Source organism: Acinetobacter sp. Tol 5, assembly GCF_019702905.1.
GTDB lineage: Bacteria > Pseudomonadota > Gammaproteobacteria > Pseudomonadales > Moraxellaceae > Acinetobacter > Acinetobacter bereziniae.
On record NZ_AP024708.1, the window covers coordinates 2,018,310 to 2,479,682 of the forward strand.

The following is a 461,373-nucleotide window of genomic DNA, read 5'->3' on the forward strand; positions in this document are numbered from 1 at the left end:
AAGTCCGTAAAGTACCTGTCGCAATTACAGCCTCTACAGGAATTGCGGCGACGCATATGAATGGAATGACCATTCATACATGGGCTGGTATCGGCATTAAAGATACGCTTTCAGACGATGATTTGAAGCGGATGAAAGAGCGTAAATATCTCAAAGAGCATCTGGAAAATGCTCAAGTATTGATTATTGATGAAATTTCAATGTTACATGCCAAACAGTTAAATTTGGTCAATCAAGTTTTGAAATATTTTAAAGAATCTGATGATGCTTTTGGTGGAATTCAAGTGATTGCTGCCGGCGACTTCTTTCAGCTTCCGCCTGTAGGAAAAAATAATGAGCTGAATCGTGATAAATTTTGTTTTATGTCTAATGCATGGGTTGAGGCAAAATTTCGGGTTTGTTATTTGACTGAACAGCATCGTCAAGATGATTCTGCACTCAATGATATTCTCAATGCAATTCGTGCACAGAATATTCAGCCACAACATATTCAAGCCTTACAAAATACGCGTCATCAAGATATAGGTGAAACGTTCACCCGTTTATATACGCACAACATGGATGTGGATAGCATCAATTTTCAGCATTTAAATGCAATTGAGGGTGATGATCATCAATTTGTTGCAGTGACAGATGGGAATGAAAAGCTGATAGAAACATTAAAATCTTCAGTTCGTGCGCCTGAAGAACTGACATTAAAAAAACATGCCAAAGTGATGTTTGTTAAAAATAATTTTGACATGGGATATATCAACGGCAGTTTAGGTGAAGTGATTGGTTTTGAAGAAGATGATGAAATGGGGATGTTGCCCAAGGTGAAAATGACCGATGGAACAACTTTATTGGTCGCTCCTGAAACTTGGTCAGTGGACAATGAAGGCGGTAAAACCATTGCCAGTTTACAACAAGTTCCATTGCGTTTGGCGTGGGCAATTACTATTCATAAATCACAAGGCATGACCTTAGAAGCTGCTGAAATTAATTTGAGTCATACTTTTGAAAAAGGGCAAGGTTATGTTGCTTTGTCACGGTTAAAATCAATTGAGGGGCTTAGATTGCTTGGCTTCAACGATCAAGCATTAGAACTTGATAGTTTGGCAATCAAAGCAGATCGTCGTTTTCAAGAGCTTTCCAGTGAAGCTGAACAGCACTATGCGGAGGTTGACTTAACACCCCAACATAATGCTTTTATTCGCCATTGTGGTGGGACATTGAATGCCACTGAAATAGAACGCAATGAAAAAAAATTGGCGCGTAATAACGGTAAAGCCAACTATGCTTCAGCCACATTGGACGAAACGCGTGAGTTGTTTGAAAGTGGCTACGAAATTCAAGATATTGCCATTGAGCGAGGTTTAACCCCAGCAACAATCATCAATCATTTGGCGAGACTGCATAAGGAACAAGGGCTTGATATTTCTGTTGCTAATCCGGGTGAAGAGGTGGTCGAGAAAATACGGACCATTTATAAAAAATTAATGAAACGGCAAGATCCAAGTCATTTTAATGATGATGGTGCGATAAAATTACGCCCAATCGTAGAGTTGACCAGCCCTAAAATGGGATATGACCAAGTGCGTTTAGCTCTACTGTTTGTCGAATAAAAATCCTTCTAATGATGGAAGTATGAATAAGGTTGAGAAAAATTACTCTATTCGTATATTGTAATATTCCCAGAATATAAGCATATGAAGGACTATAATCTCAGCTTTCAGTTGTGCTCATTTTATCATGCACGAACATGAATAGATTGAAGTGTTTCTTTTGAACAATTTGATGATTATGAAAATTTAGAATTGATCATCAACTCTAGCGTTTCATCTTAGATGCTATAAGTTGTACAGATCGAGTAAAAACGTACTATTGCAGGCTCGCAATGCTAGATTAAATATGAAACTTTGATATCGCAAAATTATGTTTGAAAATTGCTCAAGTATTCTTTATGATAACTCAACTTCATTGGGGAGTAGCCGCTTTTTACCTCGGGTAAAAAGGTGATGGTCAACATAATTGCTCAAATGGGCATGGTCATCATAGCAAAGAACCAAAAGATCTTTTTGATCATAATTTCTTTTTGTTGGCAAGACCTTTGATTTGTTACTCTGCTTTGGCTAGCTAGAGTTATAAATCATTGGGAATTATTGCTAGCCAGAGAAAAGTATTATGATGTCTGCTTTCCTTATCTCTCTTGCTGTTGTTGCCTTATCTGAAATGGGTGACAAAACTCAACTTTTAGCTCTGCTTCTGTCTGCACGATTTCGAAAACCCATTCCCATTCTATTGGCGATTTTTTTAGCCACACTTGTCAATCATGGTGTTTCAGCCATATTGGGTCAGTGGATCACCACGGTATTGAGTCCAGCTGTACTGCTATGGATTGTTTCATTAGGATTTATTGGGATGGCGATATGGATGCTTGTTCCTGATGAGTTGGGGGATGAATCCGAAAGTATCAATAAATGGCAAAAATATGGTGTATTTGGTGCAACATTTGTGTTGTTCTTTTTGGCAGAAATTGGGGATAAAACCCAAATTGCAACAGTTGCTTTAGCTGCTCGTTTTGACAGTATCGGCTGGGTGACAGTAGGGACTACTTTGGGAATTATGTTGGTGAATGCTCCAGCAGTATTTATTGGCAACAAACTTGCAGAAAAACTTCCAATTTCATTGATTCATAAAATTGGTGCACTGGTATTCTTAACGATTGGTGTTGCTGCTCTCGTTCAACATTACTTTTTCAAAGTTTGAAGCGTTTAAGTGCAATGCGCCGATTTAATCAACTGCCGATAGATATACAACGATGGTTTTTTGCATTTTATTTGCTTTTGCCTGTCTTGATTGTCTTTTTCACATTGGGCTTTGCTGGAAGCTGGGCGGATAGTTTACGTTTAGCATTTTTAGCAATGCCAGGTGTTTGGTTATGCTTCCAAGCGAGTAGCAAGTCAAAACTGGTCTGGAAAATATCCGCGATACTTTGGTGGTTTATTTTTTTCTTGCATACAACCTTACTTTCACTGAGCTGGTGGTTATTTAACAGTGATGCAGAAGGCTATTTAATAGTTGAGTCGATTGCAAATACCACATTCAATGAAAGTTTAGAGTTCATGCAACAACATGCAGGACTGTTTGGGCTTTTGCTGTTGTGTTTTTTAACCACATTGGGATTGTATCTTTTAGTCTTATTTAAATATTTTGATCAGCCACATTACCATATTTATCCAATGCGTGTAGTAGTGCGCTCAATCCTCGGTTTTTTGATATTACTGTGTGTGGTCAGTTATGTGCTAAAACCTTCTTTTGCTTTACATCCGCTACCTTATTGGCATGGATATTATGGCAAAATTAAAGATTTTCAGTCACGTGTTTCACAACACCATCATATACATCAAACTTGGACGTTCAATGCAAAAAAAAGATTGGATAGACGTAAACCGTTTGCTGAACAGCAAACCCATACAGTGGTTTTAACAGACAGTATTACCAGTTTTAATTTTGGCTTATGTGGTTATCCTCGAAATACAACACCTGAGTTAAGCAAACGTAGTGGGCAGTTCAAAGTATTTTGTCGAGGTTATTCGCCTGCATCTTCTACCATTCAATCGCTACGTTATTTATTTAATGATGGCACACGCAATGCGATGGATGACCAAGCACCAGAAAATATTATGGGCTATGCAAAAGCTGCAGGATTCAAGGTGTATTGGATCAGTAATCAAGATGATGTTTATATCTCATCATTATTTGCAAACTATGCCGACGAAGTGGTTTTTATCAATAAACAGTCCGGTCGGAGCAGTCGTTCATTGGATGAAAATATTCTTCCAGCTTATAAAGCTGCGTTAGATGATCCAACGCCTCGTAAGCTCATTATTCTACATCTGATTGGTTCACACCCAAATTATAAGTTACGTTATCCTGAACAGTTTTCTAAATTTAATGATGCGACAAATGATGAAGTTGAAAGGACGCTAGAGCAAAATAAAATCAATCATTTTATTCAGTTAAAACGTAATGAATACGATAATAGTATCCTTTATCAAGATTGGATTGTTTCTAAACTGTTTGATTTGCTTTTGTCCAAAAGGGCTGATTTTAGATCTTTTACTTTTTTATCTGATCATGGAAATCAAGTGGGTCATGAGCTCAATTATGCAGGTCATAGTTCGGATACAGAAGCAGGTTATCGTGTACCAATCCTGATTTGGTATGATCAAATGCCGAAAAAGGGAATAAGTAGCCAAAGACCTGTCGATGCCAGTGATTTAGACCGTTATGTTTTACATTTAATGGGACTTCATGATCGATTGGAAACTCAAGAAAAACTATGTTGGTTAGATGAGAAATGTCATTTTATTCCGAAGTTATTATGGCGCTAAATTTATTTTTTCGTTCAGTATACCTGCCTTGGTTATGAGGTCGTGTATACGTCGTGGTAGTGATATAAAAATTAATGAATATGATGCAACGATCAGAAAGTTACATTCAACAAGATTTTGGGAGTGGAGAATTCTAAGCAAAAATTTGATAACCAATGCTTTGATAATAGTACTATATCTAAATTTTTGCTTATTTTTTAATGAAGTATATACAACTAAAGTTATAAATTTGCGTTAATTTTACAGTTTCTAGAGTAGGGATGTTATACTGAATACTAATCTATAATATTTTCATATGGTTAACACGATGCCACAAATGTTTATTGATTATTCAGACAATATTCAGAATTTAGATCAAAAGAAATTGATGTTGGGTTTAAATCATGCTTTGTTTGATACGGGCTTAGTCAGCGATGCACATGATATTAAGTCGCGTATTCAATCAGTTTCAGATTATCTGATCGGTTTTGGAGACAATCAACAAGCATTCATCTTTGTTCGTTTACAAGGTTTAAGCGGACGCAGTGAAGAACAAAAAAATTTAATGACGGAAAATCTGTCACAATTTTTACAGTCGTTTCAAGACTATTCAGCTCAAGGTCTGGAAATTCAGCTCTGTGTGGAATTTGCTGAAATGCCGAGAGAAATTTATAAGAAAGTATTTGTAAAAAAATGATCAATCATGGGGCTTAACGATAAGCCCCATTTTTTATTCACGCTTTAATTGAGCAATTTATTCAAACAGTACAACTGACGAAGTTTTCAATCTCATGCAATGTGCCCTCAAAAAATTCTTTTCCTGTAAGAATTAACCAGCACCTAAAATAAAGAAAACGATCATCTGATAAATAGCCATTGAAATGATATAGTCCATGCTCTTTGGTAAAGTCTGCTTGCAAAATTGTGGCAAGTTCTGCAATTTCAGTAGGATAAAGTCATGAAAGTTTTAAGTTGCAGTTTTTTCCAAATAAAATCAATGGTTGCTGATCAAACCTAGACAAATATGCAATTAAATCTTCTAAATGCTGTTCAGTATTATCCTCTAATCAATTTCAGATTAATTTAGAGACCTAATACTTGAATATCACTGTATTCCCAAATTTTATTGGCACTCATTTGGTAAATTTCATCGAGGAACGCCACATTAAAACTTCCCACAGCCGAGGCTTTTTCAAAAGCCAATTTTCCAGCAATGGCAAAGTGAATATGTGCAGAAATAGTGGCAATTGCTGGAGTGGTCACAGCGCTATATGCCGCAATTAAAGCACCTAAAGCACAACCTGTCGCCGTAACTTTAGGCTGTAAAAAACTTCCCCCATTAATTTGAATCACATGATGCAGTTCTTTTGAAAGGACGAAATCGGATTCACCAGAAATTGCAACACATTCACAATGATTTAACAGCGCTTGAGCTTGTAAATAAACCTCATTACTTGACACTGCACTATCAACACCCTTGGATTCAACTTGGTTGCCTGCGAGCGCACTGATCTCAGATGCATTGCCACGAATAATAGTCGGATGAAGTAAAACCAATTGATCGACCATTTCACTACGCCATTTTAGAAATGGACCATAACCCACAGGATCAAGTACCCAAGGCGTATTTTTATTTGCAACAGTCTGTGCTGAAATTTGCATGGCTTGCATTTGTTCAGATGTTGGTGTTCCAAGATTAATACTCAATGCCGCTGCAATAGAGGCAAAACTTTCTGCTTCAAAGGGATTATCAATCATTGCAGGTGATGCACCAGCAGCCAATAAAATATTGGCTGCGTAATTCGCTGCAACGCTGTTGGTAATGCAGTGTACCAACGGTTGTTGGGTTTGTAATTCTGTCCAAGCATCCACAACTTTCTGTAAGATAACATCAGTCTGGATATGAAGTTGATCCGTTTGAGAATGGGTAATATTTTCAGGATGATTCATATAAAGTCCTTACTGAGTAAAGTAGTGATCTTGATGTTTGCAGTTTCGACAGAGCAGTGTCACGTAATTTTGTGCATCATATTCAACAGTGAGTTCATTTGAACCACAGTACATACAGCGTTTTTGTGAATAAAAGTTTAAGCGCGGTTCAATCTTTTTCCAAGACTTCCAGACTGGTTGGAAGAAAATTCCTTCATCGTAGCCTAAAAAATGATAAAATAGAATTTCACTCATACGACTTAAAGGGATGTTGGGTGGGCGAGGTAGCGTCGATGTTTCCCATTTTTCTGCGACAGCACGTTCACGATATTGCTGAACGGTTTTTTTTAAAATATTGGTGTTAATAAAATTTTCATTTCGGATTTGCAAGGCTTTTTTCTGATATAAATATTCCAAAGCGGTCTGAATCAAATAGAAAATTTGCCCTACAGCCAAAACATCAAGTAGTCGATAACAAAATGTTTGGAAGTTCTTATTGCCCGAAATTTGAATTCCCCAAGTACGACAATAATGTTGAGTAAATTGTACGATTTCTTGATATAACAACACGTAGAGAGTGTTCTTGACTTCTTCTGAATGTCTGAATGGTATTCCTTGACTTAAATTTTCATAAAACCAATGGCGAAGCTGTGTGGTAATGCTAAAGAGGCTGGGTTCGGAATAACCATCTAAACGGACATTGATATAGTATTGATGTGCATCATCACTAAAATCTTTTGGCACAAGAACGTTTTCTTTAATCAACTGATTGAGAAGTTGACTTTGAAAATAATAGTTGGGTGTAATTGAATGATATTTAATGATTTCCCAATCAATAAACTCTTGATGTTGGCTATTTTCATGTACTTGATTGTCTAAAATACTCAATAAAAATAACTTATGTAAAAAGCTGAGTTGATCTAAGCCCAATTCAAAATCATCTTTTCTTTTGAGTTTTCTTGTTTCTTGCAGGCGCGTTTCTTTAATCAATTTACGTCGTTTATTTTGACACGTTTCACAATGACAGTTGCCTTGATTATTGGGGAACACTTGATGATGACAATGACTGCACTGATGGAACTGAACGTCTTTTTCAAACTCCTCAGCCTCGACATAATACATACTTGCCTGACACAGTGGGCAAAATGTACTTTCATCAAGCTGTTTCTGTAGAATTTGAAGCATATAGGGCTAAATACAAAATTATTGAGGATTTTTCATTATACACATCTATATTGAGGAAAGCTGATTGCTTAAAATGAATGTTTTATAAAATATTCATATCTGATGATGATTGATGCAATCGTATTACTTTTCAATGAGATTGAAAGATTAAATCTTAATTATCGCATTCAACTGATTGATACATTAGAAGTATCAGTATGGGATCATTTTTTAATTTTTCCAACACCAAATTACATTGAATGTCGTTATGGTATTTTTCCACTGAGGACAGTTCGACAGATTCAAATTAATTCAATCGAAAATCGTTATATTGGTCAACGAGTCGCTTTGAAATGTATTGACCATTCTGAATTATTAGAAGAAAAAATGCAGCAATCAGGGTTGCATTATCATATTGAAAACCAAATATTCATCATCACTTTGCAAAAATAACAGTATTGAGGTTGTCAGTATTAAACGGTTTTTTATGAAAGTGGCAAATACAAGCTGAATTCTATTTGCCACTAAAAGTTGGGTTAAAGTGCGACGCTCATACTGATATAAACTAATAAGCAGCAGGGCAAGGTAATTTTGAGTCCTCAAAATGCTCCATTTTAGCCTGCAACAAAGCTTTCGCCTTTTGAGCTGAAACTTTGTGCTGTCCTAGGCAATCATACTGTCTTAAAATACAGCTGACGTCTTCTGTGGATAAAGGAATACCTTCACAGGTCATAAACAATGCAATCACTTGATGATCTATTTTTGCATCATTTAGCATTTGCATCGTCTTGATATTTTCAACACGGACAATATGGTCTTTAAAAATCATGTTGCACCTCTTTTCTGTTGAGTATTTTTTATTGTGCGATATACGCCCATTTAAACAAGCAAGAATTGTGCTCAAAATGTACTCGCTTTGAAAAAAATGTAATGTTATGCACAGTGAGCTAATTGTTATCTCGCGCCTATTGGCTGGTACAATCCTTCACCTCGACCAATCTGTGCTTGATAAATCGGAATCCACGGTGCAAAAAAGATATTTTGTTTCCATTCGTTTAAGACATTGAAGCCATTACGAGCAATAGCGATTCGATGCTGTAAATTGGCGAGATTTGTGGCTGTAAAGGGTGCGCGAATAATGAGATAAGGTGTAAAAATCAGTTTAAATTTATTTACCCCAACAAAAATATCCCCCCTTAAGCCCAAATTCTCTAGGCTTAATGACAGCATAAAATTGTTGATGTTGGCAAAGTCTCGCATCAAAGGCTTGTCCCACATCGGTTGTAAAATTTTTTCCTGTTCATGTATACCAAAACTGATAGCAGCATTGGTTGCGAGCTTTTTAAACTGTGATGAGTAAATTCCAGATCGCAATGCTTCCTCATCTGCAAGTTTCTGTAATTTAAATGCTTGAGACAGGTTTGCACCGTAGCCACTGAGCTGTTGTGCCAAAATTGTTGAATCATAGTGCTGATGCATGACACTTAGCCCACCGATATCTGCCATCACATTGGCTTGTCCTTGAATTAACTCATTATTGGCTTTGGCGATGGTCGATTGCAATGTTGGGATCGGCATTCCAGCAATGACAACATTTTGTCCGTTTTTGACATTTAAAGGATCTAAGGCATTGGATAAAGAATAGCTCAATGCATATGTAGAACGTACATCATTAGCGACGAAAACACCTAGATTTGGCCAATAGAATTTTGGGTTATTCCGACTGAGTGCATCGTAATACATCAAGATAAATGCATTGGTTGCCAGTAAAACTTTCTGTTGAGCACGGGTGCCGTAGGTATTCACAGCCAACTGTTGTACGACTGCAAATTGTTGACGGATTTTGCTGCGAACATTTTCGTACTGCTGAACGATTGAAAAAATAGATGGGTCGTACAATGAGTTTTGACTGTTGGCGATGTTGTACAATTGCTGATACAGATTTCTTTCGGATGTTGTCAAATTACGCTGTGCCATATTGGCATTCATGCTATAGGCAACACTTGAAAGCTGTGCTGGTGTGATCGAAGTTACATTACTGTTTGCTGCCACCACTTGAGTTGTAATTGATAATGCTGAAATTGAAGCTATGCCGATGATACAAGCCGTTAATATCGCTTTATATCGAGGAGTAGGTTTCTGTTCCATAGTGAATATATCCCTGTTGTTTTTGTTAGAATGATGAACTTCTTTGTTCGAATATTTGTACACGAAGCTCCTGCTTACTTATAGTAAAGTCAGTATAGATTTGATATGTGTTTTTAGGACAAAGGGATGAGCGGTATTATTTCAGATGAATACAAGATCAGATATATGCTGTAGATGCCAAAAATCAATTGTTATGTCGCATACACGATAGAGCTGTTGTATTTTTACGATAAATTGTTCTGATTTTTAAATCAATGTAATGAAAACTGTCACTTTGAAAAATATGGTCGGTATGATCATTTAAAGTGTTGCGATAAATTGCATAAGGATAAAATTACCATTTTACAAGTCAAATAAAGATTCAATATTTTAAGCAAGAATCGATTTTATATTGACATATGCTTGGGATAAATCTCTGTCAAATCAGATGCTTTTGATCAATATGGTGACCAAAAAATGAATCCTATAAATAAAAATAAAAAACCAATCATTTAAGCTTCATGATAAAACGCCAGTTGTTGTCATAAAACTGTCATCACCACATTGCATAGTGCAATAAATTTTACATATTTTTGACATAAGAGTAGAGCAACATGGCATTTAAATACGGAATTGCTGCATTGGGTTTAATGTTGAGTGGGTCAGTTTTTGCAGCAGTTACGCTATCTGCGCCAGAAGAAATTGTTGTATTGGCTGTGAATGATCAAGAAGTCAATTCAGGTTTGATTCGTAAAAAGAACGAGTATCAAGTTGATCCCGGTCAGACTGCTGTAAGTGTGCGTTATCAGCAATATTTTGAGCATTTAAATGGTGAACACGATATTTTAAAATCAGGTGTGGTCACCATTACAGCACCTGATTTAAAAGATGGGCAAAATTACAAGTTGGCTCTGGTGGGTGCTCCAAATAACTTTGATGATGCAAAAAAATATGCAGAACAGCCAACGATTGCAATTTTAGACAATAATAATCGACTCGTGGTTCAACAAACAGGTGCCAATACTGAAGCAAAACCTTGGTTTGGTTCTGGCGTATTTGGGCGTGTGATTGATTTAACCTCAAGTAATAAAGCGCCTGTGAATCAACCTGCGCCAGTATATACCGCGCCATCTCACGCAGTTGTTTCAAATGCTTTGCCAAAAAGTGTACCAGCTGTAACCAATAGCAATGCTGCTGATCAACAATTGATTCAAATTTGGCAAAAAGCAAGCAAAGCAGAACGTCAAAAGTTTATGACTTGGTTGGCTGATCAATAGCGTCAATTGACACTTCGCAGACGCTTATGACAGCAGAAATTTTTTAGATAATATCAAAGACCATCTCGATGGTCTTTTTTTAAGAGTTGATTGATTAAAGGAATCATTTTCTTGTTTAAAGAAGATATCCGATCTTAATATTTCTATTCAAATCTACGATTGAAGATTACTCTTCAAAACCGCTTTCCAAAATAGTCATTAGGTTTTATAAAGTCATTTGCTCACAATAAAATGATAGACCTAAAATTCAATGAAACACTCACTTAAATTTAGAACTGCACAAATTTTAGATATTCAGAAATTGATTAATTTGATCAATTCAGCCTATCGGCAACAACAGGAAAATAGTTGGACCAGTGAAATAGAAATAGTCACTGGCGCTCGAATTAATGCCGAACAATTGGCACAAATGTTGGCAGATGATCATTTCAAATTATTTGTTGTTGAGTACGCTGAAGAGATCGTGGGCTGTATAGGTTTAACATTTAATCCAATCCAAGTCGAAATTGGCACATTTTGTATAGCACCGAAAATGCAAAATCATGGGGTTGGTAAGAAGGTACTTGATTTTGCAGAACATTATGTGCGTGATCAGATGCTGCCTATTCATCCTAATTTAACGCATTTTGTAATGTGGGTGCTCAGTGTTCGTCATGAGCTGATTGCATATTATGAGCGCCGTGGTTATCAATCAACAGGGCACATTGATGATTATCCTTTAAGTGCAAATGTAGGTATCCCCATTGTGGGTTTACACTTGGTTGAAATGAAAAAGAGCATAGCGGATAGGATTTGAGTTGATATGAAACAATAAAACCCTGAATAAATCAGGGTTTTATTGTTTTTTAGATTAGGTCAAGAACCAAGTGTAATAGCCCCATAACATAAGTGGCCATGCCACATAAGGGCTAAACAACCATTTCCATAACCAAAACTGTGGCAGAAATCCTACACCATGTATAAACCCACCTGAAATGCCAATCATGACCATCATTAGGGCACTATGGTTGTAGTGTCCATTGGCATCAAGCATTGCACCAGGGTGGATGAGTAATACTGCTGCAAGTGGCAATGCCATCAAAAACGAAATGGCCATTGCAAACTTGTTCGGCTTCCTTTCTTTTGTTGTCATTGCGATCTCTGCCATGGTTTATTCCTCATCCAAATCTTGATGATGTTCGATATAAAGGGCACTCAAGACACCTGCAAAGCATGCCATCAAGATCCCTAAAATCCAAGCGAAATACCACATAATATTCTCCTATTTGCTTAGACACAGCCTTAGTACAGGCTGTGTGAGTTCTCTTGAACATGTTTGTTGGTAATGACGCCCCACATTTTGTAATAGCACCATGTGGTATAGGCTAAAATCACTGGAACAAAAATTGAAGCTACAACGGTCATTACTGTTAGGGTATTTTTACTGGATACAGCATCCCACATGGTTAAGCTTACAGTAGGATTGATACTGGATGGCATTAAGAATGGGAACAGTGCAAAACCAGCAGTTAAGATCGAACCTGTTACAGCCAGAGTCGAACCAGTAAAGCTTATACCTGCTTTATTTTTTCCTGCACCGAAGATGATCAGGATGCCTCCCAAGATTGCTGAAACTGGGGCAAGTATTGTGATCGGGTAAGTTGAATAGTTATTCATCCAACCATGGTTGCCTGTAGTCAAAACTTCTTTTGCCAATGGGTTTGCAACAGCATTGGTATCAAATGGTTTGACTAAGGTATAACCCTCGATTCCACCAAAGTAGAGCCAAGCACCAACAGCTAAGAAACAGACCAAAAAGATTGTACCCATGAGTTGAGTTGCTTTTGCAGAGCGTTGACGTAATACGCCATCTGTACGAAGCATTAACCAAGCGCCACCATGTGCACAAAGCATCGATAAACTGACAATACCGCAAACTAAAGCAAATGGATTGAGTAGCGCAAAGAAACTACCTGTATAGGTTGATCGTACAGTTTCATCTAAGGTAAATGGTACACCCAAGAACATATTACCAAAGGCAACACCGAACACCAGTGCAGGTACAGCACCCCCTATGCATAAACCCCAATCCCATGAATTACGCCATTTGGTATTTTCAAGTTTAGAACGGTAGTCGAAACCAACGGGTCTGAGGAATAGTGCAAATAAGACCAGTAATAGTGCCCAATACATACCAGAAAATGCTGTAGCATAAACCATTGGCCAAGCTGCAAAGAGAGCACCACCGGCAGTGACAAACCAAACTTGGTTGCCTTCCCAGTGCGGAGCAATCGTGTTAATTGCTGCACGACGCTCGTCATCTGTTTTACCTACAAATGGCATCAATGCCATTGAGCCCATATCGAAACCATCAGTGAGGGCAAAGCCGATCAGTAAGACACCAACCAAAACCCACCAGATAATTTTGAGAAGTTCATATTCGATCATGATTGAGCCTCCCCAGCTTGAGCTTGTTGAGCTTCAAGTTTTTCAAAGTGATATTTACCTGTATGTAAAGAACTTGGTCCTAAACGTGAGAACTTGATCATTAGATACATTTCAATAATCAACAGCACAGTATAGAACGCAGCTAATGCAATGATTGAACCCCATACATCACCAGTGCTTAAACTTGATGCTGATAGGTGTGTAGGTAGTACTTCACCAATGGTCCAAGGTTGACGACCACCTTCAGCGACATACCAGCCAGTTTGTGCTGCAATCCAAGGAAGCGGTAAAGCAAATAGTGCAAATTTAAGTAACCATGGTTTATTTTCAGCATTGCGTTTTGCTACTGCAAAAGTTGCAAGGATAAATAGAAGTAGCATTAAGAAACCTGAAGCAACCATTGCACGGAAAGAAAAGAACAATGCTGTTACGTTAGGAATCGTATCTTTCGTTGCTGCCTGAATATGTGCTTCAGATGCATCAGTTACATTTTCAGTGTATTTTTTAAGAAGTAAGCCATAACCTAAATCTTTTTGATTTTCTTTGAAAGAAGCCATAAGTTCTGGCGAACGGTCACCAGCACGAAGTTTTTCAAGTTCACTATAAGCCACCATACCGTTACGGATACGTGCTTCATGTTGAACCATCAAGTCTTTAAGACCCGTTACTTCTTTATCCAATGAGCGTGTTGCGATAATACCCATTGCGTATGGAATTTTTATCGCATAGTCAGTGCGTTGCTCTTCTTGGTTTGGAATACCAAACAAAGTAAACGGTGCAGGAGCTGGGTGAGTTTCCCATTCAGACTCAATTGCCGCCAGTTTAGTTTTTTGAACATCACCCAGTTCATAACCTGATTCGTCACCCAGTAAAATTACAGAAAGTGTTGATGCTAAACCAAAAATTGCAGCGATGGCGAAAGAGCGACGCGCAAAAGGTAAATCACGTTTTTTCAATAAGTAATAGCTCGAAATGGCTAAAACAAAGATTGCCCCAGTGACATAACCTGCTGAAACAGTATGAACAAATTTTACTTGAGCAACAGGGTTAAAAATCAAAGCGCCAAAATCTACAAGTTCCATACGCATGGTTTCAAAATTAAATTCTGAACCGACAGGATTTTGCATCCAACCATTGGCAACTAAAATCCACAGTGCAGATAAATTCGAACCGAGTGCAACTAGCCATGTCACACTTAAATGTTGAACTTTTGAAAGGCGATCCCAGCCAAAGAAGAATAAACCAATAAAAGTTGATTCTAAAAAGAATGCCATCAATCCTTCAATGGCAAGTGGCGCACCAAAAATATCACCAACATAGTGAGAGTAGTACGCCCAGTTTGTACCGAACTGGAATTCCATAGTCAGACCAGTGGTTACACCTAGAGCAAAGTTAATACCGAAAAGTTTGCCCCAGAATTTGGTCATGTCTTTGTAAATTTCTTTACCAGAAATCACATAAGTGGTTTCCATGATGGCAAGAATAAAAGCCAGACCGAGAGTAAGAGGTACAAATATAAAGTGATACATCGCGGTCATTGCAAATTGGAACCGCGAAAGATCGACCACGCTTTCAGAAATCATCAACGTGTCTCCTTGATTTGGGAAGGACTGCCAGCAATACGCTCAGCAACTTGGTTATCAAAATCTTTAGGAATAGTCGGTGCATCAAACCAGATATGTTTGATCGTCATTAAAAGTGCAATCTTAATTATTAATATGATTGCAATTTCTCTGACTAACCGACGGTTTAAATCATTAGGTTTTAAGCTCATGCGTTAAGCCTATTATTTAAATATGCTTATATTATTAAACAAAACGCAACAAGAAATAAATAGATAAAACACTTAAAATAAAAATATATTATTAAAATTAATTAAAACAAATACTTAATATTTTAATGTGTTAAAAAATATACTAAGAAATAATGATTTTAAAGTTGATCAAAATGCTTAGAATTAATAAAAATAAAACCAACCAAAATGGTATTGTTTAGATTTTATTAAACCAACCAAAATGGTTTGAATTATTCTTGATTAAAAATAATTCTGATCGAAATGGTTGGTTTAATTCCGATGTTTTATTTTTATTAAAATAGAGTTTAGAGAATCAGAAAAATAATTGTTGATTGTTATAAGGCTTTATTAGCACTGATTAAAAAATTTAAAACTGATGATTTAAATGTGAGGTCGCATTTATTTGATTATGAAATATAAGCTCTGCTTTTTGTTTTTGATGTATGTTAGGTTGGTTAAATTTTGTTCATCTTAACTAATTAATCATTATTTATGGGATAAAAGAGGGGATTTTATGAAATGCTTAGTTGTCATTGCGCATCCAATCAATGATAGTTTATGCCATCGCATGGCAAAGACAGCAATTGCTAGCTTAATTGACAATGGTCATGAAGTAGTGGTTGAAGATCTATATGCAGCAGATTTTGCTCCTGCATTGACCTATGAAGAACGTTTGAGTTATTACGGTCCTGCATTTGATCAAACAGCGGTTAAACAAAAGATAGATGATTTACTTTCTGTAGAAGCTTTAATACTGGTCTTTCCAACATGGTGGTTTGGTTTTCCTGCAATACTTAAAGGTTGGTTTGATCGAGTTTGGGCACCAGGTATTGCTTATAATCATTCATCTGATTTGGGTGCGATTCAGCCTAAATTGAATCATTTAAGATATACACTGGCGATAACTTCACTGGGGTCTCCATGGTGGGTTGACCGTCTGATTATGTGGCAGCCAGTAAAACGGATATTGAAAATTGCATTATTGGGTACCTGTGCACCAAACTCACAGTTGTACATGTTATCTATCTACAAAGCTGAAAAGTTAAGCCAAGCTCAAGTCAATTCATATCTTAAGCGTATTCAAAGCAAAATTTCAAAATGGGCAAAATGATAGGCTTTTTACGCATACAAGGTGCGAATGATCAATCAACAGACCCTAATCACAAAAATAGATGCTGAACTAATATTGATCTGAACTAAATAGCTGATTCGATGTTGAAATTTTTTTGGCTATATAATGTGATTTTCTGAAACGTATTAAGATGATTTGTGATTGAAACTCTAATTCCCCAAACTCAGGTTCGACTTGGACATAGTGGAGTTGACCATTTTCATCACGGACACGCGCTTGTGCGGAAAATCCAGGTCGTGCATTGCCACTTGATACTGTTGCAAGGCGTCCGAGTAAGTCCACTTGATTCGTGGTGATTTTGGGTTTAATCACTTGATCAAGACAGTGGATCATAAATACAGTAAAAAAAATTGCGATGACCAAAGCAGGTAAAATTACATAATACCAAGCAGCAAATTCTTGTTTGCTGGCAAATATTGATAATTGTAAAAAATAGCCTGCAAAACTAAAGTTAAGCAATAAAAAAACGAAGATAAGAACTTTTGAAAATTTTACTTGTAAAAGAGGGGATTCAATCAACCAATCAGGAGACACTTTTTTAAGAAATGTACTAGGTCGGATACCAAGATAATATCCAAAAGTTTCTGCCATGCTAAGTAAAATTAACGCCAAAACACTCAAATGAAAGGGCATTAATTCATGTTCAAATAAGAATTCCAGCATGGCAGTTGTCCTTGGTTATTAATCTACAATGTAGATTCCACCATCTGAATGAACTGAAATATTCACTTTTTCCAATTTATCACCAAGGCATGGTCCAGAAATACATTCACCTGTTTCGACTTCAAACAAAGCGCCATGTGTTGAACACTGGATATATTCGCCATCTTGATCTAAAAATTGATTTTCAAGAAACTCAAGTTCAGTTTGAAGATGTGGACACACATTTTGATAGGCATAAAAAGCCCCATCCCGTTGAGTGATAAAAATTGTATCACCTGTCATTGTGTCGAAGGCACGTGCTTTGCGCTCTTCAATTTCATCGGTCATTGCAATTTTTTCAGCCATTTATGCACATTCCTTTTTGAATGTTTCGAGCAGAGTCGCATATTCTGCAATTTCTAAACGAGGTCCAAATTTAGCCACTACCTCACTAGAAACAAGAATAGCAAGTTGCGCTGCTGTTTGTAAATTTTCACCACAATTTAACGCATATAGGAATGCGCCTGAAAAGGCATCGCCAGCACCATTCGCATCAACAGCATTGACTTTACGACCAGGGACATAAAAATGTTGATCTTGATTGGAGACTAAAGCGCCTTTTGCACTTAACGTAATCACGACGTCTCGGCTCAAGGTTTTTAACTTTGCCAGAGCAGCTTCGACAGTATCCGTTTCTGTATACAGCATCGCTTCTTGTTCATTACAGAAAATCAGATCTACGCCATCGTCGAGTAATTCGTTTAAACCTTGACGAGCATATTGCACCATTGCTGGGTCGGAAAGGGTAAGGGCGATTTTAACATTGTGTTCGCGTGCAATTTGACGTGCTTGTTTGACCGCTAAGCGAGCAGTATCACTGGTGGATAAATAACCTTCAATATAGAGCCATTGTGCTGTTTTTAAAGGTTCAAAATCCATTTGTTGTGCTGAAAGTTCTGCAGTGATGCCTAAATAGGTCTGCATGGTGCGTTCTGAATCATCACTGACAAGTACCATACATGTTCCCGTCACACCTTCGCTGATCGATTTTTGTGAAGTTATGATTCCAGCATCATTCAAGCCGTCAAGATAAATACGACCTAATTCATCATTGCCTACACGGCAAGCATAAAATGCAGAAGAACCCAGCGCACTAAATGCAACTGTGGTATTGGCAGCAGAACCGCCTGAAGCTTGTCCTTTATAAACTTGGCTGGCATTTAAATTGTTGTAGAGTTGGGCTTGAGTGTAACCATCAGCCAATTGCATGGTACCTTTTTGCAAATTTTGTTCAGTCAAAAACTGATCTGAAACTCTAAATTCTTGGTCAATTAATGCATTACCAATTGCAAAAAGATCAACTGTTGCCATGTTCTTCATCACATCAATGTTAAAAAACTAAAGTTTACACCAATGCTCAACTTTACAGTAGATTGTTGAAAAAAATTCATTTATGACTCAAGTAGTACATTCATGAATTTTTATAAGTTCTGCTATTGCACAGTAGTTGAATAGTTCCTAAGATTCAAACACAAGCTCTATCTTGAGTTCGCTATATCATCAGGTTATATATCGAGAATAGATACAAGTTGAGTCAATGGTCTATCGTTTTAAAACACATTGGAGATTGAGTGAATATTTTAATTCAACAGGTTGATCAATTGCCTGCACAAATTCAAGATTTAGCCGCGGTTGCTGAAAAAGAAGGTTTTCAATTTATTCAACGGTTGATTGATGAGTATCAACAAGGAAAAAATAAATTTAATCGTCAAGGTGAATTTTTACTGGTTGCATTTAATGGCGATAAACTGATTGCTTGTGGCGGTCTCAATATTCAAATGAGCGAAGATAGTGAGACCAATCAAAAGCCTGAAACACAGCATAAAATCGGTCGTGTACGTCGTTTCTATGTGTTACCTGAATATCGTAAAAGCGGTATAGGTAAGCGTTTATTGCAAGACCTCGAAAAAAAAGCAAAATCTCATTTTTCTGCACTGTGCTTAAATAGCGAAAAAGATGCAGCTCCATTTTATCAAAAGCAAAATTATGTATTTGTTGAAAATCATCCCAATTATAACTATTTCAAATACTTGATATAGTGAATTGAAAATCTTTGCCCAATAATGAGCCTTTAATTAAAGATTAGAAGAATCAATAAGTAGACATGCGCATCATCTGAACTCATGTAGGGGCTTTATGCTTTTGGGGATTGATCTAAATTAATCTCCAAAACTTAAATATTGATTTTTATAATTTTATTTTTCAATAAGCTATAGTCAATCTGTTGAAAAATCCATATAGTAAATATAATTTCTAGATCAATAAAATCATTGCGATAAAGATATTGTTTGATGATATAAAGCTTGCAATACAAAGCTTTATATCTAAAGTTTAAATTGGTTTGTGTAGGCGATGCTTCGCTTTTCATAACCACTTTTTTGTTGAACAACATTCTTGCACTGCAAACAAAGCAGTGCGTTGTTTTTGCTCACATATCTACGCTCAACATGGCGACATCCATGTCGCCTCACGATAGAAAGACCATCGATGATTCAAAATGCAAAAATTAAACTAATCACCAAAAGTTTCTGACGCTTATATAAAAAATCAGATTCAAGTCATTATCAATAAAAAAATTAAGTTTTACAGTGATGATCGAATCTTTTGATCATCACTTTTTTTATTTAACTCATTGCTCATTCTTGATATTTCAACGACGAGTCCTGATTAATCCTGATTGATTTACTAAGAATTAGTGTTAGGAATGAATCGCATTTATTTAAGTTTCAGTTATACTTAAACGTATAGATAAACATTTAATATTGGAGATCGCATGACTGTAGATGTCACTGAAACCTTATCTCAAACTGTTCATCCTGCGTTTCAGCTGGTACGTCAACACCATGTAGAAGCTTTAGACATTTTAGTGTCTGAATATAAACATAAAGTGACTGGTGCAATGCACTACCATTTGGCAACCGATCACGACGAAAATGTGTTTCTGGTTGCTTTCCGTACTCAACCGATGGATTCAAAGGGTGAGGCACATATCTTAGAGCATACTGCGTTATGTGGTTCAGAGAAATTCCCTGTACGTGATCCATTTTTTCTGATGATTCGACGTTCTTTAAATACATTTATGAATGCATTTACTGCGGCGGATTGGACAGCGTATCCATTTGCGACACAAAACAAAAAAGACTTCCAAAACCTGTTGGAAGTTTATATGGATGCTGCTTTTGCTGCTAATTTAAATCCTTTGGATTTTGCACAAGAAGGCATTCGTATTGAGCTGGAAGATGGTCAGCCAGTTTATAAGGGTGTGGTATTTAATGAGATGAAAGGTGCAATGAGTTCACCTTCTGATCAACTTTATCACCAGTTGGCACATCATTTATTCCCGAAAACCACTTACCATTATAATTCTGGTGGTGATCCTAAGGATATTCCAGACTTGAGTTATGATGAGTTGGTGACTTTCTATAAATCACATTATCACCCAAGCAATGCAATCTTCATGACTTTTGGTGATCAATCTGCCTATCATTTACAAGAGCAGTTTGAAAAGTTAGCACTTTCTAAGTTTACAAAAGGCGAAACGATCTATTCAAAAGAAGAGCAACGTTTAACGGCACCAATTGAAGTACAAGAAACGTATGCGGTTGATGCAGAAGATTTAAAAGATAAGACATACCATATTTTGTCGTGGTTATTGCCAAAAACCAGTGATGTTAAATTACGTTTAGGTATGCGTTTGGTTGAAGGGATTTTATTAGAAAACTCTGCTTCACCACTACGTCATTATCTTGAGACTTGTGGTTATGCGCAGTCTACCGGTCCAATCATGGGTGTAGATGATTCAAACTATGAGATGACTTTTTATTGTGGTGTACAAGGCTCCAATCCTGAACATGCCGAAGCATTTAGACAAGGTGTGTTGAACATTCTACAAGACGTTGCTTCAAAACCAATTGACAAAGATATGGTTGATGCGATTTTACATCAAATTGAATTGCATCAACGTGAAATCAGTGGTGATGGTACTCCATATGGTTTAACACTGATTTTGAATGGTCTAGGTAGCGCAATTCATCACAATGACCCAATTCATGCATGGGACGTAGATACCGTTATTGCTGAAGTCAAAGAAGAGCTCAAAGATCCAATGTGGTTATCGAACTTAATTCAAGTTCATTTATTGGATAATCCACATCGTGTACAAATGACCCTTGTACCAGATGCAAATAAATCTGCACTGGAAGCACAAGAAGAGAAAGCACGTTTGGCAAAAATTGGTGCTGCTTTAACGGATGCTGATAAAGCTGAAATTATTGCACAAACAGAAGCTTTAAAAGTTCGTCAAGAGACTCCCGATGATTTAGATCTATTGCCTAAAGTGGGTTTGGAAGATATTCCAGCTGAGTTGCCAATTGTACAAGGTCAATTGCGTGAGATTATCTGTAATGGTATTGATACGCCATTGAATTTGTATCATGCAGGCACTAATGGTATTTACTATCAACAAGTGCTGATTCAAATTCCTGATCAAATTGTAAAATCACCTTATTTCAACTTATTGTCCGTTTTAATGGGGGAAGTTGGTGCTGGTGAATATGATTATTTGCAACTTCAACAACTTCAAACTGCGGTGAGTGGCGGTTTAGGCATGGGCGCATCATTGCGTTCTAAAACCGATGATAAAGGTCAAATTAGTGCTTGGTTAACCCTGACCACTAAATCATTGACAGATAGATTTGATGCCATTGGTTTACTCAAGCTTGCTTTTGAGCAATTACGTTTTGATGAGAAAGATCGCATTATCGAACTGTTACAACAACGTAAGACACGTTGGGCTTCACGTTTGTCTGGCTCTGGTCATAGTTATGCAATGCAAATTGCATCGCGTCAGATGAGTGCTCTGGCAAAACGTGATTATGATAATACAGGCTTGGGTGCTTTAAATTGGTTGGGTGATCTGGTTGCTAAAATTGAAAATGATGAAGTGGCTTATGATGAATTCATTGAAGAACTAAAATCAATTCATCGTGGTTTAATGCTTGCACCAAAACAGTTCTTATTGGTGTGTGAAGAACATCATTCAGAACGTCTGGTTGAAGAAGTCCAAATCGTTTGGGATAAATTGAGTGTAGATCAAGCACCAGTATATTTGTCTAAGGTTGAGCAAGATGACAGTCATGCTGATCAAGCTTGGTTGATTCAAGCCAATGTCCAGTTCTGTGCCTCTGCGTATCAAGCGGTGGAAGTTTCACATCCAGATGCTGCACCTTTGATGGTTCTGGCTGGTTATTTACGTAATGGCTTCTTACACAGTGCAATCCGTGAAAAAGGCGGTGCATATGGGGGGGGAGCGAGTTATGATGGCAATGCATGTTCTTTCCGCTTTTATAGTTATCGCGACCCTCGTCTTGCAGAAACATTCCAAGACTTTGAAGCAAGTTTGGATTGGTTGTTGAACAAGGAGCAGCATGCTTATCAACTTGAAGAAGCAATTCTGGGGTTGGTTTCAAGTATGGATAAACCTGGTTCTCCAGCAGGTGAAGCAATCACGGCATGTTATGCCTTGCTTCATGGACGCACTCCTGCGTTTAGAAAGCAATTACGTGAACGATTATTAAACGTTACTATTGACGATCTTAAGCGTGTAACACAAACTTATTTGGTTGAGCAAAAGCCTGTAAAAGCAGTCGTAGCACCAGTTGCCAAAAAAGAATTGTTAGAACAATTAGGTTTTGAAATTAAAAAAGTAAATTAACTCAAAATAAATTCTTTCTGGAGAAATCTATGTCGTTCAAAAGTTTTGAACGTACACCAGTGAATCTGAGCATCTTAATGATGCTCAGTTTTGGTTTGGTGACCACTGTTTATGCAGACGATGCGGCTCAAGTGAATCCTGCAAGCACTCAAGCTTGTGTGGCACTAGAATCAAATGCTGATCGTTTAGCCTGTTACGATAAGATATTTAAAACGCCTGCAGTTCCTGCGCAAGTACTGGTTTCAGAACAACGGGCAGCGATGGACATCGAGAAAGCAAAGCCAGAGCCAGTAACGCTTAAAGAAAAAATTGGGCAAACTGCTGAAAATTTATTTGCCATTCATGGTGATAAGATTGACCCAAACACATCGTTATTGGATCGCCGTTGGGAGTTGTCTCAAGACAGTAAGTTGGGCACATGGAATATTCGTGCACATCAACCTGTTTATTTGCTTCCTGCTTTCTGGACCAGCAAGAAAAATGAATTCCCACATAGTCCAAATCCACAGAATACTGTAGATGAAGATCAAAATTTAAAATCAATGGAAGCTAAATTCCAAATTTCCTTAAAAACTAAGGCGGTGGAAAATCTGTTTGGAAATAATGGTGATCTTTGGCTGGGCTATACACAATCTTCGCGTTGGCAGGTTTATAACAGTGAAGAGTCTCGTCCATTTCGTGAAACAAACTATGAGCCTGAAGCAAGCTTGATGTTTAGAACCAATTATAATTTATTGGGTTTAAATGGTCGTTTGCTTGGATTAACCTTAAATCACCAATCCAATGGTCGTTCCGATCCGCTTTCACGTAGTTGGAACCGTGTGATTTTAAATCTTGGTTTTGAAAAAGATAATTTTGCCTTAATGGTTCGTCCATGGTATCGCATCGAGGAAGATTTCAAAGACGATAATAATCCAGATATTAAGAACTATATCGGGCGTGGCGATTTAACTGCATTCTACCGTTGGAATGATAATGACTTTTCACTGATGCTGCGCCACTCTTTAAAAGGTGGTGATGATTCACATGGTGCGATGCAATTTGATTGGGCGTTTCCAATCAAAGGTAAACTTCGTGGGCATTTTCAATTGTTTGATGGTTATGGTGAGAGTTTGATTGATTATAATCATCGTGCAACTTATGTCGGCTTAGGTGTTTCTTTGATGAATTGGTACTAGTGATGATTGATGTTTAAATTATCTCTTTGTGTGAAAGAAACGGCGCTAGATTTTAATATTTAAGTCATTTGAGCGGTATTTTTCATCGTACAAATATGATAGAAATGAAAACTTACTTAGCTGTATTAGAGAGGTAATTTATATGGATATCTATCTCTAATGACTAAAAATGATAAAGCAAGTTTGGATCAAGTCTAATGTCAAATGAACAGATTAGCGCACATGATGCTAATTTATATGCCATCAATAACCGTTTAACCTTTAGACTCTTTCAACTCGGCAATACGCTTGATCGGATGAGTAGTAAAGAACTTGGTGTTTCTCCAGTGCATTGGGCTGTACTTGGGGCATTGTCAAGAGAGCAGGTAAGAGAAGGAATGTCTTTTTCTGATTTGACAGAATATCTTGGAGTAAGCCGACAAAATTTAGATGGTGTTCTTAAGCGTTTAGAGCGTGACCAACATGTCATTCGTTTTGCGGATCAAATTGATCGCCGTGCTAAGAAAGTGATGTTAACAGAACAGGGGCACGTATTCTGGAATCAGTTGCAACTGAAAGTATATGAATTTTATCGTCAAGCGATGGATGGTTTTTTATTTGATGATAAAGTCACTTTTGTGCATTTCTTGAATAAATTAAATAAAGGGATGCAGAGTGTAGAGCTTAAAGATCAAGAATAAAGCTGTGAAGTTTAAAAGAGTTTAAACGCTTTCTTCAAAAGAAAAGCCACGTCTACAAGATGACGTGGCTTTTCTTTTTATTAGCATTTCATTAATTGTACTAGCTCAGGCTTGCTTGTTTCTCTTCATCTTCCTGTTTGATTTTTTGCTCAGGTTCAACTAAAAAGCCACCAGTCTGTCTTTGCCACAAGTGAGCATAAATCCCATTTTGAGCAATCAACTCTTCATGTGTGCCTTGTTCTGCAATATGACCTTGATCTAAGACAATTAAGCGATCCATCTGTGCAATAGTTGAAAGGCGATGAGCAATTGCAATGACTGTTTTATTTTCCATCAACTCATCAAGGCTGGATTGAATCGCAGCTTCCACCTCAGAGTCCAAGGCGCTGGTAGCTTCATCTAAAATTAAAATCGGTGCATCTTTTAAAAATACACGTGCAATTGCAATACGTTGACGCTGACCACCAGAAAGCTTTACACCACGCTCACCAACATAGGCATCGTAACCTGTACGTCCTCTTAAATCGGAAAGTTGAGGAATAAACTCATCAGCTTTTGCTTTACGTACTGCTTCATACATTTCTTCATCAGTCGCATCTGGGCGACCATATTTAATATTTTCGGCAACTGTACGATGTAATAATGAAGTGTCTTGTGTCACAAGTGCGATATTTTTTCTCAAGCTGTCTTGAGTAACATCTTCAATATTTTGACCATCAATGCTGATTTTGCCATTATTGATGGTGTAGAAATGTAGCAATAACTGAATCAGTGTTGATTTACCTGCCCCAGAGCGACCCACAATACCAATCTTTTCACCTGGTTGAATATTCAAATTAAATTGATCAATCACATTTTTACTGTTGTAGGCAAAAGTGACATCATCAAATCGGATATTGCCTTGGCTTACCACAAGCGGTTTTGCATCCTCTTTATCTTGAATGTTAATCGGGCGACCAAGCGTTTGCATACCATCTTGAATTGTCCCTACATTTTCGAACAGGGCAGAAGTTTGCCACATCATAAACTCAGCCATGCTGTTTAATTTAAGAATCATAGCAGTGGTTGCGGCAATCACACCGATGGCAGCTTGACCCTGTAGCCATAACCAAACTGCGGTCCCCAAAACCCCAAAAAATAAAACCGCAGTCAGTAAATTAATGCAAATTTCATATGAAGTACCTAAACGCATTTGTTTAAAGACAGTGCGCATAAATTCTTTCATTGATTCTTTTGCATATTGGCTTTCACGCCCTGCATGTGCAAATAATTTTACAGTTTGGATGTTGGTATAGGCATCGGTCACTCGACCTGTCATCACTGCGCGAGCATCTGCTTGTTCTTTGGAAATACGTCCTAATCTTGGAATAAAATATTTTGCTGCACTGATAAATAGTGCTAACCAAACCAGAAGTGGAATCAGTAAAATTGGAGAAATTGAGCCTAATACAATACTGATGGTAATAAAGTAAATCACGACATAAGTGACCATATCACCCAAGATTACCCAGAACTCACGCACAGCAAGCGCAGTTTGCATGACTTTGGCTGACAAACGCCCTGCAAAATCATTGTGGAAAAAGTCCAAACCGTGACGAAGCAATAGATTATGGAATCTCCAACGTAAACGCATCGGAAAACTGCTGTACAAAATTTGATGTCTGACAATGGATTGCATATTGGCGAAAAAAATATTCGCTAATAAGATAAGTGAGAGTACAACCAAATTTTGCTGGTGATTGGTCAAAAACGCTTCAGGTTTTGATTGTGTCAACCAATCAACGAGATGACCAATTTGTGAAAAAAATAGTGCTTCAAAGCTGGCTGTTGCAGCAGTGAAGAGTATTAAGATTAATAAATAGCGTTTAACACCAGTGGCAGCCTGCCAAACAAAAGCAAAGAATGTCGTAGGTAATGGTTCGTTTAAACCTTTCGATGGATATGGATCTACTAACTTTTCAAACCATTGCAGCAACATAAAATCCTCATGGAAATTTTATAGATTGATTAAATTATAGCGGTGAAGTGATGTCATTGACTGAAATGCTGGAATCAGTTTAAGCAAAATTCAGCAATATTGGGAGAGTAAAAAAGTGAAATTGATTGTATCGTTTTAGTGGGGATTACACCAGTTTTTTATATCGAAAAAAAGCGATTTGATTTATTGATCATGTCAATTATATCTTTGATGGATCTGTTTGAATCACTGGAATGGATATTCAATCGTTGAATATCCAATTTGACGTGAGTCGGCGAGGCTTATCTTAAAATGCTTTTATCAATGTCCTGAATATTCACTTTCCCACAGAATGCCATACTTAAATCCAGTTCTTTTTGAATGATTTCCAAGACGCGATATACACCTTGTTCTCCATAAGCACCTAAACCATAAATAAATGCTCGACCAATTAAACAGCCTTTAGCACCTAAAGCGATGGCTTTTAAAACATCTTGTCCACTACGGATTCCACTATCAATATAGACTTCTGTTTTGTCTCCGACAGCGAGTACAATTTCCTCAAGAACTGAAATGCTTGATGGAGCACTATCCAGTTGTCGACCACCATGATTGGAAACAACAATTGCATCTGCTCCAGCATTTACAGCAGCGATCGCATCGTCCACTTCCATAATGCCTTTGATAATCAGTTTACCGCCCCATTGTTGTTTGACCCATTCGACATCTCTCCAGCTTAACTTCATGTCAAATTGCTCAGTTGTCCATGCAGCTAGAGAACCCGTATTACTGATCCCATCGACATGTCCGACGATGTTACCAAAGCTTCTTCTTGGTGTCTTAAGCATAGCTAAGCACCAAACGGGTTTGGTGCACATATTGATAAGATTGCCCAAGGTTAATTTTGGAGGTGCTGATAAGCCATTTTTAATGTCTTTATGACGTTGTCCCATGATTTGTAAATCAGCCGTTAACACCAATGCAGAACATTTAGCATTTTTTGCACGTTGAATAAGCTGTTGCATAAAATGTCGATCTTTCATCATGTACAGCTGAAACCAAAAAGGTTGTGTAGTTGCGGCAGCGACATCTTCAATCGAACAAATACTCATGGTCGACATAATATAAGGAATACCAAATTTTTCAGCAGCTTTGGCAGCAAGAATTTCGCCATCGGCATGTTGCATGCCAATTAAACCAGTAGGCGCCAATGCCACCGGCATGGAAACAGATTGTCCTAACATTTCGGTTTTCACGGAACGATTGTTCATGTCCACCAAAACCTTTTGTCGGAACAAGTATTTTTTAAAATCCTCACTATTTTGCTGCCATGTCTGTTCAGTCCATGAACCTGAATCACAATAATCAACAAACATTTTAGGAACACGTCGATGATAAATTTCACGCATATCTGCAACGCAGGTGATTTTTTGTAATGTGGTCATGATGATTCCTTGTTAATTGTGCAATTGCAATTCAAATTGTTATTAGGGATGAGTGATAAGGATTATTCTAAGACGATTATTTTAACAATAAGTAAAAAAATAGATGAAAAGTAAACTAAATGGTTGAATTTTATTCACTGGTTTTGACTCAGTCATGTTTCATATAAACCCTGTATTGTTGCTTATTCATACAGTGTTTTATTTGTTAATGTAAAAATGTAGTTCAGTTTTTGTTGTATATCTTGTCATATATTTTTAAAGATAAAGACTCAAGAACTTCTTGGAGGAAAGGGTACTGCTATTTTTTGGTTTTAGGTTTTAAATCATTTATCGACAGAATTAATCCAAACAGTAGCGGTGTGCTGAGCACACATAAAGCAACAAATGAAATGCTATCGCCATACTCTAGGTTATAGAGCAACAAGGCAATGACAATGCAAATGAATGCAGTGAGTTTTACAGATTTAACATGTTTGCTAAGCACAGAAAATCGACTCTTCTGTGTTTTATTAATCTGTTTAGAACTGACAAGGTAAAGTCCATAACTTGCTATTAAAATCAATAATGATGCAAGAGCAAATATCATGAGCTTATTTCCTGAATTTGTTTATGGGCTAATTTTTTCTGAATTTTTGCCACAGCTTTATTTTGAATTGGTGTAATTTTTTGATGTAAAAATATACCTAAGAACGCAATCATCCAAATCATGACATCTACACGCAGGAATAACCAATAATCATAGATTGAATGAATATAATGGTTTGAAATAAGATAATAGAGATTGAAAATTGGCAATGCTAATGTCATTACAATAATTAGTTTAAGCTGTGTTTTCCACAAATATTGCTGTTTAGAAACTAGAGCAATAATCAAGCTGAATAGCCATAAATAGAAAAAAGTATAGATTTCATAATTAGGACCATCTGCTTTTATACTGACAATTCGGTTGGCATATAAGTAACCTAACATGGCAATCGGTAAGCCAAGAATCAGTGCTGTGTTTAATCGATTGACCAAGTAGTGTCCAAAGTGAAATTGGTCATTTTTCTTTTGAAGTTGGCGTTTTAGGCTCCATAATAATAAACCAGAGGCAATCATTGCACAGCCCAGCAAGCCAGAAAAGAACAAAGCTAATCGCAAAAGTGGTTGAGCAAAATTTGCCATATGCAAACCATACATGCTCGCATTTAATGTTGCGATGGCACTGTTATTACGCGTGTTGCCTAAGATTGTGCCTGTAGCGCCATTAAAACTCATTTGTGCTTGATTTCGAGTGATGGAATGGTCTTCCAAAGCTGTGACTGTTACTTTGGCTAATTGTGTGTTCGGTTGGTCCACAGCGATATGATCAAAACTGGTTTTTCCCCATTGTTGTTGCGCTTGTTGGAGAAAGTACTGAATTGGTTTCATCTTTTCAGGTATTACAGTTTGGTCTTTCGCTGTTGTTGAAATATTGCGAATCTCATCGAAATATTGAAATGGATTTTCTGGATAAGATTTTTTCATACCCGCAGGAAAGAGTAAGTAGAAAAAGATAGCTAGCCCTGTAAAGGTAATGGTTAAGAAAAAAGGCAATGCAATGACAGAGCTCATATTGTGGAAATCCAAATACGAGCGTTGACCTTTAAAGGCTCTTAAAGTAAAGAATTCAGTGAATATTTTTTTATGCGTAATGATGCCCGAAATTAAGGTAATAAACATAATCAGTGCAGCAAAGGTAACAATTAAACGTCCAATTGCATAGGGAATGCCATATAACTGATAATGGAAACTATAAAAAAAATCGCCGCCTTGTGTTGCAGAAAGACTGAGTTCTTGACCAGTATTGGCATCTAAAGTTTTACTTTCGTATCCACCATCTGCTTTTTGCCAATAAATCTTATTGACTGGGCTATTCGGATTGGCGATACCGATATACCAACTTTTAGCATTGGGTGCATTTTTCTGTAGATAATCATAAGCAGATTGCACAGCCGTTTGTTGATTGACTTGCATACTGGCAAATTGTGGTTGCATCCACATATTCACTTCATGCCGATAGTAAGTCACAGTGCCGGTTAAAAAAATTGCAAACAGTAACCAACCAAAACTCAGACCAATCCAAGAGTGTAACCATGCCATAGATTGACGAACAGATTTATGCATGAGCTAACCTATGAATTTTGAAAAGAGAAAGAGGGCAATCATGAGTATGAAGCTGATTATCGACAACTTTTTTAGAGAATGTACACAAAAACTGATAATCACAAAAACAATGTAAAAAAACAGTGCGATAAATGCGGCCAAATAAATAGACTCGGCTTTTGCCAAGTAAGGATAAAATACATCAATCAATGCGACTGATAATAAATAGCTACCTGCATAGCCAATACCAAATGCCAGTATAAAGCGGTATAACACTGATAAGGGGTAAAGAACAGTTTGCATAAAGGGCACTTTTTTACAATTAAAAACGCCTTAATCACTTAGGACTAAGGCGAGTTCCGATTAATATTTAAATTTTACAGCAACACTATAGTTGGCTGGTGCACCATAAAATGCCTGACCATCTGGAAAACTGTATAAATATTTTTTGTCTGTTACATTGTTTGCATTAGCCTGTAGCGATATATGATTGTTTAAATCATAACTGGTCATCAGATTCACTAACGCATATGCATCTTGGGTAATTGTACTATTGATTGAGGAATCATACAGCTTGGTGGCTTCTTGCCATTGCAATGATGCACCCACTTTAAGTTTTGGTAACGCAGGTACAGTATAGGTGGTCAAAAGATTAATGGTCTGATTCGGATTATAGGTCCGTGCATCACCACCATTTTTTAAATCTTTTAAGCTAAATTGGCTATAACCAAATGCGATATTTAAGTGATCAGTTAGTTGCCCAGCCAAACCAACTTCAACACCTTGAGAGCGTAAGTCGCTGGTTTCCACCTTACGATTGAGTGGGTTTCCATCAGAATTGCGTAGAGGATAATTCGTTTGTTCTGTACGGAACACAGCCAAGGTTCCAGTAAGTTTGTCATCTAGCCATGAACTCTTAATACCCGCCTCATAACTTTCACCCTCAACAGGCTTGAGTGCTTTATTATCCGTTCCTAATCCAGATTGTGGACGGAAAATAGAGGTATAGCTTAAATAACCAGTATATTCTGGAGTGAAGTTATAGGTAATTCCAGCATAGGGTGATACTTTGTTTTCATCATAAGTGGCTGGCTTGTTGTAATTATAACCCTCACTTTTCGCTTGAACATAATTTAAACCAAGTAATAGTTTTAAATCATCATTTAAGTGCAGGCGTGTCGCTGCATATACTGAATTGAGCTTTTGCGTATAATTTGAGGCATCACTAAAAGCTGACCAAGTGATTGATTGAGGTGTCCAACTTGCCCAATTGGTAGTTAGTTGACGTGCATACCCAAGAGAATCGTCATTTTTAATATTACTATCGTTGATAAAACCATTAGATTCTTGGTCATGCTGTTTACTTTGCAGGTAACTATAACCTAGAGTTGCTTCATGCTCACGACCAAATAGTGAATATGAGCCTTGTACATTCAAATCAGCAAAATGACTTTTTAGACTTTCTTTGCCACCCCAAGCAGTAAGAGCGACATCTCCACCATTTTGATCAGGATAACCATAATAATAGAGTAAGTTACTGTTATGATCGGTTTGGGTATAATTATAGCTAAGCTTGGCTGTCCATTTTTCATTAATCTTTTGCTTTAACTCTGCAAAAGCATTTTGTGTTTTGTTGTCCCAATATGCCCAATCTGGATTGGGGTTATAATCACGGTTATAAGAAAGTTGCTTTCCATCTGCACCTAGAAGTGGCAAAGCACCCCAGTTATTTGCATTTGGTTTATTTTGTTGTTGACTATAACCTACGGTAAGTAGGGTGGAATCTGTCAGGTCTGCATCAATGATGCCTGAAAAGCCATTCTTCTCTGATGAATAACGATCGAGATAAGAATCCCCAGTTTGCTCGTAGCCCATCAAGCGACCACGAATGCTACCATCTTTATTCAACGCACCAGAAACATCTGCCTCATAACGTTGAGTATTCCAAGAACCATAACTGATACCCGCATTGGCTTGAAACTCTTGTGTTGGTCGTTTACGAATATAATCGATGGTTGCACTTGGATCACCAAAGGCATTGGTCAGTGCATCTGCACCTTTAATCACATCGATTCGATCATAAAAATAAGTGTCCGGATTGGTGTTGTTATAATTATAACTGCTTGAAGGGAATCCAACCCCATCCGTTAATAGATTTGAGATTTCAAAACCACGAGCAGTATAGGTTGAGCGCTCAGTTTCTTGATTGCTGACAGTGATTCCAGGCGTATTACTCAAGGCATCTCTGGTGCTATTCATTGCAAAATCATTCATTTGCTGCCGTGTAACGACATTGACTGTTTGCGGAGTTTCTTTAACAGGGATATTCAGCTTGGCAGCGCTGGTTGATTTTTTAACAATATACGATTTGCTTTGCTCGGAGCTTAATTCCGTTTGTTCAGCTGTCGCTTGAACGGAAATCGTAGGTAAGTTTTGTAAATCTTCGGCAAAACTTTGTTGTACAGTGAATACGGCTAAACTCATGAGCGAGAGTTTAAAGCGGGTTGGGAGAGAGTTGATCATTGTGGTCTTAAATGATAATAATTATCGCTTAGTTTATTGTTTGTCTATCTGTGAGACAATAGTCGGCTAATTGAAAATATAAATAGAAAATAGATTAATGATAGAAAACTGAGTGAATTGTCATCCAACATCATAGTTATAAGCCGTTCCAATCCGTATCAGGCTTTATCCTGATTGTATAAAGGCATTGCGGTGAAACTAATTTGACTATGCTATGATGCATGTATACTGCAAAATGGGAAGAATATCTTGCAAAATCGGAAGCTTAAAATTGGAATTGTGGTCGGTGAAGTGTCAGGAGATACTTTAGGGGCTAAACTTATTCGTAGTTTTCGTGAACAGGGTATAGATGCTGAGTTTGAGGGGATTGGTGGACCTCAAATGATCGCGGAAGGATTCAACAGTTTTTATCCAATGGATATTTTATCTGTAATGGGGATTGTGGAAGTCCTTAAAGATTTAAAAAAGCTGTTTGCGGTACGTGATGGTTTGGTTGAAAAATGGTCTGTCAATCCAGTCGATATTTTTATTGGTATTGATGCTCCAGATTTTAATCTACGTTTGTCGAAGAGTTTAAAACAAAAAAATCTGCCAATTAAAACGGTTCAATATGTCAGCCCATCCGTTTGGGCGTGGCGACAAGGACGTGTGCATGGGATTAAAGCTTGCATCGATCTCGTGCTTTGTTTATTTCCTTTTGAAAAAAGCTTCTATCAAAAATTTGCAATTCCTGCTGCATTTGTGGGACATCCGCTTGCCAGTCAGCTGCCTTTACAAAATCCAATCTTGGATGCCAAACAAGAGCTGGGTTTAGATCTCAGTCAAAAGCACATTGCGTTATTGCCCGGAAGTCGCCGTGGTGAAATTGAACGACTTGGACCTTTGGTTTTAGATGCTGCAAATATTATTCATCATAAATATCCTGAGTATCAGTTTGTTATCCCTGCAATTAATGATCAGCGCAAACAACAAATTGAAGCATTATTAAAGCATTATCCAAGTGATTTGATCGCAAAAATTCACTTGTTGGAAAATACCGATAAAGAGTCAAAAATTGGTCGTCAGGTTATGAATGCTGCAAATATTGTCGCCTTGGCTTCAGGTACAGCAACTTTGGAAGCTTTATTGTTGCATCGACCAATGGTCACTTTTTATAAACTCAATTGGCTGACTTATGTGATTGCCAAATTACTGGTCAAAATTCCTTATTATTCTTTACCGAATATTATTGCGGGAAAGAAAGCAATTCAAGAATTGATTCAAAAAGATGCTACGCCTGAAAAATTAGCACATGAGATAGAAAAGTTGATGGATATTGAAACTGCTCAAATTCAGGTGATGCAGTTGATTACAATGCATAAGCAGCTTTTGGCAGGAAATAGTGAAGATCCAGTACAAGCAATTTTAGCACTGTTAAAATCATGACTATAAAGTTAATCGTTTGATTAACTGATTGAATTAATTTATTTAATTCTAGCAATATTGAGTCATAGACTTTTGATATTGGTTGTTTTCAAGTTTTCAGGAAGCCTATTGGTTTGGCAAGAAATTTAATAAAAAACTCCTCCTAGATTTAAATCAGAGAGGAGTTTTATAAATATTAAATTCGACGCAAAACGGATGATTACTCTGCCCGAACTTTAAGTTCATAACCTGTATATTTACGGATATTAATCACACCCGTATCCATAATTAAATATTGACCTTTAATCCCTTGTAATTTGCCACGAATAATTGGTGTTTTATCTAGATTGTGAGATTTAATCTTTTCAGGATAAATATCAACAGGGTAGACAAATTCACGCGGTAATTCTTCTTCAAGCAATTCAACTGTCTCGTTAAACTCAAGGTGTTGTGCAAATTCATCTCGAATGGTTTGAATTTTAGGTGCAAATTCTTGTACCAACTCATTACGTATTTCAATCAGATTAATCGGTTCAGCTTCGCCTTTTAACAACTTGCGCCAATCTGTTTTATCAGCAACCTGTGAACCAAACATCACTTCAAGTTGTCCAGATAAACGGCGTGAACCCACTTTCATAATTGGTAAAGCTTGAGTTGCGCCTTGATCTAACCAACGTGTAGGCATTTGACCTAAGCGGGTAATTCCTACTTTTAATGCACTTGAATTCGCTAGATATACAATATGCGGTTGGAAGCACACTTCATGCGCAAAATCATCTTCTCGACAGGTGCCTAAATGATAATGGCAAGTTTCAGGCTTCATAATGCACATATCGCAAGATGCTTTGGTTTTCATACATTTAAAGCAGTGACCTTGTGAATAAGACTTAGGTGTTTTCGCACCACAAGAAACACAGTATATATTTCCAGTTGCTTCAATCTCAATTTCTTGTCCCAAACTAAATGGAAGCTCGATTTCTGAGCGATCTAATATAAATTTATATTCAACATTTGCCTTATGTGTTTGCTGATCAGTTAAACTAAGGTCTTTAAGACCTGCATGCATTTTATGACAAATGCCTTGTAGTTCCATGTTTAATTACTCGCTTCAAAAAAGGTGCAGTTATGGCTGAGCAAAATGTCATTACTTCAATGCTAGACGATTTATCGCAAGAACAGCCAATTCAAACTGCATTGTGTATTGGGCAAAATTTGGCGCAATACTCTACAAATTATTCAATTCAGTGGTCCTATTTTAACGTATCTGAGTTTTTAAATCTGCCTTTTACCCAGCGATATGATTTAGGATTTGTTGTTTTAGATACTGAAGAGATGCTGGGTGTTTCAGATTTGCATAAATCGCAACTGTTGGTGAGGTTGCGTGATCTTTTAGCAAGACGAATCGTGGTGGCTTGCAGGCTCAATGATGAGCATTTGCTTCGATCACTGGGCTTTACTCAATTGATTGACAAGACCTCACATGAAAATGATTTTGCACTATGGCAATTTAATATTTTAACCTACAAACATGTACCAGACTGGTTTAATTCTAAGTTTTGGGCAAACCCTGAAAATTGGAATAAGTTTCGTTGGTAATGTCTGTGTGTGGGTGCTAAAAATTACATTAAGACATTGCAAAAATTAACAATTCCAATTTTGGTGAATATATTAAAGCCAAGTATGCTGTAGTCGTGTCATAAAACTTAAAAAAGGAAAACTTCATGACAGATTTAACAAATATTGTTGAAATTTTAGCAAAACAAGCACTTGGCGGACAACAACAATCACAAGGCGGGCTTGGTGGCGGATTAGGCGGTGTATTGGGTTCAGTGCTTGGTGGTTTGGGGGGTCAACAACAATCACAAGGCAGTGGACTGGGTGGGGTATTGGGTTCAGTCCTCGGAGGCTTAACAGGTGGTCAACAACAACAAGCACCTCAGGCAAGTGGTTTTAATGCTTCTTCTTTATTGATTGCAGTGGTTCCGCTAATTTTAGGGTGGATTCAGCAAAATGGTGGGTTGCAAGGGGCTTTGGCTAAACTGCAAGGTGCAGGTTTGGGCGGACAAGTTCAAAGTTGGGTTGATCCATCACAAGGCAATAGTAGAATAAATGTAGATCAAATTCAAAGTTTGTTTGGTGGTCAACAAGTTGAACAAGTTGCTCAACAGGCTAATGTTCCGACCAATGAAGTATATGGTGCAATTTCAACAGTGCTACCGCAAATCATTGATTCACTTACACCACAAGGTGATGCTACGGATCATAATGAAGCCAATGGCGATATTCAGAATGTATTGAACCTAGTCTCAGGTTTTATCAAATAAGCTGTATTTTTACCGAAAAAAGCCAGTTAAAGCATTTTTAACTGGCTTTTTGTTTATTTGGATTCAGGTTCTGGATCGTCACCAATAGCTTCACTGCTTTTCACTTCACCATTGGCTTTTCTTTTAATATATTTAATTTGCCCATAACCTTCAGCATACCATTCATCTAGCGTGCTATCGCCAATTTGCGAGACAAAATGACATGCATTATTGAATTTTAAAGTATTGTTGTCATTGTCAATTAAGCTGAGATTTTCAAAACCAACAAATTCAATATCAACAGTTTTATTATTTTCAGACTTGTCTGTATTGTCTAGTTGAGATTCAATAACAGCATTATAAGTCATCTGAAATTTTTGATGAGGCTTAAGGTTAGATGGAAAGGTTGGAAGAGGAGCTTGATAGGTGGTTTTGACCAATACGTCATTGGGATTTGAACCCAGTGCGGCAATACCATAATCTAAATTCGCCAACATGGTACGACCCGTGAGATCGTAGATATAATCTGTACGAACACCAGCACCTTGTCTCACAATTGCAATTGCATTCTGATCGTTAAACATCGTTGGAATAATTTGAATCTCAGTTTCATCACTGTTGTTTAAAGTGAACTGTTTATTGGCTTCTAGCTTAAAACAATCATCTGAATTGGCAGCTTTCAGCGGTTTTTCTTCTGCTACTTTTTCTGCCTGATGCTCTACATTATCATGCGGTTTGTTTTTAGAGCACGCAACAGTCAAGATTGAAAGTAAGCCGATAACAATAACAGTTTTGTTCATTTTTATCCTAGCGATAAAGTTTAATTTCACGTGGCTATTCTTAACGATAGGCACATAAAAAACAACCATATTCTTAGCAAATATGGTTGGAGTAAACTTTATATTTATGAGTGATTTATTATTCACTGATGTTACGCACTTGATTTAAATTAAGTAGGTAAAAAAGAAAAAGCTAAATTTACACGACGGAGTCTTACATCCAAAGTTTAAATTTATGGAATAGCCTTCGGCTCAAGGTACTTTTGTTTTGTCAAAAGTACCCAAAACCATTGTCATCCGCAGAACTCGTTCACTATCGTCACAATATTCAAAGTTTCGCAGAAACTTTACTTATTAGAAGGAGTCCTGCCTCAAGCAATTGCGGATGACGTTTCCGCGTATCCACATTCTTCTAGCTCCAAAATTTAATTTTAGAGTTACTGTGTAACATCAGTTATTCAGCTAATACAGTTTTATCTTCCTCTTCATCATCTTCAGTGGAGTCCATGCCTAATTCTTTGAGTTTGCGGGTTAAAGTATTACGTCCCCAACCCAATAACTCAGCAGCATGGCGTTTGCGTCCACGTGTTTGTTGTAGTGCCGCATTAATCAAGGTCCGTTCGAACATTGGCGTGGCAATGTCTAAGATTTTCATCTCGCCATTTTTGAGTTTTTGAATCGCCCATTGACCTAAAAGTTCATCCCAATGGTGTAGTGCAATACGATCAACGCCTGCTTGGATTTGTCCTTGATCGTCGGTTTTGCTGATTGGAATCTGTTTTAGTTCAGAAGGTAAATCTTCTGGGTAAACTTCACGACCCGTGATCATTACAGTCAGCCATCGGCAGGTGTTTTCCAATTGGCGCACGTTACCTGGCCAAGGAAGTTTCTGGATGTATTCTTGTGTTTCTGGGCGTAAAATTTTAGGACTTACGCCAAGTTCTTTACCAGCACGTGCCAAGAAGTGCTGAGCCAACATTGGAATATCTTCAGAACGATGTGCCAGTTTAGGAATATGAATGCGAATCACATTTAAACGATGGTATAAGTCTTCGCGGAAACGACCATCATGTACAAGTTTTTCTAAGTCTTGGTGTGTGGCAGCAACAATACGTACATCTACACGTACAGGAATATGTCCTCCAACACGATAGAATTCACCATCAGCTAAAACACGTAGCAAACGGGTTTGTGTTTCAAAAGGCATATCGCCAATTTCATCTAAAAAGAGCGTACCGCCATTGGCTTGCTCGAAGCGTCCTTGACGCTGGGTGTTGGCACCTGTAAATGCACCTTTCTCATGTCCAAATAATTCAGTTTCAATCAAATCTTTTGGAATGGCAGCCATGTTTAAAGCAATAAAAGGTTTGCTGCTTCTTGGTGAATGGCGATGTAAAGCATGAGCAACTAATTCTTTCCCTGTTCCAGACTCACCATTGATTAATACGGTGATATGAGATTGAGAGAGTCGTCCAATTGCACGGAAAACCTCTTGCATGGCAGGAGACTCACCAATGATTTCAGTAGACTGAATCGGGGTTGCTTTTGCTGATTCTTGTTGTTGTAATTTATTGATGTGTAGGATGGCACGATTGACCAGTGCAAGCGCTTCATCAATATCAAAAGGTTTTGGTAGATACTCAAAAGCACCTGTTTGATAGCTCGATACTGCAGATTCTAAGTCTGAGTGGGCTGTCATGATAATCACAGGAAGATCTGGATAACTTCCTTTGACTTTACCTAAGAAGGTGAGACCATCAATACCTGGCATTCGAATATCTGTCAGAATGACATCTGGCGCATCGGTTGGCAGTTGATCTAAAGCAGATTGTGCTTCTTCAAAACTGGTCACATCAAAACCTTCTTCTTTGAATGTTTTTTCCAAGACCCAACGCATAGCTCGGTCGTCATCGATCACCCAAATTTTATTATGCGACATGGTTAGACTCCCAAGGTAAATATAGGCTAAATACTGTTTTTCCCGGAACAGATTGGCATTCAATCATTCCGTTATGTTGATGCATGATGTTTTGTGCAATGCTTAAACCGAGTCCAGTCCCTTTGGCTCGACCGGTCACAAGTGGATAAAAGACGGATTCTAAAATTTCCTCAGGTACACCAGGACCGTTATCTTCGATATCAATACGAATAGCTGATTTATTTAATACGCCATTAATGGTGACAAGGCGTTGGATGCGTGTACGCAATATTAATTCGGGTTGATGATCAATGAAGAATTCTCGATTTTCTGTCATCGCTTGAACTGCATTGACACTAATATTCAACATGACTTGAATCAATTGATCTCGATCTGCTTTTACATCAGGTAAAGAAAGATCGTAGTCACGCGTAATTTTAATTTTTTTCTTGGTTTGATTCACGATCAGTGAACGAACGCGTTCCAATGGTTCGTGAACATTGACCGCTTCATAACTTGGAAGTTGGCGTGAGCCGAGCATGGTGTCTGCTAAGTTTCTTAAGCGGTCAACTTCACTGATAATAATATCTGTGAATTCTGCATATTGAGGATCGTTTAAACTTCGTGCTAAAAGCTGAGTTGCACCCCGAATACCGCCCAATGGATTTTTAATCTCATGTGCAACGCCACGTATGAGTTGTCGTGCGACTTGGTGTTGCTGAATAAGATTCTCTTCTTTTGAAATTTTCAACATCCGATCAATTGGATTCAATTCTATTAACAATAATGGGTGATAGGGTTTGCCAGTATTCAGTTGAGATACCGAGTAATCAACATGCATGTCTTTAAAATTGACATTGATAATCGCTTCACGGCGTGTATAGGCTTGACCTGTTTTAATGGTGTTGTTGAGTGCATCCAAAGTATTAAAGCTATCGTTTGGTGCATGCAAGATATTGATTACAGGCTGACCAGCGGCGCGAAACAAACTAATATCAAACAGGGCTTCGCAAGATGAATTGAGATAAAAAATATTTAGATTACAATCGACCAAAAGGATTGCTGTGGTTAAATTATCCACAAGCAGTCGATAGTCAATGGTTGGGTATTGATCCATTAGCAGAGCTTTCCTGTCTTAAAATAGCGCAATGGCATCTGCACCTCTATTCTATTTATCCCAATCAAGGGTATTGAATTGATATAAATCGTGCTCATATAAAGCAAGATGCGCGCCAACTTTTATTTGTTGCGCAGTTTTCTTACATGAATAATAAAAATTGCGCATTTAACGACCTTTATTCTCTGTACATCAGTCATCATGATATTAAGCTATCATGATAGTGTTCCAAAATGGTGCAATGTTGGAATTTTATTATTTGATTGGATGTATTTTGGTGCATTATACAAAGAGTCGTGTTTCCACCTGTTTTTATCTCTGGAAAAGTCATACAATACGCGGATTATAGTGGAGCGCAGATTCATGAAGTCCCCCAAAGTCGGTTTTGTATCTTTAGGTTGTCCTAAGGCATTGGTAGATTCTGAACGAATTTTAACTCAGTTGAAAACTGAAGGTTATGATGTTGCATCAGATTATGATGGTGCTGATTTAGTTGTTGTGAATACCTGTGGTTTTATTGAATCTGCAGTACAAGAGTCTTTAGACGCTATTGGCGAAGCCATGAGCGCAAATGGTCGTGTAATTGTTACTGGCTGTTTAGGTAAAGACGAAGACAAGATTCGCCAAATGCACCCTAATGTACTCAAAGTTACAGGTGCAGCTGCATATCAGGAAGTGATGGAAGCTGTACATCAGTATGTTCCAGAGCCACCTAAGCACAATCCTTTTATTGACCTTGTCCCAGAGCAAGGAATTCGTTTGACCCCAAAACATTATGCCTACTTAAAAATATCAGAAGGATGTAACCATCGTTGCACGTTCTGTATTATTCCAAGTATGCGTGGTGACCTTGTATCACGTCCTGTGGGCTCAGTGTTGAGTGAAGCACAAGCATTGAAAAAAGCAGGGGTAAAAGAAGTCTTGGTGATTTCACAGGATACTTCTGCTTATGGTGTTGATACTAAATATAAGCTTGATTTTTGGAATGGTCAGCCTGTTAAAACCAAGTTCTATGACATGTGCGAAGCATTAGGTCAGTTAGGAATTTGGGTGCGTTTACATTATGTCTATCCATATCCGCATGTTGATGCGGTGATTGACTTGATGGCGCAAGGCAAAATCCTGCCATATCTAGATATTCCTTTTCAACATGCCAGTCCGCGCATCTTAAAATTGATGAAGCGACCAGCCCATAGTGAAAATACATTAGAGCGTCTAAAATTATGGCGTAAAAAATGTCCTGAACTGGTGATTCGCTCTACATTTGTAGTCGGTTTCCCAGGTGAAACTGAAGAAGATTTCCAAATTTTACTGGATTGGTTGCAAGAAGCTCAGCTTGATCGTGTCGGTTGCTTTACTTACTCGCCTGTAGAGGGTGCGACTGCCAACGATTTGCCAGATCACGTTCCAGAAGAAATTAAGCAAGAGCGCTATGAGCGCTTTATGGAAGTTCAGCAAGCGATTTCTGCTGCCAAATTACAAAAACGTATTGGTCAAACCATTACAGTTTTAGTGGATGATCTTGAAGAAGAGTTCCCTGTGGCTGTTGCACGTTCTTATGCGGATGCACCTGAAATTGATGGTAACGTATTTGTTGAAGATATTGATAAATCATTGATTAAAGCAGGTGACTTACTTGAAGTCGAAATCACAGATGCAGATGAATACGATTTATTTGCAAAGTTGATTAAAATTAAATCGGCATAAAAGTAATTGATTTCAAATTGATTGAATACGAATAAAATTGTAGATATAAGTATTGGAGTTTTGTGATGTTAGATTCTAAAAAGCCGCGCTATGAGCGAATTTTGCTCAAACTTTCGGGTGAGGCGCTTGCAGGTAATAAAGACATGGGGATTGATGCCCCTGTGTTGGATCAAATGTCTTTATCTATTGCTCACTTGGTCGGTTTAGGTGTGCAAGTCGGTATTGTTGTTGGTGGTGGTAATTTATATCGCGGCAGTCAACTGCAAAAAGATGGGCTTGTTGGTCGTGTAACAGGCGATCAAATGGGTATGCTTGCGACTGTCATGAATGGTCTGGCATTACGTGATGCTTTGGTACGCCGTAACATTAAAACACGTTTAATGTCTGCGCTTCCAATTGGTGCAGTAGTTGAGTCTTATTCAAGCCGTGATGCAATTCGTCATCTTACTCAAGGTGAAGTTTGTGTATTTGTTGCAGGTACGGGTAACCCATTCTTTACTACTGATACAGCAGCGTGCTTACGTGGTATTGAGATTGAAGCTGATCTTATTTTAAAAGCAACAAAAGTAGATGGTGTCTATAACAAAGACCCAAGTAAATATGACGATGCAATTAAATATGATCATTTAAGCTTTGACCAAGTATTGGATGAGAAACTTGGTGTGATGGATTTAACGGCAATTTGTTTGTGTCGTGACCATAATGTACCACTTCAAGTGTTTGATATGAACAAATCAGGTGCATTACTTTCTGTAGTAATGGGTGAAAAAGAAGGGACACACGTTACAAACTAATGTACGTGTGGGATAAAGCTCTTTATACTACTGCAATTTTACGTTATACACATTTATAAGTAAGGAAGATCATATGATTAACGATCTTAAAAAAGACGCTGAAGACCGTATGAATAAATCATTGGAGTCTTTGGAACATGGTTTTGCAAAGGTTCGTACAGGTCGTGCGCATCCATCAATCCTCAATGGTGTTATGGTTCCTTACTATGGTTCTGATGTGCCATTAAACCAAGTTGCAAACGTTGGTGTTGAAGATTCACGTACTTTGTTGGTACAACCATTTGAGCGTTCAATGGTATCTGCAATTGATAAAGCGATTCGTGAATCAGACTTGGGTTTAAACCCAGTAACTGCTGATGCAATTCGTGTACCGATGGCTGCATTGACTGAAGAAACACGTAAAGACATGCAAAAAGTTGCACGTAATGAAGCTGAAAATGCCAAAGTTGCGATTCGTAACATTCGTCGTGATGTTTTGGGTGATATTAAGGCATTATTGAAAGATAAAGAAATTTCTGAAGATGATGAGCGCCGTGCAGGTGATGATATCCAAAAAATTACAGACAAGTTTGTTGCTGAAGTAGATAAACGTCTTGCTGCTAAAGAAGCTGAATTGATGAAGGTCTAAGATTTATAATGACCGCATCTGAAGACAACCATCTTCCAAAACATGTTGCCATCATTATGGATGGCAACAATCGTTTTGCTAAAAAGAAACAACTACAAAAAGGTGATGGGCACCGTGAAGGTAAAAATGTCCTTGACCCAATTGTAGAGCATTGCCGTAAAGTGGGTGTTCAAGCCCTGACTGTATTTGCGTTTTCAAGTGAAAATTGGAATAGACCACAGTATGAGGTTGATTTGTTAATGAAATTGTTGGAGGAAACAATTCATGAGCAAATTCCCCGTATGGAAAAATTCGAAATCGCGTTGAGATTTATTGGTGATCGTAGTCGGCTTTCTCCAGAGCTACGTGAATTAATGTTGCATGCTGAACAAAGGACTGCTAAGTTCAGTAACATGACTTTAACAATTGCTGTGAGTTATGGTGGTATGTGGGATATTACGGATACTGCACGTAAGCTTGCGCAACAAGTCAAAGATCGAAAAATTGATGTGAATCAAATCAATACTGAATTATTTGCACAACAAATAAGTTTGGGCGATTTGCCACCTGTAGATTTGTTGATTCGTACTGGCGGTGATTACCGCTTATCTAACTTTTTATTGTGGCAAGCTGCCTATGCTGAGTTGTATTTCACTCATACTTTGTGGCCTGAGTTTACGGTACAAGAGTTGGATCATGCGTTTAATATTTTTTCAGGGCGAGAAAGACGTTTCGGAAAAACATCTGAACAAATTCAACAAGAACATATAGAGAACTGATAATGTTAGAGCGGATTATAACCGCATTGGTATTGGTTGCAGTCGTGCTGAGTTGCATGTTTGCAACAAAATCACAATATCCGATGTTAGTGTTAATGATTATCGCAGCTGGGGCGGCAGGTTATGAGTGGTTTAAACTCATGCCACATGAATCTGACTCTGTAAACAAGTTAAAAGCTGCTGGATTTGGTTTACTCACCGCTATTTTTTCTGGTTTAGCATTATATTTTAATGATTTGGCACTTATCCTTTGGAGTGCATCTATCCTCACTTGGTTGTGTAGCCTGTATTGGGTTAAAAATTATCCTGAATATGATGGTTGGTACAATGTTACTTTAAATATCGTTGGATTGGTGCTGATCAGTGCTGCTGTTACTGCTATTTTTGAAGTGTGGAAGAGTTCACCGTGGTGGCTGATGTACCTGTTTTTACTGGTTTGGGGTGCAGACAGTGGTGCATATTTCGTTGGACGTAAATTTGGTAAACGTAAATTGGCACCAGATGTGAGTCCGAATAAATCTATTGAAGGTTTAATTGGCGGGATTGTCACAGTTGCTATCGTTATTGTCATTGTTCAATCGATTTACCTACATTTAACGCTTTCACAACATATTCTTTTCCTTGTTCTGTCTATTGTGACGGTATTTAGTTCAGTGTTAGGCGATTTGTTTGAATCTATGATTAAACGTCGTGCTGGAATTAAAGATTCAGGTCGTATCCTTCCAGGGCATGGTGGGGTACTTGACCGTATTGATTCATTGCTTGCTGCAGCTCCTATTTTTGCAGCAGGAATGTATGTTTTAAAACTTATTGGTGTAGATTTATAGATGTCACAATCTGTTTGTATATTAGGTGTTACAGGTTCTATTGGGCGCAGTACTTTAAAAATTTTAGAACAGCATCCAGATCAGTATTCGGTTTTTGCTGTGACTGGATATAGTCGAATAGAAGAACTGAGTGAAATATGCAAACAGTATCGCCCGAAGTATGTGGTTGTACCTTCCAGTAAAGTTGATGAATTAAAACAACGCTTAAATACATACAAGATTACAGATATTGAAATCTTGAGTGATGAAGCAGGTTTGATTGAAGTTTCACAACATCCTGATGTGGATGTGGTAATGGCTGCAATCGTTGGGGCTGCAGGATTACTTCCAACATTGGCTGCAGTAAAAGCAGGTAAGCGTGTATTGCTTGCAAATAAAGAGGCCTTGGTGATGTCGGGGGATCTGATGTTGCAAGCAGCTCAAGAACATGGTGCTTTATTGTTGCCTGTAGATTCTGAGCATAATGCGATCTTTCAGTGCCTTCCACAAAATTATTTGCAGATTGAGCGCCAAGGCGAACCGTTGTTAGGGGTAAAGCAAATCTTATTGACCGCTTCAGGCGGTCCTTTTTTGAATCATACGCTTGAACAACTCCAAACCGTAACACCAGCACAAGCTTGTAAGCACCCAAATTGGTCAATGGGGCAAAAAATCTCTGTTGATTCTGCGACATTGATGAATAAAGGCTTGGAATTAATCGAAGCGTGTCATTTATTTTCAATTAAAGAACAATTTGTTACAGTTGTTGTTCATCCACAAAGTATCATTCATTCAATGGTTCAGTATGTGGATGGTTCGACTTTGGCTCAAATGGGTAATCCAGATATGTGTACCCCGATTGCACATGCACTAGCATGGCCTGAGCGGATTGAAACACATGTCCCACCTTTAGATCTATTCATCCATTCGCAACTTGATTTTCAAGCACCAGATATTGTTCGTTTTCCAGCACTTAAGTTGGCTCGTCAAGCCATGCAGTCTGGAGGGCTTGCACCATCAATTCTGAATGCAGCCAATGAAATCGCTGTTGCAGCTTTTTTACAGGAAAAGATTGCTTTCTTGGAAATTTCACAAGTGGTTGAACATACTTTAAATCACGTTCAAAATGGTTCAGCAGATTCGATTGAAACGATTTTGCAGACAGATCAACTTGCCCGCCAAGTTGCTTCACAACGCATTATACAATTGGGACGCTGATCATGAGTGTACTATTTATCATTGTCGCTGCGATATTGCTATTGGGTCCATTGATTGCAATCCATGAATTTGGACATTATTGGGTAGCACGAAAGCTTGGTGTAAAAGTCCTTGTTTATTCAATTGGATTTGGTCCAACTTTATTAAAATGGACCTCTAAAAAATCAGGTATTCAATATCAACTGTCAGCTTTGCCGCTCGGTGGTTATGTCAAAATGCTGGATGAGCGTGAGGGCAATGTGAGTGCAGAAGATCTGCCTTTTGCATTTAATCGTCAATCTCCGTGGAAGCGCATCGCCATTGTTGCAGCAGGACCATTTATTAACCTGATTTTTGCAATTTTTTTATTTTGGATTTTATTTTTACCAGCACAGGAACAACTGAATACACGTGTCGGTGCTGTTTTACCGAATACGCCTGCAGCGACTGCTCAGATGCAAGTGGGTGATAAAATTGTTGCGATTGATGGTACACAAGCAAGTACCTGGGAAAAGTTGAATTACGCAATTGTTGATCGTGTTGGCGAAACGGGTCATATTGATGTACAAGTGGAGCGTAATGGGCAAGCGCAAAGTTTTGCTTTACCCATTAAAGATTTCTTAAAAGATCAAAGTCAGTCACCATTTGATGTGCTTGGCTTTACTCCTTATCGACCGCATATTCCTGCCACTGTCTATAAGTTAAGTTCAGATGGTGCTGCAATTCGCCAAGGGATGAAAGAGGGTGATCAAATCATTTCGATCAATCAAGTGAAAATGAAAGATTGGTTTGATGTGGTAGATGTGGTACAAAAATCACCTGAAAAGTTACTCAATGTGGATGTGTTACGCCAAGGGCAAATTGTACATTTACAAGTGATGCCTCAAGGTAAACGTGACAACATGGGGAATGTGACAGGTATGTTGGGTGTGCAAGCACAGACCGATAAATTGTCTATTCCTGCTGAATATAAGCAAACCATTCAATACAATCCTGCTGAAGCATTTGTTGTTGCTGTTGAAAAAACAGGGCAACTTTCAGCAATGATTTTGAATTCTATGGTCAAAATGGTACGTGGCTTAATTGGATTAGATAATTTATCTGGCCCAATTACCATTGCTAAAGTCGCTGGTCAAAGTGCTGAAATGGGGTGGCAAACCTTTATTTCCTTTATGGCTTTGATGAGTGTAAGTTTGGGGATTTTAAATTTATTACCTATTCCAATGTTAGATGGCGGACATTTGGTTTACTACATTATTGAAGCAATTCGTGGTAAGCCTGTTTCTGAACAAATACAATTGGTTGGGCTAAAAATTGGTATGGTACTGCTCGGTAGCATGATGCTTCTTGCAATATTTAATGATTTTATGCGTTTATAACGCGATACTGGATTAACTTACTGGAAAATAATAGGCATGCAGCACTCACATTTATTTATGCCATTGGCACTCGTTAGTGCAATGGCAGCTGTACAGCAAGTACACGCGGCAGATGAGTTCATTGCACGTGATATTCGTGTGGATGGATTGGTTCGTTTAACGCAACAAAATGTTCTTGCACTTTTACCAATAAATAGTGGTGACCGTGTTAGTGATCCAGTTATCGCAGAGTCTATTCGTGCTTTGTATGCATCAAATCTTTTTGATGATATTCAAGCTTCAAATCAAGATAATGTATTGGTTTTCAAAGTTGTTGAACGTCCTGTTATTTCAAAGATTAACTTTAAAGGCAACAAACTCATTCCGAAAGAAGCTTTAACAGACGGCTTAAAGAAAATGGGGCTGGCTGAAGGCGAAGTGTTGAAAAAATCAGCATTACAAACTTTGGAAACTGAATTAGAGCAACAATATGCTCAGCAAGGTCGTTATGATGCTGACATTAAAGTTGAACAAGTTGCACGTCCAAACAACCGTGTTGAACTGAATATCAATTTTAATGAAGGAAAAGCTGCTAAAGTTTTTGATATCAATATTATTGGTAATACTGTCGTTAGTGATGATGATATCAAGCAAGCATTTGCTGTAAAAGAAAGTGGTTGGCTTTCTGTGATCTCTCGTAATGACCGCTATGCTCGTGAAAAGATGTCTGCGAGTTTAGAGTCGCTACGTGCATTGTATTTGAATAGAGGTTATATCAACTTCGATATTAACAGTTCAAACCTCAATTTGAGCGAAGACAAAAAACATATCTTTATTGAAGTTTCGGTCAATGAGGGTGAGCAATTTAAATTTGGTGAGTCTAAATTCTTGGGTGATGCGTTATATAAACCTGATGAACTCAAAGCATTGCAAATTTATAAAGATGGCACAACCTATTCACAAGAAAAAGTGAATGCGGTGAAACAACTCTTACTTCGTAAATATGGTAATGCGGGTTATTACTACGCGGAAGTGAACGTTGTCCCTGAAATCAATAATGAAACCCATGTGGTGGATTTAAACTACTATATTAATCCAGGTCAACAAGTCACAGTTCGACGCATCAATTTTACAGGGAATACCAAAACTGCTGATGAAGTGTTACGTCGTGAAATGCGTCAAATGGAAGGTGCTTTAGCAAGTAATGAAAAAATTGACTTGTCTAAGGTGCGTTTAGAGCGTACAGGTTTCTTTAGTAAAGTTGATATTAAACCTGTGCGTGTACCGAATACACCAGATCAAATGGACTTGAATATTGATGTTGAAGAGCAACATTCAGGGACCAGTACATTGGCTGTGGGGTATTCTCAAAACGGTGGTATCACATTCCAAGCAGGGTTAAGCCAAACCAACTTTATGGGTACAGGTAACCGTGTTGCAATTGATTTATCTCGTTCAGAAACTCAAGATTATTATAATCTAAGTGTTACAGATCCATACTTTACCATTGATGGGGTAAGCCGTGGCTATAACATGTATTATCGTAAAACCAAACTGAATGACAACTATAACGTCAACAACTATGTCACTGACAGTATTGGTGGTGGACTCACCTTTGGTTATCCAATTGATGAAAATCAAAACATCAGTGCAGGTTTAAATATTGATCAAACCAAGGTAACGACTGGTGCTTATGTTTCGACCTATGTTCGTGATTATTTAAAGGCGAATGGTGGAAAAACAATTGGTACGAGTACATATTGTGACGGTGACTGGAAAGCATTGGATCCTGCAAAACCTGATGATCTTTCATGTGTAGATTCGAATAATAATGTAAAAGACTTAACAACTTTTGAATCTGAATTTGAAGGTAAGTTTTTAACTTATAACTTAAATTTAGGTTGGTCATACAACACCTTAAACCGCCCAATTTTCCCAACCAGTGGTATGGCACATCGTGTAAATGCTGAAATAGCATTACCTGGTAGTGATGTTGAGTATCAAAAGATCACTTATGATACTCAGGCATATTTCCCATTAGGACGAGATTTTGTTTTACGTGGTTATGGTAAGTTAGGTTATGGTAATGATTTACCATTCTACAAAAACTTCTATGCGGGTGGTTTTGGCTCGGTACGTGGTTATGACAACAGTACTTTGGGACCTACTTACCCAGGTGTGACGTATAACGAAAGAAAAACCAAAGATTATGATCCTGAAGAAGTCGGTGGTAATGCTTTAGTGCAGTTCGGTACTGAGTTGGCTTTACCTGTACCATTCAAAGGAGACTGGGCACGCCAGATTCGTCCAGTGGTTTTTGTAGAAGGTGCACAAGTATTTGATACCAACTGTAGTACAGCAACGGGTGACTTGTATTTAAATGGCTCAAAAGATCCGATCTCTGCAAAACAATATTGTAAAGACAACTATGACTTTGATTTAAGTAACATGCGTTATAGTGCTGGCGTAGGCTTTACATGGATCACCATGATTGGACCACTTTCATTGAGTTATGCATACCCATTGAATGATAAACCAGGCGATCAAACTAAAAATATCCAATTTGAGATTGGTCGTACTTTCTAAGTACGATCTTTCTTTAATATTTAAAGACGATAAGGAATACATATGAAAACAATGAAAATGATGGTGATGGGCTTAGGCTTAGGGTTTGCTGGACTGGTTCAAGCAGCGGGCTTTGGTGTGGTTGACTTGGAAAAAGTTGTAGAGAGTAGTACCTTCTTAAAACAGCAAAATGCAAGTTTAGAGCAATCTGTTAAACCGCAAACCACTAAATTAGAACAAATCACTAAAGATATTGAAGCGTTGAAGCAAAAAGCTCAAGCTCAAGGTGCAAATGTTCAGCAAATCAATGCGCAATACCAAGCTAAAGTAAATGAATTCCAAACGATTCAGCAAGGTGTTCAGGCAAAAGTTCAGAGCACAATTCAAAATACCAATGCGACTTTTGAAACGCGCGTAAAGCAAGCTGCTGAACAATTGCGCCAAGAAGCAGGTTTAGACTTTATTTTGAATAAAAATTCAGCACTTGCGTATGACGCAAAGAATGATTTAACTGCTAAAATGATCCAAAAGGTTAATGCAATTAAATAATCAATGCGATCAAATCAATTTCATCTCGATGAATTAGCTCAACTTGTTCAAGGTGAGCTAATTGGTCAACCAAAGTTGCTACTCAGTGGACTTGCGAGTTTAGAACAGGCTCAATCTCATCATATTGCTTTCGTCAATGGCGATAAATATTTAGCTGAAGCACAGAATTCTAAAGCTGGTGCTTTAATTGTGACAGCTGCGTTAAAAGAGCAACTTTCCAATCACCAGAATTTCATTGTGGTTGCAAATCCATATCTTGCTTTTGCAATGCTTACGCATCAATTTGAGATTAAAGTGACCAAACGTGGGATTGAAAGTACAGCTCAGATCGCTCCATCTGCGATTATTGCTGACGATGCTTATATTGGGCATTATGTGGTGATCGGTGAAGATTGTGTCATCGGTTCCAATACGATTGTTCAATCTAATACTCGAATAGATGATGGTGTTGAGATTGGTAAAGACTGCTTTGTTGATTCTCAAGTCACACTGACTGGTCAGACCAAGATTGCAGACCGTGTTCGAATTCATGCCAATACTGTGATTGGTGGCGAAGGTTTCGGATTTGCACCTTATCAAGGAAAATGGAATCGTATCGCGCAGTTGGGTTCTGTCCGTATTGGAAATGATGTGCGGATCGGTTCAAACTGCAGCGTGGATCGTGGTGCTTTGGATGATACGATTATCCATGATGGTGTGATTATTGATAATCTTGTGCAAATCGCGCATAACGTTCAGATTGGTGAGAATACGGCTATCGCTGCGAAGTGTGGTATCGCCGGCAGCACAATTATTGGCAAAAACTGTATCTTTGCTGGTGCTGTTGGGGTGGTTGGTCACATAAAAATTGCCGATAATGTGACAATTACTGGAATGTCAATGGTCACAAAAAGTATTTCTGAAGCAGGTTCTTATTCTTCAGGAACTGGGCAATTTGAAACAAATCATTGGAAAAGAACAGTTGTTCGCTTAAGACAATTAGCAGATGTGCCATTGACCAAATTGGTGAAACAAATAGATCATATGCAGGCTCAAATCGAGTCCATTGAATCAACTTTAAAGTCGCGTAAATAATTATGACTGAGTCTAAATCTCTACCTTTTACGGTTCCTGAATTACCAATGCAAACCCAAACGATTCGTGAGTATCTTCCTCACCGTTATCCGTTCTTGCTTGTAGATCGTGTAACTGAAGTTACAGAGAATGGGATTGTAGGATACAAAAACGTTTCAATTAATGAAGAATTTATGCAAGGTCATTTCCCTGGCTATCCAATTATGCCGGGTGTTCTGATCGTTGAGGCGATGGCACAGGTTTCGGGTGTGCTTGGTTTTATCATGAATAATGAAAAGCCTCGACCTGGTTCGTTGTTCTTATTCGCTGGCGCAGAAAAAATACGATTTAAAAAACAAGTCGTACCAGGTGACCAACTCGTGCTAAAATCTGAATTACTCATGCAAAAACGTGGCATTTACAAGTATTTATGTACTGCCAGTGTTGACGGCGTGGTAGCAGCGACAGCTGAAATTATCATTTCTCATCAGAAATTAGAGCAGGCATGAGCAGTAACGATTTAATACACCCAACCGCTATTATTGACGCTTCTGCAGTGATAGCACCTGATGTTCAAATTGGTCCCTATTGTATTATTGGACCTCAAGTGACCATTGGTGCTGGTACCAAACTCCATTCACATGTCGTGATTGGTGGGTTTACCCGAATTGGAAAAAACAACGAAATTTTTCAGTTTGCGAGTGTCGGTGAAGTTTGTCAGGATTTAAAATATCAAGGTGAAGAAACTTGGTTGGAAATCGGTGACAACAATAAGATTCGTGAACATTGCAGTCTACATCGTGGAACTGTACAAGATCATGGATTAACCAAAGTGGGTAGCAACAACTTACTGATGGTCAATACGCATATTGCACACGATTGCCAGATTGGAAATAACAATATTTTTGCAAATAATGTTGGTATTGCTGGTCATGTTCATATTGGTGACTTTGTTATCGTTGGTGGAAACTCGGGTATCCATCAGTTCTGTAAGATTGATTCTTACAGTATGATTGGCGGAGCATCACTCATTCTAAAAGATGTACCAGCTTATGTGATGGTTTCTGGTAATCCTGCACATGCATATGGTATGAATGTTGAAGGAATGCGTCGTAAAGGCTGGTCTAAGAACGTGATTCAAGGCTTAAGAGAGTCTTTTAAATTGATCTATAAAGAAAATTTAACGACTGAACAAGCAATTGAACGCATTCGCCAAGAGATTCTTCCTGAAGTTGAAGAAGCACAATTGCTGATAGATTCTGTATTAGAATCTAAACGTGGTATTGTGCGTTAATCATTTCATGATAAAAAGCTAAATATAAAAAATGCCTCACGATGAGGCATTTTTTATAACTAACACAATGACTTTGTTTTTAGCCCTTTTTGAAATAACCTGCTTCTTCAGACTTAGGGTAGGTGCTTAACAATTTACTTTTATAGACATTTGCTGTTTGCGTATTTTTATTGACATCTTTTGCAATACTATAAAGTTGGTATAAAGCACGTGGTGCTTTTGACGAGTTAGGGAATTTAGCAGCGACGATCTCGTAATTCTTTTTAGCTTCATTGTAGTTTGGTGGATCAATTGCCAATTGAAACTCAGCCAACCAAAAATAAGCATTTCCTGTATAAATACTGTTTGGATAATTTTTAATAAAATTTTGCATTGGCGCAATGGCTTGTTTTGCACCACCTTTCTTATAAGCATCTAAGGCAACAGTATAGGCAGCTTTTTCAAGCGCAATAGGATCACTGGTATTATTACTGTTTGTAGGTGTTGCTGAGGTTTGAGCTGTTTGTGTTGCAGGTTGCTGTTGTGTAGCTGTTTGATTCGGTGCTGCTGTCTGTGTGGTCTGTTCTGAATTTTCGACAGCAGGATTTGTCGTCGGTGCATTTTCAGCAGGTGCTTGTTGTTCTTGAGAATTATTGTCTGGCTCTAGCTTTTGGTTCAATAACTCAAGACGTTGATCGAGGTCAGTATAGCGATTGCTTAATTCTTTATTGAGCTGATCAATAGCATGATCTTGTTCTTCAATTTTGCCACGTAATTCACGAATTTGATTTTCGAGTTGCTGATTCTTTTGAATAAGATCCCAATTCATATTTCCAGTAATTGGAGCAGAAGAATTCGCTATATCATTTCCTGAGGACGCGTTGCTTAATCCACGAGACTCAATTGGAATCGCATATAAAGATGCTGAACTGAGTAAGGCAATCGAAAAGAGAGCATGCTTTTTTAGCATAATTAAAAATCCATTAAAGTCAAAATCTTCCCACGTAAGGAATAAAGTTGCTTGAAAACCAATAAATGTGATCATTAAAAACGGCTAGAAGCGGAATTGCAAGGTGCTTTTACAATGTTCAGATAATTCTAGTGGAATGTGAAGGCTTTTTGTAATAAATCCGTTGTTCATATTCACGTTTAAGTTTCTCATGCGTGCTTTCTAAAAATATATTAGATCATGAAATTATTCTTAATTGTATGTTTTTTATTGAAAAATTTAAGTGACACGATCCAATATTTTTTATTGCATAGAAAAGATTAGCGATAATTTTTAACATTTTAGGTTTTACATGTTAGCTATGAGCTAAAAATATATTGAAGTTAGATCATATCTAGTATAGCGCCTTGCCTATATGCTCATTTGACTATTATGCGAGGTTATCGGTTACTAGCATATTTTAAAGATGATATAAATTTATGTGCACTATGCACCGTTTTAAAAAAATTATTGAATTAATTTTAGTTTTATTAATATAATATAGTAAAAATCATTATATTAATAATAAAGTGTAATATGGTTATATTTTAAGTGATTTAAATATAATTAATAGGTGTATGAAAAAAAAATTGTGAATTTTTTTTATTTATGAATAAAAAAAATCTTTAATATATTTTTTTAAAATATAATTCTTATCGAGTATTATCAGTTATTGATAAATTTACTGTTTTATTTTTATTGATAATTAGTTTTAATTTTATTTTTTTAACCTTGCTAAAATATACATTTTTGTAATTATTATTTTTCCTTCCATCGGAATTTAAATGTCAAAATTGTTTTTTTGTATACATTCTTAATGTGAATTATTTAGTAAAAATTAATTTATATTTAAGGATGGGTATATGGAAAATCAGCTACGATATATAAAAATTGCACTTGGCTTGTCATACTTATTTGCTACTCATATGGCATATGCTCAAGATTTTAAAAGATTTTCCATTTCAGCGGGTTGGCTGAATGTGCGGTCAACAGGAGATGCTCAACCTTTTAGGATTAATACTTCTGTTGCTGAAAAAACAATGTCTAAAGTTGGGATGATTTCAGGGGCTGCGGTTGCTAAAAATTTAGATCAAGCTCGAATCAATCAAATGGACCCAGAATTGATCAGAACGATCAATATGCAAGACCCTGCAACCGGGAAATATCCGCTTGATTATATTTTGGAGATGATACCAAATGCGGAGAATCCTGAAGCTGCGCTTGAATATGCTACAGGTATCGCTGAAATTAATGGCTTAAGTGCATGGACGGCAAATGCAGGATTGGAAGTTAAAAACGTCAATACGGCTGGGCTAATGTTTAATTATAACATCAATGAACATGTTTCGATTCAGCTGATGGGGGGTATTCCACCTACTGTAGATTTAAAAGGAAAAGGGCAGATATATGCACCATTTTCAGCGACCTCACAACCATTCGGCGGGGATTCCGGAAATTTATACTTAAAAAATAATTTGTTAATTACAAATTTAGATCAATATAACTATGCCGCCTCAGCACGAGCTTGGACACCAGCATTACAAGCACAATATTATTTTGGGCGACCTGGTATTAATAAATTAAGACCATTTCTAGGTTTTGGCTTTATGTATGCTTATTTCAATGAGATTAAAATCAATGCTGGCGTTAAAAATGATTTAATTGCAGCGGGGCATATGATTCAAAATATTGATGATCAGAAAGCAGGTGCCGCTTTGGAAGGTAAAGCTTCAACAGGTAAAATGCGAGTTAAAGCAGATGCAAATGATGCTTTTGCTCCGATCTTTTCTGCAGGGTTTACTTATGACTTTAAAGAGAATTGGTTTGCTACGGCATCTGTATCATATGCAAAACTTGACAATACAGCCACCATTTCAGTTTTGAATGACAATACTGGAAAACAATTGATTTATGCCAAAACTAAAATTCAGATTGATCCATTGATGAGCTATTTAGGCATTGGATATCGTTTTTAAAGAGAGCAGGTGAATCCTTAAATATGAGTAAGTCATAACACGTTTTAATGATGATTAAGTTTCCCCCTCAAGCCATAAAGCCCGAGTCTAGTCCACTCAACTTTTTTTATGGCTTTTTTTTATGGTTTTTTTTTATGGTTTTTTTGCAAAAAATAACCACATTGATGACGAAATAAGCAAACGAATGAATAACTTGAGAAAATCACAATGTTTGGCTTGCAAGAAAATAAAAAATCTCTATACTCTGTTCTTGCAATGGTAGCCCTGCTGGTGGTTTCGCAATTGTACTCTGAAAACCCCGCCAGGACCGGAAGGTAGCAACGGTATCAGAACTATGATGTGCCGAAATTTTGCTAGTAGGGTTGCCACCAGATTTTCTAAATCTAATAATTATTCAAAATATAAATTTTTTGTCTATTACACAATCGCTAGGTACTTTATCTTTAACTCATTTTATATATTTATTATCCATCCTCATTTTCTTTTCTAGAAATCGCTTTCATAATCGCGTCTATTTCAAAGCCACGATATTGTAAGAAACGAATTTGTTTAGCTTTGATTTTAGGGTCTTTACTTACCTCAAAACCATATTTTTTGACTTTGAGTTGATAAGCTTGTTCATACCAATCAATTTCAGCAATATCTTCTTGTACTAAGCTTTTATCGAGATGTTTAGCACGCAAGGCCAACTTGATTCGATTAGGTCCTTTGCCTTTGCGAACTTGGCTACGAACCGTCATTTCAGCGACACGTTGATCGCTTTGATAGTTATTTTCAGATAATTCGTCCACTAATGTTAAAACTTCTTCACGGCTTTGTGCCAAAGTCATCAGTTTTTCAATAAGATCTGCTTTGGAATATTCTTTACGGGTTAAGACTGCAAAAGCATATGATCGTAAACGTGTTCCCGTTAAGCCCTGTGGTGCTGGTGTGCAATCTTGATCAGCGATAAAGGCATGCTGATTATTGACCTCATTGCTTATTGTACTAGTTGGAGGAAGAGGTGCAGTTTCATCCTCGCCAAACTGCTGCTTTAGTTTTTCGTAGTCTAGCATCTTAGGAAATTTAGCTTGGCTCATATCTTTAATAACAATAACTTTCGTTGGTATTTGTCATAGTGTAGCGCCTATTTGGGGTTTTAACAGCGCATAAGCTGTACAGATAGATGAGCTGTCATGTCAGGCATATTATTCAATTCACTAAATAGGCTTACCAATACTGTCTGATTCAATCTGATCGATGATAAAAATCGATTTTGGACGTAAATATCGTGGTGTCTTTTGACTGATCCAATCTTGTAATTGATTGATATCTAAATATTGTTTAAGGATGACTTTAACTGCTAAACATTGTCCTAGATCTACATCATCTACCGCATATGCTTGAGCATATTCTATGAGGGAGTGTTGGTATAAAATATTTTCTAAGTCAATTGGATAAATATTGATCCCCCCACAAATTAGCATATCATCACGTCGACCTTTTAAATAATAATATCCTTGCGAATCTCGGACAGCTAAATCACCACATTCAATCCATTGATTAGGGGTAATTGACCACGCACACTTACTCCATAAAGTACCAATTTGACCGTGTTCGAGAATTTCTCCTGATAGATCAGTAATTTTTAACTCTACACCTTGAATAGCTCTACCAATACTGTCCGGATGTGTTTTTAAATCTTTAGGGGTTGCGATCATATTAATCCCAGTTTCTGAACTTCCATATAGATTGAATAATTGAATGTAAGGGTAGTGTTGTTGAACTTGATGAACCAAATGAGCACTTAAAGGCGAACTTCCTGAAATGATATGCTGGACCGAGCTGAGCATTGAGCGAGATTTAATCAGTCTATGTAAGATTGTGGGTACTAAGTTTAGACAATCAATTTGGTAGTGTTTAATCCATAAACAGGCACTTTGTACATCAAAGCGATTTTGCAAGATGACGGTCTTATGAAAGCTTAAAGCCATTAAACTTGCAGTTAAACCAGCAGCATGGCAGATCGGTGTCATGACAAAAATCTGTTTAATTTTAAAGAACTTTAATTGTCTAAGCATGAGATCTAGTAAAGGCAGGCATTGCAATGGATTTGAATGTCGTGTTGCTACTTTAGGAATACCCGTAGACCCTGAGGAACAGACACTAATTTTGTTAAAAAAATAGCGTTTGATATGAAAATGTTGTGAGTCGTGTTGTGATGGAATATCTGAATAATGCTGAACTTTAATTTTTTTTAATCGCGCTAAATGCCCAATCAAATAAAATTTTTTCTGATCCAGCAGCGTTTGAAGTTTATGTTCGATTAAATTGGGGTTAATGATCACAATATCCTTGCCTAAACGACTTAAAGCAAATAAAGCAGCCAGGCTATCTAAATCTTGTTCAAGCATGAGTGCAAGTTGATTTGGAAATTGACTTTGATATTCTGGTTTTATCCATTCACAAATAAGTTGATCAGTACGATGTTTTAAATCTTGAAAACTCACCTCTACGCCATCGATAATCAATGCCGTTTTATTCTTATTAATTCGGGTTTGCGCATCTAAAATACTGTATAGATGCACACCATGTTTCATAACACTGAATAACAGACTAAGACACCATTTGATTACGAATCGCCATGACATTTTACTTTTTCCGTCCAAGAATAAAGCGATAAAAATAATAAATTGGTCTTGAGAATAGACTTGATGTAACTTGTGCCCAAATTAACCACCATGGCTGCCATTGCCGTTTATGCCCAATCAGGCTATCTAAAATTGCATTTGCTGCACTTTGTGCCTGCATTGCAGGCATGTGATCATAGTGTTTGGTTGGCAAAATCATACGTGTGCGTACCAGTGGTAAATAAATGATACTAGTATCAATTTGCTGAATAGCAAGTTCGGGTTGGATGGCAAGGATCCATTGTTGCATAGCAACTTTAGATGCTTGATAACTTGACCAAAGTGGGGGAGCGAATAGTTTGGCATTAATGGTAGAAACAACCAAAATTTGCCCACATTTCAGTTTTAAGTCTGGCAATAATAAACGAGTGAGTTGAGCAGGGTTGATGTAATTAATTGCAATACAGCGATCAATATCTTGAGGTCGATCTAAACTCTCCCAGATCGAGCGTTGAATGGATTTACCTGCATTATGAATCAGAATATCAACGTGTAAATTTTTCTCTTGCAGACTTTGAAATATATTTTCAGCTGCTTCCAGTTCATATAAATCTGCACTGACCATTTCAACATGGCAGTGACCACGTTCTAATTCATTTTTTAGCTGTAAAAGTTTATCAGTACTTCGCGCAACTAAAATCAGGGTACATTCAGTATGTGCTAAACGTTTCGCACATGCTTCACCAATTCCAAAACTGGCACCTGTAATGAGAATCGTCTTATTTTTAAAATGTTGATCTATTTTCGCTTGAGTAATTCTTGGACCTTGAAAAAATAAAAACTCAGCCAATCTTGTAATATTTGTCTGCATAAGAATAAATGTATTTGATGTTGAATATCATTTTAAATCAGTTATAACTGAAATTTATTAGAAATCACAATCAATTTCAATTCAATAATTTGTATAAAAAAGCGCCTCGAAAGGCGCTTAGGAAAAATAAAGAACTGATAGATCAGATTAAACATCTAAAAAGTCAGGTTCTTCTTCTTTCTCTTCAACAGGTGCAGCATTTGCTGTAGTTAAGAGCTTTTCACGAATCATACGATCAAGATCTTGCGCCAGTTGTGGATTTTCTTCTAAATGGCGAATGACATTGTTTTTACCTTGACCGATTTTATCGCCTTGGTAAGAATACCATGCACCTGCTTTTTGAACCAGTTCTTGAGCAACGGCAAGATCAACCAACTCACCCAAGTGATTAACACCTTTACCATACATGATTTGGAAAATCGCTTCACGGAAAGGAGGAGCCATTTTATTTTTAACAACTTTCACTTTGGTTTCAGAACCAACGATCTCATCGCCTTCTTTGACTTGACCAATGCGACGAATATCTAAACGTACTGAAGCATAGAACTTCAATGCATTACCACCCGTTGTGGTCTCAGGGCTACCAAACATAACACCAATTTTCATACGGATTTGGTTAATGAAAATTACCATACAGTTTGAACGCTTTGCATTACCAGTGATTTTACGCAATGCTTGGCTCATCAAACGTGCTTGTAAGCCCATGTGAGAGTCACCCATTTCGCCTTCAATTTCAGCTTTAGGAGTCAATGCAGCTACAGAGTCGACAACGATCAGATCAATCGCACCTGAGCGAACAAGCATATCGGCAATTTCAAGTGCCTGTTCACCATTATCTGGCTGTGAAACTAAAAGATTATCAATATCAACCCCAAGTTTACGGGCATATTGTGGATCTAAAGCGTGTTCGGCATCAATAAAGGCACAAGTTCCACCCGCTTTTTGGCATTGTGCGATTGCCTGTAAAGTCATTGTGGTTTTACCAGAAGATTCAGGACCATAAATTTCAACAATACGTCCTTTGGGTAAGCCCCCGATTCCTAGTGCAATATCAAGTGTTAAAGAGCCAGTAGAAACAGCTTCAACAGCTTGTACAGTATTATCCCCTAAACGCATGACTGTATTTTTACCAAATTGTTTTTCAATTTGGCTAAGTGCCGCGTTCAGTGCCTTGCTTTTGTTATCATCCATCTCGTAAACCTCAAACGATGTAATATCACTAATATCTTAAGTGGATGTCATTAAATTTGATCTTTCGTCCACAGGAGTAATAGTGACAGAAAATTAAAAATGGTTCTATCTTTAAAAACAGTAGTACGACATATTTTGTCGCACTTAACTTAAACGAATTCAGTCATCATCATAGGACCAAGATTGGTCAAATTGCTGATCATTTTCTTGCTTAAATTTGCTTATTTGTCGTCGATCTTTTTTACTCGGTCGATGATCAGGTCGCGCTAGATTATGCAATTTTCTTTGGGTTGAAATCAACTCTCTACGTGCCACACTGACTTCTGTTTCTTCATATAGTTGTTGTGCAATAGGCGCACCGCCACGAATTGCAGACAATGCTTTGATCACCACTGTTTTTCGATCAAATCCTTGCTGTATGGTTAATTCCATGCCCACACGAATTTCTTTAGAAACTTTGACACGCTCATTATTGTGATGAACTTTGCCGCCTTCAATTGCATCTTTGGCAATCGAGCGTGTTTTAAAGAAACGTGCAGCCCAAAGCCACTTGTCTACACGCATTGTTTCAAGTTGTTGTTTCTCAGGCTGTTTTGACATCGACATCCTTATTTTCTAAGTTTAACTTGGTGAGTAATGGTAAAAGCTCAGTTAAATGATGAATTGCAGGGTATTCCAACTCAAGGACATGACGTGCTGCACGACCACTTGATGGTTGAGTAATCGTAATCAAATGTTGTATACCAAATTTTTCAGCACCTTTGAGCACAGGAGTAGTATCATCAACCAAACAAGCATTTTGAGGATCAAAAGGATACTTCTGCTGAAGAATTTCCCAAAATTCGACAAACTCTTTGGAATATCCAATTTCTTCACTACTGATCATCACTTCAAAATAAGGGCTTAGGTCGATATTTTCAAGTTTAAGCTGTAATCCTGCGCAATCTGCATTGGTAAGTAGCCAGCAACGATAACCTTGTGCTTTTAATTGTTCCAGTAGTTCAAAGCAACCTGGTCGAGTTGCAATTTTGTCTTTATATTCATATTGTAATTTTAGAACATCTACGCCTACTTTCTCAGACCAGTATTTTGAAGAATACCAACACAGTGTGTGATTATGTTGCTGATAAAATGTATTCAGGGTGTTATGGCTCTGCTCTAAACTACATTGATGTGTTTGTGCGTGACGCTCAGGGAGTTTGGTGTTCCAGATGAGATCGTCAAAAGCCAAATCGAGGAGCGTACCGTCCATGTCAAAAAAGATGATCGGTTTTTGCATTCAAGAAACTCCTAAGATTTTTAAAGTACATCAAAGCTCATCATAATATATAAAAATACTTAATTTTTAACACTATAATTCAGGATTAAAAAAGATTTAAACATTTTCAAAAATTTTTAAAGCCGTATGCCGTATAAAGTTATGTATGCTTGAAGAAAAATTATGTACATATGTGTGCATGTATTTAAAAACAAATCTCATAACAACCAAGTATAAGAGATTTGAATTCTTAAATCATGGGATTCACTAAATATTGGTTAAAATCTAACAATGGAAAAACAGAGAATAGAGATGATAGAGATAGAATTGAAATCATCATTGTTGGTGATCGCTTATTGGTGTCTATGCATATGTCGTCAAAGAGAAAATAGCCTTTCAATATTGCTGTCTTTTTAATGGAGAAGTCTAAGGTTTGGATATTTGGACATAAGCTTCGATTAAGACTTGAATTTCAATGTAAACACAGAAATGTGTTAAAAAATGAACATTGATCGACTGTCCACTCTATTGTTTAGGGTCAATCCACACAATTTTTAAATTTCATATACTAACTTGCTTCATCACTGGATATTTTTGTCTTTGAAATTAAAATATCAGTTAAATAGTTTATTTAGATAAACTAATGTTAAATATTGATTTAAAAGAAAAAAATTGAAATAGTCATATTCTGCCAATGTGATAAAAGTATTTTGAATAGAAAATCCTTCTTAGAGACTGCGAATGTGTTTTCTATCTCCTTTACTGGAGTTTTTTGTGTGATGGTGCATGTTATTTTGTTATGTAGACCATTTTTAATTTAGACAATTTTTTAGCTAAAATGGATTAAAATGAACATCTGTATTGGTGGACCGTGGAATGGATGCAAGTTATTGGGAGATTCCCATGATAAATCTTTTAAAGTTAAAGATAATAAATTACAGAGAATAGTAAAATATAATAGAAAAATAATTCACATCAAAAAAAATGTATACATTTTTTGGATCGTAGATGAATTGAGCGAATCTGAAGCTTCTACTTTGATGAATGATTATTTGCGTGAATACTTCATTAAGGCTGAAATAGAATTAATTGGAGATGAGTAATGAGGCGCTCAAGGACCTTTCTTTCATGAATGAGGTATATAGTCACTTATTGCGGGTTAATCCAAATATAATAAAGAAAGGTTTTCCTATGTTAAATTAAATATAAAACAATATATTAGATCGATTTTATGAGTCAAAAAAATGATCATGTGGTCCGAATCATATGGGGGATTGAAAGTACCTTCTCCCTTCGGGAGAAGGTTAAGATAAAGGGGCTTTAATATTGATTTATAGTATTAAAAATGACTTATGAAAGAAGCTTATTGTGTTTTTATCAATCTCTTTTGAAAGATCATTGGTTTGGTAAGAATATAATTTTTCAATTTTTTAGAGACAGCTTAGTCTAGTCAATTGAATAAATACCTAAAAGTCTATGATGATATTCAAAAGCATATCATCTATTTAAAGTACAATTAATTGTTTAAAAGCTATTGTTTTCATGCACTCAACATAAAAAAATGATAGGCTTAAGCACAAAAATCAGACATCCTACAGGTCAGATCAATGTTTATCACTACTCAAGCACCACAAGATGACCAAATTTCAAAATTGGTTCCTGTTTTGGTCAAAGCAAGTCAAATTTTACTTGAGGAATACCAAAACTATTGTGCTGGGCGAGCATTTAATATTGATCAAAAGGATGATCAGTCTCCAGTAACCCAAGCTGATTTAAAGGTTAATGCTTATTTAATTGAACAATTGGCACAAGTTACGCCCGAAATTCCTGTGTTGTCTGAAGAAAGTGATTATTCAGAACGTCATGCTTGGGCGGTGTGTTGGATGCTAGACCCTTTAGATGGAACCAAAGAATTTATTCATGAACGTGATGAATTCACCATCAATTTAAGCCTGATTCATAATCATCAAACCATATTCTCTATTATTGCTGTACCGACTGAACAAGTTATGTATTTGGGTTATTTAACAGAACTCCCATATAAGTATTCATTTACTCAGGGGACATGGGAGCGCTATTGCAAGTTTAAAGAAGTTGAAGAAGATGCAATCCAAATTGGTTTAAGTCACAGCAGTAAGAATCCCAAATATCAGCAATATATTGATTATATCGAACAAGAGTCACCTGTCATTAAACGAGAGGCGGGCAGCGCCTATAAATTTTGTATGATGCTGGAAGGTGAAATTGATATTTATCCACGCTTCCACCCAACCTCCGAGTGGGATACGAGTGCAGGGCAAGGTTTGCTCGAAAGTATTGGTGGTGGATTGGTCAGCTTAGCGGCAGTACCCTTTACTTATAATCAACGAAATACTGTATTAAATGAAGGTTTTATTGCATTTCGGAATGAGGAAACCAAACAAATTGCCTTGGATGCACTTGGTAATGTTAGCTTTTAATATAATTTAGCTTTTTAGATAATATAGATATCTATTTTACAGATGATTTAACACTTTGTGACTTATGTTATAGTAAAGCTGTATAAAAAGAGTTTTGAGTTGATATGGCGTTAGATTTATTGCCGAAAAGCATGCTGAAAGCAATAGATTTATTGCCAGATGCGCAGACCCCTGTGACTTTATTTACGCGTCATTCAATTCGTGAAGTTGTGAATGGACAGGGATTGGCTGGCTATGATTTACAACTAACAACTCAGGGGCGTGACTTAGCGCATGCTTGGGGCTCTTATTTAATAGATCATACAGATCGTGTGATTCAGCATTGTATTTCTAGTCCAATTCAACGTTGTGTAGATACTGCTGCTTTGATGATTCAAGGGGCAGATGGTGTCTCCCCCCAACCCAATACCCATCATATTGAAATTGTCGAAAAAGGCTTATTGGTTGAGCCTGGAAGTTTCGTGCTGGATATTAAGCAAGCTGCGCCATACTTTCGCAAGCAGGGTGCGCTCGGTTTTATCAATAGCTTTGTGAATAATGCCTTACCCGGAATGAAACATCCAATTCGTGGGGTAGTTGATGTGCTTGAATTGATTTATGAAACACATCCAACAGTAAGCAATGGTATTAGTTTAGCTGTAAGCCATGATACGATTCTTGCTGCGATTATTGCTGTGATTTCGAAACGTACTCAAATTGATCAAAGTGATTGGCCTGAAATGATGGAAGGGTTGTTTGTTTGGTTTGAGGGAGAGCGCTTTGTGGATAGCCATTTAAAATGGATTTGGCGTGGCGAAAGAGGTGAATTATTGATACGTGACTTTCAACAATAATATGATAAAAAATGGTTGATTATTATTGCTTTACTTGATCGTTGATTAAGCTTGTAGTAAAGCCAATATAACGATGACTAAAATTATAAACTTAATTGTATTCTATTCAGATTAATCACTACTCTAGATGACAAACACAATCGTATTTTGCTGTTGTGATAGGTTTTTCGTCGGTTAATGATAAAAAAATGATGAAATTTAAATTGGTGTGTTATATTTAAGTTGTTGAAATTAAATAATATTTCAATTTTGTCTCAAAAAACATGGATAGAGATAAGTCGTTATAAATATTGGGGAAGATCTGTGATGCACTTAAGGTTTAAATATTTAACAATTTGTACGCTTTCAGCAATGTTGATTGCATGTGGGGGTGGAGGGGAAAGCCATTCTGTAAATGATCAGCCATCAAATCTGCCACAAAATCCAGGAGATGGTACAAATGAACTGCCTGGAGATGGTACACCAGAAATACCAGATAATGGTTCGGGCGGTTCAAATAATGGCTCTACAGAAACTCCACCAAATAGTGGTTCAGATGGCTCCAACAATGGATCTATAGAAACACCTCCAGAGAATGGTTCGGGCGGTTCGAATAATGGATCTACAGAAACTCCACCAAATAGTGGTTCGGATGGCTCTAACAATGGATCTACAGAAACACCACCAGAGAATGGTTCGGGTGGCTCCAACAATGGTTCTACAGGAACACCACCTGAGAATGGTTCGGGCGGTTCAAACAATGGCTCTGAGGGCAATACGGGTACTACACCACCTACTGTCGACAAATATCCTGAACCTGTTAAAAATAAAATCTCGAATAAGATATTGGGATTCTATGATTTTAATGGACAAGGCGAAAATCGATTACTGCGTAATGATTTAACGGGTAATTTCGCTGCAATGGTACAGTTTGTTCAAAGTCATGCGGTCAATCCTAAAAATAATGAACAGGATAAAATGCCACGTTTGACCACTGAAAAAGATGCTTTGTTATTGGTAACGCCTTTGGTTGCGATGGGGGAACTCAACCAATTACAAGCTGAAATTTATCAAGGTAATCAACTGATTCGTACAGTTAATTTAAAAGAACCATCACGCCTTGCAGCTTCAGATCAATCCAATCAGGACGATCGAGCACGTGTCATGTACTCAAAGCAAGCATGGTCACTTGCTTTGAAGTGGAATGAAGTTCGTCCAGGACTTTCTATTCGCGTCATCGATCCAGTCAATAATCGTAGTGGTACGCTTGGCGGAAGCGATATTGACTTTGCAGCGCCCGGAGAGCTTGTGGTTCAAAGTATTCGCTTAGGTTTATTGACCGATGCACCAAAATCCAATGGGCACTATATGCTTTTGGAACCAGAAAAAGCGGGTACTGATTATTTACAAACCATCCCAGCAGCAAAAATGATTGTCAGTAAATATGAGGAAATGAAGCTCAATCGTGTGATGGTTGCGAGTGGCGTGATTTATGATTCAGCGAGCGCGACCAATGGGGGCGTTTATGATGGTGACATGCGTGAGAATACTGCGAAATCTACATTTAGTGTCGGTATAAATTTAGCCAATTGGGGGGTGACCAGTTCCTCCATGCAAAGTCAGGAACAACCACAGCTGACACAAAGTGTTGTGATTCATCATGCCAGAGGTAAATATGCCAATGGTGAGTCAAATCATGGCTTGAGTGGTGGCAATGGGATTTTGACATTGATTGATTCTATAGGAAATGAATTCAGTCATGAAATTGGACATCATTATGGATTAGGACATTATCCAGGTTCTGTTGAAACCAGTGGTAGCCCAACCAATTATTTCTGGTCTGCACATCATGCGGATAGTGGCTGGGGCTATATTGCATTTCGTAATAAGATGCGCGGCAACTTAAATTGGGGCAGTACTAATTTAGGAGATGGGAGTAATGGAGTGCCTAACTTCCAAAATTTATATGCTTATGGCTGGGATGCAATGAGTGGTGGCGCAAGTGCCAGCTTGATTTCTAAATATACCCACTACACAGGTTATAGTACTTGGTTGAAAATTCAGCCTGCATTTGATAAGTATATTTGGGATGCAAACTCAATCACAGGTTATAAAAAGTGGAATGCAAACACACGAGAAATGGTGGATGCTCAACCCAAAACGCCAAACTCAGGCAATGTTTGGTACAACAGTGCAGATGGAAATTTCTTAAAGCCGCGTCTATTTAGTGTGCCAGTTTATACAATTTTAGGGGGATATGACCCTGTAAATCAGGTGGGTATTGTTTATCCTGCTGCGCGTGGTAACTGGGGCAATGTATTCAATTTGCCACAAGTCAATACCTCTAGCACTGCTGCAAGTTGCTGGTTGAATGTACAATATGCCAGTAAAGTTGAACATATTGCACTTGCACCACAACGGGTAAATGCTGGAAGCAATGCCAATAAGTTCCATGTCAATCTTGCACAAAGTGATGCACCTCAAAATGTGGATCTTTATTGCCAAAAAACGGGTCAACAGGCAGTTAAGCTCTCTAGCATCAGTATTCCTGTTGCAATTGAAGCTATGACGCCTTTTGTGACCATTGGTAAGGAAGCAGAATATTCTGCTTTAAGAAAAATTGAAATGCCGCAGCTTGAACAAGCTTTACTCAATAATCAAGGTAAAGCTGTGGTTAAACTTGATGCAAATTCACGTTTATTATTTGACTCTTATCGTCTATTTAAAACTGAACTTTCTCCAAATGCACAGCTTGAAATGGTACGTTACACCCAACAGCAAATAAAACTTTATCGTTTAAATCGTTGGATCAATGCTTATCGAGTTGATTTGGAAAGTGGTAATGCTAAAGCAATTGAGGCATTTAACCGATTTGTGGCTAAATTGGAATTGAATAATGATTTTAATTTAAATGAAGTTTCTAGTCTAAAAAATGGAACCAACTGTTTGAAGGTAGAAACACTGTCTGATGGCAAGCTAAATGCCTACATCAGTGGTAAGAGTGCTTGTACAGGTGATGACTCTGAACAATGGATTTATGATGCGATGGGTAAAATCCATAGTAAGAAATATATGGATCAATGTTTAGCAAGTCAGGCTGGTGTGATCAATCTTGCATCATGTAATAATGAGAGTTCAGCGCAGGCATGGATGATTAATTCTACATTACAACGCATTGAACAAGGTTCAAAATGTTTTGATTTAGAATATGGTTATTTAAATAACAATCGTGCCCGTTTGATTAGTTATAACTGCGGGACAGGTGGGAATCAAAAATGGACAAGTTTACGCTCCAATAATAGTTTGATTTTGGCTGCGACAAGTTCAGCAAACTTACCATTGATCAAACAATTATTGATTCATTAAGCAGAATCAGATTGTTTAGATCGCTATAAAATAAGCGCCTAAGGACGCTTATTTTTTATCATCCTGGATGTTTTTATATTGAAATCGATCAAAGATATTAAGGGTGTTATATTTTTAAGAAAATTGGTCTGCATGCATTAATGAGTGTTGTAAATCTTCAGTTGCTTTACGTCCTTGAAGTTGTAGACTGACTGCATGCATTAACCCTGTCCATGTCTCATTGGGTTCCCACACTTGATGCAACAACTCTTGTGCTGTTGGCATATCCATATCCATAAAATACTGACGATATAAATACATTAGGCTACTGACACGCATGTTCTTGGCACAATGTACCCACACCATTTTTTCCTGCACTAAATGTGCAATCAAATCTAGAGCAAATAAACATTGGTCATCTGCAGGTCGATCCCAATGAATGGGAATTTGGATATAGTTTAAGCCTAACTCAGCACAGATTTTATCTTCATGTTCTAAATGTACAGATGCATCTGTAAATGCCAAATTGATGATCGTATCTACGCCGTATTCTTTAATTTGCTTCAGTTGTTCAACCGTTGGTTGACCTGAAGTCAGTAAATGTTCATGGACAAACTGAAAGTTTGCGATTTGACAGAGTTCTTGTTCAAGTTCGTTCATAGCATTCTTACAGAAAAATTTTAATAACATCATAAACAAAAACGCCATCTATGTAGATGGCGTTTTTATACTAATTAACGCTTTGGTAAAATATCTTTTAAGGCTGCATCCATTTCAAGCAATGCTTTTTCTGTAGTTTCCCAGTCAATACAGCCATCAGTCACTGATTTACCATATTCCAAATCGCTTAGATTTTCTGGAATATCTTGGCGACCACCTTTGATATGACTTTCAACCATGATGCCAACAATCGATTTATTCCCATCAAGAATTTGTTCTGTGATATTTTTCAATACCAATGGTTGCAAATATGGGTCTTTATTTGAGTTTGCATGACTGGTATCAATCATAATTTTCGTACTGACTTTAGCTTTTGCTAGTGCGTTTTCTGCTTCTGCAACTGAGCCAGCATCATAGTTCGGCTTACCATTCCCGCCACGTAATACAACATGCGCATACGGGTTGCCACTGGTACGAATCACTGAAACTTGACCTTCGTTATTCAGACCTAAAAAGCTATGACCATGCTTCACGGACTGCATTGCGTTGGTTGCAACAGTTAAGCCACCATCGGTACCATTTTTAAAACCGACAGGTGATGACAAACCAGATGACATTTCACGATGGGTTTGGCTTTCTGTGGTACGTGCGCCAATGGCAGACCATGAAATTAAATCTTGATAATACTGAGGTGAGTTTGGATCCAACGCTTCAGTCGCACAAGCTAAACCTTTGTCATTTAACTCAAGCAGTAATTTACGTCCTAAACGTAAACCTTTTTCGATATTAAAAGAATCATTCATGTCAGGATCATTGATCAAACCTTTCCAACCTACAGTTGTACGAGGTTTTTCAAAATAAACACGCATGATGATGTAGAGCGTATCTTTTACTTTTTCGCTTAAAACTTTTAAACGATCTGCATAATCATGTGCTGCAACAGGGTCATGAATCGAGCAAGGACCAATCACAACAAATAGACGTTTATCTTTACCATCTAAAATATTACGGACTGTTTCCCGACCATGAAGTACAGTTTGGTAAGCATTTTCATTTAATGGGAGTTCAGCTTTAAGTTCAGCTGGAGTTACAAGCGTTTGAATGCTTTGGACATTCACGTCATCAATATCTGATTGAATAATTGGATTTGAATTTAATGTATTCATTGCCGTCACTGGGTATTAGAACATACAGAAAGTATTTTTAGTGGTCAGAATATAACATGAATTGGTTCAAGTTTTGTTATAAATAAATCATTAAAACTTCACAACCCATTCATAATGATAAGTTATCAATTACAGATTAAATTTAAACCTGCTGTTGTTGAACCGTTTGAGTAACCATGACTGCCTGTGGTTTTTCAACAGGTTTGGATTTAACTGGATTTAAGATAAAGTTAATACCTAGAGCAAATAGGGTGATTCCAAGTACTTTACGGATCATCTTTTCAGGCATTTTCGAGCTGATTAATGTGCCAACAATAATCGCAGGAATAGACCCAACCAGTAGCCATCCGAGTAATTGAAAATCTACGTTGCCTGAAGTCATGTGTGCAAAACCTGCCACAGAGGTGAGTAAAACGGCATGTACCACATCTGAACCAATGATACGAATCATCGGTAAGTTCGGAAACATCAGAATGAGTGCCATGACACCAAAAGCGCCAGCACCTACAGAGGAGAGCGTCACGAATACACCCAGTACAATGCCCATGAGCACGACGTATACACGCTTACCTTGAATGTTAAAATTATTTACCTCTTGAAAGTCGTGTTGATCTTCACGAAATTTGGCAAAAAACTTTTCAATTCTGGCACGGAACATAATGGATAGACCTGTTAGCGTCAGCATAAACCCTAAAACCATGGTTAAGATGGCTTTGTAATGGGTTGAACCGCTCAAATAGTTTTCTAAAACCCAATGGGTCACAAATGATGCTGGAACACTCCCTAAAGCGAGCCAAAGTACGATAGGCCAAACAATATTGAGTTTTTTTGCATGTACAAGTGAACCGCAGAACTTTGAAATCGCAGCATAGAGGAGGTCCGTTCCGATGGCGATGTGTGGTTCAATTCGAAATAAACTAATCAAAATAGGTGTCATCAGTGATCCACCACCGACACCGGTAATACCTACACAGAAACCGACTAAAACGCCAGCCAAAATAAACTCAACAGGACCAAACATGACTTATTTGCCAGATATCAAAAAACAGGCATATCTTATGACTTTTTTGTATAAGTGGTTGTCTTGATTGTTGATTTACTTATGCAAAAAAATGCTAAAGCCTTTATTATCAAAAACACTCAATTTTTAAAATGTTTGGCTAGGTGGTGGAGGCATTTTATAAACAATCAATTAGCCGCTTGATCATTTATTCTTTGTCGCGGCGTTTAGTTTTGATTTGGGGATTTAAAGGTTTAATTAAACTTTTATAGTTAAATACGTAAATATTCATATAAGTGATTAAAATTTATATGAATATTTACAATAAGTTAATTTATATCTTGATGGATTGATAACGTGCTGCCCAGGGTTGTGCTTGTTCTAGCTGTGCCGCCAATTGTAATAGCGTATCTTCATGCCCAAATGGAGCAATAAATTGAGAGCCTAAGGGTAAATGATCTTTGTTCCAATACAAGGGTACAGACATGGCAGGCAAGCCCGTAATATTTGCCAGTTGTGTAAAGGGTACCCACTGCAAATTATTTTTAATCAATTGTTCAACCAGTTTTCCTTTAGCCAGTAAGTGTGCTTGGTCAACTTTCAGTAACCCTTTTAAAATAGGAATTTGCCAAGCAGGTGTTTTGACTTCACCATTTTTTGGTGCAACAGATGCAGTGGAGGGGATAAGGAGTAAATCATATTGGCTAAAAAATTGATTCATTTGAGTTACATAAGTTCCCCAGTTATTCAGGTTGTTGATGTAGTCCAATGCAGATGCTTTAGCACCAAATGCAGCAATGGCTAAAGTATCTAATTCAAAATCTTGATCTTTTGCACCAAACTGCTGTTTAACTTGTTTTACAGTATAAGCACATTGGCTGAACCATGTGGTAATAAAATCTTTAGCCAAAGCCATTCCATCAATCTGCGGTGAAGCTTCTTCAACGATATGCCCTAAGGATTGCAGCAACTTTACAGTGTTTTGAATGGCATTGACGGCATCTTGTGATACTTGAGTACCAATGGGTGATGTGACTGAAAAACCAATACGTAATTTTTTTGGGACTTTTTGAATGATCTCTAAATAGTTTTCTGTTGGACGTTGAATATTAAAAAGTGCACTGTGATCTGAACCTTGTGTTGCATCCAGCATTGCTGCGCTGTCTCTCACGGATTTACACAATATATGCTGCATTGCTGCACCATGCATGGCTTCACTAATTTTAGGTCCCCAAGGCGTACGTCCTCGACTTGGCTTTAATCCAAACAACCCACAATATGATGCGGGAATACGGATTGAGCCTCCACCATCACTTGCCCCTGCAATAGGTACAATTCCAGCAGCAACACTTGAGGCTGCACCCCCTGATGAACCACCACTGTTATATTTGAGATTCCATGGGTTTTTACAGCTTCCCCATGCTTCAGGTTCAGTGATGCCTTTAATGCCAAATTCAGGAGAGTTGGTTAAACCAAAAGTTACGACACCTGATTTAATCCAGCGAGTAACGATTTCAGCGTTTTCTTTGGCAATATATTGGGCATTTTTAAAAGATTTTGAACCGAAAGAGGTTGCCACACCTGCGAACTCTTGGTGGAGATCTTTTAATAAAAAAGGAACGCCAGAAAAATGACCAGAATGGTGGTTATTGGCATTTTTCATTGCCTGTTCATACATCGGAATCACGATGGCATTGATTTTAGGATTGACCTGTTCAGCACGTTGAATGGCGATTTCAAGTAATTCATGGGCTTGTATTTGTCTGCTTTGTACCAGTTGTGCTAAACCGATGCCATCATATTGAATATATTCTGAATATTTCATTGCATTCCCTCGCAATTTAAGGTTATTGGGCAAATATTTTTTGATCTTGTTGAATATCTGTTTCTAAACAAAGTTGGTTTCTTCCTTTTTCTTTCGCCAAATACAGTGCTGCGTCTGCACGTTTGATGAGCTGTTGAAAGGGAATACAGTGGGGTAATGTTTGGTAACTCAAACCTATACTTACACTGATCTGAAGTGTACGTTGATCATCTAAATAAATAGGGGTATCGAAGGCATTGCTGTCCCACAATTTTTCACAAGAGGAAGCTCATTTGAGCTTCCTCTTGTTTTATGGGTATTTTATCGGGTGAAAATAAAGCTTTTAAAGTTCTTCTTTCAAACAAATTCACTTGAATTATTCTGAGTAAACGTTGAACTGTCCAACCTGTTTTTCCTAAATGTCGAGCGAAACTCACCAATAAATAGGCGATCATCGCAATCCAGATTTGTGTCTGAATTGCGTTCCTGCTGCGGCCTAGAAACGCTTTTAATTTGAGATTCTGCTTAATCGCCTTAAAGAACAGCTCAACTTTCCAACGATCTTTATAAATCGCCGCAATGGTGGAGGCGGCTAAATGAAAGTTATTGCTGAGAAAGCTAAAGTGCTTGCCACTTTGCTGATCTCTATATTCAATTCTTCTTAACACTGGGGCTTTTCTTTTTAGGGCATGTGCGCTATTCAGCTGAATGGTTTCATCTTTTAGAATACCTTTGGATTCAAGCACTGGATGTTGCTGGATCACCTGATACACAGATTTAGGCCTAAAACGTGTGACAAATCCAATGTTTTGAGCAGTCAGATTTGCATACCATTGGTAATCGACATAGCCTTTATCAAAAACTACAATGCTGCCAGCAGGAAACTGGAATTTGCGGCCTTGTACCATGTCATTTTCTTTGCCATTTTCAACTGCAACAAACTCAGGAATATCATTGCTGTGATTCAATCCTATACTGAGTTTCATGCTGGCTTTTGAGTCGTGAACTTTGGCCCATTCACATAAAGAAAGCGACAGGTCAATATGACTGGCATCCAAGGAATACAAGGGATTCTTAAAGCGAAATTTATGAGCTACTTTTGAGTGTTCATAGTATTTAAGCAACTTGTAAAATAGCTGTTGATACAAGGCAGCAGGCTGCTGCTCATTGATTCGTGCCAGCGTGCTTCGGGGAATAGACTTTGCTCCGAGATGACTCAGCTTTTCCTGTTGGCACTCCAAATTGGATTGAATATCTCTCAGACTTTGCCTACAAGAGAATTGAGACATCAATATGGCAATAAACTGATCCCACCGGGAAGCCGCTCTAAATTTCTGTCCAACATGGTGTACTTTAGCAAGTTGTTCAAAATCCTGTCGCACAACAGGTTTAATTAGCTCATGAAATACGGTATTCTGATGTGACAAAACCTGAATCCTGGTCGTTAAAGTGTTTGTTTGCACTCATATTTTAACTGTTAGGACTCAGGTTTTTTTATTTAAAGCAAACTATGGGACAGCAGTGGTATCGAAGGTCATATTACAGATTCTTTGAGCAATTGCGATACTTTGATCTAAGCTTAAATCTTTCAGTAAAATTGCAAATTCCTCTCCCCCTAAACGACCAAACAAGTCATGGGCACGTAGCTGTGCTTTTACTTGTTGGGAAAATGTTTGTAAAACATAATCCCCAATCAAATGTCCGTATTGATCATTAATTTTTTTAAAATGATCTAGATCCAGCAGTAATATCGTCACACTATGCGCTGTTTTTTCAGTATTTTTGGTGATTGTACGTTCACTTTCCTCATAAAAATAACGTCGATTTAACGTAGTTGTTAAACCATCATGATTGGCGAGGTATAAAATCTGATGATATAACTTTTGTCGGTTACGACTGATAATGGTTAGTGTCAACGGTCCTAATGCCAGCATAAACAAACCTATTCGAACGGAAAGCGTTGTTTCTAGATAGGCATTTGGTGATTGGGTAATATAGTATGAGGTCAATGCATTATATAAAAGCATACATACCCCACAATTGATAATTGAGACAAAGAATAGATTATAACTGAGTGCAGCCCATATCAATGCTGCAATTGGGAACATGATTGCACCCGGACCGATAAAAAAGTGGGTGAGTGTTACTGAGAAAACAACACCTAAAAAAGGTAAAATAAGTTGGGCTTGAACGGGTTGTTGCTTAAATTCATGGAAATAACTTTGTAATGTAGTGCGGTTTGGAATTGCTAAGACGATTGGTAAAAATGCTATGACATTGAGGATTTCACCAGTCCACCACATCCCAAAGTCGATCCAGATTCGTTCGATAGACATAAAGGTATTGGGCAAGTGAGGAACCGTTAAGCAAGCAACTGTAGCTGCGGCGAGACAACCACCAAATGCACTGATGCCAAAAAGATATAAAAATGTTAAACCTTTATTATATTGTTTATAGTCTAATTTAAAGAAATGAATAAGTAATAAGGTTACCAAAGCGTGCGATAGATTGGCTAAGGTTAAAAATAAGGTCACTAAAAAACTATTTCCAGTGATCAGGTCTGCAAGCATAAAACCTGAAAATGCACCTAGCCACCCACCAATATTTTTGAGCGTGGTAAATCTTAAAAAGAGTCCAAGTAAGACGGCATTTGCTGGCCAGAAAATAGCAAGAAAGGAGAGCGGTCTACCCAATATTCCAGCCAAAGCACAGGCAAATATGATCACTGCAATCAGAAAAAATGCAGAAATATTGTCCTTAAACGTTTGACTTAAATACAGTATCGCTCGTGGCAAATGACTAACCTATTTTAGAAGAATGCTTAATTCCAATTCCAAGTCACGTGGCTTTGTCTTTAAGGTAGTAATGATAATCATATCTATGTATATCGATAAATCAATAGTTTTAATCGCCTTTAATCCAGCATTTTAGAAATTTATTCTGCAGTTGAGCTTGGATAAAGATTGTTCTTATATGGTTAATTTTACATGTTTTATTATAAATGTATGATAGTTTATACAAGATAAAATTTGGCATACAAGATTGGGTATGAAAAAAACAGCACTTATAATTTCTTTACTGCTTAGCTTTTCTTCTTACACTAAAGCTGATGAGGCACCTCCACGCGCTCAAGCAACAACGACCAACAATGTAATGGCGACAAATACAACCAGCACCATTCGAATTAGTACTCGACCTGAAATTTTAGGTTTATGGGGAATGGAAATTCCTGAAAATAAAAAATGCATCGAATATTATAATTTCCGAGGTTCCAATGAAGTTGTTGTCAACAGTGCCAAAGAGTGGTCAGTAGGACTTTTTGATTATCAACCCTCGCCTGATAATACTTTAGAAAAACCTCCTGCATTGATCATGCAAATTCGCTATGAAAATAACGAAACCGATTGTTCTGGGCGTAAAGAAGACCAAACTGGGGATGTGTCGCAGTATTATGTAAAGTGGATTAATAAAAATACCATGAGTTTTTGTGCGTCAGATAAAGGGGATCAATGTTTTGCCACTTTGCGTAAAGTCTTGCCTTAGGCTTGAGATATATAATTTGAACAGTGCCATGGCTTAAAGATGTTGTGCTGATAGGTCACTGAGTTAAATGATAAATCGATTTTATTGATATTAAAAAACCTCTGATTTACAGAGGTTTTTTGTTAAGCAAAGATCTCAGTTAAGCATCATTTTCATGACCTTGAAGTTGCTTTAATAAATGTTTTTCAAGGTAATGAATATCCATCGCTTGCGAACAGAAGTTCTTATCTTCAAGAATCAAATCTTTATGTAAGGGAATATTGGTTTTAATCCCAGTTAAGATCATTTCATCTAAAGCTTGTTTCATTCGGGCAATCGCGGTATCGCGATCTTTACCATAAGAAATCAATTTTGCAATCATTGAATCATAATATGGTGGGATGCTATAACCTTGATAGATATGAGAATCTAAACGAATACCTGCACCACCTGGTGCATAGAATGATTCAATTTTACCCGGTGAAGGTAAGAAGGTGGATGGATCTTCGGCATTGATACGACATTCAATGGCATGACCTTCGATCTTAATATCTTCTTGTTGAAGATTAAGACCTAGACCAGCTGCAATACGCAATTGCTGTTCAATAATATCTACACCTGTGACTTGTTCAGTCACAGGATGCTCAACTTGAACACGTGTATTCATTTCAATGAAGAAGAATTCGCCATCTTCAAATAAGAATTCAAAGGTACCAGCACCACGGTATTGCATTAATTTACAAGCATTTACACATGCTTCTAAAATATGGGCGCGTGCTTCTTCTGGTAGACCAGGTGCAGGTGCTTCTTCAAGGACTTTTTGATGTCGACGTTGTAACGAACAATCACGGTCATATAAATGAATTGCTTGACCATTACCATCTGCCAAAACCTGAACTTCAACATGACGAGGTTTTTGTAGAAAACGTTCCATATAAACGGTATCGTCGCCAAACCACATTTCTGCATCACGCTGTGCAGCTTGAACAGATTCGAGTAGGGTGTCTACACGTTCAACAATACGCATACCACGACCACCACCACCTGAAGCAGCTTTGACGATCAATGGAAAGCCAATTTCTTTTGCTTCAGCCAAAGCATTGTTTGGCGTCACTGCATGTGCAGAACCTGGAACTGTTGGTACACCTGCTTTACGCATCGCCGTAATCGCTGAAACTTTATTGCCCATTAGGCGAATGTGTTCAGGACGTGGACCAATAAAGATAAAACCTGAACTTTCTACAATTTCAGCAAATTCAGCATTTTCAGATAAAAAACCATAACCGGGATGGATTGCATCTGCACCAGTAATTTCTGCAGCTGTAATAATGGCAGGAATATTTAAGTAACTTTCACTACTTGCACCCGGACCAATACATACGGCTTCATCACAAAAACGTAAATGCATTAAATCTTTGTCAGCATCAGAATAGATTCCGACTGTTTTAATCCCTAAAGTTTTGCAAGCGCGAGTGATGCGTAGCGCAATCTCACCTCGGTTTGCAATTAAAACTTTTTGCAACATATCAACCCCCGAGGTATTACGCGCGGTAGCGGAATAAAGGTTGACCGAACTGGATTACATCACCATTTTTTACAAGAATTTCTTCAACTACACCACTTTGAGTTGCTTCAATTGGGTTCATAATTTTCATTGCTTCGATGATACCTAAAGTCTCACCCGCAGAAACAGTTTGACCAACATTGACAAATGGAGCTTCGCCAGGACTTGGTGCAGAATAGAACACGCCGACCATAGGTGAGGTTTCTACAGCACCACGAGAGGCAGCTTTAACTACTGGTGCTTCAGCAGCTGGGAGTGCAACAGGTGCTACACCAGCAGCAACCACAGGATTACGACGAGTTAAAGCAATCGATTGATCGCCTTCTTTCACTTCAATTGCTTGAAGATCAGATTCGATCATCAAATCGATGAGCTTTTTAATTTTGCGAATATCCATGGGTTCGTATTCCTAAATTATGATTGAGTTGAAGATTGAATTTTGTCGATAGCGTAATCAAGTGCAAAAGAATAGCCTTTAGCACCAAGACCACAAATTACGCCAACGGCTTTATCTGATAAATAAGAATGATGTCTAAATGCTTCACGTGCATGAACATTAGAAAGATGTACTTCAATAAAAGGGATGGCGACACCTAAAAGGGCATCACGTACAGCAACGGAAGTATGTGTAAGTGCGGCAGGATTAATAATAATAATTTTGACGCCGTCTTGTTGTGCTTGATGAATACGATCCACCACTGCACCTTCCCAATTGCTTTGAAAAGTATCTAAAGTAATATTGGCTTGCTGAGCTTGCGTTAGGAGTTGTTGGTTAATGTCATCCAATGTGAGGTGACCATAGACCTCTGGTTCGCGCTTTCCTAGCAAGTTTAAGTTTGGTCCGTGAATGACCAAAATGGTCGAACTCATTGAGACTGCTCCAATTCAAAAGTTGCAAAAATCTTTGCAAGATGTCTGCAAAGTTTGCATATTATGGCATGTTTTTCCACAAATACTTTATATTTTCTTTGAATCGTCGCGGAAATGCTGTGCCTTGTACGGCATATATAATGTAAATTTTGTCGTTAAATGGCAATGTTAAAATATGACATTTTCATGCATTGTTTTAAAGTGATTCCATTCTAAACTGAGTGACCAAAACTATTCATTTGATTTGTGTAACAGCCATATGACTATCATCAATACATAAGATATCACTCCAGCGTGTCGTATAACTTGGAGAGCGATTTTGTTGACGCATTTTCCATGTTTCACTACTGGAATGGTAACCCACTTGAATACAATCAGGACCAAAGCGTTGCTTCATATTGGACAGCGTATCCATGAGTTGATCACGTTGCTGAATAAAGTCTACGGGATGCCATAAGTCATTGATGTGTTGGCTTTTGTGATGAAGGGCAGAAAGCATCACTGCGACTTTTACATACTTGATATTTTCTTTAAATAAAACATCTATTTGCTGCAATGCTGCCTTAGTTAAAGTCATCAAATCATCTGTTGCATATGGCAAGCCTGAAACACTGCTTTGGGCTTTTTTATAAGGTGCCTGAGGAATTTTTTCATACAAAGAGACATGCACAACTGCACAGAGTTGTTGCTGTCGAGTAAGGCGTTGATGTGCTCGATTAACATGAAAAATAATCGCCTGTTTGATGATTTCAACATTGGTTAATGCTGAAGCAAAACTTCGAGAAGAAAGAATCCGTTTAGAGGGCATTTCAGGATCGTCTAAAGCAATGCAGGATTGACCTTTTAGCTCACGAATAGTACGTGCAATGACCACTGAGAACTCTCGTGCTAGGTAGTGTTCATTGGCAAAAGTTAAGTCATAGCAATTATAAATATTATATGCTTGTAACCGTTTGCTGGTTTTACGTCCAATGCTCCACACCTCAGCTACATTGGTTTCGAGAAGCAAAGCTTCAAAGCTACATAAATCTAAGCCAGTCAAATCGCAAACATTCTCAAATCCATGCCGTTTTTTTGCAAAACTATTGGCAAGCTTGGCTTGCGTCTTACTATAACCAATGCCAATACAACACGGTAAACCTAACCATTTTTGAATAGTTTTCACCAATCTGCGGCAATATTCTTCTAAGTCAAATAAGTCTCGATAAGAGCTTAAATTAATAAAGCATTCATCTATTGAATAGGGTTCTAGATCATCCTCTTTAAAAAAGGTTTTAAGTGTTTTAAAAAAACGTTCTGAGAAATCGCCATATAAAGCATAGTTGCTTGAATAGGCGATAACACCTGCTTTTTTCGCTGCTTTTTCAACTTCATGCCAAGGAACAGCCATATCTATATTTAATGCTTTGGCTTCATTACTGCGTGAAACAACACAGCCATCATTATTACTTAATACGACGACAGGTTTATTGTTTAAGCTTGGATTGAATATCCGCTCACAACTGACATAACAATTGTTGATGTCGATTAAAGCAAAAATTTGTTCACTCATGATGATTTTGAAAAAGTTACAAATTCAAGTGAAATATTAAAAGATGTTTAAAATAAATTCAAATTTAAATTGGTGTGGATAGCTTGAATTTCACAGCATAAAAGTTTTGCTATTCAGTAGATCAAGAAAGCGCTTTGTAAGGATTGTTGTGCTTCATCGTGGTTTAAGTAATCCACGTAAAAAGCTTCAGCCTCGAAGTTATTCTTTTACAACATGAATCTCATATAGGGCGTTACGATGTCGAAAAATGAAACATCTATACGCTTGTTTCTAATGATAAGCGCGTTAAATTAACAGTTGTCGTCGATTTGTACGGCATATCCCAACATGTAAAAAGGATGGATATGAAAATGGCTAATCAACACAACCAGCAACAAAATCAGCAGAATGACCCACAACGTCAACCTAACCAATCTAATCAACAGCAAAAGCAACAAAGTCAGCAGGACCAACAGAAGCAGCAAAATCAGCAATCAAATCAACAGGCTCAACATAATCAACAAAGTCAGAATAAAGCTCAGCAAAAGTAGCATTCAGACTTAATTTACGGAATAAATAAAAGTACAGCGCCTCAATTAAGGATTGAGGCGCTGTACTTGTGTTTGGTAGTAGATGAGTAGGTTTTCTAATTCGACTTAAATACAGATTTGAGCTGATCTTTCACCTTATGAACATTGTTGTAGAGCACGATTAAAAAGCTGACTAGGGTGGTTTATTAAGTTAGGGCATTGATTAAATTGCGCAAAATTAAGTAGTTCATCATTGAGTGCATTGAGAAAGTGATCATGATCTATATGTTTATTTTTAAAGCAATGATCTTCTAAATGCAGATTCAATACTTCAAATTCCTTTTTGGTTCGATGTGCTTTACAGTCGATACGCCCCACCATTTGATCAGCATATAAAATAGGTAAACAAAAATATCCAAATTGTCGCTTAGTTGAGGTTACATAACATTCTAAACGATAATCAAAGTGGAACAGTGTATTTAGACGTTCTCGGTGTATGACAAGATTGTCAAAAGGGGACAGAATTTTAACTTTTAATTCAATCTGAGCTTTGCGTTCTAAAGCATCTGTTTTAATATAAATATTTGAACTTTCTTTATCGGTATCACCTAACTGAGATAAGCGGATGATCACGCCTGCATCCAGTTGTTCCTTGACTATTTTACGCATTGCTTCGCGAATTTGACTGCCGACTTTAAGATGCAGTAATTGTTTCCAGGTAAATATACCGTGCGCTCTCAGCGTAGTATTAAATAAATAGCGTGCATATTCTTCTAGCGTCGGCATGGTTAAGTTGAGCTGGCTAGGGAGACAACGCTCAGTCAGGTTATAGACCTTTTCCATCCCATTTCGTTCGCATATCATCAAATCGCCTTGCATAAACAATTGATCGATTGAACGACGTGCTGAACTGGAGTTCCACCATCCCCCTGAGTTTAGTCGATTGCCTTGCTCGATATGACGTAAACGAATGCTACCTTCAGCGCGAGTCTTTGCTAAAATTTCTTTCATCAAATGTTGATCACCCCGATTAAAGTAGCGATGTTCGCCATTTCGTACTGATGTCATATGAGGAAGCGCATAGCGATAATCTTGAATCGGTAAATAAGATGCTGCATGGAACCAATATTCAAAAATATGTTGTTGTTGTACCAGTTGATTTAGATGATTGGGCTGATAGTCTGGAACTCGACTCCATAAGATATGATGGTGAGCACGTTCGACGACTGAAATCGTGTCAATTTGCACATAACCTAGATGTTGAATTGTTTGAAGTGTTCCAGATAAGCCTAAACCAAATGCAGGTTGAGAAATTAAACCTTGATGCGAAAGTGCTAAACGTCTCAATAATTCAGTCATATCATTTAATTTCCATGCAAATCAATCCTAGATAAGGAAGGGGTAGCTTTAATTTAATTAGGTAGCAAAATCAATTTTGCAGTTTATTTGAGTTTTTTCAAAATACAGGTCACAACGCCCCAAATCATAATCTGCTCTTCACTATGCGGATGAATATCGGGGAAATCTGGATTTTCCGCTTTAAGCCAAATGTCATATGCGCCCGTGGATAATTTTTTATGCATAAATCGTTTAACGGTAAATTCATTATTGATTAATGCCAATACTACATCACCATGTTCAGCATCTAGACTACGATCAATCAGAATTTCATCACCAATTTCAATTCCCGCATTTTTCATCGATAAAGAATTAACTTTTAAAATAAACGTTGCAATAGGGTTATGAATCAAGTGTTCATTTAGATCAATTTTCTTTTCAGTATAGTCCTGTGCTGGAGAGGGAAAACCTGCAGCAACAGTTTCAAGCGGATAGGGGATTTCTATTTTAAGATGTGGGTGAAAAAAATATAAGTTTTGAGCGGATATTTCATCTTTGATGATCATGTCCTGTTGAGTGGTTCGAGATCTCGGATATGCTTTGAGGTCAACGAGTCCAGACTTTGTCTGTGAATATTGCTGCATTATGTTTGACCTCGAATGATCCAATTTGAATATGTTACAAAATCAAGTTTAGCAAATTATTTATTTTTTGCAATGCTGTCTATCGTTTGAACAGCATGTGAATTTAGTTGTGATTGTCAAACTGTCAGCTTACAATCTCACAAAATCAGGTTGTTTGAGAATAGATATGTTGCAAGATTTTGTAGAAGAACAAAAATTGGTCTGTGAAGAGTTTGATTCACGTTATATCAAAGTCAATGAAACAGATCTGGTTGCAATTGCCAAACACACTTTAAATAAAGAACCGATTGTGGGTTTACGTAAACAACCCGATGCTGAAAATGTTTCGTGGTTTATTTATGGGGGAGAGTTAGAAGAAGGTGAGGACTTCTTTGATGTCATTAGTGTAAAAGAATTAGAAGACGTTTTTCCAGATGCAATCCCTTATTTAGCTTTGGAGCAAGGCTTTCGTTTTATGATTGATGCAGATGATTATGAGGATGTTTGGAAAGCTGATGTCATATAAATGAAAAGGCGTGCTTATGAAGCATAAGTTTATTTTGCAGTTATTGGTGATGACGGGTATTGGATTAATGACATCAGTTTTTGCTAAAGACCAGACGCAAAAACTTACACAAGATGAATATAACCAGCGTATTCAAAATTATACTGCTCAAGTCAATGCAACCAAACAGATTCTAGATGATGAAATAATGGGAAACCAAGACCCGGATCAACAGAGAAAAGCTTTTTGTTCTCGTTTAGAAGCATATCAAGGGATTGCACAAATTTCTCAAGAAAATTTGCAATTGGATACAGCAAACATGATGTTAATGATTGCCAATGATTTCTTGGACCGACAAAAGCAGAGCATGCAAATTTCAGGAGTGGCACTGGAAAAATTTTGTTTGGTTGAAAAATAAACAAAAATATCCTTTAAATTTTATTTTGTCAGGAAATGACATTTAATTGGCTGAAAATGACAAGGAAATTTTTTAGAAATCATGAATAATAAAGGCATTAAAACATGATGATAGTTGATTTTCCCTGGTCTTTGATTCATCTTGTTTTAATCGTCAATTTCGCGATTGATGTATCCTAAACTCGCTTTATTGCGAGTTTTTTTTATGGGGAAAATAAAACTAATATTCGAAGTAAATCGATCTGATAAAGATGAAAAGTAGTTTATTGATGGCTGTAAAGTATTCAATAAAATAAAGCAATATTGTGTAATTCCGCCCATTAAAAATGCCAGACTCAAGCGATGAATGAAAAAAAGTAAACTTTATTGTTAATTAAAATTAATTTTTTATTTTATTTCACATCTGATATAAATTTAGATGTAACAAAAAGAAAGTTAACTTAAATCATTACAGTAAACCAATTTGGATCTATTGAATGAAAACTCGATTTACCTATCCATTAGCATGAGTTTCATGAAAGGATTTCTATGAAAACAATTCGATTATCACCTTCGCTAACTTTAGCACTGGTACAGGCGCGTGAAGCCACCAAAACCTATTTTCGTCCTGCTTTAAATGAGATGGGCTTAACTGAGCAACAATGGCGGGTGATTTGTACGCTCTATCAATACGATGAGCTTGAGAACAACCACTTGGCAGAATTAACCTGTATTTTAAGACCAAGTTTAACAGGCATCGTCAATCGTATGGCTGAGCAGAATTTAATTATCAAAAGTAAGGATTTACATGACCAACGAGTGAGCTTAATCAAACTTACCCAAGCAGGTCGAAATTATTTTGAAAGCCAAGCTTTAAAAATGGAAGAGTCCTATAAAAATATTAAAGAACAATATGGTGCTGAAAAGATCCAACAATTAATGGAGTTGTTGCATGATTTATCAAAAATAAAATCCAATTGAAAGCTATGAAATTATTTTAAAATCAGTTGTTTGGATTAAAGACCTTAAAGTATATTCGGTTGAAGGCATTCATTTGGATATAATATAAAAGTGTAATGTAGCATGCTATGTTGAATATATTACACAGTTTAAGTTCTTAATAAGCTTTAGATCATGCGCTGAAAATTTTAAGCAATGCCCAACAATGATATAAGCAGAACATCCATGTCATGCCAGCAAGATCAAAGTGAGTGATTGGTAAGGGGTGTCCATAACCCAGAGCAAGAATAAGGTAATGCTTTGTTTGCTGCGTAAGTTGCAGTGAAAGACTCGCGTTTTTTGCTGCTTGGTCATTTCCTTGCAAAACGGTATTTCTCATCATTTAGAATGACTAAATGTCGTACTTCGAGGCTACTATCGCCTAAAAAATATCTGGTCGCAAATATAGACAAATTGTTAACAGCCTCTATAAGGACTCATTGAATAATTTCTGAATATCTTTAGGTGCACCTTGTTGGCTCTGGATTTCACCTGAGGCATCTTTCCAAACCATTGCTGGTGTGGCATAAAAACCGTACTTATCCATCAGTTTAGTATTGGCATCCAATTTGTCAGATAGCGCTTTTGGTAGATTTTTCATTTCAACCAATTTGTTTTTACCATTACTTAGATTGTACTGTTTAAAAATTTCAGCAGGATTTGCACTATTTAAAATCGTTGCTGCTTGCCCTTTACTACTTGGGCGAATCACACCAACCATAATATGACGTAATTGTACTTTTCCAGATGCAACAAATGGACGTGCTTGTTGCCAAAAGGTATGACAGTAGGGACAGTTAGGATCATTAAACACATAGACAATTTTTTTAGCGTTTGTATCACCATCTTGAATCCAAGTAGATTTTTCTAAGCTTTTCCAAATCTCATCGAGGACTGCACCTTTAACATGCGTATTAATCGCTTGTTCAGTTAAATTTTTTCCAGATGCATCAAAAAGATCGCCCACAATATAGTGTTTTTGATCTTTGGCTATAAATAAGGTAGATGGATATTCGTCTTTATAGCCTGTCCAACCTTCCATACCTTCAGGGGCATCAATCTTTTTAACGAAGTTATAACCTTCTTTTTCAAGTTTATTTTTGAGAAAATCAGCATCTGCGGCAAAAAGTGAGCCACTTAAGACCAAACTCAACGAGTAAATACCGAGTGTTTTTAAATCTATCATTAAGAAACTCCTTATGTTGAAAACTCATCATGACAAAATCAGTGATGTTGACATCATTTAATCCGAAACTAAGTTTTGAATTTTTTGATGTAAGGCAGCATGGGTAATTTCTCCCATATGTGTATCGATTAATTTGCCTTGTGCATCGAAAAATAAAGTGCTGGGTAAACCAAACATTCCCATTTTTTGAGCAGTTGAACCATTTGTATCCAATAAAACTTCATCTAGTTGCAGTGAGTGTTGTTGCAGATAGTTTTGCACAGTTACCGTATCTTCATTTTGATTAATAAAGATTAATTTCACATTGGGATATTTTTTCTGTGCTGCACTTAATACGGGCATTTCACGTCTACATGGTGGACACCAACTTGCCCATAGATTAATCACAGTCGGTTTTCCTAAATATTTTGTGAGTTTGATAGGTTGCTGTTGTAAATTCAGTAGTTGAACGTCAGGAAATTGTTGATATTGCAGTTGTATTTGTCGATAAGTGTAATGAGCTGAAACACTCAGTAAACTAAATATTGTGAGTAGCAATAGGATAAAACTTTTTTTCAGCAAGCGATTTTTCCATATGATCCAGAGAAAAGCTGCAATAACGCCTAAATAAAGATTAAATCCTTTGTCTTGAATTTTGATGATTTCAATAGGATGATCTAAGTAAACCTCTAAATTCAATAATACAAAGCCTATACGTGCACATAACACACCAAGCCAAATCCCAGTCCAAATCGAATCTTTAAAAGTTGACCACTGTGAAGTTTCTAGCTCAAAGTAACGATAAGTCAACTTTCCTACGATGACGCTGACTAAGATGGCGACCATCAAGATCGTCAGCGTCCAAGGTAACATGAATGGACCGAGATGAATGGCTTGTAGGGTTATCATGGTCATTGTGCTTTCAAGATTTCTTGCACTTGTGCTGTTTGTTTGAGCAATTGTTGTGCTGAGAAAGTTCCAGTGAAGCGCAATTCACGAATTTCTTCAGCATGATGATTCAAGAACAACATCGTTGGTGGACCTAATATTTCGCATTGTTTTAAAATAATGTCCTGTGAGACATTATATTCGGTTAAATCTAACTGAATCAGTGTGAAATTCTTTAATGCATCCTGTACGTCGACACGTGGAAAAACCTCTTTTTCAATGGGTTGGCATGCCACACACCAATCTGCATAAACATCTATAATAATCGGTTTATTTTGCTGTTTTGCTTGAACCAAAGCACTTTCAAGTTGTTCAGCGGTAGTGACTTTCTTCCAGACCAAATGTTCGGATTGACTATGTTGAATTTGATAAGCAGTATAACCTTGTTGAATGTTCCAAAGTCCCGCAAAAAGACTCAGTACGGCAATCACTGCAAGTATGGCTTTATTGACAACTTTTTCACTATCTCGCAAGGCAATAAATAAGTAGATTGCTAGCGCGATACACAATAGAGCGAAAATTGCAGCATAAACCGTAGAAGGTAGCATTGGACGAATAAAGTACAACGCAACCATAAGCATCACAAAGCCAAAGCTGACTTTGATTCGATCCATCCATTTTCCTGGTTTTGGTAATAATTTAGAACCGAATACACTGGCAATAAATAAAGGTACGCCGATACCTAGACCTAGAATAAATAGATAGAGACCACCTAAAGCAGCATTTTGGGTTTGTGAAACAAATAATAATGCACCAGCCAGCGGAGCACTCATGCAAGGACCCACAATCAGTGCGGATAAAGCACCCATCACCACAGCACCTAAAATTGTGCCCGCTTTTTGATTGTTTTGTAAATTGCTGAGTTTATTGGTTATAAATTGCGGTAAATTGAGCTGATATAAACCAAATAAATTCAATGCCAATATGACAAATAACACAGCAAATAATGAAACAATCCAAGGGCTTTGGAACCAGCGTTGAAAACTATAACCGATCTCAGCAACTATAATTCCCATAATGGCGTAAATGACCGCCATACTCACCACAAAGGAGAGAGCAATTACTACCGCTTTGTAGCCTTTAGCCCGTTGAATAATGATGCCTGAAAGAATCGGAATGAGAGGCAGTGAGCAGGGTAAAAAAGCTAGCAAAATTCCTAGACCAAAAAACACTAATAAATTCAAAAACAATGAATCTTTTGATAAAAGTTTAAAAAATGATTGATCATCATTCCACTGTAATGACGTTGTATGGTCATTTGTTGAGGGGGTGGCATTTAGGGGTGAAGAATTGGATTTATTTGTAATGACAGCACTTGAACTCAGTACTTGGTTAGGATCTACACTAGCCTCAGTGGATTGATCTTGATTAATATTTTTTTGTACATTCGTTGTCGTTGCTATAGTTGAATTTTTTTCTGCATTATCTGCATTCGATGTTGGGATTTTTGCACGATCAGAATCATTTTTAATATTTTTATCTAGAGATGGAGCGGTTTCAGATTGGCTCAACAAGGAATTATTTGTACGGCTGCTCAGCATGTTTTTAGATGCAGTATTGTTTTGAGGCAATAAGCCATCTGCATCTGTAGCAATATTTTTTCTTTGTAGTGGATAACATAAACCATCAGCGGAGCAACCTTGGTACATTACTACATATTGAGTGTTGGGTTTAACCTGAATAGTGGTGCTTACACTCTCATAGTGAACTTCAGTTTTACCAAAGGTTGGATCATCTTTAATATGTCCTTTTGGTAAGCTAAATGGTACTGCTTTATTATTTACAGTGACCTTGAATTGATCATGATAGAGATAATAATGAGGTGCAATCGTCCAATTCAATTGGGCTTTGTTTTCTGAAAGTGATTCTGCTGAAAATTGAAAAGCTTGATCTGGAGATAAAAATTCAGGATTTGCATGGGTGAACGTGCTAAGTCCTAACCAAGTAAAACAGCACACACTGAACAATGTTCGCAACTTCATAATGACATATCTTTGTTTCGTTTAAAGCCATTATCCATAATTTCAGATTAAGAAAGCATTATTCTGCGTGTTTCTTTGTAAAAATATCGTTTAAAAGCAATCGATACCTTGTCGATTTAAGCTTTGCTGTGTATTTGGATCTAGATGATCAATTCTCTCAAATCTTGTTGGGCGACGATCATTTTTAGCGGTATAGTTGATTGTATAGAACATCGCACCTTGATAAATCACTTCATAAGTTCCTGACAATTGATTATTGATGACTTCTTTATAAAAATAATGAAATTCGCTTGGTCTGCCTGTTGCTGTATCTATTGCATCATAATGAGAAAACTTCAAATTAATCTTTTTTAAATATGGATAATATTGAATCGTTTTGATCTCAGGAAACTCCTCAGCAGAAACCAGCAAAATATTTTTCTGATGCTCTGTTTTAAAGCAAAAGTATGATGCTGTCGCTTGTGCAGATGCAGATATATTCAAGAGATATAAAGTGATCATAAATAGCCTAAGCATTTTAATATTTTTCCTATATGTTGATATTGCTTATTGTTCATTAATTTTCCAGCGATTGCTCTTGTCTAAACAGGGTTATAGCTTCTGATAACAAGTGTATATGTCCATTATCCAATTTTTATATCTACTATCGAATCGTGATTTTAACTCAAAAACTAAAAACCATGATTGGGTTCAATCGAATTCACTGTATTGGTACACCAATCGATGTGCTCAGATAAGAGACTTCTTTGCTTGGTCTAAAATAAGTATTTAGTTTTCCCCATAATAGAAATCATTTTTAAATGCACCTAGCAAACAATGCTATTCAAGAATGCTATTTTTGTATAAATAAAGGGCATCTCGTACGTTTTTTGCATTCATTTGCTTTGAAACGATTGAAATTAATTTCAACTACACCCATATATAAATGAATAAACAATACAGACAAATTGTGAAATTTGAAGCATGATCAAATTCACAACACTACGTCTAAACTCAACAATAGGATTAGGACATCATATGAATATTGCGGCAAACCCCATCGTTGAAGCAGATCAAACCATATACTTAAAAGATTATCAGAAACCATCCTATGTTGTAGATTCTATTCATCTGGATATTCAAGTTTATGATGACCATACTGATGTAAGTTCAAAATTAGTAATGAAACGCCAAGCAGTCGGCGATTTAGTCTTGCTGGGGCGTGATTTAGAATTAAAATCAATTAAAATTAATGGTAAGCCACTTACAGAAAGTGAGTATAAGTTGGATTCAGAACAGCTCGTTATCAGCAATGCGCCAGAACAGGCAATTGTTGAAACGGTTGTCATTATTCATCCTGAAACCAATACACAGCTAGAAGGACTGTATCTCGCTGGTACTGATTTATTTGTGACCCAAAATGAGCCAGAGGGATTCCGAAAAATTACCTTCTATCCAGACCGTCCAGATGTATTGTCTGTTTTTACCACACGTGTAGAGGCTGACAAAAAATATCCAGTACTTTTGGCAAATGGTAATTTGATTGAAGCAGGTGAAACTGGTGAAGATCGTCATTATACAATTTGGCAAGATCCTACTAAAAAACCCGCTTACTTATTTGCTTGTGTGATCGGTGATCTCGCAGTATTAAAAGATCGTTATACGACTTCAGAAGGTCGGGATGTTGCTTTAGAAATCTATGCAGAAGAGAAGGACATTCCAAAATGCCATATTGCAATGGAAGCACTCAAGCATTCTATGCGTTGGGATGAGGAACATTATGGGCGAGCTTATGATTTAGACAATTATATGATTGTTGCCACCAGTCAATTCAATATGGGGGCAATGGAGAATAAAGGTCTGAATATTTTCAATACTTCATGTGTGCTTGCGGATGAAGAATATACGACAGATGCAGCGATTATGCGTGTGCAATCTGTGATTGCGCATGAATATTTCCATAACTGGACAGGTAACCGTATTACTTGTCGTGATTGGTTCCAATTGTGTCTCAAAGAAGGTTTAACGGTTTTCCGTGATCAGTCTTTCTCTGAAGATCTTCAATCTGCCGCGGTACAACGAATTGATGATGTTGCTGTTTTGAAAGCGCATCAATTTCCAGAAGATGCGGGTCCATTGTCTCATCCACCACGCCCAGATCATTTTGTAGAGATCAACAATTTTTACACAGCAACAGTGTATGAGAAAGGTGCTGAAATCAATCGTATGATGTCCACTTTATTGGGTAAAGAAAAATTCCGCAAAGGTACAGATGAGTACTTTCGCCGTCATGACGGGCAAGCGGTGACAGTTGAAGATTGGGTTGCTGCATTGACAGCAGGTTCAGGGGTAGATTTATCAGCATTCCTCATTTGGTATAATCAACCAGGAACACCAAAACTTGAAGCCAAAGGTGAGTATGATGCCGTTGCTCAAACTTACCGTTTAAGTTTTAAACAAAGTTTAAAACCCCACGCTAAATATCCAAATTTAAAAGCGGTGCCTATTCCTGTTGCTTTGGCATTATTTAATGCGCAGACAGGAGCGCAATATACCCTGAAATCAGATGCTCTATTTGAAAATGATGTGAAAGATGGTGTGTATTTGTTTGATCAAGCAGAAGCGAGCATTGAGTTTACAGGAATAACTGAAAAGCCAATTGCTTCTTTGTTGCGTAATTTCTCTGCACCAGTAAATCTCGAATTTAATTATTCAGATGCAGAGCTGGCATTCTTACTGCAATACGAAACCAATGGTTTTAATCAATGGCAAGCGACACAAACTTTACTTGAACGTATTTTGCTCAATGGTCACGATGCCCAAATTTATGTAGACGCAATACAACAAACTTTGCCGAATGTAATTGAAAAAGATCCGTTATTGGCATCTCGTTTGTTTGATGTACCTACAGAAGGTTACTTAGGAAGTCGCATTGATCAAGATTATAATCCATTGATTGTCAATGAAGCGCGTGAAGCACTTTTAAATCAATTGGCGAAAGTATTGGGTCGTTTTGCCAAAGACACTTATTTGTCACTTGATCCCGATTCACAACATGAATTTTCACAAGCGATGGGTGTCCGTGCTTTGAAAAATATTATGTTGAGTTTAATGGCACGACAAGGCGATCGTGAGGTTTTTGATTTGGCTTATGCTCAATATGAAAACTCAATGAATATGTCGGAACGTTTGGGTGCATTGAAAGTTTTAGTTTGGAATGATGCTCCTCAAGCCAAAGCAGCTTTACAAGACTTTTATACACGTTTTAAAGATGAGGATTTGTCATTGGATCAATGGTTTATGATTCAAGCTGCGCATCCAAAAGCAACTGCTGAAACAATCAAATATTTAACTTCACATGTAGACTATGATTTGGGTACACCAAACCGTATACGTTCAGTGAGCGGTGGTTTAAATGCTAATCCTGTAAATACATGGAGTTTTGGTGTTCAACATTTTGTTGAATTGGCGAAATACTTAGATGAGAAAAACCCAATCGTCGGTTCTCGTTTATTACAAGTATTGACACGCTGGTATACTTTGGCTGAACCACAACGCAGTGAAGTGAAAGCATCACTAGAGGCGTTAAAATCTCAAGTGAAATCAAAAAATGTCAGTGAGACACTAAACAGTATGTTGAGTGTTTAATTTACCATTAAAAATATTGCTATCCCTTTGATCTCAGGGGGATAGCTTAGTTTAAATGAAGAACTACATTGGTCATTCATCACTAAAGACTAATGGCACTCTCATTATGAATATCTTCCAGCCAATCATTTAAGTCCAAATCATTGGTAAAACAGTGTTCTTGATCTATTTTGAATACTAAAAGCGAATCATGGATACTGATAATACTGGTTAAGTGTTGACGAATGATTGTTGCATCATAATGGGTATGTATGAGCCAAGTTGAAGGGTTAACTCGAATCGAAGCATCATAGTCACAGATCAGTTTATGAACTTCCTCAAAATGATGTTGATGAGAAGAATTCAAAATAATTAAATAATTCATATTCACAACCTCCATAAAAGAGATCAAAACAAATAACTTTTATTATGTAATGTGATAAATATCACGATTTATTCAATCTAGCACCAATCAACGAGGATGGCTGAAAAAATGTCGGACAATTTAGAGCAGTTTTATTGAAAGTTACTTTTATGTTTTAAATCTGATTAATCCTTGTCTAAATTATGTTACATAAAAACAGAATCAAAATTTTAAAATCTAGCTAAACTGAGATACACTTAACTTTAATTTATTTAAATAGTTGGCTCATCACATTATGAGCTTTTTCACCTTTTTTATGATTGTATGAAAATTTGAGGCGGTAAAATGTTGGTTAAAATAGAAGATGGTTTTTATCTAAACTCTCTACATATTATTGCAGTGCATGTTTCGAAGAATATGATTACACAAGATTTTTCGATTGATATTAAATATACACCCCATAGTCAAAAGGCGAATGGAACGTATCATAAAAAATGTCAAAGCAAAGCAGAGGCAGACTTGTTTTTGCAAAGTTTGCATCAACAAATTGCTAAAATTTAACAGTAAGTTTTGTTGATTTCGACATATATTAAAACAGCAAGAAAAGCGTTTAAATCTAGGTTATATTGCCATCAATATATTTAAACTCATCAACGCTATGGTGAGTGATCGTTTTGAGTTTAATATGCTTAGATTTAATATTCTTATCTGTGCAATATCTTTATTCACACTTTCTGCTTGTCAAAATGTACAGAAAAGTAGCAAAGTCATCGCGCGAGTATTTGATACATCAACACATTTTCAACAATTGTTGATGGATAAACATGCACCTGAACAGGTAGTTGTACATCATAATATTGCTTATCAAACAACGCCAAGATTAAATTTTGATCTCTATCAGCCTGAGAACATTAAACAGTCAACACCACGACCAACCATTGTTTGGATTCATGGTGGTGGTTGGATCTCTGGTGCTAAAGACAACGCAAGAGGTTATTTTAAATTACTCGCAGCTCAAGGCTATAATGTGGTGTCAGTAGAGTATCAGTTTGCACCTGAAGCCATTTATCCCACTCAACTCAATCAAATTAATCAAGCCTTACAATTTATTCAGCTAAATGCCAAACAATATGCAATTGATGCAAACCAATTATTTTTAGCAGGGGATTCTGCAGGTGCGAACTTAGCCAGCCATTATGCAGCCTTACTCACAAATGTTGATTATGCAAAGCAATCTTCATTTATCCCACTCATTCGACCATCCCAAGTAAAGGGTTTAATTTTGCATTGTGGAATTTATGACATGAATGCGTTTGTGGATACAGCACCAGAAGAAATTAAATTGATCGAATGGGGTGTCAATACACTTGTTGAAGCGTATACCGGAAATCAAAAAAATAATGCTGACTATTTAAAGGCATTATCACCAATTCATTATTTGACAGCCCATTATCCACCTGTTTTTATCAGTGGTGGCAATAAAGATTTCTTGACGGAAACACAGTCCATCCCATTTGTGAATGCGTTGCAAGAAAAGAAAATTCCTGTAAATGCTGTGTTTTATCCAGAATCCAAAGAATGGTTGGTGCATGAATATCAATTCTTTTTAGGAAAACAAGCCAGCCAACAGACCTTTTTAAAAACCTTAGATTTTTTGAAGAATAATACTCATTTACAGAAATGAACTTAAAAAAATTCCCTTTTTAAATGGAACTGTCATAAAACAGTGTTATAAAAAATTAAAGTGTTCGCGGGGAATTAAAGATGGAAATTAGTGTTAAGCAGATTAATAAGCGTATTGAAGAATTTCAGCAGTCTGGAAAGCAAGCGGAAACTCTAAAGATTGGATATAAAACTTATGCGAAGTTGATGAATGAAGATAAATTTGCTGATGCACTGAAAAAAGATGTCAATGATCCAATGATTCGTTACTACAAAGATATAAAAATTAAATTAGTCACTGAAAAGCATCACTTCGAAGTCAAATAAAGGGTTTTAGAGATCGATCACTCAGGGAAGAGTGTAATATTCATGAAAAAAACTCATTTATAGTTTAAAACAATAGATTTAAGCAGCAATATCTTAATTTTTATACGATTAAAATCCTTGTTGTGGTTTTATCATCACAGATCATTATGAAAAATTGCTTATCTTATTAGTCAATAAACCCCTCCAAGATATATTGTTGAAATATATAATATGATTAAGTATTTAATTTATTTAATTTTTTACCAAAGGGTAAAGTGGTTGACCTATTTGCTATTAAGTATTACTAATTAAAGTTAAAATATCTGCATAATATCCACTTTTTGTATAAAAATTTTAATCAGTATAGAATAAAATGAAAATAAGTAATGATTATTGAATAAAAACAATTATATGATGAAGTTTATCATTCGAAAAAGATGACTTAAACCTTTATTTCTCAAATAAAAATTGTGCAAGTTCACAGAAATATGAAGAAAATATGTATTTTGAGTTTTAATCATACTTAATGATCTTACAAATTGTGACAAAATATATTAGAATAACAAAGTGTTTTATTTTGTGACGAAGAAAAATGGAAATTCTTAATTTTATAAAAAGTTTCAATACCTTAAATACTTATCTAATTTTAGCGATAACGGTTTTGATCTTTATCATTTCATTTTTTTATTTTATCAATCCGATCTAAGTTGAAAAAGTAAAAAAAGAAAAGGTGGAAAAAATGGATATTCCACCTTTTTTTATAAAAAATATAATTAAACAAAGAGATAGAGAAATAGCATAGCACAAAACTTCAACATTTTTTCATGGCTTGATATTTGAACTTTTCATTAAAATTATATAGCATACCAACCATTCGGTATCTTTTTTGGTTCAAACGATGAACTCAATCCTGTTTGCTTATATTTTGTTGGCGATTGCAATTATTGCAGAAGTTACAGGTTCTACTTTTTTGGTCAAATCACAAGGTTTTACCAAACTTGCCCCAAGCTTATTGGTGGTCCTGTTTTACGTCATTTCCTTTTATTTACTTTCACAAGTGATTAAAACCATACCTTTAGGTATTGCTTATGCAATATGGGCAGGTGTTGGAATCATTCTTACCGCTTTGGTCGGTTATTTTATTTTCAAACAGAGTTTGGATATTGCTGCAATTATCGGTATTGGGTTAATTATTTCAGGTGTATTGGTGATTAACTTGTTTTCAACTTCTGCAGGGCACTAAGCGAGCAGTGGGTAGGATAGTGTGAATATTGGTAAAACTACAACAAATCCTTATCAGCGTAAAAAAGATCCTGAGCGCGTTAAAAAAAGTATTATCGAAAATGCGATGTATTTGGCGGCAGAAAGAGGTGTAAATGGGATTTCAATTCAGGCGGTTGCAACTCAGTCTGGTATTACAAAAGGTGGTGTGTTTCATCATTTTGCCAACAAACAGATCCTTATTGAAGCAATGCTTGAAGCTTTAATTCAACAACTTGACGAACGAATCAGTGTGGTGATGAAAAAGGATGCTATTCAATATGGTCGATTTACGCGTGCTTATATTGATGTCACTTTAAGTTCAGAATTTGGTGTAGATACGTTGTGGAGTGCTTTAAGCATGACAGTAATGACAGATAAATCCTTTAGCGATAAGTGGGATTGTTGGTTGGCACAAAGATTATTACAACATGCTGATACAGACCATTCAATTGAATTGAAAATCTTACGCTATGCAGCAGACGGGCTTTGGTTTATTGAAAGTTTAGTGCCAAAAAAACAAGATGATTATATGGAAGTAAAAAAAGAATTGTTAGCTAGAACTTATTTGGAAGATGAGCGGAAAGTTCATGTGAAATAAAATATTTGTAAGTTGATGAAGTTAAAATATTATTTTTTTGACCAATAAAATCAATACGATGAATTTGTTGCTGAATGGCATAAAGTATTTATTGCCACGCTTTTTATGAAATGTCGAAATAGATCTGCGTAGGTGATGCCCCGCATAACATGGTGACATTCTTGTCGGCTCACGATAAACAGACTCTCGATGATCCAAAAATGTAAAAATAAATGGATCTCTAAGCTGTTAATAATTTGTGTATAAGCATAAAGTTCATTGGCTATGAATGATTGTAATCAAATCACTTAGATGGATAATCAGGCGGTTTGCCTATAGGTGGTGCAATTTTATTTTGAAAAAAATTTACGTTTAATCGCAAGGTTTCAGCTGAAAAAACCAAGTCAAATGACTTTGACTTGGTATGGAAAATGATACAACTCATTTAAACTTACGCTTAGTTTAAGCTTGGTCTAGGGTCATCAAACTTGCATTCCCACCAGCCGCAGCAGTATTAATACTGATGGCTCGCTCAATGAGTAATGCTGCAAGTGGAATCTTATCGTTGGCATCATGATGTGTGACGCCAACAATAGCACCTTGACGTTGTGCAATTGTGGTTTGTAAGACTTTCAAATTTTGTGTAGAACCTTGATGGAGTACTGCATCAAATTCATCATTGGATAAGTCATTGATCATAAAAAATTGTTGCTGTAAGTTCTTTGGCATGGATTGAATCATTTTTAATGCTAAAGTATTTGTCGCTAAAATGCCCACTTGACTATTTAAAGTCATTACAGCATTGAATTGATTCAATAACGCATTTTCTTGTTCGGCAATTACGGCAATGCGATGGCGCGCAACAATATGATATTGATTTGATTCTCCTGTTGGTCCAGGCAGTGCGTATAAAGCCAGAGGTGAAATATATGCGTGCAGTTTAATCTGCGGATACTGTTGCTTTGCCCATAGCTGGAATTGCTGTTGCACTTCGGAAGGTGTCAAATTTAACTGCTCAGAAATATTTTTAACTGTCCCAAAGGCAACAGCAGCTAACTCTGCTTGTTGCATGAGTTTATATAAGTAAATAGGACCGCCAGCTTTAGGACCTGTACCTGAAAGTCCTTCACCACCAAACGGTTGAACCCCAACAACAGCACCCACAATGTTTCGATTGATATATAAATTACCCACTTCAGCATGTCCAATGGTGGTTTGAATCGTTTCATCAATACGGGTATGTAGACCCATGGTCAAACCATAGCCTTTGGCATTAATTTGAGCCAAAAGTTGTTTTAACTCTCCGTATTTGTAGGTAATCACATGCAATACTGGACCAAAGACTTCACGTTTTAAATCATCAAGATTTGGTAACTCAATCAAAGTCGGAACAATAAAAGTCCCTAAATTTAAGTCTGAACTTGGTGTGTCATAAGCCAATTGATGTATTTTATGACCTTTGTTACGCATCATTTCAATATGGTTGGCAATATTTTGCTGTGCTTCAAGGTCAATTACAGGTCCAATATCAGTCTTGAGTAAAATCGGTTGACCGATATTTAATTGCTGCATGGCGCCTTTCAACATTTTGATTAAAGTTGCTGCATTGTCTTCCTGTACACACAATACTCGCAGTGCCGAACAACGTTGACCCGCACTATCAAAAGCTGAGTTAACTGCATCAATCACGACTTGTTCAGTCAATGCTGACGAATCCACGATCATGGCATTTTGACCACCTGTTTCGGCAATCAGTGGAATGGGTTGACCTGTTGGACTCAAACGTTGTGCAACTGTTTTTTGCAAAATTTTAGCCACTTCGGTGGAACCCGTGAACATAATACCTTGAATACGTTCATCTTGACTGAGTTTTGCACCGACTGTTTCTCCGCGTCCAGGAAGTAGCTGCACGACAGATCGTGGAATACCTGCTTCCCAAAGGATTTGAATTGCTTGTGCTGCGATCAAAGGAGTTTGTTCTGCAGGTTTGGCAATCACCGTATTGCCTGCAACTAAGGCTGCCGAGATTTGTCCAGTAAAAATAGCAAGAGGGAAGTTCCATGGGCTGATACATAAAATTGTCCCAAGCGGCGTAAGATGTTGATCTATACTTTGCATCTGTGCGGCATAGTAACGCAGGAAATCAACAGCTTCACGTACTTCAGCAATGGCATTACTGTAGGTTTTGCCACTTTCGCGGCAGAGTAATACCATAAGCTCTTGCAGACGTGCTTCCATTAGGTCAGCCGCTTTCAGTAGTAAGTTGGCACGAAAATCCTTAGAGGTATTTTTCCATGCTTCAAATGCACGATGTGCATTGTCCAATGCTAAATCTAACTGTGCAGATTCCGCTTCAATGACATGACCGACAATATCTGTATGATCTGATGGGTTGAGAATTTTTTGTGAATTTGCTGCATCAAAATCCGATACATTAGACTGATCAATTAAACTATAACTGTTCCATTGATACTTTAAAAAATGTTGAACGGTTTGATTTAGAGCTTTTAATTGGCTGTCATCGGCAAGATCAAAACCTTGTGAGTTTTGACGAATTCCCTGATATAACTGATGCGGTAGTGGAATTGCAGGATGTTTTAAACCAATTTGATGTTCTTTTTGCGCAGTTTCAATAATTTCCTGAGCTGGATTTTCAATCAAATCTTCAATGGGAATATTTTTGTCCGCAATACGATTAACAAAAGAAGTATTGGCGCCATTTTCCAAAAGACGACGTACAAGATAAGCCAACAAGGTTTCATGATTGCCGACAGGTGCGTAAATACGGCAAGGAATACCTAATTTCTTCGCCGAAATATCTCCCACTACTTGTTCGTATAAAGGTTCACCCATGCCATGTAAGCATTGGAATTCATATTGACCCAGATAATATTTTTGTGGATCTGCCAGTTGATAAATCGTGGCAAGCGTTTGCGCATTGTGCGTGGCAAATTGAGGGTAAATTTGCTCTGGTGCTGCAAGTAATTTTTTTGCACAAGCAATATAAGATAAATCTGTATGAACTTTACGGGTAAAGACTGGATAGTCAGAAAAACCATCAATTTGTGCTTTTTTGATCTCACTGTCCCAATAAGCACCTTTAACCAAACGGATCATTAAGCGTTTATGACTACGTTGAGCGAGGTCTATTATATAATCAACCACATAGAAACAGCGTTTCTGATAGGCTTGTATTACAAAGCCGATACCTTTCCAATCAGCAAGTTGTGGCTCAAAACATAAACGTTCGAGCAATTCCAAAGAAAGTTCTAAACGATCTGCTTCTTCTGCATCAATATTTAGACCAATATCATAATTTTTTGCCAAAAGCGCTAAATTTAAAATACGTGGATAAAGTTCGTGATGAACACGTTCAGTTTGCGAACGTTGATAACGTGGATGTAGTGCAGAAAGTTTGATGGAAATACCAGGACCTGCATAGACATCCTTGCCTTCCGACGCTTTACCAATCGCATGAATTGCTTGAGTATAATCATCAAAATAGCGATCCGCGTCATGTTCAGTGAGTGCAGCTTCACCCAACATATCGTAAGAATAACGAAAACCTTTATCTTCAAGTACTTTGGCATTATCCAATGCTTCTTCAATGGTTTCTCCAGTTACAAACTGTTCACCCATCATACGCATGGCAACATCAACAGCCTTACGGATAATACCTTTACCTGTACGTGCCAGAAGAGAGGTAAGTACGCCTGAAAGGCTAGACTGTTTTGGTGTTTCCATTAATTTGCCTGTCAGCATTAATCCCCAAGCTGCGGCATTGACAAACATCAGATTACTTTGCCCTAAGTGATCTTTCCAGTTGCCTTGATTAATTTTATCGCGAATTAATAAATCTCGTGTGGCACTATCAGGAATACGCAGCAAAGCCTCAGCCAGACACATCAAGGCGATTCCTTCTTGAGACGATAAAGAAAACTCTTGAAGTAAGCCTTGTACAATACCAGCTTTACCTGATGAGCTTTTACGATCTCTTAGACTATGCGCCAAATTAAATGCGGTGTCATAGATCTTTTGACTCATTTCTTCAGACAGTTGACTGTGTTCAATTAGATTTTCAACACACTCTGGTTCAGCACGTCGCCATGCTGAATTGATTGCATCTTCAAAGTCTGTTTTTTCTTTGAATTCAGTGATGTAATCTAAACTTGGTGCGAGTTTAGGGTCTAAAATTTGGGGTGAATTCATATTCATTGTCAACGTCCTGTGACTCGCAAATATTTTTGTTGAGCTGTGTGGTTTATATAATTTATGATTGCAGAATATTTGGTGAATAACTCACTATAATTTTAAGAATATTTAGAGAATTATTCTATGGAAAGTGCATATTTAACGCTGGATCGTATAGATATTCGGATTTTAGAAATTTTGCAAAAAGATGGAAAAATTTCCAATATTAAACTCGCTGAAGAAGTTAATTTGTCTCCTACAGCAGCCTTAGCCCGTGTACAGAAACTCACAGCGGAAGGGTATATTCTTGGTTATGAGGCTAAGCTTAACCCCAAGATGCTGGGAGCAAATTTTGTGGTATTTGTTGAGATTTTATTAGACAAAACGACCCCGAATGTCTTGGATGCCTTTTCAGAGGCTGTGGTTCAATATCCTGAAATTATGGCTTGTCATATGATTAGTGGAGGCTTTGATTTTTTGGTGAAAATTCGCTGTGCCAACATGGAAGCTTTTCGGCATATTTCGGGACAAGTATTGTGGCAGTTGCCTGGTGTCAAGGAAACACGAAGCTACCCAGTCATGGAAGTAATTAAAGACAGTTCACAATTACATCTTAATTTTAAATCCAAAGTAAAAGCGAAAAAATAATAAAGGGGCATCAGCCCCTTTATCGTTTCATGATCTACGCTTATAAATTTTTCATTTCACGGTCATATATTTGTTCAGCATCATCAAAACGATCAGTGACTTCTTTTTCAGGCACTTTACCCAATAAACTTACCACAATGATACTGATCAGAGAGAAGATAAAACCAGGAATGATTTCATAAAGCCCAGTCGCGGCCATGGTGTTTTTCCAAACAATTACAGTCACAGCACCGACAATAATTCCGACCAAAGCACCATTTAAAGTCATGCGTTTCCAGAACACTGAAAGTAAAATCAATGGTCCAAATGCCGCGCCAAAACCTGCCCACGCATAAGCAACTAAACCAAGTACTTTACTTTCTGGGTTAAAGGCTAAAATAATGGCAAGCACAGAAATCGCAAGCACCATCAAACGACCGACCCAAACCAGTTCAGTTTGTGACGCTTTTTTACGAATAAAAGACTTATATAAATCTTCGGTTAATGTACTTGAACAGACCAAAAGTTGGCAGCTTAGGGTACTCATCACAGCAGCAAGAATTGCCGCCAAAACAACACCTGCAATCCACGGGTTGAATAATATTTTGGTGAGTTCCATAAATACTGTTTCAGGATTTTTTGCCACAATTGCTGCTGAAGGTATATCTGGATGTGCTTGAAAATAAGCAATACCGACATAACCTACTGCCACGGCACCAGCTAAACAAAGAATCATCCATGCCATACCGATACGGCGTGCATTTGGGATTGATTTGACTGAATCTGCAGCCATGAAGCGGACCAGAATATGCGGTTGACCAAAATAGCCTAAGCCCCAAGCCATTGATGAAATAATGGCAATAAAACTTACCCCTTGGAACATATTTGCAGCATGTGGACGAGCAGTTTCAATTAATTGCGTCACATGTTGTAAATCACCTACAGCCAAGAAAGTCATGATTGGCGCTAGCAACAATGCGAAAATCATTAGACCTGCTTGAAAAGTATCTGTCCAAGAGATAGCAAGGAATCCACCGATGCAGACATAACTGATGGTTGCAATCGCGCTGACCCAAAGTGCGGTGGTATAGTTCATTGCAAAAATACTTTCGAATAAACGTGCACCTGCGACCATGCCTGACGCGCAATAAATACCAAAGAAAATCAAAATGACTAATGCAGAAATAATGCGTAGGACTTTTTTCTTATCGCCGAAACGACTGGTGAAATAATCTGGCAATGTCAGGGCATTGTTCTGTACTTCAGTGTGAACACGTAAACGACCTGCGACCAAATACCAGTTTAACCATGCACCGATGATTAAGCCGATCGCAATCCATGACTCAGATAAACCCGTGAGATAGATTGCGCCTGGCAGCCCCATGAGCAACCAACCACTCATATCAGATGCACCTGCTGAAAGCGCGGTGACAAAACTACCTAAACTTCGACCACCCAAGATATAGTCTGAGAAATCAGTGGTCTTTCTATAGGCATATAAGCCGATACAGACCATTGCAATAATATAGAAAATAAAGGTTACAACTGTGGGGTCGATTGAGTCCATATCTAATTCATTCCTTGTGGAGCAAATCTCCAAGTTTTATTTTTTTCACATGAGTTTCACGAGCGGATTCTTTCACATAAATAAAAAATATCGCTGTAATTTTTATAAGGTGATTATGCAAGTTTTTTGTATCCAATTGTACATTTGGATACAAAAGCGAAAATCAGCATTTATAAAGCAAATTTAAATAAAATGCTGTGCATTTTCACATTGAAGAAGTATCAGTGAATGTGGTTACATAAAGTTACATGAGCAACAATACTGTATCATATCGAAAGATTGCGGATAGAAATGACATATTTTGCTAATACAAAATTTTTATAGAGAGAATATGATAGGAAATGCACGGCTATAGTGCATAAATAACGAGAATATCCCATGGAAACAGTCCAACTTGCTGCAGAAATTACAAGAATAGAAAAAGATTTATTGGGAAGCAAAGAAGTACCTATAAATAGTTACTACGGCATCCATACCGTTAGAGCTTTAGAAAATTTTAATATTTCTAAACATACTGTCGGTGAACAAAGCTTTTTTATCCGCGCATTAGCCCAAGTTAAAAAAGCTTCGGCACAAACCAACTTTCAATTTAATAAAATATCGGAAGAGATGAGTTTAGCCATTCAACAAGCTTGTGATAAGTTAATTGAAAATCCTCAAGACTGGAAAGATTCATTTCCATCGGATGTTTACCAAGGCGGTGCGGGTACATCGATCAACATGAATACCAATGAAGTGATTGCAAATATTGCTTTAGAGTCACTTGGTTATGCAAAAGGTCGATATGATATTATTCATCCCAATGATCATGTCAACAAATCACAATCCACCAACGATGTTTATCCGACAGCGTTACGTCTAGCGACATATTATTCATTCGATCTTTTATTTGAAAAAATGAACAATTTGATCAGTTCGCTCATTTTAAAAGCATCAGAATTTCAATTTGTACTGAAAATGGGGCGAACTCAATTACAAGATGCCGTGCCGATGACATTAGGTCAAGAATTTCATGCCTTTGCCACTCTATTAAAAGAAGATGTACGTTTAATTAAAAAAACACGAGAACTTTTATTGGAAATTAATTTAGGTGCGACTGCAATTGGGACAGGTGTAAATACACCGCATGGTTATGCAGCACAAGTTAATCATAATTTAACCGCTTTAACTGGTCTAAAGCTGATTGGCGCTGAAGATTATGTTGAAGCGACGAGTGATTGTGGTGTTTTTATCATTCTTTCCAGTGCATTGAAGCGTTTGGCTGTCAAACTTTCTAAAATTTGTAATGATCTACGCTTGCTGAGTTCCGGACCACGTACAGGATTATGGGAAATACGCTTACCCGAATTGCAAGCAGGTTCATCAATCATGCCTGCAAAAGTTAATCCTGTTATTCCTGAAGTGGTCAATCAAATTGCTTTTAAAGTAATTGGCAATGATCTGGCGATTACTTTTGCTGCTGAAGCAGGGCAATTACAGTTGAATGTAATGGAGCCTGTGATTGCGCTCTCGATGAATGAATCCATTGAGTTATTGATTCATGGGATTCAAACCTTGGATGAGAAATGTATTCAGGGCATTATTGCCAATGAAAAAACCTGCTATGACGCTGTAATGCGCAGTGTGGGCATCATTACTCTACTTGATCCTATTTTAGGGCATGCAAAATGTGATGAAATCGGGAAACAGTGCATAGCTGAAAATAAAACCATTCAAGAGGTTTGTATTAGAACAAGGCTTATTAACACAACAACAGTTAGATGAAATTTTCTCATTTGAAAATATGATTTCTGAAATTGCAGTACAGTCTTATGATGAAATAGGGCATACAGGTTAAACAAGCATCAAATAAATAAAATAGATCAGTTCTTAATACAGCATTTCGATGCTGTATTTTTATGCATGGTAAAAATCGGAAAATGTCTTTATAATCTCAAAAACTTAAAAATCATTAACTAAAGTCAATAATTTATGAATAATAAACATTTAATCCTCGCGCTTAGTCTTGTTCTAATTTCTGGATGTGCAAAAAAAGCAGAAGAAGCTGCTGAAAGTGCATCTGCACAAGATTCACAAGTGGTTGCGCAAGATGCTGTACAAGCCGCGGATGCTTCTGAAAAAAGTAATGAACAAGCTGCTGAAAATACTGTTGATACCACACCTGTAACTGAACAAAAGCCTGAAACCATTTTAAGCACCGATGTCAGTCAAGCAGAAAAAGCGCGTCGTATGGTGCGAGAAGCACAAGTTAATTTTACGGCTAAGGATGTGGTAAAAACTGCTTTAGAAATCGATAAGCTTACTTTTCAGGCAGGTGGTTTTATTGAGCAGAAGAATATCAGCTTTGATGTGTTAGATAAACAAACGCAAAAAATTGGTGATGGTAAAATTCGCGTTTTTGAAAAAGTTGATCCGCATGCAGAAATTATTGTACGTGTGCCTAGTGACAAAGCTGCTGTGTATGTAAATCAATTATTGCCTTTAATGTACTTTTTGAACCAGCAACAGTATTCCGCAAAACGTTTTGAGTTAAAGCTATTGGAAGAAAAAATGGCACAAACTCAGACTGTACCAAGTGATACTAAACAGTCTCAACTGAATGAAATCTCTCGTTTAACACAACTTGAAGTGCAAGACCGTGTTCGTTTCAGCACCATTAGTATCACCATTAAACAACCAGCAATGGTTCGTGAAAGTTTAGATGTCGATGTAGATGCAGTAGCACGTTTAAATGGTGATGGTTTTTGGAAACGCGCTTGGGAAGGTGTTCAGTACGGTTGGCAATTTATTTTGGACTTGTTGGTGATTTTAGTGACCATTTGGCCACTTTATTTACTGATCATGGTTGGATGTATTATTTATCGAATGACGAAGCCTTTATTGAATAAGTTATTCAATGATTCATTAGCAACTAAGCCAATTAAGGATGAGAAGAAAGAGCAGGCTCACCCAAATGATGAAAATAAATGATTCATCAAAGTGTATGATGAAGTCTTTAAAACCAGTGTAATTACACTGGTTTTTTTAATGCTTTGTGAATTTTTCAAAAAGTTGCTGCATACCATCCGTTGCGTTCATTTTTAGACATTCATATTGTACTGGTACACGCGAATGGCTGGCTTGAGGGTCAATATAATATGCTTCACAATATTGTGGAATTTCATAAATCAAACCTGCGACAGGATAAACAGCCAAGGCTGAACCAATTACAATAAAGATATCTGTATCTTGAACAGTCTGGATTGCCTGTTCATAAGCAGGCACAGCTTCACCAAACCAAACGACGTGTGGGCGGAGTGGATAGCCTTCAGGGCATTGATCTTTTTCTAAATCCAACTTCCAACCTTGAATGGGGTAAAATTCATTGCTGTATTCCGCATGTGGTTTTGAGCTTTTGGCGAGTCGAATGTTGCCATGCAGATGGATCACCTGTTGACTTCCTGCACGTTCATGAAGGTCATCTATATTTTGAGTAATGACATGTACCTCAAAGTATTGTTCAAGCTCAGCAATGATTCTGTGGGCGAGATTGGGCTTGGCTTCAAGTATGTTTTTACGACGTTCATTATAGAAACGCTGAACCAATTCAGGATTACGTTGCCACGCTTCAGGTGTGGCGACTTCTTGGATATTGTAGTTTTCCCATAATCCACCACGATCACGGAAGGTATCAATACCACTTTCCGCACTCATTCCTCCACCTGAGAAAATCACAATTTTTTTCATCATATAAGCATTTGAAAATTTTTAAAATACTAACATAAATACATTTAAATTTTAGGGAATTCTATTTCCTAAGGCGTATTTTGTTATAAACTATTCACATTAAATATTTCGATATTTGGAATATTTTTATAAAAATCAGACTGTAATGTAGTAGAAATACGTTAAATGGAATAGCATGGAAACACGAGATATTGTCAATGCACCTGAAGTTAAAAAAACAATAGTAGAACGTAGCCAACGCCGTAAAGATGACCCAGAAATTACCCAATGGTTTGAAAAAAAATTCTTTGAATATGTGATTAAACATTTTAATCCTGTCTTTCATGTCAATTCAGTTGCTGCTTGGAAAATCTGCCAGTTACCTCAGCCGATTCCTGCATGGTTTTTGAAAAAACTTGAACAACAACCAGATAGCCACATGCTGTACATTGATCCTTTGCATGAACAGATTTTGGCGCTAGAAAAACCACTATTAGAATTTTTTAATTCCAGACTCAAAACAAATCTAAAAGGCAAATTCATGAAAATGACTTATGACCAAGTGTTAGACGCTTGGCATAAAGATCATGAAGCAATGAAAAAGCGTTTGGAAAAAGGGCAATGGGACAGTTCTGAACACGCGATTAGCGAGGTTTTAGCGGTAGATACGGGACGTTTTATTGAAATCACCGCCACAGGGATGTTGCTGCGTAAAGAGATGGCTTTTGAGTCACGTTATATGCAACATTGCCTAGGGCAGTTCGCTAACCTGACTGAACTTAAAGATGGCTATGGTGAGCATTATGTGACACAGAAAGAATATGGTCTATTTCGTTATTTTAGCCTAAGAGATGCTTCTAATAAGCCACATGTCACCATTAGTTTAGAATGGGATGGTGAAGCGTGGTGCATTGAGCAAATTAAGGGGAAACAAAACCAAGTTCCAGTTAAAAAATATGTGGATGATGTTTTATTATTTTTAAATCATATTCAACCAAAAAATAATCACAATTCAGATTGTTCGAATCTTGGAATTATATATCGTCCTGAACTTTTAGACTCACAGCAAATTGATGATTCAGTTGAGCAACAGAAAAATACCTTACTGCACATTGAACAACTGCCATATTTTTACTTTTATGAATTAAGCGATCCATTGGTTGTTGAAGGAATTGTGATGCAAAATCCAGATTTAATGGATCTATGTACACAACAAAGCTCAGTTTTACAATGGATGATGTTGGCAACAAATAAAGAGGAATACATTCAAAACCCGCAAAATATTTTAATACAACAAGTCATGCAATTTAATCAAACAGATTTTGATCAAAGAAAACTAAATATTCCACTAAAATTTGAAAAGAAAAAAACACTTCCAATTATTTTACATTTGATCTTATTGCCTTTTTATCTCATTTTTTTAGTGTTAGGTATGCTCAGTCAAATTCCTTGGATTGGCTGGATATTTAAAATTTTAATGTTTGTTTTTGCAATTCCTGCAATGCCATTTTTAAAAAGTAATGCAGATCAAAGAAAAAAATGGGCTTTGGCAACAGGTGATTTGATTTATGTACGCAATAAAATTTCTTGTGATGATGTGGATACACTAATGCTTGATGATTTTAAAAATCATGAAGCAAAATTTAGAACACATTTAGATCAACTTTTGAAACTAGAACAGAATAGTCAAATTGAACGTTTGCAAAAAATTGAATTCTTTTTAAAAGAGTATTTTTATGTTGGCGACTTATATGGTTGGTATGATTTGAATCAAGAGGTTCGACCTTATTATCGTGATGTTTTGGTCTATGCCCACATCCAAAAAATTATCATGATGCGCTTATTGCATCAATTTGAATATGTCGGTGAAGATGAAGCTTGGCAATACATTTTGGCTTCGGCTCAAATTATTCAAGAGTGTTGTACAAGCTGGCAGGAAATGGGGCAATATTATGCACAAGGTCGTGAAATTGACTTGATTGTGCGCCATTCGGACTATAACAATTATGATAAATCTGCACGCCATGAAATCCAGCAATACCTTGAAAAACGTTCATGCAATTGGAAATCTTTGGACTGGAATTTAACACTTTTACCAGAACTTGCAGACTTAAAAATCCAGCCCATTATGTTTGATTCCGCTCGAACATCCCCAGATTACAGTATGAGAGCTTCATCATGATTAAAGCTGAGTATGTCCATGAAAGTTTAAGAAAAGAGGGGCAATATCCACTGGGTCTACTCGAAAATAGACAATATGAAGCCTTAGAGCAATTTTTTACCCAACTATGGAATAGCCGTACTGAGAAAAGTGCTTTTCAATGGGAAAGTGATTGGTTTGCTTACCCTTATCAAATGTTTTCTGAGATGTTTTTAAATCAAGGACCTCAGGCACTTCAGCACCTTGAAGAGTGGTCAAAAACATACCCTGAGAGCATTGCTGTCCCACAATTTTTCACAAGAGGAAGCTCATTTGAGCTTCCTCTTGTTTTATGGGTATTTTATCGGGTGAAAATAAAGCTTTTAAAGTTCTTCTTTCAAACAAATTCACTTGAATTATTCTGAGTAAACGTTGAACTGTCCAACCTGTTTTTCCTAAATGTCGAGCGAAACTCACCAATAAATAGGCGATCATCGCAATCCAGATTTGTGTCTGAATTGCGTTCCTGCTGCGGCCTAGAAACGCTTTTAATTTGAGATTCTGCTTAATCGCCTTAAAGAACAGCTCAACTTTCCAACGATCTTTATAAATCGCCGCAATGGTGGAGGCGGCTAAATGAAAGTTATTGCTGAGAAAGCTAAAGTGCTTGCCACTTTGCTGATCTCTATATTCAATTCTTCTTAACACTGGGGCTTTTCTTTTTAGGGCATGTGCGCTATTCAGCTGAATGGTTTCATCTTTTAGAATACCTTTGGATTCAAGCACTGGATGTTGCTGGATCACCTGATACACAGATTTAGGCCTAAAACGTGTGACAAATCCAATGTTTTGAGCAGTCAGATTTGCATACCATTGGTAATCGACATAGCCTTTATCAAAAACTACAATGCTGCCAGCAGGAAACTGGAATTTGCGGCCTTGTACCATGTCATTTTCTTTGCCATTTTCAACTGCAACAAACTCAGGAATATCATTGCTGTGATTCAATCCTATACTGAGTTTCATGCTGGCTTTTGAGTCGTGAACTTTGGCCCATTCACATAAAGAAAGCGACAGGTCAATATGACTGGCATCCAAGGAATACAAGGGATTCTTAAAGCGAAATTTATGAGCTACTTTTGAGTGTTCATAGTATTTAAGCAACTTGTAAAATAGCTGTTGATACAAGGCAGCAGGCTGCTGCTCATTGATTCGTGCCAGCGTGCTTCGGGGAATAGACTTTGCTCCGAGATGACTCAGCTTTTCCTGTTGGCACTCCAAATTGGATTGAATATCTCTCAGACTTTGCCTACAAGAGAATTGAGACATCAATATGGCAATAAACTGATCCCACCGGGAAGCCGCTCTAAATTTCTGTCCAACATGGTGTACTTTAGCAAGTTGTTCAAAATCCTGTCGCACAACAGGTTTAATTAGCTCATGAAATACGGTATTCTGATGTGACAAAACCTGAATCCTGGTCGTTAAAGTGTTTGTTTGCACTCATATTTTAACTGTTAGGACTCAGGTTTTTTTATTTAAAGCAAACTATGGGACAGCAGTGACCCTGAGAGTTTTTTTCCTTATGTGATCAAGGTACGTTATTGGGCATTTTGGGCTTCTGAATATCGCGGAGGAACTTGGGCAAATCAAGTTTCAGAAGATATGTGGGATTGTGCTCGTGAAGCACAAAAGCAGATTTATATAACTGCAATGCAAGCAATCGCTTTTTCTCCAAATGCTTGGACTGTTGTGATTCACTTACTCAATGCAGCAGCAAAGCTGGATGAACCAAAGTGGTTTGATAAGTGGTTATTTAAACAAAAGCAACCTCAAAATTTAAAACATGTCATTAAACCCAAATTACAGAAAATTGCCAAGTTAAGTGGATTATCAACAGATTTAGCTTTGACATTGCCTCAACAAATTCCAGACATGCTTAAACCGTATCTGGATTTAAAATCTGAATTGGATTTACCACAAAATGAAGCGGCATTTTGGTTGAAAGTTTTTCTTGATCAGTCTCAGTATGGTCTTGTTGCTGCAATTGACTATTGCTGGTATTTATTGCCACGTTGGGGCTATAACTATCAGGCAATCATTGAGTTTATACAATCTGATTGGTGTGATCATTTTACTGAAATTGAAAAAAATGAACTTCACTTTGTGATGTGGTACGACTCTGTAGAGGACAGCTATTCCGATGATCAAACGGGCGAGATTAAAAAACATATTCAAATCGCTTTAGACTTATTAAAACGTCCTTTGAGTGAAAAAAATCGCGCTAAGATTTATTTGCGTTTGGCGTATTTTTATACTTTGTTGAATGAGTCTGATGCAAAAATTCTAGATTGTTATTTGCATACGATTGGGCATGATGTATTTGATGAATATGATTTGCAACGTGCTATTTATTATTGGTTTAAATATGCAAAAGATCATGATTTTTTAGGTCATATTGCTATTTCCAATCGTAAAACCCTAGCCAGCGCAGCGGTTCTTTATGGATTACTTACTCAGCATGGTTGGTCTGGTGTAGAAAAAAATCCATTGGTGGCTCAGTCTTGGTTTGAGTTCGCTAAAAGTTTAGAAAAACCTAAAGCTTTTCCTGAAGGTGAATACTGTTGCTTCTATCGTGTTTATAAAAGTTTTGATGAACTTGAAAGCTATCCTGATGTGATTGATATGTTACACGCCGCATCAGAGCTTGGTTATGTCAACCCAAGTTTTACCAGTGGTTATATTCATTCAAGAGAAGATTCGAGTTTATATGATGTAGATATAGCTAAGAAGTATTCAAACAAAGCTGCTGAACAAGGGCATTATATTGCCATGTATAATATGGGGGTAAATTACCTTAATCGGGGTATTAAAGATGATGAAAGCAACCCATTTCCATTATTAAAACAAAGTTTGGATTATTTTGAACAAGCACGAATAGGACTTGAAAAATCACGCACAGATGGTACTTATGAGTATCAAGAACTTGAAGATGACATCATAGACCTATATGCGGATCGCTTATATCACTACAGTTATTACCCTGAGTTGGGTGATGTTATTATTCCGCAATTGGTTTCGCATGGTTGGAATCGGCATATCAAGGCAATGAGTGCATTAGCAAGGCTTTACGCAGATCAAGCCAATCGTCCGCACTACTTTGACTATACGATGGCAGTCAAATGGTGTGAGGCAGCACGTTTACAAGATCCTGAAAACGATGATGTACTTGATGCAATTGCTGTGGTTGAAACAGATTCGATGAAAAAGATTTTGAAATATCAGTTCACAGTCGACAAAATCCCCGTTGAAGATATGCCGGGTCGACAGGACGTATTGTTTTAAATGGCGTTTCATGGTCAAGGTGTTGATCAGAAATTTATATAGTCAATCTGTTGAAAAATAGACATTAAATATAATTTCTAGATCAATAAAATCAATGCGATAAATCTATTGTTTGATGATATAAAGCTCGCAATGCTGCACTTTACATCCAAAGTTTAAATTGTTTTTGTAGGCGATGCTTTACTTTGCTAAGTAAATTTTTTGTTGAATCGCATTCTTGCGCTGTAATCAAAGCAGCGCTTTGTCTTTGCTCATATACCACGGCTCAACATGGTGACATCCATATCGATACTTTGTTTTTTTAAACAAAGCTAGATTCAAGATTCGCTAGTGTTATTGCAAAGTGTAGAGGGGGATTATTTTAATAATTTAATGTGTTTGATGAAATAAAATGATTCATCCTCACTTGGACCTGCAACACGTCCTGCATTTTTCTCTAATTTGATGTCTGCTTGAACCTTTTTTTCAAAGTGTTGCTTTTTAAGTGTTTGTCCATCTATTTGGTCATCTGGATCAAACCATTTGCCACATTTCTGATCGCAGTAGGCATGAATCGTCTTATCTTGTACATTTTTCAACATTAATGAAAGGTTCATCTACACCACCACCATCCACCAAAATATAGTTTTGTGTTTTGGCATAGGCACTCAGACTAATCGCGAAAGATATAAATATAAGTGAGAGTTTTTTCATTATTTCCTCAGGATATTCTATAGTCTTATGATTTAATGCTATATTTTACATGAAAAATTTTAAGGTCTGTATAAACAGACCTTAAATCATTGCAAGAGATTAGTGATCGTGATGTAAATATTTGGGTTGTTTCGGTAGTTGCATACTACAGAATAAACAAATTATCAGCATGACAATCACATAAACGAAGAACGTGTTTTCATGTCCTAAATCTTTTAATTTAAGCGCGACAGCGGGGGCTGAACCGCCAAAAATTGCATTTCCGACGGCATAAGCAAAACCAACGCCTAATGCACGAATATGCGGTGGGAACATCTCAGCTTTTACCAGTCCACTAATGGAGGTATAAAAGCTCAGTAACATCATTAAGAACACCAACAATGCGGTCACAATAAATGCTGAACCACTAAAATATGGCATAGCGATTACCATGACTGGATAAATAAAGATTGCACAACTGATACTAAACAGCATCATGGACGATCGACGACCAATTCGGTCTGCCAGCATTCCAAACAATGGTTGAGCGCACATAAAGATAAACAATGCAATGGTCATCATATAACCCACTGTTTTATCAGCGAACCCTAAACTGGTGATATAGGTTTTTGAATATACCGTGATGATATAAAAACACAAAGAGCCTGCCGAGGTATAACCAACCACCAGTAAAAAGGTGCTCCAATTCTTGGTCAGTAACTCTTTCAGACTTCCTGAACCTTCTTTACGTCCATCATCTTCAGAAAGTGTTTCTTTCAAATGACGACGAGCAAAGAACGAAAGAATCGCAACTACACCGCCAATGATAAATGGAATACGCCATCCACCATCCATAAGCTGTTCTTTTGACATCAGTGCCAACATGATCACGCCAAGTAGACTCGCCAAGAGCTGTCCGCCAGACAGTGTTACATACTGGAATGATGAGTAAAAACCACGTTGACCTTTTAAAGCCACCTCACTCATATAAGTGGCTACTGTCCCATATTCACCACCTACTGAAAGCCCTTGCAACAGTCTGACCGCTAACAATAAAAATGGGGCAGCCATACCGACTTGTTCATAGGTTGGAAGTGCTGCAAATAAAAATGAGCTGACCGCCATTAAACTAATGGAAATGATCATCGACTTTTTACGCCCAAAAGTATCACCAATCCATCCAAATAACCAACTGCCGATTGGGCGCATAAAAAAGCTGGCAGCAAAAACACCCCACACATAAATTGCTTTAGTGGAGTCATTCATATCGGGTGCAGTTAATGCATGGGTAAAATAGGTGGCAAAAGCGGCATAAATATAAAAGTCAAACCATTCCACTAAGTTACCAGATGCAGCGCCGACAATAGCCATGACACGATTACGTTTTTCGTGAGGCGCGTAGGTATGTGTTTCAGTCATAAAACATCCTTATTTTTGTGCTGCAATAATTTATGTTTAAAAATGAGAAAATTAGACTTTTTAAATTCCAAATTCTTTTGATGATTTTAGATTTAAATCATGAATGAAAAGCGACATTGGAACAAAAAATACACAGCTTACTACATGTCAATCTATAAAATTATGCATGAATGCTATTGTTTTTATTTGCGTAATATGAGAATTTATAGATTAATAGCATGTTATAAAAATAAATATATAACACTAATAATCAGATATGTTTTGTGTACTTACAAGTTTTATAATTTTTAAATTTCCTTGGTTAAAAACATATTTAAACTGATCGAATAAAATGAGAATTTTAACGGGAATAGTGAATTGAGTTTTTATTTGTCATGTTTATATAAAAATAACTATAAATTATATAATAACTCACAGAATTGATAGGCAATCATGCAATAAATTTAATTTCATAATATGTCCTGTAATTTATAAAATACTGTGAAAATTATCAATAAATCAATTAATTAGCTTTCATGTGAAAAATATTTTGTGGTAGACAAATCATGATATTTTATTATATGGTGATGGTGAATTTAGAAAAAATACACAATAGATCATGTTTAATAATATTAATTTTGTTTTGGAAAAAATGGGACTTTCTGCTCAAAAACGGGCTTTACATATTCAATTTAGCAATCCCAATTTGGCTGCCCATGTATTCTTGCAACGTATCGATGGGATACATACCATCAATGATGGCTTGAATTTACAACTTATTTGTTTATCTACACGAAACAATATCGCCTTAAAAAGCTTTATTGGGTGTCGTGTAGCCGTTGATATGGTCAATGACCGATCTGAGTTGCATCGCATTTCAGGAATTGTGACTAAAGCTGAGCTGGGTTCCTCGGATGGTGCGTTGACAATTTATCGTCTTTCTGTAGAAGACCCAACTGCGCTTTGGAAGTATCGAAGAAACTCGCGAGTATTTATGAATATGTCTGCTTTACAGGCAGTAGAAGTCATATTTAATGAATGGCGAGAAAGATCTCCACTGTTTGCTTCAAGTTTGACTTTGGATAAAAGTGGTTTAACCAAAGACTATGATATTCGACCCTTCATTATGCAAAATAATGAACGAGATATAGATCTTATTCAAAGGCTTCTAGCATCGGAAGGCGTGACCAGTTTAATTGATGAGACACAGCTTAAAGTGTCTTATTTTAATGAACAAATCCAACCTCAAAAGCTTCGTTTAATTGATGACAATACTCAATATAAAAGTTTAGAACGTCGCATTATCCGTTTTCATCGAAGTTCGGCTGTCGAACAGCAAGACACCATCACAGCATTGACAGGTTTACGTTCACTTCAACCGACGTCTGTACATATTCAACGATGGCAAGCTGATATGTTAGATATAGAAGAAGGCGCAGGCAATGTTTTAAGTAAGTATCAGCAGAGTGAAAACTATGACAATGCCAGTTTAGGTTTAGAACAAGTATGGCAGTTTAGCCCTGCATGGACCCAAGACTTGAATGGAGAAGAAGGAGTAACGCCATCGGGTAACAATCAGGTTGAGCGCTTTAACCAAAACCTCAGCGATTACTACGCGTTACAAACTAAACAATTTATCGCTATATCGACAGTAAGAGATGCGCAGGTTGGCTATTACTTTGAGCTTAACCAACATCCAAACCTAGATCTAAAAGATGTTGCCGATCGGCAATTTCTGATTATATCCAAAACCTTTTATCACCAAAATAATTTACCGAAAGATTTGTCTCATAAATTTGAAATGTTATTGAAACAAAGCCAATGGCAACTCACCCATATCACCGCAAACAACAGCGAACAACGCCAAGCCAATCAGTTGCTGTTACAACGACGCAATATAGCCGTTGTCCCTGAATATAATCCGCTGAAACATCGACCTACTACATATCCAATGCGAGCGAGAGTAGTCGGACCGAGTGAGGAGGAAATCTATGTCAATGAACGAGGTCAGATCAAGGTAAATTTCTTGTTTACCCGTCACGAAGACCACCAACATGATGGTGGCGCAGGCGCGAACGATAATGATACTGACTCGGCTTGGGTGGATGTATTAACGCCATGGGCAGGCGAAGGCTATGGGGTACGATTCTTACCGAGGGTCGGAGAGATCGTCATGATCTCGTTCAGTGATGGTGACATTGATAGACCCTTTGTAGTGGGACGAATTCATGAAGGGTATCGCTATCCGACCAAGTTTGATGACCAAGGAAAGCTCCCTGATACTAAAAAACTTTCAGGGATCAAAACTAAGGAATATAAATCTGATGGGTTTAATCAACTGCGCTTTGACGATACTACCAACCAGATCAGTACTCAGTTACACAGCAGTCATGCGACAAGCCAACTGAATCTTGGGAATTTAAGCCATCCAAAAGAAACCGAGACCAGTGAAGGGCGCGGAGAAGGTTTTGAATTAAGAACAGACCAATGGGGTGCAGTACGTGCAGGGAAAGGCTTATTGCTGAGCACTTATACTCAAGACCAAGCCAAAGGCGATCATCTTGATGCAACGCCTGCCAAGAAACAACTTGAAGGCAGTCAAAACAAAAGTAAAGCACTCAATGATATCGCCAAGAACCAAAAGACCGATGAAATAGAATCAGTTGAGCAACTTAAAATATTTGCTCAACAGCTCCAACAAGAAATTGCCAAATTTAATCAAGCGGTGCTTTTACTCAGTTCCCAAGATGGAATTGCTTTAAGCACACCTGAAAATATCCATTTATCTGCGGATGCTCAAATCAATCAAATTGCTGGTGACAGCATTAACTTTAGTACGCAAAAGAACTGGATTGTGCATGCCAAAAATAAAATAAGTTTATTTTCAGTGATGAATGGCATCAACATTATCGCAGCACAGGGGAAATTTAATATTCATGCGCAGGCAAATGCCCTAGATATATTTGCCAAACTTGGGATCACAATATCTTCGACAGAAAACCGTGTTGAAATCAATAGCTCGAAAGAAGTTCAGATTACAGGCAAATCTTCGCGGATTACTTTGAACAGTGCTGGTATTTTATGTGAAACAGATCGAATGTTTGAGGTAAAGTCTGGGCAACAAAAGTTTGAGGGAGGGGTGCATGTACTTAGTACTAAAATAAGTTTGCCTATGCCAAAAACATTATATAGCAATAGAATTGATTATAGTTGGAATGATGATATTGGCAATAAAAAGGAAATTTTTGTTTTAGATCAAAATAAAAATTTAATAAAATTTGAAACCGATAAATTAAATGAAAAAAAAGCCATTAGTTCTTTACGTTTTTATACATTGCATGAAGCTGAATTTATTGCATTAGGTTTTGATTCTTCAAATGTTTCTTTCATGCAAAAACGTTTAGATGGAAAAAATAAAGATGAATTATTAGAAGAAGCTTTATTTGAATCTAGTGATAATGATGTCTATACTGAAGAGGATTTTTAATAATGTCTGAACTAACAACTATTGTTGCAAAATTTTTCGATAGCTCTGGAAAATATATAATAAATTTAGATGTCAAATCAAGATATTTAGGTTCATCTAAAGACAACACTAGAAAAACAGATAACAAAGGTTTTTTTGTATTTCAGGCATCCCGTAATAGAACAATTGAAATTCTTGCTAAACCACCAAATCAGCAAAGGTATATAATTTTTAAAACTATAAATTCATCCATAGAAAGCTCAGAAAACAATCCAGTTGTCGTTTTATTACCTAAGACTATTGATGATTATAAAAAAGTAAATAATTCTTTAAGTAAAGGAATAGTGAGTACTTTGTTTAAAGTAGTAGATAGTAATGGAAGAATTATGGTTAATTTTCCAATTCAATCCAGACCAAAAGGAAAAAATAACTCTCCTGACAAATATACAAATAATCAGGGTATTGTAGAAGTTTTGTCATCATCGAATAGAGATATTGAAATTTTAGTGCTTAACTCTAGAGATCAATTTGAACTTAAATTTTCTGGAAATTCTGGAAATGGAACAAAGCAACCAATACTAATTAGGCTAAACGAAAAGTATAGTAGTTTTAAAGGGACAACATTAATAAAGGTACTGGATAAATCAGGTCAACACTATGCAGTTGATGATGTAGATGTAGAGATGATTTTTGATAATAATCAAAAAAAGAATCTAAAAATTAAAAAAGGACAATTGAAATTAAGTAATTGGGTTGGTCAAAAAATTAAATTAACTATTTTTAAACCAGATGGAAATCCTTTAGATTCAGTAGATTTTATGGTTAGAAGAGTAAAAGAAGAGTTTATTGATTTACAGTTAAATGTAGATGTTCTAAATGGAAGAACTGCATTAAATGAACCAAATATTTCTAGACGTATAGAGGACAGTATTTCTGGAGAAATTATTTCATTGAGTTTTTTTAAAGAAGTATATGGAGCAAAAAAGTTATTTTGGCGTAATGAAATGAATGGCAGACCCACAAAGGACACAACACCAGAACAATTTTTACCCGTTTTAAATAAAGTATTACTAAAATATAATATGACAGAAAAGCTAATTCTTTGTCATTTTCTTGCTCAAATCTACCACGAATGTGATCACTTCAATACATTGATTGAATACGCAAGTGGAAAAGACTATGACATTTCGAATTTTCCTCAATCAGTATGCGAAGTTCAAAAAAGCCGAGCATGTAGACGCCGTAAACAAATCATATCAGAAGGAAATACGACACCAGGTGATGGACCTAAATATAAAGGTAGGGGATTAATTCAACTTACATGGAAAAGTGCTTATATTAAGTACAAAAATTATTCTGGGCTTGATGTGGTTACTAATTCAGATTTATTGTGCAATGACCTTTCTCATGCTGTAGAAAGTGCAGTATGGGCTTTTAATGAGTTTAAAAACGCAGATACTTTAGTCCGTAATGGCTATACTGATTTAGATGCTACATATACTGATTCACATCATTTAGTTGTAGTGGATAAAGTAAGTAGAAGAATTAATGGCGGTATTAATGGTCTGGCAGAAAGGAAAAAATTGTTTTTTAAAATATTAAGAGAGGTTGAGAAGAGAAATGGGTTTAAGTAAAATAATTATTTTTATAATATTTTTATCTTATTCAATGTTAGTGTCTGCTAATGATGAGTTGTTTATTGGAAATCATAAAATTTATTTTAAACATGGGGGAGAGAGTATTTTTCTATTTACAGATAATAATTATTGTTTTAATAAAGATGCTTTTTCTATTGAAAAATTAACAAATGATGATAGAAAATATTTATTTGTAAATTATACAAATGATTGTAACCCTAGTGGATTATATCAAATATTTGATATATCAAGAAATAAGGCAGAAAAATTTTATTTAAGCCCTTTAAATGACCCTATTGTAGATTATAAAAAGAAGCAAATTATAGAAAATTTTAAAGTTGGAGCTATAACATATACACGTATATATGCATTGAGAAATGGGAAATATTCTTTATTGGAAGAGTTGGAAACACTCGGCAATGGTTTGAATTTGAGTAAAATTTATGCAGATAATGTGCCTGTTTATTCTTTACAAGATGATTCAAAAAAAATAATTAAGTATGCACAGATAAATAAAAAGAAAGTCTTTTTACTTAATCAGTCTTTTATTTTAACAAAAAAATATTTAGTTGAGGGTGATAAATTTGATATTTATAATGTTGTTAAAATTAATGGGCTATATTATTTAAGTATAATTTTTAAAGGAAAGTATAAGTTAACAAAAGGTTATATTAGATTATCTGAAATTTTATAAAAATTTTTTATTCAAGAATGGTTGAATTGTTGTTTTAAAATTCGAATGCATATATTTGTTTTTAATCTAATTCCTTAAGAGTAATATGTTTTGGAGGAGAGTAATTGGTGAGATTTTTATTAACAATCATTTTTATATTTAGCGTTTGCACTGTACAGGCTAAAAATGATATTAAATATACTGGTTACGAGATTGGTAATAGGTATAAATTATTACAAAGTTTTATTGCTGATTATGAGGTTGAAAATGGAGGTCCTATATTGGATGGTAAGGTAAGTATATATAAAACTAATAATAATAAATGTATTCTTGTTTCAAAAATTGATGGTGATTCTGGAGTATATGGTACAGAAACCATCTTATATTTTTATAACTCAAAAGTTTTATATGGATACTATGTAAATTACAACTATATATTTTTAAATGGTGAGGGTTCTATTAAATTAAATAAGGTAAATTATGAAAACCCTGAAAGTGGAAACTCACTGATTGAGTTGAAAAAAGAATTTAGTAGGTACATAAGTAATATTAGTAAAAATACTTTAAGAAAGTGTTCTAATTAATTAAAATTTTTTCTGTTGACCTATTCCCATTCGGAAGATGGTAAATTGAATTTAGGTTGAAAGTCTGATGCTAAAAAATATAGAAATTTTAACTATGGTAGCTCAAATAGCATCGAATTATGATTTGTAATGGGGAGAGACATGGACAAAAAGGGCGATCCTTATTTTGAATTATATCCGAATGGTAAGGCTTGGCGTATTTTAAAGCCTCAGCTTTTGCAATTAGGGGTAAGTAATTATAAAAAAATAACTTTTTAAAAGGATGACTTTATTATGATTCTAAGAATTTGCATAGCCTTAGTGTTCTTTATAACTATAAATGTCAAGGCAAAAGAAAATTTACTTACTGGTGAAGAAATTAGTAAAAAGTATAAAGTAGTACAATCATTAAATATTCCTGAAAATTATGATAATGGTATGGTATTAACTATGTATGCACATATTTATAAAATTAATGTTACGCAATGTGTAATTGTTTCAAGGTTAGATAATGAATCTAATTTTGGAGGATATGAGAGTATAGTTTATTTTAAAAAAGGAATAATGTTGAGGAGTTCACAACAAGAATTTGCCTCTATTTTTTTAGATGATGATGCTAAAATTAAATCAGATCAAATAAAATACGGAAATTATTTAAATGGAAAAGAAGTACAAATAGGTTTAAAAGAAGATTTTATTGAATATAGAAAGAAATTTAATAAAAAGACTTTAGCAGTGTGTTAATTTTTTAATGTTAGGTTTTTTTTGAAATTTTTTAAAATATTGCGATAAAATTAAAAAAACAATGAATAACTCAATACATAGAGTCCACAACAATATTTTATTTAAAAAATAATATAAAAACCCCATTTAATCAATGAGGTTTTAGAATAATACAAATGAATTTTTACTTTATTGACTCGGTGTAGAGTCCTGAACTGGCATTGGAGTCTGAACTTTTGACTGCTTTGGGGTTAACAGTAAATGACTGATCATTCCAATACAAATACCCCAAAAAACCGAACTAAACCCTAAAAAGTGCATTCCAGAAACCGTTGCGAGAAATGTAATTAAGGCGGCATCTCGCTGAGAATCATCTTTCATAGCAACACTCATATTGGTTGCAATTGCCCCTAACAATGCCAAGCCCGCAAGTGCTGCAATCAGTTCTTTTGGTAAAATACTAAAAAGCATAACTAAGCTACCTGCAAATAAACCGCCCAGAATATAAAAAATACCATTGGCAATACCTGCAATATAACGTTTTTCTTTAAGCTCATGAGCATCTTTACCTGTACATAGTGCAGCCGTAATTGCAGCAAGTACAATGGTGATTCCACCTGTGAATGCAACTACAATCGAGGTGATGCTTGCGACAGTTAAAATAGGTTTTGCAGGAGTTTGATAACCACTCAGTTTTAAAATAGCCATACCGGGTAAAAACTGCCCAGTTAAGCTGACAATGGTGAGTGGAATCGCAAGGTTTAGTGTAGAAGACCATGTCCATTCAGGGTAAATCATATGTGGAATCGCAAGAGAAAAATCCATTGCAACAGGTTGGATTTGTCCTAGACTGAAACTCAGAACAACACCTGCAATCAGTACCCAGATAATGGCATAACGGGGAGAATACCGTTTTGCCAATAAAAAACAAATCAGCATACCAAAGACAAGATAAGGCATGTGATCCGTGGCTTTAAAAAGTCCCAGACCAAACTGAAAAAGAATGCCTGCCATCATACCGGCAGCCAGTCCTTGAGGAATCCATTTTAAAAGTTTATCAAAGGAGCCAGTGGTGCCGATTAAAAAAATAATCACTGCCGATGTGATATAAGCTGCAACGACTTCATTTAATGAAATATGCGGGAACAATGCCACAAGCAATGCTGTTCCGGGCGCAGACCATGCTGTAATAATTGGGGTTTTAAACTTAATGGATAAAATAATACCCGCAATCGCCGCGCCAATCGAACTTCCCCAAATCCATGATGCCATCATGGAAGAAGAAACGTTGGCTTGTTGGGCGGCTTGAAAAAAGATAATCATGGGTCCCGCATAAGAAATCAGTACAGCTAAGAACCCCGCGACTGTTGCGGAAATTGACCAATCTTGCTTAAGTGTTTTTAACAGGGTTGCCATTGGGCAAAGCCTCCATGCGATGAATTCAATGTTCCTGTTGCATAAAATGGGTGATCAGTTTATCCCTGATCACCACCACCGACAGGAACAATCGTACCTGTCATATATGAAGATTCATCTGATGCCAAAAATAAAATGGCATTAACCTGTTCTTGGATCGTGCCATATCGTCCCATAAACGTCCGATCTATGGTTTGCTCAACGACATCCTGCATCCATTTTTGTTCATTTTCAGTCAATGCTGCGCTATTGCGCGGTACTTTACGAGGTGGTGCTTCTGTTCCTCCAGTCGCCACAGCATTGACGCGTATTCCATCTTTAGCATGTTCAAAAGCGAGTCCAGTTGTTAAACCATTGACGCCACCTTTGGATGCAGAATAGGGTACACGATTGATACCACAAGTGGCGATCGAAGAAACATTGACAATCGTGCCATGTTGATTTTTGATCATCTCAGGTAAAACTGCACGACAACACCATAAAGTCGGAAACAATGAACGATTCACTTCTTTGATAATTTCCGCTTCAGAAAATTCCTGAAAAGGTTTCATCCAGATTGCACCACCGACATTATTGACCAAAATGTCGACTCGTCCGTAGCATGTAATCGCTTTGCTGATGACGGATTCAGCACCTGCAAAGGTTTCTAAATCTGCTAGAATCGTGACACCTTTACCCCCAAACTGTATGATTTCTGCCAGTACTTCTTCGACATAAGCCGAGCGATCTGCCATAACCACTTGCGCACCTTCGGCAGCCATTTGTAATGCTACACCACGTCCAATACCTTGAGCGGCACCGGTAACAATTACCACTTTATTTTCAAATCTTTGTCTATTTGACATTTACTCAGCTCCAAAATCAGACAAATTTAATTGGCTGAGAATTTTTCAAATAAGAAATTTTTAGGTTGAATACCTTCTTGATCTAACCATGTACGAACAGCTTCAACCATAGGTACAGGACCACAGAGATAAACGTCGACATCCCCTTGATTTAACCAGTCATTTTCAATATGACCCGTCACATAACCTTTGCGTTCATGTGTCGATTCTGGATGGGCAACGACTGTTCGAAATTCAAACCACGGCAATTTGTCTTGGAGTTCATTGAGCTTATCTAATGCCACAAGATCAAAGTCATTGGTGACACCAAAAACCAAACGTACAGGCTGAGTTGAACCTTTTTCTTCTAGTACCTGCAACATGGATATAAAAGGAGCAATCCCCGTACCGCCAGCGAGCATAAGTACAGGGCGAACAACATTGCGAAGGTAAAAACTTCCAAACGGACCTGTAAACGTCATTTTATCGCCAGCTTTGGCATTGACACTCAAAAAATCACTCATTTTTCCATTGGGAACATTACGAACCACAAAGCCTGTTAAACGCTGTCCCGGTTTAGAGCTAAAAGAGTAGGAGCGTGTTTCATTGGTTCCTGGGATGGCAACGTTCACATATTGTCCTGCAAGGAAATGAATATCAGGCTGACCTTCATCCAATTGAATATCAAATGTGATGGTTGAATCAGATAGGTTTTCTACTCGTGACAGCGTACCTTGAAAGGCATGAATTTCAGTTTTGCATACTTCAGAAGAGGCTTGAATTTGAAAAACAGCATCCGAATTGGGTCTACATTGACAAGCTAAAATATAGCCTTGCTCAGCTTCTTCTGCTGTTAACGCATCTTCAATATAGCTTTCTTCAGGCATATCAAAAGTACCTGATTCACAAAAAGCACGACAGGTTCCACAGGCGCCATCACGACAGTCTAAAGGAATATTAATTTTTTGACGGTACGCTGCATCAGATAAAGTTTCACCTTGTGCAACAGATATAAAACGAGTTACGCCATCTTCAAATTGAAGTGCAACATTGTGGTTTGACATGGCTGGTGGTCCTATAAAAATCTTTAAACATTAGATTGCTGTTAGCCCAAATATGCTTGAGCTAGAGCGAATATCAGCTTATGGTGTCAACACAATTAGAGGTGATATATATCAATCACTTGATTGATGTAGTCATTTTTCAACACCACATATTTATTTAAAATCTGGGGTTGAGGACCTGAAAAGTCGATTTCGTAGCGTGACATTCCAAAGTAGCTATAACTGGTTTTGTAGCGGAAACTTAATGTGTTCCAATTAAAACGAACCGTGACTTTAAGTCCATCAGTAGCAACCACTTCAATATTATTGATGTTGTGACTGGTACGTGTATCGGGCATTGTTGCTGAAGAACGATCGGTTTTGATACGGAAAACACGGTCTTCCAACCCTTGACGATCTGGATAGTAAATCAATGAAATTTCTGATTGCGGGTCTTCTGTGAGGCGATCATCATCATCCCAAGCAGGCATCCAAAAAGATGCAGTCGGCGCATAACATGCTAACCATTGGTCCCATTGTTCATCGTCTAAAAAGCGGGCTTCACGGTAGAGAAATTGAGCAATATTTTCTAAAGACACTTGTTCAATAGGTGCTGTTGCATTCATGCGACTTCTCCTTGCGTGTTCACTTCTTTTTGAGCAAGTTGTTTTTCTGATTGGATGGCATGTTTCATCACCTCTAACCAGTATTGATGCTGTGCAAGATATAAACCTTCGTCTTCTGTTTTAATGCCACTGAGTTTTGGTTTTAAACCGATTTCATTGGCAGCATCGTCTGGACCTTGGATCCAATGCTTTGAGCCTCGACACATATCATTCCATTCCAGTTCAATACCCGCATAACCTGCTTGGCAGGCACGGAACTCTTCGAGGTCGTCAGGAGTCGCCATACCCGATGCATTAAAGAAATCTTCATATTGGCGAATACGACGAGCGCGTGCCTCTGGCGCTTCACCTACAGGTGCAATACAGTAAATCGTGACTTCAGTTTTATTGACTGAAATCGGGCGAAGTACACGTATTTGTGATCCGAATTGATCCATAAAATAAACATTCGGGTATAGACATAAATTACGAGAGCGTTCAATCATCCATTTCGACATGGGTGCGCCAAATTTTTCAGTATATTCTTCTGCTTTCGGATAGTTCGGACGATCTTCAGGATTTGCCCATTGGGTCCATAACAGCATGTGACCATGCTCAAAACCATAAGAGCCACCGCCTTGCTTACCCCATGCACCTGCACTCATGGCACGAACATTATCATTTTCCTGTTGTTTTTCTTTTCGTTGTTGGGTGGTTGCGGCATAGTTCCAATGTACTGCAGAGACATGATAACCATCTGCACCATTTTCAGCGGTAAGTTTCCAGTTACCATCGTATGTATAAGTCGATGCGCCACGTAAGACCTCTAAACCTTGATCAGACTGATCTACAATCATGTCAATGATTTTGGTTGTTTCACCAAGGAATGAAACCAGACTAGGCACATCAGGGTTTAAACTTCCGAAAAGAAAACCTTTATAACTTTCAAAACGCGCAACTTTTTTTAGATCATGAGACCCTTCTTGGTTAAAGCAGTCTGAATAACCTGCTTCACTTGGATCTTTCACTTTGAGTAATTTACCTGAGTTATTAAATGTCCAACCGTGAAAAGGGCAAGTATAGGTCGCCTTATTGCCACGCTTATGACGGCACAACTGAGCGCCACGATGTGAACATGCATTGATCATTGCATTTAATTCACCATTGCGATTTCGTGCAATGATGATAGGTTGGCGACCAATATGGGTGGTGTAGTAATCATTATTGTTGGGGATTTGACTTTCATGTGCTAAATACACCCAATTACCTTCAAAAATATATTTCATTTCAAGATCAAATAGACTTTGATCTGTAAATACTGAGCGATGAAGTTTAAATTCACCTGTTTCAAAGTTATCAACCAAAAGCTCATCAATACGGTCAAGATGGCTGGTGTTTATCACTGGAATACGTGGCATGTTATTTCTCCGGCTTTCCAAATAAGATTACGAACCGAAATGTTGTGATTAAAAACACTCGGTTCTATACGTATGATTAAGCGCTTGCGCGTCGACGAATGACTTCAGTCGATGGGGCTTGGTCTTGGGTCTGAATCAGTTGAATATTGAATTCAATCTTTTTAAAGGCTTTGTTTAAACCATAACGGGCAATCTCTGCTTCATCGGTGATATCTATAGCAGTAGCCACCAGACCTTCACGTGTAGCAAAAGCAAAGTCATCCCAAAGGTATTGATCACCTTCAATATTGAATTGGGTGGTTAGTTTTCGATAACCTGGTGCTGAGACAAAATAATGCACATGTGATGGACGATTGCCATGACGACCCAAGTGATTTAAAAGTGCCTGAGTTGTCCCTTGAGGTGGACATCCATAACCTACAGGCATTGTCGTTTGAGCGACGTATTTGCCATTGGCATCGGTCAAAATGGTGCGACGTAAGTTAAAATCAGCTTGAGATTTGTCAAAAAAAGAATACGAACCTAAGCGATTGGCATGCCAAATTTCTACTTTAGCATTGGGAATGAGGTTGCCGTGATGATCTGTAACTGTACCTTCAATCAATAAGGTATCAATCAGATCAATTTCAGAACCATCATCCATACGGGCGAAACCGACTGATTCTGGTGCGCCAGCAACATAAAGTGGACCTTCGATGGTACGTGGTGTTCCACCTATAATGCCTGCTTTGGCATCAGCTTCATCAGCACGTAGATCTAAGAAATGCTCAAGTCCTAAACCTGCCGCCAAGAGTCCAAGTTCATTGGCTTGACCTGCATCAGTAAAATATTCCAGTCCTTTCCATAGTTCAGTCTGGGAAATATCGAGATCATCGATGGCTTGAAAAAGATCAGCGACTAAGCGAACCACAATTTGTTGAATACGAGGATTAACATTAGCTGTTGCTGTATCAATATTCATTTGTTTGACTAAGGCATCGATTTCTTTACGATTCATACTAAACTCCTTAAGTATGAGTGGTTTGGCATCGCATGCTGAATAAAATTTGCTTGCAACTTTGCTGCCCACTTTCCATGTTGTTGGCAACAAGACTTCTAGCTTAAACTGGTTTGAAAATTCATTTGGCTAACAGAATGTCATTCTTGGGTTGGCTTTGAATCACTTAAATTTTCAGTCTTGCTTTGCATCTTGCTTTTGATATACCTTAAAAGAATGAATGATCGCTGTCTAAGATCAAATTTGCATTTTTTTATATCTTAAAAGTATGGAGTTTGAGATGGAACTCAGGCATTTACGCTATTTTGTTGCTGTTGTAGAAGAACAGAGTTTTACCAAAGCGGCTGAAAAGCTTTATATTGCTCAACCCCCGTTGAGCAGACAGATTCAAAATCTTGAAAGTGAATTGGGTATCTCACTTTTTGAACGAGGAAGCCGTCCATTAAAAACCACTGAAGCGGGGCAATTTTTTTATCAACACGCCGTTAAACTTTTGTCTAATGCAGAAGAAGTCAAGTCGATGACCAAACGGATTGGTTTGATCGAAAAAACAGTCACCATGGGTTTTGTTGGCTCACTTTTGTACGGTTTGCTCCCTAAAATTGTTTATATGTTTCGACAACAGCAACCTCATTTAAAAATTGAATTGGTTGAAATGAGTACCAAAGATCAAATTCAAGCGCTAAAAGAGGGGCGTATTGATGTTGGATTTGGGCGTCTTAGGATTTCTGATCCTGCAGTTCGACGAGTTTTATTACGAGAAGAACCATTAATGTTGGCTGTTCATATTAGCCATCCTTTGGCTGATTCAAAAGGAACTTATTTTGCAGATATTGAAGATGAGAATTTATTTTTATACCCAAGCCATCCGAAACCCAACTTTTCAACACAGGTTCGTCATCTTTTCTCTGAACATGGTCTAGATCCTAAAAATCTCAAGGAGGTCCGTGAGATTCAATTGGCTTTGGGTCTAGTTGCAGCAGGAGAAGGTGTATGTGTTGTACCTGAAAGTGCAAAAACCATTCAATTGCCGAATCTAATCTATATCCCCATGTTGGACAGCTCTGCAAAAAGCCCTATCTTTATGGCGATTCGTTGTATGGATGAAAGCGAAGATATTCGATCTTTGTTTGATTGTATTTATCAAGTTTATGATTTGGAAGGGTTTCAATATGACCGTGCGAGTTTTAGCATAATGGATTAAATTAAAAATATTTAGGGGCTGTGGACATTTCATAAATGGCTTGCGTTGTAGGTTAAAATTGAGCAGGCAAGGCATGAAATGAAGAGAATAGTGAGACTATTTTTAAGTTTCATAACGCAGCCTGAGATAATTTTAGCCACAACCCTTCGGGACTAGCGTGTTTTGTGTCGCTTCGTCGTTACGAACTACTTATTTAGAATGACTAAATTTCGTTTTTCGCGCCTAGAATCGCCTAAAAAACACACCTAGTCGCAAACATAGACGAATTGTCCACAGACCCTAACCAAATCATCAGGCTTATTCGCATAATTCTCATTTGGATTGGCATTCCATCTAAAATCATCTGCTCATGCAAGCCTTCTCTCACTGGGAGAAGGGACTTTCATATTATTTTGTCTTCATTATTTTTGAATAAGGCAATCGTTATTCTAAAATATACAAATCGAGAATATTAATCGCTAAGCAATTAAAAAATGAATAATATTTTATATATTATGTGAAAAGTAACATATTGAAAATACAAAATAAGCTCTTTGCTTTGCTTAATAAATCTAAAAATAGCCATTTAAAAGTTCAAATAAAAAATAAATGAGCAAAAATATAAGGCTGAATTATTTTATTCAAGCTTTTTAATCTATTGTTTATTCAAATAAAAACATTAAACCGACTTTTTAGGTATGGATATATATGTAATCGGTTTTGGACAAAAAATAGCGCTTACGCCATTGTCTGAGAAAACTTAGATGACGTTTCTCAGCAGGAGGCTGAATATGCAATTAAATATCAATCGGATTGTCGATGACGCAAAATTTACTCCATTCCATTGGGGAGTTTTATTGTGGTGTTTATCTATCATTATTTTTGACGGTTATGATTTAGTCATTTATGGCGTAGCTTTACCATTGTTGATGCAAGAGTGGGGGCTTACCGCTGTGCAAGCCGGAATGCTTGCCAGTACAGCATTATTTGGCATGATGTTTGGTGCGATGAGTTTTGGGACTTTGTCGGATAAATTAGGTCGTAAAAAAACCATTATGATTTGTGTGGCGATTTTCAGTGGATTTACTTTTTTAGGTGCTTTTGCATCAACACCAATTGAATTTGGGATTTTACGATTCTTAGCAGGTCTTGGAATTGGTGGGGTGATGCCAAATGTGGTGGCATTGATGACTGAATATGCACCTAAACGTATTCGCAGCACATTGGTTGCAGTGATGTTTAGTGGATATGCGATTGGTGGCATGGCTTCAGCATTATTGGGAGCGTGGTTGGTGGTTGATTATGGCTGGAAAATTATGTTCTACATCGCCATCATTCCTTTTTTAGCGCTCCCTTTGATTTGGAAGTTTTTACCTGAGTCTTTGATGTATTTGACTCAACAAGAAAAAAATGACCAAGTCCGTGAGATTGTGCAAAAAATTGCCCCGCAACAAGATTTAACAGCATCCACTCAGTTTGTGCTGAATGAAGTCACTGCTGAGGATCAAGCACCATTACGTGCGCTATTTCAACAAGGACGTACTTTTAGCACCTTCATGTTTTGGATTGCATTTTTCATGTGTTTATTGATGGTTTATGCATTAGGCAGTTGGTTACCAAAGCTGATGATTCAGGCAGGTTATTCATTGGGTGCAAGTATGATTTTCTTATTTGCACTGAATATTGGCGGAATGGTCGGTGCAATTGGTGGTGGTGCATTGGCAGATAAATTTCATATTAAACCTGTATTAACCATCATGTTTGCTGTTGGTGCTATGGCACTCATTTTGCTCGGTTTTAAAAGCCCACAGGCTGTACTTTATACACTTATTGCGATAGCAGGTGCAGCAACAATCGGCTCGCAAATCTTACTTTATACCTTTGTTGCTCAATTTTATCCTGCGGCTGTTCGTTCCACAGGTATGGGATGGGCATCGGGTATTGGACGTATCGGTGCAATTGTAGGTCCAGTCCTCACTGGCGCACTGCTCACGTTTGAACTTCCTCATCAAATGAATTTTCTTGTGATTGCAATTCCAGGTGTAATTGCTGCATTTGCAATATTTTTAGTCAACTTAAAAGCTTCTGTCGAAAAAAATACAGTGCTTTCAGCAACTTCACAGCAACAAAATATTGTTGGCAATACTACAAATTAATCGATTTTTCAGCCTGAATCACGGAGATTAAGGCTGGTTCAAAATAATCAATCGTAGAGAATAGGATGCTTTCTACAATGAAAAAATTTAACTATAACGTCGTTTTAGTTTCAATCGGTTTATTTAGTCTAAATATGGCTCATGCATATTCACTTTCAGAAGTTGAACAATTAAGGAGTGAAGTCAAACAGTTGCGTGAAATGATTGAGCAGCATCAGAAACAGCAAAATCAAGCTGTTCAACTGATACAAAATCAGCCACAGGCTAATCCGATAACAGCGACAAATTCATCAACATCATCCTGGTTAATACGTTCTAAAGCAGGCGCTGAAATGAGTCTATACGGCAATGTCCGTGCAGACTTGTTATATCAGTCAGAAGGAGGAAGTGCTGAGCGGCTTTATAATCAAATCAATACCGTTCCACTGAAAGGCAATAACGAAAGCAGTGATGTACTAAAATCAACCCTAGCTGCAACGCGCATAGGCTTAGATTTTAAAACCGCAGATCAGGATGTAAATGCAAAGATAGAAGTTGATTTCTTGGGAGCAAATGATGCATTGAGGATTCGACATGCCTATTTTAATTATGGTTCATGGTTGGTTGGTCAAACTTGGTCAAATTTTGCAGTTCCAGATTATATGCCAGAAACGATTGATGCTTTGGGCTATGTTGGCGGGGCAGTGAAGCGTGATGCACAAGTCCGTTATACGCATAAATTTAATGCTGAAACACAACTTGTCAGCGCTGTGGAGGATTCAAAAGATGCACTATCCATTATGCGCTTGCCAGTATTTTCTACACGACTGAATCATAGCTTTGCAGATCGTGCGGGGACTATGAGTTTAAGGGCAATGATGAGTCAAAAGCGGACTACAACCGATGATGAATTGGCATGGGGTGTGGGTATCGGGGCAAAATATGAACTGAGTACAAAGACCACATTAAAAGCAGATTATTATCATGTAAAAGGAGACTCTAGTTTGGTGTCATGGACCAATGCTGGTTTTTCTGTGGATGCCAGCAAAAAAATCATGGCATTGAATGAATTTGACTCTATCACTCTGGGTGTGACCCAACAGTTTAATCCACAATGGCGTTCGACTTTGGGCTATGGTTATATGAAAGCAGATGAAAATCAGAAATATATTCAATATTTGAGTGATCCTACAAAAGCCAATAAGCATGTGTGGCAGGCTTGGGCAAATGTATTTTATAGCCCGAAAAAACCATTAAGCTTTGGATTGGAATATGTCTATGGTGAGCGTCAGGCTTTTGCTGCTGGTGCAAATGGACAAGATACAGGCGAAGATAATCGTTTTAATGCAGTGGCAATGTATAATTTTTAAAGCAAGATTTTAAAGGCTGAGTTTTAAAATCCTCGTTTAATTTGCTTTAAACGAGGATTTTTTATAAATATCGCTTATGCAGACTGTTTTAGAAAAGAGCGAATTTCTTGACTAAACTTGACAGGTTCAGTGATAAGAGGAGTATGTCCGGACCGTTTAAATATAATATTTTTGGCATTGATCAAACTATTGGAAACTTGCATTTGTCCTTCAGCTGGATACAGTGAAGACTTTTCACCAATAAAGAAGGTCGTAGGGCAAGCCAATTGGGCAATGGCATCACGATAATCTTCATCATGATTGAGATAATTGTCGATATACCACGTTAAATAGTCCATGCGACGGATAGGCAGTAAGTGTTTTTGGAGTTGTGGATGTTTTAAGGCTAAATTAAACATAAATGGACTTAATTTATTACTGCCTTGAATCTTAATGAAATTCAACCAAATTTGAATCAGTTCTGTTCTTGGCTCAATCGGCAATTCATCGACAAAACGATACTGAGAATACTGATGTAAAAAGTCAGAAAAATCTTTGAGTAAGCGCTTTATTTTAAAATATTTTTTGCCAAATAAACCAAATTCCCAAGTATCGTCTGTTGGAATTTTAGGGGTTTGGTCGATATGTAAATAAGCTTTTAATTTGCCAGCTAAATTCCCATACTGCATACCATGCATTGCTGTGGTTGCACCCATGGAATAACCCATGAGAATAAAATTATCTAAATTCAGTTGATCAATTAAGCTGTCAAGGTCACGCCAGTGATTTGATATTGCATCTATATCTTGTGGAATATTACACGTCTTCGAGCCACCAAAACCACGCCAGTCGGGGATATAAAATTTGTATTGTTTAATGTTGGGTAATAAAAAGGGTAACCACTGCCAGCTATGCATGCCTAAACCAGACAAAACAACTACAGGCTCGCCTTGACCAATTTCACGGACAAATAATTTCTCACCATCAGGCATTGTATAGTGTGGCATGCATATTCCTACGGATTGTCTTTATTCTCAAATGCTTTTAGTCGTGGAATCACTTCATTGAGCCAGTTGATCCAGCCAGTTTCCAAGTCTATTCCCAATTGTAAAATCATTTTATGGATATATAAAGTACGATCAAGTGTCTCTGTGTGTTCAAAATCTTTGGAAAAAATTTGAAGATAGAGTTTTAAATTTTCTTGATGCAATTTTAAATGACGTTCTAATTCAGGTAAAACAGTATTTCCACCAAATTGTGCTTCAGCACGTAAGCGCACCATAAGCTCTTCACGAAGTTGAGCAGGCTGTCCTTGCTTAACCATCCAGTCAGCCAACTCGACACGCCCAAGTTGTTCAACCTGATAGGTTTTTTTACGACCTTGATCCGCCTGATCTTCTAAAGTCGAAATCCAGCCTTTTTTTTGCATGCCGTTGAGTTCACGGTATATTTGCTGATGGGTCGCATTCCAAAAGAATCCCATGGATCGGTCAAAGCGTCGAGCCAACTCAAAACCTGTGCTTGGTTTTTCGATCAGACTGGTCAATAAAACATGGGCTAATGACATTGTGTAATATTAGGTCAATAAAATGAATATAAAGTCATTATGCAACATGTTGCATAAAAATCAAATCTCGATTATAAATACCCAAACTATGCAACTTGTTGCATTAAAAAATATTAGACTTTTTCATCAGATTGATAGCTAGCGAATGCACGCCAAGGAGTTTACATGTCTAATTATCCGCATCTACTTGCGCCTTTAGATTTAGGCTTTACCACATTAAAGAATAGAGTGTTGATGGGTTCTATGCACGTTGGACTGGAAGAAGTTCAAGGTGGATATGAGCGTATGGCTGCATTTTATGCAGAACGTGCTGCAGGTGGTGTAGGACTGATTGTTACAGGTGGTATTTCACCCAATGATCATGGTGTAACATTTTTTGGTGGTTCAAAATTAGATCATTTAGAAGAAGCAGAAAAACATAAAGTCATTACTCAAGCAGTTCATGATGCTGGAGGGAAAATTGCACTACAAATTTTACATACTGGACGTTACTCTTATCAGCCTGAAAACGTTGCACCTTCAGCGATTCAAGCCCCAATTAATCCAACCAAGCCACATGCACTAACGTCAGCAGAAGTTCATCAAACGATTGCAGACTTTGCCAATTGTGCCCGATTGTCACAAATTGCAGGCTATGACGGTGTAGAAATTATGGGATCAGAAGGTTATCTGATCAACGAGTTTATTGCTGCAAGAACCAATCACCGTGATGATGAGTGGGGTGGCAGTTATGAAAACCGTATCCGTTTTCCGATTGAAATCGTAAGAAGAACACGCCAAGAGGTAGGTGAAAACTTTATTATTATTTATCGCTTGTCTATGTTGGACTTGGTTGAAGGTGGTTCTACGCTCGAAGAAGTCATTCACTTGGCGAAAGAAATTGAAAAAGCTGGTGCAACGATTATCAATACTGGAATCGGTTGGCATGAAGCACGAATCCCGACGATTGCGACCAAAGTACCTCGTGCAGCGTTTACTTGGGTGACTAAAAAATTAAAAGGTTCTGTTAAAGTACCTTTAATCACATCGAACCGTATCAATACCCCAGAAATGGCTGAGCATGTCTTGGCTCAAGGCGATGCTGATATGATTTCTATGGCGCGTCCGATGCTTGCAGATTCTCATTTTGTGCAAAAGGCTGAACAAGGTCGTGCAGATGAAATTAATACTTGCATTGGTTGTAATCAGGCGTGCCTAGATCATATTTTCTCCATGAAAATTGCTACATGTTTAGTCAATCCACGTGCTTGCTATGAAACTGAACTGATTTTTAAGCAATCCGATGTTATTAAAAATATCGCCGTGATTGGTGCAGGACCTGCTGGTTTAAGCTTTGCAACGTATGCTGCAGATCGTGGGCATAAAGTCACCGTTTTTGAAGCATCTAATCAGATTGGTGGTCAGTTCAACATTGCCAAAACCATTCCAGGTAAAGAAGAGTTCTATGAAACCTTACGTTATTTCAAACGTAAAATTGAATTACAACCCAACATTAAACTGGTACTCAACCATACTGCGACATATGAAGAATTGAATGCTGCAAAGTTTGATGAAATTGTTGTGGCTACAGGTGTGACACCACGCCATCTAAATATTGAAGGCATTGATCATCCGAAAGTATTGTCCTATATCGAGGTTTTACGCGATCGTAAACCTGTTGGCAAAAAAGTCGCAATCATCGGCGCAGGCGGTATTGGCTTTGATACCGCTGAGTACCTTTCACATGAAGGTGAGAGTGGCAGTTTAAATCCTCAGAAATTCTATGATGAATGGGGGATTGACACATCTTATGCGCATGTGGGTGGCTTAAAGCAGCCAGAAGTTGAGCAATCGCCTCGTGAAATCTATTTACTGCAACGTAAAACCAATTCTGTGGGTGCAGGTTTAGGTAAGACAACTGGATGGATTCATCGTACAGGTCTTAAACATCGTCATGTCAATATGATCCCAGGTGCACGTTATGACAAGATTGATGATCAAGGCTTGCATATTACCGTTGGTGACAAGGTCATGATTTTAGATGTTGATCATGTGGTGATTTGTGCTGGACAAGAGCCATTTACTGCGATGTTTGATCAACTTCAAGCGGAAGGAAAATCAGTTCATTTAATTGGTGGCGCGAAGGAAGCGGGAGAATTGGATGCTAAACGTGCGATTCGTCAAGGCGCAGAATTAGCAGCAGTGATTTAATCCAATTTAAAAACTTAATCAAAATCCTCTCTTTGTTGAATTGTCTTTAAGACTTTTATTAGGGAGGATTCTATTCAGGATGAAAGAAATGAGTTTTACACAAAGCAAATCTGCAATACAAAAATGGCATCAGATGCTAGAAAACCGTGATATGAGTATTTTAAATGAACTGCTTGCGGATGATGTGGTTTTTCGCTCGCCAGTGGCTTATCACCCATATGAAGGGAAGCAAGTTGTTTTTTTTATTTTAAGCAATGTGATCCAAATTTTTGAAAATTTTACCTATCATCGAGAGTTTTATACAGACGATGAGCAGAGTGTAGTGTTAGAGTTTTCAGCCAATGTTGCTGAGAAAAAGTTAAAAGGGATTGATATGATTCGTTTTAATGAGGCTGGAAAAATTGTAGATTTTGAAGTGATGATTCGCCCGAAAAGTGGATTGGAAGCTTTGGCTGCCCAAATGGGGCAACGAATGGCTGCCTTTATACCCAAAGCATAATGGTATAAATAAATAGTGGGAGCGTTGACTCCCATATTTAAAGTATGATTATCATAAATAAAAAGTTGAGGTGGAAAATGTCTGTACTCCATAAGTTTACCGAGATTACCCAAAGTTTATTAGATCAAGTGACTGGCGCTGAATTGCCAAAGTTGTATTTTAATCAGCAAGGTGCAATGTCTGAGATCTTAGATAAACTACCTCAATTACAAGACAAATATCGTCCTACACCCTGGTTGACCAATACACACGCACACCTTTTATATTTTGATTTAATTAAAAAAAAGACAGTTAAGTTGCAATATGATCGGATTGATCAAATCACTATGCAAGATGGAGGCATTACTGCTATTGCATGGTATGGTTATGATTTACCTGAAGATACACCGACCATTGTGATCATGCATACCATTACTGGAACGCCAGAAAGTATGCGTGAGTTGGTCAAAGATTTACATGAATATACGGGTTGGCGAATTGCACTATGTTTACGCCGTGGGCATGCAGGTCTACCTATGCCTGTTCCGTTGATGTCAATTTTTGGTTCAACATCCGATCTAAAAGAGCAATTGAGCTATATACAGGATTTATTTCCACAGACTGAATTGTTTGCGGTGGGATCATCCGCAGGTACTGGATTGTTGGTCCGCTATTTGGGTGAGCAAGGTTTAGATACACCATTTAAAGCAGCATTTGCGATGTGCCCGGGCTATGATACTGAAATTGGTTTTGAAAATGTACATCCTTTTTATACCAAGGTAATGACCAAAAAATTGTTTAAAGCATTTATCACGCCTTATACACAAACGTGGACACCAGTGCATTCAGTAAAAAATGTATTGAGAACCAAAACATTACAAGAGTTTCAAACTGAATATTTTGAAATGGCTGGTTTTTCAGATTATGAAAGTTATTCAAAAGCCACTAATCCTATTTATGTTTTTGAAAATGTTAAAATTCCATTAATGATTTTGAATGCAGAAGATGACCCAGTATGCTCAATTAAAAACTTGGAACCTTATAAGGAAACCATTCAGAATATGGATAACGTGGTGGTGGTAACAACCAAAAAGGGTAGTCATTGTGGTTTTTATGAGGGCTTACATACCAGATCTTGGGCTTCACGTTTAATGGCGGACTTTCTAAAACAGTATTCAGTATAGTCAATCTGTTGAAAAAACCATACTGTAAAATATCGTTTCTCTTAATCACTAAAATGAATGCGATCAATATATTGTATGATGATCTAAAGCTTGCACTGCCACGTTTTACATCTAAAGTTTAAATTTTTTTGCGCAGGCGATGACTCACTTTTCAGAGATGAAAAGTGACAAAAATCTTTCGTTGAGCGCGGGGTAAATCCTATACCCCCGCTCAACATGGCGACATCCATGTCACCTCACGATAGCACGATCACCTATGATTCAAAAGGGCAAAATAAATGAATCATTAAAATCTTATAAAAAGAATAAATTTTATTTAATATCAGTAGTATATAAATATTACTTGTGTGAATAATTAGGCGGTTTTACTATATCTTAGTATTATATTTGTTATGAAGATTATAAGTAGCAAAAAAAACCAGTCATGAATGACTGGTTTTTTGCTTAAAAACTAGTTCTTTGTTGAAAAATAAGCTTTTAGTTTTTCAATGCAGGTGTAGCTGCAGCGATTGCAGCAGCAACTGCGTCATCTTCAGATTGAGCAGTGCCAGAGTTTGCTTTCGGAGCAGTCTGGGTCTTTGGTGCAGTTTGAGCTGTTTCAGTCTTCACTGACTCTGCTTTTGCCGGTTTAGCTTCTGTTGCAGCAGGTTTATTTTCAGCAGCCTGTGTTGTTGCAAGCGCTTCATGCGTTGGTTCACGACGAATTTCTGTTGTTGTATTCGCTGTTTCAGTACGTTCAACTTCTACATGCGCAGGAATTTCGACTTGTTGAGTATTTTGTTCAGCACTCGGTAAGCTTTCAAATTGAGCTGGTTCAGATGCCGCTGTTTGAGCAGTTTCAACTTTCTCTTGCTCAGTCTCTTTCGGCTCTTCTTTTTTTACACAAGCAGATACAAGTAGTGCTGTCGCAATTGCGCCACAAATTAAAAATTTCTTATTCATAATTACTCAAAACAAAACAGATTAGAGAGATGTTAACTAGTATAACAGCAAAATGATATTTAAAAATCACCTTATCAAGTGCTAAATTTTTATTGGAAATGCTGATAGAATAGCCAATTGTTTATTGTTCTATGAATTGATGTGAATTGACTTTGCTTTCTTGGTACAAGGTAAAGTAAAATCGCACAACATTGTAGGCCAATTTAGGCTCCATTGTACGAGAAACTTGATGACCCATTTTATATTCGTCACTGGTGGTGTTGTATCATCACTAGGTAAAGGTATTTCAGCTGCTTCAGTTGCTGCACTTTTAGAAGCCCGTGGTTTAAAAGTAACCATGGTCAAAATGGATCCATACATTAATGTCGATCCTGGGACGATGAGCCCATTCCAGCACGGTGAAGTATTTGTCACAGAAGATGGTGCTGAAACTGATTTAGATTTGGGTTATTACGAACGTTTCTTACGTCGTGCCAAAATGACCAAATTGAATAACTTTACGTCTGGTCGTGTATATCAAGATGTTTTGAATAAAGAACGTCGTGGTGATTATCTCGGTGGTACAGTCCAAGTTATTCCACATATTACGGATAATATTAAAGAGCGTGTACTTCGTGCAGGCGAAGGTTATGACGTTGCTATCGTTGAAATCGGTGGTACAGTCGGTGACATTGAATCCCTCCCATTCATGGAATCTGTACGTCAGTTGATGGTTGAGCTTGGTCATAAACGTACCATGTTAATGCATTTGACTTTATTACCTTATATCAAGTCTGCTGCTGAACTTAAAACTAAGCCAACTCAACATTCAGTGAAAGAGTTATTGTCGATTGGTATTCAGCCTGACATTTTGATTTGTCGTACTGAGCATGATGTTGATGCCGATACCACACGTAAAATTGCACTCTTTACCAACGTTGAAGCGCGTGCGGTTGTGGTCTGTAAAGATGCACGTTCGATTTATCAAATTCCACGTACATTCTACGAACAAAATGTTGATGATTTAATCTGTGAACGTTTTGGTTATATCAACTTGCCAGAAGCAGATCTTGCAGACTGGGATCACGTTGTAGAAGCTTTACTTAATCCTGAATACACCATTCGTGTTGCAATGGTCGGTAAATACGTTGAATTGCCAGATGCTTATAAATCTGTCAATGAAGCACTTTTACATGCTGGTATTCAAAATCGCGTTAAAGTTCAAATTGATTATATCAATGCAGAAGAATTGGAAAGCCAAAATCCTGCTGAAATCTTAAAAGATGTCGATGCGATCTTGGTACCTGGTGGCTTTGGTGAGCGTGGTACTGAAGGCAAAATGCAAGCTATTCAATATGCACGTGAAAACAAAGTACCATTTTTGGGTATTTGCTTGGGTATGCAATTGGCTGTGATTGAGTTTGCTCGTCATGTTGCAGGTATGCCAGAAGCAACGTCTACAGAATTTAATCGTTCAACAAAATTCCCATTGATTGGTTTAATCACTGAATGGTTAGACGAACGTGGTGAAATTCAGCATCGTAGCACTGAGTCAAATCTGGGTGGAACAATGCGTTTAGGTGCACAAACATCCGAGTTGGTTGAAGGCACTAAAACACGTGAAGTGTATGCGAAAGCAGAAATTACTGAACGCCATCGCCATCGCTATGAAATGAACGATCGTTTCATTCCTGCAATTGAACAAGCAGGTATGAAAATTTCAGGCTATTCAACTGCGCAACATCTTGTTGAAACAGTAGAAATTCCTGACCATCCTTGGTTTATTGCTGTACAATTCCATCCAGAATTTACAAGTTCACCACGTGATGGGCATCCATTATTTGCTAGTTTTATCGATGCCGCAAAAAAGCAGCACCAAAACAGTAAGTAAGTGTGTAAAACAAACTAGGAAGTTTAAATGTCACAATTAAAACCACAAGAAATTGTACGTTTAGGCGATATACAAATGGCAAATCACTTGCCATTTGTACTATTCGGCGGAATGAACGTACTTGAGTCGAAAGACTTGGCTTTTGAAATTGCAGAGACTTATGTCGATATTTGTACCCGCTTAAATATCCCTTATGTATTTAAAGCCAGTTTTGATAAAGCCAATCGCTCAAGCTTACATTCATTCCGTGGTCCAGGTTTGGAAAAGGGAATTGAATGGTTAGCCGACATTAAAAAACATTTTAATGTGCCGATTATTACAGATGTTCACGAACCTTACCAAGCTGCACCTGTCGCTGAAGTGGCAGATATCATTCAGCTTCCTGCATTTTTAAGTCGTCAGACAGATTTGGTTGAAGCAATGGCGAAAACACAAGCCATTATCAACATCAAAAAAGCACAATTCCTTTCTCCGCGTGAAATGAGCCATATTCTCAACAAGTGTTTAGAAGCTGGTAATGACAAACTCATTCTGTGCGAGCGTGGTACATCATTTGGCTACAATAACTTGGTTGTTGATATGCTTGGTTTTGATACCATGAAAGAAATGAATGTTCCTGTATTTTTTGATGTCACCCATGCCTTACAAACACCAGGCGGTCGTGCAGATTCAGCGGGTGGACGCCGTGCGCAAATCACTACATTGGCGCGAGCAGGTATGGCAACAGGTTTGGCTGGGTTGTTCTTGGAAGCACATCCAGATCCTGAAAAAGCAAAATGTGATGGACCTTGTGCATTGCGTATGTCTCAACTTGAGCCATTCTTAGCACAATTAAAAGAATTGGATACCTTAGTTAAAGGTTTCAAAAAGTTAGATACTCATTGATGCCCTTAAACAGCATCTTATTTTTAATCAACTGAGGAATTATTCATGAGCCAAATCGTTGACATTCGTGCACGTGAAATTTTGGACTCTCGTGGTAACCCAACCATCGAAGCAGACGTAATCCTAGACTCTGGCGTTGTTGGCCGTGCATGTGCACCATCTGGTGCTTCAACTGGTTCTCGTGAAGCTTTAGAACTTCGTGACGGTGACAAATCACGTTACTTAGGTAAAGGTGTTCGCACTGCAGTTCAAAACGTAAATGGTCAAATCAAAGACTTATTAAAAGGTCAAAACGTATTTGAACAAAAAGCGCTTGATGACAAAATGATTGCGCTTGATGGCACTGAAAATAAAGAAAAATTAGGTGCAAACGCAACTTTGGCTGTATCTTTGGCTGCTGCACGTGCTGCTGCAACTGAGAAAAAAACTGAGTTGTTCCAATACATCGCAGACTTACGTGGTCAAACAACTTTGACTATGCCAGTTCCAATGATGAATATTTTGAACGGTGGTGCTCATGCAGATAATACTGTTGATATCCAAGAGTTCATGATTGAGCCTGTAGGCTTCACTTCATTTGCTGAATCTTTGCGTGCTGGTGCGGAAATTTTCCATGCTTTGAAATCTGTATTGAAAAAGCAAGGTTTAAACACTGCGGTGGGTGACGAAGGTGGTTTTGCACCAAACTTACGTTCAAACGAAGAAGCGATTACAGTTATCCTTTCTGCTATTGAAACCACAGGTTATAAAGCGGGTTCTGACATCATGTTAGCGCTTGACTGTGCATCTTCTGAATTCTACAAGAATGGTCAATACATTCTTGCTGGAGAAGGCAACAAAGCATTTACAAGCAACCAGTTTGCAGACTACTTAGCTGGTCTTGTAAAACAATATCCAATTATCTCAATCGAAGATGGTTTGGATGAGTCTGATTGGGAAGGTTGGAGTTATTTGACTTCTATTCTCGGTGATAAAATCCAATTGGTTGGTGACGATTTGTTTGTAACTAATCCTAAGATTTTACAACGTGGTATTGATGAGAAAGTTGGTAACTCGATCTTAATCAAATACAACCAAATTGGTACATTGTCAGAAACTTTAGATGCGATTTATCTTGCTAAAGCAAATGGTTATAGCACAGTTATTTCACATCGTTCTGGTGAAACAGAAGATTCTACAATTGCAGACTTGGCTGTAGGTACTGCTGCTGGTCAAATCAAGACAGGTTCACTTTGCCGTTCTGACCGTGTTGCAAAATATAACCAATTACTTCGTATTGAAGAGTTGACTCATGCAGCTTATCGCGGTAAAGCTGAATTCAAAGGTCTGAATTAATCTCTTTGAAATGTTAGAAGTCTTTAAAACTACTTCAAGTAAAGTGATTGCAATACTGGCGATTTTAATCGTTGCAGTATTGCAATATCGCTTCTGGTTTGGTGAGGGAGGTCATTTTCCTCACCAAGCTTTAGTACAGCAAATTGAACAGCAAGCTGAAGTCAATGCTGATCTAAAAGAACGTAACCGTATTCTCGCTGCTGAAGTGTATGATTTGAAAAATGGTTCTGAGGCCATAGAAGAACATGCACGTTTAGATCTCGGTCTAGTGAAGCCACATGAAACATTTGTACAAATGAGTACGATTAGTACCCATTATAAGCAGATTTATACAGATCCAAATGTAGACTTAAGAACCAATGAAGACGATAACGAACCTGTACCAGACCAACCGTAAAATTTGGGCAATTGTCCCGGCTGCTGGCTCAGGTCGTCGTTTTTCAAAAACAGAACTTAAGCAATATCAAATTATTCAAAATAAAACAGTCTTAGCGCATACCATCGACCGTTTAAATGAATTGCCACTTGCGGGTTATGTACTTGCAATTGGTGAGCAAGATCATTATGCCCAGACATTGGCTCTAAAAAATAAACATTTAAGTCATTTTTGTTTAGGTGGCAATGAGCGTGTTGACTCCGTGCTAAATGCATTAAGCTATCTTGAACAATTTGCCCAACCTGATGATTTTGTCTTTGTACATGATGCTGCACGTCCATGTGTAACACGTGAGTGTCTTGTCAATCTACTTAATACAGCAATCAACTTAAATAGCAATGCGATTCTTGCAATCCCTGTGAGAGATACCTTAAAGCGTGTTGATCAGCAACATAATATTGTTAAAACAGTGAATCGTGATCAATTGTGGCAAGCACAAACGCCTCAAATTTCAACATTTTCAATTTTAAAAACAGCCATTGAAACAGCGCTTAACGATGGAGTCATGATTACAGATGAAGCGAGTGCTTTAGAACATAGTAATCACACTGTCCAAGTCGTGATGGGACGTTCAGATAATATTAAAATCACTTATCCTGACGATTTAGAGTTGGCAAAGTTAATTTTACAATCACAAATAATGCATTAAAAAACTGAGAAATTAAAAATAATTCTCAAAGGATAGATGTTCTCCTTGAATATTTATCTCTATAATTTGGCTAGATTAAGCTAGGTTTAAGATTTGCATTTATGACACCATCGCCCCAGTATAAGTTTTTACGTCAGTCCGTTCGAGATGGTTTAAGTATTAATCAGAAGATGTCGAGATGGGATAAATTGCATCTTGACCCATGGTTATTGGGCTTATTAATCATCAATGCTGTTCTTGGTTTGTTGATGGTTTATAGTGCTTCTTCGGAAGACATGACTATGGTGATTCGTCAAGCTGTCAGCTTTGGTGTGGGTTTTGTTTTATTGTTTGTCTGTGCACAGATTCCACCCAAAGTTTATCAAGCGATTAGCCCATGGTTCTATCTATTTGCCATTCTATTACTGATTTTGGTCTTACTGATTGGTGACGTACGCTTAGGTGCAAAACGTTGGTTAACCATACCCGGTATTGGCAGTATGCAACCCAGTGAGTTTATGAAGTTTGCAATGCCTTTAATGATGGCATGGTATTTTGCACGAAATCCTTTACCTCCCAAGTTTAGACATATTGTGGTGGCTTTGATGATTATGGTAGTGCCATTTGTATTGGCACTACTGCAGCCAGACTTGGCGATAGGTATTGTGATTGGTGGGGTTTTCGCCTTATTTCTCAGTGGCATGTCATGGACTTTAATTATTGGTACACTGGCTGCATTAGCAATGGCTTTTCCATTAATTTGGACATTTGTCTTGCAAGCATATCAAAAGAAACGAATTATGACTTTGTTTGATCCTGAGTCCGATGCACTGGGAGCTGGTTGGAATATTATTCAGTCTAAAATTGCAATTGGTTCGGGGGGCATGACAGGGCGAGGATTCTTGGAAGGGACACAGTCTCAATTAGGCTACTTACCAGAACACCATACCGATTTTATCATGTCGACATATGCAGAAGAATTTGGCTTTATTGGAGTATTTTTCTTATTTGCCTTGTATACCGCGATGATTTTTAGATGCATGATCATTAGCTTAAATAGCTTTCATAATTATGGACGTCTGTTGGCTGGAACAATTGGCTTATCCTTATTCTTCTATGTTTTTGTAAACTCTGGTATGGTGAGTGGAATTTTGCCTGTAACAGGCGATCCTTTACCTTTGATGAGTTATGGCGGTTCAGCCGTGATTGCTTTGTTGGCAAGTTTTGGGATTGTAATGTCCATCCATACCCATCGATAATTTTATCCTTAAGCTGATGATGACAAAGCTCGCTGAATCTTTATAGATGAAGCGAGCTTTTTTAATTTAAGCGATATGATCAGTCATAATTATTTACTTTATGGTTAGACTGGCTGAATGAATATTCATACAGATAATTCATTCTAAGTGAGTTTTTCAACAGATTAGCGCTCTATAGACTATTCAATTTAGAAGTGTATAAGAAGCATAAAGGGGTAAAATATATTCTATGATCATTATCAGTGAATATTCTTGCTTTTTGAGCTGAGCAAGACTTTTATCACAACACTGTTTGCTAAAAGCGAGACACCTTAATATGTGTTCTAAGAAAAATTTGCTATTAGAAGATATAAAACTAAATAATTCAAAAGTATAAATCATAGTGACAGTTCCATACGAAATCTGTGTTGCCAAATTATTTCTAAGTGCTACATTAAAAGAGTGGCAAAAATTCAGATTAGAATAGATAACTTTTTATTATAAGACGATAAATTCGTATAAGGTCGGTTCAGTATGCATATCATCATCATGGGCGCAGGTGTTATTGGTACAACATCGGCATATTATCTCAAACAAGCGGGTCATGAGGTCACTGTAATTGACCGTCAACCGAATGTAGCACTTGAAACAAGTTTTGCGAATGCAGGTCAAATTTCTCCAGGTTATGCCTCTCCTTGGGCTGCTCCAGGGATTCCTTTAAAAGCATTTAAATGGATGTTTCAACCTCATTCGCCGCTCGCCATTAAACTAACTGGAGATATGTATCAGTATCAGTGGATGGTACAAATGTTAGCTGAATGTAATATCAATCGCTATCAAATCAACAAAGAGCGAATGGTGAGAATTTCAGAATATAGCCGTGATTGCTTAGATGAACTGCGTGCAGAAACCCAAATTCATTTTGATGAACGTCAGCTTGGGACATTGCAACTGTTTCGTAAGCAGCAGCAATTAGATGTGGCAGGCAAAGACACGGAAGTATTAAAGCATGAAGGTGTGCCATTTGAATTATTAGATAAAGCTGGTGTGATCAAAGCAGAACCTGCATTGGCGCATGCGACTGTTGATTTTGTTGGTGGTTTGCGCTTGCCTAATGATCAAACAGGGGATTGCCAAAAATTTACCACTGAATTAGCAGAACTCGCTGCGCAGCAAGGTGTAAATTTTCTTTTTAATACAGTGATTGAAACAATTGAAAAAGATTCAGATCGAATTACAGCCATTAAACTCAAAGATGGCAGTACATTGAAAGGTGATGTCTATGTAATGGCATTGGGCAGTTATAGTCATGAGATGTTAAAACAACTTAATATTGATGCGCCCGTATATCCTTTAAAAGGTTATTCGATCACCACAAAGATTATTGATCCAGCATTATCACCAATCTCCACGATCTTAGATGAGTCTTATAAAATTGCTTTAACACGTTTTGATGACCGTATTCGAGTTGGAGGAATGGCTGAAATTAATGGTTTTGATCGCTCTTTAAAAGCAAGCCGTGAAGATACCTTGCTGATGGTACTCCAGCAATTATTTCCAAATGCCAGTGATATTACGGATGCACATTTTTGGACGGGTTTAAGACCTGCAACGCCTGATGGTACGCCGATTGTTGGTAAAACCAAGTATCAAAACCTATATACCAATACTGGACATGGCACATTGGGTTGGACCATGTCTTGCGGTTCAGCAAAACTACTCTCCGATATTATTTCAGGAACAACACCACAAATTGAATACGATGATTTGAACGTGTTTCGATATGATGCAGTAAATAATTAATTACATTTAAGAAAGAATCAATGAGCCAACATATTTTGGTGCACGAAATCACTTTCAGCAATGAGCATTTTTGGCATTGGTTTATTGCATTATTACGTGGTTTTGATGAAGAAAAAGAATTGAATTTGGATGAGGCGATTGAGGAGAAGACAGGAATAGATCTTTATAGCAAAGAGCTTGAAGCATGGTATAGGTCTTTTTTACCTGAACATACTGATCGGGAAATGCGGTATTATCATTTAGCAATTCATTCTAAACTCTACATTGATATTCAATTTACACCAGAGGAAATTCGTTATTTTCTCAATGATCTGTATATCGGCAATATTGGCGGGCATTTTGAAGCATGGTTTTTGAGTTTGAAAGAGTTTCAACGCTTACAATCGACAGATTTAGATTTCTTATTGTTGCTACCGATGCTTGCTGTTGAACAGAACCAGTTAAAGGTTGTCACAGAGCTGATTGCCAAGCGATTATCGAATATAAAATCTTTTCAAGGTTATGAAGAATATATTGCCAGCTGTATAGTGAATGGTTTGATCATTCAAAATGATTTTTATCTGGATGAGGATGTTGGAGTGTGTAATCACCAAAATCATAGTGTACGTAATTTGCAACAGCACCCTGATGATATGGAACATATCCAAAAGTTAAATGAACTGTTAAATACAATCTAAAGATTAAATTTCAGACTACAGTTGATCGACTTTACAGTCCGATAATGGGTAAAGTGGAATAAGATCAGATGTAATCACAAATTTAATCAACAAATCTAGTCAAGATTATCGAGTAGAAAATGAATGCGTTAAAAGTTTTACGTTTTGCTGTAGATGGTATAGCTGTAATCGCGAATACTCAGAATCGTCAGATTCAACATTTATTAGATAATTTTTCAGCTTATGCCTATGAGTCAGAATTTGAAAGAATAATGTATTTTTCCGCGACTGATTTATACGTAGAATTAAAACTGGATGCATCACATATACAATTGTTGGTCAATTCTTGGACAGGTGAGACTTATACACAATGCAATATGAGTGTAGAACTCAGTGAAGCATTGGTTTCTGAAAGTGGAGTCGCGTTGATTTTAACTGAGCAAGATATTGATGAAGCTATTTGGTTGGAGCACTTATACGCTGAAAATATGGCTGAACTCGATGTAGCATTGACCAAAATTGAGCAAACAGCACAATTAGAACAAAACAGTATTCAAGCTTATATTTTAAGATTCTTGACGGACGAGGATAAACAGCAATTTTTAGCAGAGTTTGGTAAAGCAGAATAATTTTTACGATTCATTACCGCAAAAGTGTATCTATTTTATTCAAAATGGCATATACATTGCTATATAAAAGGAAAGATGATTGCAGGAGAGAAGTCTCTTGTAGACTCGCCGAAGGAGCAACGACCCCGGAAACTCTCAGGCAAAAGGACTGTAATTATTGTAAAACCTCTGGAGAGAAGTCATTCTATTGAAAACAAAAAAGAAATGGCTCACCGAAGGGGAAGGTAAAACCTAAATAGTTTAGGTTTTTATCGAAGCTCTCAGGTACACATGACAGATGGGGCATACATTGACAATGTAATGAGAAGAATTACATTTCAAAGGAGTGTGTGTATGTGTCATGTGGTCATAATTGGTTCGGGTATTACAGGTGTAACCTCAGCTTACGAACTTGCTCAATTAGGTTATCAAGTAACTGTTATTGATAAACATTTATTTCCTGCTATGGAAACCTCATTTGCCAATGGTGGACAACTCTCTGCGTGTAATGCAGAAGTATGGAATCAGAAGTCTACGGTTCTCAAGGGCATTAAATGGATGGCAAAAAAAGATGCACCATTGTTGCTCAATCCTTCTTTTGACTTACATAAATATGCTTGGTTAGTAGAATTCCTCGGTAATATCAAACACTATGAAACTAATACACAAGACACGGTCAGAATGGCGCTGTTAGCACGTCAAAGATTGTTTAGCATTGCTGAACAAGAAGGGATTGATTTTGATTTAGAAAAACGTGGAATTTTGCATTTCTATCATTCTGAATATGATTATAAAGTTGCAACCAGTGTCAATGCATTGTTATGTAAAGGTGGTCTAGAGCGTCATGCCGTTACCAATGAGGAAATTAAATCCATTGAACCCAGTTTAACTGGTGAATATTACGGTGGTTTTTATTGTCCAGGTGATGCAACAGGTGATATTCATAAGTTTACGACAGGTCTCGCCAAAGCCACTGAAAAATATGGGGTAAAATATTTATTTGGTATGGAAGTCGTGAATGTTGAACACACTGCAAATGGCGTTAATATTCAATACCACCCAAGTGTTGAAAATATGGAAGGTCATTCGGTTGCTATTGAGCAATTGAGTGCTGATGCAGTTGTGATTTGTGGCGGAGTCGGCAGTTATCAACTAGCCAATCAACTTGGTGATCGTGTGAATGTTTATCCTGTAAAAGGTTATTCAATCACTGTACAGCTTAATGATGAAAAAAGTATCAATGGTGCACCTTGGGTCAGTTTGCTCGATGAAAGTGCAAAAATTGTAACGTCTCGTTTAGGTGCGAATCGCCTACGTATTGCAGGTACTGCGGAATTCAATGGTTATAACCGTGACATTCGTTCTGATCGTATTCAGCCTTTGACAGATTGGGTCAATAAAAATTTTGATATATCGACAGAGCATTGCGTGCCTTGGGCAGGGTTACGTCCAATGATGCCAAATATGATGCCTGTGGTAAAACGAGGTAAACGTGAACGTGTATTCTATAACACAGGGCATGGGCATTTGGGTTGGACATTATCTGCTGCAACTGCTGTAATGATCAGTCAAGAAGTTGCAAGCTCACATCCTTTATAAAGATAAGCCTTATAAAACTAAAGAAAGCATTGATATGCTTAATTGCAAAGAGCGGATATAAGCCACTCTTTGCAAATCTACGTGTTATATTTTAAAGACGAGTAATCACATCTTTTTGAGCTAAACGAGATTTGGGCAATTTAGCGTTGAAATCGACATCACTGCGATAACCGAGTGTCATAATGACAGAAGGAATTAAATTCTTTTCAGTTAAACCCAATTCTTCAGTTAAAATTGCTTCATCAAAACCACCAATCGGGGTAGCATCTATGCCTTCAATCCCTGCGGCTAAAAGCATTTGCCCAAGTGCAATAAAGGTTTGATTTTCAGCCCAGCGCTGAATGTCTCCTTTTTCATTTCGATAATAAGAAACATAGCCTGAACGGCTTTCTTTTTGTCCTTGCTTGGCTTTTTCATCTTTAAAGCGCCCACTAAGATCATCTTGTTGTAACAAATCTGCCAGATGCTGCTCGCTTATATCTGCTTTGGTACAAAATAAAATGGTATGCGATGAATCTAATACTTTGGGTGCGTTATAGGCATATTTGCCAACAAGGGCTTTTGCAATGAGTTGTTTAGCCTCATCATGATCTGCAATAAAGAAATGCCATGGCTGAATATTAATTGAAGAAGGTGTTAAACGTAAGATTTCAACTAAACGCTCGAATTGTTCTTGAGGAATTTTCTTTGTCGCATCATAAGCCTTGGTGGTATAACGTGTTTTTGCTACCGTCAGTAGATCCATGAAATTATCTCATATATCGTAAATTATCGATATATTCTATGCTAAAACACCTAAAAGTGAATGTTAAAATCGTAAATAAACATGAAAATCATGAGCGATTTGAAATATTTGAAAATCGAATTTAGTATATTCTTACGATGTGAATTTATAACAAATAGAATTGTCATGAATTATAAAGTTTTGTGCCATAAATATGCAAAATAGCGAAAGATAAAAAGCTTGAAATGCTCGTTTGAAATAAATATTAAATCGCTATAAAGTGATTGTATAACAAGATGATAATTAAAAGCTGAAGAGGGAAACATGACGGCATATTATATTCATTTACCGCAAGATTTTCATGATTACGAATGGGAATATGAAAAGAAAGGTTGGTTACTATTAATAATTGATATTTCAGGGAAAAGTTATTTTTTTACTTTTTATGATCCTGTTCGTCTAGGGCAAACGATTAAAGATAATTTAAGTGAATATAATTATTTTTTTGAAGAAAATTTAGTTGTGATTGACAAGGTAAATTTAAAAAATATTCAAAATTTTATCGAAAATATGATTAATACTGAAAAATAAAGTGTTTTATTGAAAAATAAGATGCAAGGTTATATAGATTTTAACGGATTCGCCATTTTATAAATTGCCATTTTCCAGTTTCATCTACCTCTAAAATCATAGCTTCTGAGGTCTTTTCACGCCAATCGCCAAGAACAATTCGAGGTTTATTCTTTACATCGTGAATAGCAGGACGATGAGTATGTCCATGAATCAAGATATCCGTATTTTCTAAAGCCTGTTCTACAGCCTTTGAATTGACATCCATAATTTCATAAGATTTATTTTGCTGAGATTCACGACTTCGTTTACGAAAACCATTGGCAAGTTTTTGTCTAAAGTTTAGTGGTGTACTTTTTAAGATTTTTAATACAAGAGGATTACGAATGACTTTCTTAAATCTTTGATAAGCAACATCATCAGTACATAAGGCATCGCCATGTTCTAAACGAAAATGTGTTTGCGCGATTGTCAGTGTGTAAATATCAGGCAGCAGTTTGCCATTGAATTGATCAAGAAATGCTTGCCCTAAAGCAAAATCACGATTGCCGACTTGAAAGTAAATTTGATTACCTGCTTGGTTAAATTGTTGTAAATGTTGAACAACTTCATCTAGCCATGGTGCAGTATAATCGTCTCCAATCCAAGCATTAAACCAGTCACCCAGAATAAATAATTGAGTATTTTGAGTTTTATATTGATCCAATAAATCAAAAAACCCTCGAACCAGTCGAGGGTGTTCTGGTGACAAATGTAAATCAGCGATAAACAGATAGGTCACTTTTTTTCCTATAAAATTATCCTACTCTGCAGCACCTTATGACAGGACAAGCTGCATTGTTGTTCTTTAATCAAAGAACAAAGCCTAGGATTTATTTATTATTCAGCAATGATTTTTGCAGATTCGATAACCACATTTTCAAGCGGAACGTCAGCGTGGTAACCACGATTGCCAGTACGAACACCTTTAATTGCTTCAACAACATCCATACCTTCAGTCACTTTACCAAATACGGCATAACCCCAACCTTGTGCAGTTTTACCTGTATGGTTAAGGAAAGAGTTATTTTTTACGTTGATAAAGAATTGTGCAGAAGCAGAGTGAGGTGCTTGTGTACGTGCCATCGCAATCGTACCTTCGTCATTGCTCAAACCGTTGTCAGCTTCATTTTCAATTGAATCACGCGTTGTTTTTTCTTTGAAGTTTTCATCCATGCCACCGCCTTGGATCATAAAACCGTCAATAACACGATGGAAGATTACGCCATCATAAAAACCATCACGAACATATTCTAAAAAGTTAGCAACAGTTTTTGGTGCTTTTTCAGAGTTAAGTTCAAGAACAATACGTCCTTTGTTGGTGTTTAATTCGACTTGAGGAAAACTCATTCTATAATCTCCTAATCATGACGAAAAATGTCATGGGTTTTTGGTTGAGAGAAGCATAAGCAAACTGTAAACTACATAGCAAGTAAAAATGTGAAATTCTTTTGTTAAAAAGGATAAAATCGCATTTTCTATATTCAATTTTAACTTTTAGAAGTGATTTATCAACTATGAAGCCAAATGATGTTGTTTCAGAACTGCCGAAAAGCCCGACAAATAATGCCAGCCCTGTCGATAATGCGCAGCAAGAACAACAACCGGGCTTAGATTTCGTGCGTCAAGTGATTACTGATGATCTATCAACAGGTCGTACACAACAAGTCGTGACTCGTTTTCCACCTGAGCCAAATGGATATTTGCATATCGGTCATGTTAAAGCGATTTGCTTGAATTTCGGTATTGCCGAAGAATATGAAGGTTTATGTAACTTACGTTTTGATGACACCAATCCTGATGCTGAAGAACAAGAATATGTCGACGGAATTGCCAACGATGTAAAATGGTTGGGCTTTGAATGGAATGGCGAACCACGTTATGCATCAAGCTATTTTGACCAATTGCATGCTTGGGCAATCCAGTTAATCAAACAAGGTGATGCTTATGTAGATTTGCAAAGCCCTGAAGAAATTAGAATTAATCGTGGTAATTTCGTAGAGCCAGGTAAAAACTCACCTTATCGTGATACTTCTGTTGAAGAGAATCTTGTTCGTTTTGAAAAAATGAATAATGGTGAATTTGCAGAAGGCGAAGCAGTATTGCGTGCCAAGATTGATATGGCATCTCCGAATGTGCATATGCGTGATCCAATTTTATATCGTGTACTTCATTCAGAACATCATCAAACAGGTGATAAATGGAAAATGTACCCAATGTATGACTATGCGCATCCATTGTCAGACGCGATAGAAGGCATTACTCATTCATTATGTACATTGGAGTTCCAAGATCATCGTCCATTCTACGATTGGATTGTTGAAAAAGTTCATTCTAAAGCTGTGCCACGTCAGTATGAGTCTAGCCGTTTAAACGTAGATTACACCATTACGTCTAAGCGCAAATTACGTAAGTTGGTTGAAGGCAATTATGTTAATGGTTGGGATGACCCACGTATGCCAACTGTTGTGGGCATGCGTCGTCGTGGATTTACTCCTGAAGGTTTACGTGATTTCTGTAAGCGTGTTGGTGTGTCTAAAACGGACGGTATTGTTGATGTGGCAATGCTGGAGTTCTGTATTCGTCAGTCGCTTGAAAATACAGCAGCGCGTGGTATGGCTGTATTAAATCCTTTGAAAGTAACATTAACCAATTTACCTGCGGATATGCAACTCAATCATGCACGCCATCCAAATGTTGATATGGGTGATCGCATTATTCCTTTAAGCACAGAAATCTATATTGATCGTAAAGATTTTGAAGAAGTGCCACCAAAAGGCTTTAAACGTTTGGTTCCAGATGGTGAGGTTCGTTTACGTCATGCCTATGTGATCAAATGTGACGAAGTGATTAAAGATGAAAATGGTGAAGTTGTTGAGCTGAAATGTTCAATTGACCCTGAAACTTTAGGTAAAAATCCAGAAGGTCGTAAAGTAAAAGGCGTTATTCATTGGGTCTCTGCAACTCAAGGGATACCTGCCGAAGTGCGTATTTATGATCGTTTATTTACAGAAGCTGCGCCTGATGCTGATGATGATTTCTTGAAGTTTTTAAATCCTGAATCTTTAAAAATCGTACAAGCAGTGGTTGAACCTGCTTTGGCTCAAGCAAAACCAGAAGATCGTTTCCAATTTGAACGAGAAGGTTATTTTGTTGCAGATCAATATGACCATGCAGCTGAAAAACCTGTGTTTAACCGTATTCTGGATTTGAAAGACAGCTTTAAGCCGGGTAAATAGCGTGAGTTGGATGCAACCACATCTTCAACTCATTGAAAAAAAATAAGTCTCGATGGAGTCTTGTTGCGTTTTCACCCAATTTAAGGATCAGCCTGCGGCTAGCCCTACTTTTCTTTCGGGATGAGGAGCGAAGCTGCGCAAGGGCAACCACCTTGCGCAGCGGTATCGCTGCTCACCGCAAAACTCGTCAACCACCAGCAACATATTTAATCAGTCACAGAAACAATACTTTATAGAAGTAGTCCTGCCTCAAACAGTTGCGGATGACTTTTCCGAGTATCATATTTCATCAAGATTTTTATATCGAACTCAGGTTAAATAATTTAATAATAGTAAGAAACCTAGCTTCGGCTAGGTTTTTTTATGTTCAATAAAATTGATTGAGCTGAGGGATATAAAAGCGATATATTAAACGTACAAATAATAATCAGGGTCAGCCAATGTCTTCTCAATTTGATGCAGTTACGGTGCGTGTTAAACCCAATATCCATTATAAAGGACGTTCGATTAGCTATGTAATTGAATGCCAAGATGGTTCAAAAAAAACATTAGGGGTGATTTTGCCCACAGACAAACCTTTAACTTTTGAAACACATGTCTGCGAAAAAATCGAAATTATTTCTGGAAAATGTTTTGTAAAAAGAGAGCAGAGTGAAGAAACTGAGGTGTATCATCCAGGTGAATTTTTTACAGTTCCTGCAAATAGCCGTTTTAGTATGCAATCTACAGAAATAGTCGATTATATTTGTCATTTGGAATAAGCCCATTCTTTGTTGCAGTATGATCAGTGAAGCTCCGTAAAGGTAATCAACTTAAATATTGACAACGCGACCGTAAATAGATCATAGCATTTCTCAAAATATGAGGCTGTGAAAATACCTAACAATAAAAATTTTCAATAATGATATTGATGAATTAAACTTATTTTTGACCTTTGGTATAAGTTAAATTTTAAATATTTAAATCAATTATTTATTAAAATTTTTAAAATAATCTTGCAGATATTCAATCAAAACTTTGACTTTGTTTGGCATGAGTTTTCGATCAGGGATTACAGCATATATCGCCGTTGGTTCAACCGTAAATTCAGGAAGAACATGGATTAATCTCTCAGTCATTAAATCATCGTGAACATGCCAAAAAGAGTGATTTGAAATGCCTAGACCTGCCAATGCGGCTTGACGCACACCTTCACCGGCGTTGGTAATAAAGTGTCCTTTGACATGAATATTTAATAATTTATCTCCTTTTAAAGGATCAATAAAGTTCCATGTATCAGTGATGCCTTTTTGATGGCGTTGAATGATACAGCGATGTCGCGCTAAATCTTCAATATGCTGAGGTGTGCCGTACTGCTCAAGGTATTCTGGAGAGGCGCAGAGTAAGCGCTGATTGATACATAACGGTTTAGCAATTAACGATGAATCTTGAAGTTTTCCAATCCGAATTGCAATATCCATTCCTTGAGCAATCAAATCTACGTTCTGATCATTAAGATCTAAGTTTATCGACAATGCTGGATGTTGCTTTAAAAATTCAGCAATCACTTTAACCAGTATTTGTACACCGAAACTCGCAGGCGCTGTGAGATTAATATTTCCAATAAGCTGTTGATCGCGATGTTTAAGATTTTCAGTCAATATCTGAAAACTTTCTAGTAGCGGTTGCCCATGTGCAATCAACGTCTTAGCTTCTTCAGTCAAACGCAATTTACGGGTAGTGCGATAAAATAGCCTAAGCGATAAGTGATGTTCTAATCGTTGAATACGCTGACTTGCCACTGAAACAGCGATATTGGCATGCTTTGCTGCTTGACTGATCGAGCCAAGTTCAGCAACACGAAGAAAGAATTGAAAATCTTCTGTATTCATTTTCCATAAAATCGAAAAAGTATTTTCTGATTATCCTGATTTTTTAAATAAATTGAAATTGATATTTTTGCAATATCGATTATTGAAACAAGGTGAATGGTCATGAAATATAATCTTCTAGGAAGTTCGGGATTAAAAGTATCCGAGCTTGGTTTTGGTGCGGGAACTTTTGGTGGAAAAGGACCTTTATTTTCTGCATGGGGACAGACCGAACAAATTGAAGCCAATCAAATGGTTGCATCTTGTATAGACGCAGGGATTAATTTTTTTGATAGCGCTGATGCCTATTCAGAAGGTGAGTCAGAGAAAATGCTAGGAATTGCATTAGCACCGTATCGACAAGATGTAATTATTTCAACCAAAGTGGGGATTCGTAAAGATCCCCAAGTGAATCAAGTCGGATTTAGCCGTGATTATTTAATACGTGCCGTTGAGCAATCACTAAAGCGTTTAAATACCGATTATATTGATGTATTACAGTTACATCAGTTTGATAGTTTCACTTGCCTAGAACAACTCATGAAAAGCTTAGATGCGTTAGTGCGAAGTGGAAAAGTACGTTATATCGGTGCTTCAAATTTTTCAGGTTGGCAATTAATGAAGGCACAATCAATTGCTGATCGTTATGGTTATGAAAAAATGGTGGCTCATCAAGTCTATTATTCGCTGATTGGGCGCGACTATGAAGGGGAGTTGATGCCTTTAAATCATGATCAGCACATTGGTGCTGTGGTTTGGAGTCCTTTAGGGTGGGGACGTTTGACAGGAAAGTTTGATCGAGAGCATCCCATCCCAACTCAAAGTCGTTTACATGCAACAGCGCAGTTTGCACCACCAGTAAATGATCAATATCTCTATGATGTTATTGATATTCTAAAAGAGTTATCGTTGAGTACAGGTTATTCAGTTGCACAAATTGCATTAAAGTGGTTGCTTACGCGCCCTACAGTTTCTACGGTATTGATTGGTGCTCGTAACCAGCAACAGCTAAAAGATAATCTCATTGCAAAAGATGTCATATTGACAGAAACACAGTTACAGCGTTTAAATCAAATCAGTGCAGTATATCCACCATATCCATATTATCCGTATTGGAATGGTCAATTCTCCGAACGCTATCAAGCTTTAGTAGAATCTTCATTTATTCAAAACTAAGCTTTTAAATTGATTAACAAAAACCTGATACTGATTCATACGCAGTTGTGTTATCAGTATTATCCTATTGATGCAATTGTTATTCCTATAAATTAAATAGAGCCATAAGAATGAATCCAACCATTGAAACACAAATGTTAATTCGTAAACCTGTAGCTGAGGTTTTTAATGCTTTTATAGACCCAGCAATAACCACTAAGTTTTGGTTTAGCAGTTCCACTGGACCACTAAAAGAAGGAAAAATTGTGCAGTGGAGTTGGGATAAATATCAAGTAAAATCGAAGGTCATGGTTTTTAATATTCTTGAAAATAAATTGATTCAAATTGCATGGGGCGAAGATCCTAAAACGTCTGTAGATTTTATTTTTGAAGCGGTCAGTGTTGAGCAAACTTATGTCACGATTCGTAATTATGATATCCCATTGCAGGGTTCTGAATTGATTAAATTTATTATCGATGCGACTGGCGGATTTACGACGGTATTGGACGGTCTAAAAGCATATTTGGAACATGGCTTGGTGCTGAATTTGGTCGAAGATAAATTTCCACCTTTTTAAAAAACGAGAACATCATATCTCATGATTTGGCACTCAGTTTTTACTCGAATTGGGTGCTATACATTGCTCATTATATAAAGGAATAAAGCCTAAAATTTTTACTTTTTGGTGTGTTGGTCTTTCATCGAAAGGTAGGTAGGAAGTTTAAGTTTTGATTGAGCCCTGAGTTTCATTTTTATATATAACACCAATGCAAAGCATGTGGTCGCCACGGTTAAAAATAATCCATTCATATAGGTCATGATTGAACTAATATAACCAATTGTGGTTAAACGATTCATCATTTTAACCACTTGTGGACTACTTTCTACCCCTGTGATTGCCCAACTACAAAGATGTTCACAATTATTGATAATTAAATGATAGCTGTTTTCATGCATACGTGAGCGCATACGACGTACGACATGACGACCTGAAAATTTGGGTTGCTCATAAAGACGCACGCGTATGGATTTACCATGCGAGAATTTTTCGAGAGAGGTCATTTCTATAGGACGCTTTTTAAAGAAATGTGCAAAACCAGAATAATGAATCACACGACCTCGTCCTGCATAAATGCCATGATGGCTATAGCCAAAATGTTTGACGATTAAATGCGCTCCAATCGGGTATTTGGTTATTTGTTTTGTCTGCATATTTCACTCAGTTCAAATAAATTGTACACATGTATTTAATTGAAAGGATAGAATGATTATAGCGATGCGTAATGAATTTAATAGCCCTTAAAGTGCTAATTAAGTAAAAAATTACATTTAAAATGCAAAATAGCATACATTATGAATTAAAAAATTGAAAAGATGATTTGGAATTAAAGTTTATGCGTTTGAGATATTGGATCTATACCTTTTTGACCAGTATAGGATTGAGTACTTTTCCATTTCAGCTACATGCTGAGACGACTTATACTAAAATCAGTAAAGATCAGAAAGTGATAGCAGATGTGGTTCGAATTGATGATCTGAGTAAGCTACAGTTATTCCTCAAAGATCCACAGGCTCGACCCTATAAGAAATTCGCTGCGTTACAAAAGAACCTGAAGCAATGTAATATCAGTTTTGCTATGAATGCAGGGATGTATCATGCCAATTTTACACCTGTTGGGCTGTATATTGAGCAAAACAAACAACAGGTTGAATTAAATCAACAAAAGAATAAATTTGGTAACTTCTTTATGCAACCCAATGGTGTGGTGGCATGGAATGATCATCGAGCTGTCATTCAAACCACAACCCAGTATCAAAAGTCTAAGTTTAAAGCACGCTTTGCGACACAATCTGGTCCGATGCTGGTCATCAATGGACAAATTAATCCAATCTTTGTAAAAGACTCTGACTCGTTGAAAATTAGGAATGGGGTTGGAATTAAAAATAATCAGCTCTATTTTGTGATTAGTCGTGGCAAAATTAATTTTTATGAGTTTGCTGATATTTTTAAAACACAGCTCAAGACTGATCAAGCTTTATATTTAGATGGAAGCATTTCAAGTGCATACATTCCACAAGCAAAAAGGAATGATCAAATATATGACTTAGGTCCTATGTTTGTTTATACAGAAGCTGAGCAGTGTCATTAATTTTGGATTAAAAAATAGCAGAAGAATATATGGATGTGGGTAAAGACACATCCATATATTGCTGTTGATTAAATTATTTAACCATCCCAAAAATTGATGATTGTGCTTTACATGCTTTGATCGCATCTTCTTTTGGCATTTTTTTGATTTCTTCTTCAAATGCCTTTTTCTGTTCTTTCAGCGAGTCTTCAGGAATACCACTTTGTTTTGCTAAATCTTCCATATGTTTCCAAGATTCTTCGCATTCCTTTGGCAAGCCACCACATGCTATTAATGGTGTAGTTAAAGCAATCATTGCTGTTAAATTTAATAATTTCATATTATTACCCTTAAATTGAAAATTGATTTTTATTCATATTGATCGTTAAAGTTTTTAGCATTTATAAATGACGATGAAATGAATTCTTTGAATAAAAAAGACTTCATTCTTCAAATATATACGCCAGAATGAAGTCTACGCTAAAAAATAAATTTATCCAAATCGTTGTTTTCAGAACCGATAGCCGATTTTTAAACCATAGCCAATGGCATTATTGTTTCGATAGTCACCTTGTTGTGCGATTTCAGAAGCACCTGGAACAGGAATATAATATGTTCCATCCTGTGCTGTTGCATCGCCAATCCATTGATATTTAACTCCACCAGCAATAAAGTAATCAGCAGTTGGATTATATTGAACACCAATCCCCAATCCCCACCCACCTTTGGTTGGATTTAATACAGAAGCAGGATTTCCTGTACCAGAGTCCCATGACACATCCGCTGAAGCTGCCCATTGTTCAGTAAACTGATGTCCCAGACCAAGTGTTAAATTGTATTGGTCTTTTTGATAATCATCGAGATTGAATCCTTCCGAATACAATCCTTGGCTCAGTTCAGCCGTTGCGAGTTCGGTTAAGGCACCGAATTGGGTAGGGCGAATTTTAAAATCTTTCCAATTTACCCAACGCGCATTTAAATACGCAATTGTGTCTTTATAAACACCAGTTTGTAAGTCAACATTGACGGATTGAGGTGTATTGATTTCAGTTGGTTGATCTCCAGTAAAAGCCAATGCTTCACCAAAAATCGTTTCTTGCGCATCAATTTTATGTTTGATTTTAGAACGGTAGGTTACTGCGGCTTTTAAGGCAATTTCGGGTATTTGAAAAGCTGCACCTGCCATCCAACCTATAGCACTGTCTTGTTTGAATTTTGCATCGTAGCCATTAAACACACTCATCGAATTGCCACGTAAAGATACTGATCCTTTTACAGTTTGATAAACGCCACCGCCATACAAATTAAAATGTGTATTCGGCTGAAAACCGAATAGCATCGTAATATTTTGTGTATCTACATCGGCAGAAGTACCTTTCATGGTAATTTCATTATCCGAGAAGGTATTATTTGTACGTAAAGGATATTCAATATCTGCACCATACGGTTGATCGTAAATCACACCAAAAGAAACTTTTGGCGCAATTTGAAGTTTCAATGCTGCATTATAGTATTGGAATGAGCGCGCCATATCGCCAGTACTTAGATCATTGCTACCTGCATTGACCAAATCTGGACGATTGCGAACTTTACCAGAAACATCTGGATCAACAGCGGAAATGCTGGCTTCAAAATAGTTTTTGTCTTCAAGAAATGCCAGTATTGATTGTCCTGATTGATCCATCGCAGCCGCCTGAGCATAAGCTGTTGAAAATAGAGTAAGTATACTGAGAAGGAGGGGCTGTGTTTTCATGCTGTTCGTTCCTTGAATTTTTTTGTTATTGCGGTCATAAAAGTCAAATAAAATAGCAACCACTAAACTATCTTAAGTAATTAGTTTCACAGGTTTTATTTAGGGGCTGTGGACATTTCATAAATGGCTTGCGTTGTGGGTTAAAATTGAGCAGGCAAGGCATGAAATGAAGAGAATAGCGAGACTATTATTAAATTTCATAACGCAGCCTGAGATAATTTTAACCACAACCCTTCGGGACTAGCGTGTTTTGTGTCGCTTCGTCGTTACGAACTACTCATTTAGAATGACTAAATTTCGTATTTCGTGCCTAGAATCGCCTAAAAAACACACCTAGTCGCAAACATAGACGAATTGTCCACAGCCCCTAAGCATTTTATAAGATAAGTGAAGCATTTTTGATCATGTGAAAAAAGGGGATGAGTGACCAAATAAAGGGGGGATTAACGGACAAAGTGAGATTGTTCTGCATCTAAGATAAACAGTTTGATGTGGCATTTTGTGCTTAATCAAAGTTTAATGCTGGCTGTGCATCTGGTTGTATTTGGTTAAAATCAACACTTAACAGATCATGAAAATACATTGGTGAAGTTTATATATCAGTATGAAATTGCTCAGATTGATAGCATATTGATTTAAAATTTATTAATATTTAGCTTGAACGATTTAAGCCTGAATAGGATTTGCACATTACTATGAATTATAAAAGATCCTCTGTCATGGAAGAAAAAATGCAGCAGAATCGTGAGATGATTTTATTGTCAGCTCGTGAACTGGTGGCACAAGGGGGATTTAAAGATGCGCAAATTCAAGCAATTGCAGATCGTGCTGGTGTTTCAAGTGGTTTAGTTTACCGCTATTTTGAAAATAAAAATCAAGTGTTGATTGAAGTTTTAAATGCCGCTATTCATATCGAAGTGAATATTCTGAATGATATTGCCCATACTGAATTAACGGCTGTTGAAAAATTGCATCGTGCAGTCACAACTTTTGTTAAACGTGCAATGAATAGCCCGCGACTGTCTTATTCTCTGTTGTTTGAACCTGTTGATCCACAATTTGAGCTTGAACGTTTCCAGAGTAAGCAGTTGATTAAAGAAAGTATTATTAAAATTTTAACTGAGGGAAGACACTCAGGTGAGTTTATTTTTGAAGATTTAAATACCACCGCATTGTGTATTGTAGGTGCAATGACATTTGTGGTGATCGAACCGCTCAGTATTGCGAAAACCAAGCGCTTTGATAAAACCTATAAAGAATATTTTGTTAAACAAATTGCTGATTTTTGTCTGCAAGCCGTTAAAGTTAAACATATGATCGTGTCAGAGTCTTAATTATTCATCTATTAATTATCAATCAGTTACTTAAAAATCAAAACTTAGAGGGGTAAATCATGGCAAAGGATTTTAATCATCCTGTGGTTGTAGAAAGTTATGATGAGCATATCCGCAAGTTGATTCCTGGTTACGAACTGATTCACTTACAAGTTCATGCTTTACTGAAAACTTATTTGCCTCAACAAGCCCATATTTTGGTGGTGGGATGTGGTACAGGTTATGAGTTGCAGTATTTGGCAGAGCAATTTCCGCAATGGAATTTTACAGCAATTGATCCTGCACCCAACATGATTGAAAAAGCTAAACAACATATTGATAATTTGGAACTATCTTCTCGAATTGAATGCATTGTTGGTGATACCTCTATATTGCACAATATCGACACAACTTTTGATGCCGCATTGGCGATTTTGGTATCACATTTTGTTCCTGTAGAAAGCAAATTAGACTTTTTTAAAGATATTTCAAATAGCCTAAGCAATACAGGCTTATGTTTAAGTGTAGAGCTCACTCAATTTGAAAATGAGCAACAGTTAGACAGTCTAAAAACTTTGACATTGGATTCAGGATTACATGAAAAGCAAGTAGAGGTTATGGCAGATCGTATCACTCAAGATTTTGCATTAATTCGTCCAGACGAGATCATTGATTTGTACAAACAGGCTGGTTTTGCTTTAGTAAAAAGTTTTGCACAAGTGCTCAATTACTATGGCTTTATTGGGTTAAAGCATTCGATAGGCAGATAAAAATTTTATCATCGAATTTTAGTGATCTTCGCTGTGTCTAATTCTAATATCTATACTGAGTATTTTATCAAAACGATTGGTTTCGATTTAATCCCAGTATAGATTTATTCAAATTTACGATGCAGTTATTTATCCTTTGAATCTTTTTCAGGCTCTTTCACCACATTGACATCATATAAATGTGCAAGGGCTGAAAGTAGGCGAATTTTAGGATCTGCGTTTGAAATGCTGATGATTTGATCTGCATCAATATCAATCAGTTTTTCAGCACTGAAATATTCCAGAATACATTCAATCTGGGTATCAACTTCAGTTTCGTCCCATTTTAAGAAAAATGCTTTATGGATCAAGGGATATTGTTCAATCACTTGTGAGCATAAGGTAGATTTTTCAATTTTAAACATTTGTTCTTCAGTCTGCTGTTTAAATACTTTTGCGATTAAAGCAGGCAGAATAAAGGTGTGTAGGATGTTATTACTAAAATATTTGAGTAAGCCGACTTGTATATCACTGACTTTTACCCAACGTTCATTGTCATGTTCAATCAACTCAACTTGTTTGAGTTTCATGGCATATTGAATGATTTCTTTGTTGGAGAGTTCAGTGATTTGCATACGATCATCATAGCGATGATGTTTCAATAAATTGCGGAATTGTTCTAAACGAACCAAAACTTCTCGTTCAGCCAAACTATGCGTTGGTGCGTTTAACAACACCAAAGAAATCAAACTGATTGGATTGATCACAACCGCTTTGTTGATATTTTCCAAAATATCGATTGCAACATCATTGACTGTGGCTTTGACACTGTCAGGAATCTCATCATGCAATCCGACATGTTGCGGTGCTTGATTCTTTTGCAAAATATCTTCAAGAAAAACAGGCTCACCTAGATTGACATGTACCACACCAAATACTTTTTCGATTTTTTGAATAGATTTTAATAAACCAAATAAAGATTCAGCTTGTTTCTTTTGACCGCCCAATTCTTTGATGTATGAACTTCCTTCAATCAGCTTTTCATAACCAAAATATGTAGGAATAAAGGCAATTGGTTTACTGTTTCCACGCAGATAACTTTGAATCGTCATTGCCAACATCCCTTTTTTAGGCGGCAATAATAATCCAGTTCGTGAGCGTCCACCTTCTATAAAGTATTCCATCGGTGTATTGCGATTTAACATACTGTAAATATATTCTTTAAAAACAGCGGTATATAACGCATTTCCATTGAAGCTACGGCGAATAAAGTACGCACCTGCGCCACGCATTAACTGTCCAACGATAGGCATATTCAGATTAATACCTGCCGCAATATGCGGAACCATCAATCCACGGTTATAAATCACATAGGACAGTAGCAAGTAGTCGATATGGCTACGATGACAAGGGGTGTAGACAATTTCATAATCTTTGGCAAGTTCGCGCACCGTATCAAAGTTATGTACTTCGATTCCATCATACAATTGCGTCCAAAGCTTGGTTAATGCAATCTCAGCAAAGCGTAAAGTTGAGTAGGAAAAATCAGAAACGATTTCATCTAAATATTTGTGTGCTAAGTTTTCGGCTTCATTGATGCTGATTTTCTTATGAATACTTTCATTTAAAATAGCTTCTTTTATGGCTTCAGTGGTCATCAATTTATTGATGACATTGCGACGATCTGAAATATCAGGACCGAGAATGGCTTCTTTATAACCATTAAATTGTTTATTCAGCTCGGTAACCACATAGTGAGCAGGTGAGAAATTCGGTGTAAGCTCGATTGCTGAATTGATCAATTGACGAAGAGAAATAGCTTGATGGAACTCGATATAATTGTCACGACCATAGAGTGTGATGTTGAGGGCTTGTTTGATACCTGTCGGTTTTGCCCAAGCATCTGCCATCAATGCCTTATACCAACTGTCTTCATTTTCAGGCGCACGTCCCCATAAAATTGTGGTCGGGATCAGCAATACATCTTGTTCTGGGTGCTTCAACAAAAATTCAACCAGACGAATGATTTTATCTGGGTAATAAGCTGAAGCATTACTTTTTGTTGGCTCTAAAGTAATAAATGAATCATCTTCTTGATAGTCAGAAGAAAGCTGAAGTGGTGCAAAAGCTGGGCTGAGTTTTCTCTTTTCAGTTTCATTATCGATCAAGACTTTATTGGATGTAGAGTCGTCTTGGATGACATAACAAATCGGAAAATGAGGTGTATTTGGATCGTTAATTGTATTTTCAAGTGTTTGTGTGTCACCTAAAACTTGTGGGCTGACAATTTTATCTAAGATTTTTTTTGTAAATTGACGGTAAAATTTTTGATAAGCACTGCTTGCCATAATCTTCTCTTCAGATGAGTTATGGCGTTATTATGCTTGAAATAATATACAAATATATACTTTGATTTGCTGACAATTCAGTCAAACACATTGCGCAAAAACTAAACTTATGATTTATATGAATAAACTATTTTATTGTTGCTATAATTAAATTCAGTTACTGAATGTCAAAGCTACATAAAAAAGCATTATGATAGATTGATATAAATTAATTTTAAATTCAAGGAAAGACCATGTCTACAGATCCAAATTTCCCAAGCACAGAAAATCTAGGTATCGCTGTATATGCCAATAATGCTGAATCGATTGGTAATACACCACTGATTCGTATTAACCGTTTGATTACGGGTGGTGCGACTGTATTAGCAAAGACAGAAAGCCGTAATCCTGCATTTTCAGTGAAAGACCGTATTGGTGCTGCACTTATTGCTGACGCAGAAGCCAAAGGGCTTTTAAAGCAAGGGATGCATATTGTTGAGCCAACCAGTGGCAATACAGGAATTGCATTGGCATTTGTAGCAGCAGCAAAAGGTTATGAAATTACTTTGACAATGCCTGCCAGTATGAGCCTTGAACGTCGTAAAGTATTAAAAGCTTTAGGTGCAAACTTAATCTTAACTGAACCAGCAAAAGGGATGAAAGGTGCGGTAGAGGAAGCTGTACGTTTAGCTACAGAGCAACCTGAAAAATATTACTTACCGCAACAATTTGAAAATCCAGCCAATCCAAAAATCCATGAGACGACAACGGGTCCAGAGATTTGGGCTGCAACAGGTGGTAAAGTTGATATTCTTGTGGCTGGTGTGGGCACTGGGGGAACAATTTCGGGGATCTCTAGTTATTTTGAAAATGTTAAAAAACAGGCGATCCATTCAGTTGCTGTCGAGCCAGCAGACTCTCCAATCATAGGTCAAACCAAGCGTGGCGAAACGTTAACACCTGGTCCACATAAGATTCAGGGGATTGGTGCAAACTTTATTCCTAAGAATTTAAACTTAGATTTGGTCGATGAAGTGATTGCGATTGAAAACCAAGTTGCTATTGATTTTGCACGCCAAAGTGCAACTCAGGAAGGTATTTTTGTGGGGATTTCAAGTGGTGCAGCATTAGCAGCAGCGGCACAATTGGCAGCTCGTCCTGAAAATGCAGGAAAAACCATTGTCGTAATATTACCAGATGCTGGTGAACGCTATTTATCTTCAGTATTGTTTGAAGATATTTCAGCGGATTAAACGCCAATAGCCAGTAACTGTATCTGATCGACAATACACTTAATGGTGAAGTCGACAAAAAACAAACCCTCTCATACATAATTCAGAGAGGGTTTTTTTGATATTTAGATAGTAAAATTGATACAAGAAATTAAAAATAAATTAAATAAATCAGAAAGATATTTAATTTTTACATAACATGGATAAAGTATTTTCACTGCTTATATTTTATGAAAAGTTTCGATCAATTTGAGTAGGTGATTTAAAAGAATAATTTCGAATAACGCCTATTATGTTAAATGGTGGAGCTAATATATTTTTCTATTTCAGCTAGAGCATTTTCTGGAGTAAGTTTAGCTGTATCTATTATTAATCTTTTATCTGTTCTCAATTGATAATCATGTATTTGAACAGACTGCCAATCTGGTAGTTTAAAATTTTCTATATCAGATGACCTTGTTTCAATACGTCTCTTATGTTCTGCCTTATCACTACAAACAACTTCAATTTCAATAATCTTAACTTTAGCTTTCTGAGCTATTTCTTTCCATTTAAGCCTACTTTCTATGACAGGATTAACGTTGTCAGCCACAACCGTATTGCCAAGTTTTAGATTAGATAATGCTATAGAAAATGAAATTTCATAACCAATAGCTCCAATTTTTTCAGAAGAGTTATTATATTGTTGAATCGCAAATTCTATTTCATCAATTCGGATATAAGTGAACCCTTTCTTTTTTATTAGAGCCTGAGATAAAGTTGTTTTTCCTGTGCCGGGTAACCCACTAAATACTACGAGCATTATGATCTCTTACAATTAGCATAAAATCTCTTATACGAAGTTAAAATGGGAGCTTTAAAGCTCCCAATTCTATTGATCATTTTAAATCAGAGTTGGATGGGCATCTAGAATGCGAATTAATGTCGCTGCTGGGCCTGTTGGATAACGTCTACCTTGTTCCCAATTCTGTAGAGTACGAGGGCTAATATGCAAGCGTGCAGCAAATTCATTTTGGCTCAAACCCGTTTTTTCACGTACGTCCTTAATATTAGGTAATACCAGTTCTGTTACACGACTTGCCTGAATCTCTTTACGCTTAATTGCACCTGCTTCTTTAATCGAAGAAACGAGGTCATCAAATAAAGTATTATCCATGAAGTTGCTCCTTCACTAATTGACGTAGAATTGCAGTTTCTTTATCCGTTAAATTGTCTTTCATAGACTTGGGATAAGCCACTAAAAAGAAAATATGGTCATCTTCTGAAACCCAATAATAGATTACACGGATACCACCACTTTTTGCTTTATTGCCTTGAGCACAACGTACTTTTCGTATTCCACCACCATTTTTTATCACATCACCTTTATCAGGCTCTACCAAAAGATCTTGCTGTAACTGGCGATATTCATCATCAGTAACAAGTTCTTTGATTTGTTTGGTAAAAATACTGGTTTCAATAAATAACATAACTTTTGTACGTCAATGGCGTATTGAAAGTATAGCAATTTGAAAATAAAAAAGCGAGGGAGTACGTTCTATACCTTCGCTCAACATGGCGACATCCATGTCGCCTCGCGATACCAAGACCATCACTGAATCAAAAAATATAAAAAATGTTTAAGCAAAATTTTTAAAAATTCATATAAAAGCATAAGCTTGATTGAAGATGAATCACTTGTATGATGCATGAAAAATTAGCCGGTTTGACCATAGCAGGTAAAATAGGCTGATGGAAAAAAGTAAAATCTATTTATATACTGATTTCTTTATAAAAGTTTTGCCTGAATAAAGTTAAGTTGAATTAATTTTAACTTTATTCTGGGGATTGAAATTAGATTTTAGTGCTAAATTTTATAACGAAGATTTTAACTGTTTTTCGTGCTGTTTCACTTGTTTGGCATATCTCTTACCTTGGCGTTTCATTTTACGATTTGATTCATAATTTGTAGGACCAACATTGTAATAACCTAATGCTTTTTTCCAACTACCTGCAGATTGGTTATATTTCGCTAAGATCATGGTTCCGCAGCGTACATTGGTATATTCATCAAATAGATCGCCCGGGCAAGCTTGTTGCCAATAACGTGGCATGACCTGAGTTAAGCCAACCGCTCCAGAGGGAGAAGTCACATAACTACGATAACTGGATTCTTGGCGAATTGTAGCTGCGATCAGTAAAGGATCAACATCATATTGATCTGCACTTTGTACAATAAAAGGTGAGACTCGATTTGCAATATCAGGAGAAACTGAATAAGCCTTTTGTATACCTGTAGAAAGTTTAGCTGCACGCTTTTGCACAGAACCACCGCCTAAAGACGAACACGCCGTAATTGCAAGTGTCAGACAAATGATAGAAATTATTTTTAATTGATACTGAAGATTCAAAACAAAACCAATACTGCTGATCTAAGATTGGTCATGATGGTAAGTGTCCAATTTATACCTGTCAATCTCACTATATCAGTAGATTTATTCACGATTTGTATCTTTAGCTTTGAACGACTTGTTATTGAGCAATTACAGCTTTGGAAATATTTTATTTAAATTAGTTTAATAAATATAGTTTTTTATTTGTGGTTGAAATTAAATAAATCCCTTCAAGTGTTTAGAAAAAATTGATAAAAATATTTCTGCTTATGGCTAAACGATATAAAATTTATCCAATAAAGACAATTAAAGATTGACAAGATGAAGACTGGGATGTGTATGAAGAGCAAAATACACAAGCTGGGATTATGATCTACAAAGGTTCGATGTATGAGCGAATTGCAACGAGTCAATATATTTTCATTTTAACTGATGGTTTAGCTGAGTTTTTAAAGAAATATGATTTGGCTAAATCAATGAAATTACTCGGATTGCTAATTAAAATAATCACTAGATTTAGATGTGAATTCGGTCTTCAAAAAAATATGAGTATACAGTATTCAATCAAAGAGATTGCGATAGGACTCAATAAAACTGAACAGGAAATTTTAACTGCTCGTTCTTATTTAAAAGAATTATTAAGTGAAAAAAAACGAGTTCCTCTTCTAAATTGGGTAAGAACGCCAAACAGGAATTAAATACACTTTCTATAAAAGAATTATGCGAAAAATTTAATTTAACTATGGGAGCGGTAATGTATCGGAGAAAACTATCGAAACGAAATGAAACATAATGAAGTATGTAGATAAAATTAAACATGGACAAAATATGATCTTTTTTGTAGAGTGTGTTTTAATTTAGAATAACTACACAATAACTCGTGTTTAATAATATTTATTTTGCTTTGGAAAAATTGGGTCTTACTGCTCAAAAGCGTGCTATCCATGTGTCTTTTTCAAATACTGATCTTCATCAACTGGTATTTTTACAACGCGTTGATGGGATACATGCCATCAATGATGGGGTGAACTTACAACTGATTTGTCTATCTACGCTGAACGATATTGCATTAAAACGCTTTATTGGCTGTCGTGTAGCCATTGATGTGGTCAATGATCGCTCCGAACTCAATCGTATTTCAGGAATTGTCACCAAAGCTGAGGTGGGTGCCTCTGATGGTGCTTTGACGATTTATCGCCTCACGGTTGAAGATCCAACCGCACTATGGAAACAGCGTAGAAACTCGCGTGTATTTATGAATATGTCTGCTTTACAGGTAGTCGAAGTTATATTTAATGAATGGCGAGACAGATCTCCACTGTTTGCTTCAAGTTTGACTTTGGATAAAAGCGGTCTAACCAAAGATTACGATATTCGACCCTTCATTATGCAGAATAATGAACGAGATATAGACCTTATTCAAAGGCTTCTAGCATCGGAAGGTGTGACCAGTTTAATTGATGAAGCACAGCTTAAAGTGTCTCATTTTAATGAACCCATCCAGCCTCAAAAGCTTAGATTAATTGATGACAATACTCAATATAAAAGTTTAGAACGACGCACGATCCGCTTTCATCGAAGTTCGGCTGTAGAGACTCGCGATTCGATTATCAATTTTACAGGACAACGTTCACTTCAACCGACGTCTGTACATATTCAACGATGGCAAGCCGATATTCTTGAAACCGAAGAAGGTGCAGGCAATGTACAAAGCAAACATCAGCACAGTGACCAGTACGATAACGCCAGTCTAGGCTTAGAACAAGTATGGCACTTTAGCCCTGCATGGACTCAAGACTTAAATGGAGAAGATGGAGTAACACCATCAGGCAACAGTCAGATCGAACGCTTTAACCAAAACCTCAGCAACTACTACGATGCCCAAGCCAAACAATTTATCGCAACTTCAACGGTACGAGATGCGCAGGTGGGTTATCACTTTGAGCTTGACCAACATCCAAGTCTAGAGCTAAAAGATGTTGCCGATCGGCAATTTCTGATCATCTCCAAAACCTTTTATCACCAAAATAATTTACCCAAAGACTTGAGCCATCAAGTCGAAGCACTCATCCGACAAAGCCAATGGCAACTCGCCCATCTTTCCATAAACAACAGCGAAGAACGCCAAGCGAATCAGTTGGTGCTACAACGACGTAATATTACGGTTGTTCCTGAGTATAATCCCTTAACCCAAAGACCCGTAGCCCATCCAATGCGAGCGAGAGTGGTTGGACCGAGTGGAGACGAAATCCATGTGGATGAATGGGGACGTATCAAGGTTCGCTTCCTGTTTACCCGCAATGAAGATCACAGCCATGATGGTGGTGCAGGTGCGAACGACAATGATACCGACTCAGCTTGGGTCGATGTACTCACGCCGTGGGCAGGCGAAGACTATGGAGCACGCTTCTTACCGCGTATTGGAGAGTTGGTCGTAGTTGACTTCTTTGCGGGGGATATTGACAGACCTTTTGTGGTGGGACGTATTCATGAAGGATACCGTTATCCAACCAAGTTTGATGACAAAGGCAAGTTGCCCGATACCAAGAAGTTGGCAGGGATTAAAAGTAAGGAATATCAGGGGAGTGGCTATAACCAACTGAGATTTGACGATACCACCAACCAGATCAGTAGTCAGTTACACAGCAGTTACGGGGCAAGCCAACTGAATCTTGGCAACCTCAGTTATCCAAAAGAAACAGAGACGAGTGAAGGGCGAGGAGAAGGCTTTGAGCTAAGAACTGATCAATGGGGCGCAATACGTGCAGGACAAGGCTTACTGCTGAGTACCCATACACAAGATGAGGCATCAGGCAATCATCTTGATGTCTCTGAAACGCAATCACAACTTGAATCGAGTCTCAACAACACAAAAGCTTTAAGTGAAGTTGCCAAACATCAACAAACTGATCCTTTAGAGGTTTTAGAAAATATCAAAGGTTTTATCGAAACTTTGACTGAACAAGATCCGAAAAAGGCAGATGCATTTAAATCCGCAGTGATGATGTTAACTTCACCGAATTCTATAGCTATGTCGACCAATAGCGACGTTCATCTTTCAGCAGATGGGCAAATCAGCCAGCAAGCAGGCGAAAGCATGAATCTCAGTACGCAGAAATCTTTGATTGCACATGCAAGTGCTAAAATCAGTCTTTTTGCGGCACAGGAAGGTGCAAGGCTATTTGCAGGAAAAGGTAAAATTGAGATTCAGGCACAAGGTGATGCAGCAGATCTGATCGCACGTAAAGGCATTCAAATTATTTCGACTGAAGACACGATTTATATCATTAGTCCAAAAGAAATTAAATTGATCAGTGATGGCACTGAATTAAAGCTCAATGGTTCGGGGGTGTTTGCAACCACAGGTGGTTTGTTTGAAGTAAAGTCTGGACAGCAGAAACTTACGTCGTCCGCTTCGATAAATCCACCTAGTATAGATTTGCCTGATTGCTCAGCAAAACAAGGACATGCCGCTCAAAATGGATCAGCAAAGGTGATCTTATGATGGCTGAGCATTACCTACAACAGACAAGCATTTTGCCTGAAAATAATTCAGTGGAAACGATTTATCAAAAAATGCAGACAGTGTTCTTTCAGCATGGTCGATTACTGGTACTGCTTGATGAGACTTTAGCACCAGATATCTTTGATGATCTAAAAAATAACTTGAGAGTAGATCAGATTATTTATATTCCGCTAGCTAAGGGGAATGGATATAAAGATACCAGTCTGTTTTTTATTGAAATATCAGATGAAAAGATATTGAAAGACATTGGATTTGAGCTGGCTGAACACTTACTCAAGCATTTTGATATTGCAAATGATCGGTACTTGGTTCACGGTTTTGGGGCTTCTCAATATGACAATGATGAATTAAATCGAAGATTTAAAAAGACATTGGTATTGCAAGATATAGAGTCCAAAATTTTATTTCGTTGGTACGACCCTCGTGTGATGATTTATTTAGATCAAATATTCAACGAATTGCAGTTAAATAGTTTATTGGCAAATTTTATCCAGTGGCATTTTATTCACCCGACGGGGTACTACCATTGGGAAAATATAGATCAGAAAAAATTACAACTTAAAGCGATCAACAAAATTAATGTGCAACAATCTCTACAACTGGATTTAATTGAAATCAGTAATACTGTTTTTAGGAAAGCACATGAATTAGAACAGATCGACAGTCATGATTTAAATCCTCAAAAGATTCTTAAAAACTTATATCAAGCTCATGAGCAATATCATATTAAAAAATATATTGATTTGCTAAGTTATGGTTTATATGCGGAGCTATTAGGGCAAGGCTTTATACAACATCCTCATGTTGTAAATGTGCTTAAACAGTATTGGAATATTGAACCTGAAAATTATAATTTTACCGAAGCGATGAATTTTATCGCTGAAGACGATTGGGCATTGATTAAAACAGAAATATTTGAATAAGGAGAATAATATGGGTGGTGATAAAGAAGCTTTCGCAAGAAAAGAAAATAAAAAAGCAGAACAACGTAGACAGCAAGAAGAGATTTTGGCTGCACCAAATGCGATTACCAAAGCAGCGAATGCTGCAATACAAGTCAATCAACAGACTTCTGATGCAAAAGGCAGTAAAGATCAATGTAATTTTTGCCGTAAATTAGGATTACAGATATTACCTTTACGTTACACCGTTACTCGAGATAAAGCACCTCAGCTTAATTCTCAGCTTGGAAAAAATGTAAAAAACGTTGCCTTGTCGTATTCACAATATACAACTGAAATGATCGATTCTGGTTATGTGTACGCCATGATCAAAAGAAAAAAAGGTTATGAATGGAGTGGCTACATCGTGACGCCAAAGGGATATTTGTCATCATTCCCATTGGACAAACCTGCACCCGTATCTGTACTTGAGTTTGCCTGTCAGGGAAATGAACATGCGGTATTTGCTTCATTTGTCACAGTTGAATATATTGCAACAAATTTGGCAGAAAAAGCGTATTTGATTTATACCCATGCGCCCATGACTGATAAAAAAAGAGAGGAATATCAAGCCAAAGCGGATGAATATGTTAGTTCAGGCAAATGGCAGTCTGTAGATGTTGCAGCATGGGCGAAAGGAACGTCTCAACAGCAACATTGTTTAAACAACACGACCTTAAAGGGTGGTATCAGCCAGCCTTTTTCATTTGGTACTGATCGTTGGAAGCAGCTCGTGAAGAAATTCACCGAAAAACCGAAAGCTTTTTCAGCTGTTGTGTTATATGACCCCGTTGGAATCACGATAAAATTAAATGAATATCGAAATGAAGCTTATGTCCCTGTAGATGACTATTTAGAAGCAAAAGATAAATATGGTGTCACTAATCAGCGTAAACTGGACTCCGTACAACGCGTGAAAAGCATAGAAGGTTCATTGCTTAAAAATAAGGAAAAAATCGTACAGCGCGAAAATGAAATTCATGAACAAACAGCACCCGCCATTGAAATAAGATATAAAAGCAATTTAAATGCGATTGAGCAACGACTTATCTATGCGAGGAAATGGAATAATACAGCAGAAATTGAGCAACTTGAACGAAGCAAAAAATTGTTGATCGAAGAACATGAACGTACCATGAAAAAACGGGCGGGTCACGGTGAAGAAGTTGGGGAAGCCAATTACCAACCTGACCGCAAAGTTCTACTCGATAATTTAAACTATAAAGAAATTGAAGCGTTTAAGCAGGAAGTAGCTCAAAAATATGACACGGCTTTAAAGGTTGCCAACCAACGTGCTCAAGAACATTTAAATTGGGTGGTTTCTGAAAGCTTATTGGATGCTTTAGATGCCTATGATCAAAAGGATTTGCAAAGTGGATGTGCATTTAAAGCACATGTAGCGACCATGCTATTTGGAATGGAAGGTGCTGAAGCAGGTGCAAGACAGTTGGATGACTGGGTTAAAAAGCCAGATTATGAGCGTAAAAATTTATTTATACGTGGTTTGTATAGTAATCAGTTAGAAGCCAAAGCCAAGCATGAAGAACTGAAAAAAGCTGCAACAGATTTGACCGCTGTGGGTATAAAAGCCATGAAAGGTACAATCGACTTTTTAAAGAAAACCGATTCTGCATGGGATGAATGGGCAAGAAATCAGGGAATCGACAAAAATAAAGGCAATATTGCATTCTCTAAAGTCGAAAAAAAGGTCATGCTGTATGTTTCTAACTTTGCCCGTGTTGTATTTCGGGCAGGTATGGGGTCAACTGCTGAAAGTCGATTTGTCGCTGCAATTTCGCAAAAACTGTTGTTTGCTCAGATGGGTGAGTTGGCAGGAAAACTAAGATTTGATCAAGTTGTACATAATATAAATCCTGAAAAACTAAACTCTGGAAATATCAAACTCAGTCCTGAACTTGGTGAAAGAGTCGGTGGTCAGCTTTCAAAAAATACAAAGGAAGCAACAATGCGTTCTTTGGATGTATTGATCGATGATGCGATGGCAAAAAAGCAACAAGTGGCATTAACTTTAGAAGAAATTGAAAAAGCGGGTAGTAAAGGTATGGTGAACCATACCAACAATTACCATCAGGTACGCGCATCAGGCATTCTTGTATTTTTAGAGGCGATTAATTTAACGCATATGCTTAGCTCTGGAAAATATAAGGATAATGTACAAGTTGCAGCTTTGGTGGCATCTGTATCCGCATTGATGGCTTTTGCTTTGGATATATTCTATGGTTTGGCAAAAGGCGTGCGTGAAGTTGCAACTCAAACTAGCTATGGTGGTGCAGGCGCAGCAGCCACACGAGGCGCAGCAAATATTCAAAGAGCGGGTATTAAATGGGCAGCAGGGAGTTTAAGTACGATTGCAGGTGGCATTACAGCATGGTTAGATTATCAAAAGGTAAAGGTATTAAGAGAAAGAGCAGATTTATCTAATACATTAATTTTATTGTATTCGAGCCGATCAGTATCTGCGGGTTTTGGTGCATTTTTTGGTATGTGCGCTGCATTAACCTATATTGGTCCTTTAATAGATTATTTAGCACATGTTGGAGGTAGCCCGACCATTCAGAGATTGGGCGCAAAAGTTTTTGGTGAAACTATGGCTAAATATAGTGTTAAAAAGCTTACTCGAGAGCTAGTCAGGAATGCTTTGCTGCGTTGGGTTGCTTGGGCAAGTGGTATAGGATTAATTTTAACTTTAGTTGAAGCCGCTTTTTTGATATACAGGGAAGCTACAAAGCTTCAACGTTGGTGCCAATATTCTACTTTTAGAGCTTTAAAAACCAATCAACTAATGTCTGAAAAGCAGGAAGATGAAGATTTTCAGATACTATTTGCACAATAGAGTAGGCATAACATGAGTTTAAAAAAAACAGATCAAGTTATTGATGAATTTTCAAAAAGGCTTTTTATCGTAGAAGGCGAAGTAACTGATCTGTTGACCAGTGAAACCATGCAGAACTTAAATATCAGTATGCAAACAGGTTCAGGTGCAATGGCCGTAGGCTCAGCACTTGTCGGACAGATCGGTACAGCTGCTTTAGCCAGTTTTGCTGCTAGTGATGAGGGTATTGAGGTGAGTGATTTTGCTGTAGAAATTACGGATCACAATAATCAAAAGCATTACTTTAAAGGATGTTTTCCTGTCGTGATATTTAAAAAAGGCGATATGGTTAAAGTCATTGCAGAACCACTTTCAGGTCAAAGTAAATATGCTTATGCAGCAGCAATTATTGATCAAAACAGCAGTTATACATGGACAAGTCAAGAGGTTGTAAAAGGGCGGTTTCGATATAGATTATTCGGAATGAAGATGGCTGGTGTGGGGGGGGCGTTTTCAATAATGTTGTTTACTTCATTTGCTTTATTTGATGGAAATATCACTTTGATTTTTTATCCTCCTATATTTATTACTTTATGTGTATGTATGTGTGTGTTTATCTTGATAGGATGGCGAGTAGGCGCAAGTTTTGATGAACAAAGTATAGAATTAGAAGCAATACTAAAAAAATTAGGATTTAATAGACCCAGCAGAATAGATTTACAAAATTTTGCATTGAGTGATTTAAGTTGGAAAAATAAAGAAAAAGATTTTATCCATGAGCGTTGGAAAGATTATACCTATCGTATCGATTTAGCCAAACAATATGATGAAGAAAAATATGGGAAAAAATGAGTTTAAAAAAAACAGATAAAATGATTGATGAATTGGCAGATAGGCTTTTTATCGTTGAAGGAGAAGTCACAGACTTATTGACCAGTGAAACTATGCAAAACTTAAATGCCAATATGCAAACGGCTACAGGTGCAATAGCAGTGGGTTCAGCCCTGGTTGGGCAAATAGGGAATGCTGCTTTAGCCAGTTTTGCTGCCAGTGATGAAGGGATAGAAGTGAGTGATTTTGCTGTAGAAATCACAGATCAAAATAATCAAAAGCATTACTTTAAAGGATGTTTCCCAGTGGTCATATTTAAAAAGGGAAATATGGTTAAAGTGATTGCTGAACGACTGTCGGGTCAAAATAAATATACTCGTGCAGTAGCTGTTATTGATCAACAAAACAATTATATACGGACAAGTCAAGAAGTCGTTAAAGGGAGATTAGGGTACAGATTTTCTACTATAAAATTATTTTTGAGTATAGGTATCATAGGTCTTTTTATATTCATACCTTTGTTAATGTTAATAGGAGATGGAATAGCTACATTAAAACATCAAGTTACTAGGCTCATTTTATTTATTTATTTAATTATTTGTTTCATTGGTGGTTGGGTTGTTGGAGGAAGTTTTGATGAACAAAGTATTGAGTTAGAGGCAATATTAAAAAAACTCGGATTTAATAAACCCAGTATGGCAAATTTAAATGATTTCTCAGTTTTCTCAATGAACATAAAGAACAAAATAAAAAGGGACGAATATCCTGATCGTTGGGAGCAATATACTTATCGTTTAGACTTAGCAAAACAATATGACGAAGAAAAATATGGGAAAAAATGAGTTTAAAAAAAACAGACAAAATCATTGATGAATTGGCAGATCGGCTTTTTATCGTTGAAGGTGAAGTCACAGACTTATTGACCAGCGAAACTATGCAAAACTTAAATGCCAATATGCAAACGACAACAGGTGCAATAGCGGTGGGTTCAGCATTAGTCGGACAAATTGGGAGTGTCGCTTTAGCCAGTTTCGCTGCCAGTGATGAAGGGATTGAAGTCAGTGATTTTGCCATCGAAGTTACTGATAAAAATGCTCAAAAACATTACTTTACGGGCTGTTTTCCTGTGGTGATGTTTAAAAAGCAAGATATGGTTAAAGTGATTGCAGAACCGCTTTCGGGTCAAAATAAATATGCTCGTGCAGCAACTATTATTGATCAAAACAGCAGTTATACATGGACTGGTCAAGAAGTGGTTAAAGGGCGGTTTCGATATAGAGTATTTGGAATGAAGATGGCGGGAGGGGCATTTTTATTTATATTAATTGTGCAATTTATAATTGATTACTTTATGTCTAATTCGATAAGTGAAATGGCGAATGCTAAATTAGGTATTCAAATAAATATTTTAGTTATAATGATTATATCACTATTTATTGGTTGGCGAGTAGGTGCTAGCTTTGATGGTCAAAGTATAGAATTAGAAGCAATATTAAAAAAATTAGGATTTAATAAACCCAGCAGAATAGATTTACAAAATTTTGCATTGAGTGATTTGAGTTGGAAAAATAAAGATAAAGATTTTATCCATGAGCGTTGGAAAGATTATACCTACCGTATTGATTTAGCCAAACAATATGATGAAGAAAAATATGGAAAAAAATGATTTTAAAAAAAACAGACCAAATCATTGATGAATTGGCAGAAAGGCTGTTTATTGTTGAGGGTGAAGTGACAGAATTATTGACCAGCGAAACCATGCAAAACTTAAATTCCAGTAAGCAAACAGCTACAGGCGCAATAGCGGTGGGTTCAGCATTAGTCGGTCAAATTGGGAGTGCTGCCTTAGCCAGTTTTGCAGCCAGTGATGAAGGTATTGAGGTTAGTGATTTTGCTTTAGAAATCACAGATAAAAATAATCAAAAGCATTATTTTAAAGGGTGTTTTCCTGAAGTTAATTTTAGAATTGGTGACAATGTTAAAGTTATGGCTGAGCCTTTTACAACAAAATATTCAATAGTAAAAGCAGTTATTGAACCAAAAAATCAATATATATGGACAAGTCAACAAATTATAAAAGGGAGAATAAGATATAGGATATTTGGGATAAAATTAATAGGTGGTGCAGGGATATTTGTCATGATGATTTTTATTTTATTTTCTCTATTTGAGGATAATGGTATATCATTTCTTTTAAGCCAACCTATACTTATCTCTTTTTTTGTTTGTTTATTTATTTGTTTATTTATTGGATGGAAAGTGGGTGCAAGCTTTGATGAACAAAGTGTTGAGTTAGAGGCAATATTAAAAAATTTGGATTTTAATAAACCAAGTATGGCAAGTTTAAATGATTTTTCAGTTTCATCAGTCAATAGAAAGAATAAAGTAAAAATGGATGAGTATCCTGATCGTTGGGAGCAATATACTTATTGTTTAGACTTAGCAAAACAATATGATGAAGAAAAATATGGGAAAAAATGAGTTTAAAAAAACAGACCGAATGATTGATGAATTGGCAGATCGACTTTTTATCGTTGAAGGTGAAATAACCGATTTGTTAACCAGTGAAACCATGCAAAACTTAAATGCCAATATGCAAACGGCTACAGGTGTAACAACTGTCGATTCTGCACTTATCAGACAGATCGGTACAGCTACATTAGTCAGTTTTGCTACGAGTGATGAATATATTGAGGATAGTGATTTTGCTTTAGAACTCACAGACAAAAATAACCAACAGTATTACTTCGTTGGGTGTTTTCCTGAAGTAATATTTAAAACAGGAGATACAGTGAAAGTTATTGCAGAAGAACTACATGGTGAGAAAAAGTATGCACGGGTTAATACAATAATAGATCATAAAAATAATTATATGTGGACAGGGCAAGAAGTAGTTAAAGGGCGACTAAGACATAGAGTTTATGGAATGAAAATACTGGGTGGAACTTATTTATTTATATTAATTGTGCAATTTATACTTAATTACTTTAACTTTCATTCAATAGGTGAAATGTTAAATGCTAAATCAGGTATTCAAATAAATATTTTAGTTGTAATGTTTATTTGCTTATTTATTGGTTGGCGTATAGGAGTTAGTTTTGATGTTCAAAGTATAGAATTAGAAGCAATATTAAAAAAATTGGATTTTAATAAACCCAGTATGGCAAGTTTAAATGATTTCTCAGTTTTTTCAGTTAATAGAAAGAATAAGATAAAAATGAATGAATATCCTGATCGTTGGGAGCAATATACTTATCGTTTAGACCTAGCAAAACAATATGATGAAGAAAAATATGGGAAAAAATGAAATTATAAAAAAGATGAAGCTAATATGATGATTAAATATATTTCTACATTCTGCCTATGCCTTTATAGTTGTGTATCTTATGCTTCTACAAGTTTGAATGTAAAACTGGAAAATACAAGCACATTGATTGTACGGAAAGATAAGAACATAAAAAAAGAAATTTAGGTGAAATTAACGGATACAAAACTAATTGTAATAATAGTTATTTAGTAGTTTGGGGAATTCCTAAGAAATTCAAAAATAGTTCCCCTCAAAATAATGAAGTTGTTTTTTATAATTTGTATAATAAAAAGCAGAAAGTTGTTAAGACAAGTGATGCTATATTCAATGTTGATTTTTATAAAACTGAAGATAAAGCAATTTTAAATTCAGCAACTACGAATACTGAAATTAATTTAAAGACGGGAGAACAAAGTGACTTCCCAGAAATAAGCCAATCCACTTTAAACCAACTAGAAGTTTGTAAAAATTTAACTCAATTTAAAAGATACAAAGAGTAGTAGTTACAGTGTCTTAGATAAAAAAGGATTTAGTCTTGAGAATTAAATTAATAGAAGTATTGACTAAAAATAACTGGAATATTGAAGAGAGACCTTACAAAGGAGATGCCAATATAACAGGTTTTGATTATTTACCTATTGAGTTACAAGAAATTCTTATGAATTATAAAACAATAAGCAATCCAAGTGATGTTGCTTGGTTTTTTACAGTTGCCGAAATTACAGGTGAAACAGAATCTGAGTTCGATTGGGAAGAACTTAGACAACAAAGCTTAGATGCAGCAATGAATGATGTAGAAATTAACAGAATTAATAATTTTTGGGATCATCATTTTTGCTTTTTGATGTCAGTTAAAAATGGTTACTCATATTTGGCAATTTGTTTAGAAGGCAAAAATAAAAATAAGGTTGTGTATGGTTATGAACCTGAATATGAAGAAGTTGATGTCATCTTTGATTCATTTGATGATTTTTCCAATACACTTATAAAATATATATCAAACCAGAGCAGATTCGGAGTTTTTGATCAAATATTTTAAATGTAATAGACCTCGGGCATTGTTTGAGATTCGAACAGGGATAGGGATGGCTTTTGATTTAGAAGCTGTCGCATCAAGCACAAATGAGCAAAAACCTACTTTCGCAAAAGACCTAATATAAAATATTTGAACTTTTACTCTTCACTTGTTACAGATTAGCCGATAATGGCAGATTAACTCCACCAATATCTTAAAATATGGAAAAAGATCGGTGCTGAGAAACAAATAGAATCAATACGATCTAGCATACCACCATGACCGTGAATCAATTGTCCCCAATCTTTAACACCACGATCACGTTTGATTGCAGACATAACCAAACCGCCAAAGAAACCAAAAATACACACCACAAGACCAATAAATGCTGCCTGTAAATAACTAAACGGAGTTAACCATGCCATAGCAACACCTAAAGCCGTGGCTAGGACGATACCACCAAGTAAACCCTCGACAGTTTTAGACGGAGATAAAACAGGGGCAACCTTGTGTTTGCCAAAAAGCTTTCCGCACACATATTGCAAAACATCTGAAGCCTGCACAACCATAATTAACCAGATTGCCAGCCAAATCGGTTCACCCTTAAAACCGTGTAATTTTAAATTGAGTAGTGCAGGAACATGAGAAATACAGAAAACACAGACCATCAAACCCCATTGAATTTTTGAACTACGTTCAAGAAAATGTTTGGTATCTTCTTGTTTTAAACTGGCAATCGGAATCAGTAAAAACACATACAATGGAATAAAAATAGAATATAAGCCATACCAGTCGATAGCGATTAAATAGTATTGATATGGAATTACAAAATAAAACGCAATCAACAGCGGAAAGTAATCACCACGCCGTGTCGGCAACAAACTGGTGAATTCACGCAATGCAAAAAGTGAAATAATGCCAAATAAGATAATAAATGCAGTTTGACCAAGCAGAATTGCTGCACCAATGACAATTAACATCACCCACCAAGCATTGATTCGTGCATTTAAATTATCAATGACTGGCGCAGGCTGGTGTCCAGCTTTTTGTTTAAGAATAAATCCGACTGAGGATGCAAAAACCAAAATACCAGCAAAAATACCAAATAAAAGATAGGTTTTATGTAGATTATCAACAATCATTGATTTTCAACCTCTTTTAATTGCAATAGTTGTTTTTGGGCATAGTCGATAAAAGTCGTTTTATCCATCTCTAAATGTTGTTCTAAAGGGCAACCAAAACATACTGTAGATAACAAAGGTAAAGGAATAAATGAACCTTTAGGCATGACACGTCTTAAGTTTGAAATCCAAACTGGAACGATTTCGATTTCTGGAAATTGCTTATGCAGGTTATAAAGACCACTTTTAAATGGCAGTAACTCAACATCATCATCTAAATTACGTGTGCCTTCAGGAAAGAAGATAATCGAGTATCCTTGTGCAAGTGCATCTTTTACAGGCTGTAATGGATCAGAACCATCCTCACGGTTACGTTGAATGGTGACCCCATTAAAAGTATCTTTAATCAAAAATTGGCGAAAACCATCTTTCAGCCAATAATCTGATGCTGCAACGGGTTTGGTCTTGCGACGCATTAATTTTGGCAGTGAAGACCACAATAAAATAAAGTCGATATGACTGTTATGATTGGCGTAGTAGATTCTTTGTTTCATTTCAGGCTGACAACCAATCCACAAACTACGTGCGCCTGTGATCAGTCGTGCGCCACGTCGGGTCAGAAATGCAATAAAACGAGCAACTGAGCTTGAAGCAAAATTTCCGCGAGGTGTCTCTAAGCTCTGCATTTTGTTGAGTGCAGGCATATTATTTTCTATTTTTTGATCTTGTTCAGGACGCTGTTCGGGTAACTGATTCATTGTTTAAGCCAATTGATATTTAATCTTTTTTGTACTGTTCATATGATATTGAAATGATGAAAACTTAAATTTCTGCTTTAAAAAAGAGCAGAATAATATTGAATTCAACAGCCCCACATGATCGATTTTAAATTAACGCTTTTGAATAAATAGTAAAAATCATTTATATCACAATATTAATTTATCATTTTTACTTTTTAAATCATAGCCTAACTTGAAGCAATTTCATTATCTTAGTCCTTCAAATACAGCGATTTTCATGGCTTTGCTTTGGTCGAAGTTAAAGAAAGAAAACCTAACTACCGTCTATATTCTGACTCAAATGCTCACTTAAATGATTCGATAAATTAAAATAATTAAAACCAGATACTGTATCAATACTAAGGCAATTTGCAGCTTGATTAAGCGAAAACAGCCAGCAAAACGCAGTGTCCAATCTCGACCGACTTTATTTTGCGGAAGAAGCTTCATTTCAAGTAAGCTTTGATCGAATTGCTGAGTAAGATGTTCAATGCTATCAGCTCTAGATTGGATCGCCAGCATTTCAATCAATTCCGCATCAAATTTGACACGGAATGAAAGGTAATGATGAACAGCCATGAGCAATAATGTAATGACAATGAATATCCAAAGCTCTATCGTTTGCCAACCTTTAAATAAAATCGCAAAAATAGATAAAGCAAAAGCAACATAGCCAGAAAGTAGCAAACCACCAGTTGCAGATAAAAGCTTGGCAACAATGAAAAATTTCATTTTCATGGCGCCAAGCCTTTTAATTTGAGTTGATAAATTTCAAGCTCTTCAATTTGTGGTGCTTTTAATACTACCCACGGACGTGCCTTGCGGATGATTTCAACGACTTCTTCAACAGTGCTGTTTTGATTTTGTTGCATTAACCAAGCACTGAGTAGTGCGCTGCTTCTTGAATATCCAAGGGCACAACAGATGAGAATGTTTTGCGATGGCGTGCCATCAATTTTCGTGAGCAAGAGATTGAATTGATTTACCGCATACTCAAGTTGATTGGCTTGCAAAGGAATCAAATCAAGACTTGGATACTGTTGATATTCAGATCCACTGTTTAAGGGTAATTCTGCAACACAGTCAAATACTGCGGTATATTTTTCGCTGTCTTTTTGAGTGGGGATACGCCCAATAAAGATTTTTCTATACTCTGAATCAATGACCAATGAATCTTCAGGATGTTTTTTAGTCCAAATTCGGCTATTGAGCCACGCAAAAATAAGGTATGGTGCAAGTAGAATCTGTGCAGCGATGGTCATCTTTCCATTGGTTTGCTTTTGGAAAAAATGAGGACGTACAAAACTATAACTATGTGCAACGATAAATAAGCTGACCGCTGGGTAGATTAGCCATAATCCCCAAGGGTTTAACTCATAGGCTAAGATCAAAAAAATTACAGCACCACACAGGTAGTAACTGCCTAGTTTTAAATGTTTTGCTGTTAACTGTTGTAAGCCATCTTTTCTAAATGGTGATTTAACGGTTATTGGGAATAACCACAAACACAAAGCACCGACTAAAATTCCTGTAGGAAGGTCAATAAAGTGATGTTGCCATGTCGTAAGGATGGACAGTCCGATCAACGCACTCCAAAAGTCCACCAAGTATTTCCATGAACCTTGTACATGTCTACGATAAAAATCCCAAAGAATCACTAAAAGAACAATATGCAAAGAAGGTGCTTGGTTAAAAGGCTTGTCAAAACCCATCAGCACATCAAACCATAGTCCAAAAAAACCATCTAAGGCAGGGCGTTCAAAACTAAATTTTAACGGGAAAAATAAAAAGCAACTGATCGAAATCACTTGTGCTAAAAACAATCTGAGCGCCTGTTGTTTCAGTTCAAATTTGTTCCAGCACAGTAACAGAGACAGACCATAAAACAGGTCAATTGACCAGTAAGGCATAATAGTCCAAGCCCAAAGTGGAATATGCTTTTCCCAGTCAAATACAATACTTGGAACATAGGCGAGTCCAGAAGCATACTGATTCGCAAAACCATAGGTCAGAAAAAAGAATGGTGCCAGGAAAACCAAGCAGAGTAAGCCCCATTTCCATGTTCCTGTTTCTTTGATGAGTGTTGGCATATAACATCCATTATTATTTTATTCGTGATGGCTGAATAAAATTAATATCCAGCCATGAATTTTAATGACAGTTTTTTATAGCTTTTGCGCCACTGAAACGGTAAATATTCCAAACTCATCAATGCACTGATCGACTTTTTTAAAGCCAGCAGCTTCAACAAGTGCATCCATTTCAGCTTGTGAACGTAAACGCATCACCCATGCATCACCTTGACGATGTGAAGTGAGCGCACGAGCAATAAACTCTTGTTGTGGGTGCCAGATTTGACCTGTGTAAATCAAGTAACCATCTTTTAGAACAGCTTTGCTTAACCCATCGAGTGACTGACGCAATAAATCATTATTACTAAATAACTCATATAAACCAGATACCACAGCGAGTGATGGTTTTGGTTTTACCGATGCCAGAGATTGAGTATCAAAAGCATCTGCTTGAACAAATTCTGCAATATCAGTTAAGCCACGTTCAGCAATCATTTTCTGTCCAGCAGCTACATTAATGTCACTATAGTCACGGAGCAGAATTGACTCAGGCTGTTTAGGTAATTGAGCAACCGCATCTAAAATATAGCGCCCATGACCTGATGCAATATCCATAATTCGAAGAGGTTTACGCTTTTTAATCAGAATATCAGCGTACTTTTGCAGTAAAGATTCGATATTTTGTTTGCGTACTCGGATACCACGCCAACCAATTGCATTGAGATATTGACGATCAATAATTTTACCAATCGGGTTGCTACTTTCGGTTTGATTACGATAAACAAAATCTAAAGTACTGCCTGAGTCATAACCCGTATCTTCACCAATTTTTAAACCTTGAGATAAATGACTACCTATTTTTAAGTTCTTTTTGGTGACTTCCCAAAATGCATTTTTGATTGATTTAGCCGGTAATGGTGAGCTGAGATCTTCTGCAATTGCGCAGCTTGGACCAATTTTATCGGCATTTAAAACATCAGGTGCCTGATAAGCAGTCGCAAAACATTGTTGAATAAAACGACGTATTTTCTCCGTTGCAATATGTCGGTCTTTTTCACCTAATGTATCGTGAAAGAAACCATCTAAAATGTGTAATTCTTTTTTCGGATGCGGAAGCTTTTGATAAAACTCACGTTGTGGTTTTTGGAAAACGACAAAATCTGAGCCTGAGCATAATACTTGTGTTGGTACAAAAATATTTTGTGAGTCAGCAACAATGCGTTTTGAGGCATCGTAAAGCCCGAGTAACATTCTTACCGAAATCGCTTTGGCAATCTTCGGGTCAGTATCGTAGCTTTGCGCTCGATCTTCATCATGAGTCAGCATTTTGGCTTTGACATAACTTTGAATAAAGAAGTTACCACGTAGCTTTGCCATGACTCTTAAACTCGGTTCAGCAAAAGGAACATAAAGCTTAATGTCAAATGCTGGCGAAGCTAAGCACAAGGCACGAATTTTAGGAGCATAGTCGTGCACCCATGTAGCTGCAAGTACCGCGCCCACACTTTGTGCAACAACTGCAATATTCTCTGGGTCAATGGCATAGTTTTGCTGAATATGCTGAACAAAGTATTGAATATCTTTAACACAAGCAGAAAAGCTTGGGGCATCTCCACGTTCGCCTGGAGAGTCACCATGACCTCGGGCATCCCATGCAAAGAAATCAAAATCTGGAAGATTAAGTTCCTCAACTAAATGTGCCATACGTCCAGAATGTTCATGACCACGATGAAATAAGATAATGGCTTTTTTTGTTTCCGATGGTGATTGTGTCGCCCAGTGTTGATAGAACAATGCTGTGCCATCGTGACTGGTGAAGGTGTGGTGACTATTGTTATACATAGCAATTTACCCTGAAAGATGAAACTATTTTATGAAGCTGTTTTTAAACTATTTTTAATTCGGTTATAGATTGTTAAAGCCAGTAACACACCCACAAGGCTGAGTATGCCATTACAGATTAAACTGAGTAGTTGTAAATTTGTATTAAACAGTGGAAAAAATACAATGACCACAGTCATTAAGCTAAACCAAAATGCACGGTCACTTTTCCCCATGGGACCATCATAACGACGTTGTTGACCGATCAGAGGTGCCATGACACCTGTATACTCACTTAAAATAGCAAGGAAAGCCACCAATAACAGTAATTTTGCATGGATAAAAGCAAAAGCAATTAGACAGACATAGAGTGCTGTATCTGCAATGACATCACTTAATTCATTGTAAAAAGCACCTAAATTGGATTGTTGATTAAATTCTCGTGCCAACATGCCATCAATTGCATTAAAAGCCATTCGAATCAGCATCCACAACGGAAACAATAACAACCACCAATTCACAGGATGATTCAAATAATATAAGTATAAAAAAATGCTTAAAGCCAATGAAATAAACATCGCAAAAAGTGTCACTTGATTGGCAGTTACACCTCGCTTAAAAAGCCATTGTACTAAGGGGCGGAGTAAGTTTTGAAAGGCTGGTTTTAATTGATAGATAGATGGCATTGTTCTATTAAAATAAAGTCTTTGTGGTAATTTTAATCAGGTTGTTCAAGATTTTACAAGCGATAATTTTAAGCGACGAATGTTGAAAACGAATTTAAAAATTTTAACAATCGTCCTATAATTTCAATATCTTTTTAATTTCCATATCTTGTTGATCATATGACACCTGCTTGTAAAGTTTTAAAATCAAATAAAATTGAATTTTCTATCCATGAGTATGAACATGATGTGAACGCCAAGAGTTTTGGCTTAGAAGCAGCGGAAAAACTAGGCTTAAACGTTGAAGAAGTGTTTAAAACACTAATGGTGACTGATGATAAAAATTATTTTGTCGCTGTTGTTCCAGTGAATCATCAACTGAATTTGAAGAAAGTGGCGAGTGCTTTTGGCTGTAAAAAATTGCATATGGCAGATCCTAAGGATGCTGAGCGGTTAACTGGCTATTTAGTTGGTGGCATTAGTCCAGTTGGTCAGAAAAAACGTTTAAAAACCGTCATAGATGCAAGTGCAGCGTCATTAGTAAAAATTTATGTCAGTGGTGGAAAACGAGGTCTGGATATTGGCGTGAAGCCACAAGATTTGGCACAGGTTTTGGGTGCAAATTTTGTAGATATTTTGGATATCTAAGCTTTCTTTAGCGAAGAATTAAAAAAATGTTATTTATGATATTTTTAATTATTTTCTGAAACCTCCTTTTTGAACAAGCAGAATAGCCTTTAGTTCAAACTTTCTTCTATCTAAAGGAAAAGCAAGTTTTTTAGGTCGATTTATATTCATCGTTAAATAGGGTCTGTGGAAAATTCGTCTATGTTTGCGACTAGGTGTGTTTTTTAGGCGATTCTAGGCGCGAAATACGAAATTTAGTCATTCTAAATGATGAGAAACACTGTTTCGCAAGGGAATGACGAAGCGACAAAAAACACACTAGTCCCCGCTACGCCTTGCGCTGCAAACAAAGCAGTGCTTTGTTCTTGCTCAGGGTTGTGGCTAAAATTATCTCAGGCTACGTTATGAAATTTAAAAATAGTCTCGCTATTCTCTTCATTTCCTTGCGGAGTATACTCCTCATGCCTGCTCAATTTTAACCTACAACGCAAGCCATTTATGAAATGTCCACAGCCCCTAGAACTAACATGAATAAATATAAAAAATTACATGATTCTTATAGCTTGATGTGCTGCTAATATTTTTTTTGATTTATGATGAATCAATGACAAATTGATAAAATTAAAGATGAATAATTTTTTACTAGAGATTATTTTTCATAAAGGAATAGATAAAGTGATCATAACCAATCATCAGATTTTTAAATTTCCTATTTTTGCTGGTCTTATTATTTTTTTAGCAATTACCAATGTTTATGCGGAAGGCAATTGTCCATCAGGATATTATCCAATCGGTGGACAAGGTGTTCAAGGTTGCGCGCCGATTCCTAACGGAGGTGGTGGAAATTATAATCAAAATCCAACATTGTATCCTATGGCTGAAAACTTATGGGGAGCGATTGCAGAAGAAAAAGGCAGAGAATTAAAGGGACGTTCAGTTGGTTTCTCAAAAAACCATACATCGAAAGATGCAGCACAAGCTGATGCATTAACAGCATGTCGGCAACATGCTGTACAGAAGTGTGAGGTATCCCATACTTATAAAAATGGTTGTGTTGCTGTGGCTGATCCAATCAATGGCGGTCAAAAATCTGAAATTAAATATAATGTTTCAGAGGATAAGGCGAAAGAAGCTGCACTAATGTTTTGTTCTTTAGCTAACCAACAATCCTGCCGTATTATTTATTCTGGATGTAGCTTGTAAATGATATCGCTAAGATTGAACAAAATGATAGATGAAGTTATAGGATTTTGTGAAATCAGGTTTTCTTTAAATTTTAATCAATCATATCTTTTTCAAAATGGTCCATATTTTTATATCATCATTTCCGTGAAAGATAGTTCAGATAATATTAATCATTAACTGTATGATTTCCAAATAAAAATACAAGGTCAATCTTATGGAAAATAAAATAACAGTTTTGGTTTTTTTTACGGTAATTTTGTCCTTACAGTCCGCTTATGCATATAACTTCATCAATCGACTCATTATGGGGAAAAATGGTATGGTCGTAGATAAAGATGAATTCTTTACTCCGAGAATTCAGCCCGAATGGATTGTACCTGTCAGCCCTCAATTTAGTCCTGAGGATGCTGAATATGTTCACCAAACAGCGAAACAAACAAATTATTTTGTGGAGCTTGAATTTTGGGTCAATGAGAAAGGTGATGTTATTGATGCTCAAATCTTGAATGCCAATCTAGCTGATTTTAAAACTGAAGAAATATTGAGTGCCGCAAAAAAAGCCAAGATGACTTATAATTTTAAACCCAATACACATTTTCCATTTCGATTCATTTCTTCTTTCTACTTTTTAAATTAATTTTTGATATTGAACAAGAAACTATACAAATAATGCAATTTAATGAAAATTTTCATGAAATCTCTCAATCCTAAATGAGAATATTATCATTTATTACAATTGAAAATTTTAAGATATTAATGATCGAAAAAAATACGATGTATGATAAAAATTCATAAAATCATCAAATTAACTATCCTAATACATGAAAAATACAAAATTGCATTCTTAAATGAGAATTATTAACATTAAGATCGATTTGTGCTGAGCATGACAGCATGATCCAAGAAAAAACATAAATTAAATTTAGAACTTTTTAGTGCAGTAAAAAGTCTTGTACAGAGGATATGGTCAGATGAAAGAGCTTGCCAGCCGATTGGCGATGCAGCACCTAATCAATGCATACTCACAAGAAACAGGCAGTGGAATTTTACTTGAAAAATATCAACAAAATTCTACTCAACTCACGTTTAGCCAAGGCTTGACGTTGTTAATAATTCCTTTGGAATCAATTCAGTCTCAATTATTTGTTCCATTGTCATATAGTAGTTTTGTTGGCAGACACAGAATTGCCAGACTTCCACAAGTTTTTACTAAAGGACAAATACAACAGTTTAGTGCAATTGCGATGGTCAGCTTGCTGTTAGAAGAGTTGGTACAAAATGCTTCACAAACACTGGATTGCGCATCACTGGTCGAAAAATGGATTCAAAGTCGTGATGCATTGCTTCAGTTTTTAACACATCGACAGCCTGATTTTGATCGTTTAATTCAGGCAAAACAGGATTTCATTCAATCAGAACAAGCATTAATTCTTGGACATAGTATGCATCCTGCGCCAAAAAGTAGGTTGGGATTTATCCATGAAGACTGGTTGAAATTTTCTCCTGAACATCAAGGTAAAACTCAGTTGTATTACTGGTTGGTTGCACCAGAATATGTCGCTGAGAGTAATGCTTCGTGTGCAGAGGATATCACTTCACAACTTAGGCAAGAGATACATTGGTATTTAAATGAAGCTGAAATCACTTTGCTAAATACCTATTCAAATTATAAGTTATTGCCTTTGCATCCTTGGCAAGCACGATATTTACAAAGTAAAGACTGGTATAAAGAATTAAAAGCTAAACATAAGTTAATCGATTTTGGCGAAAAAGCTTGGCAATTTTCAGCAACCACTTCAGTAAGAACCTTAGCAAGTTATGCTGCGCCGTGGATGGTTAAGCCTTCATTATCGGTGATGATCACCAACTCAATTCGAATTAATTTAGCCAAAGAATGTCATCGTGGTGAAATGACGCATCGTTTGTGGCATGGGCAGATGGGGCAGTCAATTGTTCAACATTGTCCTACACTCAAAGCCGTAAATGATCCCGCTTGGACTGCTTTAAAGCTAGATGGCAATATTGTCAATGAAACCATTTGTATTTTTAGAGATCAACCTTTTGATAAAAAGCAGCAGGTTACCTGTATTGCATCCTTGTGTCAGGATCATCCTGAGAAGGATTTAAATCGTTTTGATCATTTATTTGAAAACATTGCCCAAGCTGAATCACAGCACAATATTGAACAGATCGCTTTGAATTGGTTTAAGCAATTCTTGGAAATCAGTTTAGTGCCGATGATGTATCTCTATCATCGTTACGGCATGGCATTTGAATCCCATCAACAGAATGTCTTGGTTGAGTTAGAAAATGCCTATCCTAAAAATTTATGGTTGAGGGATAATCAAGGTTTTTACTATATCGAAGAATATGCAACTGAAATATTAAAAGAGTTTCCTGAACTTGATGAAAAAGCACATGCTGTTGGACCTAAATCTTTTGTAGATGAAAGATTTAGCTACTATTTCTTTGGCAATACTATTTTCGGCATTATTAATGCAATTGGCGCGACTGGCAGTATTTCAGAGCAAAGACTCATACATGTCTTGCAGGATAAGTTATCTGATTTGCTGCAACAGTATCCTCAAAGCACTTTATTACATGCTTTGTTATATCAGCCTACGTTGCCGTATAAAGGTAACTTGCTGACGCGTTTATATGAATTAGATGAGTTGATTGCACCTGTTGAACAGCAATCAGTTTATGTTCAATTGCCGAATCCTTTGTTTCTTAAACAGAAGGATGCGATCTATGCTTGATTTTATTGCAGTTGGTTTAGGTCCATTTAATTTAAGTTTAGCCAGTCTGTTACACAAAAAATCTGATTTGCAATATCTCTTTTTTGAAAAAAAGGAACAGTTTGATTGGCATGCAGGTATGCAGTTGCCGAATACCTTATTGCAAGTTCCATTTATGGCAGATTTGGTCTCTATGGTAGATCCAACCAGTCCGTTTAGTTTTCTCAATTATTTAAAAGATCAGCAAAGGTTATATAAGTTTTATTTTCTTGAGCAGCCACATATTCCGCGTAAGGAATATAACCATTATTGTCAATGGGTTGCTGATCAGCTTGAATGTATTCAGTATCTGTCTACAGTGACGGATATCATCCCGAAAAGCTATGGTTTTGAAGTGTCTGTGCACCAAGATGGTATTCAGCAACGCTACAATTGTCGAAATCTTGTATTGGGTGCTGGGAATGTTCCTTATGTACCACAATGTGTGCGTAAGTTTATGCAAGCGTATCCTGAACGTTGCAAGCATTCAGCAGACTATCTGAAACATTCAACGCAAGATTTGCAAGGCAATGTGGTGGTTTTAGGCTCGGGTCAGTCAGCAGCTGAAATCTTTTTAGATTTATTTGATCGACAGTATCAATTTGATCAAGTGTCTCAACCACAGTTTAACTTAAACTGGTTGACACGTGCCAATGGTTTTTTCCCGATGGAATATACGCCTTTAGGATTGGAACACTTTAGTCCAGATTATATTCAGCATTTTTATAAATTTGATGATTTAAGTAAGGATGTGCAGTTAGCGAAGCAAGCCTATCTTTATAAAGGTATTAGTGCTCAGACCATTCGAGAAATTTATAAAAAGTTGTACCATCGAAATATTGCCAATCAACAACTTGCGACACATTTGCATAGTCAATCGAATTTAATTGATGCTGCGCTGACAGATAAAGGGAAAATCAAACTGATTTTTCAGGATCGTGTCAGCTTAAATCAGTTCAGTATTGACAGTGATTATGTTGTCTGCGCGACAGGCTATATAAGTCCAGAGTTTGAATTTCTCAAGCATGTTAAACCATATATTCAAACCAATGCACAGGGACATTGGGATATTACAGTTGATTATCGTACTGCATATACAGGTATTGGCGAAATCTATGTACAAAATATGGAAATGCACAGTCATGGTGTAGGCACACCTGATTTGGGCTTGGGTGCATATCGTGCGGCAACGATTGCTAATCAGTTATTGGGTTATGCCTTATATGACCTACCTGAACAGTCGCAATGTTTCCAGCATTTTGATCCTTTGCAAAATCCACAAGTACAAGCGATTCAGAAAAATCCAGCAGTACAGTCATATAGACCGTCTAATGAGATTGAGCATTCGGCAAAAAATCTGAAAATGACATCAGCAACTTTGCCACAAAGTTCTCAGCATAAACAAAACCCACAAAGATATTCAAGTATTGAGAAAAGCATATGAGTTTTGCACAGTTACAAATTAATCAAAAGCAGTGGCGGAGTGCAGGACAACGCCTAATCGAAATGGCAATTGCTGAATTTTTATATGAGGAAATTATTCAGGCTGAAAACTTAGGCGGTGATTTATTTCAGTTGACGCTGGATGACCGCCGTTATCAGTTTAATGCCAAACAATATTTGTTAGGACATTGGTTGATTGAAGAAGGCTCAGTACGTGATTTGAATGCAGATTCCACCCAAGTGGCTTGGAATCTGCATCAATTTATTGCAGCATTTTCTAATCAAGCCGAAGTAAAGCCCTTTACCAAAGCTTATTTGATCAAAGAAATGAATAATACGTGGTTGGCAGAAGCGCATGTCTTTGATGAAAATCGCTTAAATAGTACAGCTGTGCTCACAGAATCACACCATAAGATTGAAGGGATGTTACGTGGACATCCATGGCTTATTATGAGCAAGGGGCGTATGGGATTTGGTTATGACGACTACCTCAGTGCTGCACCCGAAATCTCACCTAAAGTCAAATTACTCTGGCTAGCTGTACATCGTGATTTGGCTGAATTTCGTTCAACACCTGAATGGCAAGCAGGTGACCTTTATCTGCATGAATTTAATGCTGAGGAACTGAATAAATTTCGTGAAACAATGCAAAGCCATGCTTTGAATGCAGAGGATTATTATTTAATCCCTGTACATGCTTGGCAATGGCACCAATGGATTGTACCGACTTATAGCAACGAAATTGTCCATCAGCGAATTGTAGAGCTTGATATTGGTCAAGATGATTATGTACCAATGCAATCTATTCGTACATTATGCAATACATCAAACACACAACGTCATTACATTAAACTACCAGTAAGTATTTTTAATACAGCAGTTTATCGAGGATTACCATCAAAACGAAATTTAGCTGCGCCAGCTGTGACGGCTTGGCTAAAAAATTTACTCAAACAAGATGCAGATTTACAAAAATCTGGCGTGGTTTTTCTAGGTGAAGTTGCGACGCTAACCATTCAGCAGCCTTGTTATGACCAAATCGAAGGTGCGCCTTATCAATTCAAGGAGTTATTTGGCTGTTTGTGGCGTGAAAGTATCGATCCTTATGTCGCAGATCATCAGCAAGTACTCTCCCAAGCTGCGTTATTACATCGTGATATTCAAGGCAGATCTGTTCTAGACGTGCTTGTTCAAGCATCAGGTCTAACACCTTTGGCATGGTTAAAACAATTCGCAACAGTCAGTTTAAAACCCTTACTGATCTGCTTGTATAAATATGGTCTTGCATTTTCTCCACATGGTGAAAATACCATGCTAATTCACGAAAATGGTGTACCCAAAGCCATGGTACTGAAAGACTTTATTGATGATATTAATCTGGTAGATGAAGACTTCCCTGAGCTTTCAGAACTTCCAGAAGAAGGAAAAATTTTACTTCGCCATTCGGCTTTGGAGCTCAGTCACTTTATTTTTACAGGTTTATTCATGGTGCATTACCGTTATATCTGTAATGTATTTCTACAGGACTTTCCAACACATAACGAAGTAGAGTTCTGGCAAACAATTTCGGATGTGATTGCTGAATTTCATCAACAGCACCCTGAGCTTTCAGCACGTATTGAAAAATTTGCAATGTTTAGAAGCCAATATGACAAGATCTGCTTAAATCGGGTGCGTTTATTTACCACCAGTTATAACGATGAAGCTGAGCGTCCTGTTCCTGTCTTTTTAGATTTAATTGCCAATCCTGTCAGTCCAACCACATTACAACAGTGGGCAGAGCAACAATCGCAACGACAGCATTTAACACAAAAGCATTCAGCAAGTCTGTCTGTATAGCATTGAAAATGAATCTTAAATATTGAATTAATGAATTTTATCAAGGTGACATTAATGAAAACACTATCAAGCCAATTACCTGATTTTTATGAATACTATGAGAATGGTACACAATTTTATCTGCGCCAAGTGAAATATCCTGATGATATGGCACTGTTACATAAGTGGATGCATGAACCGCATGTAATTCCGCAGTGGCAATTGAATAAGTCTGAAGTCGAACTCAAAGTATATTTTGAAAAACAATTGGCTGACGACCACCATCGTTTGTTAATTGTTGGCGTAGACGGACAAGATGTGGGTTATACCGAAATATATGAAGGAAAACGTGATAGATTGGGGCTATATTATTCGGGACATGAATTAGATTTAGGTTGGCATCTACTTTTTGGTGAAAAATCAGCATTTGGTAAAGGTTATTTAAGAGCGGTCATGCGTTTATTAAGCTTTTATATTTTTGAAAATGCAGCATCTCTGAAAATCGTGGGTGAACCTGACTCTAAAGTCAAACCTTATGCAGCAGTGGTAGAAGACATGTGCTATGAAGCTCAGGGTATAATTCCAATGCCTGAAAAAGATGCCATGCTGTATTATTGTTTTAGAGAGACCTTTTATCAAAAATTTGGTGATTTTCTTACGCAGTCCCAGCAATATCTTGCGCAAAAGAAATTTCCCAACCAAACAGAGCGAGTTGAACCCTCCATATGAGTTACCAGTCTACACATATTCAAATTATGGATATGACGTTTTCAAAAGATGTATCAATTGCTGAATTTGAGCAGTGGCTCGCAGAAGTTGAAAACTTTTTGCATCATCAACAAAATTTTGCACTGGTGATGCAAAGTCTAGATGGTACGACTTTCCCAGAGGAATATCGCCAAGTTCAAGCCGCTTGGTATAAAAAAAATAAAGTCAAATTTTTTAAATATTGTGTGGGATTGGTGCGGATTGCGCTTGATGATGCAGATCAACAACGCCTGAATTCACCAGCTTTACATGTGGCTTGGCGTGTTCCTTATTACGTCACGTTGGATCGTTGTGATGCACTGCAGTGGGCGGTGCAGAGGTGGATATGCAGAACATAGATAATTCAAAAAATACATCAATGACACAGCAGATTTCAATATTAAGCTTGAGTGTTGTGATTGTTCTGTATTTAGCACATGCTTTGCCTTTGTATTTTTACAATGTGGCACTGCCTGCAATTTTAAGGCATCAAGGGGTTGATTTACGCTGGATTGGAATGTTGTCACTGTTATATATTCCATGGGCGTTTAAGTTTTTTTGGGCGCCGTTGATTGATCGAATATATGTTAAAAAATTAGGAAAACGAAAAACCTGGTTGCTGTTTACGCAAATTGCTTTGGTACTGGGCGTATTGGCACTGGCATTTACCCAGTTTTCATATGGTTTGGCTGTGTTTGTCGTGATTGGACTATGGATTTCAACATTTGCAGCAACGCAAGATATTGCCATAGACGGCTATACTGTTGAAGCTTTCTCTGAACAAGATTATCGTTTTGGCAGTATGGCGCAGAGTATTGGTGTTGCCATCGGGAGTATGATTGGTGGTGCGGCGACATTGTGGCTCTATCAATATTATGGTTGGCAAACAGCATTAACGTGTTTAGCAGTGATGACAGCTTTAACCATGCTGGCTGTGTTTCAAATCAAAGAAAAACCCAAAGAACAACATATTGCGCAAAATCCTCCAAGCCTGATTCGTGCATTTAAACGACCAGAAATTCGTTGGGCTTTATTGTTAATTGTTTGCTATCGTTTTGTCGAAGCACCTGCAATGGCAATGCTTAACCCAATGCTCATTGATCAACACTGGTCACTGTCACAGATTGGGGTATTGATGTCTGTAGTGGGTGCAGGTGTGGGGTTGTTAGCTGCGGTTTCAGCAGCACTCTTACTGAAAAAAATAAAGGCAACACAGTTGCTGGTTTGGGCGGGCTGGCTACGAACCTTAATCTACGGATTATTGGGACTTGCTATTTTGCTCGGTTGGTTAAACCAGTGGCATTTATTACTGGGAATTTTTGTCATTGCATTTTTGGCAATCCGTTATATTGCAATGACTTCGCTCTATGCATACTTCATGCAAAATAGCTCAAAAGAACAAGCAGGAACTGATTTTACAATTCTGGTGTGTTTTGAATTGTTGGTCTATTTCATTGGTGGGGCAGGCTCAGGTTTTCTGGCCAAATCATTAGGTTATGGCAATTTTTATATTGTACTGGCCGTAGCATCTGTAGTGAGTGTAATTTTATCGCATCTCATTATTTCAAAATCGCAAATAAATCCAAAGTCAAAGATTATGGAAGGATAACTCATGAGAAAAAAATCAATACATATACAACTGACCTGTTTAAGTTTAGCTGTATGTACTCAACTTTATGCGCAAGAGCCTGCGAATAATAATGACAATACCGTATCAGAAGTGAAAAGCTTGGCACCCATCGTTGTAACTGCTACACGCTCTGCAAAAAGTATTTCCGAAATCGCTGGAACAGTGTATAGCATTAATCATGCTGAAATCGAAAAGCAAGCCAATGCGGGTAAAAGTACCGCGGATATTTTAGGCTTGTTGGTACCGTCTTTAACGCCGAATACGGGTACAACATCAAACTATGGTATGACGATGCGTGGGCGTGTGGTCCAATACATGATTGATGGTGTACCTCAAACAGGTTATCGCGATGGTTCACGACAACTCAATAGCATTAGCCCATCTATGATTGAGCGAATTGAGGTGGTTTCTGGCGCAAGTAGTATTTATGGCTCTGGCGCAACAGGTGGAATCATCAATATCATCACAAAAAATGGTGGCGAAGAACCTTTAAGTTTTGAAACTAAAGTCGGTGTCACGTCTGGCAACAATTTTAAAAGTGATGCAATGGCTTATGAAGCATCACAAAGCATTTCATTCAATCAGGACGCTCTAAAAGGAACACTGGGTATTGGCTATGCTAAACGTGGTGAAATCCAAGACAGTCATGGCGATCGAGTCGGACCTGAAGTTGCGCAGACGGATCGTCAAGATACTGAAACCATCGATGTGAATGGACGTTTGACTTGGAAAATTGCCGATGGTCAAAGTCTCAGTTTTGGTGGTCAATATTACAACGATGAACAAGACAGTGATTATGGACCAGACTATGGTCCAGGACTTGCGGTCTTATTTGGCGCACAACCGAGCCAAAAAGCCGTTAAAGGATTACAGCTTGATGATCAGCCAAGAACCAAACGCTATAGTTTTAATACCCAATACCAAAATGATGACTTCTTTACGCAGATTTTAAATGCTGAAGCCTATTATCGTAATGAGCAAGCTCGTTGGTATCCAGCAGCGAATCCAATTGCTCATAATGCATTGCCAACGCCAGGTAGCACTTATTTAGTCTATCAATCTGATACAGATATTGATGTTTGGGGTGCTCGACTTGCTTTACAAAAAGATTTTAATTTACAAGGTCGTAAGTTAGGTCTGACCTATGGGGTAGATTATGAAAATGAGCAAGACCGTCAGGATATGCAACGTTATGATTTAGCCACATTTATGGGAAGTAATGGTTTAGCCTTTAAACCGCTTAAGCGCTATCAATTCGGTCCAGATGTAGAAACCAGTAAGCTCGGTTTTTTTGCGCAAAGCCAATTGGATATTACCGACCGTATTGATTTACAAGCGGGCATAAGATATGAGCGCGTTGAAAGTGATGTTGATTCGTCAACACCTTATACAGAAGCAGTCGTCGCTGATATAGTGCCAACTTATCAAGCAAAAACCTTAAATGGTGGAACGGTTAAACATGATGCAACTTTATTTAATATCGGTGCTGTCTATCATCTGACCGATGCACAACAAGTTTTTGCCAATTTCTCACAAGGTTCAAATTTACCAGACATACAACGTATGCTGCGTGATGTACCTGCAAACTTTGTAGTAAGTAGTCAAACGATTGATCCAATTAAAGTTAATAACTATGAATTGGGTTGGAGAATTCAAGGTGCCAAAGGTTTAAATGCAGGTATTACTGCATTTTATAATGATTCAGACAAAAGTCTGAAATTTGGACCACCGAATTATGCTATAGAGGTTATTGACACGGATGAACGTGTGTATGGTGCAGAAGCCAATCTCTCTTATCCAATTTCATCGAATTGGACTATCGGTGGAACAGCAGCATATACCACTGGGCAATATAAGAATACTCAAGGTAAATGGCAAGAATTGGATGCAATCCGAATCGCACCATTAAAAGGAACGGTTTATTCAGATTGGCAGTTTGATGATGGCATTGGTGTGAGAGTACAAGCCTTAGCCATAGGTGGGACAGACAAAGCGCGTCAAGATGCGATCGACAGTGGCTCAACTCGTCCACCCGCTGAGATTAAAGGATTTACAACGATGGATGTGATTACTAATGCCAAAGTTGGACCTGGGACGATTGGATTTGGTGTGTATAATGTCTGGAATACAGATTATAAATCAGTATATAGCCAAGCTGTTTCAACTGTTTATGGTGCAATCTCAAGCTTACCTGCACAAGGTCGTACCTATGGTCTAAGCTATAGCGTGAAATATTAATTAAACCTTCAGCCTCTTTTGCCAATCAATCACGTAAAAGGGGCTTTTTAATTTGATCAATATGGAAATGCGTCTCAATTGCATAATGTATTTGATTATCTGCTCACTCTGATATTTCAATAAGGTCTAAATGAATAAAAACAATACGATTTTATTAGCTGCAAGTCTAGCAAATGGAATGAGTTTTTCCATGATTTTGCCTTTGCTTGCCCCCTTGATTCGGCAGCTTAAAATGTCAGAACTTCAAGCAGGCTTATTGGTTTCTGCAAGTGCTTTGTTGATGAGTTTAACGGCAATGTGGATTTCAAAAAAAACTAAATTACAAAATCAATATTATTTACTCAGTTTAGGTTTTATTGGTATGACCATCACATGGGGACTGTTCTCAGGTGTACTCAGTTATGGATTGCATTATAGTGTACCAGCAGGGCTGTTATTTGCTTTACTGTTATTAAGTCGCAGCAGTACAGGTATTTTTATAGCAATGCCGCAGATTGCTTTACAAAGTTATGTGATGACACGCTATGAAGAAGAAAAACAACGTAGCCAAATGATGGCAAAGTTTGGTGCATTCAACAGTTTAGGATTAATTTTAGGACCATTTCTAACGACATTATTGATCGTTTATGGGATCTTAATTCCCATGTGGTTGGCTGTGGTGATTCTCGCAACCTTGAGTATATTGATCGTAAGCTTTTACCAAAAAAATAATCAAAATTCGGTCGAATTTCCAGAAAATTTGCATCAAAACCCTACAGATTTAGCCAATCAACCACTAGATATTGATGAGCAGTATCAAGCAAAGAATCAAAATAAACATACGTTAAACAAAGCTTTTATCTGGCTAATCTTAGGATTCAGTTTGTACATCGCCATTGTTACCCTGAATTTAACGGCTGGCTTTTATATCCAAGATAAATTTAAGTTCAGTATTGAACAAAGTGCATTGTATTTTTCGCAATGTTCATTAATTGTTGGTATTGCATTGGTTGCTATGCAAGTGGCAATTTCAAAATGGTTAAAATGGTCATTGCAAACCTTATTGGTGGTTGGATTATCGGCAATGCTGATAGGGTTGTTGATGTCGATATATACCGAACAGATTATCATCTTTCAGCTCGCTTATATTTTTTATGGGATCGCTGTGGCGTGTTTAATGCCTGCATTTACCACAGGTGCATCACAGTCGGTCTCTATCCATGATCAAACGAAAATAGCAGCCTTATGTACAATGGTGCAAGCGCTCAGCTTAGTGTTTGCACCTTTGTTGAGTACAGCACTGTATCAATTCAACATAATTTTTCCATATTATTTATTGATTGGTATTTTTGCTGTATTTTATGTTTATTTCATTGTTTTTAAATGGAATAGAGACAAATAATATCGATAAAGTCATATCAGTGTCATATTATTGGACTAGTTTCTTCGGCATTTAGTCCAATATGACACTTTGCTGATGAAAAATTTAAAATTTAAACATTCTTTATTTATGTGTTTAAGCTCTGGTTTATTTCTTACTGCCTGTAATGATGATACGGATAATAGGAACTCAACTGCAACGGCACCACAGACAACTACATCTTTATATTTGCAGACCAAACAACCTTATCTACCGCAACAGAAATTAAGCACTTATGAAGCTCAACCTGCTGGCTATCAGGCAGTTTTTACTGAACTTGTTGCACGACATGGCTCACGTGGTTTATCGAGTATTAAATATGATTTAGCACTTTACAACATGTGGCTAAAAGCCAAACAAGAAAATGCTTTAACGCCATTAGGCGAAAAACTTGGTGCTGATCTAGAAGCAATGATGAAAGCCAATATTCTATTGGGTTATGGTGTAGAAGGCATCCGCCAATATGGTTATGGCAATGAATCATCGATCGGGATTAAAGAACATCGTGGAATTGCAGATCGACTGTTGCAGCGTTTACCTGACTTATTTAATCAAGCCAGTCAGCAGGGCAAAACCATTCAAATCGTAAGTTCGGGCGTAGATCGCGCCGTAGACAGTGCAAAATTCTTTAGCAATGAATTGTTAAAACAGCAACCGAATTTAAAGAGTTCGATTACACCTGCGAGTTATCAAAGTTTAAACAGTGGATCTGTACCGAGTATCGCAGATGGTGGTGTAAGTCGCTTTAACTTATATTTTCACAGTTTGAATGCACAGGATGATCTTGCCAACATCAAAACGGATTTAGAAAAGCAAGTCTATGATGCAAGCCTGAAATACCAAAATTATGAAGAAAATGATTTAAGTTTAAAACAAAAGCTTAAAGAATTAAGCGCAGACAATAATGCACAAAAAATCGCAACAGCGGTGTTAACACCTATTTTTAAAGCAACTTTTATTCAAAAACTGGGGCAAGCTGGCTATACCTTTAGTAATACAGGATCGTTTACTGTCACCAGTCCTCAAGGTGAACAAATTACTGAAAAAGGCAAAGGTAAAAATACCATTACAAGTGCAGTAGATGCGGCGGCGTATTTATATGAGTTATATTCTATTACAGGGGGAATGCAAGACGAACTAGGCGCTACAGATTTTAGCAAATATATGCCAATCGATGCTGCCAAGTTTTATGCACAATATAACGATGCCAATGATTTCTATAGTAAAGGACCGAGTTTTGATGCGGGCAAAGCCATCACAACTGAAATTGCGCAGTCGCTCAAGCAAGATTTATTTAAACAAGTAGATGATGTGATCAATAAGCGTCAAAAGAATATTGCTGTACTTCGTTTTGCCCACGCTGAAATCATTATTCCTTTAGCCACCAGTTTGGAACTGAAAGGCATGATGCAATCTGTGCCTTTTTCACAGACTTTTAATTACAACAACAGCACATGGCGTGGTGAAGATATCTCCCCAATGGCTGCAAATGTGCAGTGGGATATTTATCAAAATTCACAAGGTCAAACTTTGTTGAAAATGTTGTATAACGAAAAAGAAATCAATTTTAAACAAGACTGTGATTATGCGCGTTATAAAACTAAGAGTTATTATTATGATTATTTAAAGCTTAAGCAATGCTATAATATTCAATAGTTTGCTATTTTAATGTGTGGGAGATATACGTCTCCCTTTTATTTATTTTCTATAGGTCAAGTGTGAAGTTTCATCAACATATTATTCAAGCTGCGATCTTTGACATGGATGGCACTTTACTGGATACAGAACGGCTTAGATTTAAAGCTTTACAACAATCCTCTTTAGACATTATGCAGCTTGAATTCTCACTGGATTATTTAATGCAATGCTTAGGGCTTAATGAGTCAAGCTCTGAACTTTTAGCACAGCAATTTTATGGCGCAAATATTCCTTATCAGCAGATTCGTAAACGTGCAGCTCAAATTGAATTGGCAATGATTGAGTCAAATGGCGTGCCATTAAAAGAGGGTGTACTCGAAACATTGAAGTATTTGTATTCACGTCAGATTCCCATGGCAGTCGCTACATCAAGTGCGCGGGAGATTGCGGAGAAATATCTTCAAATCGCTAATATTGAGCATTATTTTAAATTTTTAGTGTGTGGTGATGAGGTATTACAAGGAAAACCTCATCCAGAAATTTTTAAAACTGCGTGTGAAAAATTCAATTTAGCACCAAAAAACTGCTTTATGATTGAAGATTCAGAAAATGGACTTCGTTCAGCACATGATGCAAGTGGTGTAGCTATTTTGATTCGAGATATTAAAGCGCCAAATCAGTGCATGTTGGACATGGCAGATGGTTATTTTGAGTCAATGAAAGATTTTAAAAGTAAGCTTGAACAATTAAATTGAATAAAATTCTCTTTTGATTGAACAACACTCATGCAATTTAGCAATTAAATCAGTGGATTCCATGCTTTAATAGAGTCATTCAAACGAATGTGAATTTTAACATGTTTTTACATTCCCAAAGTACCACTGTAGCAACACAAGCATATGATTATCCTGAGTGGCACAAAGGGAGGGAAAACTACGCTTTATGGTACATTGAAATTAAGCATCCAGCCTTAGGCGCTTATCTAAATCAATTGAGACAAAAGTTTTCAAATTTTTTATTTCATCCCAACACACGACAATTTCATATCACGATATATATTTGTGGGTTTTTAACAGATTTATCTCCACAATTCGATGATGATTTCCAATTCAAAAAATTACAACAGCAATTGCAAGATTTAAAGAAAAGTAATGTTCAACCTTTTAAACTCAAGACGGGTAAGATAAACAGTTTTAGCAGTGCTCTTTTTGTTGATATTCATGATGATCAAAATAGCCTAAGCAAGATTAGAACTACATTGGCTAAATCAACACAAGAAATTGCTCCAACCTGTTATTACCCACATATTACCTTAGGACTTTATAAAGCAGAGTTTCCATCACAACAAATTTTAGAAGAAATTGAAATGACACAGCAACAACAGTTTGAAATAACGATAGATCAACTGCATTTTGGTTTTTATAAAGCAAACGATCTACAAGGCAAATTATTTGATTTAGAATACTATTCACTCAACTCAAATACTAAAAAAGTATCTTTGGAGCAGAATCCATGCTGCAACTAATTTTGGGGGGCGCACGTTCTGGAAAAAGTAAACTTGCAGAACAGATTGCAAAAGATTCAGATTTAAAAGTGATCTATATTGCGACTGCCCAAGCTTGGGATCAGGAAATGCTAGTACGCATAGCCCACCATCAGTCGCAACGCCCAAGTGAATGGGAATTGATTGAAGAAACACATTATCTTGCGGATATATTGGAAAAAAATGATCAAAAAGGGCATTTGATTCTAGTCGATTGTTTAACTTTGTGGATGAGTAATTTATTAATACATGATGATAAAAATCTACAGATTCAGGAATGTCAAAAACTACTGCAAATCCTGCCTAAATTAGAGTCTCAAGTGATCTTGGTGAGTAATGAAACTGGACTTGGTGTTGTTCCTATGGGAGAAATCACTCGTAAATTCGTTGATGAGTCTGGGCGCTTGCATCAGCAGTTGGGGCAAATTGCTGATAAAGTTGTATTTTGTGTTGCTGGTTTTCCAATGGTTTTAAAAAACGAAGCTCTATGATTTCTAGTGGTCGAAATCATAGATCGAATTGATATTTATATGTTTAAAAATGATTGATATGGAGAAAAACAATGAGTTGGTGGTTAGAAGCATGCAAAGTTCCAAGTGCAGAGATGAAACAACAGGCTGAAGAACGTCAATCGCAATTGACCAAGCCGACGGGTTCACTTGCTGCTCTAGAAAATGTCGCTGTGCAATTGGCAAGTCTACAAAATAATCCTAAACCACAGCTTGAACATCCTTGGATTACAATATTTGCAGGTGATCATGGGGTAATGGCAGAAAATGTGTCAGCCTATCCGCAAGCGGTAACACGACAAATGCTGCAAAATTTTGCAACTGGCGGCGCATGTATCAGTGTGATTGCCAAAGAATATGCAGCGACATTGCAAGTGATTGATTGTGGTACGGTCGGAGACGCTTACGAATATCAAGGTGTTGAACGTCACTGTATTGCACCAGGAACAGCAAACTTTGCAAAACAAGTGGCGATGACTGAAGAACAATGTGCTCAAGCTATGGATTTAGGACGTAAAAGTGTTGAAAAAGCCTTTGCCAATCATGCTTCGATTTATATTGCTGGAGAAATGGGAATAGGAAATACCTGTGCTGCTTCAGCCGTTGCAAGCTTTTTATTAAATGAACCAGCAGAGCAATTAACAGGTGTAGGTACAGGGATTCGAGAAGAGCAATTGATACATAAGAAAAATATAATTAAAAATGCTGTTGAAATGCATAAAAATTATGTTAAAAGTGATGTATTTAAGGCGCTTTGTGCAGTCGGTGGCTTAGAAATTGCAGCAATGACGGGTGCATATATTCGTTGTGCTCAAGTCGGTTTAGCTGTGATTGTGGATGGATTTATCAGTTCTGTTGCAGCTTTGGTAGCAGTTCAGTTGAATCCTGCAGTTCGTCAGTGGATGTTGTTTGGGCACCAATCTGCTGAATATGGTCACTTGCGTATATTACAAGAACTCAATGCTGATCCATTATTAAAATTGAATTTGCGTTTGGGGGAAGGAAGTGGAGCAGGAGCTTCACTAGGGGTCATTAAACTCGCATGTAGCTTACATAACAATATGGCAACATTTGCTGAAGCTGCTGTGATTGGTGAAAAAGTTTAAAATATTCAAAACAAGAGCAGATAAATGAAACTGAGGGTTGATCTATTACGTCACGGCGAAACCACGCTAAGTCATACTTTGCGCGGCTCAACTGATGACGATTTAACAGAATTGGGCTGGCAGCAAATGCACCAGAGCATATTCTTAGATCAAAACTCAGTTCAAACACAGTGGGATTATGTGTTCAGCTCTCCTTTGAAACGTTGTGTACACTTTGCTAAATCACTGTCTGAGCAAGTTCAGATTCCGTTGATGCAGGATCAACGGCTTCAAGAAATACATTTTGGGGACTGGGAGGGTATTTCTGTTCAACAGATTTATACAGATTCTCCTGAGCTTTTGGCAAATTTTTGGCAGTACCCAACTCGTTTTACCCCACCCAATGCTGAAAAATATTTAGATTTTCAATCTCGAATCAATCAGGCATTGTATTCGATTCAACAACATATGCTGGCATCAAACAGTCAAACTGCTTTAGTGGTCACACATGGCGGCGTAATTAAGTTATTAAAATGTATGGCGCTGCAACAATCCTTAGATGATATTTTAAAAATGACTGCTGATTTAGGGCAATTAAATCGCTTTATTTTAGACAGTGAAACCATGCAACTGGAACTTTTGGAGGATGGTAGATGACTCCATTTTTTATTGCATTGCAGTTTCTAACGATTGTTCCTGTTCATTTAAGAAAAATGCCTTCACCGCAGCAGAATGGCTGTTCATTATTATTTTATCCAGTGGTTGGTTTATTAATTGGCTTAGTGCTTTATGCAGTAGCCAGCCTATTGCATGTTTTACCTGTTGTTTTATTAAGCACTTTTATTCTGGTGATCTGGATTTGGTTAACAGGTGGACTTCATCTGGATGGTTTGGCAGATACTGCCGATGCATGGGTAGGTGGTTTTGGCGATAAAGAAAATACCCTTAGAATAATGAAAGACCCTGCCTGTGGACCAATCGGCGTATTAAGTCTGATCATTGTTTGTATCATTAAATGGTCTGCATTGTATGTTTTACTTCAAGAACAACTTTACACTGCTTTGGTGTTATTTCCGGTTTTTGGACGTTTAACGCCACTTTTTTTATTTCTGACCACAGAATATGTTCGTGAAAGAGGTTTAGGTTCTACCATTGCACAATACATCCCTAAAACATGGTCGATCATCATTTTTAGTATCAGTCTATTGGCTGTCGGATACTTTGTTTGGGTTGGATTAGCGACAGCAATCATTTTTATTTTAACGCTTATTTATCTCCGACATAAATTTATTCAAAGAATTGATGGCATTACAGGAGACACGATTGGTGCGAGTATAGAGATCGCTGAGACAGTCTGTTTACTCAGTTTTGTGATTTTGGGCTATTATCTGTGAGTATTTTGAGTCAAGCCTATAGTAAAAAATGATCAAGATATCTTCTGACTAAAGTGACTTAAAAGCAAAAGCTATGCCTTATATCTATACCTAAACCGCCTGATTATTCATACAAGTGATTCAATTTCAATCATTCATATCCAATAGACTTTATGCTTCTATACAAATTATTAGAAGTTTTTACAGATTTATTTATTTTTGCATTTTTAAATTATAGATGGTCTTTATATCGTAAGGCGACATGGATGTCGTTATGTTGAGTGGGGAGTAGGATATACCCACTCGCTCAACGAAAGATTTTTGTCATCTTTCATCTGAGAAAAAACAAAGCATTGCTTTGTTTGCAGCGCAAGAGTGAAGCATTACCTACGCAGATCTATTTAAACTTTTGATATAAAGCGTGGCAATAAAAGCTTTAAATCATTTAACAATACATTCATTACATTAATTTTATTGGTCAAGACAAATTCTATTTTACTGTATGAGTTTTTCAGTGGATTGATATGAAATTATATTGATTTGACATCCTATACATATGAATATATATTCATATGTATAGATAATCATATTTATGGATTTAACTGTTGCCATTGACTGGTTAGGAGATCGTATTTGTAGGCTTGAGAAAGCTATAAAAACTAATCCTTATACTGGTCATAACCATTAAATTCTTTTGTTAAAGGATTTTGAATTAAGGAGTCAAGAATGACTGATACTTATTATGATCTCGGTGATTATCACCGTAAAATTACAACAACATCATCTGATGCCCAAATATGGTTTGACCGTGGTTTACAATGGACCTATTGTTTCAACCCTGGAGAAGCTGTCAATTGTTTTAAAAAAGCTACAGAATATGATCCCGACTGCGCTATGGCATACTGGGGAATTGCATTTGCGTCAGGTCCAAATTACAACAAAGCATGGCGATTATTTGATAAAGGAGATCTTGAAATTAAGATTCCATTTATTCAAAGAGTTATGGAAAAGGCAAAAGAAAACGCTGTTAAAAATGCGACTTCTTTTGAAAAAGATCTGATTAATGCTTTAGCATCTCGATTTCCTAAAATTATGACGACTAACGAAGATGACTTTAAAAAGCTCAATCTAGCTTATGCTGAATCAATGAGACCATTTTATCAAAAATATTCGGATGATCTTGATGCTGCTGCACTATTCGCTGACTCACTAATGTGTCTTAGTCCACGTCAACTTTGGGATATAGATACTGGGGAAGCTATTGGTTCAGGTACATTGGAAGCGCGAAAAGTTCTTGAAGATGCATTATCACGCTCTGGTAGTAATCGTCACCCCGTATTAAACCACTTATATATTCACCTAATGGAAATGTCACCTTACCCAGAGGTTGCTTTGACTGCTGCTGATAATCTTCGTAGCTTATCTCCCGATGGTTCACATTTGGCGCATATGTCTACTCATATAGATAACGCTTGTGGAGATTGGCGACGAGTTGTTTACTCGAATTTAGATGCGGCTAGAGCAGATGACAAATATTTTGCGAAAGAAATGAATCCAGATGCTTGGTACGTCGCCTATAGGGCACACAATTTAATAGTTGGAGCATATGGTGCGATGATGGCAGGTAAATCTCGAGAAGCTTTAGATATGGCTCATCGCATTAACAAAATCCTCACACCTGAAGTACTTAGTATTTCTTCACCGCCTATGGCTAATTTATGTGAGAGTTATTGTACAACTTTACCCCATGTAATGATCCGTTTCGGTCTATGGGAAGAAATTTTAGAACTCGAACTTCCTGAAGATAAAGAGTTGTATAGTTCGACTGTAGCAATGATCAGTTATGCTCGTGGGATTGCGTTCTCTGCACTCAGACGGATTCCTGAAGCTGAACAAGCGCATATTGAATTCGAAGCAGCAGCAGCAGCTGTGCCTGAAGAACGATATAATTCAATTCCTGTTAAAGAAATATATGCACTTAATATTGCCACAAAAATGATTCATGGTGAGCTTGAATATCGTAAAGGAAATATTGAAAAAGCATTTATGATATTAAGAGAAGGTATTGAGTTGGAAGATGCTCTTCCATACAGTGATCCTCCTGCTTGGTTACAACCTGTACGTCATGCATATTGTGCACTTAATATGGAACAAGGCAATTATGAAGTGGCTGCTACAGAGTATCGGATCGAATTAGGCTTGGATAAAAAGTTAGGTAGGCGTCGCATCCGTCCGAATAATGTATGGAGTTTGCATGGATTATATGAATGCTTAACTAAACTAGGGAGAGATAAGGAAGCTGAAGAAATTTCCTTACAACGTGATATTGCTGTTGCTTCAGCAGATATTCCAATTGAAGCATCATGCTTTTGTCGCCTGAGTGCATTTGAAAAAGATGCTTGTTGTTCAAACTCATAACATTTTAAAAATCTTATGATGCTTGTAAAATGTTATAAGCACATCCAATTTAGTTAATATTGGCATCTATATACGTCATATTTGCCCTATTGGATATATTGGTTGTGCTTTTAATTAGCTGTCGTAATTGTATTAAAAGTCTTCACATGCCTCTTCAACAATATGTATAGCCATATCAGAAATTACATGACTCACATGAGTATCTGCTATTTGATAAATAACTTGTTTTGCCTGTCGGTTGCCCTTTACTAAACGTGCTGAACGTAAAAGTCTAAGGTTATGACTGACCAATGATTGTGAAAGATCAAGAGCTGTAGAAATCTCTCCAACAGAACTCGGTCCACGCATACAAAACAAAAGTATTTTGAGTCGGGATGCATCGCCTAATAACTTAAAAGTATCTGCAAGTTTATGAACTTCTTCTTGAGTTAATTCGATTTGATCACTTTTTAAATTCATTTCGGCTTCAATCTCAACATTCCTATCAAAAAACTTTAAATATTTTACGCTTTACTTTCCAGTAATGGCAAGGTTAATACCAAAGCTGAACGGTACCGAGATTGTTGGAGACAAACTTTATTAAGAGAGTATTATAATGACAAAATTAAAATACACCCCAAAAATCAAATAACGGGCAGTAAGCTTAGTGTCTGACTCTAAAAAAGACTATACTTCTACTTGGACTGTAATTACAGCAATTACATCTAAAATCGGTTGTACCTCTGAAACTTTGCGTGCTTGGCATAATAAATTGAAAACAAAGCGCTACAACGCGTTAATGAAACTCTTCCTAAAGCTGCTACTTTTGTTGCGCAGGAGGAGTTAGACTGCCCACACAAATAATGGTTGATTTTATTCGTGGTTATAAGGCTCAGTATTGTGTGGAGCAATTTAGCTGGATTTGGCAAGTCAGCTACGGACATTATGATATTGCAAAAGTTGTGCAGCAGTTTAAGCAAGAAGTATATTCAACAGCGCTAAATAGTATTGCGCACTTATATATTTATTTGATTTTGCAAAAGTAAATCAAAGTTGAATTCTTAAGTAAATCAAAGTTGAATTCTTATTTTTCTGTCTAACTCAAAAAGTGCGTTGTAACTTATGATCGCAATTTCAGGCAAAATATCTTTATATTGCACTGGTGTGTTTATATCGATTGTTGATTGTGCCTAAGAAATGCATTTTAGAACACAATCCATTTTGTAAGTTAAGACAGATATTTTTAATCTGTACTGGTTCAGATCTAACCCAAAATTACCACATTAAATCATCTGGAATGACGTAAGCTGCATAAGGATCTTCTTCATCTGTGACCTGTTCATTCTTTTCAGAATTATTGACAATAATAAAGCCAGTCATTTTCTCATTGATACGATCTGCTAAAGCTTTAGGTAAAATGGCATAAGCATCATGATCATGTGCAATCACTAAGCTACCTGCAACCAGAGCATTGTAGACTTGTTGATTAAGATAAATTTTCTTAATTGAACCATCAATAAACTGATAGGTAACATCACCATCTGTATCTTTGATTTTATGTTGCTTGATCATTTGGATGATTGATGCTTTCAATGCTTTTTCATCTAAAATTCTTTGTTTTTCTTGATTCAGTGCCTGGTCTTTAGAGACTTTTTCTTGTTTGTCTTGTTCAATTTTTGCTTTGAGTTCAGCCTCATTACTTTGACCAGTACGCTGTTCATGTTGTGCTTGCTTAGAAAGCTTCTTTGCTTTTTTATTATCAACTAAGCCAGCTTTGAGTAATTGCGCTTGTAATGCGTTTTTAACCATAATAATAACCAACGATTAACTGTGTTTCGAGCCATGCCGAAAATAAATAAACCAATACACTAAGCTTAATACTAAACTTAATCCAGCAGGAATAAGGAATGCATTCAATTGTAAATAAGGATGGACAATACTGGCAATGATTCCACCCAGAATAAATCCAAAAAGAATCAATAAATGCAAAGTTATGCGGCGTTTTTCAACCACAAGCCCTCTGAAAAAATAGCCTAATGCTAATCCTAAATCTGTTAATACACCTGAAAGATGCGTGGTACGAATAATTGTACCTTTGTAATGGCTCACCATGGCATTTTGTATACCCATGGCGGCACTTGCCCAAAGTAAGGCGTATTGCGGATGATAGGGAATAAATCCCCAACATAAAAAAATAAAAATACTGACTAGACTCAGCGGTATGCCATATCTGCGACCAAGTTGAAAATGACTATTACCTAAAATATAGCCACTATAGCTTGAACCCAGCACATAACTGATGATAATCAACAGCAGATAAACAACATGACTATATTGCTGATGTACCAGTGCTTGAGCAAACAAACTGGCATTACCTGTCATATGAGAGATCGATTGGTGTAGAACCGTGATTAAGCCCAATACATTAATTATGCCTGCATTGACTGCAAGCATAAAAGCACCAAGCTGAATCCAGGCTGGTAAATATTGAAGAGGCATAATTCCTTCTTTTCTTCATACTTTTGGCAAATTACCTTTTTGAGAGGTCAATTGCTGCGGTAAATATAACGTCAGTAGATGAATTTAATGCAGTTTCTGTTGAATCTTGCAATACACTGATGACCATCCCAATCGCCACCACTTGCATCGCGATTTCTGAAGGAATCCCAAACAAACCACATGCAATTGGAATCAGTAGCAAAGAACCACTGGCAACACCTGAAGCACCACATGCAGATAAAACAGATACAATACATAAGATAACCATGGTGACAATATCAACATGAATATTAAGGGTATGTACTGCTGCAAGAGAGAGTACCGTAATCGTTACTGCTGCGCCAGCCATGTTGATTGTCGCACCTAAAGGAATCGCAACGTTGGCAGTGGTATCATTTACACCCAAACGTTTCGCCAAATCAAGATTGACTGGAATATTGGCAGCAGAACTACGGGTAAAGAATGCAGTAATTCCACTTTCTCTTAAGCATTTGAGTACCAATGGGTATGGGTTTTTACGCATCACAATACCCACGATCAATGGATTGATCACTAACGCAACAAACAGCATTGTTCCCACAAGGACTGCAATCAAATGTGCATAGTTTTTTAGCGTTTCCAAACCAGCTTGTGCAAAAGTAGCGACCACTAAACCAAAAATACCGACTGGCGCAAATGAAATCACAATACGAATAATACTGTTAACTGCATCTGCTACATCTGTAATCACTTGTTTTGTGGTTTCCGAACCATGACGAAGTGCAGCACCTAGACCAACAGCCCAAGCGAGAATACCAATAAAATTGGCTTCATGTAGTGCTGTGATTGGGTTGGTAATAAAACTCAGCAGTAAATTTTTTAATACTTCAGCCACACTTCCTGGTGGTTGTAAAGCTGCTTCACTGGCATGCGTGAAAATGAGTGTACTTGGGAATAAGGTACTAATAATTATTGCGCTGATCGCAGCCAATAACATTCCGATGGCATATAAAATCAGAATAGGTCTTAAATTGCTTGCACCGCCACCCACTTTAAAATTAGCAATTGAAGCGAGAACCAATACAAATACCAGAATCGGTGCAATAGATTTTAATGCTTTAATAAAAAGCTCGCCTAAAATATTGAAATATCCGGCTGAATTTGGAAATAAATACGCAACTAAAAAACCAAGAATGATGGCAATAAGAATACGTGTAACTAAACTTAAACGTGCTAGGGCAGCAAACATATTGAACCTTTTTGCCTAAACTGGTCTAAAATCAATGAACAAGCCGGCTATTCTATACCTAAACGCGAAAACTTAAATACCACATTTTCACCATAAAAATTAAGATATTAAAAAATATATAGCTTTTTCAGCAATCATATTAAAAATTGTTGATAAATTAAATGATTTTTTATCTGAAAGTTTGAGCATCTAAGGCATGCATTGCTTGGTAATGCGTCAAATAGACTGTCCCACTCAGTTCATTGATTAAATTCGACTGTTTTAAACGATCCATAACTGGACCTTTAATCTCAGTAAAATGCATCTGAATTTTTAAATTCTTTAATTCATTATTGATTTCTTCCAGTGTTTCTAAAGCACTTGCATCAATATTGCTGATACTTGAACAATTAATCACAACATGATGCAGTTCAGGATGTTGACTGACTTCAAAAATCACAAATTCTTTTAAAGTATTAGCATTTAAAAAAGTTAAATTCTCATCTATACGGATTGAGACAATATTGGTACTGGTCAGCACTTCATGGCGGGAAATATTACGAAAGTGTTGAGTACCTTCAACTAGACCAATCACAGCGATATGTGGGCGACTGATTCGCCACAATAACAAAATAAATGTCGAAATAATGCCGATGATTAGACCTGTAGAAATGTCGATACACAACACGCCAAAAAAGGTCACCCACATTGCAAGACCATCTGCTTTTGAATAGCGCCAAGTTTCAATAAACGGCTTAAAATCGACTAACTTCCAAATTGAAACCATAATGGTTGCTGCAAGAATTGCCAGAGGCAACTCTTTAAATAATCCTGTAAGATATAAACTGACAATAACAATAAAAATAGATGATAAAACTCCAGCCATCGGTGTTTTTGCACCAGCATCTGCATTGACTACAGTACGGGATAAGCTACCCGTCACAGGAAATGCCGAGGTAACACCAGCACTAAAATTGGCAAGACCTAAGGCTATAAGCTCTTGATTGCTATTTAATTCACTACGTTGTTGAAAGGCAGTTGTCTGAGCTATGGATATAGATTCTACAAAACTGACCATTGTAATCATGGCTGCACCAGGCAGAAGCTGAATCACTAAATCCCAGTTCCAGTAAGGCATGGCAAACGGTGGAAATCCTGAAGGAATTTCACCGACAGTTTTAATTCCATATTGATCTATATGTAAAAAATGAATCAATGCAATTGAAATAAAAACCAATATAAGAGGGAGTGCCTTGATCCAAAATTGTACAGAAGTTGAAAAGGTATGGCAGATTTTTGACTTCAAAAGGTTTGGCATATAGAGCAAAAACAGTGTTGCAGCGATACCAAAAACTAAAGTTTCAATACTGGTAAATCGAAGATATTGCCAAGCACTTTGGATAAACTCAACAATATTTCCTGATTTTAGTGGAATATCCAACATAAACTTCACTTGGCTAAGTGCAATCAACACAGCAGAGGCGATAATAAAACTTTTAATTACAGGATGGCTGATTAAACGAATTAAAAAACCAAACCTAAAAATGCCAAGTAATGTCGAAAGTATGCCGACTAAAATTGCCAATAAGCATGCGGCTTGAATATAAACAGGTGATCCAACCTCATACAAAGGTTCAAGTGTTGCAAAGGTCATCATCGAAATCAGTGCAACAGGACCAATGGACAAAGTTGGGCTTCCGCCAACGATGGCGTAGATGATCATCGGTAAAATACTGGCATATAACCCCGTGACTGGAGGCAAGCCTGCAACCATTGCATATGCCATTCCTTGTGGAACTAGCATGGCAATAACGATTAAAGCGGCGAGTAAATCGGCTCGAAAATTAGGAACAGTATAGTCTTGTAACCATTGCCAAGCAGGAAGCATTTTACTAAATTGCAATCTAGGAGTAGCCATTGGATTTTTAATATCACATTTTCATATATATTATGCAGAAAAAATGCTAAGAAAAATAGCGACAATAAGTGCTTAAGAGATAAGTTTCTGTTTTTATTTTTAAAATTATAGAAAAAGTTTAAATTTTAGGACAGTAAAGGTCATACAGCATTTTTAAAACAGTGGTGAGTTTGTCATCTTTAATCGAATAATAAATCTGTTTTCCATCTCTACGTGTCGCAACCACATCACTTTTACGTAACATCATTAATTGTTGTGAGAGTGTTGGTTGATTAATTTGAGTATGTTCTTCAATTTGTGAAACATTCAACTCTTGTTGAGCCAAATGACACAAAATGAGTAAACGATCAGTATTAGCCAAAGATTTTAGGATTGTAACAACTGATGAGGCAGAGTCACGCATAACATCAATTTTAAGATCATTGGGCATAAAACGGTTCCATCATGGTTTGGCTTAGTATAACTGTGTCCAAGCATGTCGCATGGGTTCGAACATATGTTTTTTCGTGAATTTCTAAATCAATTTTATAAATATATACATGTTGATATTTATACAATATTTAGCCGCATTTTGACATGTATGAAAGATGTTGAATAAATAGACAAAAAAACGTCTTATGTTATGATAACGAAAACAACGCAAATAGACTGGGGATTTTTCCATGAGTCAATTTACAGTCATGAAAACTTCATTACGTGAAGAAGCAACTATTCCAATGCTTGCTATTGATGCATTTCATGATGCATTTAGGCAGGCAAGTTTGTCTGATGCGGGTGTCACCTATGTTAAAGATCGACAACTTGTTCAACAATTGCATGGTGAAGTCACCGTTATTCAAGATTTATCTACAGCATATATATTACCTAAATTAAAACGTAGTGTTTTAAAGCGTAAAAAGAAACAAGAGGTCTTGGCATAATTTTTACATGCGACCACCACGAATAAGAATGTTTGCTGGTCCGAATGGATCAGGTAAAAGTACCATCAAAGACTATTTAGCTCCGAATCAAATTGGAGCGTATTTAAATGCAGATGAACTGGAAAAACAGTTGCTTGCTACTCAGCAACTCTGTTTAAGTGATTACCATGCAGCTTTATCAGCTCCAGCCTTATTGACGTTTTTAAAACAAAATAAACGTAAAAGAAATGAAACATTAGTACCTCTATTATTCACTCAACCTAAAATCATACATGATCAAGTGATTGTTTTTGAATTAGATGAAATAGATTCATATCTTTGTGCGCGCATCATTGATTTTATTCGAATGGAGTTTTTAAAGCTCAAAATAAGCTTTACATTTGAAACAGTGATGTCACATGCCAGTAAAGTCGAATTCTTAGGTGAAGCAAAACGTCAAGGGTTCAAAACATATTTATATTATGTTGCGACAGTAGATCCTAAAATAAATATTGCACGGGTGAAGTATCGTGTTTATGCCGGTGGACATGATGTTCCAGAACACAAGATCTATGAACGATACTATCGCAGTTTAGATTTATTGATGCCTGCTATTGAGGTTTCTGATCGCGCATATATTTTTGATAATTCAAGTGATGGTGAAAAAGCTTCTTTTATTGCTGAAATTGAGAATGCCGAAGTATTAAAATTAAATCCAGCTGTCCATTATTTTCCCAAATGGTTTGTTGATAAAGTATTGAATGAATTTAAGGAAGAATGATTCTGTATTCAATTTTTCATTCAAAGATCTGTCAATGTATCAGCGAGTTATGAGTTGGTCTAGTCAAACTCATAGCGCTTAATTTTTAAAATTTATATTATTCATGGGTTTGCAGAAAATTTTATATCGATATACAACAATGATATTGAATAAATTAGCAAAACATATATTATAAAAACATATATTGTTTGGGTTTAAAATGATGCATGACTTTATCCTTGCTTTCATTGGTGGCACTTTACTTGGGCTGGCTGTTGTCGGCTATTTATTGGTGAATGGTCGTATTGCGGGTATTAGTGGTTTAGTTGCACAAGTATTAGACCCTAAAACCCTGTTAAAAACGCCTGCATTATGGTTTTTATTAGGTTTGTTGATTACGCCATTTTTTTATAATTCTATGGTTCATCCACAAATTGAAATGATGACTACAGATCCAATTTTATTGATCATTGCAGGTCTTTTGGTTGGATTTGGTACGCGACTGGGTTCAGGCTGTACCAGTGGACACGGTATTTGTGGGATTAGTCGCTTATCTAAACGCTCATTCGTTGCAACCTGTACTTTTATGCTGGCAGGATTCATGACTGTTTATGTGATGCGTCATGTGTTGGGAGCATGAACATGAAAAATATATTTGCTTTTGTTTTTGGTGGTTTATTTGCAATTGGTCTCATGCTTTCAGGCATGTCGAATCCTGCAAAAGTGATTGGTTTTTTAGATATATTTGGTCATTGGGACCCAAGTTTGGCTTTTGTCATGATCGGCGCGATCATGGTCGCATTTTTACCATTTCAGAAGGTGAAACGTCAGCCAGTCACTTTATTTAATGAAAAAATTGACTTACCGATCAATACGAAAATCGATACAAAGTTGATCCTCGGCGCTGTGCTTTTTGGAATAGGATGGGGAATCGCAGGTATATGTCCAGCTCCTGCATTTACTTTGATCGGCGCAGGTGTTTATCCCGCACTGTACTTTATTATCGCAATGTTGGCTGGTGTCCTTATTCACCGTAAGGTTGTAGGAGTGTAGTGGGTGATGAATCCAATTGTTCAAGATTTTTTTGATGAAAACAGCAATACGTTCAGTTATGTTGTGACTGATCCAATAAGCAAATGTTGTGCAATTATTGACAGTGTATTGGATTATGATGCAGCATCAGCGACCACCAGCACCACGCATGCAGATCAAATCATTGAATATATTCAACAACATCAACTTTGTGTTGAGTGGATTTTGGAAACACATGTACATGCTGATCATTTAACGGCTTCACAATACTTAAAGCAAAAGCTTGGTGGACGAATTGCAATGAGTGAAAAGATTGCTATCGTACAGGATACTTTTAGCCAAATTTATCATCTCGATATAAAGGCATTAAACGCTCATCAGTCATTTGATCATTTATTTAAAGATCATGAAGTTTTTAAAATAGGTCAATTAGAGGCTTATAATATTCCGACACCTGGTCATACTCCTGCATGTTTAACCTATGTGATCGGAGATGCGGCATTTGTTGGTGATACATTGTTTATGCCAGATTATGGTACTGCTCGTTGTGACTTTCCAAAAGGTAGTGCGGCACAACTTTATGATTCTGTCATGCAGATTTTTAAATTAGTTGATGATACTCGCATTTTTTTATGCCATGACTATCTTTCTGAGTCACGTACAGACTATGCTTGCCAAACGGATCTTAAAACTCAACGCCAAGAAAATATTCATATCCATAGTGGTGTCACAAAACTGGCATTTATTCATATGCGTGAACAGCGTGATGCTAGCTTATCCATGCCTAAATTGATTCTTCCTGCGATCCAAATCAATATGGATGCAGGGAAATTTCCTGAAGCTGAAAGTAACGGGGTTCGATACTTGAAGTTGCCGCTAAATTATTTTAAATAATAAAAAAGTGATTTTAAACAATAGTCAATTGTCCCAAATATTATCCGACAAACTTCAATTGATTATTGTGAATAAACATGTCAGTGTTAATCTGATGAAGATAAATTAGAAAAATAGTAGACAATAATTTAAACATAGATTTTATTGATAAATTTGTCTATAATTTTGCACTCTTTTATTATAAATGTGACTTGATTCAATTTATTTTCTGATAAATGAAAGGGTTAACATTTCTGTTAATGATTGCAAAATAAACATGTGGCTAAAATATATCATCTAGAAAAAGAGTTTATATTGAATTTGCACTGATATTATAGGATTAATCTATGGCTGGCGCACATTTACCTTATGATCGAAATATAAATCAGGTGGGTTCGTCTCGGAATTCTATAAAGCCGCAGTGTGTGCAAATTTCAAATGAAGTTAAGTTTGCCTTAGACCAAGTTCCACATTTAATTTGGATGACTAAATTTGGTGAAGGCTATTGTAATACTGCTTTAAAACAATATTTCGGAATTGATCATAATGAGATTGACGCTCATCAATGGATGGAGTTTTTACATCCAGAAGATAGAGCGCTGATGCAAAACATTTGGATGAAAGCATACAAAACAGGTCAACGTTTTGAACAAGAATGCCGTATCCGACGCCATGATGGTAAATATCAATGGTTTTTATTGAACGCACAAAGTGCGTTATATCAAAAGCAATATTTTGATTGGACAATCACATGTAGCAATATTCATGAACGCCTTTCAAAATTACAGGAAACTCAACAATTATTAAAAGCCAATACTGACATGCTCGATGCGAGTGTTGACTGTATCAAAATCATTAGCCCAGATGGTTATGTTTTACACATGAATAAATCGGGCAGTCTCGCACTACTCGGACAAGAAAAAGTCACAAGTTTTGGTATGGAATGGTTGGGATTGTTGCCCCCTGAAGTGCGTGAGCAAGGTAAAAAAGCAATCAAAGAAGCGGCTAAAGGAAAAAATGCCCGATTTGCTGGAAAGAGTATTTTAAATAATGTCACCATGTATTGGGACAATATATTGACGCCTATTGTCAATGCACAAGGGCAAACGACCAGTATTTTGTGTGTATCAAGAGATATTACGAAACAACGCATTGCTGAAGAAAAGCTACGATTAAACAGTGAATTTGATGAAATGACGAGTTTGATGAACCGTCGTGTATTCAAAAAAAGGCTAAAATCTTCGATCAGTAAAGCCCGAGATTCCCGTGGAAAAATTGGATTATTGTTACTTGACCTCGATCATTTTAAGCACATTAATGATACTTTAGGGCATTCAGCAGGGGATCATTTACTCAAAGTTTTATCGAAACGACTAGCCAATTGTCTTGATGAACATGCCTATATTGCGAGACTGGGTGGGGATGAGTTTGCTGTAGTGGTTGAAAATGTAGAAAACAATCAAAAAATTGAAACAGTCTCAAAAAAATTATTAAAACAATTAGAAGCGCCAATTACTTATACTGGTAAGTTATTAAACGGCGGTATGAGTATTGGTGGAGCAATTTACCCTGATGATGCTAAAGATGGATCGGGTCTTTTAAAATGTGCCGATACAGCATTGAATGACTTAAAAGAGCGTGGGCGTGGTGGTGTGCGTATGTTTGGGGCTGATATGTTGGAGACTGCACAACGTAAAGCTAAACAATTACATACTGCACGATACATGATACGAAGTAATCAGGTTGAGGCATTTTACCAGCCTAAAGTAAAACTTGATGATTGTTCAATTATTGGCTTTGAAGCATTATTGCGGTGGCGAGATGTAGAAGGAGAGGTCTATTCCCCCTCTACCGTAGCAGAGGCGTTTAATGATTTTGAATTGGCCACCAAAATCAGTGAAATTATGCATGATCGTATTTTTACCGATATGTCGCATTGGATGAACCTAGATTTAAAGGTTGTTCCCATTTCGATTAATGCATCGCCTGTAGAGTTTATGCGAGATAATTATGCCGAAACTTTATTAAAACGACTGACGAACTATGCAATTCCGGCACATTTGATTGAAATTGAAATAACGGAGCATGTACTTGCAGATCGTGGTTATGAATATGTGGTTCGGGCATTAAAAAAACTTAAACATGCAGGGGTTCGTATTGCTTTAGATGATTTTGGGACAGGGCATTCCTCAATGTCACATATCCGAGATTATCCAGTAGATAGCCTCAAGATCGACTATAATTTTGTCAATCGTATGCATGAGGAGGATTCAATCAAGGCGATCGTCGAAGGAATTGCCAAGCTTGGTCCAATTTTATCTTTAGATATTGTCGCTGAAGGAATTGAAACCACACAACAATTGGACAGTTTAATCGCGATAGGGTGCAAATTCGGTCAAGGTTTCTTATTTAGCCAAGCGATCAACGCAGATCAAGTACAAAAAATGTTAGGCAAACAGATTCTCGTTTCGCCAGACATATATCATTAAATGCATATTTAATTTAGTTTATTCAGCGCATTTATATAAAATCAAAATATTTTTAAAAAGAGCTTGAAAAGTCATGGCACAGCGAGTATTGTGAATTCAAGATAGATTTTTATGAACGACATAAAGATGTTAAAGCAACCTGTAATCGCTACTTCTTATTATTTTTGGCAATTCTTTAGATAGTTGCCTGAAGTCGTTCGGGCACTGAAATGGTTGCCCATCAAAGTTAATACCTGATCGGCAACCCTGATCAGGTTTTTTTATGCTTATATATTAACCTTTTAAGATAGATTGATTGAATTTAAAGTTTTGGAGAATGTCATGATGAAATTTAACGCTGTATATTTTAGCAACTTTTATTGGTTTTACTTTGGTCAAATGAACAATTTGATTGCCCATTTGAATAGATCCCATACGCTCAAATAAAAGTTAGGACTGAGTGAGAGTCCAAAGGAATACATTATGAATGCTCTAAATATCGCTTTACAACAAAATCAAACGATAGAAACTCAGTTAGCTTTGCCTTATGAGTTAAAAGAAAAATTCCCATTACAACATAAACTTGCTTTTCAAGTTGCTGAACAACGTCAAACAATTCAAAACATTCTCAATGGTTTAGATCATCGTTTACTTGTGATCACAGGTCCATGCTCAATTCATGATGAAAAATCTGCACTTGAATATGCAGATCGTTTAATTCAACTCCAAGAAAAAGTTTCAGATCATATTTTTTTAGTGATGCGTGCATATATTGAAAAGCCACGTACAACAGTGGGCTGGAAAGGTTTTTTATACGACCCAAATTTAGACGGGTCTGCCAATATGCAACTGGGTTTAGAGAAGTCACGCCAACTTTATTTACAAATTATTGAAAAAGGTTTACCGATTGCCAGCGAAATTTTAAGCCCGATGGCAACAGCTTATTTTGATGATTTGTTGGCTTGGGGTGCGATTGGTGCTCGTACCAGTGAGTCACAAATTCACCGTGAAATTTCAAGTTACATGCCTTTCAGTATCGGCTTCAAAAATGGTACAGATGGTTCGATTCAAATTGCTTTAGATGCAATCCAATCTGCAAGCCATGCTCATCAATTTCTTGCCATGAGCCAAAAAGGTACACCGTGTATTGTACATAGTCAGGGCAATCCTTTGGCGCATATCATCTTGCGTGGTTCTAACAAAGGAACCAATTATGATGCTGCATCGATTCAGCAGATTCGCCATCAACATCAAGGAAAATTGCCTGCGCTGGTGATTGACTGTAGTCATGGTAACAGCAGTAAAGATCCTTTAAAGCAACCGTTGGTTTTACAGCAAATTATTGAAGAAAGACATTTAACTCATGTTCGTGGTGTGATGTTGGAAAGTCATTTGGTTGATGGCAATCAAAAAATTTCTTGTGATATGACCTATGGTCAATCTGTTACGGATGGCTGTTTAGGTTGGAGCAAAACTGAGCAGTTGCTTTTAGATGTGGCTGAACAACTTTCTGAAAAGACTTTGGCGTGTTTGGCTTAATAAGTTGTAGAACTGTACTAATTTTCGATATGAAATTAAAAAGACCAGAATATTCTGGTCTTTTATTGCTACGGTTAAAATTTGAAAATTAAAGCCCTGCTTCATATTCAGTGTTACTGAGTAACTTTTCAACATCAGCAATATTGTCTGGTTTAATCTTATAAATCCAACCTTTGCCATATGGGTCATCATTGACAAAATCTGGATCATCTTCAAGCGCGGTATTTACTTCGACCACTTCACCTGAGACAGGAGCATGAATATCAGAAGCAGTTTTCACTGATTCAACGACACCAGCCTGAGCACCAGCAGTTACACGGCGACCTACTTCTGGAGCTTCAACATAAACAAGGTCCCCCAAAGCATCTTGAGCATGGTCTGAAATACCGGTAATCACGAGATCCCCCTCAATTTTTACCCATTCATGTGTTGCTGCATACTTCAAATCAGAAGGATGATTCATAATGACTCCATTAATCCATTTATTTTTGCCACGAGTTATACCGTTTTTTTAAACAAAACAAAAAGCAGAGATACTGATAAACTTATTCATATAAATCAATAATCAGTGTAAAGCATATTATAAGTAAGGATCTTTACGCCAACTGCTAGGGCTACGACCACTCCAGCGTTTGAATGCACGACTAAAATTTGCTACATCACTATAGCCAAGTTCATCAGCAATTTGCTCAAGGGTATAGTCGGTACGTGAAAGTAACGAGGTTGCATGACGGTAACGAACTTCGTCAACCAATGTTGAAAAAGAAGTTCCTTCAGCCGCCAATTGACGTTTTAAGGTACGATCGGACATATGTAGGCGATCTGCAACATTTTCGATACTCAGATAATGCTGTTCTGAATGAGTTAAAATATCACGCACACGCATTGCCAAACGGCGTCTTTCACCTAAAGCGGAAAGCTCTGCTTCACATTGGTTAATGGCAATTTGACTGGCAATTGGGTCGGCATTGACCATCTTTAAACCCAAATAGGCTTTGTCAAAACTGGCAATTAAGTGTGGCTGTTCGAAACGCATAGTATATTGCTTTGACAGTTTTTCAATGTATTTGTCAAAACCTTCTGGCTTTGGAAAGTCAAAATCAATATCACCATGCAGGTCATTAATTCCAGTTAATGCCTTTGCCATGGTCATGATCCCAAAAGTCAGACCCATCACAATTTCAGTACGCAAAGGTTCGATTTCAATATCACATTGCAACTGTAAAGTGGCTTTTTCACCGAATGTAGAGAAGTACAATTGCAAAAAGGGCATACGCAATTGAATAAATCGGTTTGCCAGTACCAATGCATCAGTAATGTCATTGGCAGTCATGATGGCATAGCCAATAAAGCCATGAATCGAAATTCGCATCTGTGTTCCGAGGTGAAAGCCTAATGTGCTTTCGCCTGTCAGTTTCAGCGCATGTTTAATGAGCTCATTGGCAAGTGGTGTAGGTATTCGACATTCTGGTTCTGCGAGCTGTTCACTGGTAAAGTTAAACGGTGCAAATAATGTTTCCGCACTATATCCCCAACGCGAAACGATATCTAATAATAATAGTCCATAAACACCAGGAATTCCCTGATCTTGGCGAGCTGAGACTGTTTTCATGTGCTTTCCATTGCTCTGAACATTGCTTTTACTTGTTTCATCATATTGTCATGATATGGAAAAACCCTTAAATATTGTAAGACAAATTGAGGATTAATGCGCATCAAAATTACGTTTAAATACCACGATTTTGGTGGTTGAAATAAGTAATACATCATCATTTTGGTTTTTAGCTTGTGTGATATAGGTCACAATAGCACGATCATTTTTAGTTTTAGAAGGGGTAATCGAAACAATTTCAACATCGACATGAATTCGATCGCCAACTCGTGTAGGTCTGGGCCATCGTAAGCTGGACTCTGAACCAATCAGTCCATATGCAACAGGGAAGCATTCAGTCCAGAGTCGCATGGTGACCGCCGATGTATGCCAGCCACTTGCTGCTAATCCTTTAAAAATAGGATGATCTTTGGCTTTTTCTGCATCGGTATGGAACACTTGCGGATCATACTTATGTGCAAACTCTAAAACTTCATCCAAAGTCATTTCGTATTCACGACTTTTAAAATGATCACCTACGTTTAAATCTTCCAAATACAACATTGTTTATACATTCCCTTAATTTCACAAGATACTTATAAATCATGAATTTCTAAGTATAAAAATTAAATTATCTAAACATTTTCATTGTAAATTACCGTTATGCAATTTCAATGACTGTTTTGCCAAGGATTCATTTTTTTAAGTCGCATTAAAAAATACATTTCAGTTTTTAAACGATTCTAATCTTGGCATTGTCCAATGACTTTAAAGCAATGAAAATACGACTAAAGTGAATTAAGTGCTAGGTCCAAATGTTTTAAGCATCCAAACTTCACAAGCATGACTATGACATGTGTTGCCTTTAGGCGTGGGCAAATGCTCAAAGCCTAATTTTTCATAGAGTTTTACCGCTTGCCACAGGTTTTTAGTGGTTTCTAAATAACAGGCTTGAAAACCATGATGTTGAGCAAACTCAAAACATTGTTCAAGGATCTTTTTTGCAAATCCCAGACCACGAAGTTCGGGTAAAAAATACATTTTTTGAATTTCTAAAATAGAGGAATCTCCCTGTAATGGTGAAATACCGCCACCGCCACCGCCAACGATTCGACCATTACCATCCTCAATCACCCAATATTGTGCATTGTCTTGTGCGTATACGTGATATAAATCATCCAGAATAGGGTCGGCAACAGCAAAGCCAGACTCAGGTGCAAGACCAAATTCTTTAGATACCTCCCGAATGACTTGTGCAATCGCAGCATTATCTTGTATTTGTATAGTTCGAATTTGATACATAAGAATATGAAAATAAAAAGGTAGAATTTTTATAGCAAAAATTCTACCTTTTGTGATCAGTTGATAATTTAATTGATCAAAACTATAGCAGTTGAGGTTTGATCAACCATTTGAAACTATTTCAGTTCACTGGATGATTTTCCTAATTCACGTCGGGCAATAATCAACTGTTGAATTTGTTGTGTACCTTCAAAAATGTCGAGAATTTTTGAGTCACGTGCCCATTTTTCAAGCAGTTCATCTTCGTTATAGCCCACACTTGCGGCGAGTTCTACACATTTCAATGTAATTTCATTGCCAATACGTCCAGCTTTAGCTTTGGCAATTGAGGCTTCGCGTGAGTTGGGTTTTTTATTATCCGCCATCCAAGTGGCTTTAATGGTGAGTAAACGAGCAGCTTCCCATTCCGCTTCCATTCGATAAATTTGCGCTGCTAAATTGGAGCTCTGTAAATATGGTGTGGAATAGTCAGCATCAAGTTCATCTTTAAAAATTTCCTTGATTCGCTCTAAAGATGCTTTGGCACAACCTACAGCCATTGCTGCAACCAGAGGGCGAGTATTATCAAAGGTTTCCATTACCCCTGCAAAGCCTTTTGCGACATCAATTTCAGCATTGCCTAGTAAATTTGCGGCAGGTACACGACAATCAATAAAACTGATCGCAGCTGTATCCGATGCTTTAATGCCAAGTTTATGTTCTAAACGTTCAACTTTCATGCCCGGTGTACCTTTAGGCACAACAAAAGATTTGATCGCAGCTCGACCCAATTTTTTATCTAATGTTGCCCAGACCACCACAGAATCTGCACGCTCACCTGAAGTTACAAAGATTTTCTCGCCATTGAGAATATATTCGTCACCGTCTTGTGTCGCCGTGGTACGAATAGCGGCGGAGTCAGAACCACATCCCGGTTCAGTAATCGCCATTGCTGCCCATGTACCTTTAAATCGTTCTAGTTGTTCATCATTGGCAACCGCAGCAATTGCAGAGTTTCCTAAACCTTGACGTGGCATAGACAGAAGTAAACCAGTATCGCCATAGCACATTTCGATAATGCCTAAGGCGGTTGACATATTGGTCCCATTTTTATTGCTGTTGTCATGGTCACCACGTTTGTTGATTGCAGCACCAGCATTTAAGCCATCACCACCATCGTTCATACCATCGAGTAAAGAGGCAAGCATATCCAACTCTTTTGGGTAGGCATGTTCTGCTTTATCGTATTTACGTGAAATTGGACGTAATACATTAACAGCTGTTTCATGTGCTTGGTCTAAAAGCATTTTGAATTTTTTGGGATTTTGTAAATTCATGAGTAATATCCTTTTTTATTCGTTTTAAGCATGTAAACCAGAATGTAAAACAGCTGTAGCACGCAGATCACGGTACCAACGTTCAGCAGGATGTTCTTTGGTAAAACCATGCCCACCTAAAATTTGTACGCCATCTGTGGCGATTTTCATCGACTTTTCAGCACAAAGTAAGCGTGCCAAATATGCTTCACGATGGAAAGGTTGCCCTGATTCTGCCAAACTTGCAGCGTTGAGGATCAGCATACGCATTGCATCAATTTCTATTGCCATATCGGCAATCATAAAAGCTACACTTTGACGATGTGAAATAGGTTCACCAAATGCAGTGCGTTCATTGGCATATTTGATACTGTATTCTTTGACCGCTTCACAAGTTCCTACAGCCAGCGCACACCACATTAAATTACCTAAATCTAAAAAGGCAGGGTAGTTAAAGTCCTCGTCACCCAATCGTTGTGCAGGCGTTTGATCAAACTTAAGGGTCACTGTTTCCGTCGCTTTTAGACCCATTGCCGGTGTTTTTCTCACCGTAATACTGGAGTCACGATTGACAATAAACACATCAGGTTTGCCATTAAACTCAGCACTAACCAATATTAGATCAGCCGTTTCACCAAGCAAAACCAACGTTTTTTCACCCGTTAAGCTAAACTGACCATGTTGTGATGTTGCTTTGGTTTTTAAACGCATAGGATTAAAGGCAGGGGTTGCTTCTTGTACCGCAAAAGTGGCTTGAATTTCAGTATCATTGGCAAAACTAGGTAAATAAAGCGATTGTGATTTCTCAGAACCCCATTGCGTAATTGCATTAATCACACTAAATGTTGAGAGCAATCCCGCTGCAAGAGAAAAGTCACCTTTTGCTAAGCGCTCGGCAATCAAAATATTACTGACAATATTCTTCTCAGAAGCAACTCCACCTAAGGCTTCAGGCAACGCATAGTAATTCAAACCTAAGTCGATGCTGTGCTGCCAGAGTTCTACAGGAAATTTTTCATGATGGTCGGCTTGATGCGCCAATGGATAAAGTACTTCTGCGGCAAATTGATCCATTGCATCAACAGTCATTTGCTGTTCTTCTGTCAAGCTTAGATCAAAAAGCGATTTTTGTTGGTTGGGCAGTCTTTGTTTAGACACATTTGTATCTGATTTGAAGGCTTTTTGCGTGGCACTGAGCGTTTTAAAACCTGCTTTTGATCCTTGATAAAGTGATCTTTCAATAAATTTGCGCAATTTAAATTGATCAAGTAAATCGCTGCCTGCAATTTTTGTAATTAGATTTAAGCCCAACCCCTGAGCTTTATTTACCATATTGGTCATTCCGAAATACCCTGTATTCTAGTGTTGGTATGCGATCATCCTGACATGCAAAAAAAGAAAAAACTATGTCATAGATGACAAACTGATTGACCGTAGATGAATGGTTGTTAAAGTTGATTTATCAGATTTAATATGTTGTATTTATTTAATTATTTTTAAATAAAAATACCCAACAAATGTTGGGTATTGGTAAAAGTGACATTTTTGCAAAGTCACTTTAAAGAACTTTAAGATTGACCTACAGAAACGGAGTAATCATTTTACGTACATTGGTTTTGGCTTCAATTACAGTCATAAAGGTATAGGCACCAATAAATTTACGGCTAATAAACATAAACTCTTTCGGTGGCACACTGAAATAACGTGATGCCATTGATTTGGAAGCACGCTGCATCACACGACTATGTAATTGGCTTTTTTTCCAGTCATAACGGTTATGTTGATCCATCACACCAGCAGGTAGATCTGGGTTATTTAGTGGTGTGCTGAATGCTTCTGTTGCCAATAAGAAAACTTTTGCCATATCAGGTTTAATACTGAGCGGCATTGCATCAAAAAACTCATAGCCAGACATTGCATTGACCATCGCTTCAGCATCATGGTGATAACCTGCTTTAATCAAATTACAAGCAACTTTAAGAAGTTGGTTATCAAACTGACGAATCGCGCCAAAATCTAACAAGATGATTTTATCTTTGATGTCTTCTCCATTGCCTAAACGAACCAAATAATTACCAAAGTTCGGGTCTGTCTGCATTTCACCCCATTCAAAGAGTTCACGCACTGCAATTTCGAGTGAAGCTTCACCCAAAAGATTACGTCTTTCTTGAGGTAATGACAGCATAACAGGGCTGTTAATCGGCACACCACGTTCAAATGTCATACACAACACTTGATTGGTACAATAATCATCTATAATTTGTGGAACGCCATAGCGAGGATCTTCTTTGAGTCGTTGTGCGAAACGTCGAGTTGTTGCCGCTTCGACCTCGTAATTTACTTCACGATGCATCATTTCGCGAACTTCATCAAACCATTGATCAAATTCACGTGTTTGCGGAACCATACGCGTTAACTTGAGCATATTTTTAAATAGGCTCATGTCTGAGTCGATGGCATCTGCAACGCCTGGATATTGAATTTTTAAAACCAGTTCTAAACCATCAGATTTACGCGTTGCACGGTGAACTTGGGCAAGGGAAGCTGTGCCGATGGGTTCGTGGTCGATGGTTAAATCATTCAGTTTGGAGCCTAACTGGCTGACCAATTGTTGTTTAATTGCTGGCCAAGCAAGTGCAACGGTTTGATTGTTTAATGTATTCAGTGCTTGAGTAATTTCTTCAGGTAAAAAGTGTTCGCCATAGAGTGCCATCATTTGACCAATTTTGACGATCGAGCCTTTTAACTTGCCAATTTCCTGAACCAGATAATTGGCTTGTTCTTTCATCGCTTGTTTACGTTTTTTCTCTTTTTCTTCTTCACTTGAAAAGATTGAACTCGCACTTGAAGCTGCCCAGCGTGTACCAGCCAATAAGGATGCTTTTGCAATTGATAAACGGCGATCCATTGACGAGGTTTTTAACTGTTTGAGCTTTTCGTTCTGATCTGACATGAAGATAAAATCCTTTATAAGCGATTCGAAAAGATAAATAAGAACTAAGTGTAAGGAATATTACATGGAATGGCTGTATTTAAATAGTTCAATTCGCTGAATGGGGGAATTAAATTGATTCAACAGACCATCAGCAAAATAAATGATTACATTCTGAACTGAATTTTAATCTCATTTCGTGCAGATAAAGTTTGTCTATTGACTTCAATATGTTGGCTGATCATGTCTTTGACTTGTTGATTGGTAAACCCAAGTGCATAACCTTTGACAATAATGATACTCGGCAGACTAAAGAAAAAATATTTTACATCTTCAAGTGAAGGGGTTTCATAAACACCTTTTTCACTGAGTGTTTGTTGAAAAAATTGCTTTTCAGCTTTTACAGTTGCTGTAGATTCATCATTCCACCAAGATTGCCGCATGGCCATGAGATTGTTGTGCTTGTAACTCATAAATTAACTAAATTCAGAATAAATTTGAGGGCATTTCTATATATAAAGGCGAATCCATATAATTTCAAGCGAAGCCTTACTTGCAGTCGATTGCTTAACGATTTCAATACTGAAAATCTAGACAAACATGAGGAGATTGTATTTTATTTGAAATCTTTTAAACTGCTATTTTAAGCACTTAAATTAGAATAACTTGTTTATGGGGAATTTGATGTATTTAAAATATTGGGCATTGGGATTGGTTTTGGCGTTGCCGATTCAGGCACAGGCAATGGGTTATAGTACAAATTATATAAGTTGTATGAATGCTGCTGGTACACATTCTGCAAGCCTAGCAAATTGTATGCAAAGTGAATTTAGCAAACAAGATGATCGTTTAAAATCACTTTTTAAACAGACCCTTGATCTGTATTCGGATAAAGAAAAGAAAGCGCAAAAAAAATATCAAAAACAATGGTTAAAACAACGTAGTCAACAGTGTGATAAAGCTCAAAAATCTGTTTCAGACGATTATAAAATGAAATATTACAATTGCGCCCTGAAACAAACTGTAAACCGCGCGAATAGTCTAGAAAAACTCACTTATCGCCTGTAAATTTTGACAAAGTGGATAAATAATTGGCAAGTAAATTGTAGTAAAGGATTATAAATCTGGTTGAAAACAAGGTATCATAAGGCGTTTGAAATTATGACCTTGGAGAAACCCTAAGTGGATCGACCGACTATTAGCCCTGAACATTTACAGGAAGCTGCTGAAAACCTTTCAACAATTCGTGATTTTATTCGTTTTGGGGTTACAGCTTTACGTCAATACGATGCACATTTAGGTCAAGGTACAGAAGATTATTTTGCTGAAAGCTCTGCACTGGTCTTACAAACACTATCTCTAGAGTGGAATGCTGATGCTGAAATTTTAGATTCAAAATTATTACCTAGTGAAAAAGCAGAGTTTTTGAGTTTATTAGAACGTCGTATCAATGAAAAAATTCCGACCTCTTATTTATTAAACTTGTCTTATTTCTTTGGTAAACCTTTTTATGTCGATGAACGTGTATTGATTCCACGTTCACCGATTGCTGAATTGATTGAAAATCGTTTTGCACCCTATTGTTTGGATGAAAATGGACAGCTTCTTGAAGCTAAAAATAATTTGCCAGAAAATCCAAATCCAAAAACGCCTCAACGCATTTTAGATATGTGCACAGGTTCGGGCTGTATCGCGATTGCATTGGCATATGCATTCCCAGATTCAGAGGTTGATGCCACTGATATTTCTAAAGAGGCTTTAGAAGTTGCTTCTATCAATACCGAACATCATAACAAGCAGTATCAAGTTGCATTACTTGAATCAGATTTGTTTGCAAAAATTCCTGCTGAAAATCAATATGATTTAATCGTTTCTAATCCACCGTATGTGGATGCTGAAGATATGGCTGACTTACCAGAAGAATTCCATCATGAGCCAGAATTAGCATTGGCGGCAGGTCAAGATGGTCTCGATTTAGTCCGTAAAATGCTGGCTCAAGCCGCTGACTATTTAACTGAAGATGGTTTGATTGTCATTGAGGTGGGTAATTCTGAATGGGCAATGAAACAGAATTTTAATACAATTGATTTCTATTGGTTACAGTTCCAAAAAGGTGGTTCAGGCATATTTGCGCTTACTGCTCAACAGTGTCGCAATTTCCGTGATTTATTTATTCAATCGATTCAAGCATAAGGAGTTGTAAGCATGGCAGGTAATAGTATTGGACAGCTCTTCCGTGTAACGACTTGTGGTGAATCTCATGGCGTAGGATTGATGGCAATTGTGGATGGCGTACCACCCGGATTGGAATTATCTGCCGAAGATTTACAAATTGATCTGGATCGACGTAAACCGGGGACTTCCAAGTTTTCTACACAACGTAAAGAACCAGATGAAGTAGAAATCATCTCAGGTGTTTTTGAAGGTAAAACGACAGGTACCTCGATTGGTCTATTGATTCGCAATACAGATCAAAAATCCAAAGATTATGGCAATATCGCACAAACCTTCCGCCCAGGACATGCAGATTATACCTATACCCAAAAGTATGGTTTCCGTGATTACCGAGGTGGGGGGCGCTCAAGCGCACGTGAAACAGCAATGCGTGTTGCAGCAGGTGCAATCGCTAAAAAATTCCTTGCTGAAAAGTTTGGTATTGTGATTCGTGGGCATGTGACGCAGATCGGCACTGAAAAAACAGAAACATTGGATTGGAATGAAGTACCTAATAATCCTTTCTTTTGTGGTGACATCAATGCAGTGCCTCGTTTTGAAGCCTTAGTGACTTCTTTAAGAGAACAAGGCACAAGTTGTGGGGCAAAACTTGAGATTTTGGCAGAAAAAGTGCCTGTAGGTTGGGGTGAACCTGTATTTGATCGTTTAGATGCAGATATTGCACATGCGATGATGTCAATCAATGCAGTCAAAGGCGTAGAAATTGGTGATGGTTTTGCTGTTGCAGAACAGTTTGGTCATGAAACGCGTGATGAGTTGACCACAGATGGCTTTCTTGCCAATCATGCAGGCGGCATATTGGGTGGAATTTCTTCTGGTCAGACCATTCGTGTCGCGATTGCACTCAAACCTACTGCAAGTATTACGACTCCTGGCAAAACCATTAATTTGAATCGTGAAGATACGGATGTATTAACCAAAGGTCGCCATGATCCTTGTGTGGGGGTACGTGCAACGCCTATTGCTGAAGCAATGTTGGCAATCGTGTTGATGGATCACTTTATGCGTCATCGCGCACAGAATGCGGATGTTGTTGCACCTTTTACGCCAATTGAGCCTAAATGATTTCAATATTCGGGGGTATTTTTAATTAAAAATATCCCTTATGATTTTGAAAAGTATGAGAAGTTGCATAAAAATGGTAACTTCTATACATAAAAAACCAGACTTGATGTCTGGTTTTTTTATTCAAAGCATTGAAAATTTAATTATTTTTCAACGATCTGACCTGTATAACCTTTTAAGAAAGTCAAATAAGCAGAAGACTGTTGTCCATCAGCTTTTAAAATTGAACGTTCTACATCACCTTGATTAGTAACCAGTTTAAGCGAAATTTCTTTACCGTTACGGAACGAGTTTAGGAAACTTACTGGAACATTGATTGAGTTTGAAGACACTGTACCAGCGTATTGTGTGCTATTGATGGTTGAGTATGTATAAGGTTGACCATCAACAAGGAAAACGAACTGAGTAATATCATATTTAGTTGGATTATCGATTTCTGCAGTAATCTTAAAACCATCACGGATTTCATCTTTCCAACGCATCGAAAGCTCAGGGCAAACTTCATTTGCTTCACAGATTAAAGGTCCTTTGGTCACGACTCTTTCTGGATAAGAACCAGCACAACCTGCCAAAGTTAAACATGCTAAAGAAGAAATTAAAGCAAATTGAAGTTTCATAACGCTTCCTAATAAGTTCATTCGTGTTATTGATTGTTCATAATGTATATAAAATTTACCGCTTTTTAGTAAAAAAGTGAATTAAAATATTTCAGTAAATTGTACAGCGCCTATATTTGAAGCAGTTATGTTAATCAGTTGTTAAAATATTCAAAATTTCTCTGGCAACATTGGCGGTTAATTGCTCCAAGCGGGCAACAGGCGTTGCATCGATGAAATATTGGTAACTGTATTTTCGTTGCTGATAAAGGATACTAATAAAAAATGTACCTTCCGGTTTTTCAGCCGTTGCACTACCTCCTGGTTTAAGCAAACCAGTACAACTCACCATGATATCTGCCGAAGGAAACAGTTGCTTGCCATGAACCGCCATTGCCTCAGTTACTTGAGCTGATTCAGCTGTATACTGTTCGATAAGAGAAGGAGCGATTTTCAGCACAGAAACTTTAATAGACGGATCATAGCTGACTAATCCACCTAATAAAATATCAGCACCACTATGTTTATAAATTGAAAATTGACTACACAAATAGCCAGAACTGGCACTTTCAATAAAGGCGACTTTTAAACCTTTTTGTTCGAGAAGGTTACAACACTGTACTAAAGACATTGGTTCTGAACTCTTGATGAATTATATTGTATTCAATCAGTTGAATGCAGAAATAATAGCAAAATTTATCAACCTGCTGAATAGTGTACTATTGTGAGTAAAAAACAATCAGTCTGAATGTGCCTCCGTGATTTTGAAATAACACTGTCATATTTCTTTGCGATACTGTGTTCAGAAAAAATAAAAACAAAAGATAATTACAAAATCAGTTAAAAATATAATTAGCGTAAACGTCTGTATCTACAGCCGACCCACTTTTAATCAGTGGGTTTTCCTTTTTATGCCATTTGGAGAATTACTATTCAATATTATCAAATTTTATCTTTCAAACAGCTAAAAAAGTGATATAAATAAAAATAAAGTGCATATGAAAAAGGAGTGTGAATAATGAAAACAACAGTTAAATATGTTGTCTTAAAGAGCAGAGAATATCAGCTTGGCACACCTCTATTTGAAGAAAGTATTGAAGCTGAAGGTGATTATTTTGATCAAATACCCGATGTAATTCATTATCAAAATCACGAATTCAAGGTCAAGTCAAAAGAGCTAAATCGAAAACAAATTTTTGATGATTTCGAAGAGTCGCAAACCATTTTAGTCAAAGTGATTGCAATCACATAATTTTCTATTCGTTTTAATTATTAAAGCCCACGATATCGTAGGCTTTAATATTGAACAAATTAAATTTATTGTTTAATGATTAATACTGGCAACTGAGTTTGTCCAAGTACGTCTTGAGCGAAGCTTCCCAATAAAAACTTTTGGAAGCCTTTTCGTCCATGTGATCCCATAACAATCAGATCAGTGTTCAATGACTCCGCTGTCTTAATGAAGGTTTCTGCAGACACCGAATTTCTCACCACTTGAGTTTCGATTTGTGCACCTTGTTGTTCTGCCAGCTGTCTCGCTTTGCTTAAAGCTTCCTCAGCATTTTTGATTGCTTCTTGAATATATTCTTTCAGCATATCTGGAGAATAATAGAAGTCCGCTGCTGCAAATGGATCATCTGCAACAACACTGATCGCAGTAAGTTTACTGCCAAATGCTTTGGCAATAGATGCAGCATGCTTGATTGCTGAGAAAGAAATGTCTGAACCGTCAACTGGAACAAGAATATTTTGATAAGACATAATTTCACCTTTTAATTATTGAGCTTGAAAATACTAATCTTTACTGAGTGTCGATTTAATAATCAGTACAGGCAGTGGACAAATCGATAAAACTTCTTGAGCAACGCTACCTAAAAAGAATTTTTTGAAACCTGTACGCCCGTGTGATCCCATAACAATAAGATCTACATTCAATTCATCAGCAGCGTTCAAAATACCGGTTGCTGGAGGAACTTCACGAACAACTTTGGTATCTACAGCACTCACGCCATGGTGCAGTAATGTTTCTTGAATATCTTTTAAACGTGCAAGCGCATTTTTCTCAGCTTCGAGTAAATATTGTGTCACCGCAGGCGCAACTTTATAGAAGTCGACTCCCTTAAATGGGTCAACAGCAATCACGCTGGTTACGGTAATTTTACAGTTAAAAGCAAGTGCAAGTTTCTCAGCATGTTCAACTGCAGCATAAGAAATAGGAGAGTCATCTACAGCAAGAAGGATATGTTGATAAGCCATTATAAGTGTCTCCTTTTTATCTGATTCTTGATTCATTGATAACACATTGTAGCCATTGTCGCAATTCGATAATTGCATTTAAATTTGATTAAATATCTGTTATTTCAATATTTTGTGAAATACACATATTTTTTTTATGGTTTTATTTTGTAATCTTAACTTTTCATTTCAAAATACTGGATAATTTTATAAAAAATATGAATTTCATTTTATCGTTAAAGTTTTAAATATGCTGTCATTGATCTAAACAAAACAAAAATTGGCATGATAAATGCATTAATTTAATGCAAAGCAATATGAATGAATAAATTTTTGGCATCAATTTGGAACATTTTAAATGTGATGTCTAATCAAAGTGGATGAGCATGAAAATTTATACACTACGTTTAGAAAGCATACACCCAGATAAGACAGTAGAAAGTGTAGCGCTCACTTTTGATACTCGGCAAAAGAGCCGTTTTCGTGCAACTTTGAATAATGGGCACGATATTGGTGCAGATTTACCAAGAACAGGTATTTTGCGTAGCGGCTCTTATATCGCAACTGAACAAGGAGAAGTGCTGAGAATAGATGCAAAACCTGAAAAGTTGATGCAAGTCATTGCGTCAAATAGTTTTGATTTATTAAAAGCGGCTTATCATTTAGGCAATCGCCATGTGCCTTTGATGCTGACTCCAACGGCACTTTATTTCGAACCAGATCATGTGCTTGCTGAGATGATTTTAGGGCTTGGTCTAACAGTGAATGAAGTTGAACATCCGTTTGAGCCTGAAAGTGGGGCTTATGCACAACATCAGCATGATCATCGTTTAAGCCCAATTAAGGCTTTGCATCATGTCCATCACTAATGCATCACAATTACTCAGCTTACTCACGCTGTCATCTACAGCTTTGCCTATTGGTACCTATTGCTATTCGCAAGGTGTAGAAAGTGCAATTGAGCAAGGCTTAATTCATGATGAAGTGTCAAGTATTGCTTATTTTAATGAAGTGTTAGAGATGTTGTTGGTGCGTTTTGAATTGCCGATTTTAAAACGCTTGATGCAACACTATTCGAATGATGAACAGTTTTTAGTCTGGGCGAATTTTTATCGAGCCAGCCGTGAATCCAAAGAATTGTTGGCTGAATCACAGCAATTGGCATTTTCCTTAAATGCATGGATTCGAGATGTGCTTTTGCAAAAAGTTGAAGTGAAAAAGCAATTTGGTTTTGTCCCTGTCTATGCACATTTATGTGGCAGTCTAAAACTGAATTTGCATGATGTACTGACCGCTTACACCTTCACTGTTTTAGAAAACCAAGTTCTTGCAACGGTAAAGACTGTTCCACTTGGACAAATGAGTGGACAAAGAATTTTATGGCATCTACACAGTTTAATTCCTCAAGCAATAGAACGAGCATTACAACTTGAAGATGATGAATTGAGCAGTGCTTTACCTAACTATGCGATGTTAAGTATGTCGCATGAAACGCAATATTCACGATTATTTAGATCATAGTTAAACACATACTGATTAAAGTATCTTTTTGATAACTCAGTATCATGCACAAAAAAAGGAAAAATCATGACAGAACGTAGCCCTTTGCGTGTCGGAATAGGTGGACCTGTAGGCTCGGGAAAAACAGCCTTAACTTTAAATCTCTGTTTAGCATTGCGTAACAAATACAATATGGCTGTGGTGACCAATGATATCTACACCAAAGAAGATTCCAACTTTTTAACACGTCATGAAGCTATGTCGCCTGACCGAATCGTAGGTGTTGAAACTGGGGGCTGCCCACATACTGCAATCCGTGAAGATGCTTCCATTAATCTTGCTGCAATCGATGATCTATGTGAAAAGTTTGATGGACTGGAGCTGATTATTATTGAAAGTGGTGGTGATAATTTAGCAGCTACATTTAGCCCAGAATTATCAGATTTAACCTTGTATGTAATTGATGTTGCAGGCGGTGAGAAGATTCCGCGCAAAGGCGGACCAGGAATAACCAAATCAGACTTATTGATTATTAATAAAACAGATTTAGCACCGATGGTTGGGGCAAATCTTGACGTCATGGATCAAGATGCAAAGCGTATGCGGGGTGAAAAACCATTCTTGTTTTCGAATATGAAAACGCAAGATGGTTTAAATCAAATCATTGATTTTATTGAAAAACAGGGCTTATTTAAAGCTTAATTCATAGATTAAATATTGTAAAAAGTTAATAAAAATTGAAGGAGAATTAACATGCGTTTAATTCAGAAAAGTTCGATTACACTGATCGCATATATCCCTGTTTTGGCTTTGGCTCATCCTGGGCATGATCATCACACAGGCTTTTGGGCTGGTTTTATTCACCCATTTACAGGTTTGGATCATTTGATGATGGCAATCGCTTTTGGCGTGTTGATGTGGACAGCGAACCAGCGTTGGAAATTATTTGGTTTGATTGGTCTTGCCATCGCAATGGTCGCAGGCTTTATGATTGGCAGTCAAGATCTAATTCCGTCATCAGTTGCTGAATATGGCATTATCGCTTCTTTGGTTTTATTGGCGATCGCATTGTGGACCAAATCCAATCAAGCCTTGCCTATTGTAGCTGTGTTATTGGCAAGTTTTCACGGAGTCGCACATGGCACAGAATTAGGTCAATCTGGTCATGCCAGTCTTTTAGTTTTGGGTATGGTCACAGCAATGGCACTGATTTATGCAGGTGGATTAGGCATTGGTGCATTGATTAAAAAATATGTACCTTATGGCAAGCAGATCATTGGCACATTGGCAGCATTAGTCGCTGTGATTGGATTGGCTTGATGTTCAATAAACCTTTAAAAGCCTTTGATGTATAAAATGTATAAATGGTCATGACAAATTTAATTACCCAACCATGCCATGATTCTTTGTGGTATGCCAAATTAGAATTGGGCTTTAAGGTACAGGCTGATCGAACCGTACTGAGTCATCGCAAGCATTATGGTCCTGTACGTGTTCAAAAAATGCTTTGGCCAGAAAGAACAGGAATTTGTCATGCCATTATTGTTCATCCGCCTGCGGGTATTGCAGGCGGAGATCATTTAACCTTTGATATTCATGTGGGTGCTTCCGCACATGCATTGGTCACTACGCCGGGCGCAGGAAAATGGTACCGAACCAATGCCAAACAGGCATTCCAGCATATTTTTATCCACGTAGAAAATGATGCAGTTTTTGAATGGTTGCCACAAGAAACCATGTTGTTTGATGGTGCGAATGCGCGCTCAGAAACCATTATTCAACTTGATTCACGGGCGAGTTTCATTGGTTGGGATATGTTGGTGATTGGGCGACAGGCACGTGAAGAAAAATTTCAAACAGGTGCTTATAAAAATCAATTTAAACTGAAACGCAATGAACAATTATTGGTCGCAGATACATTGCATTTTAGAGGCGATGATCGTTGGTTAAGTTCTAGTCTAGGAATGAATCATTATGCAGTGATGGGGAGTTTTTGGGCGGTAGCCCCTGAAAAGTTTCGTTCGAGTTTTTTCTTGGAGCAACATATCGACTTAATCCGAGAATTGATCATGAGAATGAATCTGCCCGTCACTTTAACCTTACTGGGTGATGTGGTCTGTGCTCGTTATCTCGGTGATGATGTTCGACATTGTCATGATGCTTTTGCTGCAATTCGTGCCAAATTAAGACGTTTTTGGTTTAATTTAGATGAAGAATTTCCAAGAATTTGGCGAACGTGAAATTATGAAAAAATCGAAATAGGGAAAAGAATTTTATGCCAGTCTATTATAATCAATAAATTGATTTAAAACGCATTGTTTTTATCAAGAATAACTGTGCCTTAAGAGAGAAATATAAATGAAAAACTTGATTCTATTGCTTAGCTTTTTACCTTTGATGGCTTATGCTGAAGTAAATAATCTAGATCTTGAAAAGATTCAAGCGAAAATACACAGTAATCCTGTTTTTAAAAACACATTAGATCAATGCCCAGCCGATCAAAAACTGAGTGATGGAATAAAAACAACAAAAACTTATTTTAAAAAACAGCAAAGTTGTCAAAATAATATTAAAAGTTGTTATGCAAAATGTTTAGATAAAGACGGCTATGCTTGTTATTTTACCGCTTTAGAGTTGCAAAGTGCGAATTACAAAATAGATGCTGAGAAATTATTTCAAAAAGGCTGTGAAGCGGGTGTACCAACTGCATGTACCAATCGTGCATCAGGAATTGAATTTTACGCACAGCAAGCACTTCCTATCCAACAAAATCAATGTATTACTAAAGCTTTCAAGCAAACCTGTGATATGAATGATCCTTGGGGGTGTACCATGTATGCATCAAAACTTATCAGCGGAATAGAACCTCAAATTGATTATCAAAAAGCGCTGAAGATATTGAATAAAAGCTGTCAACTTGCTCAAGATCATCCTGCATGTATTCAATCCATAGAATTAAAGCAATATATTCTCAATACGATGAAGAAAAAATAATTTTTTGCATGAATCTTGCTTGTAAACCATATAACTCAGTTAGGAATAAATCATGGAACTCAACCCTACAGAAAAAGACAAACTTCTGATTTTTACCGCTGGTTTAGTTGCAGAAAGACGTAAAGCCCGTGGATTAAAACTGAACTACCCAGAATCAATTGCTTTTATTTCCGCAGCATTGCTTGAAGGGGCACGTGATGGCATGACGGTCAGCGAACTGATGCACTATGGTACGACATTACTCAGTCGTGAAGACGTGATGGATGGTGTGGCAGAGATGATTGCTGAAGTACAGGTTGAGGCAACTTTTCCAGATGGTTCAAAGTTAGTCACCGTTCATCAACCGATTGAATAAAATAAAATTCTAAATTTGGGAGCAAGACGATGATACCCGGTGAAATGATCACGCCTGATAGTGATATTGAAATGAATGTTGGACGAGAAGTCTTAAAAATAAGTGTAGCAAATCTAGGCGATCGCCCGATTCAAATCGGTTCGCATTTTCATTTTTATGAAGCCAATGATGCTTTGCAATTTGATCGAGAGCGTGCCAAAGGCTTTCGTTTGAATATTGCCGCAGGCACGGCAGTACGCTTTGAACCGGGGCAAAGTCGTGATGTTGAAATCGTTGCACTTGCAGGTAAACGTGAAGTATATGGCTTTGCAGGTCGCATCATGGGCAAATTAGACCAACAGGATAATGAATAATGAAAATGTCACGTCGCGCATATGCTGAAATGTTTGGTCCTACACTAGGAGATCGTGTTCGATTAGCAGATACTGAGCTATTTATTGAAGTTGAACAGGACCTAACCACCTATGGTGAAGAGGTTAAATTTGGTGGTGGTAAAGTCATTCGTGATGGTATGGGGCAGTCACAACTGTTGGCAGATCAGGTTGCTGATACGGTGATTACCAATGCTTTGATTGTCGATTGGTGGGGAATTATCAAAGCAGATGTTGGCTTAAAAAATGGTCGAATCTGGAAGATAGGCAAAGCAGGTAATCCTGATATTCAGCCAGATATTACCATTCCACTAGGTGCGGCAACTGAAGTTATTGCAGGTGAAGGGCAAATATTAACAGCAGGGGGAATAGACACACATATCCATTGGATTTGCCCGCAGCAAGTCGAAACAGCATTGATGTCAGGAACGACTACAATGATTGGCGGTGGTACAGGTCCCGCAGCAGGAACTTCAGCCACAACTGTAACCCCAGGTCCGTGGCATATTGCGACGATGTTACAAGCGATAGATGACTTACCTATGAATATCGGTTTATTGGGCAAGGGGAATTTGAGCCAGCCTGCACCCATTGCAGAACAGATTCAAGCTGGTGTGGTTGGGCTGAAACTTCATGAAGACTGGGGTTCTACACCAGCTGCAATTGATAATTGCCTGACTGTCGCAGACGAGTATGATGTACAAGTTGCGATTCATACCGATACTTTAAATGAAGGTGGTTTTCTTGAAGAAACATTAGCCGCTTTTAAAAATCGTACAATCCACACGTATCATACAGAAGGTGCAGGTGGTGGACATGCTCCTGATATTTTAAAAGCCATTGGGCAAGCGAATGTTTTGCCATCTTCGACTAACCCAACACGACCTTATACGATCAATACCATTGATGAGCATTTAGATATGCTGATGGTCTGTCATCATTTAGATCCAGCAATTGCTGAAGATGTCGCTTTTGCAGAAAGCCGTATTCGTCGGGAAACAATTGCCGCTGAAGATATTTTGCAAGATCTCGGTGCTATTTCGATGATGTCATCGGATTCACAGGCGATGGGACGTGTGGGGGAAGTGATTTTAAGAACATGGCAAACCGCGCATAAAATGAAAGTACAACGTGGACCATTGGAGGGTGATAATCAATATCACGATAACAATCGTGTAAAGCGTTATATTGCAAAATATACCATCAACCCTGCGATTACTCATGGTTTAAGCCATGAGGTAGGTTCAGTTGAAGAAGGAAAGTTGGCAGATTTGGTGTTATGGAAACCTGCATTTTTTGGGGTCAAACCATCCATGATTATTAAAGGTGGAATGATTGCTGCTGCACCAATGGGCGATATTAATGCTTCAATTCCTACGCCACAGCCCGTTCATTATCGTCCGATGTTTGGCGCATATCCAAGAGGGGTTCATAATACCTGTATTACTTTCCTATCTCAGGTTGCGATTGATCAGGGTGTTGCAGAAAAGTTGCAACTAAAAAAGCTGATTTCGCCCTGTAAAAATACCCGAAATATCAGTAAAAATGACATGAAACATAATTGTTATTGTCCTGTCATGGATGTACACCCTGAAACTTATGAAGTTCGTGCAGACGGAGTTCATTTGACTTGTGAGCCTGCGGAAGTTTTACCGATGGCACAGCGTTATTTTCTGTTTTAATCATTATGGGTAAAAAGCTTAAAACTCCTTTTTAGTCAAAAAGGAGTTTTAAAAAAACATGACAACCAAACACCACTATATTTCAGCACAAAGCTCTGTATAGAATATTGATCAAAGCTATGTCTCATCAATTTTCAGAGTCTTCTCCATGTCTCACTTTTGGTCCAAATGGTTTCAAGTCTTATTTAACAAAGCACAGCATAAATCGAATAAAACTAAGCCCGATTACTCTAATTCAAATATCGGTATTGCTTTTGATTCTGATACCAATGTGATTGGTTTTGCCCAAGATAAAATCACTCGGATAAGTTCCAAAGGTGTTGATCTGATTTGTAGCTTTGAGGGCTTAAAGTTGAAAGCTTATGATGATGGAGTCGGTGTAATTACAATTGGTTATGGCACAACCCGCTATCCGAATGGAAAAGCTGTTCAATATGGTGATCAATGTACCATTGAACAAGCTAAAAGCTATATGCAATTTGACCTGAAACGTTTTGAACAAGCCGTGAGTCGTGCTGTACAAGTACCATTAAGTCAAAATCAGTTTGATGCACTGGTTTCATTGGCGTATAACATTGGAATCAATGCTTTTCAAAATTCGACCTTATTGAAGCGACTAAATACATTGGATTATATTGCTGCAGCTCAGCAATTCGATGTATGGATTAAAGCAGGTGGAAAAACTGTACAAGGTTTAGTCAACCGTAGAGCGGTCGAGAAAGATTTGTTTTTAAGTTAATTTTTTATTTCAAAATATAAAAAGAGAAATACAATGATTAGACTTATCAATAATATACTGCAATTTTTTGTTTTCGTTATTTTTTTGGGAATTAGTAAATGTTCATATGCAGATTTAAAATCCGAATTAAAATGGATAAGTAAGGATTTATTAATATCTTGTAAAAATGAAGTTGATTATCGACCATTAAAGCACTTAAATGATTTTATAAATGAGTCAAAAGAAACTAATATTAGTGTATTTGATCTAATGATTATATTTAATTCAGATTATTTACTTTTTATTACAGATAAAAATTGTGCTTTGGCAGCAAGTAAATTTTCAACTAATGGTATTTCAATTAAAGAAAAATATTTAAAAAATAAATATGAAACAGACAGAACGTTGGATAATGAAGTTTATATGCAAGCAGGATATGCTAATTTAATAGAGTATTCTTGGACTATGGATAATCAAAAATTACAACAAGCTCAAGAAAATTTTAATAGTTATTTAAATAGAAATATTATTTCAAAAAATGATAAAAGCCGATGTGGAAAGTTGTGTAAAGATTATGTATATCTAAAACAAGATGATGGATTCTATCTTCCTCTTCATTATGTGGGGATCTTGATGGCATATCATGACCTATTTCAACACCACTACAAAAATTTTAAAAAAACAGAGGGACAAATTACACAACTTGAAAAAATATTTGATTTAACTAATGAAAATGAAATCAAATATATAAAAAAAACAGGTTTGCATTCTTTCCCATTCGAAGTTGCAACAATTGAAAACTTTAAATTCATTTTTAAAATTGATGATCAAAACATTAAAAATTTTTTTTACGAGAAACTAGATGATTATATCAAATATCGTATAGAAAATAATCTTCTTGATGATCGAATGATAAAAAATATATCTGAGATTTTAAGCAAAGAAAGTACATACTTGTACACAAAGATTGAGTATCTAGGTACATATGAAACTAAAAGAAAAAAAGTAATAAGTTATCAATTAGGTCAACACATTTATACTTTTATAATTGCAGATAATAAGTTAAAACTAATTATGGAACCGATAAATTTTTCTAAATAAACTTCAGGTTAATCAATTTTTTAAAAGATTTTTGAAATATGGGTAGTTATATTATTGACTAAAGTTATTTTTTACAAAGTAGAGCAAAGTTTAAATGAGTATTTATTTAATTCGCCATGCGCAAAGCTTAGGAAACGTTAATGGAAGAGTAGAATTGCATGCCAGTATTCCTTTGACAGAATATGGACATCAACAGGCTCAAAATCTGGCGAATACTCTACCAAAAGCCAAGCAAATCTATATTTCACCTTTTTTGCGAACACGACTGACTGCCGAACCTGTTTTACTTCGGGATCAAATTACGCCTGAAGTTTTGAATATTCAAGAATTTTCATATTTATCAGATCGACGTTGTAGAAACACCACTTTAGAAGAACGTAAACCATGGGTAGATGACTATTGGAGTCGTGCCGATGTTAATCTAATCACAAGTGATGATGCTGAATCTTTTGCCAATTTTTATCACCGCGTGACAGATTTTATGCAACATTTAGATGCACTTAAATCGCATTACACCGATCAACATTTGCTGGTCTTTAGTCACGGTCAGTTTCTACAACTGTTAAAAATCATGATGGCACAGAAGCAAGCATTGAGCTCAACATTGATGCGTGAATTTCGCTATGATTTACTCAATAATCAATTAGGCAATGCCGAGTTTTTTATTTACAAATAAAATATGAGAAGAACATCATGAAACCGATGATGAGAAAAATAGCTTTATTGGGATTACTGGGTGGTATATCGCTATCTACATATGCAGATATTGTGACCTTAAAGGCGGATTTAACTCAACTTGCCCAACCACTGCAAACACAATGTAAGGGAATTGATTATTTGCCTCTTAAAGTGTTGGGTGAATTTTTAAAAAGTGATAACTCAGAAAAAATAGATGTTTATCAGATGGATGTTATTTTTGTTTCTGATTTTTTAGGTTATCTAGACAATAAAAATTGTGCCTTAGCTGCTTCTGACTTTACCATTGCTGGCGTTAAGATCTTGAACCAATATCGTGATTTATGGGAGAAAAACTTAGCTAAGGATAGAAAAGTGGTGAGATATGAAACTTATCTTGCCGCAGGCGAAGCAAGTTTGGTGAAATACAAATGGACGCACAATCCACAATACCTCGATGATGCCGATCATCTTTATAAGCAGTATCTTCAAACAAGTGCAATAAGCAAACAACAGAAAGCACAATGTGGAAAGAAATGTTCAGATAATTTAGTGTATTTAAATCAAAAGCAATATTTTAGATTGTCTGATTATGCTTCGATTTCATATAAATATCAGCACCTTTTCGATGAGATTTATCGGCAATATTCTGATCAGGATCCAAATTTTACAGATGCTAAAAAAAGCCTAAATGCAGTTTTTGAGCGTACAGATCAATTTGAAGTGAATACCATACAAACAACAGGATTAAAAATACTCGATAAGCATGTTGCTACATTGAATGAATTTAAAACTATTTTTAATTCAGGTGATAAAGATTTAATTGAAATTTTTACTCAGCGCTTAGATCAATATCTTCAAAATAGAATCGTGAATAAATTATTAGATCCACAAATGACTGAGAAAACTTATCAATTTTTAGTCAAAGAATTCACTGAAAATAACTCAAAAATTGTACCGAATCAATTGGCTGAAAATCAGCAGAGCAATTACAGTTTTCAAATTGGGAAACACCAATATATTTTTAGTGGAGATAAAAAGCATTTGCAGTTAAGTTCTCAACCCATGCAATAGCGCATCACGGAAATTGGCATAAAAACTGCTTATTCATTCACACTAAAAAATGATGATTGAAAAAGTTTAAGGCAGTTGCAGTGAATAAAACTTATTTACGTGGTCAAGCACTTATTGATCAAATTCAAAATGCTTCTTATTCACGGGATTTGATTGGTTATCACGGTTCAGTTCCTAAAGTGGAATGGCCCAACCAAGCTCGACTGGCAGTACAGTTTGTATTGAACTACGAAGAAGGAGCTGAAAACCATATTGAACACGGTGATATTGGTTCTGAGCAATTTTTATCCGATATTGTCGGTGTTGCAAGCTTTCCAGATAAACATATGTCTATGGATTCAATGTACGAGTATGGTTCTCGGGCAGGTTTTTGGCGCATTCATCATGAATTTCAAAAACGAAAGTTACCCATGACCATATTTGGAGTCGGGATGGCATTGGCGCGCAATCCCTATATCGTCAATGCAATTAAAAATGCTAATTATGATGTGGTTTCACATGGTCAACGATGGCTCAACTACCAAAATGTCGATATAGACACAGAACGTCAACATATGGATCAAGCGATCAGTGTGCTTGAAGCATTATTTGGACAAGCCCCAATCGGTTGGTATACAGGTCGAGATAGCCCCAACACACGGCAATTATTGGCAGAATTTCCTCAGATTAAATATGATTGTGATTACTATGGTGATGATTTGCCATTTTGGACAAATTTAACCAATGCACATGGTGAAAGCCGACCTCATTTAATTATTCCTTATACCTTAGAAAGTAATGATATGAAATTCTGTGCACCAGCAGGTTTTAATAGCGGAGAACAGTTTTATCAATATCTTAAAGATGCTTTTGATGTGCTTTATACGGAAGGTGAAACAGCGCCAAAAATGCTTTCGATTGGCATGCACTGTCGTATATTAGGGCGCCCGGGACGTTTTAAAGCACTACAACGTTTTTTGGATTATGTTCAGTCACATGACAATGTTTGGGTATGTCGGCGTGGAGATATTGCAGAACATTGGTTTAAATATCATCCAGCGCAATAAGCATCAAAGCAATGTTAAAAATGAGCAGAAAAGCTTTAAAAAAGCGCTTCAATCTTTAGTCATTTTGAATGATAGGTATAACTTGTGAATTTAAATGAATTTAATCAAATTTCAGAACAACAAGCTCAAGCAATTCTTAATCATTGTGTACAGATTCCACGTTGGACGCAAGATATTGTCTCTATGCGTCCATTTACAAGTTTAGACGACCTTTTGGGTTATGCCAAAAAACAGGCATTAACTTGGACTTGGGATGAGATTTTAACAGCGTTAAACAATCATCCTCGAATTGGTGAAAAAAAGGCTAAAGCGAATCTGACTGAACAAGAACGTGAATTTTCCAATCGTGAACAATCTGCAATAAAACAAAGCAGCGAAATAGAAGATGCTTTATTAAAAGGCAATTTGTCCTATGAAAAAAAGTTTGGATTTCTGTTTTTGATTCGTGCATTAGGTTTGGATCACACTGAAATCTTACAGGCATTGAAATATCGTTTATTGAATGATGTTGAAACAGAACAACGTATCGTGAAACAACAGTTGAGTGAAATTACAATTTTACGTTTAACGCAGGCATTGTCTGAACATTAGAATTTGAGTCATAAAGGAAATCCGATGATTAGTAGCCATATTTTAGATACACATTTGGGAAAACCTGCAACAGATGTTGTGATCAAATTATTTGATGCACAGGAGCAGTTGATTGCTGAGTCTAAAACGAACAATGACGGGCGTGTTGCAGATTTTAATTTAAGTGAGATACAAACGGGGCAATATCATTTAGTATTTTATACTGCTGATTATTTTAATCGCTTTGATTTAGATACTTTTTTTCCTAAAGTCGTGATTTACTTTTCTGTAAATGACATTAACCAGCATTATCATATTCCTTTATTAATCAGTCCTTTTGCGTACTCCACTTATCGGGGAAGCTAAAGTATAAAATACATTTTATCAAGGACTTAAAGCTCATTTATTTGAGCTTTTTTTATATATTTTTTACCAATTATAAAAATATTGGCTTTGTTTTTGCTTATCTATTGCGGTGTTTATCTTTGTTTCTTGTGGGGAATTTATAAAATGAAATTGACACAGTTTGCTGCGTTCACAACTTTGCTATGTACTGCTTTTGGCACACAAGCTGCTCCAATCTGGCAAGATTTTAGTATTACAGGGTTATACGGTAAAAACTATGAACTAATTGCTCGAGAAGATGATCAGTCTACAATTACTTTTGAGTACGCGGCAAAATTGAAATATGGTGATTTTTTTGCATTTGCTGACCGCACCAATAATGACGTTTCTGGTAATGAAACCTATTTTGAAGTTTCACCACGCTTGAGCTTAGGGGCGATTTCAGGGCGAAAGTTAGAGGCTGGTCCAATTAAAGATGTTTTGATTGCAACTACTTGGGAAGGTGGAGAAGGTTTTAATAATTACTTATATGGGATCGGTGTGGATTTGGCGATTCCATATTTTCAATATGCCCAATTAAATTTTTATAAAGCAGACAATTATAAAAATACAGATGATGACTATCAATTGACTTTCGTCTTTGGTGTGCCATTTACAGTTGCATCTGAAGATTTCTTGATCGATGGTTTTCTGGATTGGTCAACTGCTGAAGATGACCATGCCAGTGAGTTAAACTGGACCACACAATGGAAATGGAATGCGGGCAAACATATTTCACCCAATACTAAATTATATTTAGGTGTTGAATATTCGGTTTGGAATAATAAATATGGTATCTCAGGAAAAGATGAAAATAATGTCAGTGCATTGATTAAGTATCATTTTTAATGATTTAAATGCATTGAAGCCTGAGAAAAGGAATCGAGGATACTGGTCTTTATGATAATTAAATTATGGTTTTATAGCGTTTGTGTCGCATAAATCTATGTTACTTTGGCTTATTACTGAACCCAATGGTTTAGCAATAAGCCGATGATTAAAAAGTTAACACAATATTTTCTTCGAATGGAAAGATATCACAATTATGACCCTCTCCAATACGATCGACCACGACAAAATCACTCGGTGCTTCGAGCGTCAATAATGGATGATGCCAAGTTCCTTTGTGATAATTAATGGCTTGTTTTCCATTACTGATAAATGCATAAATGTGTGCTAGATCAGGCGTATTTTGGTCAAGTTGTGCTGCAACGACAATTAAAAAAGATTGACCATGCATCGGAATAAAGGCTTGTGAACCTTGAGGATGGCGTTCAAGCATTTTGATTGTACAGGGAACAGTTGTTTTTTGAATATTCCGAAAAATACTTAAACCGACTTGTCCTGTATTGGTTTGTGCTAAAGCTAAGGCATGATAACGTTCGGTTAGCGCATTATTGATCGGAAAAAAATCATTGCCTTCACAGGAAATCACGTCACCAAAAGGTGCAAAAGCATCTTTGCTGAGTGGCTGAATTTGGATATAGTTCATGAGATCAGTCAATGATTTTCCCCCATAGACGAATCCGACTGATGCCCCCATCTGGAATCATGTTGACGCGGATATGAGAAATTTTTTCATGTTTTAAAATTTCATCGATGTATAGATGGATATGATCCATTTGCATATCTTTGGGATGTAATAAATACGTCCAAAACATACTTTGTGGAATTAATTGCGGGTCTGTCGCATTTTCAATATAAGTGGCTTGAATGGAGACTTGAGCAGGGTAATTGCCTTTAAAATGTGCAGTATCGATTTCAATTTTTTCAATCAAACCATTTTTGCCGAGTGCTAAAACACACCAATCAAAGCCAGGGGTTCGACGGCGTTTTGTTTCCCAGCCATCTCCCATATTAATTCCGCGTCCTGGATTGATCAAATTACGAGGATGTCCAAAATGGGCATCACTATAAGCTATTACCCGCCCACCATTTTCCAATGCCAATAAATCTAAAGTTTGTGTTTGGTCTTGAATCTGAATACTCACTTCACCATAAACTCTAAAACGTGCAATGCCGCCATCTGGGAAAATATTTAATCGAACATGTGTAAAAATATCTTCACTTTTCACATTGAAGAGATGATGTTGGCTAGGTCCAAGTATAGAGTTGGCTAAAATGGGGTGCCACAGTGCATCATTCAGGTTCCCATTTGGTGCATAACATGCCTCTATAGCAGCCGATGCAGGGTAGTTGCCGGTAAAAAAAGTAGTATCTATGTCAAAGGCACTGATTTTACCTGCAACTCCCAATTCAATAATTGCCCAATCATAACCTGAATGACGCTTACGGCGGGTTTCCCAACCATCCATCCACTTACCGTGGTCATCAAATTTATCTTCGACAAAAATAGGCGCATCGAATTGCAACATTCGTGAAGCCTCAGCAAAAAAATCATCTGAACATTCAAGTACTTTTGCCCCAATTCGGGGATCTGCCAAATTTGTATATCGCTGTAAATGTGCAGGAAGTTCAAAATTTGGTGCAAGTAAAGTTGCCATATTTATTTACCATTCATATTACTATTCACATTAATCAAAGCGTTGTTATCAGTGACAAATATTTTATAAGCACTCATAAAAACAATATCTTATGGCACTTATCATGCACAGCCTATGCCAATTCTTCTCTGAAAATGTATGGATTTTTATATAAATGGCACGTTTTTAGCATTTTAGGCAACAGTGCGAGAAAACAATCAGAGGAGAAATAGATGGAGATTACAATTATTGGTGCAGGTATGGGAGGACTAACCGCTGGTATTGCACTAAAAAAATTCGGTCATACGGTCACCATCTACGAACAAACTGAGCAGATCAGGGCTGTAGGTGCAGCAATTTCGTTATGGTCAAATGGTGTGAAGTGCTTAAATTACTTGGGCTTAACGGAACAAATTGCCAAACTTGGTGGTCAAATGGATCATTTGGCCTATTTCGATGGTTTAACTGGCGATAAAATGACGCAATTTAGTTTATTGCCATTAATTGAAGAGGTTGGACAACGTCCGTATCCAGTCTCGCGTGCAGATTTACAAAATATGTTGATGGATGAATTTGGTCGAGACGATATTCACCTTGGAAAAAAAATGGTGGCGTTAAAACAAATCGATCAACATGTTCAGGTTACATTTGCAGATGGAACTGAAATTACTACAGCATTGGTGATTGGTGCTGATGGCACACATTCCTTGACACGCCAGTATGTTTTGGGTGAGCAGGTTGAACGACGCTATGCGGGATATGTCAACTGGAATGGTTTGGTTGAAATTTCTGATCAATTGGCACAAGCAGATCAATGGACAACATTTGTTGGTGATGGAAAACGAGTTTCGTTGATGCCGATTGCTGAAAATCGCTTTTACTTTTTCTTTGATGTTCCATTGCCTGTAGGTTTAGACAATAACAAAAGCCAATATAAAACTTTATTTAAGCAATATTTTCAGCATTGGTGTGCCCCTGTACAAAACCTAATTGAGGCAATAGATGTAGAAACCACCAATCGTGTAGAAATTCATGATATTGAACCTTTTACCCAATTTTATAAAGGGCGTGTAGTGATCATGGGCGATGCTGCACACAGTACCACTCCTGATATTGGTCAAGGAGGTTGTCAAGCCATGGAGGATGCGATCTATTTGGCAAGAGCATTGCAGATCAATACTTTAGGTTTAGAAGATGCATTAAAACGTTATCAAAATAAACGCAATGAGCGTGCCAATGAATTGGTATTGCGCGCGCGAAAACGTTGTGATGTCACGCATATGAAAGATGAGACTGTAACCAAAGAATGGTATGCAGATTTGCGTCGCGAACAAGGTCCTCATATCATGCGTGGCATTATTAATAATATTGTCGGTAATCCTTTGGATTGATATATGGTTATATCGGTTTAATTCAAAGTTGATTTGGATTAATGACATCTTAGATGTTTATCAACTTTTATTGAGTGCTGACAAGGACGTTAACTTCAATATGCGACAAGATGTGCTTCAGACTGCTGCGTATCTTATAAGAAAATGTATATCAGATTCATCCCCTACAGCGCTTATTGATAATCAATCAATTTGAGCTTAAATCGCTCTATTTGTTCAATCAAATGCTTAATCATGACTTGTGAAACACGAGAAAGCTGTCGCTTTGGTGCAACACATAAGGCTAGTGTTAGTGGGTACAAACCTTTTTCACGAATTGGTTTAAAGCAAAGTTCATCTCGTTCTAAATAAGGATAGGCATCGATATAAGAAAGTAAACCTATACCTAAATTTTTCTGAATTAATGACATTATCATTCGGATGTCATTACATTCTAACTGGTGTTGCGGTACAAGTTGATAATGTTTATACAGTGTTTGCACATAATCCTGAATGATTAATGGTGCACTTGGAATTAAATGTTGATCATTTAAGGTATCTGATAAATGGATTTTTTCAGTTTTAGTGAGTGGATGATCTTTAGGTAAAACAAACCCGATTGGAATTTCAACAAATGCTAAAACCTCAAGTTGGTGATGTCCTTTAGGATTCAACAAAATGCCAAAATCAATCTCAGCGTCCATAATCATATTTGAAACTTTTTCACTGTCTTGAATATGAAAGTTAAAATTGATCCAAGGATAGTTCTCATACATATATTGAATAGAATCGAGAACAAAACCATCACTGAGCGCAGTAATCAGCCCACAGTCAATGGTTCCGCGTGAAAGCCCTTGTATTTCATCAAAACGATTACGGGTAAGTTGGAATTCTTTCTGCCATTTGATTAAATCTGCATAGAGTAATTCTCCAGCAAGGGTGAGCTTTAAGCCATTGGGTAAGCGTTCAAATAGATCGATTCCAAATTCTTCTTCAGCTAAAGCAATTTGACGGTGTATTGCAGAAACAGAAATATACAGCTGATCCGCAGCTTTTCTTAAACTCCCTGTTTTTGCAACAGCGATAAAATAATCAGAGAATCGAGAAAAAGTCATATTTATTGGCATATAACGCTGTCCATGGTGATACGGATGACATTTTGCTCATTCTTTCAGTTAAGCAAATAACAAGGTCAGTGAAAAGCTAAGCGATTTCTATGCCAATTTTTCGTTCTAAAATAAAAATAATATTCTTTCAATGTGTTCTAATTTTTAGAATGATCGACATTAAACTTTCTAATAGACAGAATTTAACTAAATTTGTAATTTTAAAGTATGCCTTAAGCACTTAACTGAAATTCAGTACTGCATCATGGCATAGGTTAATGAAGTTAAATATAAAATTTGTGAGTTTAGTATGAACGCCATTCCAGTTCTTCAACTATTTAGCCAACCGCAATGTAGTACATTTGAACCTAAAGACTGGGAGATACTTGCTCAACACTGGTATCCAGTGGCACGTATTCAAGATGTCTCAATGCAACCTCAACAAGTGCAGTTGTTAGATGTGAAAATGGCACTCTACCAAACAGAAAGTGGTGCAATTCAATTGGTTCGAGATATTTGTCCGCACCGTGGCGTACCGTTAACCAAAGGCTGGGTAGAGGGTGAGGAGATTATTTGCCCATATCATGGCTTGCATTACAACACCAAAGGACAATGTACCAAGATTCCAGCACAGCCCGAACTCAGTAAAATTTCTGAGCGTTTTAGCCTGACAAAATTTCCTGTGGTTTTAAAGTATGGTTTGGTCTGGACCAGTTTATTTAGCCGTGATGAACAGCTAGCAAATTTTCCTGTTTTAGATACATGGGATGATCCAGAGCATCAGGCAATATTGCCTCCATTTGTTGATATTGCAGGCTCTAGTGGTCGTCAACTGGAAGGTTTTATTGATGTTGCACATTTTGCATGGGTGCATCACCAATCTTTTGCAGATGCAAATAATCCGATCGTTCCTAAATACACCACTGAACGAACATATTATGGTTTACACACTGAATATGTCAGCGGTGTGAGTAATTATCCACATGGCTTACAACATTTAGCACCAGAAGGATTTTTGTGGAAACGTATTTTTGATGTTTATCCACCATTTTCGGCGGTGTTAAAAGTTGAATTTCCACGACAAGGTGTATTAAAAATTTTAAATGCATGTTGTCCTGTTTCATCTAACAAAACCCGTTTATTTGTCCCACTCATACGTAACTTCGACACAACAGGAGATTTACAGGCGGTTTATGATTTCAACGCTCAGATTTTTGCAGAAGATCAGGACATGATCGAAAGTCAAAAACCTGAAGAACTTCCATTAGATATTTCAATGGAAGCCCACTTTGAAGCAGACCGCTCTTCTACCATGTACCGTCGGATTCTCGCTGAGTGGGGCTTAAGTAAACGCTATATTATTTAATTATTAATGTTTTGTGCTTTGCACCTTCGGGTGCTTTTTTAATGCCTTATAATCTTTTAAGTATCTTTTATAAAATCTTTCAGCTTAGGTGTCAGTTTATTAAACTTTCTTCCAATTATAGAAATAATCTTATAAACCATTTGGTTCTGCTAAATTGGTATGCATTATTAAATCAAAAAATTTAAAAATATTTTAATTAAGGACTGCGAGGAATTTATCTTTAAGTTGTTGCCAGTTGGTTGAAACCCAGCATACCAGCGAACCTGCTGTCACTAAAATCACACCATACCAAAATTCTGTAGGTAAACGGGTTTGTAAAATCGTCATGGAAATCACGGTTGAAATGACTGGACTAAAATAAGACAAGGTCACCAAAATGGTAATATTGCCTTTGATAATTCCAATATTCCATGCAGCATAACCCATTGCCATCACAAAAGACACCATCGCTAACAGCGCAAAGGTAGACAGTTCAAAATGCTGGATTACATTAAAGCTAAATTCATGTGACCATAAATATTTTGCCCATAGTACACAACTGATCGCCACAAAAAAGAATGAAATCGGATTGTGTCCATCACTGTATTTTTTGGTAATAACACAATATAACGCCCACAACGATGCACCAAGGAAAGCAAGAATATAGCTGGTTGGATTGGCTTGAATATTGGATAAAATATTTGTCCAGTTTAAAGCGCCTTGTCCAGCTTGAATCATGACAATGCCACTTAAACTAATAGCTAAACCAACCACAACAAAAATATTAAATTTGATTTCTTTAAATAGAATCAACATGGCAACCGTTAAGCCAGGCCAAAGATAATTTACTAAACTGACTTCGATCGCTTGTTGAGCCGTTTGTGCTAGAGCGATTGCATAAGAAAAACACAACTCATAAATCACAAAGAGCAAAGTTGAAAAGATTAAATATTTCTTTGAAATAAGTTTTAAATTTGGAATTTTAAAGAAGAGCAATAAAATACATGTGCTTAAGCTATACATAAGTAGTACTGCTAAATCTGCGCCCATACTAAAACTGATTTTTTTCAGTAAACCTACGATGGATGACCACTGCAAAATTGCACTGAAACCAATCAGTGTAGCGAGATTTTTTGACATAGCAAACTTCAGATTTTAGGGGCTGTTGATTTTTCATAAAAGGCTTTCGTTGTTTATTTACAACGCAAGCCACAGCGGGGAGAGTGGTATTTTTGTCACAACGTTGTTAGCTTGCTAAACAATGCACCTCAGCATATAGCATGACTAGATTCCGTATTCAGTGTGAATATCACCTAAACAACAGGCGTAGTCACAAACATAGACGATTACTCAACAGACCCTTATTGATACAGAATTTTATGAAAGGTAAAATAATGTAAGTAATTATAACTTAAACATTCGATGAAAAGGCACACTAGGTCTAGCTTTCAGATGGAAATTACAAAAAATATTTTTGGAAAAAATCACTTATTGGTTTCTTATTCAATAAAAAATTCAACTGATCTATGCAGTATTGAGCAGATAAACATTTGATGCTCACACAGGGTGATTTAGATAGATTTTCGATTAACGCCAGACAAGCATTATCAATTTAATAAAATAATTCTATAATAGCGCCCATTCTGACTAATATTCGTTGATGTTAGTTTCTTTTTAAGTCAATTTGTTGTGTGTTATTTGACTTATTTTCAATATTTAAATTTATGTGTCCGTGTTCACACATAAGATTCTTTAGGTGCCCACATGGAAATCAAGGTTAATTATCTCGATAATCTTCGACAAGAAGCGAAGTTCGATGATTTTACCGTTATTGCTGATCAGCCAATTCGCTATAAGGGTGATGGTTCTGCACCGGGTCCTTTTGATTATTTTCTGGCATCATCTGCGTTATGTGCAGCTTATTTTGTTAAAGTTTATTGTGCTGCACGAAATATCCCGACTGATAACATTCGTTTATCTCAAAACAATATCGTTGATCCAGAAAATCGTTATAAACAAATTTTTAAAATCCAAGTCGAACTTCCTGCTGATATTTCAGACAAAGATCGCCAAGGGATTTTACGTTCGATTGACCGTTGTACAGTTAAAAAAGTCATTCAAACAGGTCCTGAATTTGTCATTGAAGAAGTTGAAAGCATTGATGCTGATGCGCAAGCTTTGCTGATGCCAAACTTAGCAAAAGAAAGTTCAACTTATATTGAAGGTAAAGATTTACCTTTAGAGGAAACCATTGCCAATATGTCAGAGATTCTGGCAGGTTTGGGTATGAAAATAGAAATTTCCTCTTGGCGAAATATTGTTCCCAATGTGTGGTCATTACACATTCGAGATGCACAGTCACCTATGTGTTTTACCAATGGTAAAGGTGCAACCAAAGAAAGCGCTTTGGCATCTGCTTTGGGCGAATTTATTGAACGTTTAAACTGTAATTTCTTCTACAACGATCAGTTTTGGGGGGAAGAGATTGCCAATGCTGAGTTTGTGCATTATCCAAATGAAAAATGGTTTCAACCAGGTCCAAATGGTGAACTCCCTAAAGAAATTCTAGATGAATATACTTTAGAGATTTATAACCCAGACAATGAATTGTTGGGAACGCATCTCTATGACACCAACTCAGGCAATACAGCACGCGGGATTTGCTCGTTGCCTTTTGTACGTCAGTCTGATCAGGAAGTGGTTTATTTTCCTTCTAATTTGATTGAAAACTTATATTTAAGTAATGGTATGAGTGCTGGAAATACTTTAGCCGAAGCGCAAGTCCAATGTTTATCTGAGATTTTTGAACGTGCAGTTAAACGAGAAATTCTGGAAGGTGAAATTACTCTTCCTGATGTACCTGAAGATGTTTTAGCCAAGTATCCACGTATTGTTGAGGGTATTAAAGGTCTAGAAGAACAGGGCTTCCCAGTCTTGGTTAAAGATGCATCGTTGGGTGGTGAATTTCCAGTGATGTGTGTCACCTTAATGAATCCGCGTACAGGCGGCGTATTTGCATCGTTTGGTGCGCATCCTAAGCTTGAAGTGGCTTTGGAGCGTAGCTTGACTGAGTTATTACAAGGTCGAAGCTTTGAAGGTTTAAATGATTTACCTAAGCCGACCTTTAGTAGTAATGCCGTGACTGAACCGAATAACTTTGTTGAACATTTTATTGATTCAAGTGGTGTGGTATCTTGGCGTTTCTTTAGTGCCCAAGCTGACCATGACTTTGTCGAGTGGGATTTTAGCAGTACAGGTGAAAATGCCAATGCTGATGAAGTTGCAACCATGATGGGCATTCTTGAACAAATGGGTAAAGAAGTTTATATGGCGGTCTATGAGCATTTAGGTGCAACTGCATGCCGTATTATCGTGCCAGATTATTCTGAAATTTATTTGGTTGAAGACTTAATTTGGGACAATACCAATAAAGCCTTGTTGTTCCGTGAAGATATTTTAAATTTACATCGTTTGGATGATGAACAGCTTGAAGCTTTGGTTGAGCGTCTTGAAGAAGTTGAGGTTGATGACTATACCGATATCGTGACGTTAATTGGTATTGAATTCGATGATAATACGGTATGGGGACAACTCACTATTCTTGAGTTAAAACTGTTAATTTATCTTGCTTTACAGCAGTTTGAAGAAGCCAAAGATTTGGTGGAACAGTTCCTTCAATACAACACCAATACCGTTGAACGTGGTTTGTTCTATCAGTGTATGAATGTCATGCTCGAAGTCGAACTGGATGACGAGATGGATCTGGATGACTATGAAGCGAATTTCCGCCGTATGTTTGGTGATGAGCGTATGGATGCAGTGATTGGCTCTCTAGAGGGAAGCATTCGTTTTTATGGTTTAACAGAAACCAGCATGAAGCTAGAGGGTTTAGACCGTCATTTACGTTTGATTGACAGTTATAAAAAATTGCATAAGGCACGTGCTAAAGCGGTGGGTCTAGTAAAATAACAATGTGTTCTTGAAAAGTATGACCACCAAATAACTTTGCTGGTCATACACCGTTCAAATAAAGCTTTGTCATTTAGAAAGATTGATCAATCCATCAATAAATTCTGATATTTGTCCGCCTGTGCTCTTAAAAAATCCCAGACCAATTTAATACGGGGTTCGTGCTGTAAATCAACCAAAGTCAGCATCCAAAAGGTATGAATAAAGCGAACTTCTTCTGCTAAAACCTGTTCAAGTTCAGGTTTATTGTCCGCTAAAAATTTGGGCAAAATTGCCAATCCAGCACCAGCACTGACGGCGATCTGTTGGGCTAAAATACTACTACTTCGAAAATTAGCATTCAGTTGCAAAGGTAAACGTTCTAAACAATACAGTTCAGGGCTGTAAATTAAATCATCAATATAATTCACAAATTTATGATTTTTTAAATCTTCAAGTTTTTTAATGGGTTGGGTGCATTCTAAATAGGTTTTACTGCCATAAATTTTAAGGCAATAATCTGTTAAGCGGGTAATAATATAAGGACCAGATTTAGGACGATCAATTGAAATTACAATATCTGCTTCACGATGCGAAAGTTTAATCATCTTAGGCACAGGAATGAGATCAATAGTGAGCAGTGGATATTGTTTGGATAATTCTGCCAATAACTGAGCTAAAAAAGCAGTACCAAAGCCCTCTGGTGTGCCAATTCGCACATGTCCCTGCAAAGGTAAGTTCGGTTTTTCAATTTGCAAAAAGGCTTGTTCCATCTGTTCGACACGAGGTACAAGTGCTAAACCTTCCTGTGTAAGTTCATAGCCCGTTGCTTCTCGTCTAAATAATGGTGTACCTAAAGCAAGCTCTAAAGCCTGTATTCGTCGAGATACTGTGCTGTGTTCAACCCCAATGATCCGTGCAGTATTGGTAAGCGTTTTTGCGCGAGCCAGCACCAAAAAAAACTGTAAGTGATCCCAATCTACTTTCATTGTTCATGACGTCCTTGTGCATATTTGCACATTCATTGTGCGTTAATTTCTATTGGTCATCTATATTTTCTTTGTTAGTTTGAATTGAAACAGAGCTGATGAAAATACTGCTTTTGGCTATTTTCTAAGAAAGTAACAACAAAAAATAGTGCCTATGGAGAGGTTATGAACACGATGTCAAATATTCATTCGACGACGGCTAAATTATTAATTAATGGAAAATTTACCGAATCCAATACAACCGAATGGCAAGATATTTTAAATCCTGCAACACAGGAAGTTCTGGGTCGTGTACCTATGGCGACTTTGGATGAAGTGGATGCTGCAATTGCGGCTGCACAGGAAGCTTTTAAAACTTGGCGTTTAACACCAATCCAAGCACGCATGCGCATTATGCTCAAGTTACAGGATTTAATCCGTGACAACATGAAAGATATTGCCCATGTGTTGACTGCTGAACAAGGCAAAACTTTGGCAGACGCAGAAGGTGATATTCAACGTGGTTTAGAAGTGGTTGAACATGCTTGTTCAATTGGCACTTTACAAATGGGCGAATATATCGAAGGTGTGGCACGTGGTGTAGATACCTATACCTTGCAACAACCACTGGGCGTATGTGCAGGTATCACTCCATTCAACTTTCCTGCCATGATTCCTTTATGGATGTTTCCAATGGCAATCGTGTGCGGTAACACCTTTGTTCTTAAACCTTCTGAGCAAGATCCATTATCGACCATGATGTTGGTTGAGTTGGCTGTACAAGCAGGCGTTCCAGCAGGTGTATTGAATGTTGTTCATGGCGGTAAAGAAGTGGTTGATCGTCTATGTACACATCAAGATATTAAAGCAATTTCTTTTGTCGGTTCAACTGCTGTGGGCACACATGTCTATAACTTAGCAGGTCAACATGCTAAACGTGTACAATCTATGATGGGGGCAAAAAACCATGTTGTGGTAATGCCAGATGCCAATAAAGAACAAACCTTAAATGCCTTGGTCGGTGCTGCTTTTGGTGCTGCTGGGCAACGATGCATGGCGCTTTCTGTTGCGGTGATGGTGGGTGAAACCAAAAACTGGGTGGATGAATTAGTCGAAAAAGCCCAGACCTTAAAAGTCAATGCAGGGCATGAACCTCAAACCGATATTGGTCCTGTTATTTCTCCACGTGCCAAAGCCCGTGTTATAGATTTAATCAATAGTGGTGTTGAACAAGGCGCTCAATTATTGCTTGATGGTCGCGATGTAAAAGTGGCTGGCTATGAACATGGTAATTTTGTGGGAGCAACTATTTTCAACCAAGTCACAACCGATATGCGCATTTATACAGAAGAAATTTTTGGACCTGTGCTTGCCATTATTCATGTTGATACGCTTGAACAAGCTATGGAGTTGGTCAATGCAAATCCATTTGGAAATGGCGTAGGTTTGTTCACTCAAAGCGGTGCGATTGCTCGCACTTTCCAAAACAACATTGATATAGGACAAGTCGGCATTAATATTCCAATTCCTGTACCTGTTCCGTTCTTTAGCTTTACAGGTTCACGAGGTTCAAAACTCGGAGACTTAGGACCTTATGGCAAACAAGCCGTACAGTTCTATACGCAAACCAAAACCATCACGAGCCGTTGGTTTGAAGATACACAAGAAAAAGGTGAAGTGAATACCACCATTAGCTTGCGTTAATCGAGGAGTTCAAGGATGAATATTGCATTTATTGGTCTAGGTAATATGGGCGGTAAGATGGCTCATAATCTCCTCAAAGCTGGTTTAAAGGTACATGGCTTTGATTTGAGTGAAGTTGCCATTGCTCATTTTACTGAAGCAGGAGGCATTGCACATGCCAACCCACAAGCTGCTGCTGAACAAGCCGATGTGGTGATTACTATGCTCCCAGCCGCAAAACATGTCAAAGAGGTTTATTTGGGTGAAAATGGCGTACTTGCAGTACTCAAAAAAGGTAGTTTATGCATAGACAGCAGTACCATTGATCCACAAACAATCAAAGACATTGCAGTCGTAGGCGCAGAGCAAGGGATTCAAGTATGCGATGCACCTGTATCAGGCGGTACGATTGGTGCACAAGCAGGAACACTGACATTTATGGTCGGTACAGACTTAAATACCTTTGAACAAGTTCAATCTGTACTCAAACCAATGGGCAAAAATATCGTGCACTGTGGCGGAGTGGGTGCAGGTCAAATTGCGAAAATTTGCAATAATCTTATTTTAGGCATTTCGATGGCAGCCGTTGCTGAAGGCATGGCACTTGGCGCAAAACTCGGTATTGATCCACAAGCTTTAGCAGGGGTGATCAATAGCTCTAGTGGTCGTTGCTGGAGTTCTGAAGTCTGTAACCCTTGGCCGGGTATTTCTGCAAATGCACCTGCTGGGCGTGGTTATAGTGATGGTTTTGCCACGCAATTGATGCTGAAAGATCTTGGTCTAGCCATTGAAGCAGCAGGGCAAGTCAAACAACCTGTTCTTTTAGGCGGTTTGGTTCAGCAGTTGTATCAGCAACTGTGTATGCAAGGAAATGCCCAGCTCGATTTTTCTAGCATTATCCAACAATACTTAGCGAAAGAAGCTTAATCCAAATATCAGCCATTTCACCATCAAAGGATGGTGAAAGCTATAGATTCACTCGTGTCATGAATAACAATAAATCCAGACTGGAGTAAATAATATGTCGAATTATCATCAAGTTGCTAATTCATTTAATTTAGACGGTGCAGTAAAAGCAATGTTATCGGGTTCAGTCGAGCAACTGAACGCATGTTATGAATGCTGCGATCGACATGCAGATGCTGATAGCGAAAAAATTGCCTTATATTGGCAAGGCAAAGATGGACGCAAACAACAGTATACGTTTAGTCAACTGAAAAAGTGGTCGAGTCAGTTTGCTAACTTTTTAAAATCACAAGGTGTCCAAACAGGCGATCGTATTTCGGGTTTATTACCAAGAACACCAGAATTGCTGGTTGTGATTTTGGGGGCTTGGCGAATTGGTGCAGTTTATCAGCCACTTTTTACTGCATTTGGTCCCAAAGCCATTGAACATCGTCTTCAATTGGCAAAAAGTAAATTGGTCGTAACTGATACAGCGAATCGAAGCAAATTGGATGAAATCGCACAATGTCCACAAATAATGACGGTTGCTGATCAGCATGGTCATGGTGTTATGGATGGCGATTTAGATTTTTGGCAAAAGGTCGAACAACAGTCTGAACACTGTGATTTGGTCATGCAAAATATTCAAGCTCCATTTTTGTTGATGTTTACTTCGGGAACCACTGGACCTGCGAAACCCTTAGAAGTACCACTGAAAGCCTTAATTGCTTTCGGTAATTACATGAAAGATGCCATTGGCTTACGTGAAGAAGATAACTTTTGGAATATTGCTGACCCAGGTTGGGCATATGGTTTGTACTATGGCATTACGGGACCATTGTTGTTGGGGCATGCAACTTTATTTTATGAAGGCGGTTTTAGCATCGAAAGTTTATGTCAAATTATTGAGGATTATAAAATTACCAATTTGGCAGGCGCACCGACCGCTTATCGTATGATGATGGCTGCAGATCCTTCCCAAATGGCGCAACTGAAAGGTAAATTTCGTGTAGTCAGTAGTGCCGGTGAACCTCTAAATCCTGAAGTTTTCCGCTGGTTTAAACAGGCACTCGATGCACCTATTTTCGATCATTATGGACAAACTGAGGTTGGCATGGTGGTGTGTAACCATCATGGTTTGGAGCATGAGGTGCGTGCTGGTGCTGCTGGTTTTGCAAGTCCAGGATACCGTGTTGCTGTGCTTGATGAACAAGGCAACGAGCTTCCAGCAGATACACCTGGAATTTTAGCAGTGGATATCCAGCAATCACCGATGATGTGGTTCGGTGGCTATCAAGAAAGCCGTAAATCACCTTTTGTAAAACATTACTATTTAACCGGTGATACTGCTGAACTGCATGCAGATGGCAGCATGAGTTTTGTTGGGCGTAGTGATGATGTGATTACCACCTCAGGCTATCGAATTGGTCCTTTTGATGTAGAAAGTGCTTTGCTTGAACACGATGCGGTCATTGAAGCAGCTGTGATCGGTGTTCCTGATGTGGAAAGAACTGAAATCGTCAAAGCTTTTGTGATTTTAGCAGAGCATCAAATTGCTTCTGACAGTTTGGCAGAACAACTGGGGCAATTTGTTAAAAAGCGCTTATCGGCACATGCTTATCCAAGACAAGTGGAGTTTGTAACAGAGCTTCCAAAAACACCTAGTGGCAAAATCCAACGGTTTTTATTGCGTAATCAAGAGATTGCCAAACAACAATTAGAAAAGAATGCAGGTTAGTATAAATCCTGCATAAGCTGAGCAGGCTTTATGCAGGTGATGTAACAGATCAAGGAATGAAAAATGCAATTTACTGAAGAACAATTATTGATTCAGGATATGGCGAAAAATTTCGCTCAAGAACAAATTAAACCGCATGCAGCAGAATGGGATAAACACAGTGTATTTCCAAAAACAGCATTGTCTCAAATGGGACAATTGGGTTTTATGGGGATGTTAATTTCTGAACAATGGGGTGGTTCTGATACAGGAAATTTGGCTTATGTGCTTGCATTAGAAGAAATCGCAGCAGCAGATGGTGCAACTTCAACCATCATGAGTGTACATAATTCTGTGGGTTGTGTGCCAATCGCTAAATTTGGTACGAATGAACAAAAACAAAAATACTTAATGTCCTTAGCGCAAGGGGAAATGATTGGCGCATTTGCTTTGACTGAACCGCATACTGGGTCTGATGCCGCAGCACTGAAAACACGCGCAGTGAAAGATGGTGATGATTGGGTAATTAACGGTGCTAAACAGTTCATTACGTCTGGACATAATGCAGGTGTCATTATTGTCTTTGCAGTAACTGATCCTCAAGCAGGTAAAAAAGGGATCAGTGCCTTTATTGTACCGCGTGAAACACCCGGCTATGAAGTCATTCGTACAGAAGAAAAACTGGGTTTACATGCCTCAGATACTTGCCAAATTGCATTGACAGATGTTCGTGTACACCAAAGCTTGATGTTGGGTAAAGAGGGCGAAGGCTTAAAGATTGCCTTGTCTAATCTTGAAGGCGGACGTATTGGGATCGCAGCCCAAGCAGTAGGTTTAGCCCGTGCAGCGTTAGAAGAAGCGAGCAAGTATGCCAAAGAACGTATTACCTTTGGGAAAGCTATTTTTGAACATCAAGCGATTGCATTTCGTTTAGCCAGTATGGCGACAGAAATCGAAGCTGCACGACAGTTGGTTCACCATGCTGCACGGTTGAAAGAGGCTGGTAAACCCTGTTTGAACGAAGCATCTATGGCAAAACTGTTTTCGTCAGAAATGGCTGAACGTGTTTGTTCTTCAGCGCTACAAGTATTTGGTGGTTATGGTTATTTAAAAGACTTTCCTATTGAGCGTATTTATCGTGATGCTCGTATTTGTCAAATTTATGAAGGCACCAGTGACATCCAACGTTTAGTCATTGCACGTAGTTTATAAGTTGTACCACAAGACACTGCGTAGCTACAGATTAGGAATTGAAATATGCAATTTGAGACGATTTTATTGGAAAAGCAAAACGGCGTAGGTTTGATTACGCTTAACCGTCCCAAGGCATTAAATGCATTGAATTCTATGTTGATTGATGAATTGAATTTAGCTTTGGACGATTTAGAAAAAGATCAAAATATTGGCTGTATGGTGCTGGCTGGCTCAGAAAAAGCCTTTGCAGCAGGTGCAGATATTAAAGAAATGGCAGGATTAAACTTTCCTAATATCTATTTTGATGATTTCTTTAACCTTGCCGATCGAATTGCTCAGCGCCGTAAACCTTTAATTGCCGCAGTCAGTGGCTACGCACTAGGTGGTGGATGTGAATTGGCATTGATGTGTGATTTTATCTACTGTGCTGACAATGCCAAGTTTGGTTTACCCGAAGTAACGCTTGGGGTTATTCCCGGTATAGGCGGAACACAGCGCTTGACTTTGGCGGTAGGTAAAGCCAAAGCGATGGAAATGTGTTTGACTGCTCGACAAATGGAGGCAATTGAAGCTGAACACAGTGGTTTAGTCGCCCGTATTTTCCCTAAAGATCAACTTTTAGCTGAAACCTTACAAGCAGCTGAAAAGATCGCTGAAAAATCTTTAGTGGCGACAATGATGATCAAAGAGTCGATTAACCGTGCTTTTGAAGTAAGTTTAGCCGAAGGTTTACGTTTTGAGCGTCGTAGTTTCCATTCAATATTTGCGACTTTGGATCAAAAAGAAGGTATGCAAGCCTTTGTAGAAAAGCGCCAAGCGCAATTTAAAAATCAATAATAAAAGGATTAAATCATGGACCACGAAAATCATTTAATCATTGAACAAAAAGGTGCTCTAGGCATCATTATATTAAATCGTGTATCGAGTCTGAATGCGCTGACCTTGGATATGATCAATGGTATTCATCAGCAAATCGAAACTTGGCAAGATGATACAACTATTCAGGCGATATTGATTAAATCCAACAGTCCAAAAGCTTTTTGTGCAGGTGGTGATATTCGTTACCTCTATGATCACTTTAAAAATGGCACAGCGGGTCATAAGGGGTACTTCATTGCTGAATATGCCATGCTGAACTGTATACGTGCCTCACAAAAAACGGTTGTGGTATTACTTGATGGCTATGTTTTGGGGGGCGGTTTTGGCTTGGCTCAGGCATGCCATATTATTGTCAGCAGTGAAAAATCACGTTTTGCGATGCCCGAAACAGCAATTGGTTTCTTTCCAGATGTCGCAGCCACACATTTCTTATCACGTTTGGATGATATTGGGGTGTATCTGGCGACTACAGGTGACCAGATCACGAGTAGCGATGCCTTATATTTAGATTTGATAGATTATCATGTACCTAGTCAACAGTTTCCTAAACTAGAAGAAGCTTTAAGCCAAACAGATCATTTAAGCAAAGATCATATTGATCAGATCATTTCAAAATTTATCACTCGACCTGTAGAAAGTGAACTCAGTGGATGGGTGGACAATATTCGTAAACATTTTGGTTTTGAGAACTTAGATGAAATTGAACAAAGCCTTGCCAATGAGTCAGATCAGCAACATCAAGCATGGGCAACTCAAGTTTTAAATACTTTGCAGCAACGTTCTTTATTGGCCAAGCAGACCAGTTTAAGACTGCAATATTTAGGTCGAGGGCTTTCTTTACAGCAATGCATGCAACTTGAACGAGATTTGCAGGATATTTGGTTTGAGCATGGTGATATTTTAGAAGGCGTTCGTGCCCTAATCATCGATAAAGATAAACAACCAAAGTGGCAAAAAAGCAATCCTATTTTAGAAAAAATATTGGCTGAACTGGGTTAGCCATAAAGCACACTGATGCTAAAACAATATGTTCATTCAAATAAATGAAGGGAGAATCAGAGAAATTTTTTAAGTGAATCCAAGGATCATACAAGATATATGGAATATATCTCAATGGATGTAAAAAACGGTTAAGAAGGAATAGAGCAATGAAGGATGTACAAGGAACAAATCCGAATAATAAAAAGTCATCACACCGCTTAGCAGGTATTTCAAGTATGGTGGGGACGACCATTGAATGGTATGACTTTTTTATCTATGGTGCAGCAGCAGCACTGATTTTTAATAAGTTATTCTTTCCCAACTTAGACCCTTTGACAGGTGTTCTTGCGGCATTTGCAACCTACGCTGTTGGTTTTATTGGACGACCATTGGGTGGGATCGTATTTGGGCATTTTGGTGACAAAATTGGTCGTAAATCAATGTTGTTGGTGACCTTAATGTTAATGGGTATTCCTACCGTCATGATTGGGTTGTTACCTACATTCGAGTCGATTGGATATTGGGCAACCATTTGCTTAATTATCTTGCGCTTTATCCAAGGTATGGCAATGGGTGGAGAATGGGGCGGAGCAGTGCTGATGGCTGTCGAGCATGCACCTGAAGGTAATAAAGGTTTTTGGGGGAGCTTACCACAAGCCAGTACTGGTGGTGGTCTAATGCTGGCTTCAATTGCTTTAGGGCTAGTTTCAATGTTACCCGAAGAAGCACTATTTAGCTGGGGTTGGAGAATACCGTTTTTAGCCAGTATTGTGTTATTGGGCGTAGGTTGGTATATCCGAGTTAAAGTTCCAGAGTCTCCAGATTTCGAGCAAGTTAAACAACAGGCTGAAGAAATTAAAGTCCCTGCATTGCAAGTATTTAAAAATCATCCTAAGGAATTACTGACTATTATATTGTCACGTGCGGCTGAAAATGCGTGGTTCTATCTTGCTTCAACTTTTACCTTGGCATACACCACGACACAATTAGGTATCGTACGACAAGAAATATTATTTGCGACGATTTGTGGTGCAGGGGTAATTATGGTCATGACCCCACTGTGTGGACATTTATCAGACAAGGTCGGTCAACGGAATATGTTTAGGTTTGGTCTATGCGTCTTAGCACTGTATAGCTATCCATTCTTTGCCATGTTGAATACCAAAGATCCTGTGCTGGTGTGGACTGCGATTGTATTGGCAATTGGCGTTGTATTCCCAATTATGTATGCACCACAATCTCAGCTTTTTGCGCGTCAATTCCCTGCTGAAATTCGTTATAGTGGTATTTCGATCTCTGTACAGTTTGCGGGTGTATTAGGTGGAGGTTTAGCTCCTTTGATTGCGACAAAACTTTTAAGTATCGGTGGTGGTAGCACACATTTGGTCATCACTTATATCGTCAGTTTTGCTGTGATTGCCATCATTGCATCATCATTCTTAAAGCCTGATGTATTTCCAAACAAAGCAAAGTCTTTTGCACAAAAAGAAATTAAATCCTCATAAAATTTAAAATCCTCAGCAACATGGGCAGCTTATGCTAAATTCATGTTGCTGTTTTTTTTTACCAATAATTAAAAAATGCCCGTTATTGGTTCATCACTATGGCTTTAAACAGCACATTTTCAATTGAAAACCTCTAAATCCTGTGATTTTTTGCTATGGCATGAAACTTGCTGTACTTCACATGCACAATATTTTTATTTTTCAATGATTAAGGGGCTGTTATATGTTTAAGCACACGGTTTTGTCTTTATTTATTTTTGCCACTCTCGGTTCTTCAGTCGCTCAAGCAGATAATTTTAATGTTCTTAAACAGCTTTCCACTAAACCCGTTCAGCTTAAAGAAGGTGAATATAAAGGTAACTATTACGTTCCTTCGACCTTGAATACGATAACGTGGGGATACCTACCAAATAAAGATGCTAAACCTGTACTTTCAGTGCCATCTGGAAGTACCGTGACATTCGATACGGTTTCACATGAAGGCTTGCTTGAAGATCAAGGACGAGATGCAGAAAAATTCTTTAAGTCTAAGGGTGTTCAAGATGAATATATTTTAGATGAAGCAAAAACTATTACCAAATCGCATTTAAAGCATGATTTTCATAAAGACGGACCACACATCGTGACTGGTCCAATTGCAATTCAAGGTGCACAACCCGGCGATATTTTAAAAGTCGAAGTGATTAAAGTTGAACCTCGTGTGCCTTATGGGGTGATTTCGAATCGTCATGGCAAAGGTGCTTTGGTTGGCGAGTTTCCTAAAAAACCACAACAGGCGGATGCTTCAGCCGAACATCCTGAACGCTATGGCAATGTTTCAGTATTTACCCCCATCGAAAAAAATGCCAAAGGTGAATATGAAGGCGTATTAAAAACGGAATCAGGTAAGTCGATTCGATTCCCGTTGAGCCCGTTCATGGGCATCATGGGTGTAGCACCGAATACTTCAGAGCCCGTTCATTCAGTCCCACCTGCAATGTATGGTGGTAATATTGATATTAATGAATTAGGCGCTGGGTCTACAGCTTACTATCCTGTTCAAGTTGCAGGGGCTTTGTTTTACACAGGCGATAGTCATTTTGCACAAGGTGATGGTGAAGTCGCTTTAACTGCATTAGAGGCTTCTGCTCGTGCGACCTTAAAGTTTACTTTGTTAAAAGCGGGTAAAGATAAGATTCCGGGGCAAGAGATTGTACAACCCTTAGCAGAAAATGCTGAGTTTTGGATCACACCCGGTTTAGACCCTGACCTTGACGAAGCGATGAAAAAATCTACACGAGAAGCAATTCGTTTCTTAAATAAAGAATATGGCATTGATGAAGCAATTGCTTATGCTTACTTAAGTGCTGCAACTGATTTTGAAGTGTCTCAAGTCGTCGATAAAACCAAAGGTATTCACGCTAAAATTCGAAAAGCTGATTTTAGAGAGTTTGCTGAAGACGCAAGTAAAGCAACAACACCTTAAATTGATATAGCTATATCGTTCAAAACAGCCTGTTCGATGAATAACAGGCTGTTTGGGTTGTATAAAACATTTAAAACAAAAATATTGAGAGACTGACCTTTTGAACTTGCTTAAGTCTTGTCGTATTGGTTCAGCCTTAGTCTATAGCTCACTCAATTTTTTGATAAATTTTTCGGGCTTCTGAGGTGATTGCGGTCATATGAATTGCTCCATGAATCATTCCAGTTAACAGATGTAATTTCACATCAATACCTGCATTTTTTAATCTTTCGGCATAACGCTCAGCATCATCCCTGACTGGGTCATATTCACACGCAAAAATAGTTGCGGCAACTTATCCGTCACTAATTTTACCTTACAAAATTTAAATCAATATCTGGTATTAAAATAAATTTTTTTAAAACAAAGTTTTAGTTTGATTTTTAGAATCCATCATAATATCAGTATGAAGATGGGTTCTATAGTATTACTAGATTAGCAGTCATTTAGAGCATCATCGATGAGTACATTTTTGATTGTAATCATGTCATATCAGCTATTTATCGACATATTTTTCAATATATTTTCCAATATAATTAAGAATGATTGATTTAGGCGAAAAAATGGCAACTTAGAGAGAATTAAATTTTATTAAAAACATTAAGATGCTGTATTTAGACAGGATAAACTTAATGAATAAAAACATTGTGAAATTTATATTTCCGTTGCTCAGTATTTTTTCAGGCTTTACCTATGCGGATGAGTTCAAGCTCAAAAGTACAGACATTACGCAGGGAGAAATCATGAAAAAGAAACATGAATACCAAGGCTTTGGGTGTTCAGGTGAAAACAAATCTCCACAGCTGTCTTGGAGTGGGGCGCCTAAAGCAACCAAAGCTTATGCGATTATGGTTTATGATCCAGATGCTCCCTCAGGCAGCGGATGGTGGCATTGGCAAGCAGTCAATATACCCACCGAAGTCACTTCGATTCCATCAGGTCATGGAAAATTAGAATCTAAAGGAGTCATAAATTTAACAAATGATTTTGGACAAACTGGATTTGGCGGAGCTTGCCCACCAAAAGGTCATGGGATTCATCGTTATCAATTTACGGTCTACGCACTTTCTGAGAAGCTAGATCTACCCAAAGGTGCATCTGGTGCATTAACAGGCTACATGGTTAAAGCGCATAGTCTTGCATCAAGTACAATCGAAGCTCTTTATCAAAGATAGGGGCTATTAAATAATCTAATTTGAAAGGAGTGGAATGTAATTAAAATCATGATTACATTCCAAATATTCAATCATGAATGACCTCATTGCTATAGCTAAAACAGCGATCAATCAACAGCAATATTTACCCTTTTCAATTTATTGTTCCCATAAAGAACAAATAATTAGTAACGTACCAATTATAAAGCCATTGCTTATCTTTATTTTAAATGGTGAGAAACAATTAGGTACATCGGAATTGGTCACATGCCAATCAGGAACTTTTGTATTTTTATCGAATAGCTCACGTATAGATATGAGAAATATACCTCATCAAGAGGAATATTTTGCTGTGCTGATCGATTTTGAGCAAGAGGATTTTACTGACTTGCCAATGAACCCTCAGCCGCCTGTTGAATATCTACAGGGGGATATCAATACAATCCTTAAAACTGCACTTTTACAATATATGCAACTCGCAATAATGTCCTCAGTAGGAGTGATAAAATATAGAAAAAAAGAACTGTTGAGCATTCTTTATTATCTTGGATATCGCGATGTTTCCAATATCAATCAAACCCATCGGTTCAGTGAAAAAATACATCGCATGATTGCAAACAATCTAACTTTGGATTGGACTGCTGAGTTAATTGCAGCAGATCTTTTTATGAGTAGTTCGACCTTGAGACGTAAATTAAAAAATGAAGGTGAGAATATTCAAGATATTCGGAGTAGAACACGTTTAAGTCATGGATTACATTTGTTGCAAACGACTCAATTGAATATTGGTCACATTGCTAATCAATGTGGTTATCAATCCCAATCAAGATTTACAGAACAATTCAAAGTTTTATTTGGAATGACACCACGAGAAATTCGAAAATCCATAATGAAGTGATTACACAAACTTTTGCATCAATCAGCTTAAATAAAAAATTAGGTATATCTCGCTTTTTTTAATGACTATTCAGATCATAAATTCCTCCAGAAATTCTTTAATATTCTGCTGATTATTTAAAATCGAACATATGCTTGAAGAAGTATTATTCTTTTTAATTATTAAAATTTGAAAATTTTCTAAATCAAGCGTATATGCTTCAATTTTTTTTGAGTAAATAAAGTTTATAAAATGAATAATTGATTCATCTTTAAAAACTATAAAAAGGCAATATTTTTCAAATAATGTATCTAAAATTAAATTATCTATATAAAAGCTATGAAGATTAGTCTCATAAAATTCATTATGATCAAACTCATTACATAGCGTTATAACGCGTCCTAAACGGTGAGAGCCACCACCATTATTAGCCATAATCTTATTATGCCATTGAAATTTATAAAAATCCTGATGATTATCTGTAAAACTATCAGGTGATGGGTTTTCCTTGTCTATAATAGTTTCTGATATCTGTTCTTGATTAAATTTTAGATATTTTTCGCGTTTTTCATTTGATAAGCTTTTCTTTCCTTTAAACAATGTTGCAAGCCACCAACTAGAAATATTAGTATAATCTGAAAAAAGATCTTCATCTCGTGAGCATGATAAAGAACCGACATCTCTTAAATTAATATATTTTCTTTCAACATCTTTTTTTATAAGAAGTTTCAGATATTTTTCTAGTTCTGTTCTACTGTTTGTAAGATTGCCATCTAGAGGTCTTAATTTTACTGAATATGTATATGAATCCAATAAAACATCTAATCTTAGTAATTCTTTTGCGCTAATAAAATTTTCATTTTTAAATTTTTTTATTAAATTAAAGTAATTGTATTTGTTTAGCTCCAAATCTACTGTTTTTTTAATTTTAGACTCAATATAAAACGTTCGAATATAGTTTATCATTAATTTACTCTAAAAATATAAATTTAATTGCTGTTTAACATAAATTAAAATCAAATTAAAAACACTATATTTCTTGCGAAAGTATAAACTATTTTATAATAGACCTCTTGCGAAAGTAGGTTTTTGGGTCATTTAGCTATATACAATACCTTATATAGCCAAACCACCTGATTATTCATACAACGGATTTGGATGATTCATTTATTTTGTACTTTTGAATCATAAACAGTCTTGCTATCACGAGGCGACATGGATGTCGCCATGTTGAGCGGGGGTATTAGGATGTACCCCTCGCTCAACGGAAGATTTTTGTTACTTTTCATCTCTGAAAAGTAGAGTATCGCCTACACAAAACCATTTAAACTTTAGAGCTAAAGCGTGGCAATGCAAGCTTTATATCATCAAACAATATATTGATCGCTTTAATTTTATTGATCAAGAGAAATGATATTCTACTGTATGAATTTTTCAACAGATTGACTATATAAGAAAGATCACAACTGCTCAAATTTTGACTAACGCAAGAGCTCTAATAGTTTTATGAAATATAAAAAATAACAAAATTCGGTGGTGTTTCAAAAAGTATGCTGAAACAAAGCAGGTTGAATTTTGATAAAATAGAGAAATGCGAATAACTCTAGAAATCAAATGTCCAACCTGCCTCGGTGACAGTATAAAGAAAAATGGCATCAAAGTAGATGGGAAACAAAACTATCAGTGCAAAGACTGTAAACGTCAGTTTATTGGTGACCATGCTCTGAGCTATCTAGGATGTAATTCAGGCATTACTCGAAAAATATTACAGTTGATGGTCAGAGGTAGTGGTATACGAGATATCGCTGAAGTTGAGCGAATCAGTATCGGTAAAGTTTTACGTACTTTAACCGAATCGACCTACCAAATTCAGCCTAAACAAAGTCATTATGAGTCTCTTGAAGTTGATGAGTTTTGGACTTTTGTGGGAAATAAAAATAATAAACAATGGCTTATTTACGCCTACCATCGAGAAACAGGTGAGATTGTTGCTTATGTTTGGGGTAAAAGAGACTTAGCTACAGTTCAACGATTGAAGACAAAGCTTAAACAATTAGGTATTCACTACACCCGAATTGCAAGTGATCATTGGGACAGTTTCATAACTGCTTTTAAAAACTGCAAGCAAAGTATTGGTAAATTTTTTACTGTAGGTATTGAAGGTAATAATTGCAAAATAAGGCATCGAATTAGGCGTGGTTTTAGAAGGAGTTGTAATTTTTCAAAAAAGATTGAAAACCATTTTAAAGCTTTCGACTTAACCTTTTTTTACATCAATAATGGCTTCATTTAATGTCAGCATACTTTTTGAAACACCACCCAAAATTCAATGATATTGACTTCAAGCGTTTAGTCGCTTAGTGACATGTCCCTTATTTCTAAAATGACTTTCGTAAAAGGTCTAAAGTACTTAATAAAAAACTGCTGAAAAATAACGCAAACAGAAAGATGGCTTATCGTAATATACATAAATAAATTATGGATTTCTTGCACAATAAAAGCATGAATTATTCTTAAATATGGCATAAAAATGCTTGTTCATTGAGAAAAAATTGTGAATACTCGTGCGCTAAAATTTAGCTTGTAAAATTATCTTGGGGTTAGGCAATTACAGTGAAAAGGTATCCATTTTCTCGTTTACAAAAAGCGTTGCTGGCAGTTGGTTCATTTTCATGTTTGGCACTGAGTCCAGTACTGCTACATGCAGAAACGGAAAAAAATACACAACAGCTTAAAACCATTAAAGTCGACGTTCAAACCGAAGCAGCTTATCAACCCAAGGTCAATTTATCAGGTTTTAGTCAGTCTAATATTGCTGAAATTCCGGCTTCAATCCATACCATCACTGCTGATCGTTTAGCAGATCAGCATGCTAAAACACTTTCTGATGTGGTTAAGAATGATGCAGCTATTGGCGATGGTTATGCACCTATTGGTTATTATTCTAACTTTATGATGCGTGGTTTTGGGCTAAATCTTGGATCAAGCTATTTACTGAATGGCAACTTAGTCCGTGGCGAACAAAATATTGCACTTGAGAATAAAGCTCAAGTCGAGATTTTAAAGGGCATCAGTGCCGTTCAAAGTGGAATGTCAACACCAGGTGGTGTAATCAATTATGTCACCAAACGACCTGAAGATATTCGTTCAATGACATTAGAAACCGACCGTTATGGTGGTTTTCGCGTAGCAACGGATTTAGGTGGATTGTTTGGAGACACGCAACAGTTTGGTTATCGCATCAATCTTGCGACAGAAGATATTCATTCCTACGTTGAACATGCCGATGGTAAGCGCTTGTTTGGTTCTATGGCGCTAGATTGGGATATTTCTGAACGTTCAAAGTTAGAATTTGATCTAGAATCACAGCGACAACGTCAACGTTCAGTGGCTGGATATCAGTTACTGGATGGAACGACACTTCCCCAAAATGTGAAATGGGATCGTTTACTTGCTTATCAAAGCTGGAGTAAACCTGTAACCAACGACAGTTTAAATGCCAGTTTAAAATATTTATTTCAGTTCAATGATCACTGGAAGGCAAATTTTACAGCATCACAAAGTCGTGTGGTGATAGATGATTACGCTGCATTTCCTTGGGGATGTTATAGCAGTATTTGTCAAACGACGGGCTTAGGGAATAGCTTTGATCAAAATGGCAACTACGATATTTATGATTTTCGCAGTCCAGATGATAGCTACTTAACCAACCAATTTAAAATCGGATTGAATGGGGCATTCAGCACTGGTTTTTTGCAGCATCAGTTAAGTTTAGAATTATCTCAAACTGCTAAACGTCATACACAATATGATGCAATTAATTTACCTGTAGTTGAAGGGGCTGAGTCTACAGGAAATATAGGTGAGGACCCGCAAAGTTATATCCCTACAGACAAACATTTGGGTAAACACTATAAATCATTAGATAGTCAACAAACAGCATTGAATATCATTGATTTAATTGCTTTTAATCCAGAATGGTCAGTCTCTTTGGGTGGCAAACTGATTCATCTCAATGAGGGAGCCTACAATGTCGAGTCAAATAAGATTCGAGACACCAATTTTAATCGTTTCTTACCCCAATTTGCGCTGATGTATCAACCTTGGGAACATACCAACATTTATGCTTCTTATGCCAAAGGCTTAAGTGATGGTGGACAAGCTCCGTGGTTTGCCAACAATCCAAGTCTAACTTTAGCTCCTGTACATTCAACTCAGTATGAGTTAGGTGTTAAACAACAGTGGCAAGATTTGCTGTTTACGGCAGCAGTGTTTGATTTAAAACAGGACAATCAATATACCAATACTGAACGAGATTTTATTGCTGAAGGTCAACAGCATAACCTTGGATTAGAGTTAGGTGTGCAAGGGCGTTTAGGACAAAACCTGGATTTGGTTTCGACTTTGGCATTAACACGTTCACGCTTAAAGGACATCCAAGTTACTGAATATCAAGGGCATCAGACCCAAAATATACCATCAGTTCGTTTTGCAAACTATCTCTCTTATCAAGTGGCACAAATAGAGGGGTTACGCTTATTGGCAGGTATGCAATACAGCAGCAGTAAATATGCCAATAAAACGGGTACAGTCAAAGTGCCGAGTTATACTGTATTTAATCTAGGCACAGCTTATAATTTCAGAGCTTATGGCTATGACAATACACTTCGATTCAATATCGACAATCTGTTCAATAAACAGTATTGGAGAGATGCCGGAAATTTCTTAGGCGATGATTATTTATTTCTTGGCGCACCACGGACAGCGCAACTTGCTTGGACTGTAAGTTTCTAGTATGCCTATTTTCCTAATTTGTATTTATTTAAACTGATCATCAGATTGACATGTATCACTCAAAATGAGTGATACATGTCAGAAATGCAAAATCTCATTGCTTTACGTTAAGCGCATAAATTAAGTTATTCGGCAATTTTTCAAAATTATTAGCCTTTCATCACGATCCAATGAAGTTTATTAGAAAGTTGATTTTATTAACAATTAATAAAAAACAAAAGCAGATTTAAAAGCAGAGCATGAACTAAATATCAAAAAAATAGATAGTATAAACCAAAAAATATAAATTGGATTTATCTTAAAAAATAACCAATTATAGAATTCTAAGTAATTTAGTAAGGAATGCTAAAATGGACAAAAAAATTAGAGTTGCAGTCATTGGTGGAGGTATTGCTGGACTAGCACTCATGACCCAATTGGTTAAAAATACAAACTTAGATGTACATTTATTTGAGTCTGCTGCTGAATTTTCAGAAATTGGTGCAGGAATCTCTTTTGGTGCAAATGCGGTAAAAGCAATCCAATTGTTAGGTTTAAGCCAAGAATATCAATCTATTGCAGATCAGGTCAAAGCGCCCTATACCGATATTTGGTTCCAATGGCGGAATGGCTATACTGACGAATATCTATCAGCATCTCTTGCTCCATCTGTTGGACAGTCTTCAGTACATCGTGCAGATTTTCTTGATAGCTTAATTCCTTTAGTTCCGTTATCAAATGTACACTTCAACAAACGTGTACAAAATATTGAAGCAGATGAAGATCAAGTGACGGTGTGCTTCATTGATGGACAAGATGCAACCTTTGATTATGTAATTGGTTGTGATGGTATTCGTTCCGTTGTCCGAAATCATGTGCTGGATTCACATCAATTGCCGCGCAGTGAACCTCAATTTTCTGGAACTTGGGCATATCGGGGGATCATTAAGTATCAAGACTATAAACAAGCGATTGAAAAATTAGGGCGCGATGTGGAAATCGCAGATGTTCCGCAAATGTTTTTAGGTAAAGATAAACACATTTTGACCTTCCCAATTCGACAGGGGGAGGAAATCAATATTGTGGCATTTAAGTCAGATCGTACACAAACGGTATTGGCTGAAAATATACCTTGGACAATGGCTGCTTCAAAACAACAAATGTTGGCTGATTTTTCAGACTGGAGTGAGAGCTGTAAAGCCTTATTGGTACTGATTGACTCGCCAACAATCTGGGCTTTACATGAAATTCAGCCTTTAGAGACTTATAAAAACAGTACCAATAATGTGATTTTGATAGGTGATGCTGCGCATGCGATGTTGCCACATCAAGGTGCAGGAGCTGGGCAAGGTCTTGAAGATGCTTTAATCCTTGCAAAATTATTAGAAAACCCTGAACTAACACATGAATCCATTCAGTTTGTTTCTGAAATATATCAGCAAATACGCTTAGAACGTGCAGTCAAAGTTCAAAACACATCACGTGAATCAGGTGAAATATACGAATTGTATTCATCGAAATATTCAGATTTTGAATCTATCGGACAGCATTTAACACATCGTTTTGATTGGTTATGGCAGCATTCTCTTGAGCAAGATATTCAGCAAGCCCAAGCTGCATTGTCCAATCAATTACAACAAAGTGAAATATATAGCTAAATAAAAAAATGAAATAAAACAAAATAATGTGACCAGGGAGGTCTATTATGCAAACCATAAATGCAAATGAAGTCATTGATCATGCCAAATTGAAGGCGATTCATTGGCGTGTGATTTTACTTAGCGCACTGATCATTATTTTTGATGGCTATGATTTAGTGATTTATGGAGTGGCGCTGCCTAAACTAATGGCAGAATGGAAAATTGACAGTATCACAGCAGGATTTTTAGGAAGTGTTGCCTTATTTGGCATGATGTTTGGAGCGATTCTTTTTGGAAGTTTGAGTGATAAATTAGAGCGCTATGGCTTTAGCCGTAAAAAATTAATCATTTTATGCATCTGTTTATTCAGTGGTTTTACTTTACTTTGTGGCTATGCAAGTGATCCGCAAAGTTTTGGAATCTTTCGATTTTTGGCAGGTTTGGGCTTGGGTGGTGTGATGCCAAACATCATTGCACTCATGACCGAATATGCACCAAAAAAATTACGCTCAACTTTAGTATCGCTCATGTTTAGTGGTTATGCAGTTGGTGGAATGTGTTCAGCTTTATTGGGAATGTGGTTAGTTCCACAATTTGGCTGGAAAATTATGTTTATTCTTGGGGGGATACCGCTGTTATTGATACCTATCATTTGGCTGTTATTACCTGAGTCAATTGATTATTTGGTTCGTAGAAACAAAACTGAAAAAGCAGCAGACATTCTTAAACAAATTAATAGCAATATTAATTACACAGCTCAAACAAAAATTTGTCTCGATCAAAACAATCAATCTTCCTCTCAATCTCCAATCAAGGATTTATTTGCAGACAATAGAGCAATGATTACACTTTTATTTTGGTTAAGTGTATTTATGGCATTGGTCTTGGTCTATGCCTTAGGCAACTGGTTACCGAAATTAATGTTAGAAGCAGGCTATGATCTGTCGACCAGTTTGGTTTTTCTGCTCGCCTTGAACATCGGCGGAATGCTTGGTGCAATTTGCGGAGGCTATTTAGCGGATCGGTTCAATTTGGTCAAAGTATTATGTACGCTATTTTTAAGTGGGGCTGCTGCATTTATATTACTCAGTTTTAACTTACCAACGATTATTCTTTATTTTTGTATTGCTGTTGCTGGTGCGGCTTCCATTGGTGGGCAAATATTATTATTGGCTTATATGTCACAATTTTATTCATCAAATATCCGGGCAACGGGCTTAGGAATGGCATTGGGTGTAGGACGTTTGGGGGCAATTTTAGGACCCATCTTATGTGGTTGGTTATTAAGCTTAAATTTACCGATTCATTATAATTTCATCGCTCTATCAATCCCATGTATGATTGCTGTGCTGAGTATTTCAATGATTCATCTGCGTTTGAAAAACACAAAATTAGCGGTTAAAACAGTACAAGTCTAAAGCTAGATTGAGGAAGGCAAAACCTTCCTCATTGAATCGAGAGATTAAAATTGATTGATCTAAGTCTTATCAAAGTGTTTGTCATTATTTTTGAAACTAAAAATATCAGTCATGCGGCTGAACGACTGAATTTGAGTCAGCCTTCCGTCACCTATAATTTGAACCGTTTACGCAAATCTTTAAATGATCCACTCTTTGAGCGAGATAAATTTGGCGTAAAACCCACCAAACTTGCGCAAAGTTTATATCCCAGTTTTAGGCAGGCGATTTCTGATATTGAAATGGCAATTATCGCTTCACAACGATTTGATCCCAAAACATCCATGCGAGTCTTTCGTTTAGGATTATCAGACTTAGGAGAATTTTGCCTTTTACCATCATTGATTCAACATCTGGCACAAGAAGCACCATTTATTAAAATAGAAATTGAAGAAATTCAGTCTGATAAAGTCGAGGAATGGCTAGTTGAGGGTTTTTTAGATGCGGCTGTATTTAATAGCAGCTATACCGTCATGCCAAAAATAGAATCTCGCAACTTATTTGAAGAACGCTATATGTGCATTGCTGACAAAAACCATCCACGGATTAGGGAGCAACTGAGTTTAGAGCAGTATTTACAAGAAAAACATGCGGCTATTAAATCTTCGACAGGGCATATTGAAATTGATCAGAAGCTTAAAGAAATGGGGTTAAAAAGAAAAATTATGCTAGAACTCCCTCATTTTAGTGTATTGCAAGATGTGGTGAACAGTTCTGAATTATTGGTGACCTTGCCTTCTCGTGCTGCAAAAGTGTATGAGCGAAATAGTGATGTAAATATTTTTGAATTACCATTTTCAGTCAAACCCTTTAATGTCAGCGTAAATTGGTACAATCATCGAGATGATTTGGATGCACGAACTTGGTTTATCCAAACACTACAACAACTTTTTCAATTACTCTAAAGTATAGATCAGATGATTTACGAAATGAACAATCTTGTGATTATTGTCATCTTGATACGACCTTAAATCAACTTAAAAATACTTTAATATGAATGTTCCAGAAGGTAGTTCTGAATATACGAATATTAGATGGTGTGAAGTAATCTATTTCACAACAATGATTGTATTAGATCGGGTTAAAGTGTCTTTGGATGTCGTTAACCCAGAAAATTAGTTTGAAATTTTGGTATAGAAGTTCAGAGAACGTTGGTTGTCGTTATTGAAATAATTGAGCAAAAATTTGCACAAAAATATTTTAAATTCGCAGAAATGAGCAAATATATTCACATTTATTATTTTTCATGCTAATTTTGAGCAAATTACTGCTCATTTCTATTTATGAAGAAATTTACAATACAGGCATTATTTGATACGCACTGGTTAGATATAGCAGAACTTAAAATATTAGATCCTGAAAAGGGATCGGCGAGTCCCTGTGAACTAGAGTACCAAATTGAATACGCCATTTCATATTTAGACAAAAGGGATGAACATGTTTGTAGTTTATCGCTTCCAGTGCAACTGATTATTAAACATGAAGCCAAAACATGGTTTGGCTTTTTAGATGATATTATTCCTTCAGGTGCTGCACGACGTTATTGGATTAACTATCTCAACTTACAAAAATTCTCACATGCAGAACAAGACAGTATTTTATTAGAAAAAGGAGTGATTGCACCTGTTGGAAATTTACGAATTAAAGAATCAATTCCTCCCATAAATCCTGAGTCTACTTTACATTTACGCAAATTTAGTACGGCAGATGTTGCTGATCGTAATGCAGATTTTTTAGAGTATGCACAGCAAATGGGAGCTATCAGCGGGGGAGCAACCGGTACAGGTGGTGAAGCACCAAAACTGCTTGTGCGTTACACAGCGGATCAAAAAGTCTGGATTGATACTTATCAACAAAGCTTTGATACTCCTGATCAGCATTACTTGGTTAAATTTCCGAGAAATAATCGCAGTGAAATTGACTGTAACATTCTAAGAGCTGAATATTATTATTACCGTGAATTGAATGAACTGGGTTTTAGTACAATTGATACCGCCAATATGCGGCTTATTGAAGGTGAAAGGTATCCTTCATTGTGGTTGCCAAGATTTGATACCGAATGGTGTGATCAACGATGGCATCGATATGGACTTGAATCAGTGTATTCAATTTTAAATAAGTCAGCAGGGAGTCATCTTAATCATTTTGAAGTGATTGACAGTCTTTGTATTTTACTTAAAACCATAGATACTAAGTTTAATTCGACTCAATTTGTTTGCGAATGGCTACAACGAGATTTACTTAATATCATTTTTGGTAATTCAGATAATCATGGGCGTAATACTTCATTTTTAAAAAAGACTGGAAATGTTTTTCTTTCTCCGATTTATGATTTTGCTCCTATGAAAGCAGACCCAGAGCATGTGATTAGGTCAACAACATGGGGAAGTCCTTATGAAGAAGGTGGTGAATACCAATGGATTCAAATTTCACAGAAATTGGCGCCGTGGTGTGATCCTGATATATCTTTAGAGACGCTGAAATCATTGGCGAATAAATTGCTTGGACTCAAACAAAGATTAATAGACAAGGGCATACCCAAACAGATCATTGAAATGCCTGTACTCTCATTCGACTACATTGAAGCTAAATTAAAGCGATGGGAACTTTTATGAATATTAAAAAACAACCACAAGATCGCCAGCAAGTTCTGATTGATTTGTATACAAAGTACTTAATGAATGAAATAAGCATGGGGCAATTGTTGGCTTATCTTCGGAAAAATCTATTAAGTATGTCACAAGAACAATATGCAACACTGGTCGGTATTAGTCGACGTACACTGAGCGATATCGAGCAAGATAAAGGAAAACTTACTCAATCTGTTGTTGATAAAGTGTTTAAACCCCTTGGATTAAAAGCTGGGCTCATCCCTACGCATGAGCATATTGTTGAAAAAATTTTTAAATCATCGAATACTTGATTGTTACTCAGATGGTTAAATTTAATAATAATTACAGCTTTCAATCAGTTAATTTGGTTTCATCAATATAGATTAAAAATAAGAATTAAATAGAAAAAAAACGAACAAAATGCTGATTAAGTCATACAAAATCTCAAATTGATATAATTCTTTTAAAATTTTAATTTGATTATTTAGCTAATTTTAAATTAATATATCTAAAAAATACGATATAGAGACTCGTAGCTTAAGCGCCATCGTCTCTATAACAGATCGATCTTATAACCCAAAAGGACTCTAGACGAGATTCTTTATCAGATCGCGAAATAAGATTGAGGAAAGAACACAAATGCACAAGTTTTCAAAAATTGAGTTAGTCACACAACAGTTTACTGACACAATTGAAAATTATCTGACGTTAAAAATGAGTTGTGATGGTACTTATATACACCATACAAAAAAAGATGATGAAAATTTTAAGATTGAAGTACTAATAGATCCACCCAGCGATGTTTTAGAAGTATTTAGAAATATCGCTCATGAAATTAAAGATTATTTGGATCAAATTGATTATCAAGGAAAATTTGAATTTAAATTTATCGTTTAATGGTGATTAGTTAATGCACTCTAGAATAAACATTTGATCAAGTTGTTGTTTTTTCAGTAAAAATAAAGTGCTGTAAGTTAGCATAGTTATCAATCACATCTATATGAATGTTTCATCAGTCGATTAGTGAATTTCATTGAGTATTTTTTTGTCTAGTTTTGTTTTCCTGAACTTTTAAAAAATGATCACCCGTGTAGCATTTTATTAAATTCTTATGGGAGATAACGAATGTTAGACTATCTTAAGAGCTTTCATAACATCAATACATATTTAATTTTATCCATTATTCTATTATTTTTGGTGTTAGCTTTAGATTATTTTTAATCAGTATCTGTGGTAATTTTATATGATTAATGAAAATTCAACAAATAAAAACTCACTCAGTGTGAGTTTTTATGCAGTCTAAATCTGTGATAAATTTAGACAAATAATTGTTATTCAAGTTAATTTTTTTAAGCTTTGAAAATATGATAATGCCATTATAAAATATAAAAATTGCTTTTTTTATTTGAAATTTTACATTTATGATGAACAAACTCTTAACTACCTTAATAACATCAATAATTGCATGTTCAGTGTATAGTGCTGAAGATATCTTTAAGAAGCCTCAGTCTTATGTGTTTCTGCAAAATGAAACGCAACATGAAAATAACAATGATAACCAAGTTGATTTTTTTGAGCTTTCAAGACAGCAAGAAAAAGATCAGATCAATCAACGTGATGCAAATGTACTCCGAATAAATGAAAATCGCGCCAATACTTCAAATATGAGTCCATTTGAAAGATCTCAATATCTACTTAAAAACAATGATACTCAGGCTTTGAACGCACATACTTATGAGCAACAATTAAAATCTATTCAACAGGCAAGAAATAGGGGAGTGATTTCAGAGCAAGACTACCAACAGCAAATTTTAAAGCAAAATAATATACCTTTACAGCAAAAAGATCAGCCGCTAAAATTTTCTATTCCTTAAAATATGAAGTAAATAAACCTCTTTTCAGAGGTTTATTGGATGCTTAGACCAAAGTATTAGTTAAAAATTAAACAAAATACATTACTTTTATTACGTGAATAATTGATAAAAAATACTATGAACTTTTGTATCGGTGGACCTTGGAATGGCAGTAAGCTGCTTGGAAAAGTAAATTATAAAAAATCTTTTAAAGTGAAGAATGCTTCATCTAACTTGGTGACAACATATATAAAGAAAAAAGTGTTTGTCCAAGATCAGTCTTTTGTATTTTGGGTGGCTGATGAATTATTAGACATACAAGCAAATGAAATGATCAAATCTTATCTTTATAAAAAATGTTAGTAAAAAGAATTTCTTTTTTTGAATCATCAAGGTTGCATGGGATGTAGTCTTAGACTATGTTATGTTGATTACCTAAAAAACAACAGCATTGTGCCACAGTGTTGGATATCTTATTTAACATAAAATGAAGTTATGCGACTTCAGAATGAACTAATATTTACTATGATTGAACAAGTAAAAATTATCCTGAACAGTTATGATCTAACTAATTTTCAGGTTTCTGTAGAGGTGGTCCCACATGTTTGAACAACTAAAAGCTTATTTATAAGTGATACTCTGCTCTAGTTAAGCTACCTTATTTTGTTGTGGTAGCTGGTCATAGTAAAACTCATCTGGAGTCATTTTGTCCAGACTCGAATGAGGTCGTTTCAAATTATAAAATTCAAAATATGCGTTTAATTGCTTCTTCGCATCCAAAACATTGCTGTAGGCTTTGAGATACACCTCTTCATATTTAACGCTCCGCCATAATCGTTCAACCATCACATTATCAACCCATCGACCTTTACCATCCATGCTGATTTGGATGTCATTTGATTTCAATACATCAATAAATGCATCACTGGTAAACTGACTGCCTTGGTCTGTATTAAATATTTCAGGTCGACCATATTTTTCAATAGCTTCATTTAATGTTTCTATGCAAAATGTAACCTCCATACTAATCGATACTCTATGCGCAAGTACCTTGCGGCTATGCCAATCAATCACAGCACATAAATAAACAAAGCCTTTTGCCATAGGGATATACGTTATATCCGTAGACCACACTTGATTACTGCGCTGAATAGCCAATCCTTTGAGCAGATATGGATATTTGCGGTGAGCTTGATTAGCCTGGCTTAAATTTGGTTTGCAATATAACGCATTAATGCCCATTTTCTTCATTAAAGTACGTGTATGACGTCGTCCTATATGATGTCCTTGACGATTCAACAAATCACGCATCATACGGCTACCTGCAAAAGGGTATTGCATATGTAACTCATCCATACACCGCATCAGCTTCAGATCTGATGCACTCACAGGTTTTGGGCGATAGTAATAACAACCACGGGAGACTTTCAGCAGCTGAGCTTGCTTAGATACTGAAATCTGAAGTGAGTCATCGATTAACTTTTGTGGTTGAAGCGGCCCAGTTTCTTCAACACACCTTCTAAAAAATCAATTTCTAATGCCTGCTCACCGATTTTTGCATGTAGTTTTTTTAGATCGATGGGTGGTTCTGTTGGAGCTTTTGATTGATCGAAAGCTTGCGAGGAAGCTGAAATCAGTTGATTTTTCCAGTCGATAATTTGGTTTTGATGAACATCAAATTCAGCACTCAATTCAGCAAGTGTTTTTTCTGCTTTAATCGCAGCAAGTGCTACCTTAGCTTTAAAATCATTTGAATGATTTCTTCTTGGTCTACGTGCCATAAAATACTCCATATATTGATGTTTATAACATCATTTGGGGAGCAAAATATCACTTATAAGTGTTGTTCAAATTTCCTGATCCACCTCTCTGTTATAATTTTATTAATTCTGTCTTTTTTGTTCATTATTAAAAGTTTATATAGAAAATTATGGGCAGAATTTAAAAATAAATGCACAACATGTGTTTGAAGAGCGAAAAAAAATTAAAGCAGAGATATCAAAATATAAAACACACTTATTAAATACGTGTGAGGATGTGAATCACCGTTTTTTAAATCTAAGAGAACATTATAGTCATAGTTGGCTAAAACTTGATAGAAATTATAAAGATAAAGAGAAGTACTATTTCCATTCAACAATTTATCGTTTTCTTTGTCTTTATTTCTGGATCAAAAAAGCGCAAAAAGAAATATTTTATTTAGATACAACTATTGCTTCCAAAGAAGACTTAGAGTTCATAACTTTTTTAAAAATATTCCCAAATATAATGTGTGATTTGGACTATATTATTGGTCCCAGTGCTGATCAAAATAGTGAAGATGATCATTTTTTTAGAAATATTTTTGAATCATTTCCTGATTTTATTTTAGATAACGGTACCCCTAAATCTTTTGAAAAATATATTGAGGATCTCCCCAATCTAAAAATTAGCCTAGAAAAACTATATATTTATTTTGATGGGATAACTCCAACAGAAAATAGAGTACGTTGGGATAGAATTCATTTTTTACATTTGACAATCATTCTTTTTTTAAATAATTATGGTTACGATTTTCAAAAAACTGATCAAAAAAACCTTAAGGAAATTTTATCTGGTCCCAAAAAATCAAGTCTTTTAAATAATTATTTAAAGTATTTAAAAAAATATAACTTGTTGAAGAATAAAGAAGTAAAGCAATTAATTAATCTATCAAAAAAGCTGTAATCAAAAGAGTCCACGTTATCTAATGGTGGATTCTAGTCTTAAATTTGGGACTTAATGTGAATGCTTAAGTAATTGTTCAGCAGCTTTTGACCTTTCTCTCTTTGCTCTTTTTGGTACTGGTTTAATTGTTGGCAGTCATTTCCTTTATAATCATTATTTAAACATTTTTCATTAAGATCAGTAGGTTGCTTTGTTGTGATCTTCTCAAAATCTATTTTCTGATTAGATTGGTCAGCCATAACTGTCGTTCTTTCATTCAACAGGATGAGCAGGTCACAAATGAACAGATTAATGATGTTAAATTGCTGATTCAAAAACTAGAACAACACATCAGTTTACCATCACGTAGAAGCTATAGCTTTAACAGGTGGTCATAGCCACACAGATTTGCGTAGACTTGTCGGTACGCAAATCGAGTAGCGTTCTGATTTCTGCATAACTTATATTATGTTACTTAAAGTACACTTGACGGTGAGGTAATTTATTACCGAGCAATCCAGTGCAGCACCAACGATTGGTTGCGGTACTACAACAATATGTAGGGTGCTGTCTTGGATATCTTATTTAACATAATATACATTATGCGAAATTACATGTATTAAAGATTTGATATACATGGTTCTTATTTATTTACTAAAACGCTTTAAATGTGCTTGTTCATGAGCTTCAAATTTTTCTGGCAACACCAACTCCTTACACATCCAACAAAACTTATATTTGGACTCGATCTTCTTCATCAACTTAACAGCCGAATCTTCAGGACGATTAAGTAAAAATAAATAAATTTGATTTAATTCTTTTAATGTAAATTGCATACCACACCTAAAATTTGTTTGAACCATTGAAAATCAATACGTCGTATAACCTAACGTAAAATATGCCCCATTAAAAATGAATTTTCTCCCGGTTCATTTCAACGATATTCAACCATGCTTTGGTTGCAGGACTCATCGCTACTGTAATATTCCAAGCCATACTCAGTGTCCAATGTAATTTAGGTTCATTGAGTATGGCTGAGCAAAACTTTTGCGGATCTAACTGGTCACAGTAAATTTTAGGTAAAATTGCAATCCCCATATTGAATTCTACCATTTTGGTAATAAAGTCCCATTGACTGCTTTTACAAACAACTTTGGGTTCAAAACCTACGGAGTTCGCAGCCTGAATAATCATTTTGTTTAAAGTAAATGAATCAGCATAAAGTAAAAATTTTTCTTCTTTAAGTTCATTTAGATTCACAGTAATTTTTTGATTCCAATGTGAATTTTTCTTAGCCAAAAGACACATTGGCGAATCTATCACAGGAATTGCAGCAAAACTTGGTCTTAAATTTCCCAATAAAATGCCTACATCAATGCTTTTTGCTGCAATTGCTTCTTCAATTGCATTAGCTCCAACCTCAAGAAATTTCAGTTGAATATCTGGATAATTTTGATGAAACAAGGCAATCAATGGACTGAGTAAAACTGAACCTAATGGTGGCAAGCCTATGGTTAATTTACCTTTTTTTAAATCTTGAACCTGATCAATATTATTAAAGATCATTTTTTGTTCATTTAAAATATTTAAAGCATGTTGATAGATTAATTCTCCAATATAGGTGAGTACGACTTCCCTTTTTCTTCCAGCCTCTCCCTTTTTAAATAATGCCGTTCCAAGTTCTTCTTCTAAATGTTTGATTGATTTACTAATTGTTGGTTGAGTCATAAACAGTCGGTCAGCAGCAAGCGTAAAGCTTTCACAATGAACGATTTCCACAAAAATTTTAAGGTTTTTGATATCCATTAATTATTCCAAATACGCATAATTATGGTTTAATTATTCATAATATGCTGCAATATTTGCAACTAAAATAACACATCTCTTGAAAATATCTGCCTGTAAATGTCTACACATACTCAACACCATTCATTCTCATCAATTTACAAAGTCATCTTACAAATTGGGCTTTTAATCTTGATTTGGTGGATGGGTTCAATAATTCAAAAACAATTTAATTTGCCAATCTCTGCGGCTGTTATTGGTTTGTTTATGGTTTTATTTGGATTAATGACAGGTATATTTAAATTGAATTGGATCAAATCAGGTTCAGATTTTATATTAGGTGAATTGGTCCTATTTTTTATCCCATGTTTTATCGGTTTGATGCGATACAAAGACTTGTTTATGACTGAAGGATGGCAACTTATTGTCGTCGTTGTATTAGGCACAATTTGCGTGATGATCTTCACTGCATATAGTGTTCATCTTGGCTTTAAGTTAGAGAAAAAACTCAGTCAGCGAGCCACAGTTAAAACAACACAACTGGTTCATGGAGATAAATAATGTCCATTATTTCAATTTTTTGTGTTGTACTAACATTGGTTGCTTATATATTGGTTAAAAGGCTTTATCAAAAGTTTCCATATCTTGTTTTATCACCCGCAATTCTTGCTCCTACTGTTTTAATTGCAATTTTACTGACTACTCATATTTCTTATGATGCCTATATGCTGGATAGTCAATGGATTATCTGGATGCTTGGACCTGCAACGGTGGCTTTTGCGATTCCAATTTTTGAATATCGCCAGATTATCAAGGCACATCTCATTTCGATTTCGATGGGTGTTGTCATAGGCATGCTTGCAGGAATGATCAGTGCTTTTTATCTAGCCAAGTTATTTAACTTCGATCAAACGACCACCTATAGTTTAATGGCGCGGTCAATTTCCACACCATTTGCCATGGAACTGAGTACTCATATCGGAGGTTCAGTTGAACTGGTGATTTTATTTACCATGATCACTGGGGTTACAGGTATGCTGATTGGAGATTTGGTTTTAGGTTGCTTAAAGCTTAAATCAAGTTTCGCTCAAGGCGCTTCTTTAGGCAATGCAGCGCATGGATTTGGTGCCAGTAAAGCATATATGCGTCACAAAGATGAAGGTGTTATCGCAAGTTTAACTATGGTTTTAGCAGGTATTTTTATGGTATTGGTTGGACCTTTTATGGCTCACATCATTGTGCATTTACTTGGCTAACAGTTTAAGTGAATGTTTCTCTTTATTATAAAAGAGATTCATTCACTTTGATGCCGCTTGCAAAGTTTTAGGTAAGAATTGAATCAACAATATTCCAAACAAGGCTGACAGCCCTGCAATAATAAAAATATATGCTCCTGTTAATTGTTCCCAATAATGCCCAGCCAGAATACTTCCTGAAGCAACACCAAGTCCCCACATTGTGCTATATAAAGCTTGCCCTCTGCCTTGTTGCTGTGCAGCAAAGTTTTGTAGAATGACTCGCATTGCAATGATATGAAATAGCCCAAAGCTGAAAGCATGAAAGCTCTGCGAAATGAATTGAAGCAAGAAACTTTCGGAAAATAGACCAGCTAATATAAAACGAATACTGGTCATGACCAAACATAAAGCCACTAAACTTCGCCATGAAAAGCGACTAAGAAAAAAATTGGCGTAATTAAACATCATAATTTCAGCAATGACGCCAACAGCCCACAAAAAGCCAATTTGTGTGGTATTAAATCCAGCGAGTTTTAAGTAATTACTATAGAAGCTGTAAAATGGTGCTTGTGCAAAAAGCATAATAAATTCAATTGTAAAGAATGCGAGCACAACAGGTCTTTTAATGATCGGCAATAAAGGTTCTAGTATTTTTTGGGCACTTGGAGCAGAACTCGGTTCTTTAATTGAAAATGACCAAATAAAAGCACTAAATGCGATACATAACAGCATGATAGGTAAATATTTAACATCAATAACGTCAAGTATTGCCCCTATACTAAATACACCTACAATAAATCCAATAGACCCCCACTTTCTTATTTTCCCATATTCTGCTGTATGTTTATTTCCAAGCCAAAATAAAGTCACTCCTTCGAATTGTGCCAGAATTGCATTTTGAAAAAAGCTAAAGATCAGTATAAGCAACGCAATTGATTGCATATTATTGGGAATAATAAAAATCAGAAACCAAATTGTCGCTTCCATCCATGTTGCAATGCGGACTAGAAGCATTCGCTTCCCTGTTTTATCTGCAATAAATCCCCAGATAAAAGGCGCAAATATTCGTGTTAATATCGCAATGGAAGATAGTAAGCCTATCTCTTTATAGTTAAACCCTTGATCTTGAAGATATAAACTCCAATACGGTAAAAAAGTCCCGACGATTGAATAATACCAAAAGTAGAATCCACTCAGTCTGTATTGGATAGGAAAAGCGCGCATAAGCTTAGATTACTATGTATTTTCAATATCTTAGCATGATAAGGTTTTGGCAAATTAAGTTTATTCGATTCTTTTTGTAGATCGTTATTCTCAACCGCCGATTCTCCTAAGTCAGATGTTTAATGAACATTCTCTCACCTTTTATCACCTAGCTTAAAGTTCAATGTATGTATGAGAACATCCATAATAGAATAAAAAACTGGAAGAATAGCAAATGCCCATGCCATTGAGAATATCAGAATAAAATATGAATCAATGCGGTCATTAAAGTTTGTCTTAAAAACAAAATGACAAACAATTTTTACACCTTATTCACTTAATTTTTTTTAAATTACTATCTTGTTTAACATGAATATAAAAAGCCTTACATCATCGGAGTCATAATAAAAATGATGCGCATCGAATCAAGCCCAGAAAAAGGTAGTGTATGCCAAACGTGCTTAAGAAATTTCTTTGTACACTTTAGACGTCCTTATAAAATTGGGGAGCCTGTTGCAGCAGATTATAATGGTGAATTTGGTTTTGATTGGGTTCGTGATGAATACATATATCCATTAACAATTATCGATACTGATGAAAATAAAAAAGATACCGTAATTAAAGATTATGATAATGTTGTGCGACGTATGCTTAACCATCAATTTGATGGTGGTAGGGGCGTATTTATTAATAAAGGTCTTTATCTACCCGCTTGGCTATCCATTTTTGCAACAAACTGTCCTGGAACATTAGGCAGCGATCAAATCAATAGTCAAGGCGCCAATCTTGATTTAGAGATTCATCAAAGTCCAGATGATGATAAAAGTCCTTTAACCGATGATGGCACTATCCTAATTTTTAAATCTTCAAATCCATGTCTAAAAATTTCAACCTTTGGAAGAAATCAACAAGCTCAAATGGTTGAAGAACCACTGGCAAATTTTATCAACTCTGGTCGAATTGCAGAACAGTTAGCAACACAAAGACGTTTTTCTTATAAAAAGAAAAAAGCCATTAATATTATTTGTTCAGGAGACACATTGAGCCAAAATGAATATATTCTGGTACAAGCAAAAAAGTCTGGAAAAATACAAAATGTGGGTATGCTTTTAGTCGCTAAGAATAAAAAAGTCTATGTGATTAAATTAGTTATGGTCGATGTCAAAGTAAATGGAAAAATTTTAGAAAAGCCGAAAAATTATGAGTGGGAATTAAAAAATAGAATATTTAACCAGTGTTTAATGATCTCAGATGTGGATAGAAAAGAAGTATTTGATTTAGATCTCCTTGCTAAAAATGATTCAGAAGTTCAAGCATTTGTACAAAAATGGTGGTCAGATAAAATCAAAATTGAAGATGAAACTAAAATTGGAGATCCAAACCAGCTATACGTTCCAGTGAATGAATATCATAAAACAGATACAGCAGAGGGAGAAGTCACTTATTTAGTTGAGGATAATAGTGAGAAATTTAAAGCAGAATTATTGAAGTTATATGAGAGAAAAAACTTTAAATTATTCCCCATAGATTCATTGTATGAATCTCATAGATATGTCTTTTTTGCACCGATCGCAATGAGATATGAGCCTATTTATCAGATGGTTTATGATCCTGTTCTAAAGAAAAATGTTATGAGAATAGTTAAACTAGGATCAGTCATTGAAGGTTCTGCGAGTTTTGAGGCTGATACTCGACTTTTTAAACGAGAACCAGACTTATATCCTGTATATAAAAATAAAGATGCAGAATGGGGGAAATCTGTCGTTATATTTGCCGATGCCCCACCCTACATGGATGTGATAGCACATGAATTAAGTCATACCTTAGGCTTATTACATACATTTCACGATAATGAAATGAGATTTCATCAAGGTTTTACAGACAATGTTATGGATTATTCAAATACAGATGATAAACGTGTTTCAAGATTTAATACTTATCAAACAATTTTTAGAAAAATTCAAGCAGATCAAATTAAGAAACATCTATTCACACCTTCCAAACTATTTAAAAAATCGTCTTAATAGAGTTAAAAAATCCATTTAGTACAAACTATTGAATACTCAATAGAATTGATAAGTTTATTATTTTATGACTGGTAGTTTAGTCATTTTATTGATTATCTACCAGTATCATCCAAATGTTCAACCTTTTAAGTGAAGTTTATAAGTTCATGTGATGACATTTAAACTCGTATCTAATTGATTTAGTTATGAAGATTAAAAAATTAGCCCCCTGCTTAGCCTGTCGTTTTTTCGTTTGTTGTCGTTTTATTCGTGTATCAGTACTTTATTTTATCAATTTATTTTCTTACTCACAGCAGAAGCCCATTTTAATCATTCAATGAAAATGAAGTTTAGTTTTGTCAAAACTTCAATAGAAGTGTTAAAAATCAAAAAAATAGTCAATAAAAACAATTTACTATCAAGAATTAAATACAGCAATGTTTTTTATTTCAAGACATTACCATGTAGCAATCTTAAAGGCTTAAGTAAATGTTTAGATGGTCTTGTATTGTTTCCTTTTCATTCCAAGACTCTCTGGGATCTTTAGGCTATGGTGAATACTCAAATCACATTTCAATAGGAAAGAATCAAATGACTTCTATCAATGTTGAGAGTATTAAAAATCATGCTGATGTTATCGCTGCGTGCGGAACTAAAGTTGGTGAGGTAGATCATCTGGTAGGTACAGATCAAATTAAGCTGACCAAACATGGAGATGGACACCATCATCTGATCCCAACCTCATGGGTGGGACAAATCCAAGATCAAAAAGTTATTCTGACCAAAGACTCTCAAGAAGTAAAAGATACTTGGATAGAGGTTTAGTAAAGATAGAGGTTTAGTAAAAAATCTATACCCGTTTTATTTTAATTTAAACTGAATCTAATGATTATAGAACAGCCCTCTTTTGAGGGCTGTTCTATTGAAGAAACCAAATCATTTTTAAAACTTCTTTTCCGACAATGATTCGATATCTTTTGATTTGGAAAATATCAATTAAATCCTATTCTATTTCGATTCGCTGATTTGTCCGTCGAATAGCCTGTGTCGTGCCAATTTAAAGGTTTTTTTATTGGTCATTAAAACACCAATAAAACTCATTGCGCCGCCGACCAACATTACTACTGTTATTGGTTCATTAAGAAGTAAAAATGCCAGTAGTACTGCAAATAAAGGCACTAAATTGTTAAAAATAATTGTTCTGGATGTACCTATTTTTGCAATGCCTTGTGCATACCATACAAATGCCAACACTGTACCTAAAGCGCCTAAATAAAGGACACTCAAATAAATACTGGCATGGAACGTAAAACTTTGCCATTGTCGAAGATACGGTATAAAGCTCATAGATAAGAAAAATAGCCCCCAAAGTGTTGAATAGGTTGTAATGATCAGTGGTGATAAACCCGCAATTTTTTTACAAAGCAATGTATATGCAACCCAACTGAGTACAGCACAACTCATCATTAATTCACCCGTTCCAAAAGAAGTGTTTAACTGAGAAAAAAGATGACCTTTGGTCACAACCAGTAAAGTTCCAAAAAATGCGAGAACCACGCCAAAATAGTTAAATTTCGAGAGTTCTTCTTTAAAAAAAATTCGTGCTGCAATTATGGTCAATATCGGTGAGAGACTAACAAATAAAGCTGTTCGCCCTGCTTGCATATGTGATAACGCACCAAAGAAAAAAATATTATAGGCAAATACCCCAGTGAGTCCCATACATGCAGTAAGTAAATGCTGTTTAAAGTTTATTGTTTTAAATGACCCTTCGACTTTTATCAAAATTATCATCAGTAAAATAGAGGCAACGATAAAACGCATCAACGCTGCGATTTGGGCAGGCATTTCAAAGGCAATCACACGCCCTGCAATAAAAGTTCCACCCCATAGCATCGCTACACAGGTCAGTTTCAAATAAATTGTAAAATCCGCCCAGACGATTCTTTTTGTGTTCATGTGCAATGTTCAGTTCAAAATATGTATTTTTTAAATATTAGAACTAATAATACATCATGACATAATGAGCATTTACTCATAGCAATAAGCACAATAATTCAAAAATATTGATTTATGAAGTGCTGCGGAAATTCGAAATTTTATCTGATTATTTCTCTATAAAGGTAGAAATCAATTGATTTACTTCAGCGGGTTTTTCGGCATGCAACCAGTGACCAACCTGTTGAATGATTTCAACTTGGCTGTGGCTAAATTGTGATTCAATTGCATCAAAATGCTCTGGTTTTGAAATATAGGGAGAATTCCCACCTTTGATAAATAATGCTGGAACTGTATTTACCGACTGATTTTGCCAGTCCAAAATATAAGCATAATGGTTAAATAATGCGTGTACATTGAATAGCCACTTCCCTTTATTAAAAGATTTCAATAAAAATTGAATGACCATTTCTTCTTTTAAATATTGGCGCATAAGCTCAGTGGCTTCTTTTCGAGACTCCAATTGCGCATTTTCAACAGCAAATAAAGCTTTAAAAATTTGATCATGGTGATTTTCTTGATATGCATAAGGCGTCATATCTAGCACCACCATCTTCAACATACGATCCTGTGCAAGATCCGCCAGTTTCATTGCAATTTTACCGCCCATGGAGTGCCCAACAACAACAAAAGTTTCAATCTTGAGATGGTCCAGTGTTTCCAAAACATCAGATGCCATGAGCGTATAATTCATTTCAACAGAGTGTTCAGAATGCCCGTGGTTACGCACATCGAGTTGCAATATATTAAATTTTTCTTGAAATGCGCGTGCAATAATCCCTAAATTACTTAAACTACCAAATAAGCCATGGATCAAAACAAGTGTTTGTTGATTTTCCGATGTAGATTGGGCTTGATCGTATTGATAATTGAGTAACATTAAGAATCTTCCAAAATTAAAATTGCTTTCACGCTATGATGACAAGAAGCTAAATCTAGGACAATAGTTTTATCATTCAGGTCACAATAATGAGACTTAAAGGCAAGCCATATTTTAAAATATTTTGTGCCTAGCATTAACCACCATATATTACTTATTTTCTTCTTAGCTTCTGCTTTAATCGTAAATTCAGTCGTAAATATAGACAAATAAGACTGAACTTCATCTAAAGTTGAATAAATAATAAAAAATAAACTTCATTCTGCTGTTGAGTCGGACTTCGAATTACCTATATTATCAAACACGAATATCTTCGTTTGATTTAGGACTTGAGACCATGTTTCAACATGTAGATCCTTATGCAGGTGATCCAATTCTTTCTTTAATGGAAGCCTTTGGTAAGGATGAACGGACACATAAAGTAAATTTAAGTATTGGTCTTTATTATAATGAGGACACGATTGTTCCTCAGTTAAATGCTGTAAAAGCAGCGTTGAAGAATATTGAACCAAGCAATGATAAGGTAAAGCTTTATTTACCAATGGATGGTTCAAAGTCTTATAACGAAGCGACCCAAAAATTAGTGTTAGGCGAAAACAGTCAAGCGCGTAAAGATGGTCGTGCTGTGACTATTCAGACACTTGGCGGTTCTGGTGCGCTCAAAGTGGGGGCTGATTTTCTCAAAAAATATTTCCCTGAATCTGATGTTTGGGTCAGCCAACCGACTTGGGAAAACCATATTGCAATTTTCAATGGCGCAGGAATCAATTCGCATTTCTATCGCTACTTTGATGCTGCAAGCAATGGTGTTGATATTGAGGGCATGTTGGAAGATTTAAAACAAATTCCAGCCAAAGGTATCGTTCTACTGCATCCATGTTGCCATAACCCAACTGGAGCAGATTTAACACCTGCTGAATGGGATCGTGTTATTGAAGTCTTAAAAGCACGTGATCTAATCCCCTTCCTTGATATTGCTTATCAAGGTTTTGGGCAAGGCTTAGAAGAAGATGCTTATGCTATTCGTGCTTTAGATCAATCTGGTTTAAATTTTATTGTCAGCAATTCATTCTCTAAAATTTTCTCACTGTACGGTGAGCGTGTTGGTGGTTTGACATTCATATGTGATGATCAAGCAACAGCACAAAAAGTTTTAGGTCAGTTAAAAGCAACTGTACGTCGTATTTACTCAAGCCCACCTACAACTGGTGCGTTAGTGGTCGATAATGTATTGAACGACGCAACGCTGACTGAACAATGGCATGCAGAACTAAAAGAAATGCGTGAACGTATTATTCAAATGCGCGAACTGTTAAAAGCAAAATTATCTACTGCTCTGCCTGATCGCAACTTTGATTATCTGACTGCCCAACAAGGTATGTTTAGTTATACAGGTTTAACTGCTGAACAAGTGGATATTTTGAAAGATCAATATGCCATTTACTTGGTTCGTAGCGGTCGTATGTGCGCTGCTGGTTTAAACTTGAAAAATATTGACTATGTGGCAAGCTCTGTTGCAGAAGTCATTAAAGCAACCTCTTGATTTAATAAAGAGTGGTTTGAATCTAAAAAAATCCCTGGTTGTTAAAAGCTAGGGATTTTTTAAGTTATCCAATATCATCCATAAACATGGATTGACATCTGGTTTGAATTTTATAAAATAGATATTCTCATCTCATCTTTTAAAGAGTAACGCCAATGAAGTAAGTCATTTTCTCATCATTATTTTTAACTTTTGATGTGCAAAATAGATTTTACTCAAGGCAAAACTTATCTTTTGGTTCTGATACCACACTAACGATAAATAGAATAATCCTGTTATTTATAGCTTTATTTCATCCTATTTTGTGCATCCTCTATATGAGGGTTCTCCCATGCAACAGGCATGTATTATTTCTAATTTGAGTTTGGCATTCCCCACTCAAGATATGTTTAATCAATTGAATTTGGTGCTTTATTCAGGGCAAAGTTCAGCTTTGATTGGACGAAATGGTTTAGGTAAATCATTACTTTTTCAGATTTTGCATTTGCAACAATATTCAAATCTCGCGTATAGCGGTCAAATAACGTGGCATATCCAGCATGACTATTTAGCACAATTGCAACGCTTAGAAGCACAAACCATTGCTCAAGGATTGGAGGTTGAACACTTACATCGTGCATTTCAACGGATTGAGGAAAATACTGCCAATTTTGAAGATTATGACTTGGTTGAGAATGCTTGGGATCTGCCACAAAAATGGCAACAGATTTTACATAACGCACAGTTACCGATGGATTTAAATTATCCAATACAACAACTGAGTGAAGGACAAAAAACCAAATTAGCTTTGTGTCGTTTATTCTTAAAGCAAGATCATTATTTGCTGTTAGATGAACCGAGTAATCATTTAGATATTCAATCTAGACAATGGCTTATGGAGTCTATTTTGGCTCACCCTGCTGGTGTATGTCTGATCAGTCATGACCGTCAATTGCTTGATCAGGTTCAACATATTTATGCATTAACCGAATTGGGATTGCAGCACATCCGTGGAAATTATACAGACTACATTCTACAACATCAGCAACAGATCAATGCTTTAACTCAGTCGATTCAACAAGATAAACGTGAATTAAAACAGTTAAAGCAACAACAACATGAAAGCTTAATGAAAGCCCAAAAACGGCAACGTAAAGGAGCACAGCTAAGAGACTCAAACTCTCAAGCTAAAATTCTACTCGACTTTAAAAAGGAGCAAGCTGGACAAAGTTTTGGAAAATTACGCACGCAACAACTTCGTCAAATGGATGATTCACAACATGATTTACAAGATAAACAAAGCAAACTAGAGAAAATTAAGCCGCAAAGGTTTGAATTTCAACTGCATAGCGCGCGTCAAGGTGAAATATTGAGAATCAATGATTTAAGATTGCCCTATGCATCGACACAAAAAATCAAATTTTCATTGCGTGCTGGTGAAAAAATTCAGCTTAAAGGTGCCAACGGTATTGGAAAATCAACGTTGTTAAAAATGATTGCTCATCATCAGACTCAGGAAATCTTTTTTAATGGTGCTTGTCTATATCTGGATCAAAACTTTAGTCTGTTAAATAATGATCTCACGGTGATTGAAAATTTAGCCATGTTTAACCCTCAAATTGCTGAAGTTGAGTGGCGAAAACTTTTGGGACAATTACGTATCCGTCGCGAGAAAGCCTTGTTCAAGTTGGGGCAATTAAGTGGTGGGGAAAAGCTGAAAGTCGCATTATTAGCCATCAGTCAAGCAGCCAATGGTGTTGATTTACTTTTATTGGATGAACCTGAAAATCACTTAGACATTGAATCTAGAATGCTACTTGCACAAGCCATTGAGCAATTTAAAGGTGCCGTCATTTTAGTTTCGCATGATGCATTCTTTGTTGAAGAATGCGGAATAAATGAGGCATATCTACTTCAGTAGTACTGCATACTGCAAATGAATATTACAAAGCAACATTAAAGTGTTTATCGCTCTATAGCAGGAAATGACAAACTCTCTAGCAATGAATTGAAATGTATTCGTTTCGACTTGGTGAGAATTTGTCATCATGCCGATGTTGCACATTTATTGTTTTTGAACTGCTTCAGCGAACCCGAGAATATAACCATTTGGATCTTTTAAATAAAACTCTCGCATTCCATACCATGCTGTTTTTAATTCAGTAAGCTCAAGATTTTTGCTTTTAAGCGCTAAATAAAATGCCTCTATGCCTTCAATTTCCATATAAAATGATACTGATGCGCCTATATTCAACCCTTTGGAAAATATAACATCATTTTTAAAAGTGTCTGAACGCTGAAACATAAATTCAATTTGATCTCTTTGTACCAAAGCATAAACATAAGCTTTGTTGTCCATAAAACGAGTATCTATTCCATCTTGAGATTCTGCAACTGCCATGATTAATTTAAAACCCAAGTGATCGACATAAAAAGCCACAGTTTTTTGTATATCAGACACTTCAAAGTTTGGAGAGATTTTATGAATATTCATATTGATTGCACCTGCAAATTAAGATGATCAATTATGATTGTGATGTCACCTTAAATAATTGTATAAATCGGTCATTTTTGTTTTTACTTAATTCTTTCGGTGTAGTCCCTGTGTATTTTTTTATTTGTTTAATAAAATGTGCTTGATCATAATATTCACAATTCGGATTGAGATGATCGCTGGTTATTTTCCTATATGCTGTATGGCAGCGTACAATGTTCAAAAATTCTTTTAGCGTGATCCCAAATGTTGTCTGAAAATATCTGTTGATTTGTCGACTGCTCCAGAAAACATGGTTAGAAATTTCAGCTACAGTTTTCACTTCTTGATCATAGACCATGCGAAATAATTTCAATTTTCTATGGTCTATTTGATTTAAATCATTAAATAAGATTTCTAAATCTTTTGATATTTGAACAACAAAATGTTCAAATTCATCTGAATGATATTGATCAAGCTGCCAAAAGTTTAAAGCTAAGTTAACGGATGTGTCTAAAATCGACTTTAATTGATCTTTGAAAACATATTCGATTGCCGGGAGTTTAAATCTAACCGCAAAAATCTGAGTGTTTTTTGAAATTCTTATCTCTTTTGGTGTGGTCCATATTCCTGTAAGTTTAACAAGCGTTAATTTCCTGTGACTAAACTCAGCAATTAAGTCGAAATAACCATCAGGCAAAATAGTATGCTGGGTGTCGATTTCTTCCGTTTCATAATACCAAAAGCACTTTATAAAATTTTCTAAAAAACCTTTTGCTTCAATTTCCCGATATTTCAATTCAATACTCCGCTAAAGTTTGATAATCATAGAGAATGAACAAACTAAGTTTCACACTTCAAAGGAAAGGCGACTGTATAAATTGTGGTTTTCATTAGATCTCTTGCGTTAGTCAAAATTTGAGCAGCTGTGAGCTTTGTTATATAGTCAATCTGTTGAAAAATTCATACAGTAGAATATCATTTCTCTTGATCAATAAAATTAAAGCGATCAATATATTCTTTGATAATCTAAAGCTTGCATTGCCACGCTTTAGCTCTAAAGTTTAAATTGTTTTGCGTAGGCGATACTTTACTTTTCAGAGATGAAAAGTAACAAAAATCTTCCGTTGAGCGAGGGGTACATCCTCATACCCCCGCTCAACATGGCGACATCCATGTCGCCTCGTGATAGCAAGACTGTTTATAATTCATAAGTACAAAATAAATGAATCATCCAAATCACTTGTATGAATAATCAGGCGGTTTGACTATATAAGGTATTGCATATAGCTAAATGACCCATAAACTTACTTTCGCAAGAGGTCTATTGTTAGGTACATTGAACTAAATAGCCGCTTATTTGTGATTGATCACACCAAAATACATAACATATTCCACCACTTCCAAAATAAACTTCACCGTTTTCCATATCTGGAAGATCAGTATCAAGTTGCATCAGAAAATCCATTTTCTCATTGCACACTGGGCAAGTTAAAACTTGGGGACTTTGAATCCATGTAGGTTCACCGCCTAATCTAAACAAGTTTTCTCTACCATTTGAACTGCCCCAACTTTGATATAGCCATCTAGATGGAGTTTCTGAAAAGCAAATTTGAGTATGTTTAATCGCTAAATCAGGATAACTCTCGACAACTGTTGTATCACCAATTTTAGTCGGCTCTCCAAACTGGTCATGTTGATAGAATATTTCACTATATTCATTTAATTCTCTAATATGCATGCCGAGTTTAAGCCGTTCTAAACTTTTAATATTTAAACCTTTTGGGATCTCCTCAAATGTGATGAGATGGATAAATGGATTATGACTATCCTCATGAATCAATCCGCCAAATGCAAAGTGTTTATCGTCGGATGTCAAACGCCAAGTCGGATGTTGTTTTTTATTGATATGGATAGTACGATCATCATGAAAATAATGTTCAGGAAATTTAAAATGAAATGTTAGGTTTGGACAATAGCTTTCAATTTTTCCATGCCTAAATGTAAATCCAACAGATTCTAGATCATCAATTAAATAGTCCTCTATATCCTCTCTTGCAAAAATATTATTTTTAACTGCAAATTGATAAGCAAAATTAAGCGTGTCTAAGTTCCGTGTTTCCATCAAACACCGATAGAGTTTTTGCTGATCCAACAGTGCTGTGGAATGACTTTTTATTTTCTCAATAAAAGGTTTTATATCGTCTGCAGCTAGATTTCTCCAAGGATATTCAGCATAAAAAGCAGATTCATTCGGTTTTAACTCAAAAATGAGGTCTAAATATGGATGCAGTAATTCTGGAAACTGTAAACTGGCATATTCAATGACTGCCTCCGCATTTTCATTGTGCTGCTGTTTTAATCGATCAAGTGATGAAACGATCAATTTAGAAAAATCTGCTTTTTCAATATAACTAAGCGAATCATTAAATATTGTTGCTCCTTTCTCAAAATTTGTCATAAATAAAAGACAAAAAGTAGAAGCTGCTTGGTGATCATCAAGCAGCTCAAAAAGCCTTTCATAAAGATTTGGGGTCTTCCAACCCTGTTGTTTAAAATCATCTATTAAATTTTCAGCTTTTTCTTTCATTATTTCTGTTCATCTAAATCCAATAAAAAATTACTGCGTCATAATGGCGTCTTTTCTTTACACATTGCAAGACTTTGAGCTTCGCGTAAATATACCCAAAAAATATCACCTGAATGCTGGATAATTTGCGGATATTTGCCCAAACCACGAGGAAAAGTGATGTCTAAAATTTCGTTTGTGGCGAGTGAAAAAATCTTTTGTTTACCTTTCCATTCGTCATTTTGGAAAACAGGTGTAAGCATTAAATACTTTTGTGAACTACTCAATAAGCCATTTACACCACGCTTTTTCTGATCAATTGAATGCAGATCTCCACTATCAATCAAAGTTTCAACAACCTTTCCCATTAAGTCAGTTTTGATAAAAGCATAATAATCCATTCCCCACTTGTTTATGGATACCAATTGCCCACCCGCGCTAAATATATATAATTCATTATCTTGTAACATGACTGTATCAATTTTAGGTGGGTACTGCTTATCTTTGTGAGATGAGAATGTCTGTGCCTCTAATGTAATCCAACTCTTCCAATAAGCTTGATGATTTATAACATCTAAATCCAGTAGTGCTAAATATCTTGTATCGTGCCCCATGCCATCACTGTTAAAGCAAATGGGGAAAACAGAACAATCACTTATTGAGTTTTTCCAATACAAGTTAAATCGTTGAGGGAGCGTTTCAGTTTTGTCTATCTTAATCGGCGCGAATCTGTTTTTTTCATGTGAATATAATAACAGCTCATTTTTGTCTTTAATGATGCCGAGTTGATGATTTATACAAAACAAAACGGGTGAGTTTTCAAGTTGATAATATTTCTCACTGTAGCCTAGATCTATTGTTTTATATTTATCTTTAGACACATAGACGATTTGATATTTGTGATCTTCACTATACGACAAGAATGCAGATGTATATTCATCTATACAAATTGCAGAAAGAATAGGACCGACAAAGATATCTTTTTGAATAAGCTCTAGTTTCATAAGTTCAATTCAGTTCACTAAAATACAACTTGGATGACAACTTATATTAAATACTAAACTGCCTTACAGATGTGCATCAAGTATAGGACAATTTGAGTGTTTGATTATTTCTAAACATTTATTTTCACAATCCAGTACATACGTCATCTGATGTTATCATTTGTCCTTTTCATTGATGAGCTCAAAAGATAATTGATCAATATTTTTGTTTTTTGCATGAAACGCTGAAAGGCTGGATAAAACAATCACAGCAGTCTGATCTTTCACATTGATAACCATAGATGATGAATATCCACCTGTTCCGCCATTATGCCAAATTACATCCTTGCCATTAGGTGTTTTTAATAAGTGCCAAGCTAAACCAATTTTTAAATCTTTATTGATCTCAAAAGTCGGTGTACGTGTTAAAGCTAACGCCGTATTCTTGGCGTCAAAATGTGCACGAGCAAACTTTGCTAAATCTTCTGTGGTTGAGAGCATTCCACCTGCACCAAACAAAACGTCAAAGTCCCAATTCGGGATTATTTGACCCTCAGCATTCTGTCCTTTGACCAACTGATCAGCGAGATTATTTGAGTTTACAAATGAATTTTTCATTTGATATTGATCAAAAATTTTCTGCTGTAAAAGTGTTTGAAAACTAGCTCCTTGTGATTGTCCAAGTGTATAACCGAGTAATCCTGCACCTAAATTTGAATAAACATATTTTTTTTGTACTGTATTTTCAATTGCTAATGAATCTTGAAGATAATGTTCAATCTGACTTTTACCATAATCTTTATAAGGATTGCTTTGATTAGATAAATCTAGATTATCAGGTAAGCGTGGTAAGCCAGAAGTATGGTTGGCTAAGTCTTTAAATTTCAGTTGAATATCATTTTTAAATTTTAAAGCTGGATAAAACGAATTGATTTCATCCGTTAATTTAATTTGACCTTCATCAACCAGAGCAGCTAAAACAGTTGAGGTAAAGACTTTTGTAATTGATCCTATTTCAAATACTTTATTTTGATTTTCAATCTCTTGAAGCTTGTTATTGGTTTTAATTACACCATAATATTTGACTTTATCCTTATCAAGGATTCCAATCGAAAGCTGAGTATTATTCGGAAAATTTTGCGCATTGGTAAAGATGATGTCTGAAATCTCTTTAGGATACGTGTTCAGTGCATTAACAGTATCGCTTTTTGTCTCTTTTTGTTGTTCATTCGGTTTAAAAAGAAGTCCACTGATGTGATTCTGATGATCGAGCGAAATTTTCACAGTGAACTCCATTTTTTCAGACTTGGTTTTATAAAGTGCATAGTCACCTTGCTGCTCATTCAAAAACACTGTACTTTCAATTTTTCCTGCCTTGTTTTTTAATCCTGAAAAAAATTGTTTTGTTTTTTCAAGCGGCAGCGCTTGTTGCATTTCAGCAGAGAAATCATTAAAAATTTTCTCATACTGATCGGCATTAAAGTTGCTTATAAGCTTGTTCATGACCATTTTATAGTTTTCATTTTGTGCAAATACTGAGGTTGAAGCCATAATTAATAATAAGATTAAAATCAGTCTTTTCATAATGGGTAATAATAATTGTGAATGAGGAAAGATAATTTTTTACAGCACGGATGCAATTAAACTATAGCAAAGATAATTTTTCAATCAAGTATGATAAATGCATTTATAAAATATTTTTTATTCTATCTTAACATCTTTAATAAATAGTATTTTTATTTATATATTATTCACTTATTCTATAACATGATATTAATTTTAAATTATAGATTAAATCTATGCTATTTATTAAAGCGAGATATAAATGATGCACAATGAATAAAAATATGTTGTAGTATTTCAGACATAAAATGATAGGTATTTATCGGATATATCAGCTTTTTAATGGGAATTTCTAAACCAATCATATTTTGGCTATTTTGTTCATCATATCTAAATAACTGATTTTTGGTCATCAGTGAAATATTATTTCCATCATGTTTAGTTCTTGAATTTCATAATATTTCCATTCAGGAACAGTATCAACTATGATAAATTTTGAGAGACAATTTTAGGGTGTGTTGACAAATTCTCACTATTTTGAAATGCGCCTGTCGCATCAAGCGCTTGAACAAGTAGTCGTATGCCAGAACCTCCACTAAATATGCCAATTATTTTATTATTTTTATCGAAATTTAATGTTTTTAAGTGGGTTAGAACACCTCGATCTAACTCATTCGATGTTACAAAAATTTGAGTCTGGTGACATAGAAAAGTAATTTTTTGATTTAAATTCCAAATCGCTTGTAATAAAGTTGATCAAGTTTGGTTTGCGGTTTTAAATGAATTGTTTTAAATCCTTTTCATACAATTAAACATGAAAAAGAGAATGATCAGCTATAGATAAAATGAACCTATTGATCATTTTTCTATGAAAGAGATCTATTATTTTACACATAAATAAAGATCGAATAAATCAACATTTATTCAATCTTTACCGGAACTTAATGATTTAAAGGTATAAATTAACCACAACTTGCTTGGGTAATTTTTTTAGTCACTGGGTCAACAGTAACCGTCACGCGTTCTACACGATAATCCATTGTTACACCTTGATTTGGAGCAACTTTACGAACTATCGTGGCTTGTGTAAGTTGTTTAATTTTAGCTTCAGACATATCATTTTGACCAATCAATTGCGTCGCACGTTCAGCAATACAAGTGCTTTGCATATTTTGTGCTGATTGGTCTTGCGCAGCATTGGTTTGAATTGAAGAGCATGCAGAAATTGCTAAACTTGCAATACCCAAACCGATAATAGCAACATTTTTCATAAAGTGACCCACTCTGAATTTTTTGAATTAAAGCCATAACATAACAAAAAATGATAAGCTTAGAATATTTTTATATAAAACTCATACATTTATCATGCAAATAAAAACCAGTAATACATGATGCATTACTGGTTGTTTAAATTCTAAACCAGTATTGGGGTTTTAGAAGTTAATTACGGTGCGAATTGATTTTCCTTCATGCATTAAATCAAATGCTTCATTGATATTTTCCAAGCCCATTGTATGTGTGACAAATGGTGCAAGTTGAATATCACCTTTCATTGCATCTTCAACCATACCTGGCAATTGGCTACGCCCTTTAACGCCACCAAACGCAGTACCTTTCCATGTACGCCCAGTCACCAATTGGAAAGGACGAGTAGAAATTTCTTGACCTGCGCCCGCAACACCAATAATTACAGATTGTCCCCAACCACGATGTGCACACTCAAGTGCAGAACGCATAACATTGACATTGCCAATACATTCAAAAGAGTGGTCTACTCCCCATCCAGTCATTTCAACAATCACCTCTTGGATAGGTCTGTCATAATCTTTAGGATTAACAAAGTCTGTTGCACCAAACTCTTCAGCCAGTTTGAATTTTTCAGGGTTGGTATCCACCACGATAATACGCCCAGCTTTTGCTTGACGAGCGCCTTGAACAACAGCAAGACCAATACCACCTAAACCAAACACAGCAACGGAATCACCTGGCTGCACTTTTGCAGTGTTGTGTACTGCGCCAATGCCTGTTGTTACACCACAGCCCAATAAACAAACCTGTTCAGGATTTGCCTCTGGGTTGATTTTAGCTAAGGACACTTCTGCAACTACCGTATATTCACTGAAAGTTGAGCATCCCATATAATGATAAATCGGCTCGCCATTATATGAAAAACGTGTCGTTCCATCAGGCATCACACCTTTACCTTGAGTCGCACGAACCGATGTACATAAGTTAGTTTTACCAGATTTACAGAATAAGCATTCACCACATTCTGCAGTATATAGTGGAATCACGTGATCGCCCGGTTTTACCGAAGTCACATCTTCACCAACTTCAATCACAATCCCTGCGCCTTCATGCCCTAAAACAGCTGGAAAAATACCTTCTGGATCATCACCAGATAAAGTAAAAGCATCTGTATGACATACGCCAGTATGCGTGATTTTCACCAAGACTTCGCCTTTTTGTGGTGGAGCGACATCTATTTCCACTATTTTTAAAGGTTGCCCTGGACCAAATGCAACCGCAGCACGTGATTTCATCGCTAAATTTCCTTTTGGTTTGGTTTTTTAACAGTTGGACTACAGTAACCTTTTTTACTTTACAGATTCAACCATTAACTTGATGATATGATTTAGTAAAATCTAAATACTCATTGTAAAAATGAATAATTCAAAGACCTTCTTCGTCTTCATTATGCTGGCTTTTTCAATTACTGGATGTCATCTTCCTATGAATCAATCACAACAAGAACAACAGAGTCAGGTATATCAAGATCATTGGATCACAGAACCACAAGCAAAAAACATGCTAACGCAAGGTTTGACTGCATATCTTGCGATGAATGATGCCTTTCAAAGCATTGCTTCGCGCATACATTTAATTCGAAAAGCAAAATATACACTTGATTTACAATACTATATTTGGGCTGATGATTTTATTGGTAATCTCATGCTCCATGAATTACTCAAGGCAGCTGATCGTGGTGTAAAAGTCCGATTATTGATTGATGATCAAAATGGTACCAAAATAGATCAACAATTGAGCGCACTACTGACTCATCCCAATATCTCAATCAAACTCTACAATCCCTATAAGTTCAGACATTTCCGCGTGATGGACTATATATTTAGAGCGCAACGAATTAATCATCGTATGCACAATAAATTGATTATTGCTGATGGTGCTATTGCCGTGACTGGCGGACGAAATATCAGCAGTGAATATTTTGATGCTAGTGAATCTTTTCAATTTACAGATATGGATGTGTTGTTTTTTGGTCAATCCGTTAATCGTGCCAACGAAGTCTTTACTGAATTTTGGAATTTTGAGCTGAGCTATCCAATTGAGCAATTTATTTCAAAAGGCTCCACACAGGATTTAATTGATTTAAGAAAAAGTTTTGAAAAACTTGAACAAGCTGAGCACTCTACAGATGAAAAAGTAAATTTAGAGCAGAAAGAACTTGCCAATGAGCTGAATCAAAACAAAATCAATTGGGCTTATGCTGATTTCCTAGCAGATTCACCAAAGAAAAGCCTTGGAAAAGCACAAGGCAATGAATTGATTTCTCATCAAATTCATCAACATTTGGGTGATCCAAAACAAGAAATGGATTTGATTGCTGCATATTTTGTTCCGACGCAAAATGGAACAGATTTTATCAGTCAATTTCCAAAGCAAAATGTCAATGTCAGAATTTTAACCAATTCTTTTGTCGCAAATGATGTGGCTTTGGTGCACGCTTTTTATCAAAAATATCGTGTTGATCTATTAAAAAATGGCGCCAAACTCTATGAATTTAAACCTTATATAGAGCGGAAACGCCGTACATGGTATGAGGTGGTTACAGGCAATATTATTCCTAAAAAGGGTAAGAATAAGTCCAGTCTACATGCGAAATTTATCAATATTGACGACAAAGTCTTTATTGGTTCTTTTAACTTAGACCCTCGATCATTCAACATCAACACTGAGGTTGGTCTTGTACTCAAATCAGATCCTTTACAAGAACAAATTTCTGATTTATTAGATCGAACCTTGCTGACTGTTGCCTATGAGCTCCAATTAAATTCTCAAGGGGAACTGATTTGGCTGGACTACCAAGCCGATGGTAAAGTAATCGAACATCATGTGGACCCTGAAACGACAAGATTCCAAAGATTTATGATGTACAGTGTATCCTACCTTCCTCTTGAGTGGATGATGTAAGTTTAATGTAATGACATATTCAGTACCAATCAAGATATCTATCATCGTGGATTTTACAAATAGCATTCAAATAAACAAAGCCCTTTAATCTCTTTGACTAGTTCAATATCTGTATATCCAGCCTGTTTTATACATTGAAAATGCTCATGCTTAGACATATACAGCTCATTGTTATGCATTGCCTCATCGGCAAAAATGTGATCACAAACGAGATAAATTGCATCATGCTTTAATAGTTTTTTAATTTGTTGATGAAACTGACTTGCATATTCTTTATGGCGTAATTCATGTAAAGCTTGATGGATAATCACCGCATCGAATTTATCCAATGAATTGTTCCAATCATCTTGCTTAAAATCCTGAATCACAAATTCAGCTCTAGCTAACTCATCTGAGGATAACTTACTTTTAGAAAGCTCATGCATAGGTTCTGAAAAGTCTAAAGCGGTATAGAAAATATCTGGACACTGACTCAGCAAATGCTTTGCAAAGAAACCCGGACCTGAACCAATTTCCAGCACACAAAAGCTTGACTCATCTTGATCTTTAAATTGCTTATCTTTGTATAAGTTCTGAATAAGATTGACATAATAATCAAAAAACTCATATCGCCATGGTCGTTTCTGATTCACTTCTTCAGCCCATTGCAACGCATCTTGTGGATTTCTTAAATCAATTGGACTAGGTACATCCTGAGTATTCATTGTCCTTTTTCCTTAAAAACAATCAGCAATTGCGTGTTATTTAGGCATATTTTTAAACAATAGGGAAAATGATTCGATAAAAGTTTGTAATTGTTCTTATCTAAAAAATATTTTTGATGATTTCTAGAATATATCGTTTTACTGCAAAACTACTTTTTTGATTGCTATAAATTCAACATATTCATTACATCGTATATTGTATCAAGAATTCTCTATTGAACTGTTTTGTAGCTGTTGAATAGCCGTCTGTAAAATATCAAAAACCTTTTTATCAATACATTGTGCCACATTAAACCGCATGAATTGTTCACTTTGTTCTGCTTGGCTAAAGGAATTTCCGGGTGCCAAAATTAGACCATGCTTTAAACACAGTTTACTCAATTCGGCAGCTTGCACACCATGAGGTAAAGTACACCATAAAAAAATTCCTGCTGTTGGAATAACCCATGGTTTTATTCCCAATGCCTTTAACTTTTGAATTGTTTCATTGCTCAATTTTAGTAATTGTTTCTTTAACCAATCTAGGTGTCGAGGATAACTACTATCCATCAATGCTTGATAAATGATTTCAGCATTTAAATGGCTAGGACTGAAATTTGTCGCGATTCTTAGATCAATCAAATCATCTATAAGTTTAGGATCAGCGATGATATAACCACAACGAACGGCTGCTGAAAGTGTTTTAGTAAAACTTCCTATTTGAATGACATGCTGAAAACCTGCTAAAGATGCATAACGGGGTGCTGGAATATATTCAAAATCAGCAAAAATTTCGTCTTCAATAATCATTAAGTCTGTTTGTTCAACCAGTTTTGAAATTTGATAAACAGTTTGTAATGAAATTGTCGCACCTGTTGGGTTGTGGATTCCAGAATTTGTCAGATAAATTTTTGGTTTTAAGCTTAGCGCTTGCTCAAATTTTGCTAGATCTGGTCCATTTTCGGTAAAAGGAATTGAAATAGCTTGAAGGTGATGTGCCTTAATGAGTGCACGAAAATTAAAATAACAAGGATCATCAATTAAAATCACATCCCCTGCGACCAGTAAGTGTCGAAAAATTAGATCAATTGACTGTGTAGCTGAGTCAGTAATAAGAATTTGATTAAGTTGAAATTTTATTTGATATTGCTCTTTCTTTCGCGCAATCAGTTTTCGCAATTCAATATGACCATGGGGTGTTGCATAATCAATGAGCATTACAGCTTCTGATTTTGCAGCTGTTTTTAAAGCTTTACGTATGGTTTGCTCTGGCATCCAACTGGTTGGCAACCAGCCACATCCCGGTTTAAGCACCTCATTTTTTGCTTCAAGTGATTGCCTTGAAATCCATAGAGGGTCAATTTCACGCTGATAATGTATGTCAGTCTCAATAACAGGCATTGGCTCTGATTTACCTCGTACGTAATAACCAGAACCGACTCGTGATTCTATAACACCTTCCGCAATCAGTCTTGCATACGCTTCCACGATGGTGGAAACCGAACAGTGTAATTGTTTGGCAAGTTGCCTTACTGAAGGCAAACGGGAACCTACAATTAAACTTTTATTTGAAATTTGGTTGTTAATGAGTTGAATCGTTTGTTCTATTTTAGTTTTTTTCACAAAAATTTTCCCCTAACCCATCAACACTCAAAGCTAAATATTCCTCATTGTACTGGTTTTACTTCCATAACAGTTATTTAAAATTGTATTGGACTGTATATGTGTTTATTCAATAAATCGGCATTTAATCAGTATAAATTTATTGAGTGATTTATCATGGATAAAACAAATCTCGGTTGGATTAATGGTTTTATTGGCGTTGCAATATTTGCAGGTTCGCTACCTGCAACACGAGTCGCAGTGATGGGATTTAGCCCAGAATTTCTTACCACAGCCCGTGCAGCGATTGCAGGAATAATTGGCTTGCTCTGTCTGTTACTTTTACGTCAAACCAAACCCAATTTTGCTCAATTTAAATCTTTAATGATTGTTGCTTGCGGGGTAGTGATTGGATTTCCATTATTTACAGCACTGGCATTACAAACCGTATCTTCAGCACATGCCATCGTTTTTGTTGGATTACTCCCCCTATCGACCGCAATATTTGCAGTATTACGAGGCAATGAAAAACCTGCATTACAATTCTGGCTATTTGCGCTGTTGGGAAGTGCCATTGTGATTGGCTTTATGTTTTATGAGAATCGCAATCTAAGCTTCAGTTTAGGTGATCTATATATGCTTGCATCCATTATTGTATGTGGATTGGGCTATGCTGAAGGTGGAAAACTCTCTAGAGAACTGGGAGGATGGCAAGTCATATGCTGGGCTTTGGTGGTATCTTTACCATTAATGCTCATTGGAAGCTTTTATTATTTGCCACAAAGTTTTGAGAATATTCATTGGTCAGAAACACTTGGATTAATCTATGTTTCACTATTCAGTATGCTGATTGGCTTTATATTTTGGTACAAAGGCTTGGCACTTGGTGGAATTGCATCAGTGGGTCAGATTCAACTGGTACAACCATTTATTGGACTAATACTCTCAGCCTTTTTTGAACCGTACCGGGTTTGTCGGAGAGTTTTTTATTTAAGTTAGGCCACCTGACCTAACGGGTTAATCTTATCATAGTACATTGCTTCAAAATCAAAAGGTGATACATAACCTAGTGCACTATGTACACGCTCTTTATTGAACCAATCTACCCAATTTAGTGTCGCAAGTTGTACATCTGCTAAACCTTGCCAATCTGCTTTTAGATATTCAATCACCTCTGTTTTGTATAAGCCATTCACCGTTTCAGCCAAAGCATTATCGTATGAATCACCAGTCGTACCGACTGATGCTCGTAAATTTGCTGCTTCTAAACGATTGGTATAGCGAATGGAAAGATATTGCACACCTCTGTCGGAATGATGAATCACATTCTTTGGCATGCCTCGATCATGCAATGCTTGCTCTAATGCATCGAGCACCATATCTGTATTCATTCGTGTAGATACTTTCCATCCAACAATTGCTCGTGAGAACACATCAATAATAAATGCAGTATAAACCCAGCCTGAATTTGTTTGAATATACGTAAAGTCACTCACCCACAGTTGGTCAGGATGATCAGCAGTAAAATTACGTTTCACTAAATCATCTGCTCGTTTTTGGTCATCTCGGCTACGGGTGGTTTGTTTGTTCTTACCACGCCAAACACCTTGTATACCTAGCTTTTGCATCAATCGAGCAACTGTACAACGTGCAATAACATAACCCTCACGTTTCAATTTTTGCCAAACTTTACGTACACCATATCGACCTGAACTTTCTTTCCAAATACGTTTGATTTGCTCTGCATGATGCAAATCATGCAGAGCACGTTTCGCTCGATGTTCTGGGTTATCAACGAGATCTAAAGCCCGATAATAGGTCGAAGCTGCAATCGGTAAAATTCTACAAATCGCCTCGACTCCGTACAGCTCTTTATTATTATGGATAAAATCCACCATTATTTGTGTGGGCGGTCGAGCTCCGCCTGGGCGAAAAAAGCGGCTGCTTTGCGTAGAATCTCATTGGCGCGTTGCAGTTCTTTATTTTCGCGTTCGAGTTGTTTGATACGTTCTTGGTCTGAAAGCTGCTGTACTTTGATTGGATTCTGTTGATTCAAATACTTCTGATGCCAGGAACGTAGTGTTTCAGGAGTACAGCCAATCTTAGGTGCAATTGCTGTGATTGCAGCCCAATTCGATGGATAATCTTTTTCAGATTCAATCAATAATTGAATCGCTCTTTCTCTGATTTCAGGGGTATATTTTGGTTTTGTCATTGGGACATTCTCTCAAGAAAGTTGGTCTCCGACAAACCCGGTACGGTTCATTTTATTGGGTGAACATGTAAGCTTGGCAATGGTTTTGGTTTGTTTTGCTGTAGTATTGTGTGTAGCGATGGCAAAAAAATTCGCATAACTATTTTATTTTTTTTATCAGTGTTTAAGTCGGTTGATTTTCCTCAATCGACTTAAAGCTTATGTTTATCATGGGTAATTGATAAGCGTTTTGATCAATTCCATTTAAGAATTAGATTGTTTATAAGCCTTGCAGAATAATCCATCCTCTAAATATTGATTTTAAAATTAACTTCTCAATACTTTCTTAAAGTAAGCCTATTTCTTTAAATAAGCTTTTATATGCTTCGGCTTTTTTGTCCAACGCTAAAGGATAAGCTCTTGATGAAGACGGCATTCGGTATAAATTTAATTCTCTTTCTAAGTATCGTGCTTTTGAAGATTGTCCGATCTGAGGTTTTTCAGTTCCTTCAGGCATTGATAACATCAAAGTATCTGTTGCTTTATCGCCAGTGGTCATAATACTTTTACATTCAGGAATATCTTCCAAAAGGTGAGATAAATCTGTTGGTGTTTCAATTTGTAGGAACTTATCCGAAGCATTGCCTTTTAAACGAATAACTTGATAAGCCGTATCAAAAATTGCAATGCCTTTTTCCATTAAAAAACTGCGGATCACAGCTTCTTTAAAGTTTTTGTTGGGTAAATCTAAAAAGTGATCTTTATTCTCAAAGAAAATCAAACCAAAAATCCGCCACATATCATTTTGATAGTTCGGATAGTAAAAATCCATTTTCCAACGTTCTTTTGGCGGTGGAAAGCTACCAAGCATCAATAGCTTTGCGTTTGAAGGTAGAAAAGGTTTAAGTGGATGGGTTTCTATTGTTAATTCAGACATTTATAAATAAGAAATAATTTAAGGATTCTGCTGTGATCTTAACATTATTACTTGCTCAGCCCCTAATTATATATGTCATCACACTGCTTTAAAAACATCTCGAATTTAAACAATTCAGGATCCTGCTTACTCCCCAAAATTTGAATTTTTTTGAATCCTTCAGCCTGTTTAAAAACGCGACTTGAACCTATGTCATCGTTACAGGCACCCCATTTAAGCGTAGATTGGATTTCATCAGAGTAAAACCTAGGGATAAACTGTATTGATTCATCATCAATTTCAATATAAGTAATCAAATTTCGCCCTTCTATTCGAATCTTCTTTAATTCAACATATTTATTGATCCTATAAGGTAGACCTTGATTGGCTTGTTTTAAAAATACTTGAAGCAGATAGTCATCAAAAGCCTGATTATCTACAATTTTATAATCTTGGTTGATAATACCCGCATTTAATAATAAAGCTTCAAGAGCCTCTATTGACTCAAATTCCGTTTTTGAACCATCGGTGCCAGCATAAACATTTACACTTAACAGTAGTGCAATTAGGAGTAAAAACAATCTCATATGTATCTATCTTTGTTTAATAAAACAACTTTATCAATTGTTATACTTATCCAATAAAACCACCCGTAGGTGGTTTAAATACAAAATATACAATAAAGCTCAATAACCATTCGCTTTTAACTTAACTTTGAAAGGCTCTGATTGAGCTTCTACTGCTTCTTTTAGTTCAGGCGTAATTTCAGCCCCCATTTCTTCTAACATTAACAATGCAAATTCAGAAGCACTTTCAGCAAAATCTTGATTATTGATCAATGTCTTAGATAATTTTATATTCTTTGGGAAATCTGGAAAAAATTCATTAAAATCCTTTTTATCTTCAATCCCTAGATAAATAAATCTTCTCCAATCATTAGTTTTAAGATCACGAACAAAGATAACATCTGCTTGGGTCTGCATATTTTTTTTAAACATTTCATCTTGCGATCGAATTGGAACCACACAAACTTCCCCAACGCTAGAGATATAGTTTAACTTTGGTTTTAGCAATGAAAAATCAATATTTTTATAAGAATCATCTTTAGCTAAATCCTGTTGAATTTTTACATCTTCTCTATATTTAGCATCACTGATCCACTCACCAGATGAAAAGGTTTGTCCTTGATGATTAGGCTTTAGTTTACGATCATATTCAATCTGATCATAATAATGAATGATGTCATCAAGTGTGCCATTTTTTAAGATTTCAATTTCTTTATCACCTTGCTGCTTAAAAATTTCATAGCTTTTTTCGCATTGTAAATTTTCTGCAAAAGAAACACTTGATGCTAAAGTTGTTATAGCGATCATTAATAATTTTTTCATGAAATATCCCCCTTAATCTTTTGGGGAATACGATACGCACAATTAACACAAAAATAAACTTTTGCTTAGAAATTTCTTCACGAATGATGCTTCTGAGTGAAATTTAACCTCAAATAAATCAAATCAATTTAGCTCGTCATGTCCTCATAATATGAAACTTCCAATAATATAGTCAAAAAACTTGAATTTGTAACAAATTCAAGTTATGGTAATAAAAATCATTGCACAAATTGATAAATTATTTAATAGTTAAGTTTTTAAAGAATTGTCGAAAGACTAGTTAACTGAATATTTATCAATAATTTCTTATTCACATTAAAAATCAATCTATTATGAACAGTAAATTCGTTACCACATTATTGATGATCTTCGTTCTTTCCGCTTGTAGCAAAGAGCCTGATCAAAATATGTCTAAGCAAACAGATCGCCCTACGGTGACTGCACAATTTGAACAATCAGATGAAATGATTAGTAAATATCTTGATCAGTTGGATGATCCAAATACTACATTAGATGATAAAAAAAGAATCGTATGTGTAGATTATCCTAAGGAATACAAAACAAATTACATGCCGAGTTTACTCAAATTGAATCCAGAAAATTACACAGAAGCCAAACTGCTATCCGATTTGAACATCGCTTTGAGTTATTACAAGGAAAAAGAAAATATCGAATGCAAAAATACACCATCGTGATTTATCGTGATTGAGTTTTTTTGAAATAATTTGGTATAAAAATGTTAAATATTCAACGTTTGGAATACAAAATAGGGAGCTTTTGGCTCCCTATTCTTTAGTTCTTTTCACGATAGTATTGATGTTTCCTTTTTGAGTTATGTTTCCAGTTTTTTCCACCATAGCAAAAAGCAGGTGTATGCTCAGTGGTCCAGGAACACATTAATGCTCTACCGCGTTTTTTTCTTAGTTTAAGAAAATAAGATCTATACTCAATTTCGTGTAAGAAAAAACTACTTTTTTCTTGCTTAACGCTGTAGTGGCGATAATAAGTATCTCGGCGATGTGGATAAATTTCATCATCATAATCACCAGTTAAACCTTTTTTAACAACTTTTACATATTGTTGTTTAAGCCGTTTCAGTTTATCCATATTTCTCTCATTAGGTAGTTAAAACCTAATAGAGAGTTCTTGAGTAATAATTCATATCTTATATTCTTTTTGAATTTCAATCATTTTATCACAAGAATTTGTCAAAAATATACTGTGAAATCTCTTTTGCCCAAAGTTGATAGATGTCTTGACTTGGATGAAATCCATCACTCGCCATTTGCAAATTTAAGGCTTTAAAATGGGCTAAATCAAAATGAATTAACTGGTAATTTTTATTATTTTCAATAAATTGAGCTAATTTTTCATTCATCTTGCTTGAGTATTTTCCAAACAACCATGCTAATGGATTTGGCAAAACTGGAAATAAATTCATTGGTGGTACACCAGTGACCAAAATCAATTGTGGTTTAAATTTGGACTCAATGGTGGCATAAAACTGTTTTTGCTGTTGTATCCATTTTTTCGGGGAACGTAGTTTTGTCACATCATTGACGCCAACAGATGTAATCACAACATCAAATTGTTGGTTTGCTAACTGCTTGGTTCTCTGCAAAACTTGTAAAGTGGTATCCCCTGTTTTTGCTTCAAGTCGATAAGTCACTTCGAAATCTGTACAAACTTCCTTTAAAATTAAACCCAATAATGCTTGTTGCTGATTTTCAACACCAACACCTGCTGCGGCAGAATCGCCTAAAATCAAAATCGATAAAGCTTGACCAGTACCCAAAACGCCACTTCGCAGCCCTTGAGCTTCAGGTAATCTTGGTGTGTTTTTCTTGACTCGATAACCCTGAATAAGTAAAGCAGGCACCAGTACAAATGTTGAAAATTTCAAAAACATAACAATACCCATAAAATTCAATAGATTGAATATCCATCATCGCCAAAGGCAATTTATACTGTCCTAGTTCTTGCATAGGTTTAAAAGTAAATTAAAGTAATCCAGTTCTTATGAACACTTGTTTTCTTTTAACGATAAACTCAAAAGACCCGTTAGGGTCTTTTGAGTAATGAATGCTAATCACAGTTTAAAAGTAAAATGAATCAACCTAATTTATTCACCAATTTTAATGGCAACACTTTCATTGCAAGTCCTATTGGTAACCACGGCCATTGTGGAACATAAGCTTTAACAGGTTGTTTCTCAATCGCTTTAACCAGTAAATGTGAGCCTGTTTCAACATCAACTTCAAAAGGTAGTTTTTTTGCACCTTCGTTGATTTCAGTACGAATATAACCTGGAAAAATCGTAGAGACTTTGATTTGGGTATCAATTAATTCAGCACGAATTCCTTCTGCCAAGGCAGCCACTCCTGCTTTGCTGGCACCATAAGCGGTCAAGTGTTTAGGCATACCGCGGAGAGCACTCATTGAAGAAATCACCACCAAATGCCCGAATTTCTGTTCACGAAAAATCTCGACTGCTGCCTCACACTGTGCCAAAGCTGAAATAAAATTGGTTTCAACAGTCGCTCGGTTAATTTCAAACTTGCCATTTCCAATACGTCGACCTTCACCAACACCTGCATTGACAATGATTCGGTCTAAGCTTCCAAAGTCTTGTTTAAACTCACGAAAGACTTGGAATACCTGTTCATAATTGGTCACGTCCAAGACTTTCGTGATGACTTTGACGCCATATTTAGATTCCAATTCCTGTTTTAAACTGTCAAGTCTTTCTAAACGCCGTGCGCAGATTGCTAAATTATAGCCTTTTTGTGCAAATTCCCGTGCCATTCCTGCACCGATTCCTGAACTTGCGCCAGTAATTAAAATCGTTTTTGCCATGATAAATTCCTTGAATAATTTTTATATTTCTCAGTGTGGTCTTAAATCCATGTCAATAACTGTGGATCTTCAACCTTAATAAAATGATGTTCATTTAAACTGAGCAATTGCGGTTCATTACCCACCAAACGTAATGTCGTCAGGCTGGTATTGGCAATTGCCCAATTCAGTGCGAATGTTTTGTTTGGATTCAATTCCAAAAGTTTACCTGCAACAACTGATATTACTCCACCAGAGGTAAATACGATTGCATAACGAGGTTTGGTTTTGGCTAAATCATCACATAGATTTTGCAATGCACCTTCGACTCGATTCTTAAAATCTGGCCAGGATTCGTCATATTCATGATGATATTCACCACCCGTCCAACGATTGATTGCCCCTTCAAAAATCTTGGCTAAATAAGCACGAGGACTTTTTTCTTTAGCCACATCTTGTTTAAGCAAATGAGGTTCATTAAAACGTGGGTCATATTGAGCAAAAACCTGTTGATGATTAAACTCATTCCAATTGTGATCAGTGACAACGGCAACATCTGGAAAACTTTCAGCTAAAGCAAAATGCGCTGTTTGTTGATGCCTTTGCATGGAGCCTGCAATCACATAAGGCGCTTCTTTCAAAATTTTATCGAAATATTGACCCAATACCTTTGCCTGTAATTCACCATTTGGAGAGAGCTTATCGTAACTTTCAGCGCCAAATGATGCTTGCCCATGACGTACCAAATAGATTGTGGTCATTTCCCTAAAATTTCCTTAAACTTTTCAATGTATTTCTGAGCAACTTCATTGGCTTCAATTTTCTGCATACCAATCAACTTTAGAGCACGAATATGTAAAGCATGGATCACAATCCAAAAATCTTTAAATGCTGGATTATCCGTTTGCTTATGGTAATAACGATAGTAAATTTGCTGTGCAATGACTGCTAAACGGAAAATACCAAAGACTTCATAGAAAGCCCAATTTTCGGGTTTTAGACCTGTTTTTTCTAAATAATATTCAACCACTTCCTTTCGGCTAAACATACCTTTAAGGTGAGTGGGCTGTCTGCGAGTAGACTTAAAGATTTGATTGTCTGTATCTTCAACCCAATATGCCAATGCAGAACCTAAGTCCATAAGAGGATCGCCAATGGTAGCCATTTCCCAATCCAGTACACCAATCACCTGTGTCGGATGCTGAGGGTCAAGAATGACATTATCAAAACGCCAATCATTATGAATCACACAACTGGTCGAATCAGCAGGGATATTTTCATTTAACCACTTACGAACAAATTTAAAGCTTGGTACATTGATGGTATGTGCTTTTTCATAACGTCCATCCCACCCTTCAACCTGACGACGACAGTAACCATCACCTTTCCCCAGCTTTTCCAACTCAGTACCTTTAAAAGGAACTTGATGTAATTCAATCAACTTATCAAGAACATTGACACATAGCTCTCGAACCTGTTGTTCATTAAAATCAAGTTCAGGCGGAAGTTTGGCACGAGGAATGATTCCTTCAATGCGTTTCATCACATAGAAATCGCATCCAATTACTGATTCATCTTGGCAAAGTGCAACCATTTCAGGCAAGACTGGGTAATAAGCTGCGAGCCATTTCTGTACATGATACTCACGTGCCATATCATGTGCAGATTTCGCTTTTGTTCCTTTAGGTGGACGACGCAAAATTAAATCTGCATTGCTATATTTTAAGCGATAGGTCCAATTCGAAGCACCACCAGAATACTGCGTAACTTCTACTGGACCGATAATTTCAGAGCCATTCTCGATCAACCAATTGCCAACTGCACGAATGTCAAGTTCTTCACCTTCACGTACTTTTCCACCAACATCAATAACTGACATGCTTTTTCCCTGAATTTTTTCTGTTTTAAATCAAAAAAACTTTGAACCGTAAGCTAAGTTTGATTTTATATACTGACCGTTTTATGTATAACATCTTTAAGATAAAACAGTCAGCATTCAATCATTAAACTGTTACTTTTTCTTTGAAGCATATCCTCGTTTTTTTAATTCTAATTTTGCAATCATTCCTTTATGAACTTCATCAGGTCCATCTGCTAAACGTAAGCTTCGTGCTTGTGCAAAAAAGCCAGTTAAAGGGGTATCGCGAGAAACGCCCATTCCCCCATGAATTTGGATCGCCATGTCCACCACTTTTTCAAGGACTGAGGGAGCAACCACTTTAATTGCAGAAATTTCAGTAAGTGCTGCCATATTACCTTGAGTATCCATTTTGTAGGCTGCGTACAATGTTAATAGTCGAGCTTGATCAATCGCTACTCGCGCTTCTGCAACACGTTCTAAATTTCCACCCAGTTTCAAAATTTCTTTACCAAAAGCACTGCGGCTCATACCTCGATCAATCATCAATTCAAGGGATTTTTCTGCAGCGCCAATACAACGCATACAATGATGAATACGACCAGGACCTAAACGACCTTGTGCAATTTCGAAACCTTGTCCCGCTCCGCCAATAAAATGACTGACAGGCACACGGACATTATTGAAACTAATTTCACCGTGACCATGTGGTGCATCATAGTCACCAAATACAGGTAACATACGTTCTATCTTCACACCTTGTGTATCTACTGGGACCAGAACCATTGAGTGTTGATGATGACGGTCTTTATTTACATCAGGCGTATGCGCCATAAAGATAATAATTTTGGCATTGGGATCGCCTAAACCTGAAGACCACCATTTACGACCATTTAAGACAATTTCGTCACCATCCACCACAGCTGTTGCCTGCATATTGGTTGCATCAGAGGAAGCAACAGCAGGTTCTGTCATACAAAATACTGAACGAATTTTGCCTTCTAATAGAGGTTGAAGCCATTGTTGTTTTTGCTGCTCTGAACCATAGCGCCAAAGCACTTCCATGTTGCCACTATCTGGAGCATTACAATTAAATACTGTTGGTGCTAGTAAACTACGTCCAGACAGTTCAGCAATATGGGCATATTCCTGCACTGACAAGCCTGCCCCTAGTTCTGGATGTGGCAGAAACATGTTCCAAAGCCCTGCTTTTTTTGCTTTATTTTTAAGAACTTCTAATTGTGCTGGCCATTGCCACGTTGTCCAGTCACTGCCTTGGTTAAGGTGATGAACTTCATTCCAAAATTCTGTTTCTACAGGTTCAATTTCATTTTCAATAAACGCTTTGGTCCGTTCGACATATTCTTTTGCACGTGCTGAAAGCTCAAACATTTTTTATCTTCCTGTAAAAATCTTTTGATCAATATTTGGATAACGACCTTTACTTTACATTAGCTGAAAATTTATTATGAACCAAATGATTTAATTCAATATCAGACTATGAATATGATTCATAATAATACGCATCTAGACCTATCAATTTTCAATCATGTTGATATTAATTTATATCCCCTTTTTATCGCCATCTATGAGCAGAAAAGTATTTCTAAAGCGGCAAAAGTCTTGTTTATTACACAATCCGCTGCAAGTCATGCCTTACAAAGATTACGACAACATTTGCAAGATGATCTATTTGTACGCGTAGGCAGTAAAATGTTACCTACACCTTTTGCTGAACAGATCTATCCCACTGTGCAGAATGCATTATTTTCTTTTCAAGATATTTCTAAACAAAAACAAATATTTGATCCTAATTCAATACAAACACTGAGGGTTGCTGTACATGATGAAATTGAACCGATAATTTTCCCCCGCTTAATTCAACATTTTCAGAAATTGAACTTGAACATCCAATTTTTAAGCACGAAATTAGATCGTAAAAATGTTGTTGTAGATTTGGCTACACAGCAAGTGGATTTTGTGATTGATTTAGAACAAAACTATGGTGAAAAAATTAATTATCAAAACTTAGTTCAAGATCAGTTTGTGATGTGTAGCCAACATAAGCAAATGAATCGTAAGCTTTATTTTTCATCACCGCATATTGGAGTGTCTTCACGCCGTACAGGTGTGCTCTTGGAAGATATATATTTGAATAAAGAACAGTATAATCGACAAATTTTTTTACGCTGTCAGCATTACTCAACTGCGCTGCAAGTTTTAGCACAATATCCTGAAGCGATTTTAACAATTCCAAAACAGATTTTGTCGCATCTGAATATTGAAGATTGTATTCATGTTTTTGATATTCCAGTTGATTTACCTGTTTTAAATATGGGCATCTATTGGCATCAAGCCTTATGTGAAAATTCTAGACATACTTTTTTAAGAGATGAAATTTTTAAAATTTTTGCTTAGGCTATTTTAGTAATGAAAATTTTATATAAACATCATTAAGACTTAACTCATACCTCATTAAGTCATGATCTCGTTCATTTTAGTTATTCCATTATTTTTGGTCCTTAACATAAATTTAAAATTTAAATCATTTACGGATGTTGAGTTGTTTGCTCACATCAAAATTTATTGTTGAGAATGTGCATCTTTAATTAATTTGAATTCGCCAGATTAAAAACTAAGTATTTTTAGTCGCTTATCCAGTTTAATACGATTAATATTATATCTAAAATGCTTAGGCTATTTAGATCAACATGACTAGCATTGCTTATTTACCCTTGTTTATATTTTTGTTTTTGACTAAAATAGCGCCGAAAATTTAAACATTCTTAATAAAAACAACGTATAGGAAACTTATGAATCCTCTTGAAACTCAGACTTCAATGTCTCAACCCCACCCTGCTTCGTTTACCCCCAATAAAGATAACCCATTTTCACCTAAAGGGCGTTTTGGTCGCCTGTCTTATCTTGCTTGGTTATTTATTATCAGTATGCTCTATACATGTGTACTGTTTATTATTGCTGGTATTGCTGTTGTCGCGCTCATGCAAACAGGAAGTCAGAATCCAGCTGCTTTATTGCAATCTGGCTTAGGCTATTTTGTTATTTTCCTCGCTGTTGTTGTGGTTATTGCTTTTACCGTAGTCAATATTTGTATCGCGATCCGACGTATCCATGACTTAAATAAAAGCGGCTGGCTATGGTTGTTATTTTTAATTCCTCTTGTGAATATTTTCTTTGGTATATATGTGATGTGCGCCAAAGGTACTGAGGGCAATAATAACTATGGTCCGCAACGACAAACCGAACAAACAGAAAAGTTACTCGGTAGCTTATATGCTGTTTTCTTAGCTATTTTTATTGTGGCATATGGTTCGATTGCAGTATGGATGATTTCAATGCAAGGCAGCATGCCACAAAGCATGGATAGTATGGAAATGACTGAGCATGATACGTCTAACTTAGAACAAGAACTTGCGCAAGCAGCTCAAGAGCTCGAACAAACAAGTGATGAGATCGAACAATCAGCACATGATTCTGAACAAAGCACTGAAGCAGCAAATCAAACTGAAAATGAAGATACTCATTCCAACACACAAGAAGTCAATCAAAGATAATGCTTCCTAAGTATTTAAAAGAGGTCTAATCAAGACCTCTTTTTTATTGAGCAATCATAATCATTATTTCAATTTTTCAGATTGGTTAGGGTGTGTTGACACTTTTAGATTAAAAAATAGCGAAGTAGTAAAATTAAATCGCCAAACCCAATTCTACTATTCGCTATGCCTCGTACCATGTTAACAGATCAACACTGGCAAAAGTTGAAAGCTATTTTGCGTAATTTATCCATTCATCTCAACTCAAATTTAAGAAATTTTATTGAAGCGATTCTTTATAGGATTAGAACTGGGTGCCCTTGGCGTGATATCCCCACTTGCTTTGGACAACCCAACTCTATTTTTAAACGTTTTAATCGTTGGTCTAGCAGTGGTAAGTTACTCACTATATTTAAATTATTATCGCTGAATACAGATATGGAATGGCTGTTCATCGATGGTTCTCATATTCGCGCTCATCAACATTCAGCGGGTATCGCTGATCAGGCAATCTCTAAAAGTGCTGGAGGAAACTCCTCCAAAATACATTTAGTTGTAGATTCAAATGGGAATCCTATTGATTTCATTATTACTGATGGAACGACACATGATGTTAAGGTCGCACCTGATTTAATTTCAAAACTCAATTTAAATGAGGCAGAGATTGTATGTGCAGATAAAGGCTACGATTCAGAGCCATTAAGACAGCAGATTAGAGCAACTGGAACAAAAGCGAATATACCTAAAAAATCCAATAGCCAATCAAACAATGACCATATGGATTGGTATTTATATAAAATCAGTCACTTAGTAGAAAATATGTTTTGTAGGTTAAAGCAATTTAGAGGGATAGCCACTCGATACGACAAGTTAAAACGGAACTATGAAAGTTCTGTTGCATTAGCTTGTATATTTTTATGGCTCCCCTTGTAGGTTAAATTATGAACCCTAAATGTCAACAGACCCTAATTAAAGAAAATTTAGCTTGATTTTCACGGCGTCTTACTCAACGAAAAAATTTGTCATCTTTTATCTAAACAAAAAGAACAAAGCATTGATTGGTTTGTAGCGCATGAGTGATACATCACCTACGCAAATCTATTTAAACTTTAGATATAAAGCGTGGCAATGGAAGCTTTATATTATTCAACAATAGCTTGACCGCATAGATTTTATTGATCAAGAGAAATTATAATTTACGCTATGAGTTTTCCAACGGATTGAATATATGAAAAAGATCTATTGATTTAAATAAAAAATGAGGAATAAATTCCTCATTTTCATTTGTTCTAAAAATTAAAATTTAATATGCCCATTGAATCAACATTCTAAAAAAACCTGCAATGATGGCTAACGTTAAAAAACCACCAAGCCATAACAAAATAAACCACTGTGTTTGAGAAAGTTTCAAAATTCACGACCTCGCTACTGACAATGTATCTGGTTTCAATCAACCCAACGATCAATTTAAATCGCTGAGTTTTCTATCTTCTAAAAGGTTTATTGCATGAATCAGTGATAACCCTCATCCCCAATACGCACTTTGTCTCTAAACACCCAATATGAAAGCCCGGTATAGATCAAAATAATGGGGATTAAGATTAAAGCACCAATTAAGGCAAACAATTGACTGCTTTGTGGCGCTGCAGCATCCCAAATCGTGATAGATGGAGGAATAACATAGGGCCATAGACTGATGATAAATCCAGTATAAGCAAGGAATACCAAAGCTAAGGTATAGATAAAAGGACTGAGTTCATTATGTTGTTTACATGCACGTAAAATCAGAACAGTAAAGATCACCACCAAAATTGGTACAGGGCTGAAATACATCAATTGAGGCTGACTAAACCAACGTGCGGCAATTTCAGGATGTGCCATTGGTGTATAAATACTGACAGCGCCAAAAATGAGTAATAATGCAATCACTAACTTCGGCATGAGTTGATACATACGATGTTGCAAATCAAGCTCAGTTTTAAAAATCAACCATGCGCAACCCAAAGCAGCATACAGTACAACCACACCAAACCCAGTAAAAATCGTGAACGGCGTCAACCAATCTAATCCACCACCTGCATACATATGATTTTCAACTTTAATCCCTTGAATATAGGCACCTAAAATCATACCTTGGAAAAAACTGGCAAGAATTGAGCCACCAATGAAAGCCTTGTCCCATAAATGTTTGGTTCTATTGGCTTTGAAACGAAATTCGAAAGCCACGCCACGGAAAATTAAAGCCACCACCATCAAGATAATTGGCATATAAAGTGCGGATAATACTGTGGCATAGACCATCGGGAATGCAGCATATAAACCCGCCCCACCCAAAACCATCCATGTTTCATTACCATCCCAGACAGGGGCAACCGTATTCATCATCACATCACGTTCTTGTTGATCCTTGAAAAATGGGAACAGAATTCCGATTCCCAAATCAAAACCATCCAGAACCACATAAATAAATACACCAATGGCAATAATGACAATCCAAATCAGAGATAAATCAATCATTATTTAGGCTCCTGTTCGTTTGAATCAACACTTTCATCTACACTGGTCAGTGGTCGTTTCGATGCAAGAATCACAGCTTCTTCACTATGTGCTTGACCTTCAGGTGTTGAATAAATAAATTGCGGACCTTTATGCATCAGTTTCAACATATAGTAGATGCCAATTCCAAAAACAACACAGTAAACCACTACAAAAATAATCAGTGTTAGACCGACTTGTTCAGCAGATACAGGTGATAAAGCATCTTTCGTGCGCATCACGCCATACACAACCCACGGCTGACGACCAACTTCAGTGGTGAACCAACCTGCAAGCAAGGCAATAAAACCCGATGGTCCCATCACAAAAGCAAAACGATGTAACCATTTGTTTTCGTATAGCTTACCGCCCTTGCGTAAGAACAAAGCAAATGCTGCAAGTAAAATCATCAGCATCCCTAGCCCAACCATGATTCGGAAGCTCCAAAACACGATGGTCGAATTAGGACGATCTTCAGGTGCGAATTCTTTTAAGCCTTTGACTTCACCATCCATCGTATGGGTCATGATCAGACTACCCAAATTTGGAATACCGACTGCATATTTAGTTTCTTCAGCCTGCATATCAGGAATCCCGAATAAATATAAAGGCATACCTTCACCTTTATTGGTTTCCCAATGTCCTTCAATCGCCGCAAGTTTAGCAGGTTGATGCTTCAGGGTATTTAGACCATGGTTATCACCGATTAAAACTTGCAATGGCGCAAGGATTAAAATCATCCACATTGCCATAGAAAATGAGGTTTTGACCAAAGCATCACGGCGACCTTTGAGTAAATGCCATGCTGCGGTCGCTGCAACCAACAATGCTGAAACTAGGAATGCGGCAGCAGCCATATGTGCTAAGCGATATGGAAATGAAGGATTAAAGACAATGGCGAACCAATCTTGTGGAACGATAATGCCATTTTCAATCGTGAAACCTTGTGGCGTTTGCATCCAACTGTTTGAGGATAAAATCCAAAACATTGAAATACAGGTACCCACCGCAACCATTGCAGTTGCAAAAAAATGCGCCCGTGGACCTACACGTCCCCAACCAAACAACATGATTCCAAGAAAGCCAGCTTCAAGGAAAAATGCACTGAGTACCTCATAAGCCAATAAAGGACCTGTGACAGAACCTGCAACACGGGAAAACTCACTCCAGTTGGTTCCAAACTGATAGCTCATGACAACGCCTGATACGACGCCCATCCCAAAAGCTACAGCGAAAATTTTCACCCAAAATTTAAATAAATCTTGATATACAGGATTTTTTGTCTTGAGCCAGCGCCATTCTAAAACTGCCAAGAAACTTGCCAATCCGATTGAAATTGCAGGGAAAATAATATGAAAAGACACTGTAAAGGCAAACTGTATACGTGCCAATTCTAAAGCTGTTAATCCTAAATTCATGACATCACCTTATGCATAGATAAAGGTTGAGTATTGAATGCTTCTCGCAATATTTTTTGTTTTGCCAGATCAGCATACGCCTGAAATTTAGCCATAGTCTGTTGCTTTATGTTTTCATTCTGAACGATTAACCCTAAAAATTGCATGCAAGGGATCATTTCCTGCCATTTGAGGAAAATTGAATACATCATGGTGATTCTCTACATCATAAATTCGAAATAGCATCCGATTGTTTTACATGCTTAAAATTAAACATTTCAAAGCAATGGATGGATGAATATGTTTATGTATAGCGTATCGGTGGGGCTCGCCCTTGAGGAATAAGAAATAAACGCTGTAATTCAAAATAGACATGTTGGAAGGCTTCAACATAAGCCAATAAGCGTATTTGTATACGCACCAATATTTCTTTTACGCCAATTTCAGGTGGCATCACCAAATTACCATAGACCACGCAATACTGGCATTGATGGTTCATATCATGATGATCATGACCTGAAGATGTTGCCTGTTGTGTCTGATCTAAGTGTAAATAGTGATGAATAAAGCTAGATTCTTGCTCATGATGACTATGTGCATGTGTTGGACGTAACAAAGATTGAGTGATGTCTTCACAGACCGGAGCAATTTGATATTGTTCAGGCAAGAGCGGCTGTAAAAAAACCGCAAGCTGTAAAAATACTGTTGCAAATGCTAGCAACAAACCACTGCGTCTTAACACAATTGATTGCTCATATTGACAGAGATACGAAAAAGGAAAATGTCACTTGATGCAGTCATTCTTAATCTGTGGTCAATAATGACTGAATAAAAACCAAGCACATTACTCAACTTTTCTTATATTACTATAGTACATTTATTTTGTTATTCAAAGCTTCTTTAGCACTATTTTAGCAATACTTTGCACTTTTTTTCATTTAGATTTTCTATATAAATCATCACTCGAATAGATACATTGATTAATTTATAAACTACATAAGATAAATGATAGTCAGTCTTTCTATAAAGCGGATTTTAGCAACGGCTAAAACGACGGCGATACTCCAGTGGTGTCAATCCTGTCTTCTTTCTAAATAATCGTCTAAAGGAACTTGGATCAAGATAACCAACACTTTGCATAATCATGTCAATGGATTGTTCTGTTTCCTCTAAACGCTTTTGCGCGGCTTCAATACGAATCGCCTGAATATAACTATTCGGTGGTACACCTAAAGCTGTTTTAAAACGGCGAATCAAAGTCCTCAAAGTCACATTAAACTGCTGTGCTAAAAAAGCGATGCTGATCGGCTCTGCAAAATTAACTTCTATCCATTGTTGTATACGCTGCACCAATTCATCATGATGAAGATTAGAAATTTGTAGAATTGAATAAGACAGTTGACTACTACGACGATAATCAATCACAAAAGACTTCGCTGTTTGAATCGCAATTTCAAAACCATAAAAATGTTCAATCAAATGCAAGCCCATATCAAACCATGCCAATCCTCCACCAGCACAATAAATATGTTCAGAGCGAGTAATTAATTGCTCAGTCTTTAAATTAACATTTGGATAACGGCGATCAAATAAATCTTTAAACCCCCAATGTGTTGTAGCTAGACGTTGATCTAAAATCCCAGCCTCTGCTAAAAAGAAATTACCCGTACACATACCGACAATCATCCACTGTTGTTGGTTTGCATATCGAATAAAGTCTATTACTCCTTGCTGTTGGCTAACAATCTGTTCAATAGAAGCCCCTATCGTCGGAACAACGATGACATCCGTAGCTTGAACCGCATGAAAGGCGATGTCAGTCTGAATCTGTATACCGTTTATACATTGAATAGCATCTCCGTTTAAACTGGCAATTTGGACTTGAAAGAGTCTCTGAACATCTTGGTTCTGAATACGATTCCAACTGGCTCCAGTCATTGAAAATAAATCAACAATACAGGTCAAAGCTGAAGCCAAAGCACCATCAAACCCAACCACGGTGATTTTAATCATGACTAAAAATACTGTAAGAATAATAATGTCATTTATAGCACTGATGATGTCATTTTTGACAAGTCTTATGTTGATATTTTTTGATTAAGCTCGTTTCAAAATAAAAGTATTTAAAAAGGAATTTTTATGTCGTCATTGATTCATGCTAAAGATCTCAACTTTTTGCTCTATCAAGTTTTCGAAGCAGAACAGTTAACTGAATTAAACCGCTACAAAGAACATGATAAAACCACCTTTGACAGCATATTAAATACCGCACAAGGTATCGCAACAGACTATTTTGTCCCGCATAATGCCAAAGCCGATCAAAATGAGCCTATTTTTGATGGCGCGAATGTCAAAACAATTCCTGAAGTTAAAATTGCATGGCAACAATATGCTGCTTCAGGTTTATTGTCCGCGCAGCATGATTATGAGCATGGTGGGATGCAACTTCCCACTCTAATACATATGGCATGTCATTCATTTTTTATGTCCGCCAACCCTTCTACAGCAGCATATCCATTTCTCACTGCTGCCGCAGCAAACCTGATTCAAGCCTTTGCTGCACCTCAACACAAACAAATCTTTTTACCCGCAATGTTTGATGGTCGATTTGCTGGAACAATGGCACTCACGGAACCAAATGTCGGTTCTTCATTGGGTGATTTGACCACCAAAGCGATTCCGCAAGCAGATGGTAACTATCTGATCAAAGGTCAGAAAATGTTTATTTCTGGTGGTGATCAAGATATTACTGAAAATATTGTTCATTTGGTTTTAGCAAGAATTCAAGGTGCGCCGCAAGGCGTTAAAGGAATTTCACTGTTTATTGTGCCAAAGTTTAAAACACATTTAGATGGTTCTGTAGCAGAATCGAATGATGTCCATTTGAGTGGTTTATTACATAAAATGGGCTATAGAGGGACAACTTCGACTGTGCTTAGCTTTGGTGAAAATGATCAATGCCAAGGTTATCTTATTGGACAAGCTGGTGATGGCTTAAAATACATGTTCAAAATGATGAATGAAGCACGCGTTGGTGTAGGTCTGGGTGCAGCGATGATTGGTTATCGTGGCTATTTAGAATCTTTGAACTATGCAAAAAATCGACCTCAAGGTCGATTGGCTGAGGAAAAGGACCCATCCAGCAAACCTGTCAATATTATTGAGCATAGTGATGTAAAACGAATGTTATTGGCACAAAAATCTTATGTAGAAGGAGGATTGGCTTTATGCTTATTTGCTGCACGTTTGATTGATGAACATCAGGCAGCGGACAATACAGACAGTGCGATTCTTTTAGACTTGATTACACCAGTCGTGAAGTCATTCTCCTCCGCCTATGGTCCAAAAGCCAATGATTTAGCAATACAAGTGCTTGGCGGTGCTGGATATACAAAAGACTATCCTGTCGAGCAATGCTACCGTGATAATCGCCTCAATCCGATTCATGAAGGTACCTATGGCATTCAGTCCTTGGACTTATTGGGGCGTAAACTATGGCAACATGATCAACAAGGCTTAAAATTACTGTTGCAACGTATTCATCAAACGCTTGATGAAGTCAGTGATGATGCTACCCGCGAAATTGCTACTATATTCTGTAAGCATTTAGCCACGATTGAAAAAACCACCAATATACTCGGCGCTGCACTTAGACAAGGCAAAACCAAACAAGCCCTTGCCAACTCAGCACTCTATCTCGATATGTTTGGAAAGTTACTGGTTGCTTGGTTATGGCTTGAGATGGTCAATAAAGCAGTAAAAGCGTTTAAAGAATCAACGCATCAAGAGGATATAGATTTTTTAGCTGGAAAAATTCAAGCAGCACGTTATTTTATAATGTGGGAACTTCCTGAAATTGAACATCAAGCCAAACTTCTAATCAGCTTCGATGAGACATGTTCAATGATGCAAAATGAGTGGTTTTAAATTCAAAACAGTTCAATGAAAGCACCTTAACTGCAAAGTTAAGGTGCTTTTTTAATAGGTATTTAAGTTATTTAAACACTTTAAAACGCACAGCATCATCCATATATGTTTTTTCTGACGCATCAGCTTCAATTGAACCAAACACCAACTGCGCACGAAGTTTCCAATTTTTAGGAATATCCCATTCAGCATGAACTTGCTCATCTACAATAGGATTATAATGTTGTAAAGAAGCACCTAAGCCATCACTATTTAAAGCGGTCCATGTTGCAAACTGTGCAATCGCGGTAGAATGTTCTGCCCATACTGGAAAGTTATCGGCATAAGAAGGAAATTGCGCTTGCAAATCTTTCACGACATCTTGGTCTTCAAAGAATAATACTGTTCCAAACCCTGCAATAAAACTATCCATTTTTGCTTCGGTTTTTAATGCACTTGCTTCATCTTTAGCATAAGTTTTGAGTTGGGCTTTGACAAAATTCCAAAATTTTTCATGTTCAGCATTAAACAAAATCACCGCTCGAGAAGATTGCGAGTTAAAAGACGATGGACTTTGTTTGATTGCTTGTTGAATGAGATCAGAAAGATATTCTGGAGATTGATTGACATGACGTCCAATCGCATAAATGGTACGGCGTTTATGAATTAAATCTAAAAAAACATTCGACATGAATTAAAATCCTTGGATATATCCTCGGGAAAATCCGATAGCACTAAAAATATTGTGAAGATATTTTAAAAAATCATTAATTTCAATGAATTGATAAAATCTGAAGTATTACAACATAAATAAGTGACTTATGAATATCTGATTTCAATATAAACTTTGAATAAAAACAAATCATCAACATTAACTACTCTTCGATCACACACCAATGTTTTCTTAATGGATCCATTTGATTTTTATCAGAACAACATGTTTGCTATTTATACAATTTTTCATCTTTATTACACATAAGTATCTTATTTTTGAATAGCGTCCTTATAATCTTCTGCAATCAAAAGTTCTAAGCTTTTATACTGCTTTAAAAAATCAATGAGTTATAAATGAAAGTCTTAAATTTAATGGGTCTACTCAGTTCAATCTTTATTCTATTTTTTATTATCTATTCATTATAGCCACTTAATATAATCAGCCCCTAAAATGACACCGTTATAAGTTCAACAAGAACAGTAATGACTGCCCTTGTGAACGATGATGTACTTTCGAGATTTAATTAAAAATGTGCATTTAATACCTTTGCAGATACAGTGTTTTTCCAAAGCTCACGTAATGTCGGCAAATAAAATTTTTCACCAAGATCAACCAACTCAGCATCAATCAAGGCATGTGTTTCATGCATAAATAAATAATCTAGCTCAACCGTAGACAATTGCTGCTGTTGTTTGGCAAATTCTTTACGCTTGGCTTGTGCTTGTTTAAGCAGTTGATCAGCAAAATCCTTGGTTTTATATTGACTGATTGCCTGTAATCGTAGTTCGATCACGCCCCAACCTGTCAATAGTTTTTTAAAGGTTTCAAAGTCTTCACTGGTCGATTCCCATGTCATTTTTTCTAGATCTTCATCTTCTGGGAGTACAGGAAGTAAAATTTCCATCACACTAGGAAAAATCTTTTTGAAATTTAAAATAAATTTAACAGGATGTTCACCAGGATAATCTTTAAACTGAACATGTTTCTGGGCATCTGTTAAATAAATAGACAACATTAAAAAATCCTTAGTTAAGACACTGTTTCAAATGATTTATTCATAAAATATAAAATACAAATAAGTAAAGAACAGCAAAAAATGCAATCTCACAATTATAACAGTATATTCAATTCTAATTTAAGTATTAAAAACTCTTTTAGGCATTTTGGATGATTAAAAAACCACTGAGTATGATGATTTTTTAATCCACCCGATTGAAATTTTTTGCATGGGGTATGCTCTGACACCGCTTGGTCAATCGCTGAAAGCGCCTTTTAATGCCTTATATGATTGGACTGTAGAAAACATGGAAATGATTCGAACGTATCAGTCTGATTATGACAGTAATGATAAATCAGTCATTAAATGAGAATCACTAAATGAGAATGAACAATGTGATTAGATCTATGATGAAAAAAAAAGCTGAATTAACAAATCGAGTATTCAGTCCATTCATCATCAGTACAAATTAAACCAAGCAGTTTTTGATTTGATCGTTTTAATACATCAAACTAATGCTTAAATCATAAAATCTCATGGATGCTAAATCGCTAAATGAATCACTGCGATTAAATTATTCACATTAAATATCAGTAATTTAAAAACACTCTCTATAATTTATTGTAAATCTTTTTAAAAAATCACCATCGGCATTGTTGAGTTGATAAATAAAATTGCCACGCGTCGTTTTTTTAAAAACTTCTGACTCAAGTAAGTCATCTTTTTTACACATATTTTGCTTAATCAAACGCTGATATTTTTGATCATCAAATTTTTTTGTTAAATCCTCTGTAGACTTAATATCTTTCATATCAGATTCAATCCACAATCCATCGCTAATCAGCATAATTCGAGAAACAACAAAGTCGCGTTCTGATTGATCCGTGGCAATGTTCTTAAAATTGTGATTAATTGCTTTGACCAACATGTTGTAAACATTGAGATCAATGATATTAAATTGCTCATCTACTGCCCCACTTTGCAAAAAAGGTTGGTCTAATGGGCTTTGAGCATTTAATTCAGCACATATTGATAGGCTGAGTAAGAAAAATAAATAACGCATTGTTTGTTCTCATTATTTAAGTCGTTGTTTAAACCATTATTCTATTCATATAGAGTTCATCTATAGAATATTTATAACACATGCTAAAGAAATGATGAATCTATTTGTATCAAACCGCCATCATGAATTTTGGCTCAGTCTTAGCCCACTATTCCAACTAATTTACTGCGTTTTTTTTATTAAAGAACATCTGTATAGTATCCCTGACCATTGAAGAGAGTGGTCAACACGACAATAAAGAAAGTGGATACTGACCTGCAGGAAGCAGGTCTATTTTTTCCATTTACAAGAAAATTAACATTAATTTCATCTGAAAATTCCTTGATATTTACATAAAAATATATGATTAAGCGTGTTTTGTGTAACAATCAAAGCTCACTCCTTAAAAAGAGAATCAAAGATGGAGTCTGTTCGACTTTTATATGTTAGTAAAATTGCTAGAGTAGATTCAGGTTTAAAGCAAAATTTAATCAATATCTTAGACGAAGCAATTGATTTTAATTATCGTAATGGAGTTACTGGTGTGCTCTATTATGGACATGGATATTTCGTCCAATGTTTAGAGGGAAATAAAAACATCATTGATGATTTATTTTATAATCGAATTGTCAAAGATGAACGGCATATCAATTGTGAAATCTTATATTATGCAGAAAATCAGACATGCTTATTTTCACAATGGACGATGAAATTTTCCCCAATCAATAAAAATATTTCAGAATTTTTTATGCAGTATCATTTAGAAGCGTTCAATCCTTACTTACTCACTGACGAAACAACAGAAAAATTTATATCTATTTTGGCTTGTGAACCTGAATATCATGTCAACGAGTTTGTTGCATAAGCCTCCTTTGTAACAGAACCACCACATGATTTTTAATCATAGAGGTGGTTTTTCAGACTGAACTTAAATTGTTTTCTTTTGATCTATTCGAAGTTGCCGCTGTCTTTCCTCTTCATTAATTCGTTCAAGACGCTTTGCCCAATATTGGAAGGCATATTGATATTTGGCAAAAAAAGCAAAAAACATAAAGGTTAAAGCAGGTTTTAAAACAATTTGTTCTGCTTCACCCGTTACCCTGTCATAAATACTTTGACCTAGAGATAAAAAAGTTAGAACCATAAACATAAAAAAGCTTAATTTTAAAAAATTATCGAAACTTTTTCCTTTAAACATTTTATCAAACATAATTAAGAATACATCTCATTATCATATAAATTATAAGTATAAAATATTTAAGGACTTTTACAAGCTCTATAGATGTACGGCGTAGGATTTCTCAAAATTTTCTTTAAATTTAACTTGCTACGTAAAGTTTCATATACTTACGTGCCTCACGCTTCAACTACATTTTTTCACACAACAAATAGAATAATGCTTCATGATAAAAAATAAGCACTTAATTAATTTGAGGTTAATGAATATGTCAATCGATAACAATCATTCTCCAACTGAAGAAAGAATTGAGAAAGCACAAGAAAAGCGTCGTATTCCGAAATATATTTTATTTATAGTTGCATTATTTTTAATCGCAATTATTGTCTATATGCTCTCTACATGGCGAGGTTAAGCGGATAAGCATTGTTTTTAAATTTCTAAACGAGCAACTCAACATAGTCATACGCTATTCAACATTGATATTTATTGTATAAAAAAAGGGCTAAAAATTTTTAGCCCTTTTTTAAATTTTTCAGCTACTTAACGTTTGGATGTACCATTTTTTCAGGTTGAACCACTTCGTCAAATTGTTCTGGAGTGACAAAGCCTAGCTCTACAGCGACTTCTTTTAAGGTTTTATCTTCTTTATAAGCAGTTTTCGCTACTTTTGCTGCATTTTCATAACCTATTACAGGATTCAGTGCAGTCACCAACATCAACGAGTTATGTAAAAAATAATCAATTTTTTCACGATTTGGTTCAATGCCTACTGCACAATGCTCATCAAAACTATTACAAGCATCACCAAGCAACTGCACAGATTGAACAAGATTATATGCAATAACAGGCATATACACATTTAACTCAAAATTACCTGCCGCACCTGCAAAATTGATCGTTGTATCATTCCCCATCACTTGTGCAACCACCATCGTCATTGCTTCACACTGCGTAGGATTCACTTTGCCTGGCATGATACTTGAGCCTGGTTCATTTTCAGGAATACGCAGCTCACCTAAACCACAACGAGGACCACTCGCCAACCAGCGGATATCATTGGCAATTTTATTAAGACTCGCAGCTAAAGTTTTTAATGCGCCTGACGCGAATACAGCTGCATCACGCCCTGCAAGTGCTTCAAACTTATTAGGGTTGGTAATAAATGGAAGACCAGTTAATTTAGCTAATTCTTCAGCAGCTTTTTCGGCATAGTCAGGATGAGCATTTAAACCTGTTCCCACGGCAGTACCACCTAAAGGTAACTCATACAACCAAATCAAAGCTTGCTGTAAGCGCTTTAGTCCATGATCCAGTTGCGACACATAACCACTGAACTCCTGCCCAAGTGTCAGTGGTGTAGCATCTTGTAAGTGTGTACGACCGATTTTGACAATATCATTAAATTCTTCAGATTTACGATGTAATGTGTCACGTAAACGTTTGACTGCTGGAATGAGTAATTCATTGATTTGTAATGCAGCAGCCACGTGGATCGCTGTTGGAAATGAATCATTGGTAGATTGGGCACGATTGACATGATCGTTAGGATGAACAGGTTTTTGTGAACCTAAAGGATTACCGAGTTTTTGATTGGCAATATTGGCAATCACCTCATTACAGTTCATATTGCTTTGTGTACCAGAACCCGTTTGCCAAACCACTAAAGGAAATTGACTATCCCAATTTCCAGCAATCACTTCGTCAGCTGCTTCTACGATATATTGGGATAATTCTTGCGGAATTTGATTGAGGCTCGCATTGGTAATCGCTGCAGCTTTTTTAACAAGTCCCATTGCTTTAATCATAGGACGAGGCATATGTTCGGTGCCGATCTTAAAGTTTTCTACACTGCGTTGAGTTTGTGCTCCCCACATCGCCTCACTAGGAACTTCAACTTCACCCATTGTGTCGTGCTCAATACGTGTCTGCATTTTCAACCTCTTAATCGTCCGAATTTAATTTTCAAGTGACAGCTTATAATGTGATCATCTTTATGCAATGAATACAAGCCATTACCCCAGCGAAATCCTATGCTAAACAAATAGGCAATCAATGTAAATGATAATTATTTACAACTATGCATTTTCTACACATCAACAATTATTCAAGGTATTTTGGTAAAAACGCCATTCATCTTGAATCATTTGTTTAAGTGAGCGCTTTGCCTCCCACTTTAAAACATCTAACGCTTTATGGCTATTCGAAGCCACTTGATCAAGTTCATGTATTTGGTAAACCGCATCAATTTGATGAATTTGCTGTGCAGTTACATCCTCGATCGTATTGATTAAATCTTGAATCGAACTTACAGTCCCTGAAATATCAAAACTTTCACAGACATTGTTCTGCTCTTGTAGCCAATAGATACTGGACTGGATCGCATCACAAACATCAAGTACATGTACAAAACTACGCTCAGTGGTTTTATCTTGGGTATTGGCGTGACGGTGAACTTCAATCAAATCTCGCTGTTGTGCAGCGACCTGCAATGCTAATGGCACAATATTTTTCGGTAGTGGAGTAACAAACTCCCCCAATACACCATGTTCAAAAGCACCAACCACGTTGGATACCCTAAGCGTTGCAATTTTCCATTCCTGATCCGTTCTAAAGGTGTCCTTGATGATTTCTTCAATCATCTGTTGAGATTTAATATAAGGATTCGGATAAGAATAATTAAAAGCAATTTCTTCGTTTAAATCTAAACTCGATTGTGCATAAACCATAAGGCTAGAAAGATGAACCAGACTTCTGACCCCTGTGCGTTGCATTGCTCGCAATAAACTCATAATACAACTGACATTGTCATTATAATATTCAAGAGGTTTCAGATTAGATTCTTCAATGGATTTGAACCCTGCACAATGTACAACGGTATCTATTGAATATTGTTCAAATACTTTATTTAGTGCAGGAGTATTACGAATATCAATTTTGACAAATGGGATATACATTCCTGTAATAAATTCTAAACGCTCTAAACACTGCAGATTTGCATTGGCTAGATTATCAACAATGACGACCTCTTGCCTTTGAGCTAGCAAACTTAAAACCACATGCGAGCCTATAAAGCCTAAACCACCAGTCACTAAAATCATTGTATAGATACTCCTTTTAAAAATCAATTACTTGCATAATTTCGGTGTTTATTTGGTGCGTTCATTAATTTATCCACTAGCCAGAAAAACTAAAACCAACTTAAATATCCTTAACTTATTAACCTACATGATCATTAATTTAATCTTACCGCCTTACAAATATAGTGTGTGTTGCAGTTCAGTTATGGTTGGAAATATAAAATCCACATTTCATCCACTTTTACAAAAAATACCTTATTATTGGAAAAATAGCCCTAGACCAATACTTTTATTTTTGTAATAGTTCGCCCTTTAGGTTAAATAAAAAAACCAATAAAAACAAAATTTTATTAATTTTTAATAAGTTTAGTTAAACTTGATATCAAGTTTGACCAAAGTAATATTTTGCAAATTAAACAAATCCCCAGTGAATTCTATAGATATAAGAGATATTGTATTTATACATAGCATTCCGTTTTTCATATCGAGAATAAAAAATGTGCTCTAATTATGAATTTCCCAAACGAAGTGCCCTCACCCGACTTAATGTCGAGGTTGGTCCGTTAGATTTGGAATTAAAACCGCATGTTTACCCAGGGTATCATGCACCAATTATCATGAAAGATTTTGATTTGGATTTCGGTAAGTTTGGGCTTTTGCCCGCTTGGGCTAAAGATTTTAAATTCAGTTCTTATACTTATAATGCAAGAACTGAAACTGTAGCCGAAAAGCCAAGTTTTAGACACGCATGGAAATACAGTAAATTTTGCTTGGTACCCGTCCAAGAATTTTATGAACCTAAGTATATAGATGGCAAAGCACACTGGTACACAATAAAGCGTGAAGATAATCAGCCTTTTACAGTTGCTGCTATTTATGATGATGCTGTAATTAAAGACTCAAAAGTCAGATCGTTTTCGATGCTTACGATCAATGCAGATCATCACCCATTCATGAAGCAATTTCACGCTCCGACAGATGAGAAGCGTTCAATCATTGTCATCCCAGAAAAATATCGCAAAGACTGGCTCAATGCCGACAATGAACATGCTCACGAATATTTCTTTGAGCTTACAGATGAATATGTAACATTTTCACGTGACCATTCATCTGAATCAGTCAAACAAAATGACCTCTTCTAATTTAGTATTGATTATCCACAGCATTTAAATTTGAAATTTCATTTATTACATTTTAAAATCTTGATTATGTAACATATTCAAGTGGTGTAATTTATGAACATTAACCTATATAACAGCTTATCAAAAGCTAAGTTGTTAAAGTTAAATGAAGCAAGTCTAGCACCCTTGAAAGGTTCTAAAGTCATTGATATTAAAGAGCATTTTTTAAAATCTCAGCATATTCCTGACATATCAAAAATCTCATCATTTCAAGCAATAACTAATGCTTCAATCCCCTTAGTTTTAAACAAAATTGCTGCCGGTTTTCCCTCCCCAGCCGAAGATTATATTGATAAAACTGTCGATATGAATGATCTATTGATCTCAAACAAAGATGCAACTTTTATTGTCCAGGTTGAGTCTCTTTCAATGAAAGATGTGGGAATTGAAGTTAACGATTACTTAATTGTTGATAGAAGCATTCGCTCTCAACATTATGATGTTGTCGTTGCATTCATTGATAATGAATTTACTGTTAAAAGATTGATGATTACACAACAAATGTCACATCATGAATTGTTTGATATTTTTCAGAAGCAATATGATTTTAAAGATTTACCAGCCGTTTGGCTCAAACCTGAAAACATTGAGTATCAGCCAATACTTCCTCGATCAGAACAAGAATTGGTAATTTGGGGTGTTGTCACCAAAGTTATTAAGAACTTCAAATGAAACATGAAGAAAAGATATTTGCACTTATTGATATCAATAATTGCTATGTCTCGTGTGAACGTTTCTTTAATCCAAAGTTAAACAATGTCCCAGTCATAGTTTTATCTAATAACGATGGGTGTGCAGTTGCCCGAAGCAATGAAGCCAAGCAAATGGGAATTAAGATGGGGGTTCCTTTATTCCAGATTAAAGATGTTGTACAGAAAAATCATGTTCAAGTACTTTCGAGCAACTATGCAATATATGCGGAAATGTCACGCCGATTTCATTCGATACTTGCAAGTTATGTGGCTCCACACGAACAAGAAATTTATAGCATAGATGAATGCTTTCTAGATCTTACAAGCTTTAAACATAACTATGATCTTGTGGAGTATTGCCAGGGAATGCGCTCTCGCATTCAGGAATGGATTGGCTTACCAGTCTCAATTGGAATTGGCCGCAGTAAAACTGAGGCTAAAATCGGCAACCATATGGCTAAGAAAGGTAAACGCTTTGATGGAGTGTGTGATCTTGCAACTATGAACCCAAGGCACCGTGACTATTTTTGGTCACTGGTTGATGTGGGCGAAGTTTGGGGTGTGGGTAGAAAGCAAAATAAGAAATTAAATGATATGGGGATTAAAACTGTTTTAGATCTATCGAAAGCTAATCCGCCAGTTATGGGGAAAATGTTCACTGTCTGCATGCAAAGAACTGTACTGGAGCTTCAAGGCATCTCATGTATGCAAATTGATGATCAACCCAAGCCTAAACAACAGATTGTTGCAAGCAGATCATTTGGCGTCAAAATCACAGAGCTGCAGGACTTGAAAGAAGCAATGTCGAAATATGTTCAAGATGCCGTAGGTCGATTGAGAAAGGAAAAATTATTATGTGGTGTGATCACAGCTTTTGTTCAATCTAATCCTTTTGATGCTTCTGTGCCGTATTACAGCAAAGCTCAAACATACAAATTTTCAGAACCTACTGATTGTGTTTTAGATCTGGTTGAAGTCGCTTACTTGTTATTAGAGAAAATTTATAAGCCTGGCATCAAGTATAAGAAATGTGGTGTTTTTTATTCAGAGTTAATTCTGAAATCAAATCATATCCCCGACCTTCTTTCAGATCATCAAACTAGAATTACGAATGAAAGCTTAATGAAAGCTTATGAAGAAATACAAACAAAGTTTGGCAAAACCAAAATTTCAGTTGGTCCATGCTATTTTAAAGATAGAAAATGGTCTATGAGTCGAGATATGCTTTCAAAAAACTATTTTACAAAAAACGGATTAATTAAAGTTAAGTAGCATTAAAAAATTTATTTAAATTTATTAGCAAAAATAGCCCTTATAGGGCTATTTTTGTTCATGGTTATCGAGTTACTCTATCCCAAGCATCTTTAACCGCATGTTTTGCTTCTTCCCATTTCAAACGAGACTCTCTTTTGGTTTTTTCCCATTGAAGTTTTAAATCTGCTTCGACTTCTTCAAACTTTGTTTCATAAGGGTAATTGCTTCTAGAGATGTACCCTAATTGATATGCATCACGATAATCACGATCGTAGTCAACATCATCATATAAGTTAATAGTATCTTTGTAGTAAGGTCGAGTGTTATAGGTTTCGCGCCAATAAACGTCTTCATCTGTTGGATTTACAGCTTCAGAAATGCTTTTTCCAGCTAATCCTCCAACAACTGCGCCTACTACTCCACCGACTGCAGCACCTACTGGTCCACCAACAGCTCCAATAGCAACTCCACTAACCGCACCACCTGTTGCTCCTACACCAGTACCAACCGGGTGTGCACCTGGTTCACCAGAAATAGGATCGGCATTTAATTGCTTACGTTGCTCTTTAGTCATATTCTGAACAACTTCATTATCAATATTAGAATTTGACATATTTAATCCTCTATTTTGTTAAAGTTTTTAAATCCAACTAATCATTCAACGAAGACAATCGTAGAGTAAATATTTATTATAAATATTAATATTTGTTATATTCTTTAGATAGGTTTGTTTAAAATAATAGTTCTATTAAAAATTAAAAATTTTTAAAACCCTTATATCCATTGATTGACGACAATTATCTAAAAATTTCATAAATAATATAAAATTACAATACAACAAATTTAAACATCATTCTTCATCAATCAAACACAAATCACAATAAAACATGTACTTAAAGTGTTAATTACTAACAATTAGATATAAATTACACAAAAATTGAGTAATAATTTAATTATCATTAAAACATTTAAATTAGATCTACATCACAAATAAAGCAGAAAAATTATTTAAGAAAAAATTTTTATCGAGACCAAATTCACATTAAAAAAAATTTCAATATACAAATTCATATTAACACTTGTTTAATTCTTACAAATTAAAAAATCTTTTAATCTTACATTCTTAACCTAATACAACTTAAAACATTGAAAATAATTACATCATTAATTTTATTTGTCTCATAGACTGACATCTCAACTTAAACAATAAACAGGCAAACATTATGACTAACGTTAATGCAAATGATATTAAAGAACATGCTTCAGTGATTGCTTCATGTGGTACAGAGATCGGAAAAGTTGATCATCTTCAAGGACAAGATTCAATCAAATTGACTCGTAGTGATGATGAACATAATGAGCATCACTTAATTCCATTAAGTTGGGTAAGTGAAGTTAAAGACGGTAATGTCATTTTGAATAAAAATTCGGAAGAAGCAAGAAATGAATGGCAAACATTATAGGTTTCAACTTAGGTAATTTGCTATTTCAGAAATGCCAATCATTTTGATTGGCATTTTTTTCATCTAATTATCAGTATATTACTGATTTTCCATCAATAGGTTTTAATTGTAATTACTTTTTATGTTTTACAATCTGAGAATTTAAAGATTGACTTTAAAGATAACAATTTAGGGGTATGATCATGACTTTCGTGTTCGTATCATTCAAAGCACTCACTTCTGACAAAGGCATTATGTCCCAATTAGGATAGATGATTGTAGCAATACAATGATTAGCATATAACCCAACCATTTCGCTGCGTTTTTAATCAAATTTAAACAGGATATACTGAATTTGACCATTGGAGAGAGTGGTCAATTACAATAAAGAAATACAAGATTTGCCTGTATCCTACAGGCATTTTTTTTAATAATTTTAGTTATATACAATAGTTTAAATTACCTGTATAAAGAAATTCCTTCACTTAAGCTGAACTTCCTAATGGAATCTGTAAGATTGTTGTATGTAAGTAAATTAGTTAATCAAGATTCCAACATAAAAAATACCTTAATGAGTATTCTTAACGAGGCTATTGATTTCAATTACAAGCACGAAGTTAAAGGTGTTTTATACTATGGTCATGGATACTTTGTTCAATGTTTGGAAGGTAAAAAATCAGTTATTGATAAATTGTTTTACAATAAGATTTTAAAAGATAGTCGCCATGTAAATTGTGAGATACTTTATTATATTCAATGTGATATTAACTTTTTCAGTCAATGGAGTATGAAATTTTTACCTGTTAATAAGAAAATTACAGAATTTTTTATGACTAATCATCTAGATGAATTCAATCCATATCTTTTAACTGCTGAGACTACTGTAGATTTCGTTTCGTTATTAGCTGGCGAACCAGAAATAGATATAAATGATTATTCTGAATAAGATTTGACATATAAAGCCCTCACTTAAAGGGCTATGTTTTTTGAATATCTAACTCGGAGTATGAGTTGAGAAAAATTGATTCTGAATGAAATTAGTTTACATAGGTTATTGAATATAAAAAATTAATTTTGAATTTTTCACACTTTATTTTATCAACCAATGTTATGCTGTATCTAAGAATAATAAATTTTATCATTATCGTTGATACTTATCACTGTAAACACAAATTCTTTAAATTTTATTTTTTGATTGATTGAGACCTTTTCAAGCTCATCCCACAACTCAATGAAAAAAAACTCAGATGTTTCTGAGTAGATCCAAACCGAAAATTCATTTTTCTCCTTTGTAAAAGAATTGAAGATTATATCTTTTTTCTTAACAATTTTATGTAATTTAAATTCCGCATCCTGTAGAACTAATTGATATATATTCAAAAGATACTGCCTTATAGATTCAAAATACAATATACACATTTTAAATATTTAATACAGCTTAATTATATTAATTTATTATTAGTGATAAATTTCAATGGCTTAGAGTTTAAAATTTCAGAAATTTTTCCTTTCGCTTGTTTTGTTTTTTTAATAGTTTAAATTCCAAAACTATTACTAAGAACAAAGCCTTATTTAATTACCTAATCTTTATACCCTTCAAAGCTTTAAACTCAAAGTTTTTGTACTCATATGAACAACCCATTAAAAAAGCCTGTTACCAGACTTAATATTAGATTATTTCTTAAAGAAAATATCTATAATGACTTAAAAAAATTCATCTGAAAAGATTTAATAATCTTTAAGAAATTTTAACAATCTTAAAAATTTTACCACTTAATGTACTTTGAAAAAACATTTCAAAGCTAGGTCGTATGTCTTCACCTTCAACTGTAATATATTTTACATTAGAAAAACATTGAGTATTAGCAAAATAATTATCTACCGTTGCTTGAATGAGATATTTAATTCCAAACTGATCTTTAACACTTATATTTTGTTTATGCATAGCGATATCCTAATAAAATTATGGTAGAAATAATTGATCTGCCTAAGTATTCAAAAAATAATCGTGTTTTATTTAAACAACTCTATGATTTAATTTAAATAATTGATTTATAGATGTATAGAAGGTACGTCCATCTAAATTTAAATCAACTTCAATTCCAGAGGAAAGAAGAACTCTTTTGCCAACTTCAACCGTTTTAAAACCTTCACGTGTGCTTTGTATTTTATTTAAAGGAATTAAAGACACAAGAATTTCTGTACCATTTTTAGATTTTGCAATTAAATCATTTATTTTTAACAATTTACATCCTAAATTTAAAATTATCGACAATCTTAAAATTACTAATAATAATTTTTAAGAGAAAATAAAAAGCACTAATTAGTGCTTTTATTTAGTACTGCTTTTAACTACTTATAGAGCAACAATATTTACAGCAGTTGGGCCTTTTTGACCTTGTGCAATACTGAATTCAACAGATTGACCTTCAGATAGCGTTTTGAAACCTGAGCTAGAGATTTCACTAAAATGAGCGAAAACATCTGGACCAGATTCTGGTTGAATAAAACCGAAACCTTTAGTTTCGTTAAACCACTTAACAGTACCTTTCATGATATTTGAATTAGACATAATAAATCCTATTTATTTTAAAATTTTAGTCATTTTATTGACTATCGGTAACATCGAAATAATAAAGAATGGAGCTTAAAATCTGAAAAAAACGAAGGATTATGACTAATACTGCGGTACTTAGAGAAGATTTACCAAACATAACTTTTTCTAGTTAAGTAAATTATATATGAAAAATAACAATAATCAAGTTTTCTTTTATAATTATTTTAATTTTACTTATAGAATTGGATTGTTTTTAAACTTACACATTGAAAATTATATGTTTTTTATCCCCTAAAATCTAATATTATTTTTTAATAGGCTTGTTATAAAATAAAATTTTAGATTTAATTATTTTTACACGCAATAAAAACCTCATTAGTAAATTCTACTTTTTAATATTATTTATTTCCATCAATTATACTGTCCAATATAATTCATAATGAATTTTTTGATAATTTATTAAAAATTACCAATTGTTTTTTAATAATTAAAACATCATATGTCTTAGTAAAGCAACTTTTAAGAACTGTTTTTGAAATATGTAATCCTTAACCTTCAATTATTTTTAATGTTTTAATTAAAGAAAACCCTCACAGAGAGGGCTTTATTCTTCGCAACATTTAAAGCGCTACACTCATTTTATTTAGCTAAAGTATCAATGATCCATAGTGTGATTTCTTTGCCCTGCCCTGACTCTAGTTTTAAGAGTTTAGGGTAATGGATCATGAAGTTACTGATATAATATAATATTCTACAATACAAAAAGCTTCATCATAATTTCATCAATATATTTTCCATTATCTTTCAATGCTTTTTTTTCAATTCCATAAGTTTCAAAACCAAATTTTTTATAGAGTTGAATTGCTGGTTTGTTATTATCCGCAACAGTGAGTAAAATTTGTTCAATATGATTTTTACTATAGTCCACAATTGCAGTAAGCAGCTGACTTGCAATACCTTTTTTATGAAAATCAGGCTCAATAAAAACACTTGATAAGTATGCCTTGTGAGAAAGTTTTGAACTAATTTCTTGAGTTAATGTGGCTAAACCTATTATTTTATTTTTATGAAATACACCAAATACTGTTGAATTTGTTAAACAAGCTTCAAAAAAAATTAAAGGTTTATCCACCTCAGCTAAGTACGTGGATCCGAACATCTCTGGTGCTTTTTCTAAAGCCGATAATCTAATAGCTCTAAAGTCTTCAAGCTCATTTTTACTTAAAATTTTAACTTCAATATTTAACATGTACTTATATATTAGAAAATTAACATGCTTTAACTTTAGCATAAAATACTTATCAAAATTTTTAGAAACTATAATTAAACCTAATTCAAATTAATAACCATTTTTGAGATAACCCTCACTCAGAGGGCCACGACTCTATTAATCTTTCTGCATCAGCTGCGTGTCCATCAGTTGATAGTGCTTTAGCTTAACTTCTCCCTTTCTTTAGGAATCATAAAAACGCGGGGAGGAAATTCCTTAAAATCATGATTTTTCAACTTATCAATACAATATTCCACATAGTAGCCTAGTCTCATTAGGAAGGTTAGAATACAAGAAAGGATTAAAAATTTCCTTAGAGCCTTATAAAAGTTTGAGTGAGTTCATGTTTGATATCAATGATGATTTAAGAAAAATTGAAAATACTAATTTTTTTTCTAAAATGGGAATTAACAATATCGATGATGATAGAGTTATTTTAATAGAAAATTTAGGTAAAGCTTTTTTAAGTCATTCAGACGAGGACTTTCAGGGAAAATATAACAAACTTAGATGGTTACCATCAAGTATTTCCCAAGAAGACCCATTTTACAAAAAACAAAAGAATACCTCAGAATTATTGAACTTGAGAAAATGTATTAATAAGAAAATTTTAAATGCAACAAGAGACATGAATAAGGAGTTGTTCATAATACCTCCACATGATTTTAGTCTTGCAGCTCGTGATTCAATTTGTTTCTGTTTCAGACAGTTAATGACTGAAAGATATTTACAATTAGGTCAAAAATGGGAGTTTATTGCTGAGTTATATTATTTAGGCCATTATCCTATTGGATATATTGACAATAAAATTGTAGCTATTTAAGCCTTATTCTTTATAAATCCATCACAAAGGCAAACTTGAATAAGCATAAAAACAATGAATTATATAATTTTAGAACTTTGGCCATGTGTGGTATGAGGTTTGGCCAAAGTAATATTTTGCAAATAATGCTTTAGGCTTCATTCACTTTGGTAGAAGTTACCCCACTCAACACTGGCAACTTATACCGCGACTCGGCTGGTCTATTGGTTTTACCATACCAGCGGAATTCCTGAAAATCTGACTCATTATATAGTGCATAACAAACCATATTTGACTGATTGCCGCCAATACAAACCAGCTTACCAGTTTTGATATCTCGACCAGCAACAAAGCATACATGACCACCACCGCTACGAGTTTTAATCGCTACGCAACCATAAGCAGGTTTTAATAGTTTAGAGCCATAATTGACATAATCTAATGCACGGTACCAGTGCTTTGGATATGCAATACCTGCAGTCTTCAGACACCAAGCCACAAAAGTACCACACCAAGGTGTTTCATCTTCTTGCCACCAAGCACCAAGCGATTTTAGCCATTTTAGGATTGTTGGGTTATGAGCTGTTTTGCTTGTGTTTTCTTTTAAGCCTAAATGCTTCTTGGCTTCAATCATCCAAGCTAAATCATTTGTAGTGGATACTGCTGCCGAGATCAGTGTATTGACACCTGTTAAATTCAACTGTGGTTCATGCAACTCAGGCTGTTTTTTCAAACGTGCTAAAATCATAGCAACACCAACAAAAGCGCCGACGTATTCTTTCCAATTTTCAGGAATTGAGTTTTTAATTTCCTGAGGAATCAGATTCCAAATCATTAAAAAGTGCTCAGAGAATAAGCTTAAGGCAAAAAAAATGGCGCTTATTGCGCCTACTTGTACTGACTTGAGTTTCCAAGCCTGTTTCCAGTTATCGATTAATTTCATTTGATACTCCACGTGTTTGCTTGACGTTTTAGCCAAGACTCAATAAATGTGCTTCCTAAAATCCCTAATGCCGATGCTATTGCAATCAATGCAAGAGGATTGATGTCAGGAATCTGTAAAACAATTGCTCCCGCGATTGTTGATGTTGCACCTCCTAAAATTGTTCGACCTATCGCTAAACGCCACGTCAGTTTTTCATCAGAGACAAGCAACTTAGCAAATCCAATACACAGCCCTACTACAAGAATGAGTAGAAAATTTTTCTCATGCTCCTGCATGATTCCCCCTAATTTTTGGCAATTAAAAAGCACCCGATTGGGTGCCTTAAGCTTTTTACAAGTTTTACTTTCTAAGTTCCAGTACAGACATTCGGATCTGACTTAAAGTAAATGATGCTGAAATATTTTTCTGCAACTTACCACTTATGCCATCAGCAGCAAAACCAAACTTCAATGTATATGTTTGATCCCCAGTGACTGTCGATTCATCAATGACAGCACACATAGGTACAGTACCTGCGAATGTTATACCAAGCTGTCCATCAATACGTGCAGGCGGTGAATGGGATCGCCCCACAAGAGTTATGCCTCTGTATACTGATAAAACCATTCGAAGCCTATAACGATCTTGCTCAGACAATGTTTGGTTACCATTAAATGCACTAAATACATTCGGCTGATTTTGCGAAAAACATACTGATGCATCTACACGTACTTTCCCTCCCTGTCGATTAAGCGTAATGCTCGTTAAATCACCAATGTAAGCCTCCCATTCAGATACCTGAGTGTCGTAGTCATTACTAGTCGGCATGTATGCAGCACCAGATTTAGTAATGTTAGGACCAGTAACTCCGATCGGCACTGTAACCGCATTATCTTGAATTTTTAGCGACGTAATTGCACCGTTCTCAATATTTGCACTACCAACTTGAATCGTACCCAGATCAGCACTAATCGCACTCAAACTATCTGCATAAATCTTACTCGCAGAAATATAACCAATGTTAGCGTTATCAAGATAAAGACCGGCTGGAACCACGGTTCCATTCGGTAATGTCACCGGTCCTGCTTGGTAATTAAATGCATACTTGGCTTCATTACCTACCGATGCTGGTGCCGCAATTGCAAACTGATCAGCGCGAATAATAAATTGACTCTTTCCAGAACCCTCGTTAATCAATCCAATACCAGCAACATAACCATTCACATCTGTTTTCACAGTGTATTGAGCTTTGATACCGTTAATAGACTGCAACGATTGTTGAACTAATGCAGTGTTAGCTGTTGTGTTATCTTGCCAAGGAACAGGTGCTGCATCTCCATTATTACGCTGTACTTCACAAGCTTGCGCTCTTGACATGAACTGATACGCTTCCCAACCACATTCCTGTTGCCTAAATACCACAGCCATAGTCATTGCGTTTGAGGGAGCTTGGACATTTTGGTAAAGCCGATGCATGTCACTTAGCATCTGTGCTGTATTTCCACCAGAGCTTACAAGAATAGATTTATCAGGTTGTGCTGTATAAGAATCTGTTATATATGCACCATTCTTGTCATAGAAATATGCAAATAAGACTGTCTTACATCTATGATTCTGAACATAGCCACTAATCTGATAAAACTTACCTCCTGTGACTGGAATACTTTGATAGAGTTCTGTGTATCCAACAACACCTGTTTGATCTCCAGCTACGTGCATAGAACTATTCATACTAGGCTTATACCAAGCTTCATAATTTGGATAGTTCACATTCCCCTCTTTTACAAGGTTAATGTCATAGCCATAAATATAACTAGAGTTTTGCCAACCATTTGTATTCCCCATAGAGAAGTCAGGGTTAATAAGTAAGTTACCTGACCCAGTTGGTATACCAGCAACAGTTGTACCCACCTGTGTAATAGCCTGTGAGTTTGCTTCAACCCTTCCGTTAATTTGAGTCACTGCAGCATCCAGATTAGTGGTTGCCGTAGCTGTCGCATTCAACTTATTGTTGATTGAAAGTGGCACTAGACTCGCATCATAACCTCTAGGTTCAATGTACTCATCACCTTCCCACCTTCCTGTAGTTACAAGTTTTGGTTCTCCAGTAAACTGGTTACAAGTCAACTCATACCATGTACCACCACGCAGGAATACAAACTCTTGACTGGAGTGAGTCAATTGCCCTAAAAACATTGCTGGCGACTGATTGCTCTGTGTCCAAAGATAACTGAAATTTACGACTTGTCTTTCAATATCTTGTGCGCCCCAACCAGATGCTCTTGCTTTCCAATGTAATGAAAGTGCAAAAGTTCCACCGCCATGACTTGACCAAGGAGCAGCGAATTTTCCAAGTGGCATCTCGAATGCTAACTCCCCAATACCATTACCCATCAAAGGAATTAAGACCGGGTAATACAAGTTAGGATCAAGGCTTGAAAGGTCTAATGGGAATTTTCTCCCATTTAATGCCAATTCTGCTTTAGCCTCTACTTGTGTCAAAGCCTGCCCTTGAGAAGAAATTGTATTGCCTTGTTGATCAACAGTAGTCTTCAATGAATTAAGAGCATTGGCATCAGCCTTGCCCTCGATTGCACTTTGAAGTCCTGTAACAGCAGAAGCATTCGCTTTAATCTCATCGTCATGCCTAGTTGTAGTCGCATCCAACTTGTTTACAGCTGTTGCTGAAGCGAAATCTTGTTCAGATAAGCTCCAATCAGATGGAATGTTGCCTTTCTCTATAACAGGTCTTCGGAAGTGATATGTACCACCCATGTGACCTACTCCGAAATGGAAAGCAAACCCACCTTTAACGTATTTACGTGTATGGTAGTACCTTTGCCAAACGCCAACTTTTTGCACTTGACCTTTAGCCAATGTCAGATTCATGTACGTCATAGAATCTTTCCAATACAACTGCGGTGCGTATGGGAAACTTCCATCTTCATACATCATCTCTACAGAAAAAATACAGTCATCATCAGCATTCAACCTATTATCAACTTGGGAAGCCTGTGCCCATAAAAACCCTGTAACCCAATTATTGTTAGGTGACTGAGCTTTGATTGTAAGTACTCTCAGATCAGCACTGTATCCAGTCTCGATATTTTCTGCATGAGCGACACCACCAGACCAGAACTCAGAATCTATCAACAAGTTCTTAGCACCTACAGAAATATTATCAAGATTAGCTTTTACACTAGTAATCGCCTGACCTTGTGAAGTAATCGTATTGCCCTGTTCCTCCACAGTTGACTTCAGCGAGTTCAATGCAGAGGAATCTGCCTTGCCAGCAATCGAGTTCTCAAGAGCTGTAATCGCCTGACCTTGTGAAACAACATTGCCATCAAGAGTTGCAACTTTCGAGTCAAGCGCTGTTAATGCAGAAGCATCAGCCTTACCCTCAAGATAATTTTGCAAACCAGAAATAATACTGCTTTGAGAATTAACCTGATCACCAATAACCAATACATCATTTTTTAGATTCTGTACCACCGATGCATCAGCTTTACCTTCAATCACCGAGTCTAAAGAGATCAACTTAGAAGTGTTTGCTTCAGTCTCTGTAGCAATCGTGTTTACACGAGTTTGAACATTTGACAACGTTCCATCTATAGATGCTTTGTAGTTGTCCAATGTTTCAGTCTGTGACCTATCAGCATCTTTACTGCGTGTGACTTCCTGAGTTAAACCTTCGTTAAGCGCTTTGATCTCGTCTCTACGTTCTGCTGTTTCAGTTGCAAGCGCATTTGTTAATATCTGTGCTTGAGAATGAGCAGCCGTTGCAATTTTATTGACTTCTACAACTAGATCTCTTGCTTCAGAACCGATTTCAATACGACTGATCAAATCTTGATTTAGCTGACTATCGGTAATCTGACCATCAAGTAATTCAAGTACATCTTTGGCATCAGATGTGGTTGTACCGTTTGTCCAGTCAGACCAGTCTCCGATATTACCAATTCGATCAATCAAACGTGCTCGATAGAATTGAGTCAGATTAGGCTGTAATCCTTGGATGACTGTGGTTGTGGTTGGATATGCAAAAGAACCTAGAGTCGCAATGTTGGATGTACTATCTGGTGAGACTTGGATCTCTACATAAGCCGTATCCAAAGCATTTGCTGTATAACTCCAATCCAGTTTCATACCAAATAAAATGCCAGTCGCCTGGATAAACGCCACTTTTGGTGGTTTGCCTTGCTTCCCTGTTAATTCAGTTAAAATTGAATAGGTGGGTAAAGATGAAATATCAAAAGCACTCATCGCAATAACTCGCGCTTCATATTTACCAGCGTAGATACCGGCTATCTCTGCCGAGTTATTTCCAGTTAAAGGTAGTTTTAGCCAGGTACCATTATCTTTACGCCATTCAACTTGATACTTGGTTGCACCTTTGGCTTGTGGCCAGCTGATGACCATAGTTTCAACAGACATTCCTTGCTGAACCATTTGTTCACTGGAAATGCTGACTGATTCAACAGGATCTTGAGTTGTAGGGTTAATAATTGAAATTGGGCGATCATCTATATACGCACCATGATCAATTGCATCAAACTTAGACTCATTGTGCTGAATTGCAGTAATGGTAAATTGGTGCTGTTCATCTTGTGAGATCGAAACTACACGAAATTTCATCGTCGCTAAATCTTGCGCATCAATCACCCAAACATTTTGTGGGGCAACACTATCAAATGCTGATACAACAGTGACGATTCGACCGGCAATACTTGATACAACTCTCGCCTGTGCCTTGCCATCTTCACCATTAACAACTAGACGGTCACCAGCTCGGCATACAACATCATCACGATCTAAGGTGATTTGCTTTAAATCAGCACTGACTGATGAAATACGCCCACCATTTGCACGACCAGCCAACAACTCATCAGCAAGTTCAATCACTTTACCAGGTAATGGAATATAGCCATCCAACCTCACTTTAAAGGTGACAGTTCGAGTTTCAAGTTGTTCAGTTTTTAAAGCCCATTGACCAGTACGTTGTGCTTGACCTTCTGATGTACAGCCCCATGCCTCTAGCTCTAATAAACGAACAGTTCTCGCTTCTGCAATTGACTTTTCATCACGTACAAAAACATATTCTGTCTTATAGCGATTTTGCGGATTATCCCAAGCAACTTTAACTGCATTATGCCGATCACGAGCACGTGTACCGGTATAATTAATCCCCATAGCACCATCAATAATATTGGCGGATGTATAGGTGAACATCGTATCTTGTGGTAAATCAGCCTCACATACGATCGATGCACCATCCCAATAACTGATTGCACGAAATAAACCTGCAAGTTTGCTTAAAATATCGAAAGCAGATTCAGCACTTTGAATGTATACATTGCAAGTGAACCGTGGCTCTTGCCCACCTTTGCCATCTGGTACCAACTGATCACAATATTGAGCCAAGCGATACAATGACCATTTATCAATCATTTGCTCGGTTAAACGGTTACCCAGTGCATATCGCTTATTGGTACATAAATCATAGTAAATCCAAGCAGGATTATTGCTGTATGCACGCTTAAATAGACCATCCCATATCCCGATGTAAGTACGGCTTACAGGATCATAGTTGCTTGGTACCTTGATCTTTACACCCTTTAGATCAACAGCAATTTTGGCAATATTCGAGAATGTTTCAGCATCATATTGCACGCCAATCAAGGCAGTATTTGGGTAAGCAAGCTTAAGATCCACTACCTCAGTAATGGCTTGAATATACATCTTATCACTGACATATTCTGAGCTTGAATTTGGTGTTTTACGAGTAACGCGAATCAACCAATTATTATTGGCTTTTGGTAAGCCGATACGATGGGTACGTTCATAATTTGCTGAAGTTTTACCTGACATCTGAGTATCAAGCATTAACTCCCACGATCCGCCATCGGTTTGTACTTCAATGGTGTAATCAATCACAATACCCGAGACATCACCATTTTTAGGATCTTGTTGTTTTAAAGCACCAAATCTAACACGTACAATCACAGCATCAAGTGTAAGATTAGTCACACCTTTCACCCAAGGCGTATCACTTTTAAGTTCAACACCTACCGCAGTTTCAGATGCAATGCTTTCAAAGCCTTCCATGTAGGTTTGGTCATTGGTCCCTGATCGAAAATCAAGAGTGACATCTTGAAAGTTTCTTGCACCACTGTCGTTTTCAACGGGTGTGTCATCTAAATAGATAGACTTGTAGCCATTGGCTAAACCTTCAACTTCCCCTTCACTCATGCCATATTGTAAACGTGCATAAGTTTTAGATGCCGTTGTATCGTTAGCAACCTTAGGTTGTCTTTGGCTTTGACTACCACCTTTCGCACCTTTAACTGTTTCAAGCATACTTTTCACCACGCAATAAAAAAGCGCTTTACGCGCTTATATTCTTCTTAAAATTATTTCTTACCACCACTGCTGCCACCGCCTGTATAACCAGCATCAGCAGAACTAAAGGTATCGACTGCAAACTGACCCGCATTTACAATGAATCCACCGACTTCGCGCTGACCATACAGAATTGGAACTGGATTACCTTGTGCAATTGTGGTCACAGCTCCACCAAAGCTTTTATTAGCCCTGTTTCCGTCTTGGTTTTGATCTTGTGCATCCGCTTTAGGAGTAAGCATTTGTGCAATTCCGCCAACAACCATTCCTGCGCCTGCACCTATTAAAGCAACTCCTAAATTTGACGTTACTCCACCTGTCCAAAACCCTGCAACAATCAACACAGCACCAAGCACAAGCTGTAAAACACCACCATTACCACCAGCTCCCATAACTTTTGGCACAATCTTGATAACTTTGGCACCAGTATCAAAATCGATCTGATCTTCACTGATGTTTTCATCATCTTGAAAAATGGCAAAAGCTAAACCTTGTTCATGCGCATTCAGCATGAATTGTTCAAAGCCTGGTACTTGAACGGATAAGGCTTTGACTGCTTCACGGGTACTTTCAACAGCAAGCTTAAACTCCTTACCAAATTTCTTTCCCAATACGCCATAGAGTTTGATCGTTTTAAGCATCTTTGTGCCTCACTATTTTGACAACACGTTCTTGCCATTGTTGCCCAAAGATTTCACGCACGGACTTTCGACCATAAGGATGATGTAGGATTAATGGTCCACCAAAACATGCAGTGCTTTCTTCTGATTTGAGTTGCCATTGATCGCCCAACCAGATCACAGCATGGTTCGGGTGTTCTGTACGTCCAACATTACACACCAACATATCGCCATACTGCGGTTGACTGACTTCATAAAATCCCGCTGCATCTAGGTTTTCTAAATAAAGCGATTTATGATTTTTATCACTCCACCAATTATCCAAACGCTCAAAATCAATGAGTTTAATATTTAACTCACGACGATAAAAATCACGAACAATTGAATAGCAGTCTTGGTAGCCATGATGATAGTCACGACCAATGAGTGGTGCTTTATAACCACAGGGTTCATAGACCTGAAACTCAACTTCAGGATATGCACAAATCACCCATGGCTTTTCATGAAGTTCAATTTGCAATAAGTCTAAATCAGACGCGCGTGCTGTCGCATTTGGATGTGAGTGGACATAGGCTTGAATCTCACCTTGATCTTCGGCATTCGCCAAATCTTCATGGTGGATTTGAAATTGACCGTGTTCAGCAACATTGCGACACGCGATATAACAACCAGAAACAATCACCCCGCAAGATTCTGCGGGGAAACATTGTTTAGCATGAGATAGAATCACTGCTTTGAGTTTTTTATTTAATTTCATCTTTACACCATTGAAGATGCAGGGAATCCACCAAAATGAAGTTCATTCTCACGACAACGGCAACCTGATGTTCGATAGTTACATCGATCTAAAGCAGGATTGTCTGTCGATTCGTCTTTTTCGGTAAACATTGCTGCACCAATGTAGCCACATTCTTCACTTCGATATTCCCAGTTGCAGTAATTTGAGATTTGTCGTGTAGGAATCTTTAACCCTTCAAAATCCACTGGATTGGAAAGCTCAAAGGTTACCTGCTGAGCATTTTCAGAAGTCTTTTGTTCAATAAACCAAATCTGCTCACGTTTCTCGCTTGAGTTCGCACTGGTATTCCCAGTACTAAAGTTTTCCGCATCCAGATATTTGGCTAAAGTGGTGATGACTTTAAGCTTTGCACCGGCAAAATCTCCAAATTGTAAACAATATGCAGTGACTGCACCTTGAATACCATTAATATTGTTGGCCATACTTAAAGTAGGTGCGGAAGCCTTACCATCACTTCGCATTTCTAAACCACTGACTTGTAATGCCATGGGTTCAAATGTTTGACCATCAAAGATGATGTTACGATGCCAAACTTTTTTATCACCAGTATCAGTAACCATCGGACCATCAGAACCAATCGAGCTATAAACCTTTTCCCAATCCTGGAATGAAATATGTCCGTGGAAACGTAAAATGCCAGCACCTAAAGCGCTGGCATCTAATTCAAATAAGGTAATTAAGCCATCGACATAAAGCTTCTGAAAATCACTGTTTAACATCTTCATTCACCACAATATCGAGGTTTAAACCCTCATCATCATAAATAGCCTGGATGGATTGGATTGAAATCCCTGAACGATTCTGCATAGAAACAATATGGGGAATTAACCAACTGATAAATTGTGCTTCTTTTAATGAGATACGGCTTAAATCAGGCTCTTTATCCTTTTTTAAGCCGATTAATACATCATCTGTCGCCTTGTTATAATCAATCGATAGGTAATCTATTTTTGATCCAAATTCATAAGCAGAAGCATCAATTTTAGCCATGAGTGCTGCAGTAAAACTTGCTTCGATTCGTGTAAATTGCTTTGACATTTTTAATGTTCCTTCAAGTAAAAAGCCCCAACGAGTGGGGCATGAAGTTAAGTGGTTTTAGGGGTAAAAGACTTGGGTGAATGTGGTTGAGATAGTCCAAATCATTCCACCCACCTGACTAGGTGAATAGCTTGTATCTGTTTTAACTCTCACTTCACCATCTAAAGGAGCATTCCAGAGAAATGAATCAGAACCTTTATGTCGATCAAAAAAAGCTTTGATTTGAAGAATCTCATCTTTTGTTGATGTGCGTTTGTATGCCCACTCTCCCTTTCTATTGTTGATGCCTACTGAGATATTTTGTTCGTAGCCATCACCAAATTTCGAAGTCAAAATATTGAAGTTTTGTTTGCTTGAGTTTCCATCCAAATCACAAGGGAATGTAAATTTTTCATTGCTCATAAATCGATTCCAATAAAAAACCCACTCGATTGAGTGGGTTTTAAGTTTAATGCTTAATAAGTATCTAACTATTAATCACTTGCTGATCTTAAATTAAACCTAAAATCTGCAGTTGTTGATATACGCTGAGGCTTTCCATTGATGACCAAAGGCTTAAAACTTGTTTTTTTGAAAAACTCACTTAAAACATATTCATCTAAAGCAGGGATTCCAGTGCTTTTAGAAACTTTGACTTTGGTTAATTTGCCTTTTTCATTAGCCTCTACACTCAATGTTATAGTTCTATTACTTCCTTTTAAGTCGGTATTTTTAAAATTAAATTCTGGATACTCAGCATATTTTGGAACTCTTGATACGCTCAATTCAACTGGTTGAGTTAAGCGTACAGGAAAATTTTCGATTTTATCACTTGGATATTTTGCAAATATTTTTGCTTTTTTAAAGACCTCAATTATCTTGTTGTCTAGATCCTGAAGTCCACTGCTTTTATTAATTTCAGCAACCTTAACAAAACCATTAACATCCGTCTCAATCCTCACCACAAGATGTCTATCATAACCTTTCAACTCATCATTATTGATTCTAAATATCGGCTTTTTCACCCATTTTATAATCATATTTTCATCTACAGTTCTTGGCTCAACTTGAACTTGAGAATCTGCTCCAAAACAAAAACTGGAAACCAATAAACTGAAAATTATAAATAAGCTTTTCATGATATATCTCTTATATATTTAGTCCAAGATACTAATGTTTATCCTAAAAATAAAGCTCTTGGAATGCATATGTGATATTAAGTTAATTTTTAAATCAATAGGTTATTTCACCAAGGGTGTGCTTTCTCTTGAGCCACTTGGAGGAATTACAATTTGTACTCTCCTTTGAGAATTTCCAACAGCTTTGATCTCCCCATTAGTTAACCCATAAGTAATAATATGACTTCAAAAACTATTTCCACTACCACTCAAGATTTCAGCATTACCTTCTAGTGTTATCAAAAGCTTATTCGCATCATAAGTAATTTTTAAAGCACTACCATTTACCATTTCATTACTTTGATAGTTCATCTTGGAAAATCGAACAGGCTGACCAGATGCCACAATACTCTCAAGTTGTTTATTTTGCTTCTGTTTTATTTTGATTTTATTTCCTTCAATTTTCATTGATCCCTGTTTTGCTAAAAAGTTTCCTTTATATTCACCTTCTTTAGAATTCAAATTAACGCTTAAGAAATCACCAGAAAGCTCTAATGGTTTTGCAAAATCTGGATCTGTTTTAGCAAATGATGATAAAGGTAGAAGTAAAAAAAGTAGGAAAACAAGTTTCTTCATAATGGTGTTAATTAATAATAAGTATCATTATCAAATTGTATCATATTTTTATATAAATTTATTTTACATTCAAGGTACATGAAAAGCCTCCCTATGGAGGCTTTTCTAAAATAAGCAAATTAGGATTTCACAATTTTTAAAATTTTACCTGTATTGAAACTTTCAAAAAGCATTTCAAAATTAGGCCGGAGCATTTCACCTTCGAAAGTAATGTATTTGATTCGATCATGAGATTTGGCTTCATATACCACAATTTCATCTAAAGTTGCTTCAACTGTATAGAGCGATCCGAATTGATCCTTTACATTGAGTTCAAGTTTATTCATAAAAAATACCTTAAGAAAAATTAAAAACAGCCAAAGCTGTATAAAAATTCAATGATTATGAAATTTTGTACTGTTCATTGAATGCAAACAATATACTCTAAAAAGAACATTATTAGGAATTTTTATTAATTAACAGACCCAACTAAAAGAAATAGATTGATAATTTTTATGATATAAATGCTGCACTTTTTACCTTTTTCTTTTGAGTTTTATATGAAAAATAACCGAACAATTGATGATTCAGAATCTACTGCTTTAGGCTGGAAATTTATAGCTATAGTTGCTGTTTTAACCACAATATTTTTCACTTTTTTATATTTGGCTATGTCTAGCGAACCAGACTATATGCCTAGTCATAAACAAAAATTAGAAAATCAACAGAAGAATGTATCAGCATCACATTCAATTGAACAAACATCTTCTAAATGATTTTAAAATTTTGACGAAGTTAAACCTAAGAATTTACCAAATTATCTTCAAAAAGCCACCGAAGTGGCTTTCTCTGATCAATAACTACCAGCCTTGACGTTTTGACATCATAAAGCGTTTCTCTATCTTAGCATCCATCATCGCCTCATTTTTCTTTTGCATCTCCCTTAAAACCACATGTAATTCATTCCCATCCCATTGAGATGTTGCTTCTACAGGCTGAGAAGTTTGATTAATAATGGTGACTTTTGGTTGGGCTGATATGCTATTGCTGCGCTGAATAGATTCAAACTGCTTTCTTTCAACATCAGCATTACTCATTCGAGAAACACCAATCAAGCCACCATCTCTAAACTTTTCTGCGGATTGTTTGTTGGGCAAGGAGAACTGATACTTAGCTGCATTATACTCACTCTGAAAAGGCAGTTCACCTGTCTTATTCATGTAATTCAATGCAACTAAACCAAGCTTTGATACTGCTGCTTGGCGAATCATAAACTCACCATTGGATGCCATGATCGGAATATCATCACTTGTTCCAGTGCCTTTGCCTGTGATGTGCCCACCAGTAGCGAAACCTTGAGGTGTAATTGCTTGGATCATCGCCAAGAATGTTCCTTGATCCAAAGCAGCCTTAGCACCTGCTGCTACTTTCTGCCACACAGTACCTGGTTCTTTAGCATAAGCATCTGAAACAGAGGACCATAAATTCATGCCAGCTTGAGTGAGTGCAAATCCCTGTTGCATTGCAAACATTGTTTTGTAAGCTCCTGAGCTTTCACCCAAAATCCCCCTAAACATATTTGCAAACGAACCAGTTAATTGCTGAGCTTGGGTTAACTGCAAATTCAAGGAATCCCTTTGATACTGATTTTCGATATCAATCATTCGCTGATTATGTGCAGCCCAAATTTGCTCACGAACCTCTGCCAATTTTTCCAGATCAGCACCTGGTTCTTGCTCTTGTCTCTCAACATCAGTAATTTGTATGTCAAAAAGATTCTGTGACACATCCATTCTATTAAAACGCTCTTGACCAACTTGGTATCGTGCAGAAGAACCATCCATTTGAGAACGGACCGAATCCCATCCCATGGACGCATCCTTTAGGCGACGATTCATGTCTACTTGATTCTGTAATTCAAGCATCTGTGTTTTAAAGGCTTTTTCAACAGGGTCCTCATTACCCTGAGCAATAAGCCTTTTTTCTATGTCATATTTAGCCTTAGCTAATTGAAGCTCTGACATATAAAACGCTTTTGTTTGGAGTAATTGCTGCTTTTTCGTTAAACGAAACTGTTCAAGTTCATATTCACGCTGTTCGTCAATGGATTTAATGGATTCAGTCTTTTGCTTTTTATTGAAGTCAGCACTGGCTTCAACTCTAAGTTTTTTAACATAAGAATCATTTTTGATTTTTTCCTCACCAACCCAACGCCAACCATCAATCTCCATTGTGAATTCAAATTGTCTAAGTTGTTTTGTTTTCTCAAAGCGAGTATTTTCATCAGCAATCAGACTGTGTAAGCCATTCTTGCGTAAATCCTTTACACGCTTAATATGGTCAGCTTCGTCTTTCTCACCTAGCGAGTAATAGTTAGCTTTTAAAGTTTCGATCTCCTTTTCTGTTTTTGCTTCAGCCTTGTCTTGAGCTAAATAAGATCCATAAGTGCCAGTACTAGCCCCACCTTTCACCTTGCTTTGCATACTTGGTGATTGATGAAGAAGTTTAAGCACAACACCGTCTTCAAAAGTGATTGTGCTGTAATAGCCGCCACCTTTTGAATCATAGTCAGTCTTTACATCTTTAACCGCAACTTTAGTTGTGATTGGAGTACCTACAGGCATTGCAAAATCAATACCTTTATGGAAACTTGAGGCTCCAGCAGTCGGAGCTTTTCTTTGACCATAATCAGAAGAAACACGATAGCTTGAAAGAGATTTCCCACCAGCTTGAAGCCAAGCTATATGCTCAGGTGATACTTTCTGCCCATCACGAGAGCCACCATAGCGAACATCTAGATGTGCGCCTGTACCAATACCTGAATTACCTGATATTCCAATTAATCGCTGTTGCGTTTTGAGTTGCTTCTCAAGCTCTTTAGTACGATCTTTTTCAGATTTAGAACGTTCTTCTTCAACTTTTTTAATTTCAGTTGTGGTCAAAAGTTCTCTACCCAAAAGAGCAAGTGTGCCAAGTGGTAATTGCTTGTCTGTTCCTAATATTCCTGCCGCTTCACGCGCCTTTAAAATAATATCTGCAGATTCTTTAGAAAGACCTTGGTTGTAAAGCTTTAACCTCTCCTCATTCTGCATTGATGAAGTCAAAGAACTACTAATAAATTTCTGAATTTCAGCACTTAAATTTTTAACTTTATCTGAAGTTAGGATTGCTTCTTTTGTAATATCATTAAAGCCTTTTGCAGAGTTTGATGCTTTATTTCCTGCGAGTTCAGCATCAATTCCAAACACTTTTAAAGCTTCTTGAACCTTTTGAACTACAGGTAACTTTTCACGATAAAGGTCATTATCTTTCTGTAACTGCTTTAACTGTTCAGGCGAAATAAAATCAAGTTTATTAAGGGCTTTGATTGCATCCTCTTGGCTTAATACCCCTTGTCGAACTTTATTGGAAATCTCAACGATCTCAACATTACCTTTATAAGCATTTTGAAGATCAATTACGTGGGCATTAAAAAGACTATTTAGCTCTTTTAATTCCTTATTCTGACCCCTAAAAGCATCTTCTAAATCAGATTTAGCTCCATTTTTCTGCACACCTTGAAGTGCTAATAATTCCTCTTTGGTCTTGTTAGCAACTTCAGTTTGTTCAGCTAATTTCTTATTTGCATCATCAGTACGCTTTTGCAGATAGGTATAACCAGCAGCCAAACCCATCGCAGCTAGAGTTAAAGCTCCGATCGGTCCACCAATTGCAGTTAGGAGTTTAGAACCGAGAGCCTTACTTTTATTCAAAGCATCTTGAGCAATTGTGTATTGAGCAGTTGCGATAGTAGATTCTTTTAAAGCAACGTTATGCGCCACTTCTGCTGCTGCTAAACGTTGTGTAGCTAAAGCTTGAGCATCTTTACTTTTTGCATTCACTAAAGCCAGTTCAGCCGATCTAACCTCTTGAGCAGCTAAAACAACATTCTGTCTTGCACGAAGCGCTTCAACACCAGTTAACTCAACCGTAGCTGCTTGTTCAGCAAGCATACTGGTTTGATGTTGCACACTTGCCGCTATCGCAGTTCGAGTAGCAACGGCTTTATCCAAAAATGATTTAGTTAAATAACCAATCCCAACAACCATTGCACCATCTGCTAATGGTCCTAAGTTTTGTGATAAAAGCTGAATTGCATCCGCTAAAGTTTTCGCAGCACCTGAGCTTTGACCTGCTTCACCAACAAACTTACCTAACTCATTGTTTAAAAGAGTTATGGATTGTCCGATTGTTATGTCTGTTTTAGAAAAGAGATTATCAACTGAAGCTTTAGCCTTTGTTAATGCTTTTACTAATTCAGCAGAGGTAATAGATCCAGTTGCAGCAACTGAACGTAGTTGGCCAACAGTAATCCCCATTCCTTCAGCGATTGCTTTAGCTAAACCAGGTGTTTGCTCCATAACAGAATTAAGCTCTTCACCTCTGAGAGTTCCAGAACTTAAAGCCTGATTAAACTGTATTAAAGCTGCCTCAGATGCTTGAGCACTTGAACCAGATATAGCTACAGCTTTTGATACTGTTTCAGTCAATCTTGCTGTATCAGACATTGATAAACCATGTGCTTTGGCATTATTAGCAAAACCTTGATAAACCTGAGCTGCACTTTCCCAACTTTGGCGCGTGTTTTGAGCGATAGCAAATGTATCGTTCATAGCACGATTTAATTCAGTTTGAGAGTTGGTGACAAGTTTTAAACGGTTCTGTAGCCCCGTATAAGAATCCATTTTGTCGATAGTGCTATTGATCGTAATAAAAGCTGCCAAATGACCAGCCAATGTTTTGATCGCAACACCCGTCTTATCAACTTGTTTCTCTTGCTTCGCTAACTCCTGAGTCTGTTTTTCAACAGCCTTAGTCGTATTATTCACAGTAGTATTGAAGTTTTGAGTAATGTTGCTTGTGACTTGAATGGTTTTACCAAGCTTCGACGTTGAATCACTCGCCTTTTCACCACCAGTAAAGATTTTGACCAACTCTTTACTCAAATCTTCAGCATTCTTTTTAGCCTGCTCAGAGCTGATTTCAATTACTAAACGGCTTGTTTGTTCTGTCATTTCGCTTTCCTACGGGTGAAAAAAAGCCCGCAGGAAAGGCGGGCAAAAATTTAAATAATTTCTAGTTGATTGCTTCAATAAGCTTTGTTACAGCTAAAAGAATTTGAGGTATTGCAAACAATGCGATTACAAACAAAATCCAGTAGCAAAATGTTTTTACAGATTTATATTGCTCAATGAGTTCTAGTGCTTTCACAATCCAGTCCCCGATGTTAAAATTCATATATGTTCTAATCCTCAAGTGCGTGTTGTGGGTTGGAAATAGAAACCCCAAGAGCTGTGAACTCTCGGGGTTTTGTTTTGGACTATAGAAAACCATACGAATATAGTTCTCTCATACGTATAGCTCTATCGAAAGATCACTTCTTCTTACTCGCCTCTTCCAAAAACAGGTTGTCTAAAGCAAAGATACAATCATTAAAAATCCATCTTGGTACTGGTGATTCATACTGCTCACAGTAATCATTCACAGCCCCAAGACTTAAAGCCATAGGAATGCATTGCTCATACTGTCTAGAACGAGCAATCACGTAATAAGCTGAGAGAATTGAGTGAGCTGTGTATGAATATGCAGGCGGTAGATAGTAATCAGGCAGTGGCTGACCTAGCTTTTGATAGACTTCTCTTGCTTTTTCGATGTCCCACTTCGCTGTTTGGTACTTGTAGAGCTGGATGACTTTCCCAATGTTTCAGCCTTTTCTTCGTTGGCTTCAACTTGAATTTTTTGAGCTTCTGCAAGGATCCACACAATAAGCTCGATTGACTCATTGGTACTTGTGCAAAGAAGCTCAGCATTTTGCTTTGAATATTCAAAAATATTCCCTTCTTCATCTTCTAAGCCTTGCCAGTTCAAGACTAAATGTGAAACCGCCTTACTGAATGATTGGGCAATTTCACGAGAGCTTTCGTCTGTAATGTCTCGAACACCTTGAATCTCTTGCTCAATACGAGTGCCACGCAACTCCATGCAATGCTTGAATGATGGCTTATCTATTCCTGCAATAAGAAATTTAGCACCATCTTTGTAATCAATCAGCTTGCTTGGAATTTTGGTTTGTTCTTGTTCTTCGATTTTAATTTTCATGCTTATGGACCTGCCACGATAGGAATACGTTTAAGAGTAGGTGCAGCATCTGCCACAGTGAATGAAAATTGAGTGTTAAGAATGTCGCCCGCTCCACCACTCGGTAGAGGTGCTGAAACTAACACATTTGGAAGTGACAATGTGTATTTATTCCCGTCTTTATCTTTCAGGCTATATTCAAGACTGATCGGTTCATTCAAGAACTGTTTTTCATATAATTCAGCAGTGTTTTTAGACCATGCAACTGTGAAGTTACCGCTGCCTTTCATGATGGTTTCCAAAACTCCAGAAATATTGTTTTCATAATCCAAACACTTTTGAATCTGCATTGTATTATCAATGGTCAATTCAATCTGAGTGACGCACATCCCTGCTTTCTTTTCACCTTCAATCAAGATGTCGCCGGTTGAAAGACTTGTAAATGGAATTGCATCTCCTGCAGGTGTTACGGTACCAGTAGGTGCAACCTCATATGCAGTACGTTTCATTGCCATAATTGAGAATTTAGAAGTCACAATGCCACTATCTGGGATGCTTAAGGTCCATTGATTGATATGGCAGCCTGTGAAAACTTGAAAGTTATCGATATCAGTAAAACCGCGAATAATCGAAAGTGTTTTTCGACTAGTGCCACCAAATGTTAAGACGTTACTATTCCAAGCATTGAAGGCAACAAGCTCTAAGACACCATCTTGAATGCCATAAGCCCATTCAGATTCAATATCACCTTGTACTTCAACACCAGTCACTAAAGTACCAGCTGCAATTCGTGAATCTTTGATTGTTTGTGATTCTGTGGTTTGTGCCGATGCATCCAAACCATTGGTGGTGAATGCAAATGTATTCCAAGTTGTTGCAATTACACCGGGTGATGCTTCAAAACCAACTCGGGTTAGCTGTTTAGCTCCAGAACTCATAAAATTCTCCTTAATTTGGGCATAAAAAACCTCCTATAAGGAGGTGGATTGGAAATAGTTAATTAATTTACAGTGTAAGGCGTATGCACATTCACTTGATAAAAGTCCGGATTATTGGGTACTTCAATCACACTTGATGCTTGAAGCTCTAAACCGCCAATTCTATAAAACTGTACGTGTTCCGCTAGTTTTTCAGCAACAATAAGAGCTGAGTCTGTTCCTGTATTGCGTGGAGCGAATAACTGAATGAACAGCATTCCTGTAGTCCGTGTGCACGGCTTATCGGCTAATCCTACAATACGCTTGTCACCACCACCAAAACTTACTTGAGCCCATATTTCATTGTGTGGTGGTGTGAAGGGCTTACCGCCTTCAAGTGGTTGGTTTTGAAATTGAAAGTGTTCTTTTTTTATAGCCTTACTTGTAAAGGTTTCAATCAGTTTTCGAATCTCACGTTTCGCATCAATATCTCTCATTTATACTTACTCGCAATATATTGAAAAGCCAATGTGTAAACACCATTAGGTGCTTGCCGTGAAAAGCCACCTGCAGATTTTTTAATGTACCCTTTACCTTTTACCCAACTTCCTTTTTTAACAGGATCAGGATAACCACCGTACTCGATCACATCACCGTAAGGAGTATTATTTTGGATATATGCTTTATCACCTAATTTAAAAGAAGCAATTGTCCCAACAGCTGCTTGTACTGGATCGCCATTGCCCTGCTTGGTTGAGTAATCTTCTGTATTTATCGATACAATGTGCGAGAATCTATAAGAACCTTTATCAACTGGTGAGCGTACTGCAACATGCTGTAAAGCATCTGCAATAATGTTCTTACAATGTTGATTTGCATCTTCTTTAATTGTGTCAATAAAGTCGGTTGGCTTGATGGACCATCTGCTCATTCACTCACCTTTCTTAACTGAACTTTCCAAATACTTCCAGTCGGATCAGTACCAATATTAACAATACGAAAAATACCTTTTTCAGTTTTCCATTCGTCATCAATTTGCGGTACGGCAGTAACTTCATTTTGCAGCACAGTTGCTTTGCAGTCTTCGACTTGATAATTCTCAGGCTTAACCATGTCTTTGGCATATGAACCAAACAACACACCACGACCCGTGTAAACTACAGTTTCAGACTCAGGATAAGTTTCAGTTTGAAAATCCATTTCACCTGAATTAATAATTTTAGTGCAAGTGAATGGATACACCGCATCAGTAAGCTTTGTGTTGAATGCTTTGGCTAACTTGGATTGAACCTTGTTTTTAATCATCCCCGATATACTCCAAATGCAAAGCCTTTAGGTGTTAAATCAAGTGATGCAATATAGGCTTTAGCTACTTGCTCATGCTTAGAAATAGCCACACTACCTGCAGCAAAGGTTTCATCAACCTTAACCCCATCAGCATCAACCATTTCCCTTGTAGTTTGACGCTCTACGCCTGAGTAAATATCACCAGCTAAAATGCCCTTGATAATTTCACATGCTGCATCTTGCAATAAAGGATCAATTGGATCAGGAACAAAACCTATTTCATTCTTCATCCAAGTGTTTGCTAATTTAATGAGGCGAGCTTTATCACCAGCTGGTGCAAAATCCGCTCCTATTATTTGCTCAGCTTGTTCTTGGGTAATAAAGCTCATGGGTTATTCCTTTAGTAGCAAAGCCAGCAAATCATCTTTTTTGGCATCAGATGGGAATTCAATTCCTTTCAATTTCAGAACATCTTTTAGTTCATCCACTTTAAGTTTTGAATAATCCACTGATTGAAGTTCAGCGATACGGGCTTGCATTGCTGCGGCATCGTTTTTAAAAGCAATAAATTCACGCTGTGCGGTGGCTAATTGCTCTTTGGTATTCGTTAGATCCAGTGCAACTGCATCAAATTGCTCAGTTGGTACCAAACCGGTCAAATCAACAGGTTCACCAGGCACAAGCCCAGCCTTTAACGCTTCCAATTGCTGTTTTAGCTCATCGTTTTCAGCAACAACTTTTTCACATTCAGCTTTTGCCTCATCAACGACGGCTTGAAGCTCAGGTGTGATACCGACTTTGACATCAATAGTTAATGGCTTGGCTAGTGATAGTTCTCGAACATTTACAGGTATTTCAAGCGCTTCATAATCAGCTTTAATTTGCGGATAGTCACCATAAATCACAACTGATTCAGCATCTTTATTAGGCTTGTCATAGTAACTAGGGTTTTGAAAAGATCCTTGCTCATCAATTCCTGAGCTCTTTTTCGCATAGATTATTTTCAATTCTTTCTCCCAAAAAGAAAGAGGGCGAAATGCCCTCTTTTATGGTGTACCTGATAGATCAAGCAATGTACCTGCAGTCATCTTGTTGCTTGTTGCATGCTTCTTCCAATTTGCATCCGCACCTAATTGTGCAAGTGTTGGGTTGGCACCTTTTGAGGTATCCCAAGAGTAACCGAGCAAGTCAAGGTTGAATGCACCTTCAGCACGCATACCCATTGCTAAGTTTTCTTCATCGTTAATATCGTATGCACGGAAGCCAGGTGCTTGCGATTCAGTGACTGTCACTGCACCAGCCTGCAAACCAAAAGCATCATCATCTTCAATTAAATCTGTGACCAAAACGGGTTTGCCTAATGTTCCAGGTAAACCGCCATAAATAACAATTTCTGATTCACCGTAAATTTGATTTGTTAATGCTTCATCTACAATGTCGAAATATGTATCTGAGTTCATCACCCAAAGTGAGATACGGCCAAATTTATCACCGAACTTGCGCATGCCTTTAGTTAAAGCTTTGCGACCATCTGTAGCGATACTACCTTTAGCAATCATATCTGGATTACTGCTAATGGCTGCTTTTAATGATGCCAAGCTATATTGCAAACGACCATGTACCAATGCATCCGCTAAGTCATAGCCAATAATTTCAGCGAATTCTTCGGGAGAACGTGCACGGCGTTTAAATGCCTCTTCAGTTGAAGCGTAAGGACCGTATTTAAATGGTACTTTTACACCAACAGATTCCCCTGCACCAATTTTTTTATTAGTCACTTTAGCAGTTGAGTTCACATCACGGTGTTCAATGCTGCCACCAACACGATAGAAAGATTGTTGATTGAAATCACCTTGAATGATCTCATTTACATAGCGAATCGCCCCGTTAGATGCTTGGTTAAAGACGTTTAAATTGTCTTGGAGGCGCTCTAAATATGCTGTTTGCGCCAATTGATTATAGATAATCATGTCGCTATTTACGGTTGTAGTCATTACGACTCCTTATTTATCAAGTTTTAAATATGATTCTTGACCATGTGTATGGATGTATTCAGCTTTTGCCTTTGCATCCATTTGGCTGCGTTTTAAACCAGTATTTGCTCCACCATTGTTTTGGAAGCCTCCACCAGAACCTTGACCACCTTTTAAAATTTGGTCTTTGTATTGGTAACCACCAATCAAAGATTCCAAGGCTTCATCAAAATCAGCAACTTCACCAGGACGAGAACGTGAAAAGATTTTTTGACCATCTGCACCGTAAGCTACAACCTTGCCATCTTCGATTTTGAAATTCTTTCCGAATTGGGCTTGGATCATGTCAACAGGTACAGAAACTTTGTCGTGAATAAACTTAGAACGAGCAAAACCGCCTCCAATAAGTTCGTTATGCAATTGAGATTGATAAGAATCACGCTCTTGAACGATCGGAGCATATTTTTCTTCAACAGCTTTAATTGCTTCAGATTTGATTTTCTCGACCTCACCGGCATCCACCAGTTTTTTATCATCGAAATTTTTTAATGTATCTAAAGCCTTTTTGGCCGCCACAGGATCGTCAATACCCTCAAAAGCTTTCAAAGAGTTTTCTGCTTTTTCATAACGCTCACGATTTGTCTTTGCCTCCCCATTTAATCGCGTGATTGTCGCTACTGTTTGAGGTGCATCATGTGCGACTTCTTTACCATCATCGTGAATGTAAATCGGTAGACCGTTTTCATTCACTTCTGCATATGTTTTATTTTCAATGGTTACTGTCTTAAGTTTCATAAGTCATCCGACCCTATATCTAAATGAGCATCCGCTCGTTGCGCCTTGTTCATCCGAACGTTAGGCAATAAAAAAGCACCTCGAAAGGTGCTAAATAATTTGTATGCTTTAAGCTTTAGCTTTTAGATGTTCGCCAGAGCATGTTTGGAATGCTATAAACCACATCTTCAACCAATGATTTGCCGTATCGCGCATTACAATGGCATCAGCTCGACCATTATTAAATTTAGGTCTTAACTCATATTGCATAGCGAAAATATTGAGCTTAAGAACTTTGTGATGATCTTTTAAATTGGTTTTTTCGAATTTTTCTAAAATCTCACGCTCAAATAACCATACAGTGCGTTTTAGTCCTGTTTTCTTTGGTTCTTTTTTCACAGCCCTAGCTCCTTAAATGTGTCTTCATCCATCTTTCTAAGCTCAGCAATGGTAAAAGGCTTACCGCTGAGTGGATCAATGAATTTATCCAATGGATACTTACCTGACTTATAAAGCTCAAAGCGAGTCTTACCTAACCAATTACGCTGAAAGGTTTCATCTTGTGTGGCAAACCACTGCTTATACGTCGTATTCGCATCAACTTGACCAATACCCCAGTCTTTACCCTTTTCCTTATCAACAACATAAGGACGTACGCCATCAATATCACCATCAGCATTGCAAGCAACTTGAATGGTTCGACATCGACGATGGTAAGGTGGTCTTTCATGATTCTCATCAATCTTTTGTACACGACCATCCCGCACGGCACAGAGCTTAGAGGTACGGCTATCAAGTGTCGCTATATCCTTGGTGTATTTAGCCCCAAGATCTTTCCATGTATTTAAATAAGTTTCATTACTGATGTGCGCCCTTGCTGTGCGAACTTCTGCATCGATAGAATTACGCGTTTGTTCTAATAAGCCATCTTTATATTCAAGCTTTTTAGTGCCTTTGATCCGCTGAATAATCTGCTGATTAGATTGCCCATTAGAAACGCCATCACGAATAATGTATTCAGCTTTCTTGCGCATAGACTCAGCCACATCAGGAAAAATGAGGTCAATGAGTTGACCACCAGCAAAGGGCTGCCTACTGACTTTCTTAAGTAGCTTTTCACCATCAACCTTAGGCGTTTTCTTACTGGCCATTCGGTAGATGTAGCCAGCTTCATGAACCGCCAATGCAACTGCAGAAGCTGTAAAGACCTCGGGCAATGTCAAGGCGATCGATTGTTGCCACTCTTTAAATAGATCCTGAATCTCTTTCAGTACGGGAGTTGTATAAGCAGCTGAAGCAAGTGCCTTTAGTTCAGCATCACTTAGTTCATCGAGTAGATCGCGTAAGTTTGAGATGTACTGATTAGAGATACCATTAAAGCTTTGGATAATTTCAATGATAGCTGAACTTGATAAACGCTGTAAAAAGCTATTGTGCTTAGTCAATGCATCAATGATTGGATCATTCATCAAATTCACCTGCTTTCTCTTGATCTAGTTTCAACCGCATTTCTTCAAAAGAAAGCTCGCTAAAAGTGCCCGTTTGTTCGTACTTGTACCAAACTGACCAAGGTAGATGTTCTGAAATAGCAGCATCGTATAGACGTTTAGCACGTTCTTCACTGAATTTAGGTTTATTAAAATCCTGAGAAATTGAGTAACTCAGTTCATTAGGACCAAACTCATGACCATCCATGGCAAATTTTGCACACCAACGTAAAGCCAGAGTAAGTGCTTCACTAATATTTGAGACTGCAAGTGAAACTACCGAATGCTGAATCGAATCCTCATTGTCTGCTTGAGTCGCAGTCTTATTGGCAGATCCAACCTCAATTAAACGTGCACCAAGCTCTTTCATTGCAGTCATTTTTTCATTCATGAGCTGCTTTGCCAGATTGTTTTCTTTAGCCTGAACAATCTCAACTTTAGTTGGAAAACCAGAGCGTGCACCAATAGCTAATTTATCTTTCTTAATGATGTTGTATTGCCACTCTGTCACATCTGGTAATGACACAGTAGGCTGTCCAATAATAAAACCTGATTCTTCAACATCAGCAGAATTCCGATAATGCGCTAAGTTAAGATCAGCTAGATCCAGTAACGGTGCATTATTGATTTCGTCCGTGTTATCTACTGCTCCGCAGAAAGTAAAGGGAATATATTCCCAAGTTACACCACTGTAGTCAGTTGGTATAATCTTATCTTGTGCTACCCAGTTCTTGTCCTTATCCAAGATATAAACCTGAACAGTATAAACAAAGCCCTGTGTTGACTGTTCTAAACGCAAAACACGATACTGGTCTCGTGTTTTCTTGCTGAAACCATCAGGCTCACGCTCTGATATAAATTCACGGATTTTCACAAAGCTAAGTTTTCGCTGATTACCGACTACGATATGATCCCAATCCTCAATCACAGAAGCTTCTAAAATATGAATCATTGGATAAGCACCTTTAAGCTTATCCTCTGCTTTATTTTTACTTGCTGCTACTGTTGGGTAATCTACGTACACACCACAACGGTACTGTTTTAAGATCGATCTTAACATTCGTTGTGAACACTGGAAGATTGATCGTCCTGACCCATCAGCATTACGCTCTAAATACTCCAACTCATCAGGTCGAGTAAAATCAGGAAGTTTATTGAAAGCTGTACCGACATAACTACCCAATGTGCGACCAGTAATGCCATAAAACACGGCGCGCCCTAGATAGTCTTGATATCTTTCAGCATCACCTTTGCCGAATGTTTCAGGAACCGGTAAATAGGTTTTTCCCGCTTCCTTAATCGTTTTCTGACCTTTGCACACATCATCTACTTTCTTCCAGAGCGCGATGTTTAAGTCATAGTCTGTGTGTTTAGTTGTAATTCCAGCCATTTTCTATCGTCGTCCAAAAATAGGGAAATCCAGTCGTGTCACTGGCTTAATGATTGGGAAGCGTTTAGCCAATGGATAACCACCCGCATCGCCTACATGGTCTAATCCTGCAGTTTTATCAGGCATCCCGAACTTGTCATAAACTTGCTGTTCTAGAGTTTCAGTGAAACGAGGACATTTATTTGTATTAACTTTCAACGTACGCTCACCATCGCCATTTAGAATTAATGCATTCACTGCATTAATACGATCTTTAATCGCGGGGTTAGTTCCATCAACCTCAACCCTAAAACCCTTGTCTCGCAAAATTTGGTGATCTGATTCACTGCTATTTTTTGAAGATGTGGCTTGACCAGCTGCATCAGGAATTACTGTCATATCATGAAATGGAAAACGCTCAATGAGTAATGTTGCCATGGTTGGTGTATCTCTCACCCCAACTATTTCATCCAAGGCAAGCGGCTTACCATCACGTATGACATAAACAACTGCAGCCATTTTTAAAACGTTAAAGTCCATACCAATGATCAAATGCTCTCTAGGTTGAATCTCTTCATCTGTATGATTGAGCTTTCGATCAAAATCAGGATAAACCGCACCACTGGTCAAGTTCACAAACTGACCTTTTAGATACGCTGAGATTAATTGTGGCGGATATGATTCAAACAAAGATGAAATATAATCATCTGGTAAATTATTTTCATTAGAGGTGGATCAGGAAATTTGAACAACACTTATAAGTGATATTTTGCTCCCCAAATGATGTTATAAACATCAATATATGGAGTATTTTATGGCACGTAGACCAAGAAGAAATCATTCAAATGATTTTAAAGCTAAGGTAGCACTTGCTGCGATTAAAGCAGAAAAAACACTTGCTGAATTGAGTGCTGAATTTGATGTTCATCAAAACCAAATTATCGACTGGAAAAATCAACTGATTTCAGCTTCCTCGCAAGCTTTCGATCAATCAAAAGCTCCAACAGAACCACCCATCGATCTAAAAAAACTACATGCAAAAATCGGTGAGCAGGCATTAGAAATTGATTTTTTAGAAGGTGTGTTGAAGAAACTGGGCCGCTTCAACCACAAAAGTTAATCGATGACTCACTTCAGATTTCAGTATCTAAGCAAGCTCAGCTGCTGAAAGTCTCCCGTGGTTGTTATTACTATCGCCCAAAACCTGTGAGTGCATCAGATCTGAAGCTGATGCGGTGTATGGATGAGTTACATATGCAATACCCTTTTGCAGGTAGCCGTATGATGCGTGATTTGTTGAATCGTCAAGGACATCATATAGGACGACGTCATACACGTACTTTAATGAAGAAAATGGGCATTAATGCGTTATATTGCAAACCAAATTTAAGCCAGGCTAATCAAGCTCACCGCAAATATCCATATCTGCTCAAAGGATTGGCTATTCAGCGCAGTAATCAAGTGTGGTCTACGGATATAACGTATATCCCTATGGCAAAAGGCTTTGTTTATTTATGTGCTGTGATTGATTGGCATAGCCGCAAGGTACTTGCGCATAGAGTATCGATTAGTATGGAGGTTACATTTTGCATAGAAACATTAAATGAAGCTATTGAAAAATATGGTCGACCTGAAATATTTAATACAGACCAAGGCAGTCAGTTTACCAGTGATGCATTTATTGATGTATTGAAATCAAATGACATCCAAATCAGCATGGATGGTAAAGGTCGATGGGTTGATAATGTGATGGTTGAACGATTATGGCGGAGCGTTAAATATGAAGAGGTGTATCTCAAAGCCTACAGCAATGTTTTGGATGCGAAGAAGCAATTAAACGCATATTTTGAATTTTATAATTTGAAACGACCTCATTCGAGTCTGGACAAAATGACTCCAGATGAGTTTTACTATGACCAGCTACCACAACAAAATAAGGTAGCTTAACTAGAGCAGAGTATCACTTATAAATAAGCTTTTAGTTGTTCAAACATGTGGGACCACCTCTATTGTCATAAGTTGAAGCTTGGATCATGCCATATAGCTTTCGTTTTGCTGGCGTTGAGTTTGCCTCTTTTACGAATTGCTCATAAGTAAACTTAAAACCCTCAGGCGTGGTCGCAACATCGATACCATTCGTTAGACCAGGATGTTTCACACGCATACGCGCAATAATTTTACGCCATGCCTGTTGAGCCTTGTCCTTATTCATGACATCGAGTTCATCAATTAGAGAGTGACCAACCTTAAAACCTACGATCGTTTGCGGTTTCTCCATTGATCTGCAAATAACAGTACTGCGATACTGGCGGCCATATTAGAGATCAACCTCTTTATTCGATTCATATATCTTTGTCTTCAAGCCCCAGTCAAATGCAACTTCGTCTATGGTCGGGAAAAAAATATCTCTGATCTGCGGATATGTTGGGGCAAAATAACCTAAAGGTACCTTTGGAAATTCCCAAGACTTATCACAGAGACTTGAGCAGCCTACCCAAGTCTTGCCACTACCAAACCCTGCAACAAAGGCACGAAATTTATTCGGAAGTTGTAGAAAATTCGCCTGAGGCACATTCAGCGTTGGGTTGATATTCGGCATCTTGTTTACTCGCATCTACAACTTGAATGGTGACTTTCACTGGCGTCGGATCATCTGCACCATCTCCATCACCTGTTTTGATTCGTTCAATTTCAAGTTGCTTTAATTGAATATCTAGGAGCTGAATCTCATAACCATGCATCTCATCTTTGAATTGTTTGATCAGCTTGGTTTTTAGAATTCTATTAACCTTTGGATCGTTATATATATTCTGTAATTCCTTGAGACGTACTGCTTTATTTGCTAAAGGGATATCGAAAACATTCGTCCTAAAATCATTTCTAGTTTGATGAAATAGATCCTTTAGTTTCTTACTTAAGTTTTTACCTGTTGGCTTTGTTGGATCATATGAAGCTACCTGTTGGCGCTCTATTTCAATGTCAAAATTTTGTTTTACAGCATCAGCCACTTGTTGAGGGGTTTCAAAGCAAGCAAGAGACTGAACTATAAAGATTTTTACAGGCTCTTTAAGTGTTGCCATAAATGCCCCTTTGTAAGACTACGTAAAACAAAACTGGCAAAAAAAAGAGCCCTAAGGCTCAGTTAATTAGACATGTTCCGCAGCATTTTGTTATTTCCAAATCTGAAACAAACGGCGGGTTTTGTGCGACTGCGACCATGCGCTTAACGTCCTCACTTGCTCCCCAGCGCTTGACCACTCCTATAAATTCCTCAACGTCATGACCTGCTAAATAATGCTTAGGTAAGCCTGTATGATCGCTATAAACTATTTCGCCATCTTCATAACGTTCAACACCGATGTGATAAAGCTCATGCTCAATCAAAGCACAAAATTCACGATCGTTCGCACGTTCACAAAAGCTTGCATCGATTGTAATTAGATAAACAGGAACAAACCCAAACCAATCACGCATTTGTTGCTCTTGTCGAGCTTTACGCCAACCACCTTGGTTAAACATCACTTTTTCACATTGACCTAATACCATCCTCTTTTTAGCAACGGCGGCAGATGAAGCCCAAGCGAATGCTAAGAATGTTTCATCGTCATGAAGTAATTCAGCTATGTGGTCATGGTCGGGATTATGAAGTTCACCACCAAGGGTTAAGAAGTTTTTCACTACCCATTCTTTTAGATCCGCTGCAGGTGCCAAGCGAATCGCTTCCTCTTCCTCAGCTTGATCTATCAAGTCTGTTGGTGGAAATGGTCTGATCTGTTCCATTGAAAATATGCCTCTTCAAATTCTTAAGCCACTGACTAGACAAATTAGCTTCGACTTGTAATGGTCCATCTTCCTGAATTTTATATCTGGGTGCTGACTCTATTCTGATCACTGTGTAACCCATATCGGCAGCAACATCGTAACGCTCCATACTCCAAGCTTTATCTTTAAGCTTACCTTTGCGACCACCCGACCAAGGTCCACCAGAAATTTCAACTAAAATTCTATGTTCAATAAGATGAAAATCGAATCGCCAATGTTTAGTTGATTCAAATTGGAATAATTTTTCATACTTAATATTGAATACAATCAACGATTGCTCAAAGTCTTTAAAAGCTTCTAAGTATGCTTCTTTTGCCTTGGGTAATGGTCTTGTTCTTGGTTTTGTTTTAATTGGCTTCTTTTTTGTAAGGCTGGTGTATTGGTTAATTTCCATCAAGGAATCTCCAATAAAAAAGCCCACAAATAGAAGTGGGCTTCGTAGATCGGCATGTCGCGAACTCATGCTCAGCGTTAACTGTTTAAGTTTTAAAACTTTTGAAGGGAATGCGCTATTCCTATAACAACTTAAACACTACCGTTTCGCATACGGATTCGATCACAAGAAATATAACACTATAATATAAAATTATCTAAGAAAAATTAAACAATTTATTTAAATATTTTAAAATAATAAAAATTCAGAAATCAATACTCATTAAATCCATTTGTTGATCCTATGTTAACAAGAAAATTTTAATATTTCTTGAACAGGATTGTTTATTAACATTATTTCTTTTTAATTGTTAAATTCAGATATATCTTGTTGATATAAAGATTATTAAAGAACAATTATCTACAAACCAATCTTACAAAGACCGTAGTGTAAGCACAATTAAAGCTTAGCATGAAATCTCCACTCAATACTTTAAGAAGATTAAAATGTCATTTAAGAGTTTGTCACAAAATTCAGATCAAACAAAATCAGGTACTAAGCCTGGTGATCTCGAAAAAGACAAGGAAAATACACCTCAAGCAACACCAGGTGTAACCCCACCTAACCCCAATAAAGGACCTAATGAAATTAAAGAAGATGCTCAAAACCATCCTAAATAATGTTGTCAATTTAACAAAAGAACTTATCGAGATACGATAAGTTTTTCTTTATATAAAAATCAATATTGATTTAATTTTATAAATCAGATTATACATTGTGAATAGATTAATCTATATACCTAAAAAACTTCTGTTATAAATTCAGGATGAGCTGATTTATATATAATCAATTTTCTTTTTTCAGTTTCTAAAAATATTTTAGGTTCTTCAGACCAAGTTGATTTACCTGAGTCTAAACCTGAATGCATCAAAGCCCATTCTGATAAACACCCGTAAATAAACGTATTATCAGCAAATACCCATTTAGCCTTATCACCTTTTATGTTGGTAAAAACCTTATATGTTGGTAAAGACCCAAATACACTAATTTGTGTGTAACGGTATTTAAAGATTTCAGGCATAGAATAGATTACTTAAAAGGCAGATCAGTATAACATGTTGTGAAGCTAAACGGATTGCACAGCGTCACAAATCCAAGTTGATTCTTGAGCTAACGATTTTTCATGAGACGATCCTCAATAAATTACTTGTGCACGTCACAAGCACCTTTATAAAATCTCAGACGTAAAAAAGACGCCTAAGCGCCCTTTGTATCTTTAACTTGCTGCCTCGCAAAACCTTCTGCTGACTTCAAAGCATCCTCAAACTTTACAGTGCTGGAAAACCAAAACCTTAAATATTGATCTTCTAAAACAATGGACTGCCTAAAATAATAAGGGCTTTTGTCACTGTTTGGGTCAACTTTGAACTTATAGCCGTCATTCTCAATGATTTGCCCTTGAAGTTCACCACCGATACAAATATTCATGTGCTTTCCTGTTTATCGATGGGAGTGTAGCACTTTTGATTTGTCTAAAATGTAAAAAGCCCACCTTTCGATGAGCTTTAAAGCTAGTTAACTCTATTAGATAACAGTAATACCGCTAGCTTGTAGTCCTTTTTTCCCATTAGATACAGTAAATTGAACACGCTGACCTTCAAGAAGAACTTTAAAACCATTGCTTTGAATCTCACTGTAATGAGCAAAAACATCTTGACCATTATCTGTTGCGATAAATCCAAAACCTTTAGTTTCATTAAACCACTTAACGGTACCAGTACTAATATCTGACATATATAATTCTCAATAATTTAAATGATAGAATAATTCTTTATAAAACAAACATTTTTCATATATAAGATAAAAAGTATTCATTAAAAAAATAATCTATTACGAAGAATATACATTAACTACTGTCGAATAGCTAGGTGGTTAAAAAATCAATTTATAGAGTTGATTCAACCCTGTATAAAAAGATTTTCCATCAATGTTTAATAAGCACTCTTGTCCCGATGTTAGTTGAATTTTTTTTCCAACTTCCACAAAAGTGACACCATTCACATTATTTTGTTTACGCTTGAGAGGGATAACCTTAACTTCAATCTCTTCGCCATTGTTTGCTTTAGCAAACATCCATCCATTTAATAAATTCACAATATACTCAATCATTTGAGCTTCAGTAAAATGTGTGAAATCTAATTACGATTAACATTCAGAATTGGAATAACTTCTACTTAGAAGTAAATTCTCTAAAATTTTACATCAGCATATTTAAAAAAAATTAGTGAAGTTGACTAATTCATCAACTCATTTAAGACATTAACCATTTAATTATAAGAGTTATTTTAAAACTTCTCGCGAAGAAACAACTAGCAATATTAAATATTTTACTATCAAAATTATTAAAAAAAACCTAAAAAGCATTAAGCAATCTAGGCTATAAACACTAAAACTTTTCGTGGTAGCGGGAGCTGGATTTGAACCAACGACCTTCGGGTTATGAGCCCGACGAGCTACCAGACTGCTCCATCCCGCATCAACGAAGTGCCTTTATACGCCTTAAACCTTAGGAAAGCAAACTTTATTAAAATTATATTTATTCATAAATCGACTAATCATCACAAATCTAACTGAAGCGTGCTCACTTTCTACAATTCCAAACCAAAACAGCAAAATTTACAACTTCACGCTCATTTTCCCAATCTAATTGATTGTATTCATCTTCCAGTGGATGTGACCATGGACCAATATCGCAACTTGGAGAAGTTGCACCACATTCATGGCAGCTTGCTTGAGCACTCCATTGAGTTTGTTTTTCTCCACAAACTTCGAAATCTATAATTTTAGAATCAACAACGATTGAACTACTTCCACACCACGGACATGGATCTGCTTTTACATCTGGACGCATATTATTTGCTTGATCAGAATGCCAACGATTTTCCATGTAAGCCTCATTATTATTTATGCAAAAAAAATACCCACTTCATTCAGAGTAAAAGTGGGTATATAAAATCTTTAAACAGTGTGGATTACCATAACTTCGTCCACTATAGCAGAAATATGCCATATTCCCTGTACAGGGTCAATACCTTAAAAATTAAACCTTTAGATAATTTATGTTTTTAGTATACTTATAGACTATTACTGAAATTTTAATAAGTTGCATTCAATTGATTGTAAAAATTTTCAATTCTTATAGAGGAAAAATATAAATTATGACAGAAAATTCCAAAATTAAGACACAATGTATTGATTGTAAAAGAGAAACTAACCATCTAATCGTTGCAACAAAAATGTATCATTTTAAAGAGCATCGTTATCGTTACGGTAAAGAATATTCGATTGTTCAATGTTTAGGATGTGATCATGTTTCTTTTTTACAAATCTACCATGATTATGAAATTAGCTACCCAGTTGAAGAAATATGGACTTCTGAAGGTTATGACTATAGATATGATTACGATAAAGGTTTTACAAATTTTTATCCAGATACTAAGGATGTATTCCGTAAATTAGAAAAAATTCTTCCTGAGAAATTATTTGAGATTTATTCAGAAACTAAAAATGCATATATCCAGAATTTAGATATTTTTACAGCTATTGGGATTCGTTCAATAATCGAGTGTATTTGTAATGATAATAAAATTGAAGGAAGAAATTTAGAAAATAAAATCACCAACTTAAAAAAATTTGGCAATCTCTCAAAAGTCGATATTGAAATGCTTCATAGTCTTCGTTTTATCGGTAATGATGCAGTACATGAATTAAACAAATCAACTAAAAGTGAGCTTACAGTTGCATTTAAAATAGTAGATAATTTAATTGATAAAATTTACATAATGCCTAAAGATTTAGCAAATACAAACTTTAAAAAGTATTTAGCTGACTATGATGATTTTGAAAACTACATAAAGGAAAAATTAGAAGCACTTGATTCAAGTCAAATATATACAATTAAAGGTTTGATAGATGAAAACATTAAAATTTCAAATGATTTTTTATCAGAATATGAAAAAAAATTAAATGATAATATTAAATTAAAACATATTACATGGTTAGAAGTAGTTAATCCTTCTAAATTAGCTGATGGAGAAAATAATAAAGATCTTTTTTATAGAAAAATATAGTTTTTTAGTATTCATTAAAAGTAAATAATGGAATATTTTAATTAATTTTCCATTATTTACTTAAGTCTAAATTAATTTATCTTTTTATTATATGCATTTCCCCATCAATCACAATTTGTGAAATATTTTTCCTTATTCTTTCAATTTCGTTTTTGAAATCTTCTGCACTTGTAAGGCTTAAAAAATTTCCAGTTATCTTCTCCTTATTTTCTTGAGCTAATTTCAATTTATTATACGCTTTCTGTATTTCCTCCAACTCAGCCTTATCTTTAAAAAGCTTTTCTATTGTGCATTGGAGTTCTTGAATTTCTATCTCATTTTTCTCAATAATTTGTTTTTTACTTTCTTCTAACAATTTTTGATTTTCTACCAACTCTCTTAATGAGTTTACGAAACTTCCCATTTCATCCGCGCTACCAGAAATCCTATTAAAAATATTTAAATATTCTTTTAAATATGGATCTTTAGAAAAACTTGGATATCTAACTTTATGGTCAATTTCACTCCACCCTTCTTCAAAAATGGTCCTTGTTTGGACTTCACAACAAATTTGCTCTCCATTAATTTTAGTCGCTGGAATTATGTAGTGGATCGATCGATATCCAGAAAAATGCACTTCATTTTTACAATTTTTATTTTCTGCATACAGTAATAGATCATCTCCTTCTCTGTAATAAATAATTACCTCCTCCATTGGCTCCCATTTAGACAATATATGGTCATGTACAATCTTCCAATCACTTTTGAATAAATATATTGCTCTGACTCCAATTAAATCAGTGATAGTACTTTTATAATTATCTTTGCTAATTTCATGATATTTTGAAGATACTGATTCTTCAGACCATTTACGAATAATTTTTTCTATCAAATGACTTGTATCTTTTACTCTAGAACGAACTGAATGCACACCTGAACATCTTTGCATTTTATTAGCTATGTAACCCGCCTCATCAAGCAAATCATTTTTATGCAACTCGTAATCATTTGCTATTTCAATTAGTATTTGGACATCACGATTTAATTTTATAAATTCGCTTTCTTTAATGGACATCTCTTTTAAAAAATTCTTTTGTTCTTCATTAAATGTCATCATTAGCTCTTTTATGTTAACTTTCAAATGATTAATTAACATATTGAATATTAAGATGCAATATATTTTATATAACCATACCGACAATGCAATGCTGCTAAACCACACTTCACATCAGAACGTGCATTCATCTGACTACGCTCATCTGTTATCATCTCTGGCCAGGAACAACCATAAAAGTATCGACTAATCACTGCATCCATCCAATCATCCAATATTTCAGATTGCCCTTGCAGATCTAAAATTAAACGCTGTACAGCTCTCGCCTCGTTATCATTTATTTCACATGTTAGACGAGTCTTTCTTGGCTTTGCTTGTCCAAGATCTTCCATAAGATAACCAGTAATAATTTTTAATCTTTGTTCAGGGCTCAATTTTTTATATTTCTTCTCTTTTACAGCATTATCCATAGCTATAGCGATTGGATTTACACTTTTTCCTGTAGGTCCTGTATTGGTATATAACCAAGCACCAAATTGATATAACCAGCCTTCTAAGTCAAAACGCGACCAATCAACTGTTTGTAAAATATGTTGTGTTGCGACTGCTGTGCCCATCTTTATAAATCCCCTACCATCGTCTCTATATGTTGAACCGCTAAACCTGATTTGACTTGCTCTGTACTAAACCGTAATACCTGATATCCCATTAACACAGCAGCGTTGTACTTCTCCATATCACCGATATATCCCTTTCCTCGAGTGTGACGTCCGTTACTCCAAACACCGCCTTCAACCTCAACCAATATCTTCTTGCCTACAATGAGAAAATCTGCACGCCATTTACGTTTAGGATGAAATTTATATTCCTGTTCAAAGCAAATATTTAAAACTCGCAACTGGTTGGTCAACAATGATTCACCGATACTTTCACCACGATGAGTTTGAACTCGAGTACTGCTTTTGTGCTTTGATTTCTTCCTCGTACTCGTACCATAAAGTTTTTGATATTCAGAAATTGAGATGCTCTCCACCTAAGCCACACCTCTGCTCTTTGATTTAAATCCAACTGTCTGCAGGTGTGATTTCCAGTTTTGGAGTTCATTTGGATCTGAAAGTTTTGCAGCAATCCGGCTTGCCAGTTTTTCAAAAGATTCACCAGGCACACTGAATTGATTTATGACGTCTGGAATTTGAGCCAATTTGTTGGCAAAAACATAAATCTGCTGAGGTGATGAGAAAAATACAGAATCAGATTCACCAGTGGATTTTCCATTTTGCGCTTTGTCGTATTTGTGACGGTTTCTCAAAAGTGTGTCAGCAAAGTGGTAAATCAAAAGATCATCACAAAGATCCTTGTCGGCATTGAAAAGTTCGAAAGCTCGTTTTTCGCGTTCAAACCAACTTGCTTCAATAATCGACTTTGGCACTACCATTGGATCAGCTTGATCTAATTCCCAACGAAGTTTTTTCAAACAAAGCCAGTCTTTTTTATTTTTAGATTCTAATGGGAGATTCCTTGGGAGATTCTGTGTCCCAAAATTGGTACTGGTCTCGGTACCAAAATTGGTACTGGTTCCAGTTCCATTATTGGTACTAGTACCGTTTTTGGAACTAGTACCTAAATTGACACCTGTACCATTTTTGGTACTAGTCCCCTTTTTGGTACTGGTGTCTGAATAATCTTCACGTCCAAATACACCAATCAATTGATAAACCTTAACCCCGTTCCCTTTGATTTCACCTGTAAATTGGATCAATTTTTTGAGTTCAAGTTCATCTAAAACTTTGATAATCGTTTTGCGATTTAGCGTAGTGTCTTTCTCTAAGCGCTTTAAACTTGGGAAGCACTTATGATCATCTCCGGCTCGATCAGCAAGAGCTAAAAGCACAAGCCTTTCACTTGCACATGAGACTGTAGCTTTCCAAGCCCATACGGTCGCATCTAAGCTCATAATTCACCGACCTTTGGCTTTACATATCCACCAAATGAAATAACCTGTTCAGCTTTGATCAAACTCGTAATAACCTGGTGTGCTAACCAAATCGTAATCTTGAATCGATAAGCCATTTTTTGAGCCAATTCTTCTTTGGTTACAGCTGCATTTTCTTGGTTGTAACCACGCATTCTTAAATTGTCTTTTTTGATATCATGAATGTGATTCAACAAAAGCAACGTTGGTTCATAAAAAGATTGGATTTCTTGAGTCTGTTTATGTTCAGGTTTAGTTTGAAAATGACTATTCATGAAACCTCCGCAATCGATTGCTCAATTTCATCTAAACGGCGTTTATGAAAAAGCTCAGGCAAAGTGGCAGATCGTATCTCATTTTCTTTAGCCAATTGCCCATTTTCCAATAGATATAGATCGTTCGGTTGATAAACTTTTATAGTCTGTAAACTATTAATTTTGATGTGATTCATAAATACAACCACATCACCTTTCATGAATTTGCTTATATAATTTTCATGTGATAGATTCGATGTCATTCGATACTCCTTGAAACCATTGAGTAATTGATACCGTGTGAACTACGGGAAGCCTGACCTCGAACATCAGGCTTTTTCAATTTCAAAACCTGCCTTATATTTTTTCATTTGCTTAAGTGCCGCTTGGTCTACAGCAGTCGCCAATTCAATTAAATTCTGTGTGAGTTGGTGTATCTCTTCATATTCTTGAGGTGTTACAACACCATCTTCATAAGCGTCATAAACAACTTTGTTAGCTTTTCCTGATTTGATGTTGTGCTGCATCATTGCTTCAAAGATTGAAAGCTCATGATGTTTACTTCGATCACACTCAACAGGCAGCAATGCATAACCAAGCTCATGCGCCCAAATTTTTAATAAAGCTGGGTTTTGCGTGTAATACAGAATTGCTTCCAATTTTTTTATGCTTGGTAAGTGATTTGGCATATTGATATTTGCGTAATTGCAAACTGTGTTATGCGAATCCCCTAGTACTTGGGCAATGTCTTTAGGAGTAAAACCAGGTGTTTTACTTATCATTTGCCAAATAGCGTTTTGAGCTTCTCGGCTTAAATTAATTTCCATATGTGAATCCTTTTAATCATTCACGTTTAATTTTTAAGAACAAAAATCGATACTTTGCTCATGGTGGTTCCTAAGCGACATTTGTAGATTGTTTATGCTGATTCCATAAAGCCTCTAGATTTCTACCTAGATCATATGAAAGACGTTTTCCGCAAGCTCCTCGCTCTAAGTCACTTACATAGTTTTGCGAACAACCAATTTCAGTGGCGATCTTTGCCTGTGTTAATCCCTGGTCTTTAAGATCAGAAATCATTTTTTGCCATTGATTCATGTGAGCCTCCGATATTTTTATTAAATATATAGGTTTTCCGATATTTATACAATAGCCAAACCGATTGAAATATGTATCAGAATTCCGATAAAGCAAGTTGAGATTTATCTATGAGTACTTTGGGTGAAAATTTAAAGAAATTGCGTAAGGCAAAAAAAATGACCCAGAAGGAATTAGCGCAAAAGTCTGGAGTTAAACAATCGGTAATTTCTGAACTAGAAACTGGCACTGCTAAATCAACAGGTTCAATTCTTGAGCTAGCTAGCGCATTAGGCATTACTGCTGAAGAGCTTAAAAAAGGTGTAGTTAGTGAATTTGACAATAACGTTGTACCCATTACTTCGAGATTAATCCCTGTTTTGTCATGGGTTCAAGCTGGATCAATGACATCTATAGAGGAAATAAATCCATTAGATATTTCTGAGTGGTTACCACCTTTAAGCGCTGATGATCCTGATGGTTGTTTTTATCTAAAAGTAGTTGGTATTAGTAATTCACCCACTTACATAGAGGGTGACTGTATTTTAGTAAATCCAAAATTTCAGGTATGCGATTTGATTTCTGGAGATTTGATAGTTGTAAGAAATAACACTGATGCAACTTTTAAAAAACTTGTCATTGAGAGTGATGAGCGTAAGTATTTACAGGCTCTTAATCCAAACTTCCACCCTAATATTATTGAATTTGAAGATGGAATGGTGTTGGTAGGTTTGGTGATTGATGCATTTAGACCGCTTGGTGGTTCTCGCCCAAAACGAATGAGAAAAGTTAATTTTGTATAATTTAAAGAAAAGAGAACACTATGATCGCAACACTGAATAAATCTAAAACTGCGCTAACAATTAATCGCCAAGATTTTAAATTGGCTTTATCTAAAATTGGTGCAGGTATTGATAAACAAATCGCCTCACTAAAAAAAGCCAAGCAAAGTTATGATCCTGCTGATATTGCTCAAGAAGTGATAGATGAAGCTAATATCTTTGAAATGATTATTGAAGGGTTTAACGAAGCTGAGGAAACCAATTTAAAACTTACGGACATAACCAATATCGATGCTGCTCAAGAGTGGATAGATGAATTTTTAGAAAATTATTCAAAAGTATAAGTTCTATAAGCAAATTTCAATCTAAACAATAAAATAGGCCCATATAATGAAAGATATAATTTTTAAAAACTTTGAAGAGGCTGGACAAACTGTTTTAAAATTTTTATCTCAGAAATTTGGATTTAATTTATGGATGATCACTCGTACTGAAGGAGATAATTGGATCGTTCTTCAATGTGAAGATAAGGGCTATAATGTTATTCCTGGACAAGTTTTTTCATGGGCGGATTCATTTTGCTCCCACATGGTTTTAGGAAAAGCTCCTAAAATAGCTCCTCGTTCAGAAGAAATCCCCTTATATTTAAATGCCCCAATAGCAAAAAAAATTGATATTAAAGCGTATATAGGTCAACCCCTTATAAAAGAAGATGGAACTTTATTTGGTACTCTTTGTGCTATTGACCCCAACCCTCAATCCGAATCACTACTACAAGAAGAGGAATTAATTAATCTTTTTGGTAAAATTTTAAGCTATATTTTGCAAGTTGAATTAAGGGAAAATGAACAAAAACGTCAAAAAGAGTTTTTTGAAGCCGTAGCCTTAAGTGATTCTTTAACAGGGTTATTTAATCGCAGAGGATGGGATCAACTTCTCGCACAAGAAGAAGCCAGATGTAAAAGTTACGGTCATCCTGCTGCTATTTTTATGATTGATCTAAATAATTTAAAAATTGTAAATGATCAATTTGGACATTTAATCGGAGACGAATTAATAAAAAAGACAGCAAATCTATTAAAAATTTGCGTCCGTAATAATGATATTGTGGCTCGGATAGGTGGTGATGAATTTGGAATCCTCAGCATTGAAAATACAAAAGAGGGAGCAGAAATTTTATTTGATAGAATTCAAGAAATTTTTGCAAATGCTAATATCAGCATTGCTGTTGGCTTCGCGATTCGAAATCCTTCTTATAGTTTATTAGAAGCGGTCCAGGAAGCTGATGAAAAAATGTATGAAAATAAACGCATGATCAAAAATTAAGATTCAATCAATTTAGTAAACTTCACATCACAATTAGCGTGAGATTCCTTTTCCTTAAAAAACCTATGAAGAACCTATATTATGGAAACCGTATCATTTATATGTTTGTTAACTCTTTCTATATTTGGTTGCGATAATTCAGAACAAATATCACCTGAACGCCAACACCTTATTGAAAAATTTCAAGAAGTTGATTTAAAAATGACTATGTATCTTGCAACGCTAGCAGGTCCCTCTACCCCATTGGAAGAACGCAAAAAAGTTATTTGCGAGGATTTCCCTGTTACCTACGAACAAGAATACCTTCCTATTTATTTAAAGCTGGCTGATCCAAAAGATCTCAATACAAGTAAAGATCTTCAAAAAACAATAGATTCATATAAAGCTAGATACAATATTGATTGCTAATGCAATATTTTAAAAAAGAAACCCCTCCTGTGTGGGTTTTCTTTTACCTTAAATAAAATCCAAGACAAAGCAAAAATACACCTGGTATCATGCATAGAAGACCAACAGCTTTGGCATCATGGACACTATTTACATGCTTATGAAAATAATGTGGACCAAATACAATTCCCACAAATGATAGTAAAAAACCAAAAATTATTAAGAATGGTGACATAAGCATGATCCATATAGATTGATTTTATTGTACATCACCTCAAGAGTTGTTTGATTTCATTTACCTGTAACACCGAAATCTTATTATTACCACCAAGGTTACTGAAGGATAACCTGTAATGACTAAGTTTGACCTATCTCGCCCTGCTATATGCAGGGTTTTCTTTTGTCTATTAAAGTTTAAAAATTCTAAAAATATCGGAATAAAAATAAAAATATCGGATTGCCTATTGACTAATAATATCGGAAATGCGATATTAATTTCGTCAGCTAACAAAAAAGCACATCCGACCTCGAAATCAAATGTGCTTTTACTCATAGAGTGAGATAAGTATGAACACAAAACCAAATTCAATCAATCCCATTGTTACACATCGTACACAGTCTATGGGTTTTCTCAAAGTCGCTGCAATAAGTGGTTTAGTCACAGTTGGTGCTGTTGGTCTTACATACGACCAGAAAACTGCTGAGTACAAAGCACCTATCACTGCTCCTAATGTAACACCATCAACCTATAGCGTTAGTGCTCTAAAGCTCACTTCTGAAACTTCAGGGAAAGCGGTTATCAAACTTGATAGTTTTCTAGTTTTAGTCGGCTTTGATTTTGAATCTCATCCAGATAACTACGGCGTACCTGGTTCTGAATTTACAGCAGTAGATATTACTAATTTGGCGGTTGAACAAATTACAGATATGAACGGTAACGATTGGAATGATTTCACCGATTACAACGATCACAGAAATATCAATCAGATGATTGTTGGTTATATCGAACGTAATCGTTTAGTGGAGGCAAACTAATGACCTCTATTCCTCAAAAGAAAACTGAATTTATCAGCAATGAAAACGGCGAATTCCGCATGCGTATCTATTCATACGAATACATCCAAAAAGATGGCGAAATTTATCGAGTGAGTAAATCTGGCTATTTGTTTCTTATCGAATTTGCTGAGCACTTAGAAAAGCCTTGGATTCGCATTAGCTTTGAACGTGAACGTAAATTTCAAAAGCGTAAAGCATTGGCTATTGGACTTCAAAATTCAAATATCCCCTCTTATGAACGTCGTGCGTTTAAAAAACGTATGGGCTGGGTTGGAGCATAATCATGACAAATTCGAATAATACAAATATGGACCTTTGGAATTCTTTATGCATAACAGATCCAAAGAAAGTTAAGCCGATTACAGGTAAATCTTATAAAGGCTCATCACCTCAACCCTATTGGTTAGTTCAACGTGCTACAGAAACTTTTGGTCCTTGTGGTCAAGGTTGGGGAATTGAAATAGTTCAACAAGGTTTTCAGCAATGTAATGCCGAAACAATGATGCATTATGCGACAGTCCGTGTTTGGTATATGCAAGACGGTAAAAAGTGTTCAGTAGAACACATGGGCGGAACAATGGCCATGTATAAAACCAATGCAGGCAAAATGATATACGACGAGGATGCCCCTAAAAAATCAGTCACAGACGCAATGGTGAAAGCGCTTAGTTTTATTGGGTTTGCCGGCGATATTTTCTCAGGCGTTTGGGATGACTGGAAATATCAGGAAATGGCTGCAGCTCATTACGATGAACAAAAACAACAGCTCTCTCAACAGCAAAACCCTAGACAGGCTCAACAACCTAATCACAATCAAAACAACCAAGCTAATGGTCAGCAACAAAAACCATTGGCTCAGCGTTTTAACGATGCACTTTTAGCTATAAAAGATGCGAAGAAGCCTCAGACGTTAGACAAAGCAATTAATACATTCAAAGGTACTCAATATGAGATTGGTATTTCGAATGCCTGTCGTGCACGAGCTGATCAAATGGGATGGAATACAGCACCACCGATTAACCAAGTTCAACAACAAAATCAAATGCAGCACTGAGGAAAATAAAAAATGAATATTTTGAATGGAAATGAAGCATTTGCGGCGTTAATGGCTGGTAAAAATATTATGTGTCGTGCTGCAGGTGGGTTGATTGAATTTGATGATCTCGATCAATTTCCTGCCACAGTATTCGCAATGCCTGATTATGAGTTCTGCGTAAAGATTGATGAAATCACTATCAATGGATATACGTTTTTAAAACCATATTCTTTAGAAGAACTTTCTGAAGGGCAAGATGTGTTTTTACTTGGTAATACTGGCAGCATTGTCAAAGGACAATTTATTCCTGAATATGAAGAACTGGTATTAGCTGTAAAAAATGGTTCAGTTCAACGCAACTTTGAAAGTGCTCAAAATCAAGCGAAAGCTATGCAAAGCTTACTTGGTATAAATAATGATTTGGTCTTAAAAGTTGTAGATTTTCATGAGTTCATGAAACCTGCAGCAAAATCCAAAAAAACTACACGTAAAAAATCCAATGATCCTCAGACTGAAAATTCAACGTCTGAGGTAAATGCTCATAAAAATGATCAGGAAAACATTACTGAAACAGCGCCTAAAATACGCCCTGCTTTTACAGTAGATGAAGTTGCTGAAATTGAATCAGATCCAACTTTAATAATTGAAAAATTTGCTGCGCAGATTGCAAGCTGTACGACTACAGAAGCTGTACTTTCATTACGCCCGGTGTTTTTTGCTAACGGAAATTTACAGCGTGAGCACACTCAACATTTATGTAAATTAACTGAAGATAAGTTACTCGAGTTAGATCCTGAACAATATTCGCCAAAAGTAATCAATGCTGATCATCAAATTTATATCGATGGTATTAATGCTTGTATTTCTGAGGAAGAAATTAACACCACCCTTCATGATTTGAATGATCAGGGTTTTAGCGCAGAACAAATTTCAGAAATTACCCTTGCAAAAAATTCTAAACTTGCTGAGTTTCAAACGAATGCATTAATGAATATTGAGGAAAAACAATATAATAAATTGCTTACAGAACTTCTTGAGCGCGCAGGAAAAGCCAATTCACCTGCAGAAGCAAATGCCTTGTATAAGTATACGACGAGTTGGTCTGAAAATCAGCGTAAACCGTTGGTTTTAGCGATTCATAAAAGATTAGCTGAACTGAGCCCACCTGAAAAATCTCAATCCTCTTTGATGGTTCGTATTCAAGAAGCAAAGACATTGATTGATCTTGCAAAGCTTGAAGAGGAAATAACTCAGTGCGACCCAGCTATTCATGAACGTTTATTGAGTTATGTAAATCAGAGACGTACTGATTTAACAATGGCGACTGACACTCCTTGGGAGACAAAATAATGAATACACCATTAGATTTAAATTCTGTTTTATTTGCACAGCTTGAACGATTAAGCGCAACAGATCTCAAAGGTGAAGAGCTTCAGGCAGAACTTCAAAAGGCAGACGCTATTGAAAAAATAAGTGAACAGGTTATTAAAAATAACAACATGCGTTTAAGTGCTGCAAAATTAGTTGCTGAATACAGAGGCTTAAAAAATGCCGATTCAGTTGAAATTCCGCAAAATTTAATTGGGTGATTTATGGCAAAGGGATCAGCAATAAAATATACCCTAGAGCAATTAGATTTCATTAAATCAAACTGCTCATTGGGGCGAAAAGAATTAACGGAAATAGTAAACACCAAATTTAATGAACAATTTAGTGTTGATCAGATTAAGTCATTATGCACTCGTAATAAATGGAATACTGGTCGAACAGGTTGTTTTCAGAAAGGATCTGTTCCATGGAATACTGGCACCAAAGGGCTTACTTCAGCGAATAAGACTAGCTTCAAGAAAGGACGTCCTACATGGAATGCTAAACCTCTAGGTTATGAGCGGATATGCTCTAAAGATGGATATGTTTTAGTAAAAATAGGTGAACCAGGTAAATTTGGATTAAAGCATAGAATTGTTTGGGAAAAAGTTAATGGACCAATTCCAGAAGGACAAGTAATTGCATTTAAAAACCAGGATAAAACAGATTGTCGAATAGAGAATTTGATTCTAATGAGCAAAGCTGAAATGGTTCGGTATAGCCAAAGTTTTTACAAACTTGCAACACCTCAAAACAATGAATCTTGTTTGTTAATGGCAAAGATTAAAAATGTTAAACATCAATTATATAAAAAGGTGAATGCATGAAAGTTATTCTAAAAATTCACCCTCTAATAGGTACGACATATTTAATTTGGGATGAGCTGAATAAATGGAGGAAGATTGATGGGTGTTCTTAAATATATTATCACTGTCGAAAGCGATAGTCCTCCACAAGTAATGCTCGGTCAAAATATTGGTGGTGGAATTGTTAAAGAATTGAAGGAAGTGGAAGTTGAATTAGTTTCTGCAGCACAGCTCGCCGAAAAATATAGTCTATCCACCACGACAATTAGAGAACGTCTCTCATCAATAGATCAAGGTACACCTGGCAAGGCATTATACAACCCTCGCTTAGCCCATGATTTACTTAGCACTAAAAATAAAAAAAGAGGCAGACCGAGAGCTAATTAGCTCTCACTGTCATTAAACATCTCAACTAAATCCTGCGCATCTGGATTGTAATAAGTGTTAATTAATATCCCAATTGTCTTATGTCCCGTAATTTTTGCTAAAACCTCAACCGGTAATTTACGAACCTTAACCATCCTTGTGATGGCTTCATGTCGAGTATCATGAAAATTGATTTCAGGCAGTTTTGCTTTTTTCTTAACCCTCATCCACATTGCACAAAATATATTCTTATCAATTGGCAACAATTTGTCATTTTCTGCAGGTATCAATGAGAGCAAGCGTTTGGCTTCTTTTGAAAGTGGTACGTTACGAGACTCACCATTTTTAGTCATTGGCAAATGAATAAAACCATCACGTAAATCTGCTCTACGCATAGATAATATCTCACCCTGCCTCATTGCTGTTTCCAGAGCAAACAAAAAAGCCCACGCGACATATTGTCTAGAACTGACAGGTGTTGTTGTACCGTCCCACTGCAACACTTTTAATAGAGTTTCTTGCTGTTCTGGTGAAATTCTTTGATCCCGTGATTTTTCTTTATTTGGCATTGTTACTGAGTGCCAAACGTTAGACTCAATCAAAAACAACTCTTTCATTGCATAGGTAAACACTGCAGAATAAATTGCATGTTCATTTCTTAATGTAGCTACTTTAACTTCTTTTTTTCTATTATTGCGCCATTCTGCAATATCTGCAGGCTTAAAATCATAAATTGACTTTTCAGCCAGGTTTGGAGCGATACGGTCTAAGTTTTTTATTTTAAAGTTGATGGTACGTGCCGATCGCATATGTCGACCATGTTCTTCATAATATTTATTACATAATTGTCGAAATGGATAAGCAGGTTTTATACCTTGTTCAAGATCAGCTTTACCAGTTTTAAGTTCAAGTAGCTTAAGTGATGCCCATTGTTCACATTCTTTTGCAGTATCTCTGGTCGCTGAATATCTCTTATTATCAAAAGTTACAGTAATACGCCAACTTGATCCACGTTGTATTGGTTTTGGAAGCTTCATTCTTGGTGCAGATTTGGTGTAGATTTAGATTTATTTTAGCTATTTTATGGAAAAAAGGAAGAAAATATAGGGAATTTAGTGCAGATTAAATAAGATCTATAGTGACTTTGGAATCCGAAAAAATTAAGTAAGTGTTTGTTTATTAATATATTTTATTGATTTATTTTTTTAAAAATTGAGAATATCATAAAAATGTCACCTAAAATCATTGTATACTACCTATCATTATCAAGTTTGAATGTTGCAAACTGTCCATTCTCCAAGTGAATCGCCATCAAATGAGTACTTTATTACTAATCACTGCTGCTCCAAGTTCAATTCATGCATGGCATGCATTGGGGTTAGCTCAGGCTTTAAAAGCAAAAGATCAAGAATTTCGTGTGTTCTTCTATCAAGATGGTGTACAAGTTGCCAACAACTTGCAATGGATTCCTGATGATCAACGTAATTTATCTGTAGAGTGGCAAAAACTCGCAATTCGACTTCCTGTCTGTGTGAGTGCCGCTTTAGCGCGTGGAATAACAGATCAAGAAAATGCTAAACGCCATCAAATTCAAACACATAATCTTGCAAAAGGTTTTAATCTCGTTGGACTTGGAGAACTTGCAGATGCAGTCCAATCTACAGATCGTCTCATTCAATTCTAAGTTGATCTTCCCATTAGAGTGTTGCATTTAAAAGGTGATTTGTGTGAATACTGTACTCGTGGTTATAACCCAAGCAAACTTAACCAATCTACAAGTTTATGAAAGCTTGTCTGCCACTATGGTTTTAGCTACTTTTGGTTGTAAAGTCAAAGTGTTACTCAAGGGTGCTGGACTAAGTTTGTTAAAATCCGAACTGGCGTTTGATGGTTTAAAACAAGCATTTAAACTCGCGTCAAACATGGTGGATAGCTTTGAATTTTATGATTTAACACCAGTTTTAGTAGAGAATATGAATAAAAGCTCTGCTTTTGTTACTCAATCACAACAAGAGATTGAGTTCATCGATTTGAATAGTGAATTTATTCAATCTTTTGACCGTGTTTTATATTGGTAAGATGGGCAAGGTAGATTTAAATGTCAGATAAAACACTTTACTTAATTCAATCATGCTTTTCACATACAGATCAAGTTTTAACCCAACTGGATCAAATATACTCAGTAGATGATCATATTCTTTTAATGGGAGATGCAGTGCTATATGCATCTGATCGCCGTTTAGAAAAGAAAAAAAATCTGTATATCTTGGAAAATGATACAGAAATACTTGCCGAAAAAGTTCCTGAGCATTTTAAATTGATCAATTATGCGCAATTCGCAGAACTGATTTTAGACTTCACACGTTGTATCAGTTTAAAATAAACCGCTATTTTACCCTTTGTTATCTCCCAAGTAATTTAATTGCTTTTTCAATCGAGTTACATCATTTAGGTTGTTTTATGAGTTTAGAATTAGACCAAGACGGTCACTTAGTTGATTATACGGTTTGGAATGAACAGGTTGCTCAAGAGCTGGCACAGAGTTTAGAACTCGAGCTTACACCTTGGCATTTCGAAGTTTTATATGCAGTTCGTCAATTCTATACTCAATTTGGACACTCTCCTGCGACTCGCCCATTGATTAAATTTTTAATGAAAAGCGTAAGCCCTGAGATTGATAATGCAGTGTTGCAACAAAAATTTAATACTGGACTGGTTGCTCGACATTTGAGTCGTTTGGCAGGTATTCCTAAACCCGCAAATTGTTTATGACCTATTTATATAAATTGATTCGTTCGCATATGTATTAACGTGAACGAATCCCTGTAGATTATGGCTTAGATAAATAGATTATTTCACTCTTTTTCTAAGTAAATCCCATTGGTACTTGAAAAAATAGCTCAACGAAAAAGTGGGATTGCGTATAGCCCTTGACTTAGTCTTACCATTTTTTTCTTTCTCATCAATTTTTCTATGATCATAATCTAAAAAATTACCTGTCAAACCCGGTAAAAACTGAAAAGACTTGCCTTGGGGATTAATTTTTTGGGAGTCAAACAAATGAATCAATCCAAAACGATGTCCCAACTCATGTACAACGACTTGATTAAATATATCTTCAGGGCATTTGAATAAGGTAACACTATCCCCACCACTACCAACGCCTTCTTCTTTAAAAACATTTGTTACAAAAACATAGTTTTTAGCTGCCAAGCTTTTATCTTGGTATTTTTTATAAAATTTACTTAAATCATCTAAAAAATAGCTGGTATTATTTATATTAAGTTTATTTAAAGAAATATTTACATCAACATCATTTTTATGATACTTTCTAAAATCGAATGGTGGAGCATTTATTATTTCTACATTAATTAAGGCTTGGTTAAATGATCTATTTTGTAAAAAATCCTCATAATCATATGAACGTCTCGGTTTTTCTTCATTCGTAATCACATCTACAAAAATAACTTTTAAAGTCGGAATCACAGCATTATGGTATAGCATGAGCTGACCGACAACTTCTTTACAACCATTTTTTTCTGCATAGACTAAAATTTCCTCATGGTTTTCCAATGCACTTTTACATGAGATATTAACTGCATTTGAAACTAAATATTTCTGATCATTTTCTTGATTTGATAATTTTTTGTTATTTCCAAAAGTACTAAGAAATCGATTAATATTCATTTCTGAAGGGTCAATCACAATATTTGGGTTTGATGCTTCAAACTTAAGAATAGTTCCATTATTTTTTAACTCAAATTCTTTATTATTATCAATTGGATTTAATTCACCATCATTCTTGTCTTCAATTAGATTTAGCTCTAAATCTAGTGCTACACTATAGTTCTCACCTTGACCCGAACGATGAACATTAAGCCACTCTGTTGAATAAATCGCCAACCATGCAGGTATGTATTCTTTCCCATAAGGCAAAATTTTTGTTTTTTGTCCATGTGTATAAGTGCTTTTGAGTGTATTTATATCGCCCGTCACTAAAGCAACTTTAATCCTTTCTTCGCTAGATGTTAAGGGTTGGTAATAGGTCATTTTTTTAAAAAATTCAGGTCTGTACCAATCAAAACCATAACGACCATCAAACACTCTATCCTCCGCACGTCTAAAATGAATTGTAAATTCTTGAAGGCAGGTTTGAGTTGTTTTTCCAACTGTTGGGCTTGATCCAATTGCCATATCATCGCTCCGTATTACATATTTCTAAGTTATTGAATTTTTAAATTTAAATAATTATCATTTGCCAAACACTTATGCCTTTCTATTAAAAAAATGGTTATTGATTGTTAATGATCTCAATATGAGTTTTAGAAAAAAATTTATTGTTCAGCTTTAAACGCAAATTTTTTATTTAAGTTTGAATTATATATTTTTTAGTAACACATGGTATAAATTTCACACACTTTAACAAAAATCAATTTATTAAAATAGTAATCAAGGTTAGATGTTTTCCCAACATTCATCTTAATATCGAAACGCATGTATAAATGCCTTTATTTAAATAGCGTGTAATACAATCAAGCTTGTTCAAAGATATTCAATTTTTTGTTTCTGTTCTGAACTGTTTTTAACGTTTTGATCATTCATATTCAATTCATGCTTGATTGATACAATCAAATCATGCCTGTTTACTTTTCTCCAAATATTTAAAAAATGCAGGTGTAACTATTGGCTTTACTTGACGTGCAGTAATCGCTTGCTGACATTCGGAACAGACCAAAATCGCAGTAAATTGATGCCCACATGTTGTATGTTCAAATGCCATTGGTGCACCTAAGCCTTCATCCATCCACTTATCTGCCCATGTCACCATCGTTAATAAAATTGGATAAAGCTCTAAGCCTTTCTCAGTTAAACGATATTCAAAACGCTCTTGTCGTTCAACATATGGAACTTTGGTAAGTATGCCATGTTCAACCAAACGCTTTAAACGTTCAGCAAGCACATGTCGGGTTACACCTAAATTTGCTTGAAAATCATCAAAACGACGCATTCCCATAAATGCATTACGAAGAATAAGCATCGTCCAACGATCGCCCAAAACTGACAATGTGCGCGCAATTGAACATGGTTGATTGCCTATTTCTTCCCACTTCATACAAACGTCCAGATAAGCTATTAGCATCTAAAATTACTTTATGTATACTATGAAAGAAACCTGATAATAAAGATAGTATATTTAAAGAGAATTTTTTTCTTTGAGTTAATTTTAATGAGCAAAATTTTTATCCTCCCCCCATTACGTTATGAAGCATACAATCAATATAATTAAATGATCAATTGCCTATCGATGATGATGCAGCTCAATGATGAGTGAATAAAAACAATACATGTTATTCAATATTAAAATCGCAGGATACCTCAAAGAATTAAATGCAATAAAAGCCCAATATTGGGCTTTTATTGCATGTTTCATGTTTACTTATTGAGCAATTTGTCGATTACACCAAATTTCTTAAAAATACTGGCACGACGTTTTGGATAAATATTGGCTTTATTCAAATCACCTTTATAGTGGTCAAATACACGTTTATCCATGATCTTGAACCACCAAGCAGGGATCAAGGCTGGCAATAACATACTTGCATAACCACTTGGTAACTCAGGTGCTTCATCAAAATGACGTAATGCCTGGAATGGACGTGTAGGATAAGCATGATGATCTGAATGACGCTGCAACTGATACAGGAACAAATTCGTCACAATATTATTATTATTCCAACTGTGTTCAGGCATGGTACGTTCATATTTACCTTTTTCATCCTTTTGACGCAATAAACCATAGTGTTCGATGTAGTTAATAATCTCAAACAGACCAATACTATATGCAGATTGCGTAGCCAAGTATGGCAAAATTCCTTTACCAAATACCCCCACCATTGACGAATGGAATGCCGCAGTCATGCCCCAACCTTGCAACAACTCATTGTCTTTACACCAAAATCCAAGCCCTTTTCGTTTAAGGCGGTTGGTTTCGATTTCAATTGCGGACTTAAATGATCCAATGACTGTTCGTGGTAAAAACTCATAAAAAGTTTCACCCATTTGTGAAGATGCAGGGTCTTCTGGAGTTGCTGCACGCTTATGGTGTCCATATGGATGCTCAATCCGGAAATGATTATAGCCAGATGGAACTAATGCCAAGTGCGACAAAATATGATCTACACGATCATGCTTATGACTGAGTTCATGCGCTGTATTGATGGCGATACCATTAATCGCCCCCATCGAAATACCCAAGAGTATCTTATCAAGCAATGAAGTCTGCTTACGGCCAACCAAATAGCATGCATACACATTTGCTGCATATTGAATCGGAATAAAAGATTTAACTAATCGAGAATAATAAGGGTCTTGTTCAAGTAATTTTACATCTTCAGCAGTTGGATTGTTTTGATCTTTACCAATCAAGGAATCAATGGCTGGAATAATCACATGCAAGACAATCGGACCACCCAGTGCAAACACTTTTTTAAGTGGCTTAGGTGCAACATGATAGCCCGCTAAAATCCCTAAACCAATCACTGGCAAAGATGGACTAATCATCCAAAGGTAACGCTTCTTATCAAGTGCCAAACCTGACTTTGGTTTTATGTCCAGCAATTGCTGTTCAGTCAGTTGAACTGGTGCATTCATGGCTGTATCTTCCCTATCTTTCTACTTATCTATATATTTAAATAAAGATCACTTGAAAGACAGTTGTAAGCGTCCATAAAACCTATGAAAAAGTCTTTGGCATCTTCAACATAGAGATTGTCCTTTACGCACATGTTTTAATGACATCAAACCTTTTTATTATTTGAAAATAGGAAATTTAAACCATACTTATGGATGCTTTAAGTAAAATTTTTGATGATATTCATCTCAACCATTCAGAATATATTTATCTTCAAGCGCAAGGGGATTGGTCATTTCAAAGCCCTAAACAAGAAGCTGTTATTGCACATATTGTCTTATATGGTCACGCTTATTTAGAGTTTTCTCCATCAATGCATGTCACCTTACACACAGGTGATATGTTTTTAATTCCTGCAGGTTTAGCCCACACCGTAAAAAATCAGCCCAATACACAACTGGTCGAAAACTTAAATATTGAATCTCTGTTTGATGGACTTAGACAGGATGCCATTGAATTTGGTCAGGGAAGCTCGGAAAAAACTTTAATACTTACTGTCCGATGCCATATGAATGCCATTATGGCACGCCCATTAATTAATGCACTCCCTCCCTTTCTACACATTCAAAATGCGCTGAGTGATGAAGCACCTGAGTGGCTTAAAATTGGACTTTATTTTGTATCCGCTGAAACGCGTAGAACTGTCGCAGGCAAGAATAAGATCATGGATCATGTGGTCAGCATTTTAATGATTGAGTCTGTACGAGATTACATTGAGCAAATGCAAGATCATAATAACTGGTTGAATGCTTTGATTCATCCTGAACTATCAAATGCCTTGGCAGCCATCCATAGCCAACCCCAACATAACTGGACTGTTGAAAGTTTAGCTGAAACCTGTTGTATGTCCCGCTCAAAATTTGCCAGCCTGTTTAACCAAATTATTGGCGAGACACCATTGGCTTATTTACAACAACATCGTTTACGTCTTGCCAGTCAACTGCTTAAACAAGGTCAACTCTCTATTCAACAAATTGCCCACCAAGTGGGCTATTCTTCTGAAACCGCATTCAGTCAAGCATTCAAAAAACAATTTGAGCTTAGCCCGAGTCAATACCGCAATCAACTCTAAAACTTTACGAGACAGTTCCAGAATACATAATCCAATAAAAAAGCGCCGAAGCGCTTTTTTATTGGATATTTTCTCAATTATTTAATCTTAGCTTGAGATTTTAAATAACGAGAATAATCATCAAGCAATTGTTCCCCACGGAATTTTTGGTACATTTGAGTCAACTGTTGAACTTCAGCAGGATTCATTTGGGCAATATCTACTTTTTTCACATTGGCAACCGCTACAACAACCAATTCATCAGGTAACTTCGCAGTAGTCACAGACCACATACCTGCTTTTGGTACAGGCTGACTAAATGCAGCACGCTCAATTTCGCGTTTAAGCCCCTGTGAACGCGTAAATGTTCCTGCATGTACAAAATTAGATTGGTATTTCGCTGTCACTGCTTGTGCAGGTAACTTTTTAAAATCTTCAATCATTGCATTTAATTTTGCATGTGCTGCATCAAATGCTTTTTGTTCAATCAACTGTGCTTTTACACGCGCTGTTGCCTGAGCCAGAGGTTGAGTGCCGGCTGGGTAGTATTTACGAACTTTTATCCATACCACATCACCATTGGCAGTTTGTATATTACCTGACGCTGTTGTATTGCCGTTTTTAATATCTTCAGCAAATAATTTCGTTTTAACCGCAGGATCTGCTAAAACTGGATTGGTTGTCGCTAAATTCACATTCTTCGCTGATTGGACCTGTACTGTTTTCACTGCTTGTGCCACAACATCAAGCGAATCGCTATTCACAACCTGGTCATTTAAACTATTCACAGTATCAGAGAAGTAATTTGCAGATTTGTTTTTCAGCACTTCGGCTGTTAATTCTGCTTTTTTGCTTTCCAATGATGGAATTGTTCCAGTGGGTGTATTGACTTCAATAATATGATAGCCGAACTCTGTTTTTACTGGTTTCGCCACTTGACCATTCGCAGTTGAAGCAACAGCTTTATCAAAATCAGCACCAAACACACCTGGAGCATAGGCTGCAAGTGCACCACCTTTTGCTTTAGAATCTGGATCTTCAGAATATTGTGCAGCCGCTTGAGCAAAAGTCATACCTGCCTGAATTTTTGCATAAACCTCATTCGCCAAAGTTGCAGCTTGCTCAGGACTACGTGAATCCGTTGTAATCAGGATGTGTTTTACATCATGCTTTAAATTTTGCTTATATTTTTCTACAAATTGCGCATAGGCTTGATTTAACTCCGCATCAGACACCGCAGCATTTGGTTGAGTCAATGTCGCAGGACTAAGCACAACATAATCAACATCTACAGCCGCAACCTGTTTAAATTTATTGAGATGTTTGTTGTAATAATCCGCAATTTCTTGATTCGTCACTTTAACATTCGCTTTATAATCATCCAGCTTCACACTCGATAAAAATAATTCACGTTGTTCAGATTGAAGATTAGCAATTTGTTGAATATCAGATTTACTAATCAAAGCATTATCTGAAATCGTTGAACTCAGAATACTCAATGCAAAATCTTGACGAATATTCTGAATAAATGCCTGACTGGTTAAGCCTTGTGAACGTAAATAATTCGCATATAGATTATTCGAAAATTTACCATTTTCCTGAAAAGCAGGAATCTGTGCAATTTTCTGTTCAATTTGAGTGTCGCTTAATGTCACACCTAATTTATCTGCCTGTTGTCTTAAAAGGCTTTGACTGATCAGATAATCAAGTGCTTTATTTGCAATAAATTCTTTATTCAACAGTGACTCGTCCCCATGCACACTAGGATTTGCCAATAATTGATCCGTATAGCTTTTGGTGACCGTTTCTAACTCTTTTTTAGAAATATCTTGACCATTAACAGTTTTAGCGACATCTGCTTTTTGCCCACCACTGAAATAACCTTCAATACCGACCACGGCAAATGGCGCTAAAAATAACACAAGGAGAACTTTACCAAACCAGCCCCTTATGAGAGTGCGAAACGATTCCATGAGTATTCCAATATTATATTTCGTAAGGATTCTAACTGAAATTGTGAAATGAATGAACGAGCAATCACTGATAATTTAATTTTATTTCATAAAAAACGCGCCACGAGGGCGCGCTTTCGATAAGCTCAGATTAAGCTACTGAGTCTTTTAAGCCTTTACCAGCTTTAAAGCTAGGTACTTTGCTTGCTTTAATCTGAAGCTCTTCACCAGTTTTAGGGTTACGACCAGTACGTGCAGCGCGGTCTTTAACACTAAAAGTACCAAAGCCTACTAAAGTCACTGTGTCGCCTTTTTTAAGCGCTTCACCAATTGAAGCAATAGTCGCATCTAATGCTTTACCTGCATCAGACTTTGACAATCCCCCTTTTTCTGCAATCGCATCGATTAATTCTGATTTATTCATGAAGATTACGTCCTCTTATTTCGTTTGTTTAAGTTCCAAGGCTGTAGATCAAAGGCCATGACGACTTTATAGCAATGCTTTGGGGGGAAACGCAAGACTCCAAACACGCTTTTCTCAAAAATTACGACTAAAAATGAGTTTTTTTTTTGATTCACCCCAATTATTTCATTTTTTGAGCAACTGCTCGCGTAAGTTTTGGTTCTCTTCTACTAAGGCATCCACCTTGTGGTGTAATTGCATTATTAAGTTCTCTAGGTGCTGAAGATCCTTTGCAGTGACCAAACCAATTCGATTAAGCGAATGATTTACGCCATGATCGAGAAGCTTTTCTACCTTGTCCTTAGTTTCTGTGACAGACTCTTTAGTTTTCTCCGACACTTTGTTCACTGTTTGATCAGTAACTTCAACCGTTTTTGATTCAAGCTCTTCTCCGACTTTGACTAAAGAGTCAAATAATTTATTGCCTTCTTCTTCTGCGCGCGAAAAAGCCCCCAACCCGGCCAACCAAATTTGTTTGGTATATTTTCTAAAATCCAATGCTGATTTTTTATGATGTCTAGGTTTTGTATGTGATACATGCTGTTCATTTTGGTCTTCCTGAAGACCCAATTGTTCTTTATTGCTCTTTTTCATATCCTGCTCCATTTGCCCAAAACTCCAGCTTTTAATGACCTATATGACCAAATTATGTAGAAAATATATCTATAATATCAAATAAAACTATTGAACCTTTTGCTAAACTGTTCTACAAAAGCAAAGTAATTGTTTAATGTTAAGGAACACTTGCCAATTCAACAATGGTCATTCAATTATTTTTTTTATATGATTGTTGAAATAATGTGTTTCATATCACGGATGAAATTGTTTCAAAGTTATTTTAGAGATTGGATTCTCAATTTGTTATAGGAATGTTTTATGAATGAATCGCAACAAAAGCAAGGTCACTCTCGTTTGTTGCTAAACATTGTCATGATTATCTTGGAAACCATTTATTCTTTTGTATTAAAACATGATCGTGTTGTTCGCTTACAAGCTAAAAAATTTGTCGAACAGCAAATGACCATCAAGATAAATAGTTACATTCCTTATTTTGATTTCTATATTCAATTTACAGACCGTGGCATTTTGTTTGACTTGCAAGCGCCAGAAAAACCTGTCGATCTTTCTGTGAGTAGCACATTAATTGATTTAATTCAGATTTTTGTTTTTGCCAATCGCCGTAGTATGAAAAAAATGCGTTTGGAAGGCAGTGATATGGTGAAAGATCAATTTCGTGATCTGGTCATTCATTTAACTGCACCCAAACTCTTGTCCGATTGGAAACAGTGGTTAACTCATCCTGATGATGACAGTCAGACACGTGCATCAAAAAAACGTATTGCACCCTTACTTGAAAAAATTGATCAACAACGTTCAAAGATCAACACCCTTCAGGTAGAGGTAAAGCAATATCAAAATCGAGTTCGACGTCTGCAGCAAAATCAACAGCGTTTATATACGGCTTTAGGTGTAATAGGCTTTCTATTTGTTGCACTAATCATGTATAATTTATGGCAAATATTCATGTAAAATATTTTATTAGATTTCATTCTTATAACAATAATAATTAATTCTAACTAATTTAGTCAGAATTAATCTTAAAAATACTTGACTAATTTAGTCAGGATTCATAAAATTCATACATCTAGTCTAAAACATGTGTATCGAATCATGCGCCTAACTACTCGCGGTCGCTATGCAGTGACTGCACTACTCGACCTAGCATTGCAGCCTACTGAACAAACGATTACGCTTGCAGAAATTGCAGCCCGCCAAACGATCTCTGTCGCTTATCTTGAACAATTGTTCGCTAAATTAAAGCGTCATGGCTTAGTTTCAAGTGTTCGTGGCGCGAATGGTGGCTATCACTTAGCGCGTCATGCTGAAGAAATTACTGTCTTAGAAATTATTGAAGCTGTAAATGAAACTGTGGATGCAACTCGTTGTGATCATAAAGGCAATTGCCAAAATGGTGCGATGTGTTTAACTCACGATTTATGGCAAGAACTCTCTCTCCATATTGCCGATTATTTAGCTAAAATCACCCTTGCCGATTTAGTCGCACGCGACAATGTACAAACCGTTGCGGTTCGCCAAAATTCAGCACCACATGATTCAGCCCTTTTATCGGTTACAGGTATTTGACATGAAACGTCCGATTTATCTTGACTATGCAGCAACTACGCCTGTTGATCCTCAAGTAGCAGAACGCATGATGGAGTGTTTAACCTTTGATGGTACCTTCGGAAATGCAGCTTCTCGCTCTCATGCTTATGGATGGCAAGCTGAAGAAAAAGTTGAATATGCACGTGAACAAGTCGCAAATTTAGTTAAAGCTGATCCACGAGAAATCGTATGGACATCAGGTGCTACTGAATCTGATAACCTTGCGCTAAAAGGTATTGCTCAATTTTATGGTTCGAAAGGCAAACATATCATCACCAGTAAAATTGAACATAAAGCAATTTTAGATACCTGCCGTGAATTGGAAGAAGAAGGTTTTGAGATTACTTATCTTGAACCAGAACCTAGAACAGGTTTAATTACGCCAGAAATGGTTCAAGCTGCACTTCGTCCAGACACCATTCTTGTTTCATTAATGATGGTGAATAATGAAATCGGTACAGTAACTGATGTTGCTGCGATTGGTGAACTTACTCGCGCCAACAAAACTTACTTCCATGTAGATGCTGCGCAAGCTGCTGGTAAAGTTGAAATTGATCTTTCAACCATGAAAGTAGACTTGATGAGCTTCTCTGGTCATAAAGTTTATGGACCTAAAGGTATCGGTGCATTATTTGTACGTCGTAGCCCTCGCGTACGTCTTAAAGCACAAATTCACGGTGGTGGTCATGAACGTGGTATGCGTTCAGGCACACTTGCTACTCACCAGATTGTGGGTATGGGTGAAGCATTTGAACTTGCAGGTAAAAACTTACATGCAGAACAAGCGCGCTTACGTGTACTTCGTGACAAGCTTTGGAATGGTTTACAAGATTTAGAACAAGTGTTCTTAAATGGTCATCCTGAATATAACGTTGCAAACTACTTAAATGTAAGTTTCAACTTTGTTGAAGGCGAATCATTGATGATGGCATTGAAAGATGTTGCGGTTTCATCAGGTTCAGCATGTACATCTGCAACACTTGAACCATCTTATGTGCTTCGCGCACTTGGTCTTTCTGATGAATTAGCGCATAGCTCAATTCGTTTCAGCTTCGGTCATTATACAACTGAAGAAGACATTGACCATGTGATTAAAATTTCTAAAGCTGCTGTAGAGAAATTACGTGAACTTTCTCCGCTTTGGGATATGTACAAAGAAGGTATCGACTTAAATTCAGTTGAATGGGCTGAACACTAAGTTTCTAAAATCAAACACGGCATTTTATTGAAAATCAGTGAAATGCCACCATATTAGACTGTAGCAATACATATTATCAACGCTGACCCCGAGGTTTGGAGAAGCATCATGGCTTATAGTGAAAAAGTAATTGATCATTACGAAAACCCTCGTAATGTTGGTGTTTTGGATAAAAATGCAGAAAATGTTGGTACAGGTATGGTGGGTGCACCTGCATGTGGCGATGTGATGCGTTTACAGATCCAAGTAAATGACAATGGTGTGATCGAAGAAGCACGCTTTAAGACTTATGGTTGTGGCTCTGCAATTGCATCCAGCTCATTAGTCACCGAATGGTTAAAAGGTAAAACTTTAGACGAAGCACAAGCGATTAAAAATATTGATATCGCAACTGAACTTGCTCTTCCTCCTGTAAAAGTGCACTGTTCTGTACTTGCAGAAGATGCAATCAAAGCTGCTGTTGAAGATTACCGTAGCAAGAAAACTAAAGCTTAATATCTGTTGCTTAAGTTTTTACAGATAATTTTTTAATGGAGTTTTCATGATCAATTTAACTGAAAATGCTGCAACTCATATCAGCAATTACTTAAAGAATCGCGGTAAGGGTGAAGGTATTCGTCTTGGTGTGAAAACTTCAGGCTGTTCTGGTTTGGCATATGTACTTGAGTTTGTTGATGATATCGATGAACATGATCAAATTTTTGAACAGTTTGGTGTTAAAGTTTTTGTAGACCCTAAAAGCTTGGTGTATCTCGATGGCATGGAAATGGACTATGTAAAAAATGGTCTCAATGAAGGTTTCGAGTTCAATAACCCCAATAAAAAAGGTGAATGTGGTTGTGGTGAATCTTTCACTGTATAATCACCCTGCACTTTTTTCATGTTAAAACAGTGTCTTGCACTGTTTTAATCATATTTAATTACCCTGTTTTCTTGTAAAACATCGTGGATGAGTATCTCCCATGAGTCATTTTGAGTTGTTCGATCTCCCTGAAGCACTCGATATTGATTTAGCAACATTAAAAGCTAATTTCTTAAACTTGCAACAGCAATATCATCCTGATAAATCGGATGATAAAGACAAAGCTTTAATTAAATCGAGTGAGATTAATCAAGCGTATAAAGCCCTATCTCATGTAGATAGCCGTGCAGCATATTTACTTTCACTCAAAAAGCAAGATCATCACTTAGATCAATCCATTAATGATTTTGAATTTTTGCAGTCTGCCCTCGAAATTCGTGAACAACTCGATGAAGCAACCGATACAGAACAGTTGCATTCTCTAAAAAAAGAAGTGCAACAATGGATCGAGGGCTTAGTCCGGGAATTCAAAATTGATTTTGATGAAGAAGACTGGGCTGAAGCACGTGATACTGTACGAAAATTGCGTTTTTTCCAAAAAGTCATGAATGATATTGATAAAGCCGAAGATCAACTTCTTGATGATGAAGATTTTAGCTTAGATGATGATTTGTAACTTTTAATTTTAACTACATGTTGAACATGACTTTGTTTTTTAGCTTTTATTTTAAGGATGTAACAAATGGCACTCTTGCAAATTGCTGAACCAGGACAATCAAGTGCGCCACACGAACACCGTATTGCCATTGGAATAGACTTGGGTACAACGCATTCGTTGGTTGCTACAGTACTTTCAGGCAAAGCCAAAGTACTGAATGATGAACAAGGTCGTGTGTTACTTCCCTCTATTGTGCATTACTCTAAAAACTCAACAGAATACGGTGATGCAGCAAAACCATTCATCACAACTGATCCTAAAAATACGATCGTTTCTGTAAAACGTTTTATGGGGCGTTCAAAAGCTGATATTAAATTTCAACATCCGCATACTTTAACAGGCGCGGATAATGAAATGCCGACTTTTGAAACCACACAAGGTCGAAAAACACCTGTAGAAATCTCAGCTGAAATTTTAAAGCAATTAAAAGATCGTGCTGAAAAGAGTCTAAGTAATCCTGTAAATGGTGCTGTCATTACAGTTCCTGCATATTTCGATGAAGCTCAGCGCCAAGCAACACGTGATGCAGCAGAATTGGCGGGGCTGAATGTATTACGCTTATTAAACGAACCTACTGCGGCAGCCGTAGCCTATGGTTTAGATCAAGACACCAACCTTGCAACAGATCGTAATTACGTCATCTACGATTTAGGTGGCGGTACTTTTGACGTTTCTATCCTACGTTTCTCGCAAGGCGTTTTTGAAGTTTTAGCCACAGGCGGTCATACTGCACTCGGCGGCGATGATTTAGATCGTTTAATTGTGAAATGGGCAAAAAAACAACTTAATATTGAGACCTTGGATGATGCAGAATATGCACATTTCATAGTTTCTGCACGCAAAGCCAAAGAAGGCTTGAGTGATGCAGAATCTGTTGATATAAAAGTACTGACACACCATCTTACACTAGATCGCGCAACCTTTGAACAAATTATCCAAGTAGCACTTGATAAAACAATAAGTGTATGTAAACGCGTAATGCGCGATGCAAAGCTTACACTTGATGATATTCAAAATGTGGTACTTGTAGGTGGCTCTACTCGTTCTTATGCTGTTCAAAAAGCCGTTCGTGAAGTATTTAACCAAGAACCACTGTGTACAATTAATCCTGATGAAGTCGTTGCCATTGGAGCGTCTATCACAGCGAATCAACTGATTGGTAATTCAAAAGATGGTTCATTACTGCTCGATGTAACCCCTCTTTCACTGGGTCTTGAAACCATGGGTGGGCTGGTTGAGCGTCTAATTTCTCGCAATACGGCAATCCCTGTAGCACGCCGTCAAGAATTCACGACCTATCAAGATGGTCAAACTGCCATGTTGATTCATGTTGTTCAAGGTGAACGTGATTTGGTCGAGCACTGTCGTAGCTTAGGGCGCTTTGTATTACATGGCATTCCACCTATGACCGCTGGTCAGGCGCGTATAGAAGTGACATTCCAAGTTGATGCCGATGGTTTACTTTCTGTGTCTGCAAAAGAAACCACTTCTGGTGTTCATGCCAAGATTGACATCAAACCTTCTTACGGTCTTTCAGAAGCAGATACCGAACGCCTTTTAATTGATGGTTATAAGTTCGCTGAAGAAGACAAGCATTTACGTCACTTGAATGAAACAAAGGTTGAGGCTCGTCGTGAACTCGAGGCATTAGAACAAGCATTGAAAGTGGACAGCAAATTACTCGATCCAGAACAATTGCAAGGATTAAATCTTGCAGCCGAACATTTAAAAGTACAGCTTGAAACAGACGATATCAAATCTATCGAACATGCTGTTGAGCAATTAAAAATTCATAGTGATGCTTTTGCTGCAGAACGAATGAATCAGCATATCGATCAAGCGCTCAAAGGCACTAAACTTGATGACTGGTCAAACTCAAACTAATTTTTAAGGTAAAGACTATGCCACGTATTAAAGTACTACCTCATGCAACAATTTGTCCAAATGGTGCTGAGTTTGAAGTTGAACCAAATGCCAATCTTTGCCAAAGCTTATTAAGCAATGGTATTAAAATTGAACATGCCTGCGATATGTCTAAGGCATGTACAACATGTCATGTCATTGTACGCAAAGGTTTTGATGCACTTGAAGAAATGGATGATATTGAAGCGGATTTACTTGATCGTGCTTGGGGCTTAGAACCTGACTCACGACTTTCTTGCCAAGTTAAAATCACGGATGAAGATATGGAAGTTGAAATTCCTAAATACACCATTAACCATGCTTCTGAAAACCACTAAATAATTTTTAAAAGTGCTGAATAAAAAGCAAATAAAAACCACTCAACATGAGTGGTTTTTATTTGCTTTTACTTATTGCTCAGTCTTTAAGTGATAACAACAGACTTAAATGTTCAATGTAAAATTTTAAACCTGCCTAGCGAATTTCATCTTCAGCATTTAGTCTTGCAACACCTTGCGCATTGGTCAGTCGCTGCTGAACTTTAATACGATCGACCATTTTTTCAAGTACTTCAACCAGCTCTGGATACTCAAAGTTTTGCACTTCTTCTAAATTAAGCACCAAATGAAAACCTTTATATTCATAGTCAAACCATTGCTGATTTTCATTTTTACTGGCTGAGTATTTCTCCATGACCTGCCAAGTTCTCACTTTACCTTGAATACCTTTTAATTCAATTGGTGATTTTGGCGCACAGAGATAATCATTTTTAATCAATTTATAGGTTTCATCTGAAACAAGAATTTCATCAATATCCGCAGCGTACTGTAAACGCGCTGCCAAATTTGCATCGCGACCAACAATTGTATAAGCCATACGATGTACAGCACCGTAATTTCCAACGTGACAATAGCCTGTACTTACCCCCATACGGATATGCAATGGCGCATAGCCCATTTTCACCCAACGTTCACGTAGAAACTTCATTTGCTGTCGCATGGCAATTGCCATATCGATGCAGTTTTTAGCATCCTGTTCCACACCTTGTGAATCTGGATCACCAAAGAAAATCAGAATCGCATCGCCCATGAATTTATCAATTGTCGCACCATATTGCTTGGCAATTTCAGTCATATGACTGAGATAATCATTGAGTACAAATGCCAAATCATCAGGAATTAATGTTTCTGATAACTCAGTAAAGCCCTGAATATCTGAAAAGAAAACAGTGATCTTTTTACGTTTATATTCAATTTTCGCTTCGGTATCGCCACGCATGATCGCTTGCCAAAGCTGCAATGGAGCATAGCGACTGAGTTGATTTGACAACTCAATGTAGCGATTCATTTCATTAAAATAGGTATTTTTTTTGATTTCTACACTTTTAATACGACGATTTTGATAATAATTACCGATATTAACAAACAAAATAATTCCAATAAAAGACAGCACAGAAAGTTCAGGGCTGGTTTGTTGGAAATAATCGTAAAAGCCAAAAATGAAAATAATATTGGTATAGAAAACAATGAAAGCAATCAAGATAGCCAAAGAAGCCATCATGAAAGAAATTTTACTGTTGATGGCGGTATAGATCAGCGCAAATAAAAGTACAAAAGAAACAACTAGACTTAAATGTACTGCTGCTAATGCTGTCGAAACAACAATAACATCCACCAAAAAATAGATATTTTTACGGATTTTTGAGCCGTATGAATATTCCAGCCATCGAGAAAATTTGGGACTGGCTAAGAAAATAAAACCAATAAAAAAGGGAACATAGAACTGATAGTTAGCAACAGGAGAAGTAAAATAATAAATGATAACAAGCAGTGCAATAATCAAATATCCCATAAAGCGCTGGAATATTTCAAATTGCTTAGGCTCTTTATCTAACATACGTTCAAATGGCAAAATATTTTACCTCGAATGTCATTTTATTAAACACTTCCCTTGTGCTGTTTTAAAAACTTAGTCCATACGCCAATCAAACGGCATATCACCTTGACCACGCAATGCCAACATTAATGTCTGACGCATATGTGCCAACACTTCATTGGTATATGGAACAGCTTGTAAACCAAATACAGGCTTAGGCCAAGCTACATCATTTTGATAACGCACGACATGATGAAAATGCAATTGTGGGACCATATTACCCAATGCAGCCACATTCATCTTGTCAGCGCGGAAAACACGTGACAGTTGACTAGATAACCAGCTCGACTCACGCAAAAATTGTTCTTGATCAGCTTGACTCAATTCATATAATTCAGTGATACCAGGTACACGTGGAATAAGAATTAACCACGGAAATTGCATATCATTCATTAAACGACATGTTGAAAGCGGAAAGTCGCCTACAAAAAAAGTATCTTGAGCAAGTTGTGGATGCAAACTAAACATATCTTTATAAATGACGCAAAATTAAAAGGATGGCTAATACTAACACATCGGTTTTCGTGTGAATATTGATTATCTCGTGTTTCGGTACAAATAAACACAGTTTGCTTTGAACCTGATCACAATTACACTTTATAGAATCATTGTTTTTTTTCAAGATCATCTCTGAAAAAATTTCATGATTTTTTCTCAGTTCTGAATAAAGATTATTCATCTTCAACATATTGATAAATTAACGCTTTAATTCAGCAAGCAAGTTATTCAATAAATCTTGCACAAACTGAATGCGCTTCTCATATTCTTCCAACATCACCATCACTTTCAGACGTTGACCACCTTCCATACGGAACCAGGTCGGATGTTTTTGCATCATTTGAATGATACTGATTGCTTGCACGGGTGTATCAGGTGAAAATTCAATCACCCCACCATGTGCCCCGATATCAATTTTGGTGATTTCTAACTGCTCTGCCTTGATACGGATTTGATGCACACTAAATAACTGCTTGACGGGCTGTGGTGGCACACCGAAACGGTCTATCAGCTCCATCCGAATATTGTCTAATTTGTCGGCTGTATCTGTATTACTGATCCGTTTGTAGAACATCAGTCGTTGATGTACATCACCTAAGTATTCATCAGGTATTAATGCTGGCATGTGTAAAGTAATTTCAGAGGTGAGCGAAAGTGGTGTATCAAAATTAGGCGTTTTACCTTGTTGAATTGCTTTCGTCGCTTTGGCCAACATTTCCATGTATAAACTATAACCGATAGCATTCATTGAACCACTTTGTTGTTCACCCAGTAACTCACCAGCGCCACGTATTTCTAAATCCTCTGTCGCTAACATAAAACCAGCACCAAGATTTGATGCTCTTGAAATTGCGTCTAAACGTTTTTCTGCATCACCTTTTAGACCTTTAAGCGAAGGTACCATCAAATATGCATACGCTTGATGATGTGAGCGCCCTACACGACCACGTAGCTGATGTAATTGCGCAAGCCCTAGCTTGTCAGCACGTTCAATGATAATCGTATTGGCATTCGGGACATCAATTCCGGTTTCAATAATGGTCGAACACACCAAGACATTATATTCTTTATGATAAAACTGCTGCATGACTTGTTCTAATTCACGCTCACGCATTTGACCATGTGCAACAGCGACACGTGCCTCAGGAACCAATTGACGAATATTCTCTGCAGCACGTTCAATGGTATCTACTTCATTATGTAAGATGTAGACCTGACCGCCACGAAGCAATTCACGCAAAATTGCTTCCTTCATGGTTTCATTGGTTTGCTCATTGACAAAAGTTTTCACAGCTAAACGGCGTGCCGGTGGCGTTGCAATGATCGAAAGATCACGCATTCCCCCAAATGCCATATTCAGCGTCCGCGGAATCGGTGTAGCTGTCAATGTCAGCATATCGACATCAGCACGCATGGCTTTAATGCGCTCTTTATCTCGCACACCAAAACGATGCTCTTCATCCACAATCATCAAACCTAAGTTTTTGAATTGCACATTTTCCTGAAGAATTTTGTGGGTTCCAATGACAATATCAACTTTTCCCTCGACCAAATCCTCAATTGTTTTGACATGACTTTTACTGGTACCAAAACGTGAAAGTACTTCAACACGGATGGGCCAATCAGCAAATCGGTCTTTAAAGGATTCATAATGTTGTTGTGCCAACAATGTGGTTGGAACAAGAACCGCCACTTGTCGATTGTTCTGAACGGCAACAAAGGCTGCTCGCATCGCAACTTCTGTTTTACCAAATCCCACATCACCACAGACCAAGCGATCCATCGGTTTGGCTTGTTGCATATCATACAATGTTGCTTCAATTGCATTGGCTTGATCTAGCGTTTCTTCATAGGCAAAGCCACTGGAAAACTGCATATATGCACTTTGATCCAATTCAAAACTGATACCCGGTTTTGACTGGCGTCGCGCTTGAATATGTAATAATTCAGCAGCGACATCGTGAATTTGTTCGAGGGCTTTTCGTTTCGCTTTGTTCCATGCATCAGTTCCAAGCTTATGCAAAGGCGCTAAGTCTGGATCACCACCACTAAAACGACTAATAAGATGTAGATTTGTCACAGGCACATAAACTTTTGCATCATCTGCATAGTTGAGTTGCAAAAACTCATAATCCTGATCATCGATATTCAGTGTAACCAAACCCGCATAACGACCAACACCATGATCGATATGAACCACAGGTGCCCCAATATTCAGTTCAGTCAAACTTCGAATCAAAAACTCTTCTGAAACTTCCTGTTGACGCTTACGACGGCGCTGTACAACGCGATGTTCATAAAGCTGATTTTCAGAAATTACCGACAACTCATCACTAATCACTAGACCACGGTCTAAAGGCGCGTTAGTGATCGCAACGGAAAAATTTGATTGCTGAAAAATTTGGAAATTCTCTACAACAGGAATTTCCCCTAAACTTGCTCTTAACGCATCTTTTAAGGTTTCACGACGTCCAGCACTTTCGGCCACCAATAACACAGGATGATTGGCATCATCGACATATTGCTTGACGACCTTAAAAGGTTGCTCTTGCTTCGGATCAACAGGTAATTTTGGCGGTATTTCAACAGATAAATTAATACAGCCTGCTTTTAATTCAATCTGCTCTGTAGACGCAATAATTCTTGCAAATTGATTCAACTGTTCAAACAGCTGATTGGGTTGTATAAAAATTTCTTCAGGTGGCAGCAATGGCTGATCAATATTGTGCCGTCTATCTTCATAACGACGCATGACATCTGCCCAAAACTGAATTAAACCGTCCTCAATATACTTATCTGTAATGACAATTGCATTGCTTGGTAAGTACGATGTCAAACAACTTTGTGTCTGCATTGCAGTTTGGGTAAAAAATAATGGAAAATAAAAGTCTAATCCTGGCGATGCAATTCCCTCTAATACATCTTGATAAATTGGATTTTTCTTAGGATTTGCTGTTGGAAAGCTTTCCGCATAGCGATCTCTAAATATAGAGCGTGCTTCTTTTAAAGGAAATTCTTTTGCGGGTAATACAGTGAAATGCTCAAGTTTTGTTGTGGTTCTTTGGGTCTCAGGATCAAAAAATTTTAAACTGTCGATTTCATCATCAAACAGATCTATACGAATCGGTGCACTTTGCCCAGATGCATAGATATCCATGATGCTACCGCGTACCGCAAACTCACCGTGATCATAAACCGTATCGACCAAATGGTAACCTGCTTGAACTAGTTTTAATTTTTGTTGTTCTAAATCAAACTTCTGACCAACCTTAATATCGAAATGTTCCCCTAAAATCCATGATGTGGGTGCAACACGCTGTGCCAAAGTTGTAGCAGACACCAATAAAATACCTTTTTGGGGCATATTGGCAAGAATAGACAGCCGTTCAGACACAATATCTTGATGAGGTGATAAACGATCATATGGCAATATTTCCCAATCCGGAAAAATTGTCGGTTTAACACCATAAAATTCAAGTTCACTTTCAAGTTGTGTTAAGTGCTGATTATTACGCGCGACCAGCACAAACAGTTGCTCAGACTTCTCCGTTATTTCCTTAAAAAGTAAGGCAGCAGAAGAACCAAGCATTGTACCAATCCAGCGCTTTTCGCCTGCTTTCAATTGTTTTAAATTAAGGTCAGAGATTTCTTGTTTAAACATATTTGTATCGGGTCTAAAAGACATAAGTCATAGTTTAACATGATGACTTTGTTGAGTTCAGTGATTTTCTTTGTTCAATTTATTTGGCTGATGACTAAATACGACTAATTTCCCATCAGGATAAAACCCACGCCAACCACAAGGCAGACCGCCTGCATAATAAACCTGTAAAATCTCTTGCCAAATCGGTGGAAAATAGCCATTTGCATAACAATTAAAAATATAACCGATATCATGCATGATTAATTCGTGAGCTATTCCTATTCCATCAAATGTTGTCCACTTTTCAAGTAATCCATTCAAATTTTTTGTGAACAAATCGTAATAGTTATTTTGCTGTAATTGATAATCAATTCTTGAATTCAATTTCCAATCAAAATCTTCTGGAAACTGTGAGTCAATGACTGTTTCCCAATCTGTAAATTTCTCCCAACTATTGTCCGTTGCAAAATCCATCGCTAAGCTGATGTCTGAAGTAATAAAATAATCTTTATTCGATGTATAAGGTTGACTAAAAAAATTATCACCCTCTAGAAATTGAATAAATTCTCCAGCTAGCTCAACAACTTCAACCCAATTATTTGCAATTAACATTATCTACCTTTTCTGGTTCTTGTCATCATTAAAAAACTTTCCGCACATATTTCAAATCATTTATCTATATCTATGAATATACATTTTGCGAAAAGTTAATAATCGTCATGGAGCCTAACATTTATATAATGATTTATTTTTCTCTTTTAAATTCTTTATAGTAATCATTTAGTTTCCGAACAATTTCTTTAAACTGCTTTAGATTTTCTTCAGTATTGCCTAATCGAGCGACATAACGACCAGAGGCAATTTCTAAATCAATCTTTTCATTGATCAAGATTGCTTTATAAAACAGTGCCTGCAAATCATCAAAATTATTCAGTTTACGATTAGAAAAGTATTCAAGTCGTTCCGCCAATTCTGTATTTAAAACTATACCATCAACAACAAAACCATTTTCAGCATCAATTTGAATATGATGTTGTTGTAAAAAAGCTTGTTCCGCTGAGTTTCTATTGTTTTTAAATAAAGCTGCTATCTTCGTTAACATGTTTAAAACTCAACCCATAAACAATACAAACCAGTATCTTAACAAATTCAGCTAGAAATCGCTGTAAGAAGGACGTTTTCACGCCCTTCTTTGCTCATACCAATTAATGATTTATTCATCTCCCAAGTCATCTAAGAAATCTACGGTAGGTACAAAGAAAAGTGTTCCTGTTACAGCCGTACTAAAATCAAGCAGACGATCTAAATTTCCTTCATCATCCCCTTGAAACATATGCTCCAACATTTGTCGAGTGACGCTAAATTTTCGGGCATAACCAATAAAGAAAGTACCATATTCGTTCTTAGATGGATTGGAAAAAGGCATATTTGCACGCATGATTTTTAATTCATTGCCTTGTTCATCATGCGCCTTACTGACCACATTGTGTGCTGTTTTGGGTTTGACATCATCCCCCAACTCAACATCGTTAAACTTTTTCCGTCCAATCACTTTTTCTTGTTCTTCATCACTTAGCTCTCGCCACTTATCCATATCGTGCATATATTTTTGAATGAAGGCATAACTGCCACCTTTAAATAATGGATCTTCATTACCCACTAAAGCGTATTCTGCGGCAATTTCCGTTTCAGGATTTTCAGTACCATCCACAAAGCCAATAATCGCACGACCATCAAAATATCGAAAACCATTCACCTCATCAATCGGATAACTCACCTCTTTTAATTGCGTATTGATGATATCCGCCAGTTCAAAACATAATGCTTGGCGATTTGCACGGATATGAAAGAATAAGTCTCCATCAGTAGATACCGCAGTGTATTTAGGTCCTTGTATTTCTTTAAACGTCTCTAATTCTTGTGGCTTAGGGTGATTTGGAAATAAACAATCCCAAGCACGTGCACCAAATCCTAATACAGCACTAAATTGTTCATCAGGATAACGGTTGCTTAAACTACGTGTTAATGCAGAAAAGTTAGCTGCGAAATCAATCACCGTATCGACAACCTCAGCCCCTTGTTTTAAACCCAATACAATAAATAAAGCATTTTCTCCTGGGCGATTTATCACAGGTTGAATTCGAGTTAAAGTCATTCCAGTTCTCAAGTATATTTTATTAGTGACAATCTATCATAGACTGATTTTAAGCTTAAGTTTTATCCGTGTAATCATGATATTTTTCTATGGAATTGATGGTTTAGACAACAACAAAAAAGCATAGTTCACATATTTAAAAAACAAAAACAACTCGCTAATCACATAAGATGCTGATGAATGGTGTTTTCAATCCTTTTGCTATTGGTATGCATAAATCTTAAAACTACCGTTGTGTTCGTATTCCTGATACATCACATTCAAACTTTTCAAAATATTTCGAAATTGATCAGTCTGATCTAAAATTTTGTCAGCAATTAAATGTCCTTGATGTTCACTTAACATCGGTTTTACAATCAGATATTCAATACTGTTAAAAATAGGCATGCCTTCTTGATAAAATGGTTGCCAATCCCCAAAGTACCACGGGACTGTATTTAAGAATTGTGTTTCCGTATTTTGATCAATTGGATCTTTGAGCAGTTTCGTCATAAAAGCAGGTGGAAAATCCAAGCGATTGATGGCATCTAGAAGTCTGATCCATTTTGAATCACTCATATAGGATGCCAACTGTCGCTGCTGTACAATTTCTCGGATCTTCAAAACCTGCTTTTTATAATTAGAATCATTTTTCAATGCATCTATATGATACTGATATTCGATATAATTTTCAGGGATACCCACATTACACTCTTTACACAAAGCACCTTAAATCAGGTGCTTTAGTTATGTTAACTCGCCATATTGCTTTTGCAAATAATTCACAATTGACTCAGATTCAAACAATTTTGCGCCTGTATTTGGATCTTCCAAATAAGGTACCTGAATGTCCTGCTTAACTCTGCCCATAACAGGAACAATTTTTTCACGCTTTCCACCCTTTAGTGGTACATATTTACCTGGTTTTAAACGTAAAGCTGCTGGACCTTGGTCTTGCCAACATTCTTTTGCAACATTGTGGAATACAAATGGAATTTCCAGTTCTGTTAATACCCCCCGCACGATACGCGTGTATGGGCTTGCTTCAAAACCCCACAAGTCGAGTAATTTTTCAGGCGCAGCACGATCAATAATTTTTGGATTTACCCATACACCACGTGCGCCATTAATAACGGTTCCCACCAAAGCAACCACTGGATATTTCGGATAATGTGCGTATTTCTTTGGAGTTTTACCACTTTTACCATAATGTTTGAATAAGTAATCAATAATAGCCACTGATTCATACATGGCTGTTCCAGTATTTTCATCCACAAAATAAGGAAAACGTAACTTGCCACCATTTTCTTTGACAATCTTACGGTATTTATTTCCACCTTTAGGACATGGATAAACTTCATAGTCCAAGTTCAGCAAAGTTAGAACTTCTCGCACACGGCGGCAAAATGGAGAACCTTCAAACTCATAGAGCTTTAAGGCTTTTTGAGGTTGATTCGGAAATGCTGTTCCAGTCACTCCGCGTCCTCCAGCAGTCAGCGTTGAAGCTAATGCTTGTACAACTTTAATTTGATGATGCACCATTTTGCTACCCTCGAGCAGTCACTCTATATTTTTTATAGAGCGCCTATAAATCCAATAGTTTTTCTTTTGAAACCACAATTCCGTTGTTGTCTGCATAAACATAATCACCAGAATTAAAGCTTACACTGCCAAAATATAGTGGAAGATCAACTTCGCCTATGCCCTTACGATGACTTTTTTGCGGAATTGAAGCCAATGCATGCACCCCCAAATCAAGCTCAGCAAGGGCATCTACATCACGAACACAGCCATAAATAATGACGCCATTCCAGTGATGTTTTACCGCAGATTCAGCAATCATATCGCCCATTAATGCACAACGCATGGATGCACCGCCATCCACAACCAAGACTTTACCAGCGCCCTCTGTCGCCAATAACTCTTTTACACGAGAATTATCTTCAAAGCATTTCACTGTTACGATTTGACCGCCAAACGTTTTGCGTGCCCCATAACTTTTAAAGAACTTGCCATCTAATGAAGGGATCAGCGTTTGAATTTCTTTATCTGGATTGTCATCAAGTAAATCACAAGTTACAAAAGGTACTGTTGTCACGTTAGTTCTCCCTAATTAGGCATTTTGTATGTGTAAATTATCATAAATTTCAATTTTCTGAGTTTGCGTTTGTGCAGCCTCGACCATAGTATGAGCCACTTGCTGTGCTGTCACTGGCTTATATTTAAAAGAATTAGGTACCCAGTGTGAAAATCGTCTATAAAGCTTTTGTGACACATCCTCAAAAAATCTTTTTTCATTTCTTTCACCCAACAATAAAGATGGTCGAATAATTGAAAAGCGATATAAATCTAGTTTCTGAATATAGGTCTCAAGTTCACCCTTAACCCTGTTATAAAAAATTGGTGAACCCGCATTTGCGCCCATAGCACTGACTAAAATTAAATGTGTTTCTGTTGTTTCAAATAAATCTGCAAAGTGCGCATTAATTTCAAAATCAATATTGTAAAAAGCTTCTTTAGAGCCTGCTTTTTTGATGGTAGACCCTAAGCAACTAAAGGCATGACTATAGCCATTCACATCTTGATCATTTAATAACAGAAAATCCTCTAAGACGAATTGCTCAACTTTTTTGTATGGGTTAAATTCAGCAATTTGACGACGAACAATTACGGTAATTTTTTCACATTCTGCAAGCGAATTAAGTTGCTCAATTAAACATTGACCGACTAAACCTGTTGCTCCAATCACAATCGCATTTTTTATCGAATTAGTCATTTTTTAAACAATCTCCTAGATTTACTACTAATCTAACGTTTTATTTCAAATTTTTCTTCAACAAAAATGTTGTCAAAGCATGTCAAGACTTGACTTTGCCGACCTCTTTAATCACAATATGGCACTTGTTTACGGGCTGGTGATAATCCTCTGATGTTGGTTTTCAGATGTGATTTCAGCCCGCCCAGACCAATCTAATCAAGGAGTGCACGAGTGGCAAACTCTGCTCAAGCAAAAAAACGTGCTCGTCAAAACGTTAAAGCACGTAAACACAACGCAAGCTTGCGTTCTATGGTACGTACTTATATCAAACGCACAATCGCTGCAATCGCTACTGGTGAATATGCTGCTGCAACTGAAGCTTATAAAGCTGCGGTTCCAGTAATTGACCGTATGGCTGATAAAGGTATCATCCATAAAAACAAAGCTGCTCGTCATAAGAGCCGTTTAAATGCACAAGTTAAAGCTTTAGCTAACTAATTTATGCATGTAAAAAAAGCCCTTTACAGGGCTTTTTTTGTACCTAAAACTCAATAACTTACACAAGGTATCTACAATATTTTCGAATAAATCAAATGCACTTTATTTTTTTGAGATCATGTATTGACTATCTACTTATATAGCATTTAGGTCAATTAAATGTTCTTCAATAAATGCTTGTTGCTTTGCAGTGAACTTTGACATATTTCCTCCTGCAAAACTCAAGCCCCCACCTTATAAGCCATTTATCTAAATTAAAGCTTATTAGCTTTTCTATCTCTGAGAGCTATCACATTCTCTTTAAAAAAAGGCAATTATTATTTCTACTCACGCCTTAACATGATGTGAAATCAAAACTGTCGCTGTTGACAATATTCCTTCCTGACGCCCTGTAAAACCTAATTTTTCTGTGGTTGTTGCTTTCACACTAATTTGAGTTACTTCGACATCTAACACATCAGCGATACTTTGACGCATTTCCAAATTGTGCTTGGCTAATTTTGGACGCTCACAAGCAACCGTAATATCGGCATTATTCAACACATAGCCACGATCCAAAACCAATTGATAAACGTGTTTTAATAATTTTCGGCTATCTGCACCCTTAAATTCTGCATCCGTATCAGGAAAATGCTGCCCAATATCACCAAGTGCCAATGCGCCTAACAAGGCATCACACAATGCATGAAGTACCACATCACCGTCTGAGTGCGCTTTTAAACCGTGTGTATGGGGAATCTGGATACCAGCTAAAGTGACAAAATCACCCTCTTCAAATGCGTGTACATCCATTCCTTGCCCTATACGAATCGGTATGGTCATTTTCAACTCCCTTTATGCAGTTTTTAAGTTGTAAAAATCTTGTATTCGTACTTTCTCTTTCGCTATAGTACGTATGCAAACATTGTGAAAGTATAAGCGATCATGCTGTTGAATACAGAATTTAATCAAATTAAAACACTTTTATCTGGTCTCATTTTGAGCTGTATCAGCACGTCTGCTGTTTATGCACTCCCGATTGACTGCAAACATGAAGACTCTGCTTTATTAAAGAAACTGTGTAGTACATCCTACAAAGAACTTCGTGGTCAGCTTAATGAAAGTTACCTCACCACCTATCTGGTCACTGATGCGCCTGTACGCTTAGTCAATGATACCCATCAATTATGGCTTAACCGTTTAAGCCAATGTAAAACTTCAGATTGCCTCAAACAACAGTTTGATATTCGCCTTGAAGATTTAAACTTTTACACATCAATGAATCAAAGCCTTACACAGCACTTTATTAAATATGAACATGGAAAAATTGCAAAACAACCGATTCATTTGCAAATACACCAATTAAGTAAGGATCGCATTAAAGTTGAAGGGATTGCATACCGCAATCCCAATAATCGCAAAGAAGCTCAAACCGTTTCATTGCTGGCATATACGACCCCTGAAAAAAAGAATGAAATCTTAGACAACGAACACGACTGTAAATACACATTAAACTTCCAAAAAGCGATTTTATCTGTTTCCACACAACAAAAAGGTTGTGAACGTTTTAGTGGTATCTATCGCCTTTATGATTAGCAATTAAAACACGATCAGGAGAAAATAATGAATATAAAACTTGAGCTTGATCCAGAAAAATTAGCGATATTATCAAAATGCATACAAAGCTATGATGTGGGTTTAGACCAAGATGAATGGCCGAATAATATTCTTTCACGTTTTACCCAAGTCTATAATGATGGAACGATTACAAAACATCCAACACGTCTAAATCACATAATTGATGAGAACGAATTAGCGTTGTGCCAAAAGCTCAGTACTCAAATTGCCAAGATTATGGCAAATGTAGAAGTTGGCATGGGATCGAATTCTGGTGATTATTTTCAAGCATTTTATATCGCCTATGCAAATGGTTTAAGCAATAAGACAATTAGCGCTGAGCTCATTCAACACGCATTTGCCAATACGATTTTTCCGCTTGCAACAATTACGGTAGAACCATTCACTACGAATACAATATGGTGGAATGAAGTTGAACAAGATGGTGAAGGATCACCTGAAAGTTATTTTGAACCTTGGCAAAATATGCGAGCTTGGTTTACTCAACAACAAGATTTTATTGACTCCGCCTTTATCCGTATCGGTGATGCAACATTATTAGAGCAAATTGATGATAAAAACTATCCCAAAGGAACAGTGATTACGGGTTGTGTATTACCAAGGCTTGCCTTAGGTTTAACAGCCAATGGGAGCTTAATAGGGTTGTTTGGTTATGTTGTCCAAACTTAGTTTTTTCTAACATATTCAACCAAACTTGGGCGATATTTAACATGGATAAAAAATTTATTTCGCTACTATTACGTAATCAATTCTATCCACTTTTAAAAGCACAAGGCTTTACTAAAAAAGCTGATGTATTCTGGCAAGTGGATGGTGAAGTGATTCGAATTGTTGATATTCAGCATTTCAAAAAAAGACACTGTTTTCAAATTAATCTAGGCATACATCTTATTCCATTAGGTGAATATGTAATGGGTTGTACGGGGAGACGCTTAGAGTTTGAAAAAATGCGTGATTATGACTGCGCATGGCGTGGTTCAATTATTTCTGGTTTAGTGAATGACTATGATAATGATTGGTCATATACCCAATCAGAGCAAGATGCGATTCAAATGGTTGAATTTTTAGTTTCTGAATGGGATCGCCAAAGTCAGCTTTTTTTTGGAGAAATGGCACAATGGCCAGAAGATTTCATCAAAAAGGCAACACAGGCAATCAAAGAACCTTTACATCCAAGTGAAATGCGTACTTTATGCTATGTCTCTGCTGCTGCAGGTGATTTGGAACTGGTAAAAGATTTAGCAGAAGTTGCACTTCCCTCTGTCCCTGAGCGTGCAACATCCTTGAAAGCCCGTTTAGAAGCTTTCCTTCAAGACCCAAGTTTGGCTATTCCGCAAATCACCCAATGAATCTCTAAATTCAAACTCAGTGTTTATTCATCAAATTGAAATATTTGTTATATTTTCTAACAACTTTAAATATACGATTTAAATCATTACACTTTATTTCCCGCCCCATTTCACTTATATATAAGTATATATAAATAGTCTGATGACATATTTGTTGTAAATACCGAACACCAAATGATAGAGGATAAAAGGTGTTGCTATGGATTTGAACATGTATATCACCAATAAGTTTAAGAATTTCAATGAGTTTCTAGAAACTCATTGGCACGACTACCCCAATAAATACAAAGAGATTCAAACTTTACTTTTTTTTCAAGCTTACACCACCACCCCATTTTCTGATAAATTTGAAATCAACATTTACCAAGCTTTAAAATATCCAACACTTAGACATTATTTCCAACTAATTGAAAAATATATTAATACCCCGCCGAAACAACTTTTTCCAAGCTCATTTCATCGCCCTTATGAACACATTTTAAATGAATTAAAATACTTGAGTTTTTATCAGGATCCTTTTGAGGTTCATAAAAAATTAGAAAAAATCAGAGATACCTTCAATAAAATTTCCATTCCTGTTTTAAGCCATGACATTTATAGAGACATTTTGCAGCAACTTAGCGCGAGCTTTGAATATATTGCAGACCCCAAAGTTGCAAATGAGCTAAAAACCAAACTGATTTATCAATGGCAAGATATTCATAATTTAGAAACCGTAACGGCTTATAAATCATTAGAAAAAATTAAAAATACTTTAAAAAATTATCAACAGATTGCTCACTCTGACTTCTATTTGAATCTGATACAACTGGGTGAAAATCAAAGGGTCGAATTTAAAGAGCGCACTACAGATTTACTCACCAATCGTAAATCTGACAAATGGGTGAAAGCCTGTTTTGCCTTTATGAATACAAGAAATGGTTATGTGTTTATTGGGGTAGCTGATGATCTAAAAATCGTGGGGGTTGAACAGGAACTTGCTGAACATTTTAATGACTCACTTGATTTAATGAAAAGAAGTTTGATTGATAAACTTGCCCATGAAAGCAATAAAATCTCAAATATTTACACGACTTTGGAAGAAATACAGATTCAAGGAAAAACTATATTGGTGTTCAAATGTAATAAGTCCGATCGCCCTTTATACTATAAAGGTGAATTATTTATGCGAACCAATGGACAAACAACACGAGTCCCACCTGAACTTATCGAAAGTTTTCGTGTAGAATTTTATTGTTAGCCTCGTTACTTAAAACATTGATCGAGAAGAATTAAAATATGAATTATCCCCAGTTTAAATATCATCCCAATGCATACAAACTGAATCTGTTTGAAAAAGAAAATGGTATTTGTTCGATTTGCAATGAACAACGTGATTTAAAGTACGTATGTTCTTTCTATAGCGTAGATGAACCCGATTATATCTGTCCGTGGTGTATTGCCAATGGTGCAGCAGCACAAAAATATGATGGTGAATACAATGATTACTGTGGCATTGAAGGCGTTTCTTCAAACCCTGATGATGCATCCCCGAAAATCGATCCTGAATTTTTAAATGAAATCTGTACCCGAACACCAAGTTATCATAGTTGGCAACAAGAAGTTTGGTTGGTACACTGCAATGAGCCATGCCAGTTTATCGCTTATGCAGATAGTGAAATGCTTAAACCGATTTGGGAAGAAGTCCAAGCCGATATCGAAGAAAATGGTTATCCAGTAGAGCTTATCCAGGATCACCTCAGGATCGATGGTGATTTAACAGGTTATCTGTTTCAATGCCTTCATTGCCAACAACATCGCTTACATATCGATTGTAGTTAAAAAGAGAAATAAAACAGCATACTTGTGGCTCAATAAATAGTAATTTTATCAATCGCCTAGCGAGATAATAATTGAATCAAATGCTGTTTAATCTCTAGCCATTCTTCTTTCAAAATACTATACATCACCGTATCTCGAACAGAGCCATCTTTTCTTAGGGCATCTTGACGTAGAATACCATCCCGTTGAGCACCCAATCGTTCAATTGCTTTTTGACTCTTTACATTGCGTATATCTGTACGTAACGCAACTGAATTGGCGTGTAAAGTCTCAAAAGCATATTGAAGAAGTAAAAATTTACAACTGGTATTAATGTGGCTACGTTGAGCAGATTGGGCATACCAGGTATAACCAATCTCAACCCGACGTACATCCCAAACAAAATCTCTAAAACTGGTTGTACCGACGATACGATGTGTATGTTGATCTAAAACTACAAATGGAACACGTAAACCTTGTGACTTTTGCTCAAGCGCTTTAGCGATATAAGTCTGAATCTGCGTGTAATGTGGCACCGAAGTATATTCTAGCTGCCATAGTTTTCCATCTTTACATACCTCGATTAGCGCCTTTTCGTGCTCAACCTGCAATGGCAACAGCTGTACATGCGGTGTTTGCAAGGCTGCATAAAGCGGTGAAAAAATATCTTGATTCATAGCAGTTACACCGATGTAGAGGAAGCTCCCCTATTGTCCGCTATATTTTTGAATCTTTTATGATCAAAATATGAAGTTCTCATGACAACTTTTCAAACGAAGGCAAGAGATTATTTTTTAGACCATGATTCCACAACGCAATTCGTTAAAAATTTGAAAATTTAAAACGCTAAAGCCACAGGTTAATTTTAGAATCTAAATCGCCAACGCTAGGCAAATCACACCGAGTAAACCCAAAACTAAACCTAAAGCTGTAACAACTTTGAGTTTTTCTTTAAAAATTACCAAACCTGCCATCACCCCCATTAAGACCACCAAAATATTCATTCCAGCAAAAACAACTGCAGGAGAATCTTTGAGTAAAAGATGAGCTTTGACATACAATGCAATATTGGCAAAATTTAAAACGCCTAACACCAGTCCTGCACATAAATTTTGGATTTTCCATTGTGTCTTTTGAAGTACTAAATAGCCTATTGATAAGACAAAAGAACAGATAAACATCAGGGTGAGTGTGACTGGAAATTGAAGCCCCAAACTGGTTGTATATTTCAATAAAATATCAACTAAGGCATAGCCTCCCCATACACTGAGTAAGTACAGCATGCCCTTTTTATTAATAGATTGATTTGATGCATCCGAATGTGAAAGTACAATACATAAAACTGCAAAAATCCCTAAACCAATACCGATTATTTTTAATTGGTTGAACTGTTCTTGAAATAAAAAATATGCAGCCAAAAGTGATAAAACAACCGATAAACGCTGAGCGATTTCAGTTCTCAGTATTCCTGCACTTTGTAATGATTTAGACAAACAAAAGAAAATACTCGGTAATACAACCCCAAGCCCAACAATCAACCACCAAGGTGTATTTGAAATTGAAATATGCACCAAATCTGGCTTAAACCAAAGATAACTCAATAAACTTGCAATCGCATAATTCCAAGCAATCATCTGTAATGCATCAAAGCCTTTTTGTTTGGTAAATTTTAAAAGCATTGAGACCAACACACTACATAAAGCTGCTGAAAATATGAGTTCCATAATTGAGTTTCATCCGATCAGTTTGTTGGAGAAATTTTCGAAAAATTTATCCCAGAATAACGTTGTCTAACATTTAGCCAGCAAAAAGCCCACTACACTAGAGTGGGCTTTCTATGTTCAATCATCTTTAAAGATTATTTATAACGATCAACCATTTTTTCTAAAGAAATTGGGCGAATTTTGTCTGCATTACCCGCAGTACCAAATGCTGTGTAACGATCTACACAAATTTGTTTCATTGCTTCGACAGTTTCACCAAAGAATTTACGTGGATCAAATTCACTTGGTTTTTCAGCCATCATACGACGCATTGCACCTGTAGAAGCTAAACGTAAATCTGTATCAATATTGATTTTACGTACACCATGTTTGATGGCTTCAACCAATTGCTCAACAGGAACACCATAAGTTTCTTTGATGTCGCCGCCATATTGGTTAATCACAGCCAACCACTCTTGTGGTACAGAGCTTGAACCATGCATAACAAGGTGAGTATTTGGTAGTGCCGCATGAATTTCTTTAATACGGTCAATTGCTAAGATGTCGCCTGTAGGTGGACGTGTAAATTTGTAAGCACCATGCGAAGTACCAACAGCAATAGCTAAAGCATCAACATTAGTATCAGAGACAAATTGACGAGCTTCTTCAACAGAAGTTAGTAATTGAGAATGATCAAGAACGCCTTCAGCACCCACGCCATCTTCTTCGCCAGCCATACCTGTTTCAAGGCTACCTAAACAACCAATTTCACCTTCTACTGAAACACCACAAGCATGTGCCATTTCAACAGTACGGCGAGTTACATCGACATTATATTCATAAGAGGTTGGTGTTTTACCATCAGCACCCAATGAACCATCCATCATCACTGATGAAAAGCCTAGTTGGATTGAGCGTTGGCAAACGTCTGGGCTTGTACCATGATCTTGGTGCATCACCACTGGAATATGCGGCCACTCTTCGATCGCAGCTAGAATTAGATGACGTAAAAACGGTGCACCTGCATACTTACGCGCACCAGCAGAAGCTTGCACGATTACAGGCGAATTTGTTTCGTCAGCGGCTAACATAATTGCGCGCATTTGTTCTAAGTTGTTTACATTAAACGCTGGAACACCGTAGCTATGCTCACCGGCATGATCCAAGAGTTGGCGCAATGAAATAAGAGCCATAATATCCTCCCAAGTAATGCCCCATATTCTACATGCTGATTTATTTCAATTCAGCAACAATATTGACTATTTCATAAAAAATCCCCGCGTTTGCGAGGACTTTTAACAAATAACAACATTTAAAAAGATTATTGAGCTTTAGGCGCTTCTTCTTCTGTCGCTGGAGTTGCTGCATCAGCAGGTGCGTTGGCTTTCTCAGCAGGAACATCAGTATTTTTTTCATCCAAAACAGGTTGATCAATTGCATCAATCGCAGCTTGTTGTTCTGGAGTCGTATTTGCTGATTCAGTTGCAACAGCTTCAGAAGTAGAAGTTTGTTCCGAAGCTGGCGCTTGTTCTTTTTTAGAACATGCTGTAAGTGCCAAAGGAGCAAGAATAAGAGCGACAAGTGCAAATTTTAATTTCATCACATTTCCCAGTGTTGGTGATTGGATTTATCTTAGTTTATTGCAGTTATATTTCATTTTTATTACTTTAAAGTGAATCAACTTTATGAAAAAAGGCTGACACATGGTCAGCCCTTCATAAAAACGTCATCATTGCTTAAATATCAATTATGCACGCTCAAGCAAAACTGCAACTGCTGGAAGGGTTTTTCCTTCAACAAACTCAAGGAATGCACCACCACCTGTTGAAATATAACCAATTTTGTCAGCAACTTCATATTTATCAATTGCAGCTAAAGTATCACCACCACCTGCAATCGAGAATCCTGCCGATTCAGCAATTGCCAATGAAAGTGTCTTTGTACCTTCACCAAATTGATCAACTTCAAATACGCCAACTGGACCATTCCAAAGAATTGTTTTCGACGTCTTTAAAATCTCTGCAAACATTTGCGCTGTTTCTGGACCAACATCTAAAATCATGTCATTGTCAGCAACATCTTCAACCTTTTTAACCACTGCTTTCGCTTTTGCCAATGAACCTAAGAAGTCTGCAAAATCGATTTCTGCAGCATCCGCAACCACAACATCTGTAGGAAGTGGAACGGATACTTTAGCAGCGATTGCTTTAGCGGTATCAATTAAATCATTTTCGCATAATGACTTGCCGACATTGAAACCTGCTGCGGCTAAGAAAGTATTGGCAATCCCACCACCCACAATCAATTGATCGCAAATGTCTGAAAGTGATGTTAAAACATCAAGCTTGGTTGAAACTTTTGAACCTGCAACAATTGCAACCATTGGCTTTTCAGGTGTTTGAAGCGCACGACCTAAAGCATCTAATTCTGCTGCAAGCAATGGACCTGCTGCTGCAACTTTTGCTAAACGAGCAACACCTTCAGTTGAAGCTTCCGCACGGTGCGCAGTTCCAAATGCATCCATGACAAATACATCGCAAAGTGCCGCATATTTTGCTGCAAGATCAGCATTATTTTTCTTTTCACCGACATTGAAACGACAGTTTTCAAGTAAAACAACTTGACCAGCTGCAACTTCAACACCATCTAAATATTCTGTAAATAATTTAACTTCCTGACCCAATGCCTCTGTCAAATAAGCTGCTACAGGAGCCAATGATTGTTCTTCTTTTGGTTCACCTTCAACTGGACGACCAAGGTGAGAATAAACCATTACCGCAGCCCCTTTCTCAAGGGCTAATTTAATAGTTGGTAACGCAGCGCGTAAACGTGCATCACTGGTAATCACACCATTTTTAACAGGTACGTTTAAGTCTTCACGAATAAGTACACGCTTGCCTGTTAAATCGAGGTCAGTCATACGCTGAAAATTCATGTATAGCTCTCTTATAGATATTAAAAATCGCGTAGATTCTAAATGATTACACAAAAAAAGGTTAGATACTTTTGTAGAAAAGCTGTAGAAATGTTGAGATTTGATTATTATAGGACAAACTTTTTAATTTTATACGCTTATGTCTTTTCATCCAGATCCTAAAATCAATGGTTTAAATGTTTTAGGTGAGCCTTTAGCAAGTTGTTGCTTTTCACCCATCACTGGTTATTTTCGTAATGGTTTTTGTCATACAGCCACAACGGATTTAGGTCAACATACCGTATGTGCTGAAATGACCTCTGAATTTCTCAATTTTTCTCAAAAAGTGGGGAATGATTTAATTACACCTCTTCCTGAACACGGCTTTCCTGGACTTCAACCTGGAGATTTCTGGTGCTTATGTGTGACTCGTTGGGTTGAAGCTTACCAAAACGACATGGCGCCTCGGGTGAAACTACAAGCATGCCATCAAGCTGTTCTGGCGTATGTGCCTTTAGATCTTTTAATGGAATACGCAGTATAACTAGGCTGATAAGACGAAACATGACTCATTCTGAAATTATTTTGGCATCTTCCAGTCAAACCCGTAAAGATTTAATGAATCGTTTAGGCTTGGAGTATCGTTGTATTTCACCTGATATTGACGAGTCTCCAAAAAATGAATCTCATGCAGATGATCTGGCGAAACGCTTGGCTTTTGAAAAAGCTAGAATCATTGCAAAGGCTCATCCCAATGCAATTGTGATCGGCTCAGATCAAGTCGCATGGCGTGAAGATGCACCTCAGAATTTTATTGGAAAACCCTTAGCCATAGATAAGGCAATTCAACAACTTCAAGCAAATTCTGGTAAAAATGTCTTTTTTAGTACTGCTTTAAGTGTTCAGCACTTAGCTACAGGCTTTGAACATACTTTGGTCGAACATTATCATGTGAAATTTCGTGATTTAACGCTTGCAGAAATTGAGCGGTATATTGAAATCGACCAACCTTTAAATTGTGCTGGTAGTTTTAAATGTGAAAGTCTAGGCATCAGTTTGTTTGAACAAATGATTGGGCAAGACCAAACAACCTTGATGGGTATGCCCATGATTCAGCTATGTAGGATTTTAAGAAAGTTGGGACTAGCATTACCTTAATTAATGCTGTGATGAAATTATTACTATCTTTTGATTTAATTCAGCTTCGCTTAGGTCATTCACTTGTGTTTCATAGACTACTCAAGCTGGCAAAGACACATGCTTGCCTATGATAATGAGTTGCCGATATGCGTATAATACTGAAAACGGTTTGTGCGCTATTGCTTTTTTGGGATCAAAATAATAAGAAATCAGAACAAATCCATATCCATCAATCCAATTGAAAACTTTCTTTTAAATCGAAAGACTTTTCAAAGATATTGTAGTTTTTTTTATCATAGCTGATAACAGACTTTTTACTTTAGGAAAGTATGGATAGCTCTCATTTTATATCCATATATTTTGAATAAAATTACAAATACTTGCGCCGACTTTCATCTCATAAGACAATAGCACATTATAGATTCAAATTTGCTTAGGCTATTTTCATGTCACTTCCTTTAGATGTTCTTGGTGGAATTACTGCTGAACAATTTCTCACAGAATATTGGCAAAAAAAACCATTATTGGTCCGCAACGCACTTCCTGAAATTGCTGAGATTTTAGTACCTGATGACGTGATGGAGCTTGCACTTGATGAAAACATCACTGCACGTCTAATCAAACAAAAAGACAAAGACCCAAATCAATGGTCAGTAAAAACATCCCCTCTCATCAAAGGTGATTTTCAAAAAATGCCTAAACTTTGGACCTTATTGGTTCAAGCAGTTGATCACTACTCTTTCGACTTGGCAGAACTTTGGAAGAAATTTCCTTTTATTCCTCAATGGCGCCGTGATGACATCATGGTCTCTTACGCACCTAAAGGTGGTTCAGTCGGTCAGCATTTTGACTTTTATGATGTTTTTCTCGTACAAGGCTTTGGACATCGACGTTGGCAGTTGGGACAAATGTGTGATGCCGAGTCTGAGTTTGTCGTAGGACAACCATTAAAGTTGCTCCCCAATATAGAGATCAATTTTGATGAAGTTTTAGCACCCGGAGATTTGCTTTACGTACCTCCAGGCTTAGCACATTATGGTGTTGCAGAGGACGAATGCCTCACCTACTCTTTTGGTTTCCGTATGCCAAATATTGCCGACATGATGGATCGTGTAAGTGATAAATTTGTAGAAGACCAACGTTTACGTAATCCACTATTAGATGTGTTAAGGCATAAGTCAAATCCAATTGGGCAAGTGACTCAAGCTGAACTGGATTATTTAAAAGCAGAATTATTAGCGCAATTAAATCAATCTGATGTATTAGAAGACGCGATTATGAGTTTAATGGCTGAACCTAAATATCCAGAAAATATTCCAGATGCTGAAGCGATTGGGACGGGCGATTTGGAAGAAGTGCTTGAGCAAGGTTACTTACTCCAAATCGAACCTGCATCAAGATTGATCTATCTTGAACAAAACAATGAACTATTGTTCTGGGCTAATGGTGAATCCATCTGTATCTCTATTGAATTTGCACCATATTTAAAACAGATTGCAGATGGTCACGCTGTAGCATTAAATCCTCAATTATCTGAACAAGAAATTTTAGAAGATATTGCGGGTTTATTGAATGAATCTATCTTGATGCTTGTTCCCACTGACGAATAAAATTCGCAATCTAGCTCTAACAATGCAACGCTTAAATAAAGCCTGAAAATTCAGGCTTTATTTCTATCAATTTACTTTCAGCATAATTTTAAGAAATAATTCCCTCATGTTTGCTTAAGCTGATTTTTGAGTGAGCTTGAGAACTTAACTGATGCTTTAATGTCTCGTTTTCCTGCTTTAGGTTCTTTATTTTAAAAAACTGCAACAATAGCCCGATATAAGCAATAACAACAATCACAGAAACATAAATGGCTAAAAAACTGATACTAGGGTTTAACAATTTTGTCAGAAACTCTTCAAACATTTTCGATTCCTTTTTATTTTCGATACATTATTCGACACACAATATAGGCAAAGTACCTCAAATCTTCAAAAAAAGAAATCATTCCTGTATTAATCTAGAACCATTCTCAAGTCTAACAAATCGTTACTTGAGCTCTTTTGTAAATTTAGGCAACTTAACACCAGATAATGAAAGAGATATTCCAACATGGCAAGCCCTGCGCAAGCAATTCGACATCAACTTTTAAATACATTTTTCTCCCGTTATTCCGTTTGGTTTATTTGTATTTTTCTCTCGTTATTTTTAACTTGGATTATTTTTTTTAATGAAGGTCATTATATCTATTATTTCTTTTCAGACACCGTTCTGAATTTAGCATGGGTTGTTTTCTCGATCCTTGCTGCGATAGGTTTTGCCGACATTATTCAAACACAACATTCTATTCTAAGAAATTACCCTTTGATGGGACATTTTCGCTTTTTCTTTGAAGATATACGCCCTGAAATCCGTCAATATTTTATTGAATCTGATAATGATGCTTTACCCTTTTCACGTGCACAACGAAGTCTTGTTTATCAACGTGCCAAAAATGAAAATGCAGACAAACCATTTGGCTCAATTATTGATGTATATCAAGAAGATTATCGCTTTTTAACCCACTCTATGACGCCAAAAACTCCAGCCGACTTTAATACTTTTCGAATCAGTATTGGTAATGATCAATGTACGCAACCTTATAGCGCATCGATCATGAATATCTCTGCAATGAGCTTTGGTAGTTTAAGTGCTAACGCTATTTTAGCTTTGAATACAGGTGCGAAAAAAGGCAACTTTTATCATGATACTGGTGAAGGAAGTCTAAGCCCTTATCATCTCAAACCAGGTGGTGATATTGTTTGGGAAATTGCCAGTGGTTACTTTGGCTGCCGGACTTTAGATGGCAAATTTGATCCTGAAAAATTCAAGCAACAAGCGGCTTTACCTCAAATCAAAATGATTGAGATTAAACTGTCACAGGGTGCAAAACCTGGTCACGGTGGAATCCTGCCAAAAGATAAAATTACTAAAGAAATCGCTGAAATACGTGGTGTTTCAATGGATGTTGACTGTGTTTCACCAGCGTCGCATTCAGCATTTAGTACACCGATTGAAATGATGTACTTTATTCAGCAATTACGTGAATTATCGAATGGTAAGCCTGTCGGATTTAAACTATGTATCGGTCAGCCTTGGCAGTTTATGAGTATTGTCAAAGCAATGTTACAAACCAAAATTGTACCTGACTTTATCGTTGTGGATGGTTCAGAAGGTGGTACAGGTGCAGCTCCAATTGAGTTAATTGATCATATGGGAACACCTTTGCGTGAAGGTTTACTGTTTGTTCACAATACCCTCGTCGGCGCAGGTTTACGCTCCCAAGTTAAAATCGGAGCAAGCGGCAAGATTATCAGCGCCTTTGATATTGCAAGTACGATGGCAATGGGTGCAGATTGGGTCAATTCAGCACGAGGCTTTATGTTTGCGGTTGGCTGTATCCAAGCTCAAAGCTGCCATACCAACCAATGCCCAGTAGGTGTCGCAACACAAAATAAAGAACGCCAAAAAGCACTTGATGTTCCATCAAAAGCAGATCGTGTATTCAACTTTCAAAAAAATACCTTAAAAGCACTGGCTGAAATGATTGCTGCAGCAGGCTTACAACATCCAGCTGAAATCAAAGCACATCATCTTGCGCAACGTATTAATGACCGTGAAATCAAGAATTATGCTCAATTGCACTTTTGGATGAAAGAGGGTGAGTTATTGTGTTGTGAAGACAAAGATGAAGAAAATTTCTATTTTAGAATGTGGAATTTAGCAAGCGCTGAACGCTTTTAAACAACCAGAACTAACCATCTGATTAAGGAGATCATCATGATCTCCTTTTTTCGATGTTAAATCCTGTACGACTTGGTCGTGCAATTGCAGCTAGATGTACGGGTTTAAAATTGCCTTGCTTCAATTCTTTAAGATTTACCATTTGAAATAATTCAACGGATTGATATCCCAAATAAGCATAAATATCTTTGCTGAATGAAAATTTTAAGAAAACAGCATAACAAAATTGAAAATAATAATAGCCTGCTATACTGATAATAAATGCAACACAGGCTGCAAAAATATCAAATAAGATAAAGCTAACTAAAACAATAAAACCTAATATTAATCTTAAAGTTTCTATATATTTTTCGTGGTCACGTAGCGGGAATTTCGGTCTTTGCAGTGCCTGTAGCAACTCCTCATCTATGGTTAAATACTGATGATAATCATAAATCAACCAAGCATATTGACCTATTGAATCACCTTGTTGTGAAATGATCATCTTTACATCAGTATCTTGAACAAAGTGAAAGTCATCCAAATAGCTATAGAAATTTGTTCCTTGCAGATTAAATCTCACTTCAGTTAAAGCATCAGGATATGCAGTGGTTGATTCCCTCTTTTCTATTATATATTGATCCAATCTTTCAGAAATGGATTCCACTTTAAATTTGGCAAGTTCATGTTGAGTTAAACCAAACTGGACCAATTTTTGAGTGTACTGCGCTAATTGAGTTTTTAATTCTCTATCATTTCGACCATGCCTCAACTGATTGATTAAGCTTAAATCATACAATTGATCGAACTCATAGAAATATGAATTCGTGAGTTTTAAACTGTTTAAAGTTCTTTTACTCAAGACAGGTAGCTTTAACATATGAAACAAAGCTTCAATATTGCTGGTTTTTTGTCGATTTAATTTTAGACATTCAAAAATAAAGTAAACAAAGCAACTGATCAAAGTCAGTATTGCCAAATGCATAAACGTATCAAAATAATAAATAGTTCCATCCATAAAATATTGATAAAAAGGATAGACAACGAGAGCAAATAACAAAACGGCCATGCTAAAACTGAATGATTTACGCAAATTCAATACTGCATCAAAGTGATCAACTGATTGAATTTGATCATTCAAATAAAGTATTTGCTTGGTTTTATTGAATACCGCATATATATCCTTATCCAAAGAATTAAAAATTACCTGGACATCATCGTGTAATTCAAAAACTTGTGATTGTATTTTCGTCCCACGATATTTTCTTTTTTCAATTTTTAAGATGAATATCCCTGTTGCTGTATATTCTACAAAACTAATATTTCCACTTTCTTCAGCAAGATTATCTATATGCATCATTTCTTATAAGCTTAAATTCTATCTAAAGATATTGTTTAACCATATCTTTTTCATATTAAAAACAGCAATTGATTATAACCCGAATATTGATGGATACTGATAACAAAATAAAGTTTTAAATCATCATTTTTCTACACATTACATTTTAGTTTAAAACATCAGTACCTGGTCATTTTACATCTACCAGTAAATGCTCACCTATCACATTTCATCATCCAAACAGGAGGATAAATGGTTAAAAAATATCGATATTTTCACAGATTCCTCACTCTATAAAAAATCAGAGAAAGAACGAATTTTAAATTTAATCAGATGTTGAAAAAAGTGAACAAATAAAGTCTGTAGTTACACAACACATGAATTACTTAAAGACTACGTTTAATTGGGTGAAAATTATGCAAAATAACAAACACGTATCAAAAGAATATCAACTCATGCACTTTTTAAAATACTTATCCATCGGCATGACTCTTACAATGTCATTACATTGTTATGCTACTGTGGGAGGTGGTCAACATATTGAAGTACTCGGCTATGAAACAAAAGAACAAAAACTTTATTTACTCAGACATTTTGAAGATGAACGTGGACGCCTAGCACAATTATATTATTACCAGTTAAATAGCAAATCACCAGATCGTTTGATTGAAGTTAAATCCCTCTACGTTCATCCTAAAACTCACCAAATTGATTATGATCAAGATGGTACTCAATTTGAAAAAGACCTCGCGAAAATAAAAAAGCGATTGATACCTCTGCTCACTGGCAATGCCAATACGGCAAAAATTCAGATCATGAAAAGTCAAACACAATACGTTTCTGCTTGGCATGATCCATCAGAAAAGATTCCTCAGTATAAAACATTATATAGGGTTAGCACTGCTACGTTAAAAAGCAGCAATCAACAAGCACTACAGTATGCTAAAACAATAAAAATCACACAAAATTATGTCATACCCAATCAGAATAAGATGTTAGTTATTGTCAAATATTACGGTATTCCTGAAGAAACAGGTTATGATATTGAAGATCCTGTTTTATTATTACCTAAAAAATGATGAGGCAAAAATGTCAAAAATAATCGCATCAAGCATTTTACTGATGTTCAGTTGTGCAGCTTTCGCAAATGATTACAGCAATATTACGCTGCTAGTTCTCGGTTATGATTCAAAGACTAAACATGTATTTGTTGTTGAAAATTCAAAAAGTTATTCCGTTCCTAAAGTTTATTATTATCCCCTAAACGAGAAAAAGTATGATTTGCCAAAATATGATGAAAGATTCTCTGCAATTAAAGACCAAGCCACATTTAATCAAGCATTAGTCAAGATTCATACCCAACTTAAGCCACTTAAAGCATTAGATGTACGTGATTTTAAGCTTAATTTACTTGAACAAAATGCATCAACGTCTCAAGATTCGATACCATTGAGTAGCGTATATAGTTCAGTATTCACAGTACAGAATACCCAAAATCAAAGTAAAGCAATGAACTTAACCAGTTACAGCCCGAACATTAAACTTAAACAAGCATTTGAATTACCAAAAAATAAAGGTGCTCTGATTACTTTTGAATCTCTGAGCTTACCGTTTGATGAGGGGTATACACGTGAAGAAGCGGTCATTCTTTTCCCTAATGGTCAGCTTCCTCAATAAGTAAAGCCTCCTAGGAGGCTCTACTATAAAATAAACATATCATCATCCATCAATTTTATTTGGCGTCATTAAAACATTCTTAACATACAATAAATCAATATCCATCTTTCTTTCCTGTAAGTTGTTAAGGATTGAATCCTCATGATTACTCAAGGAATATGCTTTTAATTTTCTAAAATTCATATTTAAAACTCATTACATCTCGCCCCTAGATGAACGTTATCAAGTATAAAATTATACTAACAAAGTATCATTTACCTTTAAAAATCATGATCTAATAATTAAGTTTAAATAAAAAATAAACGTTTTATATGCTTTTTATCTGTTCTCGATCCAATGATGTAAAAACGTAATCACTTTATAAATTAAGGAAAAGTTATGAAATTTGAAATCGACAATCCTAAAAAAACTGCACTGTTGATCATAGACATGGAAAACGATTTTGTTAAACCTGATGCATCCATGTGGGTCCCAATGGCAACAGAAATTGTTCCCAATATAAAAAGTTTAGTTACCATAAGCAGAGAAAAAGGGTTAACAATAATCTATACAACTCATGTACATCAAAAAGACCGAAGCGATATGGGGCTGATGTCAGATTTTTGGTCTCCGATAGATCAACAATCAGCTTTGGTAGATGACACCGAAGGTGTTGAAATTTACCCTGATCTTGCACCGCAAAAAGATGAGCTTGTTATTAAAAAAAATCGTTACAGTGCTTTCTACAACACCGATTTAGATCAGTATCTAAAAAAATTAGGAATTGAGACGCTTATTATTACAGGAACAGTAACAAATATGTGTTATGAATCGACTGCCCGTGATGCACATTTTAGAAATTATAAAGTGATTTTTGTATCTGATGGTACAGCCACTATGGATCATCCCGATCTGGGTGCTGGAGCAATGAGTGCACAAGCGGTTCAAAAAGCGACTCTAACAAGCCTTTCACTCTGTATTGCAGAAATTGCATCAACACATGAGGTGATAAAAAGATTATCGTTTTTTCGTTGAACAATACATAGATAAAGCCTGAATTCAGGCTTTATCTATAAACATGCGAATAATTGAAAATTAGGCAGCTGAACGTTCAGCGATTGGAACAACTTTACGAAGTTCTGGTCCTGTATAATCCGCACTTGGACGAATAATACGATTGTCTGCACGTTGTTCCATGACATGTGCAGCCCAACCGGTAACACGAGACATCACAAAAATTGGAGTAAACAATTTAGTCGCAATATCCATAAAGTGATAAGCAGATGCATGGAAGAAGTCTGCATTACAGAACAATTTCTTCTCACGCCACATCACTTCTTCACAACGAACAGATACTGGATAAAGTACTGTATCACCTACATCTTTTGCTAAACGCTCAGACCAAATTTTGATAATGCCGTTACGAGGATCATTGTCTTTATAGATCGCATGACCAAAGCCCATGATTTTTTCTTTACGCTCAAGCTTGCCCAGCATTTCACGCTCAGCTTCTTCAGGAGAGGTCCAGTTTTCAATCATTTCCATAGCCGCTTCATTTGCACCACCATGCAATGGACCACGAAGTGAACCAATTGCACCTGTAATACATGAATGCATATCAGACAAGGTTGATGCACAAACACGCGCAGTGAATGTAGATGCATTAAACTCATGCTCAGCATAAAGAATTAACGAAACATTCATCACTTGTTCATGCAATTCATTCGGTTTCTCACCACGAAGTAAATGCAGGAATTGAGCGCCAATTGAATCATCATCGGTATTTTCTTCAATACGCACGCCATCATGGCTAAAACGATACCAATAACAAATGATTGCTGGCAAAGTCGCTAGAATGCGATCTGCAACATCTTGCTGTTGTTCAAATGACTTTTCTGTTTCAAGATTACCTAACATTGAAACGCCTGTACGCATCACATCCATTGGGTGTGAGTCAGCAGGAATACGTTCCAAGACTTCTTTTAACGCTTGTGGTAATTGACGCAAAGATTTTAATTTTGCCTTATATGCAGCCAATTGTTCTGCGGTCGGTAATTCACCAAAGAAAATCAGATAAGCAACTTCTTCAAATTGGCAATTTTCTGCAAGGTCTTGCACATCGTAACCACGATAGGTTAAACCTGCGCCACTTTTACCTACAGTAGAAAGTGCTGTTTTACCAGCAACTTGACCGCGCAGTCCTGCGCCTGTGAGTACTTTTCCTTCAGCCATTTTATTATTTCTCCTGCGTGAACAGCTTGTCTAGAGTATTTTCAAAAGTGTGATAATCAAGGAATTCGTAAAGCTCTTTACGTTGTTGCATGGTATCCAATACATTGACTTGAGTACCATTTTCACGAATAGATCGAAAAACTTCGAGTGCAGCTTTTTGCATTGCACGTGTTGCAGATAATGGATATAGCACCATGCTAATGCCCTGCTCACCTAACTCTTCAGTGGTGTAATACGGGGTATCACCAAATTCGGTAATATTGGCAAGTACAGGTACACCTACTGCATCACATACGGTTTTATACATAGTGATGTCCGTCATGGCTTCAGCAAATATTGCGTCAGCACCCGCTTCAACACAGGCACATGCACGGTCAATAACCGCTTGCAAGCCTTCTTTTTGTAAGGCATCTGTACGTGCCATTACGACAAAGTTTGAATCAGTTTTAGCATCGACTGCTGCTTTAATACGATCGACCATTTCTTGCTGAGAAACGATTTCTTTATTTGGACGGTGCCCGCAACGCTTTTGCGCCACTTGATCTTCGATATGAACAGCAGCAGCACCTGCACTGATCATTTGTTTTATTGTACGTGCAATATTAAAGGCACCGCCCCAACCTGTATCAATATCGACCAATAATGGTGTGTCTACACGTTCTGTAATACGGCGAACATCTTCCAATACATTGTCTAAGCTCGTCATCCCTAAATCTGGTAAACCATATGAATAATTGGCTACCCCAGCACCTGAAACATAGATTGCTTTATAACCTACTTGTTTCGCCATCATTGCGGCATAGGCATTGACTGTACCAATGATTTGTAATGGTTTTTCCACTTCTAGTGCTTGTCTAAATCTTAAGCCTGCAGACGTTTGTTGTGTCATATTCCCTTCCACAGTGGTCACTTGTTTATTGAGTTTTGAGTATAGCCATAATTTGTAAATCGCATATGACCATTTAGGTATATTACTCTAAAACTTTAGTCAAAGAAAAATGAATTTTGATTCATTTTTTCAATTTAATGCGCATTTATTAACCAACCAAGACAAATCAATACTGACAAAGAAATTTATTGACATTTTTGTTATAATAATTACAACGTACTTTTTATCCGCAATTTATGAACCAAGATTTAGCACATATTGAAGCCTCTGGATGTGATTTCCCACAAACAAAACGTGGTCATGAACGTCGTTTGGCATTATTGATTAGTGCAAATCAACTTTTTTTGGAACATGGTTATGATGCGGTGTCACTCGATGACATTGTCAATCATGCGGGTGGTTCAAAAGCGTCGATTTATAAGTATTTCGGCAATAAAGAAGGTCTATTTACCGCAATTTGCGACTATCGCCGTGATCTTTTTTTTAAAGATATCTGCCGACCGTTCAACCCATCATGTAATGATCTTCGTGCTTATCTAATTACCACCTTAATCACCTTCTATAAGCATATGATCATGCCCGATAACATTGCATTTATACGTCTGATCTTTGAACGCTCACAAAAAGATCCACAATTGGCACTCTATATTCATGAAAAGGGTCCCAAACAAGTCCAACTTTCGATTGCTAGTGCTTTAGAACGTTATGCAGAAAACCAAAAACTGGTCTGTGAAAATCCACTTTATTCAGCACAATTCTATTTTGGCATCCTTAGAAATTTAGAATGGCGAATCTTGATGGGGATTGAAATTAAAGATTCTGATCAAGAAATACTCGATTGCATCAGTTATTGCGTAGATCGCTTCCTACAAGGGCATCAAAAGGTCTAATTTTTTTGCGTTTTCATATTCATATAGTATATTAGATGATTCTCCTTTTTATTTTCATCAACCAACAATGAATTGTTGGTCAATTCGCTATTGGCTTTGACTAGACAATTATTGTGGAGTAACCATGGCTCTACGACATTTTCTTACTTTACGTGACTTATCCACTGCTGAACTGAATCGCATCATCGAACGCGCTATAGAGTTAAAGCGAAAACAGCACAATAACGAAGTATTCCAACCTTTTGTTGGAAAAGTCATGGGGATGATTTTTGAAAAGTCGAGCACCCGTACTCGTGTCTCCTTTGAAGCTGGTATGAGCCAGTTTGGTGGCAGTGCAATTTTTCTATCATCTCGTGATACACAACTTGGACGTGGTGAGCCGATTGAAGATTCAGCTCGAGTCATTTCTAGTATGCTTGATATCGTCATGATTCGTACTTTTGGTCATGATATTGTCGAACGTTTTGCTGAATATTCTTCTGTGCCCGTGATCAATGCATTGACCGATGACCATCACCCATGCCAGTTATTGGCTGATATACAGACCTTTGTTGAACATCGTGGTTCAATTGAAGGAAAGACAGTGGCTTGGATTGGGGATGGCAATAATATGTGTAACTCCTATATTGAAGCAGCACATATGTGGGGTTTTAAATTAAAAATTGCTTCGCCAAAAGGTTATGAACCAAAACCAGAATTTCTTTCTGAGTTTGCCCATTGTGTTGAACTGTTTGAATCTGCTGAAGATGCTGCTGTAAATGCAGACCTCATAGTCACCGATGTTTGGGCAAGTATGGGACAAGAGGAAGAACAAAAAATTCGTGAAAAAGCTTTCGCTGCTTATCAGGTCAATGAAAAATTGATGGATTTAGCACATCCTGATTGTTTATTTATGCATTGTCTTCCTGCACATCGTGGTGAGGAAGTTTCTGAAAATATGTTGGATCATAAAAATGCAGTGGTGTGGGATGAAGCAGAAAATCGCTTACATGCACAAAAAGCATTGGTTGAATTCTTGATCAATGAAAACTTAAAAAAAGATTAGTTTTCTAAAGTTAAGATCAAGTCATATCCATAAAATAAGCACCTCAATCGGTGCTTATTTTTTATCTATCGATGCTAATCAATAAGCTTCAAATTTTATTATTCACTAATCGCTTGAATACACCTAGAAATGCCTGATTGAAAAGAAATTAACTAGATTTTATTTTTCCAATACGATAGATGTAAATTATATGATCATAAGGATAACAACATCGCCATGAAAAAATTAATATTGTGTAGTTTGTTGGTTAGTGTCGCTTTTCCTTTAAACGCTAAGAACTTGACCATTACACTTGATCTGTATGAAAGTTACGGCACAATGAATCAAGAACAAAAAAACAACTTATTTAATCGTCCAATTGTAGGTGAAGCATTTTATCTACCTCGACATAGTATTGTGGGTGTCACTGGTAGCATAAAAAAATGTGGTTTTTTAAGCTTTCCCTGTTTTAAAAAGAAATCCAAGCAAATTCAAATTAATGCAGTCAAAAACTTAGCAACAAATACGCTGACCTTTCAGGTTCCACTTTCTACTGGTACTTTATATAAATTAGAAAGTTTTACTGTGATAATTCCATTTAAACATAATATAAGTTCATCTGATGGACTTGTTATTCGTGCAAGCGGATCTGAGCATCATCGGCTGATTCAACCTGTCTCTATAGGTAATGGCTTTGAAGGTTTAAAGGGAACGCTCCGTTTTAGTCAATCTGGATTTTCAACTCTTGATACTGTTGCAGGCGCGATAGATCCAAATCAGACGCCGCCCTACCAGTTTTTTAAAACACATCCATATTTAGGGTATTTTACCAACCAAAATATTAGAGCAATTCCAAACTATATTTCGAGTGATCTAAAATCACCTTATCCAGCGGAAATTGCAAATTTGGAAAAAATCTACTCAGCAAAGCGCTTTGATGCTCAGCTAGACGGTCATCAATTTACTGCTGTAGACATAAGTGCCAAGCAAAAAAAGGATCTCAAATGTAAAAGTACTTTTGGGGATTACAAATACACGTTATTTTTTATTGATGGACAGCTCAGCTATTACAGTACAACTCTCGCTGACATGAGGACATGTGAAACTCGCTATACCACAGCGATTTGGAATGAGCATGGTGAAGTATATGATTATCAAGTACATAAATCTTCAAGTGCCCAACCATTTCAATATGGAGGATGGCGGAATACATGCAATATAGAAAACAATTCAAATATTGGTTTTTGCAATATACAACCACCTGATCAACACGCTTTAAAGCATTTTGAAAAAGAAGCAAATCGAGTTCTGCATTTTTTCCCAACACCTTAACATAGGTGAATGATGTAAGCTTTTGATAAAAGTAAGTCACAACACTGGTACATATTGTTTGATTGAGTATAATAAATCCATATTCTTTATAAGTGTATTATTCAAATGAATTTCAAAATAATATCTTCATCAATAACAACCCTTTTACTGAGCTTATCCATCCAGAGTTATGCAACTGAATTGGATGACTATTTAATTCAAAATCAACTTATTGAACAAAATTACAAAATTAAGGATTCAAAAAATTTAGATGATGTTTTAAATGCCTTAAGTGATGAGGATTCACGTGTATTACCCGTTCAAATTGACCAAAATACTGTGATCGAAAAAATACGTTTGTATCATGATCACATTGATCTCGAAGGAATTATTACATCCGAAAATTTCAAACAATTTTCTGACAGCATGGGTAAAGAAAAAACCCAGCAATTTCTCATGCAAGGTATGCTTGAAAACTGTGGTTTAATTTTTGAAAATGAATTCCAAAGACGAAATCCCTATTATGTGAAAATGAAACTAAGTTCAGCAGAAAAAGTATATGAGCTAAAACTTAAAAATGATCAATGTCAATTTTAAAATTGACATTTCCACGCTTCAACAGTTTGATAGAACAAGATGTTGAAGCGATATCCCCAAGAACCCCTGTTTATCTATGTTTAAAAAAATAATTTACAAATATGTTAAAATTGAAATAATTTTCAATATTTTAGCTAACTGTAACAATTTTGTCATGTAGAATACTTACTATGCCCATCAAGGTCGTTAAGACAGTTTCAAATGACGCAGATCATGCCCGCTTCAAAAAATTTATCCTCAACTGAATTTCAACACAGTTCAAGTAGCTACATCAATCGTGAAATTTCATTGCTAGAATTTCATAAACGCGTATTGGCACAAGCCAAAGATAAAAATCATCCCTTACTTGAACGTTTAAATTTCTTAATTATTTTTTCACGTAATTTGGATGAATTTTTTGAAATTCGTGTAGCTGGACTCATGAAGCAAATTGACTTCAAAACCATTACTAGTGCACCTGATGGTATTCCCAATGAAGTGATCATTGAACAAATCTCAGCAAGTGCTCACCTTGCGATTCAAGAGCAATATGACACTCTAAACCACATACTGTTACCAGAACTTGAAAACTATGGCGTTAAATTCATCCAATATCACAATATCTTAGAAAAACATCTGGATTGGATTAAGCACTACTTCTTTAAACAAGTTCAGCCTGTTGTTACCCCTATCAGCTTGGATCCAGCACATCCATTTCCTCGACTGGTCAATAAAAGCTTAAATTTTATTGTCACCTTAGAAGGAAAAGACGCATTTGGTCGACAAATTGAATTGGCAATTGTTCCTGCTCCACGTTCATTACCACGTGTGGTGCGTCTACCTGATGAACTGACGGGTGGCGAAGAACACTATATTTTGTTGTCTGCAATCATCCAACAACATATCAGCGATTTATTCCCAGGAATGACTGCAACGGGCTGTTACCAATTTCGCGTGACACGAAATGCTGACTTGACACTCGCAGAAGATGTTGATGACCTCGCTGTTGCTTTAAAAGACGAGTTATCCTCACGGCGTTTTGGTCGTGCGGTTCGATTAGAAATTGCTGACAATTGTCCTCATTCAATCAATCATTATCTTTTAGAACAGTTTGATCTTGATCCACAACACCTATATCAAGTGAATGGTCCTGTTAATTTGACCCGATTAATCACCAACTTTGATATTCCTGAATTACGTTTTAAACCTTATCAAGCTGTTATTCCTAAAGCACTTCGAAATTCGAATAAAATCTTTGAAGTACTGACTAAGCAAGATGTACTTTTACACCATCCGTTTGATTCATTTAAACCCGTCATTAACTTATTGCGTGAATCAGCACAAGATCCAAACGTACTTGCCATCAAGCAAACCTTGTATCGTAGTGGACCTGATTCAGAAATTGTACAAGTGTTGGCAGAAGCTGCTCGCAATGGCAAAGAAGTTACGGCAATCATTGAATTGCGTGCACGCTTTGATGAAGAATCCAATATTACAGTGGCTAATATTTTGCAAGAAGCTGGTGCAGTTGTGGTTTATGGAATTGTTGGCTACAAAACCCACGCCAAAATGATTTTAATTGTACGGCGAGAAGCTGGAAAACTAAAACGTTATGTTCATCTTGGCACGGGAAACTATCATGCTGGAAATGCGCGTATGTACACCGATTACGGTTTACTCACGACACATGAAGAAATCTGTGAGGACGTTCATAAAATCTTCCAAGAACTAACTGGTATGGGGAAACTGTTAAAGCTGAAAAAATTATTTCATGCACCCTTCACATTACATGCACAGCTTTTACATTTGATTGAACAAGAAACAGCACATGCCAAAGCAGGTAAAAAAGCCAGAATTATCATTAAAGTAAATGCTTTAACTGAACCAAAACTCATCTCAGCATTGTATACAGCCTCTCAAGCTGGTGTAAAAATTGATTTGATCATACGTTCAATCTGCTGTTTAAGACCGCAAATACAAGGGCTTTCCGAAAATATTCGCGTGCGTTCGATTGTAGGACGCTACCTGGAACACACCCGAGTTTATTATTTCTATAACGATGGTCAGGATGAGTTGTATTGTGCCAGTGCAGACTGGATGGGCAGAAATCTGTTTTCACGTGTTGAAACCTGCTTCCCAATCGAAGATAAAAAGCTTAAAAAGCAAATCATTGACTATGGTTTACTCAGTTATCTAAAAGACAATATTCGCGCTTGGGAATTAGATGCAAATGATCAATGGCATGCAATAAACCCAAAAGCTGCAGAAGAAGTACATATTGCACAACAAGTGTTAATGCAACAACGTACACTTCCAACCACAGCTTAAATAACAATTACATCACTTAGCAAAATCATATGTATTCTCCAGCCTTTCTTTTATCTTTTAGAAGAAAGGCTATTTTGATTAACTCAGATGAAGTGCTGATCATGTACCACAAAGTGCATTCAATATTTGTGTATTTTTAACTGTGTTTAAAGACCGATTCCATCAATAATGCCCTGTTGTTTAAATGCTTGTAATTCATTATCAGTATAGAGTTGCGCTAGAATCTCTTTTGTATGCTCTCCCAAACGTGGAGGTGCATTGCGATATTGAATCGGTGTTCCTGACATTTTGATCGGTGAACCAATCATTTTAAAGTCAGTATTATCCACATGTGGAATATTGATAACCATGTTACGAGATTGGATTTGCGGCTCTTGTAAAGCATCCGCAACAGAATTAATTACACCTACAGGCACTTTGACAGCATGAATGGCATCCACCCAATGTCTAGCATCATGCGTCAAGAAATATTCAGACAAAATCGCTATTAATTCATGCCGATATTTCACCCGATCTTGATTACGAAGGTAATTTGAATTATCCAATAATTCAGGTTTACCTATCGCAATACACAAATCTTTAAATTGCTTGTCATTTCCACAGGCAATAATAAATTCTTTGTCTCGCGCTTTAAAAGTTTGATATGGCACGATATTAGGATGACTATTGCCCATCCGTTTAGGTGTACAACCTGAACTTAAATAATTCATTCCTTGATTTGCTAAACCAGCAACCTGTACATCGAGTAGTGATAAATCAATGTACTGACCTACTCCTGTTTGCTGGCGAGCAATAATCGCAGCTTGAATCGCAATGGTTGCATATAAACCCGTTTGAATATCCACAACCGCTACACCGACTTTTTGTGAACTTGCGCCCAACTCACCTTCTTGTTCTCCCGTGATACTCATCAATCCTGACATGCCTTGGATGATAAAATCATAGCCTGGCTCTTCAGCACGTGGTCCATCTTGACCAAAGCCTGTAATTGAGCAGTAAATTAGCTTTGGATTAATCTGGCTCAAGGTTGCGTAATCCAAACCATATTTTTTTAATGATCCGGCTTTAAAATTTTCGATGACCACATCCGCGGTTTGAGCAATATGTTGTACCAGTTTTTGACCTTCTACAGTTGCAATATCAATGGCAACAGAAGATTTATTACGATTTGCAGATTGGTAATAACCTGACTCCCGAGTAGTTTGACCATGTTGATTCAGCATCCAAGGTGGTCCCCACATACGGGTATCATCTCCCACTTTAGGGCGTTCGATTTTAATGACTTCTGCACCTAAGTCTGCCAACACTTGCCCACACCACGGACCTGCAAGTACTCTACTGAGATCTAAAACTCGAATTCCTTTTAATGCACTCATTTATTTTGCCTCTATTCGAGGAGTGATGAACACTCCCTCAAACTCATGATTGAATCGGACTTACAAACAATTCGTTATATTTACGATATGCCATAAGCGCTTAATATGCTTAGATCAATAACTATTGTTGTTGTGGATCATATTGACGATCTTTAATAAATAATCCAGGAAGTACGCCTGCGACAAAATATGCAGCCCCCATAACAATAAAGGCAGTCATAAAAGTCCCTCCTGAGGCTAAAAATCCGATGGTTGCTGGCGCAATTGCAGCACCAACACGTCCAATGTTATATGCACCACCAATTGCTGTACCACGAACGTCAGTCGAGAATGATTCTGCCATATAGGTTGCATTCACACCGTAAGGAATTCCATACAAGAAGCCAAACGTGACCAATAAATACAAAATGTTGTCTGGTGTATTAAAGAAAATAATGACTGGAAGGAAAATCGCACTGGCAAGCGTACCAAATACAAATACTGCTCGACGATTAAATTTATCTGCGAGATAACCTGCCAATATTTTGCCTAGAATCATCGCTGTATATGAACCTACCATATAGCTGGTTAGATTTTTAAAATTCATATGCACTTCAGTTTCAAGATAGCTTGGCATCCAGTTATTGATACCGTAATAACCGAATTGTAAAAAGAATGCCGTCGTCATCCATAGTAAAAACATTTTACGATGTTTAAAGTTGGCAAAAATCTGCTTGTAGATGCTGCCACTTTTTGGTTTTTCTCGAATTACAACTTCAGGCGTCTTTTTCGTTTGCATTTGATCAATTTTGGTCAACTGCCAAGATTTTGGTTCTGGAACAAATCGTTGTAAGAAAATATTGATAAACGCAGGAATGACCGTAATGAAAAATAATACCCGCCAACCATGTTCAGGAATAATCGCACCCGCCAAAAGTGTTGCTACAATGTATCCTACTGTTTGCCCAGTCTGTAATGTACCCAATACAGTTGTGCGATAAGTAGTAGGCACATACTCAGCCATTAAGGTATTACATGCCATATATAACGCACCGATTCCTAATGCACCAATAAAACGCAATGCCATAAATTGCTCAAAGCTTTGCGTAAAACCTAACAGACATGTTGCTACGGAAAAGAAGGTCACCGAATTTGCAATGGTGCGCACCCGACCAAACTTATCACAAGACCACCCTCCCAAGATTCCACCAATCCCCATTCCTGCTAATGATGCACTCCCTAGAGCACCCGCTTGAAAAGTAGATAATGCAAACTCACCCTTTAAACTGGTTAAACTATAGGACAACAACATAATATCTACGCCATCAACCACCATGGCAAAATATGCAAATAACAATGCCCATTTCCATGTGTTGGGTCCTATTTTTTCATAAGTCCCAATATTCGAAGGCATTGTGCCTTTTGCTGTAATTGCAACAGATTGAACCTCATTGTTCATTTTTCCTTTACCTCATTTTCCCAAATGAGTCATCGCTTATCTTTCATCTTTACTCTACTGCTTTCTTTATTATTTTTATTGAGTACCATCTAGGAGTGAAGTTAGGGTATTTAAGTAGAATAGTTAAAGATAATGAGATATTTTCACGATGAATCCTTCTATCGTTTATATGTTTACCTTATTTTTGTGAAATTTAAGGTAAAAAGCCTCAAGGGATGCTGATTCAACATCCCTGTTTTAAAACTTATAAATTAATTAGAAAAAGCAGCGATACCCGTTTGGGCGCGTCCAAGAATCAAGGCGTGGACATCATGTGTACCTTCATAGGTGTTAACCACTTCAAGATTGACCAGATGGCGAGCAACCCCAAATTCATCACTGATACCATTTCCCCCCATCATGTCTCGAGCGACACGAGCAATATCTAAGGCTTTACCGCAGTTATTACGTTTAATTAAGGAAGTTCCTTCCACCGAAGCAATTCCCTCATCTTTCATACGCCCAAAGCGCAAAGCAATTTGTAAACCTAGTGCAATTTCGGTTTGCATATCTGCCAACTTCTTTTGCACCAATTGGTTTGCTGCCAAAGGACGACCAAACTGTTTGCGATCCATTGTATATTGATGAGCAGTATGCCAACAGAACTCAGCAGCGCCCATTGCACCCCATGCTATTCCATAACGAGCGCTGTTTAAGCAAGTAAAAGGACCTCTTAAACCACGAATTTCAGGAAATGCATTTTCTTCAGGAACAAAAACATTGTCCATGACAATTTCACCAGTAATCGAGGCACGCAAACCCACCTTGCCATGAATTGCAGGTGCTGAAAGTCCTTCCCAACCTTTTTCTAAAATAAAGCCCCGAATCTCACCGACATGACCTTCCGCTGAAACTTCCTTTGCCCAAACCACAAATATATCTGCAATTGGACTATTGGTAATCCACATTTTCGCACCCGTCAGACGATAACCACCTGCAACTTTTTTTGCCCGTGTAATCATACTTCCTGGGTCAGATCCATGATCAGGTTCGGTTAAACCAAAACAGCCAATAAACTCACCTGATGCCAGTTTTGGTAAATATTTCTGCTTCTGTTGTTCTGAGCCAAATTCATTAATAGGTACCATTACCAATGAACTTTGTACACTCGCCATTGAACGATAGCCTGAATCCACACGCTCGATTTCACGTGCAATCAACCCATAACTCACATAATTAAGCCCTGCACCGCCATATTGCTCAGGAATTGTAGGTCCTAATAACCCCAATTCCCCCATTTCACGAAAAATTGAAATATCTGTCTGTTCGTGACGGAACTGTTCAAGCACTCTAGGCATCAATTTATCTTGTGAATAGGCATAGGCAGCATCACGAATCATACGTTCTTCTTCGGTGAGTTGCTGTTCTAATAAAAAGGGATCTTGCCAATTAAACTGTACACGTGGTTTTTTTGCTGAATTGACCATTTGATTCATCGCATCCTCTGCTTGATGTATTTTGTGTTCTTGTCCTTGATGTTATGTGTGAAAAATCATTCTTTCAAACGATAAATTCTCACTCAGATATTCCATTTATGCATATCTTATGTTTTTATAAATTCAGTGTCGGCTCATATTTTTTGTAGATAAAACTCAATAACTGATCATCTTGCTGTATTTTCATAGGGTTTTTAGAAATATTAAGAATTATGGAACTATTGTTGATGAATTATTTTTGCTAAAAACGACATCCGCAGATGTTCAGTGTGACTTCGAAATAAACCAAGATATTCAAGGAAAGAATATGCGTAGAATGATTCCCTCATTACAATCTTTAATTTGTTTTGAAGCAGCTGCGAAACATTTAAGTTATACTTTTGCTGCACAAGAATTGCATCTCACACAAAGTGCAATCTCTCGTCAAGTCCAGCAATTAGAAGATTTTTTGGGTCTACATTTATTCAATCGAACTCGACATGGCGTTGAACTGACCCAAGCAGGTGAACACTATTATAAAAATATAAAATCTCATTTATTGGGTATTGAACAAAGTACGCTTGATTTAATCAGTCATAAAGGTTTAGGCGGTACATTAAAGCTTGGTGTGGTTCCGACATTTGCTACACGTTGGTTGTTGCCCCGACTATATAAGTTCAATGCAGTCTATCCAGAAATCACCATTCACCTTGAAACCAGCACCAAACCCTTTTTATTCAGTGAACATATTTTTGATGCCGCCATTTATACGGGAACACCCGAACAAATCGAAAATTGGCCTGGTGCAAAAATTCATTTTTTAATGAATGAAGATGTGGTACCTGTCTGTTCAGCTGATTTAATTTTTAAGTATTTTCCCGAATTAAAAGCAACTTCAGGACATTTAAATCGTAGCTTGACTGCAGAAGAAATAGCAACTTTACCGTTACTACAACAAACCACACGCCCTTATATTTGGAAAGAATGGTTTGAAGTGAATGGCTATGAACATCCCTTTGCCTTAGAAGGACAAAGACATGAATTGTTTTCAATGCTTGCTGTAGCAGCCACGCATCATATGGGGGTAGCACTCATTCCTCAGAAACTGCTCGAAAATGAACTGCGTTCGGGTGATTTAGTGATCGCCTCTGATATTAAACTCAAAGGCTCACGTGCCTATTATTTCGTCTATGCAGAACAACAACAATCGCCACTGATTGCAAAATTTGTTGAGTGGCTGCTTGATGAAGTAGAAATCTCTCAACATACATTTATGAAATAATCAGCTCATCTGGATCTACATCAAGCATTTATAGTTTAGATTAAGCCCTAAAGCCGATATAGCGATAAATTTCTTGAGCACCGACGGCACCTAGGCTGGTTTTGAAAATGATATAATCTGCATAGGTACTTTGACTCAATTCATTGAAGATGTTAAGCCCTTGATCATCATGTTGATGAATTTCATCCACACTGCGTTGCATTGTCTGTTCAAACGCATCTGAGATATATTCAAAACCTAAATCCATCGCAATAAACAAAGTATGTTCACAAGGTTGAAGATATTGCTCTTCATTCCAATCAATAACTGGATGTCTGCAATGGGGGCATGTAACATTTTCTTGAGAATTTTCTAGAGTGATCAGTTGAAATGGCATACGCTTTAGAACAAAATAAAATTGTATTTTAAACCAGTTAGCAAAATTAAACACTGAATTTAGACGATGCTATCGCAGGTTCAAAATTGTGGGGTAAAACCTTTTATAAATACAGAAAAGATAGATAAGGATACTATGTCAACGATTGAAAAAGCGATTGCTTTAGCAGCTCGTAAACACGCAGGTCAAAAAGATAAAGGACAACAACCCTACATTTTCCATCCATTGAGATTAATGTTTAAAGTTAAAACTTCTGAACAGCAGATTGTGGCTGTATTGCATGATATTTTAGAAGACACTGATACAACTGTGGTCGATTTAATTTCCCTTGGTTTTAGTCAAGAAATTGTTGATGCCATCCTTGCCTTGACCAAAAAAGAAAATGAATCACGTATCGAAGCGGCTTATCGTGCTGTAAAAAATCCAATTGCAAGAATTGTCAAATTAGCTGATGTGGCAGACAATATGGATCTTTCTCGTATTCCGCATCCAACGACCAAAGATCTTTTAAGATTGGAAGAATATAAACAGGTTCAATTTATTCTGATGGCGGGTACAGCTTAAACTCTTTGTTTTTCACAATTGACTCAATGCAACAATTAAGGTTAAAAATGCCAGATTGTTGTATTAATGGAATGGCACATGCTGACTGATTTGGATGATTTTTACTGTTTTGGTTTGGTGGTTGAACATGGCGGGTTTAGCGCTGCTGAACGTGCGACCGATATTCCAAAGTCTAAGCTGAGTCGTCGAGTCTATAATCTTGAAGAAAAATTAGGCGTTCGTCTGATTCAGCGTAGTTCTCGTCATTTTGCTGTGACTGATATTGGTATGAACATATATCGCCACGCGCAAGTTATGATCAATGCAGCTCAATCTGCACATGATTTGGTCGATCATCTCAGCGAACAACCACGAGGACTGATTAAAGTCAGTGTACCCGTTACTGTTGCCCAAAGTGAATTATCCAAAATTTTACCTGCTTTCTTAAAAGCCTACCCTGAAATTAAAGTTCAACTGTTGGTCAGTAACCGCCGCGTCGATATTATCAATGAAGGCTTTGATCTTGCTTTGCGCGTACGTGCAAATTTAGATGATGACCCAAGTTTAGTATTAAGAAAATTTGGTAATATTGAGCAACATCTTCTTGCAAGCCAAGCCTACTTAAATGAATTTGGGATGCTAAAAAAACCAGAAGATTTAACTGAACATCGTATTTTAAGTATGGTCGATGAACATTTGGATCAGCAAATGATTTTGCATGATGGTCAGAACCAACAGAAAAAAATTAAAGTCAATCCTGTTCTTATGGGATCAGATTTGATGATGCTGGCAAAATTAGCCAGTCAAAACTGTGGGATTGCACTTCTTCCAGATACGATTGCCAATGATTTTGTTGCATCAGGTGAATTGGTCCGTGTATTGCCAGATTGGAAAGCACCTCATGGTATTTTTCACGCAGTTTATCCTTCACGCCGTGGTTTACTCCCTGCTGTAAGGGTGTTTATTGACTATTTGGTTGAACACCTTAGCAATCGTTAGTTCGCATTTCACTCCTGTGTTGGAAATAAATGATCCACGGGGTCTGATCTAATAGGCAGAATAAATTAAGTAAGATGGGCTGTTATTTGGTGTCCATCTATAGCTATTTTTGATACCATCATCACTGCTTAATTCCAACGTTTTTCTGATTTATATGACTTCATCTTATCAACAACAACTTGATGCCAAAATTGAACGTATTCAAACGCAGTTTGCTGAATTTAATCCACCATCACTTGAAGTTTTTGCTTCACCGGAACAAAACTTTCGTATGCGTGCAGAATTTCGTATTTGGCATACAGAAGACGATATGTTCTATGCCATGTTTGAACGGGATGAAAATCAACAAAAAACAGTTGCACGTATTGATGAATTTCCTATAGCAGATCTTAGTATCAATCAACTTATGCCAATTTTATTGGCTGAACTAAAAGCCAATCCGATCTTATCCAAACGTCTTTTCGAAGTGCACTTTCTTGCAACACTGAAAGGCGAAATGCTGGTCTCATTAATTTATCGTGCACCTTTGAATGAAGAATGGGAAGTTTTAGCAAAACAATTGGCTGAGAAACTCAATATTAAAATTATTGGACGTAGCCGCGGTCAAAAATTAGTATTGAGCGATGAGTTTGTTGTTGAAGAATTGCAGGTATTTGAAAGAAAATTTCAGTATAAACAAATCGAAAGTAGTTTTACTCAACCTAATGCGCAAGTTTGCCAAAAAATGTTGCAGTGGGCTTGCCAAGCAGTGAATGGCGACAATCAAGACTTGCTTGAACTCTATTGTGGTAATGGTAACTTCACCCTTCCATTGTCATTAAATTTTAATCGTGTTTTGGCAACTGAGTTAGCGAAGTCTTCTGTTTATGCAGCGCAATGGAATATTGAGCAAAACAAGATTGATAATATTCAAGTAGCACGACTATCTGCTGAAGAATTTACCCAAGCTTATAATGGTGAACGTGAATTCCGTCGTTTGCAAGAAGCAGAAATTGATGTGCAAAGCTATCAATTTGATACGGTTTTTGTCGATCCGCCTCGTGCAGGGATTGATGACGACACGCTAAAATTATTGCAAGGTTTCGAGACGATTCTTTATATCTCATGTAATCCAGATACACTTTACAGCAATCTGGAAACCCTCACAAAGACCCATAAAATTGTTAAATTTGCAATGTTTGATCAATTCCCCTACACCCATCATGTTGAATCTGGGGTTTTGCTTAAAAAGATTTAAACAATTTATTACAACCATGACATGCCATGACAGATTTCATGGCATTTTTATTTCTTAATAATATTTATTTATATCAATAACATATCATATTTCCTTATATTTAAATTCAAAAAAGCAACTTAGAAAATTTTCAATGATTGGCAAATTTAGTCTATAACTCGACCATTTACCTTAGCAGCCATCTTGAATTTTATAAAAAAACGTCTATATTTCGAACTATGTTAGGTTGCGTATGAAGGCTCTATGAGTTTTTGGCAAAAGCTGTTTATGGCTAAAGATACTGTGCAAAATGAACATAAAAATCAGATTGCATGTGTTGAAAATGATTGCTCTTGTAAATCCAATGATCAACTCTTATCCGCGTTGATGAACACTACAGATCAAGATGTGATTACTGGAATTAAGAAAGTACTGATCTCAAGAGGTTTCAGTAAAAAAGAGTTAAACCAATTACAGCATCCACCTATTCAATAGTCATGGATGACCGATAAAAAGCATTCAGTTTACTGGATGCTTTTTTAATTCAAATACAACAAATTTTGCTGTTTTAACTGAGCTTCTATACAATTATTTGTAATAATATAAACGTGAAGAATTCATCTTGAAAATAAAAAATCTCTTATTATTATTATCATTGAGTTGCACAATCGCCTACGCTGAGATCAGTGACAATGATATTGAAACCATTGAAAATTTAAGTGATCAGGTTTTGGGAAATAAAAAACTAGCCAAACTAGAACCTCAGATCAAAGCTCAAATCAAAAAATCACAGCCCACTGTGCAACAATTATTCAAAGCTGAAGAGATTAATTATAACGATTCAGTCTATTTACACAATTATGCGATCATTACTTCTGGCTATGCTGAATATTTACTTGATCAACATTGCACAGAACAGTCTCATCCTATTCAAGAACTCACAGAACAAGCCTATCTTGCATTAAAGAAACGTGACCCGAAAGATGCCATTGCATTGAATAATTTTGGACTTTTCTATGCACAAATGTCTGTATATTATCGAAAAAATAGTGATCCAACTCCTCGTTTAACTTATTTACTTAAAGCGGAGCAATTGTTTGAAACCTTGATTCAAATTGAACCTGACGATGAAGAATATCAAAGGAACTATTATGCTGTATTAAGTGATAAATTAATGTTGCTATACAAGTATCATCGAGATATAGAAGAACAGAAACGTTTAGTGAACATCCTCAAAAAGCCTTTATTTGAGTATCTATCCAATCCTGAACAAGCCTTTGACTCTGGAAACTTTATCATTCTTGCGCAGCAATACTACCAAGGCTTGAATAGAGAGAACCCCAAAGCAGCTGAAAGATGGTTAAGGGATAATCAACAAAAAATTGAAACAGTGGTCAATAAAAATTGTAAGCATACTCAGCGTGAAAATGAATTTTTAGCTGAATTTTATGCCTTATTGAATCAACCCGCAAAAGCACTCTCGTATTTAAAGCAATTAGAATTTTCAGATGAGAACAGCACTGAACCTTCTTCTTTTGAAGATGAGCCCAATCTAGCAAATTTAAGATTGAACCCTGAATATCAAAAATGGTTTAAAAAATATACTCAAGATTATCAAGAATACCGGAAAGCATTACCTGAAGTTTGTAAAATAACTCAGTTAGAAATATTGGGTTCGCATTAATCTAAAATCTAAATCTTAAATTGAAACTATTCGGGACGTCTTTAACGAATCAACCCTTGTGGCTGTAAAATAATCACCAAAGCTCCGATGATGACGATACATCCTCCAAGTAAATCCCAACGGCTGAGACTAACTTGATCAACAAATCTCAGCCACATTAAGGCCGAAAAAATATAGATTCCGCCATATGCTGCATAAATCCGCCCAGATGCTGCTGGATGTAAAGTTAAAAGCCAAACAAATACGGCTAAGCTTAAGGCAGTAGGTATCCATAACCAATGGCTTTTGTTTTGATTTAAAATGAGATAAGGAAAATAACAACCTAGAATTTCAGCAACTGCCGTGACTAAAAATAATAAAATCGTGGTGAACAGTTTATTAAATGCAATATCCATTTCTACTCAAGCGTAATTGATATTGTAAAAGTATAGGTGATTTTCACAGAATATCTGCAATAAATTTATTTTCCTTGATGACTGATTCAATTTTTAGTATTCAACTATTGCCTATGTTGAACAAAAAAAAGAAAATCTTACATTAAAGCATCCATCGATTATTTTATACGCTAACAAATACGATAAAATAATAATCTCTAAAATCTTGGCGTCTTAAATGAACATCCACTATACGTTATGTGGTTTCTTACTGATCTTGTTTTTCAACCAACAAACTAAAGCAGCAACATTTAAGCTTCCGCTTTGGACAAACACATCCATCACAACACAAAATCCAAATACAGTTATTAAACATGGTGCAGTCAGCCACATTGACTCCCCCTATCTCAACGTATATACACCAAAATATAATAACCATGTTGCAGTTATGACGATCAGCGGTGGTGGATATGCCCGAGAAGAACTTGCCAAAGAAAGTACACCTACATCAGAGTATCTACAACAACACGGTTTTACTGTTTTTGAATTGGTTTATCGATTGCCCAATCAAGATAACAACGATGCGCTTGTACCATTTCAAGATGGACAAAGAGCCATTCAAATAATTCGTTCACAAGCAGAACAATTCCATATTGATCCTGAAAAAATTGGTGTATTGGGGTTTTCTGCTGGCGGGCATTTAGCAGGTATGCTTGCTACCCAATCGTCACATCAATTTTCAACACTCCATGATTCAATCGATCAAGTCTCAACTCAACCCAACTTTGTCGCATTACTTTATCCTGTGATTAGTATGCAAGCCCCCTTAGATCATACGCATGCTTATAAAAGTTTAATGGGTAAAAATCATGATTCAGTGAAACAAGCATTTTTTT

The 461,373-nt window shown here is 36.7% G+C and carries 453 protein-coding genes, 1 tRNA gene, 1 other RNA gene, 5 pseudogenes, 2 riboswitches and 1 other annotated feature (2 of these 463 running past the window's edge); of the genes and pseudogenes, 236 read left to right on the top strand and 224 right to left on the bottom strand.

Annotated elements, in window-relative coordinates; all coding sequences use genetic code 11:
• The 4 genes from TOL5_RS09335 to TOL5_RS09350 all read left to right on the top strand — a co-directional run.
• Nucleotides 1-1,604 carry the 3' portion of an AAA family ATPase gene (locus tag TOL5_RS09335; protein ID WP_004830420.1) on the top strand. Its footprint begins 112 nt before the window's first position, so 1,604 of the gene's 1,716 nt are visible here — the last part of the coding sequence; its start codon lies beyond the left edge, outside the window; its stop codon occupies nt 1,602-1,604.
• 345 nt (nt 1,605-1,949) lie between these two features.
• Nucleotides 1,950-2,094, top strand: a riboswitch (yybP-ykoY riboswitch).
• A gap of 72 nt (nt 2,095-2,166) precedes the next feature.
• The gene (locus TOL5_RS09340; protein ID WP_162987716.1) at nt 2,167-2,748 is read left to right on the top strand and encodes a TMEM165/GDT1 family protein; all 582 of its coding nucleotides are present in this window, start codon (nt 2,167-2,169) and stop codon (nt 2,746-2,748) included.
• Between the two features lie 14 nt (nt 2,749-2,762).
• A complete protein-coding gene (locus TOL5_RS09345; protein WP_121775195.1) occupies nt 2,763-4,376 on the top strand; it encodes a phosphoethanolamine transferase in 1,614 nt (537 codons plus the stop codon).
• Between the two features lie 307 nt (nt 4,377-4,683).
• Nucleotides 4,684-5,052, top strand: coding sequence for a 5-carboxymethyl-2-hydroxymuconate Delta-isomerase (locus TOL5_RS09350; RefSeq protein ID WP_005032003.1), 369 nt, complete (start codon nt 4,684-4,686; stop codon nt 5,050-5,052).
• Between the two features lie 61 nt (nt 5,053-5,113).
• Here TOL5_RS09350 and TOL5_RS22455 read toward each other — a convergent pair whose 3' ends face one another.
• The 3 genes from TOL5_RS22455 to TOL5_RS09365 all read right to left on the bottom strand — a co-directional run bounded on the left by TOL5_RS22455 (nt 5,114) and on the right by TOL5_RS09365 (nt 7,469).
• Complete coding sequence (locus TOL5_RS22455) at nt 5,114-5,275, bottom strand: DUF4240 domain-containing protein (RefSeq protein WP_171500183.1); 162 nt, start codon at nt 5,273-5,275, stop codon at nt 5,114-5,116.
• A 163-nt stretch (nt 5,276-5,438) separates the two neighbouring features.
• Complete coding sequence (gene thiM / locus TOL5_RS09360; protein ID WP_009584791.1) at nt 5,439-6,305, bottom strand: hydroxyethylthiazole kinase; 867 nt, start codon at nt 6,303-6,305, stop codon at nt 5,439-5,441.
• A 9-nt stretch (nt 6,306-6,314) separates the two neighbouring features.
• Nucleotides 6,315-7,469, bottom strand: coding sequence for a hypothetical protein (locus tag TOL5_RS09365; RefSeq protein ID WP_121775186.1), 1,155 nt, complete (start codon nt 7,467-7,469; stop codon nt 6,315-6,317).
• Nucleotides 7,470-7,571: 102 nt separating this feature from the next.
• On the opposite strand from TOL5_RS09365, the gene TOL5_RS09370 reads away from it, so the two are divergent.
• Nucleotides 7,572-7,901: a DUF6678 family protein gene (locus tag TOL5_RS09370; RefSeq protein WP_227544080.1), complete on the top strand. Its 330-nt coding sequence runs from the start codon at nt 7,572-7,574 to the stop codon at nt 7,899-7,901.
• Nucleotides 7,902-8,013: 112 nt separating this feature from the next.
• Here the strand turns inward: TOL5_RS09370 and TOL5_RS09375 are convergent, their stop codons facing one another.
• Nucleotides 8,014-8,277 carry a hypothetical protein gene (locus tag TOL5_RS09375; protein WP_005031999.1) on the bottom strand — a complete coding sequence of 88 codons (264 nt, stop codon included), beginning with the start codon at nt 8,275-8,277 and terminating at the stop codon, nt 8,014-8,016.
• Between the two features lie 125 nt (nt 8,278-8,402).
• Nucleotides 8,403-9,596, bottom strand: coding sequence for a hypothetical protein (locus TOL5_RS09380; RefSeq protein ID WP_121775185.1), 1,194 nt, complete (start codon nt 9,594-9,596; stop codon nt 8,403-8,405).
• Nucleotides 9,597-10,189: 593 nt separating this feature from the next.
• Between TOL5_RS09380 and TOL5_RS09385 the strand changes: the two genes are divergently transcribed.
• The gene (locus TOL5_RS09385; protein WP_121775184.1) at nt 10,190-10,852 is read left to right on the top strand and encodes a DUF2057 domain-containing protein; all 663 of its coding nucleotides are present in this window, start codon (nt 10,190-10,192) and stop codon (nt 10,850-10,852) included.
• A 250-nt stretch (nt 10,853-11,102) separates the two neighbouring features.
• Nucleotides 11,103-11,648 carry a GNAT family N-acetyltransferase gene (locus TOL5_RS09390; protein WP_121775183.1) on the top strand — a complete coding sequence of 182 codons (546 nt, stop codon included), beginning with the start codon at nt 11,103-11,105 and terminating at the stop codon, nt 11,646-11,648.
• 54 nt (nt 11,649-11,702) lie between these two features.
• On the opposite strand, the gene TOL5_RS09395 is transcribed toward TOL5_RS09390, so the two are convergent.
• The 5 genes from TOL5_RS09395 to cydP are packed head-to-tail and all read right to left on the bottom strand — an operon-like array spanning nt 11,703 to nt 15,053.
• The gene (locus tag TOL5_RS09395) at nt 11,703-11,999 is read right to left on the bottom strand and encodes a cyd operon YbgE family protein (protein WP_004830434.1); all 297 of its coding nucleotides are present in this window, start codon (nt 11,997-11,999) and stop codon (nt 11,703-11,705) included.
• Between the two features lie 3 nt (nt 12,000-12,002).
• Nucleotides 12,003-12,104, bottom strand: a complete 102-nt coding sequence (gene cydX, locus TOL5_RS09400) for a cytochrome bd-I oxidase subunit CydX (RefSeq protein WP_002120988.1) — start codon at nt 12,102-12,104, stop codon at nt 12,003-12,005.
• A 29-nt stretch (nt 12,105-12,133) separates the two neighbouring features.
• Nucleotides 12,134-13,279, bottom strand: coding sequence for a cytochrome d ubiquinol oxidase subunit II (gene cydB, locus TOL5_RS09405; protein ID WP_046760804.1), 1,146 nt, complete (start codon nt 13,277-13,279; stop codon nt 12,134-12,136).
• Complete coding sequence (locus tag TOL5_RS09410; protein ID WP_004830438.1) at nt 13,276-14,862, bottom strand: cytochrome ubiquinol oxidase subunit I; 1,587 nt, start codon at nt 14,860-14,862, stop codon at nt 13,276-13,278. The genes cydB (TOL5_RS09405) and TOL5_RS09410 overlap by 4 nt, the downstream gene beginning before the upstream one ends.
• Nucleotides 14,862-15,053 carry a cytochrome oxidase putative small subunit CydP gene (cydP, locus tag TOL5_RS09415; protein ID WP_004830439.1) on the bottom strand — a complete coding sequence of 64 codons (192 nt, stop codon included), beginning with the start codon at nt 15,051-15,053 and terminating at the stop codon, nt 14,862-14,864. The genes TOL5_RS09410 and cydP overlap by 1 nt, the downstream gene beginning before the upstream one ends.
• A gap of 535 nt (nt 15,054-15,588) precedes the next feature.
• On the opposite strand from cydP, the gene TOL5_RS09420 reads away from it, so the two are divergent.
• Complete coding sequence (locus TOL5_RS09420; RefSeq protein WP_121775182.1) at nt 15,589-16,185, top strand: NAD(P)H-dependent oxidoreductase; 597 nt, start codon at nt 15,589-15,591, stop codon at nt 16,183-16,185.
• 69 nt (nt 16,186-16,254) lie between these two features.
• Here the strand turns inward: TOL5_RS09420 and TOL5_RS09425 are convergent, their stop codons facing one another.
• Genes TOL5_RS09425 through TOL5_RS09435 form a run of 3 tightly spaced genes read right to left on the bottom strand, consistent with a single transcriptional unit; the run spans nt 16,255 to nt 18,219 of the window.
• The gene (locus TOL5_RS09425) at nt 16,255-16,869 is read right to left on the bottom strand and encodes an OB-fold-containig protein (protein WP_004830441.1); all 615 of its coding nucleotides are present in this window, start codon (nt 16,867-16,869) and stop codon (nt 16,255-16,257) included.
• 18 nt (nt 16,870-16,887) lie between these two features.
• Complete coding sequence (locus tag TOL5_RS09430) at nt 16,888-17,196, bottom strand: Rieske (2Fe-2S) protein (protein WP_010591332.1); 309 nt, start codon at nt 17,194-17,196, stop codon at nt 16,888-16,890.
• Nucleotides 17,197-17,214: 18 nt separating this feature from the next.
• Entirely contained in the window at nt 17,215-18,219 is a 1,005-nt protein-coding gene (locus tag TOL5_RS09435; RefSeq protein ID WP_121775181.1) for an adenosine kinase, read from the bottom strand.
• 260 nt (nt 18,220-18,479) lie between these two features.
• Between TOL5_RS09435 and TOL5_RS09440 the strand changes: the two genes are divergently transcribed.
• From TOL5_RS09440 to TOL5_RS09455, 4 genes are all read left to right on the top strand, one after another.
• Nucleotides 18,480-18,947: a GNAT family N-acetyltransferase gene (locus TOL5_RS09440; protein ID WP_005031989.1), complete on the top strand. Its 468-nt coding sequence runs from the start codon at nt 18,480-18,482 to the stop codon at nt 18,945-18,947.
• A gap of 734 nt (nt 18,948-19,681) precedes the next feature.
• On the top strand, nt 19,682-22,621 hold the full coding sequence (locus TOL5_RS09445) for an insulinase family protein (RefSeq protein ID WP_009584767.1): 2,940 nt from the start codon (nt 19,682-19,684) through the stop codon (nt 22,619-22,621).
• A 29-nt stretch (nt 22,622-22,650) separates the two neighbouring features.
• Nucleotides 22,651-23,799, top strand: coding sequence for a phospholipase A (locus TOL5_RS09450; protein ID WP_004830448.1), 1,149 nt, complete (start codon nt 22,651-22,653; stop codon nt 23,797-23,799).
• Nucleotides 23,800-23,996: 197 nt separating this feature from the next.
• Entirely contained in the window at nt 23,997-24,479 is a 483-nt protein-coding gene (locus TOL5_RS09455; RefSeq protein WP_004830449.1) for a MarR family winged helix-turn-helix transcriptional regulator, read from the top strand.
• 100 nt (nt 24,480-24,579) lie between these two features.
• Here TOL5_RS09455 and TOL5_RS09460 read toward each other — a convergent pair whose 3' ends face one another.
• The 6 genes from TOL5_RS09460 to TOL5_RS09480 all read right to left on the bottom strand — a co-directional run bounded on the left by TOL5_RS09460 (nt 24,580) and on the right by TOL5_RS09480 (nt 32,528).
• Nucleotides 24,580-26,454, bottom strand: a complete 1,875-nt coding sequence (locus tag TOL5_RS09460) for an ABC transporter ATP-binding protein (protein WP_049044323.1) — start codon at nt 26,452-26,454, stop codon at nt 24,580-24,582.
• A gap of 284 nt (nt 26,455-26,738) precedes the next feature.
• Nucleotides 26,739-27,881, bottom strand: coding sequence for an alpha-hydroxy acid oxidase (locus tag TOL5_RS09465; protein ID WP_121774590.1), 1,143 nt, complete (start codon nt 27,879-27,881; stop codon nt 26,739-26,741).
• A 298-nt stretch (nt 27,882-28,179) separates the two neighbouring features.
• Nucleotides 28,180-28,467, bottom strand: coding sequence for a hypothetical protein (locus tag TOL5_RS09470; RefSeq protein ID WP_005031974.1), 288 nt, complete (start codon nt 28,465-28,467; stop codon nt 28,180-28,182).
• The gene (locus TOL5_RS09475) at nt 28,464-30,026 is read right to left on the bottom strand and encodes a PepSY-associated TM helix domain-containing protein (RefSeq protein WP_151804092.1); all 1,563 of its coding nucleotides are present in this window, start codon (nt 30,024-30,026) and stop codon (nt 28,464-28,466) included. Before TOL5_RS09475 ends, TOL5_RS09470 begins: the two co-directional genes overlap by 4 nt.
• A 3-nt stretch (nt 30,027-30,029) precedes the next feature.
• A complete protein-coding gene (locus TOL5_RS22460) occupies nt 30,030-30,308 on the bottom strand; it encodes a hypothetical protein (RefSeq protein WP_121774589.1) in 279 nt (92 codons plus the stop codon).
• A gap of 60 nt (nt 30,309-30,368) precedes the next feature.
• Nucleotides 30,369-32,528: a TonB-dependent siderophore receptor gene (locus tag TOL5_RS09480; RefSeq protein ID WP_121774588.1), complete on the bottom strand. Its 2,160-nt coding sequence runs from the start codon at nt 32,526-32,528 to the stop codon at nt 30,369-30,371.
• A 249-nt stretch (nt 32,529-32,777) separates the two neighbouring features.
• Between TOL5_RS09480 and lpxB the strand changes: the two genes are divergently transcribed.
• Nucleotides 32,778-33,953, top strand: a complete 1,176-nt coding sequence (gene lpxB, locus TOL5_RS09485) for a lipid-A-disaccharide synthase (protein ID WP_058968943.1) — start codon at nt 32,778-32,780, stop codon at nt 33,951-33,953.
• A gap of 199 nt (nt 33,954-34,152) precedes the next feature.
• Here the strand turns inward: lpxB and TOL5_RS09490 are convergent, their stop codons facing one another.
• Nucleotides 34,153-35,025 carry a DUF2797 domain-containing protein gene (locus TOL5_RS09490; RefSeq protein ID WP_005031961.1) on the bottom strand — a complete coding sequence of 291 codons (873 nt, stop codon included), beginning with the start codon at nt 35,023-35,025 and terminating at the stop codon, nt 34,153-34,155.
• A 32-nt stretch (nt 35,026-35,057) separates the two neighbouring features.
• On the opposite strand from TOL5_RS09490, the gene TOL5_RS09495 reads away from it, so the two are divergent.
• Nucleotides 35,058-35,528, top strand: a complete 471-nt coding sequence (locus tag TOL5_RS09495) for a DUF6231 family protein (RefSeq protein ID WP_121774587.1) — start codon at nt 35,058-35,060, stop codon at nt 35,526-35,528.
• A gap of 125 nt (nt 35,529-35,653) precedes the next feature.
• On the top strand, nt 35,654-36,256 hold the full coding sequence (locus tag TOL5_RS09500) for a YidB family protein (RefSeq protein ID WP_121774586.1): 603 nt from the start codon (nt 35,654-35,656) through the stop codon (nt 36,254-36,256).
• A 53-nt stretch (nt 36,257-36,309) separates the two neighbouring features.
• Here TOL5_RS09500 and TOL5_RS09505 read toward each other — a convergent pair whose 3' ends face one another.
• The 3 genes from TOL5_RS09505 to glnL all read right to left on the bottom strand — a co-directional run bounded on the left by TOL5_RS09505 (nt 36,310) and on the right by glnL (nt 40,049).
• Complete coding sequence (locus TOL5_RS09505) at nt 36,310-37,035, bottom strand: hypothetical protein (protein ID WP_046760793.1); 726 nt, start codon at nt 37,033-37,035, stop codon at nt 36,310-36,312.
• Nucleotides 37,036-37,468: 433 nt separating this feature from the next.
• Nucleotides 37,469-38,953, bottom strand: a complete 1,485-nt coding sequence (glnG, locus tag TOL5_RS09510; protein ID WP_004830464.1) for a nitrogen regulation protein NR(I) — start codon at nt 38,951-38,953, stop codon at nt 37,469-37,471.
• Nucleotides 38,943-40,049 carry a nitrogen regulation protein NR(II) gene (gene glnL, locus TOL5_RS09515; protein WP_004830465.1) on the bottom strand — a complete coding sequence of 369 codons (1,107 nt, stop codon included), beginning with the start codon at nt 40,047-40,049 and terminating at the stop codon, nt 38,943-38,945. Before glnL ends, glnG begins: the two co-directional genes overlap by 11 nt.
• A 363-nt stretch (nt 40,050-40,412) precedes the next feature.
• Between glnL and rimO the strand changes: the two genes are divergently transcribed.
• The 12 genes from rimO to lpxA all read left to right on the top strand — a co-directional run bounded on the left by rimO (nt 40,413) and on the right by lpxA (nt 52,758).
• The gene (gene rimO, locus TOL5_RS09520; protein ID WP_121774585.1) at nt 40,413-41,756 is read left to right on the top strand and encodes a 30S ribosomal protein S12 methylthiotransferase RimO; all 1,344 of its coding nucleotides are present in this window, start codon (nt 40,413-40,415) and stop codon (nt 41,754-41,756) included.
• Nucleotides 41,757-41,821: 65 nt separating this feature from the next.
• Nucleotides 41,822-42,550, top strand: coding sequence for a UMP kinase (gene pyrH, locus TOL5_RS09525; RefSeq protein ID WP_004830468.1), 729 nt, complete (start codon nt 41,822-41,824; stop codon nt 42,548-42,550).
• 73 nt (nt 42,551-42,623) lie between these two features.
• Nucleotides 42,624-43,178, top strand: a complete 555-nt coding sequence (gene frr / locus TOL5_RS09530) for a ribosome recycling factor (RefSeq protein ID WP_004830469.1) — start codon at nt 42,624-42,626, stop codon at nt 43,176-43,178.
• 8 nt (nt 43,179-43,186) lie between these two features.
• Nucleotides 43,187-43,936, top strand: coding sequence for a polyprenyl diphosphate synthase (uppS, locus tag TOL5_RS09535; protein ID WP_121774584.1), 750 nt, complete (start codon nt 43,187-43,189; stop codon nt 43,934-43,936).
• A 2-nt stretch (nt 43,937-43,938) separates the two neighbouring features.
• A complete protein-coding gene (locus tag TOL5_RS09540) occupies nt 43,939-44,763 on the top strand; it encodes a phosphatidate cytidylyltransferase (RefSeq protein ID WP_042085510.1) in 825 nt (274 codons plus the stop codon).
• Nucleotides 44,764-45,960 carry a 1-deoxy-D-xylulose-5-phosphate reductoisomerase gene (gene ispC, locus TOL5_RS09545; protein ID WP_121774583.1) on the top strand — a complete coding sequence of 399 codons (1,197 nt, stop codon included), beginning with the start codon at nt 44,764-44,766 and terminating at the stop codon, nt 45,958-45,960.
• Nucleotides 45,961-45,962: 2 nt separating this feature from the next.
• Nucleotides 45,963-47,318 (top strand): RIP metalloprotease RseP, encoded by a 1,356-nt coding sequence (gene rseP, locus TOL5_RS09550; RefSeq protein WP_121774582.1) that lies wholly within the window; start codon nt 45,963-45,965, stop codon nt 47,316-47,318.
• Nucleotides 47,319-47,354: 36 nt separating this feature from the next.
• Nucleotides 47,355-49,883 carry an outer membrane protein assembly factor BamA gene (gene bamA / locus TOL5_RS09555; protein WP_042085502.1) on the top strand — a complete coding sequence of 843 codons (2,529 nt, stop codon included), beginning with the start codon at nt 47,355-47,357 and terminating at the stop codon, nt 49,881-49,883.
• A gap of 42 nt (nt 49,884-49,925) precedes the next feature.
• Nucleotides 49,926-50,411 (top strand): OmpH family outer membrane protein, encoded by a 486-nt coding sequence (locus tag TOL5_RS09560; RefSeq protein ID WP_042085500.1) that lies wholly within the window; start codon nt 49,926-49,928, stop codon nt 50,409-50,411.
• A 3-nt stretch (nt 50,412-50,414) separates the two neighbouring features.
• Nucleotides 50,415-51,485, top strand: coding sequence for a UDP-3-O-(3-hydroxymyristoyl)glucosamine N-acyltransferase (lpxD, locus tag TOL5_RS09565; RefSeq protein ID WP_121774581.1), 1,071 nt, complete (start codon nt 50,415-50,417; stop codon nt 51,483-51,485).
• Nucleotides 51,486-51,487: 2 nt separating this feature from the next.
• Complete coding sequence (gene fabZ / locus TOL5_RS09570) at nt 51,488-51,973, top strand: 3-hydroxyacyl-ACP dehydratase FabZ (RefSeq protein ID WP_004719745.1); 486 nt, start codon at nt 51,488-51,490, stop codon at nt 51,971-51,973.
• Entirely contained in the window at nt 51,970-52,758 is a 789-nt protein-coding gene (lpxA, locus tag TOL5_RS09575) for an acyl-ACP--UDP-N-acetylglucosamine O-acyltransferase (RefSeq protein ID WP_004830478.1), read from the top strand. Before fabZ ends, lpxA begins: the two co-directional genes overlap by 4 nt.
• 79 nt (nt 52,759-52,837) lie before the next feature.
• Here the strand turns inward: lpxA and TOL5_RS09580 are convergent, their stop codons facing one another.
• Nucleotides 52,838-53,710: a YbgF trimerization domain-containing protein gene (locus TOL5_RS09580; protein WP_227543984.1), complete on the bottom strand. Its 873-nt coding sequence runs from the start codon at nt 53,708-53,710 to the stop codon at nt 52,838-52,840.
• 878 nt (nt 53,711-54,588) lie between these two features.
• Here TOL5_RS09580 and TOL5_RS09585 point away from each other — a divergent pair.
• Nucleotides 54,589-55,701 (top strand): OmpW/AlkL family protein, encoded by a 1,113-nt coding sequence (locus TOL5_RS09585; protein WP_046760789.1) that lies wholly within the window; start codon nt 54,589-54,591, stop codon nt 55,699-55,701.
• 265 nt (nt 55,702-55,966) lie between these two features.
• An RNA gene (gene ffs, locus TOL5_RS09590) (signal recognition particle sRNA small type) lies at nt 55,967-56,063 on the top strand.
• 102 nt (nt 56,064-56,165) lie between these two features.
• Here ffs and TOL5_RS09595 read toward each other — a convergent pair.
• The 6 genes from TOL5_RS09595 to TOL5_RS09620 form a co-directional block, all read right to left on the bottom strand.
• Nucleotides 56,166-56,780: a regulatory protein RecX gene (locus TOL5_RS09595; RefSeq protein WP_121775208.1), complete on the bottom strand. Its 615-nt coding sequence runs from the start codon at nt 56,778-56,780 to the stop codon at nt 56,166-56,168.
• 120 nt (nt 56,781-56,900) lie between these two features.
• Nucleotides 56,901-58,331, bottom strand: coding sequence for a class I adenylate-forming enzyme family protein (locus TOL5_RS09600; RefSeq protein ID WP_046760787.1), 1,431 nt, complete (start codon nt 58,329-58,331; stop codon nt 56,901-56,903).
• A gap of 1 nt (nt 58,332) precedes the next feature.
• Nucleotides 58,333-59,181, bottom strand: a complete 849-nt coding sequence (locus TOL5_RS09605) for an SDR family NAD(P)-dependent oxidoreductase (RefSeq protein WP_221260695.1) — start codon at nt 59,179-59,181, stop codon at nt 58,333-58,335.
• Nucleotides 59,182-59,328: 147 nt separating this feature from the next.
• Nucleotides 59,329-60,372, bottom strand: coding sequence for a recombinase RecA (gene recA, locus TOL5_RS09610; RefSeq protein WP_004830485.1), 1,044 nt, complete (start codon nt 60,370-60,372; stop codon nt 59,329-59,331).
• Between the two features lie 159 nt (nt 60,373-60,531).
• Nucleotides 60,532-60,972, bottom strand: coding sequence for an RNA-binding S4 domain-containing protein (locus TOL5_RS09615; protein ID WP_004830486.1), 441 nt, complete (start codon nt 60,970-60,972; stop codon nt 60,532-60,534).
• Entirely contained in the window at nt 60,956-61,651 is a 696-nt protein-coding gene (locus tag TOL5_RS09620; protein ID WP_009587002.1) for an HAD-IA family hydrolase, read from the bottom strand. The genes TOL5_RS09615 and TOL5_RS09620 overlap by 17 nt, the downstream gene beginning before the upstream one ends.
• Before the next feature lie 827 nt (nt 61,652-62,478).
• Between TOL5_RS09620 and TOL5_RS09625 the strand changes: the two genes are divergently transcribed.
• From TOL5_RS09625 to TOL5_RS09640, 4 genes are all read left to right on the top strand, one after another.
• Entirely contained in the window at nt 62,479-62,733 is a 255-nt protein-coding gene (locus TOL5_RS09625; protein ID WP_004830489.1) for a hypothetical protein, read from the top strand.
• Nucleotides 62,734-63,237: 504 nt separating this feature from the next.
• Nucleotides 63,238-64,089, top strand: a complete 852-nt coding sequence (locus TOL5_RS09630) for a 3'(2'),5'-bisphosphate nucleotidase CysQ family protein (protein ID WP_151779427.1) — start codon at nt 63,238-63,240, stop codon at nt 64,087-64,089.
• A gap of 104 nt (nt 64,090-64,193) precedes the next feature.
• Nucleotides 64,194-64,922 (top strand): histidine phosphatase family protein, encoded by a 729-nt coding sequence (locus tag TOL5_RS09635; protein ID WP_009587013.1) that lies wholly within the window; start codon nt 64,194-64,196, stop codon nt 64,920-64,922.
• Nucleotides 64,923-65,228: 306 nt separating this feature from the next.
• A complete protein-coding gene (locus TOL5_RS09640) occupies nt 65,229-68,267 on the top strand; it encodes a M66 family metalloprotease (RefSeq protein WP_121775206.1) in 3,039 nt (1,012 codons plus the stop codon).
• Between the two features lie 114 nt (nt 68,268-68,381).
• Here TOL5_RS09640 and TOL5_RS09645 read toward each other — a convergent pair whose 3' ends face one another.
• The 7 genes from TOL5_RS09645 to TOL5_RS09675 form a co-directional block, all read right to left on the bottom strand.
• Nucleotides 68,382-68,906 (bottom strand): protein tyrosine phosphatase family protein, encoded by a 525-nt coding sequence (locus TOL5_RS09645; RefSeq protein WP_042088806.1) that lies wholly within the window; start codon nt 68,904-68,906, stop codon nt 68,382-68,384.
• 74 nt (nt 68,907-68,980) lie between these two features.
• Complete coding sequence (locus tag TOL5_RS09650) at nt 68,981-70,072, bottom strand: 3-deoxy-7-phosphoheptulonate synthase (RefSeq protein ID WP_004830496.1); 1,092 nt, start codon at nt 70,070-70,072, stop codon at nt 68,981-68,983.
• A gap of 142 nt (nt 70,073-70,214) precedes the next feature.
• Nucleotides 70,215-71,093 (bottom strand): sulfite exporter TauE/SafE family protein, encoded by an 879-nt coding sequence (locus TOL5_RS09655; protein WP_005031919.1) that lies wholly within the window; start codon nt 71,091-71,093, stop codon nt 70,215-70,217.
• 313 nt (nt 71,094-71,406) lie between these two features.
• Nucleotides 71,407-72,897, bottom strand: coding sequence for an amidase (locus TOL5_RS09660; protein ID WP_121775205.1), 1,491 nt, complete (start codon nt 72,895-72,897; stop codon nt 71,407-71,409).
• A 22-nt stretch (nt 72,898-72,919) separates the two neighbouring features.
• Nucleotides 72,920-73,147, bottom strand: a complete 228-nt coding sequence (locus TOL5_RS09665) for a diguanylate cyclase domain-containing protein (RefSeq protein WP_228740315.1) — start codon at nt 73,145-73,147, stop codon at nt 72,920-72,922.
• A 4-nt stretch (nt 73,148-73,151) separates the two neighbouring features.
• Complete coding sequence (locus TOL5_RS09670) at nt 73,152-74,303, bottom strand: IS4-like element ISAbe18 family transposase (RefSeq protein ID WP_005176703.1); 1,152 nt, start codon at nt 74,301-74,303, stop codon at nt 73,152-73,154.
• Between the two features lie 81 nt (nt 74,304-74,384).
• Complete coding sequence (locus tag TOL5_RS09675; RefSeq protein WP_228740316.1) at nt 74,385-75,671, bottom strand: GGDEF domain-containing protein; 1,287 nt, start codon at nt 75,669-75,671, stop codon at nt 74,385-74,387.
• A 253-nt stretch (nt 75,672-75,924) separates the two neighbouring features.
• Here TOL5_RS09675 and TOL5_RS09680 point away from each other — a divergent pair, with 253 nt between their 5' ends.
• A complete protein-coding gene (locus TOL5_RS09680) occupies nt 75,925-76,419 on the top strand; it encodes a hypothetical protein (RefSeq protein WP_004830501.1) in 495 nt (164 codons plus the stop codon).
• Nucleotides 76,420-76,558: 139 nt separating this feature from the next.
• On the opposite strand, the gene accC is transcribed toward TOL5_RS09680, so the two are convergent.
• The 4 genes from accC to TOL5_RS09700 all read right to left on the bottom strand — a co-directional run bounded on the left by accC (nt 76,559) and on the right by TOL5_RS09700 (nt 80,384).
• Nucleotides 76,559-77,923 (bottom strand): acetyl-CoA carboxylase biotin carboxylase subunit, encoded by a 1,365-nt coding sequence (gene accC, locus TOL5_RS09685; protein WP_005031915.1) that lies wholly within the window; start codon nt 77,921-77,923, stop codon nt 76,559-76,561.
• Nucleotides 77,924-77,939: 16 nt separating this feature from the next.
• On the bottom strand, nt 77,940-78,359 hold the full coding sequence (gene accB, locus TOL5_RS09690) for an acetyl-CoA carboxylase biotin carboxyl carrier protein (protein ID WP_004830503.1): 420 nt from the start codon (nt 78,357-78,359) through the stop codon (nt 77,940-77,942).
• A 17-nt stretch (nt 78,360-78,376) separates the two neighbouring features.
• Nucleotides 78,377-78,832, bottom strand: a complete 456-nt coding sequence (gene aroQ, locus TOL5_RS09695; RefSeq protein ID WP_004830504.1) for a type II 3-dehydroquinate dehydratase — start codon at nt 78,830-78,832, stop codon at nt 78,377-78,379.
• A 235-nt stretch (nt 78,833-79,067) separates the two neighbouring features.
• A complete protein-coding gene (locus TOL5_RS09700) occupies nt 79,068-80,384 on the bottom strand; it encodes a Y-family DNA polymerase (RefSeq protein WP_100885350.1) in 1,317 nt (438 codons plus the stop codon).
• Between the two features lie 350 nt (nt 80,385-80,734).
• Between TOL5_RS09700 and TOL5_RS09705 the strand changes: the two genes are divergently transcribed.
• Nucleotides 80,735-80,914, top strand: coding sequence for a hypothetical protein (locus TOL5_RS09705; protein ID WP_174761299.1), 180 nt, complete (start codon nt 80,735-80,737; stop codon nt 80,912-80,914).
• A gap of 135 nt (nt 80,915-81,049) precedes the next feature.
• Here the strand turns inward: TOL5_RS09705 and TOL5_RS09710 are convergent, their stop codons facing one another.
• Both TOL5_RS09710 and TOL5_RS09715 read right to left on the bottom strand, forming a co-directional pair.
• Nucleotides 81,050-82,252 carry a winged helix-turn-helix domain-containing protein gene (locus tag TOL5_RS09710; protein WP_151781264.1) on the bottom strand — a complete coding sequence of 401 codons (1,203 nt, stop codon included), beginning with the start codon at nt 82,250-82,252 and terminating at the stop codon, nt 81,050-81,052.
• An 83-nt stretch (nt 82,253-82,335) separates the two neighbouring features.
• Nucleotides 82,336-82,875 (bottom strand): LexA family protein, encoded by a 540-nt coding sequence (locus TOL5_RS09715; RefSeq protein ID WP_005031908.1) that lies wholly within the window; start codon nt 82,873-82,875, stop codon nt 82,336-82,338.
• A 166-nt stretch (nt 82,876-83,041) separates the two neighbouring features.
• Between TOL5_RS09715 and TOL5_RS09720 the strand changes: the two genes are divergently transcribed.
• From TOL5_RS09720 to hpaR, 3 genes are all read left to right on the top strand, one after another.
• Complete coding sequence (locus TOL5_RS09720) at nt 83,042-83,380, top strand: hypothetical protein (protein WP_004830510.1); 339 nt, start codon at nt 83,042-83,044, stop codon at nt 83,378-83,380.
• Nucleotides 83,381-83,396: 16 nt separating this feature from the next.
• Nucleotides 83,397-83,777 carry a hypothetical protein gene (locus TOL5_RS09725; protein ID WP_042088646.1) on the top strand — a complete coding sequence of 127 codons (381 nt, stop codon included), beginning with the start codon at nt 83,397-83,399 and terminating at the stop codon, nt 83,775-83,777.
• A gap of 527 nt (nt 83,778-84,304) precedes the next feature.
• Complete coding sequence (gene hpaR / locus TOL5_RS09730; RefSeq protein WP_004830512.1) at nt 84,305-84,736, top strand: homoprotocatechuate degradation operon regulator HpaR; 432 nt, start codon at nt 84,305-84,307, stop codon at nt 84,734-84,736.
• Nucleotides 84,737-85,181: 445 nt separating this feature from the next.
• Here the strand turns inward: hpaR and dsbG are convergent, their stop codons facing one another.
• The 4 genes from dsbG to TOL5_RS09750 form a co-directional block, all read right to left on the bottom strand.
• Nucleotides 85,182-85,940 (bottom strand): thiol:disulfide interchange protein DsbG, encoded by a 759-nt coding sequence (dsbG, locus tag TOL5_RS09735; protein ID WP_121775201.1) that lies wholly within the window; start codon nt 85,938-85,940, stop codon nt 85,182-85,184.
• Between the two features lie 57 nt (nt 85,941-85,997).
• Nucleotides 85,998-86,834, bottom strand: coding sequence for a TlpA disulfide reductase family protein (locus TOL5_RS09740; protein WP_121775200.1), 837 nt, complete (start codon nt 86,832-86,834; stop codon nt 85,998-86,000).
• Nucleotides 86,831-88,849 (bottom strand): protein-disulfide reductase DsbD, encoded by a 2,019-nt coding sequence (dsbD, locus tag TOL5_RS09745; RefSeq protein WP_151781263.1) that lies wholly within the window; start codon nt 88,847-88,849, stop codon nt 86,831-86,833. The genes TOL5_RS09740 and dsbD overlap by 4 nt, the downstream gene beginning before the upstream one ends.
• Before the next feature lie 90 nt (nt 88,850-88,939).
• Entirely contained in the window at nt 88,940-89,350 is a 411-nt protein-coding gene (locus tag TOL5_RS09750; protein WP_227544083.1) for a hypothetical protein, read from the bottom strand.
• Nucleotides 89,351-89,866: 516 nt separating this feature from the next.
• Between TOL5_RS09750 and pepN the strand changes: the two genes are divergently transcribed.
• On the top strand, nt 89,867-92,476 hold the full coding sequence (pepN, locus tag TOL5_RS09755; protein ID WP_121775197.1) for an aminopeptidase N: 2,610 nt from the start codon (nt 89,867-89,869) through the stop codon (nt 92,474-92,476).
• 82 nt (nt 92,477-92,558) lie between these two features.
• Here the strand turns inward: pepN and TOL5_RS09760 are convergent, their stop codons facing one another.
• On the bottom strand, nt 92,559-92,840 hold the full coding sequence (locus TOL5_RS09760) for a hypothetical protein (protein WP_121775196.1): 282 nt from the start codon (nt 92,838-92,840) through the stop codon (nt 92,559-92,561).
• Between the two features lie 324 nt (nt 92,841-93,164).
• Here TOL5_RS09760 and TOL5_RS09765 point away from each other — a divergent pair, with 324 nt between their 5' ends.
• From TOL5_RS09765 to TOL5_RS09785, 5 genes are all read left to right on the top strand, one after another.
• On the top strand, nt 93,165-93,380 hold the full coding sequence (locus TOL5_RS09765) for a hypothetical protein (RefSeq protein ID WP_004830520.1): 216 nt from the start codon (nt 93,165-93,167) through the stop codon (nt 93,378-93,380).
• Between the two features lie 124 nt (nt 93,381-93,504).
• Nucleotides 93,505-94,503, top strand: coding sequence for an alpha/beta hydrolase (locus tag TOL5_RS09770; RefSeq protein ID WP_171496537.1), 999 nt, complete (start codon nt 93,505-93,507; stop codon nt 94,501-94,503).
• Between the two features lie 80 nt (nt 94,504-94,583).
• Nucleotides 94,584-94,808: a hypothetical protein gene (locus TOL5_RS09775; RefSeq protein ID WP_004830522.1), complete on the top strand. Its 225-nt coding sequence runs from the start codon at nt 94,584-94,586 to the stop codon at nt 94,806-94,808.
• A gap of 889 nt (nt 94,809-95,697) precedes the next feature.
• Nucleotides 95,698-96,030 carry a DMT family transporter gene (locus TOL5_RS09780; RefSeq protein ID WP_370469257.1) on the top strand — a complete coding sequence of 111 codons (333 nt, stop codon included), beginning with the start codon at nt 95,698-95,700 and terminating at the stop codon, nt 96,028-96,030.
• 21 nt (nt 96,031-96,051) lie between these two features.
• A complete protein-coding gene (locus TOL5_RS09785) occupies nt 96,052-96,648 on the top strand; it encodes a TetR/AcrR family transcriptional regulator (RefSeq protein ID WP_151779414.1) in 597 nt (198 codons plus the stop codon).
• A 441-nt stretch (nt 96,649-97,089) separates the two neighbouring features.
• Here TOL5_RS09785 and putA read toward each other — a convergent pair whose 3' ends face one another.
• Nucleotides 97,090-100,842, bottom strand: a complete 3,753-nt coding sequence (gene putA / locus TOL5_RS09790) for a trifunctional transcriptional regulator/proline dehydrogenase/L-glutamate gamma-semialdehyde dehydrogenase (RefSeq protein WP_151781565.1) — start codon at nt 100,840-100,842, stop codon at nt 97,090-97,092.
• Nucleotides 100,843-100,962: 120 nt separating this feature from the next.
• Between putA and TOL5_RS09795 the strand changes: the two genes are divergently transcribed.
• On the top strand, nt 100,963-101,466 hold the full coding sequence (locus tag TOL5_RS09795; RefSeq protein WP_004830526.1) for an Lrp/AsnC ligand binding domain-containing protein: 504 nt from the start codon (nt 100,963-100,965) through the stop codon (nt 101,464-101,466).
• 40 nt (nt 101,467-101,506) lie between these two features.
• Here the strand turns inward: TOL5_RS09795 and putP are convergent, their stop codons facing one another.
• Nucleotides 101,507-103,012, bottom strand: coding sequence for a sodium/proline symporter PutP (gene putP / locus TOL5_RS09800; RefSeq protein WP_221260696.1), 1,506 nt, complete (start codon nt 103,010-103,012; stop codon nt 101,507-101,509).
• Between the two features lie 378 nt (nt 103,013-103,390).
• On the opposite strand from putP, the pseudogene aspA reads away from it, so the two are divergent.
• Both aspA and TOL5_RS09810 read left to right on the top strand, forming a co-directional pair.
• Nucleotides 103,391-104,849, top strand: a pseudogene (gene aspA / locus TOL5_RS09805) (aspartate ammonia-lyase).
• Nucleotides 104,850-104,983: 134 nt separating this feature from the next.
• On the top strand, nt 104,984-105,982 hold the full coding sequence (locus TOL5_RS09810; protein WP_004830529.1) for a DUF4349 domain-containing protein: 999 nt from the start codon (nt 104,984-104,986) through the stop codon (nt 105,980-105,982).
• A 54-nt stretch (nt 105,983-106,036) separates the two neighbouring features.
• Here the strand turns inward: TOL5_RS09810 and TOL5_RS09815 are convergent, their stop codons facing one another.
• Nucleotides 106,037-106,738: an SIR2 family NAD-dependent protein deacylase gene (locus TOL5_RS09815; RefSeq protein WP_221260719.1), complete on the bottom strand. Its 702-nt coding sequence runs from the start codon at nt 106,736-106,738 to the stop codon at nt 106,037-106,039.
• A 175-nt stretch (nt 106,739-106,913) separates the two neighbouring features.
• Between TOL5_RS09815 and TOL5_RS09820 the strand changes: the two genes are divergently transcribed.
• Nucleotides 106,914-108,899 (top strand): DUF1266 domain-containing protein, encoded by a 1,986-nt coding sequence (locus TOL5_RS09820; RefSeq protein WP_151781564.1) that lies wholly within the window; start codon nt 106,914-106,916, stop codon nt 108,897-108,899.
• 273 nt (nt 108,900-109,172) lie between these two features.
• On the opposite strand, the gene TOL5_RS09825 is transcribed toward TOL5_RS09820, so the two are convergent.
• Nucleotides 109,173-110,324, bottom strand: a complete 1,152-nt coding sequence (locus tag TOL5_RS09825; protein ID WP_005176703.1) for an IS4-like element ISAbe18 family transposase — start codon at nt 110,322-110,324, stop codon at nt 109,173-109,175.
• A 90-nt stretch (nt 110,325-110,414) separates the two neighbouring features.
• Between TOL5_RS09825 and TOL5_RS09830 the strand changes: the two are divergent.
• Nucleotides 110,415-112,202, top strand: a pseudogene (locus TOL5_RS09830) (DUF4034 domain-containing protein); the annotation flags it as partial.
• 356 nt (nt 112,203-112,558) lie between these two features.
• Here the strand turns inward: TOL5_RS09830 and TOL5_RS09835 are convergent.
• The 3 genes from TOL5_RS09835 to TOL5_RS09840 all read right to left on the bottom strand — a co-directional run bounded on the left by TOL5_RS09835 (nt 112,559) and on the right by TOL5_RS09840 (nt 114,293).
• Nucleotides 112,559-112,798, bottom strand: coding sequence for a hypothetical protein (locus TOL5_RS09835; protein WP_227549096.1), 240 nt, complete (start codon nt 112,796-112,798; stop codon nt 112,559-112,561).
• Nucleotides 112,761-112,895 (bottom strand): hypothetical protein, encoded by a 135-nt coding sequence (locus TOL5_RS22615; RefSeq protein ID WP_265092561.1) that lies wholly within the window; start codon nt 112,893-112,895, stop codon nt 112,761-112,763. Before TOL5_RS22615 ends, TOL5_RS09835 begins: the two co-directional genes overlap by 38 nt.
• Before the next feature lie 99 nt (nt 112,896-112,994).
• The gene (locus tag TOL5_RS09840) at nt 112,995-114,293 is read right to left on the bottom strand and encodes an MFS transporter (RefSeq protein WP_004830535.1); all 1,299 of its coding nucleotides are present in this window, start codon (nt 114,291-114,293) and stop codon (nt 112,995-112,997) included.
• Between the two features lie 598 nt (nt 114,294-114,891).
• Between TOL5_RS09840 and TOL5_RS09845 the strand changes: the two genes are divergently transcribed.
• From TOL5_RS09845 to TOL5_RS09865, 5 genes are all read left to right on the top strand, one after another.
• Nucleotides 114,892-117,759 (top strand): type VI secretion system Vgr family protein, encoded by a 2,868-nt coding sequence (locus tag TOL5_RS09845; RefSeq protein ID WP_221260697.1) that lies wholly within the window; start codon nt 114,892-114,894, stop codon nt 117,757-117,759.
• A gap of 2 nt (nt 117,760-117,761) precedes the next feature.
• Nucleotides 117,762-119,372, top strand: coding sequence for a glycoside hydrolase family 19 protein (locus TOL5_RS09850; protein WP_042088661.1), 1,611 nt, complete (start codon nt 117,762-117,764; stop codon nt 119,370-119,372).
• Entirely contained in the window at nt 119,359-120,069 is a 711-nt protein-coding gene (locus tag TOL5_RS09855) for a hypothetical protein (protein WP_221260698.1), read from the top strand. Before TOL5_RS09850 ends, TOL5_RS09855 begins: the two co-directional genes overlap by 14 nt.
• 107 nt (nt 120,070-120,176) lie before the next feature.
• Nucleotides 120,177-120,632: a hypothetical protein gene (locus tag TOL5_RS09860; RefSeq protein ID WP_139421139.1), complete on the top strand. Its 456-nt coding sequence runs from the start codon at nt 120,177-120,179 to the stop codon at nt 120,630-120,632.
• 273 nt (nt 120,633-120,905) lie between these two features.
• Nucleotides 120,906-121,355, top strand: a complete 450-nt coding sequence (locus tag TOL5_RS09865) for a hypothetical protein (RefSeq protein ID WP_221260699.1) — start codon at nt 120,906-120,908, stop codon at nt 121,353-121,355.
• A gap of 168 nt (nt 121,356-121,523) precedes the next feature.
• Here the strand turns inward: TOL5_RS09865 and benE are convergent, their stop codons facing one another.
• The 6 genes from benE to catA all read right to left on the bottom strand — a co-directional run bounded on the left by benE (nt 121,524) and on the right by catA (nt 127,637).
• The gene (gene benE, locus TOL5_RS09870) at nt 121,524-122,750 is read right to left on the bottom strand and encodes a benzoate/H(+) symporter BenE (protein WP_042088665.1); all 1,227 of its coding nucleotides are present in this window, start codon (nt 122,748-122,750) and stop codon (nt 121,524-121,526) included.
• Nucleotides 122,751-122,809: 59 nt separating this feature from the next.
• Nucleotides 122,810-123,595: a 1,6-dihydroxycyclohexa-2,4-diene-1-carboxylate dehydrogenase gene (locus tag TOL5_RS09875; RefSeq protein WP_005031849.1), complete on the bottom strand. Its 786-nt coding sequence runs from the start codon at nt 123,593-123,595 to the stop codon at nt 122,810-122,812.
• Between the two features lie 26 nt (nt 123,596-123,621).
• Nucleotides 123,622-124,638, bottom strand: a complete 1,017-nt coding sequence (benC, locus tag TOL5_RS09880) for a benzoate 1,2-dioxygenase electron transfer component BenC (RefSeq protein ID WP_139421143.1) — start codon at nt 124,636-124,638, stop codon at nt 123,622-123,624.
• Nucleotides 124,639-124,733: 95 nt separating this feature from the next.
• Entirely contained in the window at nt 124,734-125,243 is a 510-nt protein-coding gene (benB, locus tag TOL5_RS09885; protein ID WP_139421145.1) for a benzoate 1,2-dioxygenase small subunit, read from the bottom strand.
• Nucleotides 125,240-126,640 (bottom strand): benzoate 1,2-dioxygenase large subunit, encoded by a 1,401-nt coding sequence (gene benA, locus TOL5_RS09890; protein ID WP_151781199.1) that lies wholly within the window; start codon nt 126,638-126,640, stop codon nt 125,240-125,242. Before benA ends, benB begins: the two co-directional genes overlap by 4 nt.
• Nucleotides 126,641-126,716: 76 nt before the next feature.
• A complete protein-coding gene (gene catA / locus TOL5_RS09895; protein ID WP_121773875.1) occupies nt 126,717-127,637 on the bottom strand; it encodes a catechol 1,2-dioxygenase in 921 nt (306 codons plus the stop codon).
• Nucleotides 127,638-127,917: 280 nt separating this feature from the next.
• Here catA and TOL5_RS09900 point away from each other — a divergent pair, with 280 nt between their 5' ends.
• From TOL5_RS09900 to TOL5_RS09910, 3 genes are all read left to right on the top strand, one after another.
• Nucleotides 127,918-128,841 carry a LysR family transcriptional regulator gene (locus tag TOL5_RS09900; RefSeq protein WP_004830550.1) on the top strand — a complete coding sequence of 308 codons (924 nt, stop codon included), beginning with the start codon at nt 127,918-127,920 and terminating at the stop codon, nt 128,839-128,841.
• 770 nt (nt 128,842-129,611) lie between these two features.
• Entirely contained in the window at nt 129,612-130,976 is a 1,365-nt protein-coding gene (locus TOL5_RS09905; protein ID WP_151781198.1) for an MFS transporter, read from the top strand.
• 77 nt (nt 130,977-131,053) lie between these two features.
• Nucleotides 131,054-132,325, top strand: a complete 1,272-nt coding sequence (locus TOL5_RS09910) for a DcaP family trimeric outer membrane transporter (protein ID WP_171496506.1) — start codon at nt 131,054-131,056, stop codon at nt 132,323-132,325.
• Nucleotides 132,326-132,399: 74 nt separating this feature from the next.
• Here TOL5_RS09910 and TOL5_RS09915 read toward each other — a convergent pair whose 3' ends face one another.
• Together TOL5_RS09915 and TOL5_RS09920 are read right to left on the bottom strand one after the other, a co-directional pair.
• Complete coding sequence (locus TOL5_RS09915) at nt 132,400-133,311, bottom strand: alpha/beta fold hydrolase (RefSeq protein ID WP_004830554.1); 912 nt, start codon at nt 133,309-133,311, stop codon at nt 132,400-132,402.
• 8 nt (nt 133,312-133,319) lie between these two features.
• Nucleotides 133,320-133,871 (bottom strand): PadR family transcriptional regulator, encoded by a 552-nt coding sequence (locus tag TOL5_RS09920; protein WP_005031837.1) that lies wholly within the window; start codon nt 133,869-133,871, stop codon nt 133,320-133,322.
• A 165-nt stretch (nt 133,872-134,036) separates the two neighbouring features.
• On the opposite strand from TOL5_RS09920, the gene TOL5_RS09925 reads away from it, so the two are divergent.
• From TOL5_RS09925 to TOL5_RS09935, 3 genes are all read left to right on the top strand, one after another.
• Entirely contained in the window at nt 134,037-136,061 is a 2,025-nt protein-coding gene (locus TOL5_RS09925) for an NADPH-dependent 2,4-dienoyl-CoA reductase (RefSeq protein ID WP_121774471.1), read from the top strand.
• Nucleotides 136,062-136,149: 88 nt separating this feature from the next.
• Nucleotides 136,150-136,560 carry a nuclear transport factor 2 family protein gene (locus TOL5_RS09930; RefSeq protein WP_100886297.1) on the top strand — a complete coding sequence of 137 codons (411 nt, stop codon included), beginning with the start codon at nt 136,150-136,152 and terminating at the stop codon, nt 136,558-136,560.
• 77 nt (nt 136,561-136,637) lie between these two features.
• On the top strand, nt 136,638-137,723 hold the full coding sequence (locus TOL5_RS09935) for a YheT family hydrolase (protein WP_121774470.1): 1,086 nt from the start codon (nt 136,638-136,640) through the stop codon (nt 137,721-137,723).
• Between the two features lie 477 nt (nt 137,724-138,200).
• Here the strand turns inward: TOL5_RS09935 and TOL5_RS09940 are convergent, their stop codons facing one another.
• A complete protein-coding gene (locus TOL5_RS09940) occupies nt 138,201-138,665 on the bottom strand; it encodes a hypothetical protein (protein WP_004830561.1) in 465 nt (154 codons plus the stop codon).
• 229 nt (nt 138,666-138,894) lie between these two features.
• Here TOL5_RS09940 and TOL5_RS09945 point away from each other — a divergent pair, with 229 nt between their 5' ends.
• The 10 genes from TOL5_RS09945 (at nt 138,895) to TOL5_RS09990 (ending at nt 149,723) form a co-directional block, all read left to right on the top strand.
• On the top strand, nt 138,895-140,535 hold the full coding sequence (locus TOL5_RS09945) for a CTP synthase (RefSeq protein WP_004830562.1): 1,641 nt from the start codon (nt 138,895-138,897) through the stop codon (nt 140,533-140,535).
• A gap of 27 nt (nt 140,536-140,562) precedes the next feature.
• Nucleotides 140,563-141,420 carry a 3-deoxy-8-phosphooctulonate synthase gene (kdsA, locus tag TOL5_RS09950; protein ID WP_004830563.1) on the top strand — a complete coding sequence of 286 codons (858 nt, stop codon included), beginning with the start codon at nt 140,563-140,565 and terminating at the stop codon, nt 141,418-141,420.
• 45 nt (nt 141,421-141,465) lie between these two features.
• Nucleotides 141,466-142,755 carry a phosphopyruvate hydratase gene (eno, locus tag TOL5_RS09955; RefSeq protein ID WP_004830564.1) on the top strand — a complete coding sequence of 430 codons (1,290 nt, stop codon included), beginning with the start codon at nt 141,466-141,468 and terminating at the stop codon, nt 142,753-142,755.
• Between the two features lie 10 nt (nt 142,756-142,765).
• Nucleotides 142,766-143,152 carry a cell division protein FtsB gene (gene ftsB / locus TOL5_RS09960; RefSeq protein WP_004830565.1) on the top strand — a complete coding sequence of 129 codons (387 nt, stop codon included), beginning with the start codon at nt 142,766-142,768 and terminating at the stop codon, nt 143,150-143,152.
• Nucleotides 143,115-143,840, top strand: a complete 726-nt coding sequence (gene ispD, locus TOL5_RS09965) for a 2-C-methyl-D-erythritol 4-phosphate cytidylyltransferase (protein WP_005031833.1) — start codon at nt 143,115-143,117, stop codon at nt 143,838-143,840. The genes ftsB and ispD overlap by 38 nt, the downstream gene beginning before the upstream one ends.
• Nucleotides 143,841-143,941: 101 nt before the next feature.
• A complete protein-coding gene (gene rodA, locus TOL5_RS09970; RefSeq protein WP_004830568.1) occupies nt 143,942-145,078 on the top strand; it encodes a rod shape-determining protein RodA in 1,137 nt (378 codons plus the stop codon).
• Nucleotides 145,079-145,591: 513 nt separating this feature from the next.
• Nucleotides 145,592-146,860, top strand: coding sequence for a D-amino acid dehydrogenase (locus TOL5_RS09975; RefSeq protein WP_009584109.1), 1,269 nt, complete (start codon nt 145,592-145,594; stop codon nt 146,858-146,860).
• Nucleotides 146,861-146,880: 20 nt separating this feature from the next.
• On the top strand, nt 146,881-147,537 hold the full coding sequence (locus TOL5_RS09980; RefSeq protein ID WP_121774469.1) for an Imm19 family immunity protein: 657 nt from the start codon (nt 146,881-146,883) through the stop codon (nt 147,535-147,537).
• Between the two features lie 119 nt (nt 147,538-147,656).
• Nucleotides 147,657-148,145, top strand: a complete 489-nt coding sequence (locus TOL5_RS09985) for a hypothetical protein (RefSeq protein ID WP_009584112.1) — start codon at nt 147,657-147,659, stop codon at nt 148,143-148,145.
• A 72-nt stretch (nt 148,146-148,217) separates the two neighbouring features.
• Nucleotides 148,218-148,306: riboswitch (glycine riboswitch) on the top strand.
• A gap of 172 nt (nt 148,307-148,478) precedes the next feature.
• Nucleotides 148,479-149,723, top strand: a complete 1,245-nt coding sequence (locus TOL5_RS09990; RefSeq protein WP_004830572.1) for a D-amino acid dehydrogenase — start codon at nt 148,479-148,481, stop codon at nt 149,721-149,723.
• A 91-nt stretch (nt 149,724-149,814) separates the two neighbouring features.
• On the opposite strand, the gene nfsB is transcribed toward TOL5_RS09990, so the two are convergent.
• A complete protein-coding gene (nfsB, locus tag TOL5_RS09995; protein ID WP_121774468.1) occupies nt 149,815-150,468 on the bottom strand; it encodes an oxygen-insensitive NAD(P)H nitroreductase in 654 nt (217 codons plus the stop codon).
• 303 nt (nt 150,469-150,771) lie between these two features.
• Here nfsB and TOL5_RS10000 point away from each other — a divergent pair, with 303 nt between their 5' ends.
• Nucleotides 150,772-151,038 (top strand): hypothetical protein, encoded by a 267-nt coding sequence (locus tag TOL5_RS10000; RefSeq protein ID WP_121774467.1) that lies wholly within the window; start codon nt 150,772-150,774, stop codon nt 151,036-151,038.
• A 40-nt stretch (nt 151,039-151,078) separates the two neighbouring features.
• Here the strand turns inward: TOL5_RS10000 and TOL5_RS10005 are convergent, their stop codons facing one another.
• Together TOL5_RS10005 and TOL5_RS10010 are read right to left on the bottom strand one after the other, a co-directional pair.
• Nucleotides 151,079-151,798, bottom strand: coding sequence for a UDP-2,3-diacylglucosamine diphosphatase (locus TOL5_RS10005; RefSeq protein ID WP_121774466.1), 720 nt, complete (start codon nt 151,796-151,798; stop codon nt 151,079-151,081).
• Between the two features lie 98 nt (nt 151,799-151,896).
• Nucleotides 151,897-152,406 (bottom strand): peptidylprolyl isomerase, encoded by a 510-nt coding sequence (locus TOL5_RS10010; RefSeq protein WP_004830577.1) that lies wholly within the window; start codon nt 152,404-152,406, stop codon nt 151,897-151,899.
• Nucleotides 152,407-152,573: 167 nt separating this feature from the next.
• Between TOL5_RS10010 and TOL5_RS10015 the strand changes: the two genes are divergently transcribed.
• Nucleotides 152,574-154,295: a glutamine--tRNA ligase/YqeY domain fusion protein gene (locus TOL5_RS10015; protein WP_121774465.1), complete on the top strand. Its 1,722-nt coding sequence runs from the start codon at nt 152,574-152,576 to the stop codon at nt 154,293-154,295.
• 440 nt (nt 154,296-154,735) lie between these two features.
• A complete protein-coding gene (locus TOL5_RS10020; protein WP_121774464.1) occupies nt 154,736-155,056 on the top strand; it encodes a pyrimidine/purine nucleoside phosphorylase in 321 nt (106 codons plus the stop codon).
• A gap of 207 nt (nt 155,057-155,263) precedes the next feature.
• Here TOL5_RS10020 and TOL5_RS10025 read toward each other — a convergent pair whose 3' ends face one another.
• Nucleotides 155,264-156,166 carry a LysR family transcriptional regulator gene (locus TOL5_RS10025; protein ID WP_121774463.1) on the bottom strand — a complete coding sequence of 301 codons (903 nt, stop codon included), beginning with the start codon at nt 156,164-156,166 and terminating at the stop codon, nt 155,264-155,266.
• A 102-nt stretch (nt 156,167-156,268) separates the two neighbouring features.
• On the opposite strand from TOL5_RS10025, the gene TOL5_RS10030 reads away from it, so the two are divergent.
• Together TOL5_RS10030 and TOL5_RS10035 are read left to right on the top strand one after the other, a co-directional pair.
• Nucleotides 156,269-157,321, top strand: a complete 1,053-nt coding sequence (locus TOL5_RS10030) for an aldo/keto reductase (protein WP_121774462.1) — start codon at nt 156,269-156,271, stop codon at nt 157,319-157,321.
• A gap of 110 nt (nt 157,322-157,431) precedes the next feature.
• The gene (locus TOL5_RS10035; protein ID WP_005031809.1) at nt 157,432-157,878 is read left to right on the top strand and encodes an SRPBCC domain-containing protein; all 447 of its coding nucleotides are present in this window, start codon (nt 157,432-157,434) and stop codon (nt 157,876-157,878) included.
• Between the two features lie 98 nt (nt 157,879-157,976).
• Here the strand turns inward: TOL5_RS10035 and TOL5_RS10040 are convergent, their stop codons facing one another.
• Nucleotides 157,977-158,513, bottom strand: coding sequence for a lecithin retinol acyltransferase family protein (locus TOL5_RS10040; RefSeq protein WP_121774461.1), 537 nt, complete (start codon nt 158,511-158,513; stop codon nt 157,977-157,979).
• A gap of 182 nt (nt 158,514-158,695) precedes the next feature.
• Between TOL5_RS10040 and TOL5_RS10045 the strand changes: the two genes are divergently transcribed.
• Entirely contained in the window at nt 158,696-159,451 is a 756-nt protein-coding gene (locus tag TOL5_RS10045; protein WP_005031805.1) for a phosphodiester glycosidase family protein, read from the top strand.
• 73 nt (nt 159,452-159,524) lie between these two features.
• Here the strand turns inward: TOL5_RS10045 and TOL5_RS10050 are convergent, their stop codons facing one another.
• Both TOL5_RS10050 and TOL5_RS10055 read right to left on the bottom strand, forming a co-directional pair.
• Complete coding sequence (locus TOL5_RS10050) at nt 159,525-159,770, bottom strand: hypothetical protein (RefSeq protein WP_121774460.1); 246 nt, start codon at nt 159,768-159,770, stop codon at nt 159,525-159,527.
• A 171-nt stretch (nt 159,771-159,941) separates the two neighbouring features.
• Nucleotides 159,942-161,183, bottom strand: a complete 1,242-nt coding sequence (locus TOL5_RS10055; protein WP_121774475.1) for an OmpP1/FadL family transporter — start codon at nt 161,181-161,183, stop codon at nt 159,942-159,944.
• A 695-nt stretch (nt 161,184-161,878) separates the two neighbouring features.
• On the opposite strand from TOL5_RS10055, the gene TOL5_RS10060 reads away from it, so the two are divergent.
• Together TOL5_RS10060 and TOL5_RS10065 are read left to right on the top strand one after the other, a co-directional pair.
• Complete coding sequence (locus TOL5_RS10060; RefSeq protein ID WP_162987679.1) at nt 161,879-162,517, top strand: TetR/AcrR family transcriptional regulator; 639 nt, start codon at nt 161,879-161,881, stop codon at nt 162,515-162,517.
• 59 nt (nt 162,518-162,576) lie between these two features.
• Nucleotides 162,577-163,266 (top strand): class I SAM-dependent methyltransferase, encoded by a 690-nt coding sequence (locus tag TOL5_RS10065; protein ID WP_121774459.1) that lies wholly within the window; start codon nt 162,577-162,579, stop codon nt 163,264-163,266.
• Between the two features lie 125 nt (nt 163,267-163,391).
• On the opposite strand, the gene plsB is transcribed toward TOL5_RS10065, so the two are convergent.
• Nucleotides 163,392-165,593, bottom strand: a complete 2,202-nt coding sequence (gene plsB / locus TOL5_RS10070; RefSeq protein WP_100885315.1) for a glycerol-3-phosphate 1-O-acyltransferase PlsB — start codon at nt 165,591-165,593, stop codon at nt 163,392-163,394.
• A 233-nt stretch (nt 165,594-165,826) separates the two neighbouring features.
• Here plsB and cysK point away from each other — a divergent pair, with 233 nt between their 5' ends.
• Nucleotides 165,827-166,825 (top strand): cysteine synthase A, encoded by a 999-nt coding sequence (gene cysK, locus TOL5_RS10075; RefSeq protein ID WP_042088689.1) that lies wholly within the window; start codon nt 165,827-165,829, stop codon nt 166,823-166,825.
• A 274-nt stretch (nt 166,826-167,099) separates the two neighbouring features.
• Here cysK and TOL5_RS10080 read toward each other — a convergent pair whose 3' ends face one another.
• The 4 genes from TOL5_RS10080 to TOL5_RS10095 form a co-directional block, all read right to left on the bottom strand.
• A complete protein-coding gene (locus TOL5_RS10080; protein ID WP_121774458.1) occupies nt 167,100-167,606 on the bottom strand; it encodes an AAA family ATPase in 507 nt (168 codons plus the stop codon).
• Between the two features lie 81 nt (nt 167,607-167,687).
• Nucleotides 167,688-167,960 carry a NadS family protein gene (gene nadS / locus TOL5_RS10085; RefSeq protein ID WP_058971122.1) on the bottom strand — a complete coding sequence of 91 codons (273 nt, stop codon included), beginning with the start codon at nt 167,958-167,960 and terminating at the stop codon, nt 167,688-167,690.
• Entirely contained in the window at nt 167,953-168,273 is a 321-nt protein-coding gene (locus tag TOL5_RS10090; RefSeq protein ID WP_121774457.1) for a type II toxin-antitoxin system RelE/ParE family toxin, read from the bottom strand. The genes nadS and TOL5_RS10090 overlap by 8 nt, the downstream gene beginning before the upstream one ends.
• A 384-nt stretch (nt 168,274-168,657) precedes the next feature.
• Nucleotides 168,658-169,194, bottom strand: coding sequence for a lytic transglycosylase domain-containing protein (locus TOL5_RS10095; RefSeq protein ID WP_121774456.1), 537 nt, complete (start codon nt 169,192-169,194; stop codon nt 168,658-168,660).
• 317 nt (nt 169,195-169,511) lie between these two features.
• Between TOL5_RS10095 and TOL5_RS10100 the strand changes: the two genes are divergently transcribed.
• The 10 genes from TOL5_RS10100 (at nt 169,512) to TOL5_RS10145 (ending at nt 181,653) form a co-directional block, all read left to right on the top strand.
• A complete protein-coding gene (locus tag TOL5_RS10100) occupies nt 169,512-169,874 on the top strand; it encodes a hypothetical protein (RefSeq protein ID WP_227543981.1) in 363 nt (120 codons plus the stop codon).
• Nucleotides 169,875-170,056: 182 nt separating this feature from the next.
• On the top strand, nt 170,057-172,681 hold the full coding sequence (locus TOL5_RS10105; protein WP_121774455.1) for a type VI secretion system Vgr family protein: 2,625 nt from the start codon (nt 170,057-170,059) through the stop codon (nt 172,679-172,681).
• Nucleotides 172,678-173,625, top strand: a complete 948-nt coding sequence (locus TOL5_RS10110) for a DUF4123 domain-containing protein (protein ID WP_009584930.1) — start codon at nt 172,678-172,680, stop codon at nt 173,623-173,625. Before TOL5_RS10105 ends, TOL5_RS10110 begins: the two co-directional genes overlap by 4 nt.
• A gap of 10 nt (nt 173,626-173,635) precedes the next feature.
• Nucleotides 173,636-176,497 carry a T6SS effector BTH_I2691 family protein gene (locus tag TOL5_RS10115; protein ID WP_121774454.1) on the top strand — a complete coding sequence of 954 codons (2,862 nt, stop codon included), beginning with the start codon at nt 173,636-173,638 and terminating at the stop codon, nt 176,495-176,497.
• A gap of 12 nt (nt 176,498-176,509) precedes the next feature.
• The gene (locus TOL5_RS10120) at nt 176,510-177,328 is read left to right on the top strand and encodes a putative type VI secretion system effector (protein ID WP_042088695.1); all 819 of its coding nucleotides are present in this window, start codon (nt 176,510-176,512) and stop codon (nt 177,326-177,328) included.
• Nucleotides 177,325-178,149 carry a putative type VI secretion system effector gene (locus TOL5_RS22470; protein ID WP_228740318.1) on the top strand — a complete coding sequence of 275 codons (825 nt, stop codon included), beginning with the start codon at nt 177,325-177,327 and terminating at the stop codon, nt 178,147-178,149. The genes TOL5_RS10120 and TOL5_RS22470 overlap by 4 nt, the downstream gene beginning before the upstream one ends.
• Nucleotides 178,146-178,973 (top strand): putative type VI secretion system effector, encoded by an 828-nt coding sequence (locus TOL5_RS10130; protein WP_121774453.1) that lies wholly within the window; start codon nt 178,146-178,148, stop codon nt 178,971-178,973. Before TOL5_RS22470 ends, TOL5_RS10130 begins: the two co-directional genes overlap by 4 nt.
• Complete coding sequence (locus TOL5_RS10135; protein ID WP_042088698.1) at nt 178,970-179,788, top strand: putative type VI secretion system effector; 819 nt, start codon at nt 178,970-178,972, stop codon at nt 179,786-179,788. The genes TOL5_RS10130 and TOL5_RS10135 overlap by 4 nt, the downstream gene beginning before the upstream one ends.
• Nucleotides 179,760-180,614: a putative type VI secretion system effector gene (locus tag TOL5_RS10140; protein WP_228740319.1), complete on the top strand. Its 855-nt coding sequence runs from the start codon at nt 179,760-179,762 to the stop codon at nt 180,612-180,614. The genes TOL5_RS10135 and TOL5_RS10140 overlap by 29 nt, the downstream gene beginning before the upstream one ends.
• A 535-nt stretch (nt 180,615-181,149) precedes the next feature.
• Nucleotides 181,150-181,653: an SMI1/KNR4 family protein gene (locus TOL5_RS10145; protein ID WP_121774450.1), complete on the top strand. Its 504-nt coding sequence runs from the start codon at nt 181,150-181,152 to the stop codon at nt 181,651-181,653.
• A 173-nt stretch (nt 181,654-181,826) separates the two neighbouring features.
• On the opposite strand, the gene TOL5_RS10150 is transcribed toward TOL5_RS10145, so the two are convergent.
• The 6 genes from TOL5_RS10150 to TOL5_RS10175 all read right to left on the bottom strand — a co-directional run bounded on the left by TOL5_RS10150 (nt 181,827) and on the right by TOL5_RS10175 (nt 188,108).
• Complete coding sequence (locus TOL5_RS10150) at nt 181,827-182,771, bottom strand: phosphatidate cytidylyltransferase (protein ID WP_004830605.1); 945 nt, start codon at nt 182,769-182,771, stop codon at nt 181,827-181,829.
• Nucleotides 182,768-183,454, bottom strand: coding sequence for a lysophospholipid acyltransferase family protein (locus tag TOL5_RS10155; RefSeq protein ID WP_046760757.1), 687 nt, complete (start codon nt 183,452-183,454; stop codon nt 182,768-182,770). The genes TOL5_RS10150 and TOL5_RS10155 overlap by 4 nt, the downstream gene beginning before the upstream one ends.
• 384 nt (nt 183,455-183,838) lie before the next feature.
• Nucleotides 183,839-184,267, bottom strand: a complete 429-nt coding sequence (locus TOL5_RS10160; protein ID WP_005031764.1) for a hypothetical protein — start codon at nt 184,265-184,267, stop codon at nt 183,839-183,841.
• Entirely contained in the window at nt 184,264-185,619 is a 1,356-nt protein-coding gene (locus TOL5_RS10165; protein WP_221260700.1) for a phosphatase PAP2/dual specificity phosphatase family protein, read from the bottom strand. The genes TOL5_RS10160 and TOL5_RS10165 overlap by 4 nt, the downstream gene beginning before the upstream one ends.
• A 75-nt stretch (nt 185,620-185,694) precedes the next feature.
• Nucleotides 185,695-187,443, bottom strand: coding sequence for a bifunctional alpha/beta hydrolase/class I SAM-dependent methyltransferase (locus TOL5_RS10170; protein WP_198260638.1), 1,749 nt, complete (start codon nt 187,441-187,443; stop codon nt 185,695-185,697).
• A gap of 29 nt (nt 187,444-187,472) precedes the next feature.
• Nucleotides 187,473-188,108, bottom strand: a complete 636-nt coding sequence (locus tag TOL5_RS10175; protein ID WP_199995620.1) for a CDP-alcohol phosphatidyltransferase family protein — start codon at nt 188,106-188,108, stop codon at nt 187,473-187,475.
• Between the two features lie 159 nt (nt 188,109-188,267).
• On the opposite strand from TOL5_RS10175, the gene ybaK reads away from it, so the two are divergent.
• The 19 genes from ybaK (at nt 188,268) to TOL5_RS10275 (ending at nt 210,517) form a co-directional block, all read left to right on the top strand.
• Nucleotides 188,268-188,735, top strand: coding sequence for a Cys-tRNA(Pro) deacylase (gene ybaK, locus TOL5_RS10180; protein ID WP_151781648.1), 468 nt, complete (start codon nt 188,268-188,270; stop codon nt 188,733-188,735).
• A gap of 654 nt (nt 188,736-189,389) precedes the next feature.
• On the top strand, nt 189,390-189,917 hold the full coding sequence (locus tag TOL5_RS22475; protein ID WP_288454859.1) for a DUF4189 domain-containing protein: 528 nt from the start codon (nt 189,390-189,392) through the stop codon (nt 189,915-189,917).
• Between the two features lie 196 nt (nt 189,918-190,113).
• A complete protein-coding gene (locus TOL5_RS10195; RefSeq protein WP_042088704.1) occupies nt 190,114-190,536 on the top strand; it encodes an energy transducer TonB family protein in 423 nt (140 codons plus the stop codon).
• A 334-nt stretch (nt 190,537-190,870) separates the two neighbouring features.
• Nucleotides 190,871-192,658: an IucA/IucC family protein gene (locus tag TOL5_RS10200; RefSeq protein ID WP_151781545.1), complete on the top strand. Its 1,788-nt coding sequence runs from the start codon at nt 190,871-190,873 to the stop codon at nt 192,656-192,658.
• Nucleotides 192,651-194,120 (top strand): lysine N(6)-hydroxylase/L-ornithine N(5)-oxygenase family protein, encoded by a 1,470-nt coding sequence (locus tag TOL5_RS10205; RefSeq protein WP_151781546.1) that lies wholly within the window; start codon nt 192,651-192,653, stop codon nt 194,118-194,120. Before TOL5_RS10200 ends, TOL5_RS10205 begins: the two co-directional genes overlap by 8 nt.
• On the top strand, nt 194,117-195,958 hold the full coding sequence (locus TOL5_RS10210; RefSeq protein WP_199995621.1) for an IucA/IucC family protein: 1,842 nt from the start codon (nt 194,117-194,119) through the stop codon (nt 195,956-195,958). The genes TOL5_RS10205 and TOL5_RS10210 overlap by 4 nt, the downstream gene beginning before the upstream one ends.
• Nucleotides 195,959-196,012: 54 nt before the next feature.
• Nucleotides 196,013-196,666 (top strand): GNAT family N-acetyltransferase, encoded by a 654-nt coding sequence (locus TOL5_RS10215; RefSeq protein ID WP_151781548.1) that lies wholly within the window; start codon nt 196,013-196,015, stop codon nt 196,664-196,666.
• On the top strand, nt 196,663-197,043 hold the full coding sequence (locus TOL5_RS10220; protein ID WP_004830621.1) for a hypothetical protein: 381 nt from the start codon (nt 196,663-196,665) through the stop codon (nt 197,041-197,043). The genes TOL5_RS10215 and TOL5_RS10220 overlap by 4 nt, the downstream gene beginning before the upstream one ends.
• On the top strand, nt 197,031-198,293 hold the full coding sequence (locus TOL5_RS10225) for an MFS transporter (protein ID WP_199995622.1): 1,263 nt from the start codon (nt 197,031-197,033) through the stop codon (nt 198,291-198,293). The genes TOL5_RS10220 and TOL5_RS10225 overlap by 13 nt, the downstream gene beginning before the upstream one ends.
• Before the next feature lie 3 nt (nt 198,294-198,296).
• Nucleotides 198,297-200,552: a TonB-dependent receptor gene (locus tag TOL5_RS10230; protein ID WP_221260701.1), complete on the top strand. Its 2,256-nt coding sequence runs from the start codon at nt 198,297-198,299 to the stop codon at nt 200,550-200,552.
• 130 nt (nt 200,553-200,682) lie between these two features.
• On the top strand, nt 200,683-201,933 hold the full coding sequence (locus tag TOL5_RS10235) for an MFS transporter (RefSeq protein ID WP_199995624.1): 1,251 nt from the start codon (nt 200,683-200,685) through the stop codon (nt 201,931-201,933).
• 75 nt (nt 201,934-202,008) lie between these two features.
• Complete coding sequence (locus tag TOL5_RS10240; protein ID WP_199995625.1) at nt 202,009-203,607, top strand: histidine-type phosphatase; 1,599 nt, start codon at nt 202,009-202,011, stop codon at nt 203,605-203,607.
• A gap of 62 nt (nt 203,608-203,669) precedes the next feature.
• On the top strand, nt 203,670-204,344 hold the full coding sequence (locus tag TOL5_RS10245; protein WP_121774260.1) for an HAD family hydrolase: 675 nt from the start codon (nt 203,670-203,672) through the stop codon (nt 204,342-204,344).
• A 101-nt stretch (nt 204,345-204,445) separates the two neighbouring features.
• Nucleotides 204,446-205,114: a 2'-5' RNA ligase family protein gene (locus TOL5_RS10250; RefSeq protein ID WP_121774261.1), complete on the top strand. Its 669-nt coding sequence runs from the start codon at nt 204,446-204,448 to the stop codon at nt 205,112-205,114.
• Nucleotides 205,102-205,623 (top strand): bifunctional adenosylcobinamide kinase/adenosylcobinamide-phosphate guanylyltransferase, encoded by a 522-nt coding sequence (cobU, locus tag TOL5_RS10255; RefSeq protein ID WP_042088714.1) that lies wholly within the window; start codon nt 205,102-205,104, stop codon nt 205,621-205,623. The genes TOL5_RS10250 and cobU overlap by 13 nt, the downstream gene beginning before the upstream one ends.
• Nucleotides 205,624-205,694: 71 nt before the next feature.
• Nucleotides 205,695-206,747: a nicotinate-nucleotide--dimethylbenzimidazole phosphoribosyltransferase gene (gene cobT, locus TOL5_RS10260; RefSeq protein ID WP_121774262.1), complete on the top strand. Its 1,053-nt coding sequence runs from the start codon at nt 205,695-205,697 to the stop codon at nt 206,745-206,747.
• Between the two features lie 24 nt (nt 206,748-206,771).
• Nucleotides 206,772-207,383 (top strand): histidine phosphatase family protein, encoded by a 612-nt coding sequence (locus TOL5_RS10265; RefSeq protein WP_058967651.1) that lies wholly within the window; start codon nt 206,772-206,774, stop codon nt 207,381-207,383.
• Nucleotides 207,380-208,120 (top strand): adenosylcobinamide-GDP ribazoletransferase, encoded by a 741-nt coding sequence (locus tag TOL5_RS10270; protein ID WP_009586897.1) that lies wholly within the window; start codon nt 207,380-207,382, stop codon nt 208,118-208,120. Before TOL5_RS10265 ends, TOL5_RS10270 begins: the two co-directional genes overlap by 4 nt.
• A 705-nt stretch (nt 208,121-208,825) precedes the next feature.
• Nucleotides 208,826-210,517, top strand: coding sequence for a hypothetical protein (locus tag TOL5_RS10275; RefSeq protein WP_121774403.1), 1,692 nt, complete (start codon nt 208,826-208,828; stop codon nt 210,515-210,517).
• Nucleotides 210,518-210,649: 132 nt separating this feature from the next.
• Here TOL5_RS10275 and TOL5_RS10280 read toward each other — a convergent pair whose 3' ends face one another.
• Nucleotides 210,650-210,976: an ArsR/SmtB family transcription factor gene (locus TOL5_RS10280; protein WP_009586893.1), complete on the bottom strand. Its 327-nt coding sequence runs from the start codon at nt 210,974-210,976 to the stop codon at nt 210,650-210,652.
• Nucleotides 210,977-211,359: 383 nt separating this feature from the next.
• Here TOL5_RS10280 and TOL5_RS10285 point away from each other — a divergent pair, with 383 nt between their 5' ends.
• Nucleotides 211,360-211,542 carry a hypothetical protein gene (locus TOL5_RS10285; protein WP_035301542.1) on the top strand — a complete coding sequence of 61 codons (183 nt, stop codon included), beginning with the start codon at nt 211,360-211,362 and terminating at the stop codon, nt 211,540-211,542.
• Between the two features lie 229 nt (nt 211,543-211,771).
• Here the strand turns inward: TOL5_RS10285 and TOL5_RS10290 are convergent, their stop codons facing one another.
• The 5 genes from TOL5_RS10290 to TOL5_RS10310 form a co-directional block, all read right to left on the bottom strand.
• Nucleotides 211,772-212,305, bottom strand: coding sequence for a DUF2058 domain-containing protein (locus tag TOL5_RS10290; RefSeq protein ID WP_004830633.1), 534 nt, complete (start codon nt 212,303-212,305; stop codon nt 211,772-211,774).
• 15 nt (nt 212,306-212,320) lie between these two features.
• On the bottom strand, nt 212,321-212,995 hold the full coding sequence (locus TOL5_RS10295) for a YoaK family protein (RefSeq protein ID WP_042088718.1): 675 nt from the start codon (nt 212,993-212,995) through the stop codon (nt 212,321-212,323).
• A gap of 31 nt (nt 212,996-213,026) precedes the next feature.
• A complete protein-coding gene (gene sstT / locus TOL5_RS10300; RefSeq protein WP_005031697.1) occupies nt 213,027-214,223 on the bottom strand; it encodes a serine/threonine transporter SstT in 1,197 nt (398 codons plus the stop codon).
• A gap of 169 nt (nt 214,224-214,392) precedes the next feature.
• Nucleotides 214,393-216,120: a SulP family inorganic anion transporter gene (locus TOL5_RS10305; RefSeq protein WP_221260702.1), complete on the bottom strand. Its 1,728-nt coding sequence runs from the start codon at nt 216,118-216,120 to the stop codon at nt 214,393-214,395.
• A 118-nt stretch (nt 216,121-216,238) separates the two neighbouring features.
• Complete coding sequence (locus TOL5_RS10310) at nt 216,239-216,550, bottom strand: ArsR/SmtB family transcription factor (protein WP_004830638.1); 312 nt, start codon at nt 216,548-216,550, stop codon at nt 216,239-216,241.
• 232 nt (nt 216,551-216,782) lie between these two features.
• On the opposite strand from TOL5_RS10310, the gene TOL5_RS10315 reads away from it, so the two are divergent.
• The 7 genes from TOL5_RS10315 to TOL5_RS10345 all read left to right on the top strand — a co-directional run bounded on the left by TOL5_RS10315 (nt 216,783) and on the right by TOL5_RS10345 (nt 223,691).
• Complete coding sequence (locus TOL5_RS10315; RefSeq protein ID WP_009586913.1) at nt 216,783-217,040, top strand: hypothetical protein; 258 nt, start codon at nt 216,783-216,785, stop codon at nt 217,038-217,040.
• 7 nt (nt 217,041-217,047) lie between these two features.
• A complete protein-coding gene (locus tag TOL5_RS10320) occupies nt 217,048-217,800 on the top strand; it encodes a zeta toxin (RefSeq protein ID WP_121774402.1) in 753 nt (250 codons plus the stop codon).
• A gap of 202 nt (nt 217,801-218,002) precedes the next feature.
• Nucleotides 218,003-218,419, top strand: coding sequence for a YeeE/YedE family protein (locus TOL5_RS10325; protein WP_034708834.1), 417 nt, complete (start codon nt 218,003-218,005; stop codon nt 218,417-218,419).
• A 2-nt stretch (nt 218,420-218,421) separates the two neighbouring features.
• Nucleotides 218,422-218,832, top strand: coding sequence for a DUF6691 family protein (locus TOL5_RS10330; protein WP_005031691.1), 411 nt, complete (start codon nt 218,422-218,424; stop codon nt 218,830-218,832).
• 6 nt (nt 218,833-218,838) lie between these two features.
• Complete coding sequence (locus TOL5_RS10335) at nt 218,839-219,705, top strand: MBL fold metallo-hydrolase (RefSeq protein WP_100885289.1); 867 nt, start codon at nt 218,839-218,841, stop codon at nt 219,703-219,705.
• Nucleotides 219,706-220,031: 326 nt separating this feature from the next.
• Nucleotides 220,032-222,173 (top strand): EAL and GGDEF domain-containing protein, encoded by a 2,142-nt coding sequence (locus tag TOL5_RS10340; protein ID WP_221260703.1) that lies wholly within the window; start codon nt 220,032-220,034, stop codon nt 222,171-222,173.
• Nucleotides 222,174-222,635: 462 nt separating this feature from the next.
• Nucleotides 222,636-223,691 (top strand): 3-deoxy-7-phosphoheptulonate synthase, encoded by a 1,056-nt coding sequence (locus TOL5_RS10345; protein ID WP_121774400.1) that lies wholly within the window; start codon nt 222,636-222,638, stop codon nt 223,689-223,691.
• 88 nt (nt 223,692-223,779) lie between these two features.
• Here the strand turns inward: TOL5_RS10345 and gcvH are convergent, their stop codons facing one another.
• From gcvH to TOL5_RS10385, 8 genes are all read right to left on the bottom strand, one after another.
• Nucleotides 223,780-224,154, bottom strand: coding sequence for a glycine cleavage system protein GcvH (gcvH, locus tag TOL5_RS10350; protein WP_042088724.1), 375 nt, complete (start codon nt 224,152-224,154; stop codon nt 223,780-223,782).
• Between the two features lie 117 nt (nt 224,155-224,271).
• Nucleotides 224,272-225,303 carry an AraC family transcriptional regulator gene (locus tag TOL5_RS10355; protein ID WP_004830660.1) on the bottom strand — a complete coding sequence of 344 codons (1,032 nt, stop codon included), beginning with the start codon at nt 225,301-225,303 and terminating at the stop codon, nt 224,272-224,274.
• Nucleotides 225,304-225,396: 93 nt separating this feature from the next.
• The gene (locus TOL5_RS10360) at nt 225,397-225,846 is read right to left on the bottom strand and encodes a MaoC family dehydratase (protein WP_004830661.1); all 450 of its coding nucleotides are present in this window, start codon (nt 225,844-225,846) and stop codon (nt 225,397-225,399) included.
• Nucleotides 225,847-226,080: 234 nt separating this feature from the next.
• Nucleotides 226,081-226,584 (bottom strand): GNAT family N-acetyltransferase, encoded by a 504-nt coding sequence (locus tag TOL5_RS10365; RefSeq protein ID WP_121774399.1) that lies wholly within the window; start codon nt 226,582-226,584, stop codon nt 226,081-226,083.
• A gap of 116 nt (nt 226,585-226,700) precedes the next feature.
• Nucleotides 226,701-227,900, bottom strand: a complete 1,200-nt coding sequence (locus tag TOL5_RS10370; protein ID WP_042088727.1) for an acyl-CoA dehydrogenase family protein — start codon at nt 227,898-227,900, stop codon at nt 226,701-226,703.
• A 24-nt stretch (nt 227,901-227,924) separates the two neighbouring features.
• The gene (locus TOL5_RS10375; protein WP_171248722.1) at nt 227,925-229,211 is read right to left on the bottom strand and encodes an acyl-CoA dehydrogenase family protein; all 1,287 of its coding nucleotides are present in this window, start codon (nt 229,209-229,211) and stop codon (nt 227,925-227,927) included.
• A gap of 247 nt (nt 229,212-229,458) precedes the next feature.
• Nucleotides 229,459-230,832 (bottom strand): ABC1 kinase family protein, encoded by a 1,374-nt coding sequence (locus tag TOL5_RS10380; RefSeq protein ID WP_004830666.1) that lies wholly within the window; start codon nt 230,830-230,832, stop codon nt 229,459-229,461.
• 146 nt (nt 230,833-230,978) lie between these two features.
• A complete protein-coding gene (locus TOL5_RS10385) occupies nt 230,979-231,284 on the bottom strand; it encodes a hypothetical protein (protein WP_035301538.1) in 306 nt (101 codons plus the stop codon).
• Between the two features lie 211 nt (nt 231,285-231,495).
• On the opposite strand from TOL5_RS10385, the gene TOL5_RS10390 reads away from it, so the two are divergent.
• From TOL5_RS10390 to aroC, 3 genes are all read left to right on the top strand, one after another.
• On the top strand, nt 231,496-231,879 hold the full coding sequence (locus tag TOL5_RS10390; protein ID WP_042088729.1) for a lysozyme inhibitor LprI family protein: 384 nt from the start codon (nt 231,496-231,498) through the stop codon (nt 231,877-231,879).
• Between the two features lie 114 nt (nt 231,880-231,993).
• On the top strand, nt 231,994-233,004 hold the full coding sequence (prmB, locus tag TOL5_RS10395; RefSeq protein WP_042088730.1) for a 50S ribosomal protein L3 N(5)-glutamine methyltransferase: 1,011 nt from the start codon (nt 231,994-231,996) through the stop codon (nt 233,002-233,004).
• A 12-nt stretch (nt 233,005-233,016) separates the two neighbouring features.
• Nucleotides 233,017-234,111 (top strand): chorismate synthase, encoded by a 1,095-nt coding sequence (gene aroC, locus TOL5_RS10400; RefSeq protein ID WP_009586917.1) that lies wholly within the window; start codon nt 233,017-233,019, stop codon nt 234,109-234,111.
• A 143-nt stretch (nt 234,112-234,254) separates the two neighbouring features.
• On the opposite strand, the gene TOL5_RS10405 is transcribed toward aroC, so the two are convergent.
• Both TOL5_RS10405 and TOL5_RS10410 read right to left on the bottom strand, forming a co-directional pair.
• Entirely contained in the window at nt 234,255-234,728 is a 474-nt protein-coding gene (locus tag TOL5_RS10405) for a hypothetical protein (RefSeq protein WP_005031671.1), read from the bottom strand.
• A gap of 130 nt (nt 234,729-234,858) precedes the next feature.
• Nucleotides 234,859-235,338: a CinA family protein gene (locus TOL5_RS10410; protein WP_042088731.1), complete on the bottom strand. Its 480-nt coding sequence runs from the start codon at nt 235,336-235,338 to the stop codon at nt 234,859-234,861.
• Nucleotides 235,339-235,725: 387 nt separating this feature from the next.
• Between TOL5_RS10410 and TOL5_RS10415 the strand changes: the two genes are divergently transcribed.
• Nucleotides 235,726-235,959 (top strand): hypothetical protein, encoded by a 234-nt coding sequence (locus TOL5_RS10415; protein ID WP_004830673.1) that lies wholly within the window; start codon nt 235,726-235,728, stop codon nt 235,957-235,959.
• A 65-nt stretch (nt 235,960-236,024) separates the two neighbouring features.
• On the opposite strand, the gene TOL5_RS10420 is transcribed toward TOL5_RS10415, so the two are convergent.
• Both TOL5_RS10420 and TOL5_RS10425 read right to left on the bottom strand, forming a co-directional pair.
• The gene (locus TOL5_RS10420) at nt 236,025-236,468 is read right to left on the bottom strand and encodes a universal stress protein (protein WP_004830674.1); all 444 of its coding nucleotides are present in this window, start codon (nt 236,466-236,468) and stop codon (nt 236,025-236,027) included.
• Nucleotides 236,469-236,501: 33 nt separating this feature from the next.
• Nucleotides 236,502-236,963: a universal stress protein gene (locus TOL5_RS10425; protein WP_121774397.1), complete on the bottom strand. Its 462-nt coding sequence runs from the start codon at nt 236,961-236,963 to the stop codon at nt 236,502-236,504.
• 365 nt (nt 236,964-237,328) lie between these two features.
• Here TOL5_RS10425 and ureE point away from each other — a divergent pair, with 365 nt between their 5' ends.
• From ureE to TOL5_RS10510, 17 genes are all read left to right on the top strand, one after another.
• Nucleotides 237,329-237,811, top strand: a complete 483-nt coding sequence (ureE, locus tag TOL5_RS10430) for an urease accessory protein UreE (RefSeq protein WP_042088734.1) — start codon at nt 237,329-237,331, stop codon at nt 237,809-237,811.
• Nucleotides 237,798-238,463 (top strand): urease accessory protein UreF, encoded by a 666-nt coding sequence (locus TOL5_RS10435; protein WP_042088735.1) that lies wholly within the window; start codon nt 237,798-237,800, stop codon nt 238,461-238,463. Before ureE ends, TOL5_RS10435 begins: the two co-directional genes overlap by 14 nt.
• Before the next feature lie 66 nt (nt 238,464-238,529).
• Nucleotides 238,530-239,144, top strand: a complete 615-nt coding sequence (gene ureG / locus TOL5_RS10440; RefSeq protein ID WP_009586876.1) for an urease accessory protein UreG — start codon at nt 238,530-238,532, stop codon at nt 239,142-239,144.
• Between the two features lie 51 nt (nt 239,145-239,195).
• Nucleotides 239,196-239,762, top strand: a complete 567-nt coding sequence (locus tag TOL5_RS10445; protein ID WP_009586903.1) for a HupE/UreJ family protein — start codon at nt 239,196-239,198, stop codon at nt 239,760-239,762.
• Between the two features lie 50 nt (nt 239,763-239,812).
• Complete coding sequence (locus TOL5_RS10450; protein ID WP_042088816.1) at nt 239,813-240,682, top strand: urease accessory protein UreD; 870 nt, start codon at nt 239,813-239,815, stop codon at nt 240,680-240,682.
• A gap of 118 nt (nt 240,683-240,800) precedes the next feature.
• Nucleotides 240,801-241,436, top strand: coding sequence for a sel1 repeat family protein (locus TOL5_RS10455; protein ID WP_052455974.1), 636 nt, complete (start codon nt 240,801-240,803; stop codon nt 241,434-241,436).
• Between the two features lie 52 nt (nt 241,437-241,488).
• Nucleotides 241,489-241,791 carry an urease subunit gamma gene (gene ureA / locus TOL5_RS10460; RefSeq protein ID WP_004830684.1) on the top strand — a complete coding sequence of 101 codons (303 nt, stop codon included), beginning with the start codon at nt 241,489-241,491 and terminating at the stop codon, nt 241,789-241,791.
• A 29-nt stretch (nt 241,792-241,820) separates the two neighbouring features.
• On the top strand, nt 241,821-242,144 hold the full coding sequence (locus tag TOL5_RS10465) for an urease subunit beta (RefSeq protein ID WP_151713191.1): 324 nt from the start codon (nt 241,821-241,823) through the stop codon (nt 242,142-242,144).
• Nucleotides 242,144-243,844, top strand: a complete 1,701-nt coding sequence (gene ureC, locus TOL5_RS10470; protein WP_009586925.1) for an urease subunit alpha — start codon at nt 242,144-242,146, stop codon at nt 243,842-243,844. Before TOL5_RS10465 ends, ureC begins: the two co-directional genes overlap by 1 nt.
• Nucleotides 243,845-243,992: 148 nt before the next feature.
• Entirely contained in the window at nt 243,993-244,583 is a 591-nt protein-coding gene (locus TOL5_RS10475; protein ID WP_151781620.1) for a lysozyme, read from the top strand.
• A gap of 33 nt (nt 244,584-244,616) precedes the next feature.
• Nucleotides 244,617-245,663 (top strand): hypothetical protein, encoded by a 1,047-nt coding sequence (locus tag TOL5_RS10480; protein WP_151781621.1) that lies wholly within the window; start codon nt 244,617-244,619, stop codon nt 245,661-245,663.
• Nucleotides 245,664-245,757: 94 nt separating this feature from the next.
• Nucleotides 245,758-246,339, top strand: a complete 582-nt coding sequence (locus tag TOL5_RS10485; RefSeq protein ID WP_151781622.1) for a histidine phosphatase family protein — start codon at nt 245,758-245,760, stop codon at nt 246,337-246,339.
• A gap of 17 nt (nt 246,340-246,356) precedes the next feature.
• Complete coding sequence (locus TOL5_RS10490; RefSeq protein ID WP_198114655.1) at nt 246,357-247,412, top strand: hypothetical protein; 1,056 nt, start codon at nt 246,357-246,359, stop codon at nt 247,410-247,412.
• Nucleotides 247,413-247,492: 80 nt separating this feature from the next.
• On the top strand, nt 247,493-248,458 hold the full coding sequence (gene puuE / locus TOL5_RS10495) for an allantoinase PuuE (RefSeq protein ID WP_151781407.1): 966 nt from the start codon (nt 247,493-247,495) through the stop codon (nt 248,456-248,458).
• A gap of 84 nt (nt 248,459-248,542) precedes the next feature.
• Nucleotides 248,543-249,049: a 2-oxo-4-hydroxy-4-carboxy-5-ureidoimidazoline decarboxylase gene (gene uraD / locus TOL5_RS10500; protein ID WP_221260704.1), complete on the top strand. Its 507-nt coding sequence runs from the start codon at nt 248,543-248,545 to the stop codon at nt 249,047-249,049.
• Between the two features lie 24 nt (nt 249,050-249,073).
• A complete protein-coding gene (gene uraH, locus TOL5_RS10505) occupies nt 249,074-249,394 on the top strand; it encodes a hydroxyisourate hydrolase (protein ID WP_004830697.1) in 321 nt (106 codons plus the stop codon).
• A 144-nt stretch (nt 249,395-249,538) separates the two neighbouring features.
• Nucleotides 249,539-250,261 (top strand): outer membrane protein OmpK, encoded by a 723-nt coding sequence (locus TOL5_RS10510; protein WP_010591391.1) that lies wholly within the window; start codon nt 249,539-249,541, stop codon nt 250,259-250,261.
• Between the two features lie 148 nt (nt 250,262-250,409).
• Here TOL5_RS10510 and TOL5_RS10515 read toward each other — a convergent pair whose 3' ends face one another.
• Both TOL5_RS10515 and alc read right to left on the bottom strand, forming a co-directional pair.
• Nucleotides 250,410-250,904 (bottom strand): ureidoglycolate lyase, encoded by a 495-nt coding sequence (locus TOL5_RS10515; RefSeq protein ID WP_026040376.1) that lies wholly within the window; start codon nt 250,902-250,904, stop codon nt 250,410-250,412.
• 4 nt (nt 250,905-250,908) lie between these two features.
• Nucleotides 250,909-251,916, bottom strand: coding sequence for an allantoicase (gene alc / locus TOL5_RS10520; RefSeq protein WP_121774389.1), 1,008 nt, complete (start codon nt 251,914-251,916; stop codon nt 250,909-250,911).
• Between the two features lie 212 nt (nt 251,917-252,128).
• On the opposite strand from alc, the gene hpxO reads away from it, so the two are divergent.
• Nucleotides 252,129-253,286 (top strand): FAD-dependent urate hydroxylase HpxO, encoded by a 1,158-nt coding sequence (gene hpxO, locus TOL5_RS10525; RefSeq protein WP_009586874.1) that lies wholly within the window; start codon nt 252,129-252,131, stop codon nt 253,284-253,286.
• A gap of 173 nt (nt 253,287-253,459) precedes the next feature.
• On the opposite strand, the gene TOL5_RS10530 is transcribed toward hpxO, so the two are convergent.
• A complete protein-coding gene (locus TOL5_RS10530) occupies nt 253,460-254,392 on the bottom strand; it encodes a LysR family transcriptional regulator (RefSeq protein WP_004830702.1) in 933 nt (310 codons plus the stop codon).
• A 289-nt stretch (nt 254,393-254,681) separates the two neighbouring features.
• Here TOL5_RS10530 and TOL5_RS10535 point away from each other — a divergent pair, with 289 nt between their 5' ends.
• Nucleotides 254,682-255,737, top strand: coding sequence for a Rieske 2Fe-2S domain-containing protein (locus tag TOL5_RS10535; protein ID WP_221260705.1), 1,056 nt, complete (start codon nt 254,682-254,684; stop codon nt 255,735-255,737).
• Between the two features lie 192 nt (nt 255,738-255,929).
• Here the strand turns inward: TOL5_RS10535 and yddG are convergent, their stop codons facing one another.
• The gene (gene yddG / locus TOL5_RS10540) at nt 255,930-256,856 is read right to left on the bottom strand and encodes an aromatic amino acid DMT transporter YddG (RefSeq protein ID WP_009586867.1); all 927 of its coding nucleotides are present in this window, start codon (nt 256,854-256,856) and stop codon (nt 255,930-255,932) included.
• A 624-nt stretch (nt 256,857-257,480) separates the two neighbouring features.
• Here yddG and TOL5_RS10545 point away from each other — a divergent pair.
• On the top strand, nt 257,481-259,685 hold the full coding sequence (locus tag TOL5_RS10545) for an OsmC domain/YcaO domain-containing protein (RefSeq protein WP_151781404.1): 2,205 nt from the start codon (nt 257,481-257,483) through the stop codon (nt 259,683-259,685).
• An 86-nt stretch (nt 259,686-259,771) separates the two neighbouring features.
• On the opposite strand, the gene TOL5_RS10550 is transcribed toward TOL5_RS10545, so the two are convergent.
• Nucleotides 259,772-260,653, bottom strand: a complete 882-nt coding sequence (locus TOL5_RS10550) for a LysR family transcriptional regulator (protein WP_005031638.1) — start codon at nt 260,651-260,653, stop codon at nt 259,772-259,774.
• Nucleotides 260,654-260,818: 165 nt separating this feature from the next.
• Here TOL5_RS10550 and TOL5_RS10555 point away from each other — a divergent pair, with 165 nt between their 5' ends.
• The 8 genes from TOL5_RS10555 to TOL5_RS10590 all read left to right on the top strand — a co-directional run bounded on the left by TOL5_RS10555 (nt 260,819) and on the right by TOL5_RS10590 (nt 271,001).
• Entirely contained in the window at nt 260,819-262,336 is a 1,518-nt protein-coding gene (locus TOL5_RS10555; RefSeq protein WP_121774387.1) for a CoA-acylating methylmalonate-semialdehyde dehydrogenase, read from the top strand.
• Between the two features lie 15 nt (nt 262,337-262,351).
• Complete coding sequence (mmsB, locus tag TOL5_RS10560) at nt 262,352-263,242, top strand: 3-hydroxyisobutyrate dehydrogenase (protein ID WP_121774386.1); 891 nt, start codon at nt 262,352-262,354, stop codon at nt 263,240-263,242.
• A 94-nt stretch (nt 263,243-263,336) separates the two neighbouring features.
• Nucleotides 263,337-264,998, top strand: coding sequence for an AMP-binding protein (locus TOL5_RS10565; protein WP_121774385.1), 1,662 nt, complete (start codon nt 263,337-263,339; stop codon nt 264,996-264,998).
• Nucleotides 264,999-265,061: 63 nt separating this feature from the next.
• Nucleotides 265,062-266,189 (top strand): acyl-CoA dehydrogenase family protein, encoded by a 1,128-nt coding sequence (locus TOL5_RS10570; RefSeq protein ID WP_151781403.1) that lies wholly within the window; start codon nt 265,062-265,064, stop codon nt 266,187-266,189.
• Nucleotides 266,190-266,234: 45 nt separating this feature from the next.
• Nucleotides 266,235-267,008, top strand: coding sequence for an enoyl-CoA hydratase (locus TOL5_RS10575; protein ID WP_049044254.1), 774 nt, complete (start codon nt 266,235-266,237; stop codon nt 267,006-267,008).
• A gap of 15 nt (nt 267,009-267,023) precedes the next feature.
• A complete protein-coding gene (locus TOL5_RS10580) occupies nt 267,024-268,049 on the top strand; it encodes an enoyl-CoA hydratase/isomerase family protein (protein WP_221260706.1) in 1,026 nt (341 codons plus the stop codon).
• Between the two features lie 149 nt (nt 268,050-268,198).
• Nucleotides 268,199-269,536, top strand: a complete 1,338-nt coding sequence (locus TOL5_RS10585) for an MFS transporter (RefSeq protein ID WP_221260707.1) — start codon at nt 268,199-268,201, stop codon at nt 269,534-269,536.
• A gap of 223 nt (nt 269,537-269,759) precedes the next feature.
• A complete protein-coding gene (locus tag TOL5_RS10590) occupies nt 269,760-271,001 on the top strand; it encodes an acetamidase/formamidase family protein (RefSeq protein ID WP_121774382.1) in 1,242 nt (413 codons plus the stop codon).
• A gap of 148 nt (nt 271,002-271,149) precedes the next feature.
• Here TOL5_RS10590 and TOL5_RS10595 read toward each other — a convergent pair.
• A pseudogene (locus TOL5_RS10595) lies at nt 271,150-271,329 on the bottom strand (alpha/beta hydrolase); the annotation flags it as partial.
• A gap of 343 nt (nt 271,330-271,672) precedes the next feature.
• On the opposite strand from TOL5_RS10595, the gene TOL5_RS10600 reads away from it, so the two are divergent.
• Nucleotides 271,673-272,215: a YbhB/YbcL family Raf kinase inhibitor-like protein gene (locus tag TOL5_RS10600; RefSeq protein ID WP_058967683.1), complete on the top strand. Its 543-nt coding sequence runs from the start codon at nt 271,673-271,675 to the stop codon at nt 272,213-272,215.
• Nucleotides 272,216-272,288: 73 nt separating this feature from the next.
• The gene (locus TOL5_RS10605) at nt 272,289-273,092 is read left to right on the top strand and encodes a helix-turn-helix transcriptional regulator (RefSeq protein WP_121774381.1); all 804 of its coding nucleotides are present in this window, start codon (nt 272,289-272,291) and stop codon (nt 273,090-273,092) included.
• Between the two features lie 69 nt (nt 273,093-273,161).
• On the opposite strand, the gene TOL5_RS10610 is transcribed toward TOL5_RS10605, so the two are convergent.
• On the bottom strand, nt 273,162-274,037 hold the full coding sequence (locus TOL5_RS10610; RefSeq protein WP_227560658.1) for a DUF6685 family protein: 876 nt from the start codon (nt 274,035-274,037) through the stop codon (nt 273,162-273,164).
• Nucleotides 274,038-274,662: 625 nt separating this feature from the next.
• Between TOL5_RS10610 and TOL5_RS10615 the strand changes: the two genes are divergently transcribed.
• The 10 genes from TOL5_RS10615 (at nt 274,663) to TOL5_RS10660 (ending at nt 285,769) form a co-directional block, all read left to right on the top strand.
• Complete coding sequence (locus tag TOL5_RS10615) at nt 274,663-275,364, top strand: IS1-like element ISPa14 family transposase (protein ID WP_005157712.1); 702 nt, start codon at nt 274,663-274,665, stop codon at nt 275,362-275,364.
• A 320-nt stretch (nt 275,365-275,684) separates the two neighbouring features.
• The gene (locus tag TOL5_RS10620) at nt 275,685-277,865 is read left to right on the top strand and encodes a TonB-dependent siderophore receptor (RefSeq protein WP_199979179.1); all 2,181 of its coding nucleotides are present in this window, start codon (nt 275,685-275,687) and stop codon (nt 277,863-277,865) included.
• 350 nt (nt 277,866-278,215) lie between these two features.
• The gene (gene salA / locus TOL5_RS10625; RefSeq protein WP_151781689.1) at nt 278,216-279,502 is read left to right on the top strand and encodes a salicylate 1-monooxygenase; all 1,287 of its coding nucleotides are present in this window, start codon (nt 278,216-278,218) and stop codon (nt 279,500-279,502) included.
• Nucleotides 279,503-279,549: 47 nt separating this feature from the next.
• On the top strand, nt 279,550-280,902 hold the full coding sequence (locus TOL5_RS10630; protein WP_151781690.1) for an MFS transporter: 1,353 nt from the start codon (nt 279,550-279,552) through the stop codon (nt 280,900-280,902).
• Nucleotides 280,903-280,955: 53 nt separating this feature from the next.
• A complete protein-coding gene (locus TOL5_RS10635) occupies nt 280,956-281,846 on the top strand; it encodes a LysR family transcriptional regulator (RefSeq protein ID WP_228288721.1) in 891 nt (296 codons plus the stop codon).
• A 378-nt stretch (nt 281,847-282,224) separates the two neighbouring features.
• Nucleotides 282,225-283,556 (top strand): type II toxin-antitoxin system HipA family toxin, encoded by a 1,332-nt coding sequence (locus tag TOL5_RS10640; RefSeq protein WP_151781692.1) that lies wholly within the window; start codon nt 282,225-282,227, stop codon nt 283,554-283,556.
• Nucleotides 283,553-283,864, top strand: a complete 312-nt coding sequence (locus TOL5_RS10645) for a helix-turn-helix transcriptional regulator (RefSeq protein ID WP_004830773.1) — start codon at nt 283,553-283,555, stop codon at nt 283,862-283,864. Before TOL5_RS10640 ends, TOL5_RS10645 begins: the two co-directional genes overlap by 4 nt.
• Nucleotides 283,865-284,192: 328 nt before the next feature.
• On the top strand, nt 284,193-284,450 hold the full coding sequence (locus TOL5_RS10650; protein WP_046760750.1) for a hypothetical protein: 258 nt from the start codon (nt 284,193-284,195) through the stop codon (nt 284,448-284,450).
• 524 nt (nt 284,451-284,974) lie between these two features.
• On the top strand, nt 284,975-285,427 hold the full coding sequence (locus TOL5_RS10655) for a hypothetical protein (RefSeq protein ID WP_042086408.1): 453 nt from the start codon (nt 284,975-284,977) through the stop codon (nt 285,425-285,427).
• A gap of 117 nt (nt 285,428-285,544) precedes the next feature.
• Complete coding sequence (locus TOL5_RS10660; protein ID WP_004830777.1) at nt 285,545-285,769, top strand: hypothetical protein; 225 nt, start codon at nt 285,545-285,547, stop codon at nt 285,767-285,769.
• A 285-nt stretch (nt 285,770-286,054) separates the two neighbouring features.
• Here TOL5_RS10660 and TOL5_RS10665 read toward each other — a convergent pair.
• Nucleotides 286,055-287,199, bottom strand: a protein-coding gene (locus tag TOL5_RS10665) for an IS3 family transposase (protein ID WP_085944219.1) whose coding sequence is annotated in 2 segments (ribosomal slippage) — nt 286,055-286,935 and nt 286,935-287,199 — 1,146 coding nt in all. Because the reading frame shifts where the segments join, the coding sequence is not laid out codon by codon here.
• 169 nt (nt 287,200-287,368) lie between these two features.
• Here TOL5_RS10665 and TOL5_RS10670 point away from each other — a divergent pair.
• Nucleotides 287,369-288,112 (top strand): hypothetical protein, encoded by a 744-nt coding sequence (locus tag TOL5_RS10670; protein ID WP_221260708.1) that lies wholly within the window; start codon nt 287,369-287,371, stop codon nt 288,110-288,112.
• Between the two features lie 38 nt (nt 288,113-288,150).
• Here the strand turns inward: TOL5_RS10670 and TOL5_RS10675 are convergent, their stop codons facing one another.
• The 3 genes from TOL5_RS10675 to TOL5_RS10685 form a co-directional block, all read right to left on the bottom strand.
• Nucleotides 288,151-288,351, bottom strand: coding sequence for a hypothetical protein (locus TOL5_RS10675; RefSeq protein ID WP_151781674.1), 201 nt, complete (start codon nt 288,349-288,351; stop codon nt 288,151-288,153).
• 387 nt (nt 288,352-288,738) lie between these two features.
• Complete coding sequence (locus TOL5_RS10680) at nt 288,739-288,927, bottom strand: hypothetical protein (RefSeq protein ID WP_046760753.1); 189 nt, start codon at nt 288,925-288,927, stop codon at nt 288,739-288,741.
• Nucleotides 288,928-288,997: 70 nt separating this feature from the next.
• Nucleotides 288,998-289,897: a LysR family transcriptional regulator gene (locus TOL5_RS10685; RefSeq protein ID WP_199995631.1), complete on the bottom strand. Its 900-nt coding sequence runs from the start codon at nt 289,895-289,897 to the stop codon at nt 288,998-289,000.
• Nucleotides 289,898-289,996: 99 nt separating this feature from the next.
• Between TOL5_RS10685 and TOL5_RS10690 the strand changes: the two genes are divergently transcribed.
• Both TOL5_RS10690 and TOL5_RS10695 read left to right on the top strand, forming a co-directional pair.
• Nucleotides 289,997-290,437, top strand: a complete 441-nt coding sequence (locus TOL5_RS10690) for a CidA/LrgA family protein (RefSeq protein ID WP_004830792.1) — start codon at nt 289,997-289,999, stop codon at nt 290,435-290,437.
• Nucleotides 290,437-291,132 (top strand): LrgB family protein, encoded by a 696-nt coding sequence (locus tag TOL5_RS10695; protein ID WP_004830793.1) that lies wholly within the window; start codon nt 290,437-290,439, stop codon nt 291,130-291,132. The genes TOL5_RS10690 and TOL5_RS10695 overlap by 1 nt, the downstream gene beginning before the upstream one ends.
• Nucleotides 291,133-291,174: 42 nt before the next feature.
• Here the strand turns inward: TOL5_RS10695 and TOL5_RS10700 are convergent, their stop codons facing one another.
• Nucleotides 291,175-292,338, bottom strand: coding sequence for an MFS transporter (locus TOL5_RS10700; protein ID WP_221260709.1), 1,164 nt, complete (start codon nt 292,336-292,338; stop codon nt 291,175-291,177).
• A gap of 389 nt (nt 292,339-292,727) precedes the next feature.
• On the opposite strand from TOL5_RS10700, the gene TOL5_RS10705 reads away from it, so the two are divergent.
• Nucleotides 292,728-294,341 (top strand): hypothetical protein, encoded by a 1,614-nt coding sequence (locus tag TOL5_RS10705; RefSeq protein ID WP_221260710.1) that lies wholly within the window; start codon nt 292,728-292,730, stop codon nt 294,339-294,341.
• A gap of 573 nt (nt 294,342-294,914) precedes the next feature.
• A complete protein-coding gene (locus tag TOL5_RS10710; RefSeq protein WP_004830796.1) occupies nt 294,915-295,148 on the top strand; it encodes a DUF2171 domain-containing protein in 234 nt (77 codons plus the stop codon).
• A 183-nt stretch (nt 295,149-295,331) separates the two neighbouring features.
• Here TOL5_RS10710 and TOL5_RS10715 read toward each other — a convergent pair whose 3' ends face one another.
• Complete coding sequence (locus tag TOL5_RS10715; protein WP_151781489.1) at nt 295,332-296,282, bottom strand: DMT family transporter; 951 nt, start codon at nt 296,280-296,282, stop codon at nt 295,332-295,334.
• Between the two features lie 148 nt (nt 296,283-296,430).
• Nucleotides 296,431-297,201 carry an alpha/beta fold hydrolase gene (locus TOL5_RS10720; protein ID WP_151781490.1) on the bottom strand — a complete coding sequence of 257 codons (771 nt, stop codon included), beginning with the start codon at nt 297,199-297,201 and terminating at the stop codon, nt 296,431-296,433.
• A 337-nt stretch (nt 297,202-297,538) separates the two neighbouring features.
• Here TOL5_RS10720 and TOL5_RS10725 point away from each other — a divergent pair, with 337 nt between their 5' ends.
• Together TOL5_RS10725 and TOL5_RS10730 are read left to right on the top strand one after the other, a co-directional pair.
• The gene (locus tag TOL5_RS10725; protein ID WP_005028851.1) at nt 297,539-298,744 is read left to right on the top strand and encodes an aromatic amino acid transaminase; all 1,206 of its coding nucleotides are present in this window, start codon (nt 297,539-297,541) and stop codon (nt 298,742-298,744) included.
• Nucleotides 298,745-299,075: 331 nt separating this feature from the next.
• A complete protein-coding gene (locus tag TOL5_RS10730) occupies nt 299,076-300,644 on the top strand; it encodes an ATP-binding cassette domain-containing protein (protein ID WP_100885222.1) in 1,569 nt (522 codons plus the stop codon).
• 144 nt (nt 300,645-300,788) lie between these two features.
• Here TOL5_RS10730 and TOL5_RS10735 read toward each other — a convergent pair whose 3' ends face one another.
• From TOL5_RS10735 to TOL5_RS10765, 7 genes are all read right to left on the bottom strand, one after another.
• On the bottom strand, nt 300,789-301,217 hold the full coding sequence (locus TOL5_RS10735) for a VOC family protein (RefSeq protein ID WP_100885221.1): 429 nt from the start codon (nt 301,215-301,217) through the stop codon (nt 300,789-300,791).
• A gap of 31 nt (nt 301,218-301,248) precedes the next feature.
• Complete coding sequence (locus TOL5_RS10740) at nt 301,249-301,995, bottom strand: helix-turn-helix domain-containing protein (RefSeq protein WP_100885220.1); 747 nt, start codon at nt 301,993-301,995, stop codon at nt 301,249-301,251.
• A gap of 531 nt (nt 301,996-302,526) precedes the next feature.
• Complete coding sequence (locus tag TOL5_RS10745) at nt 302,527-303,786, bottom strand: hypothetical protein (RefSeq protein ID WP_199995633.1); 1,260 nt, start codon at nt 303,784-303,786, stop codon at nt 302,527-302,529.
• A 38-nt stretch (nt 303,787-303,824) separates the two neighbouring features.
• Nucleotides 303,825-304,769, bottom strand: coding sequence for a hypothetical protein (locus TOL5_RS10750; protein ID WP_151798766.1), 945 nt, complete (start codon nt 304,767-304,769; stop codon nt 303,825-303,827).
• Nucleotides 304,770-304,925: 156 nt separating this feature from the next.
• A complete protein-coding gene (locus TOL5_RS10755; protein ID WP_227566883.1) occupies nt 304,926-306,251 on the bottom strand; it encodes a serine hydrolase in 1,326 nt (441 codons plus the stop codon).
• Nucleotides 306,252-307,273: 1,022 nt separating this feature from the next.
• Nucleotides 307,274-307,582: an I78 family peptidase inhibitor gene (locus tag TOL5_RS10760; protein ID WP_005028861.1), complete on the bottom strand. Its 309-nt coding sequence runs from the start codon at nt 307,580-307,582 to the stop codon at nt 307,274-307,276.
• 162 nt (nt 307,583-307,744) lie between these two features.
• On the bottom strand, nt 307,745-308,854 hold the full coding sequence (locus TOL5_RS10765) for an S-(hydroxymethyl)glutathione dehydrogenase/class III alcohol dehydrogenase (RefSeq protein ID WP_199936514.1): 1,110 nt from the start codon (nt 308,852-308,854) through the stop codon (nt 307,745-307,747).
• 190 nt (nt 308,855-309,044) lie between these two features.
• On the opposite strand from TOL5_RS10765, the gene TOL5_RS10770 reads away from it, so the two are divergent.
• Entirely contained in the window at nt 309,045-310,523 is a 1,479-nt protein-coding gene (locus TOL5_RS10770; protein WP_199995635.1) for a phospholipase D family protein, read from the top strand.
• Nucleotides 310,524-310,576: 53 nt separating this feature from the next.
• Here the strand turns inward: TOL5_RS10770 and TOL5_RS10775 are convergent, their stop codons facing one another.
• Nucleotides 310,577-311,227: a class I SAM-dependent methyltransferase gene (locus TOL5_RS10775; protein WP_221260711.1), complete on the bottom strand. Its 651-nt coding sequence runs from the start codon at nt 311,225-311,227 to the stop codon at nt 310,577-310,579.
• Between the two features lie 201 nt (nt 311,228-311,428).
• On the bottom strand, nt 311,429-312,829 hold the full coding sequence (locus TOL5_RS10780; protein WP_121775116.1) for a PLP-dependent aminotransferase family protein: 1,401 nt from the start codon (nt 312,827-312,829) through the stop codon (nt 311,429-311,431).
• A gap of 156 nt (nt 312,830-312,985) precedes the next feature.
• Here TOL5_RS10780 and TOL5_RS10785 point away from each other — a divergent pair, with 156 nt between their 5' ends.
• A complete protein-coding gene (locus TOL5_RS10785) occupies nt 312,986-313,807 on the top strand; it encodes a DMT family transporter (RefSeq protein WP_221260712.1) in 822 nt (273 codons plus the stop codon).
• On the opposite strand, the gene TOL5_RS10790 is transcribed toward TOL5_RS10785, so the two are convergent.
• The 4 genes from TOL5_RS10790 to TOL5_RS10805 form a co-directional block, all read right to left on the bottom strand.
• Nucleotides 313,804-315,023, bottom strand: a protein-coding gene (locus tag TOL5_RS10790) for an IS3 family transposase (RefSeq protein WP_221260599.1) whose coding sequence is annotated in 2 segments (ribosomal slippage) — nt 313,804-314,747 and nt 314,747-315,023 — 1,221 coding nt in all. Because the reading frame shifts where the segments join, the coding sequence is not laid out codon by codon here. The two genes, TOL5_RS10785 and TOL5_RS10790, sit on opposite strands and share 4 nt — an antisense overlap.
• Nucleotides 314,629-314,748 (bottom strand) — a sequence feature (AL1L pseudoknot). Its footprint overlaps the gene before it by 120 nt.
• 325 nt (nt 315,024-315,348) lie before the next feature.
• Entirely contained in the window at nt 315,349-315,939 is a 591-nt protein-coding gene (locus TOL5_RS10795; protein ID WP_221260713.1) for a uracil-DNA glycosylase family protein, read from the bottom strand.
• Between the two features lie 62 nt (nt 315,940-316,001).
• The gene (locus TOL5_RS10800) at nt 316,002-316,505 is read right to left on the bottom strand and encodes a hypothetical protein (protein ID WP_221260714.1); all 504 of its coding nucleotides are present in this window, start codon (nt 316,503-316,505) and stop codon (nt 316,002-316,004) included.
• 99 nt (nt 316,506-316,604) lie between these two features.
• Complete coding sequence (locus TOL5_RS10805; RefSeq protein ID WP_174764403.1) at nt 316,605-317,306, bottom strand: hypothetical protein; 702 nt, start codon at nt 317,304-317,306, stop codon at nt 316,605-316,607.
• Nucleotides 317,307-317,638: 332 nt separating this feature from the next.
• On the opposite strand from TOL5_RS10805, the gene TOL5_RS10810 reads away from it, so the two are divergent.
• A complete protein-coding gene (locus TOL5_RS10810; RefSeq protein WP_221260715.1) occupies nt 317,639-318,001 on the top strand; it encodes a hypothetical protein in 363 nt (120 codons plus the stop codon).
• Nucleotides 318,002-318,098: 97 nt separating this feature from the next.
• Here the strand turns inward: TOL5_RS10810 and TOL5_RS10815 are convergent, their stop codons facing one another.
• The 6 genes from TOL5_RS10815 to TOL5_RS10840 all read right to left on the bottom strand — a co-directional run bounded on the left by TOL5_RS10815 (nt 318,099) and on the right by TOL5_RS10840 (nt 323,391).
• Complete coding sequence (locus TOL5_RS10815; protein WP_004830825.1) at nt 318,099-318,413, bottom strand: hypothetical protein; 315 nt, start codon at nt 318,411-318,413, stop codon at nt 318,099-318,101.
• An 88-nt stretch (nt 318,414-318,501) separates the two neighbouring features.
• On the bottom strand, nt 318,502-319,215 hold the full coding sequence (locus tag TOL5_RS10820) for an SGNH/GDSL hydrolase family protein (RefSeq protein WP_221260716.1): 714 nt from the start codon (nt 319,213-319,215) through the stop codon (nt 318,502-318,504).
• 203 nt (nt 319,216-319,418) lie between these two features.
• The gene (locus tag TOL5_RS10825; protein ID WP_004830827.1) at nt 319,419-320,162 is read right to left on the bottom strand and encodes an SDR family oxidoreductase; all 744 of its coding nucleotides are present in this window, start codon (nt 320,160-320,162) and stop codon (nt 319,419-319,421) included.
• A gap of 41 nt (nt 320,163-320,203) precedes the next feature.
• Nucleotides 320,204-320,902: a histidine phosphatase family protein gene (locus TOL5_RS10830; protein WP_004830828.1), complete on the bottom strand. Its 699-nt coding sequence runs from the start codon at nt 320,900-320,902 to the stop codon at nt 320,204-320,206.
• Nucleotides 320,899-322,020, bottom strand: coding sequence for a phosphotransferase family protein (locus TOL5_RS10835; protein WP_121775622.1), 1,122 nt, complete (start codon nt 322,018-322,020; stop codon nt 320,899-320,901). Before TOL5_RS10835 ends, TOL5_RS10830 begins: the two co-directional genes overlap by 4 nt.
• A gap of 132 nt (nt 322,021-322,152) precedes the next feature.
• Nucleotides 322,153-323,391 (bottom strand): acyl-CoA dehydrogenase family protein, encoded by a 1,239-nt coding sequence (locus TOL5_RS10840; RefSeq protein WP_199995644.1) that lies wholly within the window; start codon nt 323,389-323,391, stop codon nt 322,153-322,155.
• Between the two features lie 108 nt (nt 323,392-323,499).
• On the opposite strand from TOL5_RS10840, the gene TOL5_RS10845 reads away from it, so the two are divergent.
• The 3 genes from TOL5_RS10845 to TOL5_RS10855 all read left to right on the top strand — a co-directional run bounded on the left by TOL5_RS10845 (nt 323,500) and on the right by TOL5_RS10855 (nt 326,486).
• Complete coding sequence (locus TOL5_RS10845) at nt 323,500-324,417, top strand: LysR family transcriptional regulator (RefSeq protein WP_199995645.1); 918 nt, start codon at nt 323,500-323,502, stop codon at nt 324,415-324,417.
• A gap of 395 nt (nt 324,418-324,812) precedes the next feature.
• Nucleotides 324,813-325,574, top strand: coding sequence for a DUF805 domain-containing protein (locus TOL5_RS10850; RefSeq protein WP_042087029.1), 762 nt, complete (start codon nt 324,813-324,815; stop codon nt 325,572-325,574).
• Between the two features lie 165 nt (nt 325,575-325,739).
• On the top strand, nt 325,740-326,486 hold the full coding sequence (locus TOL5_RS10855; RefSeq protein WP_221260312.1) for an IS5-like element ISAbe13 family transposase: 747 nt from the start codon (nt 325,740-325,742) through the stop codon (nt 326,484-326,486).
• Between the two features lie 370 nt (nt 326,487-326,856).
• On the opposite strand, the gene TOL5_RS10860 is transcribed toward TOL5_RS10855, so the two are convergent.
• The 5 genes from TOL5_RS10860 to TOL5_RS10880 form a co-directional block, all read right to left on the bottom strand.
• Nucleotides 326,857-326,964, bottom strand: a complete 108-nt coding sequence (locus TOL5_RS10860) for a DUF2474 domain-containing protein (RefSeq protein ID WP_085944238.1) — start codon at nt 326,962-326,964, stop codon at nt 326,857-326,859.
• Nucleotides 326,965-327,065: 101 nt separating this feature from the next.
• Complete coding sequence (gene cydB, locus TOL5_RS10865) at nt 327,066-328,070, bottom strand: cytochrome d ubiquinol oxidase subunit II (protein ID WP_004830849.1); 1,005 nt, start codon at nt 328,068-328,070, stop codon at nt 327,066-327,068.
• Nucleotides 328,070-329,506, bottom strand: coding sequence for a cytochrome ubiquinol oxidase subunit I (locus TOL5_RS10870; RefSeq protein WP_004830850.1), 1,437 nt, complete (start codon nt 329,504-329,506; stop codon nt 328,070-328,072). The genes cydB (TOL5_RS10865) and TOL5_RS10870 overlap by 1 nt, the downstream gene beginning before the upstream one ends.
• Before the next feature lie 283 nt (nt 329,507-329,789).
• Nucleotides 329,790-330,227 carry a DUF2946 domain-containing protein gene (locus tag TOL5_RS10875; protein ID WP_004830853.1) on the bottom strand — a complete coding sequence of 146 codons (438 nt, stop codon included), beginning with the start codon at nt 330,225-330,227 and terminating at the stop codon, nt 329,790-329,792.
• A 293-nt stretch (nt 330,228-330,520) separates the two neighbouring features.
• Nucleotides 330,521-331,498 (bottom strand): GlxA family transcriptional regulator, encoded by a 978-nt coding sequence (locus tag TOL5_RS10880; RefSeq protein WP_009585297.1) that lies wholly within the window; start codon nt 331,496-331,498, stop codon nt 330,521-330,523.
• 126 nt (nt 331,499-331,624) lie between these two features.
• Between TOL5_RS10880 and TOL5_RS10885 the strand changes: the two genes are divergently transcribed.
• Nucleotides 331,625-333,412 carry an acyl-CoA dehydrogenase gene (locus TOL5_RS10885; RefSeq protein WP_009585313.1) on the top strand — a complete coding sequence of 596 codons (1,788 nt, stop codon included), beginning with the start codon at nt 331,625-331,627 and terminating at the stop codon, nt 333,410-333,412.
• Between the two features lie 67 nt (nt 333,413-333,479).
• Here the strand turns inward: TOL5_RS10885 and TOL5_RS10890 are convergent, their stop codons facing one another.
• Nucleotides 333,480-334,082 carry a nitroreductase family protein gene (locus tag TOL5_RS10890; protein ID WP_199936105.1) on the bottom strand — a complete coding sequence of 201 codons (603 nt, stop codon included), beginning with the start codon at nt 334,080-334,082 and terminating at the stop codon, nt 333,480-333,482.
• A gap of 547 nt (nt 334,083-334,629) precedes the next feature.
• Complete coding sequence (locus tag TOL5_RS10895) at nt 334,630-335,121, bottom strand: hypothetical protein (RefSeq protein WP_042087046.1); 492 nt, start codon at nt 335,119-335,121, stop codon at nt 334,630-334,632.
• A 211-nt stretch (nt 335,122-335,332) separates the two neighbouring features.
• Between TOL5_RS10895 and TOL5_RS10900 the strand changes: the two genes are divergently transcribed.
• Nucleotides 335,333-335,473 (top strand): hypothetical protein, encoded by a 141-nt coding sequence (locus tag TOL5_RS10900; protein WP_009585336.1) that lies wholly within the window; start codon nt 335,333-335,335, stop codon nt 335,471-335,473.
• A gap of 228 nt (nt 335,474-335,701) precedes the next feature.
• Here TOL5_RS10900 and TOL5_RS10905 read toward each other — a convergent pair whose 3' ends face one another.
• A complete protein-coding gene (locus TOL5_RS10905; RefSeq protein ID WP_009585288.1) occupies nt 335,702-336,166 on the bottom strand; it encodes a hypothetical protein in 465 nt (154 codons plus the stop codon).
• Between the two features lie 400 nt (nt 336,167-336,566).
• Here TOL5_RS10905 and TOL5_RS10910 point away from each other — a divergent pair, with 400 nt between their 5' ends.
• Nucleotides 336,567-337,010 (top strand): BLUF domain-containing protein, encoded by a 444-nt coding sequence (locus TOL5_RS10910; protein WP_221260313.1) that lies wholly within the window; start codon nt 336,567-336,569, stop codon nt 337,008-337,010.
• Nucleotides 337,011-337,073: 63 nt separating this feature from the next.
• Here the strand turns inward: TOL5_RS10910 and TOL5_RS10915 are convergent, their stop codons facing one another.
• Complete coding sequence (locus TOL5_RS10915; RefSeq protein WP_046759960.1) at nt 337,074-337,355, bottom strand: hypothetical protein; 282 nt, start codon at nt 337,353-337,355, stop codon at nt 337,074-337,076.
• A 235-nt stretch (nt 337,356-337,590) separates the two neighbouring features.
• Between TOL5_RS10915 and TOL5_RS10920 the strand changes: the two genes are divergently transcribed.
• Nucleotides 337,591-337,737 carry a hypothetical protein gene (locus tag TOL5_RS10920; RefSeq protein ID WP_004830864.1) on the top strand — a complete coding sequence of 49 codons (147 nt, stop codon included), beginning with the start codon at nt 337,591-337,593 and terminating at the stop codon, nt 337,735-337,737.
• Nucleotides 337,738-337,861: 124 nt separating this feature from the next.
• On the opposite strand, the gene fumC is transcribed toward TOL5_RS10920, so the two are convergent.
• Together fumC and TOL5_RS10930 are read right to left on the bottom strand one after the other, a co-directional pair.
• A complete protein-coding gene (gene fumC / locus TOL5_RS10925) occupies nt 337,862-339,256 on the bottom strand; it encodes a class II fumarate hydratase (RefSeq protein ID WP_035300888.1) in 1,395 nt (464 codons plus the stop codon).
• Nucleotides 339,257-339,418: 162 nt separating this feature from the next.
• Nucleotides 339,419-340,423 carry an NAD-dependent epimerase/dehydratase family protein gene (locus tag TOL5_RS10930; protein ID WP_005028938.1) on the bottom strand — a complete coding sequence of 335 codons (1,005 nt, stop codon included), beginning with the start codon at nt 340,421-340,423 and terminating at the stop codon, nt 339,419-339,421.
• A 476-nt stretch (nt 340,424-340,899) separates the two neighbouring features.
• Between TOL5_RS10930 and TOL5_RS10935 the strand changes: the two genes are divergently transcribed.
• The 3 genes from TOL5_RS10935 (at nt 340,900) to TOL5_RS10945 (ending at nt 343,547) form a co-directional block, all read left to right on the top strand.
• Nucleotides 340,900-341,544, top strand: a complete 645-nt coding sequence (locus TOL5_RS10935; RefSeq protein ID WP_221260314.1) for an SOS response-associated peptidase — start codon at nt 340,900-340,902, stop codon at nt 341,542-341,544.
• A 93-nt stretch (nt 341,545-341,637) separates the two neighbouring features.
• A complete protein-coding gene (locus TOL5_RS10940; protein ID WP_221260315.1) occupies nt 341,638-342,255 on the top strand; it encodes a LexA family protein in 618 nt (205 codons plus the stop codon).
• The gene (locus TOL5_RS10945; protein ID WP_221260316.1) at nt 342,252-343,547 is read left to right on the top strand and encodes a Y-family DNA polymerase; all 1,296 of its coding nucleotides are present in this window, start codon (nt 342,252-342,254) and stop codon (nt 343,545-343,547) included. Before TOL5_RS10940 ends, TOL5_RS10945 begins: the two co-directional genes overlap by 4 nt.
• Nucleotides 343,548-343,611: 64 nt before the next feature.
• Here TOL5_RS10945 and TOL5_RS10950 read toward each other — a convergent pair whose 3' ends face one another.
• Complete coding sequence (locus TOL5_RS10950) at nt 343,612-344,142, bottom strand: hypothetical protein (protein ID WP_221260317.1); 531 nt, start codon at nt 344,140-344,142, stop codon at nt 343,612-343,614.
• A 610-nt stretch (nt 344,143-344,752) separates the two neighbouring features.
• Between TOL5_RS10950 and TOL5_RS10955 the strand changes: the two genes are divergently transcribed.
• Together TOL5_RS10955 and TOL5_RS10960 are read left to right on the top strand one after the other, a co-directional pair.
• Entirely contained in the window at nt 344,753-344,992 is a 240-nt protein-coding gene (locus TOL5_RS10955) for a DUF2171 domain-containing protein (RefSeq protein ID WP_221260318.1), read from the top strand.
• 481 nt (nt 344,993-345,473) lie between these two features.
• On the top strand, nt 345,474-345,917 hold the full coding sequence (locus TOL5_RS10960) for a BLUF domain-containing protein (RefSeq protein ID WP_221260319.1): 444 nt from the start codon (nt 345,474-345,476) through the stop codon (nt 345,915-345,917).
• Between the two features lie 792 nt (nt 345,918-346,709).
• Here TOL5_RS10960 and TOL5_RS10965 read toward each other — a convergent pair.
• The 4 genes from TOL5_RS10965 to TOL5_RS10980 form a co-directional block, all read right to left on the bottom strand.
• Nucleotides 346,710-346,916: a hypothetical protein gene (locus TOL5_RS10965; protein ID WP_005028947.1), complete on the bottom strand. Its 207-nt coding sequence runs from the start codon at nt 346,914-346,916 to the stop codon at nt 346,710-346,712.
• Between the two features lie 72 nt (nt 346,917-346,988).
• A complete protein-coding gene (locus TOL5_RS10970) occupies nt 346,989-347,216 on the bottom strand; it encodes a hypothetical protein (protein WP_139422795.1) in 228 nt (75 codons plus the stop codon).
• 111 nt (nt 347,217-347,327) lie between these two features.
• Nucleotides 347,328-347,543, bottom strand: coding sequence for a cold-shock protein (locus TOL5_RS10975; RefSeq protein WP_005028951.1), 216 nt, complete (start codon nt 347,541-347,543; stop codon nt 347,328-347,330).
• A gap of 736 nt (nt 347,544-348,279) precedes the next feature.
• Nucleotides 348,280-348,777 (bottom strand): GNAT family N-acetyltransferase, encoded by a 498-nt coding sequence (locus TOL5_RS10980; protein ID WP_221260320.1) that lies wholly within the window; start codon nt 348,775-348,777, stop codon nt 348,280-348,282.
• A gap of 364 nt (nt 348,778-349,141) precedes the next feature.
• Between TOL5_RS10980 and TOL5_RS10985 the strand changes: the two genes are divergently transcribed.
• Nucleotides 349,142-349,621, top strand: a complete 480-nt coding sequence (locus TOL5_RS10985; protein WP_005028955.1) for a hypothetical protein — start codon at nt 349,142-349,144, stop codon at nt 349,619-349,621.
• 130 nt (nt 349,622-349,751) lie between these two features.
• Here the strand turns inward: TOL5_RS10985 and TOL5_RS10990 are convergent, their stop codons facing one another.
• The 11 genes from TOL5_RS10990 to TOL5_RS11040 all read right to left on the bottom strand — a co-directional run bounded on the left by TOL5_RS10990 (nt 349,752) and on the right by TOL5_RS11040 (nt 361,443).
• Nucleotides 349,752-350,543: a TIGR02594 family protein gene (locus tag TOL5_RS10990; RefSeq protein WP_221260321.1), complete on the bottom strand. Its 792-nt coding sequence runs from the start codon at nt 350,541-350,543 to the stop codon at nt 349,752-349,754.
• Nucleotides 350,540-350,821, bottom strand: coding sequence for a phage holin family protein (locus TOL5_RS10995; RefSeq protein WP_005028957.1), 282 nt, complete (start codon nt 350,819-350,821; stop codon nt 350,540-350,542). The genes TOL5_RS10990 and TOL5_RS10995 overlap by 4 nt, the downstream gene beginning before the upstream one ends.
• A 64-nt stretch (nt 350,822-350,885) precedes the next feature.
• Nucleotides 350,886-356,885, bottom strand: a complete 6,000-nt coding sequence (locus TOL5_RS11000; RefSeq protein WP_221260322.1) for a phage tail protein — start codon at nt 356,883-356,885, stop codon at nt 350,886-350,888.
• Nucleotides 356,886-356,938: 53 nt separating this feature from the next.
• Nucleotides 356,939-357,568 (bottom strand): tail assembly protein, encoded by a 630-nt coding sequence (locus tag TOL5_RS11005; RefSeq protein WP_151712953.1) that lies wholly within the window; start codon nt 357,566-357,568, stop codon nt 356,939-356,941.
• Entirely contained in the window at nt 357,561-358,304 is a 744-nt protein-coding gene (locus TOL5_RS11010; RefSeq protein WP_151712954.1) for a C40 family peptidase, read from the bottom strand. Before TOL5_RS11010 ends, TOL5_RS11005 begins: the two co-directional genes overlap by 8 nt.
• Nucleotides 358,305-358,306: 2 nt before the next feature.
• Entirely contained in the window at nt 358,307-359,065 is a 759-nt protein-coding gene (locus tag TOL5_RS11015; RefSeq protein WP_221260323.1) for a phage minor tail protein L, read from the bottom strand.
• Nucleotides 359,052-359,384, bottom strand: coding sequence for a hypothetical protein (locus tag TOL5_RS11020; RefSeq protein WP_221260324.1), 333 nt, complete (start codon nt 359,382-359,384; stop codon nt 359,052-359,054). Before TOL5_RS11020 ends, TOL5_RS11015 begins: the two co-directional genes overlap by 14 nt.
• 57 nt (nt 359,385-359,441) lie before the next feature.
• The gene (locus TOL5_RS11025; protein WP_221260325.1) at nt 359,442-359,786 is read right to left on the bottom strand and encodes a phage tail protein; all 345 of its coding nucleotides are present in this window, start codon (nt 359,784-359,786) and stop codon (nt 359,442-359,444) included.
• Nucleotides 359,787-359,857: 71 nt separating this feature from the next.
• Entirely contained in the window at nt 359,858-360,502 is a 645-nt protein-coding gene (locus tag TOL5_RS11030; protein WP_221260326.1) for an energy transducer TonB, read from the bottom strand.
• A 225-nt stretch (nt 360,503-360,727) separates the two neighbouring features.
• A complete protein-coding gene (gene lptA, locus TOL5_RS11035) occupies nt 360,728-361,117 on the bottom strand; it encodes a lipopolysaccharide transport periplasmic protein LptA (RefSeq protein ID WP_228740279.1) in 390 nt (129 codons plus the stop codon).
• 119 nt (nt 361,118-361,236) lie between these two features.
• Nucleotides 361,237-361,443 carry a hypothetical protein gene (locus tag TOL5_RS11040; protein ID WP_151961767.1) on the bottom strand — a complete coding sequence of 69 codons (207 nt, stop codon included), beginning with the start codon at nt 361,441-361,443 and terminating at the stop codon, nt 361,237-361,239.
• 213 nt (nt 361,444-361,656) lie between these two features.
• Here TOL5_RS11040 and TOL5_RS11045 point away from each other — a divergent pair, with 213 nt between their 5' ends.
• A complete protein-coding gene (locus TOL5_RS11045; protein WP_151961768.1) occupies nt 361,657-361,872 on the top strand; it encodes a hypothetical protein in 216 nt (71 codons plus the stop codon).
• Between the two features lie 84 nt (nt 361,873-361,956).
• Here the strand turns inward: TOL5_RS11045 and TOL5_RS11050 are convergent, their stop codons facing one another.
• The 14 genes and pseudogenes from TOL5_RS11050 to TOL5_RS11115 form a co-directional block, all read right to left on the bottom strand.
• Nucleotides 361,957-366,150: a tape measure protein gene (locus TOL5_RS11050; RefSeq protein WP_221260327.1), complete on the bottom strand. Its 4,194-nt coding sequence runs from the start codon at nt 366,148-366,150 to the stop codon at nt 361,957-361,959.
• A 604-nt stretch (nt 366,151-366,754) separates the two neighbouring features.
• Entirely contained in the window at nt 366,755-367,234 is a 480-nt protein-coding gene (locus TOL5_RS11055; RefSeq protein WP_009585319.1) for a hypothetical protein, read from the bottom strand.
• A gap of 2 nt (nt 367,235-367,236) precedes the next feature.
• A complete protein-coding gene (locus TOL5_RS11060) occupies nt 367,237-368,151 on the bottom strand; it encodes a phage tail tube protein (RefSeq protein WP_221260328.1) in 915 nt (304 codons plus the stop codon).
• A 62-nt stretch (nt 368,152-368,213) separates the two neighbouring features.
• Nucleotides 368,214-368,627: a phage tail terminator-like protein gene (locus tag TOL5_RS11065; protein ID WP_009585324.1), complete on the bottom strand. Its 414-nt coding sequence runs from the start codon at nt 368,625-368,627 to the stop codon at nt 368,214-368,216.
• Nucleotides 368,624-369,061: a hypothetical protein gene (locus TOL5_RS11070; RefSeq protein WP_221260329.1), complete on the bottom strand. Its 438-nt coding sequence runs from the start codon at nt 369,059-369,061 to the stop codon at nt 368,624-368,626. The genes TOL5_RS11065 and TOL5_RS11070 overlap by 4 nt, the downstream gene beginning before the upstream one ends.
• Entirely contained in the window at nt 369,058-369,435 is a 378-nt protein-coding gene (locus TOL5_RS11075; RefSeq protein ID WP_171499991.1) for a hypothetical protein, read from the bottom strand. Before TOL5_RS11075 ends, TOL5_RS11070 begins: the two co-directional genes overlap by 4 nt.
• Entirely contained in the window at nt 369,432-369,806 is a 375-nt protein-coding gene (locus TOL5_RS11080; RefSeq protein WP_151961773.1) for a hypothetical protein, read from the bottom strand. The genes TOL5_RS11075 and TOL5_RS11080 overlap by 4 nt, the downstream gene beginning before the upstream one ends.
• A gap of 3 nt (nt 369,807-369,809) precedes the next feature.
• Nucleotides 369,810-370,424 carry a HeH/LEM domain-containing protein gene (locus tag TOL5_RS11085; protein WP_151961774.1) on the bottom strand — a complete coding sequence of 205 codons (615 nt, stop codon included), beginning with the start codon at nt 370,422-370,424 and terminating at the stop codon, nt 369,810-369,812.
• Nucleotides 370,425-370,463: 39 nt separating this feature from the next.
• A complete protein-coding gene (locus tag TOL5_RS11090; RefSeq protein ID WP_151961775.1) occupies nt 370,464-371,411 on the bottom strand; it encodes a major capsid protein in 948 nt (315 codons plus the stop codon).
• A gap of 9 nt (nt 371,412-371,420) precedes the next feature.
• Nucleotides 371,421-372,185 (bottom strand): DUF6651 domain-containing protein, encoded by a 765-nt coding sequence (locus TOL5_RS11095; protein ID WP_151961776.1) that lies wholly within the window; start codon nt 372,183-372,185, stop codon nt 371,421-371,423.
• Nucleotides 372,186-372,293: 108 nt separating this feature from the next.
• The gene (locus TOL5_RS11100; RefSeq protein ID WP_151961777.1) at nt 372,294-372,563 is read right to left on the bottom strand and encodes a hypothetical protein; all 270 of its coding nucleotides are present in this window, start codon (nt 372,561-372,563) and stop codon (nt 372,294-372,296) included.
• Nucleotides 372,560-373,633: a minor capsid protein gene (locus TOL5_RS11105; RefSeq protein ID WP_151961778.1), complete on the bottom strand. Its 1,074-nt coding sequence runs from the start codon at nt 373,631-373,633 to the stop codon at nt 372,560-372,562. Before TOL5_RS11105 ends, TOL5_RS11100 begins: the two co-directional genes overlap by 4 nt.
• On the bottom strand, nt 373,626-375,041 hold the full coding sequence (locus TOL5_RS11110) for a DUF4055 domain-containing protein (protein WP_151961779.1): 1,416 nt from the start codon (nt 375,039-375,041) through the stop codon (nt 373,626-373,628). Before TOL5_RS11110 ends, TOL5_RS11105 begins: the two co-directional genes overlap by 8 nt.
• 3 nt (nt 375,042-375,044) lie before the next feature.
• Nucleotides 375,045-375,746: pseudogene (locus tag TOL5_RS11115) on the bottom strand (terminase); the annotation flags it as partial.
• Nucleotides 375,747-375,822: 76 nt separating this feature from the next.
• Here TOL5_RS11115 and TOL5_RS11120 point away from each other — a divergent pair.
• A protein-coding gene (locus TOL5_RS11120) for an IS3 family transposase (protein ID WP_085944219.1) occupies nt 375,823-376,967 on the top strand; the annotation gives its coding sequence in 2 pieces (ribosomal slippage) (nt 375,823-376,087 and nt 376,087-376,967; 1,146 coding nt in all).
• A gap of 61 nt (nt 376,968-377,028) precedes the next feature.
• Here the strand turns inward: TOL5_RS11120 and TOL5_RS11125 are convergent.
• The 4 genes and pseudogenes from TOL5_RS11125 to TOL5_RS11140 all read right to left on the bottom strand — a co-directional run.
• Nucleotides 377,029-377,619: pseudogene (locus TOL5_RS11125) on the bottom strand (terminase large subunit domain-containing protein); the annotation flags it as partial.
• The gene (locus TOL5_RS11130) at nt 377,558-378,100 is read right to left on the bottom strand and encodes a DUF2280 domain-containing protein (protein WP_221260330.1); all 543 of its coding nucleotides are present in this window, start codon (nt 378,098-378,100) and stop codon (nt 377,558-377,560) included. The pseudogene TOL5_RS11125 and the gene TOL5_RS11130, both read right to left, overlap by 62 nt.
• Before the next feature lie 58 nt (nt 378,101-378,158).
• Nucleotides 378,159-378,800, bottom strand: a complete 642-nt coding sequence (locus TOL5_RS11135) for a putative metallopeptidase (protein WP_221260331.1) — start codon at nt 378,798-378,800, stop codon at nt 378,159-378,161.
• On the bottom strand, nt 378,751-379,236 hold the full coding sequence (locus TOL5_RS11140) for a hypothetical protein (RefSeq protein ID WP_221260332.1): 486 nt from the start codon (nt 379,234-379,236) through the stop codon (nt 378,751-378,753). The genes TOL5_RS11135 and TOL5_RS11140 overlap by 50 nt, the downstream gene beginning before the upstream one ends.
• 485 nt (nt 379,237-379,721) lie before the next feature.
• Here TOL5_RS11140 and TOL5_RS11145 point away from each other — a divergent pair, with 485 nt between their 5' ends.
• Complete coding sequence (locus tag TOL5_RS11145) at nt 379,722-379,895, top strand: hypothetical protein (RefSeq protein WP_171477313.1); 174 nt, start codon at nt 379,722-379,724, stop codon at nt 379,893-379,895.
• 119 nt (nt 379,896-380,014) lie between these two features.
• Here the strand turns inward: TOL5_RS11145 and TOL5_RS11150 are convergent, their stop codons facing one another.
• The 6 genes from TOL5_RS11150 to TOL5_RS11175 all read right to left on the bottom strand — a co-directional run bounded on the left by TOL5_RS11150 (nt 380,015) and on the right by TOL5_RS11175 (nt 382,162).
• The gene (locus tag TOL5_RS11150; RefSeq protein ID WP_139421331.1) at nt 380,015-380,296 is read right to left on the bottom strand and encodes a hypothetical protein; all 282 of its coding nucleotides are present in this window, start codon (nt 380,294-380,296) and stop codon (nt 380,015-380,017) included.
• Nucleotides 380,297-380,472: 176 nt separating this feature from the next.
• Nucleotides 380,473-380,703 carry a hypothetical protein gene (locus TOL5_RS11155; RefSeq protein WP_151961784.1) on the bottom strand — a complete coding sequence of 77 codons (231 nt, stop codon included), beginning with the start codon at nt 380,701-380,703 and terminating at the stop codon, nt 380,473-380,475.
• Nucleotides 380,704-380,799: 96 nt separating this feature from the next.
• On the bottom strand, nt 380,800-381,009 hold the full coding sequence (locus TOL5_RS11160) for a cold-shock protein (RefSeq protein ID WP_139421334.1): 210 nt from the start codon (nt 381,007-381,009) through the stop codon (nt 380,800-380,802).
• Nucleotides 381,010-381,147: 138 nt separating this feature from the next.
• Nucleotides 381,148-381,384, bottom strand: a complete 237-nt coding sequence (locus TOL5_RS11165; protein ID WP_171499992.1) for a transposase — start codon at nt 381,382-381,384, stop codon at nt 381,148-381,150.
• A gap of 290 nt (nt 381,385-381,674) precedes the next feature.
• Nucleotides 381,675-381,751: transfer RNA gene (locus TOL5_RS11170), tRNA-Met, on the bottom strand.
• A 105-nt stretch (nt 381,752-381,856) separates the two neighbouring features.
• Nucleotides 381,857-382,162, bottom strand: coding sequence for a hypothetical protein (locus TOL5_RS11175; RefSeq protein WP_151961785.1), 306 nt, complete (start codon nt 382,160-382,162; stop codon nt 381,857-381,859).
• Between the two features lie 271 nt (nt 382,163-382,433).
• Between TOL5_RS11175 and TOL5_RS11180 the strand changes: the two genes are divergently transcribed.
• Nucleotides 382,434-383,345 carry a DUF4145 domain-containing protein gene (locus tag TOL5_RS11180; RefSeq protein ID WP_221260333.1) on the top strand — a complete coding sequence of 304 codons (912 nt, stop codon included), beginning with the start codon at nt 382,434-382,436 and terminating at the stop codon, nt 383,343-383,345.
• A gap of 76 nt (nt 383,346-383,421) precedes the next feature.
• Here TOL5_RS11180 and TOL5_RS11185 read toward each other — a convergent pair whose 3' ends face one another.
• The 8 genes from TOL5_RS11185 to TOL5_RS11220 form a co-directional block, all read right to left on the bottom strand.
• Nucleotides 383,422-384,438 (bottom strand): RelA/SpoT domain-containing protein, encoded by a 1,017-nt coding sequence (locus TOL5_RS11185; RefSeq protein WP_221260334.1) that lies wholly within the window; start codon nt 384,436-384,438, stop codon nt 383,422-383,424.
• A gap of 50 nt (nt 384,439-384,488) precedes the next feature.
• Nucleotides 384,489-384,995 carry a hypothetical protein gene (locus tag TOL5_RS11190; RefSeq protein ID WP_221260335.1) on the bottom strand — a complete coding sequence of 169 codons (507 nt, stop codon included), beginning with the start codon at nt 384,993-384,995 and terminating at the stop codon, nt 384,489-384,491.
• Nucleotides 384,996-384,997: 2 nt separating this feature from the next.
• Nucleotides 384,998-385,411 carry an endonuclease domain-containing protein gene (locus tag TOL5_RS11195; RefSeq protein ID WP_221260336.1) on the bottom strand — a complete coding sequence of 138 codons (414 nt, stop codon included), beginning with the start codon at nt 385,409-385,411 and terminating at the stop codon, nt 384,998-385,000.
• On the bottom strand, nt 385,412-386,332 hold the full coding sequence (locus TOL5_RS11200; protein ID WP_221260337.1) for a helix-turn-helix domain-containing protein: 921 nt from the start codon (nt 386,330-386,332) through the stop codon (nt 385,412-385,414).
• Nucleotides 386,329-386,625, bottom strand: coding sequence for a hypothetical protein (locus tag TOL5_RS11205; RefSeq protein WP_221260338.1), 297 nt, complete (start codon nt 386,623-386,625; stop codon nt 386,329-386,331). The genes TOL5_RS11200 and TOL5_RS11205 overlap by 4 nt, the downstream gene beginning before the upstream one ends.
• A complete protein-coding gene (locus TOL5_RS11210; protein WP_100885147.1) occupies nt 386,622-386,867 on the bottom strand; it encodes a hypothetical protein in 246 nt (81 codons plus the stop codon). The genes TOL5_RS11205 and TOL5_RS11210 overlap by 4 nt, the downstream gene beginning before the upstream one ends.
• A 66-nt stretch (nt 386,868-386,933) precedes the next feature.
• Complete coding sequence (locus TOL5_RS11215) at nt 386,934-387,431, bottom strand: phage regulatory CII family protein (RefSeq protein ID WP_221260339.1); 498 nt, start codon at nt 387,429-387,431, stop codon at nt 386,934-386,936.
• 70 nt (nt 387,432-387,501) lie between these two features.
• Nucleotides 387,502-387,702, bottom strand: a complete 201-nt coding sequence (locus TOL5_RS11220; RefSeq protein WP_005029058.1) for a helix-turn-helix domain-containing protein — start codon at nt 387,700-387,702, stop codon at nt 387,502-387,504.
• 110 nt (nt 387,703-387,812) lie between these two features.
• Between TOL5_RS11220 and TOL5_RS11225 the strand changes: the two genes are divergently transcribed.
• From TOL5_RS11225 to TOL5_RS11275, 11 genes are all read left to right on the top strand, one after another.
• Complete coding sequence (locus tag TOL5_RS11225) at nt 387,813-388,484, top strand: LexA family protein (protein ID WP_221260340.1); 672 nt, start codon at nt 387,813-387,815, stop codon at nt 388,482-388,484.
• 20 nt (nt 388,485-388,504) lie between these two features.
• On the top strand, nt 388,505-388,807 hold the full coding sequence (locus TOL5_RS11230; RefSeq protein WP_221260341.1) for a hypothetical protein: 303 nt from the start codon (nt 388,505-388,507) through the stop codon (nt 388,805-388,807).
• Between the two features lie 46 nt (nt 388,808-388,853).
• On the top strand, nt 388,854-389,789 hold the full coding sequence (locus TOL5_RS11235) for a sensor domain-containing diguanylate cyclase (protein WP_221260342.1): 936 nt from the start codon (nt 388,854-388,856) through the stop codon (nt 389,787-389,789).
• A gap of 81 nt (nt 389,790-389,870) precedes the next feature.
• A complete protein-coding gene (locus TOL5_RS11240) occupies nt 389,871-390,197 on the top strand; it encodes a hypothetical protein (protein WP_199995693.1) in 327 nt (108 codons plus the stop codon).
• Between the two features lie 546 nt (nt 390,198-390,743).
• Nucleotides 390,744-391,211, top strand: a complete 468-nt coding sequence (locus TOL5_RS11245; protein ID WP_221260343.1) for a hypothetical protein — start codon at nt 390,744-390,746, stop codon at nt 391,209-391,211.
• Nucleotides 391,211-391,513, top strand: a complete 303-nt coding sequence (locus tag TOL5_RS11250) for a hypothetical protein (RefSeq protein WP_221260344.1) — start codon at nt 391,211-391,213, stop codon at nt 391,511-391,513. The genes TOL5_RS11245 and TOL5_RS11250 overlap by 1 nt, the downstream gene beginning before the upstream one ends.
• A 2-nt stretch (nt 391,514-391,515) precedes the next feature.
• A complete protein-coding gene (locus TOL5_RS11255) occupies nt 391,516-392,286 on the top strand; it encodes a hypothetical protein (protein ID WP_221260345.1) in 771 nt (256 codons plus the stop codon).
• A 12-nt stretch (nt 392,287-392,298) separates the two neighbouring features.
• Entirely contained in the window at nt 392,299-393,618 is a 1,320-nt protein-coding gene (locus TOL5_RS11260; RefSeq protein ID WP_151961405.1) for a hypothetical protein, read from the top strand.
• On the top strand, nt 393,618-393,857 hold the full coding sequence (locus TOL5_RS11265; protein ID WP_046760017.1) for a hypothetical protein: 240 nt from the start codon (nt 393,618-393,620) through the stop codon (nt 393,855-393,857). Before TOL5_RS11260 ends, TOL5_RS11265 begins: the two co-directional genes overlap by 1 nt.
• Nucleotides 393,858-393,860: 3 nt before the next feature.
• Nucleotides 393,861-394,463, top strand: a complete 603-nt coding sequence (locus TOL5_RS11270) for an HNH endonuclease signature motif containing protein (RefSeq protein WP_221260346.1) — start codon at nt 393,861-393,863, stop codon at nt 394,461-394,463.
• Nucleotides 394,464-394,541: 78 nt separating this feature from the next.
• Nucleotides 394,542-394,829 carry a DNA-binding protein gene (locus TOL5_RS11275; protein ID WP_151961407.1) on the top strand — a complete coding sequence of 96 codons (288 nt, stop codon included), beginning with the start codon at nt 394,542-394,544 and terminating at the stop codon, nt 394,827-394,829.
• Here TOL5_RS11275 and TOL5_RS11280 read toward each other — a convergent pair.
• Nucleotides 394,826-395,845: a site-specific integrase gene (locus TOL5_RS11280; protein ID WP_005029089.1), complete on the bottom strand. Its 1,020-nt coding sequence runs from the start codon at nt 395,843-395,845 to the stop codon at nt 394,826-394,828. The two genes, TOL5_RS11275 and TOL5_RS11280, sit on opposite strands and share 4 nt — an antisense overlap.
• A 278-nt stretch (nt 395,846-396,123) precedes the next feature.
• Between TOL5_RS11280 and tusD the strand changes: the two genes are divergently transcribed.
• The 4 genes from tusD (at nt 396,124) to TOL5_RS11300 (ending at nt 397,580) form a co-directional block, all read left to right on the top strand.
• Nucleotides 396,124-396,492, top strand: a complete 369-nt coding sequence (tusD, locus tag TOL5_RS11285; RefSeq protein ID WP_004830867.1) for a sulfurtransferase complex subunit TusD — start codon at nt 396,124-396,126, stop codon at nt 396,490-396,492.
• A gap of 43 nt (nt 396,493-396,535) precedes the next feature.
• Nucleotides 396,536-396,886, top strand: coding sequence for a hypothetical protein (locus TOL5_RS11290; RefSeq protein ID WP_004830868.1), 351 nt, complete (start codon nt 396,536-396,538; stop codon nt 396,884-396,886).
• Nucleotides 396,887-396,906: 20 nt separating this feature from the next.
• A complete protein-coding gene (locus tag TOL5_RS11295; protein ID WP_004830869.1) occupies nt 396,907-397,191 on the top strand; it encodes a DsrH/TusB family sulfur metabolism protein in 285 nt (94 codons plus the stop codon).
• Between the two features lie 77 nt (nt 397,192-397,268).
• Nucleotides 397,269-397,580 carry a TusE/DsrC/DsvC family sulfur relay protein gene (locus TOL5_RS11300; RefSeq protein WP_004830870.1) on the top strand — a complete coding sequence of 104 codons (312 nt, stop codon included), beginning with the start codon at nt 397,269-397,271 and terminating at the stop codon, nt 397,578-397,580.
• 78 nt (nt 397,581-397,658) lie between these two features.
• Here the strand turns inward: TOL5_RS11300 and TOL5_RS11305 are convergent, their stop codons facing one another.
• The 3 genes from TOL5_RS11305 to TOL5_RS11315 all read right to left on the bottom strand — a co-directional run bounded on the left by TOL5_RS11305 (nt 397,659) and on the right by TOL5_RS11315 (nt 401,459).
• Entirely contained in the window at nt 397,659-399,002 is a 1,344-nt protein-coding gene (locus TOL5_RS11305) for a hypothetical protein (protein WP_199934860.1), read from the bottom strand.
• A gap of 439 nt (nt 399,003-399,441) precedes the next feature.
• Nucleotides 399,442-399,921, bottom strand: a complete 480-nt coding sequence (locus TOL5_RS11310) for a winged helix-turn-helix transcriptional regulator (protein ID WP_042087062.1) — start codon at nt 399,919-399,921, stop codon at nt 399,442-399,444.
• Between the two features lie 320 nt (nt 399,922-400,241).
• Nucleotides 400,242-401,459, bottom strand: coding sequence for an alkane 1-monooxygenase (locus TOL5_RS11315; RefSeq protein ID WP_199995699.1), 1,218 nt, complete (start codon nt 401,457-401,459; stop codon nt 400,242-400,244).
• Nucleotides 401,460-401,650: 191 nt separating this feature from the next.
• Between TOL5_RS11315 and TOL5_RS11320 the strand changes: the two genes are divergently transcribed.
• The gene (locus tag TOL5_RS11320; protein ID WP_004830880.1) at nt 401,651-402,571 is read left to right on the top strand and encodes an AraC family transcriptional regulator; all 921 of its coding nucleotides are present in this window, start codon (nt 401,651-401,653) and stop codon (nt 402,569-402,571) included.
• A 77-nt stretch (nt 402,572-402,648) separates the two neighbouring features.
• On the opposite strand, the gene TOL5_RS11325 is transcribed toward TOL5_RS11320, so the two are convergent.
• From TOL5_RS11325 to TOL5_RS11335, 3 genes are all read right to left on the bottom strand, one after another.
• Nucleotides 402,649-404,523: a SurA N-terminal domain-containing protein gene (locus TOL5_RS11325; protein ID WP_121775710.1), complete on the bottom strand. Its 1,875-nt coding sequence runs from the start codon at nt 404,521-404,523 to the stop codon at nt 402,649-402,651.
• A 130-nt stretch (nt 404,524-404,653) separates the two neighbouring features.
• Complete coding sequence (locus TOL5_RS11330) at nt 404,654-404,926, bottom strand: HU family DNA-binding protein (protein WP_004720620.1); 273 nt, start codon at nt 404,924-404,926, stop codon at nt 404,654-404,656.
• 165 nt (nt 404,927-405,091) lie between these two features.
• Entirely contained in the window at nt 405,092-405,571 is a 480-nt protein-coding gene (locus tag TOL5_RS11335) for a phasin family protein (RefSeq protein ID WP_121775711.1), read from the bottom strand.
• A gap of 270 nt (nt 405,572-405,841) precedes the next feature.
• Between TOL5_RS11335 and TOL5_RS11340 the strand changes: the two genes are divergently transcribed.
• The 8 genes from TOL5_RS11340 to fdx all read left to right on the top strand — a co-directional run bounded on the left by TOL5_RS11340 (nt 405,842) and on the right by fdx (nt 412,089).
• Complete coding sequence (locus TOL5_RS11340; protein WP_004830883.1) at nt 405,842-406,495, top strand: hypothetical protein; 654 nt, start codon at nt 405,842-405,844, stop codon at nt 406,493-406,495.
• Nucleotides 406,496-406,636: 141 nt separating this feature from the next.
• Entirely contained in the window at nt 406,637-407,110 is a 474-nt protein-coding gene (locus TOL5_RS11345) for an Rrf2 family transcriptional regulator (protein WP_004830884.1), read from the top strand.
• Nucleotide 407,111: 1 nt separating this feature from the next.
• The gene (locus TOL5_RS11350) at nt 407,112-408,329 is read left to right on the top strand and encodes an IscS subfamily cysteine desulfurase (protein WP_004830885.1); all 1,218 of its coding nucleotides are present in this window, start codon (nt 407,112-407,114) and stop codon (nt 408,327-408,329) included.
• Between the two features lie 108 nt (nt 408,330-408,437).
• On the top strand, nt 408,438-408,824 hold the full coding sequence (gene iscU, locus TOL5_RS11355; protein ID WP_058971838.1) for a Fe-S cluster assembly scaffold IscU: 387 nt from the start codon (nt 408,438-408,440) through the stop codon (nt 408,822-408,824).
• Between the two features lie 46 nt (nt 408,825-408,870).
• A complete protein-coding gene (gene iscA / locus TOL5_RS11360) occupies nt 408,871-409,191 on the top strand; it encodes an iron-sulfur cluster assembly protein IscA (protein WP_004830887.1) in 321 nt (106 codons plus the stop codon).
• 100 nt (nt 409,192-409,291) lie between these two features.
• Nucleotides 409,292-409,807 (top strand): Fe-S protein assembly co-chaperone HscB, encoded by a 516-nt coding sequence (gene hscB / locus TOL5_RS11365; protein ID WP_121775713.1) that lies wholly within the window; start codon nt 409,292-409,294, stop codon nt 409,805-409,807.
• Between the two features lie 66 nt (nt 409,808-409,873).
• Nucleotides 409,874-411,733, top strand: a complete 1,860-nt coding sequence (gene hscA / locus TOL5_RS11370) for a Fe-S protein assembly chaperone HscA (protein ID WP_121775714.1) — start codon at nt 409,874-409,876, stop codon at nt 411,731-411,733.
• A 17-nt stretch (nt 411,734-411,750) separates the two neighbouring features.
• A complete protein-coding gene (gene fdx, locus TOL5_RS11375) occupies nt 411,751-412,089 on the top strand; it encodes an ISC system 2Fe-2S type ferredoxin (protein ID WP_004830890.1) in 339 nt (112 codons plus the stop codon).
• A gap of 136 nt (nt 412,090-412,225) precedes the next feature.
• On the opposite strand, the gene TOL5_RS11380 is transcribed toward fdx, so the two are convergent.
• The 10 genes from TOL5_RS11380 to TOL5_RS11425 all read right to left on the bottom strand — a co-directional run bounded on the left by TOL5_RS11380 (nt 412,226) and on the right by TOL5_RS11425 (nt 422,737).
• Nucleotides 412,226-413,662, bottom strand: coding sequence for an adenylate/guanylate cyclase domain-containing protein (locus TOL5_RS11380; RefSeq protein ID WP_004830892.1), 1,437 nt, complete (start codon nt 413,660-413,662; stop codon nt 412,226-412,228).
• Nucleotides 413,663-413,719: 57 nt separating this feature from the next.
• Complete coding sequence (locus tag TOL5_RS11385) at nt 413,720-414,154, bottom strand: HIT domain-containing protein (protein WP_004830893.1); 435 nt, start codon at nt 414,152-414,154, stop codon at nt 413,720-413,722.
• 229 nt (nt 414,155-414,383) lie between these two features.
• Complete coding sequence (gene mfd, locus TOL5_RS11390; protein WP_151781523.1) at nt 414,384-417,845, bottom strand: transcription-repair coupling factor; 3,462 nt, start codon at nt 417,843-417,845, stop codon at nt 414,384-414,386.
• A gap of 57 nt (nt 417,846-417,902) precedes the next feature.
• A complete protein-coding gene (locus tag TOL5_RS11395; RefSeq protein ID WP_009585016.1) occupies nt 417,903-418,439 on the bottom strand; it encodes a hypothetical protein in 537 nt (178 codons plus the stop codon).
• Nucleotides 418,440-418,572: 133 nt separating this feature from the next.
• Nucleotides 418,573-418,929 (bottom strand): hypothetical protein, encoded by a 357-nt coding sequence (locus TOL5_RS11400; protein ID WP_004830897.1) that lies wholly within the window; start codon nt 418,927-418,929, stop codon nt 418,573-418,575.
• A gap of 111 nt (nt 418,930-419,040) precedes the next feature.
• Nucleotides 419,041-419,982: a Dyp-type peroxidase gene (locus TOL5_RS11405; protein WP_004830898.1), complete on the bottom strand. Its 942-nt coding sequence runs from the start codon at nt 419,980-419,982 to the stop codon at nt 419,041-419,043.
• Nucleotides 419,983-420,183: 201 nt separating this feature from the next.
• Nucleotides 420,184-420,666, bottom strand: a complete 483-nt coding sequence (locus TOL5_RS11410; protein ID WP_151781521.1) for a DUF6678 family protein — start codon at nt 420,664-420,666, stop codon at nt 420,184-420,186.
• A 42-nt stretch (nt 420,667-420,708) separates the two neighbouring features.
• Nucleotides 420,709-421,503, bottom strand: a complete 795-nt coding sequence (locus TOL5_RS11415; protein WP_004830900.1) for a glutathione S-transferase N-terminal domain-containing protein — start codon at nt 421,501-421,503, stop codon at nt 420,709-420,711.
• Nucleotides 421,504-421,546: 43 nt separating this feature from the next.
• Nucleotides 421,547-422,059: a ribonuclease E activity regulator RraA gene (gene rraA / locus TOL5_RS11420; protein WP_004830901.1), complete on the bottom strand. Its 513-nt coding sequence runs from the start codon at nt 422,057-422,059 to the stop codon at nt 421,547-421,549.
• Nucleotides 422,060-422,074: 15 nt separating this feature from the next.
• Entirely contained in the window at nt 422,075-422,737 is a 663-nt protein-coding gene (locus tag TOL5_RS11425; RefSeq protein WP_009584994.1) for an NADH(P)-binding protein, PF13460 family, read from the bottom strand.
• 213 nt (nt 422,738-422,950) lie between these two features.
• Between TOL5_RS11425 and rpsT the strand changes: the two genes are divergently transcribed.
• Nucleotides 422,951-423,217 (top strand): 30S ribosomal protein S20, encoded by a 267-nt coding sequence (gene rpsT, locus TOL5_RS11430; RefSeq protein ID WP_004720657.1) that lies wholly within the window; start codon nt 422,951-422,953, stop codon nt 423,215-423,217.
• A 327-nt stretch (nt 423,218-423,544) separates the two neighbouring features.
• Here the strand turns inward: rpsT and ispF are convergent, their stop codons facing one another.
• Complete coding sequence (ispF, locus tag TOL5_RS11435) at nt 423,545-424,039, bottom strand: 2-C-methyl-D-erythritol 2,4-cyclodiphosphate synthase (RefSeq protein ID WP_151781520.1); 495 nt, start codon at nt 424,037-424,039, stop codon at nt 423,545-423,547.
• 102 nt (nt 424,040-424,141) lie between these two features.
• Between ispF and TOL5_RS11440 the strand changes: the two genes are divergently transcribed.
• The 5 genes from TOL5_RS11440 to TOL5_RS11460 all read left to right on the top strand — a co-directional run bounded on the left by TOL5_RS11440 (nt 424,142) and on the right by TOL5_RS11460 (nt 428,004).
• Complete coding sequence (locus TOL5_RS11440) at nt 424,142-424,792, top strand: hypothetical protein (RefSeq protein WP_151781519.1); 651 nt, start codon at nt 424,142-424,144, stop codon at nt 424,790-424,792.
• 27 nt (nt 424,793-424,819) lie between these two features.
• Nucleotides 424,820-425,503 (top strand): hypothetical protein, encoded by a 684-nt coding sequence (locus TOL5_RS11445; RefSeq protein ID WP_151781518.1) that lies wholly within the window; start codon nt 424,820-424,822, stop codon nt 425,501-425,503.
• A gap of 41 nt (nt 425,504-425,544) precedes the next feature.
• Nucleotides 425,545-426,183 (top strand): DUF4304 domain-containing protein, encoded by a 639-nt coding sequence (locus TOL5_RS11450; RefSeq protein WP_151781517.1) that lies wholly within the window; start codon nt 425,545-425,547, stop codon nt 426,181-426,183.
• A 199-nt stretch (nt 426,184-426,382) separates the two neighbouring features.
• A complete protein-coding gene (locus TOL5_RS11455) occupies nt 426,383-427,423 on the top strand; it encodes a helix-turn-helix domain-containing protein (RefSeq protein WP_139421089.1) in 1,041 nt (346 codons plus the stop codon).
• Between the two features lie 38 nt (nt 427,424-427,461).
• A complete protein-coding gene (locus TOL5_RS11460) occupies nt 427,462-428,004 on the top strand; it encodes a CbrC family protein (protein WP_009584983.1) in 543 nt (180 codons plus the stop codon).
• 56 nt (nt 428,005-428,060) lie between these two features.
• Here the strand turns inward: TOL5_RS11460 and TOL5_RS11465 are convergent, their stop codons facing one another.
• The 5 genes from TOL5_RS11465 to TOL5_RS11485 all read right to left on the bottom strand — a co-directional run bounded on the left by TOL5_RS11465 (nt 428,061) and on the right by TOL5_RS11485 (nt 432,621).
• A complete protein-coding gene (locus TOL5_RS11465; RefSeq protein ID WP_042087097.1) occupies nt 428,061-428,660 on the bottom strand; it encodes a GNAT family N-acetyltransferase in 600 nt (199 codons plus the stop codon).
• A 195-nt stretch (nt 428,661-428,855) separates the two neighbouring features.
• Nucleotides 428,856-429,707, bottom strand: coding sequence for a DMT family transporter (locus TOL5_RS11470; protein ID WP_009585004.1), 852 nt, complete (start codon nt 429,705-429,707; stop codon nt 428,856-428,858).
• 134 nt (nt 429,708-429,841) lie between these two features.
• Nucleotides 429,842-430,879: a class II fructose-bisphosphate aldolase gene (gene fba / locus TOL5_RS11475; RefSeq protein WP_004830911.1), complete on the bottom strand. Its 1,038-nt coding sequence runs from the start codon at nt 430,877-430,879 to the stop codon at nt 429,842-429,844.
• Between the two features lie 128 nt (nt 430,880-431,007).
• On the bottom strand, nt 431,008-431,286 hold the full coding sequence (locus TOL5_RS11480) for a hypothetical protein (protein WP_004830912.1): 279 nt from the start codon (nt 431,284-431,286) through the stop codon (nt 431,008-431,010).
• Nucleotides 431,287-431,433: 147 nt separating this feature from the next.
• Entirely contained in the window at nt 431,434-432,621 is a 1,188-nt protein-coding gene (locus tag TOL5_RS11485) for a phosphoglycerate kinase (protein WP_004830913.1), read from the bottom strand.
• Between the two features lie 139 nt (nt 432,622-432,760).
• Here TOL5_RS11485 and TOL5_RS11490 point away from each other — a divergent pair, with 139 nt between their 5' ends.
• The 3 genes from TOL5_RS11490 to TOL5_RS11500 all read left to right on the top strand — a co-directional run bounded on the left by TOL5_RS11490 (nt 432,761) and on the right by TOL5_RS11500 (nt 435,350).
• Nucleotides 432,761-433,144 (top strand): DUF2237 family protein, encoded by a 384-nt coding sequence (locus TOL5_RS11490; protein ID WP_004720680.1) that lies wholly within the window; start codon nt 432,761-432,763, stop codon nt 433,142-433,144.
• A 20-nt stretch (nt 433,145-433,164) separates the two neighbouring features.
• A complete protein-coding gene (locus TOL5_RS11495) occupies nt 433,165-433,758 on the top strand; it encodes a Maf family protein (RefSeq protein WP_151780748.1) in 594 nt (197 codons plus the stop codon).
• Between the two features lie 428 nt (nt 433,759-434,186).
• Nucleotides 434,187-435,350: a cupin domain-containing protein gene (locus tag TOL5_RS11500; protein WP_058971827.1), complete on the top strand. Its 1,164-nt coding sequence runs from the start codon at nt 434,187-434,189 to the stop codon at nt 435,348-435,350.
• 88 nt (nt 435,351-435,438) lie between these two features.
• Here TOL5_RS11500 and TOL5_RS11505 read toward each other — a convergent pair whose 3' ends face one another.
• Entirely contained in the window at nt 435,439-435,654 is a 216-nt protein-coding gene (locus TOL5_RS11505) for a hypothetical protein (RefSeq protein WP_151780361.1), read from the bottom strand.
• A gap of 186 nt (nt 435,655-435,840) precedes the next feature.
• On the opposite strand from TOL5_RS11505, the gene TOL5_RS11510 reads away from it, so the two are divergent.
• Complete coding sequence (locus TOL5_RS11510; RefSeq protein ID WP_121775036.1) at nt 435,841-437,511, top strand: FMN-binding glutamate synthase family protein; 1,671 nt, start codon at nt 435,841-435,843, stop codon at nt 437,509-437,511.
• 34 nt (nt 437,512-437,545) lie between these two features.
• On the opposite strand, the gene TOL5_RS11515 is transcribed toward TOL5_RS11510, so the two are convergent.
• A complete protein-coding gene (locus tag TOL5_RS11515) occupies nt 437,546-438,850 on the bottom strand; it encodes a hypothetical protein (protein ID WP_198114590.1) in 1,305 nt (434 codons plus the stop codon).
• Between the two features lie 434 nt (nt 438,851-439,284).
• Here TOL5_RS11515 and TOL5_RS11520 point away from each other — a divergent pair, with 434 nt between their 5' ends.
• The 3 genes from TOL5_RS11520 to TOL5_RS11530 all read left to right on the top strand — a co-directional run bounded on the left by TOL5_RS11520 (nt 439,285) and on the right by TOL5_RS11530 (nt 441,520).
• On the top strand, nt 439,285-439,908 hold the full coding sequence (locus tag TOL5_RS11520; RefSeq protein ID WP_171496484.1) for a hypothetical protein: 624 nt from the start codon (nt 439,285-439,287) through the stop codon (nt 439,906-439,908).
• 10 nt (nt 439,909-439,918) lie between these two features.
• Nucleotides 439,919-440,506 (top strand): hypothetical protein, encoded by a 588-nt coding sequence (locus TOL5_RS11525; RefSeq protein ID WP_151780751.1) that lies wholly within the window; start codon nt 439,919-439,921, stop codon nt 440,504-440,506.
• A gap of 378 nt (nt 440,507-440,884) precedes the next feature.
• Nucleotides 440,885-441,520, top strand: a complete 636-nt coding sequence (locus TOL5_RS11530) for an isochorismatase family protein (RefSeq protein ID WP_151780752.1) — start codon at nt 440,885-440,887, stop codon at nt 441,518-441,520.
• Between the two features lie 60 nt (nt 441,521-441,580).
• On the opposite strand, the gene prpC is transcribed toward TOL5_RS11530, so the two are convergent.
• Together prpC and prpB are read right to left on the bottom strand one after the other, a co-directional pair.
• Nucleotides 441,581-442,717 carry a bifunctional 2-methylcitrate synthase/citrate synthase gene (gene prpC, locus TOL5_RS11535; RefSeq protein WP_009585013.1) on the bottom strand — a complete coding sequence of 379 codons (1,137 nt, stop codon included), beginning with the start codon at nt 442,715-442,717 and terminating at the stop codon, nt 441,581-441,583.
• 4 nt (nt 442,718-442,721) lie between these two features.
• On the bottom strand, nt 442,722-443,606 hold the full coding sequence (gene prpB / locus TOL5_RS11540; RefSeq protein ID WP_004830929.1) for a methylisocitrate lyase: 885 nt from the start codon (nt 443,604-443,606) through the stop codon (nt 442,722-442,724).
• 236 nt (nt 443,607-443,842) lie between these two features.
• Between prpB and TOL5_RS11545 the strand changes: the two genes are divergently transcribed.
• The 5 genes from TOL5_RS11545 to ppk1 all read left to right on the top strand — a co-directional run bounded on the left by TOL5_RS11545 (nt 443,843) and on the right by ppk1 (nt 449,735).
• On the top strand, nt 443,843-444,496 hold the full coding sequence (locus tag TOL5_RS11545; RefSeq protein ID WP_005029173.1) for a TetR/AcrR family transcriptional regulator: 654 nt from the start codon (nt 443,843-443,845) through the stop codon (nt 444,494-444,496).
• 124 nt (nt 444,497-444,620) lie between these two features.
• Nucleotides 444,621-445,541: an ornithine carbamoyltransferase gene (gene argF / locus TOL5_RS11550; protein WP_151780753.1), complete on the top strand. Its 921-nt coding sequence runs from the start codon at nt 444,621-444,623 to the stop codon at nt 445,539-445,541.
• Between the two features lie 216 nt (nt 445,542-445,757).
• Complete coding sequence (locus tag TOL5_RS11555; RefSeq protein WP_151780754.1) at nt 445,758-446,852, top strand: hypothetical protein; 1,095 nt, start codon at nt 445,758-445,760, stop codon at nt 446,850-446,852.
• A 105-nt stretch (nt 446,853-446,957) separates the two neighbouring features.
• Complete coding sequence (locus TOL5_RS11560; RefSeq protein WP_004830934.1) at nt 446,958-447,428, top strand: hypothetical protein; 471 nt, start codon at nt 446,958-446,960, stop codon at nt 447,426-447,428.
• Nucleotides 447,429-447,629: 201 nt separating this feature from the next.
• Nucleotides 447,630-449,735, top strand: a complete 2,106-nt coding sequence (gene ppk1, locus TOL5_RS11565; protein ID WP_151780755.1) for a polyphosphate kinase 1 — start codon at nt 447,630-447,632, stop codon at nt 449,733-449,735.
• Nucleotides 449,736-449,881: 146 nt separating this feature from the next.
• On the opposite strand, the gene TOL5_RS11570 is transcribed toward ppk1, so the two are convergent.
• The 3 genes from TOL5_RS11570 to TOL5_RS11580 form a co-directional block, all read right to left on the bottom strand.
• Nucleotides 449,882-451,111 (bottom strand): CaiB/BaiF CoA transferase family protein, encoded by a 1,230-nt coding sequence (locus TOL5_RS11570; RefSeq protein ID WP_151780756.1) that lies wholly within the window; start codon nt 451,109-451,111, stop codon nt 449,882-449,884.
• 121 nt (nt 451,112-451,232) lie between these two features.
• A complete protein-coding gene (locus TOL5_RS11575) occupies nt 451,233-452,549 on the bottom strand; it encodes an MFS transporter (protein ID WP_042087172.1) in 1,317 nt (438 codons plus the stop codon).
• Between the two features lie 251 nt (nt 452,550-452,800).
• A complete protein-coding gene (locus TOL5_RS11580; RefSeq protein WP_199995701.1) occupies nt 452,801-454,024 on the bottom strand; it encodes an acyl-CoA dehydrogenase in 1,224 nt (407 codons plus the stop codon).
• Nucleotides 454,025-454,331: 307 nt separating this feature from the next.
• On the opposite strand from TOL5_RS11580, the gene TOL5_RS11585 reads away from it, so the two are divergent.
• Nucleotides 454,332-455,285: a LysR substrate-binding domain-containing protein gene (locus TOL5_RS11585; RefSeq protein WP_199995702.1), complete on the top strand. Its 954-nt coding sequence runs from the start codon at nt 454,332-454,334 to the stop codon at nt 455,283-455,285.
• Between the two features lie 40 nt (nt 455,286-455,325).
• Here TOL5_RS11585 and TOL5_RS11590 read toward each other — a convergent pair whose 3' ends face one another.
• Complete coding sequence (locus TOL5_RS11590; protein ID WP_199995703.1) at nt 455,326-455,661, bottom strand: hypothetical protein; 336 nt, start codon at nt 455,659-455,661, stop codon at nt 455,326-455,328.
• Nucleotides 455,662-455,796: 135 nt separating this feature from the next.
• Between TOL5_RS11590 and TOL5_RS11595 the strand changes: the two genes are divergently transcribed.
• From TOL5_RS11595 to TOL5_RS11615, 5 genes are all read left to right on the top strand, one after another.
• Nucleotides 455,797-456,225: an HD domain-containing protein gene (locus tag TOL5_RS11595; protein ID WP_004830942.1), complete on the top strand. Its 429-nt coding sequence runs from the start codon at nt 455,797-455,799 to the stop codon at nt 456,223-456,225.
• Between the two features lie 78 nt (nt 456,226-456,303).
• Nucleotides 456,304-457,203: a LysR family transcriptional regulator gene (locus TOL5_RS11600; RefSeq protein WP_199995704.1), complete on the top strand. Its 900-nt coding sequence runs from the start codon at nt 456,304-456,306 to the stop codon at nt 457,201-457,203.
• Between the two features lie 154 nt (nt 457,204-457,357).
• Complete coding sequence (gene trmA, locus TOL5_RS11605; RefSeq protein WP_009584982.1) at nt 457,358-458,440, top strand: tRNA (uridine(54)-C5)-methyltransferase TrmA; 1,083 nt, start codon at nt 457,358-457,360, stop codon at nt 458,438-458,440.
• A 243-nt stretch (nt 458,441-458,683) separates the two neighbouring features.
• Nucleotides 458,684-458,914 carry a hypothetical protein gene (locus TOL5_RS11610; RefSeq protein ID WP_004830945.1) on the top strand — a complete coding sequence of 77 codons (231 nt, stop codon included), beginning with the start codon at nt 458,684-458,686 and terminating at the stop codon, nt 458,912-458,914.
• Nucleotides 458,915-459,041: 127 nt separating this feature from the next.
• Nucleotides 459,042-460,103: a tetratricopeptide repeat protein gene (locus tag TOL5_RS11615; protein ID WP_199995705.1), complete on the top strand. Its 1,062-nt coding sequence runs from the start codon at nt 459,042-459,044 to the stop codon at nt 460,101-460,103.
• A 41-nt stretch (nt 460,104-460,144) separates the two neighbouring features.
• Here TOL5_RS11615 and TOL5_RS11620 read toward each other — a convergent pair whose 3' ends face one another.
• Complete coding sequence (locus TOL5_RS11620) at nt 460,145-460,498, bottom strand: YnfA family protein (protein WP_009585019.1); 354 nt, start codon at nt 460,496-460,498, stop codon at nt 460,145-460,147.
• A 217-nt stretch (nt 460,499-460,715) separates the two neighbouring features.
• Between TOL5_RS11620 and TOL5_RS11625 the strand changes: the two genes are divergently transcribed.
• A protein-coding gene (locus tag TOL5_RS11625) for an alpha/beta hydrolase (protein WP_199995706.1) crosses the window boundary here: on the top strand, nt 460,716-461,373 show its 5' portion. It continues 269 nt past the right edge of the window; the window shows 658 of its 927 coding nt (coding positions 1-658); it begins with the start codon at nt 460,716-460,718; its stop codon lies beyond the right edge, outside the window.

Coding starts and splice junctions, on each gene's coding strand:
- TOL5_RS09340 (WP_162987716.1), top strand. CDS start 2,167: ATGTCTGCTTTCCTTATCTCTCTTGCTGTTGTTGCCTTATCTGAAATG.
- TOL5_RS09345 (WP_121775195.1), top strand. CDS start 2,763: ATGCGCCGATTTAATCAACTGCCGATAGATATACAACGATGGTTTTTT.
- TOL5_RS09350 (WP_005032003.1), top strand. CDS start 4,684: ATGCCACAAATGTTTATTGATTATTCAGACAATATTCAGAATTTAGAT.
- thiM (WP_009584791.1), bottom strand. CDS start 6,305: ATGAATCATCCTGAAAATATTACCCATTCTCAAACGGATCAACTTCAT.
- TOL5_RS09365 (WP_121775186.1), bottom strand. CDS start 7,469: ATGCTTCAAATTCTACAGAAACAGCTTGATGAAAGTACATTTTGCCCA.
- TOL5_RS09370 (WP_227544080.1), top strand. CDS start 7,572: ATGATGATTGATGCAATCGTATTACTTTTCAATGAGATTGAAAGATTA.
- TOL5_RS09375 (WP_005031999.1), bottom strand. CDS start 8,277: ATGATTTTTAAAGACCATATTGTCCGTGTTGAAAATATCAAGACGATG.
- TOL5_RS09380 (WP_121775185.1), bottom strand. CDS start 9,596: ATGGAACAGAAACCTACTCCTCGATATAAAGCGATATTAACGGCTTGT.
- TOL5_RS09385 (WP_121775184.1), top strand. CDS start 10,190: ATGGCATTTAAATACGGAATTGCTGCATTGGGTTTAATGTTGAGTGGG.
- TOL5_RS09390 (WP_121775183.1), top strand. CDS start 11,103: ATGAAACACTCACTTAAATTTAGAACTGCACAAATTTTAGATATTCAG.
- TOL5_RS09395 (WP_004830434.1), bottom strand. CDS start 11,999: ATGGCAGAGATCGCAATGACAACAAAAGAAAGGAAGCCGAACAAGTTT.
- cydX (WP_002120988.1), bottom strand. CDS start 12,104: ATGTGGTATTTCGCTTGGATTTTAGGGATCTTGATGGCATGCTTTGCA.
- cydB (WP_046760804.1), bottom strand. CDS start 13,279: ATGATCGAATATGAACTTCTCAAAATTATCTGGTGGGTTTTGGTTGGT.
- TOL5_RS09410 (WP_004830438.1), bottom strand. CDS start 14,862: ATGATTTCTGAAAGCGTGGTCGATCTTTCGCGGTTCCAATTTGCAATG.
- cydP (WP_004830439.1), bottom strand. CDS start 15,053: ATGAGCTTAAAACCTAATGATTTAAACCGTCGGTTAGTCAGAGAAATT.
- TOL5_RS09420 (WP_121775182.1), top strand. CDS start 15,589: ATGAAATGCTTAGTTGTCATTGCGCATCCAATCAATGATAGTTTATGC.
- TOL5_RS09425 (WP_004830441.1), bottom strand. CDS start 16,869: ATGCTGGAATTCTTATTTGAACATGAATTAATGCCCTTTCATTTGAGT.
- TOL5_RS09430 (WP_010591332.1), bottom strand. CDS start 17,196: ATGACCGATGAAATTGAAGAGCGCAAAGCACGTGCCTTCGACACAATG.
- TOL5_RS09435 (WP_121775181.1), bottom strand. CDS start 18,219: ATGGCAACAGTTGATCTTTTTGCAATTGGTAATGCATTAATTGACCAA.
- TOL5_RS09445 (WP_009584767.1), top strand. CDS start 19,682: ATGACTGTAGATGTCACTGAAACCTTATCTCAAACTGTTCATCCTGCG.
- TOL5_RS09450 (WP_004830448.1), top strand. CDS start 22,651: ATGTCGTTCAAAAGTTTTGAACGTACACCAGTGAATCTGAGCATCTTA.
- TOL5_RS09455 (WP_004830449.1), top strand. CDS start 23,997: ATGTCAAATGAACAGATTAGCGCACATGATGCTAATTTATATGCCATC.
- TOL5_RS09465 (WP_121774590.1), bottom strand. CDS start 27,881: ATGACCACATTACAAAAAATCACCTGCGTTGCAGATATGCGTGAAATT.
- TOL5_RS09470 (WP_005031974.1), bottom strand. CDS start 28,467: ATGATATTTGCTCTTGCATCATTATTGATTTTAATAGCAAGTTATGGA.
- TOL5_RS09475 (WP_151804092.1), bottom strand. CDS start 30,026: ATGCATAAATCTGTTCGTCAATCTATGGCATGGTTACACTCTTGGATT.
- TOL5_RS22460 (WP_121774589.1), bottom strand. CDS start 30,308: ATGCAAACTGTTCTTTACCCCTTATCAGTGTTATACCGCTTTATACTG.
- TOL5_RS09480 (WP_121774588.1), bottom strand. CDS start 32,528: ATGATCAACTCTCTCCCAACCCGCTTTAAACTCTCGCTCATGAGTTTA.
- TOL5_RS09490 (WP_005031961.1), bottom strand. CDS start 35,025: ATGGAACTACAAGGCATTTGTCATAAAATGCATGCAGGTCTTAAAGAC.
- TOL5_RS09495 (WP_121774587.1), top strand. CDS start 35,058: ATGGCTGAGCAAAATGTCATTACTTCAATGCTAGACGATTTATCGCAA.
- TOL5_RS09500 (WP_121774586.1), top strand. CDS start 35,654: ATGACAGATTTAACAAATATTGTTGAAATTTTAGCAAAACAAGCACTT.
- TOL5_RS09505 (WP_046760793.1), bottom strand. CDS start 37,035: ATGAACAAAACTGTTATTGTTATCGGCTTACTTTCAATCTTGACTGTT.
- glnG (WP_004830464.1), bottom strand. CDS start 38,953: ATGTCGCATAATAAAATTTGGGTGATCGATGACGACCGAGCTATGCGT.
- glnL (WP_004830465.1), bottom strand. CDS start 40,049: ATGGATCAATACCCAACCATTGACTATCGACTGCTTGTGGATAATTTA.
- rimO (WP_121774585.1), top strand. CDS start 40,413: ATGAAGTCCCCCAAAGTCGGTTTTGTATCTTTAGGTTGTCCTAAGGCA.
- pyrH (WP_004830468.1), top strand. CDS start 41,822: ATGTTAGATTCTAAAAAGCCGCGCTATGAGCGAATTTTGCTCAAACTT.
- frr (WP_004830469.1), top strand. CDS start 42,624: ATGATTAACGATCTTAAAAAAGACGCTGAAGACCGTATGAATAAATCA.
- uppS (WP_121774584.1), top strand. CDS start 43,187: ATGACCGCATCTGAAGACAACCATCTTCCAAAACATGTTGCCATCATT.
- TOL5_RS09540 (WP_042085510.1), top strand. CDS start 43,939: ATGTTAGAGCGGATTATAACCGCATTGGTATTGGTTGCAGTCGTGCTG.
- ispC (WP_121774583.1), top strand. CDS start 44,764: ATGTCACAATCTGTTTGTATATTAGGTGTTACAGGTTCTATTGGGCGC.
- rseP (WP_121774582.1), top strand. CDS start 45,963: ATGAGTGTACTATTTATCATTGTCGCTGCGATATTGCTATTGGGTCCA.
- bamA (WP_042085502.1), top strand. CDS start 47,355: ATGCAGCACTCACATTTATTTATGCCATTGGCACTCGTTAGTGCAATG.
- TOL5_RS09560 (WP_042085500.1), top strand. CDS start 49,926: ATGAAAACAATGAAAATGATGGTGATGGGCTTAGGCTTAGGGTTTGCT.
- lpxD (WP_121774581.1), top strand. CDS start 50,415: ATGCGATCAAATCAATTTCATCTCGATGAATTAGCTCAACTTGTTCAA.
- fabZ (WP_004719745.1), top strand. CDS start 51,488: ATGACTGAGTCTAAATCTCTACCTTTTACGGTTCCTGAATTACCAATG.
- lpxA (WP_004830478.1), top strand. CDS start 51,970: ATGAGCAGTAACGATTTAATACACCCAACCGCTATTATTGACGCTTCT.
- TOL5_RS09585 (WP_046760789.1), top strand. CDS start 54,589: ATGGAAAATCAGCTACGATATATAAAAATTGCACTTGGCTTGTCATAC.
- TOL5_RS09595 (WP_121775208.1), bottom strand. CDS start 56,780: ATGAGCCAAGCTAAATTTCCTAAGATGCTAGACTACGAAAAACTAAAG.
- TOL5_RS09600 (WP_046760787.1), bottom strand. CDS start 58,331: ATGTCATGGCGATTCGTAATCAAATGGTGTCTTAGTCTGTTATTCAGT.
- TOL5_RS09605 (WP_221260695.1), bottom strand. CDS start 59,181: ATGCAGACAAATATTACAAGATTGGCTGAGTTTTTATTTTTTCAAGGT.
- recA (WP_004830485.1), bottom strand. CDS start 60,372: ATGGATGATAACAAAAGCAAGGCACTGAACGCGGCACTTAGCCAAATT.
- TOL5_RS09615 (WP_004830486.1), bottom strand. CDS start 60,972: ATGTCAAAACAGCCTGAGAAACAACAACTTGAAACAATGCGTGTAGAC.
- TOL5_RS09620 (WP_009587002.1), bottom strand. CDS start 61,651: ATGCAAAAACCGATCATCTTTTTTGACATGGACGGTACGCTCCTCGAT.
- TOL5_RS09625 (WP_004830489.1), top strand. CDS start 62,479: ATGAACATCTGTATTGGTGGACCGTGGAATGGATGCAAGTTATTGGGA.
- TOL5_RS09630 (WP_151779427.1), top strand. CDS start 63,238: ATGTTTATCACTACTCAAGCACCACAAGATGACCAAATTTCAAAATTG.
- TOL5_RS09635 (WP_009587013.1), top strand. CDS start 64,194: ATGGCGTTAGATTTATTGCCGAAAAGCATGCTGAAAGCAATAGATTTA.
- TOL5_RS09640 (WP_121775206.1), top strand. CDS start 65,229: ATGCACTTAAGGTTTAAATATTTAACAATTTGTACGCTTTCAGCAATG.
- TOL5_RS09645 (WP_042088806.1), bottom strand. CDS start 68,906: ATGAACGAACTTGAACAAGAACTCTGTCAAATCGCAAACTTTCAGTTT.
- TOL5_RS09650 (WP_004830496.1), bottom strand. CDS start 70,072: ATGAATACATTAAATTCAAATCCAATTATTCAATCAGATATTGATGAC.
- TOL5_RS09655 (WP_005031919.1), bottom strand. CDS start 71,093: ATGTTTGGTCCTGTTGAGTTTATTTTGGCTGGCGTTTTAGTCGGTTTC.
- TOL5_RS09660 (WP_121775205.1), bottom strand. CDS start 72,897: ATGAAATATTCAGAATATATTCAATATGATGGCATCGGTTTAGCACAA.
- TOL5_RS09680 (WP_004830501.1), top strand. CDS start 75,925: ATGAAAAAAACAGCACTTATAATTTCTTTACTGCTTAGCTTTTCTTCT.
- accC (WP_005031915.1), bottom strand. CDS start 77,923: ATGTTGCAAAAAGTTTTAATTGCAAACCGAGGTGAGATTGCGCTACGC.
- accB (WP_004830503.1), bottom strand. CDS start 78,359: ATGGATATTCGCAAAATTAAAAAGCTCATCGATTTGATGATCGAATCT.
- aroQ (WP_004830504.1), bottom strand. CDS start 78,832: ATGAGTTCGACCATTTTGGTCATTCACGGACCAAACTTAAACTTGCTA.
- TOL5_RS09700 (WP_100885350.1), bottom strand. CDS start 80,384: ATGAGTGAACAAATTTTTGCTTTAATCGACATCAACAATTGTTATGTC.
- TOL5_RS09705 (WP_174761299.1), top strand. CDS start 80,735: ATGGCTAATCAACACAACCAGCAACAAAATCAGCAGAATGACCCACAA.
- TOL5_RS09710 (WP_151781264.1), bottom strand. CDS start 82,252: ATGACTGAATTATTGAGACGTTTAGCACTTTCGCATCAAGGTTTAATT.
- TOL5_RS09715 (WP_005031908.1), bottom strand. CDS start 82,875: ATGCAGCAATATTCACAGACAAAGTCTGGACTCGTTGACCTCAAAGCA.
- TOL5_RS09720 (WP_004830510.1), top strand. CDS start 83,042: ATGTTGCAAGATTTTGTAGAAGAACAAAAATTGGTCTGTGAAGAGTTT.
- TOL5_RS09725 (WP_042088646.1), top strand. CDS start 83,397: ATGAAGCATAAGTTTATTTTGCAGTTATTGGTGATGACGGGTATTGGA.
- hpaR (WP_004830512.1), top strand. CDS start 84,305: ATGAAAACAATTCGATTATCACCTTCGCTAACTTTAGCACTGGTACAG.
- dsbG (WP_121775201.1), bottom strand. CDS start 85,940: ATGATAGATTTAAAAACACTCGGTATTTACTCGTTGAGTTTGGTCTTA.
- TOL5_RS09740 (WP_121775200.1), bottom strand. CDS start 86,834: ATGACCATGATAACCCTACAAGCCATTCATCTCGGTCCATTCATGTTA.
- dsbD (WP_151781263.1), bottom strand. CDS start 88,849: ATGAAGTTGCGAACATTGTTCAGTGTGTGCTGTTTTACTTGGTTAGGA.
- TOL5_RS09750 (WP_227544083.1), bottom strand. CDS start 89,350: ATGATCACTTTATATCTCTTGAATATATCTGCATCTGCACAAGCGACA.
- pepN (WP_121775197.1), top strand. CDS start 89,867: ATGAATATTGCGGCAAACCCCATCGTTGAAGCAGATCAAACCATATAC.
- TOL5_RS09760 (WP_121775196.1), bottom strand. CDS start 92,840: ATGAATTATTTAATTATTTTGAATTCTTCTCATCAACATCATTTTGAG.
- TOL5_RS09765 (WP_004830520.1), top strand. CDS start 93,165: ATGTTGGTTAAAATAGAAGATGGTTTTTATCTAAACTCTCTACATATT.
- TOL5_RS09770 (WP_171496537.1), top strand. CDS start 93,505: ATGCTTAGATTTAATATTCTTATCTGTGCAATATCTTTATTCACACTT.
- TOL5_RS09775 (WP_004830522.1), top strand. CDS start 94,584: ATGGAAATTAGTGTTAAGCAGATTAATAAGCGTATTGAAGAATTTCAG.
- putA (WP_151781565.1), bottom strand. CDS start 100,842: ATGAATATGAATTCACCCCAAATTTTAGACCCTAAACTCGCACCAAGT.
- TOL5_RS09795 (WP_004830526.1), top strand. CDS start 100,963: ATGGAAAGTGCATATTTAACGCTGGATCGTATAGATATTCGGATTTTA.
- putP (WP_221260696.1), bottom strand. CDS start 103,012: ATGGACTCAATCGACCCCACAGTTGTAACCTTTATTTTCTATATTATT.
- TOL5_RS09810 (WP_004830529.1), top strand. CDS start 104,984: ATGAATAATAAACATTTAATCCTCGCGCTTAGTCTTGTTCTAATTTCT.
- TOL5_RS09815 (WP_221260719.1), bottom strand. CDS start 106,738: ATGAAAAAAATTGTGATTTTCTCAGGTGGAGGAATGAGTGCGGAAAGT.
- TOL5_RS09820 (WP_151781564.1), top strand. CDS start 106,914: ATGGAAACACGAGATATTGTCAATGCACCTGAAGTTAAAAAAACAATA.
- TOL5_RS09835 (WP_227549096.1), bottom strand. CDS start 112,798: ATGAACCTTTCATTAATGTTGAAAAATGTACAAGATAAGACGATTCAT.
- TOL5_RS22615 (WP_265092561.1), bottom strand. CDS start 112,895: ATGAAAAAACTCTCACTTATATTTATATCTTTCGCGATTAGTCTGAGT.
- TOL5_RS09840 (WP_004830535.1), bottom strand. CDS start 114,293: ATGACTGAAACACATACCTACGCGCCTCACGAAAAACGTAATCGTGTC.
- TOL5_RS09845 (WP_221260697.1), top strand. CDS start 114,892: ATGTTTAATAATATTAATTTTGTTTTGGAAAAAATGGGACTTTCTGCT.
- TOL5_RS09850 (WP_042088661.1), top strand. CDS start 117,762: ATGTCTGAACTAACAACTATTGTTGCAAAATTTTTCGATAGCTCTGGA.
- TOL5_RS09855 (WP_221260698.1), top strand. CDS start 119,359: ATGGGTTTAAGTAAAATAATTATTTTTATAATATTTTTATCTTATTCA.
- TOL5_RS09865 (WP_221260699.1), top strand. CDS start 120,906: ATGATTCTAAGAATTTGCATAGCCTTAGTGTTCTTTATAACTATAAAT.
- benE (WP_042088665.1), bottom strand. CDS start 122,750: ATGGCAACCCTGTTAAAAACACTTAAGCAAGATTGGTCAATTTCCGCA.
- TOL5_RS09875 (WP_005031849.1), bottom strand. CDS start 123,595: ATGTCAAATAGACAAAGATTTGAAAATAAAGTGGTAATTGTTACCGGT.
- benC (WP_139421143.1), bottom strand. CDS start 124,638: ATGTCAAACCACAATGTTGCACTTCAATTTGAAGATGGCGTAACTCGT.
- benB (WP_139421145.1), bottom strand. CDS start 125,243: ATGAATGCAACAGCACCTATTGAACAAGTGTCTTTAGAAAATATTGCT.
- benA (WP_151781199.1), bottom strand. CDS start 126,640: ATGCCACGTATTCCAGTGATAAACACCAGCCATCTTGACCGTATTGAT.
- catA (WP_121773875.1), bottom strand. CDS start 127,637: ATGAATCGTAAAGAAATCGATGCCTTAGTCAAACAAATGAATATTGAT.
- TOL5_RS09900 (WP_004830550.1), top strand. CDS start 127,918: ATGGAACTCAGGCATTTACGCTATTTTGTTGCTGTTGTAGAAGAACAG.
- TOL5_RS09905 (WP_151781198.1), top strand. CDS start 129,612: ATGCAATTAAATATCAATCGGATTGTCGATGACGCAAAATTTACTCCA.
- TOL5_RS09910 (WP_171496506.1), top strand. CDS start 131,054: ATGAAAAAATTTAACTATAACGTCGTTTTAGTTTCAATCGGTTTATTT.
- TOL5_RS09915 (WP_004830554.1), bottom strand. CDS start 133,311: ATGCCACACTATACAATGCCTGATGGTGAGAAATTATTTGTCCGTGAA.
- TOL5_RS09920 (WP_005031837.1), bottom strand. CDS start 133,871: ATGTCATTAGCCCATGTTTTATTGACCAGTCTGATCGAAAAACCAAGC.
- TOL5_RS09925 (WP_121774471.1), top strand. CDS start 134,037: ATGTCTAATTATCCGCATCTACTTGCGCCTTTAGATTTAGGCTTTACC.
- TOL5_RS09930 (WP_100886297.1), top strand. CDS start 136,150: ATGAGTTTTACACAAAGCAAATCTGCAATACAAAAATGGCATCAGATG.
- TOL5_RS09935 (WP_121774470.1), top strand. CDS start 136,638: ATGTCTGTACTCCATAAGTTTACCGAGATTACCCAAAGTTTATTAGAT.
- TOL5_RS09940 (WP_004830561.1), bottom strand. CDS start 138,665: ATGAATAAGAAATTTTTAATTTGTGGCGCAATTGCGACAGCACTACTT.
- TOL5_RS09945 (WP_004830562.1), top strand. CDS start 138,895: ATGACCCATTTTATATTCGTCACTGGTGGTGTTGTATCATCACTAGGT.
- kdsA (WP_004830563.1), top strand. CDS start 140,563: ATGTCACAATTAAAACCACAAGAAATTGTACGTTTAGGCGATATACAA.
- eno (WP_004830564.1), top strand. CDS start 141,466: ATGAGCCAAATCGTTGACATTCGTGCACGTGAAATTTTGGACTCTCGT.
- ftsB (WP_004830565.1), top strand. CDS start 142,766: ATGTTAGAAGTCTTTAAAACTACTTCAAGTAAAGTGATTGCAATACTG.
- ispD (WP_005031833.1), top strand. CDS start 143,115: ATGAAGACGATAACGAACCTGTACCAGACCAACCGTAAAATTTGGGCA.
- rodA (WP_004830568.1), top strand. CDS start 143,942: ATGACACCATCGCCCCAGTATAAGTTTTTACGTCAGTCCGTTCGAGAT.
- TOL5_RS09975 (WP_009584109.1), top strand. CDS start 145,592: ATGCATATCATCATCATGGGCGCAGGTGTTATTGGTACAACATCGGCA.
- TOL5_RS09980 (WP_121774469.1), top strand. CDS start 146,881: ATGAGCCAACATATTTTGGTGCACGAAATCACTTTCAGCAATGAGCAT.
- TOL5_RS09985 (WP_009584112.1), top strand. CDS start 147,657: ATGAATGCGTTAAAAGTTTTACGTTTTGCTGTAGATGGTATAGCTGTA.
- TOL5_RS09990 (WP_004830572.1), top strand. CDS start 148,479: ATGTGTCATGTGGTCATAATTGGTTCGGGTATTACAGGTGTAACCTCA.
- nfsB (WP_121774468.1), bottom strand. CDS start 150,468: ATGGATCTACTGACGGTAGCAAAAACACGTTATACCACCAAGGCTTAT.
- TOL5_RS10000 (WP_121774467.1), top strand. CDS start 150,772: ATGACGGCATATTATATTCATTTACCGCAAGATTTTCATGATTACGAA.
- TOL5_RS10010 (WP_004830577.1), bottom strand. CDS start 152,406: ATGAGTTTTCCTCAAGTCGAATTAAACACCAACAAAGGACGTATTGTT.
- TOL5_RS10015 (WP_121774465.1), top strand. CDS start 152,574: ATGAAGCCAAATGATGTTGTTTCAGAACTGCCGAAAAGCCCGACAAAT.
- TOL5_RS10020 (WP_121774464.1), top strand. CDS start 154,736: ATGTCTTCTCAATTTGATGCAGTTACGGTGCGTGTTAAACCCAATATC.
- TOL5_RS10025 (WP_121774463.1), bottom strand. CDS start 156,166: ATGAATACAGAAGATTTTCAATTCTTTCTTCGTGTTGCTGAACTTGGC.
- TOL5_RS10030 (WP_121774462.1), top strand. CDS start 156,269: ATGAAATATAATCTTCTAGGAAGTTCGGGATTAAAAGTATCCGAGCTT.
- TOL5_RS10035 (WP_005031809.1), top strand. CDS start 157,432: ATGAATCCAACCATTGAAACACAAATGTTAATTCGTAAACCTGTAGCT.
- TOL5_RS10040 (WP_121774461.1), bottom strand. CDS start 158,513: ATGCAGACAAAACAAATAACCAAATACCCGATTGGAGCGCATTTAATC.
- TOL5_RS10045 (WP_005031805.1), top strand. CDS start 158,696: ATGCGTTTGAGATATTGGATCTATACCTTTTTGACCAGTATAGGATTG.
- TOL5_RS10050 (WP_121774460.1), bottom strand. CDS start 159,770: ATGAAATTATTAAATTTAACAGCAATGATTGCTTTAACTACACCATTA.
- TOL5_RS10055 (WP_121774475.1), bottom strand. CDS start 161,183: ATGAAAACACAGCCCCTCCTTCTCAGTATACTTACTCTATTTTCAACA.
- TOL5_RS10060 (WP_162987679.1), top strand. CDS start 161,879: ATGAATTATAAAAGATCCTCTGTCATGGAAGAAAAAATGCAGCAGAAT.
- TOL5_RS10065 (WP_121774459.1), top strand. CDS start 162,577: ATGGCAAAGGATTTTAATCATCCTGTGGTTGTAGAAAGTTATGATGAG.
- plsB (WP_100885315.1), bottom strand. CDS start 165,593: ATGGCAAGCAGTGCTTATCAAAAATTTTACCGTCAATTTACAAAAAAA.
- cysK (WP_042088689.1), top strand. CDS start 165,827: ATGTCTACAGATCCAAATTTCCCAAGCACAGAAAATCTAGGTATCGCT.
- TOL5_RS10080 (WP_121774458.1), bottom strand. CDS start 167,606: ATGCTCGTAGTATTTAGTGGGTTACCCGGCACAGGAAAAACAACTTTA.
- nadS (WP_058971122.1), bottom strand. CDS start 167,960: ATGGATAATACTTTATTTGATGACCTCGTTTCTTCGATTAAAGAAGCA.
- TOL5_RS10090 (WP_121774457.1), bottom strand. CDS start 168,273: ATGTTATTTATTGAAACCAGTATTTTTACCAAACAAATCAAAGAACTT.
- TOL5_RS10110 (WP_009584930.1), top strand. CDS start 172,678: ATGATGGCTGAGCATTACCTACAACAGACAAGCATTTTGCCTGAAAAT.
- TOL5_RS10115 (WP_121774454.1), top strand. CDS start 173,636: ATGGGTGGTGATAAAGAAGCTTTCGCAAGAAAAGAAAATAAAAAAGCA.
- TOL5_RS10120 (WP_042088695.1), top strand. CDS start 176,510: ATGAGTTTAAAAAAAACAGATCAAGTTATTGATGAATTTTCAAAAAGG.
- TOL5_RS22470 (WP_228740318.1), top strand. CDS start 177,325: ATGAGTTTAAAAAAAACAGATAAAATGATTGATGAATTGGCAGATAGG.
- TOL5_RS10130 (WP_121774453.1), top strand. CDS start 178,146: ATGAGTTTAAAAAAAACAGACAAAATCATTGATGAATTGGCAGATCGG.
- TOL5_RS10135 (WP_042088698.1), top strand. CDS start 178,970: ATGATTTTAAAAAAAACAGACCAAATCATTGATGAATTGGCAGAAAGG.
- TOL5_RS10140 (WP_228740319.1), top strand. CDS start 179,760: ATGATGAAGAAAAATATGGGAAAAAATGAGTTTAAAAAAACAGACCGA.
- TOL5_RS10150 (WP_004830605.1), bottom strand. CDS start 182,771: ATGATTGTTGATAATCTACATAAAACCTATCTTTTATTTGGTATTTTT.
- TOL5_RS10155 (WP_046760757.1), bottom strand. CDS start 183,454: ATGCCTGCACTCAACAAAATGCAGAGCTTAGAGACACCTCGCGGAAAT.
- TOL5_RS10160 (WP_005031764.1), bottom strand. CDS start 184,267: ATGAAAATGAAATTTTTCATTGTTGCCAAGCTTTTATCTGCAACTGGT.
- TOL5_RS10165 (WP_221260700.1), bottom strand. CDS start 185,619: ATGCCAACACTCATCAAAGAAACAGGAACATGGAAATGGGGCTTACTC.
- TOL5_RS10170 (WP_198260638.1), bottom strand. CDS start 187,443: ATGTATAACAATAGTCACCACACCTTCACCAGTCACGATGGCACAGCA.
- TOL5_RS10175 (WP_199995620.1), bottom strand. CDS start 188,108: ATGCCATCTATCTATCAATTAAAACCAGCCTTTCAAAACTTACTCCGC.
- ybaK (WP_151781648.1), top strand. CDS start 188,268: ATGACACCTGCTTGTAAAGTTTTAAAATCAAATAAAATTGAATTTTCT.
- TOL5_RS10195 (WP_042088704.1), top strand. CDS start 190,114: ATGGAAAATAAAATAACAGTTTTGGTTTTTTTTACGGTAATTTTGTCC.
- TOL5_RS10200 (WP_151781545.1), top strand. CDS start 190,871: ATGAAAGAGCTTGCCAGCCGATTGGCGATGCAGCACCTAATCAATGCA.
- TOL5_RS10205 (WP_151781546.1), top strand. CDS start 192,651: ATGCTTGATTTTATTGCAGTTGGTTTAGGTCCATTTAATTTAAGTTTA.
- TOL5_RS10210 (WP_199995621.1), top strand. CDS start 194,117: ATGAGTTTTGCACAGTTACAAATTAATCAAAAGCAGTGGCGGAGTGCA.
- TOL5_RS10215 (WP_151781548.1), top strand. CDS start 196,013: ATGAAAACACTATCAAGCCAATTACCTGATTTTTATGAATACTATGAG.
- TOL5_RS10220 (WP_004830621.1), top strand. CDS start 196,663: ATGAGTTACCAGTCTACACATATTCAAATTATGGATATGACGTTTTCA.
- TOL5_RS10225 (WP_199995622.1), top strand. CDS start 197,031: ATGCAGAACATAGATAATTCAAAAAATACATCAATGACACAGCAGATT.
- TOL5_RS10230 (WP_221260701.1), top strand. CDS start 198,297: ATGAGAAAAAAATCAATACATATACAACTGACCTGTTTAAGTTTAGCT.
- TOL5_RS10235 (WP_199995624.1), top strand. CDS start 200,683: ATGAATAAAAACAATACGATTTTATTAGCTGCAAGTCTAGCAAATGGA.
- TOL5_RS10240 (WP_199995625.1), top strand. CDS start 202,009: ATGAAAAATTTAAAATTTAAACATTCTTTATTTATGTGTTTAAGCTCT.
- TOL5_RS10250 (WP_121774261.1), top strand. CDS start 204,446: ATGTTTTTACATTCCCAAAGTACCACTGTAGCAACACAAGCATATGAT.
- cobU (WP_042088714.1), top strand. CDS start 205,102: ATGCTGCAACTAATTTTGGGGGGCGCACGTTCTGGAAAAAGTAAACTT.
- cobT (WP_121774262.1), top strand. CDS start 205,695: ATGAGTTGGTGGTTAGAAGCATGCAAAGTTCCAAGTGCAGAGATGAAA.
- TOL5_RS10265 (WP_058967651.1), top strand. CDS start 206,772: ATGAAACTGAGGGTTGATCTATTACGTCACGGCGAAACCACGCTAAGT.
- TOL5_RS10270 (WP_009586897.1), top strand. CDS start 207,380: ATGACTCCATTTTTTATTGCATTGCAGTTTCTAACGATTGTTCCTGTT.
- TOL5_RS10275 (WP_121774403.1), top strand. CDS start 208,826: ATGACTGATACTTATTATGATCTCGGTGATTATCACCGTAAAATTACA.
- TOL5_RS10280 (WP_009586893.1), bottom strand. CDS start 210,976: ATGAATTTAAAAAGTGATCAAATCGAATTAACTCAAGAAGAAGTTCAT.
- TOL5_RS10285 (WP_035301542.1), top strand. CDS start 211,360: ATGGTTGATTTTATTCGTGGTTATAAGGCTCAGTATTGTGTGGAGCAA.
- TOL5_RS10290 (WP_004830633.1), bottom strand. CDS start 212,305: ATGGTTAAAAACGCATTACAAGCGCAATTACTCAAAGCTGGCTTAGTT.
- TOL5_RS10295 (WP_042088718.1), bottom strand. CDS start 212,995: ATGCCTCTTCAATATTTACCAGCCTGGATTCAGCTTGGTGCTTTTATG.
- sstT (WP_005031697.1), bottom strand. CDS start 214,223: ATGTTTGCTGCCCTAGCACGTTTAAGTTTAGTTACACGTATTCTTATT.
- TOL5_RS10305 (WP_221260702.1), bottom strand. CDS start 216,120: ATGGCTACTCCTAGATTGCAATTTAGTAAAATGCTTCCTGCTTGGCAA.
- TOL5_RS10310 (WP_004830638.1), bottom strand. CDS start 216,550: ATGCCCAATGATCTTAAAATTGATGTTATGCGTGACTCTGCCTCATCA.
- TOL5_RS10315 (WP_009586913.1), top strand. CDS start 216,783: ATGAGTCAATTTACAGTCATGAAAACTTCATTACGTGAAGAAGCAACT.
- TOL5_RS10320 (WP_121774402.1), top strand. CDS start 217,048: ATGCGACCACCACGAATAAGAATGTTTGCTGGTCCGAATGGATCAGGT.
- TOL5_RS10325 (WP_034708834.1), top strand. CDS start 218,003: ATGCATGACTTTATCCTTGCTTTCATTGGTGGCACTTTACTTGGGCTG.
- TOL5_RS10330 (WP_005031691.1), top strand. CDS start 218,422: ATGAAAAATATATTTGCTTTTGTTTTTGGTGGTTTATTTGCAATTGGT.
- TOL5_RS10335 (WP_100885289.1), top strand. CDS start 218,839: ATGAATCCAATTGTTCAAGATTTTTTTGATGAAAACAGCAATACGTTC.
- TOL5_RS10340 (WP_221260703.1), top strand. CDS start 220,032: ATGGCTGGCGCACATTTACCTTATGATCGAAATATAAATCAGGTGGGT.
- TOL5_RS10345 (WP_121774400.1), top strand. CDS start 222,636: ATGAATGCTCTAAATATCGCTTTACAACAAAATCAAACGATAGAAACT.
- gcvH (WP_042088724.1), bottom strand. CDS start 224,154: ATGAATCATCCTTCTGATTTGAAGTATGCAGCAACACATGAATGGGTA.
- TOL5_RS10355 (WP_004830660.1), bottom strand. CDS start 225,303: ATGAAAACAGTCTCAGCTCGCCAAGATCAGGGAATTCCTGGTGTTTAT.
- TOL5_RS10360 (WP_004830661.1), bottom strand. CDS start 225,846: ATGTTGTATTTGGAAGATTTAAACGTAGGTGATCATTTTAAAAGTCGT.
- TOL5_RS10365 (WP_121774399.1), bottom strand. CDS start 226,584: ATGTATCAAATTCGAACTATACAAATACAAGATAATGCTGCGATTGCA.
- TOL5_RS10370 (WP_042088727.1), bottom strand. CDS start 227,900: ATGAATTTACAAAATCCCAAAAAATTCAAAATGCTTTTAGACCAAGCA.
- TOL5_RS10375 (WP_171248722.1), bottom strand. CDS start 229,211: ATGGTAAATAAAGCTCAGGGGTTGGGCTTAAATCTAATTACAAAAATT.
- TOL5_RS10380 (WP_004830666.1), bottom strand. CDS start 230,832: ATGTCAGATCAGAACGAAAAGCTCAAACAGTTAAAAACCTCGTCAATG.
- TOL5_RS10385 (WP_035301538.1), bottom strand. CDS start 231,284: ATGAGTTACAAGCACAACAATCTCATGGCCATGCGGCAATCTTGGTGG.
- TOL5_RS10390 (WP_042088729.1), top strand. CDS start 231,496: ATGTATTTAAAATATTGGGCATTGGGATTGGTTTTGGCGTTGCCGATT.
- aroC (WP_009586917.1), top strand. CDS start 233,017: ATGGCAGGTAATAGTATTGGACAGCTCTTCCGTGTAACGACTTGTGGT.
- TOL5_RS10405 (WP_005031671.1), bottom strand. CDS start 234,728: ATGAAACTTCAATTTGCTTTAATTTCTTCTTTAGCATGTTTAACTTTG.
- TOL5_RS10410 (WP_042088731.1), bottom strand. CDS start 235,338: ATGTCTTTAGTACAGTGTTGTAACCTTCTCGAACAAAAAGGTTTAAAA.
- TOL5_RS10415 (WP_004830673.1), top strand. CDS start 235,726: ATGAAAACAACAGTTAAATATGTTGTCTTAAAGAGCAGAGAATATCAG.
- TOL5_RS10420 (WP_004830674.1), bottom strand. CDS start 236,468: ATGTCTTATCAAAATATTCTTGTTCCAGTTGACGGTTCAGACATTTCT.
- TOL5_RS10425 (WP_121774397.1), bottom strand. CDS start 236,963: ATGGCTTATCAACATATCCTTCTTGCTGTAGATGACTCTCCTATTTCT.
- ureE (WP_042088734.1), top strand. CDS start 237,329: ATGAAAATTTATACACTACGTTTAGAAAGCATACACCCAGATAAGACA.
- TOL5_RS10435 (WP_042088735.1), top strand. CDS start 237,798: ATGTCCATCACTAATGCATCACAATTACTCAGCTTACTCACGCTGTCA.
- ureG (WP_009586876.1), top strand. CDS start 238,530: ATGACAGAACGTAGCCCTTTGCGTGTCGGAATAGGTGGACCTGTAGGC.
- TOL5_RS10445 (WP_009586903.1), top strand. CDS start 239,196: ATGCGTTTAATTCAGAAAAGTTCGATTACACTGATCGCATATATCCCT.
- TOL5_RS10450 (WP_042088816.1), top strand. CDS start 239,813: ATGACAAATTTAATTACCCAACCATGCCATGATTCTTTGTGGTATGCC.
- TOL5_RS10455 (WP_052455974.1), top strand. CDS start 240,801: ATGAAAAACTTGATTCTATTGCTTAGCTTTTTACCTTTGATGGCTTAT.
- ureA (WP_004830684.1), top strand. CDS start 241,489: ATGGAACTCAACCCTACAGAAAAAGACAAACTTCTGATTTTTACCGCT.
- TOL5_RS10465 (WP_151713191.1), top strand. CDS start 241,821: ATGATACCCGGTGAAATGATCACGCCTGATAGTGATATTGAAATGAAT.
- ureC (WP_009586925.1), top strand. CDS start 242,144: ATGAAAATGTCACGTCGCGCATATGCTGAAATGTTTGGTCCTACACTA.
- TOL5_RS10475 (WP_151781620.1), top strand. CDS start 243,993: ATGTCTCACTTTTGGTCCAAATGGTTTCAAGTCTTATTTAACAAAGCA.
- TOL5_RS10480 (WP_151781621.1), top strand. CDS start 244,617: ATGATTAGACTTATCAATAATATACTGCAATTTTTTGTTTTCGTTATT.
- TOL5_RS10485 (WP_151781622.1), top strand. CDS start 245,758: ATGAGTATTTATTTAATTCGCCATGCGCAAAGCTTAGGAAACGTTAAT.
- TOL5_RS10490 (WP_198114655.1), top strand. CDS start 246,357: ATGAAACCGATGATGAGAAAAATAGCTTTATTGGGATTACTGGGTGGT.
- uraH (WP_004830697.1), top strand. CDS start 249,074: ATGATTAGTAGCCATATTTTAGATACACATTTGGGAAAACCTGCAACA.
- TOL5_RS10510 (WP_010591391.1), top strand. CDS start 249,539: ATGAAATTGACACAGTTTGCTGCGTTCACAACTTTGCTATGTACTGCT.
- TOL5_RS10515 (WP_026040376.1), bottom strand. CDS start 250,904: ATGAACTATATCCAAATTCAGCCACTCAGCAAAGATGCTTTTGCACCT.
- alc (WP_121774389.1), bottom strand. CDS start 251,916: ATGGCAACTTTACTTGCACCAAATTTTGAACTTCCTGCACATTTACAG.
- hpxO (WP_009586874.1), top strand. CDS start 252,129: ATGGAGATTACAATTATTGGTGCAGGTATGGGAGGACTAACCGCTGGT.
- TOL5_RS10530 (WP_004830702.1), bottom strand. CDS start 254,392: ATGCCAATAAATATGACTTTTTCTCGATTCTCTGATTATTTTATCGCT.
- TOL5_RS10535 (WP_221260705.1), top strand. CDS start 254,682: ATGAACGCCATTCCAGTTCTTCAACTATTTAGCCAACCGCAATGTAGT.
- yddG (WP_009586867.1), bottom strand. CDS start 256,856: ATGTCAAAAAATCTCGCTACACTGATTGGTTTCAGTGCAATTTTGCAG.
- TOL5_RS10545 (WP_151781404.1), top strand. CDS start 257,481: ATGGAAATCAAGGTTAATTATCTCGATAATCTTCGACAAGAAGCGAAG.
- TOL5_RS10550 (WP_005031638.1), bottom strand. CDS start 260,653: ATGAAAGTAGATTGGGATCACTTACAGTTTTTTTTGGTGCTGGCTCGC.
- TOL5_RS10555 (WP_121774387.1), top strand. CDS start 260,819: ATGAACACGATGTCAAATATTCATTCGACGACGGCTAAATTATTAATT.
- mmsB (WP_121774386.1), top strand. CDS start 262,352: ATGAATATTGCATTTATTGGTCTAGGTAATATGGGCGGTAAGATGGCT.
- TOL5_RS10565 (WP_121774385.1), top strand. CDS start 263,337: ATGTCGAATTATCATCAAGTTGCTAATTCATTTAATTTAGACGGTGCA.
- TOL5_RS10570 (WP_151781403.1), top strand. CDS start 265,062: ATGCAATTTACTGAAGAACAATTATTGATTCAGGATATGGCGAAAAAT.
- TOL5_RS10575 (WP_049044254.1), top strand. CDS start 266,235: ATGCAATTTGAGACGATTTTATTGGAAAAGCAAAACGGCGTAGGTTTG.
- TOL5_RS10580 (WP_221260706.1), top strand. CDS start 267,024: ATGGACCACGAAAATCATTTAATCATTGAACAAAAAGGTGCTCTAGGC.
- TOL5_RS10585 (WP_221260707.1), top strand. CDS start 268,199: ATGAAGGATGTACAAGGAACAAATCCGAATAATAAAAAGTCATCACAC.
- TOL5_RS10590 (WP_121774382.1), top strand. CDS start 269,760: ATGTTTAAGCACACGGTTTTGTCTTTATTTATTTTTGCCACTCTCGGT.
- TOL5_RS10600 (WP_058967683.1), top strand. CDS start 271,673: ATGAATAAAAACATTGTGAAATTTATATTTCCGTTGCTCAGTATTTTT.
- TOL5_RS10605 (WP_121774381.1), top strand. CDS start 272,289: ATGAATGACCTCATTGCTATAGCTAAAACAGCGATCAATCAACAGCAA.
- TOL5_RS10610 (WP_227560658.1), bottom strand. CDS start 274,037: ATGATAAACTATATTCGAACGTTTTATATTGAGTCTAAAATTAAAAAA.
- TOL5_RS10615 (WP_005157712.1), top strand. CDS start 274,663: ATGCGAATAACTCTAGAAATCAAATGTCCAACCTGCCTCGGTGACAGT.
- salA (WP_151781689.1), top strand. CDS start 278,216: ATGGACAAAAAAATTAGAGTTGCAGTCATTGGTGGAGGTATTGCTGGA.
- TOL5_RS10630 (WP_151781690.1), top strand. CDS start 279,550: ATGCAAACCATAAATGCAAATGAAGTCATTGATCATGCCAAATTGAAG.
- TOL5_RS10640 (WP_151781692.1), top strand. CDS start 282,225: ATGAAGAAATTTACAATACAGGCATTATTTGATACGCACTGGTTAGAT.
- TOL5_RS10645 (WP_004830773.1), top strand. CDS start 283,553: ATGAATATTAAAAAACAACCACAAGATCGCCAGCAAGTTCTGATTGAT.
- TOL5_RS10650 (WP_046760750.1), top strand. CDS start 284,193: ATGCACAAGTTTTCAAAAATTGAGTTAGTCACACAACAGTTTACTGAC.
- TOL5_RS10655 (WP_042086408.1), top strand. CDS start 284,975: ATGATGAACAAACTCTTAACTACCTTAATAACATCAATAATTGCATGT.
- TOL5_RS10660 (WP_004830777.1), top strand. CDS start 285,545: ATGAACTTTTGTATCGGTGGACCTTGGAATGGCAGTAAGCTGCTTGGA.
- TOL5_RS10675 (WP_151781674.1), bottom strand. CDS start 288,351: ATGGCTGACCAATCTAATCAGAAAATAGATTTTGAGAAGATCACAACA.
- TOL5_RS10680 (WP_046760753.1), bottom strand. CDS start 288,927: ATGCAATTTACATTAAAAGAATTAAATCAAATTTATTTATTTTTACTT.
- TOL5_RS10685 (WP_199995631.1), bottom strand. CDS start 289,897: ATGGATATCAAAAACCTTAAAATTTTTGTGGAAATCGTTCATTGTGAA.
- TOL5_RS10690 (WP_004830792.1), top strand. CDS start 289,997: ATGTCTACACATACTCAACACCATTCATTCTCATCAATTTACAAAGTC.
- TOL5_RS10695 (WP_004830793.1), top strand. CDS start 290,437: ATGTCCATTATTTCAATTTTTTGTGTTGTACTAACATTGGTTGCTTAT.
- TOL5_RS10700 (WP_221260709.1), bottom strand. CDS start 292,338: ATGCGCGCTTTTCCTATCCAATACAGACTGAGTGGATTCTACTTTTGG.
- TOL5_RS10705 (WP_221260710.1), top strand. CDS start 292,728: ATGATGCGCATCGAATCAAGCCCAGAAAAAGGTAGTGTATGCCAAACG.
- TOL5_RS10710 (WP_004830796.1), top strand. CDS start 294,915: ATGACTTCTATCAATGTTGAGAGTATTAAAAATCATGCTGATGTTATC.
- TOL5_RS10715 (WP_151781489.1), bottom strand. CDS start 296,282: ATGAACACAAAAAGAATCGTCTGGGCGGATTTTACAATTTATTTGAAA.
- TOL5_RS10720 (WP_151781490.1), bottom strand. CDS start 297,201: ATGTTACTCAATTATCAATACGATCAAGCCCAATCTACATCGGAAAAT.
- TOL5_RS10725 (WP_005028851.1), top strand. CDS start 297,539: ATGTTTCAACATGTAGATCCTTATGCAGGTGATCCAATTCTTTCTTTA.
- TOL5_RS10730 (WP_100885222.1), top strand. CDS start 299,076: ATGCAACAGGCATGTATTATTTCTAATTTGAGTTTGGCATTCCCCACT.
- TOL5_RS10735 (WP_100885221.1), bottom strand. CDS start 301,217: ATGAATATTCATAAAATCTCTCCAAACTTTGAAGTGTCTGATATACAA.
- TOL5_RS10745 (WP_199995633.1), bottom strand. CDS start 303,786: ATGAAAGAAAAAGCTGAAAATTTAATAGATGATTTTAAACAACAGGGT.
- TOL5_RS10750 (WP_151798766.1), bottom strand. CDS start 304,769: ATGAAACTAGAGCTTATTCAAAAAGATATCTTTGTCGGTCCTATTCTT.
- TOL5_RS10755 (WP_227566883.1), bottom strand. CDS start 306,251: ATGAACAAGCTTATAAGCAACTTTAATGCCGATCAGTATGAGAAAATT.
- TOL5_RS10760 (WP_005028861.1), bottom strand. CDS start 307,582: ATGAAAAATGTTGCTATTATCGGTTTGGGTATTGCAAGTTTAGCAATT.
- TOL5_RS10765 (WP_199936514.1), bottom strand. CDS start 308,854: ATGAAATCACGTGCTGCGGTTGCATTTGGTCCAGGGCAACCTTTAAAA.
- TOL5_RS10770 (WP_199995635.1), top strand. CDS start 309,045: ATGAATCAATCACAACAAGAACAACAGAGTCAGGTATATCAAGATCAT.
- TOL5_RS10775 (WP_221260711.1), bottom strand. CDS start 311,227: ATGAATACTCAGGATGTACCTAGTCCAATTGATTTAAGAAATCCACAA.
- TOL5_RS10785 (WP_221260712.1), top strand. CDS start 312,986: ATGGATAAAACAAATCTCGGTTGGATTAATGGTTTTATTGGCGTTGCA.
- TOL5_RS10795 (WP_221260713.1), bottom strand. CDS start 315,939: ATGTCTGAATTAACAATAGAAACCCATCCACTTAAACCTTTTCTACCT.
- TOL5_RS10800 (WP_221260714.1), bottom strand. CDS start 316,505: ATGAGATTGTTTTTACTCCTAATTGCACTACTGTTAAGTGTAAATGTT.
- TOL5_RS10805 (WP_174764403.1), bottom strand. CDS start 317,306: ATGAAAAAATTATTAATGATCGCTATAACAACTTTAGCATCAAGTGTT.
- TOL5_RS10810 (WP_221260715.1), top strand. CDS start 317,639: ATGAACAGTAAATTCGTTACCACATTATTGATGATCTTCGTTCTTTCC.
- TOL5_RS10815 (WP_004830825.1), bottom strand. CDS start 318,413: ATGGATAAACTGAAACGGCTTAAACAACAATATGTAAAAGTTGTTAAA.
- TOL5_RS10820 (WP_221260716.1), bottom strand. CDS start 319,215: ATGTTTTTGAAATTTTCAACATTTGTACTGGTGCCTGCTTTACTTATT.
- TOL5_RS10825 (WP_004830827.1), bottom strand. CDS start 320,162: ATGGCAAAAACGATTTTAATTACTGGCGCAAGTTCAGGAATCGGTGCA.
- TOL5_RS10830 (WP_004830828.1), bottom strand. CDS start 320,902: ATGACCACAATCTATTTGGTACGTCATGGGCAAGCATCATTTGGCGCT.
- TOL5_RS10835 (WP_121775622.1), bottom strand. CDS start 322,020: ATGTCAGTTATTGATGTTGGTGGAAAAGTACGTGAAGGTGAAGAACTT.
- TOL5_RS10840 (WP_199995644.1), bottom strand. CDS start 323,391: ATGTTTGAGCTTTCAGCACGTGCAAAAGAATATGTCGAACGGACCAAA.
- TOL5_RS10845 (WP_199995645.1), top strand. CDS start 323,500: ATGAATATGATTCATAATAATACGCATCTAGACCTATCAATTTTCAAT.
- TOL5_RS10850 (WP_042087029.1), top strand. CDS start 324,813: ATGAATCCTCTTGAAACTCAGACTTCAATGTCTCAACCCCACCCTGCT.
- TOL5_RS10855 (WP_221260312.1), top strand. CDS start 325,740: ATGCCTCGTACCATGTTAACAGATCAACACTGGCAAAAGTTGAAAGCT.
- cydB (WP_004830849.1), bottom strand. CDS start 328,070: ATGATTGATTTATCTCTGATTTGGATTGTCATTATTGCCATTGGTGTA.
- TOL5_RS10870 (WP_004830850.1), bottom strand. CDS start 329,506: ATGAATTTAGGATTAACAGCTTTAGAATTGGCACGTATACAGTTTGCC.
- TOL5_RS10880 (WP_009585297.1), bottom strand. CDS start 331,498: ATGATTAAAATCACCGTGGTTGGGTTTGATGGTGCTTTGGCTTCAGCT.
- TOL5_RS10885 (WP_009585313.1), top strand. CDS start 331,625: ATGTCGTCATTGATTCATGCTAAAGATCTCAACTTTTTGCTCTATCAA.
- TOL5_RS10890 (WP_199936105.1), bottom strand. CDS start 334,082: ATGTCGAATGTTTTTTTAGATTTAATTCATAAACGCCGTACCATTTAT.
- TOL5_RS10895 (WP_042087046.1), bottom strand. CDS start 335,121: ATGTTGTCTATTTATTTAACAGATGCCCAGAAACATGTTCAGTTTAAA.
- TOL5_RS10900 (WP_009585336.1), top strand. CDS start 335,333: ATGGGGTATGCTCTGACACCGCTTGGTCAATCGCTGAAAGCGCCTTTT.
- TOL5_RS10905 (WP_009585288.1), bottom strand. CDS start 336,166: ATGCGTTATTTATTTTTCTTACTCAGCCTATCAATATGTGCTGAATTA.
- TOL5_RS10910 (WP_221260313.1), top strand. CDS start 336,567: ATGGAGTCTGTTCGACTTTTATATGTTAGTAAAATTGCTAGAGTAGAT.
- TOL5_RS10915 (WP_046759960.1), bottom strand. CDS start 337,355: ATGTTTGATAAAATGTTTAAAGGAAAAAGTTTCGATAATTTTTTAAAA.
- TOL5_RS10920 (WP_004830864.1), top strand. CDS start 337,591: ATGTCAATCGATAACAATCATTCTCCAACTGAAGAAAGAATTGAGAAA.
- fumC (WP_035300888.1), bottom strand. CDS start 339,256: ATGCAGACACGTATTGAGCACGACACAATGGGTGAAGTTGAAGTTCCT.
- TOL5_RS10930 (WP_005028938.1), bottom strand. CDS start 340,423: ATGATTTTAGTGACTGGTGGTTTAGGCTTTATAGGCTCGCATGTGGTT.
- TOL5_RS10935 (WP_221260314.1), top strand. CDS start 340,900: ATGTGCTCTAATTATGAATTTCCCAAACGAAGTGCCCTCACCCGACTT.
- TOL5_RS10940 (WP_221260315.1), top strand. CDS start 341,638: ATGAACATTAACCTATATAACAGCTTATCAAAAGCTAAGTTGTTAAAG.
- TOL5_RS10945 (WP_221260316.1), top strand. CDS start 342,252: ATGAAACATGAAGAAAAGATATTTGCACTTATTGATATCAATAATTGC.
- TOL5_RS10950 (WP_221260317.1), bottom strand. CDS start 344,142: ATGTCAAATTCTAATATTGATAATGAAGTTGTTCAGAATATGACTAAA.
- TOL5_RS10955 (WP_221260318.1), top strand. CDS start 344,753: ATGACTAACGTTAATGCAAATGATATTAAAGAACATGCTTCAGTGATT.
- TOL5_RS10960 (WP_221260319.1), top strand. CDS start 345,474: ATGGAATCTGTAAGATTGTTGTATGTAAGTAAATTAGTTAATCAAGAT.
- TOL5_RS10965 (WP_005028947.1), bottom strand. CDS start 346,916: ATGCATAAACAAAATATAAGTGTTAAAGATCAGTTTGGAATTAAATAT.
- TOL5_RS10975 (WP_005028951.1), bottom strand. CDS start 347,543: ATGTCTAATTCAAATATCATGAAAGGTACTGTTAAGTGGTTTAACGAA.
- TOL5_RS10980 (WP_221260320.1), bottom strand. CDS start 348,777: ATGTTAAATATTGAAGTTAAAATTTTAAGTAAAAATGAGCTTGAAGAC.
- TOL5_RS10985 (WP_005028955.1), top strand. CDS start 349,142: ATGTTTGATATCAATGATGATTTAAGAAAAATTGAAAATACTAATTTT.
- TOL5_RS10990 (WP_221260321.1), bottom strand. CDS start 350,543: ATGAAATTAATCGATAACTGGAAACAGGCTTGGAAACTCAAGTCAGTA.
- TOL5_RS10995 (WP_005028957.1), bottom strand. CDS start 350,821: ATGCAGGAGCATGAGAAAAATTTTCTACTCATTCTTGTAGTAGGGCTG.
- TOL5_RS11000 (WP_221260322.1), bottom strand. CDS start 356,885: ATGCTTGAAACAGTTAAAGGTGCGAAAGGTGGTAGTCAAAGCCAAAGA.
- TOL5_RS11005 (WP_151712953.1), bottom strand. CDS start 357,568: ATGCTTAAAACGATCAAACTCTATGGCGTATTGGGAAAGAAATTTGGT.
- TOL5_RS11010 (WP_151712954.1), bottom strand. CDS start 358,304: ATGAAATTAAATAAAAAACTCAAAGCAGTGATTCTATCTCATGCTAAA.
- TOL5_RS11015 (WP_221260323.1), bottom strand. CDS start 359,065: ATGTTAAACAGTGATTTTCAGAAGCTTTATGTCGATGGCTTAATTACC.
- TOL5_RS11020 (WP_221260324.1), bottom strand. CDS start 359,384: ATGTCAAAGCAATTTACACGAATCGAAGCAAGTTTTACTGCAGCACTC.
- TOL5_RS11025 (WP_221260325.1), bottom strand. CDS start 359,786: ATGAGCAATGAAAAATTTACATTCCCTTGTGATTTGGATGGAAACTCA.
- TOL5_RS11030 (WP_221260326.1), bottom strand. CDS start 360,502: ATGAAAAGCTTATTTATAATTTTCAGTTTATTGGTTTCCAGTTTTTGT.
- lptA (WP_228740279.1), bottom strand. CDS start 361,117: ATGAAGAAACTTGTTTTCCTACTTTTTTTACTTCTACCTTTATCATCA.
- TOL5_RS11040 (WP_151961767.1), bottom strand. CDS start 361,443: ATGAATAAACTTGAACTCAATGTAAAGGATCAATTCGGATCGCTCTAT.
- TOL5_RS11045 (WP_151961768.1), top strand. CDS start 361,657: ATGAAAAATAACCGAACAATTGATGATTCAGAATCTACTGCTTTAGGC.
- TOL5_RS11050 (WP_221260327.1), bottom strand. CDS start 366,150: ATGACAGAACAAACAAGCCGTTTAGTAATTGAAATCAGCTCTGAGCAG.
- TOL5_RS11055 (WP_009585319.1), bottom strand. CDS start 367,234: ATGAAAATTAAAATCGAAGAACAAGAACAAACCAAAATTCCAAGCAAG.
- TOL5_RS11060 (WP_221260328.1), bottom strand. CDS start 368,151: ATGAGTTCTGGAGCTAAACAGCTAACCCGAGTTGGTTTTGAAGCATCA.
- TOL5_RS11065 (WP_009585324.1), bottom strand. CDS start 368,627: ATGAGAGATATTGATGCGAAACGTGAGATTCGAAAACTGATTGAAACC.
- TOL5_RS11070 (WP_221260329.1), bottom strand. CDS start 369,061: ATGAGCAGATGGTCCATCAAGCCAACCGACTTTATTGACACAATTAAA.
- TOL5_RS11075 (WP_171499991.1), bottom strand. CDS start 369,435: ATGATTAAAAACAAGGTTCAATCCAAGTTAGCCAAAGCATTCAACACA.
- TOL5_RS11080 (WP_151961773.1), bottom strand. CDS start 369,806: ATGAGCTTTATTACCCAAGAACAAGCTGAGCAAATAATAGGAGCGGAT.
- TOL5_RS11090 (WP_151961775.1), bottom strand. CDS start 371,411: ATGACTACAACCGTAAATAGCGACATGATTATCTATAATCAATTGGCG.
- TOL5_RS11095 (WP_151961776.1), bottom strand. CDS start 372,185: ATGAAACTTAAGACAGTAACCATTGAAAATAAAACATATGCAGAAGTG.
- TOL5_RS11105 (WP_151961778.1), bottom strand. CDS start 373,633: ATGAATGATCCAATCATTGATGCATTGACTAAGCACAATAGCTTTTTA.
- TOL5_RS11110 (WP_151961779.1), bottom strand. CDS start 375,041: ATGGCTGGAATTACAACTAAACACACAGACTATGACTTAAACATCGCG.
- TOL5_RS11130 (WP_221260330.1), bottom strand. CDS start 378,100: ATGGCAACACTTAAAGAGCCTGTAAAAATCTTTATAGTTCAGTCTCTT.
- TOL5_RS11135 (WP_221260331.1), bottom strand. CDS start 378,800: ATGGAACAGATCAGACCATTTCCACCAACAGACTTGATAGATCAAGCT.
- TOL5_RS11140 (WP_221260332.1), bottom strand. CDS start 379,236: ATGGAAATTAACCAATACACCAGCCTTACAAAAAAGAAGCCAATTAAA.
- TOL5_RS11145 (WP_171477313.1), top strand. CDS start 379,722: ATGTCATTTAAGAGTTTGTCACAAAATTCAGATCAAACAAAATCAGGT.
- TOL5_RS11150 (WP_139421331.1), bottom strand. CDS start 380,296: ATGCCTGAAATCTTTAAATACCGTTACACACAAATTAGTGTATTTGGG.
- TOL5_RS11155 (WP_151961784.1), bottom strand. CDS start 380,703: ATGAATATTTGTATCGGTGGTGAACTTCAAGGGCAAATCATTGAGAAT.
- TOL5_RS11160 (WP_139421334.1), bottom strand. CDS start 381,009: ATGTCAGATATTAGTACTGGTACCGTTAAGTGGTTTAATGAAACTAAA.
- TOL5_RS11165 (WP_171499992.1), bottom strand. CDS start 381,384: ATGATTGAGTATATTGTGAATTTATTAAATGGATGGATGTTTGCTAAA.
- TOL5_RS11175 (WP_151961785.1), bottom strand. CDS start 382,162: ATGGAAAATCGTTGGCATTCTGATCAAGCAAATAATATGCGTCCAGAT.
- TOL5_RS11180 (WP_221260333.1), top strand. CDS start 382,434: ATGACAGAAAATTCCAAAATTAAGACACAATGTATTGATTGTAAAAGA.
- TOL5_RS11185 (WP_221260334.1), bottom strand. CDS start 384,438: ATGACATTTAATGAAGAACAAAAGAATTTTTTAAAAGAGATGTCCATT.
- TOL5_RS11190 (WP_221260335.1), bottom strand. CDS start 384,995: ATGGGCACAGCAGTCGCAACACAACATATTTTACAAACAGTTGATTGG.
- TOL5_RS11200 (WP_221260337.1), bottom strand. CDS start 386,332: ATGAGCTTAGATGCGACCGTATGGGCTTGGAAAGCTACAGTCTCATGT.
- TOL5_RS11205 (WP_221260338.1), bottom strand. CDS start 386,625: ATGAATAGTCATTTTCAAACTAAACCTGAACATAAACAGACTCAAGAA.
- TOL5_RS11210 (WP_100885147.1), bottom strand. CDS start 386,867: ATGACATCGAATCTATCACATGAAAATTATATAAGCAAATTCATGAAA.
- TOL5_RS11215 (WP_221260339.1), bottom strand. CDS start 387,431: ATGGAAATTAATTTAAGCCGAGAAGCTCAAAACGCTATTTGGCAAATG.
- TOL5_RS11220 (WP_005029058.1), bottom strand. CDS start 387,702: ATGAATCAATGGCAAAAAATGATTTCTGATCTTAAAGACCAGGGATTA.
- TOL5_RS11225 (WP_221260340.1), top strand. CDS start 387,813: ATGAGTACTTTGGGTGAAAATTTAAAGAAATTGCGTAAGGCAAAAAAA.
- TOL5_RS11230 (WP_221260341.1), top strand. CDS start 388,505: ATGATCGCAACACTGAATAAATCTAAAACTGCGCTAACAATTAATCGC.
- TOL5_RS11235 (WP_221260342.1), top strand. CDS start 388,854: ATGAAAGATATAATTTTTAAAAACTTTGAAGAGGCTGGACAAACTGTT.
- TOL5_RS11240 (WP_199995693.1), top strand. CDS start 389,871: ATGGAAACCGTATCATTTATATGTTTGTTAACTCTTTCTATATTTGGT.
- TOL5_RS11245 (WP_221260343.1), top strand. CDS start 390,744: ATGAACACAAAACCAAATTCAATCAATCCCATTGTTACACATCGTACA.
- TOL5_RS11250 (WP_221260344.1), top strand. CDS start 391,211: ATGACCTCTATTCCTCAAAAGAAAACTGAATTTATCAGCAATGAAAAC.
- TOL5_RS11255 (WP_221260345.1), top strand. CDS start 391,516: ATGACAAATTCGAATAATACAAATATGGACCTTTGGAATTCTTTATGC.
- TOL5_RS11260 (WP_151961405.1), top strand. CDS start 392,299: ATGAATATTTTGAATGGAAATGAAGCATTTGCGGCGTTAATGGCTGGT.
- TOL5_RS11265 (WP_046760017.1), top strand. CDS start 393,618: ATGAATACACCATTAGATTTAAATTCTGTTTTATTTGCACAGCTTGAA.
- TOL5_RS11270 (WP_221260346.1), top strand. CDS start 393,861: ATGGCAAAGGGATCAGCAATAAAATATACCCTAGAGCAATTAGATTTC.
- TOL5_RS11275 (WP_151961407.1), top strand. CDS start 394,542: ATGGGTGTTCTTAAATATATTATCACTGTCGAAAGCGATAGTCCTCCA.
- TOL5_RS11280 (WP_005029089.1), bottom strand. CDS start 395,845: ATGAAGCTTCCAAAACCAATACAACGTGGATCAAGTTGGCGTATTACT.
- tusD (WP_004830867.1), top strand. CDS start 396,124: ATGAGTACTTTATTACTAATCACTGCTGCTCCAAGTTCAATTCATGCA.
- TOL5_RS11295 (WP_004830869.1), top strand. CDS start 396,907: ATGTCAGATAAAACACTTTACTTAATTCAATCATGCTTTTCACATACA.
- TOL5_RS11300 (WP_004830870.1), top strand. CDS start 397,269: ATGAGTTTAGAATTAGACCAAGACGGTCACTTAGTTGATTATACGGTT.
- TOL5_RS11305 (WP_199934860.1), bottom strand. CDS start 399,002: ATGGCAATTGGATCAAGCCCAACAGTTGGAAAAACAACTCAAACCTGC.
- TOL5_RS11310 (WP_042087062.1), bottom strand. CDS start 399,921: ATGAAGTGGGAAGAAATAGGCAATCAACCATGTTCAATTGCGCGCACA.
- TOL5_RS11315 (WP_199995699.1), bottom strand. CDS start 401,459: ATGAATGCACCAGTTCAACTGACTGAACAGCAATTGCTGGACATAAAA.
- TOL5_RS11320 (WP_004830880.1), top strand. CDS start 401,651: ATGGATGCTTTAAGTAAAATTTTTGATGATATTCATCTCAACCATTCA.
- TOL5_RS11325 (WP_121775710.1), bottom strand. CDS start 404,523: ATGGAATCGTTTCGCACTCTCATAAGGGGCTGGTTTGGTAAAGTTCTC.
- TOL5_RS11330 (WP_004720620.1), bottom strand. CDS start 404,926: ATGAATAAATCAGAATTAATCGATGCGATTGCAGAAAAAGGGGGATTG.
- TOL5_RS11335 (WP_121775711.1), bottom strand. CDS start 405,571: ATGGAGCAGGATATGAAAAAGAGCAATAAAGAACAATTGGGTCTTCAG.
- TOL5_RS11340 (WP_004830883.1), top strand. CDS start 405,842: ATGAATGAATCGCAACAAAAGCAAGGTCACTCTCGTTTGTTGCTAAAC.
- TOL5_RS11345 (WP_004830884.1), top strand. CDS start 406,637: ATGCGCCTAACTACTCGCGGTCGCTATGCAGTGACTGCACTACTCGAC.
- TOL5_RS11350 (WP_004830885.1), top strand. CDS start 407,112: ATGAAACGTCCGATTTATCTTGACTATGCAGCAACTACGCCTGTTGAT.
- iscU (WP_058971838.1), top strand. CDS start 408,438: ATGGCTTATAGTGAAAAAGTAATTGATCATTACGAAAACCCTCGTAAT.
- iscA (WP_004830887.1), top strand. CDS start 408,871: ATGATCAATTTAACTGAAAATGCTGCAACTCATATCAGCAATTACTTA.
- hscB (WP_121775713.1), top strand. CDS start 409,292: ATGAGTCATTTTGAGTTGTTCGATCTCCCTGAAGCACTCGATATTGAT.
- hscA (WP_121775714.1), top strand. CDS start 409,874: ATGGCACTCTTGCAAATTGCTGAACCAGGACAATCAAGTGCGCCACAC.
- fdx (WP_004830890.1), top strand. CDS start 411,751: ATGCCACGTATTAAAGTACTACCTCATGCAACAATTTGTCCAAATGGT.
- TOL5_RS11385 (WP_004830893.1), bottom strand. CDS start 414,154: ATGTTTAGTTTGCATCCACAACTTGCTCAAGATACTTTTTTTGTAGGC.
- mfd (WP_151781523.1), bottom strand. CDS start 417,845: ATGTTTAAACAAGAAATCTCTGACCTTAATTTAAAACAATTGAAAGCA.
- TOL5_RS11395 (WP_009585016.1), bottom strand. CDS start 418,439: ATGTTAATTGCAAATAATTGGGTTGAAGTTGTTGAGCTAGCTGGAGAA.
- TOL5_RS11400 (WP_004830897.1), bottom strand. CDS start 418,929: ATGTTAACGAAGATAGCAGCTTTATTTAAAAACAATAGAAACTCAGCG.
- TOL5_RS11405 (WP_004830898.1), bottom strand. CDS start 419,982: ATGACTTTAACTCGAATTCAACCTGTGATAAATCGCCCAGGAGAAAAT.
- TOL5_RS11415 (WP_004830900.1), bottom strand. CDS start 421,503: ATGGTGCATCATCAAATTAAAGTTGTACAAGCATTAGCTTCAACGCTG.
- TOL5_RS11425 (WP_009584994.1), bottom strand. CDS start 422,737: ATGACTAATTCGATAAAAAATGCGATTGTGATTGGAGCAACAGGTTTA.
- ispF (WP_151781520.1), bottom strand. CDS start 424,039: ATGACCATACCGATTCGTATAGGGCAAGGAATGGATGTACACGCATTT.
- TOL5_RS11440 (WP_151781519.1), top strand. CDS start 424,142: ATGCTGTTGAATACAGAATTTAATCAAATTAAAACACTTTTATCTGGT.
- TOL5_RS11445 (WP_151781518.1), top strand. CDS start 424,820: ATGAATATAAAACTTGAGCTTGATCCAGAAAAATTAGCGATATTATCA.
- TOL5_RS11450 (WP_151781517.1), top strand. CDS start 425,545: ATGGATAAAAAATTTATTTCGCTACTATTACGTAATCAATTCTATCCA.
- TOL5_RS11455 (WP_139421089.1), top strand. CDS start 426,383: ATGGATTTGAACATGTATATCACCAATAAGTTTAAGAATTTCAATGAG.
- TOL5_RS11460 (WP_009584983.1), top strand. CDS start 427,462: ATGAATTATCCCCAGTTTAAATATCATCCCAATGCATACAAACTGAAT.
- TOL5_RS11465 (WP_042087097.1), bottom strand. CDS start 428,660: ATGAATCAAGATATTTTTTCACCGCTTTATGCAGCCTTGCAAACACCG.
- TOL5_RS11470 (WP_009585004.1), bottom strand. CDS start 429,707: ATGGAACTCATATTTTCAGCAGCTTTATGTAGTGTGTTGGTCTCAATG.
- fba (WP_004830911.1), bottom strand. CDS start 430,879: ATGGCTCTTATTTCATTGCGCCAACTCTTGGATCATGCCGGTGAGCAT.
- TOL5_RS11480 (WP_004830912.1), bottom strand. CDS start 431,286: ATGAAATTAAAATTTGCACTTGTCGCTCTTATTCTTGCTCCTTTGGCA.
- TOL5_RS11485 (WP_004830913.1), bottom strand. CDS start 432,621: ATGAATTTTCAGCGTATGACTGACCTCGATTTAACAGGCAAGCGTGTA.
- TOL5_RS11490 (WP_004720680.1), top strand. CDS start 432,761: ATGTCTTTTCATCCAGATCCTAAAATCAATGGTTTAAATGTTTTAGGT.
- TOL5_RS11495 (WP_151780748.1), top strand. CDS start 433,165: ATGACTCATTCTGAAATTATTTTGGCATCTTCCAGTCAAACCCGTAAA.
- TOL5_RS11500 (WP_058971827.1), top strand. CDS start 434,187: ATGTCACTTCCTTTAGATGTTCTTGGTGGAATTACTGCTGAACAATTT.
- TOL5_RS11505 (WP_151780361.1), bottom strand. CDS start 435,654: ATGTTTGAAGAGTTTCTGACAAAATTGTTAAACCCTAGTATCAGTTTT.
- TOL5_RS11510 (WP_121775036.1), top strand. CDS start 435,841: ATGGCAAGCCCTGCGCAAGCAATTCGACATCAACTTTTAAATACATTT.
- TOL5_RS11515 (WP_198114590.1), bottom strand. CDS start 438,850: ATGATGCATATAGATAATCTTGCTGAAGAAAGTGGAAATATTAGTTTT.
- TOL5_RS11520 (WP_171496484.1), top strand. CDS start 439,285: ATGCACTTTTTAAAATACTTATCCATCGGCATGACTCTTACAATGTCA.
- TOL5_RS11525 (WP_151780751.1), top strand. CDS start 439,919: ATGTCAAAAATAATCGCATCAAGCATTTTACTGATGTTCAGTTGTGCA.
- TOL5_RS11530 (WP_151780752.1), top strand. CDS start 440,885: ATGAAATTTGAAATCGACAATCCTAAAAAAACTGCACTGTTGATCATA.
- prpC (WP_009585013.1), bottom strand. CDS start 442,717: ATGGCTGAAGGAAAAGTACTCACAGGCGCAGGACTGCGCGGTCAAGTT.
- prpB (WP_004830929.1), bottom strand. CDS start 443,606: ATGACACAACAAACGTCTGCAGGCTTAAGATTTAGACAAGCACTAGAA.
- TOL5_RS11545 (WP_005029173.1), top strand. CDS start 443,843: ATGAACCAAGATTTAGCACATATTGAAGCCTCTGGATGTGATTTCCCA.
- argF (WP_151780753.1), top strand. CDS start 444,621: ATGGCTCTACGACATTTTCTTACTTTACGTGACTTATCCACTGCTGAA.
- TOL5_RS11555 (WP_151780754.1), top strand. CDS start 445,758: ATGAAAAAATTAATATTGTGTAGTTTGTTGGTTAGTGTCGCTTTTCCT.
- TOL5_RS11560 (WP_004830934.1), top strand. CDS start 446,958: ATGAATTTCAAAATAATATCTTCATCAATAACAACCCTTTTACTGAGC.
- ppk1 (WP_151780755.1), top strand. CDS start 447,630: ATGACGCAGATCATGCCCGCTTCAAAAAATTTATCCTCAACTGAATTT.
- TOL5_RS11570 (WP_151780756.1), bottom strand. CDS start 451,111: ATGAGTGCATTAAAAGGAATTCGAGTTTTAGATCTCAGTAGAGTACTT.
- TOL5_RS11575 (WP_042087172.1), bottom strand. CDS start 452,549: ATGAACAATGAGGTTCAATCTGTTGCAATTACAGCAAAAGGCACAATG.
- TOL5_RS11580 (WP_199995701.1), bottom strand. CDS start 454,024: ATGAATCAAATGGTCAATTCAGCAAAAAAACCACGTGTACAGTTTAAT.
- TOL5_RS11585 (WP_199995702.1), top strand. CDS start 454,332: ATGCGTAGAATGATTCCCTCATTACAATCTTTAATTTGTTTTGAAGCA.
- TOL5_RS11590 (WP_199995703.1), bottom strand. CDS start 455,661: ATGCCATTTCAACTGATCACTCTAGAAAATTCTCAAGAAAATGTTACA.
- TOL5_RS11595 (WP_004830942.1), top strand. CDS start 455,797: ATGTCAACGATTGAAAAAGCGATTGCTTTAGCAGCTCGTAAACACGCA.
- TOL5_RS11600 (WP_199995704.1), top strand. CDS start 456,304: ATGCTGACTGATTTGGATGATTTTTACTGTTTTGGTTTGGTGGTTGAA.
- trmA (WP_009584982.1), top strand. CDS start 457,358: ATGACTTCATCTTATCAACAACAACTTGATGCCAAAATTGAACGTATT.
- TOL5_RS11610 (WP_004830945.1), top strand. CDS start 458,684: ATGAGTTTTTGGCAAAAGCTGTTTATGGCTAAAGATACTGTGCAAAAT.
- TOL5_RS11620 (WP_009585019.1), bottom strand. CDS start 460,498: ATGGATATTGCATTTAATAAACTGTTCACCACGATTTTATTATTTTTA.